The organism is Pseudomonas sp. TE31087, assembly GCF_057284075.1.
In genome coordinates, this window is the sequence record NZ_JBXVNN010000001.1 from 5,214,977 (window position 1) to 5,666,524 (window position 451,548).

423 protein-coding genes, 4 tRNA genes and 7 pseudogenes (2 of these 434 only partly in view) are annotated in these 451,548 nt (G+C 64.6%); 260 read left to right on the forward strand and 174 right to left on the reverse strand.

Features of this window, described 5'->3' with window-relative positions; all coding sequences use genetic code 11:
• On the reverse strand, positions 1-117 hold the 5' portion of the coding sequence (locus tag ACZ899_RS23560; protein WP_234561627.1) for a sigma-70 family RNA polymerase sigma factor. Its footprint begins 378 nt before the window's first position; 117 of the gene's 495 nt are visible here — the first part of the coding sequence; the start codon lies at positions 115-117; the stop codon falls past the left edge of the window.
• Positions 118-296: 179 nt separating this feature from the next.
• Between ACZ899_RS23560 and ACZ899_RS23565 the strand changes: the two genes are divergently transcribed.
• The 6 genes from ACZ899_RS23565 (at position 297) to ACZ899_RS23590 (ending at position 6,634) form a co-directional block, all read left to right on the forward strand.
• The gene (locus tag ACZ899_RS23565) at positions 297-602 is read left to right on the forward strand and encodes a DUF3649 domain-containing protein (protein WP_186712930.1); all 306 of its coding nucleotides are present in this window, start codon (positions 297-299) and stop codon (positions 600-602) included.
• The gene (locus tag ACZ899_RS23570; protein WP_203650609.1) at positions 599-2,161 is read left to right on the forward strand and encodes a PepSY-associated TM helix domain-containing protein; all 1,563 of its coding nucleotides are present in this window, start codon (positions 599-601) and stop codon (positions 2,159-2,161) included. Before ACZ899_RS23565 ends, ACZ899_RS23570 begins: the two co-directional genes overlap by 4 nt.
• The gene (locus ACZ899_RS23575; RefSeq protein ID WP_234561626.1) at positions 2,161-2,487 is read left to right on the forward strand and encodes a DUF3325 domain-containing protein; all 327 of its coding nucleotides are present in this window, start codon (positions 2,161-2,163) and stop codon (positions 2,485-2,487) included. Before ACZ899_RS23570 ends, ACZ899_RS23575 begins: the two co-directional genes overlap by 1 nt.
• A 4-nt stretch (positions 2,488-2,491) precedes the next feature.
• Positions 2,492-3,043, forward strand: a complete 552-nt coding sequence (locus ACZ899_RS23580; RefSeq protein ID WP_234561625.1) for an RNA polymerase sigma factor — start codon at positions 2,492-2,494, stop codon at positions 3,041-3,043.
• Positions 3,040-4,011: a FecR family protein gene (locus tag ACZ899_RS23585; RefSeq protein ID WP_234561624.1), complete on the forward strand. Its 972-nt coding sequence runs from the start codon at positions 3,040-3,042 to the stop codon at positions 4,009-4,011. The genes ACZ899_RS23580 and ACZ899_RS23585 overlap by 4 nt, the downstream gene beginning before the upstream one ends.
• Positions 4,012-4,231: 220 nt before the next feature.
• Positions 4,232-6,634 carry a TonB-dependent siderophore receptor gene (locus ACZ899_RS23590; protein WP_234561623.1) on the forward strand — a complete coding sequence of 801 codons (2,403 nt, stop codon included), beginning with the start codon at positions 4,232-4,234 and terminating at the stop codon, positions 6,632-6,634.
• Positions 6,635-6,749: 115 nt separating this feature from the next.
• Here the strand turns inward: ACZ899_RS23590 and ACZ899_RS23595 are convergent, their stop codons facing one another.
• Positions 6,750-7,625: a helix-turn-helix domain-containing protein gene (locus ACZ899_RS23595; protein ID WP_234561622.1), complete on the reverse strand. Its 876-nt coding sequence runs from the start codon at positions 7,623-7,625 to the stop codon at positions 6,750-6,752.
• Positions 7,626-7,847: 222 nt separating this feature from the next.
• Here ACZ899_RS23595 and ACZ899_RS23600 point away from each other — a divergent pair, with 222 nt between their 5' ends.
• Positions 7,848-8,750 carry a DMT family transporter gene (locus ACZ899_RS23600; protein ID WP_203650618.1) on the forward strand — a complete coding sequence of 301 codons (903 nt, stop codon included), beginning with the start codon at positions 7,848-7,850 and terminating at the stop codon, positions 8,748-8,750.
• Positions 8,751-8,862: 112 nt separating this feature from the next.
• Here ACZ899_RS23600 and ACZ899_RS23605 read toward each other — a convergent pair whose 3' ends face one another.
• Together ACZ899_RS23605 and ACZ899_RS23610 are read right to left on the reverse strand one after the other, a co-directional pair.
• Positions 8,863-9,837 carry a 2-hydroxyacid dehydrogenase gene (locus ACZ899_RS23605; RefSeq protein ID WP_110735837.1) on the reverse strand — a complete coding sequence of 325 codons (975 nt, stop codon included), beginning with the start codon at positions 9,835-9,837 and terminating at the stop codon, positions 8,863-8,865.
• Between the two features lie 224 nt (positions 9,838-10,061).
• On the reverse strand, positions 10,062-11,009 hold the full coding sequence (locus ACZ899_RS23610; RefSeq protein ID WP_028689548.1) for a LysR family transcriptional regulator: 948 nt from the start codon (positions 11,007-11,009) through the stop codon (positions 10,062-10,064).
• Between the two features lie 180 nt (positions 11,010-11,189).
• Between ACZ899_RS23610 and ACZ899_RS23615 the strand changes: the two genes are divergently transcribed.
• The 4 genes from ACZ899_RS23615 to ACZ899_RS23630 are packed head-to-tail and all read left to right on the forward strand — an operon-like array spanning position 11,190 to position 15,951.
• On the forward strand, positions 11,190-12,716 hold the full coding sequence (locus tag ACZ899_RS23615) for an efflux transporter outer membrane subunit (protein ID WP_234561621.1): 1,527 nt from the start codon (positions 11,190-11,192) through the stop codon (positions 12,714-12,716).
• Complete coding sequence (locus ACZ899_RS23620; protein WP_234561620.1) at positions 12,713-14,890, forward strand: FUSC family protein; 2,178 nt, start codon at positions 12,713-12,715, stop codon at positions 14,888-14,890. The genes ACZ899_RS23615 and ACZ899_RS23620 overlap by 4 nt, the downstream gene beginning before the upstream one ends.
• Positions 14,880-15,080: a DUF1656 domain-containing protein gene (locus tag ACZ899_RS23625; RefSeq protein WP_028689551.1), complete on the forward strand. Its 201-nt coding sequence runs from the start codon at positions 14,880-14,882 to the stop codon at positions 15,078-15,080. The genes ACZ899_RS23620 and ACZ899_RS23625 overlap by 11 nt, the downstream gene beginning before the upstream one ends.
• 10 nt (positions 15,081-15,090) lie before the next feature.
• Positions 15,091-15,951: an efflux RND transporter periplasmic adaptor subunit gene (locus ACZ899_RS23630; protein WP_203650630.1), complete on the forward strand. Its 861-nt coding sequence runs from the start codon at positions 15,091-15,093 to the stop codon at positions 15,949-15,951.
• Between the two features lie 44 nt (positions 15,952-15,995).
• Here the strand turns inward: ACZ899_RS23630 and ACZ899_RS23635 are convergent, their stop codons facing one another.
• The 3 genes from ACZ899_RS23635 to ACZ899_RS23645 all read right to left on the reverse strand — a co-directional run bounded on the left by ACZ899_RS23635 (position 15,996) and on the right by ACZ899_RS23645 (position 17,350).
• Positions 15,996-16,493 carry a type II toxin-antitoxin system YhaV family toxin gene (locus ACZ899_RS23635; protein WP_203650632.1) on the reverse strand — a complete coding sequence of 166 codons (498 nt, stop codon included), beginning with the start codon at positions 16,491-16,493 and terminating at the stop codon, positions 15,996-15,998.
• Positions 16,490-16,816: a type II toxin-antitoxin system PrlF family antitoxin gene (locus ACZ899_RS23640; RefSeq protein ID WP_050704328.1), complete on the reverse strand. Its 327-nt coding sequence runs from the start codon at positions 16,814-16,816 to the stop codon at positions 16,490-16,492. The genes ACZ899_RS23635 and ACZ899_RS23640 overlap by 4 nt, the downstream gene beginning before the upstream one ends.
• Positions 16,817-16,903: 87 nt before the next feature.
• Positions 16,904-17,350, reverse strand: a complete 447-nt coding sequence (locus ACZ899_RS23645; protein WP_234561619.1) for a universal stress protein — start codon at positions 17,348-17,350, stop codon at positions 16,904-16,906.
• Between the two features lie 241 nt (positions 17,351-17,591).
• Between ACZ899_RS23645 and ACZ899_RS23650 the strand changes: the two genes are divergently transcribed.
• From ACZ899_RS23650 to ACZ899_RS23665, 4 genes are all read left to right on the forward strand, one after another.
• The gene (locus ACZ899_RS23650; protein WP_234561618.1) at positions 17,592-18,527 is read left to right on the forward strand and encodes a LysR family transcriptional regulator; all 936 of its coding nucleotides are present in this window, start codon (positions 17,592-17,594) and stop codon (positions 18,525-18,527) included.
• A 237-nt stretch (positions 18,528-18,764) separates the two neighbouring features.
• Positions 18,765-20,288 carry an MFS transporter gene (locus tag ACZ899_RS23655; RefSeq protein ID WP_234561617.1) on the forward strand — a complete coding sequence of 508 codons (1,524 nt, stop codon included), beginning with the start codon at positions 18,765-18,767 and terminating at the stop codon, positions 20,286-20,288.
• A gap of 27 nt (positions 20,289-20,315) precedes the next feature.
• Entirely contained in the window at positions 20,316-21,377 is a 1,062-nt protein-coding gene (locus ACZ899_RS23660) for an HlyD family secretion protein (protein WP_232855688.1), read from the forward strand.
• A 149-nt stretch (positions 21,378-21,526) separates the two neighbouring features.
• Entirely contained in the window at positions 21,527-22,921 is a 1,395-nt protein-coding gene (locus tag ACZ899_RS23665; protein WP_232855759.1) for an efflux transporter outer membrane subunit, read from the forward strand.
• A gap of 71 nt (positions 22,922-22,992) precedes the next feature.
• On the opposite strand, the gene ACZ899_RS23670 is transcribed toward ACZ899_RS23665, so the two are convergent.
• The 17 genes from ACZ899_RS23670 to yaaA all read right to left on the reverse strand — a co-directional run bounded on the left by ACZ899_RS23670 (position 22,993) and on the right by yaaA (position 43,635).
• A complete protein-coding gene (locus tag ACZ899_RS23670; RefSeq protein WP_234561616.1) occupies positions 22,993-23,805 on the reverse strand; it encodes an SDR family oxidoreductase in 813 nt (270 codons plus the stop codon).
• A gap of 124 nt (positions 23,806-23,929) precedes the next feature.
• Positions 23,930-24,394 (reverse strand): multidrug transporter, encoded by a 465-nt coding sequence (locus tag ACZ899_RS23675; protein WP_203650644.1) that lies wholly within the window; start codon positions 24,392-24,394, stop codon positions 23,930-23,932.
• 166 nt (positions 24,395-24,560) lie between these two features.
• Positions 24,561-26,015, reverse strand: a complete 1,455-nt coding sequence (locus ACZ899_RS23680; RefSeq protein WP_203650646.1) for a mannose-1-phosphate guanylyltransferase/mannose-6-phosphate isomerase — start codon at positions 26,013-26,015, stop codon at positions 24,561-24,563.
• Between the two features lie 34 nt (positions 26,016-26,049).
• Positions 26,050-26,697, reverse strand: a complete 648-nt coding sequence (locus ACZ899_RS23685) for an alginate O-acetyltransferase AlgF (protein ID WP_203650648.1) — start codon at positions 26,695-26,697, stop codon at positions 26,050-26,052.
• 20 nt (positions 26,698-26,717) lie between these two features.
• Positions 26,718-27,869 carry an alginate O-acetyltransferase gene (locus ACZ899_RS23690; protein WP_234561615.1) on the reverse strand — a complete coding sequence of 384 codons (1,152 nt, stop codon included), beginning with the start codon at positions 27,867-27,869 and terminating at the stop codon, positions 26,718-26,720.
• Positions 27,870-27,879: 10 nt separating this feature from the next.
• On the reverse strand, positions 27,880-29,337 hold the full coding sequence (locus tag ACZ899_RS23695; RefSeq protein ID WP_234561614.1) for an MBOAT family O-acyltransferase: 1,458 nt from the start codon (positions 29,335-29,337) through the stop codon (positions 27,880-27,882).
• A 214-nt stretch (positions 29,338-29,551) separates the two neighbouring features.
• Positions 29,552-30,655 (reverse strand): mannuronate-specific alginate lyase, encoded by a 1,104-nt coding sequence (locus ACZ899_RS23700; protein ID WP_232855684.1) that lies wholly within the window; start codon positions 30,653-30,655, stop codon positions 29,552-29,554.
• Between the two features lie 7 nt (positions 30,656-30,662).
• Positions 30,663-32,108: an alginate O-acetyltransferase gene (locus tag ACZ899_RS23705; protein WP_203650669.1), complete on the reverse strand. Its 1,446-nt coding sequence runs from the start codon at positions 32,106-32,108 to the stop codon at positions 30,663-30,665.
• Between the two features lie 13 nt (positions 32,109-32,121).
• On the reverse strand, positions 32,122-33,678 hold the full coding sequence (gene algG, locus ACZ899_RS23710; protein ID WP_234561613.1) for a mannuronan 5-epimerase AlgG: 1,557 nt from the start codon (positions 33,676-33,678) through the stop codon (positions 32,122-32,124).
• A gap of 19 nt (positions 33,679-33,697) precedes the next feature.
• A complete protein-coding gene (locus ACZ899_RS23715) occupies positions 33,698-35,176 on the reverse strand; it encodes an alginate export family protein (protein ID WP_234561612.1) in 1,479 nt (492 codons plus the stop codon).
• Positions 35,173-36,669: an alginate biosynthesis TPR repeat lipoprotein AlgK gene (gene algK, locus ACZ899_RS23720; protein ID WP_234561611.1), complete on the reverse strand. Its 1,497-nt coding sequence runs from the start codon at positions 36,667-36,669 to the stop codon at positions 35,173-35,175. Before algK ends, ACZ899_RS23715 begins: the two co-directional genes overlap by 4 nt.
• 12 nt (positions 36,670-36,681) lie before the next feature.
• Positions 36,682-37,848 carry an alginate biosynthesis protein Alg44 gene (locus ACZ899_RS23725; protein ID WP_234561610.1) on the reverse strand — a complete coding sequence of 389 codons (1,167 nt, stop codon included), beginning with the start codon at positions 37,846-37,848 and terminating at the stop codon, positions 36,682-36,684.
• Positions 37,849-37,882: 34 nt separating this feature from the next.
• Positions 37,883-39,364, reverse strand: coding sequence for a glycosyltransferase family 2 protein (locus ACZ899_RS23730; RefSeq protein WP_234561609.1), 1,482 nt, complete (start codon positions 39,362-39,364; stop codon positions 37,883-37,885).
• Positions 39,365-39,435: 71 nt separating this feature from the next.
• On the reverse strand, positions 39,436-40,752 hold the full coding sequence (locus ACZ899_RS23735; RefSeq protein WP_050704345.1) for a nucleotide sugar dehydrogenase: 1,317 nt from the start codon (positions 40,750-40,752) through the stop codon (positions 39,436-39,438).
• Between the two features lie 807 nt (positions 40,753-41,559).
• Entirely contained in the window at positions 41,560-42,405 is an 846-nt protein-coding gene (locus ACZ899_RS23740; RefSeq protein WP_485628017.1) for an IS3 family transposase, read from the reverse strand.
• Entirely contained in the window at positions 42,402-42,761 is a 360-nt protein-coding gene (locus ACZ899_RS23745) for a transposase (protein ID WP_485627829.1), read from the reverse strand. The genes ACZ899_RS23740 and ACZ899_RS23745 overlap by 4 nt, the downstream gene beginning before the upstream one ends.
• Before the next feature lie 94 nt (positions 42,762-42,855).
• Positions 42,856-43,635, reverse strand: a complete 780-nt coding sequence (gene yaaA / locus ACZ899_RS23750; protein ID WP_234560426.1) for a peroxide stress protein YaaA — start codon at positions 43,633-43,635, stop codon at positions 42,856-42,858.
• 149 nt (positions 43,636-43,784) lie between these two features.
• On the opposite strand from yaaA, the gene ACZ899_RS23755 reads away from it, so the two are divergent.
• A complete protein-coding gene (locus ACZ899_RS23755) occupies positions 43,785-44,903 on the forward strand; it encodes a polysaccharide deacetylase family protein (protein WP_234560425.1) in 1,119 nt (372 codons plus the stop codon).
• Positions 44,904-45,314: 411 nt separating this feature from the next.
• On the opposite strand, the gene ACZ899_RS23760 is transcribed toward ACZ899_RS23755, so the two are convergent.
• The 7 genes from ACZ899_RS23760 to ACZ899_RS23790 form a co-directional block, all read right to left on the reverse strand.
• Complete coding sequence (locus tag ACZ899_RS23760) at positions 45,315-46,205, reverse strand: bestrophin family protein (RefSeq protein WP_234560424.1); 891 nt, start codon at positions 46,203-46,205, stop codon at positions 45,315-45,317.
• A gap of 217 nt (positions 46,206-46,422) precedes the next feature.
• Complete coding sequence (locus ACZ899_RS23765) at positions 46,423-46,902, reverse strand: GNAT family N-acetyltransferase (RefSeq protein ID WP_234560423.1); 480 nt, start codon at positions 46,900-46,902, stop codon at positions 46,423-46,425.
• An 84-nt stretch (positions 46,903-46,986) separates the two neighbouring features.
• Positions 46,987-47,889 carry a nucleotidyl transferase AbiEii/AbiGii toxin family protein gene (locus ACZ899_RS23770; protein ID WP_234560422.1) on the reverse strand — a complete coding sequence of 301 codons (903 nt, stop codon included), beginning with the start codon at positions 47,887-47,889 and terminating at the stop codon, positions 46,987-46,989.
• Positions 47,876-48,430 carry a type IV toxin-antitoxin system AbiEi family antitoxin gene (gene abiEi, locus ACZ899_RS23775; RefSeq protein WP_234560421.1) on the reverse strand — a complete coding sequence of 185 codons (555 nt, stop codon included), beginning with the start codon at positions 48,428-48,430 and terminating at the stop codon, positions 47,876-47,878. Before abiEi ends, ACZ899_RS23770 begins: the two co-directional genes overlap by 14 nt.
• A 217-nt stretch (positions 48,431-48,647) precedes the next feature.
• Positions 48,648-48,908 carry a DUF3077 domain-containing protein gene (locus ACZ899_RS23780; RefSeq protein WP_234560420.1) on the reverse strand — a complete coding sequence of 87 codons (261 nt, stop codon included), beginning with the start codon at positions 48,906-48,908 and terminating at the stop codon, positions 48,648-48,650.
• A gap of 16 nt (positions 48,909-48,924) precedes the next feature.
• Positions 48,925-49,158, reverse strand: a complete 234-nt coding sequence (locus ACZ899_RS23785; RefSeq protein WP_234560419.1) for a hypothetical protein — start codon at positions 49,156-49,158, stop codon at positions 48,925-48,927.
• A gap of 528 nt (positions 49,159-49,686) precedes the next feature.
• Positions 49,687-49,771: transfer RNA gene (locus ACZ899_RS23790), tRNA-Leu, on the reverse strand.
• Positions 49,772-49,879: 108 nt separating this feature from the next.
• On the opposite strand from ACZ899_RS23790, the gene queA reads away from it, so the two are divergent.
• The 6 genes from queA (at position 49,880) to ACZ899_RS23820 (ending at position 55,952) form a co-directional block, all read left to right on the forward strand.
• On the forward strand, positions 49,880-50,929 hold the full coding sequence (queA, locus tag ACZ899_RS23795; RefSeq protein WP_234560418.1) for a tRNA preQ1(34) S-adenosylmethionine ribosyltransferase-isomerase QueA: 1,050 nt from the start codon (positions 49,880-49,882) through the stop codon (positions 50,927-50,929).
• A 14-nt stretch (positions 50,930-50,943) separates the two neighbouring features.
• Positions 50,944-52,059 (forward strand): tRNA guanosine(34) transglycosylase Tgt, encoded by a 1,116-nt coding sequence (gene tgt / locus ACZ899_RS23800; RefSeq protein ID WP_023629281.1) that lies wholly within the window; start codon positions 50,944-50,946, stop codon positions 52,057-52,059.
• 43 nt (positions 52,060-52,102) lie between these two features.
• Positions 52,103-52,438, forward strand: coding sequence for a preprotein translocase subunit YajC (gene yajC / locus ACZ899_RS23805; protein WP_110735801.1), 336 nt, complete (start codon positions 52,103-52,105; stop codon positions 52,436-52,438).
• Positions 52,439-52,502: 64 nt separating this feature from the next.
• Positions 52,503-54,365 carry a protein translocase subunit SecD gene (gene secD, locus ACZ899_RS23810; protein WP_234560417.1) on the forward strand — a complete coding sequence of 621 codons (1,863 nt, stop codon included), beginning with the start codon at positions 52,503-52,505 and terminating at the stop codon, positions 54,363-54,365.
• Between the two features lie 10 nt (positions 54,366-54,375).
• A complete protein-coding gene (gene secF / locus ACZ899_RS23815) occupies positions 54,376-55,284 on the forward strand; it encodes a protein translocase subunit SecF (RefSeq protein WP_234560416.1) in 909 nt (302 codons plus the stop codon).
• Positions 55,285-55,403: 119 nt separating this feature from the next.
• Positions 55,404-55,952, forward strand: coding sequence for a glycine zipper 2TM domain-containing protein (locus tag ACZ899_RS23820; RefSeq protein WP_050704355.1), 549 nt, complete (start codon positions 55,404-55,406; stop codon positions 55,950-55,952).
• A gap of 199 nt (positions 55,953-56,151) precedes the next feature.
• Here the strand turns inward: ACZ899_RS23820 and suhB are convergent, their stop codons facing one another.
• Positions 56,152-56,970, reverse strand: coding sequence for a type III secretion system regulator SuhB (gene suhB / locus ACZ899_RS23825; protein WP_110735793.1), 819 nt, complete (start codon positions 56,968-56,970; stop codon positions 56,152-56,154).
• A gap of 151 nt (positions 56,971-57,121) precedes the next feature.
• On the opposite strand from suhB, the gene trmJ reads away from it, so the two are divergent.
• The 21 genes from trmJ to ACZ899_RS23930 all read left to right on the forward strand — a co-directional run bounded on the left by trmJ (position 57,122) and on the right by ACZ899_RS23930 (position 75,908).
• Complete coding sequence (gene trmJ / locus ACZ899_RS23830) at positions 57,122-57,877, forward strand: tRNA (cytosine(32)/uridine(32)-2'-O)-methyltransferase TrmJ (protein WP_203650711.1); 756 nt, start codon at positions 57,122-57,124, stop codon at positions 57,875-57,877.
• A gap of 3 nt (positions 57,878-57,880) precedes the next feature.
• Entirely contained in the window at positions 57,881-58,669 is a 789-nt protein-coding gene (gene cysE / locus ACZ899_RS23835; RefSeq protein ID WP_028689587.1) for a serine O-acetyltransferase, read from the forward strand.
• A 168-nt stretch (positions 58,670-58,837) separates the two neighbouring features.
• Positions 58,838-59,329, forward strand: coding sequence for a Fe-S cluster assembly transcriptional regulator IscR (gene iscR, locus ACZ899_RS23840; protein WP_050704358.1), 492 nt, complete (start codon positions 58,838-58,840; stop codon positions 59,327-59,329).
• A 44-nt stretch (positions 59,330-59,373) separates the two neighbouring features.
• Positions 59,374-60,588 carry an IscS subfamily cysteine desulfurase gene (locus tag ACZ899_RS23845; protein ID WP_234560415.1) on the forward strand — a complete coding sequence of 405 codons (1,215 nt, stop codon included), beginning with the start codon at positions 59,374-59,376 and terminating at the stop codon, positions 60,586-60,588.
• 46 nt (positions 60,589-60,634) lie between these two features.
• Positions 60,635-61,021, forward strand: a complete 387-nt coding sequence (iscU, locus tag ACZ899_RS23850; RefSeq protein ID WP_011532337.1) for a Fe-S cluster assembly scaffold IscU — start codon at positions 60,635-60,637, stop codon at positions 61,019-61,021.
• Between the two features lie 28 nt (positions 61,022-61,049).
• The gene (iscA, locus tag ACZ899_RS23855; RefSeq protein ID WP_023630636.1) at positions 61,050-61,373 is read left to right on the forward strand and encodes an iron-sulfur cluster assembly protein IscA; all 324 of its coding nucleotides are present in this window, start codon (positions 61,050-61,052) and stop codon (positions 61,371-61,373) included.
• Positions 61,374-61,381: 8 nt separating this feature from the next.
• Positions 61,382-61,903, forward strand: coding sequence for a co-chaperone HscB (gene hscB, locus ACZ899_RS23860; RefSeq protein WP_110735787.1), 522 nt, complete (start codon positions 61,382-61,384; stop codon positions 61,901-61,903).
• A 43-nt stretch (positions 61,904-61,946) separates the two neighbouring features.
• A complete protein-coding gene (hscA, locus tag ACZ899_RS23865) occupies positions 61,947-63,809 on the forward strand; it encodes a Fe-S protein assembly chaperone HscA (RefSeq protein WP_050704360.1) in 1,863 nt (620 codons plus the stop codon).
• A 3-nt stretch (positions 63,810-63,812) separates the two neighbouring features.
• Positions 63,813-64,154, forward strand: coding sequence for an ISC system 2Fe-2S type ferredoxin (gene fdx / locus ACZ899_RS23870; protein ID WP_028689592.1), 342 nt, complete (start codon positions 63,813-63,815; stop codon positions 64,152-64,154).
• Positions 64,155-64,164: 10 nt separating this feature from the next.
• Complete coding sequence (gene iscX, locus ACZ899_RS23875) at positions 64,165-64,365, forward strand: Fe-S cluster assembly protein IscX (RefSeq protein WP_028689593.1); 201 nt, start codon at positions 64,165-64,167, stop codon at positions 64,363-64,365.
• Between the two features lie 89 nt (positions 64,366-64,454).
• Positions 64,455-64,880, forward strand: a complete 426-nt coding sequence (gene ndk / locus ACZ899_RS23880) for a nucleoside-diphosphate kinase (protein WP_008092560.1) — start codon at positions 64,455-64,457, stop codon at positions 64,878-64,880.
• Between the two features lie 28 nt (positions 64,881-64,908).
• Positions 64,909-66,051 (forward strand): dual-specificity RNA methyltransferase RlmN, encoded by a 1,143-nt coding sequence (gene rlmN / locus ACZ899_RS23885; protein ID WP_028689594.1) that lies wholly within the window; start codon positions 64,909-64,911, stop codon positions 66,049-66,051.
• Between the two features lie 14 nt (positions 66,052-66,065).
• Entirely contained in the window at positions 66,066-66,827 is a 762-nt protein-coding gene (pilW, locus tag ACZ899_RS23890) for a type IV pilus biogenesis/stability protein PilW (protein ID WP_234560414.1), read from the forward strand.
• Positions 66,824-67,855: a RodZ domain-containing protein gene (locus ACZ899_RS23895; protein WP_234560413.1), complete on the forward strand. Its 1,032-nt coding sequence runs from the start codon at positions 66,824-66,826 to the stop codon at positions 67,853-67,855. The genes pilW and ACZ899_RS23895 overlap by 4 nt, the downstream gene beginning before the upstream one ends.
• A gap of 3 nt (positions 67,856-67,858) precedes the next feature.
• A complete protein-coding gene (gene ispG, locus ACZ899_RS23900) occupies positions 67,859-68,968 on the forward strand; it encodes a flavodoxin-dependent (E)-4-hydroxy-3-methylbut-2-enyl-diphosphate synthase (RefSeq protein WP_011532347.1) in 1,110 nt (369 codons plus the stop codon).
• A gap of 24 nt (positions 68,969-68,992) precedes the next feature.
• Complete coding sequence (hisS, locus tag ACZ899_RS23905; RefSeq protein WP_028689598.1) at positions 68,993-70,282, forward strand: histidine--tRNA ligase; 1,290 nt, start codon at positions 68,993-68,995, stop codon at positions 70,280-70,282.
• A gap of 38 nt (positions 70,283-70,320) precedes the next feature.
• The gene (locus ACZ899_RS23910; RefSeq protein ID WP_203650721.1) at positions 70,321-70,962 is read left to right on the forward strand and encodes a tetratricopeptide repeat protein; all 642 of its coding nucleotides are present in this window, start codon (positions 70,321-70,323) and stop codon (positions 70,960-70,962) included.
• Positions 70,937-72,106, forward strand: a complete 1,170-nt coding sequence (gene bamB / locus ACZ899_RS23915; RefSeq protein ID WP_189656930.1) for an outer membrane protein assembly factor BamB — start codon at positions 70,937-70,939, stop codon at positions 72,104-72,106. The genes ACZ899_RS23910 and bamB overlap by 26 nt, the downstream gene beginning before the upstream one ends.
• Positions 72,107-72,223: 117 nt before the next feature.
• Positions 72,224-73,687, forward strand: coding sequence for a ribosome biogenesis GTPase Der (gene der / locus ACZ899_RS23920; RefSeq protein ID WP_203650724.1), 1,464 nt, complete (start codon positions 72,224-72,226; stop codon positions 73,685-73,687).
• 293 nt (positions 73,688-73,980) lie between these two features.
• Entirely contained in the window at positions 73,981-75,129 is a 1,149-nt protein-coding gene (locus ACZ899_RS23925) for a pyridoxal phosphate-dependent aminotransferase (protein ID WP_234560412.1), read from the forward strand.
• Entirely contained in the window at positions 75,117-75,908 is a 792-nt protein-coding gene (locus ACZ899_RS23930; RefSeq protein ID WP_203650728.1) for an amidohydrolase, read from the forward strand. The genes ACZ899_RS23925 and ACZ899_RS23930 overlap by 13 nt, the downstream gene beginning before the upstream one ends.
• Positions 75,909-76,022: 114 nt before the next feature.
• Here the strand turns inward: ACZ899_RS23930 and ACZ899_RS23935 are convergent, their stop codons facing one another.
• Together ACZ899_RS23935 and ACZ899_RS23940 are read right to left on the reverse strand one after the other, a co-directional pair.
• Positions 76,023-78,578, reverse strand: a complete 2,556-nt coding sequence (locus ACZ899_RS23935) for a PepSY domain-containing protein (RefSeq protein WP_234560411.1) — start codon at positions 78,576-78,578, stop codon at positions 76,023-76,025.
• Between the two features lie 216 nt (positions 78,579-78,794).
• Positions 78,795-81,074, reverse strand: coding sequence for a TonB-dependent receptor (locus ACZ899_RS23940; protein ID WP_232855670.1), 2,280 nt, complete (start codon positions 81,072-81,074; stop codon positions 78,795-78,797).
• Positions 81,075-81,296: 222 nt separating this feature from the next.
• Between ACZ899_RS23940 and ACZ899_RS23945 the strand changes: the two genes are divergently transcribed.
• Both ACZ899_RS23945 and ACZ899_RS23950 read left to right on the forward strand, forming a co-directional pair.
• Complete coding sequence (locus tag ACZ899_RS23945) at positions 81,297-81,977, forward strand: Fe2+-dependent dioxygenase (RefSeq protein ID WP_234560407.1); 681 nt, start codon at positions 81,297-81,299, stop codon at positions 81,975-81,977.
• A 3-nt stretch (positions 81,978-81,980) separates the two neighbouring features.
• On the forward strand, positions 81,981-82,730 hold the full coding sequence (locus tag ACZ899_RS23950) for a tetratricopeptide repeat protein (RefSeq protein WP_234560406.1): 750 nt from the start codon (positions 81,981-81,983) through the stop codon (positions 82,728-82,730).
• 193 nt (positions 82,731-82,923) lie between these two features.
• Here ACZ899_RS23950 and ACZ899_RS23955 read toward each other — a convergent pair whose 3' ends face one another.
• Positions 82,924-84,087: a type III PLP-dependent enzyme gene (locus ACZ899_RS23955; RefSeq protein ID WP_110735754.1), complete on the reverse strand. Its 1,164-nt coding sequence runs from the start codon at positions 84,085-84,087 to the stop codon at positions 82,924-82,926.
• Positions 84,088-84,700: 613 nt separating this feature from the next.
• Here ACZ899_RS23955 and ACZ899_RS23960 point away from each other — a divergent pair.
• From ACZ899_RS23960 to ACZ899_RS23970, 3 genes are all read left to right on the forward strand, one after another.
• Entirely contained in the window at positions 84,701-85,189 is a 489-nt protein-coding gene (locus ACZ899_RS23960; RefSeq protein ID WP_203650742.1) for a sigma-70 family RNA polymerase sigma factor, read from the forward strand.
• Positions 85,190-85,206: 17 nt separating this feature from the next.
• The gene (locus ACZ899_RS23965; RefSeq protein WP_234560429.1) at positions 85,207-86,169 is read left to right on the forward strand and encodes a FecR family protein; all 963 of its coding nucleotides are present in this window, start codon (positions 85,207-85,209) and stop codon (positions 86,167-86,169) included.
• Between the two features lie 108 nt (positions 86,170-86,277).
• Positions 86,278-88,695 carry a TonB-dependent siderophore receptor gene (locus ACZ899_RS23970; RefSeq protein ID WP_234560404.1) on the forward strand — a complete coding sequence of 806 codons (2,418 nt, stop codon included), beginning with the start codon at positions 86,278-86,280 and terminating at the stop codon, positions 88,693-88,695.
• Positions 88,696-88,833: 138 nt separating this feature from the next.
• Here ACZ899_RS23970 and ACZ899_RS23975 read toward each other — a convergent pair whose 3' ends face one another.
• Genes ACZ899_RS23975 through ACZ899_RS23990 form a run of 4 tightly spaced genes read right to left on the reverse strand, consistent with a single transcriptional unit; the run spans position 88,834 to position 92,276 of the window.
• Entirely contained in the window at positions 88,834-89,991 is a 1,158-nt protein-coding gene (locus ACZ899_RS23975; protein ID WP_234560403.1) for an osmoprotectant ABC transporter ATP-binding protein OsmV, read from the reverse strand.
• The gene (locus ACZ899_RS23980; protein WP_203650748.1) at positions 89,988-90,641 is read right to left on the reverse strand and encodes an ABC transporter permease; all 654 of its coding nucleotides are present in this window, start codon (positions 90,639-90,641) and stop codon (positions 89,988-89,990) included. The genes ACZ899_RS23975 and ACZ899_RS23980 overlap by 4 nt, the downstream gene beginning before the upstream one ends.
• Positions 90,638-91,549 carry a glycine betaine ABC transporter substrate-binding protein gene (locus tag ACZ899_RS23985; RefSeq protein WP_203650750.1) on the reverse strand — a complete coding sequence of 304 codons (912 nt, stop codon included), beginning with the start codon at positions 91,547-91,549 and terminating at the stop codon, positions 90,638-90,640. The genes ACZ899_RS23980 and ACZ899_RS23985 overlap by 4 nt, the downstream gene beginning before the upstream one ends.
• Positions 91,550-91,562: 13 nt before the next feature.
• On the reverse strand, positions 91,563-92,276 hold the full coding sequence (locus ACZ899_RS23990; protein WP_046854270.1) for an ABC transporter permease: 714 nt from the start codon (positions 92,274-92,276) through the stop codon (positions 91,563-91,565).
• A gap of 291 nt (positions 92,277-92,567) precedes the next feature.
• On the opposite strand from ACZ899_RS23990, the gene ACZ899_RS23995 reads away from it, so the two are divergent.
• The 3 genes from ACZ899_RS23995 (at position 92,568) to ACZ899_RS24005 (ending at position 95,041) form a co-directional block, all read left to right on the forward strand.
• A complete protein-coding gene (locus tag ACZ899_RS23995) occupies positions 92,568-93,014 on the forward strand; it encodes a type II toxin-antitoxin system RelE/ParE family toxin (RefSeq protein WP_234560402.1) in 447 nt (148 codons plus the stop codon).
• Positions 93,015-93,017: 3 nt separating this feature from the next.
• Positions 93,018-93,347: a helix-turn-helix domain-containing protein gene (locus ACZ899_RS24000; protein ID WP_203650753.1), complete on the forward strand. Its 330-nt coding sequence runs from the start codon at positions 93,018-93,020 to the stop codon at positions 93,345-93,347.
• A 110-nt stretch (positions 93,348-93,457) separates the two neighbouring features.
• Positions 93,458-95,041 (forward strand): peptide chain release factor 3, encoded by a 1,584-nt coding sequence (locus ACZ899_RS24005; protein WP_234560398.1) that lies wholly within the window; start codon positions 93,458-93,460, stop codon positions 95,039-95,041.
• Positions 95,042-95,200: 159 nt separating this feature from the next.
• Here ACZ899_RS24005 and ACZ899_RS24010 read toward each other — a convergent pair whose 3' ends face one another.
• The 13 genes and pseudogenes from ACZ899_RS24010 to ACZ899_RS24070 all read right to left on the reverse strand — a co-directional run bounded on the left by ACZ899_RS24010 (position 95,201) and on the right by ACZ899_RS24070 (position 110,967).
• On the reverse strand, positions 95,201-96,280 hold the full coding sequence (locus ACZ899_RS24010) for a polyamine ABC transporter substrate-binding protein (protein WP_234560397.1): 1,080 nt from the start codon (positions 96,278-96,280) through the stop codon (positions 95,201-95,203).
• A gap of 52 nt (positions 96,281-96,332) precedes the next feature.
• Positions 96,333-96,674: a cupin domain-containing protein gene (locus ACZ899_RS24015; protein WP_203650757.1), complete on the reverse strand. Its 342-nt coding sequence runs from the start codon at positions 96,672-96,674 to the stop codon at positions 96,333-96,335.
• Positions 96,675-96,707: 33 nt separating this feature from the next.
• Positions 96,708-98,114 carry an NAD(P)/FAD-dependent oxidoreductase gene (locus tag ACZ899_RS24020; protein ID WP_234560396.1) on the reverse strand — a complete coding sequence of 469 codons (1,407 nt, stop codon included), beginning with the start codon at positions 98,112-98,114 and terminating at the stop codon, positions 96,708-96,710.
• Positions 98,115-98,178: 64 nt separating this feature from the next.
• Positions 98,179-98,988 (reverse strand): AraC family transcriptional regulator, encoded by an 810-nt coding sequence (locus tag ACZ899_RS24025; RefSeq protein ID WP_232855661.1) that lies wholly within the window; start codon positions 98,986-98,988, stop codon positions 98,179-98,181.
• A 334-nt stretch (positions 98,989-99,322) separates the two neighbouring features.
• Positions 99,323-100,291, reverse strand: coding sequence for a peptide ABC transporter ATP-binding protein (locus ACZ899_RS24030; RefSeq protein WP_110735730.1), 969 nt, complete (start codon positions 100,289-100,291; stop codon positions 99,323-99,325).
• On the reverse strand, positions 100,291-101,259 hold the full coding sequence (locus ACZ899_RS24035; protein WP_028689621.1) for an ABC transporter ATP-binding protein: 969 nt from the start codon (positions 101,257-101,259) through the stop codon (positions 100,291-100,293). Before ACZ899_RS24035 ends, ACZ899_RS24030 begins: the two co-directional genes overlap by 1 nt.
• A 10-nt stretch (positions 101,260-101,269) precedes the next feature.
• Positions 101,270-102,196, reverse strand: coding sequence for an ABC transporter permease subunit (locus ACZ899_RS24040; protein WP_096048649.1), 927 nt, complete (start codon positions 102,194-102,196; stop codon positions 101,270-101,272).
• Between the two features lie 10 nt (positions 102,197-102,206).
• A complete protein-coding gene (locus tag ACZ899_RS24045) occupies positions 102,207-103,217 on the reverse strand; it encodes an ABC transporter permease subunit (RefSeq protein WP_234560395.1) in 1,011 nt (336 codons plus the stop codon).
• Between the two features lie 76 nt (positions 103,218-103,293).
• Positions 103,294-104,890: pseudogene (locus ACZ899_RS24050) on the reverse strand (ABC transporter substrate-binding protein).
• Positions 104,891-104,962: 72 nt separating this feature from the next.
• The gene (locus ACZ899_RS24055; protein WP_267967052.1) at positions 104,963-106,345 is read right to left on the reverse strand and encodes an OprD family porin; all 1,383 of its coding nucleotides are present in this window, start codon (positions 106,343-106,345) and stop codon (positions 104,963-104,965) included.
• A gap of 157 nt (positions 106,346-106,502) precedes the next feature.
• The gene (locus ACZ899_RS24060) at positions 106,503-108,095 is read right to left on the reverse strand and encodes an ABC transporter substrate-binding protein (protein WP_203650762.1); all 1,593 of its coding nucleotides are present in this window, start codon (positions 108,093-108,095) and stop codon (positions 106,503-106,505) included.
• Between the two features lie 212 nt (positions 108,096-108,307).
• Positions 108,308-109,933 carry an ABC transporter substrate-binding protein gene (locus tag ACZ899_RS24065; RefSeq protein WP_050704070.1) on the reverse strand — a complete coding sequence of 542 codons (1,626 nt, stop codon included), beginning with the start codon at positions 109,931-109,933 and terminating at the stop codon, positions 108,308-108,310.
• Between the two features lie 311 nt (positions 109,934-110,244).
• Positions 110,245-110,967, reverse strand: coding sequence for an SIMPL domain-containing protein (locus ACZ899_RS24070; RefSeq protein ID WP_234560394.1), 723 nt, complete (start codon positions 110,965-110,967; stop codon positions 110,245-110,247).
• Between the two features lie 201 nt (positions 110,968-111,168).
• On the opposite strand from ACZ899_RS24070, the pseudogene ACZ899_RS24075 reads away from it, so the two are divergent.
• Together ACZ899_RS24075 and ACZ899_RS24080 are read left to right on the forward strand one after the other, a co-directional pair.
• Positions 111,169-112,429, forward strand: a pseudogene (locus tag ACZ899_RS24075) (ATP-binding protein).
• On the forward strand, positions 112,429-112,989 hold the full coding sequence (locus tag ACZ899_RS24080) for a response regulator transcription factor (RefSeq protein WP_023632665.1): 561 nt from the start codon (positions 112,429-112,431) through the stop codon (positions 112,987-112,989). The pseudogene ACZ899_RS24075 and the gene ACZ899_RS24080 overlap by 1 nt, the downstream one beginning before the upstream one ends.
• A 162-nt stretch (positions 112,990-113,151) precedes the next feature.
• Here ACZ899_RS24080 and ACZ899_RS24085 read toward each other — a convergent pair whose 3' ends face one another.
• Positions 113,152-113,340 (reverse strand): hypothetical protein, encoded by a 189-nt coding sequence (locus ACZ899_RS24085; protein WP_234560393.1) that lies wholly within the window; start codon positions 113,338-113,340, stop codon positions 113,152-113,154.
• Positions 113,341-113,354: 14 nt separating this feature from the next.
• Complete coding sequence (locus ACZ899_RS24090) at positions 113,355-114,989, reverse strand: phospholipase (protein ID WP_234560392.1); 1,635 nt, start codon at positions 114,987-114,989, stop codon at positions 113,355-113,357.
• 190 nt (positions 114,990-115,179) lie between these two features.
• Here ACZ899_RS24090 and ACZ899_RS24095 point away from each other — a divergent pair, with 190 nt between their 5' ends.
• Complete coding sequence (locus tag ACZ899_RS24095; RefSeq protein WP_234560391.1) at positions 115,180-116,121, forward strand: AEC family transporter; 942 nt, start codon at positions 115,180-115,182, stop codon at positions 116,119-116,121.
• A gap of 48 nt (positions 116,122-116,169) precedes the next feature.
• Complete coding sequence (locus ACZ899_RS24100) at positions 116,170-117,525, forward strand: amino acid permease (protein WP_110735705.1); 1,356 nt, start codon at positions 116,170-116,172, stop codon at positions 117,523-117,525.
• Positions 117,526-118,501: 976 nt separating this feature from the next.
• Here ACZ899_RS24100 and ACZ899_RS24105 read toward each other — a convergent pair.
• The 6 genes from ACZ899_RS24105 to gatC form a co-directional block, all read right to left on the reverse strand.
• Entirely contained in the window at positions 118,502-118,888 is a 387-nt protein-coding gene (locus ACZ899_RS24105) for a carboxymuconolactone decarboxylase family protein (RefSeq protein ID WP_234560390.1), read from the reverse strand.
• Between the two features lie 10 nt (positions 118,889-118,898).
• Complete coding sequence (locus tag ACZ899_RS24110; RefSeq protein ID WP_234560427.1) at positions 118,899-119,942, reverse strand: calcium/sodium antiporter; 1,044 nt, start codon at positions 119,940-119,942, stop codon at positions 118,899-118,901.
• A gap of 61 nt (positions 119,943-120,003) precedes the next feature.
• The gene (locus ACZ899_RS24115) at positions 120,004-120,378 is read right to left on the reverse strand and encodes a septal ring lytic transglycosylase RlpA family protein (protein WP_052896239.1); all 375 of its coding nucleotides are present in this window, start codon (positions 120,376-120,378) and stop codon (positions 120,004-120,006) included.
• A gap of 113 nt (positions 120,379-120,491) precedes the next feature.
• Positions 120,492-121,937, reverse strand: a complete 1,446-nt coding sequence (gene gatB / locus ACZ899_RS24120) for an Asp-tRNA(Asn)/Glu-tRNA(Gln) amidotransferase subunit GatB (protein ID WP_050704079.1) — start codon at positions 121,935-121,937, stop codon at positions 120,492-120,494.
• Between the two features lie 11 nt (positions 121,938-121,948).
• A complete protein-coding gene (gene gatA / locus ACZ899_RS24125; RefSeq protein WP_203650796.1) occupies positions 121,949-123,400 on the reverse strand; it encodes an Asp-tRNA(Asn)/Glu-tRNA(Gln) amidotransferase subunit GatA in 1,452 nt (483 codons plus the stop codon).
• Positions 123,401-123,415: 15 nt separating this feature from the next.
• Positions 123,416-123,703 carry an Asp-tRNA(Asn)/Glu-tRNA(Gln) amidotransferase subunit GatC gene (gatC, locus tag ACZ899_RS24130; protein WP_028689639.1) on the reverse strand — a complete coding sequence of 96 codons (288 nt, stop codon included), beginning with the start codon at positions 123,701-123,703 and terminating at the stop codon, positions 123,416-123,418.
• Between the two features lie 203 nt (positions 123,704-123,906).
• Here gatC and mreB point away from each other — a divergent pair, with 203 nt between their 5' ends.
• The 8 genes and pseudogenes from mreB to tldD all read left to right on the forward strand — a co-directional run bounded on the left by mreB (position 123,907) and on the right by tldD (position 134,988).
• On the forward strand, positions 123,907-124,944 hold the full coding sequence (gene mreB, locus ACZ899_RS24135; protein ID WP_003255163.1) for a rod shape-determining protein MreB: 1,038 nt from the start codon (positions 123,907-123,909) through the stop codon (positions 124,942-124,944).
• Positions 124,945-125,105: 161 nt separating this feature from the next.
• Positions 125,106-126,134, forward strand: coding sequence for a rod shape-determining protein MreC (gene mreC / locus ACZ899_RS24140; RefSeq protein ID WP_203652596.1), 1,029 nt, complete (start codon positions 125,106-125,108; stop codon positions 126,132-126,134).
• Positions 126,134-126,622, forward strand: a complete 489-nt coding sequence (mreD, locus tag ACZ899_RS24145) for a rod shape-determining protein MreD (RefSeq protein WP_028689641.1) — start codon at positions 126,134-126,136, stop codon at positions 126,620-126,622. Before mreC ends, mreD begins: the two co-directional genes overlap by 1 nt.
• A gap of 32 nt (positions 126,623-126,654) precedes the next feature.
• The gene (locus ACZ899_RS24150; protein ID WP_028689642.1) at positions 126,655-127,254 is read left to right on the forward strand and encodes a Maf family protein; all 600 of its coding nucleotides are present in this window, start codon (positions 126,655-126,657) and stop codon (positions 127,252-127,254) included.
• 71 nt (positions 127,255-127,325) lie between these two features.
• Positions 127,326-128,783, forward strand: a complete 1,458-nt coding sequence (rng, locus tag ACZ899_RS24155; protein WP_050704083.1) for a ribonuclease G — start codon at positions 127,326-127,328, stop codon at positions 128,781-128,783.
• A gap of 88 nt (positions 128,784-128,871) precedes the next feature.
• Positions 128,872-132,682, forward strand: a pseudogene (locus ACZ899_RS24160) (YhdP family protein).
• Positions 132,683-132,694: 12 nt separating this feature from the next.
• The gene (locus ACZ899_RS24165; RefSeq protein ID WP_234560388.1) at positions 132,695-133,546 is read left to right on the forward strand and encodes a carbon-nitrogen hydrolase family protein; all 852 of its coding nucleotides are present in this window, start codon (positions 132,695-132,697) and stop codon (positions 133,544-133,546) included.
• A gap of 2 nt (positions 133,547-133,548) precedes the next feature.
• Positions 133,549-134,988 (forward strand): metalloprotease TldD, encoded by a 1,440-nt coding sequence (gene tldD / locus ACZ899_RS24170; RefSeq protein WP_234560387.1) that lies wholly within the window; start codon positions 133,549-133,551, stop codon positions 134,986-134,988.
• Between the two features lie 77 nt (positions 134,989-135,065).
• Here tldD and yjgA read toward each other — a convergent pair whose 3' ends face one another.
• Complete coding sequence (gene yjgA, locus ACZ899_RS24175; protein ID WP_110735683.1) at positions 135,066-135,587, reverse strand: ribosome biogenesis factor YjgA; 522 nt, start codon at positions 135,585-135,587, stop codon at positions 135,066-135,068.
• Positions 135,588-135,696: 109 nt separating this feature from the next.
• Here yjgA and pmbA point away from each other — a divergent pair, with 109 nt between their 5' ends.
• The 6 genes from pmbA to ACZ899_RS24205 all read left to right on the forward strand — a co-directional run bounded on the left by pmbA (position 135,697) and on the right by ACZ899_RS24205 (position 141,039).
• Positions 135,697-137,043 carry a metalloprotease PmbA gene (pmbA, locus tag ACZ899_RS24180; RefSeq protein WP_234560386.1) on the forward strand — a complete coding sequence of 449 codons (1,347 nt, stop codon included), beginning with the start codon at positions 135,697-135,699 and terminating at the stop codon, positions 137,041-137,043.
• Positions 137,044-137,263: 220 nt separating this feature from the next.
• Positions 137,264-137,665, forward strand: a complete 402-nt coding sequence (locus ACZ899_RS24185; protein WP_062572905.1) for a hypothetical protein — start codon at positions 137,264-137,266, stop codon at positions 137,663-137,665.
• Positions 137,658-139,034, forward strand: a complete 1,377-nt coding sequence (locus ACZ899_RS24190; protein ID WP_203650814.1) for a class II fumarate hydratase — start codon at positions 137,658-137,660, stop codon at positions 139,032-139,034. Before ACZ899_RS24185 ends, ACZ899_RS24190 begins: the two co-directional genes overlap by 8 nt.
• A gap of 25 nt (positions 139,035-139,059) precedes the next feature.
• Positions 139,060-139,521 carry a hypothetical protein gene (locus ACZ899_RS24195; RefSeq protein ID WP_234560385.1) on the forward strand — a complete coding sequence of 154 codons (462 nt, stop codon included), beginning with the start codon at positions 139,060-139,062 and terminating at the stop codon, positions 139,519-139,521.
• Position 139,522: 1 nt separating this feature from the next.
• Positions 139,523-140,140: a superoxide dismutase gene (locus ACZ899_RS24200; protein WP_203650817.1), complete on the forward strand. Its 618-nt coding sequence runs from the start codon at positions 139,523-139,525 to the stop codon at positions 140,138-140,140.
• Between the two features lie 5 nt (positions 140,141-140,145).
• Complete coding sequence (locus ACZ899_RS24205) at positions 140,146-141,039, forward strand: ZIP family metal transporter (protein ID WP_234560384.1); 894 nt, start codon at positions 140,146-140,148, stop codon at positions 141,037-141,039.
• A 40-nt stretch (positions 141,040-141,079) separates the two neighbouring features.
• Here the strand turns inward: ACZ899_RS24205 and ACZ899_RS24210 are convergent, their stop codons facing one another.
• The 12 genes from ACZ899_RS24210 to ACZ899_RS24265 all read right to left on the reverse strand — a co-directional run bounded on the left by ACZ899_RS24210 (position 141,080) and on the right by ACZ899_RS24265 (position 148,868).
• On the reverse strand, positions 141,080-141,400 hold the full coding sequence (locus tag ACZ899_RS24210) for a helix-turn-helix domain-containing protein (protein ID WP_050704093.1): 321 nt from the start codon (positions 141,398-141,400) through the stop codon (positions 141,080-141,082).
• Positions 141,397-141,765: a type II toxin-antitoxin system RelE/ParE family toxin gene (locus ACZ899_RS24215; RefSeq protein ID WP_234560383.1), complete on the reverse strand. Its 369-nt coding sequence runs from the start codon at positions 141,763-141,765 to the stop codon at positions 141,397-141,399. The genes ACZ899_RS24210 and ACZ899_RS24215 overlap by 4 nt, the downstream gene beginning before the upstream one ends.
• A 98-nt stretch (positions 141,766-141,863) precedes the next feature.
• Complete coding sequence (locus ACZ899_RS24220; RefSeq protein ID WP_050704095.1) at positions 141,864-142,136, reverse strand: HPr family phosphocarrier protein; 273 nt, start codon at positions 142,134-142,136, stop codon at positions 141,864-141,866.
• Between the two features lie 20 nt (positions 142,137-142,156).
• Positions 142,157-143,011 carry an RNase adapter RapZ gene (rapZ, locus tag ACZ899_RS24225; RefSeq protein ID WP_203650823.1) on the reverse strand — a complete coding sequence of 285 codons (855 nt, stop codon included), beginning with the start codon at positions 143,009-143,011 and terminating at the stop codon, positions 142,157-142,159.
• Between the two features lie 2 nt (positions 143,012-143,013).
• Positions 143,014-143,478, reverse strand: a complete 465-nt coding sequence (gene ptsN / locus ACZ899_RS24230) for a PTS IIA-like nitrogen regulatory protein PtsN (protein WP_234560382.1) — start codon at positions 143,476-143,478, stop codon at positions 143,014-143,016.
• Positions 143,479-143,490: 12 nt separating this feature from the next.
• Positions 143,491-143,799 (reverse strand): ribosome hibernation-promoting factor, HPF/YfiA family, encoded by a 309-nt coding sequence (gene hpf, locus ACZ899_RS24235; protein WP_011532415.1) that lies wholly within the window; start codon positions 143,797-143,799, stop codon positions 143,491-143,493.
• Positions 143,800-143,877: 78 nt separating this feature from the next.
• Positions 143,878-145,377 carry an RNA polymerase factor sigma-54 gene (locus ACZ899_RS24240; RefSeq protein ID WP_203650827.1) on the reverse strand — a complete coding sequence of 500 codons (1,500 nt, stop codon included), beginning with the start codon at positions 145,375-145,377 and terminating at the stop codon, positions 143,878-143,880.
• A gap of 173 nt (positions 145,378-145,550) precedes the next feature.
• Positions 145,551-146,276, reverse strand: coding sequence for an LPS export ABC transporter ATP-binding protein (gene lptB / locus ACZ899_RS24245; protein WP_011532417.1), 726 nt, complete (start codon positions 146,274-146,276; stop codon positions 145,551-145,553).
• Positions 146,277-146,801, reverse strand: a complete 525-nt coding sequence (lptA, locus tag ACZ899_RS24250) for a lipopolysaccharide transport periplasmic protein LptA (protein ID WP_203650835.1) — start codon at positions 146,799-146,801, stop codon at positions 146,277-146,279.
• Positions 146,788-147,360, reverse strand: coding sequence for an LPS export ABC transporter periplasmic protein LptC (lptC, locus tag ACZ899_RS24255; RefSeq protein ID WP_203650837.1), 573 nt, complete (start codon positions 147,358-147,360; stop codon positions 146,788-146,790). The genes lptA and lptC overlap by 14 nt, the downstream gene beginning before the upstream one ends.
• Positions 147,361-147,368: 8 nt before the next feature.
• Positions 147,369-147,893: a KdsC family phosphatase gene (locus ACZ899_RS24260; RefSeq protein WP_203650839.1), complete on the reverse strand. Its 525-nt coding sequence runs from the start codon at positions 147,891-147,893 to the stop codon at positions 147,369-147,371.
• A complete protein-coding gene (locus tag ACZ899_RS24265; RefSeq protein ID WP_203650841.1) occupies positions 147,894-148,868 on the reverse strand; it encodes a KpsF/GutQ family sugar-phosphate isomerase in 975 nt (324 codons plus the stop codon).
• 244 nt (positions 148,869-149,112) lie between these two features.
• On the opposite strand from ACZ899_RS24265, the gene ACZ899_RS24270 reads away from it, so the two are divergent.
• The 14 genes from ACZ899_RS24270 to ACZ899_RS24335 all read left to right on the forward strand — a co-directional run bounded on the left by ACZ899_RS24270 (position 149,113) and on the right by ACZ899_RS24335 (position 160,893).
• A complete protein-coding gene (locus ACZ899_RS24270; protein ID WP_028689661.1) occupies positions 149,113-149,922 on the forward strand; it encodes an ATP-binding cassette domain-containing protein in 810 nt (269 codons plus the stop codon).
• Entirely contained in the window at positions 149,922-150,716 is a 795-nt protein-coding gene (gene mlaE / locus ACZ899_RS24275; RefSeq protein WP_110735650.1) for a lipid asymmetry maintenance ABC transporter permease subunit MlaE, read from the forward strand. Before ACZ899_RS24270 ends, mlaE begins: the two co-directional genes overlap by 1 nt.
• Positions 150,716-151,201, forward strand: coding sequence for an outer membrane lipid asymmetry maintenance protein MlaD (gene mlaD, locus ACZ899_RS24280; protein WP_028689663.1), 486 nt, complete (start codon positions 150,716-150,718; stop codon positions 151,199-151,201). Before mlaE ends, mlaD begins: the two co-directional genes overlap by 1 nt.
• A gap of 9 nt (positions 151,202-151,210) precedes the next feature.
• Positions 151,211-151,864, forward strand: coding sequence for an MlaC/ttg2D family ABC transporter substrate-binding protein (locus tag ACZ899_RS24285; protein ID WP_234560381.1), 654 nt, complete (start codon positions 151,211-151,213; stop codon positions 151,862-151,864).
• Positions 151,861-152,163, forward strand: coding sequence for an STAS domain-containing protein (locus ACZ899_RS24290; RefSeq protein ID WP_234560380.1), 303 nt, complete (start codon positions 151,861-151,863; stop codon positions 152,161-152,163). The genes ACZ899_RS24285 and ACZ899_RS24290 overlap by 4 nt, the downstream gene beginning before the upstream one ends.
• A gap of 118 nt (positions 152,164-152,281) precedes the next feature.
• Entirely contained in the window at positions 152,282-152,521 is a 240-nt protein-coding gene (locus ACZ899_RS24295) for a BolA family protein (RefSeq protein WP_028689666.1), read from the forward strand.
• 23 nt (positions 152,522-152,544) lie between these two features.
• A complete protein-coding gene (gene murA, locus ACZ899_RS24300) occupies positions 152,545-153,810 on the forward strand; it encodes a UDP-N-acetylglucosamine 1-carboxyvinyltransferase (protein ID WP_050704103.1) in 1,266 nt (421 codons plus the stop codon).
• A gap of 85 nt (positions 153,811-153,895) precedes the next feature.
• Positions 153,896-154,531, forward strand: coding sequence for an ATP phosphoribosyltransferase (gene hisG, locus ACZ899_RS24305; protein ID WP_234560379.1), 636 nt, complete (start codon positions 153,896-153,898; stop codon positions 154,529-154,531).
• 126 nt (positions 154,532-154,657) lie between these two features.
• Positions 154,658-155,980: a histidinol dehydrogenase gene (gene hisD, locus ACZ899_RS24310; protein WP_234560378.1), complete on the forward strand. Its 1,323-nt coding sequence runs from the start codon at positions 154,658-154,660 to the stop codon at positions 155,978-155,980.
• 2 nt (positions 155,981-155,982) lie between these two features.
• On the forward strand, positions 155,983-157,032 hold the full coding sequence (hisC, locus tag ACZ899_RS24315; protein ID WP_234560377.1) for a histidinol-phosphate transaminase: 1,050 nt from the start codon (positions 155,983-155,985) through the stop codon (positions 157,030-157,032).
• Positions 157,033-158,032: 1,000 nt separating this feature from the next.
• Positions 158,033-158,701: a FadR/GntR family transcriptional regulator gene (locus tag ACZ899_RS24320; protein ID WP_234563122.1), complete on the forward strand. Its 669-nt coding sequence runs from the start codon at positions 158,033-158,035 to the stop codon at positions 158,699-158,701.
• Positions 158,702-158,714: 13 nt separating this feature from the next.
• Positions 158,715-159,995: a CynX/NimT family MFS transporter gene (locus tag ACZ899_RS24325; RefSeq protein WP_234563121.1), complete on the forward strand. Its 1,281-nt coding sequence runs from the start codon at positions 158,715-158,717 to the stop codon at positions 159,993-159,995.
• 105 nt (positions 159,996-160,100) lie between these two features.
• Positions 160,101-160,559 (forward strand): nuclear transport factor 2 family protein, encoded by a 459-nt coding sequence (locus ACZ899_RS24330; protein ID WP_234563120.1) that lies wholly within the window; start codon positions 160,101-160,103, stop codon positions 160,557-160,559.
• Between the two features lie 43 nt (positions 160,560-160,602).
• Entirely contained in the window at positions 160,603-160,893 is a 291-nt protein-coding gene (locus tag ACZ899_RS24335) for a GIY-YIG nuclease family protein (RefSeq protein WP_203650858.1), read from the forward strand.
• A gap of 75 nt (positions 160,894-160,968) precedes the next feature.
• Here the strand turns inward: ACZ899_RS24335 and ACZ899_RS24340 are convergent, their stop codons facing one another.
• From ACZ899_RS24340 to yejK, 5 genes are all read right to left on the reverse strand, one after another.
• Positions 160,969-161,232, reverse strand: a complete 264-nt coding sequence (locus ACZ899_RS24340) for a DUF3077 domain-containing protein (RefSeq protein WP_234563119.1) — start codon at positions 161,230-161,232, stop codon at positions 160,969-160,971.
• A gap of 152 nt (positions 161,233-161,384) precedes the next feature.
• The gene (locus tag ACZ899_RS24345) at positions 161,385-161,627 is read right to left on the reverse strand and encodes a hypothetical protein (RefSeq protein WP_203650859.1); all 243 of its coding nucleotides are present in this window, start codon (positions 161,625-161,627) and stop codon (positions 161,385-161,387) included.
• Positions 161,628-162,078: 451 nt separating this feature from the next.
• The gene (locus tag ACZ899_RS24350; RefSeq protein ID WP_324256565.1) at positions 162,079-162,924 is read right to left on the reverse strand and encodes an IS3 family transposase; all 846 of its coding nucleotides are present in this window, start codon (positions 162,922-162,924) and stop codon (positions 162,079-162,081) included.
• Complete coding sequence (locus ACZ899_RS24355) at positions 162,921-163,280, reverse strand: transposase (protein WP_075043813.1); 360 nt, start codon at positions 163,278-163,280, stop codon at positions 162,921-162,923. The genes ACZ899_RS24350 and ACZ899_RS24355 overlap by 4 nt, the downstream gene beginning before the upstream one ends.
• A 30-nt stretch (positions 163,281-163,310) precedes the next feature.
• Positions 163,311-164,318 (reverse strand): nucleoid-associated protein YejK, encoded by a 1,008-nt coding sequence (gene yejK, locus ACZ899_RS24360; protein ID WP_203650860.1) that lies wholly within the window; start codon positions 164,316-164,318, stop codon positions 163,311-163,313.
• A gap of 391 nt (positions 164,319-164,709) precedes the next feature.
• Between yejK and ACZ899_RS24365 the strand changes: the two genes are divergently transcribed.
• A complete protein-coding gene (locus tag ACZ899_RS24365) occupies positions 164,710-164,991 on the forward strand; it encodes an HU family DNA-binding protein (protein WP_110738284.1) in 282 nt (93 codons plus the stop codon).
• Between the two features lie 50 nt (positions 164,992-165,041).
• Here the strand turns inward: ACZ899_RS24365 and rlmF are convergent, their stop codons facing one another.
• The 5 genes from rlmF to ACZ899_RS24390 all read right to left on the reverse strand — a co-directional run bounded on the left by rlmF (position 165,042) and on the right by ACZ899_RS24390 (position 171,515).
• Positions 165,042-165,992 carry a 23S rRNA (adenine(1618)-N(6))-methyltransferase RlmF gene (rlmF, locus tag ACZ899_RS24370; RefSeq protein WP_234563005.1) on the reverse strand — a complete coding sequence of 317 codons (951 nt, stop codon included), beginning with the start codon at positions 165,990-165,992 and terminating at the stop codon, positions 165,042-165,044.
• A 173-nt stretch (positions 165,993-166,165) separates the two neighbouring features.
• Positions 166,166-169,012, reverse strand: a complete 2,847-nt coding sequence (locus tag ACZ899_RS24375; RefSeq protein ID WP_234563004.1) for a valine--tRNA ligase — start codon at positions 169,010-169,012, stop codon at positions 166,166-166,168.
• A gap of 150 nt (positions 169,013-169,162) precedes the next feature.
• Positions 169,163-169,537, reverse strand: a complete 375-nt coding sequence (locus ACZ899_RS24380; RefSeq protein WP_234563003.1) for a DNA polymerase III subunit chi — start codon at positions 169,535-169,537, stop codon at positions 169,163-169,165.
• A 5-nt stretch (positions 169,538-169,542) separates the two neighbouring features.
• Positions 169,543-169,971 carry a DNA polymerase III subunit chi gene (locus tag ACZ899_RS24385; protein ID WP_234563002.1) on the reverse strand — a complete coding sequence of 143 codons (429 nt, stop codon included), beginning with the start codon at positions 169,969-169,971 and terminating at the stop codon, positions 169,543-169,545.
• 50 nt (positions 169,972-170,021) lie between these two features.
• On the reverse strand, positions 170,022-171,515 hold the full coding sequence (locus tag ACZ899_RS24390) for a leucyl aminopeptidase (RefSeq protein WP_234563001.1): 1,494 nt from the start codon (positions 171,513-171,515) through the stop codon (positions 170,022-170,024).
• A 295-nt stretch (positions 171,516-171,810) separates the two neighbouring features.
• Between ACZ899_RS24390 and lptF (ACZ899_RS24395) the strand changes: the two genes are divergently transcribed.
• Both lptF (ACZ899_RS24395) and lptG read left to right on the forward strand, forming a co-directional pair.
• On the forward strand, positions 171,811-172,926 hold the full coding sequence (gene lptF, locus ACZ899_RS24395) for an LPS export ABC transporter permease LptF (protein ID WP_203650873.1): 1,116 nt from the start codon (positions 171,811-171,813) through the stop codon (positions 172,924-172,926).
• On the forward strand, positions 172,919-173,980 hold the full coding sequence (lptG, locus tag ACZ899_RS24400; RefSeq protein WP_050704120.1) for an LPS export ABC transporter permease LptG: 1,062 nt from the start codon (positions 172,919-172,921) through the stop codon (positions 173,978-173,980). Before lptF (ACZ899_RS24395) ends, lptG begins: the two co-directional genes overlap by 8 nt.
• A gap of 153 nt (positions 173,981-174,133) precedes the next feature.
• Here the strand turns inward: lptG and ACZ899_RS24405 are convergent, their stop codons facing one another.
• From ACZ899_RS24405 to arcD (ACZ899_RS24465), 13 genes are all read right to left on the reverse strand, one after another.
• Positions 174,134-174,622, reverse strand: a complete 489-nt coding sequence (locus ACZ899_RS24405) for an RDD family protein (RefSeq protein WP_234563000.1) — start codon at positions 174,620-174,622, stop codon at positions 174,134-174,136.
• Positions 174,623-174,712: 90 nt separating this feature from the next.
• Complete coding sequence (locus ACZ899_RS24410; protein ID WP_050704121.1) at positions 174,713-174,925, reverse strand: cold-shock protein; 213 nt, start codon at positions 174,923-174,925, stop codon at positions 174,713-174,715.
• 347 nt (positions 174,926-175,272) lie between these two features.
• On the reverse strand, positions 175,273-176,394 hold the full coding sequence (gene gcvT, locus ACZ899_RS24415) for a glycine cleavage system aminomethyltransferase GcvT (protein WP_234562999.1): 1,122 nt from the start codon (positions 176,392-176,394) through the stop codon (positions 175,273-175,275).
• 26 nt (positions 176,395-176,420) lie between these two features.
• Positions 176,421-177,797 (reverse strand): L-serine ammonia-lyase, encoded by a 1,377-nt coding sequence (locus ACZ899_RS24420; RefSeq protein ID WP_234562998.1) that lies wholly within the window; start codon positions 177,795-177,797, stop codon positions 176,421-176,423.
• A gap of 149 nt (positions 177,798-177,946) precedes the next feature.
• Entirely contained in the window at positions 177,947-180,802 is a 2,856-nt protein-coding gene (gcvP, locus tag ACZ899_RS24425; RefSeq protein ID WP_234561722.1) for an aminomethyl-transferring glycine dehydrogenase, read from the reverse strand.
• Between the two features lie 11 nt (positions 180,803-180,813).
• Entirely contained in the window at positions 180,814-181,197 is a 384-nt protein-coding gene (gcvH, locus tag ACZ899_RS24430) for a glycine cleavage system protein GcvH (RefSeq protein WP_234561720.1), read from the reverse strand.
• Between the two features lie 326 nt (positions 181,198-181,523).
• Positions 181,524-182,048 (reverse strand): AidA/PixA family protein, encoded by a 525-nt coding sequence (locus tag ACZ899_RS24435; RefSeq protein ID WP_234561718.1) that lies wholly within the window; start codon positions 182,046-182,048, stop codon positions 181,524-181,526.
• 251 nt (positions 182,049-182,299) lie between these two features.
• A complete protein-coding gene (locus tag ACZ899_RS24440) occupies positions 182,300-183,808 on the reverse strand; it encodes a sigma-54-dependent transcriptional regulator (protein ID WP_234561715.1) in 1,509 nt (502 codons plus the stop codon).
• Between the two features lie 174 nt (positions 183,809-183,982).
• Positions 183,983-184,351: a DUF5064 family protein gene (locus ACZ899_RS24445; protein WP_203650888.1), complete on the reverse strand. Its 369-nt coding sequence runs from the start codon at positions 184,349-184,351 to the stop codon at positions 183,983-183,985.
• 55 nt (positions 184,352-184,406) lie between these two features.
• Positions 184,407-185,336, reverse strand: a complete 930-nt coding sequence (gene arcC / locus ACZ899_RS24450; RefSeq protein WP_234561713.1) for a carbamate kinase — start codon at positions 185,334-185,336, stop codon at positions 184,407-184,409.
• 139 nt (positions 185,337-185,475) lie between these two features.
• Entirely contained in the window at positions 185,476-186,486 is a 1,011-nt protein-coding gene (locus ACZ899_RS24455) for an ornithine carbamoyltransferase (protein WP_110738301.1), read from the reverse strand.
• Between the two features lie 69 nt (positions 186,487-186,555).
• Entirely contained in the window at positions 186,556-187,812 is a 1,257-nt protein-coding gene (gene arcA / locus ACZ899_RS24460; RefSeq protein WP_234561712.1) for an arginine deiminase, read from the reverse strand.
• A gap of 33 nt (positions 187,813-187,845) precedes the next feature.
• Positions 187,846-189,273, reverse strand: coding sequence for an arginine-ornithine antiporter (gene arcD, locus ACZ899_RS24465; protein WP_203650898.1), 1,428 nt, complete (start codon positions 189,271-189,273; stop codon positions 187,846-187,848).
• 425 nt (positions 189,274-189,698) lie between these two features.
• Between arcD (ACZ899_RS24465) and arcD (ACZ899_RS24470) the strand changes: the two genes are divergently transcribed.
• Complete coding sequence (gene arcD / locus ACZ899_RS24470; protein ID WP_203650900.1) at positions 189,699-191,126, forward strand: arginine-ornithine antiporter; 1,428 nt, start codon at positions 189,699-189,701, stop codon at positions 191,124-191,126.
• A gap of 410 nt (positions 191,127-191,536) precedes the next feature.
• On the opposite strand, the gene ACZ899_RS24475 is transcribed toward arcD (ACZ899_RS24470), so the two are convergent.
• From ACZ899_RS24475 to gap, 6 genes are all read right to left on the reverse strand, one after another.
• Positions 191,537-191,950, reverse strand: coding sequence for a YbaN family protein (locus ACZ899_RS24475; protein ID WP_062575031.1), 414 nt, complete (start codon positions 191,948-191,950; stop codon positions 191,537-191,539).
• A gap of 49 nt (positions 191,951-191,999) precedes the next feature.
• Positions 192,000-192,605 carry a biliverdin-producing heme oxygenase gene (locus ACZ899_RS24480; RefSeq protein ID WP_062360424.1) on the reverse strand — a complete coding sequence of 202 codons (606 nt, stop codon included), beginning with the start codon at positions 192,603-192,605 and terminating at the stop codon, positions 192,000-192,002.
• A 214-nt stretch (positions 192,606-192,819) separates the two neighbouring features.
• Positions 192,820-195,426 (reverse strand): TonB-dependent receptor, encoded by a 2,607-nt coding sequence (locus ACZ899_RS24485; protein WP_234561711.1) that lies wholly within the window; start codon positions 195,424-195,426, stop codon positions 192,820-192,822.
• A 125-nt stretch (positions 195,427-195,551) separates the two neighbouring features.
• Positions 195,552-196,514: a FecR family protein gene (locus ACZ899_RS24490; RefSeq protein ID WP_203650917.1), complete on the reverse strand. Its 963-nt coding sequence runs from the start codon at positions 196,512-196,514 to the stop codon at positions 195,552-195,554.
• A gap of 93 nt (positions 196,515-196,607) precedes the next feature.
• Positions 196,608-197,120: an RNA polymerase sigma factor gene (locus tag ACZ899_RS24495; RefSeq protein WP_234561710.1), complete on the reverse strand. Its 513-nt coding sequence runs from the start codon at positions 197,118-197,120 to the stop codon at positions 196,608-196,610.
• 163 nt (positions 197,121-197,283) lie between these two features.
• Positions 197,284-198,285, reverse strand: coding sequence for a type I glyceraldehyde-3-phosphate dehydrogenase (gene gap, locus ACZ899_RS24500; RefSeq protein WP_234561709.1), 1,002 nt, complete (start codon positions 198,283-198,285; stop codon positions 197,284-197,286).
• Between the two features lie 264 nt (positions 198,286-198,549).
• Between gap and edd the strand changes: the two genes are divergently transcribed.
• The 11 genes from edd to ACZ899_RS24555 all read left to right on the forward strand — a co-directional run bounded on the left by edd (position 198,550) and on the right by ACZ899_RS24555 (position 212,048).
• Complete coding sequence (gene edd / locus ACZ899_RS24505) at positions 198,550-200,376, forward strand: phosphogluconate dehydratase (RefSeq protein WP_234561708.1); 1,827 nt, start codon at positions 198,550-198,552, stop codon at positions 200,374-200,376.
• Entirely contained in the window at positions 200,373-201,329 is a 957-nt protein-coding gene (locus ACZ899_RS24510) for a glucokinase (RefSeq protein ID WP_234561707.1), read from the forward strand. The genes edd and ACZ899_RS24510 overlap by 4 nt, the downstream gene beginning before the upstream one ends.
• 180 nt (positions 201,330-201,509) lie before the next feature.
• A complete protein-coding gene (locus ACZ899_RS24515; protein ID WP_267967174.1) occupies positions 201,510-202,205 on the forward strand; it encodes a response regulator in 696 nt (231 codons plus the stop codon).
• Positions 202,189-203,643: an ATP-binding protein gene (locus ACZ899_RS24520; protein WP_234561706.1), complete on the forward strand. Its 1,455-nt coding sequence runs from the start codon at positions 202,189-202,191 to the stop codon at positions 203,641-203,643. The genes ACZ899_RS24515 and ACZ899_RS24520 overlap by 17 nt, the downstream gene beginning before the upstream one ends.
• Positions 203,644-203,861: 218 nt before the next feature.
• Positions 203,862-205,079: a D-mannose isomerase gene (locus ACZ899_RS24525; protein ID WP_234561705.1), complete on the forward strand. Its 1,218-nt coding sequence runs from the start codon at positions 203,862-203,864 to the stop codon at positions 205,077-205,079.
• 115 nt (positions 205,080-205,194) lie between these two features.
• The gene (locus tag ACZ899_RS24530; RefSeq protein ID WP_203650929.1) at positions 205,195-206,481 is read left to right on the forward strand and encodes an ABC transporter substrate-binding protein; all 1,287 of its coding nucleotides are present in this window, start codon (positions 205,195-205,197) and stop codon (positions 206,479-206,481) included.
• 163 nt (positions 206,482-206,644) lie between these two features.
• Positions 206,645-207,553 carry a carbohydrate ABC transporter permease gene (locus ACZ899_RS24535; RefSeq protein WP_050704143.1) on the forward strand — a complete coding sequence of 303 codons (909 nt, stop codon included), beginning with the start codon at positions 206,645-206,647 and terminating at the stop codon, positions 207,551-207,553.
• Positions 207,546-208,391: a carbohydrate ABC transporter permease gene (locus tag ACZ899_RS24540; RefSeq protein ID WP_084943463.1), complete on the forward strand. Its 846-nt coding sequence runs from the start codon at positions 207,546-207,548 to the stop codon at positions 208,389-208,391. Before ACZ899_RS24535 ends, ACZ899_RS24540 begins: the two co-directional genes overlap by 8 nt.
• 3 nt (positions 208,392-208,394) lie before the next feature.
• Positions 208,395-209,543, forward strand: coding sequence for an ABC transporter ATP-binding protein (locus tag ACZ899_RS24545; RefSeq protein WP_234561704.1), 1,149 nt, complete (start codon positions 208,395-208,397; stop codon positions 209,541-209,543).
• A gap of 188 nt (positions 209,544-209,731) precedes the next feature.
• Positions 209,732-211,075, forward strand: coding sequence for a carbohydrate porin (locus tag ACZ899_RS24550; protein WP_234561703.1), 1,344 nt, complete (start codon positions 209,732-209,734; stop codon positions 211,073-211,075).
• Positions 211,076-211,193: 118 nt separating this feature from the next.
• Positions 211,194-212,048 (forward strand): D-hexose-6-phosphate mutarotase, encoded by an 855-nt coding sequence (locus ACZ899_RS24555; protein ID WP_234561702.1) that lies wholly within the window; start codon positions 211,194-211,196, stop codon positions 212,046-212,048.
• Here ACZ899_RS24555 and hexR read toward each other — a convergent pair.
• A complete protein-coding gene (hexR, locus tag ACZ899_RS24560; RefSeq protein ID WP_172402443.1) occupies positions 212,041-212,904 on the reverse strand; it encodes a DNA-binding transcriptional regulator HexR in 864 nt (287 codons plus the stop codon). The genes ACZ899_RS24555 and hexR overlap by 8 nt on opposite strands.
• A gap of 191 nt (positions 212,905-213,095) precedes the next feature.
• Between hexR and zwf the strand changes: the two genes are divergently transcribed.
• The 3 genes from zwf to ACZ899_RS24575 are packed head-to-tail and all read left to right on the forward strand — an operon-like array spanning position 213,096 to position 215,957.
• On the forward strand, positions 213,096-214,565 hold the full coding sequence (zwf, locus tag ACZ899_RS24565) for a glucose-6-phosphate dehydrogenase (protein WP_234561701.1): 1,470 nt from the start codon (positions 213,096-213,098) through the stop codon (positions 214,563-214,565).
• Positions 214,552-215,265 carry a 6-phosphogluconolactonase gene (pgl, locus tag ACZ899_RS24570; protein WP_234561700.1) on the forward strand — a complete coding sequence of 238 codons (714 nt, stop codon included), beginning with the start codon at positions 214,552-214,554 and terminating at the stop codon, positions 215,263-215,265. Before zwf ends, pgl begins: the two co-directional genes overlap by 14 nt.
• A 17-nt stretch (positions 215,266-215,282) precedes the next feature.
• A complete protein-coding gene (locus ACZ899_RS24575) occupies positions 215,283-215,957 on the forward strand; it encodes a bifunctional 4-hydroxy-2-oxoglutarate aldolase/2-dehydro-3-deoxy-phosphogluconate aldolase (RefSeq protein ID WP_050704151.1) in 675 nt (224 codons plus the stop codon).
• A 283-nt stretch (positions 215,958-216,240) separates the two neighbouring features.
• Here ACZ899_RS24575 and leuA read toward each other — a convergent pair whose 3' ends face one another.
• From leuA to ACZ899_RS24595, 4 genes are all read right to left on the reverse strand, one after another.
• Positions 216,241-217,914: a 2-isopropylmalate synthase gene (gene leuA / locus ACZ899_RS24580; RefSeq protein WP_234561699.1), complete on the reverse strand. Its 1,674-nt coding sequence runs from the start codon at positions 217,912-217,914 to the stop codon at positions 216,241-216,243.
• Positions 217,915-218,332: 418 nt separating this feature from the next.
• Positions 218,333-219,160, reverse strand: a complete 828-nt coding sequence (locus ACZ899_RS24585; protein WP_234561698.1) for a M23 family metallopeptidase — start codon at positions 219,158-219,160, stop codon at positions 218,333-218,335.
• Between the two features lie 3 nt (positions 219,161-219,163).
• Positions 219,164-220,543: an exodeoxyribonuclease VII large subunit gene (gene xseA / locus ACZ899_RS24590; protein ID WP_234561697.1), complete on the reverse strand. Its 1,380-nt coding sequence runs from the start codon at positions 220,541-220,543 to the stop codon at positions 219,164-219,166.
• A gap of 122 nt (positions 220,544-220,665) precedes the next feature.
• Complete coding sequence (locus ACZ899_RS24595; protein ID WP_234561696.1) at positions 220,666-221,544, reverse strand: LysR family transcriptional regulator; 879 nt, start codon at positions 221,542-221,544, stop codon at positions 220,666-220,668.
• Between the two features lie 97 nt (positions 221,545-221,641).
• On the opposite strand from ACZ899_RS24595, the gene ACZ899_RS24600 reads away from it, so the two are divergent.
• From ACZ899_RS24600 to tadA, 6 genes are all read left to right on the forward strand, one after another.
• Positions 221,642-222,397, forward strand: coding sequence for a sulfite exporter TauE/SafE family protein (locus ACZ899_RS24600; RefSeq protein ID WP_234561695.1), 756 nt, complete (start codon positions 221,642-221,644; stop codon positions 222,395-222,397).
• Positions 222,398-222,447: 50 nt separating this feature from the next.
• Positions 222,448-223,005 (forward strand): sugar ABC transporter ATPase, encoded by a 558-nt coding sequence (locus tag ACZ899_RS24605; RefSeq protein WP_234561694.1) that lies wholly within the window; start codon positions 222,448-222,450, stop codon positions 223,003-223,005.
• An 87-nt stretch (positions 223,006-223,092) separates the two neighbouring features.
• The gene (gene guaB / locus ACZ899_RS24610; protein ID WP_050704157.1) at positions 223,093-224,562 is read left to right on the forward strand and encodes an IMP dehydrogenase; all 1,470 of its coding nucleotides are present in this window, start codon (positions 223,093-223,095) and stop codon (positions 224,560-224,562) included.
• A 75-nt stretch (positions 224,563-224,637) separates the two neighbouring features.
• Positions 224,638-226,215 (forward strand): glutamine-hydrolyzing GMP synthase, encoded by a 1,578-nt coding sequence (gene guaA, locus ACZ899_RS24615; protein ID WP_011535447.1) that lies wholly within the window; start codon positions 224,638-224,640, stop codon positions 226,213-226,215.
• Positions 226,216-226,393: 178 nt separating this feature from the next.
• Positions 226,394-227,776 carry a multicopper oxidase family protein gene (locus tag ACZ899_RS24620; RefSeq protein ID WP_234561693.1) on the forward strand — a complete coding sequence of 461 codons (1,383 nt, stop codon included), beginning with the start codon at positions 226,394-226,396 and terminating at the stop codon, positions 227,774-227,776.
• Entirely contained in the window at positions 227,776-228,258 is a 483-nt protein-coding gene (gene tadA, locus ACZ899_RS24625; RefSeq protein WP_234561692.1) for a tRNA adenosine(34) deaminase TadA, read from the forward strand. Before ACZ899_RS24620 ends, tadA begins: the two co-directional genes overlap by 1 nt.
• Before the next feature lie 62 nt (positions 228,259-228,320).
• Here the strand turns inward: tadA and mltF are convergent, their stop codons facing one another.
• Positions 228,321-229,778, reverse strand: coding sequence for a membrane-bound lytic murein transglycosylase MltF (gene mltF / locus ACZ899_RS24630; RefSeq protein ID WP_234561691.1), 1,458 nt, complete (start codon positions 229,776-229,778; stop codon positions 228,321-228,323).
• A gap of 358 nt (positions 229,779-230,136) precedes the next feature.
• Here mltF and purL point away from each other — a divergent pair, with 358 nt between their 5' ends.
• Together purL and ACZ899_RS24640 are read left to right on the forward strand one after the other, a co-directional pair.
• Positions 230,137-234,036, forward strand: a complete 3,900-nt coding sequence (gene purL, locus ACZ899_RS24635) for a phosphoribosylformylglycinamidine synthase (protein ID WP_234561690.1) — start codon at positions 230,137-230,139, stop codon at positions 234,034-234,036.
• 2 nt (positions 234,037-234,038) lie between these two features.
• The gene (locus ACZ899_RS24640; protein ID WP_203650971.1) at positions 234,039-234,350 is read left to right on the forward strand and encodes a YqfO family protein; all 312 of its coding nucleotides are present in this window, start codon (positions 234,039-234,041) and stop codon (positions 234,348-234,350) included.
• Between the two features lie 88 nt (positions 234,351-234,438).
• Here ACZ899_RS24640 and nagE read toward each other — a convergent pair whose 3' ends face one another.
• From nagE to ACZ899_RS24665, 5 genes are read right to left on the reverse strand one after another with little or no spacing between them, the layout of a single operon-like run.
• Positions 234,439-236,097, reverse strand: coding sequence for an N-acetylglucosamine-specific PTS transporter subunit IIBC (gene nagE, locus ACZ899_RS24645; protein WP_234561689.1), 1,659 nt, complete (start codon positions 236,095-236,097; stop codon positions 234,439-234,441).
• Between the two features lie 12 nt (positions 236,098-236,109).
• Complete coding sequence (gene ptsP, locus ACZ899_RS24650; protein ID WP_234561688.1) at positions 236,110-238,653, reverse strand: phosphoenolpyruvate--protein phosphotransferase; 2,544 nt, start codon at positions 238,651-238,653, stop codon at positions 236,110-236,112.
• Positions 238,654-238,671: 18 nt separating this feature from the next.
• Entirely contained in the window at positions 238,672-239,694 is a 1,023-nt protein-coding gene (locus ACZ899_RS24655) for an SIS domain-containing protein (protein ID WP_234561687.1), read from the reverse strand.
• On the reverse strand, positions 239,691-240,779 hold the full coding sequence (gene nagA / locus ACZ899_RS24660) for an N-acetylglucosamine-6-phosphate deacetylase (protein ID WP_234561686.1): 1,089 nt from the start codon (positions 240,777-240,779) through the stop codon (positions 239,691-239,693). Before nagA ends, ACZ899_RS24655 begins: the two co-directional genes overlap by 4 nt.
• 11 nt (positions 240,780-240,790) lie before the next feature.
• Positions 240,791-241,522: a GntR family transcriptional regulator gene (locus ACZ899_RS24665; protein WP_234561685.1), complete on the reverse strand. Its 732-nt coding sequence runs from the start codon at positions 241,520-241,522 to the stop codon at positions 240,791-240,793.
• A 547-nt stretch (positions 241,523-242,069) separates the two neighbouring features.
• On the opposite strand from ACZ899_RS24665, the gene ACZ899_RS24670 reads away from it, so the two are divergent.
• From ACZ899_RS24670 to ACZ899_RS24685, 4 genes are all read left to right on the forward strand, one after another.
• On the forward strand, positions 242,070-242,309 hold the full coding sequence (locus tag ACZ899_RS24670) for a hypothetical protein (protein WP_234561684.1): 240 nt from the start codon (positions 242,070-242,072) through the stop codon (positions 242,307-242,309).
• Positions 242,306-242,545, forward strand: a complete 240-nt coding sequence (locus tag ACZ899_RS24675; RefSeq protein WP_050704173.1) for a DUF3077 domain-containing protein — start codon at positions 242,306-242,308, stop codon at positions 242,543-242,545. Before ACZ899_RS24670 ends, ACZ899_RS24675 begins: the two co-directional genes overlap by 4 nt.
• A gap of 87 nt (positions 242,546-242,632) precedes the next feature.
• Entirely contained in the window at positions 242,633-242,992 is a 360-nt protein-coding gene (locus ACZ899_RS24680; RefSeq protein ID WP_485627829.1) for a transposase, read from the forward strand.
• Positions 242,993-243,000: 8 nt separating this feature from the next.
• Positions 243,001-243,834, forward strand: a complete 834-nt coding sequence (locus tag ACZ899_RS24685; RefSeq protein WP_485628018.1) for an IS3 family transposase — start codon at positions 243,001-243,003, stop codon at positions 243,832-243,834.
• Positions 243,835-243,899: 65 nt separating this feature from the next.
• On the opposite strand, the gene tatC is transcribed toward ACZ899_RS24685, so the two are convergent.
• Genes tatC through tatA form a run of 3 tightly spaced genes read right to left on the reverse strand, consistent with a single transcriptional unit; the run spans position 243,900 to position 245,139 of the window.
• The gene (gene tatC, locus ACZ899_RS24690) at positions 243,900-244,634 is read right to left on the reverse strand and encodes a twin-arginine translocase subunit TatC (RefSeq protein WP_232855939.1); all 735 of its coding nucleotides are present in this window, start codon (positions 244,632-244,634) and stop codon (positions 243,900-243,902) included.
• Positions 244,634-244,921: a Sec-independent protein translocase protein TatB gene (gene tatB / locus ACZ899_RS24695; protein ID WP_234562211.1), complete on the reverse strand. Its 288-nt coding sequence runs from the start codon at positions 244,919-244,921 to the stop codon at positions 244,634-244,636. The genes tatC and tatB overlap by 1 nt, the downstream gene beginning before the upstream one ends.
• Complete coding sequence (gene tatA / locus ACZ899_RS24700; protein WP_062574996.1) at positions 244,921-245,139, reverse strand: twin-arginine translocase TatA/TatE family subunit; 219 nt, start codon at positions 245,137-245,139, stop codon at positions 244,921-244,923. Before tatA ends, tatB begins: the two co-directional genes overlap by 1 nt.
• 136 nt (positions 245,140-245,275) lie before the next feature.
• Here tatA and gspK point away from each other — a divergent pair, with 136 nt between their 5' ends.
• The 3 genes from gspK to ACZ899_RS24715 all read left to right on the forward strand — a co-directional run bounded on the left by gspK (position 245,276) and on the right by ACZ899_RS24715 (position 247,835).
• Entirely contained in the window at positions 245,276-246,241 is a 966-nt protein-coding gene (gene gspK / locus ACZ899_RS24705; RefSeq protein ID WP_234562209.1) for a type II secretion system minor pseudopilin GspK, read from the forward strand.
• 135 nt (positions 246,242-246,376) lie between these two features.
• Positions 246,377-247,675, forward strand: a complete 1,299-nt coding sequence (locus ACZ899_RS24710) for a hypothetical protein (protein WP_234562206.1) — start codon at positions 246,377-246,379, stop codon at positions 247,673-247,675.
• The gene (locus tag ACZ899_RS24715) at positions 247,665-247,835 is read left to right on the forward strand and encodes a hypothetical protein (RefSeq protein ID WP_203650986.1); all 171 of its coding nucleotides are present in this window, start codon (positions 247,665-247,667) and stop codon (positions 247,833-247,835) included. Before ACZ899_RS24710 ends, ACZ899_RS24715 begins: the two co-directional genes overlap by 11 nt.
• A gap of 75 nt (positions 247,836-247,910) precedes the next feature.
• Here ACZ899_RS24715 and ACZ899_RS24720 read toward each other — a convergent pair whose 3' ends face one another.
• Positions 247,911-249,956 (reverse strand): PhoX family protein, encoded by a 2,046-nt coding sequence (locus tag ACZ899_RS24720; protein ID WP_234562204.1) that lies wholly within the window; start codon positions 249,954-249,956, stop codon positions 247,911-247,913.
• Positions 249,957-250,175: 219 nt separating this feature from the next.
• Between ACZ899_RS24720 and ACZ899_RS24725 the strand changes: the two genes are divergently transcribed.
• From ACZ899_RS24725 to ACZ899_RS24780, 12 genes are all read left to right on the forward strand, one after another.
• Positions 250,176-251,819, forward strand: coding sequence for a bifunctional UDP-sugar hydrolase/5'-nucleotidase (locus ACZ899_RS24725; protein WP_234562202.1), 1,644 nt, complete (start codon positions 250,176-250,178; stop codon positions 251,817-251,819).
• The gene (locus ACZ899_RS24730) at positions 251,816-252,235 is read left to right on the forward strand and encodes a pilus assembly protein PilZ (RefSeq protein WP_203650992.1); all 420 of its coding nucleotides are present in this window, start codon (positions 251,816-251,818) and stop codon (positions 252,233-252,235) included. Before ACZ899_RS24725 ends, ACZ899_RS24730 begins: the two co-directional genes overlap by 4 nt.
• Before the next feature lie 3 nt (positions 252,236-252,238).
• Entirely contained in the window at positions 252,239-254,191 is a 1,953-nt protein-coding gene (gene gspD / locus ACZ899_RS24735; protein WP_203650996.1) for a type II secretion system secretin GspD, read from the forward strand.
• On the forward strand, positions 254,191-255,639 hold the full coding sequence (locus ACZ899_RS24740; RefSeq protein WP_234562215.1) for a GspE/PulE family protein: 1,449 nt from the start codon (positions 254,191-254,193) through the stop codon (positions 255,637-255,639). The genes gspD and ACZ899_RS24740 overlap by 1 nt, the downstream gene beginning before the upstream one ends.
• Positions 255,640-255,641: 2 nt before the next feature.
• A complete protein-coding gene (gspF, locus tag ACZ899_RS24745) occupies positions 255,642-256,838 on the forward strand; it encodes a type II secretion system inner membrane protein GspF (protein ID WP_234562200.1) in 1,197 nt (398 codons plus the stop codon).
• Positions 256,839-256,852: 14 nt separating this feature from the next.
• Entirely contained in the window at positions 256,853-257,287 is a 435-nt protein-coding gene (gene gspG, locus ACZ899_RS24750; RefSeq protein ID WP_234562198.1) for a type II secretion system major pseudopilin GspG, read from the forward strand.
• Between the two features lie 109 nt (positions 257,288-257,396).
• Positions 257,397-257,831, forward strand: a complete 435-nt coding sequence (gene gspH, locus ACZ899_RS24755) for a type II secretion system minor pseudopilin GspH (protein WP_234562213.1) — start codon at positions 257,397-257,399, stop codon at positions 257,829-257,831.
• Complete coding sequence (locus tag ACZ899_RS24760; RefSeq protein ID WP_203651006.1) at positions 257,828-258,196, forward strand: type II secretion system protein; 369 nt, start codon at positions 257,828-257,830, stop codon at positions 258,194-258,196. The genes gspH and ACZ899_RS24760 overlap by 4 nt, the downstream gene beginning before the upstream one ends.
• Positions 258,193-258,783, forward strand: a complete 591-nt coding sequence (locus ACZ899_RS24765; protein WP_234562195.1) for a prepilin-type N-terminal cleavage/methylation domain-containing protein — start codon at positions 258,193-258,195, stop codon at positions 258,781-258,783. Before ACZ899_RS24760 ends, ACZ899_RS24765 begins: the two co-directional genes overlap by 4 nt.
• The gene (locus tag ACZ899_RS24770; protein ID WP_234562193.1) at positions 258,780-259,841 is read left to right on the forward strand and encodes a GspL/Epsl periplasmic domain-containing protein; all 1,062 of its coding nucleotides are present in this window, start codon (positions 258,780-258,782) and stop codon (positions 259,839-259,841) included. The genes ACZ899_RS24765 and ACZ899_RS24770 overlap by 4 nt, the downstream gene beginning before the upstream one ends.
• Positions 259,838-260,224: a type II secretion system protein GspM gene (gene gspM, locus ACZ899_RS24775; RefSeq protein WP_232855931.1), complete on the forward strand. Its 387-nt coding sequence runs from the start codon at positions 259,838-259,840 to the stop codon at positions 260,222-260,224. The genes ACZ899_RS24770 and gspM overlap by 4 nt, the downstream gene beginning before the upstream one ends.
• The gene (locus tag ACZ899_RS24780) at positions 260,221-260,880 is read left to right on the forward strand and encodes a type II secretion system protein N (protein WP_232855930.1); all 660 of its coding nucleotides are present in this window, start codon (positions 260,221-260,223) and stop codon (positions 260,878-260,880) included. Before gspM ends, ACZ899_RS24780 begins: the two co-directional genes overlap by 4 nt.
• Position 260,881: 1 nt before the next feature.
• Here ACZ899_RS24780 and ACZ899_RS24785 read toward each other — a convergent pair whose 3' ends face one another.
• The 4 genes and pseudogenes from ACZ899_RS24785 to ACZ899_RS24800 all read right to left on the reverse strand — a co-directional run bounded on the left by ACZ899_RS24785 (position 260,882) and on the right by ACZ899_RS24800 (position 268,225).
• Positions 260,882-262,570, reverse strand: a complete 1,689-nt coding sequence (locus ACZ899_RS24785; protein ID WP_442800009.1) for a ShlB/FhaC/HecB family hemolysin secretion/activation protein — start codon at positions 262,568-262,570, stop codon at positions 260,882-260,884.
• 246 nt (positions 262,571-262,816) lie between these two features.
• Positions 262,817-266,851 (reverse strand): hemagglutinin repeat-containing protein, encoded by a 4,035-nt coding sequence (locus ACZ899_RS24790; RefSeq protein ID WP_234562188.1) that lies wholly within the window; start codon positions 266,849-266,851, stop codon positions 262,817-262,819.
• A gap of 234 nt (positions 266,852-267,085) precedes the next feature.
• Positions 267,086-267,649 carry a L,D-transpeptidase family protein gene (locus ACZ899_RS24795; RefSeq protein ID WP_234562186.1) on the reverse strand — a complete coding sequence of 188 codons (564 nt, stop codon included), beginning with the start codon at positions 267,647-267,649 and terminating at the stop codon, positions 267,086-267,088.
• 20 nt (positions 267,650-267,669) lie between these two features.
• Positions 267,670-268,225 (reverse strand): annotated as a pseudogene (locus tag ACZ899_RS24800) (NUDIX hydrolase).
• Positions 268,226-268,362: 137 nt separating this feature from the next.
• Between ACZ899_RS24800 and ACZ899_RS24805 the strand changes: the two are divergent.
• From ACZ899_RS24805 to purT, 5 genes are all read left to right on the forward strand, one after another.
• Positions 268,363-268,962, forward strand: a complete 600-nt coding sequence (locus ACZ899_RS24805; protein WP_234562184.1) for a CoA pyrophosphatase — start codon at positions 268,363-268,365, stop codon at positions 268,960-268,962.
• 42 nt (positions 268,963-269,004) lie between these two features.
• A complete protein-coding gene (locus ACZ899_RS24810; protein WP_203651020.1) occupies positions 269,005-269,529 on the forward strand; it encodes a gamma carbonic anhydrase family protein in 525 nt (174 codons plus the stop codon).
• Complete coding sequence (locus tag ACZ899_RS24815) at positions 269,519-269,716, forward strand: DUF1289 domain-containing protein (RefSeq protein WP_110738362.1); 198 nt, start codon at positions 269,519-269,521, stop codon at positions 269,714-269,716. The genes ACZ899_RS24810 and ACZ899_RS24815 overlap by 11 nt, the downstream gene beginning before the upstream one ends.
• A 142-nt stretch (positions 269,717-269,858) precedes the next feature.
• A complete protein-coding gene (locus tag ACZ899_RS24820) occupies positions 269,859-270,326 on the forward strand; it encodes a VUT family protein (RefSeq protein WP_234562182.1) in 468 nt (155 codons plus the stop codon).
• Between the two features lie 119 nt (positions 270,327-270,445).
• Complete coding sequence (purT, locus tag ACZ899_RS24825) at positions 270,446-271,627, forward strand: formate-dependent phosphoribosylglycinamide formyltransferase (protein ID WP_234562180.1); 1,182 nt, start codon at positions 270,446-270,448, stop codon at positions 271,625-271,627.
• 78 nt (positions 271,628-271,705) lie between these two features.
• Here purT and ACZ899_RS24830 read toward each other — a convergent pair whose 3' ends face one another.
• The 3 genes from ACZ899_RS24830 to ACZ899_RS24840 all read right to left on the reverse strand — a co-directional run bounded on the left by ACZ899_RS24830 (position 271,706) and on the right by ACZ899_RS24840 (position 275,259).
• Entirely contained in the window at positions 271,706-273,010 is a 1,305-nt protein-coding gene (locus ACZ899_RS24830) for an MFS transporter (protein ID WP_062574980.1), read from the reverse strand.
• A 242-nt stretch (positions 273,011-273,252) separates the two neighbouring features.
• Positions 273,253-274,440, reverse strand: coding sequence for a transporter associated domain-containing protein (locus ACZ899_RS24835; RefSeq protein ID WP_203651022.1), 1,188 nt, complete (start codon positions 274,438-274,440; stop codon positions 273,253-273,255).
• 9 nt (positions 274,441-274,449) lie between these two features.
• On the reverse strand, positions 274,450-275,259 hold the full coding sequence (locus ACZ899_RS24840) for a cytochrome C assembly family protein (RefSeq protein ID WP_050704198.1): 810 nt from the start codon (positions 275,257-275,259) through the stop codon (positions 274,450-274,452).
• A 341-nt stretch (positions 275,260-275,600) separates the two neighbouring features.
• On the opposite strand from ACZ899_RS24840, the gene ffh reads away from it, so the two are divergent.
• The 6 genes from ffh to ACZ899_RS24870 all read left to right on the forward strand — a co-directional run bounded on the left by ffh (position 275,601) and on the right by ACZ899_RS24870 (position 279,753).
• Positions 275,601-276,977 carry a signal recognition particle protein gene (gene ffh / locus ACZ899_RS24845; protein WP_234562177.1) on the forward strand — a complete coding sequence of 459 codons (1,377 nt, stop codon included), beginning with the start codon at positions 275,601-275,603 and terminating at the stop codon, positions 276,975-276,977.
• A 232-nt stretch (positions 276,978-277,209) separates the two neighbouring features.
• Positions 277,210-277,461: a 30S ribosomal protein S16 gene (gene rpsP / locus ACZ899_RS24850; RefSeq protein ID WP_011535318.1), complete on the forward strand. Its 252-nt coding sequence runs from the start codon at positions 277,210-277,212 to the stop codon at positions 277,459-277,461.
• Between the two features lie 5 nt (positions 277,462-277,466).
• Positions 277,467-278,003: a ribosome maturation factor RimM gene (gene rimM / locus ACZ899_RS24855; RefSeq protein ID WP_203651024.1), complete on the forward strand. Its 537-nt coding sequence runs from the start codon at positions 277,467-277,469 to the stop codon at positions 278,001-278,003.
• Positions 278,004-278,006: 3 nt separating this feature from the next.
• Positions 278,007-278,759, forward strand: coding sequence for a tRNA (guanosine(37)-N1)-methyltransferase TrmD (gene trmD / locus ACZ899_RS24860; protein WP_028691588.1), 753 nt, complete (start codon positions 278,007-278,009; stop codon positions 278,757-278,759).
• A 42-nt stretch (positions 278,760-278,801) separates the two neighbouring features.
• Positions 278,802-279,152, forward strand: a complete 351-nt coding sequence (rplS, locus tag ACZ899_RS24865; protein ID WP_011535315.1) for a 50S ribosomal protein L19 — start codon at positions 278,802-278,804, stop codon at positions 279,150-279,152.
• A gap of 190 nt (positions 279,153-279,342) precedes the next feature.
• Positions 279,343-279,753 (forward strand): acyl-CoA thioesterase, encoded by a 411-nt coding sequence (locus tag ACZ899_RS24870; RefSeq protein WP_110738367.1) that lies wholly within the window; start codon positions 279,343-279,345, stop codon positions 279,751-279,753.
• A gap of 220 nt (positions 279,754-279,973) precedes the next feature.
• Here ACZ899_RS24870 and ACZ899_RS24875 read toward each other — a convergent pair whose 3' ends face one another.
• A complete protein-coding gene (locus ACZ899_RS24875) occupies positions 279,974-281,794 on the reverse strand; it encodes a cation:proton antiporter (RefSeq protein WP_234562175.1) in 1,821 nt (606 codons plus the stop codon).
• A gap of 68 nt (positions 281,795-281,862) precedes the next feature.
• Between ACZ899_RS24875 and xerD the strand changes: the two genes are divergently transcribed.
• From xerD to ACZ899_RS24905, 6 genes are all read left to right on the forward strand, one after another.
• Positions 281,863-282,759: a site-specific tyrosine recombinase XerD gene (xerD, locus tag ACZ899_RS24880; RefSeq protein ID WP_234562173.1), complete on the forward strand. Its 897-nt coding sequence runs from the start codon at positions 281,863-281,865 to the stop codon at positions 282,757-282,759.
• A gap of 154 nt (positions 282,760-282,913) precedes the next feature.
• On the forward strand, positions 282,914-283,663 hold the full coding sequence (locus ACZ899_RS24885) for a thioredoxin fold domain-containing protein (RefSeq protein WP_234562171.1): 750 nt from the start codon (positions 282,914-282,916) through the stop codon (positions 283,661-283,663).
• Positions 283,664-283,745: 82 nt separating this feature from the next.
• Positions 283,746-285,050 carry a homoserine dehydrogenase gene (locus ACZ899_RS24890; RefSeq protein WP_023630110.1) on the forward strand — a complete coding sequence of 435 codons (1,305 nt, stop codon included), beginning with the start codon at positions 283,746-283,748 and terminating at the stop codon, positions 285,048-285,050.
• 54 nt (positions 285,051-285,104) lie between these two features.
• On the forward strand, positions 285,105-286,514 hold the full coding sequence (gene thrC, locus ACZ899_RS24895; protein WP_234562169.1) for a threonine synthase: 1,410 nt from the start codon (positions 285,105-285,107) through the stop codon (positions 286,512-286,514).
• 155 nt (positions 286,515-286,669) lie between these two features.
• Positions 286,670-287,158, forward strand: a complete 489-nt coding sequence (locus tag ACZ899_RS24900; protein WP_485627884.1) for a response regulator — start codon at positions 286,670-286,672, stop codon at positions 287,156-287,158.
• Positions 287,159-287,163: 5 nt separating this feature from the next.
• A complete protein-coding gene (locus ACZ899_RS24905; protein WP_203651032.1) occupies positions 287,164-287,445 on the forward strand; it encodes a DUF3509 domain-containing protein in 282 nt (93 codons plus the stop codon).
• A 173-nt stretch (positions 287,446-287,618) separates the two neighbouring features.
• Here ACZ899_RS24905 and ACZ899_RS24910 read toward each other — a convergent pair whose 3' ends face one another.
• Positions 287,619-288,497, reverse strand: a complete 879-nt coding sequence (locus ACZ899_RS24910) for a TIGR02285 family protein (RefSeq protein ID WP_203651033.1) — start codon at positions 288,495-288,497, stop codon at positions 287,619-287,621.
• Between the two features lie 10 nt (positions 288,498-288,507).
• Positions 288,508-289,707 (reverse strand): CaiB/BaiF CoA transferase family protein, encoded by a 1,200-nt coding sequence (locus tag ACZ899_RS24915; protein WP_234562167.1) that lies wholly within the window; start codon positions 289,705-289,707, stop codon positions 288,508-288,510.
• A gap of 142 nt (positions 289,708-289,849) precedes the next feature.
• Between ACZ899_RS24915 and ACZ899_RS24920 the strand changes: the two genes are divergently transcribed.
• From ACZ899_RS24920 to ACZ899_RS24930, 3 genes are all read left to right on the forward strand, one after another.
• Positions 289,850-290,392, forward strand: a complete 543-nt coding sequence (locus ACZ899_RS24920) for a YaeQ family protein (RefSeq protein WP_203651035.1) — start codon at positions 289,850-289,852, stop codon at positions 290,390-290,392.
• A 30-nt stretch (positions 290,393-290,422) separates the two neighbouring features.
• Positions 290,423-292,132, forward strand: coding sequence for a single-stranded-DNA-specific exonuclease RecJ (gene recJ / locus ACZ899_RS24925; RefSeq protein WP_203651037.1), 1,710 nt, complete (start codon positions 290,423-290,425; stop codon positions 292,130-292,132).
• A gap of 636 nt (positions 292,133-292,768) precedes the next feature.
• Positions 292,769-293,875, forward strand: coding sequence for an NADH:flavin oxidoreductase/NADH oxidase (locus tag ACZ899_RS24930; RefSeq protein ID WP_234563051.1), 1,107 nt, complete (start codon positions 292,769-292,771; stop codon positions 293,873-293,875).
• A 1-nt stretch (position 293,876) separates the two neighbouring features.
• Here ACZ899_RS24930 and ACZ899_RS24935 read toward each other — a convergent pair whose 3' ends face one another.
• Both ACZ899_RS24935 and ACZ899_RS24940 read right to left on the reverse strand, forming a co-directional pair.
• Positions 293,877-294,209, reverse strand: coding sequence for a type II toxin-antitoxin system HicB family antitoxin (locus ACZ899_RS24935; RefSeq protein ID WP_050704363.1), 333 nt, complete (start codon positions 294,207-294,209; stop codon positions 293,877-293,879).
• Positions 294,206-294,460, reverse strand: coding sequence for a type II toxin-antitoxin system HicA family toxin (locus tag ACZ899_RS24940; RefSeq protein ID WP_050704364.1), 255 nt, complete (start codon positions 294,458-294,460; stop codon positions 294,206-294,208). The genes ACZ899_RS24935 and ACZ899_RS24940 overlap by 4 nt, the downstream gene beginning before the upstream one ends.
• A 255-nt stretch (positions 294,461-294,715) precedes the next feature.
• Between ACZ899_RS24940 and ACZ899_RS24945 the strand changes: the two genes are divergently transcribed.
• From ACZ899_RS24945 to ACZ899_RS25015, 15 genes are all read left to right on the forward strand, one after another.
• Positions 294,716-295,399: a tellurite resistance TerB family protein gene (locus ACZ899_RS24945; protein ID WP_234563052.1), complete on the forward strand. Its 684-nt coding sequence runs from the start codon at positions 294,716-294,718 to the stop codon at positions 295,397-295,399.
• A gap of 128 nt (positions 295,400-295,527) precedes the next feature.
• Positions 295,528-297,150: a methyl-accepting chemotaxis protein gene (locus ACZ899_RS24950; RefSeq protein WP_234563053.1), complete on the forward strand. Its 1,623-nt coding sequence runs from the start codon at positions 295,528-295,530 to the stop codon at positions 297,148-297,150.
• 5 nt (positions 297,151-297,155) lie between these two features.
• On the forward strand, positions 297,156-297,677 hold the full coding sequence (locus ACZ899_RS24955) for a chemotaxis protein CheW (RefSeq protein WP_234563054.1): 522 nt from the start codon (positions 297,156-297,158) through the stop codon (positions 297,675-297,677).
• Positions 297,674-298,918, forward strand: a complete 1,245-nt coding sequence (locus ACZ899_RS24960) for a CheR family methyltransferase (RefSeq protein ID WP_234563055.1) — start codon at positions 297,674-297,676, stop codon at positions 298,916-298,918. The genes ACZ899_RS24955 and ACZ899_RS24960 overlap by 4 nt, the downstream gene beginning before the upstream one ends.
• Positions 298,915-299,580 carry a chemotaxis protein CheW gene (locus ACZ899_RS24965; RefSeq protein ID WP_232857710.1) on the forward strand — a complete coding sequence of 222 codons (666 nt, stop codon included), beginning with the start codon at positions 298,915-298,917 and terminating at the stop codon, positions 299,578-299,580. Before ACZ899_RS24960 ends, ACZ899_RS24965 begins: the two co-directional genes overlap by 4 nt.
• The gene (locus tag ACZ899_RS24970) at positions 299,577-301,871 is read left to right on the forward strand and encodes a hybrid sensor histidine kinase/response regulator (RefSeq protein ID WP_234563056.1); all 2,295 of its coding nucleotides are present in this window, start codon (positions 299,577-299,579) and stop codon (positions 301,869-301,871) included. Before ACZ899_RS24965 ends, ACZ899_RS24970 begins: the two co-directional genes overlap by 4 nt.
• On the forward strand, positions 301,868-302,881 hold the full coding sequence (cheB, locus tag ACZ899_RS24975; RefSeq protein WP_234563057.1) for a chemotaxis response regulator protein-glutamate methylesterase: 1,014 nt from the start codon (positions 301,868-301,870) through the stop codon (positions 302,879-302,881). The genes ACZ899_RS24970 and cheB overlap by 4 nt, the downstream gene beginning before the upstream one ends.
• Before the next feature lie 51 nt (positions 302,882-302,932).
• Positions 302,933-303,937 (forward strand): response regulator, encoded by a 1,005-nt coding sequence (locus ACZ899_RS24980; RefSeq protein WP_050704372.1) that lies wholly within the window; start codon positions 302,933-302,935, stop codon positions 303,935-303,937.
• Between the two features lie 1,017 nt (positions 303,938-304,954).
• Positions 304,955-306,050 (forward strand): peptide chain release factor 2 gene (gene prfB / locus ACZ899_RS24985; RefSeq protein ID WP_234562843.1). Its coding sequence is split into 2 segments (ribosomal slippage): positions 304,955-305,026 and positions 305,028-306,050, totalling 1,095 coding nucleotides; the frame shifts between segments, so codons are not numbered across the junction.
• A 93-nt stretch (positions 306,051-306,143) separates the two neighbouring features.
• Positions 306,144-307,646: a lysine--tRNA ligase gene (gene lysS / locus ACZ899_RS24990; RefSeq protein WP_232857712.1), complete on the forward strand. Its 1,503-nt coding sequence runs from the start codon at positions 306,144-306,146 to the stop codon at positions 307,644-307,646.
• 190 nt (positions 307,647-307,836) lie between these two features.
• Positions 307,837-308,541: a TetR/AcrR family transcriptional regulator gene (locus ACZ899_RS24995; protein ID WP_062360515.1), complete on the forward strand. Its 705-nt coding sequence runs from the start codon at positions 307,837-307,839 to the stop codon at positions 308,539-308,541.
• 29 nt (positions 308,542-308,570) lie between these two features.
• Positions 308,571-309,119 carry a LolA-like protein gene (locus ACZ899_RS25000; RefSeq protein ID WP_062574967.1) on the forward strand — a complete coding sequence of 183 codons (549 nt, stop codon included), beginning with the start codon at positions 308,571-308,573 and terminating at the stop codon, positions 309,117-309,119.
• Positions 309,120-309,211: 92 nt separating this feature from the next.
• On the forward strand, positions 309,212-310,489 hold the full coding sequence (locus ACZ899_RS25005) for a flavohemoglobin expression-modulating QEGLA motif protein (RefSeq protein WP_232857714.1): 1,278 nt from the start codon (positions 309,212-309,214) through the stop codon (positions 310,487-310,489).
• Positions 310,461-311,384 carry an alpha/beta hydrolase gene (locus tag ACZ899_RS25010; protein ID WP_203651059.1) on the forward strand — a complete coding sequence of 308 codons (924 nt, stop codon included), beginning with the start codon at positions 310,461-310,463 and terminating at the stop codon, positions 311,382-311,384. The genes ACZ899_RS25005 and ACZ899_RS25010 overlap by 29 nt, the downstream gene beginning before the upstream one ends.
• Positions 311,381-311,707, forward strand: coding sequence for a PA3694 family proteiin (locus ACZ899_RS25015; protein WP_028691570.1), 327 nt, complete (start codon positions 311,381-311,383; stop codon positions 311,705-311,707). The genes ACZ899_RS25010 and ACZ899_RS25015 overlap by 4 nt, the downstream gene beginning before the upstream one ends.
• A 28-nt stretch (positions 311,708-311,735) precedes the next feature.
• On the opposite strand, the gene ACZ899_RS25020 is transcribed toward ACZ899_RS25015, so the two are convergent.
• From ACZ899_RS25020 to ACZ899_RS25040, 5 genes are all read right to left on the reverse strand, one after another.
• The gene (locus ACZ899_RS25020) at positions 311,736-312,053 is read right to left on the reverse strand and encodes a type II toxin-antitoxin system RelE family toxin (RefSeq protein WP_186716345.1); all 318 of its coding nucleotides are present in this window, start codon (positions 312,051-312,053) and stop codon (positions 311,736-311,738) included.
• Complete coding sequence (locus ACZ899_RS25025; RefSeq protein ID WP_234562844.1) at positions 312,007-312,291, reverse strand: type II toxin-antitoxin system Phd/YefM family antitoxin; 285 nt, start codon at positions 312,289-312,291, stop codon at positions 312,007-312,009. The genes ACZ899_RS25020 and ACZ899_RS25025 overlap by 47 nt, the downstream gene beginning before the upstream one ends.
• A gap of 139 nt (positions 312,292-312,430) precedes the next feature.
• On the reverse strand, positions 312,431-313,219 hold the full coding sequence (lptF, locus tag ACZ899_RS25030; protein WP_203651060.1) for a lipotoxin F family OmpA-related lipoprotein LptF: 789 nt from the start codon (positions 313,217-313,219) through the stop codon (positions 312,431-312,433).
• A gap of 49 nt (positions 313,220-313,268) precedes the next feature.
• Complete coding sequence (locus ACZ899_RS25035; RefSeq protein WP_028691568.1) at positions 313,269-313,682, reverse strand: DUF4398 domain-containing protein; 414 nt, start codon at positions 313,680-313,682, stop codon at positions 313,269-313,271.
• Positions 313,683-313,937: 255 nt separating this feature from the next.
• On the reverse strand, positions 313,938-314,282 hold the full coding sequence (locus ACZ899_RS25040; protein ID WP_050704382.1) for a hypothetical protein: 345 nt from the start codon (positions 314,280-314,282) through the stop codon (positions 313,938-313,940).
• A 144-nt stretch (positions 314,283-314,426) separates the two neighbouring features.
• Here ACZ899_RS25040 and ppc point away from each other — a divergent pair, with 144 nt between their 5' ends.
• From ppc to ACZ899_RS25075, 7 genes are all read left to right on the forward strand, one after another.
• Positions 314,427-317,054, forward strand: a complete 2,628-nt coding sequence (ppc, locus tag ACZ899_RS25045) for a phosphoenolpyruvate carboxylase (RefSeq protein ID WP_234562845.1) — start codon at positions 314,427-314,429, stop codon at positions 317,052-317,054.
• Between the two features lie 258 nt (positions 317,055-317,312).
• Complete coding sequence (gene adk / locus ACZ899_RS25050; protein ID WP_028691565.1) at positions 317,313-317,963, forward strand: adenylate kinase; 651 nt, start codon at positions 317,313-317,315, stop codon at positions 317,961-317,963.
• A 91-nt stretch (positions 317,964-318,054) separates the two neighbouring features.
• Positions 318,055-318,729, forward strand: a complete 675-nt coding sequence (tsaB, locus tag ACZ899_RS25055) for a tRNA (adenosine(37)-N6)-threonylcarbamoyltransferase complex dimerization subunit type 1 TsaB (RefSeq protein ID WP_234562846.1) — start codon at positions 318,055-318,057, stop codon at positions 318,727-318,729.
• Between the two features lie 132 nt (positions 318,730-318,861).
• Positions 318,862-319,152, forward strand: a complete 291-nt coding sequence (locus ACZ899_RS25060) for a hypothetical protein (protein ID WP_203651067.1) — start codon at positions 318,862-318,864, stop codon at positions 319,150-319,152.
• A gap of 3 nt (positions 319,153-319,155) precedes the next feature.
• Positions 319,156-320,025, forward strand: coding sequence for a DUF72 domain-containing protein (locus ACZ899_RS25065; protein WP_232857721.1), 870 nt, complete (start codon positions 319,156-319,158; stop codon positions 320,023-320,025).
• A gap of 22 nt (positions 320,026-320,047) precedes the next feature.
• Positions 320,048-320,878, forward strand: a complete 831-nt coding sequence (locus tag ACZ899_RS25070; protein ID WP_234562847.1) for an isocitrate lyase/PEP mutase family protein — start codon at positions 320,048-320,050, stop codon at positions 320,876-320,878.
• A 15-nt stretch (positions 320,879-320,893) separates the two neighbouring features.
• A complete protein-coding gene (locus ACZ899_RS25075) occupies positions 320,894-321,574 on the forward strand; it encodes an extensin-like domain-containing protein (RefSeq protein ID WP_442800073.1) in 681 nt (226 codons plus the stop codon).
• 2 nt (positions 321,575-321,576) lie between these two features.
• On the opposite strand, the gene ACZ899_RS25080 is transcribed toward ACZ899_RS25075, so the two are convergent.
• Positions 321,577-322,197, reverse strand: a complete 621-nt coding sequence (locus ACZ899_RS25080) for an energy transducer TonB (protein WP_203651072.1) — start codon at positions 322,195-322,197, stop codon at positions 321,577-321,579.
• 96 nt (positions 322,198-322,293) lie between these two features.
• Between ACZ899_RS25080 and ACZ899_RS25085 the strand changes: the two genes are divergently transcribed.
• Positions 322,294-323,076, forward strand: coding sequence for a class I SAM-dependent methyltransferase (locus ACZ899_RS25085; RefSeq protein WP_234562848.1), 783 nt, complete (start codon positions 322,294-322,296; stop codon positions 323,074-323,076).
• A 949-nt stretch (positions 323,077-324,025) separates the two neighbouring features.
• Here the strand turns inward: ACZ899_RS25085 and ACZ899_RS25090 are convergent.
• Positions 324,026-324,667, reverse strand: a complete 642-nt coding sequence (locus ACZ899_RS25090; protein WP_050704392.1) for a TetR/AcrR family transcriptional regulator — start codon at positions 324,665-324,667, stop codon at positions 324,026-324,028.
• A gap of 171 nt (positions 324,668-324,838) precedes the next feature.
• Here ACZ899_RS25090 and ACZ899_RS25095 point away from each other — a divergent pair, with 171 nt between their 5' ends.
• Both ACZ899_RS25095 and ACZ899_RS25100 read left to right on the forward strand, forming a co-directional pair.
• The gene (locus tag ACZ899_RS25095; RefSeq protein WP_203651074.1) at positions 324,839-325,939 is read left to right on the forward strand and encodes an efflux RND transporter periplasmic adaptor subunit; all 1,101 of its coding nucleotides are present in this window, start codon (positions 324,839-324,841) and stop codon (positions 325,937-325,939) included.
• A 6-nt stretch (positions 325,940-325,945) separates the two neighbouring features.
• On the forward strand, positions 325,946-329,011 hold the full coding sequence (locus tag ACZ899_RS25100) for an efflux RND transporter permease subunit (protein ID WP_234562849.1): 3,066 nt from the start codon (positions 325,946-325,948) through the stop codon (positions 329,009-329,011).
• Positions 329,012-329,077: 66 nt separating this feature from the next.
• On the opposite strand, the gene ACZ899_RS25105 is transcribed toward ACZ899_RS25100, so the two are convergent.
• Together ACZ899_RS25105 and plsB are read right to left on the reverse strand one after the other, a co-directional pair.
• Complete coding sequence (locus ACZ899_RS25105; protein ID WP_096049485.1) at positions 329,078-329,767, reverse strand: DUF4197 domain-containing protein; 690 nt, start codon at positions 329,765-329,767, stop codon at positions 329,078-329,080.
• Between the two features lie 65 nt (positions 329,768-329,832).
• The gene (gene plsB / locus ACZ899_RS25110; protein ID WP_234562477.1) at positions 329,833-332,322 is read right to left on the reverse strand and encodes a glycerol-3-phosphate 1-O-acyltransferase PlsB; all 2,490 of its coding nucleotides are present in this window, start codon (positions 332,320-332,322) and stop codon (positions 329,833-329,835) included.
• A gap of 228 nt (positions 332,323-332,550) precedes the next feature.
• On the opposite strand from plsB, the gene ACZ899_RS25115 reads away from it, so the two are divergent.
• Positions 332,551-332,760 carry a cold-shock protein gene (locus ACZ899_RS25115; RefSeq protein ID WP_011535295.1) on the forward strand — a complete coding sequence of 70 codons (210 nt, stop codon included), beginning with the start codon at positions 332,551-332,553 and terminating at the stop codon, positions 332,758-332,760.
• A 64-nt stretch (positions 332,761-332,824) separates the two neighbouring features.
• Here the strand turns inward: ACZ899_RS25115 and ACZ899_RS25120 are convergent, their stop codons facing one another.
• The 4 genes from ACZ899_RS25120 to ACZ899_RS25135 form a co-directional block, all read right to left on the reverse strand.
• Positions 332,825-333,202 carry a hypothetical protein gene (locus ACZ899_RS25120; RefSeq protein WP_203651087.1) on the reverse strand — a complete coding sequence of 126 codons (378 nt, stop codon included), beginning with the start codon at positions 333,200-333,202 and terminating at the stop codon, positions 332,825-332,827.
• A 17-nt stretch (positions 333,203-333,219) separates the two neighbouring features.
• On the reverse strand, positions 333,220-334,032 hold the full coding sequence (locus ACZ899_RS25125) for a putative RNA methyltransferase (RefSeq protein WP_203651089.1): 813 nt from the start codon (positions 334,030-334,032) through the stop codon (positions 333,220-333,222).
• Entirely contained in the window at positions 334,032-335,183 is a 1,152-nt protein-coding gene (gene dapE / locus ACZ899_RS25130; RefSeq protein WP_203651094.1) for a succinyl-diaminopimelate desuccinylase, read from the reverse strand. Before dapE ends, ACZ899_RS25125 begins: the two co-directional genes overlap by 1 nt.
• A gap of 181 nt (positions 335,184-335,364) precedes the next feature.
• Entirely contained in the window at positions 335,365-337,956 is a 2,592-nt protein-coding gene (locus tag ACZ899_RS25135) for a glycosyltransferase (RefSeq protein ID WP_203651100.1), read from the reverse strand.
• A 288-nt stretch (positions 337,957-338,244) separates the two neighbouring features.
• Between ACZ899_RS25135 and tcdA the strand changes: the two genes are divergently transcribed.
• Entirely contained in the window at positions 338,245-339,054 is an 810-nt protein-coding gene (gene tcdA, locus ACZ899_RS25140; protein WP_203651101.1) for a tRNA cyclic N6-threonylcarbamoyladenosine(37) synthase TcdA, read from the forward strand.
• A gap of 88 nt (positions 339,055-339,142) precedes the next feature.
• On the opposite strand, the gene ACZ899_RS25145 is transcribed toward tcdA, so the two are convergent.
• The 4 genes from ACZ899_RS25145 to ACZ899_RS25160 all read right to left on the reverse strand — a co-directional run bounded on the left by ACZ899_RS25145 (position 339,143) and on the right by ACZ899_RS25160 (position 342,270).
• On the reverse strand, positions 339,143-339,553 hold the full coding sequence (locus ACZ899_RS25145; RefSeq protein ID WP_203651102.1) for a SufE family protein: 411 nt from the start codon (positions 339,551-339,553) through the stop codon (positions 339,143-339,145).
• A complete protein-coding gene (locus ACZ899_RS25150; RefSeq protein WP_234562478.1) occupies positions 339,550-340,755 on the reverse strand; it encodes a cysteine desulfurase in 1,206 nt (401 codons plus the stop codon). The genes ACZ899_RS25145 and ACZ899_RS25150 overlap by 4 nt, the downstream gene beginning before the upstream one ends.
• Before the next feature lie 90 nt (positions 340,756-340,845).
• The gene (dapD, locus tag ACZ899_RS25155; protein WP_203651106.1) at positions 340,846-341,880 is read right to left on the reverse strand and encodes a 2,3,4,5-tetrahydropyridine-2,6-dicarboxylate N-succinyltransferase; all 1,035 of its coding nucleotides are present in this window, start codon (positions 341,878-341,880) and stop codon (positions 340,846-340,848) included.
• A gap of 42 nt (positions 341,881-341,922) precedes the next feature.
• Positions 341,923-342,270 (reverse strand): ArsC family reductase, encoded by a 348-nt coding sequence (locus tag ACZ899_RS25160; RefSeq protein ID WP_203651108.1) that lies wholly within the window; start codon positions 342,268-342,270, stop codon positions 341,923-341,925.
• Between the two features lie 280 nt (positions 342,271-342,550).
• Here ACZ899_RS25160 and ACZ899_RS25165 point away from each other — a divergent pair, with 280 nt between their 5' ends.
• Positions 342,551-344,197 carry a Na+/H+ antiporter gene (locus tag ACZ899_RS25165; protein WP_234562479.1) on the forward strand — a complete coding sequence of 549 codons (1,647 nt, stop codon included), beginning with the start codon at positions 342,551-342,553 and terminating at the stop codon, positions 344,195-344,197.
• Here ACZ899_RS25165 and ACZ899_RS25170 read toward each other — a convergent pair whose 3' ends face one another.
• From ACZ899_RS25170 to map, 4 genes and pseudogenes are all read right to left on the reverse strand, one after another.
• A complete protein-coding gene (locus ACZ899_RS25170) occupies positions 344,198-344,935 on the reverse strand; it encodes a zinc metalloprotease (RefSeq protein ID WP_203651110.1) in 738 nt (245 codons plus the stop codon).
• Between the two features lie 121 nt (positions 344,936-345,056).
• Positions 345,057-346,250 carry a succinyldiaminopimelate transaminase gene (gene dapC, locus ACZ899_RS25175; protein ID WP_234562480.1) on the reverse strand — a complete coding sequence of 398 codons (1,194 nt, stop codon included), beginning with the start codon at positions 346,248-346,250 and terminating at the stop codon, positions 345,057-345,059.
• Positions 346,251-346,271: 21 nt separating this feature from the next.
• Positions 346,272-348,979 (reverse strand): annotated as a pseudogene (locus ACZ899_RS25180) ([protein-PII] uridylyltransferase).
• 25 nt (positions 348,980-349,004) lie between these two features.
• Positions 349,005-349,787 (reverse strand): type I methionyl aminopeptidase, encoded by a 783-nt coding sequence (map, locus tag ACZ899_RS25185; RefSeq protein ID WP_050704409.1) that lies wholly within the window; start codon positions 349,785-349,787, stop codon positions 349,005-349,007.
• A 348-nt stretch (positions 349,788-350,135) separates the two neighbouring features.
• Between map and rpsB the strand changes: the two genes are divergently transcribed.
• From rpsB to ispD, 23 genes and pseudogenes are all read left to right on the forward strand, one after another.
• Positions 350,136-350,873, forward strand: coding sequence for a 30S ribosomal protein S2 (gene rpsB, locus ACZ899_RS25190; RefSeq protein WP_028690678.1), 738 nt, complete (start codon positions 350,136-350,138; stop codon positions 350,871-350,873).
• A gap of 185 nt (positions 350,874-351,058) precedes the next feature.
• Positions 351,059-351,922 (forward strand): translation elongation factor Ts, encoded by an 864-nt coding sequence (gene tsf / locus ACZ899_RS25195; RefSeq protein WP_050704410.1) that lies wholly within the window; start codon positions 351,059-351,061, stop codon positions 351,920-351,922.
• Positions 351,923-352,099: 177 nt separating this feature from the next.
• Positions 352,100-352,843: a UMP kinase gene (gene pyrH, locus ACZ899_RS25200; protein WP_028690676.1), complete on the forward strand. Its 744-nt coding sequence runs from the start codon at positions 352,100-352,102 to the stop codon at positions 352,841-352,843.
• On the forward strand, positions 352,840-353,397 hold the full coding sequence (gene frr / locus ACZ899_RS25205; RefSeq protein WP_203651124.1) for a ribosome recycling factor: 558 nt from the start codon (positions 352,840-352,842) through the stop codon (positions 353,395-353,397). Before pyrH ends, frr begins: the two co-directional genes overlap by 4 nt.
• A 16-nt stretch (positions 353,398-353,413) precedes the next feature.
• Positions 353,414-354,169, forward strand: coding sequence for a polyprenyl diphosphate synthase (uppS, locus tag ACZ899_RS25210; protein WP_203651126.1), 756 nt, complete (start codon positions 353,414-353,416; stop codon positions 354,167-354,169).
• Positions 354,169-354,984, forward strand: a complete 816-nt coding sequence (locus tag ACZ899_RS25215; protein ID WP_234562482.1) for a phosphatidate cytidylyltransferase — start codon at positions 354,169-354,171, stop codon at positions 354,982-354,984. Before uppS ends, ACZ899_RS25215 begins: the two co-directional genes overlap by 1 nt.
• A pseudogene (ispC, locus tag ACZ899_RS25220) lies at positions 354,981-356,172 on the forward strand (1-deoxy-D-xylulose-5-phosphate reductoisomerase). The gene ACZ899_RS25215 and the pseudogene ispC overlap by 4 nt, the downstream one beginning before the upstream one ends.
• Before the next feature lie 42 nt (positions 356,173-356,214).
• The gene (rseP, locus tag ACZ899_RS25225) at positions 356,215-357,567 is read left to right on the forward strand and encodes an RIP metalloprotease RseP (RefSeq protein ID WP_203651132.1); all 1,353 of its coding nucleotides are present in this window, start codon (positions 356,215-356,217) and stop codon (positions 357,565-357,567) included.
• A 76-nt stretch (positions 357,568-357,643) separates the two neighbouring features.
• Entirely contained in the window at positions 357,644-360,004 is a 2,361-nt protein-coding gene (gene bamA, locus ACZ899_RS25230; protein ID WP_028690670.1) for an outer membrane protein assembly factor BamA, read from the forward strand.
• Between the two features lie 44 nt (positions 360,005-360,048).
• Entirely contained in the window at positions 360,049-360,552 is a 504-nt protein-coding gene (locus ACZ899_RS25235; protein ID WP_023629834.1) for an OmpH/Skp family outer membrane protein, read from the forward strand.
• A gap of 1 nt (position 360,553) precedes the next feature.
• The gene (gene lpxD / locus ACZ899_RS25240; protein ID WP_203651136.1) at positions 360,554-361,609 is read left to right on the forward strand and encodes a UDP-3-O-(3-hydroxymyristoyl)glucosamine N-acyltransferase; all 1,056 of its coding nucleotides are present in this window, start codon (positions 360,554-360,556) and stop codon (positions 361,607-361,609) included.
• A gap of 112 nt (positions 361,610-361,721) precedes the next feature.
• Positions 361,722-362,162 carry a 3-hydroxyacyl-ACP dehydratase FabZ gene (gene fabZ / locus ACZ899_RS25245; RefSeq protein ID WP_051097422.1) on the forward strand — a complete coding sequence of 147 codons (441 nt, stop codon included), beginning with the start codon at positions 361,722-361,724 and terminating at the stop codon, positions 362,160-362,162.
• Complete coding sequence (gene lpxA, locus ACZ899_RS25250) at positions 362,159-362,935, forward strand: acyl-ACP--UDP-N-acetylglucosamine O-acyltransferase (protein ID WP_028690667.1); 777 nt, start codon at positions 362,159-362,161, stop codon at positions 362,933-362,935. The genes fabZ and lpxA overlap by 4 nt, the downstream gene beginning before the upstream one ends.
• Before the next feature lies 1 nt (position 362,936).
• A complete protein-coding gene (gene lpxB / locus ACZ899_RS25255; RefSeq protein WP_203651137.1) occupies positions 362,937-364,064 on the forward strand; it encodes a lipid-A-disaccharide synthase in 1,128 nt (375 codons plus the stop codon).
• A gap of 1 nt (position 364,065) precedes the next feature.
• Positions 364,066-364,689 carry a ribonuclease HII gene (gene rnhB, locus ACZ899_RS25260; RefSeq protein ID WP_203651138.1) on the forward strand — a complete coding sequence of 208 codons (624 nt, stop codon included), beginning with the start codon at positions 364,066-364,068 and terminating at the stop codon, positions 364,687-364,689.
• Positions 364,690-364,872: 183 nt separating this feature from the next.
• Positions 364,873-368,397, forward strand: a complete 3,525-nt coding sequence (gene dnaE, locus ACZ899_RS25265; protein WP_234562483.1) for a DNA polymerase III subunit alpha — start codon at positions 364,873-364,875, stop codon at positions 368,395-368,397.
• Between the two features lie 105 nt (positions 368,398-368,502).
• Positions 368,503-369,450 carry an acetyl-CoA carboxylase carboxyltransferase subunit alpha gene (locus ACZ899_RS25270; RefSeq protein WP_110738407.1) on the forward strand — a complete coding sequence of 316 codons (948 nt, stop codon included), beginning with the start codon at positions 368,503-368,505 and terminating at the stop codon, positions 369,448-369,450.
• A gap of 98 nt (positions 369,451-369,548) precedes the next feature.
• Positions 369,549-370,844 (forward strand): tRNA lysidine(34) synthetase TilS, encoded by a 1,296-nt coding sequence (tilS, locus tag ACZ899_RS25275; protein WP_234562557.1) that lies wholly within the window; start codon positions 369,549-369,551, stop codon positions 370,842-370,844.
• Positions 370,845-371,114: 270 nt separating this feature from the next.
• Entirely contained in the window at positions 371,115-372,743 is a 1,629-nt protein-coding gene (pyrG, locus tag ACZ899_RS25280; RefSeq protein WP_186714670.1) for a CTP synthase, read from the forward strand.
• A 3-nt stretch (positions 372,744-372,746) separates the two neighbouring features.
• Positions 372,747-373,592 carry a 3-deoxy-8-phosphooctulonate synthase gene (kdsA, locus tag ACZ899_RS25285; protein ID WP_110701896.1) on the forward strand — a complete coding sequence of 282 codons (846 nt, stop codon included), beginning with the start codon at positions 372,747-372,749 and terminating at the stop codon, positions 373,590-373,592.
• Positions 373,593-373,745: 153 nt separating this feature from the next.
• Positions 373,746-375,035, forward strand: a complete 1,290-nt coding sequence (eno, locus tag ACZ899_RS25290; RefSeq protein WP_203651149.1) for a phosphopyruvate hydratase — start codon at positions 373,746-373,748, stop codon at positions 375,033-375,035.
• 157 nt (positions 375,036-375,192) lie between these two features.
• Positions 375,193-375,474 (forward strand): cell division protein FtsB, encoded by a 282-nt coding sequence (ftsB, locus tag ACZ899_RS25295; RefSeq protein WP_011535259.1) that lies wholly within the window; start codon positions 375,193-375,195, stop codon positions 375,472-375,474.
• The gene (ispD, locus tag ACZ899_RS25300; RefSeq protein WP_234562556.1) at positions 375,471-376,178 is read left to right on the forward strand and encodes a 2-C-methyl-D-erythritol 4-phosphate cytidylyltransferase; all 708 of its coding nucleotides are present in this window, start codon (positions 375,471-375,473) and stop codon (positions 376,176-376,178) included. The genes ftsB and ispD overlap by 4 nt, the downstream gene beginning before the upstream one ends.
• Positions 376,179-376,235: 57 nt before the next feature.
• On the opposite strand, the gene ACZ899_RS25305 is transcribed toward ispD, so the two are convergent.
• The gene (locus tag ACZ899_RS25305) at positions 376,236-377,132 is read right to left on the reverse strand and encodes a LysR substrate-binding domain-containing protein (protein ID WP_234562555.1); all 897 of its coding nucleotides are present in this window, start codon (positions 377,130-377,132) and stop codon (positions 376,236-376,238) included.
• 107 nt (positions 377,133-377,239) lie between these two features.
• Between ACZ899_RS25305 and ACZ899_RS25310 the strand changes: the two genes are divergently transcribed.
• From ACZ899_RS25310 to rpoS, 8 genes are all read left to right on the forward strand, one after another.
• The gene (locus ACZ899_RS25310; RefSeq protein WP_234562554.1) at positions 377,240-378,352 is read left to right on the forward strand and encodes an S-(hydroxymethyl)glutathione dehydrogenase/class III alcohol dehydrogenase; all 1,113 of its coding nucleotides are present in this window, start codon (positions 377,240-377,242) and stop codon (positions 378,350-378,352) included.
• A 10-nt stretch (positions 378,353-378,362) separates the two neighbouring features.
• Positions 378,363-379,211 carry an S-formylglutathione hydrolase gene (fghA, locus tag ACZ899_RS25315; protein ID WP_234562553.1) on the forward strand — a complete coding sequence of 283 codons (849 nt, stop codon included), beginning with the start codon at positions 378,363-378,365 and terminating at the stop codon, positions 379,209-379,211.
• 199 nt (positions 379,212-379,410) lie between these two features.
• Complete coding sequence (gene ispF, locus ACZ899_RS25320; protein ID WP_028690655.1) at positions 379,411-379,884, forward strand: 2-C-methyl-D-erythritol 2,4-cyclodiphosphate synthase; 474 nt, start codon at positions 379,411-379,413, stop codon at positions 379,882-379,884.
• The gene (gene truD, locus ACZ899_RS25325; protein ID WP_234562552.1) at positions 379,881-380,939 is read left to right on the forward strand and encodes a tRNA pseudouridine(13) synthase TruD; all 1,059 of its coding nucleotides are present in this window, start codon (positions 379,881-379,883) and stop codon (positions 380,937-380,939) included. The genes ispF and truD overlap by 4 nt, the downstream gene beginning before the upstream one ends.
• Entirely contained in the window at positions 380,927-381,676 is a 750-nt protein-coding gene (gene surE, locus ACZ899_RS25330) for a 5'/3'-nucleotidase SurE (RefSeq protein ID WP_234562551.1), read from the forward strand. Before truD ends, surE begins: the two co-directional genes overlap by 13 nt.
• A gap of 38 nt (positions 381,677-381,714) precedes the next feature.
• A complete protein-coding gene (locus tag ACZ899_RS25335; RefSeq protein ID WP_162175259.1) occupies positions 381,715-382,353 on the forward strand; it encodes a protein-L-isoaspartate(D-aspartate) O-methyltransferase in 639 nt (212 codons plus the stop codon).
• Between the two features lie 183 nt (positions 382,354-382,536).
• The gene (locus tag ACZ899_RS25340; protein WP_234562550.1) at positions 382,537-383,391 is read left to right on the forward strand and encodes a peptidoglycan DD-metalloendopeptidase family protein; all 855 of its coding nucleotides are present in this window, start codon (positions 382,537-382,539) and stop codon (positions 383,389-383,391) included.
• Positions 383,392-383,496: 105 nt separating this feature from the next.
• Positions 383,497-384,504 (forward strand): RNA polymerase sigma factor RpoS, encoded by a 1,008-nt coding sequence (gene rpoS, locus ACZ899_RS25345; RefSeq protein WP_011535249.1) that lies wholly within the window; start codon positions 383,497-383,499, stop codon positions 384,502-384,504.
• A 633-nt stretch (positions 384,505-385,137) separates the two neighbouring features.
• On the opposite strand, the gene fdxA is transcribed toward rpoS, so the two are convergent.
• The 6 genes from fdxA to ACZ899_RS25375 form a co-directional block, all read right to left on the reverse strand.
• Positions 385,138-385,461 (reverse strand): ferredoxin FdxA, encoded by a 324-nt coding sequence (fdxA, locus tag ACZ899_RS25350; RefSeq protein WP_050704429.1) that lies wholly within the window; start codon positions 385,459-385,461, stop codon positions 385,138-385,140.
• A 140-nt stretch (positions 385,462-385,601) separates the two neighbouring features.
• On the reverse strand, positions 385,602-388,175 hold the full coding sequence (gene mutS / locus ACZ899_RS25355; RefSeq protein WP_234562558.1) for a DNA mismatch repair protein MutS: 2,574 nt from the start codon (positions 388,173-388,175) through the stop codon (positions 385,602-385,604).
• A 163-nt stretch (positions 388,176-388,338) separates the two neighbouring features.
• Positions 388,339-389,106, reverse strand: coding sequence for a class I SAM-dependent methyltransferase (locus tag ACZ899_RS25360; RefSeq protein WP_234562549.1), 768 nt, complete (start codon positions 389,104-389,106; stop codon positions 388,339-388,341).
• Positions 389,103-389,507, reverse strand: coding sequence for a GtrA family protein (locus ACZ899_RS25365; protein ID WP_234562548.1), 405 nt, complete (start codon positions 389,505-389,507; stop codon positions 389,103-389,105). Before ACZ899_RS25365 ends, ACZ899_RS25360 begins: the two co-directional genes overlap by 4 nt.
• Before the next feature lies 1 nt (position 389,508).
• The gene (locus tag ACZ899_RS25370) at positions 389,509-390,447 is read right to left on the reverse strand and encodes a glycosyltransferase family 2 protein (RefSeq protein ID WP_232856812.1); all 939 of its coding nucleotides are present in this window, start codon (positions 390,445-390,447) and stop codon (positions 389,509-389,511) included.
• Between the two features lie 39 nt (positions 390,448-390,486).
• On the reverse strand, positions 390,487-391,818 hold the full coding sequence (locus ACZ899_RS25375; protein WP_234562547.1) for a hypothetical protein: 1,332 nt from the start codon (positions 391,816-391,818) through the stop codon (positions 390,487-390,489).
• Between the two features lie 173 nt (positions 391,819-391,991).
• On the opposite strand from ACZ899_RS25375, the pseudogene ACZ899_RS25380 reads away from it, so the two are divergent.
• From ACZ899_RS25380 to recX, 27 genes and pseudogenes are all read left to right on the forward strand, one after another.
• Positions 391,992-392,730: pseudogene (locus tag ACZ899_RS25380) on the forward strand (LexA family transcriptional regulator).
• Positions 392,731-393,192: 462 nt separating this feature from the next.
• Positions 393,193-393,540, forward strand: coding sequence for a phage holin family protein (locus ACZ899_RS25385; RefSeq protein ID WP_203651175.1), 348 nt, complete (start codon positions 393,193-393,195; stop codon positions 393,538-393,540).
• Between the two features lie 24 nt (positions 393,541-393,564).
• The gene (locus tag ACZ899_RS25390) at positions 393,565-393,753 is read left to right on the forward strand and encodes a Com family DNA-binding transcriptional regulator (RefSeq protein ID WP_203651177.1); all 189 of its coding nucleotides are present in this window, start codon (positions 393,565-393,567) and stop codon (positions 393,751-393,753) included.
• A gap of 10 nt (positions 393,754-393,763) precedes the next feature.
• Positions 393,764-394,594: a putidacin L1 family lectin-like bacteriocin gene (locus ACZ899_RS25395; RefSeq protein WP_203651179.1), complete on the forward strand. Its 831-nt coding sequence runs from the start codon at positions 393,764-393,766 to the stop codon at positions 394,592-394,594.
• A 62-nt stretch (positions 394,595-394,656) separates the two neighbouring features.
• The gene (locus ACZ899_RS25400) at positions 394,657-395,154 is read left to right on the forward strand and encodes a hypothetical protein (RefSeq protein WP_234562546.1); all 498 of its coding nucleotides are present in this window, start codon (positions 394,657-394,659) and stop codon (positions 395,152-395,154) included.
• The gene (locus tag ACZ899_RS25405; protein ID WP_234562545.1) at positions 395,151-395,711 is read left to right on the forward strand and encodes a phage baseplate assembly protein V; all 561 of its coding nucleotides are present in this window, start codon (positions 395,151-395,153) and stop codon (positions 395,709-395,711) included. Before ACZ899_RS25400 ends, ACZ899_RS25405 begins: the two co-directional genes overlap by 4 nt.
• Positions 395,712-395,803: 92 nt before the next feature.
• On the forward strand, positions 395,804-396,136 hold the full coding sequence (locus tag ACZ899_RS25410; protein WP_110738424.1) for a hypothetical protein: 333 nt from the start codon (positions 395,804-395,806) through the stop codon (positions 396,134-396,136).
• 104 nt (positions 396,137-396,240) lie between these two features.
• Positions 396,241-396,567, forward strand: coding sequence for a GPW/gp25 family protein (locus ACZ899_RS25415; protein WP_028690641.1), 327 nt, complete (start codon positions 396,241-396,243; stop codon positions 396,565-396,567).
• Positions 396,564-397,445 (forward strand): baseplate assembly protein, encoded by an 882-nt coding sequence (locus ACZ899_RS25420; protein WP_234562544.1) that lies wholly within the window; start codon positions 396,564-396,566, stop codon positions 397,443-397,445. The genes ACZ899_RS25415 and ACZ899_RS25420 overlap by 4 nt, the downstream gene beginning before the upstream one ends.
• Position 397,446: 1 nt before the next feature.
• Positions 397,447-398,055, forward strand: coding sequence for a phage tail protein I (locus ACZ899_RS25425; protein ID WP_234562543.1), 609 nt, complete (start codon positions 397,447-397,449; stop codon positions 398,053-398,055).
• Positions 398,048-400,378 (forward strand): phage tail protein, encoded by a 2,331-nt coding sequence (locus ACZ899_RS25430; RefSeq protein WP_234562542.1) that lies wholly within the window; start codon positions 398,048-398,050, stop codon positions 400,376-400,378. Before ACZ899_RS25425 ends, ACZ899_RS25430 begins: the two co-directional genes overlap by 8 nt.
• Complete coding sequence (locus ACZ899_RS25435; RefSeq protein ID WP_234562541.1) at positions 400,375-400,806, forward strand: tail fiber assembly protein; 432 nt, start codon at positions 400,375-400,377, stop codon at positions 400,804-400,806. Before ACZ899_RS25430 ends, ACZ899_RS25435 begins: the two co-directional genes overlap by 4 nt.
• An 82-nt stretch (positions 400,807-400,888) precedes the next feature.
• Positions 400,889-402,055 (forward strand): phage tail sheath subtilisin-like domain-containing protein, encoded by a 1,167-nt coding sequence (locus tag ACZ899_RS25440; RefSeq protein ID WP_234562540.1) that lies wholly within the window; start codon positions 400,889-400,891, stop codon positions 402,053-402,055.
• 13 nt (positions 402,056-402,068) lie between these two features.
• Positions 402,069-402,578 carry a phage major tail tube protein gene (locus ACZ899_RS25445; RefSeq protein ID WP_023628885.1) on the forward strand — a complete coding sequence of 170 codons (510 nt, stop codon included), beginning with the start codon at positions 402,069-402,071 and terminating at the stop codon, positions 402,576-402,578.
• Between the two features lie 12 nt (positions 402,579-402,590).
• A complete protein-coding gene (locus tag ACZ899_RS25450; protein WP_234562539.1) occupies positions 402,591-402,893 on the forward strand; it encodes a phage tail assembly protein in 303 nt (100 codons plus the stop codon).
• A gap of 125 nt (positions 402,894-403,018) precedes the next feature.
• Positions 403,019-404,701: a hypothetical protein gene (locus tag ACZ899_RS25455; protein ID WP_485627922.1), complete on the forward strand. Its 1,683-nt coding sequence runs from the start codon at positions 403,019-403,021 to the stop codon at positions 404,699-404,701.
• A 67-nt stretch (positions 404,702-404,768) separates the two neighbouring features.
• Positions 404,769-405,314, forward strand: a complete 546-nt coding sequence (locus tag ACZ899_RS25460) for a hypothetical protein (RefSeq protein WP_485627924.1) — start codon at positions 404,769-404,771, stop codon at positions 405,312-405,314.
• A gap of 9 nt (positions 405,315-405,323) precedes the next feature.
• A complete protein-coding gene (locus tag ACZ899_RS25465; RefSeq protein ID WP_234562537.1) occupies positions 405,324-406,169 on the forward strand; it encodes a phage tail protein in 846 nt (281 codons plus the stop codon).
• The gene (locus ACZ899_RS25470) at positions 406,144-406,350 is read left to right on the forward strand and encodes a tail protein X (protein ID WP_203651200.1); all 207 of its coding nucleotides are present in this window, start codon (positions 406,144-406,146) and stop codon (positions 406,348-406,350) included. The genes ACZ899_RS25465 and ACZ899_RS25470 overlap by 26 nt, the downstream gene beginning before the upstream one ends.
• Before the next feature lie 108 nt (positions 406,351-406,458).
• Complete coding sequence (locus ACZ899_RS25475) at positions 406,459-407,493, forward strand: phage late control D family protein (protein ID WP_234560197.1); 1,035 nt, start codon at positions 406,459-406,461, stop codon at positions 407,491-407,493.
• A 217-nt stretch (positions 407,494-407,710) separates the two neighbouring features.
• A complete protein-coding gene (locus ACZ899_RS25480; RefSeq protein ID WP_232856834.1) occupies positions 407,711-408,262 on the forward strand; it encodes a glycoside hydrolase family 19 protein in 552 nt (183 codons plus the stop codon).
• A 32-nt stretch (positions 408,263-408,294) separates the two neighbouring features.
• Positions 408,295-408,756 carry a lysis system i-spanin subunit Rz gene (locus ACZ899_RS25485; protein WP_203652604.1) on the forward strand — a complete coding sequence of 154 codons (462 nt, stop codon included), beginning with the start codon at positions 408,295-408,297 and terminating at the stop codon, positions 408,754-408,756.
• A gap of 86 nt (positions 408,757-408,842) precedes the next feature.
• Positions 408,843-410,114, forward strand: coding sequence for a colicin-like pore-forming protein (locus ACZ899_RS25490; protein ID WP_234560199.1), 1,272 nt, complete (start codon positions 408,843-408,845; stop codon positions 410,112-410,114).
• 213 nt (positions 410,115-410,327) lie between these two features.
• Positions 410,328-410,888 (forward strand): hypothetical protein, encoded by a 561-nt coding sequence (locus ACZ899_RS25495; RefSeq protein WP_203651205.1) that lies wholly within the window; start codon positions 410,328-410,330, stop codon positions 410,886-410,888.
• A 47-nt stretch (positions 410,889-410,935) separates the two neighbouring features.
• On the forward strand, positions 410,936-411,418 hold the full coding sequence (locus ACZ899_RS25500) for a CinA family protein (RefSeq protein ID WP_028690617.1): 483 nt from the start codon (positions 410,936-410,938) through the stop codon (positions 411,416-411,418).
• Between the two features lie 104 nt (positions 411,419-411,522).
• Complete coding sequence (gene recA / locus ACZ899_RS25505) at positions 411,523-412,599, forward strand: recombinase RecA (protein WP_028690616.1); 1,077 nt, start codon at positions 411,523-411,525, stop codon at positions 412,597-412,599.
• 8 nt (positions 412,600-412,607) lie between these two features.
• Positions 412,608-413,078: a recombination regulator RecX gene (gene recX / locus ACZ899_RS25510; protein ID WP_028690615.1), complete on the forward strand. Its 471-nt coding sequence runs from the start codon at positions 412,608-412,610 to the stop codon at positions 413,076-413,078.
• A gap of 52 nt (positions 413,079-413,130) precedes the next feature.
• Here the strand turns inward: recX and ACZ899_RS25515 are convergent, their stop codons facing one another.
• Positions 413,131-414,249 carry an LOG family protein gene (locus ACZ899_RS25515; RefSeq protein WP_234560200.1) on the reverse strand — a complete coding sequence of 373 codons (1,119 nt, stop codon included), beginning with the start codon at positions 414,247-414,249 and terminating at the stop codon, positions 413,131-413,133.
• A 303-nt stretch (positions 414,250-414,552) separates the two neighbouring features.
• Between ACZ899_RS25515 and ACZ899_RS25520 the strand changes: the two genes are divergently transcribed.
• A complete protein-coding gene (locus ACZ899_RS25520; protein ID WP_203651207.1) occupies positions 414,553-414,759 on the forward strand; it encodes a hypothetical protein in 207 nt (68 codons plus the stop codon).
• Position 414,760: 1 nt separating this feature from the next.
• Here ACZ899_RS25520 and ACZ899_RS25525 read toward each other — a convergent pair whose 3' ends face one another.
• On the reverse strand, positions 414,761-415,180 hold the full coding sequence (locus tag ACZ899_RS25525; RefSeq protein ID WP_234560201.1) for a quorum-sensing-regulated virulence factor family protein: 420 nt from the start codon (positions 415,178-415,180) through the stop codon (positions 414,761-414,763).
• A 214-nt stretch (positions 415,181-415,394) separates the two neighbouring features.
• Between ACZ899_RS25525 and ACZ899_RS25530 the strand changes: the two genes are divergently transcribed.
• The 3 genes from ACZ899_RS25530 (at position 415,395) to ACZ899_RS25540 (ending at position 417,619) form a co-directional block, all read left to right on the forward strand.
• A complete protein-coding gene (locus ACZ899_RS25530) occupies positions 415,395-416,105 on the forward strand; it encodes a tRNA-uridine aminocarboxypropyltransferase (RefSeq protein WP_234560202.1) in 711 nt (236 codons plus the stop codon).
• Positions 416,106-416,362: 257 nt separating this feature from the next.
• Entirely contained in the window at positions 416,363-417,013 is a 651-nt protein-coding gene (erdR, locus tag ACZ899_RS25535) for a response regulator transcription factor ErdR (RefSeq protein WP_203651208.1), read from the forward strand.
• Between the two features lie 240 nt (positions 417,014-417,253).
• The gene (locus ACZ899_RS25540) at positions 417,254-417,619 is read left to right on the forward strand and encodes a diacylglycerol kinase (RefSeq protein ID WP_198744388.1); all 366 of its coding nucleotides are present in this window, start codon (positions 417,254-417,256) and stop codon (positions 417,617-417,619) included.
• 4 nt (positions 417,620-417,623) lie between these two features.
• Here the strand turns inward: ACZ899_RS25540 and finR are convergent, their stop codons facing one another.
• Positions 417,624-418,550 carry a LysR family transcriptional regulator FinR gene (finR, locus tag ACZ899_RS25545; protein WP_110738445.1) on the reverse strand — a complete coding sequence of 309 codons (927 nt, stop codon included), beginning with the start codon at positions 418,548-418,550 and terminating at the stop codon, positions 417,624-417,626.
• A 120-nt stretch (positions 418,551-418,670) separates the two neighbouring features.
• Here finR and fpr point away from each other — a divergent pair, with 120 nt between their 5' ends.
• Entirely contained in the window at positions 418,671-419,450 is a 780-nt protein-coding gene (gene fpr, locus ACZ899_RS25550) for a ferredoxin-NADP reductase (RefSeq protein ID WP_046856781.1), read from the forward strand.
• 171 nt (positions 419,451-419,621) lie between these two features.
• Here the strand turns inward: fpr and tsaA are convergent, their stop codons facing one another.
• From tsaA to rimO, 5 genes are all read right to left on the reverse strand, one after another.
• A complete protein-coding gene (tsaA, locus tag ACZ899_RS25555) occupies positions 419,622-420,317 on the reverse strand; it encodes a tRNA (N6-threonylcarbamoyladenosine(37)-N6)-methyltransferase TrmO (RefSeq protein ID WP_234560203.1) in 696 nt (231 codons plus the stop codon).
• 6 nt (positions 420,318-420,323) lie between these two features.
• On the reverse strand, positions 420,324-420,785 hold the full coding sequence (locus tag ACZ899_RS25560) for a YehS family protein (RefSeq protein ID WP_203651209.1): 462 nt from the start codon (positions 420,783-420,785) through the stop codon (positions 420,324-420,326).
• A 50-nt stretch (positions 420,786-420,835) separates the two neighbouring features.
• The gene (locus ACZ899_RS25565; RefSeq protein ID WP_234560204.1) at positions 420,836-421,546 is read right to left on the reverse strand and encodes an rRNA pseudouridine synthase; all 711 of its coding nucleotides are present in this window, start codon (positions 421,544-421,546) and stop codon (positions 420,836-420,838) included.
• A 121-nt stretch (positions 421,547-421,667) separates the two neighbouring features.
• The gene (locus ACZ899_RS25570) at positions 421,668-422,126 is read right to left on the reverse strand and encodes a GNAT family N-acetyltransferase (protein WP_203651213.1); all 459 of its coding nucleotides are present in this window, start codon (positions 422,124-422,126) and stop codon (positions 421,668-421,670) included.
• Between the two features lie 218 nt (positions 422,127-422,344).
• Positions 422,345-423,676: a 30S ribosomal protein S12 methylthiotransferase RimO gene (gene rimO / locus ACZ899_RS25575; protein WP_234560206.1), complete on the reverse strand. Its 1,332-nt coding sequence runs from the start codon at positions 423,674-423,676 to the stop codon at positions 422,345-422,347.
• A 236-nt stretch (positions 423,677-423,912) separates the two neighbouring features.
• Between rimO and ACZ899_RS25580 the strand changes: the two genes are divergently transcribed.
• Complete coding sequence (locus ACZ899_RS25580) at positions 423,913-425,811, forward strand: potassium transporter Kup (RefSeq protein ID WP_234560208.1); 1,899 nt, start codon at positions 423,913-423,915, stop codon at positions 425,809-425,811.
• Between the two features lie 172 nt (positions 425,812-425,983).
• On the opposite strand, the gene ACZ899_RS25585 is transcribed toward ACZ899_RS25580, so the two are convergent.
• The 5 genes from ACZ899_RS25585 to ACZ899_RS25605 form a co-directional block, all read right to left on the reverse strand.
• Positions 425,984-427,276, reverse strand: coding sequence for a virulence factor family protein (locus tag ACZ899_RS25585; protein ID WP_234560210.1), 1,293 nt, complete (start codon positions 427,274-427,276; stop codon positions 425,984-425,986).
• The gene (gene mprF, locus ACZ899_RS25590; RefSeq protein ID WP_234560211.1) at positions 427,276-429,918 is read right to left on the reverse strand and encodes a bifunctional lysylphosphatidylglycerol flippase/synthetase MprF; all 2,643 of its coding nucleotides are present in this window, start codon (positions 429,916-429,918) and stop codon (positions 427,276-427,278) included. Before mprF ends, ACZ899_RS25585 begins: the two co-directional genes overlap by 1 nt.
• Before the next feature lie 253 nt (positions 429,919-430,171).
• Positions 430,172-430,248 (reverse strand) — tRNA-Met (locus ACZ899_RS25595).
• A 125-nt stretch (positions 430,249-430,373) separates the two neighbouring features.
• Positions 430,374-430,450 (reverse strand) — tRNA-Met (locus ACZ899_RS25600).
• A 135-nt stretch (positions 430,451-430,585) separates the two neighbouring features.
• Positions 430,586-430,662, reverse strand: a tRNA-Met gene (locus tag ACZ899_RS25605).
• A 211-nt stretch (positions 430,663-430,873) separates the two neighbouring features.
• On the opposite strand from ACZ899_RS25605, the gene dinB reads away from it, so the two are divergent.
• On the forward strand, positions 430,874-431,932 hold the full coding sequence (gene dinB, locus ACZ899_RS25610; RefSeq protein WP_234560286.1) for a DNA polymerase IV: 1,059 nt from the start codon (positions 430,874-430,876) through the stop codon (positions 431,930-431,932).
• Between the two features lie 114 nt (positions 431,933-432,046).
• On the opposite strand, the gene ACZ899_RS25615 is transcribed toward dinB, so the two are convergent.
• From ACZ899_RS25615 to ACZ899_RS25625, 3 genes are all read right to left on the reverse strand, one after another.
• On the reverse strand, positions 432,047-433,000 hold the full coding sequence (locus ACZ899_RS25615) for a hypothetical protein (protein WP_203651239.1): 954 nt from the start codon (positions 432,998-433,000) through the stop codon (positions 432,047-432,049).
• A 21-nt stretch (positions 433,001-433,021) separates the two neighbouring features.
• Positions 433,022-434,737 carry a proline--tRNA ligase gene (locus ACZ899_RS25620; RefSeq protein WP_203651240.1) on the reverse strand — a complete coding sequence of 572 codons (1,716 nt, stop codon included), beginning with the start codon at positions 434,735-434,737 and terminating at the stop codon, positions 433,022-433,024.
• Positions 434,738-434,894: 157 nt separating this feature from the next.
• Positions 434,895-436,190, reverse strand: a complete 1,296-nt coding sequence (locus ACZ899_RS25625; RefSeq protein WP_232857158.1) for an OprD family porin — start codon at positions 436,188-436,190, stop codon at positions 434,895-434,897.
• 762 nt (positions 436,191-436,952) lie between these two features.
• Here ACZ899_RS25625 and ACZ899_RS25630 point away from each other — a divergent pair.
• Positions 436,953-437,372 carry an HIT family protein gene (locus ACZ899_RS25630; protein ID WP_234560212.1) on the forward strand — a complete coding sequence of 140 codons (420 nt, stop codon included), beginning with the start codon at positions 436,953-436,955 and terminating at the stop codon, positions 437,370-437,372.
• 2 nt (positions 437,373-437,374) lie between these two features.
• On the forward strand, positions 437,375-437,587 hold the full coding sequence (locus ACZ899_RS25635; RefSeq protein ID WP_232857160.1) for a SlyX family protein: 213 nt from the start codon (positions 437,375-437,377) through the stop codon (positions 437,585-437,587).
• 19 nt (positions 437,588-437,606) lie between these two features.
• Here the strand turns inward: ACZ899_RS25635 and ACZ899_RS25640 are convergent, their stop codons facing one another.
• On the reverse strand, positions 437,607-438,200 hold the full coding sequence (locus ACZ899_RS25640) for a cold shock domain-containing protein (protein WP_326491840.1): 594 nt from the start codon (positions 438,198-438,200) through the stop codon (positions 437,607-437,609).
• Positions 438,201-438,468: 268 nt separating this feature from the next.
• Between ACZ899_RS25640 and ACZ899_RS25645 the strand changes: the two genes are divergently transcribed.
• The 17 genes from ACZ899_RS25645 to queC form a co-directional block, all read left to right on the forward strand.
• Positions 438,469-438,942, forward strand: a complete 474-nt coding sequence (locus ACZ899_RS25645) for a Dps family protein (RefSeq protein ID WP_084854477.1) — start codon at positions 438,469-438,471, stop codon at positions 438,940-438,942.
• A 182-nt stretch (positions 438,943-439,124) separates the two neighbouring features.
• Positions 439,125-439,457, forward strand: coding sequence for a ribbon-helix-helix domain-containing protein (locus ACZ899_RS25650; RefSeq protein WP_234560214.1), 333 nt, complete (start codon positions 439,125-439,127; stop codon positions 439,455-439,457).
• A gap of 89 nt (positions 439,458-439,546) precedes the next feature.
• A complete protein-coding gene (locus ACZ899_RS25655; RefSeq protein ID WP_050704473.1) occupies positions 439,547-439,768 on the forward strand; it encodes an FmdB family zinc ribbon protein in 222 nt (73 codons plus the stop codon).
• Between the two features lie 94 nt (positions 439,769-439,862).
• Positions 439,863-441,638 carry an aspartate--tRNA ligase gene (gene aspS, locus ACZ899_RS25660; protein ID WP_203651246.1) on the forward strand — a complete coding sequence of 592 codons (1,776 nt, stop codon included), beginning with the start codon at positions 439,863-439,865 and terminating at the stop codon, positions 441,636-441,638.
• A gap of 110 nt (positions 441,639-441,748) precedes the next feature.
• A complete protein-coding gene (locus tag ACZ899_RS25665; RefSeq protein WP_203651247.1) occupies positions 441,749-442,501 on the forward strand; it encodes a YebC/PmpR family DNA-binding transcriptional regulator in 753 nt (250 codons plus the stop codon).
• A gap of 148 nt (positions 442,502-442,649) precedes the next feature.
• Positions 442,650-443,174: a crossover junction endodeoxyribonuclease RuvC gene (gene ruvC, locus ACZ899_RS25670; protein ID WP_050704476.1), complete on the forward strand. Its 525-nt coding sequence runs from the start codon at positions 442,650-442,652 to the stop codon at positions 443,172-443,174.
• A gap of 108 nt (positions 443,175-443,282) precedes the next feature.
• Positions 443,283-443,900 carry a Holliday junction branch migration protein RuvA gene (gene ruvA / locus ACZ899_RS25675; RefSeq protein WP_027919956.1) on the forward strand — a complete coding sequence of 206 codons (618 nt, stop codon included), beginning with the start codon at positions 443,283-443,285 and terminating at the stop codon, positions 443,898-443,900.
• Entirely contained in the window at positions 443,897-444,943 is a 1,047-nt protein-coding gene (gene ruvB, locus ACZ899_RS25680; RefSeq protein WP_011535158.1) for a Holliday junction branch migration DNA helicase RuvB, read from the forward strand. Before ruvA ends, ruvB begins: the two co-directional genes overlap by 4 nt.
• Before the next feature lie 125 nt (positions 444,944-445,068).
• Complete coding sequence (gene ybgC / locus ACZ899_RS25685) at positions 445,069-445,521, forward strand: tol-pal system-associated acyl-CoA thioesterase (protein WP_186733987.1); 453 nt, start codon at positions 445,069-445,071, stop codon at positions 445,519-445,521.
• A gap of 2 nt (positions 445,522-445,523) precedes the next feature.
• A complete protein-coding gene (gene tolQ, locus ACZ899_RS25690) occupies positions 445,524-446,219 on the forward strand; it encodes a protein TolQ (protein WP_234560215.1) in 696 nt (231 codons plus the stop codon).
• 14 nt (positions 446,220-446,233) lie between these two features.
• Positions 446,234-446,686: a protein TolR gene (tolR, locus tag ACZ899_RS25695; RefSeq protein WP_011535155.1), complete on the forward strand. Its 453-nt coding sequence runs from the start codon at positions 446,234-446,236 to the stop codon at positions 446,684-446,686.
• Positions 446,686-447,750, forward strand: a complete 1,065-nt coding sequence (gene tolA, locus ACZ899_RS25700; protein WP_203651263.1) for a cell envelope integrity protein TolA — start codon at positions 446,686-446,688, stop codon at positions 447,748-447,750. The genes tolR and tolA overlap by 1 nt, the downstream gene beginning before the upstream one ends.
• Before the next feature lie 47 nt (positions 447,751-447,797).
• On the forward strand, positions 447,798-449,048 hold the full coding sequence (gene tolB, locus ACZ899_RS25705) for a Tol-Pal system beta propeller repeat protein TolB (RefSeq protein WP_050704479.1): 1,251 nt from the start codon (positions 447,798-447,800) through the stop codon (positions 449,046-449,048).
• Positions 449,049-449,102: 54 nt separating this feature from the next.
• The gene (gene pal, locus ACZ899_RS25710; RefSeq protein WP_011535152.1) at positions 449,103-449,600 is read left to right on the forward strand and encodes a peptidoglycan-associated lipoprotein Pal; all 498 of its coding nucleotides are present in this window, start codon (positions 449,103-449,105) and stop codon (positions 449,598-449,600) included.
• Positions 449,601-449,606: 6 nt separating this feature from the next.
• Positions 449,607-450,416, forward strand: coding sequence for a tol-pal system protein YbgF (gene ybgF / locus ACZ899_RS25715; protein WP_234560217.1), 810 nt, complete (start codon positions 449,607-449,609; stop codon positions 450,414-450,416).
• 160 nt (positions 450,417-450,576) lie between these two features.
• Complete coding sequence (queE, locus tag ACZ899_RS25720; protein WP_028690579.1) at positions 450,577-451,224, forward strand: 7-carboxy-7-deazaguanine synthase QueE; 648 nt, start codon at positions 450,577-450,579, stop codon at positions 451,222-451,224.
• Between the two features lie 13 nt (positions 451,225-451,237).
• Positions 451,238-451,548: the 5' end (the start) of a 7-cyano-7-deazaguanine synthase QueC gene (queC, locus tag ACZ899_RS25725; RefSeq protein WP_234560219.1), read on the forward strand. It continues 364 nt past the right edge of the window; 311 of the gene's 675 nt are visible here — the first part of the coding sequence; the start codon lies at positions 451,238-451,240; its stop codon lies beyond the right edge, outside the window.

Sequence of the window (451,548 nt, forward strand, 5' to 3'; positions counted from 1 at the left end):
CTGGGCCAGGTCGGCGGCACTCTGCGGGCAGCCCAGGCGTCGTCGCAGCCAGCCGGTCAGCCAACTGTGATGGGCGTGGTAAAGGCCTTCGACGGTGGAAGAGAGGGCACTGGACACCGATACGACTCCGGCGCCGCAAAGCGCAACTGGAAGTAAGAATTGTTCGCATTGTATTCATGCCACCGGTGTTCGGCAATCGCTGCCGACGCAAGGCATGCCTACCGCTGGCGCCGGCATGCTTTGCTTATGAGAATTGAAATCATTAGTATTGCAACCCCAATTCCCGGACCCTCGCCATGAAGAGCAAAGCCGCCGGCCTTCCCCTGAGCTACCGCCTGGCCGTGACCTCACGCAGCCTGGCCGCGTTGCTGGGCGGTTACCTGCTGGCGTCGATGGCCAGTGTCTGCATCACCCTGCTCGCGCCGATGACCCAGGCCGACGCGACGATGACCGGGATGATGCTGTCGTTCGTCTTCTACCTGATCGCCTTCATCTGGTGCTTCGCCTGCCGCAGTGCCTGGCGCGCCTGGTTGGGCGTGCTGCTGCCAAGCCTGGCCCTGGGGCTGATCAACGCACTGGCCTACTGGATGAACCTGCCATGAAAGAAGGCTTCCGCCAGGCCATGGCCTGGCTGCATACCTGGACCGGCCTGATCTTCGGCTGGCTGCTGTTCGCCATCTTCCTTACCGGGACGCTGTCGTACTTCAAGGAAGAAATCAGCCACTGGACCCAGCCCGAGGTGCAGAGCCATCCGCTCGACCCGGTGAGCAGCCTCGGGCTGGCCCAGCGTTACCTGGAATCCAATGCCGGCCACGCCAGCACCTGGTTCATCCGCCTGCCCAGCGAGCGCGAGGCGGCCCTGAGCGTCAGCTGGCGCGACCCGAACGGCGGCGGGCGCCGCGGTTTCACCGACAAGGAACTCGACGCCCGCTCCGGCGAGGCGGTCGAGGCCCGTGACAGCCGTGGCGGCGAGTTCTTCTACCGCTTCCACTTCCAGCTGCAGATGCCCCACCCCTGGGGCCGCTGGTTGTCGACCTTCTGCGCCTTCATCATGCTGCTCGGGCTGGTCACCGGGATCATCACCCACAAGAAGATCTTCAAGGAGTTCTTCACCTTCCGCCCGGGCAAGGGCCAGCGTTCCTGGCTCGATGGCCACAACGCCATCGGCGTGCTGGTGCTGCCGTTCCACCTGATGATCAGCTACAGCAGCCTGGTGATCTTCATGTACATGGTCATGCCGGCCAGCATCCTGGCCAGCTACGGCGACAGCAGCGGCTATTTCAACGATGTGTTCGGCCGCGACGAAGTACCCAAGACGGCGGCTCAGGCCGCGCCGTTGGCACCACTGACCGAACTGTACGCCAAGGTCCAGGAACAGGCGCCGGGTGCACGCATGGGCTACATCCAGGTGCACAATCCCGGCGACCGCAACGCCCGGGTCACCTTCACCCGCGCCTCGGCCGACAGCGTCGCCTACCAGCGCAGCGCCATCTGGACCTTCGATGGCGTCAGTGGCGAACTGCTGCGACGTGGCGCGCCGGAAAGCGCGGCGATGACCACCTCCTTCACCTTCGTCGGCCTGCACATGGGCAATTTCGCCGGGCCCTGGCTGCGCTGGCTGTACTTCGTCTTCGGCGTGGCCGGCACGGCGGTGATCGGCACGGGGCTGGTGATGTGGCTGGGCAAGCGACAGCTCAAGCATGCCAAGAGCGAGCGCATGCCTGGCGAGCTGCGCCTGGTCGAAGTGCTGAACATCGCCAGCATGAGCGGCCTGTTGCTGGGGGTGGCGGCGTTCTTCTGGGCCAATCGCCTGCTGCCGACGGCCATGGACGGGCGGGCCGACTGGGAGATAAACGCCTTCTTCCTGGCCTGGGGCGCGTCATTGCTCCACGCCATGCTGCGCAGCGGGCGCCGTGCCTGGGGCGAGCAACTGACCCTGGGGGCGCTGGCGTTCGCCGTGCTGCCGGTGCTCAACGCGCTGACCACCGACAAGGGGCTTGATCACTCCATCGCCGCGGGTGACTGGGCGATGGCAGGTTTCGACCTGACGGCGCTGGCCACCGGCCTGTTCCTGGCCTGGGCCGCCGGCAAGATGCTGCGTGCGCCCAAGCCGGTTGCCAAGCGTGCGCCACGCGCCGCCAAGACCGTGGAGGCGAGCTGATGCTGGGTGTCGCGCTGATGGGCTTCGCCGGTTTCGCCGGCCTGTGCCTGGCCATGGAAAAGCACTTCAACGACCTGCTTGGGCGCAAGCCCACGAGCCGGCAACTGCGAGCCCTGAAGGTCGGGGGCTGGGCATTGTTGTTGCTGTCGTTGATCTTCGCCGTGCACGGGCGCGGCTGGGGCCTGGGCCTGGTGGAGTGGATCGCCGTGCTGATGGCCGGGGTGACGTTGTGGGTGTTCGGCCTGCCTTACCAGCCGCGCCTGCTGCTCGGCGCGGCGCTCGTCAGCCTGCTGCTCGGGCCACTGCTGGCCGTGCTGGCGGTCTAGGCCCTTGAGCGACTCCGAGGCTGGCGGCGGTCGGGCGCGCTTTCTCCAGGTGTTCCTGGCCCAGCGCGCACGCATGGAGGCGCTGGTCAGCCGCCGCGTCGGCTGCCGCGCCACGGCGTCGGACCTGGTCCAGGACCTGTTCCTGCGTTTCTGGCGGCGCCCCGAGGTGAAGGTCGAGGCGCTCGACACCTACCTGCTGCGCAGCGCCAGCAACTTGGCCATCGACTACCTGCGCAGCGAAGGCAGCCGCGACCGGGCCGCCGAAGGCCTGCACGACCCCGACGAGGCGCAGGGCAGCCAGGCCCCTGAGCAGGCCCTGGAGATTGATCACGACTTGCAGCGTATCGAGACGGCCCTGCGGGCGTTGCCCGAGCGCACGCGGCAGATCTTCCTGCTCAACCGCATCCATGGCTGCACCTACGGCGAGATCGCCAAGGCCATGCAGTTGTCCCAGAGCGCGGTGGAAAAGCATATGATGCGCGCCCTCGAAGCGTGCAAGGCGAGCGTCGCCGAACCCGCGTCCTCACTGCGCCGGCCAGGGAGCGCCCGTCGATGAGTCTTGAACAGCCAATCACTGCCGCCCAGTCCCAGGCCGCCCTGCGCTGGCTGGGGCGCATCCAGCAGCAGCCGGCGCAGGCCGAGGGCGCGGCGTTCAAGCGTTGGTTGCTGGAAGACCCGGCCCATCGCCAGGCCTATACCGAGGCCCAGGCGCTGTGGCGCCTGAGCGAAGCACCGGCGGCGCGGCTGGCGGCCGAGGAGCGAGAGGGCCTGCAACAGTACCTGGACGCCATGCGCCGACCCGCGCGCAAGCGGCCGTGGCGCGGCCTGGCGGTGGCGGCGTGTCTTGTGCTGGCGCTGGGATGCGCGGCGGGCTGGCAGCCGCAGTTCTGGCTGCAGGACCTGCGTGCCGACTACACCAGCGGCGCGCAGGTGCGGCAGGTGACCCTGGCCGATCATTCGCAGCTGACCCTGGATGCCGGCACAGCCGTGGCGGTGGATTTCGCCCAGGGCGAGCGGCGCGTGCGGTTGTTGCGCGGCGCCGCGTTCTTCGAGGTGACCCATACCGGCGAGCCGTTCCTGGTGGATGCCCAGGGCGGTGAAGTGCGGGTGCTGGGGACCCAGTTCGAGGTACGCGGGCAGGGCGATGGCGCCCAGGTCACCGTGCGCAGCGGCCGCGTGGCGGTGACAGCGGCCGAAGGGCAGGCGGCCCGCGAGCTGACCGCCAACCAGCAACTGGCCTATGCCGACGGTGTGGCTGGTGGGGTCGAGGCGGTAGACAGCGATAGCCGCCTGGCTTGGCGCCAGGGCTGGCTGAACTATTACCAGGTGCCGTTGGCGCAGGTGGTCGAGGACCTTGGGCGTTACTACCCCGGGCGGATCCTGTTGCTTGACGGTGAGCTGGGGCAGCGCAGGGTCAGTGGCAGTTTCCCGGTGGCGGAACCACTGTCCGCGCTGGATTCGCTGGGCAAGGTGATGGGCTTCTCGCGGCAGACGCTGCTGGGGCGGCTGACCGTCTTGCGTTGACCTGAGCCGACGCCATCGCGGGGCAAGCCCGCTCCCACGAGCCCGCTGCCACGCAATTGCTTTGGGAGCAGGCTCGTGGGAGCGGGCTTGCCCCGCGATAGCGTCGGTAAAGGAAAAAAAATTTTCGATCAGGTGATGAGGTATCCCCCCACGGCATCCGTGTAGTGAGTGGAAGTGCGATTCATTCGCAAACGATCATCCCTCTCACAGGTCCGCGTCCATGAAGTTCACCCCGCGTTGCGTCCCGCTCTGGTTCGGCCTCTGCTCCCTGCCCGCTATCGCCATCGCGCCCCAGGCCCTGGCCGCGCAGCAGAGCCAGGTCTACAGCTTTGCCCAGCCAAGCCAGCCGCTGGCCCAGGCACTCAACGCCTTCAGCCGCGCCACCGGGCAGAGCGTGGTCTACACCCTGGTCCTGCCGGATGTGCAGGCCCCGGCGCTGAACGGCACCTTCGACGCCGACCAGGCGCTGCAGCAGTTGCTCGGCAACTCGGGCCTGGCCTGGCGCCGCCTCGACGCCCGCACCCTGACCCTGGAGCTGGTCGACAGCTCCGGCGCGCTGAACCTGCAGGCCACCACCATCAACTCGCAACTGGACGACTACAGCTACCAGCCGCCGGCCAGCGCCTCGATCATGCGTGGCCAGGGCGCGACGCTGGACATCCCCCAGGCCGTCAACGTGGTCCCGGCCCAGGTGATCCGCGACCAGGCGCCGCGCAACCTGGACGATGCCCTGTACAACGTCAGCGGCATCACCCAGGGCAACAACTTCGGCGGTACCGCCGACACAGTGATGAAGCGCGGCTTCGGCGACAACCGCGACGGCTCGATCATGCGTGACGGCATGCCGATCGTGCAGGGCCGCGCCCTCAACGCCAGCACCGAGCGGGTCGAGGTGCTCAAGGGGCCGGCCTCGCTGCTGTATGGCATCCAGGACCCGGGCGGGGTGATCAACGTGGTCAGCAAGCGCCCACAATTGCAGCAGTACAACGCCCTGACCCTGCGGGGCTCGACCTATGGCAGCGGCAAGAACGGCAGCGGCGGCGGCCTGGACAGCACCGGGGCGCTGGGTGACAGCAACCTGGCCTACCGCCTGATCGTCGATCACGAGGACGAGGACTACTGGCGTAACTACGGCGTGCACCGCGAGTCGCTGGTGGCGCCGTCGCTGGCCTGGTACGGCGAGGACACCCAGGTGGTGCTGGCCTATGAGCACCGCGAGTTTCTCTACCCGTTCGACCGTGGCACCGCCTTTGGCAGTGACGGCCACCCGTTGAACATTCCCGCCACCCGCCGCCTCGACGAGCCGTTCAACGATATGGAGGGTCGCTCCGACCTGTACCGCCTGGAGGTCGATCATCGCCTGGCCGACGACTGGAAACTGCACTTCGGCTACAGCTTCAACCGCGAGACCTACGACGCCAGCCAGGTCCGCGTGACCGGCGTGGATGAAAGCAAGGGCACGCTGTCACGCAGCATCGATGGCACCCAGGGCGCCCTGAGCCGCGACCAGTTCGCCACCCTCAGCCTCAACGGCAGCGTTGAGCTGGCGGGCATGCGCCACGACCTGGTGGTCGGTGTCGACCATGAGGACCGCAAGGTCTACCGCGCCGACCTGATCCGCCAGAATAGCCGCTCGACCTTCAGCTACCTGAACCCGGTCTATGGCCGCGAAGTGGAAGGCACCAGCGTGCGCGCCAGCGACAGCGACCAGACCGACAAGCTGCGCACCGATTCGCTGTTCCTGCAGGACGCCTGGCACCTGGACGAGCACTGGATTCTGGTGGCCGGCGGGCGCTTTCAGCAGTACGACCAGTACGCCGGGCGCGGCCGGCCGTTCAACGTCAATACCGACACCAGCGACCAGACCTGGGTGCCCCATGCGGGCGTGGTGTACAAGGTCGATGACCAGCTGTCGTTGTATGCCAGCTACAGTGAGTCGTTCAAGCCCAACTCGACCATCGCCCCGCTGAGCATCGGCGGTGGTCGCACCCTGACCCTGGACTCAGGCATCGCGCCGGAGGAGGGCAAGTCCTGGGAAATCGGGGCCAAGCTCGATGTGCCGGGGGCGCTGACCGGTACCCTGGCGTTGTTCGACATCACCAAGCGCAACGTGCTGGTGGCCGATGGCGACACCCAGCCGGGCACCATTCTCTACAGCAACGCGGGCGAAGTGCGCTCACGGGGCGTCGAGCTGGACCTGACCGGCCAGCTCAGCGAGCGCTGGAGCCTGATCGGCGCCTACGCCTTCACCGACGCCGAGGTGACCAAGGACCCGCAGCTCAAGGGCAATCGCCTGCAGAATGTCGCCCGGCACAGTGGTTCGCTGTCGGCGGTGTATGACTATGGCAGTCTGTTCGGCGGCGATCGCCTGAGACTGGGGGCTGGTGCGCGTTATGTGGGGGAGCGTGCGGGGAACGCGACCAATGATTTCGACCTGCCGGCGTACACCGTGGCCGATGCCTTCGCCAGCTATGAAACGAAGTTGGACGAGCACAAGGTGCGGCTGCAGCTGAACGTGAAGAACCTGTTCGACAAGGTGTATTACAGCTCGGCGGTGAACCGTTACTTCGTCGCGGTGGGGGATGCGCGGCAGGTGAGCTTGTCGAGTACCTTAGAGTTTTAAATCGCCGGGACCGCTTTGCGGTCCTTTCGCGACACAAGGCCGCTCCTACAGAGGTAGGCGGTCTCCTGTAGGAGCGGCCTTGTGTCGCGAAAGGGCCGCAAAGCGGCCCCAGGATTCAACTGGCGAACGCCGCCCGATACGCCCCCGGAGTCGCCCCCAGCGCCTGCCTGAACCGATTGCTGAAATGGCTGGCACTGGCAAACCCGCACAACAACGCCACCTCGCCCAGGGGCAACGTGCCCATGCGCAGCAACCGACACGCCCGCTGCAGCCGCCGGGCCAGCAGGTACTGATGCGGCGGCAGTCCAAAGCTCGCCCGGAACATCCGCGCGAAGTGGTATTCGGACAGGTTGCAGCGCAGCGCCAGCTCCCCCAACGTCAATGGCTGGTCGAGGTTGGCCTCGATGAAGTCCACCAGTTGCCGGCGCTGGTGCGGCGCCAGCCCACCCTTGAGCTTGAGCCCCTGGCGCAGGCCGACCTGGTTGAGCACGGCGTGGTCGATGATGTCGTGGGCCAGGCTGCTGGCCAGCAGGCGTTCGCCGGGCTCGGCCCAGTCCAGGCCGATCAGCTCGCGGAAGCGCCGGGCCTGTTGCGGGTCGTCGAGGAAGGTCGCCTCGCGTAGCTGCATCTCCCGCGGCTCGCGGTCCAGCAGGCGGGTGCAGCCAAGGGCGAACTGTTCCTCGCTGATGTACAGGTGGGCCAGGCGAATCGTGCCGTTGATCACCCAGTTCGACTCGTGGCCGGCGGGCATCACGCACAGTTTGTCCGGTGCGCCGCGATCGCCAGGGCGCTGGCGACGGAAGGTGCCGGTGCCGTCGGCGATGTAGCACGACAGCGTGTGATGGCTGGGCGCCTGGTAGTCGCGGGCATCGTCGCGGTTGCTCCACAAGGCCGCCGCCAGCCCGTCGCCCAGTTGCGCGCTCAGCTCCAGCCTGGCGTGGGGCGAGGCGTTCAGGACGTTGAAGACCTGCAGGTGATCGAGTGGGGGCATGGGCGGTTCCTCTGCTGGCCATCGTACTGCGCCGGCACCGGGATGGCAGCTACCCGGGGAGGAAAAGCGCAAGTTTATGCAAGCGCCGAACAGCAATGGCGCAAGAAACTGGGCTCATGGGGTTTTCATCGCGGGGCAAGCCCGCTCCCACCGAGGTCGCATGCGCCCTGTGGGAGCGGGCTTGCCCCGCGATAGGCCTGATACCTGTCGAGGGAGTCCATCATGAACCTGTCGCTCTACCTGCTCACCGTCCTGATCTGGGGCACCACCTGGATTGCCTTGAAATGGCAGTTGGGCGAGGTCGCCATCCCGGTGTCGATCGTCTACCGCTTCGCCCTGGCCGGGCTCATCCTGTTCGCCTTCCTGCTGCTCACCCGTCGCCTGCAACCGATGAACCGGCGTGGTCACCTGGTTTGCCTGGCCCAGGGGTTGTGCCTGTTCTGCGTCAACTTCATGTGCTTCCTCACTGCCAGCCAGTGGGTCGCCAGCGGCCTGATCGCCGTGGTGTTCTCCACCGCCACCTTGTGGAATGCCATCAATGCACGGATCTTCTTCGGCCAGAAGATCGCCGCCAATGTGCTCGGTGGCGGCGCCCTGGGCCTGCTCGGCCTGGGCTTGCTGTTCTGGCCGGAACTCTCGCACCACGCCGCCAGCCGCGAGACCTTGTACGGCCTGGGATTGGGCCTGCTCGGCACGCTGTGCTTCTCGGCCGGCAACATGCTCTCCAGCGTGCAGCAGAAGGCCGGGCTCAAGCCCATGACCACCAATGCTTGGGGCATGCTCTATGGCGCCTCGATGCTGGCGGTGTACTGCTTGGCAAAGGGCATCCCCTTCGACATGGAGTGGAGCGCCCGCTACATCGGCTCGCTGTTGTACCTGGTGATCCCGGGTTCGGTGATCGCCTTCACCGCCTACCTGACCCTGGTCGGACGCATGGGGCCGGAGCGGGCAGCCTATTGCACGGTACTGTTCCCGCTGGTGGCGTTGAATGTGTCGGCATTCGCCGAGGGCTACCAATGGACGGCGCCGGCATTGCTGGGCCTGGTGGCGGTGATGGCGGGGAATGTGCTGGTGTTTCGCAAGCCGAAATCCAGGCCGGTCATAATGACGGCCATGGCCAAGTAGGGCGCTAATCTTCACTGTTTTCTTCGCGGGTAAACCCGCTCCCACACGGCTTGCACAGTCCCTGTGGGAGCGGGTTTACCCGCGAAGAGGCAGAACGGTTGGCAGCAACCTTTCAGTGTTTCCACACCTGCGGATTCACCAGATCTCGCGGCCGCTCACCCAGCAACGCCGCCCGCAGGTTGTCCAGCGCACGGTTGGCCATGGCCTCGCGGGTCTCGGCGGTGGCCGAGCCGATGTGCGGCAGGGTCAGGGCGTTGGGCAGTTTGAACAGCGGCGAGTCGGCGAGCGGCTCTTTCTCGTAAACATCCAGCCCGGCGCCGCGGATCGTGCCGTTCTGCAGCGCCTCGACCAGCGCCGCTTCGTCCACCACCGGCCCCCGGGCGATATTGACCAGAAATGCGCTGGGCTTCATCAACTGCAGTTCGCGGGCGCCAATCAGCTTGCGGGTGGCGTCGGACAGCGGCACCACCAGGCAGACGAAATCGGCTTCGCCCAGCAGGGCATCCAGGCTGCGGAACTGTGCGCCCAGTTCCTGTTCCAGCGCGGTCTTGCGGCTGTTGCCGGTGTACAGCACTTGCATGTTGAAACCGAAGCGGCCACGACGGGCGATGGCCGCGCCGATGTTGCCCATGCCGACGATGCCCAGCTTCTTGCCGTGCACATCGCAGCCGAACTGCGCCGGGCCGACGGTGGCCTGCCAGTGGCCGGCCTTGGTCCAGGCATCCAGCTCGGCGGTGCGCCGAGCACAGCCCATGATCAGGGCGAAGCCCAGGTCGGCGGTGCTTTCGGTGAGCACGTCGGGGGTGTTGGTCAGGGCGATGCCGCGTTCGTTGAAGTAGTCCAGGTCGTAGTTGTCGTAGCCGACCGAGACGCTGGACACCACCTCCAGCTTGCCCGCGCCTTCGAGCTGCGCCCGGCCGAGCTTGCGGCCGACGCCGATCAGGCCGTGGGCCTCGGGCAGGGCTTCGTTGAACTGGGCGCTGATGTCGCCGAGTTTCGGGTTCGGCACGATCACGTTGAAGTCTTGTTGCAGGCGTTCGGCCATGGCTGGCGTGATGCGGCTGAAGGCCAGGACGGTCTTTTTCATCGGGCTGCTTCTCTGCAAGGCGTGGGGTGGACTCGGGCAGAAGAGCGGGGCCGCTGTGCGGCCCTTTCGCGGCGCAAGGCCGCTCCTACAGGTGCCGGATAACCCTGTAGGAGCGGCCTTGTGTCGCGATGGAGGGCGAAGCCCTCCCATAGCCCTGTCTGCCAGACGCTGGAATCAATGGTTAGCAACCTACCATTGTCCTCGCCCCCAATGCAGCAGCTTTTTCAGTTGGCGATCAGCAGCTCGTGGGTCTTCAGGTCAGCCTCGTGCGCGGCAAGAATCTCCGGCAGCGAGTTGCGCAGGTACTCGACCCAGGTCTTGATCTTGGCATCCAGGTACTGGCGCGACGGGTAGATCGCGTACAGGTTCAGCTCCTGCAGGCGATACTCCGGCATGATCCGCACCAGGCTGCCGTCGCGCAGGCCGTCGATGGCCGAGTAGATCGGCAGCACGCCCACGCCCATGCCGCTGCGGATCGCGGTCTTCATCGCGTCCGCCGAGTTGACCTGGAACGGCGAGGTGGTGATGTTGACCATCTCCTGGCCTTCCGGGCCGTCGAACAGCCACTTCTCCAGCGGGATCACCGGGCTGACCATGCGCAGGCAGGCATGCTTGAGCAGGTCGGCCGGCTTGTGCGCGCTGCCGTGTCGGGCCACGTACTCGGGTGAGGCGCAGACGATGCTGTAGGTGATGCCCAGGCGTTGCGAGACGAAGCCCGAGTCAGGCAGTTCGCTGGCCAGCACGATGGATACATCGTAGCCCTCGTCCAGCAGGTCGGGCACGCGGTTGGCCATGGTCAGGTCGAAGGTCACGTCCGGATGCGACTCGCGGTAGCGGGCGATGGCGTCGACCACGAAGTGCTGACCAACCCCAGTCATCGAATGCACCTTCAACTGCCCGGCGGGGCGGGCGTGGGCGTCGCTGGCCTCGGCCTCGGCTTCTTCCACATAGGTAAGAATCTGTTCGCAGCGCATCAGGTAGCGCTTGCCGGCCTCGGTCAGCGCGATGCGCCGGGTGGTGCGGTTGAGCAGGCGGGTTTGCAGATGGGCTTCCAGGTTGGAGACCGCCCGCGACACGTTCGCGGTGGTCGTATCCAGTTGCGCCGCGGCAGCGGTGAAGCTGCCGAGCTGGGCCACGCAACTGAAAGCACGCATGTTTTGCAAGGTGTCCATGGGTCACTCTCGGTTTAGAGGACAAAATTGTGACATGAAGTAACGGAGTTTCGCCTCCGACTAAAGCCGGATTATCGCTGTTTTGGTAACAAAGATTCGCAGGATTATGCGCTTATCGCCAGTGCGGGCGGCCCCTAGAATTGCTCGGCCCCTCCACCTCTTCCTCGGGAAATCGCAGCTGTGCCGCGTCGCCACATCAGAGCGCTCCATGCGCTCAGTGCCTGTGCCCTTTGTCTCACCTTGAGCGGCTGTATCGGAACCTGGGGCATCGCCCCGCAAAGCAAGACCCTCCAAGCCAACCAACTGACCACCGACGCCGAGATCCGCGAGGCCGCGCGCGACGCCCACTGGCCGGCCCAGCAATGGTGGCGCGCCTATGGCGACCCGCAGCTCGACGCCTGGATCGCCCAGGCCATGGCCGGCAGCCCGAGCATGGCCATGGCCGCCGCCCGGGTACGGGAAGCCAAGGCCATGGCCGGTGTGGTCGAGTCGGCGGAAAAACTGCAGGCCAATGGCAACGCCACGCTCAAACGCCACAATTGGCCCGAGGATCAGTTCTACGGCCCGGGCGCGTTGTCCGGCGCCAACACCTGGGACAACAACGCCGCCATCGGCTTCAGCTACGCCCTGGACCTGTGGGGCCGCGAGCGCAATGCCAGCGAGCAGGCCGTGGACCAGGCGCACGTGAGCGTCGCCGAGGCGCGCCAGGCCCAGCTGGAACTGGAGAACAACGTGGTGCGCGCCTATATCCAGCTCAGCCTGCATTACGCCCGGCGCGATATCGTCCAGGCCGAGCTTGCCCAGCAGGAGCAGATCGTCGGCCTGGCCAAGCGCCGCCTGGACGGCGGCATCGGCACCCATTTCGAGGTCAGCCAGGCCGAGGCGCCGCTGCCGGAAACCCACCGCCAGATCGACAGCCTCAACGAAGAAATCGCCCTGACTCGTAACCAGCTGGCCGCCCTGGCCGGCAAGGGGCCAGGGGAGGGCGCACAGCTGCAACGCCCGACCCTGACCCTCGGCGCGCCGCTGAAACTGCCGTCGAACCTGCCCGCCGAACTGGTCGGCCAGCGCCCGGACGTGGTTGCCAGCCGCTGGCAGGTGGCGGCCCAGGCCCGTGGCATCGACGTGGCCCACGCCGGTTTCTTCCCCAACGTCGACCTGGTCGGCGGCCTTGGCTTCATGGCCACCGGCGGCGGCCCGCTGGAGTTCCTCACCGGGCGCAAGTTCAACTACAACGTGGGGCCGGCCATCAGCCTGCCGATCTTCGATGGCGGCCGCCTGCGCTCGCAGCTGGGCGTGGCCTCGGCCGGCTATGACGTGGCCGTGGCACGCTACAACCAGACGGTGATCGGTGCGTTGAAGAACATCTCCGACCAACTGATCCGCCGCGAGTCGATGAAGGAGCAGGCGCATTTCGCCGCCGAAAGCGTGGCCGCCGCGCAGAAGACCTACGACATCGCCACCGTCGCCTTCCAGCGTGGCCTGACCGATTACCTCAACGTGCTCAACGCCCAGACCCTGCTGTTCCGCCAGCAGCAGGTGCAGCAGCAGGTGCAGGCCGCGCGCCTGACCGCCCACGCCGAGCTGGTCACCGCCCTGGGCGGCGGCCTGGAGGCGGGCAAGGATGTCCCTGAGCAAGAGCGCCAGGCCGCCCCGAAAACGCCGGCCACCCTGGCCATCTTCGACCAGCCGGACCACGCCGAATGAGCACATCGAGCTTGCCCCTGCGCTGGCTGCGGAGCCTGGAGTGGCGCCGGGGCTTCTTTGCCTGGGCGCGCACCGACGGGGTCACCTGGGTCTACATCTTCAAGGTGCTGGCCGCCGCGTTCATCACCCTGTGGCTGGCCATGCGCCTGGAGTTGCCGCAGCCGCGCACGGCGATGATCACCGTGTTCATCGTCATGCAGCCGCAGAGCGGCCATGTGTTCGCCAAGAGCTTCTACCGGGTGCTCGGTACCTTGGCCGGCTCGGCGATGATGGTCGCGTTGATGGCAATCTTTCCGCAGAACACCGAGCTGTTCCTGCCCAGCCTGGCGCTGTGGGTCGGCCTGTGCTCGGCGGGCGCCATGCGCTACCGCACCTTCCGCGCCTATGGTTTCGTGCTGGCCGGTTACACGGCGGCGATGATCGGCCTGCCGGTGCTGCAGCACCCCGACCAGGCGTTCATGGCGGCAGTGTGGCGGGTGCTGGAGATCGCCCTGGGGATTCTCGTCTCGACTTTCGTCAGTGCCGCGATCCTGCCGCAGTCGGCCAGTGCCGCCATGCGCAACGCCCTGTACCAGCGTTTCGGCGTGTTCGCCGGGGTGGTGGTCGAGGCCCTGCGCGGCGACAGTCAGCGCGACCGCTTCGAGACCAGCAACGTGCGCTTTGTCGCCGAGGCGGTGGGCCTGGAAAGCCTGCGCAACGTCACCGCCTTCGAAGACCCGCATATGCGCCGGCGCTCCGGCCGCCTGGTGCGCATGAACAGTGAGTTCATGGCCATCACCACGCGCTTCAACGCCCTGCACCGGTTGCTCGAACGCCTGCGCGCCCGTGGCCCGTTGCAGATCGTCAGCGCCATCGAGCCCGGCCTGGACACCCTGGCCGAGCTGCTGCAGCCCTATGTCGGTCGGGCTCTGACTGACGCTGATGCCTTGCGCCTGGCACTGGAGCTGGGCACCTACAAGGAAGGCCTGCAGGCCCAGGTGCGTGGCCTGCGCGCCGAGTACCTGGAGACCAACCCGAGCGAGTCCGACCTGCTCGACTTCCATACCGCCTTCGAGCTGCTCTACCGCTTCGTCGACGAGATGTACAGCTACGCCGAGACCCACGCCTCGCTGGCCGTGCACAAGCACGAGCGCGAGCAGTGGGACGAGCCCTACGTGGCCCAGACCAGCTGGCTGGTATCACTGGCGGCCGGCGTGCGCGCCTCGGCGGTGCTGCTTCTGCTGGGCAGCTACTGGCTGCTCAGCGACTGGCCCAGCGGCGCCATGATGACCCTGATCGCCACGGTCACCGTGGGCCTGTCGGCGGCCTCGCCGAACCCCAAACGCATGTCGTTCCAGATGGCCTGCGGCACGGCGATCGGCGCCTTCGTCGGGTTCTTCGAGACGTTCTTCGTGTTCCCCTGGATCGACGGTTTCCCGCTGCTGTGCATGGTGCTGGCGCCGGTGTTCGTATTCGGCGCGTTCCTCGCTTCGCGCCCGGCCTATGCCGGTTACGGCCTGGGCCTGCTGGTGTTCTTCGCCATCGGCTCGGTGCCGAACAACCTGACGGTCTACGACCCCTACACCTTCATCAATGACTACATCGGCATGGTCATCGGCATGTTTGTCTGCGCCGCGGCAGGGGCGATCATCCTGCCGCCCAACAGCCGCTGGCTGTGGTGCCGCCTGGAGCAGGAGCTGCGCGAGCAGGTGCTGTTCGCCATCGGTGGGCGCCTGCGCGGGTTGGGCTCGGCGTTCGAGAGCCGCACCCGCGACCTGCTGCACCAGGCCTATGGCCTGGCAGCCGGCAAGCCGCAGGTGCAGAGCGAGCTGATGGGCTGGATGTTCACCGTGCTGGAGATCGGCCACGCGATCATCGAGCTGCGCAAGGAGCAGGCCCGTGCGCCGATCCACCCGGCCTACGCCGAGTCGCAGCCCTGGCGCCAGGCCATCCGCGTGATGGGCCGGGCCCTGGCGCGGCTGTTCCTGCAACCCAGCGCCAGCAACCACGAGCGCGCGCTGGTGGCGGTGGACCACGCCATCAGCCGCGTGCAGGCCACCGACGAACCCTTCGCCCGGCACTTTGACACCTCGGTGCTGCGCCGGGCGCAGAGCTACCTGCACTTCATCCGTTCCTCCCTGCTCGACCCACAGTCGCCGCTGGCCCCGGCGAAAGGATTGCACCATGCCCCGTGAGATCGCCTTCCATGGCGTGTACATGCCCACCATGACCTTGATGTTCCTGTTCGCCCTGGGCCTGGCCTGGGGGCTGGACCGGTTCATCGCAAGCGTTGATGGCTATCGCTTCTTCTGGCACCCGGCGCTGCTGCGCCTGTCGCTGTTCGTCTGCCTGTTCGGCGCCCTGGCGCTGTCGCTCTACTGGTGAGAATCCTGCAATGAAAAAGTTCTTCAGCCTGATCGCCACCCTGCTGGTGCTGGTCGCTGCCGTGGCGATCGGCCGTCAGCTGTGGCTGCACTACATGACCACGCCGTGGACCCGCGACGGCCGGGTGCGCGCCGACATCATCAACGTCGCCGCCGATGTGCCGGGCTATGTGGTGGACGTGCCGGTCAAGGACAACCAGCGAGTGAAGAAGGGCGATGTGCTGATCCGCATCGATGCCGAGCACTACCAGCTGGCGGTGGACCAGGCCAAGGCACTGGTGGCCTCGCGCAAGGCCACCTGGGAAATGCGCAAGGTCAACGCCAGGCGCCGCGCCGATCTGGACAACCTGGTGATCTCCAAGGAGAACCGCGACGACGCCAGCAACATCGCCAGCTCGGCACTGGCCGACTACCAGCATGCCCAGGCCCGGCTGGCGGCCGCCGAGCTGAACCTCAAGCGCACGCAGATCGTCGCCACCGTCGATGGCTACGTGACCAACCTGAACATCCACAAGGGCGACTACGCCCGCACCGGCGAGGCGGTGATGGCGGTGGTGGATGAGCAGTCGTTCTGGGTGTACGGCTTTTTCGAGGAGACCAAGTTGCCCCATGTGAAGGTGGGCGATGTGGCCGAGCTGCAGATGATGAGCGGCGAGCGGATCAAGGGGCATGTGGAGAGCATCGCCCGGGGCATCTACGACCGCGACAACCCGCAGAGCCGTGAGCTGATCGCCGATGTGAACCCAACCTTCAACTGGGTGCGCCTGGCGCAGCGGGTGCCGGTGCGGATCCATATCGATGAAGTGCCGGAAGGATTCCTGCTGGCGGCTGGGACGACCTGTACGGTGGTGGTTAAACCGAGCGAGGAATGATCCGGTTCTTGCGTTGACGCCGTTGATGGATTGGTGGGCAGGTGTCAGCGCTTGAGGGTGGCGTTGAATCGAGCTGTTGCCGCGGTCGCTTCCTGCAACAGTTGGTCCCAGTCATCAGGAGGGTGTCCGCTGCCCAGCATGCGACGGAACACTCTGTAGGCATCGTCACTGCTTTCGTAAGCGTGTTTGCTGTCGTCATCGTTCACCCACGCCAACACGATGATCTTGCTGGAGGCGTGATAGCGATAAAACAAGCGGTATTGCTGGAAGAACTTTGCACGAAACCAGTGCTTGTGTTCCGCGCCCAGTGTGCCGCCCATTCGATGGTCAGCGTTGCCAGGCGCCTGGGCAATGACGTCGAAGGCCAAGCGTCTGACGGCCTTCAATCGTTTTGCCGCATTTTTCTTTACGTAGCCGACCGGATCCTTCTTCTGAAGCACTTCGACTTCATCGATGAGTGCCTCCAGTTTGTCGAGAAAGAGGGGGTGGGCGAACACGCTCCAGCCATGCACGCAAAGAGGTTTGCGCCTCGTTTCAGTCATTCATCATCCGCCGAGAGAGGTTGATCGAGATCGATTTCAACGTCGCCCACCAGTGCATCCAGGCGAGCGACGAGCTCTGCATCGACAACCTTCAATCGTTGCGGATTCGTGGCGATATCCCGGGCCAGGAAATCCAGGAACTGCCCCACGGCGGGGTCTTCCTCGGCTGTCTCTGCGCGGGTCAGTATTACCGCTCCGTCGGGGCGGATCGAGTAGTGAATCTTGTCACGTTTTTTCAGGCCCAATGCGCGGCGAACGGTTTCGGGGACCGTCGTCTGGTAGCGCTCGGTCAGGGTCGACTCGGCTTCGAAGGTAGTGGCCATGATCATAGGTCCGCGAGGGGTAATATCGAGCAAGGTAATGCGAGTGCATTACCTGGTGTGTCCTGCCTGATCAACGGCTTTCCTGGCTCAAGCGGCCCCAACCAGCACTGGGACTTGTACCCGGTCGATCACCTTGGCACTGATTGACGGATCCAGCAGCCTTCCGACCCGCGACAGGTGGCGGTGGCCAATGATGATCAGCTCGCATTCAAGCTCTCGGGCCTTGGTGATGATCGCCTCCACCGGCTGGCCGGCCACCATGCAGCCCAGGCTGTCGAACCCGGCTTCGCGCAGGGTGCCCACGGCGCTGTTCACGGCGTGCTCGGCCAATTGCTGTTCGTCGCAGGCGGCGGGGTATTCCTCCAGCTCTTCTTCGGTGTAGGCCGTACGGTGGTCGTGCACGGCAAAGGTAGAGTCGATGGCCAGCAGCACGTGCAGGGTGTGTTCGTCAGGGCGGCAGTAGCGACGGGCGAGGTCGAGCAGGGCGTGGCTGGCGGGGGAGGCGTCGATGGCAATCAGGACCGGGCGGGGCATGGGGGTTCCTTGCAGGGCGGTGACATTCTTAAACGCTGGATCTCCCTATCGCGGGGCAAGCCCGCTCCCACGAGTGTTTTGCGAATGGCGTGGGAGCGGGCTTGCCCCGCGAGAGGGCCGGTACAGGTTGACGCATCGACCGGCCGGGATAAATGGCCCTCCATGCACGGTGCCATTGCGCCTGACGCAATCCACCAACCTGATACCATCGCGTTTCCCACAGCTGTCACGGAAAACGGCCATGCAACTCCCGGACATGAACCTGCTCGTCGCACTCGACGCCCTGCTCGACGAAGGCAGCGTGGTCGGCGCTGCCCAGCGCATGAACCTGAGCCCGGCGGCCATGAGCCGCACGCTGGGGCGCATCCGCGAGGCCATGGGCGACCCGATCCTGGTGCGCGCTGGCCGTGGCCTGGTACCGACGCCCCGGGCACTGGCCCTGCGCGACCAGGTACGGGCGCTGGTGGAGCAGGCCGGTCTGGTGTTTCGCAGTGGCGACGAGGTCGACCTGCCGAACCTCGACCGGGCCTTCAACATCCGTACCAACGACCTGTTCATCGCCCTGTACGGTGCGCGCCTGCTGCACATGATGCTCGAACAGGCACCGAACACCGTGCTGCGCTTCGTCCCCGAGCACCAGGGCGACGACGACCTGGTGCTGCGCCACGGGCAGATCGACCTGGTGGTCAGTTCGAGCATCGATATGGGACCGGAGATCAAGGTGCAGAGCCTGTTCGACACCTGGTTCGTCGGACTGGCCCGGGCCGACCACCCGATCTTCGACGCCGAGATCACCCCGCAGCGCTTTGCCCGCTACCCGCAGATCAGTGTGTCGCGGCGCGGGCGGGCCAATGGGCCGATCGACGTGGAGCTGGGCGCCCATGGCGTGCAGCGCAGGGTGGCGCTGATCACGCCGAGCTTTCATTCGGCGATGTTCTCGTTGCCGGAGTCGGACCTGATCCTGCCGATGCCGGCGAACATCCTCGGCAGCGTGACCAAGTTCGGCCTGCCGCTGCGCTCGTTCGAGATCCCGGTGCCGCTGGAGCGGGTGCGGGTGATGCAGGCCTGGCATCCGCGGTTCGACAACGACCCGGCGCATCGCTGGCTGCGCCAGACCATGCGCGCCTGCTGCGCGGGCGAGCCCACGCCAGCCTCAAACCCTGCGCGTTCTCGGTAGGAGCGGCCTTGTGCCGCGAAAGGGCCGCATAGCGGCCCCGGATTTCGGCGTTAACGCAAAAATCGCTGGGGCTGCTTTGCAGCCCTTTCGCGGCACAAGGCCGCTCCTACAGGGGATGCGCATTTCTCATGGATTGCGTCTGACGCAACATAAACCTTCCAACAAGTCAGTTTTCGTCAGCATTCGACCTTCATAGACTTGCTCCAGCCCTGAATTTGTTGCTGGAGATGTCTATCCATGAGTTCCCTGACCGCGCCTACTGCCGCGCTGGTCGCCCCTGCGCAGACGGCGTTCGGCCTGCGGGTGGTGGTCGGCCTGTTCGGCGTGTTGCTGGCGGTGCTGTGCGCCGGGCTCAACGAGGCGGTGACCAAGATTTCCCTGAGCGACATCCGTGGTGCCATGGGCATCGGCGCCGATGAAGGTGCCTGGCTGCTGGCGGTGTATGCCGCCGCCTCGGTCTCGGCCATGGCCTTCGCGCCCTGGCTGGCCACCACCTTCTCGTTGCGCCGCTTCACCATGAGCGCCGTCGGCCTGTTCGCCGTGCTTGGCCTGATCCAACCCTTCGCCCCCAACCTGCACAGCCTGATGCTGCTGCGCGTGCTGCAGGGCTTCGCCTCGGGCGCCTTGCCGCCGATGCTGATGAGCGTGGCGCTGCGTTTCCTGCCGCCGGGCATCAAGGTCTACGGCCTGGCCTGCTATGCCCTGACCGCCACCTTCGGACCCAACCTGGGCACGCCGTTGGCGGGCCTGTGGACTGAATACGTCGGCTGGCAATGGGCGTTCTGGCAGATCATCCTGCCGTCGCTGCTGGCGATCGCCTGCGTCGGCTGGGGCCTGCCCCAGGACCCGCTGCGCCTCGAGCGCTTCAGGCAACTGGACTGGCGTGGCGTGTTGCTCGGCCTGCCGGCGATCAGCTGCATCGTCCTCGGACTGTCGCTGGGCGATCGCTGGGGCTGGTTCGATTCGCCGCTGATCTGCTGGCTGCTCGGCGGCGGCGTGTTGCTGCTGGTGCTGTTCATGTTCAACGAATGGTCCGAGCCGCTGCCGTTCTTCCAGTTGCGCATGCTCACGCGGCGCAACCTGAGCTTCGCTCTGGTGACCCTGGCCGGGGTGCTGATCGTGCTTTCGGGGGTGGGCAGCATTCCGTCCGCCTACCTGGCGCAGATCCAGGGCTATCGCCCGGCGCAGACCAGCCCGTTGATGATGCTGGTGGCCATGCCGCAGCTGATCGCCCTGCCGTTGACCGCAGCGCTGTGCAACATCCGCGCGGTGGACTGCCGCTGGGTGCTGGCGACGGGCCTGGCCATGCTGGCGGTCTCGTGCGTGGGCAGCAGCCTGCTGACCTCGCAGTGGATCCGCGGCGATTTCTATCCGTTCTACCTGCTGCAGGTGTTCGGCCAACCCATGGCGGTGCTGCCGCTGCTGATGCTTTCCACCAATGGCATGACCCCGCAGGAAGGCCCGTTCGCCTCCGCCTGGTTCAACACGGTCAAGGGCCTGTCGGCGGTGATCGCCGGCGGTCTGCTCGACGCCCTGGGTACCCTGCGCCGGCATTTTCATTCCAACCGCCTGGTCGACAGCCTGGGCAACGCGCCATTGATCGACGACAACACCGTTGGCCTGGCCAAGCGCATCCATGAACAGGCCCTGGTGCTGACCTCGGCCGACCTTTACCTGGTGATGGCGGGCATCGCTGTCGCCCTGATCTGCCTGATCCCCTTCGTGCCTACCCGGATCTTCCCGCCGCGTGCGGTGGCCTGAATCCGTGGATGAATCCGAGACCTTGAAATGACCAACAACCGCAAGACAATCCTTATCGGCTCGGTGCTCGCCGTGGCCGTGCTGGCCGCCATCGTCGGCCCCTGGATGTTCGGCAGCGACCACCGCCAGAGCACCAACGACGCCTACGTGACCGCCGACTACACCGTGGTTGCGCCGAAGGTGGCGGGCTTCATCAAGGAAGTGCTGGTGGAGGACAACCAGCAGGTGAAGGCCGGGCAGTTACTGGCGACCATCGACCCACGGGATTACCAGGCCGCCCTCGACGCGGCCCAGGCCCAGTTGCTGGTGGCCAGGGCGCAGAGCCTGGATGCCCGCGCCACCCTCGAGCGCCAGGCGGCGCTGATCGCCCAGGCCGAGGCCGCGGTGAAGGCGGCCCAGGCCGAGGCCGCGTTCGCCGATCACGAAGTGACCCGCTACAGCCGCCTGGCCGAGCAGGGCGCCGGCACCGTGCAGAACGCCCAGCAGGCGCGCAGCGGCGTTGACCAGGCCCGTGCCCGGCTGGCCAACACCCAGGCGGCGCTGGTGGCGACGCGCAAGCAGGTGGATATCCTCGACGCCCAGGTGGCCAGTGCCGATGGCCAGCTGAAACGGGCCGAGGCCGGCCTGGAGAAAGCCCGGCTGGATCTGTCCTACACCCGCATTGCTGCGCCGGTGGACGGCATGGTCGGTGAGCGCGCCCTGCGCGTCGGCGCCTACGTCAATCCGGGCGCACGACTGTTGTCGGTGGTGCCGCTGGAGCGCGCCTACATCGTCGGCAATTTCCAGGAGACCCAGCTGACCCACGTTCAGCCGGGCCAGCCGGTGAGCATCAGCGTCGATACCTTTTCCGGCGAGAAACTCCACGGCCGCGTCGAGAGCATCGCCCCGGCCACGGGGGTGACCTTCGCGGCAGTGAAACCGGACAACGCCACCGGCAACTTCACCAAGGTGGTGCAGCGTATTCCGGTGAAGATTGTCTTTGACGATGGCCAGCCGTTGTTGGAGCGCCTGCGGGTGGGCATGTCGGTGGAGGCGGTCATCGATACCCAGGGCGACAAGCTGGCCGTTAAAGAGGTGACGGCGCGATGAGCAATGTGGTTGAAAAAATTGAGAGTGCCGGGGCTGCTGCGCAGCCCTTTCGCGGCACAAGGCCGCTCCTACAGGCGACCGCGATCCTTTGTAGGAGCGGCCTTGCGCCGCGAAAGGGGCGCGCAGCGGCCCCCTTGCTGCTGGCCGCGATGCTGGCCGGCTGCACCCTCGGACCGGATTTCCAGAGCCCGTCCAGCGAAGCGCCTCGGGATTGGGCCTCGTTGCAAAGTGAGGCAGCGGCCAGCCAGCCGGTAGCCGAACCGCTGGAACTGCGCTGGTGGGACAGCTTTCACGACGCCCAGCTGAGCGCGTTGATCCAGCAGGTCGCCGAACGCAATCTCGACCTGCAGATGGCCAGCGCCCGCCTGCTGCAAAGCCGCGCCTTGCGTAGCACCGTGGCGGCCGACGAGATGCCTTCGGTGGATGCAAACGCAGGCTACAGCCGGGCGCGTAACAGCGCCGAAGGATTGAACGACCCCTCCGGCAAGGCCGGCAAGTCGGCGTATAACTTGTGGCAAGGCGATCTGGTCGCCGGTTGGGAACTGGACCTGTGGGGGCGTGTGCGCCGTCAAGTCGAGGCCGCCGATGCGACCGTGGCGGTCGCCGAGAACGATCGCCGTGGCGTGCTGCTGGCGCTGCTGTCGGAAACCGCCGGCAACTACATCCAGCTGCGCGCCGTGCAGCACACCCTGGACATCACCCAGGACAACCTCAAGGTTGCCCGGCACAGCCTGAAGCTGTCCGAAGGCCGCCAGGCCGAAGGTGTCGCCACCCGGCTCGACGTCGCCCAGGCCAGCGCCCAGGTGGCGTCGATCGAGGCGCGCCTGCCGACCCTGGAGGCCCGCCGCGACGACCTGATCAATGCCCTGAGCCTGCTTGCCGCCGAACCGCCGCGCAGCTTGCAGTCCCAGCTGCTGCAGGGCGGCGAATTGCCCGCGCCGCAGCAGCGCTTTGCCATCGGCGTGCCGTCGGAGCTGGCCGAGCGCCGTCCGGATATCCGCCAGGCCGAGGCCCGGTTGCATGCGGCCACCGCCAGCATCGGCGTGGCCAAGGCCGATTTCTATCCGAGCATCCGCCTGTCCGGAAGTGTCGGTTTCCAGGCCATGCAGTTGTCCGATTTCGGTGCCTGGGATTCGCGCAGGTTCGCCTTCGGGCCGCAGCTGTCGTTGCCGATCTTCGAGGGCGGACGGCTCAAGGGCCAGTTGGAACTGCGCGAGGCTCAGCAGCAGGAAGCGGCGCTGAACTACCGCAAGGTGGTGCTCGGCGCCTGGCATGAGATCGACGATGTGCTGCGCCTGTACAACGCCAGCCAGTTGCGTCGCGATCACCTGGCCGAGGCGGTGCGGCAGAACCGCATCGCCCTGGAGACCGCGCAGCGCCAGTATGTGGAAGGGGCGGTGGACTTTCTCAACGTGCTGACGGTGCAGTCGGCGTTGCTGGCCAGCGAGGAGCAGTGGATCGACAGCTCGGCGGCGGTGTCGCAGGCGCTGGTGGGGCTGTACAAGGCGCTGGGCGGTGGCTGGCAGGCGTTCGACCAGGTCTGAGCAGCATCGCGGGGGCTCCCAGGTATGCGTGGGAGCGGCGGTGCGCCGATGCGACTTGCCCCGCGATGACGTCAGAGCGGTCGCAACAAACCGAAGCGCTTGCGCAACACCCAATCCAGCAGGCGCTGTGGCAACAGGCGGGCCATCAACGGCAAGGCCGTGCTGCCATTGCCGATACGCACCAGCGCAGGCACAGGCAACTTGCGCGTCGCCGCCAGCAATCCTTGCGCGAACACCGCCGCCGACGTCGGCCGATCCTGCGACGCCCGAGCCCGCGCCTGCACCTGCTCACGCAACGGCCACCACGGCGATCCGCTCGCCAGTACCTGTTCGGCCTGCTGCTGCGCATTGCTGGCGAACTGCGAGGCGATCGCGCCCGGCTGCACCTCCATGACCCTGATCCCGAAAGGCGCCAGCTCCAGGCGCAGGGCATCGCTCAGCCCGTGCACGGCGGCCTTGGAGGCACAGTAGGCACCGGCGAAGGGCGTCACCAGCACGCCTGAAACGCTGCCGATGTTCACGACCAAACCGCGTGAGCGGCGCAGCAGCGGGAACAGCGCCTGGGTCACGCCAACCAGAGCGAAGACATTGGTCTCGAACTGCTGGCGCATGGCCTCGACGCCACCGTCGAGCAGTGGGCCCATGGCGCCGTAGCCGGCGTTGTTGATCAGGATGTCAAGGCTTTGCAGTTCTTCGGCCAGGCGGGCGAGGGCTTTGGCGTCGTTCACATCCAGTTGCCGGGCATTGAAGCCGGCAGCGGCCAGTTGTTCGACATCCTGTGCCTTGCGGGCGGTGGCCCAGACTTCATGGCCGGCATCGCGGAAGGCGTCGGCCAGGGCGCGGCCGATGCCGCTGGAACAACCGGTGATCAGGACGGTGGGCATGGGGCGGGCCTGTGTTCAGTTGGACATGGGTGTCATGGCTACCGGCCTCATCGCGGGGCAAGCCCGCTCCCACGAACCTTGGGTGGCTGGCGTGGGAGCGGGCTTGCCCCGCGATGAGGCGGGCTCAATTGGCGAATGTACCTTGCAGATGCTCGGCACGAAACTCCAGGGTTTGTGGCCGATAACCTGAGCGCAGTGGCGGCAATGGCAGGCAATCGCTCCATTCGGCGCCCGGCTGCAATTCGCCGGGGCCACGATAGCGCGGGGCGGCGTAGGTGTTCTCGGCCAGGTTCACGGTATCGCCAGGCGCATAGGCGCCGACGCGCCAGCGCAGTTCGCTGAGCGGGGCCTTGTTGCCGTTCTTCATGCGCACCTGCAGGACGCGGTCGGCGGGGCACTGCTCGGGGGCGTAGGCCAGGCGGATATCGAGGCGGGCCAGTTGCGAGGCTTCGCGGGTGTCCTGCCAGACCACGTAGAGCGCCACCAGCCCCAGGCCACAAACGGCGGCCATGGAAATCGGCAGGGCCTTGGCCGGGTAGCGCAGCAGCAGGACCAGCCAGGTGAGGACGAGCAGGGCGCCGATGATCATGGTGGGGCAGGCCTTGGTGGCGGGGGTTCGGTCATCGTAGCGGGAAATGGGGATTGGCTCAAAAGCGGGAGGGCTTTGCCCTCCTTTCGCGGCACAAGGCCGCTCCTACAGAGGGAACGCAACCTCCTGTAGGAGCGGCCTTGTGCCGCGAAGCGGTTCCAACGTTTTACTGCGCGATGGTCTTCACCGAAACCCCACGTTCCACCGGCGTCGAAGTCCGCCCATACACATCCTCGAAGCGCTCGATATCATCCTCGCCCAGGTAGCTCCCGGACTGCACCTCGATGATCTCCAGCGGGATCTTGCCCGGGTTGCGCAGGCGGTGCACCGAGGCGATGGGGATATAGGTGGACTGGTTCTCGGTGAGCAGGAACACGTTCTCGTCGCAGGTCACCTCGGCGGTGCCGGACACCACGATCCAGTGCTCGGCGCGGTGGTGGTGCATCTGCAGCGACAGGCTGGCGCCGGGCTTGACGGTGATGTGCTTGACCTGGAAGCGCCCGCCCATGTCCACCGAATCGTACGAGCCCCACGGGCGGTACACCTCCAGGTGGTTCTGGGTTTCCGTGCGGCCCTGGGCGTCGAGGGTGTTGACCAGCTGCTTGACCCCCTGAACCTTGTCCTTGTGGGCGATCATCATGGCGTCCTTGGTCTCGACCACCACGATGTTCTCAAGGCCGATCACCGACACCAGCTTGCCGTTGCCGTGGATCATGCAGTTGCGGCTGTCCTGCACCACCACGTCGCCCTTGGTGACGTTGCCGTCGGCGTCCTTCTCGTGCACGTCCCACAGCGACGACCAGCAGCCGACGTCGCTCCAGCCGGCCGACAGCGGTACCACGCAGGCGCGCTGGGTCTTTTCCATCACCGCGTAGTCGATGGAGTTGTCCGGGCAGCAGGCGAAGGTGGCTTCGTCGATGCTCAGCGCATCGGCGTCCTCCTGGCTGCGTTCCAGGGCCAGCAGGCAGGTGTCGTAGATGTCCGGGTCGTGCTTTTTCAGCTCTTCGAGGAAGCGGCTGGCGCGGAACAGGAACATGCCGCTGTTCCAGAAGTAGCCGCCGGCGCGGACGAACTCGTTGGCGCGCTTCTCGTCGGGTTTCTCGACGAACTGCGCGACCCGCGCCACGCCTTCGGGCAGCAGCGCGTCCTGGCTCGAGCGGATGTAGCCGTAGCCGGTCTCGGGTTTGGTCGCCGGCACGCCGAACAGCACCATCTCGCCGCGTTCGGCGGCCACGGTGGCCAGGGCCAGGGCGCGCTGCAGGGCCTTCTGGTCCTCGATCACATGGTCGGCCGGCAGTACCAGCATCAGCTCGTCACGGCCTTCGTTGACCAGTTTCATTGCGGTCATGGCCACCGCCGGCGCGGTGTTGCGGCCGAACGGCTCCATGAGGATGGCCTGGGTTTCCAGCTTCAGCGCGTTCAGCTGCTCCTGGACGATGAACTTGTGGTCCTTGTTGCAGACCACGATGGGGGTGTCCATGCCGTCGAACACCAGGCGCTGGATGGTCTGCTGGAACAAGGTGTGCTCGCCGGTCAGGGCCAGGAACTGCTTGGGGAACTGCTTGCGCGACAGAGGCCACAGACGCGAACCGCTACCGCCAGAAAGAATTACCGGGATCATGATGTTTCTCCAATAAGGTCGTAAGGGGCAGGAATCAGTTGGTGGCTACGGGACGGGTGACCCACACCGGCGACAGGCTGCTGCCGCTGCCGGTGACGTACAGCACGGCGGCTTCGCCGCGCGCCAGGGCGACGGGTTTGACGTCGCCGACTTTCTTGTCGCCTTGATACAGGGCCAGGTTGACCTTGACCGGATTGATCTCGCGCTCGCCACGGCCCTTGGCGGCCACGGGGCTGACCACTTCGGTCTTGCCGTCGGCGGTCTTCAGGGTCAGCGACTGGTCGCTGAGGTTCTGTACCCGCACCAGGGCCTTCTGCTTGTTCTTGAACGGCGGTTCCTCGATCAGCTGAGGGTTGCCGCTGGCGCTGTTGACCAGGGTGTAGTACTTGTCGGCGGCGAGTTTCACCGGGACGCTCTTGCCGCCGACCTGGGCGGTGTAGTCACCGCCGGGCAGGAAGCTGAAGTCGCTGCTGGCCTGGGCGCCGACCTGCTTGATCTGGGTGTTGCCGACCGACGCGGCAGCGGGGCTGCCGGCGGCGTTGTACAGGCGCACGAAGGTCGAGCCCTTCGGCGCGCTCGGACCATAGAGGGCGGCATCGGCGCCGGCGAAGGCCTGCAGCGAGGCCAGGGACAGGCCGGCGGCGAGGGTGAGGGCTTTGGCAATGGAAGTCTTGGTGGTCATGTGCGTATTCCTCTCTATCTTCAGTGGTCCGTCCGATTGGACGACAGGGCCAGGTTTTCTTCGGATTGACGGGAGTTCTTCAGCTGCGCGATCCACTGCGGATCGAAAGCGCTGAGGTCGTTCTTCATTGGCAGATACCGTTCGGGGAATTCCCACACCACGACCTGTGGCGGGGCGTTCTTGAAAGCGTCGCTTTGCAGGTACTTGAGCATCGGCAGCAGCGGGCCATGGCCGTCCTCGGCGTAATTGGCGACGTCGCTGCGCAACGCCTGCTGCAGGGCGCCGAGGAAGTTCCAGTGCGGGTTGGCGCTGTAGCTGGTGCCCACCAGCGCCACCGGGATCCGGTTGTCGGCGAACAGCGCGTCATCGCCTTCGGCCTGCACCGGGTGAGTCTTGCGCTGCTGCAGGTTGTCCGGAGTCGGCAACAGGTTGCTGAACAGCGGATCCAGCGGCAGGAAGTTGGTCAGGTCGCCCTTGTACGGCGCGGTGGCGCCGGCCTCGGTGATGAACGCCTGGGGTTCGCCGTCGAGCAGGTTCTGGCGGCTGACTGCCTCGGCGATGGACTGCGCGACCACCTCGGCGCCCATCGGCGTCCAGTGGGTGTCGGTACGCAGGAACACCTGGCCGCGGGCCTTGGCCTGCTCCAGCGGCGCCAGCAGGTCGGGGGCGAACACATTGGCCTGGCGCGCCTGGGCGTGGAAGCGGTTGAACAGCTCGTCGTGCAGGCTGGCCGGCGTCTCCTTGCCGATGTACTCGGCGTACAGGCGCGCCTTGGCCGGCACGATCGCCAGCACCAGCTGGCTGCCGTGGCGTTGCAGGGCGTCGCGGATGCCGCGCACCAACGCCAGGTTGTCCTGCATCAGCTGCTCGGCGCCGGCGGTGGGCTTGAACTCCTCGTCGCTGAACAGCCACTGGTCGCGGCCCAGCACCACGCCGGGACGGCCTTCGTTGAACAGCTTGAAGTCCAGCGCGGCCCACAGGTTGGTGCCCAGACGCTTGATCGGGAACTGCTCGTCGTAGTGGGTCTCGGCGGCCTTGGCCAGCTTGCCGTCGAGCAAGGTCATCTGCCCTGTGCGGTTGAAGCTTTCCAGCCCGCCGAGCGAGGCCACGCCCAGGCCGACCAGCAGGCCCATGAACGACAGCGAATAGGTGATGCGAAGTGTCCGGTTCATGATCGGGGCCTCAGAACTGGAAGTAGAGGAACGGTGAGTAGCTCTGCGCCGAGAGCTTGAGCACCGAGGCGGTGAACAGCAGCAGGATCAGGGCGCGGGTCATGATCCGCGTCCAGTCCAGGCCCACCGAGCCGTCGGCGTTGACCTGCACCGGGGTGGCCTTGGGTGCTGGCGTTGCGTTGCGGTAGAAGTCGCGCAGGCCGAAGAACGCCAGGGTCAGGTAGGCGACGATCAGCGTGGCCACCTGCAGGCCGGTGAGGTTGGCGCGGTTGAGCTCCGACAGCTGCCAGTCGCCGAAGCTGAACATGGCGCCGTACATGCGTGCCGCCACGTGCAGGTTCTCGGCGCGGAAGATCACCCAGCCGACCACCACCAGCAGGAACGTGAAGGCCCATTTCACCGGGTTGAAACGCTGCGGGTTGGTGTCCAGGCCCAGCGCCCGTTCGATCGCCAGCCACATGCCGTGCCAGGCGCCCCAGATGATGTAGGTGAAGTTGGCGCCGTGCCACAGCCCGCCCAGCAGCATGGTCAGGAACAGGTTGCGGTAGGTGTTGAAGGTGCCTTTGCGGTTGCCGCCCAGGGTGATGTACAGGTAGTCGCGCAGCCAGGTCGACAGGCTGATGTGCCAGCGCCGCCAGAACTCGGTGATCGACTGGCTGATGTAGGGTTGCTTGAAGTTCTCCATGAAGCGAAAGCCCATCATCAGGCCCAGGCCGATGGCCATGTCGCTGTAGCCGGAAAAGTCGAAGTACAGCTGCGCGGTGTACGCCAGCGCGCCGAGCCAGGCGTCACCGGTGGTGGGGTTCTCCAGGGCGAAGCAGTGGTCGGCGACCACCGCCAGGGTGTCGGCGATGAACACTTTCTTGATGAAGCCCTGCATGAAGCGGGTGCAGCCTTCAGAGAACTTGTCCAGGGTGTGGGTGCGGTTGTTGAACTGGTCGACCAGGTCCTTGAAGCGCAGCACGGGGCCGGCGATCAGGTGCGGGAAGATCGCCACGAAGGCGGCGAAGTCGATCAGGTTGCGGGTGGCCGGGGTGTCGCCGCGGTACACGTCGATGATGTAGCTGATCGACTCGAAGATGTAGAACGAGATGCCGATCGGCAGCAGCACGTGGGTGAGGATGAACGGCTCCAGCCCCATCGAGGTCATGATCGCGTTGAGGCTGTCGACGCCGAAGTTGGCGTACTTGAAGTAGCCGAGGATGCACAGGTCGACACCCACGCCGAGCAGCAGCCAGCGCTGCGCGGGCTTGGTGCGCACGCCGGCGGCGCCGACCTTCAGGCCGATCCAGTAGTTCCACAGGGTGACCCCGGCGAACAGGGCGAGGAAGTCCACCCGCCACCAGGCGTAGAAGATGTAGCTGGCAACCAGCAGCAGCAGGTTGCGATAGCGGTTCCCGCTCACGTAGTACAAGCCGAGGAAAACCGGCAGGAACAGGAACAGGAACACGTTGGACGAGAAGACCATCCCGGTTCTCCTTGTTGTTCACAGCATCCGGGGCACAGCGCCCCCCAAACCCCCCGCGAAAATGCAGGGGAAACCTTTGTTGCCTAAACCATTGCTGGCGAGGGCTTCGCCCTCGTTTCGCGACACAAGGCCGCTCCTACAGGATCAGCGCCGTCCCTGTAGGAGCGGCCTTGTGTCGCGATGGGCCGCGAAGCGGCCCCAATACAGGCGACACCTATTTCTTGCTCTCTGCGCCCGGGTCATAGACCCGGGTCACATCCCCACCCAGCCTGAAGCTGTTGAACGGCTGCATGTCATGCTTGCGCTCGAGGGTGTCGCCGACGCACTGGTACAGCGCGCACCACGGCTCGAGCCAGGCGTACTTGCTGTCGATCTTCAAATCCTTCAGGTCCTGCTTCACGCCGGCGCGGGTGTTGAAATGAACAGGATCGCGGGCACCGGCCAGCACGCCTTCGCCGAGGCGTTGCAGGGCGAAGTTGTTTTCCTTGCGCAGGTCCACGCCGTTGGCCTGGGCGAAGCTGGCGATCATCGCCAGCGGCGGCAGGGCGTAGTTGTGGTAGGCCAGGGCACGCTGGCGGCGCTTGAGCTCGTTGGGCAAAAAGCCCTGCTCATCGACCTGGTTGGCGCCGACCTTGTATTCCTTCACCGCCCAGTCGAAGAGGTCCTGGCGGTCGGTGGCCACCGCGGTGGCCATCACCGACCAGGCCGCCCAGTAGCTGTGGTTGTTGATCTTCTCCAGCGGCAGGTCGCTCCAGTCACGCACGGTCTGCCGGGCCAGGCGCACGAACCATTTCTCGATCTGCTCGGCCTCGGCCCGGTGCGCCGCCAGTGGCTGCGAGTTGGAGAACTTCAGGCGCAGCCACGACCCGCTCATGCTGCCCAGCGCCCATTTGCGCATGGACTTGCCGGTGTGGTTGTAATCGGTGGACATCAGCGCATCGGCGCGCGCCCAGGTGTCGAGCCAGGTCAGTGCGCAGTCCAGTTGCGCCGGGCGGCCATCGCGCATGTACTGGCCGACCATCTTGCTCACGCCCTTCTCGAGGGTGGTGATGTCCTCGGTGGATTTGCGAAAGGCTTTTTCCGAGGCGGCATTGAGCGTCGCCCGGGCCTTGTCCGAGCCTTCGTACTTGCTGCGGAACACCAGCGCGCCGGTATAGGGCTTGGGTGCGGCCTCGCAGCGGAAATTGCCGTCGCCGGTCTTGAGTTTCTCGATGCCCTCGTAGTAACCCTGGGGCGGTACCAGCGCGGCCTGCGCCGCACCGCCGAACAGGGCGAGGGCGAGCAAAGCGGGTGCGGTCTTGCGGTGGATGGAAGTCATGCTTGCCTCACTGGCCGGCCTGCGCGGTGTGCTGCGCGGGGCTGGCGAAGTTGTTGCGTTTGCAGAGTTTGGCTTCGACTTTCTGCGTGCCGCTTTCCGGCCCCTGGACCTCCAGGGCGAGCAGGTTCTGGCCTGCCCAGTCTTCGTCCTCGCGCATCTGGAAGACGAAGCGTCCATCGGTGTCGGAGGTCTCGGGCTTCTCGATCTTGATGTCCTCGTGGCGGCCGTTGAGGTACCACAGAGTGGCCTGCAGCACTTTCACCGAGGTGTCCTCGAACTTGATGTCGAGCTGGTGGTTGCGGTTGACCAGGTCCTTGATCACGCCATTCTTGCCGTTGACCATCAGCTCGTTCTTGCCGGGCTTGAGGGTGGCGCTGGCGCTCATCTGCGCGGGACGGTCGTCGCAGCCGTCGTCGAGCAGGCCGAGGATCTGCCGCCAGATGGTTTCCTGGTCGAGGCGGTAGAGCGGGGAGAACTCCCAGACCAGGATCTTCGGCGGGTTGTTCTGGAACTCCTCGCTGCCCAGGTACTGGATCATCGAACCTTCCAGACCGCCCCCGGGGAAGGCGACGTTGAGCACATCGGCGCCAATGTACTGCTCGAGGAAGCCCGAGAAGTTGTAGTTCTTGCCGCTGTGGCTGGTGCCCACCAAGGTGATCTGCGCGTTGCCCGAATCACCGAACAGGTCGTCGCCGCCGCTGGCGCCGCCCTTGGGCTCGGTGGCGAACTGGTCCATGTACTGCACCGCGTAGCTGGTGCCGCACAGCTGGCCGGCGACGTTGTGCAGGGTGCCGGTCTTGCCCATGCGTCCGGACTTCCTGGTCTCGAATTCCTTGCGCGGGATGCCTTCGAAGGCCGGCATCTGGTGCACGGTGTCGGCGACGATTTTCGCCGCGCGCTCGGCGCCGTAGGGCGTCCAGTGCTGGTCGCCGCGGAAGTAGAAGTCCTTGCCCTGGTCGGCCGCGGCCAATTGCTCGTTGGTCAGCGGCGACAGGTCGGGCACGTTGTAGCCCATCTTGGCGAAGCGCTGGAGCATGGCCTGGTAGTTGCGCAGTGCCTTCTGGTAATCGAAGGCGGCCTTCTCTTCGGGGTTGAGCATGTTGCGGTTCACCAGGCCGCGAGTCGGCTGGTACACCACCACCAGCTCGACGCCGCGCTTCTTGAACGCGTCGTGCACCTGCTGCAGGCGCTTGTAGCCGCCCGGGGTGGTGTCGAATTCGGTGCGCAGGTCTTCGCGGGTACGGAACAGCCAGTCGCCCTGGGCCTGCACCAGAGTGGTGAAGTTCTGCTGGTAGCGCGTGGTGTAGCGGCTGGCGTCGTGGGCTTCGGGGCACAGCTGGCAGCAGGGCTCGGCGCTGAAGGTCGGCGCCTTGACCTCGTCGGCGCGCACGCCCTGGCTGATGGCCAGGAGGGCGGCGGACAGGCCCAGCAGTTTCATCAGGTGTGGAGTCATGGTCTGGGCTTCCTTAGTCGATCATTTCGGTCTGGCGTTCGACCGGGTCGATCAGCACGGCCTTCTGCTGGCGCACCAGCAGGTCGAGGATTTCGTCCTGGCGCTCGCCGAGCACGCCGTTGAAGCTGATGCCGTTGGCCTTGCGCGGCATCAGCATCGACACCTTGTACAGCTCCACCGACAGGGGCGAATCGATCGACAGCGGGCCGGAGCCGTTGGCCGCCAGCTCGCCGCCGACCACGATCAGCGACACCTTGGTGTCGAACGGGTCGAGGGCGATGTCGCGGTCGGTGTCGGAGAGGTCCTTGATGTGTCCGTACACGCCCACCAGACCGTTGGCCATGGCGACGTTCTCGTACAGGCGGATGTTCACGCTGTTGCGCACGCGGATGCCGTGGCGGCGGTTGTTGATCAGCTTGTTGCCCCAGATCAGGTTGTCGCCGCTCTCGTACAGGGTGATGCCGTCGGTATGGTTGCGGTAGATCTCGTTGTAGGCGATCAGGTTGTTGACGCTGTTGCGGTCGATCACCACGCCCGAGAGCTTGTTGTCGTAGCTCTTGTTGTTGATGATCCAGCTGTCGTTGACCTCGCGCGAAACGATGATCCCGTGCTTCTTCTTGGTGCCGTACACGGTGTTGCCGGCGATGATCAGGCGGTGCGAACGGTCGTGGGGGTCGATGCCGTAGACGATGTTGTCGCGGTAGGTCGAGTCCTTGATCACGAAGTCCTGGGTCTCGTAGCAGTAGAAGCCGTACCACATGTCGCTGAACTCGGAGCCGATGATCCAGCCGGTGGGTTCCGGGCGGCCCATCTGCTTGGCCATGTTCGGCGTGTACTGCGAGATGCTCACGCCGTACGACTTGGACTTGGCGTAGCCGAAGCTGGCCATCTTGCTGTTGACGATATAGGTCTCGGTGCCGCCCCAGCTGAGCAGGAACGGGCGGAATTCATCGGGCTTGCGGAAGGTTGCCGGGCCGTTGGCCTGCTCGCGCCAGCCGGTCACCCGGGTATCGCTGACGAACAGCTTGCCGTCGTTGACGATGAACGAGCCGGCCTCTTCGGACAGGCGCAGCTCCTTGACCTTGCCGTCGATCTCCAGCACGCCCTTGCGCCCGACCACGATCGGCAGGCGGGCGAGGTAGACCCCCGGCGCGGTCTCGCGCAGGTACTGGTCGGACACCTTTTTGCTCAGTTCCACCAGGTCGACATGCCCGTCATCGACGAAGATCGCCTGGGGAATGCCGTGCTGGCGCCGCACCCACTCAGCGCCCTTATTGTCGCCGCCGATGAACTCCTTGAGGGTGTCCTCCTGGAGCATGCGGCGCACGCTGACCTTGCCCTTGTGGCGGCGGTCGATCTTCTTCTGCACGGCTTCGGCGGTGTAGCCGGAGAGGTCGGGCAGCTTGGGCGGGTCCATCAGCAGTGGCTCGATCGGCGCACTGGCAACGGTGTAGGTCTTGGCCTGTTGCAGCCCCTTGGCCATTTCCGGCTCGGCGGCCTGGGCCAGGCCTGCGGCCAGCAGCAGGGCGCTGGCCAGCAGGCTGTGGCGAAGGTTCGGGTGCAGGTTCATGTCAAATCCTCTCCCGGCCTCAGTAGCGCCAGATCACGTCGACGAAGGCGCGGTGCATGTACGAGTCGGCCTCTTTGCCATAGGCGTCGCCCGGCTTGAACACGCCGGCGCGCAGGCGCACCAGGGCCGACGGCTCGTCGATCGACTGGCTGATCGAGGCCGGCAGCAGGCCTTGCTTGAAGTACTTGGTGACGACCACGTCCATCTCCTGGCCGAGGTCTTTCTCACCCTGCACCAGCGGACGGTTGATGCCGCCGTCGTCGACCACCGCGTTGATGCCACTGGAGCCGATGTTCTGCTTGCCGTCGACGCGCCAGAACTTGTGGTAGATGAAGCTGGCGTCGTAGTCGTCGCGCAGCTGCCAGGAGGCGAACAGGGTGGCGGCCTGCAGGTTGCCCAGCTCGCCGCGGAACGCTTCGCCGAAGCGGTGCACCCGCGAGCGGGTGCCGGTGAAGTTGGAGCGGTTGCTCTCAAGGCCGGTCTGCTCGAAGTTGTTCGAACCGTCGCTGCCGCCACCGCCGCTGCCCCGGGCATAGGCCGCGCCGACCTGCCATTGCGGGTCCAGGCGCAGGCGGATGCCGAGGTCGGTGGCCCAGGCGTTGACGTCGCCGCTCTGCTTGCCGGTGGCGACCTGGTCGTTGCCCACCGCCTGGCTGCTGAGGGTGTCGCGATCGCCGGTCAGCCAGGTGACGCTGCCCCAGTAGTTGACGGTGTGGTCGTTGCGCCAGTTGTAGGCATCGCTGTTGGCTTCCAGGCCCAGCCAGGTGAGATCGCCCGTGCGAGTCTTGTCGAGGGCGTCGACGGTTTCGCCTGGGCTTTTCAGGCTGCCGCCGTCATGAGTGTGGTGGGCGCGCAGGCCGACCCAGTGGCCGGGTGTCCACTGCGTGGCGACGTTGCCATAGACGTGGGTGCGGTCCTTGTCCTCCGGGGCCAGCTCGGTGAGGTCGGTGCGGTATTCGCTGAAGCGCTGGGCCACGCCCAGGTCGGCCTTGAGCAGGGTGGTGTCGAAGGTCCAGTTCAGCGCCTCGATGTTGGTGTCGCGCCACATGCCGTCGTCGCTGCGCAGGCGCTGGCGGCCGAAGCGCAGCTGCTCGCCGGGGTAGGGGGTCAGGCCGCTGTAGCCGATCCAGAACTCGCGCATGGCCAGGTAGCTCTTGTCCGGCTTGCGGCTGTCGTCGCCGTTGTCGCTGGTGGTGCCGTCGTCGTTCTGGCGCAGAGTGTCGGTCTCGATGATGTCGGTGGCGGCCACCGCCTGGCCCATGGCGAAGGCGCTCCAGTGGCCGCGCTCACCGTACACCCAGGGTCGCAGGTCCAGGCCCAGGCCGTTGACGTCGCCGCCGGAGCGGGTGCCCAGGTCGCGGTCGTCCTCGGTCTGGCCGGTGATCTTCACGTCGAGGCCGAAGTTCTTCTGCGCGGTTTCCGCCGCCAGGGTCGGCATCGACCACAGCAGGGCGAAGCCCAGGCCGATGCCGGCTTTCACGAAGGGGTTGAGCGTCATAGCGAATCCTCGGCGTCTACGTCGTCTTTCTCGTCCTGCAGTGCTTCGATGGCCAGGGTGCTGTTGGCGCCCTGGGTCATGCTGCCGCGTGCCCGCTTCTCCTGCGCCAGCAGGTCCTGCGCCTGGTTGCGCTGGTCGGGCGTGAGCTGCTGGTCGAGCTGTTGCAGCAGTTCGGTCGACTGCGGGGTCGGGTTGACCTGTGACAGCTGGGCGAACACCCAGGCATTGGTCGGTGCCGGGCGGATGCCGTGGCCTTCGCTGAACAGCTGGGCCAGGGCGTAGTCGGCGCTGTTCTGGCCGCCGCGGGCGGCGGCGAGCAGGTGGTCCACGGCTTTCTGCGGCTCGACCTGGCCCAGGTAGCCACGGCGGTAGAGCTGGCCGAGGTAGTAGTCGGCGCTGACCTCGCCGGCGTCGGCGGCGGCCTGCAGGTGCTCCTGGGCCTTCTGCGCGTCGGCGGGCACGGTCTTGCCTTCGTAGTAGAGGCGGCCCAGCAGCAGTTCGGCGCGGGGTTGCTCGGCCTCGCGGCCCTTGTCGATGTAGGCCATCAACTGGTCTGTGTCGCCCAGCTCGGGGAAGTCGTAGAGCAGTTGCGCCAGGCTCACCCACGAGGCCGGGTTGGCCGGGGCGATGTGCTCGAGCAGGTCCTTGGCGGTCTTCTCGTCGGTCTGGCCGAGGCTGCGGTCGGCCAGCACCCGGGCGACGCTGTCGACCCGGGTGGCCGGCACGGCGCCACGGGCATGGGCGGCTTTCAGTTGTTCAAGCAGGGCGGCCTGCTGGTCGGGCTGGGCGCGTTTCTGGTAGACGGTGGCCAGCTCGACGTAACAGATGTCGGTGCTGGTCAGTGCCGCCTTGCAGATCTTCTCCACATCGCCCAGGTGCTGGTCGTAGGTGCCCTGGGTGCGGTACAGCAGGACCTGGGCAAGGCCCGCCTCGGGGTTGCCGGCGGCGCGCCACTGGTCGATCTGCTGCTGGGCGTTGACCTTGGGGAAGCTCTGCGGGTACTGCAGGTAGAGCATCGCCAGCGGGATCAGGGTGTTGCTTTCGCCCTGTTGTGCGGCGTGCTTGAGCAGGGTTTCGGCCTCCTCGCGTTCGGCCTGGGTGCTGTCGGGCTTGGCCACCAGCAGGCGGCCGAGACGCGCCTGGGCACGGGGCGAGGTGGCGGCGGCGGCGCGGTAGGTGGCTTCGGCCTCCTTGAGTTTCGCCGGGTCGCGGGTGGCGACCTGGATATCGGCCAGGCCTACCTGGGCATCGCTGTAGCCGAGGTCGGCCAGGGCCTTGTAGTTGCGCTCGGCGGTGGCGGTGTCGCCGCGCTTGAGCGCTTCATTGGCCAGGCGCTGGTCGGGCAGGCCGGCGCAGCCGGCCAGGGTGATGGCCAGGGCCAGCAAGGATACCGCCCGTGGGAGCGGGCTAGACCCGCGATTGGCGGTGGCAGTGCCGGCACCATCGCGAGGCAAGCTCGCTCCCACGTGATTTCTTGTTCGCATGCGGTTCATGACCAAGTCCTCTTACAACCCACGGGCCACGGCCTTGTCGATCAGCCAGTTCAGCGACGGGCCACGGTCGCTGTTGACCGCGGCCGGGCGCCCGGCGAGCTCGGCCGGCAGGCCGCCGTCGGGCTTGATCTGCACGCGGATGTCGGAGGCCAGGTTGTCGGTGTCCAGGCTCGAGCTGCCGGTGATCCGCCCGGTGCGCACTTCGTCCTCGCCGGCGATCTGGAAGTTGACCCGGGTACCCGGCTTCACTTCGTCGAACTGGCGATAGCTGAAGCGCGCCTCGATGGTCGGGACGCTGGTGCGCGGGATCAGCGCGAACACCGGCTGGCCCTTGCTGGCGTACTGGCCGTCATCCACCAGCTGGCGCGAGACCACGCAGTCGCACGGGCTGGTGAGGGTGCCGGAGAGCTGCTTGCCGAACAGCTCCTCGACCTTGGCCGGCTCCAGCTGCGAGTCGTCCAGGTGGCCCTTGAGCAGGTCGAGCATGCTGGTGTTGAAGGTCGCCAGCGGTGCGCCCTTGGCCACGCTCGCGCCGCTTTCCACCAGGCTCTGCAGACTGCCGTCGCGGGGCATGGTGACGTTGGTGGTGGGCACCGCGACCACGCCGGCCTCGGCATGGCTGACGAAGTACAGGCCGTACAGCGACTTGGCGACGAAGCCGAAGGCCACCAGGCCGACCACGAACACCCCGGCGGTCACGCTGACCGCGCGCAGGCGGCCAAAGGCGGAAAGGCCCGAGCCTCCGTCCTTGTGCTTGCGCGCCTTGGTGAAGTTGTCGCGCTGCAGGGTACTGAGCACGTCGCCGACGCTGATCAGCTCGCCGGACAGGTGGCTGGTGATGATGTGGCGCAGGGTGGCGATGTCGCGCGGCTCGAGGTTCTGGAACTCGGCGCCGGTGCGGGCGGTCTCGCGGCTGCTGGTGCGCACCAGCAGTTCGACGTCCATCGACAGGCCGAGGTTGTCGACCACGAACTGCAGGCGACCGCGCAGCACTTCGCCTTCAGGCAGAGGCTTCTTGGCGTGGAAGGACAGGCCCCCGGCGGACAGGTCGTCAACCTTCACCTCGTGCGCTTCGCGGTTGCCGTCCAGGTAGCGCAGCTTGGCGGGGATGCGCACCCGGGCGTGCTGGCGCTGCGCTTCGGATTCATGCACGACATTGACGTTCACGGCGGTATTCATGGCGATATTCGTTCCTGTTGTCCGATCCGGGGGCTCACACGACCATGAACAGCACGGCGACGAAGATGCTCGCGGCCGAGAAGGTCATGGTCCGCGAGGACCAGGTGTTGAACCATTGTTGAAAACTTGCGAGGTCGCGTTTGAGGGCAGTGGGCTGGCGGGTCCAGGACTGCCTGTCGAGGCGGAAGAACACGTAGATCTTCATCACCGCGCCGACGATCTGGTTGTAATAGAGGATCAGCGGGTAGGCCGGGCCGACGTTGTGACCCGAGCACAGCAGCATGATGGTGAGGATCAGGCGGGTGATGCCGATCCACAGCAGGTACACCAGCAGGAACTGCAGGCCGAACTTGAAGCTGGCGATCACCGCCACGGTCAGGCCCAGCAGGCTGGTCCACATCGACACGCGCTGGTCGAGCAGCACGATGCTGGTGAACAGCCCCAGGCGCTTGAGACCCAGGCCCAGGGCGCGGGAGTTCTGCCGCAGGTTGTTGCCGTACCAGCGGTACATCAGCTTGCGGCTGGCCTTGACGAAGCTCTTCTCTGGCGGGTGCTCGACCGTGTTGATCGCGGCATCGGGCACGTAGAAGGTGTCGTAGCCCAGGCGCATCAGGCTGAACCAGCTGGACTTGTCGTCGCCGGTGAGGAACTTGAAGCGGCCCAGGCGCCAGTGCATCAGCGAGTCGCTTTCGACGTCGGCGATGAACTCGGGGTTGGTCACTACGCTTGCGCGGAACATCGACATGCGCCCGGTCATGGTCAGCACGCGCTTGGACAGGGCCATGGAGCACATGTTGATGTGGCGCTGGGCGAAGCGCAGCTTGTGCCACTCGCTCATGATGTAGCCGCCGCGCACTTCGCAGAACTCGTTGGTGGTCAGGCCACCGACGTTGGGGTACAGGCGGAACCATGGCACGGTCTTGCGCACCACGCCCTCGGCCAGCACGGTGTCGCCGTCGATCACCGCCACCACGGCGTTTTCATCCGGCAGCATCCGCGAGATGGCGCGGAAACCATAGGCCAGGCCGTCACGCTTGCCGGTGCCGGCGATACGCACGATGTCGAGGGTCACGTGGGACGGCGGGTTGTACTTGGCCCACAGGCTTTTCACCAGCAACTCGTCGGACTTCTCCACCAGCGAGCAGACCACGGTGGTGGGGAAGCCGCAGTCGATCGCCTCGCGGATTACCGAGCTGTACACCTGGGCGGTTGTCAGTGCCTCGATGCGAAAGCTGGTGACCATCAGGTACACGTGCGACGGGTCGGCGTCCTTGCCGAGGTTCTGCACCTTGCGGCGCAGGTAGGGGTAGACGATGTACAGGAAGATCATGCCGCGGATGAAATGGGTGGCGCCCATGGAGTAGCGCCAGATGCCGACGGCACCGACCAGGAAGATGAAGTGCTTCGACTGCGAGTCGAAGATATCGCTGGGCAGGGCCAGGGCGATCAGCATGAGCAGGCTCATGTAGAGCAGCCAGCCGGCGCATTGCAGCAGCATGGTCTGGAACCTTTGCATGTTCGGCATCCGTCGAGAATTCGGGGGAGGGCGGGCGGCGCGCTGGGGAGGGACGCGCCGCCCGGCCGGGTTTACCAGCAGATACCTTCGGTGCGGCTGGTGGCGCAGGTCGGCTTGCTCATGAAGCCGACCAGGTCGATCACCTGCTTGCCTTCCGGTGCCTGCTGGGCCAGGGCGCGGAACTGCTCGTCACGGTTGCCCAGGATGATGATCTCGGCGTTGTCCACCACCTGCTCGAAGTTGGCGTTGAGCAAGGAGGAGACGTGGGGGATCTTCGACTCGATGTAGTCCTTGTTGGCGCCGTGGACACGGGCGTACTCGACGTTCTGGTCGTAGATGTCGAGCTGGTAGCCCTTGCCGATCAGGCGTTCGGCCAGCTCCACCAGCGGGCTTTCGCGCAGGTCGTCGGTGCCGGCCTTGAACGAAAGGCCGAGCAGGGCGACCTTGCGCTTGTCGTGGCTCTCGATGATGTCGAAGGCGTTCTGCACCTGGGATTCGTTGCTGCGCATCAGCGAGTCGAGCAGCGGCGCGCGCACGTCGAGGCTGGCGGCGCGGTAGGTGAGGGCGCGCACGTCCTTGGGCAGGCACGAGCCACCGAAGGCGAAGCCCGGGCGCATGTAGTACTGCGACAGGTTCAGCGCCTTGTCCTGGCAGACCACGTCCATCACCTCGCGACCATCGACGCCGACGGCCTTGGCGATGTTGCCGATCTCGTTGGCGAAGGTGACCTTGGTCGCGTGCCAGACGTTGCAGGTGTACTTGATCATCTCGGCCACTTCGACCGGCTTGCGGATGATCGGCGCGTCGAGTTCTTCGTACAGGGCCTGCAGCACGTCGCCGCTGGCGCTGTCCAGTTCGCCGATGACGGTCATCGGCGGCTGGTCGTAGTCCTTGATCGCGGTGCTTTCGCGCAGGAACTCCGGGTTGACCGCGACGCCGAAGTCGACACCGGCCTTCTTGCCCGAACAGTCTTCCAGAATCGGAATGACCACGTTCTTCACGGTGCCCGGCAGCACGGTGCTGCGCACCACCACGGTGTGACGGCTGGCCTTGTCGCGCAGCACGTAGCCGATCTCGCGGCACACCGACTCGATGTATTCCAGGCCCAGGTCGCCGTTTTTCTTGCTTGGCGTGCCGACGCAGATCATCGACACGTCGCTGGCGCGGATGGCTTCGGCGAAGTCGGTGGTGCCGCGCAGGCGGCCGTTGGCGATGCCTTGTTGCAGCAGCTCTTCGAGGCCCGGTTCGACGATGGGCGACTTGCCCTTGTTGATCAGGTCGATCTTGGTGCTGGAAACGTCCACACCAATCACTTCATGGCCTCGTGCCGACAGGCAACCTGCACAGACTGCACCCACATAACCCAAACCAAAGATGCTGATACGCATCGCATTCACCTCGTGTGTTTATCACGCCAGCCCTTCAGCGAAGAGCCGACCGGGTTGATTGACCAGCAGTATTCGGGCGCACGGATCCATGGCGAATTGACACTTCACCGAACGCAGGCATGAATAAATCCGGAGCGCAAAAAGTTATGCACTCAAAGTTGGCAGTCAAAGGCCAGTATTTAAAAAGGCGTGCCCTGAAATGCAGCCGTCTTTATTGCAATTCACCGTTGGTGAAGTGCTGTGCTTGTTTTTTCAAGTGGATAAATCCTTTGAAATCAACCACTAGGACGAATTTTAGGGGCGCTTTTCTCCTGCATGGATCATGGCTTTTGGCACTTCCTGTACCGCCGTTGAAGTTTTTTGGGCCGGTTGAGAATGGCGGCCCTTTGTCATCTGTAAGTCATTTCTCACGCCGGGCGCTTGAAACTCGTTACGGGTGCTATGAGCCATCTCCCTTGGCAGAAGTTCCGGGGGCGGTTTCGTCACGATGAAAGATTTCTAAATATTTTTTCAGAGGGAAATACTTTCAATCTGATAGCACACGGCAGTTTCGTCCCCGTATATAAAGGGCGAAATCGCAGGGGGATGGTTATAGGCCAGCATGCGAAAATTTTTTTCAATTTTCGTCAAAAAACTACGAACGGTCTTATGGCGTTTTGCAATAAGGATAGGGTGGTTGGTTTTTTGGCGTCTGTTATTTGGCGAATTCGAGGGTGAAAGCGTGCCCCGTTGCAGGGCAAGGGTGGGATGGGGCTGCTTCGCAGCACAAGGTGAACTGGTCAAGTAATTTTGGACACCGGTTAAGGTTCATGCCGCTGCCTTGAGCTTTTCCTCCATGGCTACTGGCGTTTCATAGCCGTTGTAGCTGTGGAGGCGCTTGAGGTTGTAGCGCATCAGATAAGCCTGGATATCCACTCGTGCCTGCGCTTCGGTCTCGTAACCCTCTGCCGGCACCCATTCTGATTTCAATGCTCCGAAGAATCGCTCCATGGCAGCGTTATCCCAGCATTGGCCTCGATGGCTCATGCTCTGGTTCAAGTTGTACTCATCGAGCGCGGCTCTGAATTTATGGCTGGTGTACTGACAGCCCTGGTCTGAATGAAACATTACGCCCGCCGGCCTACCCCGCGATTCAGCGGCCATGCGCAGGGCGTTACAAGCTAAGTTGGCATCTGCAATCATCGAGAATGCCCAACCCACTACGCGACGGGCATAGAGGTCAATCACGGCGGCTAGGTACAGCCAGCGCCTGCCAACCTGGATATAGGTCACATCGCCACACCAAACCTCATTGATCGCCGAAACCTTGAAATTGCGCTTCAGCTGATTCTCGGCGATCAACGCTTCTGCCCCTGATGACCGATAGCGGTGCGGCCTGCGCTGCTTGCACTTCAGGCCAGCTTCGCGCATTAGCGCACGCACCTTGTATCGTCCGATTTCATGGCCGTCATGCCGCAATTCCTGCGCCAGGGTTCGCGAGCCAGAAGCACTTCGCGATGCGTTGAAGTGCTTGATTACCAGCAGGCGTAGCGCATCTCTTGCCGGGTTTTCACGTCCTTGCCGTTTGCGCCACGCATAGAAACTGCTGCGCTTAACCCCAAGCACGCGGCAGCAGTCGACAACAGGGTATTGCTCACTCAGCTCGTTGATCAGCGAGAACGATCTTTGGAGTCCCGAAGCAGGAGAGCACTGGCCTTTTTTAGGATTTCGATATCCCGATCCTTTTGCCGAACCAGCGCTTCGAGTTCTTCAATTCGTTGCTGCTCGGGTGTGATCGCTTTGGCTCCAGCCGGAACCTTACCGGCTCTCTCTTCACGCACCTGATCAACCCAGCGGCGAAGCGCGGTAGAGCCCAGCCCAAGGGCGGCACAGACCTCAGGAACTGACTGCCCACCGTCCAGCACCATTTCGGCAGCTTGGACTTTGTATTCTCTTGAATAAGATTTACGCACTGATTTTGCCTCCAATTGGGCGCCATCATAGCGCCCGATGAAGGTGTCCAAAATCATTAGGCCAGTTCAAGGCCGCTCCTACAGAGAACAGCGCGGTCCCTGTAGGAGCGGCCTTGTGCCGCGAAAGGGGCGCAAAGCGCCCCCGGGGCCATCAGCCCTCAGCGTGATCGCGCAGGAACACCAGATGATCCGGCTTCGACTGCTCGGCGCTGTAGTAGTAACCCTGCACATCAAAGCGCTTGAGCTGCTCCGGATCGTTGATCCGCTCCTGGATCACGAAGCGGCTCATCATCCCGCGGGCCTTCTTGGCGTAGAAGCTGATGATCTTGTACTGGCCGTTCTTCAGGTCCTTGAAGTCGACATCGATCACCCGCGCCTTCAACGCGCTCTTCTTCACCGCGCTGAAGTATTCGTTGCTGGCCAGGTTCAGCAGCACGTCATCACCCTGGTCGGCCAGGGCCTGGTTCAGCCATTCGCTGATGCGCGTGCCCCAGAAGGCATACAGGTCCTTGCCGCGGGCATTGGTCAGCTTGGTGCCCATTTCCAGGCGGTAGGGTTGCATCAGGTCCAGCGGGCGCAGCAGGCCGTACAGGCCCGAGAGCATGCGCAGGTGGTCCTGGGCGTAGCTGAAGTCGTCCTCGCCCAGGCTCTCGGCGTCAAGCCCGGTGTACACGTCACCCTTGAACGCCAGCAGCGCCTGCTTGGCGTTGGCCGGAGTGAAGTCCGGGGTCCAGCTGCCGAAGCGTGCGGCGTTGAGGCCGGCGAGCTTGTCGGAGAGGTGCATCAGCTCGGCGATCTGCGCCGGCGCCAGTTCGCGCAGTTGCACGATCAGTTCCTGGGAATCGTCCAGGTACTGGGGCAGGGTGTGGCGCTGGGTTACCGGCGGGGTGTCGTAGTCGAGGGTCTTGGCGGGGGAAATCACCGTCAGCATCGGTTCGGCTCCTGGAATCGTCGGGCGAATTCTACGGGGCCGCCAGCACAACGCCAAACTATGGCGACGATAGTCACCGAACATCGCCACATTAAACCGCGGGCGGTCGCGCTATAGTGCGCGCCATGCCTTCAAGGAGATTGCTCATCGTGCGTATCGCGTTTGCCCTGTTAGCCGGGCTGCTCAGCCTGGGCGCGCAGGCGGCCCCGGCGGATTTCGTCAGTTTCGACCGTGAGCTGTGGCCTGAGCAGTTGGACAGCCCGACGCTGTTCGACGTGGCGTCGCGGGCGGAGATCCTGTCGTTCGCCCGGGTGCTGCACGAAAGCGAGATGCTCGATGAGCAGGCGCTCAAGACCCGGCTCGGCTTGCGCCAGATCAACCTGCCCGTCGTGCGGGCCGTACGGGCACGTCTGTGGCAGCGCCTGTGGACAAGTTATCAACAGGCGCAGAAGAGTTGCGAGCAGGATGCCTCGTTCTGCTATCCGGTCGAATCAATGGCTGATCTGCGCACGCAGGCCGCCGTTTTCGCCGAGGATGTCGGCACGTTCTATACTGGATGGGTCGAGCCCAGTCATCAGTTCCACACTCGATACCTGGATGAACAGTTGCGCAAGGCCGCGCTGTTCCCGCAGACCACCAGCGAGGTGGCCAAGCTGTCCAACCGCGAGCGCAATGGCGAGGAGCTCAACGACCGGATGTTCCTCCTGACCTTCGTCGGCGGCCCGGGGCCCCAGGGCGGCAGCACCGATGTGATGGCCGACTACCTGCGGCGGCAGAAGCTCGACGGGATTTTCTTCGTGCTCGGCAATCGCCTGCAGCAACGGCGCGACGCAGGCCCGGTGAATGAGCTGTATGCCGGCCAGTGCGTGGGTATCCAGGGTTGGGAGTACCGCTCCCACGCCCAGTGGCAGGACTGGCAGGACTCGCTGCGGCGTAGCCAGGCGCGGGTCCAGGCCGACCTGGCGGAGCAGTATGTGCCGTTGTTCCGCCCGCCCTACGGCCAGCGCCGCGCCGATGGCGAGGCATTCATGGACAGCCAGCAGTTGCGGGTATCGTTGTGGGACATCGACGCCCAGGATGACGGACCGCTGACCGCCGAAGCCTCGGCACAGCGGGTGCTGACGCTGATGCTGCTGTGGCGCAAGGGGGTGATCCAGTTCCGCGACAATCAGCCCAAGACGCAGCCGGCGCTGGAGTGGCTGTTGCAGCACACGGCCCAGAGCGGGATCGGTTGGGAGGATTGTCGGGAGTATGTCCGGCGGGGGTAGGCTTAAGAGCGGTGGGGGCGTTGGGGTGTTCGGCGAGATTTCTGCAGCGTCTTTGAGATCGAGCGCCGCCCGCGCGGCGCATCGCGACGCAAGGCCGCTCCTACATCTGTTTCGGGCCAGTCAATCCTGTGCCATCACCTGGTACGCCTTGTTGGTCCGACGCGGTTTCAGTGTGGGCATCACTGGCGCCTCACCTGTCTCAAGACATGTGCCAAGGCGGGCAACCATGGCCTGACAGGTTCGGCACGTTGCAACAAATGTAGGAGCGGCCTTGCGTCGCGATGCGCCGCGCGGGCGGCGCTCGATCTCATAGGCGCTGCAAGGCTATCGTCTGGCACCTGGCAGCCAATATGCGATCAAATTTTTCACCTGCAAAAACCTTGAATAGATTGAAAAGGCGTATCGATCCACTCAATGCACCAACGCCCCACATTGCGCCTCCCGCTGCATCGACTCCAGGTTGCGTTCGATCGTCTCGCAGATCGTGTCCATTGGAATCTGGTGCTCACTGAAGCGGAACGGGCTCTGCAAGTCCGTGCCGATCCGCTCGATGGCCAGCAGCATGAAGCCGACCACCGTCGAGGCCAGCGGCGTGAACCAGCCCAGCGACTCCACTAGCCCCACCGGCACGATCAGGCAGAACAGTGTGATGAACAGCCGCGGGAAGTACACATAAGGGTAGGGCAGCGGCGTATTGGCGATCCGCTCCATCCCGCCCTGGGCGTTGGACATGTCCACCAGGGTCGATTCCAGCCGCGCCAGGCGAATGCTGTCCAGTCGCCCGGCCTGGTACTCCTGGGCCAGCAAGGCCGCCGAGCCGCCGAGGATATCGTTGGCGAAGTTGTTCGAACGATTGCGCCGCTCGAACTCCCCGGGCGGTATGAAGGCCATCAGCTCATCCGGGCATTTCTCGCCCTTGAGGTGCGCCGCCAGGCAGTTCACGTAGGCGATATGCCGACGCAGCAAGGTCGCCTTCACCGGGTTCGGCCCGTCGGCCGGGTCGTCGACCAGCGTCAGCACCTGCCGGGCGAAGCTGCGCGAACTGTTCACCAGCGCGCCCCACAGCGTGCGCGCCTCCCACCAGCGGTTGTAGGCGCTGCTGTTGCGAAAGCTCACCAGCACCACCAGCGCCGAGCCCAGCAGGGTGAGCGGGATCAGCGGCAGGCTGAACTTGCTGTTGAAGAACAGCATGAAGTCGATGGTGACCAGCACATCCCAGATCAGCAGCCAGAACAGCGACCAGCCGATGTAGCCGAAGGTCTTGACCACCAGGCGGTATTTGCGGGCGAGGAGGGCTTTCACGTGGGGGAACCTCGATGCGGGGGATGCAGGTTCCGACGTCGCGGGAGGGGCAAGGTTCGGTGGGATTCGTCGCAGGGTGTTACGTGGTTTTTCTGGATAGCCTTAAGAAGGGACCTGATGTTTTAGCCATTACCAACGTGGGAGCGGGCTTGCCCCGCGATGGGCTGCAACGCAGCCCAATCCAGACCACACCGAACAGCCGTAGACCACATCAAGCTCAGCTCAACACCTGCTTCATCTGCACCAGCGCTACCCGGCTTCCATCCCGCGCTTGCCGCTCCTCAATCCCAAACGGCACAAAACCCAGCTGAGGATAAAGCAGCAGCCCTGCGGTGTTGTGATTGAAACACGACACCCAGACCTCTCGCGCCGCGAACTCCTCGCGAGCCAGGGCGATCATGCGTTGCACAAGGTAGCGCGCCACGCCCTGACCCCGCGCAGTTGGGGCTACAACCACATTACCCAGTGCGCATATACCGCCGTGTTCGGCCTTGTAGAAATTGGCGAAGCCAGCGACCGCCCCGTCAATTTCGATCACCGTAGAGCCGCTGCGCTGGGCGATGGCTTCACTCAGTTGCTCGGGAGTGAGCGGGTAGGTGGCTTTGGGGAACATATAGAACAGTTCGTCCGGGCCTTGAGGCAAGTTGCAGAGCGTGGCGATGTCGGCAGGGCGGACGGGGCGATGGCTCAGTGGCATGGATGATGTTCCGCTGTGTGGATAGGTGACCAACCCAGTGTGGTCGGAAGGGTGGTGTTAGTGCTGGGCCGGCAAGTCATTACCTTACATCAGGAACCTGTGATCGCCCGCGCCAGCAACCGCGTCCTCCAGGGACAAACAAAGCTCACCGAACAACTGCTCGACGGTCTCCACCACATAGCTCCAGAATGCTGGGTTTTCGATAGTCTGCGACACCACTTGCAAGGGAAGAAAGCGGCGCATCTCCGCCTGGAAGTCGCGCTGCGTCTGCGCCTGCTGCAAACAGGCGACTCGCTCCGTACCTTGCTGCAATAGCCAGTCGGCAGTAACCGCGTGGTCCCCAAGCTTGCGCCTGACCAGTGCGAAAGCCGGTATCACGGCGCGCTGTTTGAGCCAGGCCAAGTCCCAGAGGTCACGATTCTTGATGCGTCCTCGGCGCAGGGCGAAAGCCAGCAGCTTGTCGATGAAGATCTCTTCGAGACTCTGCGTGTTGACGATCAATCCTTCGGTTCCCATATCGACCCCGTAGGGGTTCAGCAAGGTCATGGGTTTGTATTGGTAGGACGGGACCGCGCAGATGTCGATGTGGATTCTCTGCGCGGGCAGGTTGCGAGCCTCGGGGCGTGTCTGCACGCACAGCTTCCAGGTATCCACATTGCCTGGCGTGTGCAGCGGCTCGCTCACATCCACCTGCAATCCGTACTTTTCACTCAGCCTAGCAATCAGGCTTTCCTTCAACGCTGAAAAGTCTTCCCGTTTGAAATCCGCGCCACCAGTGAAGTCGAGATCTTCACTCAGGCGCCTGGAACCATAGCAGGTTCGCAGGCAGGTGCCGCCGATGAAACAGAGCCTCTGCAGCAATCCGGACTCGCTGAGTATCCGCATGATGTCGTGATGCAGCAGCTCCTTTTCCACCACCACTTGCAGTGGCGCGAGCTCAGGTGTGTTGCCCAGGGCGTGCTGGACAAGTCGATCAAACAAGTTCATTGGCCGTTTTCCAGTCGATCAGCTCCAGATTGCGTCTGGTCCGCTTCATGTCGGCCAAGGCCAGCGAGGCTTTGGCGCGCCATAGGCGGCAGCGGTCGTCGTAGTCGAGTTGGCCGTTGAGTTCGAGAGCGGTACGGGTGGTATGGACGAACTCGACCGTGCCGAAAGCTGCGCAGCTTATGGTCTGGCTTCGTCCTGAAGACATGATAGTCAGCCAGTTCTGTGGTACCTGAGAGATCACTCCGATATCGCTGAGGGCGCACTCGAGGCTGATGTAGTTGAGGTTGTCAGCTCGCAGGCGGGCCGCAGCGTGATAGAGCACGAGCCCAGGGTTGGGCTTGGCCGGAGTGAAAAGGTAAAGCCCCCTGCACACCCTGATCAGGATGTTGTCGTTGGACGCTCTGCTCAGCAGCGAGCGATAGGCGCCGTCGGACAAGCCGGGCACCAGGGCGCGCATATCCGCTGGCGTGAACAGATAGCGCTGGGGCGTGGCGAGGTGATGCAGGCCTCGATAGAGGCACTGAAGCGGCTGGGCAGGCATGGGGTGATCAACAGAAAGTCACGGTTTGTGAAACTTAGTGTAGAACGGCAGCTCTGGCTATACAGTAAGTTGCACTTTGTGTGATTTTCTGTGCAGTCACTAGTTTGGCTCAAAAGGCATCAACGCACCTACTAACGGGCAAGCCCACTCCCACGGGGCTTTGCCGAGCTTGTGGGAGCGGGTACAGCCGATTTAGGCGTTAGACGTTCGGCAGGGGCTATTCAGTCGAATCCCGTTGGCGACCGAACTCCACATCATCCATCACCGCCTTGGCCATATCGCTCATCAAGTGTGCTCCCCAGCCAAGGTTGACCTCGCCATCAGTCGCTGCAAGCAATGTCATGCGCTTCACGCAGGCCATGATCGCAGAGGCTTGTTCCATGGCTGACTTTCCGTCCTGCCCCGGTTCGACCCGGAACAGTGGTTGCTCGCCATCGCCATAGCCGAATCCGGTCACGCCGGCAGTCTTGTCGTTCATCGTGTTTTCTCCCTGTTCAGTGCTTGATCTGAAGCTTGCTCAGTGCCAGTTCCACCAGCCCGCGTGCGGCCTCGATTTCGTGCATCGTTGCCATGGACATGCCGCGCGCTGTGCTGGTGACTTGGGTGAGGGCGTTCTGGTGGGTGACGGAGAGGGCGCAGAACAGGCGTTCCGAGATCTGGATGAGCAGGTCTTCGAGCGAGTGGGTTGTTTCGGGAGAAAGCGGTGGGTCGGGGACAATCTTCAACATGGTGTGATCCTTACTGAAGGGCCGTCACCATTGCTGTCAAACAAGAGGGTGGCAGCGGTACGTGGGTTGACAGACCGGTCAGTAAGGAAACCCGGCGCACCCGAAGGTGCCCCACGTACAGCCGCCATAGGTGGCATAGCTGTGCGAGTTAATTACTGGAGCGGCCTGTCAAAGCCGGTCGCTGATTTGGCAGCGACGGGTCGAGACTAGAGGCCGATCCAGACCATCGCAATGGCTTGAAAGGGGTTGGGAGTATGTTTGGGAAATGGACTACAGGGAATGGGGAAAGTCTTAAAGGACTGGGCGTGAAACGAACTCGAAGTCGCCAGGCTTGCACGTTTTTTGTAGGAGCGGCCTTGTGCCGCGAAAGGGCTGCAGCGCGGCCCCAGGATCTTAACCATGTCGCAGGAATCGCCGGGGCTGCGTTGCAGCCCTTTCGCGGCACGAGGCCGCTCCTACAGGGGGCGAGGCATGGACTAATCGCCAGGCACAAAAAAACCGACCATAAGGTCGGTTTTTTCTGGATCTTGGTGCCCCGAGGGAGACTCGAACTCCCACTCCTTTCGAAAACGGATTTTGAATCCGCCGCGTCTACCAATTCCGCCATCAGGGCTTGTGGCGCCGCAGTATAGAGAGGTGCCTTGGGTCGGTCAATCGGCTTTCATGGTCAATTTTCACGCATTGGGCTAAACTTTGCGGCCCTGTCGAACCGAACATCATCATGCGCGTCGCCGATTTTTCTTTCGAACTCCCCGATTCCCTGATCGCCCGCCATCCGCTGGCCGAGCGCCATGGCAGCCGCCTGCTGGTGCTCGATGTCCCCAGCGGCACGCTGGCCCACAAGCAGTTCACCGACCTGCTCGAGTACCTGCGCCCGGGCGACCTGATGGTGTTCAACAACACCCGGGTGATCCCGGCGCGGCTGTTCGGCCAGAAAGCCTCCGGCGGCAAGCTGGAAGTGCTGGTCGAGCGCGTGCTCGACAGCCACCGCGTGCTGGCCCATGTGCGTGCCAGCAAGGCGCCTAAGGAAGGCGCGCAGATCCTCATCGACGGCGGTGGCGAGGCCGAGATGGTCGCGCGTCACGATACGCTGTTCGAGCTGCGCTTCAGCGAAGAGGTGTTGCCGCTGCTCGAGCGCGTCGGCCACATGCCGCTGCCACCGTACATCGACCGCCCCGACGAGGGCGCCGACCGCGAGCGCTACCAGACCGTCTACGCCGAGCGCGCCGGCGCCGTGGCCGCGCCCACCGCCGGCCTGCACTTCGACGAAGACCTGCTGGCGAAGATCGCCGCCAAGGGCGTCGAGCGCGCCTTCGTCACCCTGCATGTGGGCGCCGGCACCTTCCAGCCGGTGCGGGTCGACAAGATCGAAGACCACACCATGCATAAAGAGTGGCTCGAAGTGAGCCAGGATGTGGTCGACGCCGTCGCCGCGTGCCGTGCCCGTGGTGGCCGGGTGATCGCCGTGGGCACCACCAGCGTGCGTTCGCTGGAGAGCGCGGCGCGCGATGGCGAGCTCAAGGCCTTCAGCGGCGACACCGACATCTTCATCTTCCCGGGTCGGCCGTTTCATGTGGTCGATTGCCTGGTCACCAACTTCCACCTGCCGGAGTCCACGCTGCTGATGCTGGTCTCGGCCTTCGCCGGTTACCCCGAGACCATGGCCGCCTACGCGGCGGCGGTCGAGAACGGGTACCGCTTCTTCAGTTACGGTGATGCCATGTTCATCACCCGCAATCCGGCGCCACGCGGCCCAGAGGATCAAGCATGAGTCGCACCTGTCGAATGTCGTTCGAACTGCTGGCCACCGACGGCAAGGCCCGTCGTGGCCGGCTGACCTTCCCCCGTGGCACCGTCGAGACCCCGGCCTTCATGCCGGTGGGCACCTACGGCACGGTCAAGGGCATGCTGCCGCGTGACATCGAGGCCATCGGCGCCGAGATCATCCTCGGCAACACCTTCCACCTGTGGCTGCGCCCGGGTACCGAGGTCATCAAGAAACACAACGGCCTGCACGACTTCATGCAATGGAAAGGCCCTATCCTCACTGATTCCGGTGGTTTCCAGGTGTTCAGCCTGGGCGCCATGCGCAAGATCAAGGAGGAAGGCGTGACCTTCGCATCGCCAGTGGACGGTTCCAAGGTGTTCATGGGCCCCGAGGAGTCCATGCAGGTCCAGCGCGACCTGGGCTCGGATATCGTGATGATCTTCGACGAGTGCACCCCGTACCCGGCCGAGCATGATGTGGCGCGCACCTCCATGGAGCTGTCGCTGCGCTGGGCCCAGCGCTCGAAGAACGCCCACGGCGACAACACCGCGGCGCTGTTCGGCATCGTCCAGGGCGGCATGTACCAGGACCTGCGCATGCGCTCGCTGGAAGCGCTGGTCAACATCGACTTCGATGGCCTGGCCATCGGCGGCCTGTCGGTGGGCGAGCCCAAGCACGAGATGATCAAGGTGCTGGACTACCTGCCGGCGCAAATGCCTGCTGACAAACCTCGTTACCTTATGGGGGTAGGCAAGCCGGAAGATCTTGTAGAGGGTGTGCGCCGCGGCGTCGACATGTTCGACTGCGTGATGCCCACGCGCAATGCGCGCAACGGCCATCTGTTCGTCGACACCGGGGTGATCAAGATCCGCAACGCGTTCCATCGCCATGATGAATCGCCGCTGGATCCGACCTGCGATTGCTATACCTGCACCAACTTCTCCCGCGCCTATCTGCATCACCTGGACAAGTGCGGCGAAATGTTGAGCAGCATGCTGAATACCATCCACAACTTGCGCCATTACCAGCGCTTGATGGCCGGTTTACGCGAGGCTATTCAACAGGGTAAATTGGCCGCCTTTGTCGACGCCTTCTACGCCAAGCGCGGGCTTCCTGTGCCGCCCTTGGACTGACTGTTCGCATCCATTATTAGAAAACATTCATTAGGAGTGCCCAATGAGCTTCTTGATTCCCGCCGCCTACGCGGACGCAGCAGCCCCAGCCGCCGGCCCAGCCGGTACCGGCTTCGAGTGGATCTTCCTGGTCGGTTTCCTGGTCATCTTCTACCTGATGATCTGGCGCCCGCAGGCCAAGCGTGCCAAAGAGCAGAAAAACCTGCTGAGCAACCTGCAAAAAGGTGACGAAGTGGTCACCAACGGCGGCATCGCCGGCAAGATCGTCAAGGTCGCCGACGACTTCGTGGTCCTGGAAGTGTCCGACAACGTCGAACTGAAGTTCCAGAAGGGCGCCATTGCCGCGACCCTGCCGAAAGGTACGCTCAAGGCTATCTGAGTTACCGGTTTCATTTTTCCAGTCGGGGCGCGCAAAGCGCCCCGCGTCTTGAACGGGCGGCGTGATGCTGAACAAATACCCTCTGTGGAAATACCTGCTGATCGTGGTGGTACTGGCGGTCGGCTTCATTTATTCCGCACCCAACCTCTACCCGGATGATCCGGCGGTGCAGATCAGCGGCGCCAGTTCCGCCCTGCATGTCAGCCAGGCCGACCTCGATCGCGTGACCAAGGCGCTGACCGATGCCGGCATCGCCGTCAAAGGCAGCAACCTGGGCGAGAAGGGCAGTGCGCTGGTGCGCCTGACCAACCAGGAAGCACAGCTGCCAGCCAAGGATGTGGCGCGCAAGGCCCTCGGCGACGACTATGTCGTGGCCCTGAACCTGGCCCAGACCACCCCGCAGTGGCTGCGCAACCTGGGTGCCAGCCCGATGAAGCTGGGCCTGGACCTGTCCGGTGGTGTGCACTTCCTGCTGGAAGTGGACATGGACAAGGCCATGACCGCTCGCATGAAAGTCTACGAAGGCGAGGTCAAGACCTTGCTGCGCAAAGAGCGCGTCCGCTACCGCAGCCTGCCCCAGCAGGACGGCGGCATCATGCTGGGCTTCGCCGACGATGCTACCCGCGAACAGGCCCGCAGCCTGATCCGCAAGAATTTCAATGACTTCGACCTGACCACCACCGAGCGCAACGAGCTCGCCGTGCTGCGTCTGGCGCTGACCCAGACGAAAGTCGCCGAGATCCGCGAATACTCGATCAAGCAGAACCTGACCACCGTGCGCAACCGGGTCAACGAGCTGGGCGTGGCCGAGCCGCTGGTCCAGCGCCAGGGCGCCAACCGCATCGTGGTCGAGCTGCCGGGCGTGCAGGACACCGCCGAAGCCAAGCGTATCCTCGGCAAGACCGCCAACCTGGAGTTCCGCTTCGGCGCCGAGCCGGGTGCGTCCAAGGCTACCACCGAGGTGTTCGAGTTCCGCGAAGGCGGCCGCTCCGCCCCGGTCGAGCGCGGCCTGATCATCACCGGTGACCAGGTCACCGACGCCCAGGCCAGCTTCGACGAGCACGGCCGCCCGCAGGTGAACATCCGCCTCGACGGCCACGGTGGCGAGCTGATGAGTCGCGCCACCCGCACCAACGTCGGGCGCAGCATGGCGGTGATCTTTATCGAACAGAAGCCGGTCACCCGCTACCAGAAGCAGATGGTCGATGGCGTCGAGAAAGAAGTCGCGGTGCAGACCTTCCAGGAAGAGAAGAAGATCATCAGCCTGGCGACCATCCAGTCGCCGCTGGGCAGCCAGTTCCGCATCACCGGCCTGAACGGCCAGGGCGAGTCGTCCGAGCTGGCCCTGCTGCTGCGTGCCGGTGGCCTGGCCGCGCCGATGTACTTCGCCGAAGAACGTACTATCGGCCCAAGCCTGGGTGCCGACAACATCACCAAGGGTATCGACGCGTCCCTGTGGGGCATGCTGTTCGTCTCGCTGTTCATCATCGCTATCTACCGCGCCTTCGGCGTGCTGGCGACCATCGCCCTGGCGGGCAACATGGTGCTGCTGCTGGCGTTGATGTCGCTGCTGGGCGCTACCCTGACCCTGCCAGGTATCGCTGGTATCGTGCTGACCATGGGCATGGCGGTGGACGCCAACGTGCTGATCTTCTCGCGTATCCGCGAAGAGATCGCCGCCGGCATGTCGGTGCAGCGCGCCATCCACGAAGGTTTCAACCGCGCCTACTCGGCGATCGTCGACGCCAACCTGACCACCCTGCTGGTCGGCGGCATCCTGTTCGCCATGGGTACCGGCCCGGTCAAGGGCTTCGCGGTCACCATGTCCCTCGGGATTTTCACCTCGATGTTCACCGCCGTCATGGTGACCCGCGCACTGGTCAACCTGACCTGCGGCGGGCGTGACATCAAGAAGCTGTGGGTTTGAGGGAGCTGCGATGAAAACCATCAATTTCATGGGCGTGCGCAATGTCGCGTTCGCCGTTACCGTGCTCCTCACCGTGCTGGCGCTGTTCAGCTGGTGGCACAAGGGTCTGAACTTCGGCCTGGACTTCACCGGTGGCACGCTGATCGAGCTCACCTACGAGCGTCCGGCGGACCTGGAAAAGGTCCGTACCGAACTGGTCGGTTCCGGCTTCCACGACGCCGTGGTGCAGAGCTTCGGCGCCACTACCGACCTGCTGGTGCGCATGCCGGGCGATGACCCGCAGCTGGGCAACCGCGTGGCCGAGGCGCTGCAGAAGATCGGCGGCGACAACCCGGCCACGGTCAAGCGCGTTGAGTTCGTTGGCCCGCAGGTGGGCGAGGAGCTGCGTGACCAGGGCGGCCTCGGCATGCTCCTGGCCCTGGGCGGCATCCTCATCTACCTGGCCTTCCGCTTCCAGTGGAAGTTCGCCGTGGGCGCGATCATCTCGCTGATCCACGACGTGGTGGTCACCCTGGGCATCCTGTCGTTCTTCCAGATCACCTTCGACCTGACGGTGCTGGCGGCGGTGCTGGCGATCATCGGCTACTCGCTCAACGACACCATCGTCGTGTTCGACCGGGTGCGCGAGAACTTCCGCGTGCTGCGCAAGGCCTCGCTGATCGAGAACATCAACATCTCGACCACCCAGACCCTGCTGCGGACCGTCGCCACCTCGGTGTCGACCTTGCTGGCCATCGCAGCGCTGCTGTTTTTCGGCGGCGACAACCTGTTCGGCTTCTCCCTGGCGCTGTTCATCGGTGTCATGGCGGGTACCTACTCGTCGATCTACATCGCCAACGTGGTGCTGATCTGGCTGAACCTGAGCAGCGAAGACCTGATCCCGCCGGTCAAGACCGAGGGTGTGGACGAGCGTCCGTAAGGCTTGTTCCGCGCCATTTGGCGTAAAGAGAGGCGCGAGTGTTGAACTCGCGCCTTTTTTTTTGCTCCAAGGCAAGGAGAAGGCGGGCCGGAGCCCGCGGGTACGATCAGGAGGTTCACGTGAACAAATCAATGCTGGTGGGTGCGGTTCTGGGTGCTGTCGGTGTGACTGCCGGAGGTGCTGTGGCGACCTACAGCTTGGTGAACAAAGGGCCTGAGTACGCCCAGGTCACCGACGTGCAGCCGATCAAGCAGCAAGTGAAGACGCCGCGTGAGGTCTGCAAGGATGTCACCGTGACGCGCCAGGCGCCGGTCAAGGACCAGCACCAGATTGCCGGTACGGTGGTCGGTGCCATCGCTGGTGGCCTGCTGGGCAACCAGATTGGCGGCGGTACCGGCAAGAAGATCGCCACCGTGGCCGGTGCGGTCGGTGGCGGCTATGCCGGCAACAAGGTGCAGGAAGGCATGCAGGAGCGTGATACCTACACCACCACGCAAACCCGCTGCAACACGGTCAATGACATCAGCGACAAGGTGGTGGGTTACAACGTGACCTATTCCATCGGTGACCAGGTTGGCAAGGTGAAGATGGATCACGAGCCGGGCTCGACCATCCCGCTGGACAAGAATGGCAAGTTGGTCCTGGGGCAGAACCAGCCGGGGCAGTAAGCGGCAAGTGCCCCCCCCTGTGGGAGCGGCCTTGTGCCGCGAAAGGGGCGCGAAGCGGCCCCGGGATCTTCGGCATATATCAAGATTGCCGGGGCTGCTTCGCAGCCCTTTCGCGGCACAAGGCCGCTCCTGCAGGTCATCGTGCAGGCACAAAAAAAGCACCTCGAGAGGTGCTTTTTTTGTGCTCGGCAATCGGCGCTTAGCGCTTCATGTGCTCCGGCAGGTGCGGCTGGATAGCAGTCAGCACAGCCTTGAAGCACTTGATGTTGCCCGCGACGATGTGGCCCTTCTCGAGGAAGTCGTGGCCACCGTTGAAGTCGCTCACCAGGCCACCGGCTTCCTGGATCAGCAGCACGCCTGCGGCCATGTCCCACTCGGACAGGCCCGACTCCCAGAAGGCGTCGAAGCGGCCAGCGGCTACATAAGCGAGGTCCAGGCTGGCGGAGCCGGCACGGCGGATGCCGGCGGTCTGGCCGGTCAGGGCGCGGAACATGCCCAGGTAGTTGTCCAGGTCGGCCATCTGGTTGTCACGGAACGGGAAGCCGGTACCCAGCAGCGCGCCTTCCAGGCTGGTGCGCGAGCTGACGCGCAGGCGGCGGCCGTTGATCTGGGCGCCACGGCCACGGCTGGCGGTGAATTCTTCCTGGCGAACCGGGTCGACGATCACGGCGTGCTCGAGGCGACCGCGGTATTTGCAGGCGATGCTGACGGCGAAGTGCGGAATGCCGCGCAGGAAGTTGGTGGTGCCGTCCAGCGGATCGATGATCCACAGGTAATCCTTGCCTTCTTCACCGCTGCCTGCATGCAGGCCGGTCTCTTCGCCCTGGATCGAGTGGTTCGGGTAGGCCTTGCGCAGGGCCTCGACGATGACCTTCTCGGCGGCGCGATCAACCTCGGACACGTAGTCCTTGGACTGCTTTTCGTCGACTTTGATGCTATCCAGGCGTTCGATGGAGCGGAAAATCAGTTCACTGGCGCTGCGAGCCGCGCGCAGGGCGATATTCAGCATAGGCTGCATGGGAAGGTCACCTGGAGATGTTAAAGAGGAAAGCCGATCATTCTAGCAGAAATCTTTGACGACAGAAGTGTCACATTTGCTTTCATGGCGTTACGCTGGTCGGTTCTGTAAGATCGAACCCTCCTGTTTCCGCATCCGAGAGCACGACACCTTGCTGCAAAATATTCGTGTTGTTCTGGTCAATACCAGCCACCCCGGCAACATCGGCGGCGCTGCGCGTGCCATGAAAAACATGGGCCTGTCGCGCCTGGTGCTGGTGCAGCCAAAAGAGTTTCCGGCCGCGGACGCCAGCGCCCGCGCCTCGGGCGCCGACGACGTGCTGGACAACGCCCAGGTGGTCGACAGCCTCGAGCAGGCGCTGGTCGGCTGCAGCCTGGTCATGGGCACCAGCGCCCGTGAGCGCAGCATCCCCTGGCCGTTGATCGACCCGCGCGAGTGCGGGGCGAAGGCCGTGGCCCAGGCCATGGGCGGCGAAGAGATCGCCCTGGTGTTCGGGCGCGAGCACGCCGGCCTGACCAACGAAGAACTGCAGCGATGTCACTTCCACGTGCACATTCCCTCGAACCCCGACTTCAGCTCGCTGAATCTGGCCGCCGCCGTCCAGGTGCTCTCCTATGAGGTGCGCATGGCCTGGCTGGCAGGGCAGGGCGCGGCGGCGAAGGTCGAGAAGGTCGAAGCCAGCGAGCTGGCGACCATGGACGAAATGGAGCTGTTCTACGACCACCTGGAAAAGACCCTGGTGGACATCGGCTTCCTCGATCCCGAGAAACCCAAACACCTGATGGCGCGCCTGCGCCGGCTGTATGGGCGAAGCTCGGTCGAGCGTCCGGAAATGAGCATTTTGCGCGGCATTCTTACCGAGACCCAGAAGGTCGCACGGGGCGAGCCGCATAAAAGGAAGGACTGACAGATGTTCGAGCGTCTGCGTGAAGATATCCAGAGCGTTTTCCATCGTGACCCGGCGGCGCGCAACGCCTTCGAGGTCCTGACCTGCTACCCGGGGATGCATGCCATCTGGCTGCACCGCCTGGGCAATGCCCTGTGGCGGCGCGATTTCAAATGGCTGGCGCGGCTGGTGTCGAACTTCGGTCGCTGGATGACCGGTATCGAGATCCACCCGGGGGCGACCATCGGCCGGCGTTTCTTCATCGACCACGGCATGGGCATCGTCATCGGCGAGACCGCCGAGATCGGTGACGACGTGACCCTGTACCAGGGCGTCACCCTCGGTGGCACCAGCTGGAACAAGGGCAAGCGTCACCCGACCCTGGAAAACGGCGTGGTGGTCGGTGCCGGGGCCAAGGTGCTGGGCCCGTTCACCGTCGGCGCCGGGGCCAAGATCGGCTCCAATGCCGTGGTCACCAAGGCGGTGCCGGCCGGCGCCACGGCGGTGGGGATTCCGGGACGGATCATCGTCAAGACCGAGGATGACGCCGTCGAGGCCAAGCGCAAGGCCATGGCCGAGAAGATCGGTTTCGACGCCTATGGCGTCAGCGGCGACATGCCCGACCCGGTGGCCCGCGCCATCGGCCAGATGCTCGACCACCTGCAGGCCGTCGACGAGCGCCTGGAGGGGATGTGCGGCGCGCTGACCCGGATGGGCAGTGACTACTGTGCCAAGGAGCTGCCGGCGCTGCCCGACGACGACTTCGCCGCGGCCTGCGCCGAGCTGAAGCAGGGCGACACTCAGTCGCATTGATTGCGCCGGGCCGACACAAGGGGCGTGTGCTTGCGCCCCTTGTCTGCTACACTCGCGCCCGCCTCCCGCATGCATACCCGACTAAAGCACTAGGTCTAATAGTTGACTTAAATGCTCGGGAATCGCATACTCGCACACATCCTGTAACTCCCGTGGTACCCATACGCCATGCGACTGACTACCAAAGGCCGATACGCCGTGACCGCCATGCTTGACCTGGCGTTGCACGCGCAGCATGGGCCGGTGTCTTTGGCCGATATTTCCGAGCGCCAGGGCATCTCCCTCTCTTATCTGGAACAGCTGTTCGCCAAGCTGCGCCGCAGCAGCCTGGTTTCCAGCGTTCGCGGTCCGGGCGGCGGCTACCAGCTGTCGCGGGGCATGGAAACCATCCAGGTGGCCCAGGTCATCGACGCGGTCAACGAATCGGTCGATGCCACCCGTTGCCAGGGCCTGGGGGACTGCCACGCCGGTGATACCTGCCTGACTCACCACCTGTGGTGCGACCTGAGCCAGCAGATCCATGAATTCCTCAGTGGCATCAGCCTGGCCGACCTCGTCATGCGCCGCGAGGTGCAGGAAGTCGCCCAGCGCCAGGACCTGCGCCGTGTCGCAGGCCGAGTTGCCCAGCTGGACAAGATTGAGACGTCCGCCGTCGACTGAAACCGCAGCGACGAGCGACGCCACCGCCTGATAGGAGATACTCAATGAAGTTGCCGATCTACCTCGATTACTCCGCGACCACGCCGGTCGATCCCCGTGTCGCCCAGAAGATGGCCGAGTGCCTGCTGGTCGACGGGAACTTCGGCAACCCGGCCTCGCGCTCCCACGTGTTCGGCTGGAAGGCCGAGGAAGCAGTCGAGAACGGCCGCCGCCAGGTCGCCGAGCTGATCAACGCCGACCCGCGCGAGATCGTCTGGACCAGCGGTGCCACCGAGTCCGACAACCTCGCCCTGAAGGGCGTGGCGCACTTCTATCAGACCAAAGGCAAGCACATCATCACCTCCAAGATCGAGCACAAGGCGGTCCTGGACACCGCTCGCCAGCTCGAGCGTGAAGGTTTCGAAGTCACCTACCTCGAGCCTGGCGAAGACGGCATCGTCACCCCGGCCATGGTCGAGGCTGTCCTGCGCGACGACACCATCCTGGTCTCGCTGATGCACGTGAACAACGAAGTCGGCTCGATCAACGACATCGCCGCCATCGGTGAACTGACCCGTTCGCGTGGCGTGCTGTTCCACGTCGATGCCGCCCAGTCGGCCGGTCGCGTCGAGATCGACCTGCAGAAACTCAAGGTCGACCTGATGTCGTTCTCCGCGCACAAGGTCTACGGCCCGAAAGGCATCGGCGCGCTGTACGTCAGCCGCAAGCCGCGCGTGCGCCTGGAAGCCATCATTCACGGCGGTGGCCATGAGCGCGGCATGCGTTCGGGCACCCTGCCGACCCACCAGATCGTCGGCATGGGCGAAGCCTTCGCCATCGCCAAGCAGGAAATGGCCACTGAAAACGTGCGCATCAAGGCCCTGAGCGACCGCTTCTTCAAGCAGGTCTCGGACCTCGAGGAGCTGTACGTCAACGGCAGCCAGACCCAGCGCGTGCCGCACAACCTGAACCTGAGCTTCAACTACGTCGAGGGCGAGTCGCTGCTGATGTCGCTGAAGGACATCGCCGTTTCGTCCGGTTCGGCCTGCACCTCCGCTTCGCTCGAGCCGTCCTACGTCCTGCGCGCCTTGGGCCGCAACGACGAACTGGCGCACAGCTCGATCCGCTTCTCCTTCGGCCGCTTCACCACCGAAGAAGAAGTCGACTACGCCGCGCAGAAAGTCTGCGAAGCCGTGAACAAGCTGCGTGAATTGTCGCCGCTGTGGGACATGTACAAAGACGGCGTCGACATCTCCAAGATCGAGTGGGCCGCCCACTAAGCAGTCGCCGGCAAGAGCGGCTCCCTGATGAGGAAGGAATTGCACCATGGCATACAGTGAAAAGGTCATCGACCACTACGAAAACCCGCGCAACGTCGGCAAGATGAACGCCGACGATCCGGACGTCGGCACCGGCATGGTCGGCGCCCCGGCTTGCGGCGACGTGATGCGCCTGCAGATCAAGGTCAACGAGCAGGGCGTCATCGAAGACGCCAAGTTCAAGACCTACGGCTGCGGTTCGGCCATCGCCTCCAGCTCCCTCGCCACCGAGTGGATGAAGGGCAAGACCCTGGACGAGGCCGAGACCATCAAGAACACCCAGCTGGCTGAAGAGCTGGCACTGCCGCCGGTCAAGATCCACTGCTCCGTGCTCGCCGAAGATGCCATCAAGGCCGCTGTTCGCGATTACAAGCAGAAGAAAGGCTTGATCTAAGTCGACTGTCGCGAGGTAAGGAGTTCCGATGGCTATCAGCATGACAGAAGCCGCCGCCAACCACATTCGCCGCTCCCTCGACGGGCGCGGCAAGGGTGAGGGCATTCGCCTGGGCGTGCGCACCACCGGCTGCTCGGGCCTGGCCTACGTGCTGGAGTTCGTCGACGAGCTCGCTGCCGAAGACCAGGTGTTCGAGAACCATGGCGTGAAGGTCATCATCGACCCGAAAAGCCTGGTCTACCTCGACGGCACCGAGCTGGACTTCGTCAAGGAAGGGTTGAACGAAGGCTTCAAGTTCAACAACCCCAACGTGCGCGGTGAGTGTGGCTGCGGCGAAAGCTTCAACGTCTGAGGCTGGCCGTGGGTACTCCTTGTCATTTCGCCCTGTTTGAGCTGCAACCCGGTTTTCGCCTGGACCTCGACAAACTGGCTGTTCGCTACCGCGAGCTGGCCCGCGAGGTCCATCCGGACCGTTTCGCCGACGCTTCCGAGCGCGAGCAGCGCGTAGCCCTGGAAAAGTCGGCGGCTCTCAACGACGCCTACCAGACCTTGCGCAGCGCGCCGCGCCGGGCCCGCTACCTGCTGGCCATCGGCGGCCACGAGGTGCCCCAGGAAGTCACCGTGCACGACCCGGACTTCCTGTTGCAGCAGATGCAGTGGCGCGAAGAGCTCGAAGAGCTGCAGGACGAAGCCGACCTCGACGGCGTCGCCGTGTTCAAGAAGCGCCTCAAGGTCGCCCAGGACACGCTGAACGAGGATTTCGCCGCCTGCTGGGATGTTGCTGCAGAGCGTGAGCAGGCCGAGCGCCTGATGCGCCGCATGCAGTTCCTCGACAAGCTCGCCCAAGAAGTGCGCCAACTCGAAGAGCGCCTCGACGATTAACCCCGGCGTTGCCCGTGATGACGCCTAAGGTACTCAGATAAGCATGGCCCTACTGCAGATCGCCGAACCCGGTCAGAGCCCCCAGCCGCACCAGCGCCGCCTGGCGGTGGGCATCGACCTGGGCACCACCAATTCTCTCGTCGCCGCCGTGCGCAGCGGGCGCAGCGAACCGCTGCCCGATGCCCGGGGCAGTGTCATCCTGCCATCCGCCGTGCGTTATCTCGACAACGCTGTCGAAGTTGGCCTGGCCGCGCGCGAGGCTGCCCCCAGCGACCCGCTCAACAGCATCCTGTCGGTCAAGCGCCTGATGGGGCGTGGCCTGGCGGACGTCAAGCAGCTGGGCGAGCAACTGCCGTACCGCTTTGTCGGCGGTGAATCGCACATGCCGTTCATCGACACGGTCCAGGGCCCGAAAAGCCCGGTGGAAGTGTCGGCCGATATTCTCAAGGTGCTGCGTCAGCGTGCCGAGGAAACCCTCGGTGGCGAGCTGGTTGGCGCGGTGATCACCGTCCCGGCCTATTTCGACGATGCCCAGCGCCAGGCGACCAAGGACGCGGCCAAGCTGGCCGGCCTCAATGTCCTGCGCTTGCTCAACGAGCCGACCGCCGCTGCCGTGGCCTATGGCCTGGATCAGGATGCCGAAGGCGTCGTGGCGATTTTCGACCTGGGCGGCGGCACCTTCGATATTTCCATCCTGCGCCTGACCGCCGGTGTCTTCGAAGTGCTGGCCACCGGTGGCGACACCGCCCTGGGTGGCGATGACTTCGACCATGCGATCGCTGGCTGGATCATCGAGCAGGCCGGTTTGTCCGCTGACCTCGATCCGGCCACTCAGCGCCTGCTGCTGCAGACCGCTTGCGCGGCCAAGGAAGCCTTGACCGACAGTGAAGCGGTCAGCGTCCAGCATGGTGCCTGGCAGGGCGAGCTGACCCGTGCCGCCTTCGAAGCCATGATCGAACCGATGATCGCCCGCAGTCTCAAGGCCTGCCGCCGCGCCGTGCGCGACAGCGGCATCGAGCTGGAAGAGGTCGGCGCGGTGGTCATGGTCGGTGGTTCGACCCGCGTGCCGCGTGTGCGCGAGGCGGTCGGCGCGCTGTTCGGCCGTACCCCGCTGACCTCGATCGACCCGGACCAGGTGGTGGCCATCGGTGCCGCCATCCAGGCCGACACCCTCGCCGGCAACCGCCGCGAAGGCGGTGAGCTGCTGCTGCTCGACGTCATCCCGCTGTCCCTGGGTCTTGAGACCATGGGCGGGCTGATGGAGAAGGTGATTCCGCGCAACACCACCATCCCGGTGGCCCGCGCCCAGGAATTCACCACGTACAAAGATGGCCAGTCGGCCATGATGATCCACGTGCTGCAGGGCGAGCGCGAGCTGATCAGCGACTGCCGTTCCCTGGCGCGTTTCGAGCTGCGCGGTATCCCGGCCATGGTCGCGGGTGCGGCGAAGATCCGCGTGACCTTCCAGGTCGACGCCGACGGCCTGCTCAGTGTCGCGGCCCGTGAATTGGGCTCGGGCGTGGAGTCGAGCATCCAGGTCAAGCCGTCCTATGGCCTGACCGACGGCGAGATCGCCCGCATGCTCAAGGACTCCTTCGAGCACGCCGGCTCCGACAAGCATGCGCGCCAGCTGCGCGAGCACCAGGTCGACGCCGAGCGCCTGCTCGAGGCGGTGCAGGGCGCCCTGGACGCTGATGGCGAGCGCCTGCTCAGCAGTGACGAGCGCGACGCGATCGAATTCCAGATGCAAGAACTACGTGATTTGCTGACCGGCACCGATGGCGCCGCCATCGAGCAACAGACCAAGCGTCTGTCGCAGGTGACCGATGCATTTGCCGCCCGTCGCCTTGATTCGACGGTCAAAGCCGCACTGGCCGGGCGCAACCTGAATGAGATCGAGGAGTAACCGATGCCGCTGGTGACATTCCTGCCGCACGAGAAGTTCTGCCCCGAGGGCTTGACCGTGGAAGTACCGACCGGGACCAACATCCTGGAACTGGCCCACGACCATCACATCGAGATGGAAAGCGCCTGTGGCGGCGTCAAGGCCTGCACCACTTGCCACTGCATCATCCGCAAAGGCTTCGACTCCCTTGAAGAAGCGGACGAGCTCGAAGAGGACATGCTGGACAAGGCTTGGGGCCTGGAGGCGCAGTCGCGCCTGGGTTGCCAGGTGGTCGTCGGCGATGAGGACCTCACCATCGAGATCCCCAAATATTCGCTCAACCACGCCGCCGAAGCGCCGCACTGAGGGCCTGTACATGAGTCTGAAATGGGTTGATGTACTTGAGATCGCCATCCAGCTTGCGGAAAGCAAGCCCGAGGTCGATCCTCATTACGTGAATTTCGTCGATCTGCGCGCATGGGTCATGGCCCTGCCGGACTTCGATGACGATCCGTCGCGTTGCGGCGAGAAGGTTCTCGAGGCCATCCAGGCGGCCTGGATCGAAGAAGCCGACTGAGCGCACGCCGCAGGTTAGGCAATCCCCTGGAACCCGCGTATAATTCGCGGGTTTAATTTTTCGCAACACTCAATATTCTGGAGTTTTCCATGGCTGTTCAACGTACTTTCTCGATCATCAAGCCTGACGCCGTCGCTAAAAACGTCATCGGCAAGATCACCACTCGCTTCGAAGAAGCCGGCCTGAAAATCGTCGCCTCGAAAATCAAGCAACTGTCCAAGGCCGAAGCCGAAGGCTTCTACGCCGAGCACAGCGCTCGTGGCTTCTTCGGTGACCTGGTTGCCTTCATGACTTCGGGCCCTGTCGTTGTTCAGGTTCTGGAAGGCGAAAACGCCATCGCTCTGAACCGTGAGCTGATGGGCGCCACCAACCCTAAAGAAGCTGCTGCCGGCACCATCCGTGCTGACTTCGCCGAGTCGATCGACGCCAACGCCGTTCACGGTTCGGACTCCGAAGCTGCCGCTGCTCGCGAAATCGCTTACTTCTTCGCTGCTACCGAGGTAACCACTCGCTAAGCGAAAGCTTACGGGTGAGGGTGAATCCATGACGACATCGACTGACAAGATCAACCTGCTGGGGCTGACCCTGGCGGAAATGGAACAGTTCTTCGACTCAATCGGGGAGAAGCGCTTCCGTGCCGGTCAGGTGATGAAATGGATTCACCATTTTGGCGTCGATGATTTCGCCGCCATGACCAATGTCGGCAAGGTCTTGCGCGAAAAGCTCGAGGCCGTTGCCGAGATTCGCGGTCCGGAGGTGGTCAGTGAAGACATTTCCGCCGACGGTACCCGCAAGTGGGTGGTCCGCGTTGCCTCCGGCAGCTGCGTCGAGACCGTCTACATCCCCACCGACGATCGCGGCACCCTGTGCGTGTCGTCGCAAGCCGGCTGTGCCCTGGACTGCAGCTTCTGCTCCACCGGCAAGCAAGGCTTCAACAGCAACCTCACCGCCGCCGAAGTGATTGGCCAGGTGTGGCTTGCCAACAAATCCTTCGGGACCGTCCCGGCCAAGATCGACCGCGCCATCACCAACGTGGTCATGATGGGCATGGGCGAACCCCTGCTGAATTTCGACAATGTCATCGCCGCCATGAAGATCATGATGGAAGATCTGGGCTATGGCATTTCCAAGCGTCGCGTCACCCTGTCCACCTCGGGCGTGGTGCCGATGATCGACGAGCTGGCCAAGCACATCGACGTGTCGCTGGCCCTGTCGCTGCACGCGCCGAACGACGAACTGCGCAACAAGCTGGTGCCGATCAACAAGAAGTACCCGCTGAAGATGCTGCTGGAGTCGTGCATGGGCTACATGTCCACCCTCGGCGGCAAGCGCGTGCTGACCATCGAGTACACCCTGCTCAAGGATGTCAACGACCAGCCCGAGCATGCCGCGCAGATGATCGAACTGCTGCGTGATGTGCCGTGCAAGATCAACCTGATCCCGTTCAACCCGTTCCCGCATTCGGGCTACGAGCGACCGAGCAACAATGCCATCCGTCGCTTCCAGGACCTGCTGCACCACGGCGGCTTCAACGTGACCACCCGCACCACCCGCGGTGACGACATCGACGCCGCCTGCGGTCAGCTGGTGGGTCAGGTCAACGACCGTACCCGCCGCAGCGAGCGCTACATCGCCGTACGTCAGCTGGCTGCCGACGAGCCGCAAGACAGCGCTGCGCGCCCCTGACGAGCACCTGCCCCATGAGCCTGCGCGCCGCGCTGTCGATCCTGACGCTTTCGCTGCTGGCCGGCTGCGTGTCCGGCGGCGCGGGTGACCCCCTGGCCAGCCGCCAGGGGCGTGAGGCGGCGGGGCAGGCCTACGTGCAGTTGGGGCTGGGGTATTTGCAACAAGGTTTGACCGAGCGCGCCAAGGCACCGCTGGGCAAGGCCCTGGCCCTGGACGCCCGTGACGCCGAGGCTCATGCAGCACTGGCCCTGGTGTTCCAGGCCGAGGATGAGCCCGCATTGGCCGGCGAGCACTTCGCCAAGGCCTTGGCCATCCGCCCGGATGACACACGAATCCGCAACAATTACGGCAGTTTCCTATATGCTCAGGGCCGTTTCGACGAAGCCCGGGCGATGTTCCTCCAGGCTGGGGCCGATACCCTGTATCCTGAGCGTTCCCGCGTGTACGAGAACCTGGGGCTCACCGCCCTGAAGCAGGGGCAGGGTGATCAGGCGCGTGCCTACCTGGAAAAAGCCCTTCGGCTCAATCCGCGGCAACCGAAGGCATTGCTCGAAATGGCTGAGTTGTCCTACGAAAACAGGCATTATGTGCCGGCCCGGGATTACTACGATCGATTCAGCCAGCTGAGTGACCAGGATGCCCGCAGCCTGCTGCTCGGCCATCGCCTGGCACTCGCCCTCGACGAACAGGGCACCGCGACCCGTTTGGGCCAGCAATTACAACGATTTTATCCCGGTACGCCGGAATATCAGCAATACCTGTCGGAGCAACGATGAAAGCCGCGCACACTGAAGTAGCAGCAGCGACTCGCCAGAACCCCGGTGATGTCTTGCGCCAGGCCCGCGAAAAACGCGAATGGAGCCAGGCCGAGGTCGCTCGCAAGCTCAACCTCACGGTATCTTCGCTGAACAACCTGGAAAACGGCGCCTTCGACAAGCTGCCCGGGCACACCTTCGCCCGTGGCTACATCCGCGCCTACGCCAAGCTGATGGACATGGACCAGGCGCCTCTGGTCGAGGCCTTCGACCAGATCACCGGCACCCACGCCCAGGGCAGCGAAGTGCACGCCCTCGGCCGCATCGAAGAGCCGGTGCGCCTGTCGCACAACATCCTGCGGGTGGTCAGCCTGTTGCTGCTGGTCGCGGTGGTCGGCGGTGGTTTCTTCTGGTGGCAGGACCAGAGCAGCCTGCGCGGCAAGGACCTGGCCAAGATCGCCCTGGAGCACGTCGAGGTCGAGAGCGCCGACGGCACCACACAGATTCATCCGCTGGACGAGCCGGAAGACCAGGCCGTGAGCGAAGGCCAGCAGCCCGAGGGTCAGGCCCTGCCACTGGAGCCGAACGCTACCGAGCAGGCGCCGGTCACCGAGGCCCAGGCGCCAGTTGCGCCTGTGGCACCCGCCGCGCCAGCCACCAGCGCGGCACCGGCACCGACGGCCGCCGCACCTGTGGCACCGGTTGTCGCGCCAGCCGCTCCTGCAGTGGCCGCGCCTGTCGCCGCCGCGCCAGCCGCCCCCGTCGCTTCGAGCGCACCGGCTGCGCCCGCTGAAGTCGCCCCGGCCGGCAGCGCCAAGGTCCATATCCAATTCACCGCCGATTGCTGGACCCAGGTCACCGACGGCAACGGCAAGGTGCTGTTCAGCGCCATCAAGCGCAAGGGCGACAACCTGGAACTGACCGGCAAGCCACCGTTCGCGGTGCGCCTGGGCTTCGCCCGCGGCGCCCAGGTGAGCTACAACGGCCAGGCGGTCGATGTCGCCCCGTTCACCAGTGGCGAAACCGCTCGCCTGAAGTTGGGACAGTAAGTCATGCACGGCGAATCTCCGATCAAACGTCGCGAATCCCGCAAAATCTGGGTCGGCAATGTGCCGGTGGGTGGCGATGCGCCCATCGCGGTGCAGAGCATGACCAACACCGACACCAACGATGTCGCCGCCACCGTGGCGCAGATCCAGCGCCTGGTCGATGCCGGCGTGGACATCGTGCGGGTCTCGGTGCCGGACATGGACGCCGCTGAGGCGTTCGGCAAGATCAAGAAGCTGGTCAGCGTGCCGCTGGTCGCCGACATCCACTTCGACTACAAGATCGCCCTGCGCGTGGCTGAGCTTGGCGTCGACTGCCTGCGCATCAACCCGGGCAACATCGGCCGTGAAGATCGTGTGCGCGCCGTGGTCGACGCGGCCCGCGACCGCGGCATCCCGATCCGCATCGGCGTCAACGCCGGTTCCCTGGAAAAGGACCTGCAGAAGAAGTACGGCGAGCCCACCCCGGCGGCGCTGGTCGAGTCGGCGCTGCGCCATGTCGAGCACCTCGACCGCCTGGACTTCCAGGACTTCAAGGTCAGCGTCAAGGCCTCCGACGTGTTCATGGCCGTCGAGGCCTACCGCCTGCTGGCCAAGCAGATCATCCAGCCGCTGCACCTGGGGATCACCGAAGCCGGCGGCCTGCGCTCGGGGACGGTGAAATCCGCCGTCGGCCTAGGTATGCTGCTGGCCGAAGGCATCGGTGACACCATCCGCATCTCCCTGGCCGCCGATCCGGTCGAGGAAGTGAAGGTCGGCTACGACATCCTCAAGTCGCTGCACCTGCGTTCCCGTGGCATCAACTTCATCGCCTGCCCGAGCTGCTCGCGGCAGAACTTCGATGTGGTCAAGACCATGAACGAACTGGAAGGGCGCCTGGAAGACCTGCTGGTACCGCTGGACGTGGCGGTGATCGGCTGCGTGGTCAACGGCCCGGGCGAGGCCAAGGAATCGCACGTGGGCCTGACCGGCGGCACGCCGAACCTGGTCTACATCGATGGCAAGCCATCGCAGAAGCTGAACAACGACAACCTGGTCGACGAGCTGGAAAAGCTCATCCGCCAGAAAGCGGCCGAGAAGGCCGAGGCCGACGCGGCGCTGATCGCCCGCGGCTGAGACACAGATTCGTAAGGACTACTCGTGAGCAAATCGCTGCAAGCCATTCGTGGCATGAACGACATCCTGCCCGACCAGTCGCCGCTGTGGCGCTATTTCGAGGGCACCGTGGCCGGCTTGCTGGACAGCTACGGCTACAGCCAGATCCGCACGCCGATCGTCGAGTTCACCGAGCTGTTCAAGCGCTCGATCGGTGAAGTCACCGATATCGTCGAGAAGGAGATGTACACCTTCGAGGACCGCAACGGCGACTCGCTCACCCTGCGCCCCGAAGGCACCGCGGCCTGCGTGCGTGCCGTGCTCGAGCACGGCATCACCGGCAACGGCCAGGTGCAGAAACTCTGGTACATCGGCCAGATGTTCCGTCACGAGCGTCCGCAGAAGGGCCGCTACCGCCAGTTCCACCAGATCGGCGTTGAGGTGTTCAACCTCGATGGTCCGGACGTCGACGCCGAGCTGATCATGCTGACCTGGCGGCTGTGGGGCCTGCTGGGCATCCAGGACGCGGTCGAGCTGCAGCTCAACAGCCTGGGCACCAGCGAAGCCCGCGCCCGCTATCGCGACGCGCTGGTCGAGTTCCTCTCGGCTCGCCTCGAGCAACTGGACGAGGACAGCCAGCGCCGCCTGAAAAGCAACCCGCTGCGCATTCTCGACAGCAAGGATGCGAACACCCAGGCGGTGCTGGTCGGCGCGCCGAAGCTGGAAGACTACCTGGACGAAGAATCCCGCGTGCACTTCGAGGGCCTGAAGGCCCGCCTCGACGCCGCCGGCATTCCGTTCGTGATCAATACCAAGTTGGTGCGCGGCCTAGACTACTACAGCAAGACCGTGTTCGAGTGGGTCACCGACAAGCTCGGCGCCCAGGGCACCGTCTGCGCCGGTGGCCGCTATGACGGCCTGGTCGAGCAGATGGGCGGCAAGCCAACCCCGGGCGTTGGTTTCGCCATGGGCATCGAGCGCCTGATCCTGCTGCTGGAGACCCTGGGCAAGGTGCCCGAGTCGATCAGCCGCACCATCGACGTCTACCTGTGCGCCTTCGGCGAGCCGGCAGAACTGGCCGGCCTGCGCCTGAGCGAAAGCCTGCGCGATCGCTTGCCGGGTCTGCGTCTGGCGGTCAATGCCGGTGGTGGCAGCTTCAAGAGCCAGTTCAAGAAAGCCGACAAGAGCGGCGCGCTGTTCGCGCTGATTCTGGGCGACGACGAGCTCGAGAAACAGCAGATCGGCCTGAAGCCCCTGCGTGGCCAGGGCGAACAACAGAACATTGCCTGGGATGCGCTTGCCGCGCACCTGGAAACCGCGATCGCCCAGGCGTGACGCGGTCTGACAACGAATAGGCGAATAGGAGTATTGGGGTGTCGAGTACCGATGATGAGAGCCTGGCAGCAGCCAAGGACTGGTGGAACCGCAACGGCAAGCCGCTGCTGACCGGCGCCCTGCTGGCCGGCGTGGTGGTGTTGGGCTGGCAGACCTGGCACAAGTACCAGGCCAACCAGTCCCAGGGCGCCTCGGTGCTGTACCAGGCGCTGCTGGAAACCTCGTTGACGCCTGACGGCAAGCCCGACGCGAGCAAGGTCGCCGAGCTGTCCGGCAAGCTCAAGAGCGAGTTCGGCGGTACCGCCTACGCCCAGTACGGCAGCCTGTTCGTGGCCAAGGTCGCGGTCGAGAGCGGCAAGCTGGACGATGCGGCCAGCGAGCTGAAGGGCGTGCTGGACAAGCCGGCCGACGCCACCCTCGGCGAGATCTCGCGCCAGCGCCTGGCCCGCGTGCTCGCGGCCCAGGACAAGGCCGAGGACGCGCTCAAGCTGCTCGACGGCGACACCGACAAGGCCTTCCTGGCCAGCCGCGAAGAACTCAAGGGCGACCTGCTGGTACAGCTGGGCCGCGCCGACGACGCGCACAGCGCCTACGAAAAAGCCAAGGCCGCGCTGTCCGACGACGCCGCGATCGGTGGCCTGCAACTGAAGCTGGATGACCTGGCCAAAGGGGACGCCTGAAGTGAAGGGTTGGAAACAAGCAGCAGTGCTCACCCTCGCCGTGCTGGCGGCGGGTTGCAGCAGCAACAGCAAGAAGGAACTGCCCCCGGCCGAGCTGACCAAGTTCACCGAGGAAGTGGTGCTGAAGAAGCAGTGGAGCCGTTCGATCGGTGACGGCCAGGGTGAGACCTACAACACCCTGGTACCGGCCATCGAGAACGACCGCATCTACGCCTCCGACGTCAACGGCGAGGTCTTCGCGCTGAACCGCATCACCGGCGACGTGGTGTGGAAGAAGGACCTCGAGCTGCCGGTTTCCGGCGCCGTGGGCGTGGGCTACGGCCTGGTCATGCTGGGTACCCTCAAAGGCGAGGTCATCGCCCTGGATTCCAGCACCGGCGAGGAGCGCTGGCGCTCGCGCGTCAGCAGCGAAGTGCTGGCGCCGCCGGCCAACAACGGCGACGTGGTGGTGGTACAGACCCAGGACGACCGTCTGGTCGGCTTCGACGCCGCCACCGGCGACCGTCGCTGGATCTACGAGAACAGCCCGGCCGTGCTGACCCTGCGCGGCACCGGCGCGCCGGTGGTGACCAACCGCCTGGCCGTGGCCGGCCTCTCCACCGGCAAGGTGGTGGCGGTCGACATCAGCAACGGCGTGCCGGTGTGGGAGAGCCGCGTGGCGATTCCGCAGGGCCGTTCCGAGCTGGACCGAGTGGTGGACATCGACGGCGGCCTGCTGCTGTCCGGTGGTACCCTGTACGTCGGCACCTACCAGGGTCGCGTCGCCGGCCTGGAGCTGGAAAGCGGTCGCGTGCTGTGGCAGCGCGATGCCTCCAGCTACGTGGGTGTCGCCCAGGGCTTCGGCAACGTCTACGTAAGCGAAGCGTCGGGTACCGTGCAAAGCGTCGACGAGCGTTCCTCCAGCTCGCTGTGGAGCAACGACTCGATGGCTCGCCGTCAGCTGTCGGCGCCGGAAGTGTTCTCCAGCTATGTGGCGGTGGGCGACTTCGAAGGTTACCTGCACCTGCTCAGCCAGGTCGATGGCCGCTTCGTCGGCCGTGAGCGTATCGACAGCGATGGCCTGCGCGCCCGACCCCTGGTGGTCGGCGACACCATCTACGTCTTCGGCAACAGCGGCAAGCTCGAGGCACTGACCATCCGCTGAAGCTATGCTTGAGCTCGCTCGCGGGCTCAGGCCGCGGCGCATGAAGCGCCGCCCGAACTCCGGCCGCTGCCTTGCAGCGGCCTTTGCATTTTCAAGAATTCAAGAGTGGAGAGCCGCATGGTTCCCGTAATCGCCCTGGTGGGCCGGCCGAACGTCGGTAAATCCACCATGTTCAACCGCCTGACCAAGACCCGCGACGCCATCGTCGGTGACCTGTCGGGCCTGACCCGTGACCGCCAGTACGGCGATGCCAGCTGGCAGGGTCGTTCGTACATCCTGATCGACACCGGCGGTATCACCGGTGACGAAGTGGGCATGGACGAGAAGATGGCCGAGCAGTCGCTGATGGCCATCGAGGAAGCCGACTACGTGCTGTTCCTGGTCGATGCCCGTGCCGGCATGACCGCCGCCGACCAGATGATCGCCGATCACCTGCGCAAGCGGAACAAGGAAGCGATCCTGGTCGCCAACAAGATCGACAACATCGACCCCGATATCGCCCGCGCCGAGTTCTCGCCGCTGGGCATGGGCAACGCCATCCCGGTGGCGGGCTCCCAGGGCCGTGGTATCAACGCCCTGATGGAGTCGCTGCTCGGCCATATTCCCCGTGATCCCGAGGAAGAAGCCCTCGACGAGGATGTCGCCGAAGGCGAGGAAGCCACGCGCATCCCCGGCCCGAGCGAGAAAGACGGTATCAAGATCGCCATCATCGGCCGCCCCAACGTGGGCAAGTCGACCCTGGTCAACCGCATGCTCGGCGAAGAGCGCGTGGTGGTGTACGACCAGCCGGGCACCACCCGCGACAGTATCTACATCCCGTTCGAGCGTGATGGCGAGAAGTACACCTTCATCGACACCGCCGGCGTGCGCAAGCGCGGCAAGATCCACGAGGAAGTCGAGAAGTTCTCGGTGGTGAAGACCCTGCAGGCGATCAAGGACGCCAACGTGGTGATCTTCGTCATGGACGCCCGCGAAGGCGTGGTCGACCACGACCTCAACCTGCTGGGCTTCGCCCTGGACGCCGGCCGCGCCGTGGTCATCGCCCTGAACAAGTGGGACGGCATGGAGTCGGGTGAGCGCGACTACGTGAAGACCGAGCTGGAACGCCGGCTGTTCTTCGTCGACTTCGCCGACATCCACTTCATCTCGGCGCTGCACGGCACCGGCGTGGGCCACCTGTACAAGTCGGTGCAGGCCGCGTTCAAGTCGGCGGTCACCCGCTGGCCGACCAGCCGCCTGACACAGATCCTCGAAGACGCCATCAGCGTGCACCAGCCGCCGCTGGTCAACGGTCGCCGGATCAAGCTGCGCTATGCCCACCTCGGTGGCGCCAACCCGCCGCTGATCGTGATCCACGGCAACCAGACCGACAAGATCCCCAACTCCTACTCGCGTTACCTGGAGAACACCTACCGGCGGGTGCTCAAGCTGGTCGGCACGCCGATCCGCATCGAGTACAAGGGCGGTGACAACCCGTTCGAGGGCAAGAAAAACACCCTCACCGATCGCCAGGTCAACAAGAAGCGTCGCCTGATGTCGCACCACAAGAAGGCCGAGAAGAAGCGCCGCGACAAGCGTTAACAACCGCTTGGCGTGCCTTCCCAGGCCGTGCGCCCCCTGTAGGAGCGGCCTTGTGCCGCGAAAGGGCTGCGTAGCAGCCCCAGGGTTCAGAATGCGCTGCAAGGAAGCCGGGGCTGCTTTGCAGCCCTTTCGCGGCACAAGGCCGCTCCTACAGGGATGTGCGTAAATCCTGATCTCCCCCTACACGTTGACCCACCGCAATCCCCCTATTGTTTCAACCTTTTTCCTGACTGCTCGATCCGCTATGCTCGGACCCAACCCCGTGCCGGACAAACCCCAGGAAAGAGGGCTCCATGATCCGCAGCAAACTGCCGAACGTCGGCACGACCATCTTCACCACCATGTCGCAACTGGCCATGCAGACCGGTGCGCTCAACCTCTCCCAGGGCTTCCCTGACTTCAACGGCCCCCAGGCCTTGCTCGATGCCGTCGGTCGCCATGTGGCCGCCGGGCACAACCAGTACTCGCCCATGACCGGCCTGCCGGCACTGCGTCAGCAGGTGGCGGCGAAGATTACCCGGCTGTACGGCGCGAATGTCGATGCCGACCAGGAAGTGACCATCACCCCCGGTGCCACCGAGGCGATCTTCTGCGCCATCCAGGCGGTCATCCATGCCGGCGACGAGGTGATCGTCTTCGACCCCAGCTACGACAGCTACGAGCCGTCCGTGGAACTGGCCGGCGGGCGCTGCGTGCATGTGCCGCTGACCGACGGCAGCTTCGGCATCGACTGGCAGAAATTCAGCGATGCCCTGAGCCCGCGCACGCGCATGGTCATCCTCAACTCGCCGCACAATCCCAGCGGCGCGCTGATCAGCCGCGACGACCTGGACCAACTGGCCAGGCTGATCGGTGACCGCGATATCTACCTGATCAGCGACGAGGTCTACGAGCATCTGATCTACGACGGCGTGCGCCATGCCAGCGTGCTGGCCCACCCGCAGCTCTATTCGCGGGCGTTCGTGGTCAGCTCGTTCGGCAAGACCTACCACGTCACCGGCTGGAAGACTGGCTATGTGGTTGCCCCGCCGGCCCTCAGCGCGGAACTGCGCAAGGTGCACCAGTACGTCAACTTCTGCGGCGTGACCCCCTTGCAGTGCGCCCTGGCCGACTTCATGGCCGAGCACCCCGAGCATATCGACGAGCTGCCGGCCTTCTACCAGGCCAAGCGCGACCTGTTCTGCGGCCTGCTGCAGGCCTCGCGTTTCACCTTCACCCGTACGCCGGGCACCTATTTCCAACTGGTGGACTATTCGCAGATCCGGCCCGACCTGAACGATGTCGACATGGCCCTGTGGCTGACCCGTGAGCATGGCGTGGCCAGCATCCCGGTGTCGGTGTTCTACCAGCAACCCATCCCCGAGCAACGCCTGGTGCGCCTGTGCTTTGCCAAACGCGAGGAGACGCTGCGCCAGGCAGCGGAGAAACTATGCGCGATCTGAGCCAACTGCCGAACCTGAAAATCGCCCTGGTGCAGACCACCCTGGCCTGGCACGACCGCGAGGCCAACTATGCGCACTTCGAGGAACTGATCGGGCAGGCCGGCGAGGTGGACCTGGTGGTCCTGCCGGAAATGTTCACCACCGGTTTCTCGATGGAGTCCGAAAGCCTGGCGGAGCCGGAGAACGGCCCGACCTACAAGTGGCTCAAGGCCCAGGCGAAAAAAGCCAACGCGGTGATCACCGGCAGCGTGATCATCCAGGCCGCCGACGGCAGCCACCGTAACCGGCTGCTGTGGGCACGGCCCGACGGTGAGATCCTGCACTACGACAAACGCCACCTGTTCCGCATGGCCGGCGAGCACAAGCACTACACCCCGGGCGAGCGCCAGGTGCAGTTCGAGCTCAAGGGTTGGCGGATCCGCCCGCTGATCTGCTACGACCTGCGCTTCCCGGTGTGGAGCCGCGACGCCCAGGACACCGACCTGCTGCTGTACACCGCCAACTGGCCGGCGGCGCGGCGCCTGCACTGGAACCGCCTGCTGCCGGCGCGGGGCATCGAGAACCTGTGCTTCGTCGCGGCGGTGAACCGGGTGGGCACCGATGGCAAGGGCTTCGCCTATTCCGGCGACAGCCAGGTGCTGGACTTCCAGGGCGAGAGCCTGCTGAGCGCGGGTGAGGCCGACGGGGTGTTCACCGTGGTGCTGCGGGCTGCGGAGCTGGCAGCGTACCGGGCGCGGTTCCCGGCGAACCTGGATGCCGATACCTTCGAATTGCATTGAAAGTCATGAGGCGCTTTCGCGGCACAAGGCCGCTCCTACAGGAGATCGCAACCCCGTGTAGGAGCGGCCTTGTGCCGCGAAAGGGGCGCAACGCGCCCCCAGGGATGTGACTGTTCAATACACATCTCGCCGATACCGCCCATCCTCGATCAACTGCTGCACGACAGCTTCACCCAGCATCCCCTGCAACGCCGCATCCACCCCGGCAGCCATCCCTTGCAGGCTCCCACAGACATACACGCAAGTGCCGTCATCCACCCAGCGCTTGAACTCGGCGGCCTGCTGCAACAGCACGTCCTGCACATAGATTTTCTCGGCCTGGTCCCGCGAAAACGCCAGGTCCAGTCGTTGCAGATCGCCGCTTTCCACCCAGCCTTGCAGTTCCTCACCGCACAGCAGATCGTGCGCCCGGTTGCGTTCGCCGAACAGTAGCCAGTTGCGCTGTTCGCCCCCGGCAATCCGGGCCTTGAGCAGGCTGCGCAGACCGGCCAGGCCGGTGCCATTGCCGATCATTACCAAGGGCGCCGACTCGGCGGGCAAATGGAAACTGCTATTGCGACGCAGGCGCGCGCTGACGCTGCCTTGCAGCGGCAGGTATTCGGTCAGCCAGCCGGAGCCCAGGCCGAGGTTGCCATCGGCGTGGCGTTCCTGTCGCACGATCAGCTCCAGCACGCCATCGCTGGCGATGGAGGCAATCGAGTATTCACGGGCGGTGAGCGGGATCAGGGCATCGACCAGTGCCTGGGCATGCAGTCCGACCAGGTGTTCGCGGCTGACCGGCAACTGGCGGGTGGCCAGGGCCTGCACCAGTGTTTCCTGCAGGTCGTCGAGCTGCACCGGGCTGCCTGGGTCGAGGCCCAGGCCGGCAAGGAAGGCATCGACACGAGGCTGGCCGTTGCGCGGCAGGATCTCAATCAGGTCGCCGGCTTCCCAGGTCGCGGGCGCTTCTGCCTGCAGGCCCAGCAGGTACACCGGCGCCCCCTGGCTGCCCGGGTTGATCCGTTCGCGGCGCAACAGTTGCCAGTTGCCGAAGCTCGGCGGCTGCCAGGCGGCGACCGGGCGGGCGCCAGTGAATTGCGTCAGTTCCTGTTGCCACAGCTGCAGCGCGGCGGGGTCGGCGTTGTCCACCTCCACCGGGCTGAAGGCGCAGGTGGCACCGCGTTCGCCGAGCCAGGCCTGGAGCCGGCGGGCGAAGCCGCAGAAGTGTGGGTACTGGCGGTCGCCCAGGGCCAGCAGGGCGTAGTCCAGGTGATCCAGCGGCCAAGGTTGGCCGAGCACCTTGCGCTCGAAGCCACGGGCGCTGTCCGGGGCTTCGCCGTCGCCGAAGGTGCTGACCACGAACAGCGCGCGGTTGGCCTGGCGCAATTCGGCCTCGCCCAGTTCGGCCAGCGGGCGTACCTGCACCGGCAAGCCGGCGGCTTGAAGTTGGCCGGCGCTCTGCCAGGCGAGCTGCTCGGCAAAGCCGCTCTGGCTGGCGAAACCGATCAGCCAGCTGTCGCCGTCGTTCGCCTGAGCGGCCACCGCGCCACGGGCGGTGCGCACCTGGCGCTTCTTGCGCCGGCGGTCGAGGTACAGCAGCCAGCCGGTGACGAAGAACAGCGGCATGGTCAGGCTGGCGAGGGTGACGATGATTCGCCCCGGCAGGCCGAAGTAGCTGCCCACGTGCAGGGCATAGACGCTCTGCAGCAACTGGGCCTTGAACGACTTGTCGGTGTAGCGCTCGTGACGCTTGACCTGGCCGGTGGCCGGGTCGAGGGTGAGGGTGTTCAGGGCGCGCTCGTGGTCGGCGCCCTGCAGCAGGTAGAACAGGGTTGCCGGTTGCCCGCTGGCCGGCGGCAGGCGCAGGTTGTAGGTGGACAGGCCGGGGCCTGCCGCGGCCTTGAGATTGGTCCAGATGGCGTCATAGTCGACCACCAGTGGCGGGGCGTTCTTGTCCACCTTGGGCGGGCCATGGCGACCGCCACGGCCTTCGCCACGCTTCTGCTCGCCCGCCGCAGGCTGGTCGGCCAGCAGGCGATTGAGGCCTTCGCGGTACCACTCGTAGGACCAGAACAGCCCGGTCAGGGCGAACAGCAGGTAGAACAGCAGGCACCAGGTGCCGAACACCGCGTGCAGGTCCCAGTTGAAGGCGCGGCCTTTCTTCGCCCAGTCAAGCGTCAGCCAGGTCCGCCAGTTCAGTGCCTTGCGCGGCCAGCGCAGGTACAGCCCGGAGAGGCAGAAGAAGATCAGCATCAGGGTGCAGGCACCGGTGATCTGCCGGCCTGTGTCGCCCATGGCCAGGAACCGGTGCAGGTTGAGCATGAGGTTGAAGAAGCCCAGGCCGGCGACGTCACCCTTGAGCTCGCCGGTGTACGGATCGGCGTAGCGCAGCGCACCACGGCGCTCGCCGGGGGCGGGGGTGAAGAAGATCCGTGCGGCGTTGCCTTCGCGGATATCGACCCAGAGCATGGAGACCTTGTCGCCTTGCGCGGCCTCGACCCGGCGCACCAGCTCGGCCGGCGGCAGCACGCCTTCCTGGCGTACCTCGACCTTGAGCACCTCGGCGTTGAACGCGCGCAGCAGTTCTTCCTGGAACGACCAGATCGCGCCGGTCACGCCCATCAGCGCCAGCACCAGGCCGGCGGTGATGCCAAAGAACCAGTGCAATTGGAACAGCGTCTTCTTCACCACATCGATCACCTTGTATTGCCGCCAGGAACTGCGCGGTGTGCATTATGCCTTGGTACGCAAACGCCCCGTTCACGGGAATGAACGGGGCGGGGTGTCCTGTGCCGGCCTCTTCGCGGGCAATCCCGCCCCCACAGGTACAGCACTGACCTTCGGAGCGGTGGCGAACCTGTGGGGGCGGGTTTACCCGCGAAGAGGCCAGTGCAGACGCCGCTTACATCAGAAGTGCACGCTGGTGGTCAGCAACGCCGTGCGCCCTGCCGCCTGGTTGGCGAAGTGGGTGGAGTAGGCCTTGTCGTAGTAGACCTCGTTGGTGAGGTTCTGCACGTTCAGCTGCAGGTCGATGTTCTTGGTCAGCTTGTAGGCGGCCATGGCGTCGTAGCGTACGTAGCTGTCGACCATGGTGGTGTTGGCCACGCTGCCGTAGACGTCATCCACATAGAAGGCGCCGCCGCCGACCGTCAGCTTCGGCGTCAGCTGGTAGGTGGTCCACAGGCTGGCGCTGTTGTTCGGCGTGTTGGGCAACTGGTTGCCGTCGTTCGCCTTGCCCAGCGGGCCACCGTCGATCTGGCGGGCCTGCATGTAGGTGTAGCCGGCGAACACCTGCCACTTGTCGGTCAGCTTGCCGCTGGCCGACAGCTCGATGCCTTGCACACGGGTTTCACCGACGTTCTCGTAAGTGTTGGTGTTGACCTGGACCCGGGCGTTCTCCTTCTCGGTGCGGAACAGCGCCGCAGCCAGGGACAGGCGCTGGTCGAGCAGGTCCCACTTGGTGCCGAGCTCGTAGTTGGTGGTCTCTTCCGGCTCCATGTCACTGCCCAGCAGGTTGCCGGAACGGTCGGTGGTGTTGCCCAGCGGGTTGCCTTCGGTGCCCTCGCCGAGCATGGCGCCAGGCGGCGTGGCGGAGGTGGCGTAGGACACATAGATGCTGCCGTTGTCCGCCGGTTTCCACACCAGGCCCAGCTGGCCGGTGATGAACTCGCTGGTGTCCGAGCCTTTGGCGGGTACGCCCTTGCTGCTCACCGCGGTACTGCCGTCGGCATTGTAGCCACGGTAATCGGTGTCGAAGTGGTCATAGCGCAGGCCCATGTTCAGCAGCCATTGCGGGGTCAGCTCCAGGGTGTCGAACACATAGAGTGCGCGAGTCTTGCTGTTGGTCCTGGTGCCGGCGTAGTTGCGCTCGACCGTGCCGACCCAGTTGTCGTCCGGGTTCGGGTTGTCCAGCGAGGTGCAGCTGCCGCCGCTGCCCGGGCCGGTGCAGGTGAGCTTGCTGTTGGGGGTAACGGTGTAGCTCTGGCGGTCGGACTCTTCCTTGGTGAACTCGACGCCGGTGGAGAAGCTGTTCTTCAGGCCGCCCAGGTAGAACTCGCCGAACAGGTCGGTCTGGTTGGTGGTGGTGGCGGTGTTGCCCACACGGCTGTTGGCGCGACGCCAGACACCGTTGTTGTTGACGTTGCCGGCGCTGTCGTCGGGCTGGGTCAGCACGTAGTCCTGCATGCTGTTGCCGTGGCGCAGGGTGTTCTTGATGGTCAGCGTGTCGGTCAGGTCGTGCTCGATGGCGAAGGTCGCGATATCGACGCGGGTCTTGCGGAAGTCGCGTCCGGTCAGGCCGTAGAAGTTGTCGCTGTCGCCACCGTCGACCGGCTTGTCCGGATGCGCCGAAGTCCGTGCGGTGCTACCTGCACGTGGCACGCTGTAGGGGATGCCGGAGTCCGGCAGGTCGTCGCTTTCCAGGTGGTAGTAGTCGAGGTTGACGCGGGTCGGCGTGCCCAGGCCGAAGGCCAGCGAGGGGGCGATGCCCCAGCGGTCGTAGTTGACCTTGTCGCGACCGGCGACATTGCTTTCGTGGGTCATCAGGTTCAGGCGCCCGGCAACGCTGTCGCTGAACTGGTAGTTGCCGTCGAAGGTGTAGCGTTGAGTCTGGTCGCTGCCCCAGGTCCAGGCGCCGTCCAGCGAGTTGCCCAGGTGCGCGCGCTTGCTCACCAGGTTGATGGTGCCGCCTGCGGCGCCACGGCCACCGACCGCCGAGTTCGGCCCCTTGGCCACTTCGACAGACTCGATGGCGAAGATTTCGCGGGTCTGGGCACCCGTGTCGCGCACGCCGTCCAGGTAGGTGTCGCCCTGGGCGTCGAAGCCACGGATGAAGGGACGGTCGCCTTGCGGGTTACCGCCTTCACCGGCACCGAAGGTGATACCCGGCACGGTGCGCAGAGCATCCTGCAGGGACATGGCGTTGGTGTCCTTGATCACCTGCTGCGGGATCACGGTGACCGACCGTGGGGTGTCCACCAGCGGCGCGGTGTACTTCTGCGACGAGGCCTTGTCGACCTTGTACTCGGTGCTTGCCTGTTCGGCCTTGCCATTGACGCTGGTGGCGTCCAGGGTGATGGCGGTATTGGCGGCCGGGTCGGCGGCATAGGCCGAGGTGGCGGTGATCGCCATGCCGATGGCGGAGGCGAGCAGACGTGGTGAACTCACAGCAGATGGCACGTGACGCATTGTTGTAGACCTTCCCCAAGGTATGAAGGCCGCGGAGCATAATGTAAGTGATTGTAACGAACAATTGAGAAGCGTTTACATTCGCCATAAATTTACATTCTTTACAATTTCGCCTTACGGTTTTTACGGTCTCATCCGTCGTGGCATGGATAAAGGGCTTGTGGTAGGTAAAAGGGAATCAATATCATTGGCGCTCCTTCAGTCATACCTGGTGCCGCCGCCATGCTGCTTCATATTCCCGGGCTGTTCGACGCCGACGAGATCTCGCGCATTCGCGAGGCCCTGGAGCAGGCCGACTGGGCCGATGGCAAGATCACCGCGGGGTACCAGTCGGCCAAGGCCAAGCACAACCTGCAGTTGCCCGAGGGCCATGCGCTGGCCAAGGAGATCGGCAGTGCGCTGATCGAGCGGCTGTGGCGCAACCCGTTGTTCATGTCGGCGGCCCTGCCGCACAAGGTGTTCCCGCCGCTGATCAACTGCTACCGCGAAGGGGGCAATTTTGATTTCCACATCGACAACGCCCTGCGCCAGCCCAAGGGCAGCCCGGAGCGGGTGCGCACCGACCTGTCCTCGACGCTGTTCCTCAGCGATCCGGACAGCTACGACGGCGGCGAGCTGGTGATCCAGGACACCTTTGGCGTGCGCGAGGTCAAGCTGGCCGCCGGCGACCTGGTGCTGTACCCCGGCACCAGCCTGCACAAGGTCAACCCGGTCACCCGCGGGGCGCGCTATGCGGCGTTCTTCTGGACCCAGAGCCTGGTGCGCGAGGACAGCCAGCGCACCTTGCTGTTCGAGATGGACAACGCGATCCGCCAGCTCACCGCCGATGTGCCCGAGCATCCGTCGCTGCTGCAACTGACCGGTACCTATCACAATCTGTTACGCCGCTGGGCCGAGGTCTGAGCCGTGTCCTATCAGTTGCGTCGTGAAGATGTGGTGGATGTTGCCGGGTTGCAGGCGATGCTCGAACACAGTCCGGGCCAGGCCGCCCAGGCGATCCTGGCGGCGGCGGGGCAGGGGGTGGTCGAGGCGCAATTGTTGCTTGGGCAGATCCTGCTCGATGGGCGCGGTATCGAAGAGGATGCCGGCGTGGCCCGCCGTTGGTTCGCCATCGCCGCCCAGGGTGGCAGCGCCATGGCGCACAACATGCTCGGCCGTTGCCTGGAACACGGCTGGGGTGGCGAGGTGGAGCTCGCGCAGGCGGCCATTCACTATGCCCGTGCGGCCGACGCCGGCCTGGACTGGGGGATGTACAACCTGGCCAACCTGCTGGCCACCGGGCGCGGGGTGCCGGCCGACCAGGCCCAGGCGTTGATGTGCTACGAGAAGGCCGCGCAGCTGGGGCATGCCAAGTCGATGAACCTGTATGGGCGCTACCTGGAGCAGGGCATCGCCACCGCGCCGAGTCCTGCCCGGGCGGTGCGCTGGTATCGGCGTTCGGCCGAGGCGGGGGATTTTCGCGGGATGTTCAGCCTGGCGCTGGTGCTGGTCGAGCGCGGAGAGATCGGAGAGGCCGGGCCTTGGCTGGAGCGAGCCAGGGTCGAGGGCAACCTGAATTTCCTGCGCAGTGCGTTGGTGACGTTGCAGGGGGCGGGGCCGGGGCTGATGGCCCATGCGGCGCGCTATGCCGAGGAGATCGAACAGCGCGGATTTTAAGATTGGCGCAATCCCTGTAGGAGCGGCCTTGTGTCGCGAAAGGGCCGCGTAGCGGCCCCGGCGATCTTTGCATCAACACTGAAATCCTGGGGCTGCTGCGCAGCCCTTTCGCGACACAAGGCCGCTCCTACAGGGGCGCGCGAAGCAGTTTGGACCGGCAAACGAAAACGGGGCCTTGCGGCCCCGTTATGCATTACAGGTAGTAGGCCTTCAGCGGCGGGAAGCCGTTGAACTCCACCGCACTATAGCTGGTGGTGTAGGCACCGGTGGACAGCCAGTACAGGCGGTCGCCGATGGCCAGGTTCAGCGGCAGGCCGTACTTGTAGTTCTCGTACATGATATCGGCGCTGTCGCAGGTCGGGCCGGCGATCACCACTTCCTCGGTCTCGCCTTTCTTCTCGGTCCAGATCGGGAACTTGATCGCCTCGTCCATGGTTTCGATCAGGCCGGAGAACTTGCCCACGTCGGTGTAGATCCAGCGCTCGACGGCGGTACGCGACTTGCGCGCCACCAGCACCACTTCACTGACCAGGATGCCGGCGTTGGCGATCAGCGAACGGCCTGGCTCGAGGATGATTTCCGGCAGGTCGTCGCCGAAGTCTTCCTTGAGGAAGCGGATGATTTCTTCGGCATAGGTCTCGAGGCTGTTGGTGCGGGTGATGTAGTTGGCCGGGAAGCCACCGCCCATGTTGATCAGCTTCAGTTCGATGCCGTCTTCTTCCTTCAGGCGCTCGAAGATCACCTTGACCTTGGCGATGGCCGCGTCCCACACGCTGATGTCGCGCTGCTGGGAGCCTACGTGGAAGGAGATGCCGTAGGGTACCAGGCCCAGGTCGCGGGCGAGGATCAGCAGGTCCATGGCCATGTCGGTCTGGCAGCCGAACTTGCGCGACAGCGGCCAGTCGGCGGTGGTGGAGCCTTCGGTGAGGATGCGCACATAGACTTTCGAACCCGGCGCGGCCTTGGCGATGTTGCGCAGGTCCGCTTCGGAGTCAGTGGCGTACAGGCGCACGCCCTTCTCGAAGAAGTAGCGGATGTCCTTGGACTTCTTGATGGTGTTGCCGTAGCTGATGCGATCGGCGCTGACGCCACGGCCCAGCACCTTGTCCAGCTCGTAGATCGAGGCGATGTCGAAGCTCGAGCCTTTTTCCTTGAGCAGGTCGATGATCTCGACCGCCGGGTTGGCCTTGACCGCGTAGTAGACCTTGGCGAACTCGAAACCGGCGCGCAGGTCGTCATAGGCCTGGCTGATCATCTGGGTATCGATGAGTACGAACGGGGTTTCCTGCTTGTCGGCGAACGCCTTCATTTTCTGGAAGGTGTCACGCGCAAAGTAGTCTTCGACCTGGATCGACATGCTCAAGGGCTCCATGGGCAAACTGAAAAGATAAGTGGCAGCAAACTGAACGTCCTCCGTATCCCCACTTTGGTTCGCCTACTTCCCAAGGCATGTCGCCGAAAGCAAAAAGGTCAACCGTGCCGGAAAAGGGCGGCGGGTGACCTTGCTGTCTCGTCGTCAGTACTTGAGCCGGATGGATCGTTTCCAGCATGGACGTTCGGCGCGCACTTTAGGGCGTGAAAACCGCAAGATCAACAGGCGAACCCGGTGGTTTCGCCGTGGATCGATGAGCTGTTACCTGAGTAACCGACCCTCATGGCTGGTAGATGTTCCCCAGGCTTTGGCAAGCGTAAATAATTGTGGAATGGACTGTACTGACCCCTTCGCGGGCAAGCCTGCTCCCACAGGGGGTGGGCGTTTTTCTGTGGGAGAGGGCTTGCCCGCGAAGGGGCCCGGAGTGTTCATATTTATGGCCACGCAGGACGCCCGTCTTTTTTTTCGAAATCGCCATAAATTTTTTGTTACCGACACCAGAAACCACCCTTGGTCGGCTCAGGACTGGGCCGATTGCCGTCATTGATGAGAAGAATTACTATTCGCGACCTCATCTGCCTCCCTGACGACCCCGAACGTGTCCGGACACAAAGGCTTCCTCGACCACTACCATGAGCTGATCGGCACCTGGACGCGCAAGTTGCGCAGTCGTCAGCAGGCCGAGGACCTCGCTCACGACGCCTTTGTCCGGGTTCTGGAAAACCCCAACGAGCAGGTCGAGCAGCCGCGTGCCTACCTGCACCAGACCGCCCGCAACATCGCCGTCGATGGCTTTCGCCGCGAGGACCGTCGCCAGGCGCTGGAACTTGAGGCGTTCGCCGACGGCGCCGCCAATGGCAGCGACCCGGAGGCCTACGTGCATGCCCTGGAACTGGCCGACAGCGTCGAGCGGGCGCTGGCCGAACTGCCGCTGAACTGCCGTCGGGTGTTCATCTGGCAGAAGCTCGAGGGCCTGACCCAGGCAGAGATCGCCGAGCGCATGGGTTTGACCAAGAACATGGTCGAAAAGTATATGATCCGCACGCTCCGACATCTGCGTGAGCACTTGGATGTGTCGGCCAGATGAGTCAGGAGAGCCCATTGATCAGACAGCATGCGCCCGATCCCGTGGGCGAGCAGGCGGCCAGCTGGTTTGCCCGGGCCCAGGAAGCGCCGCATGACAGCGCCGTGCAGCAGGCCTTGCAGGCATGGCTGGCGCAGCACCCACGCCATCGCGAGGAATACCAGCGCCTGGTGCATCTGTGGCGTGCCGCCGATTTCATCCCCCGACAACGCCTCGAAGCGCTGTGCCAGCCCGAGCCGGTGCGCCAGCTCCCACGCCGCCGCCTGCTGCGCCAGGCATTGGCGGCCGGCGTGGCGGTGGTCGCGCTGGGGCTGGGCTGGACGGGTTGGCAGTATCAGCAGCTCAACCATCAGGACACGTTGACTACAGCCCTGGGCGAGCGGCGTCAGGTCGAATTGCCGGACGGATCACGGCTGGAACTCAACAGTGCCACCCAGGTGCAGGTGATGTTCTCTTCGGGGCGTCGCCATGTGCGCCTGGCTGCGGGCGAGGCGATGTTCATCGTTGCCCACGACAGTGGCCGACCATTCGTGGTGAGCACCGCACAGGGCGAGGTCACCGTCACCGGCACCCGCTTCGATGTACGCCAGGAGCCGACCAGTACTCGCGTGGCGGTGGAGCAGGGGTCGGTGAAGGTGCAGGGCGCGGCCGAGTCGCTGGCGCTGCTCGGTGCCGGGCAGGGTTCGCACATCGACGCCCAGGGCAAGGTCGCCGCGCCCTATGCAGTTGACGCCAACGCCGTGACCGCCTGGCGCCAGGGCAAGCTGGTGTTCGACAACGCCCCGCTGAGCGAGGTGGCGGCGGAGGTCTCGCGCTACCGCGCCCAGCCGCTGCATGTGGCGCCCGGCAGGGCCGCCGCGCTGCGCCTGTCGAGCACCTTCAGCACCGACGACCCGGACGCGCTGCTGCGGGCACTGCCGAGCATCCTGCCGGTGCAGGTGAACACCCGTCCGGATGGCTCCAGCGAAATTGTTCTGAAATAAATTCAGGTTTTTTTCCGTTCGTTCGTCTTCCCCGCCAGCTGCAACTGCCAAGCATTTCCATTTGCATGCGGTTGGCGTTTATCCCGACTCTCAGGACCTCTCGAAGACGTGAACAACAATAAGCCCCTTCTCCAGCTGCGCCGCCTGGTGCTTGCCCTGGCGGTCAGCGCCGCCGCTGGCAACAGCTACGCCGATACCATCCAGATCCAGGCCCAGCCGCTGGCGGGCGCGCTCAAGCAGCTTGGCCAGCAGACCAACCTGCAACTGTTCTTCAGCCCCGAGCTGGTGGACGGCAAGCAGGCCCCGGCGGTGTCCGGCAACCTGGCGCCGGAGCAGGCCCTGCAGCAACTGCTGCAAGGCAGCGGGCTGACTTTCGAGCAGTCCGCGGACACCGTGGTGGTCAAGCCGGTCCAGGCCGCCGGCAGCCTGACCACCGGCAGCCTGGAGCTGGCGCCCACCGATGTGAAAGTGGTCGGTGACTGGCTGGGCGACGCCCAGCAGAGCGTGGTGCAGAACCATCCTGGCGCGCGCACCGTGGTGCGCCGCGAAGCGATGGTGGAGAAGGGCACGATGAACGTGCGCGACGCCCTGCGCGGCATTCCGGGCGTGCAGGTGCAGGACTCCAACGGCACCGGCGGCAGCGACCTGTCGCTGAACGTCGGCGTGCGCGGCCTTACCTCGCGCCTGTCGCCGCGCTCGACCGTGCTGATCGACGGCATCCCGGCGGCCTTCGCCCCTTACGGCCAGCCGCAGCTGTCGATGGCGCCGATCTCCTCGGGCAACCTCGACAGCATCGATGTGGTACGCGGCGCCGGTTCCGTGCGCTACGGACCGCAGAACGTCGGCGGGGTGATCAACTTCGTGACCCGGGCGATTCCCGAGAAGGCGACCGGCGAGTTGTCCACCACCCTGGAGACTTCCCGCCATGGCGGCTGGAAACATACCGAATCGGCCTTCGTCGGTGGCACCGCCGATAACGGCATGGGCGTGGCGCTGCTGTACACCGGCGTAAACGGTGACGGCTACCGCAGCAGCAACAACGACAACGATATCGACGACGTGATGCTCAAGACCCACTGGGCACCGACCGATGTCGACGAGTTCTGGCTCAACTTCCACTACTACGACGGCCGTGCCGACATGCCTGGCGGGCTGACCCAGGCCCAGTACGACCACGACCCCTACCAGTCGGTGCGTGACTACGACTACTTCAGCGGTCGACGCAAGGATGTGTCGTTCAAGTGGCTGCGCCAGATCGACGACGCCACCCAGTTCGAGGTGCTGACCTACTACACCGACAGCTTCCGTGGCAGCGCCATCGCCGCGCGCGACATGAAGACCCTGTCGTCGTACCCGCGCAACTACCACACCTTCGCCATCGAGCCACGCCTGTCGCGGATCTTCTTCGTCGGCCCGACCACCCAGGAAGTCAGCGTCGGCTATCGCTACCTGAAGGAAGCCATGCGCGAGCAATCCACGCGTCTGGCCCTGGTCGACAATGTGCCCACCGTCACCCCGACCTCCGACGGCCATGTGTTCCAGGACCGCAGCGGCGGCACCGAGGCCAGCGCCTACTACATCGACGACAAGATCGACGTCGGCAACTGGACCATCACCCCGGGCATCCGCTTCGAGCACATCAACACCGACTGGCGCGACCGCCCGGTGCCGGACGCCAACTACCGCCCGGTGCCGGAGAAGAATCGCAGCATCACCAGCAACGAACCGCTGCCGGCGCTGAGCGTGATGTACCACATGTCCGACGCCTGGAAGCTGTTCGCCAACTACGAGACCTCGTTCGGCAGCCTGCAGTATTTCCAGCTGGGCCAGGGCGGTACCGGCAACAGCACGGCCAATGGCCTTGAGCCGGAAAAAGCCAAGACCTACGAAGTGGGTACGCGCTACGACAACGGCGGTTTTGCCGGTGAGCTGACCGCGTTCTACATCGACTTCGACGACGAGCTGCAGTACATCAGCAACGATGTCGGCTGGACCAACCTGGGGGCGACCAAGCACCAGGGCATCGAGGCCTCGGTGCGTTACGACCTGGCCGGGCTCGATCCGCGCCTGGAAGGCCTGTCGGTCAATGGTGGCTACACCTACACCCGCGCTACCTATGAAGGGGAGATTCCCGGCTTCAAGGGGCGCGACCTGCCGTTCTACTCGCGCCAGATAGCCACCGCCGGGCTGCGTTACGCCGTCAACCGCTGGACCTGGAACCTGGATGCCTACGCCCAATCCAAGCAGCGCGCGCCGGGGACCGGGATCAATGCCAACGGCAGCTTCAACGGTGACTACATCACCGAGCCGAGTGCCGACGGGCAGTATGGCGATATTCCGGGGTACGTGACCTGGCATGCCCGTGGCGGCTATGACTTCGGGCCGCAGCTGTCGAACCTGAAGCTGGCGGCGGGGGTGAAGAACCTCTTCGACAAGCAGTACTTCACCCGTTCCAGCGACAACAACGCCGGGATCTATGTGGGTGAGCCGCGCACGTTCTATGTGCAGGCCAGTGTAGGGTTCTGATTCGAGATTGCCGGGGCCGCTGTGCGGCCCATCGCGACACAAGGCCGCTCCTACAGGAGATCGCATTCCTCTGTAGGAGCGGCCTTGCCGAGGCGTCGGACCGGTCGGAAAGGGGCGCAAAGCGCCCCCGGCTTTCTATCAGGAGGCCACTGCCTCTGCTGGCGACACGATACTGGTCTTGCCGCCCCGCGACCTGCCCGAGCTCAGGTACGCCGCAATCGACTCCTGCGTCACCTCCCCCAAGAACATCCCTTCGGCATCCAGCACCGGCAACCATGCCCGGTTGAACTCGTACATCCGCGACAGCAGGATGCGCAGGTGCTCGTCATGCGCCGCGGTGGCATTGAACGTCCGCAGGAAATCCCCGCACGTCCCCTGCTGGCGGTGCATGTCGCGCCTGCGCACATAACCCAGCGCCTTGTTCTGCCCATCGGTGACCACCACGTAGCGGCGGTCATGCTCGTCCAGCAGTTCCAGCGCGTCGCTCACCGCTGTTTCCGGGCTCACCGATGGCGCGTTGTCCGCGGCATCCTCGGCGCGGACCAGCAGCAGGCGCTTGAGCGTGCTGTCCTGGCCGACGAAGTTGCTGACGAAATCGTCCACCGGATGGGCCAGCAAGGTGTCCGGGTGATCCAGCTGCAGCAGCCGGCCTGCGCGGAAGATGGCGATCTTGTCGCCCAGCTTGATGGCCTCGTCGATGTCGTGGCTGACCATGATCACGGTCTTGTTCAGTGCCCGCTGCATCTCGAAGAACTCGTTCTGGATCATCTCGCGGTTGATCGGGTCGACCGCGCCGAACGGCTCGTCCATCAGCAGCACCGGCGCCTCGGCGGCCAGGGCGCGGATCACGCCGATGCGCTGCTGCTGGCCGCCGGAGAGCTCGCGTGGGTAGCGCTGCAGGTACTGCTTGGGCTCGAGCTTGATCATGTGCATCAGCTCGCGGGCGCGGTCGTGGCAGCGCTGCTTGTCCCAGCCGAGCAGGCGTGGCACCACGGTGATGTTCTCCTCGATGGTCATGTTCGGGAACAGGCCGATCTGCTGGATCACGTAGCCGATATGCCGGCGCAGGGTCACTTCGTCCAGCGCGCTAGTGTCCTCGCCATTGATGAACACCTGGCCGGCGGTCGGGGTGATCAGGCGGTTGATCATCTTCAGCGTGGTGCTCTTGCCGCAGCCCGAGGGGCCGAGGAACACGCAGATTTCGCCTTCGTTGACGGTGAGGCTGACCGCGTCGACGGCTTTGACGTCCTTGCCGTTGACGTTGAAGGTCTTGCTGAGGTTCTTCAGTTCGATCATGGGCGCAGTCCTTCCGGAGTCAGGGCACGTTGCAGGGTTTGCAGGAGCAGGTCAGCGATGATCGCCAGCAGGCTGACCAGCACGGCGCCGACCAGCAGCATCGACATGTCGCTGCGGCTGATGGCGGTGAGGATGAGCACGCCCAGGCCGCCGGCGCCGATGGTCGCGGCGATGGTCATCACGCCGATGTTCATCACCACGGCAGTGCGCACGCCGGCGAGGATCACCGGCACGGCGATGGGCAACTCGACCATGCGCAGGCGCTGGCCGAAGGTCATGCCGATGCCGCGGGCGGCCTCGCGGATGCCCGGTTCGACGTTGGTCAGGGCCAGGTAGGTGTTGCGCAGGATCGGCAGCAGTGAATAAAGGAACACGGCGGTGATCGCCGGCAGCGGTCCCAGGCCCTGGCCGAACTTCGAATAGAACGGCAGCAGCAGGCCGAACAGGGCGATCGAGGGGATGGTCAGCAACACCGTGGCGCTGGCCTGCAGGGGGCCGGCGAACACCGGGAAGCGGGTCATCAGGATGCCCAGCGGCACGCCGACGATGATGGCCAGGCTCACCGCGATGCCGACCAGCATGATGTGCTGCCAGGTCAGTTGCAGGACCTGCGCCCAGTCGAGGTGGGCAAAGGTGTCGAGCAGGTTCATGGTTGTACCTCGCCGAGTGAATGCTCACGCAGGAATGCCGCGGCGACCACGGTCGGGCTCTGATGCTCGACATCGACCTGGGCGTTGAGCTTGCGCATGGTCTGGTCGTCGAGCTGATTGGCCAATGGCTCGAGCAGGGTGGCCAGTTGCGGGTGGGCGTCGAGCACCGCCTTGCGCAGCACGGGCGCTGCGGTGTAGTCGGGGAAGTAGTGCTTGTCGTCTTCCAGTAGCTTGAGGTCGAAGGCGTCCAGGCGCCCATCGGTGGTGTAGACCAGGCCGGCGAACACCTGGTTGTTGCGCATTGCGGTGTAGACCAGGCCGCCATCCATCTGGCGGATGTTGCGCCGGTCCAGGGGCAGCCCGTACATCTCGCGCAGGCCGACCAGGCCATCGGGGCGGTTGGCGAACTCGGTGTCCAGCGCCACCAGGTGGTTGCGGCCGGGCTCGTCACGCAGTACCTGGTTGAGATCGCTGATGGTGTTGACCTGCGGGTAGGTCGCAGCGACCTGCCTGGGCAGCCCCAGGGCGTAGGTGTTGCTGAATTTCGACGGAGTCAGCCAGACCAGTCCTTTTTCTGCGTCGAGTTTTTTGACCCGGGCGTAGGTGGCCTCGGCGCTGGGCATGCGTTCGTCGATATGGTTGTAGGACACCAGCGAGACCCCGGTGTATTCCCACATCAGGTCGAGCTGACCGGTTTCCTGGGCCTGGCGGGCGATGTTGCTGCCAAGGCCGGCGGTCACCCGCACGTCGAAGCCGTTGGCGCGCAGGTACTGGGCGGTGATTTCGGCGAGCACGGTCTGTTCGGTGAACACCCGCGCGCCGATGCGGATCAGCGGTTTTTCCGCCGCCTGGGCAAAGCCTGCGCATAGCAGGACCGCGCCCAGCAACAGGGCGATTGTCTTCTTCATGGTTTCCCTCTCGTTATCGGGCCAGGCCACGTTCCAGCCAGCGCTTGCTGGAGAAACTCACCAGCGCGTCGAGCGCCAGGGCCAGCAGCGCGGTACACGCGGCGCCCAGCAACAGCTGCGGCTGGTTGTTCAGGGCGATGCCGGGGAAGATCAGGCTGCCCAGGCTGTTGGCGCCGATCAAAAACGCCAGCGGCGCCGTACCCACGTTCAGCGCCAGGGCCACGCGCACGCCGCCGACGATGATCGGCACGGCATTGGGCAGTTCCACCTGCCACAGCTGCTGGCGCGGGGTCATGCCGATGCCGGTGGCGGCTTCCTTGAGCGAGGCGGGGACGTTTTTCAGGCCCTCGTAGGTATTGCGCACGATGGGCAGCAGGGAGGCGAGGAACAGCGCGAAGATCGCAGGACCCGCGCCGATGCCCAGGATACTCAGGGCGATGGCCAGGACGGCCAGGGGAGGAATGGTGTTGCCAACGTTGAAAAACTGCATGAAGCGCTCGGCCTTGTCGACCCGGTGCGGTCGACTCAAGGCAATGCCGGCGGGGATGCCCACGGCCAGCGCCGCCGCCATCGAAGCCAGCACCAGGACCAGGTGCGCTTGCAGGTAGAACCCAAGATCGTCGCGGTAGCGGTCGATCGTGTCGATGCCGATCCAGTGGACCAGCAGGGCCAGGATGACGAGCACGGCGGCCCATCCCAACAGCCCTTTTCCGTAGCGTGCAGCCACAGGCGGACTCCTTTTTTATAGTCGGCGATCACACCCCCGTGTGGCCGGCCATTCCTGGCGGCGGGCAGCGTGGTCGCGAGCAGCAGCCCGATGCGCGGCATCAGGCCATGAGCCGAACCCCGTCGGGCTCGTGAAGCAGGTGAAACCAGCCCTGAACCGAAGCGGGTTGCAGGGGAGTGGACGTCTCCGTGGAGGGAAAGGTTCCCATCTGGGGCGGCGTTTGGCCAGTGCTAATCACTGGGCTGTAGGAAATTTCACGCGAAAATCAAGCGTAAATATTACGTTGAGACGTTGAAGTACCTGCTATCGAGGCATCTTGCAGATGTTCAGGATTTCTTCTCGAAGAATCTTGATATGCGCTTGAGGGAATATTCCCTTAGAGGTATTTTAATGGGGTGGTCTATTGGAATGTGCCGGGAGTTCAATGCCGAGCTGCAGGTGTTGACCGAGGTGGTACAGAATGAATTGCTGGCGCAGCTCCATCTGCTCAAGCATTTTGGCCCCGCATTGGGGCGTCCACATGTGGACACGCTGAAGGGCTCGAGGCATTCGAACATGAAAGAGTTGAGGTTCAACGCAGATGGCGGTGTATGGCGAGTCGCATTCGCTTTCGATCGTTCGCGCTCCGCGTTGCTGCTCGTTGCGGGGGACAAGGCTGGCATCAATGAGCGTAGATTTTATGGAAGCCTGATTACCCGTGCCGATGAACGGTTTGATCGACATTTGTCCAGAGGTTGATAAATGTACAAGACACTTGAAGACGTGATGAACGAGCTGACGCCTGAGCGCAGGGCAAGAATCGAGGAGCGTGGTCGCGAACTGATTCGTGAGGAAATGACGCTTCAGGCCTTGCGTAAACAACTCGAGATCACCCAGGAAAGCATGGCCGAGCGCCTTGACGTTCGTCAGGGCAATGTTTCCAGGTTCGAGAACCGTAGCGATATGTTGATCTCTACGTTGCGTGACTATCTGGAAGCCATGGGGGGGAGACTGGAGCTGGTCGCTCATCTGCCTGGCCGCGCTCCTATAACCATCGAGGGGCTTGCCGGCGATTCGCTTGTCGATGGTTAACCAATGCGGCAGGGGCGAATTGGGTCGAACCGTTGGGGCTTGTTTTGGCCTGACGCCCGACTTCAGGTATGATATCGCCCCTTTTTGAATCCCCAGTCAGGCGATTTCCCATGACCAACCAGGCCGCCGAAGTCGCGAAGCGCCGCACTTTCGCAATCATTTCCCACCCCGACGCCGGTAAGACCACCATCACCGAGAAGCTCCTGCTGATGGGCAAGGCGATCGCCGTCGCGGGCACCGTGAAGTCGCGCAAGTCCGACCGCCACGCCACCTCCGACTGGATGGAAATGGAGAAGCAGCGCGGTATCTCCATCACCACCTCGGTGATGCAGTTCCCCTACCGCGAGCACATGATCAACCTGCTCGACACCCCCGGCCACGAGGACTTCTCGGAAGATACCTACCGCACCCTGACCGCGGTGGACTCGGCGCTGATGGTGCTCGACGGCGGTAAGGGTGTAGAGCCGCGTACCATCGCCCTGATGGACGTCTGCCGCCTGCGCGACACGCCCATCGTCAGCTTCATCAACAAACTCGACCGTGACATCCGCGACCCGATCGAACTGCTCGACGAGATCGAGGCGGTGCTGAAGATCAAGGCCGCGCCGATCACCTGGCCGATTGGTTGCTACCGCGACTTCAAGGGCGTGTACCACCTGGCCGGCGACTACATCATTGTCTACACCCCGGGCCACGGCCATGAGCGTACCGAGGCGAAGATCATCGAGAAGCTCGACTCCGATGAAGCCCGTGCGCACCTGGGTGACGAGTACGATCGCTTCCTCGAGCAGCTGGAGCTGGTACAGGGTGCCTGCCATGAGTTCGATCAGGACGAGTTCATCAATGGCCAACTGACGCCGGTGTTCTTTGGTACCGCACTGGGCAACTTCGGAGTCGACCATGTGCTCGACGCCGTTGTCGACTGGGCGCCGCGCCCACTGGCCCGTGTCGCCCACGAGCGTACCGTGGAGCCGGTGGAAGAGAAGTTCTCAGGCTTCGTGTTCAAGATCCAGGCGAACATGGACCCGAAACACCGCGACCGTATCGCCTTCATGCGCATCTGCTCGGGCAAGTACGAGAAGGGCATGAAAATGCGTCACGTGCGGACCGGCAAGGACGTGCGCATCGGTGACGCGCTGACCTTCTTCTCCTCCGAGCGCGAGCAACTGGAAGAAGCCTATGCCGGCGATATCATCGGCCTGCACAACCACGGCACCATCCAGATTGGCGACACCTTCACCGAAGGCGAGGCGCTGGGCTTCACCGGTATCCCGCACTTCGCCCCGGAGCTGTTCCGCCGCGTGCGCCTGAAGGACCCGCTGAAATCCAAGCAACTGCGCCAGGGCCTGCAGCAGCTGGCCGAAGAGGGCGCGACCCAGGTGTTCTTCCCCGAGCGCAGCAACGACATCATCCTCGGCGCGGTCGGCGTGCTGCAGTTCGACGTGGTCGCCAGCCGCCTGAAGGAAGAATACAAGGTCGAGTGCGCCTACGAGCCGATCACCGTCTGGTCGGCGCGCTGGATCAGCTGCGACGACAAGAAGAAGCTCGAGGAATTCCAGAACAAGGCCGTGGAGAACCTGGCCATCGACGGTGGCGGTCACCTGACCTACCTGGCCCCGACCCGGGTCAACCTGTCGCTGATGGAAGAGCGCTGGCCGGATATCAAGTTCCGCGCGACCCGCGAGCATCATTGATTCCGCAGGTCTGCACTTGACCCTGTAGGAGCGGCCTTGTGCCGCGAAAGGGCCGCAAAGCGGCCCCAGAGATCTTTGCCTAACACTGAACCCTGGGGCCGCTACGCGGCCCTTTCGCGGCACAAGGCCGCTCCTACAGGGGGCGCGTAATGCCTGCAATCAATTCCCGGCCTTGATACTGGTCCAGATGCGTGTGCGAATGCGGTCGATCTTCGCCGGCATCGCCTCCAGCGCATACAGCTTGCCCATCACATCCGCGCTCGGGTAGATCATCGTGTTGCCCTTCATCGCCGGGTCCACCAGCGTGTCAGCCTGCTGGTTGCCATTGGCGTACTGCACGAAGTTGCTGATGTTCGCCATCACCTGCGGCTGCAACAGATAGTTCATGTACGCGTACCCGGCCTTCTCGTTGGGCGCATCGGCCGGCATGGCGACCATGTCGAACCACATCGGCGCGCCTTCCTTCGGGATCGAGTAGCCCACCTTCACCCCATTCTTCGCCTCCTCGGCACGGTTCTTCGCCTGCAGCACGTCGCCCGAGAAACCCACCACCAGGCACACGTCGCCATTGGCCAGGTCGCCGGTGTACTTCGAGGAGTGGAAGTAGCTGATGTACGGGCGCACTTTCATCAGCAGTGCCTTGGCCTTGTCGTAGTCGGCCGGGTTCTGGCTGTGGTGCGGCAAACCCAGGTAGTGCAGGGCGATCGGCAGCAGCTCGGGGCCATTGTCCAGCACCGCCACGCCGCAGCTCTTGAGCTTGGAAAGATATTCGGGCTTGAAGAAAAGGTCCCACGAATCGATGGGGGCACTGTCGCCGAGCACCGCCTTGACCTTGTCGATGTTGTAGCCGATCCCGGTGCTGCCCCACAGGTACGGGAAGCCGTACTGGTTGCCAGGGTCGTTCACCTCCAGGGCCTTGAGCAGCACCGGGTTGAGGTTCTTCCAGTTCGGCAGCTGCGACTTGTCCAGTTTTTTCAGGGCCTTGCCCTGGATCTGCCGGGCCATGAAGTGGTTGGAAGGGAACACCACGTCGTAGCCGGAGTTGCCGGTCATCAATTTGCCGTCGAGGGTCTCGTTGCTGTCGAACACATCGTAGGTGGGCACGATGCCGGTGGCTTGCTGGAAGCTCTTCAGGGTGTCCGGGGCGATGTAGCTCGACCAGTTGTAGATCTTCACCGAGTCGGCGGCGCCGGCGACGCTTGCGGCCAGCATCAGGGGGGCGAGAAGGAGCGTGCGCATGTCGGGGTTACCTTGCTTTGTCTGTTGTTATCGAAGGCAGGCGATCAGCGGATCAGAAAATCAGTACGTAGGTTTTGCGCACGGTCTCCTGGATATCCCAGGTGCCGAGGCTGTTGGCCGGTAGCATCAGGGCGTCTCCGGCTTCTATGAATAGTGGCTCGCCACCGTCCGGGGTGAAGGTGCAGCGGCCCTTGAGGAAGTGGCAGAACTCCTGCTGCACGATCTGCCGCCGCCAGCGCCCCGGGGTGCACTCCCAGATTCCGGTCTCGACGCCGTCACTGCGTTCGACGCAAGTGACCGAGGTGACCGCGACCGGCTCGCCGAGGGGCACGGCGACCGGGGTGGAGCTGTCCAGGATGGCGCTGTCGGTGTGCTTGAACTGGGTGATGCTCATGACCGGTGGATCCTGTGTGGTGATGAAGGGAAGTCAGTGCATGAAACCTTCCATGAAGTCGGCCAAACCGCTGGCCAGGCGCCGCCGCCAGGGGGCGCTGGCCGGGTTGGCGAGGGTCCGGTCCTCGTGGACGAAACTCTGGATGATTGCGTTGTAGCCCAGCCAGCGGCAGGGCTCCGGTGGCCAGCTGGCCAGGCTCGACAACGGGCGGTTGTCGTGCACCCAGGGCTGGGCCGTGAGTTCGTTGTGTTGGCCGAGGATCAGCGCGGCCAGGGTGCGCCCGCCCAGGTTGGTGGCGCCGACGCCTTCGCCGCCGTAGCCACCGGACAAGGCGATGCCGCGCTGGCGGTCACACAGCATGTGTGGGCGAAAGCGCCGGGCCATGCCCAGGTTGCCGCCCCAGGAGTGGGTGATGCGCACATGCTTGAGCTGCGGGAACAGTTCGCCGAACAGGTAGCGGCGCAGTTCGACTTCGTTGTCGGTGAGGGTGAAGTCTTCGCGCAGGCGACCGCCGAAGCGGTAGCCGCCGCGGGCGCCGAACACCAGGCGGTTGTCGGCGCTGCGCTGGCCGTAGGTGACCTGGCGGCTGTTTTCGCTGAAGGCCTGGCCCTGGCTCAGGCCGATCTGTTCCCAGGTCGACTCGGGCAGCGGCTCGGTGGCCACCAGCAGGCTCTGCACCGGCAACTGGTGCCGCCCGAGGGGGGGCAGGCTGGCGGCGTAGCCTTCGACGGCCGGCACCACCCAGTGGCTGCGGATGCGTGCCAGCGGGGTGCGCACTTCGCCGGTCTGCCAGTCGACGGCCGGGGTGTTCTCGTAGATCGGCACGCCCATGGCCTCGACCGTCCGCGCCAGGCCGCGCACCAATCTGGCCGGTTGGATCGTGGCGACATGTGGGCTGTAGAGCGCGCCGTAGGGGTTGCTCACCTTCAACTGGGCATCCAGCTGTTCGGGGCGCAGCCAGCGGTAGTCGTCTTCGTTCATGCCCTGGCGGTAGAGGTCATCGAGCCAGGCGCGCAGGCTGCGCTCCTGTTCCGGGTAGCGGGCGGCGCAGTACAGCACGCCGCCCTTGCGGTAGTCGCAGGCGATACCTTCGCGCAGCAGCACGTCGTGGACTTCGTCGGGGATGCCGTGCAACAGGTCGATGCTTTCACGCCGCTGTTGCGGCGAGAGCGTGGCAAGCAGGCGGTCCTCGCCCAGCAGGTTGCCCATCAGCCAGCCGCCGTTGCGCCCGGAGGCGCCGAAGCCGGCGATATTGGCTTCGATCACGGCGATGTTCAGCTGAGGTGCCTGGCGCTTGAGGTAGTAGGCGGTCCACAGGCCGGTGTAGCCGGCGCCGATGATGCACACATCGAGGTCCAGGTCCTGGCGCAGTGCGGGGCGTGCGCACAGGGGCTCGTCGAGCTGGTCCATCCACAGGCTGATCGTGCGCAGGGGTTGCATCGGGTCGGGCTCCACATCCGCTGGGGTCTGTGGGCGATCCTAGTGAAGCGCGGGCGGGGCTGTCTTACGTGCGTGCACGCAGGGAAATTTGCTTCAGATACGCCTTGGGCGACAGCCCGGTATGCTCGCGAAAGCACTTGTAAAAGGCCGACAGCGAGTTGAAGCCGGCATTGAACGCCAGTTCGTCGATGGGCGTGCGTGCACTGGCGTCGGCGAGGCTGGCCATCAGGTGTTGCAGGCGCGCCTGGTTGACGTAGCGGTAGAAGCTCTGGCCGAGCACCTGGTTGAGCAGGTAGGAGATCTGGTTGCGGCTGTAGCCGCTTGCGTCGGCGACCTGCTGCAGGTCGAGTTCCGGGTCGAGATAGGGGCGTTGGGCCTGGAAGTAGTGCTCCAGGTCCTGGGCCATGGTCGACAGCTGGCGCGGTGACAGGCCCAGGCGGCTGGTGGCCGGACGCGGGCCGCCCGGCAGGCTGGCGTTGCCGCCCTGGCGTACCAGGGTGGCGTATTCGTTGACCCGCCAGATCAACCCGTCCCTGACCGTGATCGCCTCGCTGGACTGGAACGCCACCAATCCCTCGCCACCCTGGACCGTGACCTGGTACTGGATGAACGCGGTGCAGCCGTCGACGCGGATACGGTCGCTGTGGACGATGTCCTCGCCGGCTTCATGGGGCAGGCAGGCGCGCACGTAGTCGCGCAGCTCGTCGAAGCCGAGCACGCGGTTCTGGAAGAAGTCGTGGTACTGGACATGTGGGTGGTAGAGCGCCATCACCCCGTCCAGGTCGCGATGCTTCCAGCACAGGTGGTAGCGCATGACGGTGTCGGCGGTGAGCGGGGTCTGCCCGGGGCCGTCGGGGAGGGGAGTGGCGGTCATGGGCTCGATAGTGCATTGCAGAAAACCCAGGCGCAAGGGCATGGATCCGGCATTTTGCACGGTTTCTGCAAGCGGTTACCGGCTAAGGCTTTGATTCATATGCGTGTAATTTTTTGATACAGCTGGCATGCAGGGTGCACCTCTTTTGTTCAACACCGAACGAGGAGAACGGCCATGCGCTCGATACTGCTGTGGATGATTGGGGTGCCGATTCCGGTGATCATCCTGATCTGGTTCTTTATGCATTGAAGCAATCGCGGGGCAAGCCCGCTCCCACGAGAACCGTATTGGCCACGTGGGAGCGGGCTTGCCCCGCGATGAAGGCTACATCGATCTAGAGGAACTGCTCGGCATAGTGGCAAGCCACCTGCCGCGTACTCACCTGTCGCAACGCCGGCACTTCCTTGGCACAACGCTCGGTGGCATACGGGCAACGCTTGTGGAACGCGCAACCATCCGGCGGATTCAACGGGTTGGGCAGTTCACCGGCAATGCGGATCTTCGGCTTCAGAGGATCCGGATGGATCGCCGGGGTCGCCGACAACAGCGCCTGGGTGTACGGGTGCAGCGGCTTCTCGTAGATATCCTCCTTCGGCCCCATCTCCGCCGGCCGCCCGAGGTACATCACCAGCACCTGGTCCGCCACATGGCGCACCACCGCCAGGTTGTGGGAGATGAACACGTAGGCGGTGTTGAACTCCTTTTGCAGGTCCATGAACAGGTTCAGCACCTGGGCCTGGATCGACACGTCCAGCGCCGAGGTCGGCTCGTCGGCCACCAGCACCTTGGGTTGCAGCATCATCGCCCGGGCCAGGGCGATACGCTGGCGCTGGCCGCCGGAGAACATGTGCGGATAGCGCTGGTAGTGCTCGGGGCGCAGGCCCACCTGCTCCATCATCTTCTGCACTTTCTCGCGGCGCTCGGTCTTGCTCAGCGAGGTGTTGATCAGCAGTGGCTCGGCGAGCTGGTCGCCGATCTTCTGCCGCGGGTTGAGCGAGGCGTAGGGGCTCTGGAACACCATCTGCACGTCGCGGCGCAGTTGCTTGCGCTGGTCCTTGCTGGCGCCCTTGACCTCGTGGCCGGCGATCTGCAGCGAGCCGGAGGAGGGCTCCTCGATCAGGGTCAGGGCCCGGGCCAGGGTCGACTTGCCGCAGCCGGACTCACCGACCACGGCCAGGGTCTTGCCGGCCTCCAGTTCGAACGACACACCATTGAGCGCGCGGACCAGCGCATGGCCCTTGAACATGCCGCGGGAGACTTCGTAGTGGCGGGTCAGCTCACGAGCGGAAAGAACGACGGCCATCACGCCACCTCCTGGTTCAGCGGATAGAAGCAACGCACCAGGCTGTGAGCCTGGGGATCGAGGGCCGGGCGCTGCCGGCGGCAGTTTTCCTGCACATAAGGGCAGCGCGGCGACAGCAGGCAGCCCTGCGGCCGGTCATAGCGACCGGGGACGATGCCGGGCAGGGTGGCCAGGCGCTCGGCGCCGATGCTGTGCTCGGGAATGGCCGCCAGCAGCGCTTCGCTGTACGGGTGGGCGGGGATGTCGAACAGCTCCGGCACCTGGCCGACTTCGACGGCCTGGCCCGCGTACATCACGCACACGCGCTTGGCGGTCTCGGCAACCACCGCCAGGTCGTGGGTGATGAGAATGAGCGCCATGTTGCGCTCTTTTTGCAGGTTGACCAGCAGCTCCATGATCTGCGCCTGGATGGTCACGTCCAGGGCGGTGGTCGGCTCGTCGGCGATCAGCAGTTTCGGCTCGCCGGCAATGGCCATGGCGATTGCCACGCGCTGGCTCATGCCGCCGGACAGCTGGTGCGGGTAGGCGTCCAGGCGGCTTTCGGCGGCTGGGATCTCGACCTTCTTCAATAGCTCCAGGGCACGCTGGCGCGCGGCCTTGCCTTTCAGGCCGAGGTGCTGACGCAGCACTTCCTCGATCTGGTAGCCCACGGTGTAGCTGGGGTTGAGCGCGGTCATCGGGTCCTGGAAGACCATGGCGATGTCCTTGCCCACCACCTTGCGGCGCTGGCGGCCGCTGAGCTTGAGCATGTCGATGCCGTCGAAGTTGAGTACGTCGGCGGTGATGCGCCCGGGGGCGTCGATCAGGCCCATCAGGGCCATCATGGTGACGGACTTGCCGGAGCCGGACTCGCCGACGATGGCGAGGATCTCGCCGGCGTCCACGCTCAGCTCGAGGCCGTCCACCACGGGCACGGCATTGGCGTCGCCGAAGCGCACGTTCAGGTTGTTGATCTGCAACAGTGACATGGCGTTCTCCTCAGGCGGCGTTCTTGAGTTTCGGGTCCAGCGCGTCGCGCAGGCCGTCGCCCATCAGGTTGATTGCCAGCACACTGAGCAGGATCGTCAGGCCGGGCAGGCTCACCACCCACCAGGCGCGCTCGATGTAGTCGCGGGCCGAGGCCAGCATGGTGCCCCACTCTGGGGTCGGCGGCTGGACGCCAAGGCCAAGGAAGCCCAGGGCGGCGGCGTCGAGGATCGCCGAGGAGAAGCTCAGCGTTGCCTGGACGATCAGCGGCGCCATGCAGTTGGGCAGCACGGTGACGAACATCAGGCGTGGCAGGCCGGCGCCGGCCAGGCGCGCGGCGGTGACATAGTCGCGGTTCAGCTCGCCCATCACCGCGGCGCGGGTCAGGCGCACGTAGGAGGGCAGCGAGACGATGGCGATGGCGATCACCGTGTTGATCAGGCCTGGGCCGAGGATGGCGACGATGGCCACGGCCAGCAGCAGCGACGGCAGGGCCAGCATCACGTCCATCAGGCGCATGATCGAGGGGCCGAGGATCTGCGGGAAGAAGCCGGCCAGCAGGCCCAGCAGGATGCCCGGGATCAGCGACATCACCACCGACGACAGGCCGATCAGCAGCGACAGGCGGGCGCCCTGGATCAGCCGCGAGAGCAGGTCGCGACCCAGTTCGTCGGTGCCGAGGATGAACTGCCAGGTGCCGCCTTCGAGCCACACCGGCGGGGTGAGCAGGAAGTCGCGGTATTGCTCGCTGGGGTTGTGCGGCGCGACCCAGGGGGCGAACAGGGCGCAGAACACCACCAGGGTCATGAAGGCCAGGCCGGCCACCGCGCCCTTGTTGCGCGAGAAGGCCTGCCAGAACTCTTTGTACGGCGAGGGATAGAGCAAGCTTTGGTCGACCGCGCTGGGCGGGGTGACGGATTTCGGAATCGGGCTGGTCATGGCGGAGTCCTCAGCGCTGATGACGGATGCGTGGGTTGGCCAGGCCGTAGAGGATGTCCACGACGAAGTTGACCAGGATCACCAGGCAGGCGATCAACAGGATGCCGTTCTGGACCACGGGGTAGTCACGGGCACCGATGGCCTCGATCAGCCATTTGCCGATGCCCGGCCAGGAGAAGATGGTTTCGGTGAGCACGGCGCCGGCCAGCAGCGTGCCGACCTGCAGGCCGAACACGGTCAGTACCGGGATCAGCGCGTTGCGCAGGCCGTGGATGAACACCACGCGCGACGGCGACAGGCCCTTGGCGCGGGCGGTACGGATGTAGTCCTCGCGCAGCACTTCGAGCATCGACGAACGGGTCATCCGGGCGATCACCGCCAGCGGGATGGTGCCCAGTACGATGGCCGGCAGGATCAGGTGCATCACCGCGTCCTTGAACGCGCCTTCCTCGTCGCTGAGCAGGGTGTCTATGAGCATGAAGCCGGTTTTCGGCTCGATGTCGTAGAGCAGGTCGATGCGCCCGGAGACCGGTGTCCAGCCCAGGCTTACCGAGAAGAACATGATCAGGATCAGGCCCCACCAGAAGATCGGCATCGAGTAGCCGGCCAGCGAGATCCCCATCACCCCGTGGTCGAACAGCGAGCCGCGCTTGAGCGCGGCGATCACCCCGGCCAGCAGACCGATGACCCCGGCGAACAGCAGGGCGGCCAGGGCCAGCTCCAGCGTTGCCGGGAACAGGGTGAGGAATTCGTTCCATACGCTTTCACGGGTGCGCAGGGATTCGCCCAGGTCGCCCTGGGCGAGCTTGCCGACATAGTCCAGGTACTGGGCCGGCAGCGGTTTGTTCAGGCCCAAGCGCTCCATGGCCTGGGCGTGCATTTCGGGGTCGACACGGCGCTCGCCCATCATCACCTCGACCGGGTCGCCGGGGATCAGGCGTATGAGCGCGAAGGTCAGCAGGGTGATACCGAAGAAGGTCGGGATCAGCAGGCCCAGGCGTCGGGCAATAAAACTCAACATTGTCAGGGGTACCTCATCAGCCGGTAACGGCGCGCCGCCGGGGCCTCTTGCACAAGGTCCGGCGGCTGTTGTTGTTCTACTTCACCTGGGTGGTGGCGAAGTTGTTGTTGGTCAGTGGGTTGATCACATAGCCTTCGACGTTCTCGCGCATGGCGGTGAACATCTTCGGGTGGGCCATGCTGATCCACGGCTGGTCTTCATCGTACACCGCCAAAGCCTCGTTATAGAGCCTGGCGCGTTCGTCGTTGTCGATCACTTCGCGGGCGCGGGTGATCAGGTCCTGGAATTTCTGGTTGCACCAGCGCGCGTAGTTTTCGCCGCTCTTGACCGCATCGCAGCTGAGCATCGGCGTGAGGAAGTTGTCCGGGTCGCCGTTATCGCCGGCCCAGCCCGCCGACACCAGGTCGGCCTCGCCCTTCTTGGCGCGACGCAGCATCTCGGCCCATTCCATCACGCGGATGTCGAGCTTGATGCCGATCTTGGCCAGGTCGGACTGGAGCATTTCGGCCGACAGGCGCGGGTTGGGGTTGGTCGGGCCGCCGCCGTTGCGGGTGAACAGGGTGATCACGGTGCCTTCCGGCACGCCGGCTTCCTTGAGCAGGGCGCGGGCCTTGTCGAGGTCGTGGGGCGGGTTCTTGTTGTCGGTGTTGTAGCCGATCATGGTCGGCGGGTACGGGTTGACGCCCGGCAGCGCGTTGCCCTTGCCGAACAGCTGGTCGACGTGGGTCTGGCGGTCGAAGGCCATGTTGATCGCCTTGCGCACGCGCACGTCGCTCAGGTACTTGTGCTGGGTGTTCATCGAGATATAGCCGGTGACCAGCGCCTCGATCTCGGCAACCTTGAGTTTCGGATCGGTCTTGATCCCCGGCACGTCGTCAGGCTTGGGGTACAGGGCGATCTGGCACTCGTTGGCGCGCAGTTTCTGCAGGCGCACGTTGCTGTCGGTGGCGATGGCGAAGATCAGCCCGTCGGCCGGCGGCTTGCCGCGGAAGTAGTCCGGGTTGGCCTTGTAGCGAACCTGGGCATCCTTGCTGTAGCGCTGGAACACGAACGGGCCGGTGCCGACCGGCTTGCTGTTGAGGTCGCCGGTCTTGCCGGCCTTGAGCAGCTGGTCGCCGTACTCGGCGGAGTAGATCGAGGTGAAGGCCATGGCCAGGTCGCGCAGGAAGGGCGCTTCCGGGCGGGTCAGGGTGATCACCACGGTGTGGTCATCGGTCTTCTCGACCGACTTGAGCAGGTCCTTGAAGGCCATGCTCTCGAAATAGGGGTAGCCGACGCTGGTCTTGTCGTGCCACGGGGTGGTCTTTCTTCAACTGGCGGTTCAGGCTCCACAGCACGTCATCGGCGTTGAAGTCGCGGGTCGGCTTGAAGTAGTCGGTGGTGTGGAACTTGACGCCTTCGCGCAGGTGGAAGGTGTACACCAGCCCGTCGGGGCTGACCTCCCAGCTCGTGGCCAGGGCCGGCTGGATCTCGGTGGTGCCGGGCTTGAAGTCGACCAGGCGGTTGAAGATGGCCTCGGCCGTGGCGTCGGCGGTGACGGCGGTGGTGTACTGGACGATGTCGAAGCCTTCCGGGCTGGCTTCGGTGCACACCACCAGCGGCTTGGCCGCCAGATTCGATGCGGCGCCCAGGATGACGGCTGCCAAGGCAGCACGTAGCGGTAGCATTTTCATGGAACCTCCCTGCAGTGCTAGTTCCAGCGTAGCCGCCACGGCCCGTGGGGAGGCGGGCCGTGGCGCCAACGGTCAGAGGATGTTGAACGGAATGGTGGTGACGACGCGGAACTCGTCGAGGCTGCCGTCGCTCTGTGCCTTGCTGGCACGGTGGGCGGTATAGGTGGCGCGGATGGTGGTGTCCTTCAGCATGCCGCTCTGTACTGCGTAGCTGGTGCCGATGCCCCACTCGTAGTGGTTTTCGCCGTCCTGGCCACGGACGTCATAGGCGGTGCCCTTGTAGTGGGTACCGTCGATGTCCCAGCCGCGGGCGTTGTAGACGTTGAACTTCAGGCCCGGCACGCCATACGGCGCCATGTTCAGCACATAGCTGATCTGCAGGGATTTCTCGTTCGGGCCGTTGAAGTCCGACAGCAGGGAGTTGGCCAGGTAGATGCCGTTGGTTTCGTGCAGGTAGTCGAAGTACTCGTTGCCGTTGACCTGCTGCCAGGAGGCGGTGAGGGTGTGGGCCTGGTGGGTCAGGCCGAACGACAGGCTGTAGGTGTCGTTATCGATCTCGCCCATCTTCTTGCTGCCTTCGTCCACGGTCTTGTAGTAGTTCAGACCGGTGGTCAGGCTCAGCACCGCGCTGTCGCCCAGCACGTGGTTGGCGCCGAAGTAGTACTGGTTCCAGAAGTCCTCGACCTTGGTGGCGTAGAGGCTGGTGGTCAGGCTCTTGAGCGGCTGGTAGTTGATGCCGACGGTGCTGGCGCGGTCGGTTTCCACACCGTTGCCGTATTCGCTGCGGAACTTGCTCAGGCTCTGCTCGGTACGCGGCGAGACGCGGTCGAAGGTACCCACATCGAACGACAGGTTCTCGAATTCGGTGCTGTGCAGGAACGCACCCTGGAAGCTCGAAGGCAGCGCACGGTTGCCGATATAGGCGATCATCGGCGTGTCCACCGACTGGCGGCCCACGGTCAGCGTGGTGTTGGAGATGCGCGCCTTGACGTTGCCCAGGCCCATCTTGCTCCACTGGCCGATGGGATCACCATCGCTGTGGGTCAGCGTACGGTTGTTCGGGCCGGCCACGGCGGCGCGGCCTTGCTCGAGGGCGATGGCGTTGTAGGCTGCGGCCTCGACGGCGAAGCCCACGGTACCTTCGGTGAAGCCCGAGCTGTAGTTGAGGATGGTGCCCTGGACCCAGTTGTCACGGCTGTGGGTGTCGTGGCGGGTGCCGTCGCTCTTGGTGTACTTCCACAGCGGCGCGCGGGTGGCGCGTTCGCGGGCGTACCAGTTGCGGGTGCTGCCGGACAGGCTCTGGCCATCGATGAAGCCCTTGGCTTCGGCCTGCTCGCTGCTGGATTTGAGCGCGATCGGCACGAAGTCCTGGCTCATCGGTTCGGCCTGGGCGAGGGCGCAGAAGGCGCCCACGGACAAGGCCAGTGCGGTGGTGGTGGTGGTACGAATCAACATGAAAGCTCCCTGATATTTTTTTAGTTATCACCCGACCTCGTGGGCCGGGCTTGTCACGGTGACGCGGTACTGCAGTGTCTGCCTTGGGGTTGCCAGGCAAATCCGGGCTGCACGCGGGCGCGGGAGTGGGTCGCACTCCCGGCCGGGCAATGCAGGGTCAATCGATGCTGACGCCGGAAAAAACGTTGCGTCCGAAGGGGCTGACCTTGAAGTCTTTCACGCTGATGCTCAGCGGCTGGTTGACCGTGGAGTGCGCGACCGGGGTGATCGGCACCTGTTGCTTGAGACGTTGCTGGGCTTGTTCGTAGAGGCTGGTGCGCTGGTCGCGGTCGGTGACCTGCTTGGCTTTCTTGACCAGGGCGTCGTACTGCGCGTCGCACCACAGCGAGTAGTTGTTGCTGCCGATGGCGTCGCAGCTGAACAGCGTGCCCAGCCAGTTGTCCGGGTCGCCGTTGTCGCCGGTCCAGCCGATCAGGGCGATGTCGTGCTCGCCGTTCTTCATGCGCTTGAGGTACTCGCCCCACTCGTAGCTGACAATGCGCACCTTGAAGCCGAGCTTGCTCCAGTCGGACTGGAGCATTTCGGCCATCAGCTTGGCGTTGGGGTTGTAGGGGCGCTGCACCGGCATGGCCCACAGGGTGATCTCGGTACCTTCCTTGACCCCGGCCTGCTTGAGCAGCTGCTTGGCTTTTTCCGGGTCGAAGGGCGCGTCCTTGATCGACTTGTCGTAGGACCACTGGGTCGGCGGCATGGCGTTCGATGCGGCTTGGCCGGCGCTCTGATAAACCGCGCCGATGATGGCTTCCTTGTTCACCGCCATGTCCATGGCCTGGCGCACCTCCAGCCGGTCGAATGGCGGGTGCTGGGTGTTGTAGGCGATGTAGCCGAGGTTGAAGCCGGGCTGGGTCATCACCTGCAGCTGCTTGTCGGTCGAAAGCGCTGGCAGATCGGCGGGGCGTGGGTGCAGGGTTACCTGGCATTCGTTCTTGCGCAGCTTCTGGATACGTACCGAGGGGTCGACGTTGATGGAGAAGATCAGGTTGTCGATCTTCACCCGGTCCGGCGCCCAGTAGTCCTTGTTGCCCTTGAAGCGGATCTGCGAATCCTTCTGGTAGCGCTGGAACACGAACGGGCCGGTGCCGATCGGCTTCTGGTTGATGTCGCTGGCCTTGCCGCCGGCCAGCAGATGATCGGCGTACTCGGCGGAGAGGATCGCGGCGAAGGCCATGGCGATGTTCTGCAGGAACGCGGCGTCGACCTTGTTGAGGGTGAAGACCACGGTCAGCGGGTCGGTCTTCTCGACGCTGGCGATGTTCTTGTCCAGGCCCATGCTGATGAAGTACGGGAACTCGGTGGGGTAGGCCTGGCGGAAGGGGTGGTTCTTGTCGAGCATGCGGTTGAAGGTGAACAGCACGTCGTCGGCGTTGAAGTCGCGGGTGGGCTTGAAGTCCTTGTTGGCGTGGAACTTCACCCCGGGTCGCAGGTGGAAGGTGTACTTCAGGCCGTCCTCGGACACCTGCCAGTCGGTGGCCAGGCCCGGCTGCACGGCGGTGCCGCCACGCTCGAACTCGACCAGGCGGTTGTAGATCGGCTCGGCGGCGTCGTTGTCGGTGGCCGCGGTGTACTGGGCGGTGTCGAAGCCCGCCGGGCTGCCCTCGGAGCAGAACACCAGGTTGTTGGCGAGGCTCGCCGGGGCCTGGCTCAGCAGGCCGAGGGCAAGCAGGGTGGAACACAGTGTGGTCAGGCGCATGGCAGATCCTTTGTCCGTCTTTTTCGTGCCGCGACAGGCAAAACGCGGCTGCAACATCCCGGTCCTGACGATAGGTGCGCCAGAATGTGGGAGCCAGGGTTCGCTACTGATTTGGGTGCGGGAGCGTTCCGGCGAGCGTGAGGGAATTGCCCTACGTATCGCCCGTTCGTGTCATCGTCCCGCCGGCAAGCCCGGCGGGACGATCACGGCCGTTACTTGCTCACGCTGACCCCGTAGAAGGAGTTCAGGCCGAAGGGGCTGATCTTGAAGTCCTTCACGGACGTGCTCATTGGCTGATACACGGTGGAGTGGGCGATCGGGGTGATCGGCACCTGCTCCTTGAGGATGTGTTGCGCCTGCTTGTACAGCTCGGTGCGCTTGGCCTGGTCGGGGGTGGCCTTGGCCTGCTTGATCAGGTCGTCGTAGGGCTTGAAGCACCACTTGGAGAAGTTGTTGCCGCTCATGGCGTCGCAGCTGTACAGGGTGCCGAGCCAGTTGTCCGGGTCACCGTTGTCGCCGCTCCAGCCGATCAGCATGGCGCCTTGCTCGCCGCCCTTGGAGCGTTTGATGTACTCGCCCCATTCGTAGCTGACGATCTTGGCCTTGATGCCGACCTTGGCCCAGTCGGACTGGAGCATTTCGGCCATCAGCTTGGCGTTGGGGTTGTAGGGGCGCTGCACCGGCATGGCCCACAGGGTGATCTCGGTGCCTTCCTTGACGCCGGCTTCCTTGAGCAGCTGCTTGGCTTTCTCAGGATCGTACTTGGCGTCCTTGATGGTGGTGTCGTAGGACCATTGGGTCGGCGGCATGGCGTTGACCGCCAGCTGGCCGGCGCCCTGGTACACCGACTCGATGATCTGCTGCTTGTTGACGGCCATGTCCAGCGCTTCGCGCACCTTGAGTTGCGACAGCGGGTTGGCGTCGTTGCTGCCCTTGACCTTGTCCATCACGTTGTAGGCGATGTAGCCGAGGTTGAAGCCGGCCTGTTCAGGCATCTGCAGCTTCTTGTCTTCCTGCAGCGGCTTGATGTCGGCCGGGCGCGGGAACAGGGTGACCTGGCATTCGTTCTTCTTGAGCTTCTGCATGCGCACCGAGGCGTCGGTGCTGATGGCGAAGATCAGGTTGTCGATCTTGACGTCCTCGGGCTTCCAGTAGTCCTTGTTGCCCTTGTAGCGGATCTGCGCGTCTTTCTGGTACTTGCTGAACACGAACGGGCCGGTGCCGATCGGCTTCTGGTTGATATCGGCGGCCTTGCCTTGCTTGAGCAACTGGTCGGCGTATTCGGCGGACTGGATCGAGGCGAAGCTCATGGCCAGGTTCTGGATGAACGCGGCGTCGACGTCGTTGAGGGTGAACTTCACGGTGTGCTCATCGACCTTCTCGAGCTTGGCGATGTTCTTGTCCATGCCCATGTCGGTGAAGTACGGGAACTCGGTGGGGTAGGCCTTGCGGAAGGGGTGGTCCTTGTCGAGCATGCGGTTGAAGGTGAACAGCACGTCGTCGGCGTTGAACGCACGGGTCGGCTTGAAGTACTCGGTGGTATGGAACTTCACGCCTTCGCGCAGGTGGAAGGTGTAGGTCTTGCCGTCATCGGAAACCTCCCACTGGGTGGCCAGGCCCGGAATGACCTTGGTACCGCCGCGCTCGAACTGGGTCAGGCGGTTGAACATGGTTTCGGCGGAGGCGTCAAAGTCGGTCCCGGTGGTGTACTGGCCAGGGTCGAAACCGGCCGGGCTGCCTTCGGAGCAGAACACCAGGTTGGTCGCGGCGTGGGCGAACGGTGCGCCGGCTAGCAAGCCTGCACCTACCAGGAACGGAATGACTGCGTGTTTGAGCATGGTGGCCTCATTGTTGTCATTTTTCGAATTGAGGCGGCCTCGTGAGCCGACCTGCGGATACTTATGCAGGGGGTGTTCCCAATGCAACACTCAGCGGGATGGTTGGCGCCAATTTTGTGGTACGGACGTACATGGATGTCGCATCCATATAACTTTGGCGAATGTTGATCGTTTGCGCGGGAGAAAAGGGCGAAAATTACAAGATATTTCGCACTTTATGTGACAAGCAGACGCACCCGTTTGGTGCGTAGGAAAGGTCTGAAACTGCTGTCCGAGACGCTTTACGCGACTCGGACATCCAGTTGGAGGGGTCAGGGGGCCTGGACTTCGATCAGGCCATCGGCACTCATGCTGACTTCGCTGGTGCCCGCCTCGATATCCGGCGCTGGCGCGGCCTCGTCGGCGGCGCCCTTGGCCATCATCGCCATCGGTGCGCTGCGCAGGTACGGACGTGGGTAGCCGCTGCTGTTGAGGTTCAGGCTGACCACCTTGTAGCCTTTGCCGCCCAGGGCCTCGGTGGCCAGCTGGGCGCGGGCCTTGAAGGCGGCGACGGCGTCCTTGAGCAGCTCGTCCTCATTGGACTTGCGCGTGGTCGGGGCGATGGAGAAGTCCATGCCGCCCATTTTCAGGTCTTGCAGGAGCTCGCCGGTGAGCTTGGACAGGGCCGGGAAGTCGGCGCCTTCCAGGCGCAGCTCGGCGCGCTCGCGCCAGCCGGTGATCTTCTGGCCCTTGGTGTCGTAGATCGGGTAGCTGTTGCGGCTGCCCTGGCTGATCTTCACGTCCTTGACCTGACGGGCCTGCTGCACGGCCTTGTTCATGGTCTCGGTGATCTCCTTGGCGAGCTTGCCCGGGTCGCTGTTCTGGGCTTCGCTGTACAGCGTCACGACCATCAGGTCGCGCGCCACTTCCTTGCTGACTTCGGCGCGCAGCGACACCTGGTTGTAGCGAGGCTCATCGGCGGCCAGGGCCGGCAGACTGGCGAGCATGCCGCAGGACAGGGCAACGGCGGCGGCGCCGCGACGGGAAATGTGCATGTGGAGCTCCTTGGCAAAGTAAGGCGTGGATGAGGACATCCGTTCCACGCATGGCCGATCAGACCGGCAACAGTGTAGTGGGTTCAAAAATGCCATCATGAGTCTGTGACAAACTGTGGCGCTTTGCCGCATCGCTGCAGCGAGGCGCCCGGCTTCGGTATACTCCAGCCGATTTTCCTGGAGCACTCATTGGGAGAGCTCATGCTCGCCGTCGCACAACCGTTGTCCGCTACACGCCAGAACCTCTGGCGCCTGACCTTCATCCGCATTCTCGTGCTGGCGGCCCAGGCCGGCTCCGTGGGCGTTGCCTACTGGACCGAACTGCTGCCGCTGCCGTGGTTCTCGCTGGCGGTGACGCTGGCCCTGTCATCGTTGCTGTGTGCGTTCACCGCCCTGCGCCTGCGCCTGTCGCTGCCGGTCACCGAACTCGAGTACGCCCTGCAGCTGGCCTGCGACCTGTTGATCCACAGCGCCCTGCTTTATTACTCGGGTGGATCGACCAACCCCTTCGTCTCTTATTACCTGGTACCGCTGGCGATCGCCGCGGTCACGCACGCTGCCGTGGCTCTACTCGCTGGTGCTCTCGGGCATTGCGCTGGTGGCCTACAGCCTGCTGCTGGTGCAGTACTATCCTCTGGAGACGCTGCCGCTGGCGCGTGACACCATGCAGGTCTACGGCATGTGGCTGAGTATCGCCCTGGCCGCCGGGGTGATCACCTTCTTCGCCGCGCGCATGGCCGAGGAGCTGCGTCGGCAGGAAAACCTGCGCGCCGAGCGTCGCGAAGAGAGCCTGCGCGACGAGCAGTTGCTGGCCGTGGCCACCCAGGCAGCCGGCGCTGCCCATGAACTGGGCACACCGCTGGCGACCATGAGCGTGCTGCTCAACGAGATGCGCCAGGATCACGCCGACCCCCTGTTGCAGGAGGACCTGCAGATCCTTCAGGACCAGGTCAAGCTGTGCAAGGAAACCTTGCAGCAACTGGTGCGCGCCGCCGAGGCCAACCGACGGCTGGCGATCGTCGAGCAGGACGTCACCGCCTGGCTCGACGAGGCGCTCAACCGCTGGCACCTGATGCGCCCCGAGGCCAGCTACCGCTTCCAGCGCCTGCGCGATGGCGTGGTGCCGCGGCTGACGCCGCCGCCGGACCTGACCCAGGCGCTGCTGAACCTGTTGAACAATGCCGCCGATGCCTGCCCGGATGACCTGGAAGTGCGCCTGGACTGGGATGCCCATGACATCGTCATCAGCATCCGCGACCACGGCCCCGGCGTGCCGCCGGCCATCGCCGAGGCGATCGGCAAACCCTTCATTACCACCAAGGGCAAAGGCTTCGGCCTGGGCCTGTTCTTGAGCAAGGCCAGCGTGACGCGTGCGGGCGGTTCGGTGAAACTCTATAGTCATGAGCAGGGTGGCACCCTGACCGAATTGCGCCTGCCCCATGGCAAGCGAGGAGATGCATGATGAGCGAAGAAAACCAGGTCGAAGGCGAAGAACTGCCGCACCTGCTGCTGGTGGATGACGACGCCACCTTTACTCGGGTGATGGCCCGGGCTATGTCGCGTCGTGGGTTCCGTGTGAGCACCGCGGGTTCCGCCGAGGAAGGCTTGAAACTGGCCGAGCAGGACTTGCCCGACTACGCCACGCTGGACCTGAAGATGGAAGGCGACTCGGGCCTGGTGCTGTTGCCCAAGCTGCTGGAGCTGGACCCGGAGATGCGCGTGGTGATCCTGACCGGTTACTCGAGCATCGCCACGGCGGTCGAGGCGGTCAAGCGCGGGGCTTGCAATTACCTGTGCAAGCCGGCGGACGCCGACGATGTGCTGGCGGCGCTGCTCTCGGAGCACACCGACCTGGACACCCTGGTGCCGGAAAACCCGATGTCGGTGGATCGCCTGCAGTGGGAGCACATCCAGCGGGTGCTGGGTGAGCACGAAGGCAACATCTCCGCTACGGCGCGGGCGCTGGGGATGCACCGGCGCACGCTGCAGCGCAAGTTGCAGAAGCGCCCGGTTCGGCGCTGACGCATATTCCTGTAGGAGCGGCCTTGTGCCGCGAAAGGGCTGCGCAGCAGCCCCTATCTCGGTGGAACGCTGAAACCGCCGGGGCCGCCTTGCGGCCCTTTCGCGGCACAAGGCCGCTCCTACAGGGATTGCGCATGATCTGATGAGAGGCCCGGCCTTGTATCAGCCTTTCACCCCCGAGCGATCAACCCGCACCGCCAGCTGTCCTGCCCCCGATGGCGCCTCGAACGCCACCTGTTCCCCTGGCGGCACTTTCGCCCGGCCAATCACCTTGCCGGCACGCAGCAACTCCAGCGGCATGCCTTCCATCGACTGGCCCGAAGCCAGTTCCAGTTTGACCTTGATATTCATCGGTGACCTCCTTGTCACGCGTTGCGATCGATATAGAGCGTGGTCTTGCCGTCCAGGCTGGCGATCAGTTCCGGTGAACCGCCGCGGAACTGGCGGAACAGGTTGCGCCCGCGCTGCTTGCCGTCCGCCGGCACTTGCACGCTCGGGTGGAACTGGTCGGTCAACTCGACATAGGCGCTCCACGGGCCGATGTACGACTCGTTGAGCTGGTCGGTGACGCTGAAGGCGTAGCGCACCGCGTTGCCGCGCTGCCAGTTCAGGCCATCGGGCTCGCGGCGCTCCCAGCCGGTGATCGCTGGCGAGGTGGCCGGGGCATCGATGAAACCGGTGGGCTTGTTCGGCTTGTAGTCCTTGAGCAGCAGGTATGTGCTCCAGCCCCACCAGTCGCCGATGCGGTTGCGGTCGTTGAGGTCGTTGACGTCCTTGCGTCGCAGCACGGCCTTGCCGTCCTGGACGTACAGCGGGGCGAAGTTGCCGGGTACCAGGTCCTGCTCGGCGGCCCGCAGGTCGGGCGCCAGGCGCAGCGCCGCGAAGTCCTTCGCCGCTGGCGCGTGGCCTTCGGCGAAGGCCTGGAACACCTCGTCGGCCGAACGTTGCACGGCGCGGCCCACCTGGCGACGGTTGGCCACATCGACGCTGTCGAAGTAGCGCTTGTCGCCGTAGGCGCGCCATTGCTCGCCTTCGGCATTGCGCACGGCCAGGCCGTACTTGCTGTCCTCGTCGTGCATGAAGCGCGAGATCAGCGAGCCGACGTCACTCGGCGTGACGGTATCGGCCAGGGCCTTGCGCGGCACCCGCAGGTGGCCGGCGGAGAACAGGTCGGTGAGGAAGTGGTCGGCGAAGGCGTTCATCGCATAGGCCAGTTGCAGGTCGCGCTCCTCGCCGCTGGCGCGGGCTTTCAATGCCTGCTGCAGGGCGGCGGCGTGGCCGGCCTGGTAGGCCGCCAGCGCCCAGGGGCCGAAGTGGTCCCAGTTGCTGGCGGCCAGTTTCAGGTAGCGGCCCAGGGGGAACAGGTCGGAGGCGAAGCTGCCGCCACCGGTGATGCGGTTCCAGCGTGCCGACAGGCTGTCACCCAGCGCGTCATAGGCCTCGTGGGGCTGGCGGCCGTCCTTGATGGCCTGGTTGGCGGCGCCGATTTCTTCCTGCATGACCGCAAGGATCTGTTCGGCTTCCGCCTTGGCCGCCGGCAGGCGCGCCAGGGAGTCGAAGGCCTGGGTGAAGCGTTCGATCCGCTCGGCGTCGTTGGCGCCATCGGCGATCGGGCGCTCGGGCAAGCCGTAGAAGTCGCCGCCCAGGGCGATTACCTGGCCATAGGTCAGGCTCAGGCCGTTGGGCAACGGCAGCGGCGACTGGTGGGCGGGGATACCCGGTTGACCCGCTTCAAAGCGCAGCAGGGTGTTGTCGCCGATGGCGGTGTGTTCGCCGCCTTCAAAGAACAGCTCCGGCCCGCGCCGTGCGGATGGGCCGCGAGCCGGTGGCGGCGCAAGGCGGTGGTACTTGACGGTGTGGTGGCCATGCATGACCAGCATCAGATGGCTGTCGGTGCCGGGCAGGGCGACGCCCTGTTCCTCGAACAACTGCTCGAGGTCGGCGACCACCAGCGTTGCCTGGGCCTTCGCGGCCACAGGCGTTGTGTGCATTCCTGACATGATTTGCTCCTTGCAATGTCTGGATCGTCCATTTTTATACTGTATACATATACAGTAATTCTTACTATATTCAGGAAAATTCCTACGTCAAGACCTCTTTGTGCGGGTATCTGGCTGCTGTGGCGGGCGCAACTCCCCCGGCTCTCACGTATGATGGCGCCCCTGACGGTATTTCCCGGGAACACGTTGCATGCTTGCCCTTCTCATCCAGACACTGAACATCACGGCCCCTGTGTTCGCCATGCTGTTCATGGGCGTGCTGCTCAAGCGCATCCGCTTGATCGACGACAACTTCAACCGGGTCGCCTCGAAGCTGGTGTTCAACGTGTGCATGCCGGCGCTGCTGTTCCTCGGCATCTACCACGCCGACCTGGCGGCGGCGGTGAAGCCCGGGGTGATCCTCTACTTCGTGGTCGCGACGCTGGCGTGTTTCGGCCTGGCCTGGGGCCTGGCGATCTGGCGCTGCCCGCGGGCGGACCGGGGCGTCTACACGCAAGGCGCGTTTCGCGGCAACAACGGCGTGATCGGCCTGGCACTGGCGGCCAGCCTGTATGGCGACTACGGTATATCCCTCGGCGCGGTGCTGGCCGGGTTGGTGATCCTCATGTACAACTCGCTGTCGGCGGTGGTCCTGGCGGTGTACAGCCCGGACCTGAAGTCCGACCCGTGGAGCATCTGCAAGAGCATCCTCAGCAACCCGTTGATCATCAGCGTGCTGGTGGCCACGCCCATGGCCTATGGTCAGGTGCCGTTGCCCAACTGGCTGCTGACTTCGGGGGATTACCTGGCGCAGATGACCCTGCCGCTGGCGCTGATCTGCATCGGCGGCACCCTGTCACTGGCGGCGCTGCGCGACAGTGGCCGGCTGGCCTTCGACGTCAGCCTGGTGAAGATGGTCTGGCTGCCGGTGCTGGGAACGCTGGGCGCCTGGTTGTGCGGTTTTCGCGGTGCGGAGCTTGGCATCCTGTTCCTCTACATCGGCAGCCCCACCGCGGCGGCCAGTTATGTGATGGCGCGGGAGGCCAACGGCAACCATGAACTGGCGGCGTCGATCATCGTGATCACCACGCTGATGGCCGCCGTCACCACGAACATCGGGATTTTCTTCTTGCAATGGGGTGGATGGATCTAGTCGATTGCAAGCAAAACCAATAACACTGCCTCACCTAAAGGACACTTCATGCAAGACCAGAGCACGCCCGAGCGCTTGCAGCGCGGGCTGAAGAATCGCCATATCCAGCTGATCGCGCTGGGCGGAGCCATCGGCACCGGGCTGTTCCTGGGCATCGCCCAGACCATCCAGCTAGCAGGCCCGTCGGTGCTGCTGGGCTACGCCGTCGCTGGCCTGATGGCCTTCCTGATCATGCGCCAGCTGGGCGAGATGGTGGTCGAGGAGCCGGTCGCCGGCAGCTTCAGCCACTTCGCGCACCAGTACTGGAGCGAGTTCGCCGGTTTCGTCTCGGGCTGGAACTACTGGGTGGTGTACGTGCTGGTCGGCATGGCCGAGCTCACCGCAGTGGGCATCTACGTGCAGTACTGGTGGCCGGATTTCCCCACCTGGGCCACGGCGGCGATCTTCTTCGTGGCGATCAACGCCATCAACCTGACCCAGGTGAAGGTGTACGGCGAAATGGAGTTCTGGTTCGCCCTGGTCAAGGTGGTGGCGATCGTCAGCATGATCGGTTTCGGCGCCTGGCTGCTCACCAGTGGCCATGGCGGACCGGATGCCAGCGTCGCCAACCTGTGGCAATACGGTGGCTTCTTCCCCAATGGCGTCACCGGGCTGATCATGGCCCTGGCGGTGATCATGTTCTCGTTCGGCGGCCTGGAGCTGGTGGGCATCACCGCCGCCGAGGCGGCCAACCCGCGTGAGAGCATCCCGAAGGCCACCAACCAGGTGGTCTATCGCATCCTGATCTTCTACATCGGCGCGCTGGCCGTACTGCTGTCGCTGTATCCGTGGCAGAAGGTGGTGCAGGGCGGCAGCCCGTTCGTGATGATCTTCCACGAGCTGGACAGCGACCTGGTGGCGACGATCCTCAACATTGTGGTGCTGACCGCCGCGCTGTCGGTCTACAACAGCTGTGTATACGCCAACAGCCGCATGCTGTTCGGCCTGGCCACGCAGGGTGACGCGCCGCGCCAGCTGCTCAAGGTCAGCCGTCGTGGCGTGCCGCTCACCGCACTGGGCGTATCGGCCTTCGCTACCGGCCTGTGCGTGCTGATCAACTACCTGATGCCGGGCGAAGCCTTCGGCCTGCTCATGGCCCTGGCGGTGTCGGCGTTGGTGATCAACTGGGCGAGTATCAGTATTACCCACCTGAAGTTCCGCAAGGCCAAGCTGGCGGCCGGGATTCAGCCGTTCTACCGTAGCCTGGGGCATCCGCTGACCAACTACCTGTGCTTGGCGTTCATCGTGCTGATCCTGGTGGTGATGTACCTGACCCCGCCGATTCGCATTTCGGTGATGTTGATTCCGGCGTGGATTGCTGTGTTGTGGGTGGCGTTCCGGATGAAGAAGGCGCGGCAGGCCTGATTTGATCCAGTTCGGTTTCGGGATGTTCATGGTGTCCTGAAACCGAGCAGGCTTGGATGGCGTATTATGGTCATTCAAGTCTGTTTTCAATCTCTCGGTTGCCATCGCAGGCAGTCAACACATTGCCAATGATCTAACCTCCAACTTCGCATCTCTTGATCTTGATCTTGATCTTGATCTTGATCTTGCTGTTGCTTCTAAGTGCGCGATAGTTCAGGCAACGCCAATTGCGACTTCAGGAGGCCGAGCGGAGTTCTTGCGGAGGGAGGTGACGGGCATGGATGCCCGTCAAGCGCTGCGCCCCAGGATGGGGCGTTCAGCGCGGTCCTCCCGGGAGCAAGAACGGAGCGAGGGAACCCCGGAGCGAAGCGTAGGGGCCGGATGAATGGAGCGAGGATTTTTTGCTTACTTTTTGATCCTTCAAAAAGTGAGCCGCCGTAAGGGCGGAAAGGTGACTTTGCGTCACCATCGCAAATGAATGCGCATATAACTTTTAAAACAAACTATTTAAAAGTCAAAGTCAAAATCAAAGACGGTCGGCGTAGGTTTTTATTGTTGTAAACGCATTCATTTACGATATCGACGCATAGTCACCTTTTCGCCCAACGGCGAGTCACTTTTTGTCAAACGCGACAAAAAGTAACCAAAAAACGCTGCGCTCCATTCATCCGGCCCTCCGCTTCGCTCCGGGTCCCCTCACTCCGGCCTTGCTCCCAGGAGGACCGCGCTGCAGGGCCCATCCTGGGCCCCAGCGCTTGACGGGCATCCATGCCCGTCACCTCCCTCCGCAAGGCCTGCGTTCGGCCTCCTGAAGTCGCGAAGACACGGGCGGCGCCTGGGCTGGCGCAGCTTTCGCTAGTTGCAACTGTGTGATCTCAGGGGCGTCTTCGCGGGCAACCAATATTTGGATCACCCACATGGGTTACACAAAAGTTCACTCACATAGGTAACAGTCACGAGGCCAGGGCGCCCGCCCTTAATCGCTAGAACTCGCCTGATAGCTATCAATGACTTCCTGCGCCGCCCGAAACGCATCGATCGCCGCCGGCACCCCGGCATACACCGCGCAATGCAGCAGCGCCTCGCGGATCTCCTCAACGCTGCAACCGTTGTTAAGCGCCCCGCGTACGTGCCCCTTGAGCTCCTGCGGGCACTTGAGCGCGGTCAGGGTGGCCAGGGTGATCAGGCTGCGGGTCTTCAGCGGCAGCCCGTCACGGGCCCAGACACTCCCCCAGGCATGTTCGTTGACGAAGTCCTGCAGCGGTTGGGTGAATGCGGTCGCGTTGCCCAGGGCGCGATCGACGAAGTGATCGCCCATCACCTGGCGACGAATGCTTTCGCCGGTCTGTTTCGTGTCAGCCATGTTGTTTTCCTTAGTGTTGGCGGCGCCAGGCGCGGGCCGTGGTGTACAGCAGCACGACCCCGAGCACGGGCATCACATAGAACAGCATCAGTCGTTCAAGGCGTCCGGCCAGCGGCATCCCGGTGGTGAAGGCCACCACGTGCAGGCCGTAGGCCAGGTACAGGCACAGGAACACCAGGCCTTCGGCGCGGGTGACCCGGTAGCCGGAATAGAACACCGGCAGGCACAGGGCGGCGACGCCGAGCATCACCGGCAGGTCGAAGTCCAGGGCGTTGGGTGAGATCGACAAGGGTTCGGGGGTGATCACTGCAGTGAACCCCAGCACTGCCAGCAGGTTGAACAGGTTGCTGCCAATCACCGTGCCTACGGCGATCTCCCGTTCACCGCGCAGGGCCGCGATCAGTGCGGCGGCAAGCTCCGGGAGCGAGGTACACACGGCAACAACGGTCAGGCCGATGATGCGCTCGGACAGGCCCAGGTCGGTGGCCACCTCGACCACGGCCTCTAGCAGCAGATGGCCGGCCAGGCTCAAGAGGCCCAGGCCCACGACAACCTGCAGTACTGTCCTGCTCCAGAACCGCAGCGGGCTGGCATGCGTGGTGCTCGGCGCGGGGTAGGTACGGGCGTAGTGGCGCGACTGATGCCAGAGCATGGCCAGGTAGCCCAGCAGGCCAAGCAGCAGCAGGGTGCCTTCCAGGCGCCCGAGTTGGCCGTTGAGCGCGAGCAGGTACACCAGGGCGCTGGCCAGGATCATCAGCGGGATGTCCAGGCGCACCAGTTGGCGCGACACGCGCAGCGGAATGATCAGTGCCGCCAGGCCGAGGATCACCAGTACGTTGAAGATATTGCTGCCCACGACACTGCCCAGCGCCACGTCCGGCGCGCCCTGGTAGGCGGCCTGCAGGCTCACGGTCAGCTGTGGCGCGGTACTGCCGAAAGCCACCAGGCTCAGGCCGATGATCAGTGGGCGCACATGCAGGCGGCCGGCCAGGCGCAGGGCGGCGCGCACCAGCAGTTCGGCGCCGATGATCAGCAGCATGAGGCCCAGGCCCAGTTGCAGCAGGCTGAAGGCGGGGAGGGTGGCCAGGTCGAAAATGGCGAGGGCTCCAGTCAGGTCAATCGCTCAGACCTTGTACCCGGACTCGCGCGGTTCCGCTACGGAGCATGCCGATTTTTTCTGCGGCGGCCCGTGACAGGTCGATCAGTCGGCCACGGGTATGCGGGCCACGGTCGTTGATGCGCACCACGACGCTGCGCTGGTTGGACAGGTTGGTGACCAGTACCCGGCTGCCGAAAGGCAGGCTGCGGTGGGCGGCGGTGAGGCCGTGCTGGTTGAAGGGTTCGCCGCTGGCGGTGCGTTTGCCGTGGTGGCGGGCGCCGTAGTAGGAGGCGGTGCCGGTCTGGTCGTAGCCGCGCGGGTCGATGTCATGGCTGGCGCAGCCGGCCAGGAGGGAGAAGAGGGTCAGGGTGGTGAGGGAACGCTTGATCAAGTCGAATGCTCCGATTCAGGCACTGGGACCGCTACGCGGTCCTTTCGCGGCACAAGGCCGCTCCTACAGGTGCAGCGTGAACCTGTAGGAGCGGGCTTGCCCCGCGATCAGGTTCACCCTTCGAGCTTGGCCTTGAGCAATTGGTTCACTTGCCCCGGGTTGGCCTTGCCTTTCGAGGCCTTCATCGCCTGGCCGACGAAGAAGCCGAACATCTTGCCGCGCTTGGCCTCGTCGGCGGCGCGGTACTGTTCGACCTGTTCGGCGTTGGCGGCGAGCATCTCGTCGAGCATCTTGTCGATCGCGCCGGTGTCGGTGACCTGTTTGAGACCTTTGCTTTCGATGATGCCGTCGGCATCGCCTTCACCGGCGGCCATGGCCTCGAACACGGTCTTGGCGATCTTGCCGCTGATGGTGTTGTCGCGAATGCGCAGCAGCATGCCGCCGAGGTGCTCGGCGCTGACCGGCGACTGGTCGATCTCGACACCCAGCTTGTTCAGCAGGCTGCCCAGTTCGACCATGACCCAGTTGGCGGCCAGCTTGGCGTCGCCGCCGATCTTCACCACCTGCTCGAAGTAGTCGGCCTGCTCGCGGCTGGAGGCCAGCACGTTGGCGTCGTAGGCCGACAGGCCGTACTGGCTCTGGAAGCGCTCGACCTTCTGCGGCGGCAGCTCCGGCAGGGCGGCGCGCACGCTGTCGAGGAAGCTCGGTTCGATGACCACCGGCAGCAGGTCAGGGTCGGGGAAGTAACGGTAGTCGTTGGCTTCCTCCTTGCTGCGCATGGAGCGGGTCTCGTCCTTGTTGGGGTCGTACAGGCGGGTTTCCTGCACCACCTTGCCGCCGTCCTCGATCAGGTCGATCTGGCGCTGGATCTCGCTGTTGATCGCCCGCTCGATGAAGCGGAACGAGTTGACGTTCTTGATCTCGCAGCGGGTGCCGAACTCGGTCTGGCCCTTCGGGCGGATCGAGACGTTGCAGTCGCAGCGCAGCGAACCTTCGGCCATGTTGCCGTCGCAGATGCCCAGGTAGCGCACCAGAGCGTGGATGGCCTTGACGTAGGCCACCGCCTCTTTGGCGCTGCGCATGTCCGGCTCGGAGACGATCTCCAGCAGCGGCGTGCCGGCGCGGTTCAGGTCGATGCCGGTGGCGCCGTTGAAGTCTTCGTGCAGGCTCTTGCCGGCATCCTCTTCAAGGTGCGCGCGGGTCACGCCGATGCGCTTGATGGTGCCGTCTTCCAGGGCGATGTCCAGGTGGCCCTTGCCGACGATCGGCAGGTCCATCTGGCTGATCTGGTAGCCCTTGGGCAGGTCGGGGTAGAAGTAGTTCTTGCGCGCGAATACGTTGCGCGGCCCGATTTCGGCATCGATCGCCAGGCCGAACATGCACGCCATGCGCACGGCTTCCTGGTTGAGCACCGGCAGCACGCCGGGCATGCCCAGGTCGACCAGGCTGGCTTGGGTGTTCGGCTCGGAGCCGAAGGTGGTGGCGCTGCCGGAGAAGATCTTCGACTGGGTGGCGAGCTGGGTATGAATCTCCAGCCCGATCACAACTTCCCATTGCATGTGTGAACTCCTCAGAAGCCGTTGGGGGCGCGGGTGTGCCAGTCGGTGACTTGCTGGTAACGGTGCGCGATGTTGAGCAGGCGGCCTTCCTGGAAGTACGGGGCCAGCAGTTGCACGCCCACCGGCAGGCCGTCGACGAAGCCGGCCGGCATCGACAGGCCTGGCAGGCCTGCCAGGTTGGCGGTGATGGTGTACAGGTCTTCAAGGTACTCGGCGACCGGATCGCCGGCCTTGGCGCCGATCTTCCAGGCCGGGTTCGGCGTGGTCGGGCCGATGATCACGTCGACCTCTGCGAAGGCGGCCATGAAGTCGTTCTTGATCAGGCGGCGGATCTGCTGCGCCTTGACGTAGTAGGCGTCGTAGTAGCCGGCCGACAGGGCGTAGGTACCGACCATGATGCGGCGCTGCACTTCGGCACCGAAGCCTTCGCCACGGGAACGCTTGTACAGGTCGGTGAGGTCCTTGGGATCCTCGCAACGGTAGCCGAAGCGCACGCCGTCGAAACGCGACAGGTTGGAGGAAGCCTCCGCCGGGGCGATCACGTAGTACGCCGGGATGGCGTGCTGCATGTTCGGCAGGCTGATTTCCTTGACCACCGCGCCGAGCTTTTCCAGCTCCTTGACGCTGGCCTGGACCAGGTCGGCGATGCGCGGGTCGAGGCCGGCGCCGAAGTATTCCTTCGGCAGGCCGATGCGCAGGCCTTGCAGCGAGGCGTTGAGGTTGGCGCTGAAGTCCGGCACCGGCTCGTCGACCGAGGTCGAGTCCTTGGCGTCGAAGCCGGCCATGCCTTGCAGCAGCAGGGCGCAGTCCTCGGCGGTGCGGGCCAGCGGGCCGCCCTGGTCGAGGCTCGAGGCGTAGGCGATCATGCCCCAGCGCGACACGCGGCCGTAGGTCGGCTTGAGGCCGGTGAGGTTGGTCAGCGCCGCCGGCTGGCGGATCGAGCCGCCGGTGTCGGTGCCGGTGGTGACCGGCAGCAGGCGCGCGGCCACGGCGGCGGCCGAACCGCCGGACGAGCCGCCCGGCACGTGCTCGAGGTTCCACGGGTTCTTCACCGCGCCGTAGTGGCTGGACTCGTTGGCCGAGCCCATGGCGAACTCGTCCATGTTGGTCTTGCCCAGGCTGACCATGCCGGCCTCGGCGAGCTTGGCGACCACGGTGGCGTCATACGGGGCGGTGAAGTTGTCGAGCATCTTCGAGCCGCAGCTGGTGCGTACGCCGTTGGTGCAGAACAGGTCCTTGTGCGCGATCGGCGCGCCCAGCAGCGCGCCGGTCTCGCCGGCGGCGCGACGGGCGTCGGCGGCGCGCGCCTGCTCCAGGGCCTGGGTTTCGGTGACGGTGATGAAGCTGTTGAGCTGCGGGTCGAGCTGCTTGATGCGCGACAGCAGGGCGCCGGTCAGTTCTTGCGAGGAGAACGACTTGTCGGCGAGGCCACGGGCGATCTCGGCCAGAGTGAGTTGATGCATGGCAGGCGCTATCCCTTAATCGATGACTTTCGGAACCAGGTACAGACCGTTCTCGGTCGACGGGGCGACGGCCTGGTAGCGGTCGCGCTGGTTGCTTTCGGTGACCTGGTCGGGACGCAGGCGCTGGGTGGTCTCCAGCGGGTGGGCGAGGGGTTCCACGCCGGTGGTGTCGACGGCTTGCATCTGGTCGACCAGCCCGAGAATACTGTTCAAGGCATCGGTGGTGCGTGGCAATTCGCCCTCATTCAGGCCCAGGCGGGCCAGATGGGCGATCTTTTCCACGTCGGAGCGTTGAAGCGCCATGGGGATCTCCAGGAAAACGACAGACGGAATGAGTCCGCAAATGAGGAACATGCTGGGATTCTGGCGGTCAAAGGGCCGCGATCATCGGCAGGCATGCTCGGAAAAACAGCCAATTTAACATATTGGCTCCTTGCCCAAAATCCCTGCCATTGTTAGAGTTTGCCGCACTTTTTTACCCACGCTTTCCCCAGGGTCACTTTCCCATGTTCAAGAAACTGCGTGGCATGTTTTCCAGCGATCTGTCCATCGACCTGGGTACTGCCAACACCCTTATTTACGTGCGTGAGCGCGGTATCGTCCTGAATGAGCCCTCGGTGGTTGCCATCCGCACCCACGGCAACCAGAAAAGCGTCGTCGCAGTCGGTACCGAAGCCAAGCGCATGCTGGGCCGTACGCCTGGCAACATCGCGGCCATTCGCCCGATGAAAGATGGCGTGATCGCCGACTTCAGCGTTTGTGAAAAAATGTTGCAGTACTTCATCAACAAGGTGCACGAAAACAGCTTCCTGCAGCCCAGCCCTCGCGTGCTGATCTGCGTGCCGTGCAAGTCGACCCAGGTCGAGCGCCGTGCCATCCGTGAGTCGGCCCTTGGTGCCGGTGCCCGCGAAGTATTTCTGATCGAAGAACCAATGGCCGCCGCCATCGGTGCCGGCCTGCCGGTTGAAGAAGCCCGCGGCTCGATGGTCGTCGACATCGGTGGCGGTACCACCGAAATCGCCCTGATCTCGCTCAACGGCGTGGTCTACGCCGAGTCCGTTCGCGTCGGCGGCGACCGCTTCGACGAAGCCATCGTCACCTACGTGCGCCGCAACTACGGCAGCCTGATCGGCGAGTCCACCGCCGAGCGCATCAAGCAGGAAATCGGTACCGCCTACCCGGGCGGCGAAGTGCGCGAAGTCGACGTCCGTGGCCGCAACCTGGCCGAAGGCGTGCCGCGTGCCTTCACCCTGAACTCCAACGAAGTGCTCGAAGCGCTGCAGGAATCCCTGGCGACCATCGTCCAGGCGGTCAAGAGCGCCCTGGAGCAGTCGCCGCCCGAGCTGGCCTCGGACATCGCCGAGCGCGGCCTGGTGCTGACCGGCGGTGGCGCGCTGCTGCGCGACCTCGACAAGCTGCTGGCCCAGGAAACCGGTCTGCCGGTGATCGTCGCCGAAGACCCGCTGACCTGTGTCGCCCGCGGCGGTGGTCGTGCGCTGGAGATGATGGACAAGCACGCCATGGACCTGCTCTCCAGCGAGTGATCGCTGTGCAGTAGCATCCTCAGGTTTACAGGTGGCACGCACAGTGCTACCTGTATGCGCTGTGCTGGCGCCCGCCCGGGCGCCGTTTCCGTCAACCCGCAGCAGGCCGGTGCATTGCCCCATGTCCCATGACCTCCTGAGTCGTCCACGAGGAACGGCCCATTAAACCGCTTTTCTCCAAGGGCCCCTCGCTGGGCGTTCGCCTGCTCGTGCTGGTAGTGATGTCGGTCGCGCTGATGGTGGTCGATTCGCGCTTCGACCTGCTCAAGCCGGTGCGCAGCCAGATGGGCCTGGTGCTGATGGAATCCTACTGGATCACCGACCTGCCGCAGCGCATGTGGCAAGGTGTGGCCGGCCAGTTCGGCAGCCGCACCGAGCTGATCGCCGAGAACGAGAAACTCAAGACCGAGGCCCTGCTGTTGCAGGGGCGCCTGCAGAAGCTGGCGGCCCTGACCGAGCAGAACGTGCGCCTGCGCGAGTTGCTCAACTCCTCGGCGCTGGTCAACGAGAAGGTCGAGGTCGCCGAGCTGATCGGTGTCGACCCCAATCCCTTCACCCACCGCATCCTGATCAACAAGGGCGAGCGCGACGGCGTGTTCCTTGGCCAGCCGGTGCTCGATGCCCGCGGCCTGATGGGCCAGGTGGTCGAACTGATGCCGTACACCTCGCGGGTGCTGCTGCTCACCGACACCACCCACAGCATTCCGGTGCAGGTCAACCGCAACGGCCTGCGCGCCATCGCCAGCGGCACCGGCAACCCGGAGCGCCTCGAACTGCGCCATGTGGCCGACACCGCCGACATCAAGGAAGGCGACCTGCTGGTCAGCTCCGGCATGGGCCAGCGGTTCCCGGCTGGTTATCCGGTGGCCACGGTCAATGAAGTGATCCACGACTCCGGCCAGCCGTTCGCCATCGTCCGCGCCATCCCGACCGCCGCGCTCAACCGCAGCCGCTACATGCTGCTGGTGTTCAGCGACCGGCGCACGCCGGAAGAGCGCGCCACCGAGGCGGCGATTGCCCAGGAAGAGGCCGACCGCCAGGGCGCCGGCCACACTCCGCCGGCGGCCACGCCCGCACCGGCCCATGCCGCGCAGCCTGCGCCTGGCACCGCTCCTGCGGCTGCGCCTACGACGACCAGCCCGGCGCCGGTCCAACCGGCTGCCGCGCCCGCTCAACCCCGGAGACAATAATGGCCAGCACCCGTAGCAGAAACGGCTGGGCCATCTGGCTGACGTTCGCCATCGGCCTGTTGCTCAGCGTCTCGCCCATGCCGCAGTTCATGGAAGTGTTCCGGCCCATGTGGCTGGCCCTGCTGCTGGCCTTCTGGACCCTCGCCGTGCCCGGCAAGGTCGGCATGACCACGGCATTCCTGCTCGGCCTGGCCGAGGATGTGCTGTACGGTACCTTGCTTGGCCAGAATGCCCTGATTCTCACCCTGATCACCTTCCTGGTGCTGTCGTTGCAGCAGCGCCTGCGCATGTTCCCCATGTGGCAGCAGAGCCTGGTGATCCTGGTGATCTTCGGCATCGCCCAGTTGATCCAGCTGTGGCTAAGCGCGCTCACCGGCAATCGCCTGCCGACCCTGGCCCTGGTCTGGTCGGCGGTGATCAGCGCCTTGCTCTGGCCCTGGGTCAGCTTCGCCCTGCGCGGCCTGCGCGTTCGCCTGCACATTCACTGACGACCCGCCGCCACTGACAGGGAGATGTCCACATGACTCAGCTGTACCTGGCCTCCGGCTCGCCGCGCCGGCGTGAACTGCTGACCCAGATCGGCGTGCCGTTCACCGTCGTCAGCGCACCCATCGATGAAACCCCGCTGCCGGGTGAAGCCCCGGCGGCCTATGTCGAACGTCTGGCGCAAGCCAAGGCCGTGGCGGGCTTCGCCCACACCGACGGCGCCGGAGTGGTACTGGGCGCCGACACCACCGTGGTGCTCGATGGCCAGATCCTCGGCAAACCGGAGAACCGCGAGCAGGCGCTGGCCATGCTTGGCGACCTGTCCAAGCGCGAGCACCAGGTGCTCACCGCCGTCGCGCTGACCGACGGCCAGCGCAGCATCAGCCGTTGCGTCAGCACCACCGTGCGTTTTCGCACCATCTCCTTCGAGGAAGCGCTGCGCTACTGGGATAGCGGCGAACCGGTCGACAAGGCCGGCGGCTATGCCATCCAGGGCCTGGGCGCGGTGTTCGTCAGCGCTATCGAGGGCAGCTACTCGGCCGTGGTCGGCCTGCCCCTGAGCGAGACCGCCGAGCTGCTCGAGCAGTTCGCCATCCCTTGTTGGCAGCAGCAAGAGGATACGACACCACGCTAGGGTCGTTTAGAGCCTAGCCAGCCATCCCGCAGCGATCCATCATTACCCGAGACCTTTGACGAGAGCCTGCCATGAGTGAAGAGATCCTGATCAACATCACCCCGATGGAGTCACGCGTGGCGGTGGTGGAGAACGGCGTCCTGCAGGAGGTGCACGTTGAGCGCACCCAACGCCGTGGCATCGTCGGCAATATCTACAAGGGCAAGGTGGTGCGGGTCCTGCCGGGCATGCAGGCGGCATTCGTCGACATCGGCCTGGAGCGGGCGGCGTTCATCCACGCCTCGGAGATCTCCCAGCGCGAAGGTTCGGCGGTGGAGAACATCACCGCGCTGGTGCACGAAGGCCAGGCGCTGGTGGTGCAGGTCACCAAGGACCCCATCGGCAGCAAGGGCGCGCGCCTGACCACCCAGCTGTCGATTCCGTCGCGCTACCTGGTGTACATGCCGCGCAGCAGCCATGTCGGCATTTCCCTGAAGATCGAGGAAGAAGCCGAGCGTGAGCGCCTCAAGCAGGTGGTCACCGACTGCATGGCCCAGGAAGACATGAAGGACGCCGGCGGATTCATCCTGCGCACCGCCGCCGAGGGCGCCCGTGCCGAGGACATCCTTCAGGACATTCGCTACCTGCGCCGCCTGTGGGAGCAGATCGGCTCGCAGATCAAGACCTGCGGGGCGCCGGTGGTCATCTACGAGGACCTTGGCCTGGCCCTGCGCACCTTGCGCGACCTGGTCAACCCCAAGATCGAGAAGATCCGCATCGACTCGCGGGAAACCTTCCAGAAGACCACGCAGTTCGTTGCCGAGCTGATGCCGGAGATCGCCGATCGCCTGGAGCATTACCCTGGCGAGCGGCCGATCTTCGACCTGTATGGCGTGGAAGACGAGATCCAGCGCGCCCTGGAGCGCAAGGTGCCGCTCAAGTCCGGCGGCTACCTGGTGGTCGACCCGGCCGAGGCGATGACCACCATCGACGTCAATACAGGGGCGTTCGTCGGCCATCGCAACCTCGAGGAAACCATCTTCAAGACCAATCTCGAGGCCGCCACCGCCATTGCCCGGCAACTGCGCCTGCGCAACATCGGCGGGATCATCATCATCGACTTCATCGACATGGAGGACGAGGAGCACCAGCGCCAGGTCCTCAGGACCCTGGAGAAGCAGCTCGAACGTGACCATGCCAAGACCAACATCATCGGCATCACCGAGCTGGGCCTGGTGCAGATGACCCGCAAGCGCACCCGCGAAAGCCTTGAGCAGGTACTGTGCGAACCCTGCGCGGCGTGCCAGGGGCGCGGCAAGCTGAAGACCCCCGAGACGATCTGTTACGAAATTTTCCGCGAGATCCTGCGCGAGGCCCGTGCCTACCAGGCCGAGGGCTATCGGGTACTGGCCAACCAGAAGGTGGTGGACCGCCTGCTCGATGAAGAGTCGGGCAACGTCGCCGAACTGGAGACGTTCATCGGGCGAACCATCCGCTTCCAGGTGGAGTCCATGTACTCCCAGGAACAATACGATGTGGTGCTGCTCTGACCTTCGCTAATGGCGGTCGCCCCATGGACGGGCTGGCAAAGCGCTATTCACCGGCCATAGTTAAGGGACGACTTGGAGGGCCATGGCCATGGAACGTCTGACCCGCGTTCTGGGCGCCTTGACCCGCTGGGGGCTGGGAATCTGCGCCCTGCTGGCGGTGCTGGTGGCGCTGTATGTCAGCCTCGGTCGGCAACTGGTACCCCTGGTCGCCGAATACCGAGCCGACGCCGAACTCAAGGCCGAACAGGCCTTGGGCATGCCCGTGCACGTCGGTGCCCTGGAGGGGCGCTGGAGTGGCCTGGCGCCGGTGTTGCGCGTACGCGACTTGCAGCTGGGCGAAGGCAAGGCGGCCTTGCGCCTGGACGACGTCAAGCTGGTGCCCGACCTGTGGGCCAGCCTCAAGGCCCGCGAAGTGCGCCTGGCGCGCATCCAGCTCAGTGGTTTGCAACTGATCCTGCGCGAGAGCGAGCAGGGCGCCTGGACCCTCGAAGGCCTGCCGCAGAAGGATGATGCGCCGCTCGATCCGGCCGATGCGCTCAAGCGCCTGCGCCAACTGGGGCGGATCGATGTGTTCGACAGCCAGGTCACCCTGCATCCCTGGCAGCGTGATCCGCTGACCCTCACCTATGTCAGCCTGGGATTGCAGGCTGGCGCGTCGCGCCAGAGCGTCGACCTGCGCGCCACGCTGCCCGATGGCCAGCCCCTGGCCCTGAGCCTGAACAGCCGCGCCACCGCCCAAGGCCTGGCGCGACGGTCGCGTGCAGGCCTACCTGAGCCTGCCGCAAAGCGATTGGGCGCGCTGGCTGCCGCCGCAGCTGCTGGGCCAGTGGCAGGCCGACACCCTGCGCGCCGGTGGCGAGTTCTGGATCGACTGGAACAAGGGGCAGTTGCAGCAGGCGATGGTTCGTCTCAACGCCCCGCAGCTCAAGGGCGCCTACACCGGGCGCAAGGCCATCACCCTGGACAACCTGGCCCTGTCGGCCTGGTTCCAGCGCCAGGACCAGGGCTTTGACGTCGTCGTCGACTCCCTGGCCATGAGCCTGGGCAAGAACCGCTGGGAGTCGCACCTGCAACTGGTGCAGCGTCCTGGTCAGAGCCCGGCCGAGGAAAGCTGGCAGGTGCAGGCCGATCGCCTCGACCTGACCCCGCTGACCCCGGTGATCGACGCCCTGGCGCCGTTGCCGGACAAGCTGATGACGGTGGTCGACGCGCTCAAGGTGACCGGCGCCCTGCGCAACGTGCGCCTGGATATCCGCCCCAAGGCCGAGGGCGACCAGCGTTTGCAGTTCGCCGCCAACCTGGAGAAAGTCGGCTTCGACGCCTATCACGGGGCGCCGGCCGCCGGCAACGTCAGCGGCGCCATCAGCGGTGACCTCGGGCACGGCGAGCTGCGCCTGGATACCCAGGCCTTCATGCTGCATCTGTATCCGATCTTCGGCAAACCCTGGCATTACCCGAAAGCCAACGCACGGCTGACCTGGACCCTGGACAAGGAAGCCTTCACCCTGGTCGCCCCCTACATCAAGGTGCTGGGCGACGAGGGCAAGATCGCCGCGGACTTCCTCATCCGCATCCACCTGCAACCGGGCCACGAAGACTACATGGACCTGCGCGTAGGCCTTACCGAGGGCGACGGTCGCTACACCGCCAAATACCTGCCCGAGGTGCTCAGCCCGGCCCTGGACGAATGGCTGCGCAGTGCCATCGTCAAGGGCAATGTCGACGAGGGCTACTTCCAGTACCAGGGCTCGCTGCATCACAACGCGCCGCCCCATGCCCGCGATATCAGCCTGTTCTTCAAGGTCCACGACGCCGCGCTGGATTTCCAGCCGGGCTGGCCGCAGGTGCAGCAGGTCGACGGCAATGTCTACATCGAGGACACCGGCGTGCGCATCCAGGCCCGCAAAGGGCTGCTGCTGGATACCCAGGTCAGCGATGTCAGCGTCAACATTCCCCATGTCGAGGGCGATCAGCACAGCCACCTGTTCCTCGATGGCGACTTCGACGGCAGCCTCGGCGATGGCCTGAAGATCCTCAAGGAAGCGCCCATCGGTACGGGCGAGATCTTCGCTGGCTGGGACGGTGAAGGCCCGCTCAAAGGCAAGGTCAAGCTCGATATACCCCTGGCCCATGGGCAGCGGCCCAAGGTGCTGGTGGACTTCGCGACCCGCGACGCGACCCTGAAAGTGGCGCCGCCCAGCCTGGAACTGACCCAGCTCAAAGGCGACTTCACCTTCGATTTCGACAAAGGGCTGAGCGGCAAGGACATCAGCCTGCACGCCTTCGGCAAGCCGGTGACCGCGCAGATCACCGCCGAAGGGCAGGGTGGGCAGATTCAGACCCGCATCAACGCCAATGGCCAGGTCGGCCTCAAGGCCCTGACCGACTGGTTGCAGTACCAGCAACCGCTGCCGGCCTCCGGTGAGCTGCCCTATCAGTTGCAGGTGACACTCGGCAGTCGCGACAACCGCTTGAGCGTCAGTTCTTCGCTCAAAGGATTGGCCATCGACTTGCCGGCGCCTTTCGGCAAGGCTGCCGGGGAAACCCGCGACAGTCGTTTCGGCCTGACCCTGCAAGGCCCCGAGCGGCGCGTCGATGCCAGCTACACAGACCTTGCCCGCTTCGCCTACGCCGCGCCGGCCGACAAGCTGGCCCAGGGGCGTGGCGAGCTGCTGTTGGGCACGGGCGAAGCCAGCCTCCCAAGCGGCCAGGGCCTGCGCGTGCGTGGCCGGCTCGAGGCCTTGGACCTGGCACCCTGGCAGCAGCAGATGGAGCGCTTGGCCGGCAAGGATCCGGGTGGCAGCGCCCGGCAGAACCTGCAGAGCGTGGACCTGAGCATCGGCCAGCTCAAGGCCTTCGGCATGGACCTCAACCAGGCGGTGATCCGCCTGATGCGCGGCGGCCCGGCCTGGGACCTGCGCCTGGACAGTCAGGAAATCATCGGCAACGCCCGTATTCCCGATGCCAAGGCCACGCCCATGACCGTCCGCCTGCAGAGCCTGCGCCTGCCGCCGGCCGACCCGAATGAAGCCCAGGACGAGAACGCGCCGGACCCATTGGTCGGGGTCGACCCGCGCAAGGTGCCGCCGCTGGACCTGACCATCGACAAGCTGTACCGCGGCGACGACCTGTTCGGCAGTGTCAACCTGAAACTGCGCCAGACCGCCAAAGGCATGGCCATGAGCGATGTCGACCTGGACCTCAAGGGGCTGCACATTGATGGCAGCGGTGGCTGGGAAGGCGAGCCGGGCAGCAGTTCGAGCTGGTACAAGGGGCGGCTGGACGGCAAGAACCTGGGCGATGTGCTCAAGGCCTGGGGCTTCGCGCCCACCGTCACCAGCCGCGACTTCCGCATGGACGTGGACGGCCGCTGGCCGGGTTCGCCAGCCTGGGTCAGCCTCAACCGTTATTCCGGTAGCCTCGACGCGGCCCTGCGCAGCGGCCAGTTCGTCGAGGTCGAGGGCAGCGCCCAGGCCTTGCGGGTGTTCGGGCTGCTCAACTTCAACTCCATCGGCCGGCGCCTGCGCCTGGACTTCTCCGACCTGTTCAGCAAGGGCCTGGCCTATGACCGGGTCAAGGGCCTGCTGGTGGCCAGCGAAGGGGTCTACGTGACCCGTGAGCCGATCACCGTCACCGGGCCGTCGAGCAACTTCGAGCTCGACGGCACCATGGACTTCGTTCGTGACCGGGTCGATGCCAAGCTGCTGGTGACGCTGCCGGTGACCAACAACCTGCCGCTGGCCGCGCTGATCGTCGGCGCGCCGGCGATCGGCGGCGCGTTGTTCCTGGTTGACCGCCTGATCGGTGACCGGGTCGCGCGTTTCGCCAGTGTGCACTATCGCGTCGAAGGTCCGGTCAAAGAGCCTAAAATCACCTTTGTGAAACCTTTCGACAAATAACCCGGGGTGGTCATGACGTCAGCTGTGATCCAGATGGTCAGCCAGGACGATGTGCTGGCCAACCTGCAACGTGCCACAGCACTGCTCGAACAGGCCGCCGCCGGTGGCGCGCGCCTGGCGGTGTTGCCGGAGAACTTCGCCGCCATGGGCCGACGCGATGCCGCGGCCATCGGTCGGGCCGAGGCGCTGGGCGAGGGGCCGATCCTGCCCTGGTTGAAACGCACTGCCCGCGACCTCAGGTTATGGATAGTCGCGGGTACCTTGCCGCTGCCGCCGGTCGGCCAGCCGCATGCCAAGGCCCACGCCTGCTCGTTGCTGGTCGATGAGCACGGCGAGATCGCCGCCCGCTACGACAAGCTGCACCTGTTCGATGTGGACGTGGCCGACAACCGTGGCCGCTACCGCGAGTCGGACGACTACGCCCACGGCAGCCAGGTGGTGGTGGCTGACACACCCGTTGGCCGCCTGGGCCTGTCGGTGTGCTACGACCTGCGCTTCCCCGAGCTGTACAGCGCCTTGCGCGCCGCCGGGGCCGAGCTGATCAGCGCGCCGGCGGCGTTCACCGCGGTGACCGGAGCGGCGCATTGGGAAGTACTGATTCGCGCACGGGCCATCGAGACCCAGTGCTATGTATTGGCGGCCGCCCAGGGCGGCGTGCATCCAGGGCCGCGGGAAACCCACGGCCAGGCGGCGATCGTCGATCCCTGGGGGCGGATCGTCGCGCAACAGGTGCGGGGCGAAGCGGTATTGCTCGCCACGCGCGACAGTGAAGAACAGGCGTCCATCCGGGCGCGCATGCCGGTGGTCACGCACCGGCGCTTTTTCTCGCAGGACGCCTTGCGGCCTGCGCACACCTCGGAGTGACTATGAGCGAGATTTTATCCACCGTCAGCGAGCAGCTCCTGGCCCCGGGCGGCCTGACCCTCGACAGCCTGCAGACGGTGCTGGGCGAGCTGGCCGGCCCCGGCATCGATGCCGCCGACCTGTATTTCCAGGGCCAGATCTCGGAAACCTGGGCGCTGGAAGACGGCATCGTCAAAGAGGGCAGCTTCAACCTCGATCAGGGCGTGGGCGTGCGCGCCCAGTCCGGCGAGAAGACCGGCTTCGCCTACAGCAACGCGATCAACCTCGAAGCCCTGACCTCGGCGGCCCGCGCCGCCCGCTCGATTTCCCGCGCCGGGCAGGACGGTAAGGTGCAGGCGTTCCGCAGCCAGGATGTGACCGCCCTGTACGCGTCTGATAACCCCCTGGATGTGCTGAGCCGTGCCGAGAAGGTCGACCTGCTCAAGCGCGTCGATGCCGCCACCCGCGCCCTCGATCCGCGCATCCAGCAGGTCAGCGTGAGCATGGCCGGGGTCTGGGAGCGGATCCTGGTCGCCGCCGCCGATGGCAGCCTGGCCGCCGATGTGCGTCCGCTGGTGCGTTTCAATGTCAGCGTGATCGTCGAGCAGAATGGTCGTCGCGAGCGTGGCGGGCAGGGCGGTGGTGGGCGTACCGACTACCGTTACTTCACCGAGGAGCGGGTGATGGGCTATGCCCGCGAGGCGCTGCGCCAGGCGCTGGTCAACCTTGAGGCGATCCCGGCGCCGGCCGGCACGCTGCCGGTGGTGCTTGGCCCGGGCTGGTCCGGCGTGCTGCTGCACGAGGCGGTCGGTCACGGCCTGGAGGGCGACTTCAACCGCAAGGGCAGTTCGGCGTTCAGCGGGCGTATCGGCGAGAAAGTGGCCTCGAGCCTGTGCACCATCGTCGACGACGGGACCCTGGAGGGCCGCCGCGGCTCGCTCAGCATCGACGACGAAGGCACCCCGACCGAGTGCACCACGCTGATCGAGAACGGCATCCTCAAGGGCTACATGCAGGACAAGCTCAACGCCCGCCTGATGGGCATGGCGGTCACCGGCAACGGCCGGCGTGAGTCCTACGCCCACCTGCCGATGCCGCGCATGACCAACACCTACATGCGTGCCGGCGACAGCGACCCGGAGGAAATCATCCGCTCGGTGAAGAAGGGCATCTACTGCGCCAACCTTGGCGGTGGCCAGGTGGACATCACCAGCGGCAAGTTCGTGTTCTCCACCAGCGAGGCCTACCTGATCGAGGACGGCAAGATCACCGCGCCGGTGAAGGGTGCGACCTTGATCGGCAATGGTCCGGAAGCGATGAGCCGGGTATCGATGGTCGGCAATGACCTGGCGCTGGACAGCGGCGTGGGCACGTGCGGGAAGGATGGGCAGTCGGTGCCGGTAGGCGTTGGCCAGCCGACCCTGAAGCTGGATGCGATTACCGTGGGTGGTACAGGGGCTTGATGATCAATCGCGGGGCAAGCCCGCTCCCACGCCACCCTTACAGGCATTCGTGGGAGCGGGCTTGCCCCGCGATGGCCTCAACGCAGACCGCGCTGGACCTCGTCGAGGTCGCGGATGTACTTGAACACTTTACGCGCAGCCGCAGGCGGCTTGTTCCGCGCCTTCTCGTGCTGGGCATGACGGATCAGCGAGCGCAGGTGCTGGCGATCGGTGTCGGGAAACTCGTTGACGAAGCGTTCGAGGTCCTCGTCGTTACCGTCGATCAGGCGGTCGCGCCAGCGCTCGAGGCCGTGGAAGCGCTCGTTGTACTGGCGGCTGGAGCTGTCGATCTGATCGAGCACGGCATGAATGGCGTCCAGGTCCTGGTCGCGCATCAGCTTGCCGACGAACGACATGTGGCGTTTGCGGGCACCGTGTGCAACGTGCTTGCAGGCCTCGGCCAGCGCCTTGCGCAGCTCGTCGGTCAACGGCAGGCGGGCCAGGGTGTCGGCCTTGAGGGTGGTGAGGCGCTCACCGAGCTCGACCAGCGCATGCAGCTCGCGCTTGATCTGGGTTTTGCTTTTTTCGCCATCGAAGGCGTCGTCGTAAGAATCAACCATGGGGGCAGTCCGCAGGAAATCGCCGCCATGATAACCAGTCGGGGGCCGCTTGTCCGGCCCGGTCGTAGAATGACCCAAGCCGTACGCAGAATTTTCAGTGGAGAGAACCATGAGTGCAGTCCAGAGCGTAGGCCCCAAGGACCTGCCGGCGTTGCAGGAACAGGTCGAGGCGATCGTCGCCGAGGCGCGCCGTCAGGGCGCCAGCGCCTGCGAAGTGGCGGTGTCGCTGGAGCAGGGCCTGTCCACCACGGTGCGTCAGCGCGAAGTCGAGACGGTCGAGTTCAACCGCGACCAGGGCTTCGGCATCACCCTCTACGTTGGCCAGCGCAAGGGTTCGGCCAGCACCTCGGCCAGTGGTCCTGAGGCGATCCGCGAGACCGTCGCGGCAGCCCTGGCAATCGCCAAGCACACCTCCGAGGACGCGTGTTCGGGGCTGGCCGATGCCGCCCTGATGGCCCGCGAGATCCCTGACCTTGACCTGTACCACGACTGGGACATCGAGCCGGAGAAGGCCATCGAGATGGCGCTGGCCTGCGAGGCGGCGGCGTTCGACGCCGACAAGCGCATCCTCAACGCCGATGGCACCACCCTCAATACCCACCAGGGCGTGCGGGTCTATGGCAACAGCCACGGCTTCATCGGCGGTTATGCGTCCACCCGGCACAGCCTGAGCTGCGTGATGATCGCCGAGGCCGACGGGCAGATGCAGCGCGACTACTGGTACGACGTCAATCGCCAGGGCAACCAGCTGGCCGACCCGCGCAGCATCGGCCAGCGCGCCGCGCAACGCGCCGCCAGCCGCCTCGGCGCGCGTCCGGTGCCGACCTGCGAGGTGCCGGTGCTGTTCTCGGCGGAGCTTGCCGGCGGCCTGTTCGGCAGCTTCCTGTCGGCGATTTCCGGCGGCAACCTGTACCGCAAGTCGTCGTTCCTCGAAGGCACCCTCGGCCAGCGCCTGTTCCCCACCTGGCTGACCCTCGACGAGCGGCCGCACATCCCGCGCGCGCTGGGCAGCGCGGCATTCGACGGCGACGGACTGGCCACCTACGCCAAGCCGTTCGTCGACAAGGGCGAGCTGGTGTCCTACATCCTCGGCACCTATTCCGGGCGCAAGCTGAGCCTGCCGAGCACCGCCAACGCCGGGGGCGTGCACAACCTGTACGTCAGCCATGGCGTGGAGGACCAGGCGGCACTGATTCGCCGCATGGGCCGCGGCCTGCTGGTAACCGAGCTGATGGGGCATGGCCTGAACATGGTGACCGGAGACTATTCCCGTGGCGCTGCGGGCTTCTGGGTCGAAAACGGCGAGATCCAGTTCCCGGTCCAGGAAGTGACCATCGCCGGCAACATGAAGGACATGTTCCAGCAGATCGTGGCGATCGGCAGCGATATCGAGACCCGCAGCAATATCCACAGTGGCTCGGTGCTGATCGAGCGGATGACGCTGGCTGGCAGCTGATCGGCGCTCTGTCATCAGCAGGGGAGTAGGGGAGCGTGGGAGCGGGCTTGCCCCGCGATATTCTTACCTGCAATCGCGAGGCAAGCTCGCTCCCACGCTGCCCTGCTCATGCCTTGCAAAGGACCCGGCCATTCGCGCCGGGTTTCTTTTGCCCATCGTCTAGCTTGAACTGATTCTATTTCTCACATAATAATGAATATCATTATCCAGCAACCCGGCGATGATGTTCATGAAACCCGTCCTCCACGAACTGCCCTACCTGGAAAACTGGCGCTGGCTCAGCCGGCGCATCCGCTGCGCGCTCGAACCCGACGAGCCGCGTCTGATCGAGCATTACCTGGCCGAAGGGCGCTACCTGGTGTGCTGCACCGAAACCTCGCCCTGGACCGTGGCGCTGACCGCCTTCCGCCTGCTGCTGGATACCGCCAACGATCGCATGCTGCCGTGGCATTGGCGCTGCCTGTGCCTGGACCAGGCCTGGCGGCCCTTGCTCGACCTGCGCAACCTTGATCGCCGCGAACAAAACCTGCGCTGGCAGCCCTACGCGATGCAGCTCGCCAACAGCGTGCTGCTGCCGTCGATTTCTCCCGAAGAACTGATGCAAGGACTTGAAGATGAGTGATACCCGTATCGAGCGTGACAGCATGGGCGAACTGCAGGTGCCGGCCCAGGCCCTGTACGGTGCCCAGACCCAGCGCGCGGTCGACAACTTCCCGGTCAGCGGCAAGCCGATGCCGGCCCAGTTCATCCGTGCCCTGCTGCTGGCCAAGGCGGCGGCGGCCAAGGCCAACGTCGAGCTGTCCCAGCTGAGCGCGGGGCAGGGCGAGGCCATCGTCAAGGCGGTCGAGCAACTGCTGTCCGGCGACTTTATCCAGCATTTCCCGGTGGATGTGTTCCAGACCGGTTCCGGCACCAGCTCGAACATGAACGCCAACGAGGTCATCTCCACCCTGGCCAGCCGCGTGCTGGGCGAGCCGGTCAATGCCAACGACCATGTCAACTGTGGCCAGAGCAGCAACGACATCATCCCCACCACCATCCACGTCAGCGCCGCCCTGGCTCTGCACGAGCAGCTGCTGCCGGCCCTGCGTCACCTCACCCAGGTGATCGAGGCCAAGGCGCTCGAAGTGCACAAGCATGTGAAGACCGGCCGCACCCACCTGATGGATGCCATGCCGGTGCGCATGAGCCAGGTGCTCGGTGGCTGGGCCGCGCAGGTCAAGGGCGCCCAGGCGCATATCGAAGCCACCCTGCCGAGCCTGCAGGCGCTGGCCCAGGGCGGTACCGCCGTGGGCACCGGCATCAACGCCCATCCGCAGTTCGCCGCAGGCTTTGCCCGCCAGTTGAGCGGCCTGACCCAGGTCGAATTCACTCCTGGCGAGAACCTGTTCGCCCTGATCGGCTCCCAGGACACCGCCGTGGCCTTGTCCGGGCAGCTCAAGACCGCCGCCGTGGCGCTGATGAAGATCGCCAACGACCTGCGCTGGATGAACTCGGGCCCGCTCGCCGGCCTCGGTGAAATCGAGCTGCAGGGCCTGCAGCCGGGCTCATCGATCATGCCGGGCAAAGTCAATCCGGTGATCCCGGAAGCCACCGCCATGGTCGCCGCCCAGGTGATCGGCAACGATGCCACCATCGCCGTGGCCGGGCAGTCGGGCAACTTCGAGCTCAACGTGATGCTGCCGGTGATTGCCCGCAACCTGCTGGAAAGCATCGAGCTGATGGCCAACGTCAGCCGCCTGCTGGCCGACAAGGCCATCGCCAGCTTCAAGGTCAACGAAACCAAGCTCAAGGAAGCGCTGTCGCGCAACCCGATCCTGGTTACCGCGTTGAACCCGATCATCGGCTACCTCAAGGCCGCCGAGATCGCCAAGACCGCCTACAAAGAGGGCCGCCCGATCATCGACGTGGCGCTGGAGCACTCCGACCTGTCGCGTGATCAGCTCGAGGCGCTGCTGGATCCGGAAAAACTCACCGCCGGCGGCATCTGAGCCCGGGCCGCCCAGGAGACACGTCATGCAGCACTGGAAACGCACCACGCAAGACGCCAACCGCCTGTTCGAGCAGGGCGAGCTGGTCGATGCCCGGGAACACTACCTGCAAGCCCTGGCCCTGGCCCTGGTGCTGTTCGAGCGCTGGCATGACGTCGACGAGGCGGTGGCCGCACTGGTCATCGCCCATCACAACCTGGCCGATCTGCACCTGCGCCTGAACCAGCCGCACGAAAGCGCCGACTACCTCTGCGCGGCACACCAGCGGCTGCTCCAGGCCAGCCAGGATCAGCGCCTGCCCCAGGCCCTGCGCGACGCCGCGTTGCGCCACAGCGGGCGCACCTACACCGAGTTGCTGAGTTTCATCGCCGAATACGGCCAATACCCGCGTACCGAGCGCCTGCTCAGCCGACAGGCCCCGGTGGCCAGCGAGCTGGTCGCGCATACGGATATCACTGATCGCACACCTGCCTACGGAATCCACTGACATGCCGCATACCTTGCCTGCCTTGCCCTATGCCTACGATGCGCTGGAACCGCACATCGACACCCAGACCATGGAGATCCACCACAGCAAGCATCACCAGACCTACATCAACAACCTCAACGCCGCCATCGAGGGCACCGAGTGGGCCGAATGGCCGGTGGAACAACTGGTGGGCGCGGTCAAGCAACTGCCCGAGAAGCTCCAGGGCGCGGTGATCAACCAGGGCGGTGGGCATGCCAACCACACCCTGTTCTGGACCGTCATGTCGCCCAAGGGCGGCGGCCAGCCGGCAGGGCAGGTGGCCAGGGCCATCGACGCGCAGCTTGGCGGCTTCGAGGCGTTCAAGGAGGCCTTTACCAAGGCCGCGCTGACCCGCTTCGGCAGCGGCTGGGCCTGGTTGAGCGTGACCCCGCAGAACACTCTGGTAGTTGAGAGCAGCGGCAACCAGGACAGCCCGCTGATGCACGGCAACACGCCGATCCTCGGTCTGGACGTGTGGGAGCACGCCTACTACCTGAAGTACCAGAACCGTCGTCCGGAATACATTGGCGCCTTCTACAACGTGGTCGACTGGGCCGAAGTGGAACGTCGCTACCTTGAAGCCCTGAAACGAGTCTGACCGGTATGCGCTCCGAGGTGATGTCTGTCAGCAGTGTGCGCCTGTTCCGCCTGGCGCTTGGGACCTTGCTGTTGCTGGTCGGCACCGCGTTGCTGGTGGCGCGGGGCATCGCCTGGCTGGACCTGGAACCGCGCATGTTGCGTGCCCTTGAGGGCGGCGCATTGTGCGCGCTGGGGACGGCGTTGGGCGCGGTACCGGTATTGGTGATCCGCAACATGCCGGTGGCCGTGGCCGATACCTTGCTCGGCTTCGGCGCCGGGGTGATGCTGGCGGCCACCGCGTTCTCGCTGATCATTCCCGGGCTGGATGCGGCCCAATCCATCGGCTTCAGCCCATGGGGCGCCGGTGGGGTGATCAGCAGCGGCCTGCTGTTCGGCGCGCTGTGCCTGTTCCTGGTCGACCTCAAGGTCTCCGGCGCCTCGCCGGAGGCCCTGGTCGGCAGCGATCAGCAACCGGTGATCGCGGCGCGGATCTGGTTGTTCGTCATCGCCATCATCGCCCACAACATCCCCGAAGGCATGGCCATCGGTGTGTCCGCCGGCGGGGGCATGCCCGATGCCGACAGCCTGGCCATGGGCATCGCGCTGCAGGATGTGCCGGAGGGGCTGGTGATCGCGCTGGTGCTGGCCGGGGCCGGCATGCCACGGTTCAAGGCATTCCTGATCGGCGCGGCATCCGGACTGGTCGAGCCGCTGGCCGCGGTGATCTGCGCCTGGCTGGTGAACATCGCCGAACTGCTGTTACCGCTGGGCCTGGCCTGCGCGGCGGGGGCGATGCTGCTGGTGGTGACCCAGGAGATCATTCCCGAATCGCGCAGCAACGGGCATCACCGCCTGGCGAGCCTGGGGCTGTGTGTCGGGTTCTGCCTGATGATGGTGATGGACACGGCGCTGTCGTGAGAGGAGCAGGGGATGGAGTCAGCTTCTCGTTGGGCATTGCTCAGGCGAAGATGACCTCCACCCGCCCTTGGGGACGTGAGCGCGGTGCGGCCTTGACCACGATCTGCACGTCTCGGCCAAGGCGTGCCAGGCAGTCGATCATCTTGCTTTCGCTGATGCCACGGAATTTTCCGCGAATCATTTCTGATACTTTTGGCTGAGGCAGGCCAAGGATTTGCGCGGCTTGCATCTGGGTCAGATGGCGGGCCTTGATGATGCTGCAGATCTTGCTCGCCAGGCGTGCCTTGACCAGCATCTCGTCTGCATCCGGGTAGTTGAGGTCTGCGTAGACATTGCCGCTGCCCTGTTCGATTTCGCTCATGTCTGGATTCCTTCTGAGTGGGCCTGTGCAAGCTTCAATCGCTTGCGCACCAGGGCGATGTCTGTTTCGGGCGTCCTGATGCCCGCTTTGGACTTCTTCTGGAAGCAATGCAAGACATACACCGCAGTGCCAAGGCGTACGGTATAGACTGCGCGATAGGTGTTACCGCCATGGTCCTCCACGACCTCGAGCACGCCAGCGCCTGAAAACCCTCTGAGGACTTTAGCCTGTAGGTGCCTGCTTCCCGTCTGAGCCAGGTGCAGAGCAAAGCCGACGGTTTGCTGGACGTCCTCGGGGAGGCACAGCAGATCCCTTTTGCTGCTTGCGACCCAGTAAAGTGGCTTGGGTTGCCTGTCCGATTCCATGAAATCACCTGCTGAATTTATACCTATATAGGTATAAATTCAATCTGGCGAAGCTGCATCCGGACAATTGGAAGAGGGTGTTGCAGAAGGAAAAAGCGTTACTCGCCTTCGTCGAAGAAGTTGTTGATCAGCTCGACCAGCGCATCCATGGCTTCAGCGTCCTGCTCGCCTTCGGTGTGCAGGTGCACCGGCGTGCCCTTGCCCGCGGCGAGCATCATCACCGCCATGATGCTCTTGCCGTCCACCAGCTTGTCCGGCGCGCGACCGACCCGTACCTGGCAAGGGAAGCGACCGGCCACGCCGACGAACTTGGCGGCCGCCCGCGCATGCAGGCCCAGCTTGTTGATGATGGTGATTTCGCGGGCGGGCATCGTGGGGCGGATCCTGTGGGCTATAGGTCGCGGTGGCGGACCTGGACGTTTTTCAGGGATTGCTGGAGCAGTTGGCCAAGCCGTTCGGTGATGTACACCGAGCGGTGGTGGCCGCCGGTACAGCCGATGGCGATGGTGACATAGGCGCGGTTGCTGGCGGCGAAGCGCGGCAGCCACTTGAGCAGGTAACCGGAGATGTCCTGGAACATTTCCTCGACGTCCGGCTGGGCGGCCAGGTAATCGATCACCGGCTGTTCGAGGCCGGAATGCTCGCGAAGTTCCGGCTTCCAGTATGGATTGGGCAGGCAGCGCACATCGAACACCACATCGGCGTCCACCGGCATGCCGCGCTTGAAGCCGAACGACTCGACCAGGAACGCGGTGCCTGGCTCGGGCTGGTTGAGCAGGCGCAGCTTGATCGAATCGCGCAGCTGGTAGAGGTTCAGATTGGTGGTGTCGATCTTCAGGTCGGCGAGGTCGGCGATCGGCCCGAGCAGCTCGCTTTCCACGCGGATCGCCTCGGCCAGCGAGCGGCTGTCGTTGGTCAGCGGATGGCGGCGACGGGTTTCCGAAAAACGCTTGAGCAGGGTGTCTTCGTCGGCGTCCAGGTACAGCACGTCGCACTGGATATGCCGCGAACGTGCCTCATCCAGCAGTTCGGGGAAGCGCGACAGGTGGCTGGGGAGGTTGCGCGCATCGATGGATACCGCGACCTTCGGTTGCAGCAACTCGGTGTTGATCAGCGCGTTTTCCGCCAACTGCGGCAACAACCCGGCAGGCAGGTTGTCGATGCAGTAGTAGCCGTTGTCTTCCAGCACGTCGAGGGCGGTACTCTTACCGGAGCCGGAGCGGCCGCTGACGATGATCAGGCGCATGTTCAGTGCTCGTTCTGTACGTCCAGGACGACCTGGTAAAGGGCATCGCTGCTGTCGGCGGCACGCAGGCGATCGCGGACCTCCTTGCGATCGAGCATGCTGGCGATCTGGCGCAGCAGTTCAAGGTGGGCATCGGTGGCGGCTTCCGGGACCAGCAGGACGAACAGCAGGTCGACCGGGGCGCCATCGATGGCATCGTAATCGATGGGGGCATCCAGGTGCAGCAGGGCGCTCACTGGCGCGGTGCAGCCTTCGAGCCGGCAATGGGGAATGGCGATGCCATTGCCAAAACCGGTGGAGCCCAGCTTTTCCCGAGCGATGAGCTTGTCGAAGACATCTTGCATCCCCAGCTCGGGTACTTGCTCGGCGATCAGGTTGGCGACCTTTTCCAGGGCGCGCTTCTTGCTGCCGCCCGGCACGTTCACGAGGGAACGGCCGGGGGTCAGGATGGTTTCAAGTCGGATCATGGATGAGGGGGATCAGCGGGCGGCTGCGCCTTGCAGCAGACTTTGCTGTTTTTCCTTGTGTTTTTTCAGTTGGCGATCAAGTTTGTCTGCCAGGGCGTCGATCGCCGCATACATGTCTTGATGTTCGGCGTTGGCGACGACTTCGCCACCGGGAATCTGGAGTGTGGCTTCCACCTTCTGCTGCAGCTTCTCGACCTTCATGATCACCGTCGCATTGGTGATCTTGTCGAAATGACCCTCCACGCGGGCGAGCTTCTCAAGCACGTAATCGCGCAGTGGTTGGGTGACTTCTACATGCTGTCCACTGATGTTGACTTGCATACAGCTTCTCCTTTGTTGCCCGTGCATAAAGAGGCAGGTATTGCACCTGCCACTGAAACGCTGTGGCACATCCCGGGGCTACATCAGTCGCTTGCGCTCGCTCGACGGGGCGATGCCCAACGATTCGCGGTACTTGGCGACGGTGCGACGGGCTACCTGGATGCCTTGTGCCTCCAGTAAACCAGCGATCTTGCTGTCACTCAATGGCTTTTTCTGATTTTCCGCCGCCACCAGTTTCTTGATGATCGCGCGGATCGCCGTGGACGAGCATTCGCCGCCTTCGGCGGTGCTCACGTGGCTGGAGAAAAAGTATTTCAGTTCGTAGATGCCGCGCGGGGTGTGCATGTATTTTTGCGTGGTCACCCGGGAAATGGTCGACTCGTGCATGCCCACCGCCTCGGCGATATCGTGCAGCACCAGTGGCTTCATGGCCTCGTCGCCGTGGTCGAGGAAGCCGCGCTGGTGCTCGACGATCTGCGTCGCCACCTTCATCAGCGTCTCGTTGCGGCTCTGCAGGCTCTTGATGAACCAGCGCGCTTCCTGCAACTGGTTGCGCATGAAGGTGTTGTCGGCGCTGGTGTCGGCGCGGCGGACGAAGCCGGCGTACTGCGGGTTGACCCGCAGGCGCGGTACCGCTTCCTGGTTGAGCTCGACCAGCCAGCGCTCGCTGTCCTTGCGCACGATGACGTCAGGCACGACGTACTCGGGCTCGCTGGACTCGATCTGCGAGCCGGGCCGCGGGTTGAGGGTCTGCACCAGTTCGATGACCTGGCGCAGTTCGTCTTCCTTGAGCTTCATGCGGCGCATCAGCTGGCTGTAGTCGCGGCTGCCGAGCAGGTCGATGAAGTCGGTGACCAGGCGCTGGGCCTCGCTCATCCACGGTGTCGAGGCCGGCAGCTGGCGCAGTTGCAGCAGCAGGCATTCGCCCAGGGAACGGGCGCCAATGCCGGCAGGTTCGAACTGCTGGATGCGGTGCAGCACCGCCTCGACCTCGTCCAGCTCGATGTCGAGTTCCGGATCGAAGCCTGCGCAGATCTCCTCGAGGGTGTCTTCCAGGTAGCCCTGGCTGTTGATGCTGTCGATCAGGGTGACGGCGATCAGGCGGTCGGTGTCGGACATCGGCGCCAGGTTGAGCTGCCACAGCAGGTGGCTCTGCAGACTCTCGCCGACCGAGGTGCGGGTGGTGAAGTCCCACTCGTCGTCATCGTTGCTCGGCAGGCTGCTGGCGCTGGTCTGGTAGATGTCTTCCCAGGCGGTGTCGACCGGCAGTTCGTTGGGGATGCGCTCGGCCCATTCGCCGTCTTCGAGGTTTTCCGCGGTGCTGCTGGTACTGGTTTCCTGGAAACTGTTGTCCTGGACTTCGGCGGTCGGCTTGTTCTCGGCGTTGTCCGCCATCGGATCGCTGTTGTCGAAGTCCTCGCCGTCTTCCTGACGTTCGAGCATCGGATTGGACTCCAGCGCTTCCTGGATTTCCTGCTGGAGGTCCAGGGTGGAGAGCTGAAGCAGACGGATGGCCTGTTGCAACTGCGGGGTCATCGTCAGTTGCTGGCCCATTTTTAGGACGAGCGATGGTTTCATGGCTGGGGCTTGATACCTTGTTGCCGGCGCGCATGCGCCATCCACTACACGGAGGGCGCCTGGGCGCCGATTTTAAGCAAGTTGTATGCCTGAAATTGCAGCGTTTGCCTAGAGCACTGTAACAACTTAAGCCTCGAACAGGCGCTTGCGCCAGTGCTCCGGGCAGGCCGGGGTCAGAGTCGGAACTCGTGCCCCAGGTACACTTCCTTGACCAGCTGGTTGGCCAGGATGGTCTCGGCGTCGCCTTCGGCGATCAGCTGGCCATCGTTGACGATGTAGGCGGTCTCGCAGATGTCCAGGGTCTCGCGAACGTTGTGGTCGGTGATCAGTACGCCGATGCCCTTGTTCTTGAGGTGGTGGATGATCTGCTTGATGTCGCCCACGGAGATCGGGTCGACACCGGCAAAGGGTTCGTCCAGCAGGATGAACTTGGGCGCGGTGGCCAGGGCGCGGGCGATCTCGACGCGGCGGCGTTCACCGCCGGAGAGGCTCATGCCGAGGTTGTCGCGGATGTGGCTGATGTGGAATTCCTGCAGCAGGCTTTCCAGCTCCTTGCGCCGGCCGTCGCGGTCGAGGTCCTTGCGGGTCTCGAGGATGGCCATGATGTTGTCGGCCACCGACAGCTTGCGGAAGATCGAGGCTTCCTGCGGCAGGTAGCCGATACCGGCCTGGGCGCGGCCGTGCATGGGCTGGTGGCTGACGTCGAGGCTGTCGATCAGCACGCGACCCTGGTCGGCCTGGACCAGGCCGACGATCATGTAGAAACAGGTGGTCTTGCCGGCGCCGTTGGGGCCGAGCAGGCCGACGATCTGGCCGCTGTCGATGGACAGGCTGACGTCGCGAACGACCTGCCTGCCCTTGTAGCTCTTGGCCAGGTGCTGGGCTTTGAGGGTTGCCATTTACTCGGCCTTTTTCTTCGGTTGAATGACCATGTCGATGCGCTGACGTGGTGCAGTCACGTTGCCACCGCGACCGGCGGTAGCCACCTGGGTCTTGGTGTTGTAGACGATCTTCTCGCCTTCGGTGGTGTTGCCTTCGTTCTCGACCTTGGCGCGGTCGGTAAGGATCACCGTGTCTTTCTGCGCCTGGTATTGGATGGTCACGGCCCAGCCTTTCATCTTGTCGGGCTTGGCGGCGCTCTGCTGCTGCTCGAAGTAGGCCAGGTTGCCCACCGAGGTGACCACGTCGATGTCGCCGGAGGCGGAGCGGGTCATGGTCACGGTGTTGCCTTTGATCATCATCGAACCTTGGGTGATGATCACGTCGCCGGTGTAGGTGGCAACGCCCTGCTTGTCGTCCAGGTGGGCGTTGTCCGCCTGGATGCGGATCGGCTGGTCACGGTCGTTCGGCAGGGCGAAGGCGCTCGCGCTTCCCAGTGCTACGCCCAGGCTGAGCAGAAGGGGGATGGTTTTAACGAGCCTCATACTGTCCTCTTACGTTAGAGAGCAGGTCCATCCTGCCTTCTTTCAAATACGCTTTCATTCCTTTGCCCGTAGTCGTGCCACCGGCGCCGTCGATTCTAACGGCTTGCTCGGTCTGCGCATATTGCTTCTGCGGGAACACGGTCATGCGTGTGCTGGTGATGATGGTTTCACGTTGCTTGTCGTCGGTGCGCGCCACGCGCACATCGTCGATCAGTTCGACCTCGGTGCCGTCCGGGTTGACCTCGGCGCGCTTGCTCTGCACGTGCCAGGGGTACTCGGTGCCGCGGTACATGTGCAGGTCGGGCGTGGTTACCAGGGTGACCTCGCTGGCCTTGAGGTGCTCGACCTTGGCGGCGGTCATCTCGTACTGCAGCTTGCCGTCGGGCAAGAACTGCAGGCTGTGGGCGTTGATCGCGTAGTAGTCGATGGCACTCTGGTCGACCTGAGCCTGCGGCTGGTCGAGGAAGGTCTCCGGGCTGATGTTCCAATAGCCTACCGCAACCAGCACGGCGGCGATCCCGCCTAGCAGCGCGACATTTCTGATCTTCTTGCTGAGCATGGGCAGCCTTACAGGTAATGGGCGTTGGCAGCGTCCAGGGTGCCCTGGGCCTGCATGATCAGTTCGCAGAACTCGCGGGCGGCGCCTTCGCCGCCGCGAGCCAGGGTGACGCCGTGGGCGTGCTGGCGAACGAATGCCGCGGCGTTGTGCACCGCCATGCCCAGGCCCACGCGGCGGATCACCGGCAGGTCGGGCAGGTCGTCGCCGAGGTAGGCGACCTGTTCATAGCTTAGATTGAGTTCGGCGAGCAGGCCGTCGAGCACCACCAGTTTGTCCTCGCGGCCCTGGAACAGGTGCGGGATGCCGAGGTTCTTCGCCCGGCGCTCGACCACCGGGGTCTTGCGCCCGCTGATGATCGCGGTGGTCACGCCCGCGGCCATGAGCATCTTGATGCCGTGGCCGTCGAGGGTGTTGAAGGTCTTGAACTCGCTGCCGTCCTCGAGGAAATACAGGCGGCCGTCGGTGAGCACGCCGTCGACGTCGAACACCGCCAGCTTGATGGCCTTGGCGCGTTGCATCAGGTCCTGGTTCATTTACATCACTCCGGCGCGCAGCAGGTCGTGCATGTTCAGGGCGCCGGTCGGGCGGTCTTCCTGATCGACCACCACCAGCGCGCTGATCTTGTGGTCTTCCATGATCTTCAGTGCCTCGGCGGCGAGCATCTCGGCGCGGGCGGTCTTGCCGTGCACGGTCATGACCTCGTCGATGAGGGTCTTGTGCACGTCGATGTTGCGGTCCAGGCTGCGGCGCAGGTCGCCGTCGGTGAATACGCCGGCAAGCTTGCCGTCGTCACCCAGGACCACGGTCATGCCCAGACCTTTGCGAGACATTTCAAGCAGCGCGTCCTTGAGCAGGGTGCCGCTCTTGACCACCGGGAGTTCTTCGCCGGCATGCATGACGTTCTCGACCTTCAGCAACAGGCGGCGGCCCAGTGCGCCACCGGGGTGGGAGAAGGCGAAATCCTCGGCGGTGAAGCCGCGGGCCTCCAGCAGGGCGATGGCCAGGGCGTCGCCCAGCGCCAGCGCCGCAGTGGTGGAGGAGGTCGGCGCCAGGTTGAGCGGACAGGCTTCCTGGGCGACGCTGGCGTCGAGGTTGACCTCGGCGGCCTGGGCCAGGGGCGAGTCGGGGTTGCCGGTCAGGCTGATCAGCTGGATGCCCAGGCGCTTGATCAGTGGCAGCAGGGTGACGATCTCGGCGGTGCTGCCGGAGTTGGACAGGGCAAGAATGACATCGTCCCGGGTGATCATGCCCATGTCGCCATGGCTGGCTTCGGCCGGGTGCACGAAGAACGCCGGAGTGCCGGTGCTGGCCAGGGTGGCGGCGATCTTGTTGCCGATGTGCCCCGACTTGCCCATGCCCACCACCACGACCCGTCCCTTGCTGGCCAGGATCAGTTCGCAGGCCTTGACGAAGTCACCGTCGATGCGGGCCAGCAGGGCTTCCACGGCCTCGAGTTCGAGGCGCAGGGTGCGCTGGGCGGATTGGATCAGCTCGCTGGATTGGGTCATGTCGAAACGCAATGCCTGATGAAAAGGCGGCGATTATAGCCGCAATGTGTGAAAGGCTCATCCTTCGAATGTCATATGGATGCCGCGCCAGCCTGTCTGTGCCCTGAACGAGTGCGGGGACGCCCTTGGGGCGGGCCTATCAGCGGTGCTATAGTTCGCCGCTATTCGGCCCGCCGGGGACCTGTGTGCCTTCAAGATGAAGGCAGGCGTCCACATGACGAGGCTGCACTAGCAAGGAGTCTAGATGAGTGTGGATAGCGCCTACGCGGTCGAGTTGAAGGGTGTCACCTTCAAGCGCGGTTCGCGCAGCATTTTCAGCAACGTGGACATACGCATTCCCCGCGGCAAGGTCACCGGCATCATGGGGCCTTCGGGGTGCGGCAAGACCACCTTGCTGCGCCTGATGGGCGCGCAGTTGCGCCCGTCCGGTGGCGAGGTCTGGGTCAACGGGCAGAACCTGCCCGCGTTGTCGCGCAGCGACCTGTTCGACGCGCGCAAGCAGATGGGCGTGCTGTTCCAGAGCGGCGCGCTGTTCACCGACCTGGATGTGTTCGAGAACGTGGCCTTCCCGCTGCGGGTGCATACGCAGCTGTCGGACGAGATGATCCGTGACATCGTGCTGATGAAGCTGCAGGCCGTGGGCCTGCGCGGCGCCATCGACCTGATGCCCGACGAGCTGTCCGGCGGCATGAAGCGTCGCGTGGCGCTGGCTCGGGCGATCGCCCTCGACCCGCAGATCCTCATGTACGACGAACCGTTCGTCGGCCAGGACCCGATCGCCATGGGCGTGCTGGTGCGCCTGATCCGCCTGCTCAACGATGCCCTGGGCATCACCAGCATCGTGGTGTCCCACGATCTCGCGGAAACCGCGAGCATCGCCGACTACATCTATGTGGTCGGCGACGGCCAGGTGCTGGGGCAGGGCACGCCGGACGAACTGATGGGCTCGGACAATCCGCGCATCCGCCAGTTCATGAAAGGCGACCCGGACGGCCCGGTACCCTTCCACTTCCCTGCGCCTGACTACCGCGCCGATCTGCTGGGGACGCGTTGATGCGCAGAAAATCCTTACTCGAACGTATCCGTCTGTTCGGCCGTTCGGCCATCGATGTGCTGGCCGTACTGGGACGCTCGTGCCTGTTCCTCGGCCATTCGCTGGGCGGGCGCAGCGGCATTGGTGGCTTCCAGCTGCTGGTCAAGCAACTGTATTCGGTGGGCGTGCTGTCGCTGGCGATCATCGTCGTGTCCGGCGTGTTCATCGGCATGGTGCTGGCCCTGCAGGGCTACAGCATCCTCGCCAGGTACGGCTCGGAGCAGGCCGTGGGGCAGATGGTCGCCCTGACCCTGCTGCGCGAGCTGGGGCCGGTGGTCACCGGCTTGCTGTTCGCCGGCCGCGCGGGCTCCGCGCTGACCGCCGAGATCGGCAACATGAAGTCCACCGAGCAACTGTCGAGCCTGGAGATGATCGGCGTCGATCCGCTCAAGTACATCGTCGCCCCGCGCCTGTGGGCCGGCTTCATCTCGCTGCCGCTACTGGCGTTGATCTTCAGCGTGGTCGGCATCTGGGGCGGCTCGTGGGTCGCCGTGGACTGGCTGGGCGTCTATGAGGGTTCGTTCTGGGCCAACATGCAGAACAGCGTTTCGTTCAGCGACGACGTGATCAACGGGCTGATCAAGAGCCTGGTGTTCGCCTTCGTCGTCACCTGGATCGCCGTATTCCAGGGGTACGACTGTGAGCCCACTTCAGAAGGGATCAGCCGTGCCACCACCAAGACCGTGGTCTATGCCTCGTTGGCAGTCCTGGGTCTGGACTTTATTCTGACCGCCTTGATGTTTGGAGATTTCTGATGCAAAACCGCACCCTGGAAATCGGTGTCGGCCTGTTCCTCCTGGCCGGGATCCTGGCGCTGCTGCTGCTGGCCCTGCGTGTCAGCGGGCTGTCGGCCAGCCCGAGCAGCGACACGTACAAAGTTTATGCGTACTTCGACAATATCGCCGGTTTGACGGTCAGAGCTAAAGTGACCATGGCCGGTGTGACCATCGGCAAGGTCACGGCCATCGATCTGGACCGTGATTCCTACACCGGTCGGGTCACGCTGCAGCTGGACAAGCATGTCGACAACCTGCCGACCGACTCCACTGCCTCGATCCTGACCGCAGGCCTGCTGGGCGAGAAGTACATCGGCATCAGCGTGGGCGGCGAGGACGCGGTACTCAAGGACGGCAGCACCATCCACGACACCCAGTCGGCGCTGGTGCTGGAAGACCTGATCGGCAAGTTCCTGCTCAACTCGGTGGGCAAGGAACCGAAAGAAGCGCAACCGGCTAATTAAGGAGTTTCCATGATTTCGATCCTGCGACGTGGCCTGCTGGTTCTGCTGGCGGCCTTCCCCCTGCTGGCCCTGGCGGCGCCGGGGCAATCCGCCCGTGATGTGATCCAGGGCACCACCACGCAGCTGCTCAGCGACCTGAAGGCCAACAAGGAGCAGTACAAGGCCAACCCCGAGGCGTTCTACAACGCGCTCAACAGCAATCTCGGCCCGGTGGTCGATGCCGATGGCATCTCCAAGAGCATCATGACCGTCAAGTACTCGCGCAAGGCGACGCCCGAGCAGATGCAGCGCTTCCAGGAGAACTTCAAGCGCAGCCTGATGCAGTTCTACGGCAACGCCCTGCTGGAGTACAACAACCAGGGCATCACCGTAGACCCGGCCAAGGCCGAGGACGGCGACCGCACCAGCGTCGGCATGAAGATCACCGGCACCAACGGCGCGGTCTATCCGGTGCAGTACACCATGCAGAAGCTCGATGGCGAGTGGAAGGTGCGTAACGTCATCGTCAATGGCATCAACATCGGCAAGCTGTTCCGCGACCAGTTCCAGGACGCCATGCAGCGCAACGGCAACAACCTGGACAAGACCATCGACGGCTGGGCTGGCGAAGTGGCCAAGGCCAAGGCGACCGCCGATACTTCGCCGGATAAGGAAGTCAAATGAGCGACGCCGCCGTGAGCATGGCCGAGCCGGGCGTCCTCGCCCTGGCCGGCGTGCTGGACTACCGCAGCGGTCCGGCCCTGCGCAAACAGGGCCAGGCGTTGGTCGCGGCGTGCCGCGAGCAGCGCCTGGTGCTCGACTGCACCGCGGTGGTGAAGTCGAGCAGTGTCGGCCTGTCGTTGTTGCTGGGCTTCATGCGCGATGCCCAGGCGGCCGGCAAGACCTGGGAACTGCGCGGTATACCCGAGGATATGCGGGAAATCGCCGGGGTCTATGACCTCGATGAAGTGCTGGCAGGCTGATGCCCTGCCGTTCGGGAAAGGCCCCTCGGTCAGCGCGCCTTGTCATGGGCTTCGCAGGCGAGGGGCTTTTTTGTATGATGGCCGACCCGCGCGCGTTGGGCGCCGATCGAGGTTGAGCATGCAGGCCGTAGAAGTCAAAAGCTTTCTGGAAGAGAAATTGCCGGGAACCCGGGTCGAAGTTGAAGGCGAAGGCTGCAACTTCCAGTTGAACGTGATCAGCGACGAGCTGGCCGGCCAGAGCCCGGTCAAGCGTCAGCAGGCGATCTATGCTCACCTCAATCCGTGGATCGCCAACGGCAGCATTCACGCGGTAACCATGAAATTCTTCAGCAGCGCAGCCTGGGCTGAGCGCACCTGAGCCAACTTGGCGGCGAGATACGTATGGACAAACTGATTATTACTGGCGGCGCGCGCCTTGACGGCGAGATCCGCATTTCCGGCGCGAAGAACTCGGCACTGCCGATTCTCTCGGCCACCCTGCTGTGCGATGGTCCGGTCACGGTCGGCAACCTGCCGCACCTGCACGACATCACCACCATGATCGAGCTGTTCGGTCGCATGGGCATCGAGCCGGTGATCGACGAGAAGCTCTCGGTGGAAATCGATCCACGCACCATCAAGACCCTGGTCGCTCCCTACGAGCTGGTCAAGACCATGCGCGCCTCGATCCTGGTCCTCGGCCCGATGGTCGCCCGTTTCGGTGAGGCCGAAGTGGCCCTGCCGGGCGGTTGCGCCATCGGTTCGCGTCCGGTCGACCTGCACATCCGCGGCCTGGAGGCCATGGGTGCGAAAATCGATGTCGAAGGCGGCTACATCAAGGCCAAGGCGCCCGAAGGCGGCCTGCGCGGCGCGCACTTCTTCTTCGACACCGTCAGCGTTACCGGCACCGAGAACATCATGATGGCCGCCGCCCTGGCCAAGGGCCGCAGCGTGCTGCAGAACGCCGCCCGCGAGCCGGAGGTGGTCGACCTGGCCAACTTCCTGATCGCCATGGGCGCGAAGATCCAGGGCGCCGGTACCGACACCATCACCATCGATGGCGTCGAGCGTCTGCAGCCGACCACCTATCGCGTCATGCCCGACCGTATCGAGACCGGCACCTACCTGGTCGCCGCTGCCGTGACCGGTGGCCGCGTCAAGGTCAAGGACACCGATCCGACCATCCTCGAAGCCGTCCTCGAGAAGCTCAAGGAAGCCGGCGCCGACATCACCACCGGTGAAGACTGGATCGAGCTGGACATGCACGGCAAGCGTCCGAAGGCCGTGAACCTGCGTACCGCCCCGTACCCGGCGTTCCCGACCGACATGCAGGCGCAGTTCATCTCGCTCAACGCCATCGCCGAAGGCACGGGCGCAGTGATCGAGACCATCTTCGAAAACCGCTTCATGCACGTTTACGAGATGCACCGCATGGGCGCGCAGATCCAGGTCGAGGGCAACACCGCCATCGTCACTGGCGTCAAGGCGCTCAAAGGTGCTCCGGTAATGGCCACCGATCTGCGCGCTTCCGCCAGCCTGGTGCTGTCGGCGCTGGTCGCCGAAGGTGACACCCTGATCGATCGCATCTACCACATTGACCGTGGCTACGAGTGCATCGAGGAAAAACTGCAGATGCTGGGCGCGAAGATCCGTCGCGTACCGGGCTAGTCTGCATGGCGCAGGGACGCGCCCCGAATTTTATGCAGCCGGGCTGTGCCCGGCTGGCTATAGCTGCTTAAGGACCGACGTTCCAATGTTGACCATCGCGCTATCCAAGGGCCGCATTCTCGACGATACCCTGCCGTTGCTGGCCGAAGCCGGTATCGTGCCGACCGAGAATCCGGACAAGAGCCGCAAGCTGATCATCCCGACCACCCAGGATGATGTCCGCCTGCTCATCGTGCGTGCCACCGACGTGCCGACCTATGTCGAGCATGGCGCCGCCGACCTCGGTGTGGCCGGCAAGGACGTGCTGATGGAATACGGCAGCCAGGGCCTGTACGAGCCCCTGGACCTGCAGATCGCCCAGTGCAAGCTGATGACCGCCGGCGTAACCGGCGCGCCCGAGCCCAAGGGCCGCCTGCGCGTGGCCACCAAGTTCGTCAACGTAGCCAAGCGCTATTACGCCGAACAGGGTCGTCAGGTCGACATCATCAAGCTGTACGGTTCCATGGAGCTGGCCCCGCTGATCAACCTCGCCGACAAGATCATCGACGTGGTCGACACCGGCAACACCCTGCGCGCCAACGGCCTCGAACCCCAGGAACTGATCGCCACGATCAGCTCGCGCCTGGTGGTCAACAAGGCCTCCATGAAAATGCAGCACGCCCGTATCCAGAGCCTGATCGACACCCTGCGCAACGCCGTCGAATCGCGACACCGCGGCTGACCTCTGCGCGCGACCTCCGCTGTCGCGCCCGTCTATCCGCGTCATAGCCAATTTTCTCAGGTGCCCGCGCGGATGGAGTGGTAGCTTTAGGGCGCCTGAACATCCGCTAATAACGAGGCCCTCGCCATGACCGTGTCCACTGCAATTGCCCGTCTCAACGCCGCTGACCAGGATTTCGCCCGACATCTGGATCATCTGCTGAGCTGGGAAAGCGTGTCCGATGACGCGGTCAACCAGCGCGTGCTCGACATCATCAAGGCTGTGCGCGAGCGTGGCGATGCGGCGCTGGTGGAGTTCACCCAACGCTTCGACGGTGTCGATGCCACATCGATCCATGATCTGATCCTGGATCGCGCGCGCCTGGAACTGGCCCTGACCCGCATCACCCCTGTGCAGCGCGAGGCCCTGGAAAAAGCCGCCAACCGTGTGCGCATCTACCACGAACGGCAGAAACAGGACTCCTGGCAGTACACCGAGGCCGACGGCACCGTGCTTGGCCAGAAGGTCACCCCGCTGGACCGCGCCGGCCTGTACGTGCCGGGCGGCAAGGCATCGTACCCGTCGTCGGTGCTGATGAACGCGATTCCGGCCAAGGTGGCTGGTGTGGCCGAGGTGGTAATGGTCGTGCCGACCCCGCGTGGCGAGGTCAACGAGCTGGTGCTGGCCGCGGCCTGCATCGCCGGGGTCGACCGGGTATTCACCGTCGGTGGCGCCCAGGCGGTCGCGGCCCTGGCCTATGGCACCGAAAGCGTGCCGCAGGTGGACAAGATCGTCGGCCCGGGCAACATCTACGTGGCCACCGCCAAGCGTCATGTATTCGGCCAGGTCGGTATCGACATGATTGCCGGCCCTTCTGAGATCCTGGTGGTGTGCGACGGCCAGACCGATCCGGACTGGATCGCCATGGACCTGTTCTCCCAGGCCGAGCACGACGAAGACGCCCAGGCCATCCTGGTCAGTCCGGACGCCGAGTTCCTCGATCGCGTGGCCGCCAGCATCGACAAGCTGCTGCCGACCATGGAGCGTGCCGAGATCATCGAGAAGTCGATCAACGGCCGTGGCGCGCTGATCCAGGTGCGTGACATGCAGCAGGCCATCGAGGTGGCCAACCGCATCGCTCCCGAGCACCTGGAACTGTCGGTGGCCGACCCGCAGGCCTGGTTGCCGCAGATCCGCCACGCCGGCGCGATCTTCATGGGCCGTCACACCAGCGAGGCGCTGGGCGACTACTGCGCCGGCCCTAACCACGTGCTGCCGACTTCCGGCACCGCGCGCTTCTCTTCGCCCTTGGGCGTATATGACTTCCAGAAGCGTTCGTCGATCATCTTCTGCTCCGAGCAGGGCGCGTCCGAGCTGGGTCACACCGCTTCCGTGCTGGCCCGGGGCGAATCGCTGACCGCCCACGCGCGCAGCGCCGAATACCGCATCCTCAACGAGAAGGGGAACTGAGCATGAGTCGATTCTGGAGTCCCTTCGTCAAGGACCTGGTGCCTTACGTGCCGGGCGAGCAGCCCAAGCTGGCGCGGCTGGTCAAGCTGAATACCAACGAGAACCCCTATGGCCCGTCGCCCAAGGCGCTGGAGGCCATGCGTGGCGAGCTCAACGACAACCTGCGCCTGTATCCGGACCCGAACGGTGACCGGCTCAAGCAGGCGGTGGCCGAGTATTACGGCGTGACGCCGGCGCAGGTGTTCGTCGGCAACGGCTCGGACGAGGTGCTGGCGCACATCTTCCACGGCCTGTTCCAGCATGACCGTGCGCCGCTGCTGTTCCCGGACGTGAGCTACAGCTTCTACCCGGTGTATTGCGGCCTGTACGGTATCGCGTTCGAGCAGGTGGCGCTGGATGAGCAGTTCCAGATCCGGGTTTCGGACTACAGCAAGCCCAATGCCGGGGTCATCTTCCCCAACCCCAATGCGCCGACCGGTTGCCTGTTGCCGCTTGAGGCGGTCGAGCAACTGCTGCAGGCCAACCGGGATTCGGTGGTGGTGGTTGACGAGGCCTACATTGATTTCGGTGGCGAGACGGCCATCAGCCTGGTTGATCGCTATGACAACCTGCTGGTGACCCAGACCTTGTCCAAGTCGCGTTCGCTGGCCGGGCTTCGGGTTGGGTTGGCGGTTGGTCATCCTGATCTGATCGAGGCGTTGGAGCGGATCAAGAACAGCTTCAACTCGTATCCGTTGGATCGCATGGCGATTGTCGGGGCGGCGGCGGCGTTCGAGGACCGTGCGTATTTCGATGAGACCTGTCGCAAGGTTATCGACAGCCGAGAGGTGCTGGTTGCCGAATTGGTGGCGCGTGGGTTCGAGGTGTTGCCTTCGGCGGCGAACTTCATCTTTGCCCGGCATCCCGGGGAGGATGCTGCGGGGATCGCGGCGCGGCTTCGGGAGCAGGGGGTGATTGTTCGGCACTTCAAGCAGGAGCGGATTGCGCAGTTCCTGCGGATTACCGTTGGGACGCCGGAGATGAACCAGGCTTTGCTTGATGCTTTGAATTGATTTTAGAGGTTTGGCTGGGGGCGGATTGGAAGTGGTTGTTCTGACTTCTGATTTGCCCCTTGTTGTTGTTGTTGTTGTTGTTGTTGTTGTTGTTGTTGGGTGGTTTTGGAAGTTTTATGCGTATTCATTTGTGATGTCGACGCTTATTCACCTTTCCGCCCTTACGGCGGGTTACTTTGGTCTTGGCCAAAGTAACCAAAGCCGCTGCGCTCCATTCATCCGGCCCTACGCTTCGCTCCGGGTTCCCTCACTCCGGCCTTGCTCCCGGGAGGACCGCGCTGCAGGGCCCATCCTGGGCCCCAGCGCTTGACGGGCATCCATGCCCGTCACCTCCCTCCGCAAGTCCTGCGTTCGGCCTCCTGAAGTCGCGCAAGTTACGGGCGGCGCCTGGGGTGGCGCAGCTGTCGCTAGTTGAAAGTTTAATTAATCTCTCGATCACATCGCGGGGCAAGCCCGCTCCTACACGACAGTCGCCGTTATATAAATCCCTGTAGGAGCGGGCTTGCCCCGCGAATGGGCCGGAACAGCCAATACATAACTAACTGTAAAACAACTAACTTCGCATTTCTTGCTCTTGCTCTTGCTCTTGCTCTTGCTCTTGCTCTTGCTCTTGCTCTTGCTTCTAAGTGCGCGGTAGCTCAGGCAACACCAATTGCGACTTCAGGAGGCCGAGCGGAGTTCTTGCGGAGGGAGGTGACGGGCATGGATGCCCGTCAAGCGCTGCGCCCCAGGATGGGGCGTTCAGCGCGGTCCTCCCGGGAGCAAGAACGGAGCGAGGGGACCCCGGAGCGAAGCGTAGGGGCCGGATGAATGGAGCGAGGATTTTTTGGTTCCTTTTTGATCCTTCAAAAAGGGACCCGCCGTAAGGGCGGAAAGGTGACTATGCGTCACCATCGCCAATGAATGCGCATAAAAAAACCAAAACAATCATCCCCGACCCCGACCCCCTTGCCCAATCCCCCCCCAACCGCTATCGTCCAACCCCAAGAAAATTCATCCGATGACTGGACGTACCCACCCCGTGACCCCGCTCATCAAACGCTCCCTGGTAGAACAAGCCGTAGACCAGCTCCGCGACCGCATCGCCAAGGGCACCTGGTCGATAGGCCAACGCCTGCCCACCGAACCAGAGCTGGCCAGCGACCTGGGCATCAGCCGCAACACCGTCCGCGAGGCCATGCGCGTCCTGGCCTTCAGCGGCCTGGTGGAAATCCGCCAGGGCGACGGCAGCTACCTGCGTACCGCCGTGGACCCCTTGCAGGCCGTGCAGGTCATGTCCCGCTGCGCAGTCGAACACGCCCGCGAAACCCGCCATATCCTCGAAGCAGAAGCCATCGGCCTGGCCGCCATGCGCCGCACCGACGCCGACCTGCAGTCCCTGCGCGAGGCCCTGCAGCACAGCGCGGAGCACTTCCATGGCGACGTCGACGCCTACGTCGAATGCGACCTGGTGTTCCACCAGCGCCTGGTGGACGCCGCCCACAACCCCGCCCTGAGCGAGCTGTACCGCTATTTCTCCAGCGTGGTACGCGCCGCCCTGCAGCACAACATGACCACCGTCCCCCGTTGCCAGGCCGTGTTCGACCTGCACGGGCAGATCCTCGACGCCCTCGAACAACGTGATCCGGAGCGGGCCAAGCACCTGAGCCGGACCCTCATCGAATCCTGATAACGAGAAGGCCATGGCCGAACAACTGACCCGCAATACCGCTCCCCGCGAGGCGGAGCTCGATGAACTGCTGATCGACGCCGAAGCCGACGACGAGCAGGTCCAGCAACAGCCCGTGGTGCTGCACAAGCCCTGGCTGTTGCTGCTGGGCCTGGTGCTGGTGGCGCTGAACCTGCGCCCCGCGCTGTCGAGCATGTCGCCGGTGCTCGGCCAGGTCTCTGAAGGGCTGGGGCTCAGCGCATCGCAAGCCGGCCTGCTGACCACCTTGCCGGTGCTGTGCCTGGGGCTGTTCGCGCCACTGGCGCCGATCCTGGCGCGCCGCTTCGGCAGCGAGCGGGTGATCTTCGGCATCCTGCTGACCCTGGCGCTGGGCATCCTGGTGCGCAGCACCCTGGGCGCCACTGGTGTGTTCCTCGGCAGCCTGATGGCGGGGGCGAGCATCGGCATCATCGGCGTGCTGCTGCCAGGTATCGTCAAGCGCGACTTCCCCCAGCACGCCGGTACCCTGACCGGCGTCTACACCATGGCGCTGTGTCTGGGCGCCGCGATGGCCGCCGGGGCCACGGTGCCCTTGACCCGCCACTTCGATGACAGCTGGGCACTGGGGCTGGGCTTCTGGCTGCTGCCTGCCTTGCTGGCGATGCTGGTCTGGCTACCCCAGTCCCGACAGGGTCATGGCGTGCACAAGGTGGCCTACCGCGTGCGCGGCCTGTGGCGCGACCCGCTGGCCTGGCAGGTGACGCTGTACATGGGCCTGCAATCGTCGCTGGCCTACATCGTGTTCGGCTGGTTGCCTTCGATCCTGATCGGCCGCGGGCTGAGCCCGACCGAGGCGGGGCTGGTGCTGTCCGGTTCGGTGATCGTGCAACTGATCAGTTCCCTGAGCGCTCCCTGGCTGGCCACGCGGGGCAAGGACCAGCGCCTGGCCATCGTGGTGGTGATGCTGGTGACCCTGGGCGGGTTGTTCGGTTGCCTGTATGCGCCGATCGAGGGGCTGTGGGGCTGGGCGATCCTGCTCGGCCTGGGGCAGGGCGGTACCTTCTCCCTGGCACTGACCCTGATCGTGCTGCGCTCCAAGGACGCCCATGTGGCGGCGAACCTGTCGAGCATGGCTCAGGGTGTGGGCTACACGCTGGCCTCCATGGGGCCGTTCGCGGTTGGCCTGGTGCATGATCTGACCGGAGGCTGGAGCGCGGTGGGCTGGATCTTCGCGGTGCTGGGCGTCGGGGCGATCCTGTTCGGTCTCGGCGCCGGGCGGGCGCTGCATGTGCAGGTCAGCAGCGAGCACGTTTAAGGCGCTGACTTGACCCGCGATCGTCATTCACGACGCGAATGGGCATGGTGTTGCTGGCATCCAGGCAGTATCTTGCGGGTTTCGCACCTTGCGCAGGAACAGTCCATGAGTGATGCCAACAGCGCCCTGATCACCCGTTTCTACCAGGCCTTCCAGCGTTTGGACGCCGAGGCCATGGTGGCCTGCTACAGCGAGGACATCGTCTTCAGCGACCCGGTCTTCGGCACCCTGCGCGGGCGTGACGCGGGTGACATGTGGCGGATGCTCACCGCCCGCGCCAAGGACTTCACCCTGACTTTCGACGACGTGCGCAGCGATGGCGCGCACTGGGTGGCGACCTACCTGTTCAGCCAGACCGGGCGGGTGGTGGTCAACGATATCCAGGCGCGCTTCGTGATCCGCGACGGGCTGATCTGCCAACACGACGATATCTTCGACCTGTGGCGCTGGGCGCGTCAGGCGCTGGGCATGCCGGGCGTGCTGCTGGGCTGGACGCCGATGCTGCAGAACAAGGTGCGCCAGCAGGCGTTCAAGGGGCTTCGCGCATTCCAGCAGGCGCGCTGAGGCGTTAAGCTGGCGGCCTTCTTCCGTTGCACCGAACCGAGCCGTGAGCGAAACAGCGACTTCCCCCGACTGCAAACCCTGGTACGTCTACCTGGTGCGTGCCGCCAATGGCTCGTTGTACTGCGGTATCAGCGACGATCCGCAGCGGCGTTTCATCAAGCACCAGAAAGGGCAGGGCGCGCGCTATTTCAAGACCAGCCCGGCGCAGGCGCTGGTGTATGTGGAGCAGTGGCCGGACAAGGGCGAGGCCTTGCGCCAGGAGCGGTTGGTGAAGAAGCTGCGCAAGGCGGCGAAGGAGGCGTTGGTGGCGTCCTATGCCGGACTCGGGGGGTAGTGTCCTCGCCAGGGCACCCGAGACGGGTTGCGGCGCCTTGGCCCTGCACACCTATGGCGCCGCCTTGTTCCCTGTTCAGTGCTTCATGCCTAGTTCGGCATCATCCATCAATGCTTTGGCCAGGGCGCTCAGGTAATACGACGCCCAGAGTAACTGAGGCTTTTCCTCCATGATCCCGGTGATGGTCAGGTCGCGTACGCAGCCGATCAGTTCCGAGGCCTGGTCGCGGGCGTGCTGGCAGGGGATGCCGGGTTCGATGCAGAACAGCGGGTCGGTCATGCCTTCGCCCTGGTAGAACTTGGTCTTGCCGACGGTGGTGGGGGTATCTTCTGTAGTCATAATTCTCTCCCTGAAATGGTCGGTGCCTGTGCGGGCCTCTTCGCGGGTAAACCCGCTCCCACAAGTACAGCGCTGGCTCCAAGGCACAGGTGATTCTGTGGGAGCGGGTTTACCCGCGAAAGGGCCCGCACAGGCAACACATGCATCGCGGCCTAGTGCAACGTCGGCATCTGCGCTGGCATCTGTACCTGGATCAACGCCGCTTCGAGCAACACACGCAGCGACTCCATTTCATGCATCGACGCCATCATCAGCACGGCAGCCGGCGACCTGGGTTTGAGCTGCACGGCATGATGGGCCACGGTCAAGGCGCACAGGGCGTACTCGGTGGCCTGGATGAGGGTGTCTTCGAGGGAGTGAGGGTTGTGGGGTGGATCGGGGACGATCTTTAGCATTGGCTTGGCTCTCTCAGAAGGGCCGCCACCAACTGCTGTCAAACAAGTGGGTGGCAGCTATACGTGGGTTGACAGACCGGTGAGAGAACCTGACCCGGCGCACACGAGGTGCCCCACGCACAGCCGCCATAGAGCGAAATCCATGCGGAAGGTTCTCAGCGGCCTGTCAAAGCCGATCGCTGAATGTGCAGCGACTGCCCGAGACTAGAGGCCAACCCAGACCACCGCAATGGCTTGAAAGGGCTTGGGAGTATGTTTGGGAAATGGACTACAGGGAATGGGGAAAGTCTGATGAATCGGTGATCCGTTCGAGATCGCTGGGGCTGCTTTGCAGCCCTTTCGCGGCACAAGGCCGCTTGTACAAGGGGAGCGCGATTCCTGTAGGAGCGGCCTTGTGCCGCGAAAGGGGCGCAACTGAACTGGTCAAGTAATTTTGGACACCGGTTAAGGTTCATGCCGCTGCCTTGAGCTTTTCCTCCATGGCTACTGGCGTTTCATAGCCGTTGTAGCTGTGGAGGCGCTTGAGGTTGTAGCGCATCAGATAAGCCTGGATATCCACTCGTGCCTGCGCTTCGGTCTCGTAACCCTCTGCCGGCACCCATTCTGATTTCAATGCTCCGAAGAATCGCTCCATGGCAGCGTTATCCCAGCATTGGCCTCGATGGCTCATGCTCTGGTTCAAGTTGTACTCATCGAGCGCGGCTCTGAATTTATGGCTGGTGTACTGACAGCCCTGGTCTGAATGAAACATTACGCCCGCCGGCCTACCCCGCGATTCAGCGGCCATGCGCAGGGCGTTACAAGCTAAGTTGGCATCTGCAATCATCGAGAATGCCCAACCCACTACGCGACGGGCATAGAGGTCAATCACGGCGGCTAGGTACAGCCAGCGCCTGCCAACCTGGATATAGGTCACATCGCCACACCAAACCTCATTGATCGCCGAAACCTTGAAATTGCGCTTCAGCTGATTCTCGGCGATCAACGCTTCTGCCCCTGATGACCGATAGCGGTGCGGCCTGCGCTGTTTGCACTTCAGGCCAGCTTCACGCATTAGCGCACGCACCTTGTATCGTCCTATTTCATGGCCTTCGTGCCGCAATTCCTGCGCCAGGGTTCGCGAGCCAGAAGCACTTCGCGATGCGTTGAAGTGCTTGATTACCAGCAGGCGTAGCGCATCTCTTGCCGGGTTTTCACGTCCTTGCCGTTTGCGCCACGCATAGAAACTGCTGCGCTTAACCCCAAGCACGCGGCAGCAGTCGACAACAGGGTATTGCTCACTCAGCTCGTTGATCAGCGAGAACGATCTTTGGAGTCCCGAAGCAGGAGAGCACTGGCCTTTTTTAGGATTTCGATATCCCGATCCTTTTGCCGAACCAGCGCTTCGAGTTCTTCAATTCGTTGCTGCTCGGGTGTGATCGCTTTGGCTCCAGCAGGAACCTTACCGGCTCTCTCTTCACGCACCTGATCAACCCAGCGGCGAAGCGCGGTAGGGCCCAGCCCAAGGGCTGCACAGACCTCAGGAACTGACTGCCCACCATCCAGCACCATTTCGGCAGCTTGGACTTTGTATTCTCTTGAATAAGATTTACGCACTGATTTTGCCTCCAATTGGGCGCCATCATAGCGCCCGATGAAGGTGTCCAAAATCATTAGGCCAGTTCAAACGCGCCCCCGGCGATTTCAGTCCTTGCGTCGCTTCAACTGGTCGATCAGTTGCGTCGGCAAGCCCTTGATCACCAGCGTCCCCGCTTCTTCGTCATACTCCACCTTCGAGCCCAGCAAATGCGCCTCGAAACTGATCGACAACCCCTCGGCACGCCCAGTAAAGCGGCGGAACTGGTTGAGGGTACGTTTGTCGGCGGGGATCTCCGGCGACAGCCCGTAGTCGCTGTTGCGGATATGGTCGTAGAACGCCTCGGGCCGATCCTCGTCGATCAGGCTGGAGAGCTCTTCCAGCGTCACCGGCTCGCCCAGCTTGGTCTGGGTGGTGGCGTAGTCGACCAGGGTCTGGGTCTTCTCCCGGGCGGACTCTTCCGGCAGGTCTTCTTTCTCGACGAAGTCGCTGAAGGCCTTGAGCAGCGTGCGGGTTTCGCCCGGGCCGTCGACGCCTTCCTGGCAGCCGATGAAATCACGGAAATAATCCGAAACCTTCTTGCCGTTCTTGCCCTTGATGAACGAGATGTACTGCTTGGAGTTCTGGTTGTTCTTCCACTCGGACAGGTTGACCCGCGCCGCCAGGTGCAGCTGGCCCAGGTCCAGGTGGCGCGACGGGGTGACGTCGAGTTCGGCGTTCACCGCCACGCCTTCGCTGTGGTGCAGCAGGGCGATGGCCAGGTACTCGGTCATGCCCTGCTGGTAATGGGCGAACAGCACGTGGCCGCCGGTGGACAGGTTGGACTCTTCCATCAGCTTCTGCAGGTGCTCGACCGCGATGCGGCTGAAGGCGGCGAAGTCCTTTTCCTCATCCAGATACTGCTTGAGCCAGCCACTGAACGGGTAGGCGCCGGACTCGCCGTGGAAAAAGCCCCAGGCTTTGCCTTGTTTGGCGTTGTAGCTGTCGTTGAGGTCGGCCAGCAGGTTCTCGATGGCGTCGGAGGCTACCAGTTCGCTGTCGCGCGCATGGAGCACGGCGGGGCTGCCATCGGGCTTCTTGTCGATCAGGTGAACGATGCAATGACGGATTGGCATGGAATTCTCGGTGGTCTGAGCGGTGAAAAGTCGCGCTGCAAAAGTCGCTCAGTTTACCTCAGGGTAGGGGTGATGCAGTGGCCAGATATTGGCACAAATGCCGGTTGTTCGTTTTTTGCTCATTTTTTTGCGATTTTTCCGAAAACCCCCGAAAAACCTGCACAAAATCAATGTCGACAGCGGATATTTCTCGATTCCTGTGGTAGCTTTGCGCGGTCTTGCGCCCCTTGGGTGGCGCATTGCTGGCAGATCGCTTGCGCGGTGTCGAACCAAACGCCGATTTGCGTATCTACATACGCGATCGACGCGGCCTCTGGATTGTCCCGGGCTGGCCCGACCACCGACCAAGCATGCTGCACAACCTCTGATTTGATAGGGAAGGAACACCACCATGGCACTGACCAAAGACCAACTGATTGCCGACATCGCTGAAGCTATCGACGCGCCGAAAACCACCGCGCGTAATGCACTGGAGCAACTGGGCCAGATCGTTGCCGACCAACTGGAAAACGGCGCCGAAATCACCCTGCCAGGCATCGGCAAGCTGAAAGTCTCCGAGCGTCCTGCCCGTACCGGCCGCAACCCTTCGACTGGCGCTGCCATCGAAATCGCTGCCAAGAAAGTCGTCAAGTTCGTTCCAGCCAAAGTGCTGACCGACTCGATCAACAAGTAATTGTTGATGCGTTGACGAAACCGCGCCCGGCTTGCCCGGGCGCGGTTTTTTCATGCCTGTGATTTGCGCGCGGCATGCCATTGCTGGCGTGCGCTGTCGTCCTGGAAACTCCAGGCGACCATGCGACTCTGCTTCTGCCCCTGGCCCATTTCGACGATGCGCAGGGCCTTCACCCCGGCCTTCTTCAAGGCCGCCTCGATACCCGGCAGGTTGCTGGCCTTGGACACCAGGCTGGTGAACCACAGCACCTGGGTCGCGTACTGGGCGCTTTCGGCGACCAGTTGGCTGACGAAGCGGATCTCGCCGCCTTCGCACCACAGTTCATTGTTCTGCCCGCCGAAGTTCAGTACCGGCAGCTTGCGCTTGGGGTCCTGCTTGCCGAGGTTCTTCCACTTGCGCTGGCTGCCGCGGGTGGCTTCCTCGCGGGAGGCGTGGAACGGCGGGTTGCACAGGGTGACGTCGAAGCGTTCGTCGGCCTGCAGCAAGCCACTGAGAATGTGCCTGGGCTGCGCTTGCTGGCGCAGGCTGATGGCCTTGTCGAGCTTGTTGGCCTGGACGATGGCCTTGGCCGAGGCCAGGGCCACGCCGTCGATGTCGGAGCCGGTGAAGCGCCAGCGGTAGTCGCTGTGGCCGAGCAGGGGGTAGATGCAGTTGGCGCCGACGCCGATATCCAGGGCGCGTACCTGGGCGCCGCGGGGGATCTCGCCGGCATTGTCCTCGGCCAGCAGGTCGGCCAGCACGTGGATGTAGTCGGCCCGGCCGGGGATAGGTGGGCACAGGTAGTCAGCCGGGATGTCCCAGTGCTGGATGCCGTACTGGGCCTTGAGCAGCGCGCGGTTGAATACTCGCACAGCTTCGGGGTTGGCGAAGTCGATGCTGGGCTTGCCGTAGGGGTTGGTGATGGTGAAGCGGGCCAGGTCCGGGTGCGCCTTGATCAGGGCGGGGAAGTCGTAGCGGCCCTGGTGGCGGTTGCGTGGGTGCAGGGTGGGTTTTTCGGTCATTGTCGGATCCGGTGTTGCCTTGCTGGTCCAGGGGCCGCTTTGCGGCCCTTTCGCGGCACAAGGCCGCTCCTACAGGAAAGCGCAGGCCTGTGAGCCATGCAATTCCCTGTAGGAGCGGCCTTGTGCCGCGAACGAGGGCGAAGCCCTCGCCGGTCAGTCAGCGATGTAGATGATTACAGCGCAGCAATCCGCGCATGCTGCTCGGTGAAGTTGGCCAGGGCCTGCTCCGACTCGGCCAGCTTGGCGCGTTCCTTCTCGATCACCGCAGGCGGTGCCTTGTCGACGAAGGCGGCGTTGGACAGCTTGCCACCGACGCGCTGGACTTCACCCTGCAAACGCTGGATCTCTTTGCTTAGGCGCGCAAGTTCGGCGTCCTTGTCGATCAGGCCGGCCATCGGCACCAGCACCTGCAGATCACCCACCAGCGCGGTGGCCGACAGCGGCGCTTCGTCCTGCTCGCCCAGCACGGTGAACGACTCGACCTTGGCCAGTTTCTTCAGCAGGGCTTCGTTTTCCTGCAGGCGACGCTGGTCGTCGGCGTTGGCGTTCTTCAGGAACAGCGGCAGCGGCTTGCCCGGGCCGATGTTCATCTCGGCGCGGATGTTGCGCAGGCCCACCATCAGCTCCTTGAGCCACTCGATGTCGCCTTCGGCGGCAGCGTCGATGCGGCTTTCGTTCGCTTCAGGCCACGGCTGCAGCATGATGGTCTTGCCTTCGATGCCGGCCAGCGGCGCGATGCGCTGCCAGATCTCTTCGGTGATGAACGGCATGAACGGGTGCGCCAGGCGCAGGGCGACTTCCAGCACGCGCACCAGGGTGCGACGGGTGCCGCGGGCGCGCTCGACCGGGGCGGTCTCGTCCCACAGCACCGGCTTGGACAGCTCCAGGTACCAGTCGCAGTACTGGTTCCAGATGAACTCGTACAGCGCCTGGCTGGCCAGGTCGAAGCGGAACTGCTCGAGCTGGCGGGTAACCTCGGCTTCGGTGCGCTGCAGCTGCGAGATGATCCAGCGGTCGGCCAGCGACAGCTCGTAGGCCTCGCCGTTCTGGCCGCAGTCCTCGCCCTTGTCCAGCACGTAGCGGGCGGCGTTCCAGATCTTGTTGCAGAAGTTGCGGTAGCCTTCGACGCGGCCCATGTCGAACTTGATGTCACGACCGGTGGAGGCCAGCGAGCAGAAGGTGAAGCGCAGGGCGTCGGTGCCGTAGCTGGCGATGCCTTCGGGGAACTCGGCCTTGGTCTGCTTGGCGATCTTCTCGGCAAGCTTCGGCTGCATCATGCCGCTGGTGCGTTTTTCCAGCAGGGCGTCGAGGGTGATGCCGTCGACGATGTCCAGCGGGTCGAGGACGTTGCCCTTGGACTTGGACATCTTCTGGCCCTGGCCGTCGCGGACCAGGCCGTGCACGTAGACGGTCTTGAACGGTACCTGCGGGGTGCCGTCCTCGTTCTTGATCAGGTGCATCGTCAGCATGATCATCCGGGCGACCCAGAAGAAGATGATGTCGAAGCCGGTGACCAGCACGTCGGTGGAGTGGAATTTCTTCAGGAACTCGGTCTGCTCCGGCCAGCCCAGGGTGGAGAAGGTCCACAGGCCCGAGCTGAACCAGGTGTCGAGCACGTCGTCGTCCTGGCGCAGTTTCACCTCGCTGCCCAGGTTGTGCTTGGCGCGTACTTCGGCCTCGTCGCGGCCGACGTAGACTTGGCCGGCCTCGTCGTACCAGGCCGGGATGCGGTGGCCCCACCACAGCTGGCGGCTGATGCACCAGTCCTGGATGTCACGCATCCAGGAGAAGTACATGTTCTCGTACTGCTTGGGCACGAACTGGATGCGGCCGTCTTCCACGGCGGCAATGGCAGGCTCGGCCAGCGGCTTGGTGGAGACATACCACTGGTCGGTCAGCCACGGCTCGATGACGGTGCCGGAACGGTCGCCCTTCGGTACCTTCAGGGCGTGGTCGTCGATGCTGACCAGCAGGCCCTGGGCGTCCAGGTCGGCGACCATCTGCTTGCGCGCGACAAAGCGGTCGAGGCCGGCGTATTGGGCCGGCAGCGAGGTGTCGATACCTTCGTTGACGCTGCCGTCGAGGTTGAACGCCTGCACGGCGGCCAGCACGGTGGCGTTCTTGTCGAAGATGTTCAGCAGCGGCAGGTTGTGGCGCTTGCCGACTTCATAGTCGTTGAAGTCGTGGGCCGGGGTGATCTTCACGCAGCCGGTGCCGAACTCCGGGTCGCAGTAGTCGTCGGCGACGATCGGGATGCGACGGCCGACCAGCGGCAGTTCGACGAACTTGCCGATCAGTGCCTGGTAGCGCTCGTCGGTCGGGTTGACCGCGACGGCGACGTCACCCAGCAGGGTTTCCGGACGGGTGGTGGCGACCACCAGGTGGTCCTTGCCTTCGGCGGTCTTGGCGCCGTCGGCCAGCGGGTAGCGCAGGTTCCACAGGTGGCCCTTCTCGTCGTGGTTTTCCACTTCGAGGTCGGAAATCGCCGTGTGCAGCTTGGTGTCCCAGTTGACCAGGCGCTTGCCGCGGTAGATCAAGCCGTCTTCGTGCAGGCGCACGAAAGCCTCTTTGACCGCTTCGGACAGGCCGTCGTCCATGGTGAAGCGCTCGCGGCTCCAGTCCACCGACGAGCCCAGGCGGCGGATCTGGCGGCTGATGTTGCCGCCCGATTGATCCTTCCACTCCCAGACCTTCTCCAGGAACTTCTCACGACCCAGGTCATGACGGTTCTGGCCCTTGGCCTCGAGCTGGCGCTCCACCAGCATCTGGGTAGCGATACCGGCGTGGTCGGTGCCCGGCTGCCACAGGGTGTCGCGACCCTGCATGCGGCGGAAGCGGATCAGCGCGTCCATGATCGCGTTGTTGAAGCCGTGGCCCATGTGCAGGCTGCCGGTCACGTTCGGCGGCGGGATCATGATGGTGTAGGACTCGCCTGCACCTTGTGGAGCGAAATAGTTCTCGGACTCCCAGGTGTTGTACCAGGAAGTTTCGATGGCGTGCGGCTGGTAGGTCTTATCCATGCGCGGCGGGACCCTTAGGCATTAATTCGGGAAAGCCGGGAAGTATAACCAAGCTGCGCGCTTCAAGACAGGTGTAGCGCCCATCGCGGGACAAGCCCGCTCCCACGTGTTGCCGTGGGAGCGGGCTTGCCCCGCGATCCGGACGAATGGTTACTCGGATCGCTTGAGCAACCGCTCCAGCCGCGCATCGAGGCGACGCTTGATCTCGGTCTCGATATGCGGGGTGAAATCGTTGATCACGTCCTGCATGATCAGTTGCGCGGCGGCGCGCAGTTCGGTGTCCAGGTGCAGCAGGGTGTCCTGGCGGCGGGTCTGGGCATCCTCTTCAGGTGCCGGGGCCGCTACCGGCGCTGCCTCGGCGACGGGCGACGCGGGGGCCGGCTCGTCGAGCAGCAGGGGAATCTGCTCCACCGTCTCGGTCAGCAGCGGCGGTTGCAGGTCGGCGTCGCCCAGCAGCTCGCGGATCGACTCGAGGTCGTCGAGCAGGTGGGCGGAATGGGTCAGGGAGTTCAGCTGCTTGTCCATCGTCGTCAGAGTCGCTGTAAGCGGTGATCTTGCAGAGCATAGCCCTGTTCGCGGTAGAAACGGAATCGCTCGCGAGCGGCCAGGCGGATGGCCGGTTCCTCGACGACGATCTCGGCGACCCGTTCGAACTGGCCGACGAAGGCGGGGACATCGCCGCCCAGGTTGATCAGCAGGTCACGGTGTTCGCCGGCATCGCTGCCGACACCCAGCGCGACAACGGCGTCCGGGTGCTGTTCGGCGTGGTCGTGGGGCACGAAGGCCTCGCCCTTGAACTGCCACAGGCGCAGGTCGAGCTCGCTGCGCTGGGCCTCGTCCTGGCAATGCAGGTAGACCCGGTGGCCGAGGCGCCAGGCCTTTTCACACAGCTTGCAGGCGAAATCCAGCCGCACCGACAGTGAGTCGCTGGGCAGGATGTAGAAATCGACTTTGCTCATGATCGTTCAGTGCCGGCCGGTGGCGCGTGAGCGCCACCGGCCATGCGCCATCAGGCGCCGGCGCGGTCCAGCAGGTACTGGGTGAGCAGCGGTACCGGGCGGCCCGAGGCGCCCTTGTCCTTGCCGCCGCTGATCCAGGCGGTGCCGGCGATGTCCAGGTGCGCCCAGTGGTAGGCCTTGGCGAAACGCGACAGGAAGCAGCCGGCGGTGATGGTGCCGGCCTTCGGGCCACCGATGTTGGCGATGTCGGCGAACGGGCTGTCCAGTTGCTCCTGGTACTCGTCGAACAGCGGCAGCTGCCAGGCGCGGTCGTCGGCGCGCTTGCCGGCGTCCAGCAGTTGGCCGACCAGCGCGTCGTCGTTGCCCATCAGGCCCGAGGTATGGCTGCCCAGGGCGACGATGCAGGCGCCGGTCAGGGTGGCGATGTCGATCACCGCCTGCGGCTTGAAACGCTCGGCGTAGGTGAGGGTGTCGCACAGCACCAGGCGGCCTTCGGCGTCGGTGTTGAGGATCTCGACGGTCTGCCCGCTCATGGTGGTGACGATGTCGCCCGGACGGGTGGCGCCGCCGCTCGGCATGTTCTCGGCGCAGGCCAGCAGGCACACCAGGTTGATCGGCAACTGCAGCTCGAGCACGGCACGCAGGGTGCCGAACACGCTGGCGGCGCCGCACATGTCGTACTTCATCTCGTCCATGCCGGCACCGGGCTTGAGGCTGATGCCGCCGGTGTCGAAGGTGATGCCCTTGCCGACCAGCACGAACGGTTTTTCGCTCTTCTTGGCGCCCTGGTAGTTGAGCACGATCAGCCGCGGCGGCTGGTCGCTGCCCTGGCCCACGGCATAGAACGCGCCCATGCCCAGGTCCTTGATCTTCTTCTCGTCCAACACCTCGACCTTGAGGCCTTTGTGCGCCTTGCCCAGGTCCTTGGCCTGCTCGGCGAGGAAGCTCGGGTGGCAGACGTTCGGCGGCAGGTTGCCCAGGTCGCGGGTGAAGGCCATGCCGGTGGCGATGGCGCTGGCGTGCTTCACGGCGCGCTCGGCCTCGGCCTGGCCGGCCTTGGCGGTGAGCAGGGTGACTTTCTTGATGGCGCGGGGCTCGGCCTTCTGGCTTTTGTAGCGATCGAACACGTAGTTGCCGTCGAGCAGGGTCTCGGCCAGCAGGCGGTACTTGCCGTAGTGGCCATCGCGGCCGGTGACGGCGATGTCGTCCAGGGCCAGCACGGCATCACTGCCGCCCAGGCCCTTGAGCACGCCTGCGACGCTGGCGACCAGCTTGCGCCAGGCGCGATCGCCGAGGGCTTCGTCCTTGCCGCTGCCGACCAGCAGCACGCGCTCGGCCTTCAGGCCCGGCAGGTTGTGCAGCAGCAGGGTCTGGCCCGGCTTGCCGGCCAGGTCGCCACGCTTGAGCAGCGCGCTGATCGCGCCTTCGCTGGCCTGGTCGACGGCCTTGGCGGTGGCGCCGAGCTTGCGCCCTTCACCGACGGGTACGACCAAGGTCGCGGTCTTGACGGATACAGCGGCTACGCTCTTTACAACCAATTCCATGTCTGGGGTCCCCGAATGATCTGTCTGTCAGTGGGCGCTGTCTTTCGCAAGCGCTCGGAACACGCGGCTGGCGGGGTAATGCCTGCCAGCGGAAAAGCTGCCAGTTTGAGCCTGCCGCGACCACGATGACAACCCCGATATGCGCCATGCTGCGTGGCCAAGTGACAGGCGCCGTCAATCACAGGATAATGCGCGCACTTTTACATGGAGGTTCGCCTTGGCGAACCGGCATTGGTCTTGGCTGTCCGAATCGTTCGTTTGGCTTTCCGCCCCTGACAACCCAGGAGTGTCTGGTTTGATCGTCTTTCGTTATCTGTCCCGCGAGGTCCTGGTGACCTTGAGCGCCGTCAGCGCCGTGCTGCTGGTGATCATCATGAGCGGGCGCTTCATCAAATACCTGGCCCAGGCGGCCCAGGGCGCGCTCGATCCAAGCGTGCTGTTCATGATCATGGGGTTCCGCCTGCCGGGCTTCCTGCAACTGATCCTGCCGCTGGGGCTGTTCCTCGGCATCCTGCTCGCCTATGGCCGGTTGTATCTCGAAAGCGAGATGACCGTGCTGTCGGCCACCGGCATGAGCCAGCAGCGCCTGCTGACCGTGACCATGGTGCCGGCGGCGCTGGTCGCCCTGCTGGTCGCCTGGCTGAGCTTGAGCCTGGCGCCGCTGGGCGTTGCCCAGGTGCAGAAGATCATTGCCCAGCAGGATGCCCTGACCGAGTTCGACACCCTGGTGCCGGGCCGTTTCCAGACCCTGCGCGACGGCTCCCGGGTGACCTACACCGAGCAGCTGTCCGATGACCGCATCAAGCTCGGCGGGGTGTTCATCTCCGAGAAGCGCTTCAACCAGGACAAGACCAAGGACCGCGCGCCTTCGGTGCTGGTCGCCGAGAAGGGCCACCAGGAAGTGCAGGCCGACGGCAACCGCTACCTGGTGCTGGAGAATGGCTACCGCTACGACGGCAATCCGGGCCAGGCCGACTACCGGGCGATCAAGTACGACACCTATGGCGTGCTGCTGCCCAAGCCGGAAGTCGCCGAGGAAGTCACCGACCGCGAAGCGATCCCGACGTCCGAACTGTTCGGGCATGAAGGCATTCGCGAGCGAGCCGAGCTGCAATGGCGCCTGTCGCTGCCACTGCTGGTGTTCGTCGTGACGCTGCTGGCGGTGCCGCTGTCGCGCGTCAACCCACGCCAGGGCCGCTTCCTCAAGCTGCTGCCGGCGATCCTTTTGTACATGGCCTATCTGACGATGCTGATTTCCGTGCGTAGCGCCCTGGAGAAGGGCAAGCTGCCCATCTCGCTGGGTATGTGGTGGGTCCATGGCCTGTTCCTGCTGATCGGCCTGGCGCTGATGTACTGGGAACCGATGCGCCTCAAGCGCGCCGCCCGTCGTGCGGAGGTGGCCCGTGGTTAAACTGGACCGCTACATCGGCAAGAGCGTGTTGCTGGCGATCGCTGCCGTGCTGGGCATCATCCTCGGCCTGGCCTCGCTGTTCGCCCTGATCGACGAACTGAACGACCTGAGTGCCACCTATACCTTCATGGATGCTGGCAGCTTCGTCCTGCTGACCGCGCCGCGCCGTCTCTACGACATGCTGCCGATGGCGGCCCTGATCGGCTGCCTGATCGGCCTGGGCAGCCTGGCCAGCAGCAGCGAACTGACCATCATGCGCGCTGCCGGCGTGTCCATCGGGCGCATCGTCTGGGCGGTGATGAAGCCGATGCTGGTGCTGATGCTGGTCGGCCTGCTGATCGGCGAGTACGTGGCCCCGGTGACCGAGAACAAGGCCCAGGCCGACCGATCGCTGGCCCAGGGTGGCGGCGAGGCGCAAAGCTCCAAGCGCGGCATGTGGCACCGCCAGGGCGAGGAGTTCGTGCATATCAACTCGGTGCAGCCCAATGGCCTGCTGCTGGGCGTGACCCGCTACCGCTTCGACGCCGAGCGCAAGATCCAGACCTCCAGCTTTGCCCGCCGGGCGCAGTATGTGGAAGGCAAGTGGATGCTCAACGATGTCTCCACGACCTACTTCCGCGGCGACCACACCGAAGTGGTCAAGAGCCCTGAAGAGGTGTGGGACGTCTCGGTGACGCCGGAGCTGCTCAACACCGTGGTGCTGGCGCCGGAGTCGCTGTCGATCACCGGGCTGTGGGACTACATCCACTACCTGGCCGACCAGGGACTGAACAACTCGCGCTACTGGCTGGCGTTCTGGACCAAGGTCCTGCAACCGCTGGTCACCGCGGCGTTGGTATTGATGGCGATTTCGTTCATCTTCGGCCCGCTGCGTTCCGTGACCCTGGGGCAGCGCGTGTTCACCGGCGTGCTGGTGGGCTTCGTGTTCCGCATCGCCGGGGACTTGCTGGGGCCATCGAGCCAGGTGTTCGGCTTCCCGCCGTTGCTGGCGGTGGTGATCCCTGCGGGGATCTGTGCGCTGGCCGGTTTGTGGTTGATGCGCCGGGCCGGATAATGGCCTGAGCCGCAAAAAGAAGCCGACCTCTGGGTCGGCTTCTTTTTGCGCGTGTTTCGTGGGAGCGGGCTTGCCCCGCGATGGCTGCGTGATGCCTTGCATTGCAATCGCGGGGCAAGCCCGCTCCCACGCCATACATGACGCCTGGCTAGATCACTTCTTGCGCTTGGGCAGACGCACCAGCTGCGTCTCGGAGTAAATGTCGTGCCAGCTGCGCTGGCGCTTGTCGATCAACGACCAGAAGAACCCCAGCCCCAGGCACAGCCAGGACGCGATCGACACCAAAAAGCGCAGCAGCGCCTGCCACAGGCTGATGGCGCTGCCGTCGGCGTTCTGCACGCGCATGCCCCACACTTGCATGCCCAGGGTCTGGCCGCCATGGGTCCAGAATTTGGCGAAGAAGCCGAACAGGGCGAACAGCAGGATCGTCGACAGCAACGGATCGCCATCCAGCGCGCCGGCCTCGGTCAGCTCACGCATGCGCGCCTCGCCGATGATCGCCATCTGGATCATCTTGTAGGCGCCGGCGGTGACGATCAGCAGGGCGGTGCACAGCAGGAAGTCATAGAACATCGCGGCCAGCCGGCGGCCCAGGCCGACGGGGGGGAAGTCACCCTGGGGTGAGAGCAGGGGCTTGGACATGCAGGACGGCTCCGAATGGCGAAGCCGCTATTCTACGGGTAAAAAAAAGCCCCTGCACTTGGCAGGGGCTTTTTGAATTCGGGTAATCGCTTAGGCGACAACCTGAACTTTGTCAGCCTGCAGGCCTTTCTGGCCTTGCACGGCTTCGAAGGTGACTTTCTGGCCTTCTTTCAGGCTCTTGAAGCCGTTGCCTTCGATGGCACGGAAGTGAACAAACAGATCAGCACCGCTCTCAGGGGTGATGAAGCCGTAACCTTTCTCGTCATTGAACCACTTGACGGTACCGTTCTGACGCTCAGCCATTGTCTTATTTCCTATGAAACTTGAATTTTGATGACAGTTTCTTTCACGCTTTTGTAAGTGAAAGACTACTGGGCTGGGTTGCAGGAAAGTAAGAGACGTCGAACGGGTTGTAGCAGATTGCGGCTACTGGCCCAGGTCACGAACTGTTGCGACCCATGCAAACACAGTGCGATGACTCTACGCCAACTGCCGAGCGAAAAACAAGCCCTTGCGGGGGGTGAAAATCAGGGTTTTCCCGATAACCGAACGATTTGTCGGAAACGGCGTGGCGCCTGGGCTGGCGCTATGTTCAGAAGTTATTGGACAGGTTCGAAAACGAATATGTCGAACCCGTCCAAACCACTCATTCAGCCACGGTAGTAACGTTGTGCCACGAAAGGCATTTTGCTGACCTTAAGGGCAACTTGCTTGCCACGGACGACGGCAAACAATGCCGTGTCGAGGGCCGCATGTTCGCTATCGACATAGCCCATGGTCACGGGCGCACCGAGCGTCGGACCAAAGCCGCCACTGCACACTTCACCGACCACCTTGCCAGCCTGGTCGACGATCTGCGCGCCCTCACGCACTGGCGTGCGTTCCTGCGGTAGCAGGCCGACCCGCTTGCGTGCCACGCCAGTCTGTTGCTGGGTGAATACGGTTTCGGCACCGGGGAAGCCACCGGCGCGCGTGCCATCGGCGCGGCGCACCTTGGAGATGGCCCACAGCAGGCTGGCTTCGATCGGGGTGGTGGTGGTGTCCATGTCGTGGCCGTACAGGCACAGGCCGGCTTCCAGGCGCAGCGAGTCGCGCGCGCCCAGGCCGATCGGCTGGACCTCGGGCTCGGCCAGCAGGCGGCGGGCCAGGGTTTCGGCGGCGGCGGCCGGCACCGAGATCTCGTAGCCATCCTCGCCGGTGTAGCCCGAACGGCTGACGAAGCAGTCGTTGCCCAGCAGGCTGACCGGGCGGAACTGCATGAAGGTCATGCCGGCCACTTCCGGGGCCAGGCGCTCCAGTACCTTGACCGCCGCCGGGCCTTGCAGGGCGAGCAGGGCGCGCTCCTCGAACAGTGGCTGGATCTCGCAGCGATCACCGATATGTTTGCGCAGGTGCGCCAGGTCCTGGTCCTTGCAGGCTGCGTTGACCACCAGGAACAAGGTGTCGTCACCGAGGTTGGCGACCATCAGGTCGTCGAGGATGCCGCCCTTGGCGTTGGTGAACATGGCGTAGCGCTGCATGCCCACCGGCAGGTCGATGATGTCCACCGGCACCAGGGTTTCCAGGGCACGGGCTGCGTCGCTACCGCGCAGGATGATCTGGCCCATGTGCGAGACGTCGAACAGGCCGGCCTGCTCACGGGTGTGCAGGTGCTCCTTGAGCACGCCCAGCGGGTACTGTACCGGCATGTCGTAGCCGGCGAAGGGCACCATGCGCGCGCCCAGTTCCAGGTGCAGGGCGTGCAGCGGGGTCTTGTGCAGTGTTTCGGACATCGGTGACTCCTCGTTTTTTGTTCGGGTCAACATTCGATGATGTTGACGGCCAGACCGCCGCGGGCGGTCTCCTTGTATTTGCTTTTCATGTCGGCGCCGGTCTGGCGCATGGTGCGGATGACCTTGTCGAGGGAGACGTAGTGCTGCCCGTCGCCGCGCAGGGCCATGCGCACCGCGTTGATCGCCTTCACCGAGCCCATGGCGTTGCGCTCGATGCAGGGCACCTGGACCAGCCCGCCGATGGGGTCGCAGGTCAGGCCCAGGTTGTGTTCCATGCCGATCTCGGCGGCGTTTTCCACTTGCTGCGGGCTGCCGCCCATCACTTCGCACAGGGCGCCGGCGGCCATCGAGCAGGCCACGCCGACCTCGCCCTGGCAGCCGACCTCGGCACCGGAGATCGAGGCGTTTTCCTTGTAGAGGATGCCGATTGCCGCGGCGGTGAGCAGGAAGCGCACCACGCCGTCCTCGTTGGCGCCAGGGACGAAGCGCATGTAGTAGTGCAACACCGCCGGAACGATGCCGGCGGCGCCGTTGGTCGGCGCGGTGACCACGCGCCCGCCGTAGGCGTTTTCCTCGTTCACCGCCAGGGCATAGAGGTTGACCCAGTCGAGTACCGACAGCGCATCGCGCAGGCTGGCCTCTGGATGACGGCTGAGCTGGCGGTACAGCGCCGGTGCGCGGCGCTTGACCTTCAGGCCACCCGGCAGGATGCCCTCATGCCTGCAACCCGCCTCGACGCAGTCCTGCATCACCTGCCAGATGCGCAGCAGGCCGGCGCGGGTTTCGGCCTCCGGGCGCCAGGCGGCTTCGTTGGCCAGCATCACCTGGCTGAACGACAGCTGCTCGGTGGTGCAATGGGCCAGCAATTGCTTGCCGGTCTTGAACGGATAGGCCAGCACGGTGCTGTCCTCGACGATGCGGTCGTGGCCCGCGGCTTCTTCGTCGACCACGAAGCCGCCACCCACCGAGTAGTACTCGCGACTGCGGATCTGCAGGCCGGCGGCGTCGAAGGCGCGAAAGATCATGCCGTTGGGGTGGTATTCCAGCGGCTTGCGGATCATCGCCAGGTGCTGCTTCTCGACGAAGGCGATTTCGTGCTCGCCGAGCAGGCGCAGGCGGCCGCTGTCGCGGATCGCCTGCAGGCGGGCGGGGATGGTTTCGGTGTCGACGGTGTCCGGGTGCTCGCCCTCCAGGCCCAGCAACACGGCCTTGTCGCTGCCGTGGCCCTTGCCGGTGGCGCCGAGCGAGCCGTACAGCTCGGCCTTGACGCTGACCGTGCCGGCCAGCAGGCCGTCACGGCGCAGGCCTTCGGCGAAGCGCGCGGCGGCGCGCATCGGGCCGACCGTGTGCGAGCTGGAGGGGCCGATGCCGATCTTGAACAGGTCGAAGACGCTCAGGGACATGGTGCAACCTCCTGGGTGAGTCGGCATGCGCGGGCGTGGACTGCGTGGGAGCGGGCTTGCCCCGCGATAGGGCCGATACCGCAAATCGCGGGGCAAGCCCGCTCCCACAAAGCCTGCTCCCACAGGCTCACTCCTACATGGAAGAGCTATCAGACGTCCTGATAGCTCTCGATCGACGGGCAGGCGCAGACCAGGTTGCGGTCGCCGAACACGTTGTCGACCCGGCCCACCGGCGGCCAGTACTTGCCTTCCACCAGGCTCGGCAGCGGGTACACCGCCTGCTCGCGGCTGTAGCCGTGGGTCCATTCGCCGGCCAGCTCCGCCGCGGTGTGCGGGGCGTTCTTCAGCGGGTTGTCGTCCTTGTCCAGGCTACCGTTCTCGACGGCGCGAATTTCCTCGCGGATCTGGATCATCGCGTTGCAGAAGCGGTCCAGTTCCTCTTTGGACTCGCTTTCGGTCGGTTCGATCATCAGCGTGCCGGCCACCGGGAAGGACATGGTCGGGGCGTGGAAGCCGAAGTCGATCAGGCGCTTGGCCACGTCGTCGACGCTGATGCCGCTGGTGTCCTTGAGCGGACGCAGGTCGAGGATGCATTCATGCGCCACCAGACCGTTGCTGCCGGTGTACAGCACAGGATAGTGCTCTTCCAGGCGACGGGCGATGTAGTTGGCGTTGAGGATCGCCATCTGCGAGGCGCGCTTGAGGCCGGCGCCACCCATCATTCGAATGTACATCCAGGTGATCGGCAGGATGCTGGCGCTGCCGAACGGCGCGGCGCACACGGCGCCCGTGGTGTTCTCCAGCGTCGCGTGGCCGGGCAGGAACGGCGCCAGGTGCGACTTGACGCCGATCGGGCCGACGCCCGGGCCGCCACCGCCGTGGGGGATGCAGAAGGTCTTGTGCAGGTTCAGGTGCGAGACGTCGCCGCCGAACTTGCCCGGTGCGCACAGGCCGACCATGGCGTTCATGTTGGCGCCATCGATGTACACCTGGCCGCCATTGTCGTGGATGATCGCGCAGATCTCGCCGATGGCTTCCTCGAACACGCCGTGGGTCGACGGGTAGGTGATCATGATCGCCGCCAGGCGCTCGCGGTGCTCGATGGCCTTGGCGCGCAGGTCGTCGATGTCGACGTTGCCGCGGGCGTCGCAGGCGGTGACCACCACGCGCATGCCGGCCATGTGCGCGGTGGCGGGGTTGGTGCCGTGGGCCGAGGACGGGATCAGGCAGATGTCGCGGTGGCTGTCGCCACGGCTGCGGTGGTAGGCACGGATCGCCAGGAGGCCTGCGTACTCGCCCTGGGAACCGGCGTTGGGCTGCAGCGACACGGCGTCATAGCCGGTGGCGGCGCAGAGCATGGCCTCCAGCTCGGTGGTCATCTGCAGGTAGCCCTGGCTCTGCTCGGCCGGGGCGAACGGGTGCAGGTTGCCGAACTCGGCCCAGGTCACCGGGATCATCTCGCTGGCGGCGTTGAGCTTCATGGTGCACGAGCCCAGCGGGATCATGCTGCGGTCCAGCGCCAGGTCCTTGTCGGCCAGGCGGCGCAGGTAGCGCATCAGCTCGGTTTCGCTGTGATAGCGGTTGAACACCGGGTGCTCGAGAATGGCCGACTGGCGCAGCAGGCCAGCCGGCAGGCGCACGGCGACAGTGTTGGCCAGGGCGGCGAGGTCCGGGGTGGCCTGGCCGTCGGCGAACAGCTGCCACAAGGCCTCGACATCGGCCTGGCTGCTGGTTTCGTCCAGCGACAGACCCAGATGGGCGGCGTCGACCTGGCGCAGGTTGATGCCCTGGGCGCGGGCCTTGTCGTGCAAGGCGCTGGTAGCGCTGCCGGTGGCCAGGGTCAGGGTATCGAAGAAGTCGCCGGTGACCACTTTCACGCCCAGTTTGGTCAGGCCGGTGGCCAGGATCGCGGTCAGTGCGTGGGTACGCTCGGCGATGCGCTTGAGGCCGGCCGGGCCGTGGTACACGGCGTACATGCTGGCGATGTTGGCCAGCAGCACCTGGGCGGTGCAGATGTTGCTGGTGGCCTTCTCGCGGCGGATGTGCTGTTCGCGGGTCTGCATGGCCAGGCGCAGGGCGCTTTTGCCGAAGCGGTCGATCGATACGCCGACCAGGCGCCCCGGCATGTCGCGCTTGAACGCGTCGCGGGTGGCGAAGTAGGCCGCGTGCGGGCCACCGAAGCCCAGCGGCACACCGAAGCGCTGGGCGCTGCCGATGGCCACGTCGGCGTCGAATTCGCCCGGCGGGGTGAGCAGGGTCAGGGCCAGCAGGTCGGCGGCCACGGCCACCAGGGCGCCTGCGGCGTGGAAGCGCTGCACCACTTCGCGGTAGTCGAACACGTCACCGTTGCTGGCCGGGTACTGCAGCAGAGCGCCGAAGAAGGCGCTGACATCGCCCAGTTCACGCTCGTCGCCCACCACCACCTCGATGCCCAGCGGCTCGGCACGGGTGCGCAGCACGTCGAGGGTCTGCGGGTGGCAGTGCGCGGAGGCGAAGAAGGCATGGCTGGCCTTGTTCTTCGACAGGCGCTTGCAGAAGGTCATGGCTTCGGCGGCGGCGGTGGCCTCGTCGAGCAGGGAGGCGTTGGCGATCGGCAGGCCGGTGAGGTCGCTGATCAGGGTCTGGAAGTTCAGCAGCGCTTCCAGGCGGCCTTGGGAGATCTCTGGCTGGTACGGGGTGTAAGCGGTGTACCAGGCCGGGTTTTCCAGGAGGTTGCGCAGGATCGGCGCCGGGGTGTGGGTGTTGTAGTAGCCCTGGCCGATGTAGCTCTTGAACAGCTGGTTCTTGCCGGCAATGGCTTTCAGCGCGGCGAGGGCATCGGCCTCGCTCTGGCCGTCTTCGCTGCCGAGCACGCTGGTGCCCTTGATGCTGTCGGGGATGACTGCGGCGGTCATCGCTTCCAGCGAGTCGAAGCCCAGGGTGGTGAGCATGGCTTGCTCGTCAGCGGCGCGCGGGCCGATATGACGGGCGATGAATTCGTTGGCGGTGCCGAGGTTGAGGGTCATGGTGCGGTACCTCAGGCGTCGTCGTTGGCTTTGAGCAAGCGGTCGTAGGCAGCCTGGTCGAGCAGGGCGGCCACTTGGCTCATGTCGGCGGGGATGAAGCGGAAGAACCAGCCTTCGCCCAGCGGGTCTTCGTTGACCAGCTCGGGGCTGTCGTTCAGGCCTTCATTGACCGCGACCACTTCACCGGTCAGCGGCATGTACACCCCGCTGGCGGCTTTGACCGACTCCACAGTGGAGGCTTCGGCGCCCTTGTCGTACTGCTGCAGTTCCGGCAGTTGCACATAGACCACGTCGCCAAGGGCGTTCTGGGCGTAGGCGGTGATGCCCACGGTGACGCTGCCGTCAGTTTCGACGCGCAGCCATTCGTGATCTTCGGTGAAACGCAACTCGCTCATGGGAATTCCTCGGGAAGCAGGGGGCGTTGGGCGCGGTAGGCTCCGCGCTCTTAAGGTTGGAATTCCCTTAGCAATAATGCGGCCAGTCGATAAAAATGTTTATAAATCAATGAGTTAAATTATTATCGATGGCTGCTCGTCATTCTTGTGGAATGAAATCGATACAGTTGGGGAGGAATTCAAAAGCGTAGCGGGATCAAACCCTTGCGTAGACGCATTCAAACAAGAGTGTATTGAATTAGATACAGTGTATTTAATTCGTTACAAGTGGCGGGTATGGAGGAGTTCCTGGCCGTTGCCGGCCAGGGGGGGGGGGGACGCCTGGTTCATCTGACGGTGATGTACGGATCCCAGATGTATTCGGGGCCAATCTGGTTCAGGTTGCGATCCAGCAGCACAAAGCCGACTTTGTACCAGAGCTTGCCGGGAGCTTCGGCAACTGCTTGCCAGAAGGTGTAGGTGACATCGGTCTTGCTGATGCCATGGGCAGCGCTCTTGTCCAGATAGGGTACCGGGATGTTCGGCACGTTATAGGAAATCGGTGTGGACATGCTGCCCGGATAGTTGCCTCCCTGGTGCGGATCGCCCTGCACGACCCTGGTGATCAAGGCGATACGGTCGAAGTTGCGCGAGAGGGTGGTGGCCCGCCAACGGATATTGTCGCCCGGGTTGGCGTCGATCCACAGTTCAGCCCCGCCATCGCGTTCGCCTCTGTCGTTGGAGGCCTGCGAGTCGATGGCATCGCGGCGGGTGACCATGGCGATCGAGCCTGCTACGTCCTGGGGTTTGCTGAGCAGGTAATCGGCATCGACGGTGATCAGCACATCGATGGTTTGAGTCGTTCCAGACATTGATGGTGCTCCTAGGTTGATGATCCTGAGGGCGGCCTGACTTCTGCGGTCCCTAGGCCGTCACGGAGGTAGCATGGAGCAGCGCTGGATGGCGTCAAACGTCAGGGAATTGACTGACTCGGAAGGTGCCGGGCGCGTGACCGAGGTAGCTGCTTGATAGCGAGATGCCACGGGCAATTTCAGCATTTTTGGCGGGTGATTTTCCTGCACCGGCAGTCGGTAAAGTCAGACAGGAAAATCCTCACGTTGCGTCAGGCCTTGCCGGGAATTCCATATTTGCGCAAACGCTGGGCGATGGCGCTGTGCGAGGTTTGCAAGCGCCCGGCCAACTGCCGGGTCGAGGGGTAGCTGGCATACAGCCTCTGCAGCAGCTCCCGCTCGAAGTCGCCGACAGCTTGTTCCAGGCTGGCGACCTCGCCCTCCTGGCCGCGTGCTACCGAGGTGCCGGCGATATCCAGGTCGCCGATATCCACCAGGTTGCCTTCGCAGATGGCCGCGGCGCGGAAGATCACGTTCTGTAGCTGGCGCACGTTGCCCGGCCAGGGATTGGCCAGCAGTGCCGGATGCGTTGCAGGCGCCAGCCGGCAGGCTGGGCGCTGGATCTGGGTGCAGGCCTGCTGCATGAAGAACTGCGCCAGCGACAGGATGTCCTGGCCGCGATCGCGCAGCGGCGGGACCTGCAGGTTGAGCACATTGAGGCGGTAGAACAGGTCTTCGCGGAAGGTGCCTTCGCCGACCATGCGCTCCAGGTCGCGGTGGGTGGCGCTGATGATGCGCACGTCCACCTTCACCTCGCGGTCGCCGCCCACGCGGCGGAAGCTGCCATCGCTGAGAAACCGCAGCAGCTTGGCTTGCAGGTAGGGCGACATCTCGCCGATCTCGTCGAGGAACACCGTGCCCTGGTTGGCCAGCTCCATCAGCCCGGGCTTGCCACCACGTTGCGCGCCGGTGAAAGCGCCGGGGGCGTAGCCGAACAGTTCGCTCTCGGCCAGGCTCTCGGGCAGCGCGGCGCAGTTGAGCGCCAGGAACGGCGAGGCATGGCGGCTGCTGATGGCATGGCAGGCTCGGGCCACCAGCTCCTTGCCGGTACCGGTCTCGCCGTGCACCAGCAGTGGTGCGTCGAGGGTGGCCACGCGCAGGGCGCGGGCCTTGAGGGTACGGATGGCCGGGGAGTCGCCGAGCATGGCGTCGAAACCTTCGGCATGGTCGTGGTGCAGGGCCGACAGGCGCTCACCCATGCGGTTGGGCGGGTACAGGGTCAGCAGGCCGCCGGCGTGGGTGATCGGCGTGGCGTCGAGCAGCAGGCTCTGGCCGTTGAGCTGCATCTCGCGCATGGGCAGGTGGAAGTTGTTGTCCAGCAGGGCCTGGAGCAGGTCGGGATCGCCGAACAGCTCGCCCACCGAGCGCCCGGCTGACTCGCGCCCGCACAGGGCGATCAGCGCCGGGTTGGCCAGCAGCACCTTGCCTGCGCTGTCCACCGCCAGCACCGGGTCGCTCATGGCGGCGAGCAGGGCGTCGAGTTGCAGGTGGCGGCGCTGGCCGGGGAGGATGTCGACCACTTGCACCGACTGTACGCCGCGCACCTCGAACAGGGCGTCGTGCAGCTCTTCGAGCACGGCGGGGCTCAGGGTCGGGGCATCGATGTAGACGTTCGGCGGGACCATCTCCACGGCATCGAGGTTGAGGTTGCGGGCACCGAGCAGGGCCAGGACTTCCTGGGTGATGCCGACGCGGTCGATGAAGCTGACGTGGATGCGCATGGGGGGCAATTATGGCCGAGGGAGGCCGTAGTATGCCTTGCGAGGTGTGCCTAGCCCAACATTGCTGGGGCCGCTTTGCGGCCCTTTCGCGACACAAGGCCGCTCCTACAGGGATCGCATGTACCTGTAGGAGCGGCCTTGTGTCGCGAAAGGGCTGCGCAGCAGCCCCAGCAATTACTCGAGATGTTCAGGTTTGATCGGGTCACCCGATTTCACATCCAGCTTGGTGCGAATGTCTTCGAACATATAGTCATACAGCTTGTGCGGCGAGCCGAGGTTCTCGAACTTCTTCGGTGGCGGCAGGAACGACTGGGCCTTGCGGCTCAACTGCATCAGAAAGCTCGGCAGCACCTGGTCCTTGGCCAGGAAGAACTTTTCGTCCACCGCCTTGCCTTCGATCTTGCCATGCATGCGGAACTGGATGCCGCGGCCTTCACTTGGGTCCGACACGGCCTCGTAGTCGATGCACAGGTCGTAGCTGTGGTCGTTGGTGTTCAGCGCGGTGCGCTCGATATGCACGTGACCAGGTTGATACTGGGCCATGGCGAGTCCTCCGGAAGGTTGAAAACGGCGGGTGCCAGGCACCCGCCAACTGCATTCAACGGTAGCTGATACCGGGCTTGGCGGTGGAAACCCGCGTGCCGGCGGTGCCCTTGACGATGTCCTCGATGTTCTCCAGCGAGCTGATCACCGCCACCTTGCCGGTGTTGCGCGCAAAGTCGCAGGCGGCCTGGACCTTCGGCCCCATGGAGCCGGCGGCAAAGCCCAGTTTTTCTAGCTCGTCCGGATGAGCCTGGGCGATGGCTTTTTTCGTCGGTTTATCGAAATCAATGTACGCCGCGTCGACGTCGGTGGCGATGATCAGCAGGTCGGCTTCCAGTTGTTCGGCGAGCAGCGCCGAGCACAGGTCCTTGTCGATCACCGCCTCGATGCCCTTGAGCTTGCGGTTCTCGTCATACATGGTGGGGATGCCGCCGCCGCCGGCGCAGATCACGATGCTGCTCTTCTCCAGCAGCCACTTGATCGGGCGGATCTCGAAGATGCGCTTGGGTTTCGGGCTGGCCACCACGCGGCGGTACTTGTCGCCGTCGGGCTTGACCACCCAGCCTTTTTCCTTGGCCAGGCGTTCGGCCTCGTCCTTGGCGTAGACCGGGCCGATGAACTTGGTCGGGTCCTTGAACGCCGGGTCGTTGGCGTCCACTTCCACCTGGGTGAGCAGGGTGGCGAACGGCACCTCGAAGGCCAGCAGGTTGCCCAGCTCCTGTTCGATCATGTAGCCGATCATGCCTTCGGTCTCGGCGCCGAGCACGTCCAGCGGGTAGGCTTCATCCGGCTTGTACGACAGCCCCTGCAGCGACAGCAGGCCGACCTGCGGGCCGTTGCCGTGGGCGATGACCAGTTCGTTGCCGGGGTGGATCTTGGCGATCTGCTCGGTGGCGGTGCGGATATTGGCGCGCTGGTTGTCGGCGGTCATCGGTTCGCCGCGGCGCAGCAGGGCGTTGCCGCCCAATGCAACAACGATACGCATGGGGAATGTCCTTTCGTGGAAAACCTGTAATCGTGGGAGCGGGCTTGACCCGCGATGGCGTCGGACCAGGCAACGATGCCATTGCGGCTGGCGCTATCGCGGGGCAAGCCCGCTCCCACCGAGGAACCCTACATGGCCATCAAAGGTCAGCCAGGGTCGACACCAGGATCGCCTTGATCGTGTGCATGCGATTCTCCGCCTGCTCGAAGGCGATGCACGCCGGCGACTCGAACACGTCATCGGTCACTTCGATGCCGTTGGCCAGGTCCGGGTACTGCTCGGCGATCTGCTTGCCGACCTTGGTCTCGGAGTTGTGGAACGCCGGCAGGCAGTGCATGAACTTGGTCCGTGGGTTGCCGGTGGCCTTCATCAGTTCCTTGTTCACCTGATAGGGCTTGAGCTGTTTGATGCGCTCGCCCCAGGCTTCGATCGGCTCGCCCATCGACACCCAGACGTCGGTGTGGACGAAGTCAACGCCCTTGACCGCGGCTTTCGGGTCTTCGGTCAGGGTGATGCGCGCGCCGCTTTCCTCGGCGTACTTGTGGCAGCGCTCGACCAGGTCGTCATGGGGCCACAGGGCCTTGGGCGCGGCGATGCGCACGTCCATGCCGAGTTTGGCGCCGATCAGCAGCAGCGAGTTGCCCATGTTGTTGCGGGCGTCGCCCAGGTAGGCGTAGCTGATGTCGTGCAGCGGCTTGTCGCTGTGCTCGCGCATGGTCAGCACGTCGGCGATCATCTGGGTCGGGTGGTATTCGTCGGTCAGGCCGTTGAACACCGGCACGCCGGCGAACTTGGCCAGTTCCTCGACGATCTCCTGCTTGAAGCCACGGTACTCGATGGCGTCGTACATGCGCCCGAGCACGCGGGCGGTGTCCTTCATGCTCTCCTTGTGGCCGATCTGCGAGGAGTTGGGGTCGATGTAGGTGACGTTGGCGCCCTGGTCATAGGCGGCGACTTCGAAGGCGCAGCGGGTGCGGGTCGAGGTCTTCTCGAAGATCAGGGCGATGTTGTTGCCCTTCAGGTGCTGCTGCTCGGTGCCGGTGTACTTGGCGCGCTTGAGGTCGCGGGACAGGTCCAGCAGGTAGCGCAGCTCGCGGGTGCTGTGGTGTTCGAGGCTGAGCAGGTTGCGGTTGTGGATATTGAACGCCATGACGGTTCTCCTTGGATTCGGTGAGGTGCCCGGCCGCTGCCTCGTGGGCGCGGCCGGTTTCGATGGGCGTTAGTAGTCGATAGGGTCGCGCACGATCGGGCAGGTCATGCAGTGGCCGCCGCCGCGGCCCCGGCCCAGCTCGCCGGCGCTGATGGTGATGACCTCGATCCCGGCCTTGCGCAGCAGGGTGTTGGTGTAGGTGTTGCGGTCGTAGCCAATGACCACGCCGGGTTCCACGGCCACCACGTTGTTGCCGTCATCCCATTGTTCGCGTTCGGCGGCGAAGCTGTTGCCGCCGGTCTCGACCACGCGCAATTTCTTGAGGTTGAGCGATTCGGCGACCACCTCGATGAATGATTTGTTCTCGCGGCGCACATCCATGCCATAAGGCTTGCTGCTATCAGGACGGATCACGAACGGCACGATTTCCTTGACCACTTCGGGGAAGACGGTGACCAGATCGCGGTCGCAGAAGCTGAACACGGTGTCCAGGTGCATCGCTGCGCGGGACTTCGGCAGCCCGGCGACCACCACCTTCTCTACCGCACCCTTGGCGAACAGCGATTGCGCCAGTTGGCCGATGGCCTGGCGCGAGCTGCGCTCTCCCATGCCGATCAGCACGACACCATTGCCGATCGGCATCACATCGCCGCCTTCAAGGGTAGCTTTGCCGTGGTCCTTGTCCGGGTCGCCGTACCAGACTTCAAAGTCGGCATTGGTAAATTCGGGGTGGAACTTGTAGATGGCGCTGGTCAACAGAGTCTCTTGGCGTCGCGCCGGCCAGTACATTGGGTTGAGGGTAACGCCACCGTAAATCCAGCAAGTGGTGTCACGGGTGAACTGGGTATTGGGCAGCGGGTCGAGCAGGAAACTGGAGTGGCCGAGGTAATCGCGATACATCTTGATCACGCTCGCGCCTTCGCTGTCGGGCAGGTCTTCACCTGCCACGCCGCCGATCAGGAACTCGGCCAACTTGCGCGGCTCGAGGCCTTCGAGCCAGCTGCGCACTTCGTTTTTCAGGCCGATACCGACAGTGTCGTCGGTGATCTTGCGATCGAGAATCCACTTCAGTGCTTCGGGATTCTGGATGGTCTCGGTCAGCAGATTGTGCATTTCCAGCACTTCGATGCCGCGCTCGCGCATCTTGGTGACGAAATCGAAGTGGTCGCGCTTGGCCTGGTTGACCCAGATGACGTCATCGAACAGCAACTCGTCGCAGTTGCTCGGGGTCAGGCGCTGGTGCGCAAGGCCTGGGCTGCAGACCATCACTTTGCGCAGTTTGCCGGCTTCGGAGTGAACGCCGTATTTCTGTTTCTCAGTGGACATGGTGAATCCTCCTGTAAAGCGAAGACGTGGGGTTCAGAGAGTCAGGAAACCGTCGTACAGGCCGTAGGCCGCCACCAGGGCGCCCGCGACCACGGCGGCGAAGATCAGTTTTTCCACGCTGGTGAAGATCGGTTGGCCGACCTCGCGCTTGGCCTTGGCGAACAGGATCGCGCCAGGGGCGTAGAGCAGGGCCGAGAGCAGCAGGTATTTCACGCCGCCGGCGTACAGCAGCCAGATTGCGTAGAGCAGGGCGATGCCGCCGATGATCAGGTCTTTCTTGCGTTCGGCCAGGGCCTGTTCGTAGGTCTCGTTGCGCCAGGCCAGCAGGAAGGCGTAGGCCGCCGACCACAGGTAAGGCACCAGGATCATCGAGGTGGCGAGGTAGATCAGCGACAGGTAGGTGCTGTTGGAGAACAGGGTGATGACCAGGAAGATCTGCACCATGGCGTTGGTCAGCCACAGGGCGTTGGCCGGCACATGGTTGGCGTTCTCGCGGCGCAGGAACTCCGGCATGGTGTGGTCCTTGGCGGCGGCGAACATGATCTCGGCGCACAGCAGCACCCATGACAGCAGGGCGCCCAGCAGCGAGATGATCAGGCCGACGCTGATCAGCACCGCGCCCCAGTGGCCGACCACGTGTTCCAGCACCGCGGCCATCGATGGGTTCTGCAGCTTGGCCAGCTCCGGTTGGGTCATCACGCCGAGCGACAGTACGTTGACCAGCACCAGGAACAGCAGCACGGTGACGAAGCCGATGACCGTGGCCTTGCCGACGTCGGAGCGTTTTTCCGCACGGGAAGAGAAGATGCTCGCGCCTTCGATGCCGATGAACACCCACACGGTGACCAGCATCATGTTGCGCACCTGGTTCATCACGCTGCCCAGGTCCGGCGTGCCGACGGCCCAGATGTCCGCGGTAAACACATCGAGCTTGAAGGCGAACAGGCAGATCAGCGCGAACAGCGCCAGCGGCACGACCTTGGCCACGGTGGTGACCAGGTTGATGAAGGCGGCTTCCTTGATGCCGCGCAGCACCAGGAAGTGCACCGCCCACAGCAGAACGGAAGCACCGATCACCGCCGCGGGAGTGTTGCCTTCACCGAATACCGGGAAGAAATACCCCAAGGTGCTGAACAGCAGCACGAAGTAGCCGACGTTGCCCAGCCAGGCACTGATCCAGTAGCCCCAGGCCGAGGAAAAGCCCATGTAGTCGCCGAAGCCGGCCTTGGCGTAGGCGTACACCCCGCCGTCAAGGTTTGGCTTGCGGTTGGCCAGGGTCTGGAAGACGAAGGCGAGGGTGAGCATGCCCACCGCGGTGATGGCCCAGCCGATCAGCACGGCGCCGACGCCGGCGCTGGCGGCCATGTTCTGCGGCAACGAGAAGATCCCGCCACCGATCATCGAGCCGACGACAAGTGCAACAAGTGCACCTAGTTTTAGTTTTCCGGGAGAATCAGACATTTAACGACTCCGTACCAGGAGAAAGTTGACCTCAGAATAAATCTGACGCCTGGATCATTCGCTGACTTAGATCAGTTCATGCCCGCATGAAGATCAGAAAAATCCTTCACGCGCCTCCTGGAGGATGCCGACAGCTCTGACGCAGGCCTTGTGCGCTGGCACCTCCATGTCCTTCTAGAGCAAACGCTCCGTTTCGCCTGCGAACTGAGAAGTTAGTCCGTTTTGCGGTTTTCGCAAATTTTTCACAGCAAATAGCGACGGGTTTAGACGATCCGCAAAGTAGTCGACTAATGTGATTTTTATTAAGGTGTCGCTATAGACAACATGGTTATGAGTGCTATAGGTTTAATGGCTTTATTTGATAAAAAACTTGTAACAATAATGTCGGCCAATACGTTCACGCGCGCCCGCGCACGAGGAGCCCCATGAGCGAACCGGGACAGAAACTGCGTCTAGGGGCGCTGATCGCGCTGGTGGTCGGCTCGATGATCGGTGGCGGGATCTTCTCGTTGCCGCAGAACATGGCCGCCCGTGCCGATGTCGGGGCGGTGCTGATCGGCTGGGGCATCACCGCGGTGGGGATGCTGGCGCTGGCCTTCGTGTTCCAGACCCTGGCTAACCGCAAGCCGGAGCTGGACTCCGGGGTGTATGCCTACGCCAAGGCCGGCTTTGGTGATTACATGGGTTTCTCCTCGGCTTGGGGCTACTGGATCAGCGCCTGGCTGGGCAACGTCGGCTACTTCGTGCTGCTGTTCAGCACCCTCGGCTTTTACTTTCCAGTGTTCGGCGAAGGCAACACGCCGGTGGCCATCGGCTGCGCCTCGCTGCTGCTGTGGGCGGTGCATTTCCTGGTGCTGCGCGGCATCAAGGAAGCCGCCTTCATCAACCAGGTGACCACCGTGGCCAAGGTCGTGCCGCTGCTGATGTTCATCGTCATCGCCGCCTTCGCCTTTCGCGCCGACATCTTCACCCGCGACATCTGGGGGCTGAGCAATCCGCAGTTCGGCAGCGTGCTGGAGCAGGTGCGCAACATGATGCTGGTGACAGTGTTCGTGTTTATCGGTATCGAGGGCGCGAGTGTCTATTCGGGGCGGGCGCTGCACCGCTCGGACGTGGGCAAGGCCACCGTGGTCGGTTTTCTCGGCGTGCTGGCGCTGCTGGTGTTGGTCAACGTGCTGTCGCTGGGGGTGATGACCCAGCCGGAGCTGGCTGGCTTGCAGAACCCCTCGCTGGCCTCGGTGCTGGAGCATATCGTCGGGCCCTGGGGGGCGCTGTTGATCAGCATCGGCCTGGCGGTGTCGCTGCTTGGGGCATTGCTGTCGTGGGCGCTGCTGTGCGCCGAGATCCTCTATGCCACCGCCCGGGACAAGACCATGCCGCGCTTCCTGGCGCGGGAGAACGCCAACCAGGTACCGGCCAACGCGCTATGGCTGACCAATGTGATGATCCAGGGCTTCCTGCTGATCACCCTGTTTTCGGCGGGGACCTATACCAGCCTGATCTACCTGGCGTCGTCTATGATCCTGGTGCCGTATTTCTGGTCGGCGGCCTACGCCGTGCTGCTGGCCTGGCGTGGCGAAGGCTACCAGGGGCAGGTGGGGCTGAGGCGCAAGGACCTGCTGGTGGCGGCGATCGCGCTGCTGTACGCGGTCTGGCTGCTGTATGCCGGTGGGCTCAAGTACGTGCTGCTGTCGGCGCTGCTGTATGCACCCGGGGTGATCCTGTTCGCCCGGGCCAAGCGCGAGCAGGGGCAGGTGCTGTTCACCGCCTGGGAGAAACTGATCTTCGCGGCGGTGCTGGCGGGGGCGGGGCTGGCGGCGTATGCCCTGTATTCGGGGTTGTTGAGCCTGTGATCAGGCCTGGCTCTCTTGGAACGAAACATAATTCCTTGATTTGACTGGATTAGCGTGGGAGCGGGCTTGTCGGAACGCCGCACCGCCCGGATCACCGGCTAAGCCGGTGCCATACACCGCTTCGCGGGGCAAGCCCGCTCCCACGCTGGTGATGCTGGCAACCCTTTTCCCTGTGGGATAGCGCAACCCTTACGCTCTTCCACGGTGCCGCGTTCGATCAGCAATGCCGCCGTGCGTGCCAGTGACAGCCGCGATCGGCATCCTTCGCCTCGCCCCAGTGCGCGTATGACTTCGGCCGCCGTCAGGTATCCGGTGGCGTGATCCAGCGCCTGCACCGGTAGTGGTACGGGCCGATCCGCCTGGCGCCAGCGAGCCCGTTGCAGTACATCCGGCGCCGCAGCGCAAATGAATCAACCTTGCAGTTCGACAGCGCCGGGTGGCGTCGGACGTTCCGGGCGCGACCAGATCCACAGGTTGCCCAGGGTCATGCCGGTGATGGCGAGGAACACCGGCCAGTGGTGCTCGAGGAAGGTCAGCATCAGGCCGGCGCACAGCAGCATGCTGATGGTCGCGCTGACCTTGGCGCGGCGCTGGATCACCTTGCCGTTGCGCCAGTTGTAGAGGATCGGGCCGAACAGCCGGTGGTTCTCCAACCAGGCGGACAGGCGCGGCGAGCTGCGGGTCGCGGCCCAGGCGGCGAGGAGGATGAACTCGGTGGTGGGCAGCCCGGGAATGACGATGGCCACCAGGCCGATGCCCAGGCTGACATAGGCCAGGATCGCGTAGAGCAGGCGGGACAGTTTCGAGCGGGCGATTCGGGTCATGGTCTCACTGCAACGGTGTGGCCGCCCGCAGGCGGCCGGGTAAAGCGTGTCAGGCCAGCGCGGCGTCGGCGGCGTAGGCATGCTTGAGCAGCTCCGTGAAGCGCTCGAAGGCGGCGACCGCGCCACGCTCGGCGGCGGCGTCTTCCTCGGGCGACAGGTCCAGGCTGTCGAGGATGCGGGTGAACTGCTTCCAGCCTTCGGCACGGCCACCGGCCGGTTCGCCCAGGTGACGGGCACCGAAGGTCTCGGACAGCTCCAGGGCCACGGCGCGCTTGATCAGGAACGCGGCGCCCAGTTTGGAGCCTTCGGAGACGAAGATCCAGCCCAGGGCCTCGCCCAGGCTTGGCTTGCCCAGGGCGCCGGCGAAGGGCGCGGGCACTTCGGTGTCGAGGTCGGCCAGGTCCAGGCGGGCCTGTTCGGCGCGGCAGCGCGCGGCCAGGTCCGGCACGATGGCGATCAGTTGCGGATCGGTGTACAGCGCCTGCAGCTCGGACTGGAACAGGTACTGGGCAACCACGAAGCGGGCGAAGCTTTCACGGCTGTCGAACGGCTTGTGCGATTTGACCAGGGCGTCCAGCTCGGTGTGCGGGGCGTGGGTGACCTGGTTCAGGCGCTGGGAGCGCAGGGCGGCGCGTTCGGTGGAAGGGGCGGTCATGGGGGCATCCTTGGAAAATGGGGCTGTCTAGTGACAAGACGAAAAGGAAGACGCGGGACAGTAAAAAAACCTCACCTGCAAAGTGAAATCATTCGCAAAACGTGTTTGCTGCTATTCGCGGGTAAACCCGCTCCCACAGGTCTTGCGAGCGACGCGGAACCTGTGGGAGCGGGTTTACCCGCGAAGAAAACAGCGACGGTGTTGGGTCCAGGCCTCAGATATCCCACACCAGGTTGATGGCGAAGTTGCGCCCCGGCGCGGTCAGGCGGTCCAGGTTGGCCGGCTGGGTGACGGCAGCTTCGCCCACACCGTTCTGGTCACCGACCATGGCGTACTTGCGCACGTCGTCCCACTGCCAGTACTTCTTGTCGGCCAGGTTGTACACGCCGCCGTTGAGGGTCAGGTCGTCGGTGATCCGGTAGAAGCCGGTCAGGTCCAGCACGCCGTAGCCGGGCGTGCGGAAGTTCGAGCTGGAACCGTCGGGGGCGAAGAACTTGGTATCGTCCACGCGGTTCTTGCGCTTGACCACGGTCCAGCTGAGCTGGGTGCCATAGTCGATCTGCTCGTAGCCCAGGCCGAACACGCCGGTCAGCGGGTTGACGCTGTTCAGCGGTTGGCCGGTGTCGTCGTTGCGCCCGTAGGCATAGGCGATGGAGCCGACGGTGTACAGGCCATCAGGCGCGCCGAAGCGGTCCAGGTTGAGGCGGCCCTTGACTTCGGCGCCCTTGATGGTGGCGTGCTTGATGTTGTTGGCCTGGAAGGAGGTCCCCAGGTTGGTCGACTGCACGGCCTCTTCGTTGATGAAATCGCGGTACTTGTTGTAGAACACCGCGACATCGAAGTTGCCGGCGTCGAAGTTGCCACGCAGGCCGGTTTCGTAGCTCTTGCTCTTCTCCGGCTCCAGCCCCGGGTTGGGCTCGACCACATAGCCGCCGGCGAGGTTTTCGAAGCGGCCCCAGATCGCCTTAGCGCTCGGTGTGCGGAAACCTTCGGCGTACTGCCCGTACCAGGTGTAGTTGTCGTTGAAGGCATAGGTCACGCCCAGCTTGGGCGATACGCGGTGCCATTTCTTGTCGTCGTCGTTCAGACGGCTTTGCCCGGTGGGGCTGGTGCTCTGCACGCCGCGCAGGTATTCGGCGGTCATCTTCGGATCGATGCGGGTGTAGTCGTAGCGAGCGCCCGGCAGGAAGGTCCAGTTGTTCCAGCGGATCTCGTCCTGGGCGAACAGGCTGTAGGTTTTCACGGTCGGATCCGGGAAGTCGCTGACCGGCGCCGGGGTGTCGGCCGGGCTGATCTGGCCGATGAATCGGCAGGCGCCGCCCGCTACCAGGCAGGTACCCTTGCCGGTGCGCAGGCCGGTGATCTTTTCATGCTTGAGCGTGGTGCCGTAGGTGAGCAGGTGGTCGGTTTCACCGATGCTGAACGCCTTGTCCAGCTGGGCATCGAGCACCCATTGGCGGTCCTTGTAGGTGGTGTCGCGCTCGCGCAGCACCGTGCGGCTGAACGGGAAGTAGATTTCCGAGGTTGCCTGGTCGGTCTTGGCGATCTGGTAGTTCAGGCTCCACTTGACGTGGTCGGCGACCAGCGAATCCAGGCCGAATTCATGATTGATGCCGAAACGCTCGCGGGTGACGGTATCGTTGCCGGTGCGGCTGCGGTACATGCCCAGGGGCGAGCCGCCGTTGAACGGTCCGCCCACTGCGCTGAGGATGTTCTGGTCGCGATCATCCTTGTAGTGCTCGTAGGTCAGCCCGAACCGCGCGTCGTCGGCGTAGTTCCAGCCCAGCTTGGCCAGCACGTTGGTGGTGCGAACGTCTTCAGGGTTGGCTTTGGTCCGGTTGATGCCGGCACCGCCATGCCCGCCATAGGACTCGGTCTCGTGGCCATTGCGCTGGCTCAGGTGCAGCAGGCCGTCGAAGTCACCCTGGCGGCCCGCTACGGTGGCCGAGGTCAGCCAGCTTTCGTCGGCGGAACTGTAGCCGGTCTTCAGGCGTGCGCCGACATCCTTGCCAGGCTTGATGATGTCTTCCGGGTCGAGGGTGTAGTAGCTCACTGCGCCGCCAATGGCGTTGCTGCCGTACAGCACGGAGGCCGGGCCGCGCAGGATCTCCACGCGCTTGACGATCTCGGGGTCGACATAGTTGCGCTGGGTCTGGGCGTAGGGGCCGTTGAAGAAGCTGTCGGGAATCGACACGCCGTCCACCTGGGTCAGCACCCGGTCGCCATCGATACCGCGGATGTTGTAGCCGTTCAGGCCGCTGCGCTGGCCGGTGCCGGACACCGACACACCGGGCTCATAGCGCACCAGCTGCTTGATGTCGTTGACGTTCTGCCGGTCCAGCTGCTCGCGGGTCTGCACGCTGACGGTGCTCGGCACCTGGCTGACATCCTGGGCGCTGCGGGTGGCGCTGACGGTCACCTGTTGCAGGGCGATGGCGTTGCCGGCGGACTGGCGCTCGAGCACCACGTTGCCGTTGCCGATCTTACGGTAGCCCAGGCCGGTGCCGCGCAGCAGGCGTTGCAGCGCCATCTCCGGGGGCAGCGAGCCCTGCACGCCCGGCGAGGCCACGCCGTCGGCCAGCTCGGCGCTGAAGCCGACCTGCCAGCCGGTCACCTTGCTGAAGGCGTTGATGGCCTCGACCAGCGGCTGCTGGGTGATGGCGAAGCGGTAGTCGCCCATGCGCGGGCTGCTCGCCTGGGCTGGTTCCACGGCCAGCGCCGGCAGGCTGCAGGCGCCGCTGGCGAGCAGGGCCAGGGTCAGCAGGGACAATTGCCCGCGACGGCGGGTAGAAGTGGACGGGCGGGTCTGACCTGTGGGCATTGAAAGCGCTCCCTGTCGCGCGTGAGTTATAGGCGGTGCTTGTTCTCGTTTTTGAACGAGAATCAATCGTATTGGCTATAACGAGACGGGCGAGGCAGGGCGATCGCGTAAAAAAACTTACCGGGTCAGTTGAGAATCACCACGGCTGGGTACTCGTGCAGTTGCGCCGAGGTGATATGGGCGAGGGCGCGCAGGGTTTCCAGCGGCTGGTCGAGGCGGTAGTTGCCGGTGACCGCGACCTGCTCCAGGTGAGCGTTGCGGTTGATGATAAAGCCCGGGTAGTAGCGGCGGACTTCGGCGAGCACCTGGCTCAGCGGGCAGTTCTCGAACACCAGGCGGCCTTCGATCCAGGCCAGGTCCTTGCTCATGTCGGGGCGCTGGCGCTGGCCGAAGCCCTTGGGGCCGACGCTGATGCTGTCGCCGGCGCTCAGGCGGATGCGCTGGTCGCTCGCGGCCTGCAGGTCGACATCGCCGCGTTGCACCCGCACCTGGGCCTCGCCATCGAGGTAGCGCACGGCGAAGTCGGTGTCGCGCACGCTGGCGCGCAGCGGGCCGGCCTGGACTTCCAGGGGCGGCTGGCTGGTGTTGGATACTTGGAAGTACGCCTCGCCCTGAAGCAGGCGGGCGACCTTGCGGCCTTCGCGCTCGTCGCTGGCGAAGGCCGAATTGGTATTGAGCAGCACCTTGGCACCCGGGTCCAACTCCAGGCGCTGTCGCTCGCCGACCACAGTCAGGTGGTCGGCCTGCAGGCGCACCGGCAGGTTGCCGAAGGTGAACAGCCCGACCAGCAGCACGGCGGCGGTGGCCAGCGGTTTCCAGTGGCTGCGCAGGCGCCCGGCGAGCGAGCGCTTGCGGCTGTGCTGCAGCTGGCCGGCGGCCTGGCGCAGCGAGGCGCCGTTCCACAGCGCTTCGGCCTCGACATAGGCCTCGGCGTTCTCCGGCTCGGCCCCCAGCCAGTGCTCGAAGGCGCGGGTATCGTCTTCGCTGGCGCACTGCAGGCGGATCAACCAGTCCAGCGCCTCCTCGCGGGCACGGGCGCGGGCATCAGGCTCGGCGGGTGACGGGCGAGGCGTGGGGCGGTCGGTCACGGGGGATCCTTGCTTCGGGCATTTTTTGCGCATGATCAATGCAGACCCCGCCCATGGCAAGGGCTTTGCTCTGGCCAGCGGCGAGCGGTCGCGTCACTGGTGACGATCGGCCACGCCCATGCAGATGGCCATGATCAGTTTCAGTTCCTTCTGCACCGTGCTGGCCGAGACGCTCAACTGCTCGGCGATTTCCAGGTAGCTGGCGCCGTGCAGGCGGCTGAGGATGAAGATGCGCTGTTGGCGCTCGCTGAGCTGGCCGAGGCTGACGCTCAGGTGCTTGAGCAATTGCTCGGCGTGGGCGGCATCCTCGCTGCTGGCGGCGGGCGCGGCGACATTGTGCAGGACCTGCTCGGGTACATCGTCGACCAGCGTGCGCGCCTGTACGCGGCGTGCACGCAGGTGGTCCAGGGCCAGGTTGCGGGCGGTCTGGAAGACGAAGGGCTCCAGGTGTTCGATCGGCCGCTCGCCCAGGGCGCGGGTGACCCGCAGGTAGGTTTCCTGCAGCAGGTCCTCGGCGGTGCTGGGGTTGCCCACCATGCGCTGCAAGGTGCGCAGCAGGGAGAGGCGCTGGGTGAGGAACACTGAGTTGAACCGGGACTGACTCACGGGGAAACCTGGTCGCTTTTCGGGTTAATGATAATGCTTATCATCCATGCTCGAGGTCAAGCGCAGAAATGTCACGATCAGGTAAATATTGCGGCTAGCGCGGCCCGTGTAGGAGCGGCCTTGTGCCGCGAAAGGCCGCTCCTACAGGAGATCGTGCAAAACTTCACCTGGCGTTGAACAACGCCAGGCAGTTGTCCAGCATGCGGTTGGAGAAGCCCCATTCGTTGTCGTACCAGGCCAGCACCTTGAGCATGCGCCCATTGGCGCGGGTGTGGTTGGCGTCGAAGATCGACGACAGCGGGTTGTGGTTGAAGTCGCACGACACCAGCGGCAGGGCGTTGTAGCCCAGCACCCGCGAGTGGCGGCTGGCCTCGAGGAACAGCTGGTTGACTTCGTCGGCGCTGGCCTCGCGCTTGAGGTTGACCGTGAGGTCTACCAGCGACACGTTGATCACCGGCACCCGCACGGCCATGCCGGTGAGCTTGCCGGCCAGTTCCGGCAACACCAGGCCCACCGCCTCGGCGGCGCCGGTCTTGCTCGGGATCATCGACTGGGTGGCCGAGCGGGCGCGGTACGGGTCGCCGTGGTAGACGTCGGTGAGCACCTGGTCGTTGGTGTAGGCGTGGATGGTGGTCATCAGGCCTTGTTCGATGCCGAACTCGCGGTGCAGCACCTGGGCGATCGGCGCCAGGCAGTTGGTGGTACACGAGGCGTTGGAGATGATCTGGTGCGAGGCGCGCAGCACGTCGTGGTTGACCCCGTATACCACAGTGGCGTCGGCGCCCTTGGCCGGCGCGCTGACGATCACCTTGGCGGCACCGGCCGTCAGGTGCGCGGCAGCCTTGGCGCGTTCGGTGAACAGCCCGGTGCATTCGAACACCACGTCGATGGCCAGGGTCTTCCAGGGCAGTTCGGCGGGGTTGCGGATGGCGCTGACGGCGATGCGGTCGCCATTGACGGTGAGGCTTTCATGGTCGGCCTCGACAGTGGCGTCGAAGGTGCCGTGGACGCTGTCGTACTTGAGCAGATGGGCGTTCATCGCGCTGTCGCCCAGGTCGTTGATGGCGACGACCTGCAGGTCCTGGCGGTAGCCCTGCGTGTACAGTGCGCGCAGGACGTTGCGTCCGATGCGGCCGAATCCGTTGATGGCGATGCGTAGGGTCATGGCGTTACCTCTGGCAGTCGGGTGAAGCCTGTGGCACAAAGAGCAGCTTCACTGAAACGGTTTTGTTGTTGGAATTACAAGATTATTCACCGAGAGATAGAAAACAAGCCTTTTTGCTGGCAGTATTTTGTTTAAACATACAACGAGTGGTTGGCAGTGCCGTCGCAAACGGACCAGAAGCCTCTATCCAGAGCCTAGGTCGCAATCGTTTGGAGGGACAGTCCCTGGTAAAACCGCCCTTACCGTTAGCCTGGAGTCCAGTACATGCATCCGCGCATCCTTGAGGTCACCGAACGGCTGATCGCCCGCAGCCGCCGTACCCGTGAACGCTACCTTGAGCTGATCCGTGGGGCAGCCAGTGACGGACCCATGCGCGCCAGCCTGCAGTGCGCCAACTTCGCCCATGGCGTGGCCGGATGTGGCGGCGAGGACAAGCAGACCCTGCGCCTGATGAACGCCGCCAACGTGGCCATCGTCTCCGCCTACAACGACATGCTCTCGGCGCACCAGCCGTACCAGCACTTTCCCGAGCAGATCAAGCAGGCCCTGCGCGAAGTCGGCTCGGTCGGCCAGTTCGCCGGCGGCGTGCCGGCCATGTGCGATGGCGTCACCCAGGGCGAGCCGGGCATGGAGTTGGCCATCGCCAGCCGCGAAGTGATCGCCATGTCCACCGCCATCGCCCTGTCGCACAACATGTTCGACGCCGCCCTGATGCTGGGCATCTGCGACAAGATCGTTCCCGGCCTGATGATGGGCGCGTTGCGTTTCGGCCACCTGCCGACCGTCTTCGTGCCGGGCGGGCCGATGGTCTCGGGCATCTCCAACAAGGAGAAGGCCGATGTGCGCCAGCGCTATGCCGAGGGCAAGGCCACCCGTGAGCAACTGCTCGAATCGGAAATGAAGAGCTATCACGGCCCGGGCACCTGCACCTTCTACGGCACCGCCAACACCAACCAGCTGGTGATGGAGGTGATGGGCCTGCACCTGCCGGGCGCCTCGTTCGTCAATCCCTACACGCCGCTGCGCGACGCCCTCACCGCCGAGGCCGCGCGCCAGGTCACGCGGATGACCAAGGCCAGCGGCAACTTCATGCCGATTGGCGAGATCGTTGACGAGAAGGCGCTGGTCAACTCGATCGTCGCCCTGCACGCCACCGGCGGCTCGACCAACCACACCCTGCACATCCCGGCCATCGCCCAGGCCGCCGGCATCCAGCTGACCTGGCAGGACATGGCTGACCTGTCCGAGGTGGTGCCGACGCTGTCCCACGTCTATCCGAACGGCAAAGCCGACATCAACCACTTCCAGGCCTCCGGCGGCATGGCGTTCCTCATTCGCGAGCTGCTCGACGCCGGCCTGCTGCACGAGGACGTCAACACCGTGGCCGGGCATGGCCTGCGCCGCTACACCCAGGAGCCGTTCCTCGAGGATGGCCGACTGGTGTGGCGCGAAGGTCCGAAGGACAGCCTCGACGAAAGCATCCTGCGCCCGGTGGCGCGGCCGTTCTCCGCCGAGGGCGGCTTGCGGGTCATGGAGGGCAACCTGGGGCGCGGCGTGATGAAGGTGTCGGCGGTGGCGCCGGAGCATCGCGTGGTCGAGGCGCCCGCCCGGGTGTTCCACGACCAGCAGGCGCTGGCCGATGCGTTCAAGGCCGGCGAACTGGAGCGCGACTTCGTTGCCGTGGTGCGCTTCCAGGGGCCGCGTTGCAACGGCATGCCCGAGTTGCACAAGCTGACACCCTTCCTCGGCGTGCTGCAGGACCGCGGCTTCAAGGTGGCGCTGGTCACCGACGGGCGCATGTCCGGGGCCTCGGGCAAGATCCCGGCGGCCATTCATGTGTGCCCGGAGGCTTTCGACGGCGGCCCGCTGGCGCGAGTGCGCGATGGTGATATCGTGCGTGTCGATGGTGCCGAAGGCACGCTGCGGATCATGGTCTCGGCCGAGGAACTGGCCAGCCGTGAGCTGCCCGAGCCGCCCATGGGCAACGACCTGGGCTGTGGGCGCGAGCTGTTCGGCTTCATGCGCGTGGCGTTCAGTTCCGCCGAACAGGGCGCGAGCGCCTTCACCTCGGCCCTGGAGAACCTCAAATGAAGGCCTTGCTGGTCGGCGACATCGGTGGCACCAACGCACGTTTTGCCTTGTGGCGCGACAACGAGCTGCAGGCGGTCCAGGTGCTGGCCACCGCCGACTACACCAGCCCCGAGCAGGCCATCGAGGCCTACCTCGCCGACCAGGGCATCGCCCGTGGCGGCCTGGCGGCGGTGTGCCTGGCGGTGGCCGGTCCCGTGGACGGCGACGAATTCCGCTTCACCAACAACCACTGGCGCCTGAGCCGCAGCGCGTTCTGCCAGACGCTGCAGGTCGAGCGCCTGTTGCTGATCAACGATTTTTCCGCCATGGCCCTGGGCATGACCCGGCTGCGCGACGGTGAGTTCCGCGAGGTCTGCGCAGGCCTCGCCGACCCGTCGCGTCCGGCGCTGGTGATCGGCCCCGGCACCGGCCTGGGCGTGGGCAGCCTGCTGCGCCTGGGCGAGCACTGGCTGGCGCTGCCGGGGGAGGGCGGGCATGTCGACCTGCCGGTGGGCAATGCCCGCGAGGCGGCGATCCATCAGGAGATTCACCGGCAGATCGGCCATGTCAGCGCCGAGACGGTGCTCAGCGGCGGTGGGCTGGTGCGCTTGTACCAGGCGATCTGCGCGCTCGATGGCGCCACGCCGACGCACAAGACCCCGGCGCAGATCACCGACGCGGCCCTGGCCGGCGAGCCCCGGGCGCTGGCGGTGATCGAGCAGTTCTGCCGCTTCCTCGGGCGGGTGGCGGGCAACAACGTGCTCACCTTGGGCGCACGGGGTGGGGTCTACATTGTCGGCGGGGTGATTCCGCGTTTCGCCGAGTTGTTCCTGGGCAGCGGATTCGCTGCGAGTTTCGCCGACAAGGGCTGTATGAGCGGCTACTTCGCCGGGGTGCCGGTCTGGTTGGTGACGGCGGAGTTTTCCGGGTTGCTGGGGGCCGGAGTGGCCTTGCAACAGGCGTTGGATCATTGATCGCTGGGGCCGCTTCGCGGCCCTTTCGCGGCGCAAGGCCGCTCCTACAGTTGATTGCGTAGCCTTTGTAGGAGCGGCCTTGCGCCGCGAAAGGGCTGCGAAGCAGCCCCACAGCAGACATCAAGATCTGCGTTTACAAGAGGACTGACCATTGTGACCACTGCCGGCAAATCGATCCTGATGGTCGACGACGACCAGGATATCCGCGAACTGTTGCAGACCTACCTGGCCCGTTGCGGCCTGCAGGTCCATGCCGAACCCGACGGCCAGGGCTTTCGCCGCGCCCTGGACGCCAACCCCTACGACCTGGTGATCCTCGACGTGATGCTGCCCGACGAGGACGGCTTCAGCCTGTGCCGCTGGGTCCGCCAGCACCCGCGCCAGGCGCGGGTGCCGATCATCATGCTCACCGCCAGTTCCGACGAGGCCGACCGGGTCATCGGCCTGGAGCTGGGCGCCGACGATTACCTCGGCAAACCCTTCAGCCCACGTGAACTACAGGCCCGCATCAAGGCCCTGTTGCGCCGCGCCGATTTCGGCCAGGCGGCGCCGGCCAGCGCGGTGCTGGCCTTCGACGACTGGCGGCTGGACACGATCAGCCATCGCCTGTTCCACCGCGATGGCGAGGAGGTGATCCTCTCCGGCGCCGACTTCGCCCTGCTCAAGCTGTTCCTCGACCACCCGCAGCAGATCCTCGACCGCGACACCATCGGCAACGCCACCCGCGGGCGCGAGCCGATGCCGCTGGACCGTATCGTCGACATGGCGGTCAGCCGCCTGCGCCAGCGCCTGCGCGACACGGAAAAACCCCCTCGGCTGATCCGCACCGTGCGCGGCAGCGGCTACCTGTTGGCGGCCAATGTCTGCCCGGCCTAGCGAGCGCCGCTGGCGCCTGCTGCCGCACTCGCTGCTGGGGCGCATGCTGCTGCTGACCTTGTTGGTGGTGTTGCTGGCCCAGGGGCTGTCGAGCCTGATCTGGGTGGCGCAACTGCGCGCCAGCCAGCTGCAGGGCCTGCGTGCCAGTGCCGGCAGCCTGGCTCATTCGATGAGTGCCAGCGTCAGCTACTTCCGTTCGCTGCCGGTGGCCTACCGGCCGATGGTCCTTGACCAGTTGCGTAGCATGGGCGGAACGCGCTTCTTCGTCTCGCTCAACGTCAAGCCGCTGGAGATGCCGGTGCTGCCGATCACCCCGCGCAAGCAGGCGGTAATCGACGTGTTCCAGCAGGTGTTGCACGAGCGCCTGGGCCAGCAGCTGGAGATCTCCGTCGAATTCGTCAGCCCCGATGACCTGCGGATCTTCAACAGCGGCCTGAAACTCGATGAGCTGCCCCGCTCCTGGGCGCACTACTCGTTGACCCTGGAGCCACTCAACCCACCGGTGTTGGTGACCCAGATCCGCCTGGGCGAGGGTGAGTGGCTGTATATCGCCTCGCTGCTGCCCGAGCCCTACACCAGCCTCGAGGCCGAGCGTCTGCCTCGCCAGCAGATCGGCTTTATCGCCATGACCACCGCCCTGCTGTTGCTGTTCATCGGCCTGTTGGTGCACTGGCAGAGCCGGCCGCTCAAGCGCCTGGCGCGGGCGGCGCGGGAAATGTCGCTGGGCGCCGACGTGGCCCCGGTGGCCGAGGGCGGCGGCAGTGAAGTGGTCGAGGTGGGGCGGGCGTTCAACAGCATGCGCGAGCGGATCAGCCGTTATCTCACCGAGCGCTCCCAGTTGTTCAGCGCCATTTCCCATGACCTGCGTACGCCGATCACGCGCCTGCGCCTGCGGGTCGAGCTGCTCGAGGACGAGAAGCTGCAAGCGAAGTTCAGCCGCGACCTCGACGAGCTGGAGCTGCTGGTCAAGGGCGCGCTGCAGTGCGTGAAGGACACCGACATTCACGAGAACATCGAGCCGATCGACCTCAACCAAGTGCTGGAGATGCTCGCCGAACCTTACCTCGGCGACGGGCGCATCACCCTCGAGGGGCAGGCGCTGGCGCCGTACCCCGGCAAGTCGCTGGCCCTGCGCCGCTGCATCGGCAACCTGATCGATAACGCCATCAAGTACGGCGAGCGGGCGCATCTGCGGATCCTCGACAGTGCCGAGAGCTTCGTCCTGCAGGTGGACGACCAGGGGCCGGGGGTGCCGGAGCAGCGCCTGGAGCAGGTGTTCGAGCCGCACTTCCGGCTGGCCGGGCAGCAGCAGGGGTACGGTTTGGGACTGGGGATCGCGCGCAACATCGCCCACAGTCATGGCGGCGAGGTGAGCCTGTTCAACCTGCGTGAGGGTGGGTTGCGGGTGACTTTGTACCTACCCCGTACAGCCGAATGACACGATCCCCTGTAGGAGCGGCCTTGTGCCGCGAAAGGGCCGCAAAGCGGCCCCAGGGATCTGAAATTGCTGGGGCTGCTTCGCAACCCTTTCGCGGCACAAGGCCGCTCCTACAGGGGATTGATGTCACTACATGGTGACAATTCGGCAGGCCTTCGTGACATGCCAGCCGGGACGGCTGACTAGAATCGGCTGACAACAACAAGGAGGGTGCACCCATGGCCAACCGCTGGATCGACTCCCCGACACACCATGCCTGGCTCGACGCCGAGGCCCTGCGCCTGCTCGCCTTCGCCAGGGCTTCGCGGCTGACCCAGGGTTTCGGCAACCTCGACGACGAAGGCCGGCTGCCCCGTTGTGCCCTGGCCGAGACCATGAACACCGCGCGCATGACCCACAGCTTCGCCCTGGCGCATATCCAGGGCGTTCCGGGGTGCCGCGAGCTGGTCGAGCATGGCGTCGAGGCCCTGCTCGGTCCGTTGCGCGACCAGGAGGACGACGGCTGGTACGCGCAGCCCGAAGGCCACGGCGACACCGGCAAGGCCGCCTACCTGCATGCCTTCGTCGCCCTTGCCGCCTGTTCGGCGGTGGTGGCGGGTGTCACACCGGCCCAGGCACTGCTGGAGGCCGTGGTCCGGGTCATCGAGCAGCGCTTCTGGTGCGAGGAGGAGGGCGTCCTGCGCGAGTCGTTCTCCCGTGACTGGCAGCAGGCAGAAGCCTACCGTGGCGCCAACAGCAACATGCACGGCGTCGAGGCGTTTCTCGCCCTGGCCGACGTGACCGGCGACACGCTGTGGCTAAGCCGTGCCCTGCGGATCGTCGAACGCTTGATCCTGGCCCAGGTGGCTGCCGATGGTTTCCGGGTCACCGAGCATTTCGACGAGCACTGGCAGGCATTGCCCGACTACAACCGCGACAACCCCGCCGACGGCTTCCGCCCCTACGGCACCACGCCCGGTCATGCCTTCGAATGGGCACGCCTGATACTGCACCTGGAAGCGGCCCTGCAACGGGCGCAACTGCCCGCGCCGGAGTCCTTGCTGCCTGCCGCCAGGGGACTGTTCGACAACGCCTGCAAGCATGCCTGGCAGGCCGATGGCGCACCGGGGCTGGTCTACACCCTGGACTGGCGCAACCGCCCGGTGGTGCGCGAGCGCCTGCACTGGGTGCATGCCGAGGCCAGCGCCGCCGCCGCGGCCCTGTTGCGGCGTACCGGCGAGGCGCAATACGAACACTGGTACCGCTGCTTCTGGGACTTCATCGCCAGCCACTTCATCGACCGCGGCCATGGCAGCTGGCACCACGAGCTGGACCCGGCGCTGCTGCCCAGTGCGCGCATCTGGGGCGGCAAGCCCGATCTCTACCACGCCTACCAGGCCCTGCTGCTGCCGCGCCTGCCGTTGGCGCCGAGCCTGGCCACGGCCCTGGCCATGTAACCAGATGATGACATTCGCGCATCCGTTCGTTACCTGAAGGCTGGCGCGGGCTCCTTACACTCCATGCCATGCAAGCGACAGTCTTGCCTCGCATAACAACAAGAAAGGTATTCCCATGCATTCGACGCTTCGTCTCGCCGCCGCGATCTCCTTCGCCTCCCTGTTCTCCCTCAGTGCCCAGGCCGCCGACTCCAAAGGCAGCGTGGAAGTCGTCCATTGGTGGACCTCCGGCGGCGAAAAGGCCGCGGTCGATGTGCTCAAGGCCCAGGTCGAGAAGGACGGTTTCATCTGGAAGGACGGCGCCGTGGCCGGCGGTGGTGGCGCCACCGCCATGACCGTGCTCAAGAGCCGCGCCGTGGCCGGTAACCCGCCTGGAGTCGCGCAGATCAAAGGGCCGGATATCCAGGATTGGGCCGCCACCGGCCTGCTCGATCCCGATGTGCTCAAGGACGTGGCCAAGGAAGAGAAGTGGGACAGCCTGCTCGACAAGAAGGTCGCCGACACCGTGAAGTACGACGGCGACTACGTGGCCGTGCCGGTGAACATCCACCGCATCAACTGGTTGTGGATCAACCCGGAAGTGTTCAAGAAGGCCGGCATCGACAAGGCGCCGACCACCCTCGCGGAGTTCTACGCCGCCGGCGATAAGCTCAAGGCTGCCGGTTTCATCCCGCTGGCCCACGGTGGCCAGCCGTGGCAGGACAGCACCGTGTTCGAGAGCGTGGTGCTCTCGGTAATGGGCGTAGAAGGCTACAAGAAAGCGCTGGTCGAACTGGACGAAAAGGCCCTGACCGGCCCCGAGATGGTCAAGGCGCTCACCGAGCTGAAGAAAGTCGCCACCTACATGGACCCTGACGGCAAGGGCCAGGACTGGAACCTGGAGGCGGCCAAGGTCATCAACGGCAAGGCCGGCATGCAGATCATGGGCGACTGGGCCAAGAGCGAATGGACCCTGGCCAAGAAGACCGCCGGCAAGGACTACCAGTGCGTGGCCTTCCCCGGCACCGACCAGGCCTTCCTCTACAACATCGACTCGCTGGTAGTGTTCAAGCAGAAGGACAAGGGCACCGCGGCGGGCCAGCAGGACATCGCCCGCAAGGTGCTGGGCGAGGAGTTCCAGAAGGTCTTCAGCATCAACAAGGGCTCGATCCCGGTGCGTAACGACATGCTCGCCGACATGGGCAAGCATGGCTTCGACAGCTGCGCCCAGACCGCGGCCAAGGACTTCCTGGCCGACGCCAAGTCCGGCGGCCTGCAACCGAGCATGGCGCACAACATGGCCACCACGCTGGCGGTGCAGGGGGCGTTCTTCGATGTGGTGACCAACTACATCAACGATCCGAAGGCCGATCCTGCGGATGCGGCGAAGAAGCTGGCCGCAGCAGTCAACGCCGCCAAGTAGTCAGGCGCCTGTGTAGGAGCGGCCTTGCGCCGCGAAAGGGCCGCAAAGCGGCCCCGGCAATTTCAGTATCTGTGCTGATGCACACGGGCCGCGCTGCGGCCCTTTCGCGGCACAAGGCCGCTCCTACACGCTTATCTGCCTTTCTCGAAACGAGATCTGAACCATGACCACAGCAACCGCCCGCCTGCGGGCCTCCCCCCTGGATGCGCTGCAGCGCTGGCTACCGAAGCTGGTGCTGGCGCCGAGCATGTTCATCGTCCTGGTGGGCTTCTATGGCTACATCCTGTGGACCTTCGTCCTCTCGTTCACCACCTCGACCTTCCTGCCCACCTATAAGTGGGCGGGCCTGGCGCAGTACGCCCGGCTGTTCGATAACGACCGCTGGTGGGTGGCGAGCAAGAACCTGCTGCTGTTCGGCGGCCTGTTCATCGGCATCACCCTGGCCATCGGCGTGTTCCTCGCCGTGTTGCTCGACCAGCGCATCCGCCGCGAAGGTTTCATCCGCACCATTTATCTCTACCCCATGGCCCTGTCGATGATCGTCACCGGCACCGCCTGGAAGTGGCTGCTCAACCCCGGCATGGGCCTGGACAAGCTGCTGCGCGACTGGGGCTGGGAAGGCTTTCGCCTGGACTGGCTGATCGACCCCGACCGCGTGGTCTACTGCCTGGTGATCGCCGCCGTGTGGCAGGCCTCGGGCTTTATCATGGCGATGTTCCTCGCCGGCCTGCGCGGTGTCGACCAGTCGATCATCCGCGCCGCCCAGCTCGATGGCGCCAGCCTGCCGCGCATCTACTGGACCGTGGTGCTGCCCAGCCTGCGCCCGGTGTTCTTCAGCTCGCTGATGATCCTTTCGCACATTGCCATCAAGAGCTTCGACCTGGTGGCGGCGATGACCGCCGGCGGCCCTGGCTACTCCTCGGACCTGCCAGCCATGTTCATGTACTCGTTCACCTTCAGCCGCGGGCAGATGGGCATGGGCTCGGCCAGCGCGATCCTGATGCTCGGCGCCATCCTGGCGATCCTGGTGCCGTACCTGTATTCCGAATTGCGGGGCAAACGCCATGACTAGCCTGACCGACAAACCCGCACTGAACCTCAGCCGTATCGCCATCCACGCCGTGCTGCTGCTGGCCGTGCTGCTGTACCTGGTGCCGCTGGTGGTGATGCTGCTGACCAGCTTCAAGACCCCCGAGGACATCGGCAGCGGCAACCTGCTGAGCTGGCCGACCGCGTTCACCGCCATCGGCTGGAGCAAGGCCTGGGCCACGGTCAGCGGCTACTTCGTCAACTCGATCCTGATCACCGTGCCGGCGGTGCTGATCTCCACGGCCATCGGCGCGCTCAACGGCTATGTGCTGTCGATGTGGCGCTTCCGTGGCTCGCAACTGTTCTTCGGCCTGCTGCTGTTCGGCTGCTTCCTGCCGTTCCAGACCGTGCTGCTGCCGGCCTCGTTCACCCTCGGCAAGCTGGGCCTGGCCAGCACCACCAGCGGGCTGGTGCTGGTGCACGTGGTGTACGGCCTGGCCTTCACCACGCTGTTCTTCCGCAACTATTACGTGAGCATCCCCGAGGCGCTGGTCAAGGCCGCGCGCCTGGACGGCGCCGGGTTCTTCACCATCTTCGGGCGGATCATCCTGCCGATGTCGACGCCGATCATCATGGTCTGCCTGATCTGGCAGTTCACCCAGATCTGGAACGACTTCCTGTTCGGCGTGGTGTTCTCCAGCGGCGACTCGCAACCGATCACCGTGGCCCTCAACAACCTGGTCAACACCAGCACTGGGGCCAAGGAATACAACGTCGACATGGCCGCGGCGATGATCGCCGGGCTGCCGACGCTGTTGGTCTACGTGGTCGCGGGCAAGTATTTCGTGCGCGGGCTGACCGCCGGCGCGGTCAAGGGGTAAGTCATGGCAACACTCGAACTTCGCAATGTGCACAAGACCTACGGCGTGGGCCTGCCGGACACGCTCAAGGACATCCAGCTGGCGATCAAGGACGGCGAGTTCCTGATCCTGGTCGGCCCCTCGGGCTGCGGCAAGTCGACGCTGATGAACTGCATCGCCGGGCTGGAAAGCATCAGCGGCGGGGCGATCCTCATCGATGACGAGGACGTCAGCGGCATGAGCCCCAAGGACCGCGACATCGCCATGGTGTTCCAGTCCTACGCGCTGTACCCGACCATGAACGTGCGCGACAACATCGCCTTCGGCCTGAAGATCCGCAAGATGCCCCAGGCCGCCATCGACAAGGAGGTGGCGCGGGTCGCCAAGTTGCTGCAGATCGAGCACCTGCTCGAGCGCAAGCCCGGGCAGCTGTCCGGCGGCCAGCAACAGCGCGTGGCCATGGGCCGGGCGCTGGCGCGGCGGCCGAAGATCTACCTGTTCGACGAGCCGCTGTCGAACCTCGACGCCAAGCTGCGGGTGGAGATGCGCACCGAGATCAAGCTGATGCACCAGCGGTTGAAAACCACCACGGTGTACGTCACCCACGACCAGATCGAGGCGATGACGCTCGGTGACAAGGTGGCGGTGATGAAGGACGGCATCATCCAGCAGTTCGGCACGCCACAGCAGATCTACAACGACCCGGCCAACCTGTTCGTCGCCAGCTTCATTGGTTCGCCGCCGATGAACTTCATCCCGGTGCGCCTGACCCGGCAGGACGGCCGCGTGCTGGCCCTGCTTGACAGCGGCCAGGCGCGCTGCGAGCTGCCGCTGGGCGTGGCGGCGGACGAACTGGAAGGCCGCGAGATCATCCTCGGCGTGCGTCCGGAGCAGATCACCCTGGGGGCGGAGCAGGGCAATGGCCTGCCGGGCATCCGCGCCGAAGTGCAGGTCACCGAGCCCACCGGGCCGGACCTGCTGGTGTTCGTCACCCTCAACCAGACCAAGGTCTGCTGCCGCCTGGCGCCGGATGTGGCGTGCCGGGTCGGCGACAGCCTCAACCTGCAGTTCGACCCGGCGCGGGTGCTGCTGTTCGACGCCGGCAGCGGCGAACGCCTGGACCTATCTGCCACCGCAGTAAAGGACAACGTGACGCGTTTCAAAGGCCGTTAAGGACGGCGGTCATACCCTGTAGGAGCGGCCTTGCGCCGCGAAAGGGCTGCACAGCAGCCCCAGCAATGCTGAAGGATGCCAAGACCTGGGGCTGCTTCGCAGCCCTTTCGCGGCACAAGGCCGCTCCTACAGAAAAGACCTGGCCGTTAATTCGTTCTGTTAATAACAAGAAAAGAGGACGCAAAGGGATGGAACATCGCAATCGCATCAGGACGCTGGGCTCACTGGCACTGCTGGCCGTGGTCGGCAGCAGCGGGGCCCAGGCCGCCGAGGCTTTCTCGTCGGAATCGAAATGGATGACCGGCGACTGGGGCGGCACCCGCACCGAGTTGCTGGAGAAGGGCTACGACTTCACCCTCGACTACGTCGGCGAGGTGGCCGGCAACCTTAATGGCGGCTACAACGACGACAAGACCGCGCGCTACAGCGACCAGTTCGCCCTCGGCGCGCACCTGGACCTGGAGAAGATCTTCGGTTGGAAGGACACCGAGTTCAAGCTGGCGATCACCGAGCGTAGTGGCCGCAACCTGTCCAACGACCGCATCAGCGACCCGCGTGCTGGGCAGTTCAGCTCGGTGCAGGAAGTCTGGGGCCGGGGCCAGACCTGGCGCCTGACCCAGATGTGGATCAAGCAGAAGTACTTCGAAGGCGCATTGGACGTGAAATTCGGCCGCTTCGGCGAAGGCGAGGACTTCAACAGCTTCCCCTGCGACTTCCAGAACCTGGCCTTCTGCGGCTCGCAGGTGGGCAACTGGGTCGGCGGCATCTGGTACAACTGGCCGGTCAGCCAGTGGGCGCTGCGGGTCAAGTACAACATCACCCCGGAATTCTTCGTCCAGGTCGGCGCCTACGAGCAGAACCCGTCGAACCTGGAGACCGGCAACGGCTTCAAGCTCAGCGGCAGTGGCACCAAGGGCGCGATCCTGCCGGTGGAGGCGGTGTGGTCGCCGAAGGTCAACGGCCTGCCGGGTGAGTACCGCCTGGGCTACTACTACAGCACCGCCAAGGCCGACGATGTGTACGACGACATCAACGGCAACCCGCAGGCGCTGACCGGTGCGGCGTTCAAGTCGCACTCCAGCAAGCACGGCTGGTGGGTGGTGGCGCAGCAGCAGGTCACCGCCCATGCCGGCGACGTCAATCGCGGCCTGAGCCTGTTCGCCAACTTCACCGTGCATGACAAGGCCACCAACGTGGTCGACAACTACCAGCAGGTCGGTCTGGTCTACAAGGGCGCCTTCGACGCTCGGCCCAAGGACGACATCGGCTTCGGCATCGCCCGCATCCACGTCAACGACGACGTGAAGAAGCGCGCCGAGCTGCTCAATGCCCAGAGCGGTATCAATGACTACGACAACCCGGGCTTCAAGCCGCTGCAGCGCACCGAGTACAACGCCGAGCTCTACTACGGCTTCCACGTCACCAACTGGCTGACCGTGCGCCCGAACCTGCAGTACATCAAGAGCCCGGGCGGTGTCGACCAGGTGGATAACGCGCTGGTCGCAGGGTTGAAGATTCAGTCGTCATTCTGAGAAAAATTGTTGTAAATTTACGCCATCCATCTCGACCTCCCGCTAACCACTGGCCAGCAGTGGTTAGCGGGCACGGGTCGAGACAGCGCTATCTCGAACAACAAAAGAGCTTGGAACCATGCCTGAACATCCGCTACATCGCTTCTTCACTTCGCAACGGCCCAGGCCAACCTTCGAGTGGGAGCGTTACCAGCAGCGCGATGTGCTGATCATCGACCACCCGTGCTGCCAGGCGGTGTTCAGCCGCCAGGGCGCGCAACTGCTGCATTTCCAGCCGGCCGGCGAGAAGCCCTGGCTGTGGTGCGCCGAGCAGTGGCCGCAGGTGGGCGCCATCCGCGGTGGCGTGCCGGTGTGTTGGCCGTGGTATGGCCGTCATCCCAGCGAGGACCTGTGGCCGGCCCACGGCTGGGCGCGCCTGCTTGACTGGAAGCTGGTGGACAGCCTTGAGGATGAGCAAGGCGTGACCCTGAAGTGGCGCCTGGACCTGTGCGACTGGCAGGTCGACCTGCACGCCCGGCTCGGCGCGAGCATGGAGCTGAGCCTGAGTACCGAGCACCAGGACAGCGAGCCCTGCCAGTTGAGCCATGCGCTGCTGGCCTACTGGCGAATCAGCGACGTGTCGAAGATAGCGCTGTCCGGGCTCGAGGATATCCAAGGCTACGATCGCCTCAATCGCCAGGCCTGCCGCGAGGATGGCGCGCTGACCCTCAAGGGCGGCTGCCAGAAGGTCTACCCCGGTACACCCAAGGTGCAGTTGCAGGATCCGGCCTGGCAGCGCGAGCTGTGCATCGACACCGGCGACAGCGACGACACCGTGGTCTGGCACCCAGGCAATCGCCCGTTGATGGGCGTGACCGGGCGCGAATGCCAGGGCTTTGTCTGTGTCGAGGCGGCCAGCGGCAGTGGCGAGGGCTTGAGCCTGGCGCCGGGCGAGCGGGCGCACCTGCGGCTGCAGGCGCACCGGCTCAGTTGAGGTCGTCGTCCTCGATCGGGTAGCGACTGGCGTTGAGGCTTTCCTTGATCTTGCGCAGGTGCGGCTGGAAGTCCACGCCGCGGCGCAGGGTCATGCCGGTGGCGAGCACGTCGAGCACGGTGAGCTGGATAATCCGCGAGGTCATCGGCATGTAGATGTCGGTGTCTTCCGGCAGCGGAATGTGCAGGCTCAGGCTGCAGGCCTGGGCCAGGGGCGAGCCGGCGGCGGTCAGGCCGAGCACCGAGGCGCCGTTTTCCCGGGCCAGGCGCGCCACCTCGACCAGTTCGCGGGTACGCCCGGTGTAGGAAATGATCACGAACAGATCGCCGGTGTGGGCCACCGAGGCCAGCATGCGCTGCATCAGCACATCGGCGTGGGCCGACACGGCAAGGTTGAAGCGGAAGAACTTGTGCTGGGCGTCGAGGGCCACGGGGGCCGAGGCGCCAAGGCCGAAGAAGTGGATCTGCCGGGCCTGGATCATCATGTCCACGGCGCGGCTGACCTGCTGCGGGTCGAGCGCCTGGCAGGCGCTGTCCAGCGAGGCGATGGCGCTGCCGAAGATCTTCTGGGTGTAGGCGGCCGGATCATCGTCGGCCTCCACCGCGCGGCTGACATAGGCGGCGCCGCTGGCCAGGCTTTGCGCCAGCTGCAGCTTGAGCTCGGGGTAGCCGCTGACGCCGAACGAGCGGCAGAAGCGGTTGACCGTCGGTTCGCTGACCTTGGCCGCCTGGGCCAGGGCGGCGATGCTGAAGCGGGTGGCCTGTTGTGGGTTGAGCAGGATGACTTCGGCGACTTTGCGTTCGGCCTTGTTCAGCTCGTCGAGGCGGCCCTGGATCTGTTCCAGGAGGTTACGCACGCGGTCCATGGTGTGTCCTTGGGTCGGGAAGCAGGCTTTTTGCGCTGGCGTGTATCGTACTGTCGGTAAGATTGTCACACCACTTGTCTGTAATAGCTGTATTCGATGTTGTGGTTTTTACTACATTAACCCTTGAAAAGCAGGGTTGAAACCGGTATTCCTAGTCCAACATTTATAAAAGAACCAACATCATGGCTGCGATCAGTGTCGAACCCTGCACCTTCGCCCTCTTTGGCGCCCTCGGCGACCTGGCGTTGCGCAAGCTGTTTCCCGCGCTCTACCAGCTCGACCGCGCCGACCTCCTGCACCCGGACACCCGCCTGCTGGCCCTGGCCCGCGAGCCGGGCAACGTGCAGGAACACCTGGACAACATCGAAGCCCATCTGCGTCGGCATGTGCCGGAGGCGGAGATCGATGCCGCTTCCCTGGGGCGCTTCCTCGGGCGCCTGAGCTACCTGCACCTGGACTTCGTCGAGCCCGAGGGCTACCAGGCCCTGGCCGAAAAGGCGCCGAGCGGGCAGCCGCTGATCGCCTACTTCGCCACGGCGGCGGCAGTCTACGGCGCGATCTGCGAGAACCTCGACAAGGCCGGTCTGGCCTCGCGCACCCGGGTGGTGCTGGAAAAGCCCATCGGCCATGATCTGGAGTCGTCGCGTCGGGTCAACGACGCCGTGGCGCGGTTCTTCCCCGAGAGCCGGGTCTACCGCATCGACCACTACCTGGGCAAGGAAACGGTGCAGAACCTGATCGCCCTGCGCTTTGCCAACAGCCTGTTCGAAACCCAGTGGAACCAGAATTCCATCTCCCATGTGGAGATCACCGTGGCCGAGAAGGTCGGCATCGAGGGCCGCTGGGGCTACTTCGACAAGGCCGGCCAGCTGCGCGACATGATCCAGAACCACCTGTTGCAGCTGCTCTGCCTGATCGCCATGGACCCGCCCAGCGACCTGTCGGCCGACAGCATCCGCGACGAGAAGGTCAAGGTGCTCAAGGCACTGGCACCGATCACCGGCGAAGGCCTGAGCACCCATGTGGTGCGCGGCCAGTACATCGCCGGCTTCAGCGACGGCAAGCCGGTGCCGGGCTACCTGGAAGAGGACAACGCCAACGCCCAGAGCGACACCGAGACCTTCGTCGCCCTGCGCGCCGATATCCGCAACTGGCGCTGGTCGGGCGTGCCGTTCTACCTGCGCACCGGCAAGCGCATGCCGCAGAAACTGTCGCAGATCGTCATCCACTTCAAGGAAACCCCACACTACATCTTCGCTCCGGAACAGCGTTTGCAGATCGGCAACAAGCTGATCATCCGCCTGCAACCGGACGAAGGCATTTCGCTGCGGGTGATGACCAAGGAGCAGGGCCTGGACAAGGGCATGCAGCTGCGCAGCGGTCCGCTGCAGCTGAATTTCTCCGACACCTGGCGCAGCGCGCGGATTCCCGACGCCTACGAGCGTCTGCTGCTGGAGGTGATGCGCGGCAACCAGAACCTGTTCGTGCGCAAGGACGAGATCGAATACGCCTGGAAATGGTGCGATCAGCTGATCGCTGGCTGGAAGACCAGCGGCGACGCGCCCAAGCCCTATGCGGCCGGTTCCTGGGGGCCGATGAGCTCGATTGCATTGATCACTCGTGATGGGAGGGCCTGGTATGGCGATATCTGAACTGCAACTGCCGGCGACGGTGAAGGCGCATCAGCTGGCTGATGCGAAAACCCTGGCGGCGACCCTGGCCCATGATGTGGCCGAGCGCCTGCGCCAGGCCATCGCCAGCAAGGGCCAGGCCTGCGTGGTGCTGTCCGGCGGCCGCAGCCCGGTGCCGTTTCTCGAGAAACTGGCGGCAGAGGTGCTGGACTGGTCGAAAGTCACCGTGAGCCTGGCGGACGAGCGCTGGGTGCCGGTGGCGCACGACGACAGCAACGCCGGCCTGCTGGCGCGCCACCTGCTCAAGGGCGGTGCGGCCAAGGCGCGCTTCATCGGCCTGTACCAGAGCGCCGCGACCCTGGAGGCCGCCGCCGAGCAGGCCGATCAGGTGCTCGCCGACCTGCCGCCGATCGATGTGCTGGTGCTGGGCATGGGCGACGACGGCCACACGGCCTCGCTGTTCCCGGCCAGCCCCAACCTGCGCCAGGGCCTGGCCAAGGTCGGCGAGCGTCGCTGCCTGCCGATGCTGGCGCCAAGCGTGCCGCACCAGCGCCTGAGCATGACCCGCGCGCTGCTGGCCAGCGCCGGCTTCATCGCCCTGTCCGTGCAAGGCGCGGGCAAGCTCGCCACCCTGCGTGCCGCCCTGACGGCGGAAGACCCAACCGAAATGCCGATTCGCGCCTTTCTTCACGACCCCCTGGACATCTACTGGTGCCCATGAGCCAAGGACCCATTGTCATGACCACCCTCGAACGCCCACAGCCTTTGCTCTCGATGGCCGACAAAGCCGCGCGGATCGACGCGATCTGCGACAAGGCGCGCATCCTGCCGGTGATCACCATCGCCCGTGAGGAAGACATCCTGCCCCTGGCCGACGCCCTGGCCGCCGGCGGCATCCGCACCCTGGAAGTGACCCTGCGCTCGCAGCACGGCCTGAAGGCCATCCAGGTACTGCGCGAGCAGCGTCCGGAACTGTGCGTCGGCGCCGGTACCGTGCTCGACCGTGGCATGTTCGCCGCCGTCGAGGCCGCGGGCGCGCAGTTCGTCGTCACCCCGGGCATCACCCAGGACATTCTCGAGGCGGGCGTGGACAGCGACATTCCGCTGCTGCCGGGCATCAGCACGCCGTCGGAGATCATGATGGGCTATGCCCTCGGCTACCGTCGCTTCAAGCTGTTCCCGGCGGAGATCAGTGGTGGCGTGGCGGCGATCAAGGCCTTTGCCGGCCCGTTCGGCGACATTCGCTTCTGCCCGACCGGCGGGGTGAACCCGGCCAACGTGCGCAACTACATGGCCCTGCCCAATGTGATGTGCGTGGGCGGCACCTGGATGCTCGACAGCAGCTGGATCAAGAACGGCGACTGGGCGCGGATCGAGGCGTGCAGCGCCGAGGCGATGGCGTTGCTGGACTGACAGATTTCGTTGTGTGCTACACGGCTTGTGGGGCGCTTGGTCGGCGCCCCTTTTTTTCGCCTGCAGTTGCGCCTTGCAGGGTGGCCGATCGCCCTGTAGGAGCGGCCTTGTGCCGCGAAAGGGGCGCGCAGCGGCCCTGGTTTCAGTGTTCATGCAAAGATCGCTGGGGCCGCGTTGCGGCCCTTTCGCGGCACAAGGCCGCTCCTACATGGGCGGACGCAGGCCAAAGCAACAGGCATGAAAAAGCCCGCATCATGTGCGGGCTTCGTTCATCGGCGATGGCTTACGCCGCCTTCGCCTGCTGCTGGCTCAGCGAGCGGTTCAGCGCGCTGAACAGCGCCTTGAAGCTGGCGGTGGTGATGTTCTCGTCGATGCCCACGCCGTGCACCGGACGCCCACCGGCCACGCGCAGTTCGATGTAGGCCGCCGCCTTGGCGTTGGTGCCGGCACCGATGGCGTGCTCGTTGTAGTCCATGATCTCCACGCTGACCGGCAAGCCGGCCACCAGCGCTTCCAGGGCGCCGTTGCCCTTGCCGTGCCAGTGCAGGGTGGTCTCGCCTTCACCGGAAACTTCCACCTGCACGTGGCTGCTGCCGTTCTCTTCCTGCAGGCGGTGGCTGACCAGCGCATACGGTGCATTGGCCTGGAGGTATTCCTTCTGCAGCAGCTTGTAGATCTGCTCGGCGGTCATTTCCAGGCCGAGACGGTCGGTCTCGCCCTGTACCACCTGGCTGAACTCGATCTGCATGCGGCGCGGCAAGCTGATGCCGTACTCCTGCTCGAGCAGGTAGGTGATGCCGCCCTTGCCCGACTGGCTGTTGACGCGGATCACCGCCTCGTAGCTGCGGCCGATGTCGGCCGGGTCGATCGGCAGGTACGGTACCTCCCACAATTCGCTGTCCTGCTGCTTGGCGAAGCCCTTGCGGATGGCGTCCTGGTGCGAGCCGGAGAAGGCGGTGTGGACCAGGTCGCCGACGTACGGGTGACGCGGGTGCACCGGCAGCTGGTTGCACTCCTCGACGACCTTGCGCACGCCGTCGATGTCGGAGAAGTCCAGCTGCGGGTCGATGCCCTGGGTGTAGAGGTTCAGCGCCAGGGTCACCAGGTCGACGTTGCCGGTGCGCTCGCCGTTGCCGAACAGGCAGCCTTCGGCACGGTCGGCGCCGGCCATCAGGCCCAACTCGGTGGCGGCGATGCCAGTGCCACGGTCGTTGTGGGTGTGCAGGCTGATGATCACGCTGTCGCGACGGTTGATGTTGCGGCAGAACCATTCGATCTGGTCGGCGTAGACGTTCGGCGTGGCGACTTCGACGGTGGCCGGCAGGTTGAGGATGATCTTGTGCTCGGGGGTCGGGTTCCACACCTCGATCACCGCATCGCACACTTCCTTGGCGAACTCCAGTTCGGTGGCGCTGAAGGTTTCCGGCGAGTACTGGAAGGTCCACTGGGTATTCGGCTGCTGCGCGGCGTACTTGACGAACAGCTTGGCGGCGTTGACCGCGATGTCCTTCACGCCCTGCTTGTCCTGGTTGAAGACGATGCGGCGGAACGACGGGCAGGTGGCGTTGTACAGGTGCACGATGGCCTTCTTGGCCCCACGCAGGGACTCGAAGGTACGGGCGATCAGGTCTTCACGGGCCTGGGTCAGCACCTGGATGGTGGTGTCGTCCGGGATGTGGCCGTCTTCGATCAGGGTGCGCACAAAGTCGAAGTCGGTCTGCGAGGCCGACGGGAACGACGCTTCGATTTCCTTCACGCCCACCTGCACCAGGGTCTTCCAGAACCGCAGCTTCTTCTCCGAGTCCATCGGCTCGATCAGCGACTGGTTGCCATCACGCAGGTCGGAACTGCACCAGATCGGCGCCTGGGTGATGGTCTTCGACGGCCAGGTACGGTTGGGCAGGTCGATGGTCGGGAACGCGCGGTACTTCTTCGATGGGTCTTTGAGCATGGTCATGAAAGCAATCCTTTTATGTGCGGCCGTGATCGGGCCTGCCAAACGAAAACGAGAGAAAAAGGCGAGGCGACGCGATTCACCCTGGTAGTCGGGCGCTGACCAGGCAGAGGCTGCGATGTTGTCGGAGCAGGGTGCTGAAGATGTTCATAGGCTCAACCCTAACCAGTGGGTTGGGGGATGGCAAGCACTGCGAGGAAATTGAGAGAAATGCTTAAAAAATGCGATTTCTCGAGATTTTATGGCTGATATTTTTGTTCGGTTTCTTTAATGTTGCGCAGTATTTTTCGATGGCGCAACACAAAGTGATTGATGTTGGCCGTGCCGGCCCCTTCGCGGGTAAACCCGCTCCCACAGGTACGGCGCCATTCCTGTGGGAGCGGGTTTACCCGCGAAGAGGCCGGCCCAGATGGCACAGGACTCAGGGCTGGAACGCGCCGATGAAGATTGCCGGATCCACCCGCGCATCGTTGAGGCTGACGTTCCAGTGCATGTGCGGCCCGGTCGCCCGGCCGGTGGAGCCCACGCGGCCGACCACCTCGCCACGGCGCAGCACCTGCCCCGGCTTCACGTCGATCTTCGACATGTGGCAGAACATGCTGATGAAGCCCTGGCCATGGTCGACGAACACCGTGCGGCCATTGAAGAAGTAGTCGCCCACCAGGATCACCTTGCCATTGGCCGGGGTCTTGATCGGCGTGCCGGCGGGCACGGCGAAATCCAGGCCGGCATGGGGGTTGCGCTCCTCGCCGTTGAAGAAGCGGCGCACGCCGAACTTGCTCGACAGCGGGCCGTTGACCGGCTTGTCGAGGATCAGGTTGCTCGGCAGGGTCGGGCTGAAACTGCGGTAGGCCTTGATCTGCTCGGCCAGCTCGCGGTCGATGCGCTTGAGGTCCTCGGGCTCGGGGTTGACCTGGCGCTTGTTCTTCAGGGTGATGTGCTGTTCGGGGTATTTCTTGCTGCCCACGCTGAAGCGGATGTCGCGCCCACCCTGGCTGAGCACGGCGCTGCCGGGCTTCTGGGTGAGTGGGATGCCGACGATGGCCAGCCAGTTGTCCTGCTCCTTCACCACCAGCACCGGCTTGCCGTCGAAGCGGGCCGTGGGGGCGCTGGTGGAGGGGCCCAGGTCGATCACTGCCACGCCGCCGGGCACCGGCTTGTCGAGGGTGCGGGTGATGTAGCTGGCCTGGGCCGCGGTAAGTGGCAGCAGCAGGGCAAAAGCGAGCAGGGGCGCGAACAGGCGGGGCATGTGTCAGTCCAGTAGGGAGAGGGTGACCGGAGTCTGGTGGTTGTCCTCGACCCGCACCTTGAGCTCGCCTTCGTTGAGACGGGCGGTCAGGCGCTGGCCGTTGTGGGTCTGCGCGGCGCTGCGGATGGCCTGGCCGCGCTCGTCGAGGAGGATGCTGTAACCGCGGGCGAGGGTGGCCAATGGGCTGACCACCTGCAGCGTCTGCAACTGCGCCTGGAAGCGCTGTCGCCGGTCCTTGATCACCTCGCGCATGGCCCGTGGCAGGCGTTCGGCCAGGCTGTCCAGGCGTTGCTTGAGCAGTTTCAGGTTGCGTCCCGGGTGTTGCGCGGCCAGGCGCATGTCCAGGCGGCCGAGGCGTTCGTGGCGTTGGCTCATGGTCAGCGCGAAGGCGCGGCGCAGGCGCATGTCCAGGTCATCCAGGCGCTGGGCCTGCTGGCGCAGGCGCTCGCCCGGGTGGCGCAGACGCCGGGCCAGGCCCTCCACGCGCAGGCGGTCATGGGCCAGGCGGCTCTGCATGCGCAGCAACAGGCGCCGCTGCAGGCTGTCCAGGCGTTGTTGCAGGCCGCTGCTGTCGGGGGCGAGCAGCTCGGCGGCGGCCGAAGGCGTGGGGGCGCGCACATCGGCGACGAAGTCGCTGATCGACACGTCGGTTTCATGGCCCACGGCGCTGACGATCGGCGTCACGCAGGCGGCCACGGCACGGGCCACGGCCTCTTCGTTGAAGCACCAGAGGTCTTCCAGCGAGCCGCCGCCACGGGCCAGGATCAGCGCGTCGAAGCCCTGCCGGTCGGCCATCTGCAAGGCACGGACGATCTGTGCGATGGCCTCGCGGCCTTGCACGGCGGTAGGGATCAGATTGAGTTCGACCTGCGGCGCGCGGCGGCGGAACACGCTGATGATGTCGCGGATCACCGCGCCGGTGGGCGAGGTGACGATGCCGATGCGCTGCGGGTGGGCCGGCAGCAGCTGCTTGCGTTCGGTACTGAACAGCCCCTCGGCGCCGAGCTTTTCCTTCAGTGCCTCGAAGGCCAGGCGCAGGGCGCCGTCACCGGCCGGTTCGACGGTGTCGAGGATCAGCTGGTAGTCGCCGCGGCCCTCGAACAGCGAAACCTTGCCGCGCACCTTTACCGCCAGGCCGTCACGCAGGGCCTGGCGCACACGGGCGGCGTTCTGCCGGAACAGCGCGCAGCGGATCTGCGCGCCGCTGTCCTTGAGTGTGAAGTACATGTGGCCGGAGGCCGGGCGGGCGAGGTTGGAAATCTCGCCTTCCACCCAGACGCTGCGGAACACGTCCTCGAGCAGCACGCGGGCGCGGCCGTTGAGCTGGCTGACGGTGAGGACCTCGCGGTCCAGGCCGAGTCGTTCGAAGGGGTCTCTGATCATGCCGGGCATCATAAAGGAGCGAAGGCCTGGTTGTCTGTGCCGGCCTCTATCGCGGGGCAAGCCCGCTCCCACGCACATACGACCTAGGGCGTGGGAGCGGGCTTGCCCCGCGATAGAGGCCTTCAGCCTTGCATGATCGCCACGAACTGACGCACCAACTCCCCGGCATCCCGCCGGCAAGCCAGCGCCACGGTACTTTGGCACGCCTCGACCAACGGCACGAAACGCACCAATGGCGGGGCGATCTCGCGCATGCTCGCCGGCAGCAATGCCACCCCGAACCCGGCCTGGATCAACTGCAGTTGCGTGGTCTTGCGCGACACCACCTGCGCCGCCTGGGGATAGAATCCCTCGTTCATGCACAGCGACGCCGACAGGTAGCTCAACCCGCCGCGCTGGCGATGGGGAATGGAAATGAAGCGCTCCTCGCGCAGTTGCCCCAGCCGAACACTGCCCGCCGTGGCCAGTGGGTGGTTCGCCGCCACCGCCAGCAGCAGGGGCTCGTCGAACAACGCATGCAGCTCCACGCCCTCATGCTGGCGCAGCACTGGCAGGCGCAGCAGGCCGATTTCCAGGCGGCCCTCGGCGATGTCCTCCAGTTGCGCCTCCGACGATTGCTGGGCGATCTCCAGGGAGACGCCGGGGTTGTCCTCGAGGTAGGTGCCGAGGCGCTGCAGCAGTTGCCCAGTCAATGGCACGGTACTGGAGTGGTTCAGCCGCAGGCTGCCGCGCAGGCCCTGGCCGACCTCGCGGGCCAGGCGTTCGGCCTTGTCCAGGTCGGCCAGCAGGCGCCGGGCGCGGTCGAGGAAGGCCAGCCCGGCGGCGGTCAGCCGTGGCTGGCGAGCGGTGCGCTCGAACAGTGCGGACCCCAGGTGCAGCTCCAGCTCCTTGATCTGTCGGCTGAGGGCCGACTGGGCGATGTACAGCCGCTCGGCGGCGGCACTGAAGCTGCCGGCCTCGGCAATTTCGACGAAATAGCGCAGCTGACGGATCGAAGTCATGTCATGCCTTTTCCAGATGGCTCATGGCGTAAAGGCATATTAGTCGGCATGGCTTGTCGCTGGCTAACCTTCAGTGGTCTCCCGAGGAACTGTCGCGATGTTCGCTCAATTGTCGTTTTCCACGCTCGACTGGCTACCCATCCTGCTGGGTGTGGGGGTGGCCTATATCGTCTTCGGCATCGCCGGCTTCGGCACCGCGCTGGTCGCCGGCCCCGTGCTGATCCACTTCATGCCGTTGTCGCGGATCATTCCGTTGCTGGTGTTGCTGGACTTCGTCGCCGCCTTCGGCAACCTGCTGCCGTCGCGGCGTGACGTGGTGCGCGGCGAGTTACTGCGGCTGCTGCCGTTCATGGCCGTGGGCTGCACCCTGGGCGTCGTGTTCCTGCTGCGCCTGAAGTCGGATGTGCTGCTGTTGCTGATGGGGCTGTTCGTCACTGCCTACGCGGTCTATGGCCTGGCGGTGAAGGTGCGGCCGACGAGCTTGTCGGGCGCCTGGGCGGTGCCCATGGGCACGGTGGGCGGGTTGTTCGGCGCCCTGTTCGGCAGTGGTGGTTTTTTGTACGCGATCTACCTCAGCGCACGGCTGGAGGCCAAGGAGCAGGTGCGGGCGACCCAGGTCGCGCTGATCAGTTGCAGCACGGTGGTGCGCCTGTCGTTGTTCCTGATCGCCGGGGTGTATGCCGACACCGACCTGTTGCTGCTGGCCGCCTGCCTGCTGCCGGTGATGTTCGTCGGTACCTGGTTGGGCCGACGGCTGACCCTGAAGCTGTCCCGCGAGGCCTTCGTGCGGCTGGTCACCTGGCTGGTGCTGGCCAGCGGCCTGGCATTGATCGGTCGCTACCTGAGCGCCTGAGCAGACGGTAGAATCGAATGATTACCGCAGTTCGTAGGCCCGCCCCAAGCATGAACACCCAGAGCATCATCGTCCCCAAGCTGTCCACCGTGCCGGTTCACGAAGCCCGTGCCCGCGCCATCCTGCGCTGGCTGGTGCGCGAGAAGATCGTCGAGGAGCAATTGAGCACCTGCGGTCGCACCGGCAATCGCATGGGCCATGCCCTGGCCGAAGGGGCGCGCAAGGTGGCCCTGCACCCCGAGAAGCTGCCGTTCGGCGCACAGGTCAATGGCCTTGAGGTGATGCTCAAGCGCTGCATCTATACCCCTACCGACGGATTTCTCGGGGAGGCCGGCTGCCCGGAATGCCGGCGGGAGGTGGGCGAGCCGCTGTTCGAGAGCCTGGAGGAATGGATGCCGGGGGTGAGCGACAACTTCACCTGCCCGCTGTGCGGATTCGAGGATGACATCAATGGATTTCTCTACCTGCAGCCGTGTGCCTTTTCCAACCTGGGGTTCATCTTCAACAACTGGGGCGAGGCCGGGTTCACCCAGGCCTTCCTCGACAGCTTCGCCGACTGGCTGGACCAGCCGGTGGCGGTGGTGCAGGTAAAACTGCCGCAAGGCTGACCGAAGGCCCTTATTTTGCATTGAGCGGCGCGCCATGGATGGGTATAATGGCGCGCTTCCATTTTTCCCCTTCCGGGAGCCCCCGCGATGCTGCGTATCAGCCAAGAAGCCCTGACCTTCGACGATATCCTCCTTGTACCTGGCTACTCCGAGGTACTGCCCAATGAAGTCAGTCTCAAGACCCGTTTGACTCGTGGCATCGAGCTGAACATTCCCCTGGTCTCCGCCGCCATGGATACCGTGACCGAAGCGCGCCTGGCCATCGCCATGGCCCAGGAAGGCGGCATCGGCATCATCCACAAGAACATGACCATCGAGCAGCAGGCCGGCGAAGTACGCAAGGTCAAGAAGTTCGAGGCCGGCGTGGTCAAGGACCCGATCACCATCGACGCCGACGCTACCGTGCGCGACCTGTTCGACCTGACCCGCCTGAACAACATCTCCGGCGTTCCGGTACTGGCGAACGGCGACCTGGTCGGCATCGTCACCTCCCGTGACGTGCGCTTCGAAACCCGCCTGGACGCCAAGGTCCGCGACGTGATGACCCCCAAAGAGCGTCTGGTCACCGTCCGCGAAGGCGCCGACAAGAACGAAGTCCGCGAGCTGCTGCACAAGCACCGCCTGGAAAAAGTCCTGATCGTCGACGACAAGTTCGCCCTCAAGGGCATGATGACCGTCAAGGACATCGAGAAGGCCAAGGCCTACCCGCTGGCCAGCAAGGACGACCAGGGCCGCCTGCGCGTCGGCGCCGCAGTCGGCACCGGCAAGGACACCGGCGAGCGCGTTGCCGCCTTGGTGGCCGCCGGCGTTGACGTGGTGGTGGTGGACACCGCCCACGGTCACTCCAAGGGCGTGATCGACCGCGTTCGCTGGGTCAAGGAAACCTACCCGCAAGTGCAGGTCATCGGTGGCAACATCGCCACCGGCGCCGCCGCCAAGGCCCTGGCTGAAGCCGGCGCCGACGCGGTCAAGGTCGGTATCGGCCCAGGCTCGATCTGCACCACCCGTATCGTCGCCGGTGTCGGCGTGCCGCAGATCAGCGCCATCGCCAACGTCGCCGCCGCACTGGAAGGCACTGGCGTGCCACTGATCGCCGACGGCGGCATCCGTTTCTCGGGTGACCTGTCCAAGGCCATCGTCGCTGGCGCCTCGTGCGTGATGATGGGCTCGATGTTCGCCGGTACCGAAGAAGCACCGGGTGAAGTCGAACTGTTCCAGGGCCGTTCCTACAAGGCCTACCGCGGCATGGGCTCGCTGGGTGCCATGGCACAGGCGCAAGGCTCCTCCGACCGTTACTTCCAGGACTCCTCGGCCGGTGCCGAGAAGCTGGTACCGGAAGGCATCGAAGGCCGTGTGCCATACAAGGGCGCCCTGGCCGCGATCATCCACCAGCTGATGGGCGGCCTGCGTTCGTCCATGGGCTACACCGGCAGCGCGACCATCGAAGAGATGCGTACCAAGCCGGAGTTCGTGCGCATCACCGGTGCCGGCATGGCCGAGTCCCATGTGCATGACGTGCAGATCACCAAAGAAGCCCCTAACTACCGCGTAGGCTGAGGCTTCCAGCAATAGCAAGCGGGGCTGTCATGACAGCCCCGTGTCGTTTCCGATTTCCACTGACGAGATTGAGTCATGGCCCTCGACATTCACGCTCACCGCATCCTGATCCTCGATTTCGGTTCCCAGTACACCCAGCTGATCGCCCGCCGCGTGCGCGAGATCGGCGTGTACTGCGAACTGCACCCGTTCGACATGGACGATGAAGCGATCCGCGAATTCAACCCGCGCGGCATCATCCTGGCCGGTGGCCCCGAGTCGGTCCACGAAGCCAACAGCCCGCGTGCCCCGCAGGCCGTGTTCGACCTGAAGGTCCCGGTACTGGGCATCTGCTACGGCATGCAGACCATGGCCGAGCAGATGGGCGGCAAGGTCGAAGGTTCCGACCTGCGCGAGTTCGGCTACGCCCGTGTCGACGTGGTCGGCAAGAGCCGCCTGCTCGACGGCATCGAAGACCATGTCGATGACGACGGCGTACTGGGCCTGGACGTGTGGATGAGCCACGGCGACAAGGTCACCCAGATGCCGGGCAACTTCAGCGTACTGGCCAGCACCCCGAGCTGCCCGATCGCCGGCATGTACGACGACGCCCTGGGCTACTACGGCGTGCAGTTCCACCCGGAAGTGACCCACACCAAGCAAGGCGGTCGCATCCTGTCGCGCTTCGTCCAGGACATCTGCGGCTGTGAAGCCCTGTGGACCGCCTCGAACATCGTCGAGGACGCCATCGCCCAGGTGCGCGCACAGGTCGGTTCGGCCAACGTCCTGCTGGGCCTGTCCGGCGGCGTCGACTCGTCCGTGGTTGCCGCGCTGCTGCACCGCGCCATCGGCGACCAGCTGACCTGCGTGTTCGTCGACAACGGCCTGCTGCGCCTGCACGAAGGCGACCAGGTGATGGCCATGTTCAAGGAGAACATGGGCGTCAAGGTGATCCGCGCCGATGCCGAGAAGCAGTTCCTCGACAACCTGGAAGGCGAAGCGGACCCTGAGAAGAAGCGCAAGATCATCGGCCGCACCTTCATCGACGTGTTCGATGCCGAGGCCAGCAAGCTGGAGAACATCCAGTTCCTCGCCCAGGGCACCATCTACCCCGACGTGATCGAGTCGGCCGGCGCCAAGAGCGGCAAGGCCCACGTGATCAAGTCGCACCACAACGTCGGTGGCCTGCCGGAGGAGATGAACCTCAAGCTGGTCGAGCCGCTGCGCGAGCTGTTCAAGGACGAAGTGCGCAAGATCGGCCTGGAGCTGGGCCTGCCGTACGACATGGTCTACCGCCACCCGTTCCCGGGCCCGGGCCTGGGCGTGCGCATCCTCGGTGAAGTGAAGAAGGAATACGCCGACATCCTGCGTCGCGCCGACCACATCTTCATCGAAGAACTGCGCAAAGCCGACTGGTACCACAAGACCAGCCAGGCGTTCGTGGTGTTCCAGCCGGTCAAGTCGGTCGGCGTCGTCGGCGACGGCCGTCGCTACGCCTGGGTCGTGGCCCTGCGTGCCGTCGAGACCGTGGACTTCATGACCGCGCGCTGGGCGCACCTGCCGTACGAGCTGCTGGAAACCGTCAGCGGCCGTATCATCAACGAAATCGACGGTATCTCCCGCGTCACCTACGACGTGTCGAGCAAGCCGCCGGCCACTATCGAGTGGGAATGAGTTGAGCCACAAGGGCGCCGCAAGGCGCCCTTGTTGTTTCTGTTTCCTGTGCCGGCCTCTTCGCGCGGTGGTACAACACTTCACTTAATCTTTCTCACTTGCAGGTGTATCGTATTCGCCCTTCATCGCCGGCCATTGCTGGCAGACTGATTGCGCAAAACACGAGGTACCCGCACCGATGTCCTTTACCCGTCGACAAATGCTCAAGGGCCTGACCGGCCTGGTGGTGGTAGGCCTGGGCGCCGGAGGCGCGGCACGCTACTGGCTGGGCAAGGTCGAGGACGACAATGCCGGGCACGACTACGAGCTGATCGCCGCGCCCCTGGACGTCGAGCTGGTGCCGGGCTTCAAGACCGAGGCCTGGGCCTTCGGCCCGTCGGCGCCGGGTACCGAGCTGCGGGTGCGCCAGGGCACCTGGCTGCGGGTGCGCTTCATCAACCGTCTGCCGGTCGAGACCACCATCCACTGGCACGGCATCCGCCTGCCGCTGGAGATGGACGGTGTGCCGTATGTCTCGCAGTTGCCGGTCAAGCCGGGCGAATACTTCGACTACAAGTTCAAGGTGCCGGATGCCGGCAGCTACTGGTATCACCCGCATGTCAGCAGCTCCGAGGAGCTGGGCCGCGGCCTGGTCGGGCCGCTGATCGTCGAGGAACGCGAGCCCACGGGCTTCCAGCATGAACGCACCCTGAGCCTGAAGAACTGGCACGTGGACGAGCAGGGCGCCTGGCTGCCGTTCAGCATCCCCCGCGAGGCGGCCCGCAATGGCACCGCCGGGCGCCTGATCACCATCAACGGCCAGGCCGAGTCGGTTACGGAGCTGCCGGCCGGGCAGGTGGTGCGGGTGCGCCTGCTGAACCTGGACAACACCTGGACCTACCGCTTGAACCTCAAGGGCAACTGCGAGGCGATGATCTATGCCCTCGATGGCAACCCGGTGACCCCGCGGCCACTGGACGACGAGTATTGGCTCGGGCCGGGCATGCGCATTTGCCTGGCGATCCGCATTCCCGAGGCGGGCGAGGAGGTTTCCCTGCGAGATGGATTCGTGCGCCTGGGCACCCTGCGCTCGGTGGCCAGCAGCGAGGCGCCCGGCGACTGGCCCAAGGCCCTGCCGCCCAACCCGGTTGCCGAGCCGGACCTGAAGAACGCCGAGAAGCTCAACTTCAATTTCGAATGGGTCGGCAAGGTCTCGGTGAACACCGAGAACGGCAAACCGCCGAGCCTGTGGCAGATCAACGGCCAGGCCTGGGACATCACCGACAAGACCTGCGCCGACCGGCCGATCGCCACACTGCAGAAAGGCAAGAGCTACATCCTCGAGCTGAAGAACATGACCCAGTACCAGCACCCGATCCACCTGCATGGCATGAGTTTCAAGGTAATCGCCTCCAATCGGCGCAAGATCGTCGAGCCGTGGTTCACCGACACTTACCTGCTGGGCAAGAACGAGCGGGCGCAGGTGGCGCTGGTGGCGGATAACCCGGGCACCTGGATGTTCCACTGCCACGTCATCGACCACATGGAAACCGGCCTGATGGCCGCGATCGCGGTGGTCTGATGCGACCGCAGATCATCGATCGCAGCCGCGACCAGGAGTTCATGCGCCTGGCCCTCGATCTGGCGGCCCAGGGCGCGGCCCTGGGCGAGGTGCCGGTGGGGGCAGTGCTGGTGCAGCATGGCCAGGTGATCGGCCAGGGCTTCAACCGGCCGATCATCGACAGCGACCCCAGCGCCCACGCCGAAATGGTGGCGATTCGCGCCGCGGCCAAGTCGGCCAGCAACTACCGGCTGCCGGGCAGCACCCTGTACGTGACCCTGGAGCCATGCAGCATGTGCGCGGGGCTGATCGTCCATTCGCGGGTGGCGCGGGTGGTTTACGGGGCGCTGGAGCCCAAGGCGGGGATCGTGCAGAGCCAGGGGCAGTTCTTCAGTCAGGGGTTTCTCAACCATCGGGTGATGTTCGAGGGTGGGGTGCTGGCAGAGGAGTGCGGAACGATCTTGAGTGAGTTCTTCAAGGCGCGGCGGGCGAAAGGTCAATGATCGATCGCGGGGCAAGCCCGCTCCCACGGATATCGTGGGAGCGGGCTTGCCCCGCGATGGCATCACATCGGCGCCGGCTGCTCCGCCGGCTTGTCCTTGTTCACCGCCGGCACATGCAGGTTGCCCTCGGCCACCTGGCCTTCGAGCTGCGGCTGCGTGACCCAGGTGAGGATGTCGTAGTAGCGACGGATGTTGGCCACGAAGTGCACCGGCTCGCCGCCGCGGGCGTAGCCGTACTTGGTCTTGCTGTACCACTGCTTCTGCGATAGGCGCGGCAGCATCTTCTTCACGTCCAGCCACTTGTTCGGGTTCAGGCCTTCGCGCCTGGCCAGGGTGCGGGCGTCTTCCAGGTGGCCGCTGCCGACGTTGTAGGCGGCCAGGGCGAACCAGGTGCGGTCCGGCTCCTTGATGCTGTCGTCGAGCTGGTCCTTGACCAGCATGAAGTACTTGGCGCCGCCCTGGATGCTCTGTCTGGGGTCCAGGCGGTTGGACACGCCCATGGCCTGGGCGGTGCGCTGGGTCAGCATCATCAGGCCGCGCACGCCGGTCTTGGAGGTGACCTCGGGCTGCCACATCGATTCCTGGTAGCCGATCGCGGCGAGCAGGCGCCAGTCGACCTGCTCGACCTTGGAGCTGGTCTTGAAGTGCTTCTCGTACTTGGGCAGGCGCTGCTGCAGGTGCTGGGCGAAGGTGTAGGCGCCGACGTAGCCGAGGACATCGACGTGGCCGTAGTAACGGTCCTTCAGGCGCTGCAGGGTGCCGTTCTTCTGCGACTTGTCGAGAAACTCGTTGATCTCGTTGAGCAGGCTGTTGTCTTCGCCGGCAGCCACCGCCCAGCGCTGGTCGCGGGTGTCGCCCAGGTCGAAGGCCACGCGCACATTGGGGAAGTACACCTGGTTCATGGCCAGCTCGTTGGAATCGACCAGGGTCAGGTCGATCTGGCCCTCGTCGACCATGCGCAGCAGGTCGACCACCTCGACGGCGTCGGACTCCTCGTACTCCAGCCCCGGGTTCTGCTTTTTCAGCTCGGCGAGCTGGTCGGCGTGGCTGCTGCCCTTGAGCACCATGATCTTCTTGCCGACCAGCCCTTTGGCGCTGGTCGGCCGCGAGCGGCCATTGCGATAGATGACCTGCGGGGTCACTTCCAGGTAGGGGTGGGAGAACTTCGCCTGGGCGGCGCGGCGCTCGCTGCTGACCAGGCCGGCGGCGGCCAGTACCGGGCCGGACGGCTTGCCCAACTGGTCGAACAGCTCGTCGAGGTTGTCGGCGGTCTCGATCTCCAGCTTCACGCCCAGGTCGTCGGCGAAACGCTTGACCAGTTCGTATTCGAAACCGGTTTCGCCGTTGCGGTCCTGGAAATAGGTGGCCGGGCTGTTACGGGTAATCACGCGCAATACGCCATCCTCCTTGACGCGTTCGAGGGTGCTGGGTTTTTCAACGCAGGCACCGAGCATCAGGAAGAGTCCGGTTGCGAGGAGCCATTTGGCGCATCGCTGGCGCAAAGCAGTGTGGGCGAACATAGGGTGCAGTATACGCAAAGGACCGGCGGCGCCATATCTCGACAATGGTTGGCAGGTCTGCTAGCGGGTTTTGTGCAGAAGCGGCTCGATTCCTTTGTAGGAGCGGCCTTGTGCCGCGATGGCTGCGTCAGCGGCCCCCAAGGGTTTTCCCAGCACAGCAGTGAATTTGGGGCTGCTGCGCAGCCCATCGCGGCACAAGGCCGCTCCTACAGGGATCGCGCGAAGCCGGTGGTTTTTTTGACCCCTGGGTCCGGTTCCACCGCCCGGCAGCATTGGCTTTGAGCGGGTGCCGAAAGCCTGCGAATTAGGCTAGAATGCACGGCCTCTAAGCACACCCCTTCCTGAGGCTGTCCCGACGATGTTGATCCTGCGCGGCGCTCCTGCCCTTTCTGCCTTTCGCCACGGTAAATTACTCGAGCAACTGAGCCAGAAAGTCCCCGCTGTTACTGGTTTGTATGCCGAATTCGCCCACTTCGCCGACGTCGACGGCGAGCTGACCGCCGACCAGCAGCAGGTGCTGGGCCGTCTGCTCAAGTACGGCCCGAGCGTGCCGGTTCAGGAGCCTGCGGGCCGCCTGTTCCTGGTCGTGCCGCGTCTGGGCACCATCTCGCCTTGGGCATCCAAGGCCAGCGACATCGCCCACAACTGCGGCCTGCAGTCGATCCAGCGCCTGGAGCGCGGTATCGCCTACTACGTCTCCGGTAACCTCAGCGACGCCGATGCTCAAACCATCGCCGCCGAACTGCATGACCGCATGACCCAGCGCGTGCTGGCCCAGCTGGAGCAGGCGTCCGACCTGTTCAGCCACGCCCAGCCCAAGCCGATGACCTCGGTGGACATCCTCGCCGGTGGCCGCGCCGCCCTGGCGCAGGCCAACATCGACCTGGGCCTGGCCCTGGCCGAAGACGAGATCGACTACCTGGTCAACGCCTTCCAGGGGCTCAAGCGCAACCCCAACGACATCGAACTGATGATGTTCGCCCAGGCCAACTCCGAGCACTGCCGCCACAAGATCTTCAACGCCAGTTGGGATATCGATGGCGAGGAGCAGGAAAAAAGCCTGTTCGGCATGATCAAGAACACCTACCAGATGCACAGCGAAGGCGTGCTGTCTGCTTACAAGGACAACGCCTCGGTGATCGTCGGCAGCGTCGCCGGCCGCTTTTTCCCGAACCCTGAGACCCGCCAGTACGGCGCGGTGCAGGAACCGGTGCATATCCTGATGAAGGTCGAGACGCACAACCACCCGACCGCCATCGCCCCGTTCTCCGGCGCCTCCACCGGCTCCGGCGGCGAAATCCGCGACGAAGGCGCCACCGGCCGTGGCGCCAAGCCCAAGGCTGGCCTGACTGGCTTCACCGTGTCCAACCTGCGTATCCCGGGCTTCGAGCAGCCATGGGAGAAGCCTTACGGCAAGCCTGAGCGTATCGTCGACGCCCTCGACATCATGATCGAAGGCCCACTGGGCGGCGCCGCGTTCAACAACGAATTCGGCCGCCCGGCGCTGACCGGCTACTTCCGCACCTTCGAGCAGGGCATCAACACCCCGCACGGTGAAGAAGTCCGTGGCTACCACAAGCCGATCATGCTCGCCGGCGGCATGGGCAACATCCGTGAAGACCACGTGCAGAAGGGCGAGATCACCGTCGGCGCCAAGCTGATCGTGCTCGGCGGCCCGGCCATGCTGATCGGCCTGGGTGGCGGCGCCGCTTCGTCGGTGGCCACCGGTGCCAGCTCCGCCGACCTGGACTTCGCTTCGGTGCAGCGCGAGAACCCGGAAATGGAGCGCCGTTGCCAGGAGGTCATTGACCGCTGTTGGCAGCTGGGCGACAAGAACCCGATTGCCTTCATCCACGACGTCGGCGCCGGTGGTATTTCCAACGCCTTCCCGGAACTGGTCAACGACGGTGGCCGTGGTGGCCGCTTCGAACTGCGCAACGTGCCCAACGACGAGCCGGGCATGGCCCCGCACGAGATCTGGTCCAACGAATCGCAGGAGCGCTACGTGCTGGCGGTCAGCGCCGAGGACTTCGAACGCTTCCAGGCCATCTGCGAGCGCGAGCGCTGCCCGTTCGCCGTGGTCGGTGAGGCCACCGAAGAGCCACACCTGACCGTCACCGACAGCCACTTCGCCAACACCCCGGTGGACATGCCGCTGGACGTGCTGCTGGGCAAGCCGCCGCGCATGCACCGCTCGGTCACCCGCGAAGCGGAGCTGGGCGATGAGTTCGACCCGAGCAGCCTGGAGCTCAAGGACTCGGTCGAGCGCGTCCTGCGTCACCCGGCCGTGGCCAGCAAGAGTTTCCTGATCACCATCGGCGACCGTACCATCACCGGCCTCGTGGCCCGCGACCAGATGGTCGGCCCGTGGCAGGTACCGGTGGCCGACTGCGCCGTCACCGCCACCAGCTTCGACGTCTACACCGGTGAAGCCATGGCCATGGGCGAACGCACGCCGCTGGCCCTGCTCGACGCCCCGGCGTCCGGGCGCATGGCGATCGGCGAGACCCTGACCAACCTGGCGGCCTCGCGCATCGAGAAGCTGTCCGACATCAAACTGTCGGCCAACTGGATGTCCGCCGCCGGTCACCCGGGCGAAGACGCCCGCCTGTACGACACCGTCAAGGCCGTCGGCATGGAGCTGTGCCCGGAGCTGGGCATCACCATCCCGGTCGGCAAAGACTCGATGTCGATGAAGACCCAGTGGAGCGAAGCGGGCGAGCAGAAGAGCGTCACCTCGCCAATGTCGCTGATCATCACCGGCTTCGCCCCGGTCACCGACATCCGCAAGACCCTGACCCCGCAACTGCGCATGGACAAGGGCGAAACCGACCTGATCCTGATCGACCTGGGCCGTGGCAAGAACCGCATGGGCGCCTCGATCCTGGCGCAGACCCACGGCAAGTTGGCCGCCCAGGCGCCGGACGTCGATGACGCCGAAGACCTCAAGGCGTTCTTCGCCGTGGTCCAGGGCCTGAACGAAGACGGCCACCTGCTGGCCTACCACGACCGTTCCGACGGCGGCCTGCTGACCACCGTGCTGGAAATGGCCTTCGCCGGCCATTGTGGCCTGGAGCTTGAACTGGGCAACCTGACCAGCAAGCGCGAGAAAGTCGCGGCCATCCTCTTCAACGAAGAGCTGGGCGCGGTGATCCAGGTCCGTCAGGACGCCACGCCGGATGTGCTGGCGCAGTTCAGCGCCGCTGGCCTGGGCGAGGATTGCGTCGCCGTGATCGGCCAGCCGATCAACAACGGTGAAGTCCTGATCAACTTCGAAGGCGAAGAACTGTTCAACGGCGACCGTCGCCTGCTGCAGCGCCAGTGGGCCGAGACCAGCTACCAGGTCCAGCGCCTGCGCGACAATGCCGATTGCGCCGACCAGGAATTCAACGCCCTGCTCGAAGAAGACAACCCGGGCCTGTCGGTCAAGCTGGGCTACGACGTCAACGACGACATCGCCGCGCCGTACATCAAGAAGGGCGTGCGCCCGCAAGTGGCGATCCTGCGCGAGCAGGGCGTCAACGGCCAGGTCGAGATGGCTGCGGCCTTCGACCGCGCAGGCTTTGCTGCCATCGACGTGCACATGAGCGACATCCTCGCCGGCCGTGTCGACTTTGAAGCGTTCAAGGGCCTGGTGGCCTGCGGCGGCTTCTCCTACGGCGACGTGCTGGGTGCCGGTGAAGGCTGGGCCAAGTCGGCGCTGTTCAACGCCCGTGCCCGCGATGCCTTCCAGGCCTTCTTCGAGCGTACCGACAGCTTCGCCCTGGGCGTGTGCAACGGTTGCCAGATGATGTCCAACCTGCACGAGCTGATCCCGGGCACCGAGTACTGGCCGCACTTTGTGCGCAACCGCTCGGAGCAGTTCGAGGCCCGCGTGGCCATGGTCGAGGTGCAGAAATCCAACTCGATCTTCCTCCAGGGCATGGCCGGTTCGCGCATGCCGATCGCCATCGCCCACGGCGAAGGCCATGCCGAGTTCGCCAGCGAGGAAGCACTGCTGGAAGCCGACCTGTCCGGTTGCGTGGCCCTGCGCTACGTCGACAACCACGGCAAGGTCACCGAAGCCTACCCGGCCAACCCGAACGGCTCGCCGCGTGGCATCACTGGCCTGACCAGCCGCGACGGCCGCGTGACCATCATGATGCCGCACCCGGAGCGTATGTTCCGCGCGGTGCAGAACTCCTGGCGCCCGGATGAGTGGCAGGAAGACGCGGCGCTGATGCGCATGTTCCGCAATGCGCGGGTGTGGGTGAACTGAGGGTGTACAAGCTCGCCTTCTTCGTCCCCGACAGCCATGTCGAGGTGGTCAAGGCCGCCGTGTTCGCCGCCGGTGGCGGACGCATCGGCGACTACGACCACTGCGCCTGGCAGACCCTCGGCCAGGGCCAGTTCCGCCCGTTGGACGGCAGCCAGCCGTACCTCGGGCAGACCGGCCAGGTCGAGGTGGTCGAGGAGTGGAAGGTGGAGCTGGTGGTGGCTGATGCGCTGATCGGCCAGGTGGTTGCTGCGCTCAAGCAGAGCCACCCGTATGAAACGCCGGCTTATGAGGTCTGGCCGCTGGCTGACTTCTAGAACGGCGTCGAATGTCATCGCGGGGCAAGCCCGCTCCCACGAGGTTTATCAAGTGCCTCGTGGGAGCGGGCTTGCCCCGCGATGCTTTTCAGCCCTGTAAGGCAGTGCCCAGTGCTGGAGCCTTGCTGCCCACCAACAGATGCCACACCCCACCCGCCTGCGGACTCACTCCCTGGCATCCCAAGGCGGCCAGGCGTTCCTGCTCTACCTTGGCCTCATCCCTGACTCGCACCCTGACTCGGCTCGAGGCCACGCACTGCGCCTCCAGCACATTCTCGCGCCCGCCCAGGGCCTGCAGCCATTCATCCGCAACGACCGTCTCGGTGGCCACCGCGGCCTTCTCGGCAACCGGTGCCGCCACCCGCGCATGGGGCAGTTCTGCGCGAATCTCGTCGGCCAGCGCATCGGCCATCGGCCCCACCACCACCTGCAGGCTGCCACCGGTACCGGGACGCACCACCGCGAGGGCGCCGAGGGCTTTCAGGTCCTGGTCACGGGCCAGGTTACGGTCAGCCAGTACCAGGCGCAGGCGCGTGGTGCAGGCATCCACGCCTTGCAGGTTGGCCGCGCCGCCGAGGGCGTCGATGTAGCGTCGGGCCCGTGGCGCATCGCTGCCCTCGGCCTGGCTGGCCGCCTGTTCTTCGCGGCCAGGTGTCTTCAGGTCGAAACGGCGGATGCAGTAGTCGAAAACGAAGTAATAGACCAACCCATAGAGCACGCCCACGGGGAACACCAGCCAGCCGTTGCTCGAGCGTCCCCAGCCCAGGGCCATGTCGATGCCGCCGCCGGAGAAGGTGAAGCCCAGGCGGATCCCCAGCAGGTCGCAGAGGGCCATGGACAACCCGGTCAGCAGTGCATGGATCATGTACAGCAGCGGCGCCAGGAACATGAAGGCGAATTCGATCGGCTCGGTTACCCCGGTCAGCGCCGAGGTCAGCGCCATCGACAGCAGTACCCCGCCGATCAGCTTGCGCCGCTGCGGCAAGGCGTGGCGGTACATGGCCAGGCAGGCGGCGGGCAGGCCGAAGATCATCACCGGGAACATGCCGGCCATGAACTGCCCGGCGTCAGGGTCACCGGCGAAGAAGCGCGCCAGATCGCCGGTGACCACCTGGCCGCTGGCCGCCTGGAAGCTGCCGAAGACGAACCACACCAGGTTGTTGAGGATATGGTGCAGGCCGGTGATGATCAGCAGCCGGTTGAGCACGCCGAAGAAAAACGCGCCGATGCTGCCGCTCTCCAGCATCAGTTGGCCGAGTTCGTTGATGCCGTGCTGGATCGGCGGCCAGATCAGGCCGAACAGCAGCCCGAGAAACACCGCCGATACCCCGGTGGCGATCGGCACGAAGCGCCGGCCGCCGAAGAACGCCAGGTAGTCGGGAAGCTGGATGTCCTTGAAGCGGTTGTACAAACCGCCGCCGAGCAGGCCGCAGATGATGCCGGCGAGCATGCCCATGTCGATCTTCGGATCGATCACCTTCAGCGTCGCCACCAGCACCAGGTAGCCGATGGCGCCGGCCAGGCCCGCGGTGCCGTTGTTGTCGCGGGCGAAGCCGACGGCGATGCCGATGGCAAAGATCAGCGCCAGGTTGGCGAAGATCGCTTGCCCGGCGTCATGCACCAGGGCGATGTCGAACAGGTCGGTGTCGCCCAGGCGCAGCAACAGGCCGGCGATGGGCAGGATGGCGATGGGCAGCATCAAGGCGCGGCCGAGCCGCTGCAGGCCCTGGATGAAGTGCTGGTACATGGTGCGCTCCGATTATTGTTGTAGGGCCACGGGGGCCGCGGGTTGGGCGTGGGATTGCGCGGCGAAGTCGCGGCAGGCCTGGCGTACGGCGCCGGCGCTGGCCAGGCCCAGCAGGCCCTGGCTGAAACGGCGGCAGGTGCTGGCGTCGAGCTGGCGGACCAGGGCCTTGATCTCACCGATCTGCGGCGCGCTGACCGACAGCTCGGCCACGCCGAGGCCGACCAGCACCGGCGTGGCCAGCGGATCGGAGGCCAGCGCGCCGCACACGCCGACCCAGCGCCCGTGTTTCGCCGCGCCCTGGCAGGTCAGCTCGATCAGGCGCAGCAGTGCCGGGTGCAGGGCATCGACCCGCGCGGCCAGCCCGGCATGGTCACGGTCCATGGCCAGGGTGTACTGGGACAGGTCGTTGGTACCGATGGAAAAGAAGTCTGCGTGCTCGGCCAGACGCTCGGCGAGCAGCGCCGCGGCCGGCACCTCGATCATCACCCCCAGTTCGGCGCGCGCCGTCACGCCCAGCTCGGCGGCCAGCCGGTCGAGGCGCTGGCGGATGGCGATCAGCTCGTCGACCTCGGTGACCATCGGCAGCATGATCCGGCAGCGCCGCTGCGGGCTGACCTGGAGCAGGGCGCGCAGTTGCTGGTCGAGCAGCTCCGGGCGCACCTGGCCCAGGCGGATGCCGCGCAGGCCCAGTACCGGGTTGGCCTCGGCCGGCAAGGGCAGGTAGTCGAGCTGCTTGTCGCCGCCGACGTCGATGGTGCGGATGATCACCGGGCGCTCGGCCATGGCGTCGAGCACCGCCTGGTAGGCGTTGCGCTGCTCGGCCTCGTCCGGTGCGGTGGGGCGGTCGATGAACAGGAACTCGCTGCGCAGCAGGCCGATGCCGTCGGCGCCCTGGGCCAGGGCCTGGGCGGCCTCTTCGGCGCTGGCGACGTTGGCCGCGACCTCGATCAGCTGGCCATCGCGGGTACGCGCGCCTTGCTGCGCGGCAGCCTGCTGGCGCTGGCGGATTTCGCGGCGTTGCTGCAGGTGGCAGTGGACCTCGGCCAGGCGTTGTGGGGCGGCCTGGGTTTCCAGGCGACCCTGGTCGGCGTCCAGCACCAGCGGCGTGCCGGCGGGCAGGTCGAGCAGCGCTTCGCCCACGGCCACCAGGCATGGCAGGCCGCGGGCGCGGGCGAGGATGGCGACGTGCGAGGTGGCGCCACCGGCGGCCATGCAAAGCCCGGCGACATCATGGCGGGCGAGCAGCAGCAGGTCGGAGGGGGTCAGTTCGTGGGCGACGACGATGGCTGCCGGCGGCAGGCGCAGTTGCCGGGTTTCGCCGAGCAGGGCGCGCAGTACTCGTTGCTGCAGGTCGTACAGGTCGTTGGCGCGCTCGGCCAGCAACGGATTGCCGAGGCTGCGCAGGACCTGACACTGGGTCTCGATGGCGCGGCTCCAGGCATGGCTGGCGGCGACGCCGCCGGCGATATGCTGGCGGGCGTCGCCGAGCAGGGCCGGGTCGTCGAGCAGGGCCAGGTGGGCCTCGAGTATCGCCGCCGCGTCCTCCTGGCCGCGAGGCAGGTGCCGCCAGTCGCGGTCGATGGCGTGGCGGACTTCGGCCAGGGCAGTGTTCAACGCCTGGTGCTGCTCGGCGGGATCGTTGTCGCCGCTGTCCGCCGGCAGGCTGATGCCGTCCAGGCGCGCCAGTGGCCCGAGGGCGAGGCCGGGGGCGGCGCAGGCGCCGTTGAGCACGCCGGGCTCGGCATTGGGTTTGGGCGTGGCGGCGCTGGTGGGCGCATGGGTGGTACGGCGCTCACCGGCCGAGGCGGTCTGCACCGCGGCGATTAACGCCTGCAGCGCGGCCTGGCTGTCCGGCCCGGTGCAGATCAGTTCGACTTCGGCACCTTCGCCAACGCCCAGGCCCATGACCGCCACCAGGCTATTGAGGTCGGCCTCGCGCTCGGCGAAACGCAGCACGGCATGGCACTGGAAACCCTGCGCGGTCTGGCGCAGCAGGGCGGCGGGGCGGGCGTGCAGGCCACCGTGATGAGCAACCCGGGCATGACCACTTGCACGCTCATGGCTGACCGGTCGTATATCAGCTTCGCTGTCCGTGGCCTCGACCTCCAGCAGCGCCGCGCCAAGGCGCGCAGTGCCTGTCTCCAGCCGCATCAGGCCAAAGCCCGGGCCATTGCTGACCAGCATCACGGTGACCAGGCTGACGCAGTGCTGGGCCACCAGGTCCATGTCGAAGCGCACCAGAGGTTGTCCCAGGGTCACCTGGTCGCCCAGCGCCACCAGCGGCGAGAAGCCGCGCCCCTGCAACTGCACGGTGTCGACACCGATATGCAAAAGGACTTCCGCACCATTGGCCGCGCGCAGGGTCAGCGCATGGCCGGTGCGGGCCAGTTGCACCACTTCGCCCGCGCAGGGCGCGTGCAGCATGTCGTTCAACGGGTCGATGGCGACGCCGTCGCCCAGGGTGGCGCTGCTGAACACCGGGTCCGGTACCTGGTCCAGCGGTACCTGCGGTCCGGCGAGCGGGGCATGGAGGATAATCTTGTTATTGTCGGGCATGCGCTGTTCCTCGCGGCTTCACTGCGTGCAGGTCACTTTGCTCAGGTGACGCGGTTGGTCGGGGTCGAGGCCGCGGGCCTCGGCCAGGGCCGCGGCCATGATGTAGAAGCTCTGGATCGCCAGCAGCGGGTCCAGGGCCGGGTGTTCGGCGCAGCTCAGGGTGAGGTCGCGCCCGGCGATATCGGCCGGCGCCGCCAGCAGCACGCGGGCGCCGCGCTGGCGCATGTCGGCGGCCAGTTGCAGCAGCCCGGCCTGCTCGACGCCACGGGGGGCGAACACCAGCAGCGGGTACTGGGCATCGATCAGGGCCATCGGGCCATGGCGCACTTCGGCGCTGCTGAAGGCCTCGGCCTGGATCACCGAGGTTTCCTTGAGTTTGAGCGCGGCTTCCTGGGCGATGGCGAAGCCCGCGCCACGACCGATCACCATCAGGCGCTCGCTGTCACGCAGGGTGTCGATGACCGGGCTCCAGTCCTGCGCCGCGGCCTCGCGCAGCTGCGCGGGCAGGGCCAGGCCGGCTTCCAGCAGGGCGCGGTCCTGGCCCCAGTGGGCGACCAGGCGGGCGCCGGCAGCCAGGGTGGCGACGAAGCTCTTGGTCGCCGCCACCGACAGCTCCGGGCCTGCGCACAGCGGCAAGTGGTGCTGGCAGGCCTGCTCCAGGGGCGAGCCTTCGGCGTTGACCAGCGAGACCGTGGTCGCCCCGCACTGGCCCAGGCGCCGCAGGCTGTCGACCAGGTCCGGGCTTTGGCCCGACTGCGAGAAGCCCAGCGCCACCTGGCCACGCACCCGCAGCGGCGCCTGCTGCAGGGTCACCACCGACATCGGCAGCGAAGCCACCGGCAGACCCAGCTGCTGCATGGCGATGTAGGCGAAGTAGCTGGCGGCGTGGTCCGAGCTGCCCCGGGCCACGGTCAGCGCCACTTGCGGATCGAGCCGGCGCAGCTGTTCGGCCAGGGTTTGCAGGCGTGGGTCCAGCGTCTGCGTCTGACGTTCGACGACCTCGGCGCAGGCGCGGGCTTCTTCGAGCATCCTTGAACTCATGCGGTTTCTCCTTCGATCATCACGGCGGTCAGGTTCAGTTGGCGGTCCAGCAGCACCGCATCGGCCCAGGCGCCCGCTTGCAGGCGGCCACGGTCGGCGATGCCGAGATAATCGGCGGGATGGAGTGACAGGCGCTCGGACGCTTCGGCCAGCGGCAGGCCGATCTTCACCAGATTGCGTAGCGCTTGGTCCATGGTCAGGGTGCTGCCGGCCAGGGTGCCGTCGGGCAGGCGCACGCCGCCCAGGCACTTGGTCACGGTGTGGCTGCCCAGGCGGTATTCGCCATCGGGCATGCCGGCGGCGGCGGTGGAGTCGGTCACGCAGTACAGGCAGGGGATCGAGCGCAGGGCCACGCGCATGGCGCCGGGGTGCACGTGCAGCAGGTCGGGGATCAGCTCGGCGTAGCGGGCGTGGGCCAGGGCCGCGCCGACGATGCCCGGCTCGCGGTGGTGCAGCGGGCTCATGGCGTTGTACAGGTGGGTGAAGCTGGTGGCGCCGGCTTCCAGGGCCGCCACGCCTTCTTCGTAGCTGCCCAGGGTGTGGCCAAGCTGCAGGCGAATGCCGCGCTGGCTCAGGGCCTGGATCAGCGGCAGGTGGCCGGCGATTTCCGGGGCGATGGTGATGACCTTGATCGGCGCCAGGGCCAGGTATTGCTCGACTTCGTCGAGCAGCGCCTGGTGGGCGAAGTTCGGCTGCGCGCCGAGCTTGCCGGGGTTGATGTACGGGCCTTCCAGGTGCACGCCGAGGATGCGCGCACCCTGGCGCGGTTGCTTGAGGTGCTCGCCCAGTTCGGCGAGCACGCGGGTCAGTTCCTCGCGGGGCGCGGTCATGGTGGTGGCCAGCAGCGAGGTGGTGCCGAAGCGTCGGTGGGTGCGGGCGATGGTGGCGAAGGCGTCGCCGCCCTGCATGATGTCGCTGCCGCCACCGCCGTGCACGTGCAGGTCGATGAAACCGGGCAGCAGGTACGGCAGGTCGTTGGCCTGCGGGTCGCACGGCGTGCCGTCGATGGCCCGGATGCGGCCGTTTTCCAGGTGCAGTTGTCCGCGCACCCAGCCGTCGGGGGTGAGGATATTGGCGATGTCCATGGGGGCTCCGGTCAGCGTCGCAGTTCGGCGACGAAGTCGTAGTAGTCGTTGCGGCAGTAGGTGTCGGTCAGCTCGATGGCGGTGTTGTCGTCGAGGTAGCCGATGCGGGTCATCAGCAGCATGGCGGTGCCGGGGGCGATGCCCACCTGGGCGGCCAGCTCTTCGCCGGCGTTGATCGCGCGGATGTGTTGCAGGGCGCGGACCACCGGGCGGCCGAGCCGGTCGAGGTGCTGGTAGAGCGAATCGCCGATGGCCTGCGGGTCGCCAAGCAGGCGGGCGGGCAGGGTGCTGACCTCCACCGCCATGACGATGTCGTCGGCCTTGCGCAGGCGCTTGAGGTGGACCACCTGGTCGGTGGGCGACAGGCCGAGGCGGATCAGTTCGTCGTTGCTCGGGGTGCCGATGCTGCGCTCGAGCCACTGGGAGCTGGGTACGAAGCCTTTCATGCGCAGCATTTCGCTGAAGCTCGACAGGCGTGACAGGGGTTGTTCCAGGCGTGGCGTGATGAAGGTGCCGGAGCCCTGGATGCGATGGATCAGGCCTTGTTCGAGCAGGACCTCGAGGGCCTTGCGCGCGGTGACCCGGGAGATGTCCAGGGTTTCGCTGAGGGTGCGCTCCGAAGGCAGCGCCTGGTCGGCGGTCCATTGGCCGGCGTGGATGGCCTGCTCAAGGTTGCGCGCCAGCTGCAGGTAGAGCGGGGTGGCGCTGGTGTCGTCGGGGCGCAGGGCCGATAGAGGACGCATGGGCGGTGTCCGATATTGTTGTTGGGTGGAAATTAATACCACTTTAATACCAGGTCAATACCACTGGTCTGATCAGGAATCTCATTCTTGATTCTGGGGGCGCTTTGCGCCCCTTTCGCGACACAAGGCCGCTCCCACAGGGACCGCACCATGGCAGAACTGGCACATATCCTGTGGGAGCGGCCTTGTGTCGCGAAAGGGCTGCGCAGCAGCCCCGGCGATCTCAAAAACTGTCGGATATTTCCGAACCTGAAACCAAATGCTTCAGCCAGCAAAGCTTGGGAACTATCCTACGCGCTTGCCGGAAGCTGCTGCGTTGTCGGGGAAAGACCCCAGGGATAACTTCACCGGGTCGCCGCATTTTGGTGACCGGGTGTGAGAACCCGCATTACGAAGAACGCCGCTCTGCTATGGCAGCCGTGCGCGGGCAGGTTCTGCCTGACCGGTTTTCTTCGTGACCGGGTTCTCACACCGTGTACGGCTGCCACCCAATCATGTGAGAACGATCAAGTGGCGGTTCCTGGTTAAATCACGAAGGAACTTCCCAATGAAAAAACGCGTACCTGACCCACCCCGTCTCGCACCCTTCATCAGCATCCGTTCCACGCTCACCCGCGAGGAGGCGATGGCCGCTGCTGTCGAGGTAGCCACCGCCATTTCCGATGTGCTCGATATCTACTTCCAGACCGAACCCGGTGAAGTTCAGGATCGTCTGTTCACCGCCAGCGACTACCTAGGCCAACTGGCCTGCGCCCTGCTCGAACACAAACCGGAGGCCCGACCATGACTCGTGGCCATACCGCAGGCCGTACGGTCTGCCTGGACCTGTTCAAGGTCGAGCCGGGTGTTTCCTTCGAGGACGCCTTCAGCGAGTTGTCGGTGCTGCTCGGCTGCATCCGCCACCTGACCTGCGAGGCGGAAATGGAGGGTGACCTGTTGGCCGGCAGCTCGGCGCGGATCCTCAGTGCCATGGCCAAGGCGTTGATCGATGACATGGAGGTGGGGTTGAACCGTTCCGGTTGAGCCGATGGCCCTATCGCGGGGCAAGCCCGCTCCCACGCAGAGTGTGCAAATGTGCGATTGGCGTGGGAGCGGGCTTGAACTGGCCTAATGATTTTGGACACCTTCATCGGGCGCTATGATGGCGCCCAATTGGAGGCAAAATCAGTGCGTAAATCTTATTCAAGAGAATACAAAGTCCAAGCTGCCGAAATGGTGCTGGACGGTGGGCAGTCAGTTCCTGAGGTCTGTGCCGCCCTTGGGCTGGGCTCTACCGCGCTTCGCCGCTGGGTTGATCAGGTGCGTGAAGAGAGAGCCGGTAAGGTTCCGGCTGGAGCCAAAGCGATCACACCCGAGCAGCAACGAATTGAAGAACTCGAAGCGCTGGTTCGGCAAAAGGATCGGGATATCGAAATCCTAAAAAAGGCCAGTGCTCTCCTGCTTCGGGACTCCAAAGATCGTTCTCGCTGATCAACGAGCTGAGTGAGCAATACCCTGTTGTCGACTGCTGCCGCGTGCTTGGGGTTAAGCGCAGCAGTTTCTATGCGTGGCGCAAACGGCAAGGACGTGAAAACCCGGCAAGAGATGCGCTACGCCTGCTGGTAATCAAGCACTTCAACGCATCGCGAAGTGCTTCTGGCTCGCGAACCCTGGCGCAGGAATTGCGGCATGACGGCCATGAAATCGGACGATACAAGGTGCGTGCGCTAATGCGCGAAGCTGGCCTGAAGTGCAAGCAGCGCAGGCCGCACCGCTATCGGTCATCAGGGGCAGAAGCGTTGATCGCCGAGAATCAGCTGAAGCGCAATTTCAAGGTTTCGGCGATCAATGAGGTTTGGTGTGGCGATGTGACCTATATCCAGGTTGGCAGGCGCTGGCTGTACCTAGCCGCCGTGATTGACCTCTATGCCCGTCGCGTAGTGGGTTGGGCATTCTCGATGATTGCAGATGCCAACTTAGCTTGTAACGCCCTGCGCATGGCCGCTGAATCGCGGGGTAGGCCGGCGGGCGTAATGTTTCATTCAGACCAGGGCTGTCAGTACACCAGCCATAAATTCAGAGCCGCGCTCGATGAGTACAACTTGAACCAGAGCATGAGCCATCGAGGCCAATGCTGGGATAACGCTGCCATGGAGCGATTCTTCGGAGCATTGAAATCAGAATGGGTGCCGGCAGAGGGTTACGAGACCGAAGCGCAGGCACGAGTGGATATCCAGGCTTATCTGATGCGCTACAACCTCAAGCGCCTCCACAGCTACAACGGCTATGAAACGCCAGTAGCCATGGAGGAAAAGCTCAAGGCAGCGGCATGAACCTTAACCGGTGTCCAAAATTACTTGACCAGTTCAGCTTGCCCCGCGATAGGGCCGGTACAGTGTTAGACCGCCCGGCGCACCAACCCACACGCCAGCAACCCCACCTCGAACAGCACCCACATCGGCACCGCCAGCATGGTCTGGGAAAACACATCCGGCGGCGTCAGGATCATCCCCACCACGAAACACCCGACGATCACATAGGGCCGGCTGCGCCGCAGCGTGGCTACGTCGGTTAGCCCCGCCCAGACCACGATGAAAGTCGCCACCGGGATCTCGAAGGCCAGGCCGAACGCCAGGAACAGCGCCATGATGAAGTCCAGGTACAAGCCGATGTCGGTCATCATCGCCACCCCGTCCGGGGTCACGCTGGCGAAGAAACCGAACATCATCGGGAACACCAGGAAGAACGCGAACGCCATGCCGCCATAGAACAGCACGATGCTCGACACCAGCAGCGGCAGGGCGATGCGTCGCTCGCGGCGGTACAGCCCCGGGGCGATGAAGCCCCAGGCCTGATGCAGCAACAGCGGCATGGCGACGAACAGCGCGCACATCGCTGTCAGCTTGAACGGTGTGAGGAACGGCGAGGTGACGCTGGTGGCGATCATGCTGGCGCCTTCGGGCAGGTAGCGGCGCAGCGGTTCGGAGATCTGCGTGTACAGCGTCTGGGCGAAGGGGAACAAGCCGCAGAACACCAGCGCGACCACCAGCAGGCAACGCACCAGGCGCTTGCGCAGGTCGCGCAGGTGGTCGGTCAGCGGCATACGCGCCGCCTGTTCGAGGGCGAGGGACATCAGGCGCTCTCCTTGGCGTGGGCGACCGGAGTCGCATCATTGGCCGGCGTCGCGTCGAGCTGGATACCCTGGCGGATCTCTTGTTCCAGGCGCTGCAACGGCACGGCATCCAGGGCGGGCATGTCGATCTCCCGCTCCACCTGCGCCTTCAGCGCATTCAACGCCCGCCGCGCCTGGCCCAGCCCACGGCCGAGGGTACGCGCCGCCACCGGCAGGCGCTCGGGGCCGAGCACCAGCAGGGCGACGATGCCGACCAGCAGCAGTTCGGTGAAGCCTATCTCGAACATCAGGCCTGGCGATCCGTCTGCGCCTGCTGTACCGGCTGATTGTTCAGCACCTGGGGTTGCTGCTCGACGCCATTGTCGGCAGTACCGCCCATGGACTTGCGAAAGCCCTGGATCGCTTCACCGACATCGCTGCCGAGCCCCTTGAGACGCTTGGTGCCGAACAGCAGGAAGACGATCAACAGCACGATCACCAATTGCCAGATTCCGATGCCACCCATGTAAGACCACTCCTGTCAGGTCAAAGAAAAAGGAAGGCCAATCCTGCCCTGCGCAGATGACGGGCACATGACTGCCATCTGACTGCAACAACGGGCGTGTTGACTGGCGCTTTTCAGCGGCCACGGGAAGACAGGGATGGGGCGCAGGCGACAACAGGGCGCGGCACTGCTGATGGTGTTGGTGGTACTGGCGATGCTCGCGGCGGGGCTGGCCTGGCTGGTGGAGGATGGCCGGCGCCAGGTGGATGAGGTGCGCCTGCTGCACCAGCGGGTGCAGGTACGGGCCATGGAGCAGGCTGGGCTGGCCTATGCCTCCCAGGCCCTGCGCGATCCGGCCTGGCGGGCCAGCCCGCTGTTCTGGCAGGCCCTGCGTGGGCAGCCGCTGGCCTACGACTTCGGCGCCGGCAAGGCGCAACTGCGGGTGATCGACCAGCACGGTTGCTTCAACGTCAACGCCCTGCTGGGCGAGGACGCTCCACGGGCCGAGCGTCAGCTACGCCACCTGCTCGGTGACGACATGGCCGCCGAGCGGCTGGTCGATGCCCTGGCTGACTGGCTGGATGCCGACAGCGATGCCCGCTTGCAAGGGGCCGAGAGTGCCCAGTATCTGCGCCAGCAGCCACCCCGGCTGGCGGCCAACCAGCCGATGCTCGACACCAGTGAACTCAACCTGCTGCTGGAGCCCGACAGTGGCCGGCAAGGCCGCTACCGAATGCTTTGCGCACTGCCATCGACCGGCGGCTGGCGACTCAATGCCAACGCCCTGGGGCTGGAGCACCTGCCGTTGCTGGAGGCCTTGTACGAGGGGCAGTTTTCCCGTTCGATGCTCAGCCGCATCATCAGCGGCCGGCCGGCGGCGGGCTATGTGGATGCCGCGGCATTGCGCCAGGCGCTGGGGGCGGTGGATGACGAGACCTTCGCCCGACTCAGCGAAGGGTTGTTGCTCAACAGCGGCCATTTCGTGCTGCAGCTGTCGTTCGAGGAAGAGGGACGCACGCTGCGCAGCCAGTTCCAGATCGAGGCGCTGGGCGTGGTGCAGTGGCATGCGTGGGTGCCGGCGCAGCAGGTGCGGGTCAGGGGGCGGGAGCCCGTAGCCTGGTAAAGCTTTGTTACTGATGGTTGGAAATTCGCTATGTATCGTAGGAAATGTCGGATGAGTTGATCCGTTCAGCATGGGCGGTGACGTGGGCGGCTAAGCTACCCGCCGACCACATGTTCTACTGGGTATTCACCTCTCATGCTGAACACCACCCGCCCCAACTGGGGCGAGAAAACCCTCCAGGCCCTGAGTGATGGCGTGGCCATTGACGGGCGTTTCCGGATAGGGCTCTCGAAGTGCTTTGCGTCTGCCGCCGGGTCGATCTTGCTGGCAGTGTTTTCTGTCGGCAGTGCGGGATTCGTATCGATCTGCAGCACTCCGATCCTCGAACAGTGCAAGTACCTGATCGATGACACATCGCTCCCTGTACCTGAAACCTACGCGCACTCCATTATCGCGCTCTGCCTGACCGTGGTTGCGCTTGTGCTGGTGTGGCTGCGCGAATTGGGTTTGACGGATATCGCACGTCGCAAGGAGGCCGACCTGGAACGTCAACGCCGCGAGATGGAAGGGCGTCTGACCAATCTGCCTCCTCGGCAGTTCATCAATGACTATGTGGATGCGCTGAGGACAATCGGCGAGTTGCGTCAGCTGACCAAGCACGAGGCTCGTACGCTCAGCCCGGAAACGATCGTACAGCGCATTCGAACCATCATGTCGATCATCCTGAGCCTCACCAGGCTGTGGGATGGCGTCTCGGCATCCAACCGTTTCGTCACTTACCATGCGAATATCATGCGGGTCCTGTACCGGGACGAAATTTCCCTGACACCGGTACGTGACCTGGCCTTGGGGGATGATGCGCAAGCCTTCGTCAACCAGGACTCATACGCATTGCAGGACTGGTTGCTGCAATACGAGTTCTTTCTGCACAACCAATCCTATGACGTGGTGATAGAGCGCTGCTCGGGCATCCTGTTCATCCAGGACACAGGGCTATCCGTCAACTCATCATGCCCCGGGCGTCCCGATGCGTCGGCCGAGCAGATCTGCCTGCCATTCACTCGAACGGCGTGCTATGACCCCTCGTTCCATCATCCAAATCTCCCGGGGCCGGCGCGAGCGGCGGCGACCGGTCAACCTGGCTATGTACCGAACATCAATGAAACCATGGCCCTGTGGTTCGCCAATCAGAAAATCATCAACAGCGAAATCAATCCCAGATACGAGCAACAGGTAAAGGATTACTACCGCAAGCTTGATCATGCGAAATCGCTGATCAGTCTGCCCCTCTATCATCAGGGGGCATTGATGGGCGTCTTGAACGTCAGCAAGAATGCCGAGAACATGCTGATGAATGCGGACCCTGCAGACCTGTTCGTGCAGTTGATGAACCCTGTCTGCTACCATTTGGGCAAGATGCTAGCCTCGCCTGAGGCAGGCCACGCTGGCGCGCAAGGCGTGCCCTGCGACAAGGAGCATGAATATGAGAATTGAGTTGCGTACACCACTGGTTCGCAAACCAACCCCCGCCAACACTGCGAAGAAGCGTGAGATGACGGGCGAGGAGTTGTGCAAGGCAATGGCCGAGCGGGCAGAGAAGATCCTCAAAGGGGAACCTGTCGAACCAGTGGGCTGGAACCTCGAGGTCTACTGAGCCTCAGTCGAATCGAAAGAAGCCGCCCATGGGCGGCTTTTTCGTTTGTCACTGTGGGAACACCGGTCGACTCGATCAGGCCGTGCCGATCTCCCCGCCATCGTTACGCTGGATCACCACCGTCGAAGCCCGTGGCCGCACCGTGGTGCCGGTCGGCGTGACGTCGGTGGCCTTGTCGGTGGTCGGCCAGTTGTCCGGGTGCTGGATGTTGACGAACATCGTCTTGTTGTCCGGGGTGAAGGCGATGCCCGTCACCTCGCAACCGTTCGGGCCGACGAAGAAGCGGCGCAGGGCCGCCTGGTTGGTGGCGTTGACCGGGATCTGCTTGCCGTTGGCGTCCACCAGGTCGGTGGGGATCACCGCCAGCAGTTGGTCGTTGGTGTAGCTGGTCAGGGTAGCCTCACCGTTGTCGGTCTCGAACCACAGCACGCCGCGGCTATCGAAGCTCATGCCGTCGGGGCTGGCGAACTGGTTCAGTTCGGTCAGGCCCGAGCGGTTGATGTCCGGGGCGCCGGCGGCGTTGGCGCCGAACACGAAGATGTCCCAGGTGAAGGTCTTGTGGTCGTCGCTGTCGTGCCAGCGGATGATGTGGCCATGGCGGTTCGGGCCGCGCGGGTTGGCCGCGTCGACCTTGGCGGCGGTGCGCGCGCTGTTGTTGGTCAGGGTCAGGTAGACGTCGCCGTTGAGCGGGTTGACGGCGGTCCACTCCGGGCGGTCCATGGGCGTGGCGCCCACGGCGTCGGCGGCGCCACGGGTGTTGAGGATGATGCCTGGCAAATCGGTGAACAGCGCGCCGAGGGTGCTGCCGCCGGTGGTCGGGGTGGCGACGTCGAGCAGCAGCCAGGCGCCGGTGCCGTTGGCGTCGAAGCGGGCCACGTAGAGCTTGCCCTTGTCCAGGTACTTGGCGCCGGTGGCCAGGCGGTCGGCCGGGTTGGCGTCAGCCGGGTCCCATAGCGCGTCGGAGACGAACTTGTACAGGTACTCGTTGTTGGAATCGTCGCCGGTGTACCAGACCAGCGGCTTGCCGGCCACCGGCAGGCCCGGGCAGCAGCCTTCGTGGCGGAAACGGCCCAGAGCGGTGCGTTTCACTGCCAGGGTGTTGCTGGTGTACGGGTCGATCTCGACGATGTAGCCATAGGTGCTGGCTTCGTTGCGGAAGTCGTCGGTGGCGCTGGCGCCGGTGGGGGTGATGTCGAAGCGGGCGAACTCGCCGGCCACTTCGCTGGCGTCACCGGCCGCGGTTTCCCATTTGTACTGGCCGCTGCTGGTGGCGACGCCGATACGCACCTGGTTGGCCGGGCGCGTGCCCTTGTTGACGAAGATGCCGGGCCAGTTCTCTTCGCAGGTCAGGTAGGTGCCCCACGGGGTGTAGCCGTTGCCGCAGTTGTTGTTGGTGCCGCGGCACTGGGTGCCGGTGGGCGAGAACTTGGTCTTGACGTGGTCGGTGCCGCGCAGGGGGCCGGCAATGTCCATCAGCGAGACGGTGGTGAAGCGGCGGTTGAGCGGGTCGTTGTCGACCACCTGCCAGCGCCCGGCGACCTTGCTGATACGCACCACGCCCGCGCCATGGGCGTTGATCTCCTTGCGCACCTCCTCGACCGGGCGCTTGCCGGCGACGGTGGTAGGGCCGGCCGGGTGCAGGGCGGCGGTGTCGATGTACTCGAAGTTGATCGCCAGCAGGCCATCGCTGGAGCTGCCGTTGATGGGGAAGAAGTGCATGCCGTCATGGTGCATGCCCATGGCGTTGGCCTGGTCGGTGGAGGTGTTGCTGCCGTCGGCCTTCCATGGGTTGGCGGTGGCGTTCAGCGGCGTGCCCCAGGGCGCCAGCACATAGGCGCTGTAGCCGGCGGCGACCACGCAGGCATCGGTGCGCGAGCCTGGGATTGAATTGAAGCCCAGCTTGAGTTTCGGTTTCTCCGGCTGGGGCGCTGGATCGTCGTTGTCGGAACCGCCGCCGCCGTCGAAGCAACCGGTCAGGCCGGTGCCGGCGATCATGGCGATGGCGGCGCCGAGGCTGCCGCGCACCACGGCGCGACGGCTCAGGTAGGTGTCCATGACACTGGCCATCGGCAGGTTGCCGCTCAGGTTCCGGTCCAGGTTATCGCCGGTATCTCGACTCATCAGGGTGTCCTTTTATTAGCTGAGTTGAAGGAAACCGCGACTGTAGACGGCAAGTATGTCGATTGATTGGCAGAAATGTTAAAGGGCGTTTAAAACGCGCTGCTATTACTAAAGGCCTAATCAAGTCTGTTTTGGAATTAGCAGCGGATTTCTGCCATCAAACTGTCACGCCAACGCCGCAATATCCGGAGCCCAACGTGAACAGGGATGGCGGAGTCGATGGCAAGCAGTGTGGGCAGGCGCGAGGTGATCGGGTGGATGGGCGTCGGTGCGCTGGCGCCGTTGCTCGGCGCCTGTTCCGCGCTACCGGGGCCGCGTGGCGGCAGCGACCGGGCGCTGGACCTGCTGTATGTGGCCGACACCCTTGATGCCCGCCAGCCGGGCCAGGCCGTGGTGCCGGCCACCCGCCTGGGGCCGGTGAGCCACCTGGGCCGCGCGCCGTGGATGAGTGGGCCCAATGCCAGTGCCGGGCAGCCGGAACTGGCGCCGTTGCTCGACGCCGGCCTCAGCGGGCAAGCCCGTACCGGTGGTTACGCGGTACTCGCGGCGTTGCTCGAGCAATTGCGCGTCGAAGCCGGCAGCGAGCAGTGCCTGACCCTGGAGAACGGCCAGTGCTGGAACGGCAGCGGCCTGGCCTACCTCACCCAGGGCGAGAGCGGCGTGCAGGGCAGCCAGTTGCTCGGCAGCGAGGTGCGGGTCAGCAGCGACGAGCGGGTGCTGTGGCCGCAGCGCAGCGCCGGGCTCTATCGCCAGTCTTCCTCTATTACCCTCGGCGCCGGCCTTGCCGACACCCAGGCCAAGGCGCTGGGCGTCGAAGGCGTCAAGGTGTTCCAGCGCGGCGGCGTGCGCATTGCGGTGGTGGGTGTCACCGACCCTTACGCCCAGGACCAGAAAGCCTCGCTGAAACAGTGGTACCAGTCGCTGCAACCGAGCTTCCAGCAGGCCCGGCGCGAGGCCGACCTGGTGGTGGCGCTGGCGGATGTCGGTACCGGCCCCGGACTGTGGCTGGCCGAGCGGGTGCCGGAAGTGGATGTGCTGCTGTGCGCCCGCGGCCAGGACCTGTGGCCCGCGCCGGTACTGGCGAGCCAGGCCAGTGGCCGGCGGGTGCCGGTGCTGTTCGCCGGCTGCCGGGCCAGCGGCGCGTTTCGCCTGCGGTGCCGCCAGGCCGGTGGCCAGTGGCAGTTCGAGGCGCGGTTCTTCCCGGCCTTCGAGCACAGCCTCGGGCCGCAAGCCCAGGCCCGCGCCAGCCAGCTGCGCGGCGAGCTGCAACGCCAGCGCAGCGGCCATGCCGCCTGGCTCGACCAGCCCCTGGCCCGTGCCCCCGAGGCGCTGTGGCGCCGCGATACCCGTGGCGGCAGCTGGGACCGCTTGCTGCACCAGGCCCTGGCCGACGATTCGAGCATGCCGGTGCTGCTGCCCGGCCTGCGTTACGACTACCCGCTGCAAGCGGGCGAGCCGATTACCCGCGAACACCTGATCAGCCTCACCGGCGGCTACCCCGCGCCGGTGGTCGAAGCCCCGGCGCGTCAGGTCGAACAGGTGCTGGAGAACGCCGCCGAGCAACTGTTCGGCGACCCGCTGCTGCTGGACAACAGCCAGGACCTGCCGCGTTGGCAAAGCCAGAACTGGCAGGTGAGCTACAGCCCTAACGGCAAGCGCATCATCGGCCTGCAACCGGTCGAAGGCCTGTGCCGCACCTTCGGCCTGCACTTCGACGCCCAGGCCGGTGTACCGCTGTGGCAGACCCTGGAAGCCTGGCTGACCCGGCAGACGCCGGGCTGGGCGCTGGCAACACTGCAATTGCCGGCGGTGCGCTACGTCCAGGGCCATCCGGGCTGGCACCCGCACCAGGTGGCGGCGTGACTTCGCGCCTGGCCACCTTCGCCTTGCTGAGCCTGGCCGGCTGGCTGGCGGCGCAATGCGTGCTGCTGCTCAGCCGCCAGCCGCTGCCGGCCAGCGCACCGGTTCAGGCGGATGTCGCGCTGCCGGGCCTGCTGGTGGAGCACTGGCAAGCCCCCGTCGATGACGGAAGTATTCCCATCACCCGCCTGCCCCTGGCCTACCTGGGCGGGCTCAAGGCCCAGCCGCTGTCGGCCAGCGTGGTGGTGCTGCGCCACGGCCAGCAGGTGCGCACCCTCGGCCGTGGCCAGCGCCTGGCGCCGGGCATCGTGCTGCAGGACATCGACGTCGATGGCCTGATCTTCGACAACAACGGCCGGCGCGAGCGCCTGCCCTGGCCGCCACGCCCCGCCGTGACCGGCTTCAAGCGCCAAGGATGAATGATGATTGCAAGGTACTGTCTGGCCGGGCTGCTGATGCTCGGTATGTCCCTGGCCCGGGCCGAAGAGCCGGAGGTGTTCGCCGACGACGGCACGCCGCTGTACGAGGTCAATTTCGTCGACACCGAACTGGGTGAGTTCATCAACAGCGTGTCACGCATCACCGGCACCACCTTCATCGTCGACCCGCGGGTGCAGGGCAAGGTCACCGTGCGCACGGTCGATCGGCATGACGCCGACGCCATCTACGATATCTTCCTGGCCCAGCTGCGGGCCCAGGGCTTCGCCGCCGTGGACCTGCCCAATGGCAGCGTGAAAATCGTCCCCGACCAGGCCGCGCGCCTGGAGCCGGTGCCGGTGGAGAGCGCCGGCAAGAAGTCCGAGGGCAGCGATGGCGTGGCCACCCGCGTGTTCAACGTACGCAACGCCGCCAGTGAGCAGATGCTCGGCATCCTCAAGCCGCTGATCGACCCACGGGTCGGCGTGATCACCCCGTACCCGGCCGCCAACCTGCTGGTGGTCACCGACTGGCGCAGCAACCTGGAGCGCATCGACAGCCTGCTGCGCCAGCTCGACCAGGTCAGCGACGAGCCGTTGCAGGTCATCCCGCTCAAGCACGCCAGCGCCGCCGACACCGCGGGCCTGGTGACCCGCCTGCTGGCCCGCGAGCAGGGCGGCGATGCCGCCCAGGTGGTCGCCGATCCGCGCAGCAACGCCTTGCTGGTACGCGGCAGCGCCGACAGCCGCGAGCGGGTGCGGGCCTTGCTGGCCCAGCTCGACCGGCCCGGCGACAACCTGCGCAGCAGCAATACCCAGGTCATGTACCTGCGCCATGCCAACGCCGCCGAGGTGGTCAAGGTGTTGCGCGGCCTGAGCCAGGCCGGCGCGGTACCGGCCGCCGAAGGCGAGGGCAAGGACGCGGCGCCGGTGCCGGCGGCCAGCGATTCGGGGATCCGCCTGGAATACGAGGAGGGCACCAACGCCGTGGTCATGGTCGGCCCGGACAGCGAGCTGGCCGCCTTCCGCAGCATCGTCGAGCAGCTGGACATCCGCCGGGCGCAGGTGGTGGTCGAGGCGATCATCGCCGAGGTGTCCGACAGCAGCGCCCAGGAGCTGGGCGTGCAGTGGTTGTTCGCCGACGAGAAGTTCGGCGCCGGCATCGTCAACTTCGGCGGCAACGGGGTGAACATCGCCAGCATCGCCGGGGCTGCCAGCAGCGGCGACAACGAAAAACTCGGCAAGCTGCTGTCGGCCACCACCGGCGCCACCGCCGGCATCGGCCATATCGGCGGCGGCTTCAACTTCGCCATGCTGGTCAACGCGCTCAAGGGCAAGAGCGGCTTCAACCTGCTGTCCACGCCGACCCTGCTGACCCTGGACAACGCCGAGGCGTCGATCCTGGTCGGCCAGGAAGTGCCGTTCGTCACCGGTTCCGTCACCCAGAACAACGCCAACCCCTACCAGACCATCGAGCGCAAGGAGGTGGGGGTGAAGCTGCGCATCAAGCCGCAAGTCAACGTCGACAACAGCGTGCGCCTGGACATCGTCCAGGAAGTGTCGTCGATCGCCGATTCCAGCGCCGCCAGCGACGTGATCACTAACAAGCGCGAGATCAAGACCAAGGTGATGGTCGAGGACAACGGCCTGGTGATCCTCGGCGGGCTGATCAGCGACGAGCTCTCCACCAGCAACCAGCGCGTGCCGCTGCTCGGCGACATTCCCTACCTGGGCCGGCTGTTCCGCTCCGACGCCAGCAAGAACACCAAGCAGAACCTGATGGTGTTCATCCGTCCGCGCATCCTGCGCGACGGCGAGAGCCTGGCCGGATTGAGCCAGCAGAAGTACCAGAGCCTTCAGCAGAACACCCCGCTCAAGCTGCCGGCTCTGGCCGAAGGCCTGCCGCTGCTGCAGGTGTTTCCCTCCAGCCGGGCACGCCTCGAAGGCGGTGACTGGTGATGCTGCCCTATCGCCTGGCGCGCCTGAGCGGCGTGGCCATGGCGCCGACCGAAGGCGGCTGGCAGCTGTGGCTGCGCAGTGACGCCGACAGCGACCAGTTGCAGGAGCTGCTGCGCGTGCATGGCCAGCCGGTGGGCGTCGAGCACCTCGACAGCGCGAACTTCGACGAGCGGCTCGGCCAGCTCTACCAGGCCGGCGAGGCGGCGAACGAGGCCTTGATCGAAGGCATCGGCGAGCAGGTCGACCTGGACAGCCTGATGAGCGAGATGCCGCGCATCGAGGACCTGTTGGAAAGCGATGACGAAGCCCCGGTGATCCGCCTGATCAACGGCCTGTTCGGCCAGGCCCTGCGCCTGCGCGCCTCGGACATCCATATCGAGACCTTCGAGCAGAGCCTGGTGGTGCGCCTGCGCGTCGACGGCCACCTGCGCGAAGTGCTGCGCCCGCCCCGGGCGCTGTCGGCGATGCTGGTGTCGCGGATCAAGGTCATGGCCCGGCTGGACATCGCCGAGAAGCGCCAGCCCCAGGACGGCCGCATCACCCTGCGCGCGGCCGGGCGCGAGGTGGATGTGCGGGTCTCGACCCTGCCCGGGATCCATGGCGAGCGGGTGGTGATGCGCGTGCTCGACAAGCAGGCCAGCCTGCTGGCGCTGGACAACCTGGGCATGCCCGCCGCCGTGCTGCGCGGCTTGCGCTCATGCCTGGCGCGGCCCAACGGCATCGTGCTGTCCACCGGCCCGACCGGCTCGGGCAAGACCACCACGCTGTACGCCAGCCTCAACAGTCTGAACGACGGCAGCCGCAACATCCTCACCGTCGAGGATCCGGTCGAGTACGCCATCGCCGGCATCGGCCAGACCGCCATCAACCCCCGCGCCGGGCTGACCTTCGCCAGCGGCCTGCGCGCAATCCTGCGCCAGGACCCGGACGTGATCATGCTCGGCGAAATCCGCGACCAGGAAACCGCGCAGATCGCCGTGCAGGCCAGCCTCACCGGTCACCTGGTGCTGTCCACCCTGCACACCAACAGCGCCGTGGGCGCGGTGACCCGCCTGCGCGACATGGGCATCGAACCCTTCCTGATCGCCTCGTGCCTGCGCGGCGTGCTGGCCCAGCGCCTGGTGCGGCGGCTGTGTGCCTGCGCGGTGGCCCAGCCGCTGCAAGGCGCCGAGCGCGAGCTGTGGCCGGAGCTGGGCAGCCTGCGCGAGAGCTATCACCCGGTCGGCTGCGAGCACTGCCAGGGCAGTGGCTATGTCGGTCGGCTGGGGCTGTACGAATTCATCGAGCTGGATGCCGGGCTGGTCACCTTGCTCTACGACGGCGAGAGCGAGCTGGCCATGCAGGCCTACCTGGATGGCCGCCGGCAGAGCCTGGTGGCTGAGGCCCGCGACTGCCTGGCCCGTGGCGAGACCAGTTTGGCCGAAGTGCTGCGCGTGGTGCAGGGCTGAGCATGCCGACCTATCGCTACCAGGCCGTGGATCTTGCCGGCAAGGCGCACAAGGCCAGCGTGCAGGCCGACAGCGAGCGGCATGCGCGCCAGTTGCTGCGTGAGCAGGGCCTGTTCGCCCGGCAGTTGCAGCGCCACGACAGCGCACAGCCCCGCCGCCAGCGCCTGACCCGCGCCCAGCTGTGCGAGCTGACCCGGCAGCTGGCGACCCTGGTCGGTGCCGGTATTCCACTGGTCGATGCCCTGGCCACCCTGGAGCGGCAGCTGCGCCAGCCGGCCCTGCATGCGGTGCTGGTGACCCTGCGTGGTTCCCTCGCCGAAGGCCTGGGGCTGGCCCGCAGTCTGGCTCGCCAGGGCGCGCCGTTCACCGGGCTTTACTGCGCGCTGGTCGAGGCCGGCGAGCGCTCCGGGCGCCTGGGCCAGGTGCTGGCGCGCCTGGCCGATCACCTGGAGCAGGTGCAGCGCCAGCGTCACAAGGCCCGCACTGCGCTGATCTACCCGGCGGTGCTGATGGGCGTGTCGCTGGCGGTGGTGGTCGGCCTGATGACCTTCGTGGTGCCCAAGCTCACCGAGCAGTTCGCCCATTCCGGGCAGAGCCTGCCGTTGATTACCTCGCTGCTGATCGGCATCAGCCAGGGGCTGGTCCATGCCGGGCCGTACCTGCTGGCGCTGGCGATCGGCCTGACCGTGGCTGGCGGCTGGCTGTTGCGCAAGCCGCACTGGTGCCTGCGCCGCGACGACCTGCTGCTGCGTCTGCCGCGTGTCGGCGCACTGCTGCAGGTGCTGGAGAGCGCGCGCCTGGCGCGCAGCCTGGCGATTCTTTGCGGCAGTGGCGTGGCCCTGCTCGAAGCCCTGCAGGTGGCCACCGAGACGGTCGGCAACCTGCGCATTCGTGCCGCCATGGCGCAGGTGCGCCAGCAGGTGCAGGGCGGCACCAGCCTGCACCGGGCGCTCGACGGCGCCGGCCAGTTTCCACCGCTGCTGGTGAACATGGTCGGCAGCGGCGAGGCCAGCGGCACCCTGGCCGACATGCTCGAGCGCGTGGCCGATGACCAGGAACGCGGCTTCGCCCGCCAGGTGGATACCGCCATGGCGCTGTTCGAACCATTGATGATCCTGGTGATGGGCGCGGTGGTGCTGTTCATCGTGCTGGCGGTGCTGCTGCCGATCATGCAGCTCAACCAGGGATTGCAACTGTGACAAGGAGACTTCTCATGCAACAACGACGCAACCGCCAACGTGGCTTCACGCTGATGGAAATCATGGTGGTGATCTTCATCATCGGCCTGCTGATCGCCGTGGTCGCCCCCAGCGTGCTGGGCAACCAGGACAAGGCCATGAAGCAGAAGGTCATGGCCGACCTTGCGACCCTGGAGCAGGCGCTGGACATGTACCGCCTGGACAACCTGCGCTTCCCCAGCAGCGAGCAGGGCCTGGCGGCGCTGGCGAAGAAACCGACCCAGGAACCGCTGCCGCGCAGCTGGCGTAGCGACGGCTATATCCGTCGCCTGCCGGAGGATCCGTGGGGCACGCCGTACCAGTACCGCATGCCCGGTGAGCATGGCCGGGTCGATGTCTATTCGCTGGGCGCCGACGGTGTGCCGGGTGGTGAAGGGCTCGATGCCGACCTGGGCAACTGGGCGCTCTGAAGTGTCTGCCCGAAGTGAGCGCAACTGCGTGGGAGCGGGCTTGCCCCGCGATGGCAATGTTGGCCATGCCACCGCCATCGCGGGGCAAGCCCGCTCCCACGCTGTCGCGATCCAACAGCGCGGCTTCAGCCTGCTCGAACTGCTGGTGGTGCTGGCCATCGCCGCGCTGATGACCAGCCTGGCGGTGGCCTGGCTCGACAGCGGCAGGAGCAGCGTTGACCAGACCCTCGACCGCCTGGCCGCCGCCACCGTGGCCCAGGCCGATCTGGCACGTCATGCCGGGCAACTGCGGGGGATCCGCTGGAACGGTCAGCGACCTGAGTTCGTGCGCCGCCAAGGTGATCAATGGCAGGTGGAAACCGTGGCCTTGGGCGATTGGCCCAAGGGCCTGCGCCCGGACTGGCCGGCCAGCCAGACGCCCGCGCTGCTGTTCACCCCCGATGGCTGGGCCCGCCCGGGCACCGTGCGCTGGCACTGGGCCGAGGGCGGCCGGCGCTGGGACTGGGACCGCAGTGGCCAGTTGCGCGTGAGCGTGATGCCATGAAACGCGGGCAACGGGGGTTCACCTTGCTCGAAGTGAGCGTGGCCCTGGGCATCGCCGCGGTCCTGGCGGTGATCACCAGTCAGGTCCTGCGCCAGCGCCTGGCTGTGCAGGACACCGTGCAGCAGCATCGCCTGGGCCTGCTGTGCGCCCGCGAGCTGCAGGCACGTTTCGCGGTCGAGCAGTACTGGCCGGTGGCCAACCAGGACAGCGGCGTGCTGGTCGAGGGCGGGCAGGCCTGCCATTGGCAGCTGCAGCTGCGCCGTACCGGCGTGCGCGACCTGCGCCGTGGTGAGTTGCTGCTGCATGCCGACCGCGACCAGCGCCTGCCGCTTGGGCAGTACACCGTGTTCCTGGAGCGACCATGAAGCGGCGCCAGGCGGGCATGACCCTGATCGAGCTGCTGGTGGCCCTGGCTCTCACCGCCTTGCTCGGGGTGATGCTGTCGGCGCTGGTCAACGGTTGGCTGAAGGTGCGCGAGCGGCTCGACGAACAGGTACGCGAAACCGGCGTGCTGGATTTCTGCCTGGCGCTGGAGCGGCGCTTCGACAGCCCGGTGTTGCGCCGTGTGTATGAACAGCGCCTGCCGCTGGCGCCGCGCTGGCTCGACTGGCAACCCGACCGCCAGCAGTTGCTGTGGGTGGCCGCCGCAGCCTGGCCCCAGGCCGAGGGCGGCTCGCGTCTGCAACGCCAGCGCCTGCGTTTCGAGCCCCGCGAACAACGCCTGCTGCTGGAAACCTCGGCCGACCTGTATGCCGCCGCGGCCCCGCAGTGGGTGATGCGCGAACGGCTGGAGCGGGTCAGCGCGATGAACATCCTCTACCACCAGTCCGGCCGCTGGCTGGCCTGGCCTTCCGAACAATCGGCGCACCCCGGGCGGGGTGTGCGCGTGGAGCTAGTGCGTGATGGAGCACCGTTTACCTGCACCTTCGTTCTGCCCTGGGGGCGCTCATGAAGCTTGAATGGCGCCGCCGGGCGTCGGCACAACCCTGGCTGCTGCTGCGCCCAGGCGAGGTCTGGGAGTGGCTGCTGGTAATCCAGGGACGCCCCGTGCGCGAGGGTCTGGGGGAACCACCGCCAGGGCTCGAGGCGCGCATCGCCCTGATCGTCCCCGGCGAGCATTGCAGCCACTTCCAGCTGGCCGCGCCACCCGGGCTCAAGCGCGAAGAGTGGCCGTTGCTGGTCGAGGACCGCTTGCTGCAAGGCGTCGATGAGGTGCTGTGTGCCTGTATCGGGCGTCACGCGGGGCAGGTGCAATTGCTGGTGGTGGCGCGGGCGAGGCTGGACGAATGGCGTGCTCAGTGCGCCACTTGGGCATTGCCGGTGGAGCGTTGCTGGGCTGAGTTCCAGCTGCTGCCCGACAGCGTGGGCGCGGCGGGTTGGCATTGGCGACGAGGGACGACGAGCCTGTACAAAAGCCAGGCGCGTTGGTTGGCCTGGCCGCAGGCGCTCGGCCTGCCGCCGGCGTTGGACGGGCTGGCCGATGACGCCGAATGCATCGAGGGCCCATGGCCAGAGGTGCTGGCGCCGCTCGATGGCCTGCCGGGGGTGTTCGAGGCGCGACGTGCCCGCTCACGCCCGCGTTTGCAGGGCGGGCAATCGCGCCTGGCCGTCGCCTGCCTGGCGCTTGCCTTGGCATGGGGCGGGCTGTGGTGCGCGCAACAGTGGCGACAGGCCCAGGTCTATCGCGCCCAGGTGCTGGCGGTGACCGGTCCCCAGGCGACACCACGCCAGGCGGCGGTGGCGCTCAAGCGCCTGTGGGACGACGCCGGTGAAAGCCAGGTGCGCCTGCGTCTGCTCGACGCGGTGCAGGCGCAGGTCCATGCCTGGTTGAGCGATCACCCTGGCTGGCAGGTGCGGGCGGTGCGGTACGACGGCCAGCGCTGGCACCTGGAGCTGGAAGGCGAGGGCGACGTCGCGCCCTGGCACGACATGGCCACGGCGATCGGCGTGCAGGTCCAGGTGGAAGACGAGGCGCGTCGCGTGGTGTTCGACCTGGGGAGCGCAGCATGAACCGCGAATGGTTGCAGCAGCATCGGTTATCGCTGGCCTGGGGCGCCGTCGCGCTGTTGGTTGTGCTGCTGGCGCTGCGCGAGGGTAACGCCTACTGGCGCGAACAGGCGCAGTGGCGGGCGCTGGCCGAATCGCTGACGGCGCCAGCACAGCAACCCGCATTGACCCTGGAAGAGTTGCACCAGTCGGCCCAGGCGCGACGCATCGAGCTGGCCGAGGTGCAGCCCGAGGACGAAGGTTGGCTGGCGCGTGGCAAGGTGGCCGATGCCCAGGTGCTGCAAGGCTGGTTGCAGGCCCTGCGCGATGATGGCGCGCAGCCTTTGCAGTGGGGGCTGGAGCGAGACACCGAGGGGCTGCGCTTTACCGTGCGGCTGCGGCCATGAACCGGCGGGCTGGGCTGTGGGTGGCCCTGGTGTTCTGCCTGACACTGTTGACCGAGCTGCCGGCACGCTGGCTGGTCGCGGGGGTTGGGCTACCGGCCGAGGGCGTGAGCGGCAGCCTGTGGCAAGGGCAGGCCGTTCGGCTGGGTGCGGCAGGCCCGGTGCAATGGACGTGGCGACCGTGGCAGCGCGACCTGCAGGTGCGCTTGGGTTTTCAAGGCCAGGGTTGGCAAGGGCGCCTGAGCGGCTGGCCGTGGCGTTGGCAGGCCGGGCTGCAGGCAGTGGGCTCGCAGCCCAGCGCTGCCCTGGGATACCGCCTGACTGGGCAGTGGCAAGGGGGCATCAGCCTGCAAGGCTCGGGGCAGCGTTGCCTGGCCGCTGAAGGGCGGATCACGGTGGCCGATCTGGCCTTGAGCGCCCCGTGGTCCCTGGGATTGGGGCAGGGGACGCTGGAAATGGACTGCCGCCAGGGCTGGCGGCTGGCTGCGGGGCTGGTTCGCCAAGGTCAACACCAGCTTGGCCTGGAGGCCGACCTGGTGGCACGGCGGGCGCAGCTCGACTTCGCAATGTCGGCTGACGCCGGCCTGACACCGGTGCTGCGCGGCCTGCAATGGTTGGGGCCGCAAGACCGCGTCGGGCAGCGCCGGCTGAGCTGGTAGCTCAGAGGTTCAGGGACCACTGCGCGACCCAGAAGCCTTGCTCCAGCGCCTTGCGTGGTCGATCGCTGGCATACAGCCCGCGCTGGTAGTCCAGGCGCAGCTGGCTGTGCGGCAGGCTCAGTTCGACGCCTGCCGAGGCACCGACCAGGCGCTGCGACGGGCTGGTGCGTGCGTAGCGGGCCCAGCCCAGGTCCAGGCCTGCGGTGGGGCGCACCTGTACCGGCAGCGGCAGTGGCTGGCTGAAGGTATTGCGCCAGGCGCCGGCACTGGCGCCGGAGACGTTGTGCTGGCGGAAACCACGCACGGCCGAATGGTCGCTGAGTGACATCTGTTCGACGGCAGGCAGCACATGGGTGCTGTATTGCAGCGCCAGTTCGCTCTGCCAGCGCCACGGCCATTGGGCGGGGCCCTGGCGCAGGTGCAGCAGGTTGGCGCGGTACTTGGTGAAATCCGGTCGTGGCGCCTGCTTGTGGGCGAATGGGCGGTCGGCGCCGAGCCAGTGCATGCCCTGGCTCAGCCCCAGGTAGGCGTTCCACAGCCCGCCTTCGAGCCACAGCAGGTTGAGCCCGGCCTCGACGGTGGCCAGGGTCGGGCTCTGCAGGGCCAGCACGGCGGGGCCGAAACGGTTGACCAGTTGCTTGCGGTCGAGCCGGGCGCTGGCGCTGAGCATGCCCTGGTGATTGCGCCACAGCACGCGTTCGGCGCCGAGGCCGAAGAACTCGCTGCGGCCGTTGCTGGCATAACGAGTGTTCGGGATCGGCGCGCGGTAGCGCATGCGGCTGACGTTGAGGGTGAAGGTCCAGCGGCCATGGGGCAGGCTGTAGTACAGGCTGGTCCCTTTGCTTTGCCCGGGCGCGCCGAACACCACCGAGCTAAGCGACAGGCGCAGGTCGTCGTTCAGCCCCAGCGGGCTGTCCAGGCCAAGGCCCAGGTTGAGGCGGTGGCGGCCGGTGAGCTCACCGCCGCGGTTGTCGAGGAGGGCATCCAGATGCACGGGCGAGGCGGCCCGTCGTGGTTCGATCATGACACGGGTGCCACCGCGCAACTCACCTGGCAGCAGGGCCATCTCCAGGTCATAGGCGCGCAGCCGGTTGAGCTGGTCCAGACCCTGTTCGAGGTCCGGCAGATACAGCGGCTGGCCAAGCTGGCCGGGGAACGCGCCGTGCAGCGAGAGTGGCAGGTCGGCGCCAGCGAGCTCGATCGACTCGATGAAGCCTTCGACAATGACGATGTCCAGTGGCGCGCCGTGCTCGGGCGGGCTGGCCACATAGGGGCGGCTGGTGGGGTAGCCGGCCTCGACGTAGTGCTGGGTCAGGTGCTTGAGCAATCGGTCGATATCGGCGACGCCCATGCATGAGGAAGACACTGCGCGCACGCTCGATTCCAGCTGCCGCGTATCGAGTGTGCGGTTTCCAGCCAGGCGCACGCCGCTGATTGCCCAGCAGTGCTGATCGGGCGCAGTTAAGGTTGAGTCGGTGGCCTCCAGGGCGGTGGAGGGCTGGGGACGTTGCCAGCGATCGAGGCGCTGTTGCTGTTCCAACTGCCGCAGCTTCTGCTGCTCGTTGCGCAGTTGCTGACTGGCCGGATCGGCCTGGGCCAGGGGCATTGCCAGTGCGAGGCAGGCGAGCAGCAGGTGAATGATGTGTCGTGTTTCGACGGTTGAGTGGAGTCTTTGTCTGGTCATTGGCATCTGGTCTGGTCACGGAGCCGTTGTGCAGGAATCGGAGTTCGCAGGTAGTCCGCGTGCCCTGTGGGAGATCGCCCAGCCCTTGGGATACGCTGTCGCGCAAGGAACTGTTATCTCTGTGGGAGCGGGTTTACCCGCGAACACCGGCGGAGCCGGTGCCAGGCACCGCGTTGGATTCTTCGCGGGTAAACCCGCTCCCACAGGATCAAGCTAAATCAATGGGTTATGCGTTTTTCCATAGGGGCTGGCTCAGTACCTGCGACCCTCCTCGATCTTCGAGACGTACTCGACGCTGCGGTCGTGCCCGCTGGTGCGGACCAGACCGAGATCGAGTGGCTTGTCACCGTTGTCGGCACCGTCATTGCCCGTGACCTTGTCCTTGATGAACGAGAACAGGGTGCCTGCCAGGTCGACCGGCGAGAACGAGGCATCGACCTTCACCTTTCGCTCATGGTCACGACCGTTCAAGGTCTTGCGCGAAACGCTACTTTCGCCAAGCTCGACCTGGCCTTCGCTGGCGCGCAGCGTGGCGCCGACCAGGCGGGTTTCGCCGCCGACTTCCAGGTCGATGCCGTGCGTTGCGGACAGCGTGGTCTGCTGGTTGACGGTGTCGTTCTTGCGCTGGGCGTACTCGGCCTTGAGGGACGGTGTGAACTTCGCGGTGATCTTGCTCCAGAGCGCACCAGCAATTTCCCCGAGGTTGCCGCTTGCGAGCGTCTCCAATGGGCTGCTCGACTCGTCAGTGCCTTGCGTGGATGCCTTCTGGGTCAGGCTGGCGTCGATGTCGAGGACCAGGCTGTCGACCTGATCCTGGCGGCTGGCGACCAGCAGGTCACCGCCGACCTTGCCTTCGATCCGCTTGGCCTGCACCTGGGCACCTTCGACGCGGGTATCGCCCTGGCTGCGCAGGTCTACCAGGTCGGCGCGCAGGTTGCTGTCGTGCCAGGTGGTGTTGTTGCGCTTGTCCAGCTTCAGGTCGACCTGGCCGTTGATGCCGCCCAGACTCAGGGCCGCCAATTTGAGGCCGCCGCCGACTGTGACGGCGAGATTGTCGTGATGCTCGGTGTTCCTGGCCGCCTCGATCAGCAGGCCACCATTCTGGGCATCCAGGCCAATCCGCTCGGCACTGGCCTGCAGCCCTTGCACCTGCAAGGCGACATCTTCGCGGGCAAGGCTGGTGAGCTGCACCGCGCCCTTGCCGGTGAACTGCGCGCCAACAGCCATGCTGGCCTGTTCGTTGACCCAGCCAAAGGTGCCGTGGCCACCCAGGGCACCACCGGTGGCGCTACCTGTGACATCCAGGCCGCCACCCCAGGTCTTGCCCTCGCTTTTGCGGGTGTCGTGGGCAGCGGTCACTTTCAGCACGCCGTCGCTGTGCAAGCGGATATCGCCTTCACGGCTGTCGATACGGGTGCCTTGCAGGTGCATGTCGCCTGTGCTGGACAGCTCGATCGTGCCCTTGCCGTCGATCTGCGCCACCCTTGCCTTTTCGGTGTGTTGCGTGAGTGTGCTGTGCTTGAGGTTGCCGTCCAGCCCGCCGTTGGGGCCGAGCAGACCGGTACCACCTTTGGCTGCCAGACCGGCCTCGAATTTGGTGCTGCTGCTGGAGGTGTGATCCTGGGCTGCGGCAAGGGTCAGGTCGCCGCTGCTTTCCAGGCTGACCGCACCCTCTTCACTGGCGATGTAGGTGCCTTGGTAGTGGCCTGCGCGTTCAAGCTGCACCTCGATGCCGCTCTTGCCACGCAGGCTGCCGACACGGGCTAGCGATGCTTCCTCTTTTTGTGTCAGGTTGGAGCCTTTGCCTTCGAGCCTGGCGTTGATGTCCGTGGCCAGGGTGGTGTCCACCCGCAGGCTGCCGCCCCCGGTGATGTACTTGACCTCTCGGGTCTTGCGGTCGTTGGCGGCCAGTGCCTGGTGCTCTCCGGCCTCGATTCGCAGGCTGCCGGTCCTGGCGTTGTAGTCGGTGCCCTCGTCCTTGATGTGGTCGGCCTTGACCCGGACATCGGCGCCGTTGAAGGTGCTGACCTGCGCGGTACTGTCGATGTCTTTCTGCAGGCGGGTCTGGTGCCCGATGGCCAGTTCGGCGCCGGTCTTGGGCAGGGCCAGTTTGTCGATCACCGTAGAGGGACGTGCACTTTCGGCTTGCTTGCCGGTGAACAGCCGTTCGATAGGGCGGGTGATGCGCTGGTAGTCGGTGCTGATGCCGAGGCTACCGTCCCATTGGTTCAGGCTGGTTTCGGTTTCCCGGATATTGGCGACCGCGCGGTTGTCGATACGCTCGGCGTTTACGTGCAACGTACGGCTCGCTTGCACATTCGCCGCCTCGGTGGTCAGTTGCCGGGTATCAAGTCGCAAGTCGCCGCTGGCCTGCAGGGTGCTGCGGCGCACGTTGCTTTCGCGTTCGATCAGGCCGGCTGGGCCACGGTAGGCATCGATACCCAGGCCCAGGCGGTCCATGCCGCCGGTGACGGCCAGCGCGGCGCCGGTGCGGGTGTCGACGGTCTGTCGGGCCACGCTGTCGTGGGCTGCGGCGAGTTCGATTTCGCTGGCCGAAACCTCAAGGTTGCCGGCGTTCGCCTTTACCTCGGAGCCACTCACAGTCAGTTTCTGTCCACTGCGCACGGTTACGGCGGCGCCACTGATGTTGCTGGCGACCTGGCGTGTGGCCGAGGTCTGCTCGTCGCTGTGCAGGGCTTCGTAACCCACGCTCGCGGTGTACTGGCCCGAGCCTGGCTGGCCATCCTGCCCGGCCCTGGCAGTGAAATTGCGCTTGCCGGTGGACCGCTCGGTACGGGCGTTTTCCTCGGCGCTTTCGATGGTCAAGTCACCGTTGGCGTCGAGCGCGATTGTCTTCTCGGCCTCGAGCCTGGCTGCGCGCAGTTGCAGGTCGCCGCCGGCACTGGCAACCAGGGTGTCGGCCTTGAGCGTGCTGGATTTTACTTTCTCGGAGTAGGACTTGCTGTCGATGCCCGTATTGTTCAGGTAGACGCGATGGTTGAGCCGCTCATCGACCTGCTCGCTGTCCACGCCGGCATCAATGGTCATCGTGCCGCCACTGCGCAGCTTTAGCCCGTTATCTGCATTCAACTGCACGGCGGTCAGGTGCAGGTCGCTGCCAGCTTGCAGGTTGATGCTGTCTTCGGCGCGCAGCCGACTGCCCAGTTGCTCGCGGCGGGTCGTTTTGGTATTGCCGTCGAACGCTTCGGTAGTGATGAACGCCCACTCTTTCTTCCAGCTGGTAGGATCGTCCAGCACCTTCTCCCGGGTGACGGTGTCCAGGGTCAGTTTCTTGCCGGCATTGACCTCGATCTGCCTGGCCTTGCCCTGGGTGGCGGTGAGCCGCAGGTCGCCGGCGGCGTTCAGGTCGAGCTTGCCGGTATTGCTGGTGAGGCTGGCCTGGCGCCTGTCGCTGCCCTGCACATGCAGGTCTCCGGCGGAGTGGATGATCAGGTCACGGTCCGCCAGCAGGCTGGCGTCACCGACCTGCACACCGGCGCCTTCGGCAGTGCTGACGATACGAATGCGACCGCCTTGCATGGCGCCGAGTAGCTTGGCATCGATGGAGGCACTGGCGGCGGGCAGGTGCTCGAGCACTTCGCGGTTGCCGGCATCGATCCGGTTACGACCAACGGTCAGGTTCAACTGGCCCTGGGCCAGGAGTGGCCCCTTGCTGTCAATGCGTGGGGCGATCAGGTCGAGGGCGCCCCTGGCGTTGCTCTGGCCGCCTCCCAGTACCTGCAGGGTGGCGCTGGCTTCGCGGCTGTCGAGGTGCTTGAGCTGGCCGTCCTGGATGTCGACATTGCCGACCAGGAAGCCGGCGCGGGTGGTGTTGATGAAGCTGCCACCGTTAAGCGTGATGCCATTGGGGTTGGCGAGCAGGTAGTCGGCCTTCTGGCCGAAGATTTCCTGCGCGCCTTCGATCCGCGAGGCGTTCTGGCTGACCACCTCGTTGAGGATGGTCGAGGCGGCCTGGCCCTGGAACTGCGGGTTGGCGCCCAATTGACCGGCCAGTTGCGATTGCCCTGCCTGCAGGGCGTTGTTCAGTACCAGCCCTTGCTTGCCAACGTTGTAGTCGAGGAACTGGTTGTGCGACAGGCCGCCGGCATTGGGCGCGACGATGTCGATCACCGGCACGCCGTGGCCATTGTCGATGATCGGCGTGCCACCCGGGCCGGGCGTCGGCGTCAGGGCGCCCTGCGCCTCGACCTGGGTGCTGCCCAGCAGGGCGAGAAAGACGGCCCAGCGTAGGGTGTCAGGCCTGGTCTTGGGTGTAGGGATTTGCATGGGAACCTCGCAAGTGATGTATGAAACAGAGAAATCATTTGCGGGAATTTTAAGAATGCCGGTGATGGCATTTGTATGGCTCAAAGCCATCGCCTTGTGGGAAGGAAGGCTATTGTGTGCGTAGGAAAAGTGAGCGGTTATGCGTCGAAAGGGAATATCGGCGGTGAAAGACAAAGGCCTGCCCCGCGAGAGCGGGGCAGGCCTTTGTTGTAATCGAAAGCTGTCGAGGGTGGTTCAGGGCCGGATTTCAATCAGCGTGCCGTCCTTGACCATGTTCCATACCTCACGCATGTCGTCGTTGCGCATGGCGATGCAGCCCTCGGTCCAGTCGAGGGTGTGGAAGTACCACTCTGGGTACTCCTCGTTGATCGGCGTGCCGTGGATCATGATCATGCTGCCGGCGGCCACGCCTTCGTTGCGGGCCTTGGCGGCATCGGTGATGTTCGGGTAGGAGATGTGCATGGCCAGGTTGTAGCGGTCGCTGACCTTGCGCCAGTCCAGCCAGTACAGGCCTTCGGGAGTCTTCTTGTCGCCCTCGCGCTCTTTGGCACCCTTGGGCTGCTTGCCCAGGGAGATGCGGTAGGTCTTGAGCGGCTCGCCACGGCTGATCAATTGCAGGCGGCGTTCGGACTTGATCACCAGCACCTTGTCGATCAGTCGCTCCTGCTGGGCGCTGCCAGCAGCGGGCTGGACCGGCGACGGCACGGCCGACGGCGTCTTGCGGATGATGGTCTCGGTGAAGGCGGCTTGCGACACCGAGGCGACACTGAGGCAGAAGAGGGCAAGCAGCCAGCGCATGAAACCGTATCCCTGAAGACTTAAGTGGTGGACGACGAAACGTTCATCGGCGGCAGGTATTCATGGCCTATCGGGTAGTGCTGCCTGATGCGGTCGCGATAATAGCATTCTAGTGTGCGTGTGACGGTGCGGAAAGCCAGCTCGCCCCAGGGGATCTCGTGCTCCTCGAACAGGCGCACCTCCAGGCTCTCGACCCCCACGGCAAAGTCCAGGTCGGCCAGTTCGGCGCGGAAGAACACGTGCACCTGATTGATGTGCGGCAGGTCGAACAGCTGGTACAGGCTCATCTCGGCGACCCGGGCGCAGGCTTCCTCGACGGTTTCGCGACGGGCGGCGGCATCCAGGGTCTCGCCGTTCTCCATGAACCCGGGCGGGCAGGGTCCAGAAGCCCCGGCGCGGCTCGATGGCGCGGCGGCACAGCAGCACCTGGGAGCCCCAGGTGGGCAACACCCCGGCGACGATGTTGGGGTTCTGGTAATGGATGGTCTGGCAATGGTCGCAGACATACCGCAGGCGGCTGTCGCCTTCGGGTATCCGCTGGGTGACCGGTTGGCCGCACGCGCTGCAGAATTTCATGCTTACATTCATTCCAATGGGGTCGGACTATCTTGGCGCGCCCGGCCCGCCCACCGCAAGCGGCCTGCGGGCGGGGCTTGGGTGCCTCGCGGCTTTGGTGCATCATGCACGGCAGGCCTTGGACACGAGAGTGCGTAATGCTGGACGAGCTTCTTCGCCGAATGAGCAACCATACCCCCGCGTCACTGGAGACGGATCGTCGTTTCCCCGAAGCGGCGGTGCTGCTGCCCATTACCCGCAGCGAAGAGCCGGAGCTGGTACTGACCCTGCGCGCCAAGGGCCTGTCGACCCACGGCGGCGAAGTTGCCTTCCCTGGCGGGCGGCGCGATCCGGAAGACCCCGACCTGGTGTTCACCGCCCTGCGCGAGGCCGAGGAAGAAATCGGCCTGCCGCCGGGGCTGGTCGAGGTGATCGGGCCGCTCAGCCCGGTAATTTCGCTGCACGGCCTGAAGGTGACACCGTTCGTCGGTTTGATCCCCGACTATGTCGAGTACCACGCCAACGACGCCGAAATTGCCGCGGTGTTCACCGTGCCGCTGGCGTTCTTCCGCCAGGATCCTCGCGAGCACACCCACCGCATCGATTACCAGGGGCGCAGCTGGTACGTGCCCAGCTACCGTTACGGCGACTACAAGATCTGGGGGCTGTCGGCGATCATGATCGTCGAGCTGGTCAACCTGCTGTTCGATGCCGGCATCAGCCTGCACCACCCACCCGAGCGTTTCATCAAGAACTGAGTGGGGCACACCCCGCCGGCTTCAAACCGTGAGGAGCGATACATGAAATTCCGCCTGGGCGACCTGCGGGTCGATACCCATCCTGAGAGCTGGACCGCGCCCAACGCCACGCTGATCGGCAAGGTGCGTCTGCAGGCCCGCGCCAGCGTGTGGTTCGGCGCGGTGCTGCGCGGCGACAACGAGCTGATCGACATCGGCGAGGACAGCAATGTCCAGGACGGCACGGTGATGCATACCGACATGGGTTCGCCGCTGAACATCGGCAAGGGCGTGACCATCGGCCATAACGCCATGCTGCATGGCTGCAACGTGGGCGACTACAGCCTGATCGGCATCAACGCGGTGATCCTCAACGGGGCGCGTATCGGCAGGCACTGCATCATCGGCGCCAACGCGCTGATCCCGGAAGGCAAGGAAATTCCCGACGGTTCGCTCGTGATGGGCTCGCCGGGCAAGGTGGTGCGTGAACTCACCGAGCAGCAGAAGCGCATGCTCGAGGCCAGCGCCGCGCACTACGTGCACAATGCCCAGCGCTATGCGCGCGAGCTGGTGATCGATGAAGACTGACGAACGGCCCGTGGCCTCGCCCTGCGTCAGCATCTGCGCGCTGGACGAGCAGGACATCTGCACTGGGTGCCAGCGCACGGTGGACGAGATCACCCGCTGGGGGCGGATGGACAACGAGCAGCGCCGGGAGGTGCTGAAGAAGTGCCACGAGCGGGCGCTGGCGGCCGGGCTGATCATCGGATCGTAGAATCTGCGCGGGCATCTTCGCGGGTAAACCCGCTCCCACAGGGATCGCACCCCTCCTGTGGGAGCGGGTTTACCCGCGAAGAGTCTGGCGTTGACTTTAAATTCAAGTACTCTGTGCGGCTGGCCCACCGAACACACAGACCATGTTCTATCTCATCGCCTACATCAGCAGCGTGGTGCTGATCAACTACGCCTTTTCCAGCGCGCCGCACCTGGACGTGATCTGGTCCGCCTGGGGCGGGCTGGTGTTCATCCTGCGCGACATGGTGCAGACCCGCTACGGCCACGGCGCGCTGCTGGCCATGCTGGTGGCGCTGGTGCTGTCCTACGCGACATCGGAGCCGGCCATCGCCCTGGCCAGCGCCACCGCGTTCTTCGTCTCCGAGCTGATCGACTGGCTGGTGTTCAGCGTCACCCGCCGGCCCCTGCGCGACCGCCTGTGGTTGAGTTCAGCGCTGAGCATCCCGGTGGACACCTTCATCTTCTTCGGCATGATCGGCGCGTTGACCCCCGTAGTGATCGGCACAGCGCTGGCCTCGAAATTTGCCGGGGTGACGGCGGTGTGGTTGATCATGGCCTGGCGGGCACGGCGCGCGGCGCTGGCCGGCTGATCATCGTCGCGGCTATCGCGGGGCAAGCCCGCTCCCACGGAATCTTGTAGAATAGCGGTCCATTTTTCAGCGGGCGGCAGCCAGCGTGGCGCGGCCCCGGACGCCTTCGAGGACCTGAAATGACCCGTATCGGAACCCCATTGTCGCCCACCGCGACCCGTGTACTGCTGTGCGGCTGCGGCGAGCTGGGCAAGGAAGTGGTGATCGAGCTGCAGCGCCTGGGTGTCGAGGTGATTGCCGTGGACCGTTACGCGAACGCGCCGGCCATGCAGGTCGCGCACCGCAGCCACGTGATCAACATGCTCGACGGCGTCGCCCTGCGTGCGGTGATCGAGGCCGAGAAGCCGCACTACATCGTGCCCGAGATCGAGGCCATCGCCACTGCCACGCTGGTCGAGCTGGAAAACGAAGGCTTCAACGTGGTGCCCACCGCTCGTGCCACCCAGCTGACCATGAACCGCGAAGGCATCCGCCGCCTAGCGGCCGAAGAGCTCGACCTGCCGACTTCGCCGTACCACTTCGCCGACACCTACGAGGACTACGCCAAGGCCGTGGCCGACCTGGGCTACCCGTGCGTGGTCAAGCCGGTGATGAGTTCCTCGGGCAAGGGCCAGAGCCTGCTGCGCGGCGACGATGACCTGCGCAAGGCCTGGGACTATGCCCAGGAAGGCGGGCGCGCCGGCAAGGGCCGGGTGATCATCGAGGGCTTCATCGACTTCGAGTACGAGATCACCCTGCTGACTGTGCGCCATGTGGGCGGCACCACCTTCCTCGCGCCGGTCGGCCACCGTCAGGAGAAGGGCGACTACCAGGAGTCCTGGCAGCCCCAGGCCATGAGCCCCAAGGCGCTGGCCGAGTCGCAGCGCGTGGCCCAGGCAGTCACCGATGCGCTGGGCGGGCGTGGCCTGTTCGGCGTGGAGCTGTTCGTCAAGGGCGACCAGGTGTGGTTCAGCGAGGTCTCGCCGCGTCCGCACGACACCGGCCTTGTGACCCTGATTTCCCAGGACCTGTCGCAGTTCGCCTTGCATGCCCGGGCCATTCTCGGCCTGCCGATCCCGGTGGTGCGCCAGTTTGGCCCGTCGGCTTCGGCGGTGATCCTGCCGGAAGGCCAGTCGCAGCAGACCAGCTTTGCCAACCTCGGCGCCGCCCTGAGCGAGGCGGATACCGCTATTCGCTTGTTCGGCAAGCCGGAGATCAACGGCACCCGGCGCATGGGCGTGTGCCTGGCGCGCGACGAGTCGGTCGAGGCGGCCCGGGCCAAGGCGACCCGTGCTTCGCAGGCGGTCAAGGTCGAGTTCTGATCTGAAACGATCGCGGGGCAAGCCCGCTCCCACGTCAGTATCAGTCTGGCGTGGGAGCGGGCTTGCCCCGCGATTGATTCAAAGTTCGGTATTACGTGTCTCTTTCAGGCACAACACGGCAATCAGACTGATCACCGCCGCCACCGACACATACCCCCCCACCCAGCTCAATCCCCCCATGCTCACCAGCTTCTGGGCAAAGAACGGTGCTGCCGAGGCGCCGACGATGCCGCCCAGGTTGTAGGCCGCCGAGGCGCCGGTGTAGCGCACATGGGTCGGGAACAGCTCGGGCAGCAGCGCGCCCATCGGCGCGAAGGTCACCCCCATCAGGAACAGCTCGATGGCCAGGAACAGCGCCACGCCGGTGGTCGAACCCGAGGTCAGCAGCGGTTCCATGGTGAAGCCCGAGGCGATCGCCAGCAGGCCGCCGACCACCAGCACCGGCTTGCGCCCGTAACGGTCGCTGAGCCAGGCCGACAGGGGCGTGGCCAGGGCCATGAACACCACCGCGAAGCACAGCAGGCCGAGGAAGGTCTCGCGACTGTAGCCCAGGGTGGTCACGCCATAGCTGAGCGAGAACACCGTGGAGATGTAGAACAGCGCGTAGCACACCACCATGGCCGCGGCGCCCAGCAGGGTCGGCAGCCAGTAGCGGGCGAACAGGTCGACCACCGGCATTTTCACCCGCTCATGACGGGCCACCGCCTTGGCGAACACCGGGCTTTCCTCCAGCTTCAGGCGCACGTACAGGCCGACCAGCACCAGCGCCGCGCTGAGCAGGAACGGAATGCGCCAGCCCCATTCGCGGAACTGCTCGTCGCTGAGCACCAGGGCCAGGGTGAGGAACAAGCCGTTGGCGGCAAGAAAGCCGATCGACGGGCCCAGCTGCGGAAACATGCCGAACCAGGCACGCTTGCCCTGCGGGGCGTTCTCGGTGGCCAGCAGCGCCGCGCCGCCCCATTCGCCGCCCAGCCCCAGGCCCTGGCCGAAGCGCAGCAGACAGAGAATGATCGGCGCCCAGACGCCGATGCTGTCATAGCCGGGCAGCACGCCGATCAGCGTGGTGGACACGCCCATCAGCAGCAGCGAGGCGACCAGCGTCGACTTGCGCCCGATACGGTCGCCGAAGTGGCCGAACAGCGCCGAGCCCAAGGGGCGGGCAAGGAAGGCGATGCCGAAGGTGAGGAAGGCCGCGAGCATCTGCGCGGTGCCGGAGCCGGACGGGAAGAACACCGGCCCGATCACCAGCGCGGCGGCGGTGGCGTAGACATAGAAATCGTAGAACTCGATGGCGGTGCCGATGAAGCTGGCAGTGGCCACCCGGGCCGGTGAATTGACCGGTGTTGCCGAGGCAGGTTCGGCGTAGGTGCTGCTGGTAGTCATGCGAAGGTCCCTGACAGTCATGCTCCATGGGGCACGGCCCATGTGACGGGCACACGGGAGCCGGAGCGTATTGTTGTTGGTCGCGCGACTGACGATAGCCCAGGGGATAGGCAGTGGGCGGTTGCTGTTCGGGGTGCTGAAGCAGGACCGCGGGGCGTGTCAGTGGTGCGGACTGGCCGTCGGACGCCGGGTGCGGGTAGCGGGCGAGACGGCAGGGCTGGGTAAGCGTGACCCGAGTATAGCTAGCGAGTCAGTGTCCAGACCAGTACCTTGCTTGCGCAATTATCCTCGGTTTCGAGGATTTCCAGCCGATATCTGCCAATTTTAAGGCATACAGCGCTTGCCGGGATGCTTTCCAAGGCCTCGGTGACCAGGCCGTTGAGGGTTTTCGGCCCGCCGTCGCAGGGCAGGTGCCAGCCCAGGGTGCGGTTGATCTCGCGCAGCGAGGCCGTGCCTTCGATGACGAAGCGGCCATCGGGCTGGGGATGGACATGAGGGTTGTCCAGGCTCTGCTCGTCCTCGAACTCGCCGACGATCTCCTCGAGGATGTCCTCCAGGGTGACGATGCCGAGCACCTCGCCGTATTCGTCCACCACCACGCCCATGCGCCGCTGCTGCTTGTGGAAGTTCAGCAGCTGCATCTGCAGCGGTGTGCTTTCGGGGACGAAGTAGGGTTCGTAGCAGGCTGCCTGAAGCTTCTCCGGGGTAAGTTCGGCCCGTGGCAGCAGGTGGCTGATCAGCTTGGTGTTGAGTACCGCTTCGACCTGGTTGATGTCGTTGTGATAGACCGGCAGGCGGGTGTGACGGCTGACGATCAGTTGCTCGATGATGCGCTCGATGGGGTCGTCGAGGTTGATGCCGTCGACTTCGTTGCGTGGTACCAGGATGTCGTTGACGGTGATCTTGTCCAGTGCCTGCAGGCCTTCCAGCAGGCCGTGGCGGGCGCTGTCGACCGGGCCGTCTTCGTCGAAGTCGTCGTCTGCCTGCGGGTGCAGGGCCACTGCAGTGGGCTGCACGCGGAACGGGCGCAGGATCAGCCTGGCGCAGCCATCGAGCAGGCAGCCCAGCGGCTGCAGCAGCGCCAGCGGCCATTTCAGCAGGTTGCCGCCCAGGCTCAGGAAGGCGTGCGGGTCGCGGCGGGCCAGGCGGCGCGGCAGGTAGTCGGCGAGCACCAGCAGGGTGAAGGTGGCACCAAGGCCGGCCAGCCAGAAACCGTGTTCACCGTCGTAGCGCTGGCCGATCAGGCAGGCCAGGCCCAGTACCAGCAGCTTGCCGAGGCTGGCGCCAAGCACCAGGCCCTGGGCGGGGAGGGGGGAATCGCCCTGGCCGTTGGCTTGCTGGCGGGCGCTGTCGACCGCGGTGAACAGCGCCGACCACAGCAGCGCCAGTGCGATGATGCCGAGCAGCGGGGCGTACGGCAGGGTGTCCATGGGCGGCCGTCAGATATGCAGGATGAATTCGCGGACCAGCTTGCTGCCGAAATAGGCCAGCATCAGCAGGCAGAAGCCGGCCAGGGTCCAGCGGATTGCCTTGTGACCGCGCCAGCCGAGGCGTGTGCGGCCCCACAGCAGCACGCTGAACACGACCCAGGCCACGCAGGCCAGCAGGGTCTTGTGCACCAGGTGCTGGGCGAACAGGTTGTCGAGGAACAGCCAGCCGGAGATCAGCGACAGCGACAGCAGCACCCAGCCGGCCCAGAGGAAACCGAACAGCAGGCTTTCCATGGTCTGCAGCGGCGGGAAGTTGCGGATCAGCCCGGACGGGTGCTTGTGCTTGAGCTGGTGGTCCTGCAGCAACAGCAGCAGGGCCTGGAACACGGCGATGGTGAACAGGCCGTAGGCCAGGATCGACAGCAGGATGTGCGCGAGGATGCCGGGCTCTTCGTTGATCAGCGGTACCGTGCCAGGTGGGGCGAACTGGGCCAGCAGCGCGGTCACCGCGCCGAGCGGGAACAGCAGCACCAGCAGGTTCTCCACCGGGATGCTCAGGCAGGCGAGCAGGGTCAGGCCGATCACCGCCACGGCGATCAGGCTGGCGGCACTGAAGAAGTCCAGGCTCAGGCCCAGGGGCGTGATCAGCTGGAAGAACAGGGCGCCGCCCTGGGCGACCACCGCCAGCGTGCCGAGCAGGCCCAGCAGCCGTTTGTCGGCACGGGCGCCTCGGGCCAGTCCGGTGGCCTGGTAGACGGTCGCGGCCAGATAAAGGAAGGCGGCGAGCAGATTGGGGATGAGGCTGGGTGAAGAGAACATAAGTCCTGGCAGGCAAGCCCTAAAGGGACGGAGTTTGGCATAGATCGCGGTGGGCAAGGAAGACCAGCAAGCCTTGCTCCGGTGCCTGGCGAGCGACTTGTACCCCATATGCCGGCCTCTTCGCGGGTAAACCCGCTGCCACAGGGGCGTGCGCGATCTCTGTGGGAGCGGGTTTACCCGCGAAGAGGCCGGCATGGTCACCGAATATCCAGAGGGGCTGCTCCAAGGTGTGCGCCGCCGCCGCTCTCCGCTATAATCGCCGCCTTGCTCTGCCCGGCGCGTGTACATGTTCACCTGGGCATCTGAAAAAACTCGGCTCCACTGGGCCTGAAAGGATCACCATGTTCGAAAACCTGACCGACCGCCTGTCACAGACGCTGCGCCATGTCACCGGCAAGGCCAAGCTGACCGAAGACAACATCAAGGACACGCTGCGCGAAGTGCGCATGGCCCTGCTCGAGGCCGACGTTGCCCTGCCGGTGGTCAAGGATTTCGTCAACAGCATCAAGGAACGCGCGGTCGGCACCGAAGTGTCGCGCAGCCTGACCCCAGGCCAGGCCTTCGTGAAGATCGTCCAGGCCGAGCTGGAAAGCCTGATGGGCGCGGCCAACGAAGAGCTGACCCTCAACGCCGCACCACCCGCCGTGGTGCTGATGGCCGGCCTGCAGGGCGCCGGTAAGACCACCACCGCCGGCAAGCTGGCGCGCCACCTGAAAGAACGCAAGAAAAAGAGCGTGATGGTGGTGTCGGCCGACGTCTACCGTCCGGCGGCGATCAAGCAGCTCGAAACCCTGGCCAATGACATCGGCGTGACCTTCTTCCCGTCCGATATCAGCCAGAAGCCGGTGGCCATCGCCGAGGCGGCGATCCGCGAGGCCAAGCTCAAGTTCATCGACGTGGTGATCGTCGACACCGCCGGCCGCCTGCATGTCGACGCTGACATGATGGACGAGATCAAGGCGCTGCATGCTGCGGTCAAGCCGATCGAAACCCTGTTCGTGGTCGACGCCATGACCGGCCAGGACGCGGCCAACACTGCCAAGGCCTTTGGCGAGGCCCTGCCGCTGACCGGCGTGGTGCTGACCAAGGTCGACGGCGACGCCCGTGGCGGTGCCGCGCTGTCGGTACGCGCCATCACCGGCAAGCCGATCAAGTTCATCGGCATGGGCGAGAAGACCGAGGCCCTGGAGCCGTTCCACCCGGATCGTATCGCCTCGCGCATCCTCGGCATGGGCGACGTGCTCAGCCTGATCGAGCAGGCCGAGCAGAACATCGACAAGGCCAAGGCCGACAAGCTGGCCAAGAAGCTGAAGAAGGGCAAGGGCTTCGACCTCGAGGACTTCCGCGACCAGCTGCAGCAGATGAAGAACATGGGCGGCCTGGGTGGCCTGATGGACAAGCTGCCGAGCATCGGTGGTGTGAACCTGTCGCAGATGGGCAATGCCCAGGGCGCGGCCGAGAAGCAGTTCAAGCAGATGGAGGCGATCATCAACTCCATGACCCCGGCCGAACGTCGCGACCCTGACCTGATCAGCGGTTCGCGCAAGCGCCGCATCGCCCTTGGTTCCGGCACCCAGGTGCAGGACATCGGCCGCTTGATCAAGCAGCACAAGCAGATGCAGAAGATGATGAAGAAATTCTCCGCCAAGGGCGGCATGGCCAAGATGATGCGCGGCCTTGGCGGGATGCTGCCGGGTGGCGGCATGCCAAAACTGTAAAAGAATCCGGTGGGCCTCTTTATGTGAGGAAGCCCGCCAGACCCCCGCTCCGGCGGGATCATGGCCGCCGCGAGGTGGCCCAAACCGGCAGGACTGAGCGGCAGGCCCCGGCATTGCCGAAAAAGGCATTTGCAAATGTCCGTGTATTCCCCGAGAATATGCGGCCTTTTGGGCACCCGTGTGCCCATTGGGCATTCAGTTTTGCAGCACCGACTATAGGAACGATGTTCACATGGTAACCATCCGTCTGGCCCGTGGCGGCTCGAAAAAGCGCCCATTCTACCACCTGACCGTGACCAACTCGCGTAACGCCCGTGACGGCCGTTTCGTTGAGCGCGTTGGCTTCTTCAACCCGATCGCATCGGGCGCCGAAGTCAAGCTGTCGGTCAACCAAGAGCGCGTCACCTACTGGCTGAGCCAGGGCGCACAGCCGTCTGAGCGCGTTGCTCAGCTGCTGAAGGAAGCTGCCAAGGCTGCAGCCTGAGCAGTATGAACGCGACGCCAGAAAAGGCTGACGACCTCATCGTCGTTGGCAAGATTTTTTCGGTTCACGGCGTTCGCGGCGAGGTGAAGGTGTACTCCTTTACCGATCCGATTGAAAACCTGTTGGATTATCCGCGCTGGATGCTTCGGCACGAAGGCAAGGTAAAGCAGGTCGAGCTGGTCAGCGGTCGTGGCTCCCAGAAGGGCCTGGTCGTGAAACTCAAAGGCCTCGATGATCGTGATGAAGCCCGTCTTCTGAGCGGTTACGAAATCTGCATTGCGCGGAGCCTTTTGCCCAACCTGGCAGCCGACGAGTACTACTGGTACCAGTTGGTGGGCCTGAAGGTCATCAATCAGGACGAACAGCTGTTCGGCAAGATCGATCACCTGTTGGAGACCGGCGCGAACGATGTAATGGTGGTCAAGCCCTGCGCAGGCAGCCTGGATGATCGCGAGCGTCTGTTGCCCTATACCGGGCAGTGCGTGCTGGCAATCGACCTGGAAGCAGGCGTGATGCGGGTTGAGTGGGACGCGGACTTCTAGACGATGGGTAACCTTCGCGTAGACGTCATCACGTTGTTCCCCGAGATGTTCTCGGCCATCACGGAGTACGGCATTACCAGCCGCGCGGTGAAACAGGGGTTGCTGCAAGTGACCTGCTGGAACCCGCGGGACTACACCACAGATCGCCACCACACCGTGGATGATCGACCGTTTGGCGGTGGTCCGGGCATGGTGATGAAGATCAAGCCTCTGGAAGACGCCCTGGTTAGCGCCAGGCAGGCGACCGGAGCATCGGCAAAGGTGATCTACCTTTCGCCACAAGGCCGCAAGCTGACACAGCAGGCGGTCAAAGGCCTGGCCGAACAGGAATCGTTGATCCTGATCGCCGGTCGTTATGAAGGCATCGACGAGCGCTTTATCGAGGCTCATGTCGATGAGGAGTGGTCGATTGGCGACTATGTGCTTTCCGGTGGCGAGCTGCCGGCCATGGTACTGATCGATGCGGTTACACGGCTGCTGCCCGGAGCTTTAGGGCATGTGGACTCGGCGGAGGAAGACTCTTTCACCGACGGTCTGCTGGATTGCCCGCACTACACCCGACCTGAGGTGTATGCGGATCAGCGTGTTCCCGACGTGTTGCTAAGTGGCAACCATGCACATATCCGGCGTTGGCGGATGAAGCAGTCCCTTGGTAGGACCTTCGAACGACGCGCCGATCTTCTGGAAAGTCGCTCGCTTTCTGGAGAAGAGAAGAAGCTGCTCGAGGAATACATCCGCGAGCGGGACGATAGTTAAACGTATCGATGGTGGATCAAGTATCCATCTTAGGAGCACAGCATGACCAACAAGATCATCCAGCAGCTCGAAGCCGAGCAGATGAGCAAAGAGATCCCGACCTTCGCACCAGGCGACACCGTTGTCGTCCAGGTTAAAGTGAAGGAAGGCGACCGCTCGCGTCTGCAGGCGTTCGAAGGCGTCGTTATCGCCAAGCGTAACCGCGGTCTGAACAGCGCCTTCACCGTGCGCAAGATCTCCAGCGGCGTTGGCGTAGAGCGTACCTTCCAGACCTACAGCCCGCAGATCGACAGCCTGGCCGTGAAACGTCGTGGTGACGTGCGTAAAGCCAAGCTGTACTACCTGCGCGACCTGTCCGGCAAAGCCGCTCGCATCAAGGAAAAACTGTCCTGAGTACAGTTTGCCTGGCGGCCTAGGCCGCCTTGCGAGAAAAAAGCAGCCTTCGGGCTGCTTTTTTGCATTTTGCGATTTGTGTTGGCTGCTTCGCGGGTAAACCCGCTCCCACAGGTTTATCGCCCTCTGTGGGAGCGGGTTTACCCGCGAAGCAGGCGACCTTGCTTTCAGACTTTGCGAGGTGAATCCCATGACGACGCCCCGAGACCAGGAAATCCAGCGCCGCACCGAACTGTCGGTGACCCGCGTGACCAAGGCGGTGTTCCCCAACACCACCAACCACCACAACACACTATTCGGCGGCACCGCCCTGGCATGGATGGACGAAGTGTCGTTCATCGCCGCCACCCGATTCTGTCGATTGCCCCTGGTGACCGTGTCCACCGATCGTATCGATTTCAAGCACCCGATCCCGGCCGGTTCGATCGTCGAGCTGGTGGGCACGGTGATCAAGGTCGGCAACACCAGCCTGCAGGTGCAGGTGGATGTGTTCGTCGAGAACATGTACCTCGACGGCCGCGAGCGGGCGATTCATGGCGTGTTCAGCTTCGTCGCCATCGACGAGGACAAGCGCCCGGTACCGGTGCTGCCGCTGGCTTGATTGCCCTCACTGTGCTTTGGTGCAGGAGGGCGCGCAACCCTGGGGCTGCGCTGCCACGTAGGAAATACAGTTGATTGCCAGCGTGGGAGCGGGCTTGTCCCGCGATGCGGTGCATGGCACCGGCTTCGCCGGTGATCGCGGGTCAAGCCCGCTCCCACGCAGTCCAGGCCAAGTCAAAGAATTGCGTTTATCCCATGACAGTGGCGAAAGCCGCTCCAGCTCAATGCGTCACAGGCTGCTCGGTGAGCTCCGGCTCCACCAGCGCCACCAGTGTCCAGCCAGGCTGCGGCTTGAGCGGATTGTCCGGGCTGGCCACATGTACCCAGCCTTGCCCGTCCCGGGCGAACAGCAGCGTGGCCCGCGGGCCATGCAGTTGCTGGTAATCGCTCCAGCCAAAGGCCTCGGTCAGCGTGGTGCTGTACAGCTCGGCACCCTGATGCAGCAGCTTGGCCAGCTGTCCATAGGTCATCGGGCTCGACCCGAGCAATTGCCCGCGATGCTCCTCGCTGGCCCGGTGCTTGTCGCTGCGCTGTTTTTCCAGGCCGCTGGCCAGCACGAACAACCGGGCCTGGCCGAAGTCATGGCGAAAGCGCGCGCAGGCCAGGGCATTGAGCTCGCCCGCCGGTGACAGCCCCAGCAGATGTCCCAGGCCGACCAGGTCGAGGTGGGCGTCGGCGTGCTGCGAGGCGGGGTTGCCGAAGTAGGTCGGCAGGTTGTCCATGCGCGCGGCGCGGATGTTCTCCCAGCTCGAGTCGGTCAGCAACACCCGGCAGCCCAGTTGCTGCAGGGCCTTGGCGATGACCCGCGCAGGCGGGTTGGCGCCGACCACGAGAAACCCGCTCGGCGCCGGTTCCGCCACCTTCAGCAGGCGGGCCAGGGGCCTGGCGGTGGCGCTTTGCAGCACCACGGTGCCGATGATCACGGCGAAGGTCAGCGGCACCAGCAGCAGCGCGCCTTCGTGTCCGGCCTGGTCCAGGCGAATGGCGAAGATCGCCGACACGGCCGCGGCCACGATGCCCCGTGGCGCGATCCAGGCCAGCAACGCCCGTTCCCGCCAGCTCAACGGCGAACCCAGGGTCGACAGCAGGACGTTCAGCGGCCGTGCCAGCAACTGGATCACCAGCAGTAGCGCCAGCACCGCCGGCCCCAGGGCCAGCAGCGCCTGCAGGTCGAGCCGCGCGGCCAGGAGGATGAACAGGCCGGAGATCAGCAGCACGCTGAGGTTCTCCTTGAAATGCAGGATCTGCCGCACATCCACGCCGGGCATGTTGGCCAGCCACATGCCCATGACCGTGACCGCCAGCAGGCCCGATTCATGGACGATCTGGTTGGCGGCGATGAAGATGCCCAGCACCGCCGCCAGCGAGGCCAGGTTGTGCAGGTATTCCGGCAGCCACTGCTCGCGCATGACCTGACCGAGCAGCCAGCCACCGGCAACACCCAGCGCGCTGCCGCAGAAGATCACCCCGGCAAAGGTCGCCAGGCTGTGGCTCAGGCCCTCGCCGGCGGCGCTGGCGATGATGAAGCTGTACACCACCACCGCCAGCAGCGCGCCGATCGGGTCGATGACGATGCCTTCCCAGCGCAGGATGTTGGCGATCGCCGCCTTTGGCCGCACCACCCGCAGCATGGGCACGATCACCGTGGGGCCGGTGACCAGGGTCAGGGTGCCGAACAGGATCGCCAGCGGCCAGTCGAAGCCCAGCAGCCAGTGGGTGGCCAGGGCGATCACCAGCCAGGTGCTCAGCGCACCGACGGTGACCAGGCGATGCACCACGCTGCCGATCTCGCGCCATTGCGACAGGTGCAGGGTCAGGCTGCCCTCGAACAGGATCAGCGCCACCGCCAGCGACACCAGCGGCATCAGCAGCGGGCCGAACAGCGCCTGGGGCTGCAGCCAGCCCAGCACGGGCCCTGCGAGGATGCCGCACAGCAGCAGGAACAGGATCGCCGGCAGCTTCAGGCGCCAGGCCAGCCACTGGCAAAGCAGGGCGGCGGCGCCGATGCCGCCGACACTCAAAAGAATCTGCTGTTCGTTCACGCGGGCTCCCTCTGCATGCCGTGTTATGAAAGACTAAGCGTCATTTCGTCGTTTGCCACCGAGTCTTCATGCCTGCACTGGACCACCCCCTGATCGACCAGTTCCTCGATGCCCTCTGGCTGGAGAAGGGGCTGTCCGACAACACCCGCTCGTCGTACCGCAGCGACCTGGCGCTGTTCAATGGCTGGCTGCAGGAACATGGCGTGGCACTGCCCGATGCCGGGCGTGAGCTGATCCTCGACCACCTGGCCTGGCGTTTCGACCAGGGCTACAAGCCGCGCTCGACCGCGCGTTTTCTTTCCGGGGTGCGCGGGTTCTTCCGCTACCTGCTGCGCGAGCGGCTGGTCACAGTCGACCCGACGCTGCAGGTGGACATGCCGCAACTGGGCCGGCCGCTGCCCAAGTCGCTGTCGGAGGCCGATGTCGAGGCCCTGCTGCAGGCACCGGACCTCGGCGAGGCCATCGGCCAGCGCGACCGTGCCATGCTCGAGGTGCTCTATGCCTGCGGTCTGCGCGTGACCGAGCTGGTCAGCCTGACCCTGGACCAGGTCAACCTGCGCCAGGGCGTGCTGCGGGTGATGGGCAAGGGCAGCAAGGAACGCTTGGTGCCGATGGGCGAGGAGGCGGTGGTGTGGATCGAGCGCTACCTGCGCGATGGCCGCGCCGAGCTGCTGGGCGGGCGCCCCAGCGATGTGCTGTTCCCCAGCCAGCGCGGCGAGCAGATGACCCGCCAGACCTTCTGGCACCGCATCAAGCACCAGGCGCGGGTGGCCGGCATCGACAAGCCGCTGTCGCCGCACACGCTGCGCCACGCCTTTGCCACGCACCTGCTCAACCATGGCGCCGACCTGCGCGTGGTGCAGATGCTGCTGGGCCACAGCGACCTGTCCACCACGCAGATCTATACCCATGTGGCCAAGGCCCGGCTGCAACAGCTGCACGCCGAACACCACCCACGTGGATGAATGCTTTTCATGTTCCGCCGACCGGTGCCTGAGTACCCCTACTGCGCCAGTTTGTTGTGGTAGGCTTGGACGGTTTGTTGCAAGGGCCGAATGTTCGCTACCCGCCAGGGTCAAGCAACGCCCCCACGGCCCCGTCCGCCTTCAGGAGTACCCCATGCGCGTGACCCAGATTTTCGCCGCCGCCGCCCTGGCGTTGGCCAGTACCTTTGCCGTCGCCGCGGCCACCGATGCCAATGCCGGTGCCGAGCAGGCGATCCGCAAATCCTTGCAGAACCTCGCGCTGGAAGTGCCGGTCGAGAGCGTCAGCAGCAGCCCGCTCAATGGCCTGTACGAAGTCAAGCTGCAGGGCGGTCGCGTGCTGTACGCCAGCGCCGACGGTCAGTTCGTCATGCAGGGCTACCTGTTCCAGATCCAGGACGGCAAGCCGGTCAACCTCACCGAGAAGACCGAGCGCCAGGGCATTGCCAAGCTGATCAACGGCATCCCGGCCGGCGAGATGGTGGTCTACCCGGCCAAGGGTGAAACCAAGTCGCACATCACCGTGTTCACCGACACCACCTGCCCGTATTGCCACAAGCTGCACGCCGAAGTGCCGGAACTCAACCGCCGTGGCATCGAAGTGCGCTACGTCGCCTTCCCGCGCCAGGGCCTGGGTTCGCCGGGTGACGAGCAGCTGCAGGCGGTCTGGTGCTCCAGCGATCGCCGCGCGGCGCTGGACAAGATGGTCGACGGCAAGGAGATCAAGGCCGCCAAGTGCGCCAACCCGGTCAGCAAGCAGTTCCAGCTGGGCCAATCGATTGGTGTAAATGGCACGCCGGCGATCGTTCTACAGAATGGCCAGGTGATTCCGGGTTACCAGCCGGCGCCGCAAGTGGCCAAGCTGGCCCTGGCCGAAAGCAAGTAATCAATTCAGTACGCCGTCGTCATGGGGTGACGGCATGTTTCACGGTCGGCGCAGGTGCCGGCCGTTCTATGGGGAGTTCACAGTGAAACCGGTCAAAGTAGGCATCTGTGGGTTGGGGACCGTCGGTGGCGGAACCTTCAATGTACTTCAGCGCAACGCCGAGGAGATCGCCCGCCGTGCCGGGCGCGGTATTGAAGTGGCACAGATTGCCATGCGCTCGCAGAACCCGAACTGCCAGATTACCGGTACCCCCATTACCGCTGATGTGTTCGAAGTCGCGAGCAACCCCGAGATCGATATTGTCATCGAGCTGATCGGCGGCTACACCATCGCCCGCGACCTGGTGCTCAAGGCCATCGAAAACGGCAAGCACGTGGTCACCGCCAACAAGGCGCTGATCGCCGTGCACGGCAACGAGATCTTCGCCAAGGCCCGCGAGAAGGGCGTCATCGTCGCCTTCGAAGCCGCCGTGGCCGGTGGCATCCCGGTGATCAAGGCGATCCGCGAGGGCCTGTCGGCCAACCGCATCAACTGGCTGGCCGGGATCATCAACGGCACCGGCAACTTCATCCTCACCGAGATGCGCGACAAGGGCCGCGCCTTCCCCGACGTGCTGGCCGAAGCCCAGGCGCTGGGTTATGCCGAGGCCGACCCGACCTTCGACGTCGAAGGCATCGATGCCGCGCACAAGCTGACCATCCTGGCGTCCATCGCCTTCGGTATCCCACTGCAGTTCGACAAGGCCTACACCGAGGGCATCACCCAGCTGACCACCGCCGACGTGAACTACGCCGAGGCCCTGGGCTACCGTATCAAGCACCTGGGCGTGGCCCGTCGCACCGCCGACGGCATCGAGCTGCGCGTGCACCCGACGCTGATCCCCAACGATCGCCTGATCGCCAACGTCAACGGCGTGATGAACGCGGTGATGGTCAACGGCGACGCCGCCGGTTCCACCCTGTACTACGGCGCCGGTGCCGGCATGGAGCCGACCGCGTCGTCGGTGGTCGCCGACCTGGTCGACGTGGTCCGCGCCATGACTTCCGACCCGGAGAACCGCGTGCCGCACCTGGCGTTCCAGCCGGACGCGCTGTCGGCCCACCCGATCCTGCCGATCGAAGCCTGCGAAAGTGCCTACTACCTGCGCATCCAGGCCAAGGACCACCCGGGCGTGCTGGCCCAGGTCGCCAGCATTCTTTCGGAGCGCGGCATCAACATCGAGTCGATCATGCAGAAGGAAGCCGAGGAGCAGGACGGCCTGGTACCGATGATCCTGCTGACCCACCGTGTGGTCGAGCAACGCATCGACGACGCCATCGTCGCCCTGGAAGCGCTTCAGGACGTGGTCGGCAAGGTCGTGCGCATCCGCGTCGAACAGCTCAATTAATTTCGGCGGCGGGCCGCGACGGCGGCCCGCGCCCAGCATCGAAGGTTTGCACCCATGCGCTATATCAGTACCCGCGGCCAGGCTCCGGCCCTGAACTTCGAAGACGTCCTGCTGGCGGGCCTCGCCAGCGACGGCGGCCTGTACGTGCCCGAGAACCTGCCACGCTTCACCCAGGAAGAGATTGCCTCTTGGGCGGGCCTGCCGTACCACGAACTGGCCTTCCGGGTGATGCGCCCGTTCGTCGACGGCAGTATCGCCGACGCCGACTTCAAGAAGATTCTCGAAGAGACCTACGGCAACTTCGCCCACGCCGTCGTCGCGCCGCTGCGCCAGCTCAACGGCAACGAGTGGGTGATGGAGCTGTTCCACGGCCCGACCCTGGCCTTCAAGGACTTCGCCCTGCAACTGCTCGGCCGTCTGCTCGACCACGTGCTGGTCAAGCGCGGCGAGCGCGTGGTGATCGTCGGCGCCACCAGTGGTGACACAGGTTCCGCCGCCATCGAAGGCTGCCGCCGTTGCGACAACGTCGACATCTTCATCCTGCACCCGCACCAGCGTGTGTCGGAAGTGCAGCGCCGGCAGATGACCACCATCCTCGGCGACAACATCCACAACATCGCCATCGAAGGCAACTTCGACGACTGCCAGGAGATGGTCAAGGCCAGCTTCGCCGACCAGTCGTTCCTCAAGGGCACCCGCCTGGTGGCGGTGAACTCGATCAACTGGGCGCGGATCATGGCCCAGATCGTCTACTACTTCCACGCAGCCCTGCAGCTCGGCGGCCCGGCCCGTTCGGTGGCGTTCTCGGTGCCGACCGGCAACTTCGGCGATATCTTCGCCGGTTACCTGGCGCGCAACATGGGCCTGCCGATCAGCCAGCTGGTGGTGGCGACCAACCGCAACGACATCCTGCACCGCTTCATGAGCGGCAACCAGTACGTCAAGGATGCCCTGCATCCGACCCTGTCGCCGTCGATGGACATCATGGTCTCGTCCAACTTCGAGCGCCTGCTGTTCGACCTGCACGGTCGCAATGGCGCCGCGGTTGCCCAGCTGATGGACACCTTCAAGCAGGGCGGCGGTTTCAGCGTCGAGCAGGATCGCTGGACCGAGGCGCGCAAGCTGTTCGACTCGCTGGCCGTCACCGACGAACAGACCTGCGAGACCATCGCCGAGGTGTTCAAGGCCACCGGTGAAGTCCTCGATCCGCACACCGCGATCGGCGTCAAGGCTGCCCGCGAGTGCCGCCGCAGCCTGGATACGCCGATGGTGGTGCTGGGCACCGCGCATCCGGTCAAGTTCCCCGAGGCAGTGGAGAAGGCCGGTGTCGACAAGGCCCTGGAACTGCCGGCGCACCTGAGCGACCTGTTCAGCCGCGAAGAGCGTTGCACGGTGCTGGCCAACGACCTGAAGACGGTGCAGGCCTTCGTCAGCCAGCATGGCAACCGCGGCAAGCCGCTGTAAGCCGAGCACTACGCGAAAAAGCCCGTCCTAGACGGGCTTTTTCATGTCCACGACACAGGGTTTGGATCTTTCAGACTTTTCCCATGTAGTTCGATACATACCCCTACTAAAGTGGTCGCTCCAACCTACACGCCACACTGTTCCGGGGGAAGCTCATGCGTCAGCTCAATGTTCTTATCCACCAGGCTCGGCCCTACCACCAGATGCTGCTGCATCAGGCCTTCAATGCCCAGGGCGTCTACAGCGTCCGGGTCACCGATGACGTGCCGACCGCGACGGCGCGGCAGCGCCCGGTGGATGTACTGGTGCTCGACCAGCGCATGCCCAGGGGCTATGCCCGGCGCCTGTTCAAGTATCTGGTGCAGGCTTCCTGCGCGGGGGGATTGCTGTTCGTCGGGTGTGCTGGCGCGGGGGAAATGGATCTGGCGCTTGAGGCCCGCCAGTACGGTTTGAATGTGCTGGCAGAGTTGCCATGGCCGATGTCGATGGTAGGCCTGGAACAGGGTGTTGGAGCGCCTCTGATCGGACGCTGGGTGGGCGCATCGAAACTGTCATGTTGTCCGCGCATGCTCGCGGTAACGGGCCACGGCGAACTTTCCGTCGGGCCCGATGGTCAGTTTCCTCGAACCTTAGCCAGCGAGTGATCCGGATGGAAAGAATCTGCAGACTGCTCAACGACGCTCTTTCCCCATACCAGGCCGAGCTTGGTACGCCCGACAGCCTTGGCAGTCGCCAGTTGACACTCTATGACGAGCACGGGGTGCGGATCCTGCAGCGCGGGGTCTGCACTCGTCAATTGGCGGAGCAGCAGTTGCTGGTTGATCTGGTCGATGGCCTGCACCGTGACTTGCAGATCGCCGAAGGCCGCCTGCAGCCCTGTGTGATCGCCGCCCTGCAACATCAGCGGCAGATACAAGGAACCTTTGCCTGACAGACCCATCAGATTCAGCAAGGGCCGTCTGATGGTGCTTTGCTCCGGTACCGTGCAGATTGTCACTGGAAGTCCCAAGGGCTTTCGCTTGACCCCGGTCGTCCTCCCCAGCGGCCGGGGTTTCTTTTTGCCCCGACTTCAAAACGCCCCTGTGCCATCGACTTCAGGGCGCTTCAGCGCGGCGACGGTTCACCCTGCTCGAAGAAGTGCCTGGCCTGCTCCAGGTAATCCTCCTGCAGCCCAGGGTCCAGCCAGTGGGCGTAGAGCTCGGGCAAGGTATCGCGACGCAATGCCGGCAGCAGTTGGTCGATATGGGCGATCGCCTCGCGCCCCAGCGGAGTATCCGAACAGCCTACATGCAGGAACTGGTAACGGTTCACGCCAAGGATGGGGTGGAAACTGTAGTCGTCCAGCGAGCCATTTTGCTGCTGGATCAGGTAACGCATCTCGGGCCAATAGCCGAGCACCAGTTGCAGGCGCCCCAATTGCTGCATCTGCAGCAAGCTGGCCGTGGCATCGTTGCCATAGTGTCGGCTGAACGCGGTATCAGGCAGTTGCCTGAGGACCTCATCGACCTGCACGCTGTAGCTGCGCTCGGCGACGATGCCCAGCTTCAGGCGGGTCTCGGCCAGCAAGCGCTGCAGGTCGACCTGCTGGCCCTCCAGGTAGGGCGCCAGCAGCGCCTGGTCTTGCTTGCGTACGATCAGGCCACTGCTCAGTACGCCCAGCGATGGTTGGGAGAAATGCACGTATCTGGCGCGGTCGGGGGTCCACAACAGGGTCGGGTCGCAGGTGAAACTGGGCTCCTGGAGCATCTGGATACCCCGGGCCCGGTTGACCCGGACGATGCTGTGGTCGTACTCGGGCATCCGGGCGATCAGCATCGGCAACAGCTGGTCGATCACCCCCTGGCCCTTGGCCGGCCCTTCGAAGATGGTGAACGGCGGCAGGTCGCGCACCAGCCATAGCAGGCGCTCCCTGGCCTCGACCGCCTGCCCCGCGAGTGCGGTCAGCAACAGGCAGAGCACGATGGGCAGATGGCGGATACGCATGGGGCCTGGGTCAGACCGTACCGGCCGCGCGCAGGCGGGCTATGGTGGTTGCGTCGTAGCCCAGGCTGGCCAGCACCGTGGCCGTGTGTTCGCCCAGGGCGGGGCCGACCCACTCGGCGGAGCCCGGTGTGTCGGACAGCTTGGGCACGATGCCCGGCATCTTGAATGGCTTGCCGTCCGGCAGCCGGGCCTGGAGGAACATCTCGCGGGCGAGGAACTGCGGATCGCCCAGCATGTCCTCGGCGGAGTAGATCCGGCTGGCCGGCACCTCGGCATCGTTCAGCGCCTGCATCACTTCGGCCAGTGGCAGGCTGTTGGCCCAGCGGTCGATGACCTCGTACAGCTCGTCGCGGCGCGCATCGCGACCGTCGTTGGTGGCCAGTGCGGCATCGTTGGCCAGGTCGTCACGGCCGATGGCCTGCATGAAACGCTTGAAGATCGCATCGCCATTGGCGCCGATCTGCACGTGACGGCCATCGGCGGTGGTGTGGATGGAGGAGGGGGTGATGCCCGGCATGATGTTGCCGGTGCGTTCGCGGATGAAGCCGAACACGTCGAACTCCGGGACCATGCTCTCCATCATGGCGAAGATCGCTTCATACAGCGCCACGTCCACCACCTGGCCCGCGCCACCGTTGACCTCGCGATGACGCAGGGCCATCAGCGCGCCGATCACGCCCCACAGGGCTGCAATGGAATCGCCGATGGAGATCCCGGTACGAACCGGCGGGCGGTCCTCGAAACCGGTGATATAGCGCAGCCCGCCCATGGACTCGCCGACCGCGCCGAAGCCAGGTTGGTCCTTCATCGGCCCGGTCTGACCAAAGCCTGACAGGCGCACCATGACCAGGCGCGGGTTGAGGGCGTGGAGCACGTCCCAGCCCAGCCCCAGTTTCTCCAGCACGCCGGGGCGGAAATTCTCGATGAGGATGTCGGCGTCGGCCAGCAGGCGCTTGAGCACGTCGCGGCCTTCCGGGTGCTTGAGGTTGAGGGTCAGCGACTGCTTGTTTCGCGCCTGGACGAACCACCACAGCGACGTGCCTTCATAGAGCTTGCGCCACTTGCGCAGCGGGTCGCCGCCATCGGGGGATTCGACCTTGATCACCTCGGCGCCGAACTCGGCGCAGATCCGCGAGGCGAACGGGCCGGCGATCAGGGTGCCGAGCTCGATGACTTTCAGGCCGGCGAGGGGTTTGCTGGGCGTAGGCATGGGGCATCCGTGGCGGCTGGGCGTGAGGGCAGGTTGTATCACAGCTCGGCGGTGGCAGGTATATCGGCGTTGTCTGATCCGGCGCAGATGGCCTGGATCGGTTAGACTGTGCGACTTTTCCCCCGCAAGAAGCCCAGCGCCCATGGCCCAGCCGTCCACCACCTACAAGTTCGAACTGAATCTGACCGACCTCGACCGCGGCGTGTACGAGAGCGTCAAGCAGACGATCGCCCGCCACCCTTCGGAAACCGAAGAGCGGATGGCCGTGCGCCTGTTGGCCTATGCCCTCTGGTACAACGAAAACCTGTCCTTCGGCCGGGGCCTGTCGGATGTCGATGAAGCGGCGGTGTGGGAAAAGAGCCTGGATGACCGCATCCTGCATTGGATCGAGGTTGGCCAGCCCGATGCCGATCGCTTGACCTGGTGCTCGCGTCGTACCGAGCGCACCAGCCTGCTGGCCTATGGCAGCCTGCGGGTCTGGACGACCAAGGTGCTGGGCGCGGTGAAGGGGCTGAAGAACCTGAACGTCGCCGCCGTGCCGCAAGAAGTGCTGGAAACCCTGGCCACCGATATGCCCCGTGCCATCAAGTGGGACGTGATGATCAGCGAAGGTACCGTATTCGTCACCGACGACCGTGGCCAGCACGAAGTGCAACTGGAGTGGCTGCTCGGCGAGCGCGGCTGACCCGATTCACACTGGATTATCGAAGACCCCATGCGTATCGAACCTCGTCCCCTGCCGTCGCCCCTGCCATTGCTGGGCAACCTGCCACCCCTGTTGACCCGCCTGTACGCCGCCCGTGGCGTGCAGTCCGAGGCTGAACTGGACAAGAGCCTGGCGCGCTTGCTGCCGTTCCAGCAGCTCAAGGGCATCGAAGTGGCGGTGGACCTGCTGGTCGAGGCGCTCGACCAGCGCCAGCGCATTCTCATCGTCGGCGACTTCGACGCCGACGGCGCCACCGCCAGTACTGTCGGTGTGCTTGGCCTGCGCCTGCTGGGCGCGGCGCATGTCGACTACCTGGTGCCCAATCGCTTCGAGTATGGCTATGGCCTGACCCCGGAGATTGTCGAGGTCGCCCTGCAGCGCCAACCGCAGTTGCTGATCACCGTGGACAACGGCATCTCCAGCGTCGACGGCGTGGCAGCGGCCAAGGCTGCCGGACTCAAGGTGCTGGTCACCGACCACCACTTGCCGGGCGAACAGTTGCCCGCCGCCGATGCCATCGTCAACCCGAACCAGCCGGGCTGCGGGTTCCCGAGCAAGTCCCTGGCCGGCGTGGGGGTGATCTTCTACGTGCTGATGGCCCTGCGCGCGCGCCTGCGCAGCCTGGGGCGCTACGAGGCGCAGCCGCAGCCGAACATCGGCGAGCTGCTCGACCTGGTGGCGCTGGGCAGCGTCGCCGACGTGGTGCCGCTGGATGCCAACAACCGCATCCTGGTGCACCAGGGGCTGGAGCGCATCCGCGCCGGCCGCGCCCGCCCCGGGCTCAAGGCCATCCTCGAGGTGGCGCGGCGCGATCATCGACGCATCACCTCCACCGACCTGGGCTTCATCCTCGGCCCTCGGCTCAATGCCGCCGGGCGTCTGGACGACATGAGCCTGGGCATCGAGTGCCTGTTGTGCGATGACGCGGCGCTGGCGCTGGACATGGCCCAGCAGCTCGATGGCCTGAACCAGGATCGCAAGTCCATCGAGCAGGGCATGCAGCGTGAGGCGCTGGCCCAGCTCAAGGACCTGCCGGTCGAGTCCATGCCCTATGGCCTGTGCCTGTTCGACGCCGACTGGCACCAGGGGGTGATCGGTATCCTCGCCTCGCGGTTGAAGGAGCGTTACCACCGTCCGACCATTGCTTTCGCCGATGCGGGGGAGGGGATGCTCAAGGGGTCGGCGCGTTCGGTAGCGGGGTTTCATATCCGCGATGCGCTGGATGCCGTGGCGGCGCGGCATCCGGCTTTGATCAGCAAGTTTGGCGGGCATGCCATGGCGGCGGGGTTGTCGCTGCCGGCCGAGCACTTCCCGGCGTTTGCCGAGGCGTTCGATGAAGAGGTGCGGCGGCAATTGCGTGAGGATGACCTGACCGGTCGGCTGTTGTCCGATGGCACCCTGGCGGTCGAGGAGTTTCACCTGGACCTGGCGCGGGCATTACGCAATGCCGGGCCGTGGGGGCAGCATTTTCCCGAGCCGTTGTTCCATGGGGTATTTCAGCTGGTCGAACAGCGGGTGGTCGGGGAGCGGCATCTGAAAGTGGTGCTCAAGAGCGAGTGTGGGGCGGTGAGGTTGGATGGGATTGCCTTTGGGGTTGATCGGGAGGTTTGGCCGAATCCTACTGTGCGGTGGGTGGAGTTGGCTTACAAGCTGGATGTGAATGAGTTTCGGGGGAATGAGAGTGTGCAGTTGATGATTGCTCACATGGAAGCTCGGTGATTTTGTTTTGATTGGTTGATTGGTTGTTTTTTAAGTTGTATGCGCATTCATTTGCGATGTCGACGCTTATTCACCTTTCCGCCCTTACGGCGGGTAACTTTTTGAAGGATCAAAAAGTCACCAAAAAATCCTCGCTCCATTCATCCGGCCCCTACGCTTCGCTCCGGGGTTCCCTCACTCCGGCCTTGCTCCCGGGAGGACCGCGCTGCAGGGCCCATCCTGGGCCCCAGCGCTTGACGGGCATGCAGCTGTCGCTAGTTGAAAGCTTAGTTGATCTCTCGATCGTATGCCCGTCAAGCGCTGCGCCCCAGGATGGGGCGTTCAGCGCGGTCCTCCCGGGAGCAAGAACGGAGCGAGGGAACCCCGAAGCGAAGCGTAGGGGCCGGATGAATGGAGCGAGGATTTTTTGGTTCCTTTTTGATCCTTCAAAAAGGGACCCGCCGTAAGGGCGGAAAGGTGACTATGCGTCCCCATCGCCAATGAATGCGCATAAAAAAATCAAAACAATCATCCCCAAACCCAAGCCCCCCAGAACACCCCCCACCCCATGGTCTAGTCTGAAACCTACCGGTACCGGCCCACCCCCAAACCACAAAAGCCGGCCCGGAAACCATTGGAGTCCCTGGGAGGTGCCCCATGAGCCTGCTGCTCGAGCCATACACCCTGCGTCAGCTGACCCTGCCCAACCGCATCGCCGTATCCCCCATGTGCCAGTACTCCGCCGTAGACGGCCTGGCCAACGACTGGCACCTGGTCCACCTCGGCAGCCGCGCGGTCGGTGGCGCGGGTCTGGTGATCAGCGAGGCGGTCGCGGTCACCGCCGACGGACGCATCACCGCCGAGGACCTCGGCTTATGGACCGACGACCAGATCAAACCCCTGCAACGCATCACCCGTTTCATCACCGCCCAGGGTGCCGTCCCCGGTATCCAGCTGGCCCATGCCGGGCGCAAGGCCAGCACCCACAGGCCATGGCTCGGCAAGCAGGGCAGCGTCAAGATCGAGGACGGCGGCTGGCAACCGGTCGGGCCATCGAAGATCGCCTTCGACCCGCAGCACACCGCGCCACGTGAATTGACCAAGGACGAGATCCAGGACGTGGTCGCCGCGTTCGTCGCCGCGACCGAGCGGGCATTGCAGGCCGGCTTCAAGGTGGTCGAGATCCACGCCGCCCACGGCTACCTGCTCCACCAGTTCCTCTCGCCCCTGAGCAACCAGCGCCGCGATGAATACGGCAGCTGCTTCGAAAACCGCATCCGCCTGACCCTGCAGGTTGCCGAGGCGGTACGCAAGGCCTGGCCGCAGGAGCTGCCGCTGTTTGTGCGGGTATCGGCCACCGATTGGGTCGAGGATGGCTGGAACCCGGACGAGACCGTCGAGCTGGCCCGTCGCTTGCGCGCCCTAGGTGTCGACCTGATCGACGTGTCGTCAGGAGGCACCTCGGTCAATGCCGAGATCCCCACCGGCCCCGGCTACCAGACCCGCTTTGCCGAACGGGTACGCAAGGAGTCGGAAATCGCCACCGGCACCGTCGGCATGATCACCGAACCAGCCCAGGCCGAGCATATCCTGCGCACCGGTCAGGCCGATGTGATCTTCCTTGCCCGCGAGCTGCTGCGCGACCCGTACTGGCCATTGCATGCCGACGACGACCTGGGTGGCAACAAGGCGACCTGGCCGGCGCAGTATCAGCGGGCCACCAGCCGGGCCAACCCCATCCACGAGTCGGACCTGCGCGACTGACTCAGCGACAGGCTGCCTGGCTGAGAATGTCGCTGACCCACTGGTTGATACTCTTCTGCGCCAGCTCGGCCTTGGCCGCCACGCTGGCGTGGAGGGTGGGCTCCAGGCGCAGGCTGAGTTTTCCGGAGTAGGTCTTCTGCGGTTCGCGCCCCAGGCGCTGGCAGGTTTCGAGGTAGTCATCGACGGCTTCCTCGAACGCCTGGCGCAGTTCGCTGATCGATTCGCCATGGAAGCCGATCACATCGCGGATGCCGGCGACATGGCCAACCAGCAGCTGGTCTTCGTCGCTGTATTCGATGCGGGCCGAGTAGCCGCGGTAGTTCATCACATTCATGGGGTAACTCCTGCCTGCTCCAGGAACTGGCGGGCATCGCGCACCTGATAGGGCTTGGCGTGCCGGTCGGGGTGAGGGCGATGGAAGGTCGCGACCTCGCCATTGAGCTCGAACCGCACGCGTGAACCCCTGCCTTCGATCACCCGAGCACCGAGCGAAACCAGCAGGGACTCCAGGCGCGACCAGTCCAGCGTTCGTGGAACGGGCTTCTTGAAGACGAGTTCGAGTAACGCACGTTGATGATTATTCATGGTATCAGTCTGTGATACCAGTACTGCAAAGCTCAATAGATCAACGGTAGGGCGCCGCAGGGGCAATTCGTGGGAAATCTCGCGCTATTGTGCGGAAAAACCGCTGCGCCATGGTAACGCTCCCTACTGGAAGCAACTGGCGCAGCCAACAAACCAAGCTGGGCAACATCCGGATGCAAATGCGTTAAGCGTGGCTTCAGCTTGCCGGCCTACTCTGGAGCCCTACCTACTTTGGATGCTTGCGAGGTCTGCCAGATGAACACCCGTGGTCTGCTCGATCAGCTATTGAAAACCGGTCAATCCATGCTGCAGAACCAACAGGGCAAGGGCACCAGTCACAAGGGCTCCGGTAGCCTCGGCAGCCTGCTGTCCGGTGCCGGTGGTGGCGCATTGGCGGCGGGAGCCATGGGCCTGCTGCTGGGGAACAAGAAGGCGCGCAAGTACGGCGGCAAGGCGCTCACTTACGGCGGATTGGCCGCGCTTGGCGTGCTGGCCTACAAGGCCTATGGCAACTGGCAGGCGCGCCAGGGCGCGGGCACTCACGAGCCGCAGACCCTCGACCGCCTGCCGCCGGCCCAGGCCGAGCAGCATAGCCAGGCCGTGCTTCGGGCGTTGGTGGCAGCGGCCAAGTCCGATGGCCATATCGACGAACGCGAGCGGGCGTTGATCGAGGGCGAGTTCACCCGCCTGGACAGCGACCGCGAGTTGCAGCACTGGCTGCATGCCGAACTGAACAAGCCGCTGGACCCGGCCGAGGTCGCCCGCGCCGCGCAGACCCCGGAAATGGCCGCCGAGATGTACCTGGCCAGTGTGATGATGGTCGATCAGGAGAACTTCATGGAGCGCGCTTATCTCGATGAGCTGGCCCGCCAGCTGCGCCTCGACCCGAACCTGCGTCAGGAACTGGAGAACCAGGTCAGGCTTGCCGCGGGTCAATGAACCGGCATTTGGCCACCTGAACGGGCACGGACGCCTGAATACCGCCACATTCAGCCGCAATTGAACGGGAAGCCTGGGCTATACTTCGGCGATTTTTCCCGCTCGTATCGAATTCCTGAGGGCTGAATGTGAAGAACTGGACCTTGCGCCAACGGATCCTGGCAAGTTTCGCCGTGATCATCGCCATCATGCTGCTGATGATCGTGGCCGCCTACTCGCGGCTGGTGGCGATCGAGTCCAGCGAGGAAGCCGTGGGGTCCGACAGCATCCCCGGCGTCTACTACAGCTCGATGATCCGTAGTGCCTGGGTCGACAGCTACGTCACCAGCCAGCAGTTGGTGGGGCTGTCGAACCACCGCGAGATCACCTCGGCCGACCTTGAGCTGTTCAAGGGCTTCGACGATCGTCTCAAGAAGCATATGGCCAGCTACCAGGCGACCATCCGCGACGCGGCCGACCAGGCGGCGTTCGATGACTTCACCCGCCTGGATGAGGAGTACGTCAAGATCGTCGACCAAGTCCTGGAGACCTACCGCCAGAAGAACTACCCCGAAGCCCAGCGCTTGATCATGGATGTGCTCACGCCGGCCTGGAAGGAAGGGCGCCAGCACCTGAACGAATTGATCGAGCGCAACCGCGAGTCCGCCGACAAGGCCACCAACGACATTGTCAGCGCGGTCAACACCGCCAAGGGCAGCATGATCGTCTCGTTGCTGCTGGCCATCATCGCCGCCGGTGTCTGCGGTCTGTTGCTCATGCGTGCTATCACCGCACCCATGCTGCGAATCGTCCATGGGTTGGACGGCCTGCGCTCCGGCGATCTGAGCATGCGCCTGAACCTGGACCGCAAGGATGAGTTCGGCGCGATCGAGGGGGGCTTCAACGAGATGGCCGAGTCGCTGGCCAACCTGGTGGCCCAGGCCCAGCGCTCGTCGGTGCAGGTGACCACCTCGGTCACCGAGATCGCCGCCACCTCCAAGCAGCAACAGGCCACCGCCACCGAAACCGCCGCCACCACCACCGAGATTGGCGCCACGTCGCGGGAAATCGCCGCCACCTCGCGGGACCTGGTGCGCACCATGACCGAAGTCACCAGCGCCGCCGACCAGGCTTCGAGCCTCGCTGGCTCCGGCCAGCAGGGCCTGGCACGCATGGAAGAAACCATGCACCAGGTGATGGGCGCCGCCGACCTGGTCAATGCCAAGCTGGCGATCCTCAATGAGAAGGCCAGCAACATCACGCAAATGGTGGTGACCATCGTCAAGGTCGCCGACCAGACCAACCTGCTGTCACTTAACGCCGCCATCGAGGCGGAGAAGGCCGGTGAATACGGTCGCGGTTTCGCCGTGGTCGCCACCGAGGTGCGGCGTCTGGCCGACCAGACCGCCGTGGCCACCTACGACATCGAGCAGATGGTGCGCGAGATCCAGTCGGCGGTGTCGGCCGGGGTGATGGGGATGGACAAGTTCTCCGAGGAAGTGCGCCGCGGCATGTTCGAGGTGCAGCAGGTCGGTGAGCAACTGAGCCAGATCATCCACCAGGTGCAGGCGCTGGCGCCGCGGGTGCTGATGGTCAACGAGGGCATGCAGGCCCAGGCCACTGGCGCCGAGCAGATCAACCAGGCGCTGGCCCAGCTCAGCGATGCCAGCACCCAGACCGTCGAGTCGCTGCGTCAGGCCAGCTTTGCCATAGACGAACTGAGCCAGGTGGCCGCCGGGCTGCGCGGTGGTGTGTCGCGGTTCAAAGTCTGACTGCGATGAACGACATGTCCCCCCGCGAGGAGCACGCCACCACCGACAAGGGTGTGCTGTACCTGCAGTTTCGCATCGCCGACCAGCGTTTCGCCCTGGATGTGCGCGAGGTGATCGAGGTCCTGCCGCATCGTGCGCTCAAACCCATCGCCCAGGCCCCGGCCTGGGTGGCCGGCGTGCTTGCCCATCGTGGTGCGCTGGTGCCGGTGATCGACCTGTCGGCGCTCAGTTTCGGCTCGCCGGCCCAATCGCGTAGCAGCACGCGCCTTGTGCTGGTGCATTATCGCGTCGATCCACAGCGCCCGCAGTTGCAGTTGGGGCTGATCCTGGAGCAGGCCACCGATACCCTGCGTTGTGCGCCCGAGGAGTTCCAGCCCTACGGCCTGGACAATGCCGAGGCACGTTACCTCGGGCCGGTGCGCCAGGACGCACGGGGCTTGCTGCAACGCATCGAGGTGGACGACCTGCTGTCGGACGCGGTGCGCGAGTTGCTGTATCCGCTGGAGCCAGGGCAGGTGCAGGCATGATTGAGCAACGTTTCTTTCGCTTCCTGCAGGAGCGCATCGGCCTGGACGTCGAGTCGGTCGGCGCGGCAATGGTCGAGCGTGCCTTGCGCCAGCGCTGCACCCTCGTGCAGGCGGTAAACCTGGACGACTACTGGCTGCGCCTGCAGCAGTCGACCGATGAGCAGCAGGCCCTGATCGAGGCAGTCATCGTTCCGGAAACCTGGTTCTTCCGCTACCCCGAATCCTTCACTGCGTTGGCGGGGCTGGCCCACAAACGCGTGGCTGAACTGGCCGGTGCCCGGCCTCTGCGTATCCTCAGCCTGCCGTGCTCCACCGGCGAGGAGCCGTATTCGATCGCCATGGCGTTGCTCGACGGCGGGCTGAGCCCCGGGGCATTCCGTATCGACGGCATCGACATCAGCCCCAGCTCGGTGGCCAAGGGCGAGCAAGGTGTTTATGGCCGCAATTCCTTCCGCGGCAGTGAGCTGGCCTTCCGCGAGCGGCATTTCACCGCCGTCGACGAGGCCCATCGCCTGGATGCGCGGGTGCGCCAGCAGGTCAGCCTGCAGGTGGGCAACGTGCTCGATCCGGCGCTGCGGGCGCGTGAAGGCCTCTACGATTTCGTGTTCTGTCGTAATCTGCTGATCTATTTCGACGTGCCGACCCAGCAGCGGGTGTTCGAAGTGCTCAAGCACCTGACCCATGCCCAGGGCGTCCTGTTCATCGGCCCGGCCGAGGGTAGCCTGCTGGCGCGCCTGGGCATGCGACCGCTGGGGATCGCCCAGTCATTTGCCTACGTGCGTCAGGATGAAGCGCCGCCGGTCGTCATTGCCAAGCCGGCGCCGGTGGCCCGCCCAGCAGTCGTGCCACGGCGGGTCGTTGCGTTGCCGTCACGGATCGGCAGGACAAGCGCCGCGCCAGTCGCCAAGGCGATGCCTGCCGAGGATGAGGCGCAACTGCTGGCCCGCATCGCCCAGCATGCCAATGCCGGCGACAGCGCCCAGGCCAGGGAAGGCTGCGAGCGCTATCTGCGCAAGTTCGCGCCCAAGGCACAGGTCTATTACTGGCTGGGGTTGCTCAGCGACACCGAGGGCGATGCCGCGCAGGCCATCACCCATTACCGCAAGGCCCTCTATCTCGAACCACAGCATCCAGAGGCGCTGATGCACCTGGCCATGCTGCTGGCCGCGCAGGGCGACGAGGCGGGCGCGCGGCGCCTGCAGGAGCGTGCTGCTCGGGCTGGCCGGGAGTCTGAACGATGAGCGGCGGATACCATATGCAACTGATCGCCCACGATGACGAGCAGATCGATGACTGCTGGAACCGTATCGGGGTGCATGGCGACAAGCAGTGCCCCTTGCTGCCACGGCATGTGCACTGCCGCAACTGCGAGGTCTATGCCGAGGCGGCCACGCGCCTGCTCGACCGTTATGCGCTGATCCAGGATGAACAGCTCGAGGCGCCAGTCGTGCAGGAAGAGGCGATCGGCCGCTCGATGCTGCTGTTCCGCCTGGGCGAGGAATGGTTGGCCCTGGCCACCGCCTGCCTGGCCGAGATCGCCCCGTTGCAGCCGGTGCACTCGTTGCCTCACCAGCGTTCGCGGGTGCTGCAGGGGGTCGCCAATGTGCGCGGTGCACTGGTGCCTTGCTTGTCGCTGGCCGACCTGCTGGGCGTGCCGATCGAGGCGGGCAGTGAGCGCGGCGGGCGGAGCATGCCGCGCATGCTGATCCTGGCGGCTGAAGGCGGGCCGGTGGTGGTGCCGGTGGACGAGATCGACGGTATCCATCGCCTCGACCCGGCGAGCCTGGACAATGGCCGCGATGCGGCGCACTTCACTGCGGCGGTGCTGCAGTGGCGCGGGCGCAGCGTGCGTGTGCTGGATGAACAACACCTGATGTCAGCCGTGAAGCGGAGCCTCTCATGACCCCGGAGCAAATGCGCGATGCGTCGCTGCTCGAGCTGTTCAGCCTGGAGGCCGAGGCCCAGACCCAGGTGCTCAGCGCGGGCCTGATGGCGCTGGAGCGCAACCCCGCGCAACCCGATCAGCTCGAGGCCTGCATGCGTGCGGCGCACTCGCTCAAGGGGGCGGCGCGGATCGTTGGCATCGACGCCGGGGTCAGTGTTGCCCACGTCATGGAAGATTGCCTGGTAGCAGCCCAGGAGGGCCGCCTGCTGCTGCGCCCCGAGCATATCGACGCGCTGCTACAGGGCAGCGACCTGCTGATGCGTATCGCCACGCCGGGCGATCAGGACAGCGAGGCCGCCGTGGCGGTGTTTCTGGCGCAGATGGCGGCCTTGCTCGACCCCTCGGCGCCCTTGCTGGCCAACGCGCAGCCGAGCACAGCGAGCCTGCCGCCTGTCGTCCAGCCCGCACTGCCGGAGCCTGAGCCCCTGTCGCCACCGGAACTCGAGGTCGAAGCGGAACCGGTGCCTGCCCGCAAGGCCGGAAAGCGTGGTGGCGAGGGTGGCGAGCGGGTGTTGCGGGTCACCGCCGACCGATTGAACAGCCTGCTGGACCTGTCGAGCAAGTCGCTGGTCGAGACCCAGCGCCTGAAGCCTTACCTGGCCACCCTGCAGCGCCTGAAACGTATGCATGGCCAGGGTATGCGGGGGCTCGACGGACTGAAGGCCCAGCTGGAGGAGAGCGGCCAGGGGCCAGAAGTGCTCGAGGCCTTGGCCCAGACCCAGCAATTGCTGGCCGAAACCCAGCAAATCCTGTTGCAACAGGCGGCTGACCTGGACGAATTCGGCTGGCAGGCCAGCCAGCGTGCGCAGTTGCTGTACGACACGGCGCTGGCGTGCCGTATGCGCCCGTTCGCCGATGTGCTCACCGGGCAGAGCCGGATGGTCCGCGACCTTGGCCGCTCGCTGGACAAGCCCGTACGCCTGCTGATTGAAGGCGAGAAGACTCAGGTCGACCGCGATGTGCTGGAAAAGCTTGAGGCGCCGTTGACCCACCTGCTGCGCAATGCGGTCGATCACGGCATCGAGCTGCCCGAGCAGCGCCTGCTGGCCGGCAAGCCAAGCGAGGGCACGGTACGCCTGCGTGCTTCGCACCAGGCCGGATTGCTGATCCTCGAATTGTCCGATGACGGTGCCGGTATCGATCTGCAGCGCCTGCGCCGCAGTATCGTCGAGCGTGCCCTGTCGCCGGCCGAGACCGTGGCGCAGATGAGCGAGGCCGAGCTGCTGACGTTCCTGTTCCTGCCGGGCTTCAGCCTGCGCGACACGGTCACCGAGGTCTCCGGACGCGGTGTCGGACTGGACGCGGTGCAGCACATGGTTCGCGAACTGCGCGGGTCCATCGAGTTGACCCAGGTTGTCGGGCAGGGCTGCTGCTTCCACCTGGAAGTGCCGTTGACCCTGTCGGTGGTGCGCAGCCTGGTGGTCGAGGTGGGAGGCGAGGCTTATGCCTTCCCCCTGGCGCATATCGAGCGCACCGTCGAAGTGCCGGCCGAGGCCATCGTGCAGATCGAAGGCCGTCAGCACTTCTGGCACGAAGGGCGGCATATCGGCCTGGTGGCCGCCAGCCAGTTGCTCAACCGGCCGGCGGCCCAGGGCGATGAACAGAGCCTTCGGGTAGTGGTGATCCGCGAGCGCGAGCAGCTCTATGGAGTGGCGGTCGAGCGGCTGATCGGCGAACGGGTGCTGGTGGTGATGCCGCTGGACGCGCGCCTGGGCAAGGTCCAGGACATTTCCGCCGGCGCCCTGCTCGATGATGGCTCGGTAGTGCTGATTGTCGATGTCGAGGACCTGCTGCGCTCGGTGGACAAACTGCTCAGCACCGGCCGTCTGGAGCGTATCGAACGGGGCGGACGGGGCGGCAAGGGCGTGACACGCAAGCGCATCCTGGTGGTCGACGACTCGCTCACGGTACGCGAGCTGCAGCGCAAGCTGCTGGGCAACCGCGGCTATGACGTGGCGGTGGCTGTCGATGGCATGGACGGCTGGAACGCCCTGCGCAGCGATGATTTCGACCTGCTGATCACCGACATCGACATGCCGCGCATGGACGGTATCGAGTTGGTCACCTTGGTAAGGCGCGACAATCGCCTGCAATCGCTGCCGGTGATGGTGGTGTCCTACAAGGATCGTGAAGAAGACCGGCGTCGTGGACTGGATGCCGGTGCCGACTATTATTTGGCCAAGGCCAGCTTCCATGACGATGCGTTGCTGGAGGCGGTCGTGGAGCTGATCGGAGGTGCCCAGGGATGAGAATCGCCATCGTCAACGACATGCCCATGGCCGTGGAGGCCCTGCGCCGTGCGTTGGCCTTCGAACCCGCGCACCAGGTGATCTGGGTGGCGGGCAATGGCGCCGAGGCGGTGCGCCTGTGCGCCGAGCAGACCCCGGACTTGATCCTCATGGACCTGATCATGCCGGTGATGGACGGTGTCGAGGCCACCCGGCGGATCATGGCCGAGACCCCGTGCGCCATCGTCATCGTCACGGTGGACCGCAAGCAGAATGTGCACCGGGTGTTCGAGGCCATGGGCCATGGCGCCCTGGATGTGGTCGATACCCCAGCGCTGGGCGCGGGCGACGCCCGGGAGGCGGCCGCGCCGCTGTTGCGCAAGATCCTCAACATCGGCTGGCTGATCGGGCAGCAGCGTCCCAGCGCTGCCCGGGCGGTGACCGCGCCGCTGCGCGAGGCTTCGCAGCGCCGAGCCCTGGTAGCCATCGGCTCGTCGGCCGGTGGGCCGGCGGCGTTGGAAGTGTTGCTCAAGGGCCTGCCGCGCAGTTTTCCGGCGGCCATCGTGCTGGTCCAGCATGTCGACCAGGTGTTCGCCGCCGGCATGGCCGAATGGCTCAGCACTGCGTCCGGCCTGCCGGTGCGCCTGGCCCGCGAGGGTGAGCCTCCGCAGCCGGGGCAGGTGCTGTTGGCCGGCACCAACCACCATATCCGCCTGCTGAAGAACGGCGAGCTGGCCTACACTGCCGAGCCCGTAAACGAAATCTACCGGCCCTCGATCGACGTGTTCTTCGAGAGCGTGGCGCGCTACTGGTCTGGCGATGCGGTGGGTGTGCTGCTTACCGGGATGGGACGTGACGGCGCCCAGGGCCTGAAGCTGATGCGCCAGCAGGGCTTCCTGACCATCGCCCAGGACCAGCAGAGCAGCGCGGTATACGGCATGCCCAAGGCTGCCGCGGCGATCGACGCGGCGGTGGAAATCCGTCCGCTGGAGCGAATTGCCGGGCGACTGATGGAAATCTTTTCGAAATGACGATATGTATTGAGGCGCGCCGCGTGGCCGGCGGTCAACGGGTGACTACGGATGAATGATCTACCGATCGAAGGTTTCACGACCATCAACGAAAGCGCGGCGATGGTCCTGCTGGTCGACGATCAGGCGATGATCGGCGAAGCCGTGCGCCGTGGTCTGGCCCACGAAGAGAACATCGACTTCCACTTCTGCGCCGACCCGCACCAGGCGGTGGCCCAGGCCATGCGCATCAAGCCCACGGTGATCCTTCAGGACCTGATCATGCCGGGTCTCGACGGCCTGACCCTGGTGCGCGAGTACCGCAACAACCCGGCCACCCAGGACATCCCGATCATCGTCCTGTCGACCAAGGAGGACCCGCTGGTCAAGAGCGCGGCCTTCGCCGCCGGGGCCAACGACTACCTGGTGAAGCTGCCGGACACCATCGAGCTGGTGGCGCGTATCCGCTATCACTCGCGCTCGTACCTGACGCTGTTGCAGCGCGACGAGGCCTATCGGGCCCTGCGGGTGAGCCAGCAGCAGTTGCTCGACACCAATCTGATGCTGCAGCGGTTGATGAACTCGGACGGTCTCACCGGGCTGTCCAACCGCCGTCACTTCGACGAGTACCTGGAGCTTGAGTGGCGCCGGGCTATTCGTGAGCAGCAGCAGTTGTCGTTGCTGATGGTCGATGTCGATTACTTCAAGGCGTTCAACGACAGTTTCGGCCACCTGGCCGGTGACGAGGCCCTGCGGCAGGTGGCCGAGGCCATACGTGGCTGCTGTTCGCGGCCGACCGACCTGCCGGCGCGATACGGCGGCGAGGAGTTCGCCCTGGTGCTGCCCAATACTTCGCCTGGTGGCGCGCGGCTGGTGGCGGAAAAGCTGCGCCAGACCATCATGGGCCTGAAGATTGCCCACACCGTCCCTGAGGCGGCCTCGCACCTGACCGTGAGTATCGGTCTGGCGACCTTGACGCCGAGTGTCGGTAGTCATTGCCGACAACTGATCTCGGCGGCGGACAAGGGGTTGTATCTGGCCAAGAACAGCGGGCGTAATCAAGTCGGGATTGCCTAAGTGAGTTCCCGCGGGGTGTTAGTGTTTTCAGAACTTACTAACCCTGCGGGACCGGCTTGTCGGCAGAGGCCATAAATTACAATTGCTGGCTAAAACCTAAACTCCAATTTCTTCGCTCTTCGCTCTTGCTTCTAAGTGCGCGGTAGATCAGGCAACACCAATTGCGACTTCAGGAGGCCGAGCGGAGTTCTTGCGAAGGGAGGTGACGGGCATGGATGCCCGTCAAGCGCTGCGCCCCAGGATGGGGCGTTCAGCGCGGTCCTCCCGGGAGCAAGAACGGAGCGAGGGAACCCCGGAGCGAAGCGTAGGGGCCGGATGAATGGAGCGAGGATTTTTTGGTTCCTTTTTGATCCTTCAAAAAGGGACCCGCCGTAAGGGCGGAAAGGTGACTTTGCGTCACCATCGCAAATGAATGCGCCTATAACTTTCAAAACTCATGCTTTAAAAGTCAAAGTCAAAGTCAAAGTCAAAGTCAAAGTCAAAGTCAAAGTCAAAGTCGGTCGGTGCTGGTTTTAATAGTTGTAAGTGCATTCATTTTCGATGTCGACGCATAGTCACCTTTTCGCCCTTACGGCGAGTTCCTTTTTGAAGGATCAAAAAGGAACCAAAAAATCCTCGCTCCATTCATCCGGCCCTCCGCTTCGCTACGGGTTCCCTCACTCCGGCCTTGCTCCCGGGAGGACCGCGCTGCAGGGCCCATCCTGGGCCCCAGCGCTTGACGGGCATCCATGCCCGTCACCTCCCTCCGCAAGGCCTGCGTTCGGCCTCCTGAAGTCGCGAAGGTACGGGCGGCGCCTGGGATGACGCAGCTGTCGCTAGCGGGTTATGGGGCTAGACTCCTGATCGGCAACGGCAACGGCAACGGCAACGGCAACGGCAACGGCAACGGCAACGGCAACGCCGGGAATAAGGCGTAAAGGGGTTTGCGCCCAGACCGCCCGGCGGGTCTGCCGCCAGCCCCCAGACTCGGTTATACTCGCGGGCTTTTCACCGAATTCGCACGAGAGCTGCCCGCCCATGGAAATCCAACCGATCCTGAACACCATCAAGGACCTCACCGAGCGTTCCCAGTCTATTCGGGGGTATCTTTGACTACGATCACAAACATGATCGTCTGGTCGAAGTAAACCGCGAGCTGGAAGACGCCGCTGTCTGGAACAAACCCGAGTACGCCCAGGCCCTGGGCCGCGAGCGCGCCATGCTGGCGCAGGTGGTCGAAACCCTCGACAAACTGTCCAACGGCCTTGGCGACTGCAAGGACCTGCTCGACATGGCCGTCGAAGAAGGTGACGAAGGTGCTGTCAGCGATGTCGTGACCGAGCTGCAAGGGCTGGAGGAATCCCTCGCCCTGCTCGAGTTCCGTCGCATGTTCAGCGGCGAGATGGACCCGAACAACGCCTACCTGGACATCCAGGCCGGCTCCGGCGGCACCGAGGCCCAGGACTGGGCCAACATCCTGCTGCGCATGTACCTGCGCTGGGCCGACAAGCGCGGCTTCGACGCCACCATCATCGAACTGTCCGAAGGCGAAGTCGCCGGCATCAAGGGCGCCACCGTGCACATCAAGGGCGAGTACGCCTTCGGCTGGCTGCGCACCGAGATCGGCGTGCACCGCCTGGTGCGCAAGAGCCCGTTCGACTCCGGCGCCCGTCGCCACACCTCGTTCTCGGCGGTGTTCGTCTCGCCCGAGATCGACGACAAGGTCGAGATCGAGATCAACCCGTCCGACCTGCGCATCGACACCTACCGCTCCTCCGGTGCCGGTGGCCAGCACGTCAACACCACCGACTCGGCGGTGCGTATCACCCACGTGCCGACCAACACCGTGGTGGCTTGCCAGAACGAACGCTCCCAGCACGCCAACAAGGACACCGCCATGAAAATGCTGCGGGCCAAGTTGTACGAGCTGGAAATGCAGAAGCGCAACGCCGCCTCCCAGGCCCTGGAAGACAGCAAGTCGGACATCGGCTGGGGCCACCAGATCCGCTCCTACGTGCTCGACGACTCGCGCATCAAGGACCTGCGGACCGGCGTCGAGCGCAGCGACTGCCAGAAGGTCCTGGACGGCGACCTCGACCAGTACCTGGAAGCGAGCCTCAAGCAGGGGCTGTAAACCGCACACCACCGCCGCGATACGAGGCCCAGGGCCCGTATCGCGTGCCCTGCCCGACAGGGGCAACGAACACCTGATGGAAAGAATGACGACATGAGCGACCTCAAGACCGAAGCGCAAGACCTGCAACAGGAAGAAAACGCCCTGATCGCCCTGCGCAAGGAAAAACTTGCCGCCGAGCGCGCCAAGGGCAATGCCTTCCCCAACGACTTCCGCCGCGACAGCTACTGCAACGATCTGCAGAAGCAGTACGCGGACAAGACCAAGGAAGAGCTGGAAGCAGCCGGCATTCCGGTCAAGGTCGCCGGTCGCATCATGCTCAACCGTGGCTCGTTCATGGTCATCCAGGACATGACCGGTCGTATCCAGGTCTACGTCAACCGCAAGACCCTGCCAGAAGAAACCCTGGCTGCGGTCAAGACCTGGGACCTGGGCGACATCATCAGCGCCGAAGGCACCCTGGCCCGCTCCGGCAAGGGCGACCTGTACGTCGAGATGACCAACGTGCGCCTGCTGACCAAGTCGCTGCGCCCGCTGCCGGACAAGCACCACGGCCTGACCGACACCGAGCAGCGCTACCGCCAGCGCTACGTCGACCTGATGGTCAACGAGGAAACCCGCCACACCTTCCGTGTGCGTTCGCAGGTGATCTCGCACATCCGCAAGTTCCTCATCGAGCGCGACTTCCTCGAAGTCGAAACCCCGATGCTGCAGACCATCCCAGGCGGCGCCGCGGCCAAGCCGTTCGAAACCCACCACAACGCCCTGGACATGGCCATGTTCCTGCGCATTGCGCCGGAGCTGTACCTCAAGCGCCTGGTGGTCGGTGGCTTCGAGAAGGTGTTCGAGATCAACCGCAACTTCCGTAACGAAGGCGTTTCGACTCGTCATAACCCCGAGTTCACCATGCTCGAGTTCTACCAGGCCTACGCCGACTACCGCGACAACATGGACCTCACCGAGGAACTGTTCCGCGAGCTGGCGCAGCTGGTACTGGGCAGCACCGACGTGCCGTACGGCGACAAGGTGTTCCACTTCGGCGAGCCGTTCGTGCGCCTGTCGGTGTTCGACTCGATCCTCAAGTACAACCCGCAGCTCACCGCCGCCGACCTGCAGGACGTCGACCGTGCTCGCGAGATCGCCAAGAAAGCCGGCGCCAAGGTGCTCGGCCACGAAGGCCTGGGCAAGCTGCAGGTGATGATTTTCGAAGAGCTGGTCGAGCACAAGCTGGAACAGCCGCACTTCATCACCGAGTACCCGTTCGAAGTCTCGCCGCTGGCCCGTCGCAACGACGACAACCCGGCCGTGACCGACCGCTTCGAGCTGTTCATCGGTGGCCGCGAGATCGCCAACGCCTACTCCGAGCTCAACGATGCCGAAGACCAGGCCGAGCGCTTCCTGGCCCAGGTGGCCGAGAAGGACGCCGGTGACGATGAGGCCATGCACTACGACGCCGACTTCGTCCGCGCCCTGGAATACGGCATGCCGCCGACCGCCGGTGAAGGCATCGGCATCGACCGTCTGGTGATGCTGCTGACCAACTCGCCGTCGATCCGCGACGTGATCCTGTTCCCGCACATGCGCCCACAGGCCTGAGCGATCTGAACAAGCCGCCTTTCGAGGCGGCTTTTTCATGCCTGAAGCTTTATGTTGTTTGTGCTGGCCTCTTCGCGGGTAAATCCGCTCCCACAGGGGAGTCGCACTTAACCTGTGGGAGCGGGTTTACCCGCGAAGAGGCCGGCACCGGCAACCCACTGTTCATGAGGTACCTCCAGTGACCCCCGCAATGCCCCACCAGGGCGCCGCCGGCATCGCCACCGCCGTCGCCGAGAGCGTGCAGTACCAGGGCCGCAAGACCGCCCGCCAGGGCAGCGAGCAGCGCCGCCAGCAGATCCTCGACGCCGCCATGCGCATCGTCGTGCGCGATGGCGTGCGCGGCGTGCGCCACCGCGCCGTGGCCGCCGAGGCCGGTGTGCCGTTGTCGGCCACCACCTACTACTTCAAGGATATCCAGGACCTGCTGGCCGATACCTTCGCCCAGTACGTCGAGCGCAGCGCGGCCTACATGGCCAAGCTCTGGACCAACACCGAAGGCGTGCTGCGCCAGTTGCTGGCCCAGGGCGACGGCACCCCCGAGGCCCGGGCGCACCTGGCCGATGAAGTGGCGCGCATGCTGGCCGACTACGTCCTGCGCCAACTGAACAACCGCCGCGACTTCCTCATGGCCGAGCAAGCCTTTCGCCAGGAGGCGCTGCTGTGCCCGCGCCTGGCCGAACTGGTGCAGGCCCACGAGCAGATCCTGCTGCATGGCGCGCGACAGATCCTGCAGGTGGTCGGTTCGCGTCAGCCCGAGCAGGATGCCCAGATGTTGACGGCGATAATCGAGCAGATGGAATATCAGGGCCTGCTCAAGGATGCGAATGCGCAGGCCGATGAGCAGATGCTCGCTATCCTTGTCCGATACCTGCAGATGGTGCTGGCCTCGGCCTGAGTGGTGAACGACTTTTCAAGGAGAACCTGATGAAAGCCTGGCGTGTGGTGTTGTTGACCTTGTCATTCCTCCTGCTGGGCGGTTGTCTGGTGACGTTCGACGAGCCGCTGCCGGCCAACCAGCCGGCGCCCAAGGCCCTGCTCGGGCAGTGGAGCAGCAAGGACGCCTGGGGCCAGCCGCTGAAGCTGAGCATCAGCCGCGCCGGCGGCAACACCTACAAGGCGGTGGCCCGCGCCCAGGGCAAGGCGCCCGAGGAGTACGCGTTCACCGTGGCCCGGCACGGCAACCGCTGGTACCTGTCGGCCGGCGTGCCCAAGCGCCTGGGCGGCAACTTCCTGATCGGTGGCTTCGAGGTGATCGACGGCAAGCAGCTGGTGGTCTACAACCTCGATGTCGAGCAGGTGCAGCAGGCCGTCGCAAAGAAAGAACTGAGCGGGCGCAATACCGAAGTGCCGGAAGATAACGGCGAGGGCGTGCTGATCGACAGTCCGACCGAGCGGGTGCTGGCGTACCTGGACGATCCCGCCAACTCCGATCTGTTCGTCGAGGTGGCGCGCTTCCAGCGTTCCGGTAAATAGCAGTGAGCATACCGGCCTCATCGCGGGGCAAGCCCGCTCCTGGTTGTGGGAGCGGGCTTGCCCCGCGATGAGGCTCCAAGAAGGAGTCCCGCGTGGACGAGTACCAGCAGACCATACGCACGTTGTCCGACCGCATCGTCGCCACCCAGACCCCGATCCGCGTGCTTGACGCAGTGAAATGGGACGACGGCATCCGCCAGGGCTTCCTCAAGGCCAAGGGCAAGGAGCCTCCGGCGGTGGACCGTGCCTACTACCAGAGCCGCCCGCTGTCGTTCGACTCCAGCGCGGTGAAGGCCGAATTCCAGAGCATCGAGCGCGACATCACCCGGCAGTTGGGCCAGTTCAACCCGGTCGGGCAGATCATGCGGCGGATGTGCAAGGAATACCGCATGGTGGTGCGCATGCTCGAGGCACGCGGCACCGAGGACTTCGGGTTGATTTCCCAGGAGCTCTACGGCGCCGCCTCCGACGCCTTCCACGCCGGTGATCCGACCCTGGCCGACCTGGGCCTGATGCTCTCGGATTACCTGAACAACATCGACGGTCGCGGCGACCTGAAGGACGAACCGAAGAACCTCACGGCCAAGGAAGCGGTGGCGATCCTTCAGCGTCGCCTGAACAAGGTGTTCGGCGAAGCCGAGGAGACCATCCGCGTGTTCGAGTCCGACGGCATCGTCGCTGACGCCGCGGCCGGCGCCGACTACATCAAGGTGCGCGCCGACGCGATGTTCAACAGCCGCGACGTGCGCGCCCTGGAAGTGCATGAAGGCCTGGTGCACGTCGGCACCACCCTCAACGGCCTGAACCAGCCGATCTGCACCTTCCTGGCCAAGGGCCCGCCCTCGTCGACGGTGACCCAGGAGGGCCTGGCCATCCTCATGGAGGTGATCGCCTTCGCCTCCTACCCCAGCCGTCTGCGCAAGCTCACCAACCGCACCCGTGCCATCCACATGGTGGAGGAGGGCGCCGACTTCCTGCAGGTCTTCGAGTTTTTCCGTGGCCAGGGCTTCGAGATGGGGCAGAGCTACAGCAATGCCAGCCGGGTGTTCCGTGGTTCGGTGCCCAATGGCCTGCCATTCACCAAGGACTTGTCCTACCTCAAGGGCTTCATCATGGTTTACAACTACATTCAGTTGGCCGTGAAGAAGGGCAAGCTCGAGCAGATCCCGTTGCTGTTCTGCGGCAAGACCACCCTGGAAGACATGCGCACGCTGCGCCAGCTGGTCGAGGAAGGGCTGGTCGAACCGCCCAAGTACCTGCCCGAGCAGTTCCGCGACCTCAACGCGCTGTCGGCCTGGATGTGCTTCTCCAACTTCCTCAATCACCTGAGCCTGGACCGTATTGAAGCCGACTACGCGAACATTCTCTGACGCCTGCCGTCACCTCGCCTTCGGCCTCGGGTTGCTGCTGTTGAGCGGCTGCAGCAGCCTGCTGTTCTACCCTGAGCCCGGCCAGCCGTTCACCCCGGAAATGGCCCACCTGCAGTACCAGGACCTGACCCTCAACGCCGCCGACGGCACGCGTCTGCATGGCTGGTGGCTGCCTGTGCCGCAGGGTGTCGAGGTCAAGGGCACGGTGCTGCACCTGCATGGCAATGGCGGCAACCTGGCCTGGCACCTGGGCGGCAGCTACTGGTTGCCGAAAGAGGGCTACCAGGTGCTGATGATCGACTATCGCGGCTATGGGCTGTCCCAGGGCAAGCCGACATTGCCTGACGTGTATGGCGACATCGGCGCGGCGCTGGACTGGCTCGACAAGGCGCCCCAAGCCAAGGGCAGGCCGCTGGTGCTGCTGGGCCAGAGCCTCGGCGGGGCCATGGCCATCCACTACCTGGCCCAGCACCCCGAGCAGCGCCGACGCTTCAGCGCCCTGGTGTTCGATGGCGTGCCGGCCAGCTACCGGGCGGTGGGGCGTTATGCCCTGAGCACTTCGTGGATGACCTGGCCACTGCAAGTGCCGCTGTCGTGGCTGGTGCCGGACGGCGACAGTGCGATCAACTCGATCGCCCGCCTGGACAGCCCGCCGAAGCTGTTCTTCCACAGCATCGACGACAACCTCGTGCCGTTGGACAACGGACTGCGCCTGTACCGCCAGGCGCCGCCGCCCCGGGTGCTGCAGCTGACCCGGGGCGACCATGTGCAGACTTTCGCCGACCCGACCTGGCGCCAGGTGATGCTGCGCTTCCTGGAAGACCCAACCCATTTCAACGGCCTGCGCCGCCTGGCCGAAGTACCCAACTACCCTGATGAGAAGAACAAGCAATGAGTGAAGAACGCAACGCCATCCCGCTGATCCTGACTGGCGTCGGCAGCATCATCGTGACGGTGGGAGCCCTCTGGTACTACGGCTACCTGCATTTCGCCAAGCCCGAGGATGCGCTGTTGCTGCAGGATTTCACCATGCTCAAGACCATTCCGGGGGAAGACTACAAGGTCTCGCTGACGCCAGCGCCACAGGTGGCACAGTGCATCGATGGCGTGCTGGTGCTGTTCGACACCGAGCAGAAGGGCCTGACCGGGGTGCTGGTGGACAACCGCAAACGCGCGGTGCGCTGCATGGGGCAGGAGACGCCGCAGCAGGTGCAGTGAATGATGGGGCTGCTGCAATGCGGCCCGATCAGTTCAATCGCGCGCTGGCGACTGAATAGACATCGCATCTTTCACGTTTGCCGATCGCGATGACAAGCACTACCACGCGCTGATCAATCACCTGGTAGACCAAGCGGTAGCCGGCTGATCTCAATTTGATCTTGTAGCAATCAGCCATGTTATTGAGCCGGTCTTTTTCAACTCTGGGTCGAGCCAGTCGGGCCTTGAGTTTCTTGGCAAGCTGCAGGCGCAATGTGGGTTCGAGCTTGCGGTACTCCTTGTGCGCTCGTGAATCAAACTCAAGGTTGTAGCTTGCTGTCGCGCTCTGCGTCGGCGATGAGCTCATCAATATCCACCCTCACGGTAGGCCCGCCAAGCCGCTGGCGTACCAGCTCGGCCAGTTGGATATCGTCAATCAGATCCATCATCGCCTCGTAGCGCTCTGGTGGTACTGCGTAGAAGGCGGGCTCGTTCCGATTGAGGATCACCACGGTTTCACCGTGCGCTTGGCGAATGGTGCCCATTGGGTCTTTCTTAAAGTCGGTGATGGATGCTGCCAGATCGGCGAGGACAGGGTAGGTCATAGTTGTATCAACCCATTTGTCGAGAAGGATGGATGTCTCAGTGTAGTGCCTTTAAAGGTGTCTTTAAAGGTGCTTTGACGAAAGGTCAAGCATGAAAAAACCCGCCATCAGGCGGGTTCTTTCATTCAGACAGCAGCCCTTATTGGACTTGGCTCACCGCCCGCGGCGCCACTGGCTGGTTGTCGTTGGAGATAGTCACCTCCACCCGACGGTTCTGCGCGCGGCCCGAGTTGCTGCTGTTGTCGGCCACCGGGTACTCCTTGCCGTACCCCTGGGCGACGATGCGCGCAGGATCCACGCCGGCACGTACCAGTGCCATGCGCACGGCACCGGCGCGGCGTTCGGACAGGGTCTGGTTGTAGTTGGCCGAGCCGACGCTGTCGGTGTAGCCCTCGACGATCACCTTGCGCTCGGGGTTCTCCTGGAGGAACTGGGCCAGCTTGGTGACGTTGGGGTAGGCGCTGCTCTTGAGCACGGCCTTGTTGAAGTCGAACAGCACGTCACCGAAGGTCACCAGGGTGCCACGATCGGTCTGTTTGGCGTTCAGACTGTCCTGCAGCTTTTTGATCTGCGCGTCGCGGGCATCCAGCTTGGCCTGGGCGCGCTGGGCGGCGGCGTTCTTCAGTTCCGCCTCGGCGCCGCGCAGGGCGATGGTCTGCTTGGCCACTTCGACGCGCTGGTTGGTCAGGTAGGCGAGCTGGTCGACCTTCTTCGAGTCCTCGCGCTCCATGTAGGCCTTGTCGGCCTTGTTCAGCCAGTCCTGGGCATCCTTGGTCTCGAGCGCGGCGACCTTGCTCGACTGCGGGTCGCTCTGCAGGGCGGAGAAGTTGGTGCGGGCCGACTCCAGGTTGGCGTTCGGGTCGTGGGAGCAGGCGGCGAGGCCTACGCTCAGGGCCAGCAGGGCGGGAATCATGACGTAGTTGCGCATAGTGTTCATCCTTTGATCGTTAACGAAGGCTCATGAGGCTGGGCAGGGCTCATTCGGCGCTGCGCAGGCCTTCCTCGCGTACGTCGTTGATGCCTTGGCGGGCATCCTGCACGGCCTTCTGGGCCTTGGCCGCCTGGGCCTTGCGCTCGGCGACGCGGGCGTCCCACTCGGCCTGTTCGGCCAGCAGCTTGGCCTGGTCGTACTGCTTGTCGTGCATGGCGATCTCGGCCTTCTTGAACTTGTCCTGGGCAGCCTTCATCTCCACCGCGGCGAATTCGGTGCCACCGGCACTGACCGCCGAGTTGACCGCCGATTGGGTCACGGCGTATTGCTCGGTGGGCGGCTTGCCCGCGCAGCCGGCCAGCACCAGGCTGCTGCCCAGGGCCAGCGCGGCCAGCTTGAGCCCGCGCAGGTGAGTGGAGGAAGGTTGTGCGATGCGGGTCTTCATGGTGGTCAACTCCATTGGGTCACTCCTGTTAAACGACGATGCCACGTGGTGGCTATCGCTGTTCCCCTGTGGCCAGCGTCGGGCGCAAAGGCCCGTGTTTACAGGGTTTTGCCGTGATGGCTATTGGCTGTGACCGAGGCGTTTTTTGAATAGTTCAGAAAAATTTGCACGCTAAAGGTATTTTTTTCTGACTAATCAGTCAGCGGAATTTCCGTGGAACTTCCGCTGTGGATGACGGTATGCCGGGCCTTGCCCGGCACCCGGAAAGGCTCAGTGCGACTGCTCTTCCCGCACCCGGCCAAGGGCCTGCAGGTGGCGTCGGGAGAGGGCCAGGAAGCGCGGCGTCGGGCCGATGTCCTCGTACAGCGGGTCGCCTTCCTCGTCGGTGGCGATCACCTGCTGGCCCTTGATGTAGGGGAAGCTGGCCTCCAGTTCCTCGAGCGCCGCCGCCACCAGTTCGCCCAGCAGTTCCTCTGGGCTGCGCTTGGGGTACATGTCGATCAGCGCGGCCAGGCGCGCTTCGGCTTCCATGTCCAGGTGCAGGACATGGCCGGTGGGGCTCAGGCGGCCGGCGGCGTTCTGTTCCCAGTGCTGGGCGAGTTGGCGAATTTTCATGATGACCTCTGTCAAAGCCTGGTAATGGCATTGCTTCGGATGTCCTGTGTTCACTTTAGTTGCTCTGGCCGTTTCTGGCTTGCCAGGCGCAGGCGCGAGTGGGCACTCTTGGGCGCATGCGGTTTCCTGGAGTGGAGAAGGCTGATGAGTGATATCGATCTGCGCTTGCGCGAGGATGTGCACCTTTTGGGAGAACTGCTGGGCGAGACCATCCGCCAGCAGCATGGCGAGGCGTTCCTGCAGAAGATCGAGGACATCCGCCACAGTGCCAAGGCCGACCGGCGCGGGCAGGGCGAGCGACTGAGCTCGACCCTGGGTGACCTGGCCGAGGAGGACCTGCTGCCGGTGGCGCGGGCGTTCAACCAGTTTCTCAACCTGGCCAACATCGCCGAGCAGTACCAGCTGATCCGGCGTCGCGACGCCGACCAGCCCGAGCCCTTCGAGGCGCGGGTGCTGCCGGAACTGCTGGCGCGGCTGAAGACGGCGGGCCACGGCAATGATGAGCTGGCCCGGCAACTGGCCAGGCTGAACATCGAGCTGGTGCTTACCGCCCATCCCACCGAGGTGGCCCGCCGCACCCTGATCCAGAAGTACGACGCCATCGCCGCGCAACTGGCCGCGCAGGACCACCGTGACCTCGTTCCCGGCGAGCGCCAGCAAGTGCGCGAACGCTTGCGCCGCCTGATCGCCGAAGCGTGGCACACCGAGGAGATCCGTCGCACCCGGCCGACCCCGGTGGATGAAGCCAAGTGGGGCTTCGCGGTCATCGAGCATTCGTTGTGGCAGGCGATCCCCAACCACTTGCGCAAGGTCGACGCGGCCTTGTTCGAGGCCACTGGGCTGCGCCTGCCGCTGGAGTCGGCGCCAGTGCGCTTCGCCTCCTGGATGGGCGGTGACCGCGACGGCAACCCCAATGTCACGGCGGCGGTCACCCGCGAAGTCCTGCTGCTGGCGCGCTGGATGGCCGCCGACCTGTTCCTGCGCGATATCGATGGCCTGGCCGCCGAGCTGTCCATGCAGCAGGCCAGCTCCGCGCTGAAGGACAAGGTCGGCGACAGCGCCGAGCCTTATCGCGCCCTGCTCAAGCAGCTGCGCGACCGCCTGCGCGCCACCCGCGCCTGGGCCCATGCCTCGCTGACGAGCACGCAGCCGGCCAGCGCCGCGGTGCTGGTGGACAATCGCGAGCTGATCGCGCCGCTGGAGCTGGCCTACCAGTCGCTGCATGAATGCGGCATGGGTGTGATCGCCGACGGCCCGTTGCTCGACTGCCTGCGTCGGGCGGTGACCTTCGGCCTGTTCCTGGTGCGCCTGGACGTGCGCCAGGATGCCGCCCGCCACCGCGATGCGCTGTCGGAAATCACCGACTACCTCGGCCTCGGTCGCTATGCCGAGTGGGACGAGGAGCGACGCATCACTTTCCTTCAGGCTGAGCTGAAAAACCGTCGCCCGCTGTTGCCGGCGCACTTCCAGCCCCAGGCCGAGACGGCCGAGGTGCTCGCCACCTGCCGCGAGATCGCCGCCGCGCCTGCGGCGTCGCTGGGGTCGTACGTGATCTCCATGGCTGGCGCGGCCTCCGATGTGCTGGCGGTGCAGTTGCTGCTGAAGGAGGCCGGGCTGACCCGGTCGATGCGCGTGGTGCCGCTGTTCGAGACCCTGGCCGACCTGGACAACGCGGGCCCGGTGATGGAGCGCCTGCTCGGTTTGCCGGGTTACCGCGCCGGTCTGCAAGGGCCGCAGGAGGTGATGATCGGCTATTCCGACTCGGCCAAGGACGCCGGCACCACCGCGGCGGCCTGGGCCCAGTACCGCGCCCAGGAGAACCTGGTGCGCATTTGCCGCGAGCACCAGGTCGAACTGCTGTTGTTCCATGGCCGGGGCGGCACGGTCGGGCGCGGCGGCGGCCCGGCCCACGCGGCGATCCTGTCGCAGCCACCGGGCTCGGTGGGCGGACGTTTCCGCACCACCGAGCAGGGCGAGATGATCCGCTTCAAGTTCGGCTTGCCGGGCATCGCCGAACAGAACCTCAACCTTTACCTGGCCGCCGTGCTGGAGGCGACCCTGCTGCCGCCGCCACCGCCGGAGCCGGCCTGGCGCGCGCTGATGGACCAGTTGGCCGCCGACGGCGTCAAGGCCTACCGCGCCGTGGTGCGCGAGAACCCGGACTTCGTCGAGTACTTCCGCCAGTCCACCCCCGAGCAGGAGCTCGGTCGCCTGCCGCTGGGCAGCCGCCCGGCCAAGCGCCGCGCCGGGGGTATCGAGAGCCTGCGGGCGATTCCGTGGATCTTCGGCTGGACCCAGACAAGGCTGATGCTGCCGGCCTGGCTGGGCTGGGAAACGGCGCTGAACAATGCCCTGGCACGCGGGCAGGGGGCGCTGCTGGCACAGATGCGCGAGCAATGGCCGTTCTTCCGCACCCGCATCGACATGCTGGAGATGGTCCTGGCCAAGGCCGATGCGCAAATCGCCGAAGCCTACGACGAACGTCTGGTGCAACCCGAACTGCTGCCGTTGGGCGCGCACCTGCGCGACCTATTGTCGCAGTCGTGCCGGGTGGTACTGGGCCTGACCGGGCAGCCGGTGCTACTGGCGCACAGTCCGGAAACCCTGGAATTCATCCGTCTGCGCAACACCTACCTGGACCCGCTGCACCGCCTGCAGGCCGAGTTGCTGGCACGCTCGCGCAGCCGTGAAGCCGCTCTGGACAGCCCGTTGGAGCAGGCCTTGCTGGTGACCGTGGCGGGGATCGCGGCAGGTTTGCGCAACACCGGCTGAGGTTGTTCGAGGCCGGTCGTGGTCATTAGCCGGGCTGGCCTCGACCCAACCCCCGATGGCCGGTTGCGCCGGGCGCAACCAGTGCCCCGGCCAGCGGCGGGCGGCCCGTTCCTGGCACTTTTGGACGCTTGTCGGGGGGGCGGGCGCTGTGTATCTTGAGCAGCCTTTTGACCGATTTTACGGTCTCGTCCGATTTTCCGGAGTTGGCCTTGTGCGCCGAATCCGTTGATTTGCAAAGAAAAATATGAGGAGCACAAGATGCGCGTAATTCTGCTGGGAGCTCCCGGGGCCGGTAAAGGTACTCAGGCAAAGTTCATCACCGAGAAGTTCGGTATTCCGCAGATCTCCACCGGTGACATGCTGCGTGCCGCCGTCAAGGCCGGCACCCCGCTGGGCCTGGAGCTGAAAAAGGTCATGGATGCCGGCCAGCTGGTCTCCGACGAGCTGATCATCAGCCTGGTCAAGGAGCGCATCGCTCAACCGGACTGCGCCAACGGCTGCCTGTTCGACGGCTTCCCGCGTACCATCCCGCAAGCTGAAGCCATGGTCGCTGCCGGTGTCGACATCGACGCCGTGGTCGAGATCGCCGTGGACGACGAAGAGATCGTCGGCCGCATGGCCGGTCGCCGCGTGCACCTGGCCTCGGGCCGCACCTACCACATCCAGTACAACCCGCCGAAGGTGGAAGGCAAGGATGACGTTACCGGCGAAGACCTGATCCAGCGCGACGACGACAAGGAAGAAACCGTGCGTCACCGCCTGTCGGTCTACCACAGCCAGACCAAGCCGCTGGTGGACTTCTACCAGAAGCTGTCGGCGGCCAACGCCGGCAAGCCGAAGTACAGCCACATCGAAGGTGTCGGCTCGGTCGAGTCGATCACCGCCAAGGTACTGGCAGCCCTGAGCTGATCCGTCGACCTTGTCCGACAACGGCCCGCTTGCGGGCCGTTGTCGTTTATACTGCCGCTCTTTTTCCCCTGTCGCCTGGATACCTCGTTCGATGACCACCTTGCTGGCCCTGGATACCGCCACCGAAGCCTGTTCCGTCGCCCTGCTGCACGACGGCAAGGTGACCAGCCACTACGAGGTGGCCCCACGCCTGCACGCGCAGAAGCTGTTGCCGATGATCAAGCAGCTGCTGGCCGACTCGGGTGTGGCGCTGAGCGCGCTGGACGCCATCGCCTTCGGTCGCGGCCCGGGCGCCTTCACCGGCGTGCGTATCGCCATCGGCGTGGTCCAGGGGCTGGCTTTTGCCCTCGAGCGTCCGGTGCTGCCGGTATCCAACCTGGCGGCCCTGGCCCAGGGCGCGCTGCGCGAGCGAGGCGTGCAGCAGGTGGCCGCGGCCATCGATGCGCGCATGGACGAGGTGTACTGGGGTTGCTACCGCGCCGAGCAGGGGGAGATGCGCCTGATCGGTCAGGAAATGGTGCTGCCACCCGAGCGGGTAGCGCTGCCGCAAGACTTGGATGGCGAGTGGTTCGGCGCCGGTACCGGCTGGGGCTACGCCGAGCGCCTGGCGGTGCAGGTCGCGGCGAGCGACGCCGTTGCCTTGCCCAGCGCCCTGGACATCCTTGCCCTGGCCGGCTTCGCCTGGGCCCGGGGCGAGGCGGTCGCCGCCGAGCAGGCGCAACCGGTCTACCTGCGCGATAATGTGGCTACGCCCAAGGCGCGTTGAATGCAGTTCGTCGGCTATCGCCGTTCACGATAAAACCTTTTGCGTGTTCTGTGGTCCAGTTATCAGTTCGGGCATTAGCGAAGGATTCCTGATGCTGCTAAATTGCCATCATTGATCCTGAGTGCCCCTGTCATGCGTATCGACGGCTTCTCCTCACAGAGCTACCCCATCAAGCGTACGCCTCGCAAGGCGCCAGCGCGTGACGAAGCCATCGACGAAGCCGATGCCGAGATCATCGAGGACATCGACGCACAGGTCAGCCGTGCCAGCCGTCGCGGCGAGAACCTGCCGGCCCGCCAGCAGGACCTGATCTACCCCCGCGCCCGCGACCGGCGTACCTCCACGGCCCTGGCCAGCTACCTGACCACTGCCGGCTTCACCGACTGGGAGATGGAAGTACTGGGGCTGGACCTGTACATTTGATGGATGACGCCATCACCCCGCCCTTATTTCCTCGGTTGCCCGTCCTGGGCTGAAAACGCCTGGCGCGAGTACCTATACCCCGCCGACGCTCGCACCAGCGAATTCCTCGGGCTGTACAGCCAGGTATTCAACGCCGTCGAAGGCAACACCACGTTCTATGCCCGTCCCGCGCCAGCGACGGTCGAGCGTTGGGCGCAGATCATGCCGGCGGGGTTTCGCTTCACCGCCAAGTTTCCCGGGGATGTCAGCCACGCGGGCGACCTGCGCGAACAGCTCGACTCGGCGCTGGACTTCACCCGACTGATGGCCCCCTTGGGCGAGCGCGTGTCGCCTTACTGGCTGCAATTGCCGGCGATGTTCGGCCCGGCGCGCCTGGGCGAGCTTGCGTACTTCCTCGATGAGATCGGCGTGCCGGTGGCGGTGGAGGTGCGCAACGACGCATTCTTCGCCCGTGGCGAGGAGGAGCGCCAGCTCAACCGGCTGTTGCATGAGCGTAGTGTCGAACGCATCTGCCTGGATCCGCGTGCGCTGTTCAGCTGCGCTTCGCGCGAGCCCGCCGTGCTTCATGCCCAAGCCAAGAAGCCCAAGGTACCGCCGCGCCCGGCAGCCTTTACCCAACACCCGCAGGTGCGCTTCATCGGCCATCCCGAGCTCGAGGCCAATGAGCGCTTTCTCACGCCCTGGGTGGACAAGGTCGCCGCCTGGATTGAAGAGGGGCGCCGCCCCTACGTATTCCTGCACACCTCGGACAACCGCCTGGCTGCGGCACTGGCGCAGCGTTTTCACCAGCGCCTGATGACCCTGTTGCCAGGCTTGGCGGCGCTGCCTGAATTGCCGCGCGCCCCTGAGGTCGAACAACTGGGATTACTGTGATCTGACTGTCGGAGGTTGAACCATGGATGTGCAAACCCTGCGAGCCGAAGCCTTCAAGGCACTGCATGAGCGTGATGGCGCGTTCGTCATTCCCAACCCGTGGGATGGCGGCTCCGCACGGTTGCTGGCCAGCCTGGGTTTCGAAGCGCTGGCCACCACCAGTGCCGGGTTGGCGTTCAGCCTCGGACGGCCGGATGCCGAAGGCGCGCTGACGCTCGAGGAGACCCTCGACAATGCCCGCGCCATCGTCGATGCCACGCCGTTGCCGGTGGCGGCGGACCTGGAAAACGGCTTCGGCGATCTGCCGGAAGACTGCGCGCAGACTATCCTGCGCGCTGCCGAGGCGGGGCTGGTGGGTGGTTCGATCGAGGATGCCAGCGGTCGCAACGATGCGCCGATCTACGATTTCGAACACTCCGTGGCACGGGTGCGTGCCGCCGTTACGGCAGCCCGCAGCCTGGCCTTCCCCTTCACCCTCTGTGCCCGCGCCGAGAACCTGCTGCACGGGCGCCTCGACCTGGACGACACCATCCGCCGGTTGCAGGCTTATGCCGAAGCCGGAGCGGACGTGTTGTACGCGCCGGGTCTGCGCAGTGTCGATGAGATCCGCGCGGTGGTGCAGGCCGTGGCCCCCAGGCCTGTGAATGTGTTGATGGGCATGGCAGGCGTGCCCTTGAGTGTGAACCAGTTGCAGGACCTGGGGGTGAAACGGATCAGTGTCGGTTCCTCGCTGGCGCGGGCGGCGTTGGGCGCTTTCCAGCGGGCTGCGCTGGAGATCCGCGAGCAGGGCACCTTCGGCTATGGCGAGCAGGCCCTGCCTTTCGCCCAGCTCAACGATCTGTTCCGTCGCTGAGGTCGCATGCGCAGAATGTTCACCCTGCTGGGCGGCCTGTTGCTGGTTGTGCTGCTCGCCTGGTTGTCGGGCTGGCGTCTACCGGATGCCTGGAATCCCTGGGCTGCCCTGGATGTGCGGCATCCTCCGAATCTGCTGACGCCCTACAAGCTGTCGCGCCTGCGCGACGATCCCGAGCTATGCCGCCAGGCGTTGCAGACCACCCCGCTGCGGTATCGACCGCAGAGTGACAGCCCGCCGCAGGCCGCTTGCCCGTTGCGCAACGTCTGGCGGGTTGAAGGTGGGCAGGCGCGCTTGAGCAGCAGTTTCCTCGCCAGTTGTCCGCTGGCGGTGGCCTATGCGCTGTTCGAAGTGCATGGATTGCAGCCGGCGGCGCAGCGGGTGTTCGGTCAGCCGGTGGTCCAGGTCGATCATCTGGGCAGTTTCGCCTGCCGCAATGTCTACCACCGCAAGCAAGGCCGGCTCAGCCAGCATGCCACGGCCAATGCGCTGGATATCAGCGGTTTTCGCCTGAAGGATGGCCAGCGCATCGTACTGGCGCAGGACTGGCGGGGAGAGGGCCCCAAGGCTGACTTCCTGCGGCAAGTTCAGGCGGCGGCCTGCGAGAGCTTCAGCACGGCTTTGGGGCCGAACTACAACGCCGCGCACCACAACCACTTTCACCTGGACATGGGTTTCTGGCAGATCTGCCGTTGAACTCAGGCGTGTACGCGCACGTTGTTCAGCACCACCGGGCGCGCCCAGTGGATATCGAACTCCAGGTCGTTCTGCTGCTTGGCCAGCGTCTGCTCGTCGAAGGGTTCGGGCGCAGGGTCGAGCAGGTTGGTCTCGAACTCGGCGATCGGCAGGAACAGCGGCCGTGGCGATGGGCCGGGGCCGGGCTCGGCGGTGGGGTGGCCCTGGCTCATGACCACAGGGCGCAGCCAGCTGTTGCTGATATCGAGCTGGCGCTGTTGCTCGATCAGTTCGACGGTGTCGAAGGGCTCGGGGGCGGGCGGCAGCAGCTTGGCTTCCAGTTCTGCCTTGGGCAGGAACAGCGGCTCAGGCGGAGCCACTTCGGTGTCGTGAACAGGCAGGGTGCGCTGGGCATCGATCAGGGCCAGGGCGCGGGCACCGCCGACTGGTTCGCCGCTGTCCTGGTCGCACTGCATCAGCGCCTGGCTGAAGGTGTCGACTTCGCCTTGCGATTGCTCTGCCATGGCCTGGGCGAAGAAATCCTGCCACAGGTGGCTGACGCCACCCAGTGCCTGGGTATTCTGTCGACCGTAGTTGCCGACAGGCGACAAGTAGGTCAAGCCGATGGGAAGAGTGTCTGACATGGCAGTCGCGGACGTTGAGCTCTGGCAGAATAGCGGGATATTGCCTGTATCGGCTCTGGCCGGGGTTTCATTAATTTATTTCGAGTGCGGGAACGGATGGTAGAGCAGCAGCAAGGCGCAGGTATCAGGGTCGAGGCACTGGCCCCGCAGTTCCAGGCGCAGGCCGAGGCATGGGCCGAGCGGCTGGGCTTGCCGTTGGTCGATGAAACCGCGGAGTTCGCCGTGCAGCTGGGGGACGAGGGGCTGCAGATCCAGCAGCTCGGGCCGCAGGCGCCGGGGCCGGTGCGGGTGGATTTCGTCGAGGGGCAGGCGGCGCACCGGCGGTTGTACGGGGGTGGCAATGGGCAGATGATCGCCAAGGCCGTGGGCATCGCCCAGGGCGTGCGGCCGCAGGTGCTCGACGCTACTGCGGGGCTGGGCAAGGATGCGTTCGTGCTGGCCAGCCTGGGTTGCCAGATGACCCTGATCGAGCGTCAGCCGTTGATCGCTGCGCTGCTGGAAGATGGTCTGGCGCGGGCGCGTGGGGACGAGGAGATCGGACCGATCGTTGCGCGCATGCGGTTGCTGACTGGCAATGCCATCGAGCGGATGCGGGCTTGGGAGGGGGAGGCGCCGCAGGTGATCTACCTGGATCCGATGTTTCCGCATCGGGACAAGAGTGCGTTGGTGAAGAAGGAAATGCGGGTGTTCAGGCCTTTGGTCGGCGATGACCTGGATGCGCCTGCTTTGCTCGAGGCGGCTTTGGCGCTCGCCACGCATCGAGTGGTGGTCAAGCGGCCGCGCAAGGCGCTTGTTATCGAGGGGGCCAAGCCGAGTCATAGTCTGGAGGGGAAGTCGAGTCGGTACGATATATATCCCAAGAAGGCTCTGAAGGCTTGAGTGTTAGTTAGTTAGTTAGTTAGTTAGTTAGTTAGTTGGCTGGTTGGCTGGTTGGCTGGTTGGTTAGTTGGGGTGTTTGTTTTTAAAGTTGTAGGCGCATTCATTTGCGATGTCGACGCTTAATCACCTTTCCGCCCTTACGGCGGGTAACTTTTTGAAGGATCAAAAAGTCACCAAAAAATCCTCGCTCCATTCATCCGGCCCTACGCTTCGCTCCGGGTTCCCTCACTCCGGTCTTGCTCCCGGGAGGACCGCGCTGCAGGGCCCATCCTGGGCCCCAGCGCTTGACGGGCATCCATGCCCGTCACCTCCCTCCGCAAGTCCTGCGTTCGGCCTCCTGAAGTCGCGAAGTTACGAGCGGCGCCTGGGCTGGCGCAGCTGTCGCTAGTTGAAAGTTTAATTAATCTCTCGATCCCATCGCGGGGCAAGCCCGCTCCCACGCAATAGTCGTCGTTATATAGCTATCTGTAGGAGCGGGCTTGCCCCGCGAAAGGGTCGGAACAGCCAATACATAATTAACTGTCAAACAACCAACTTCGAATTTCTTGCTCTTGCTCTTGCTCTTGCTCTTGCTCTTGCTCTTGCTCTTGCTCTTGCTCTTGCTTCTAAGCGCGCAATAGTCCAGGCGCCGCCAATTGCGACTTCAGGAGGCCGAGCGGAGTTCTTGCGTAGGGAGGTGACGGCCATGGATGGCCGTCAAGCGCTGCGCCCCAGGATGGGGCGTTCAGCGCGGTCCTCCCGGGAGCAAGAACGGAGCGAGGGGACCCCGGAGCGCAGCGTAGGGGCCGGATGAACGGAGCGGAACGGTTTTGCCTACTTTTCCCTAGAGAAAAGTAGGTCGCCGTAAAGGCGAAAAGGTGACTAAATGTCGACATCGCCTACGAATGAGCATGCAAAAATCAAAAAAATCACCCCCGAACCCGAACCCGAACCCGAACCCGAACCCGAACTACCTCCGAAAAGCCCGAACAAAAACCCCAACAGCCTCCCGCACATGCGCCTCAGCCTCATCCCCACTCAGCGCCTGCGCACACCCCAGCAACAACCGATAATCCGGCGCCCCCTTCACCAGGCAGAAGAAATGCTCCGCCGCCCGCAACGGGTTGTCGATCCGCAGCAACCCCCGCTGGTCGACACAGTGCAGCAGCGCCGCCATCCCGGCCATCACCCGCTTCGGCCCCGCCTCGTAGAAGTACTGCCCAAACCCCGGATCCTGGCTACCCAGGGCAAAGATCAGGCGACTCAGCTTGACCGCCTCGTCACTGCTGATCAGCGCCTGGAACCCCCGGGCAATGTTCAGCAGCACATCCTCCACCGCCACCCCTTCCGGATACTCGAACATCAAGTCAGGCAACTGGTTCTGGCAGGTGGACATGACCGCCGCGCCGAACAGCGTCTGCTTGTCGGTGAAATGGCTGTAGACGGTGAGCTTTGAAACACCTGCCGCCGCAGCGACCGCATCCATGCTGGTGTTGGCATAGCCAAGGCTGAGGAACAGGTGCTTGGCGGCTTCGAGGATGGCCTCGCGCTTGGCCAGGTCCTTGGGCCGGCCTGGGCCGATGGGTGCGTCGTTGGACATGAGGGACCGCATTCAGTGTGAAAGGGACACATCTTACCGGGTCGTGAAGGCGTCGGCTGCAGCATACGTCGCAAGGCTAATATGGATTTTCTCTGACACGCCCGCTTCCCCGGCCCGGTTCGCTGACTTAATATACTCGTCAGTATAAATATTCGATGCGCCCTCTGCCAAAGGTCATTCATCATGTTGCGTCGTGCGTTGTCCCTCGCCCTGCCGGCAGCCGCCGTGCTCCTGCTTTCCGCCTGCGGCCAGGAGGCCGCGCCACCTGCCGCGCCTCGTCCGGCACTGGTGGTCCAGCCGCAACCCGCGCAGGCCTCGGCCGACAGCTATCCGGGCGAGGTGCGCGCGCGCTTCGAGCCTGAACTGGCGTTCCGCATCGGCGGCAAGGTCAGCAAGCGCCTGGTGGAAGAGGGGCAGCGGGTCAAGGCCGAGCAGCCGCTGGCCGAGCTCGACCCCCAGGATGTACGCCTGCAACTGGAGGCCAACCGCGCCCAGCTGGCGGCAGCCGAGGCCAACCTGGCGCTGGTGCGCGCCGAGCGCGACCGCTACCAGAAACTGCTGGACCGGCAGATGGTCAGCCGCTCCCAGTTCGATAACGCCGAGAACCTCTACCGCGCCGGCCAGGCGCGCCTGAAACAGGCCAAGGCCGAGTTCGAGGTGGCCGGCAACCAGGCCGAGTACGCGGTGCTGCGCGCGCCCCAGGCCGGGGTGATCGCCAAGCGCCAGGTCGAGGTGGGCCAGGTGGTGGCCGCCGGGCAGACCGTGTTCACCCTCGCCGCCGACGGTGAGCGCGAAGTGGTCATCGGCCTGCCGGAGCAGCAGTTCGCCCGCTTCGCCGTCGGCCAGACGGTGAGCGTGGAGCTGTGGTCGCACCCGAACCGACGCTTCGAGGGCCGCATTCGCGAGCTTTCCCCGGCGGCGGACCCGCGTTCGCGGACCTTTGCCGCACGCATCGCCTTCACCTCCAACGACACGCCGGCCGAGCTCGGCCAGAGCGCCCGGGTGTTCATCGACCATGCCGAACGCTCGCCGCTGGCGGTGCCGCTCTCGGCGGTGACCGCCGAGGCCGGCCAGGCCTATGTCTGGAAGGTCGGCAAGGACAACCGCCTGGAGCGCGCGCAGGTGCGCCTTGGCGCCTATGGCGCCGACAGTGTGCCGGTGCTCGAAGGGCTGCAGGCCGGCGATTGGGTGGTCGCCGCGGGCGGCCATGTGCTGCGCGAGGGACAACAGGTGCGGCCTGTGGACCGCAGCAACCGTGAAGTGAACCTGGCGGCCAAGGAGTAAGTCCCGATGGGTTTCAACCTTTCCGCCTGGGCGCTGCGCAATCGCCAGATCGTGTTGTTCCTGATGATCCTGCTGGCGGCGATCGGCGCCATGTCCTACACCAAGCTGGGGCAGAGCGAGGATCCACCCTTTACCTTCAAGGCCATGGTCATCCGCACCCTGTGGCCCGGGGCGACCGCCGAGGAAGTGTCGCGCCAGGTCACCGAGCGCATCGAAAAGAAGCTGATGGAGACCGGCGAGTACGAGCGGATCGTCTCGTTCTCGCGGCCCGGTGAGTCCCAGGTCACCTTCATGGCCCGCGACGCGATGCATTCCAAGGACATCCCCGAGCTGTGGTACCAGATCCGCAAGAAGGTCGCGGACATCAAGCACACCCTGCCGCCCGAGGCGCAGGGGCCGTTCTTCAACGACGAGTTCGGCACCACCTTCGGCAACATCTATGCCCTGACCGGCGCCGGCTTCGACTATGCGGTGCTCAAGGACTACGCCGACCGTATCCAGATCCAGTTGCAACGGGTCAAGGACGTGGGCAAGGTCGAGCTGATCGGCCTGCAGGACGAGAAGGTCTGGATCGAGCTGTCCAACGTCAAACTGGCCACCCTGGGTATACCGCTGGCCGCCGTGCAGCAGGCGCTGCGCGAGCAGAACGCGTTGAGTACCGCAGGCTTCTTCGAGACGCCCAGCGAGCGCCTGCAACTGCGGGTCAGCGGGCGCTTCGACAGCGTCGAGCAGATTCGCCAGTTCCCCATCCGCGTAGGTGACCGCACCTTCCGTATCGGCGACGTCGCCGAGGTGCAGCGCGGTTTCAATGACCCGCCCGCGCCGCGCATGCGCTTCATGGGCGAGGATGCCATCGGCCTGGCGGTGTCGATGAAGGACGGCGGTGACATCCTGGTGCTTGGCAAGGCCCTGGAAGGCGAATTCGCCCGCCTGGCGCAAAACCTGCCGGCGGGCATGGAGCTGCGCAAGGTGTCCGACCAGCCGGCGGCGGTAAAGGCCGGGGTCGGCGAGTTCGTCCAGGTGCTGATCGAGGCCCTGGCGATCGTCCTGTTGGTGAGCTTCTTCTCCCTGGGCCTGCGCACCGGACTGGTGGTGGCGCTGGCGATCCCGCTGGTGCTGGCCATGACCTTTGCCGCCATGTACTACTTCGGCATCGGCCTGCACAAGATTTCCCTGGGGGCGCTGGTGCTGGCCCTGGGCCTGCTGGTGGACGACGCGATCATCGCGGTGGAGATGATGGCGATCAAGATGGAGCAGGGCTACGACCGGCTCAAGGCAGCGAGCTACGCCTGGACCAGCACGGCATTCCCGATGCTCACAGGTACCCTGATCACCGCCGCCGGTTTCCTGCCGATCGCCACGGCGGCTTCCGGCACGGGGGAGTACACCCGTTCGATCTTCCAGGTGGTGACCATCGCCCTGCTGACCTCATGGGTCGCCGCGGTGGTGTTCGTGCCCTACCTGGGTGAGCGCCTGCTGCCGGACCTGGCCAAGCTTCACGCGGCCCGCCATGGCGCCGACGGGCATGCCCCCGATCCGTACGCCACGCCGTTCTACCAGCGCGTCAGGCGGGTGGTGGAGTGGTGCGTGCGGCGGCGCAAGACGGTGATCGTCCTGACCATCGCCGCGTTCGTCGGCAGCATCCTGCTGTTCCGCTTCGTGCCCCAGCAGTTCTTCCCGGCCTCCGGCCGGCCGGAGCTGATGGTCGACCTGAAACTGGCCGAAGGTGCCTCGCTGAACAACACCGCCGAACGGGTCAAGCAGCTGGAGGCGCTGCTCAAGCAGCAGGATGGCATCGCCAACTACGTCGCCTACGTCGGCACCGGCTCGCCGCGCTTCTACCTGCCGCTGGACCAGCAACTGCCGGCGGCGAGCTTTGCCCAGTTCGTGGTGCTGGCCAAGTCGCTGGAGGACCGTGAGCGTCTGCGCAGCTGGCTGATCGGCACCCTCGACCAGCAGTTCCCCGACTTGCGCTCGCGGGTCACGCGCCTGGAGAACGGCCCACCCGTGGGCTATCCGGTGCAGTTCCGCGTCACCGGCGAGCACATCGAGAAGGTCCGCGCCCTGGCCCGCGAGGTGGCGGCCAAGGTGCGCGAGAACCCGCATGTGGTCAACGTGCACCTGGACTGGGAGGAGCCGAGCAAGGCGGTGTACCTGGACATCGACCAGGACCGCGCCCGGGCCCTGGGGGTGAGCACCGCGCACTTGTCGAGCTTCCTGCAGAGCTCGCTGACCGGCAGCAACGTCAGCCAGTACCGTGAGGACAACGAGCTGATCGAGATCCTCCTGCGCGGCACCTCGGAGGAGCGCCGCGAGCTGGGCAGCCTGGGCAGCCTGGCAGTACCTACCGACAACGGCCAGAGCGTGGCCCTGTCGCAGGTGGCGACCCTGGAATACGGCTTCGAGGAAGGCATCATCTGGCACCGCAACCGCCTGCCCACCGTCACCGTGCGTGCCGACATCTACGACAAGGAACAGCCGGCGACCCTGGTCAAGCAGATCCAGCCGACCCTGGCCCAGATCAAGAGTGAGCTGCCCGATGGCTACCTGCTTGAAGTGGGCGGCACGGTGGAAGACTCCGAGCGTGGCCAGCGCTCGGTGAACGCCGGCATGCCCCTGTTCATCGTGGTGGTGCTGAGCCTGCTGATGATCCAGCTGCGCAGTTTCTCGCGGATGTTCATGGTGTTCCTCACCGCGCCCCTCGGGTTGATCGGCGTGACCCTGTTCCTGCTGGTGTTCCGCCAGCCGTTTGGTTTCGTCGCCATGCTCGGGACCATCGCCCTGGCGGGGATGATCATGCGCAACTCGGTGATCCTGGTGGACCAGATCGAACAGGATATCGCTGCGGGGATGGCGCGTTGGCAGGCGATCATCGAGGCCACGGTGCGGCGCTTCCGGCCGATCGTGCTGACCGCATTGGCGGCGGTGCTGGCGATGATTCCGCTGTCGAGGAGCGTGTTCTACGGGCCGATGGCGGTGGCGATCATGGGCGGGTTGATCGTCGCCACGGTGTTGACCCTGCTGTTCCTGCCGGCGTTGTATGCGGCGTGGTTCAGGGTCAGGAAGGACTGACAACATCGCGGGTCAAGCCCGCTCCCACCGTGGGAGCGGGCTTGACCCGCGATCGGAACCGACGCCTCAGAGTGCGCCGAACACCTTCTTGGCCAGGCTGGTCGCGGCACCGGCCGGGTTCTGGCGAATGCTCTCTTCCTGCTTGGCGATCATCTCGAACAGCCCGTCCAGGGCTTTCTCGGTCACGTAGCTCTCGATGTTGGCGCTCTTGGCGTCGACCACGCCCAGGCCTGCGGCTTGCCCGGCGAAGTTGTTGTACTGCTGGGCCAGGCCGACCTTGTCGGTGGCCTGCTTGACGATCGGCAGGAACTTGGCGCGGATCTGCTCGCGGCTGCTCTTGTTCAGGTACTGGGTGGCCGAATCCTGGCCGCCGCTGAGGATGCCCTTGGCATCGGTCACGGTCATCTTCTTCACCGCGTCCACCAGGATCGCCTGGGCTTGTGGCACCGCAGCCTCGGCGGCCTTGTTCATGCTGGTTTCCAGGGCTTCGACCTGTTCACCCTTGCCGAACATCTTCATGGCCTTGGCGGCCTTGCCGAGGTTGCCCGGCAGCTCGATGCGCACGTCGGGGTTGTTGCTGAAACCGCCGGGGGTGCTCAGTTGCTTGACGGCGATCTGCGCGCCTTGGGTGAGGGCGTCCTTCAGGCCGCCGGAGGCGTCGCTCTGGGACAGGTCGCCGAGCGACAGGGCCAGGGCGTTGGCCGACAGCAGCAGGCCGGCGCACAGGGTGGTGAAGCGCAGGGAGGAGCGGATCATGGGGATTTCCTTATGGGCAGAATGGTGCAGGTTCAGCGTATCGGGTAGACCGGGATCGGGCCAGTTCACTCAACCGCCACAGGTTCCGGTGTTTCATCGCGGTGCAAGGCTACCTGGCGAATCGACAGACGCAGCTCTGCCGACAGTACCCGCTTGGCCACGCCCTCGGCCAGCTCGGCAAGCTTGTCGTGGTAACCCAGCTTGCCGTTGTCGTCCGGCTGCAGCACGCCTTCGCGCATCAGGGTCTGGATGAAGTGGCGGAACAAGGTCTTGTCGAAGAACTCCGGGGCGTTCAGGCCATGCAGGATCGACAGGCGCTGGGCCATCATCACGCACAGCTCCTCCAGCTCTTCGGCGCTCAGTGTGTGCTGGCCGCTGTTGAGCAGCAACGAGGTGGCCATGTAGAAGCGCTGCAGGGTCTGGGTGATGGTGCGTGCCAGCAGGGTCAGCAGGACGAACTGCCGCGAGCTGGGAGCTGGACGCATGTAGATGTCCTGCTCCCTGCGCAGCAGCCCCTGCTCGACCAGCGCCGTCAGCCACTGGTCGATCACCTCGTCCAGTTGCTCGGGCGTCCAGCGCAGGAACAGCTCGGCCTGCAGGTACGGATACAGCGCCCGCACGTACTGGCCCAGCAATTCGCGGCTCATGCGCGAGCTGCTGAGGAAGAAGCTCGCCAGCAGCCCCGGCAGGGCGAAGATGTGCAGTACGTTGTTGCGGTAATAGGTCATCAGCACCGCATTGGCTTCGTCCAGGTAGAGGATGCGCCCCAGCGCGTCCTTCTGCTCGGCCAGCAGGTCCATGCCCAGCACGTGGTCGATCAGCGCCTTGCCGTCGCCATCGGGCAGCGTGGTATGCGGCGAGTAGGGCACCTGGCGCAGCAAGGCCAGGTACAGGTCGAGTACGCGGGTCAGGGCGCGTTCGTCCAGGGCCAGGCGGCTGGTCGACAGCAGAGCCAGGGCCACCAGGTTGACCGGGTTGATCGCCGCGGCTTCGTTCAGGTGACGGGCGACCGTCTCGCCCAGACGGGTGGTGGTGTCGTTGAGCCAGTCCGGGCGGAACTGCGGGCCGAGCGGCTGATCGCGCCAGCCGGGCTGCTGTTCGTCGAGGAAGCTGTTGAGGCGGATCGGCTCGCCGAAGTTGACGTAGACCTGGCCGAAGCGCTGCTTGAGCGCGCCGATGACCTTGAAGATGTCGAAGATCGATTCTTTCTTCTTGCTGGCGCCGCGCAGTTCGCCCAGGTAGGTGCGGCCTTCGAGCACCCGCTCGTAGCCGATGTACACCGGGACGAAGACGATCGGCGTGCGCGAGGAGCGCAGGAAGCTGCGCAGGGTGATCGCCAGCATGCCGGTGCGCGGCTGCAGCATGCGCCCAGTGCGCGAGCGGCCGCCCTCGACGAAGTACTCGACCGGGAAGCCCTTGGTGAACAGGGTGTGCAGGTACTCGTTGAACACGGCGGTGTACAGCGGGTTGCCCTTGAACGTGCGGCGCATGAAGAAGGCGCCGCCGCGGCGCAGCAGGCCGCCGATCACCGGCATGTTGAGGTTGATGCCGGCGGCGATGTGTGGCGGCGTCAGGCCGTTGCGGAACAGCAGGTAGGACAGCAACAGGTAGTCGATGTGGCTGCGGTGGCAGGGTACGTAGATCACCTCGTGGCCGGGGGCGATGCCCTGCACCTGCTCGATGTGGTTGACCTTGATGCCGTCGTAGATCTTGTTCCAGAACCAGCTGAGCACCACTTCGAGGAAGCGGATGGCGGTGTAGGTGTAGTCCGAGGCGATCTCGTTGCCATAGTGCAGCGCCTTGGCCTCGGCCTTGGCGTAGGGGATCTTCTCGCGATCGGCCTCGTCGCTGATGGCCTGGCGCACCAGCGGGTCGTGCACCAGGCCCTTGACCAGGTTGCGTCGGTGCGAGATGTCGGGGCCGATCACCGCGGTCTTCAGGTTGCGGAAATGCACGCGCATCATGCGCTGGGCCATGCGCACGGTGCGCTCATGCCCCTTGTTGTGCTGCACCAGCTCACGCAGGTGGATCGGCGCGGAGAACTGCACGCGGGTCTTGCGCCCCAGGATCAGCACGCTGAGCAGGCGGCGCAGGCGGCCGGTGACGGCCCAGCTGTCGGCGAACAGCAGCTTCCACGGGCTCGACTCGCTGGCGGGGGTCTGGCCCCAGAAAACGCTGACCGGAATGATCTGCGCGTCTTCCTCGGCGTGCTGGCTGATCGCCGCGACCAGGCGCTCGAGCGTCGGTGGCGCGCCGCGTTTGTCCTGGCGGCCGAGCCAGTCAGGCTCGGGGGTCAGGTAGAAGAACGCCGCGGGCTCCTGCAGCGGGCCGACGGCCACCGGCAGCACCGGACGTGGCAGCCCCGCCTTGGTGCACTCGTGGTCGATCACGGCCAGATCGGTGAGCGACGGCGAGGAGAGGGCGTAGAACACCGGTCGGCTGCGGTCGAGCTTGAGCGTCAGCGAGGACTGGTTGATGGTTTCGGAGCGCACCCACAGGTAGAGAACGCGACGCAGGGCGCCGAAGATGAGGCGGCGCAGGGGGGAACGGGTCATGGGGTGGGGCCCTGGGTGAAAGTTTTCGTGTTTTACTGCCCGTTAGTCTGCCGTATCTGCGTAAGTTCAGCAAAATTCGGCCAAAAATGACCCTGTCATGAATTTTTTTTGTTCCCTGTCATATACTCGGCCTGCCGCTTGCAGGATATTCGTGCAAGCTGCGTCGGCGCGGACGGTGAACCCGCGCCAGCAAGGCGATCTTCAAAATAAAAATCCGGAGTAGTTCAGATGTCGTCTCGTGAGACTGGGAATGTGAAGTGGTTCAACGATGCCAAGGGTTATGGCTTCATTCAGCGCGAAGGTGGTGCGGACGTGTTCGTCCACTATCGGGCTATCCGCGGTGAGGGGCATCGCACCCTGGTCGAAGGGCAGCAGGTCGAGTACGCCCTCGTGCAAGGCCAGAAAGGCCTGCAGGCCGAGGACGTGGTAGGGCTCTGAGCCTCGCGGCTGTACGCTCAAGCTGCAAGTTGACCGTGGAACTTGCAGCCTGATGCGAACGCCTTCAGTTCGTGCGCCAGGTGATTTCCTGCTCACCGTCGGCGCTGATGCGGATCCAGCGATCGGCATCTTCTTCCCCGTCTTCCTCCGCCCAGCTGCCAGGCGCACAGCGCACTTCGACGTTGAGCGCGGCGAATGCCGCACGGGCGCAGGCGATGTCGTCGGCCCACGGGGTCTGGTCGCTTTCCAGGTACAGGCTGTTCCATTTTCCCACAGCTTTCGGTAACCAGGTGACCGGAATGTTACCGGCCATGCACTTGAAGGTCTGGCCTTTCTGCTTCCATTCGCTGCACGGGCCCAGGGCCAGGGCGAGCCAGTCGGCGATCTGCTTGTGATCGACGTCGTCGTCCTTGAGGTAGATCTCGATATCGGGTTGACGCATGGGGGGCTCCAGTGTGCTCAGTCTTGGCGCACGAAATAGTCATAACGCATGGAAACGGTGACCTCAAAGGGTTCGGGCTGGTCGATCACCCGTGCGCGCTTCTCGGCGCTGGCACGCCAGCCGTGCGGGGTCATGGCCAGCAGGTCGGCGCGGGCCTTGGCGTCGGCCAGGCTCAGGCGGAACTCGAGGATCTCGCCGTGGGCGTGGGCCATGCCCTCGGGGACCAGGGCCAGGTGCTTGTCGTCGGCGTACGGGCGCACTTCATCGTAGAGCACCTCGCGCAGTTCCATCAGGTGGCCGCTGGTCGGTCCGACCCGCATCAGGCCGCCGCCGGGGGCGAGCAGGCGCCTGGCCTCCTGCCAGTCGAGCGGGCTGAACACGCTGGCGATGAAGCCGCAACTGGCATCGGCCATGGGCACGCGGGCCATGCTGGCGACCATCCAGGTCACCTCGGGGGCGCGGCGGCAGGCGCGCTTGACCGCCTCGCGGGAGATATCCAGGGCGTAGCCGTCGGCGGCCGGCAGGGCCTGGGCGATCTGCGCGGTGTAGTAGCCTTCGCCGCAGCCGATGTCCAGCCAGGCCTGTGGCTGGCGCTCGGCAGCCAGTTGCGCCAGGCGGTGCGCTACCGGGGCGTAGTGGCCGGCGTCGAGGAAATCGCGGCGGGCTTCGACCATGGCCTGGTTGTCGCCCGGATCGCGGCTGTTCTTGTGCTGCACCGGCAGCAGGTTCAGGTAGCCCTGGCGGGCGCGGTCGAAACGGTGGCCGGCGGGGCAGGCCACGCCATTGTCGAGTTGCGCCAGCGGCGCCTGGCAGAGAGGGCAGGCGAGCATCAGGCGAGCAACCGTACCAGGGTCTGGTAGTAGATCTCGGTCAGCAGGTCGAGGTCGCTGGCCAGGATGCGTTCGTCCACCTGGTGGATGGTGGCGTTGACCGGGCCGAGCTCGACCACCTGGGTGCCCATGGTGGCGATGAAGCGGCCGTCGGAGGTACCGCCGCTGGTCGATGGGCGGGTTTCGCGACCGGTGACCGCCTTGATGCTCGACGATACCGCATCGAGCAGGTCGCCCGGCTCGGTGAGGAACGGCAGGCCCGACAGCGCCCAGTCGATGTTCCATTCCAGCTGATGCTTGTCGAGGATTGCCGCGACGCGCTGCTGCAGGCCTTCGACCGTCGATTCGGTGGAGAAGCGGAAGTTGAACAGCGCGGTCAGCTCGCCCGGGACCACGTTGGTGGCGCCGGTACCGGAGTTGAGGTTGGAGATCTGGAAGCTGGTCGGCGGGAAGAACGCGTTGCCTTCGTCCCAGTGCTCGGCGGCAAGTTCCGCCAGGGCCGGCGCGGCCAGGTGGATCGGGTTGCGCGCCAGGTGTGGGTAGGCCACGTGGCCTTGCTTGCCGCGCACGGTCAGCTTGGCGCCAAGTGAGCCGCGACGGCCGTTCTTGACCACGTCACCGAGCAGGGTGGTGCTGGACGGTTCGCCGACGATGCACCAGTCCAGGCGTTCGTTGCGTGCCTTGAGGCGCTCGACCACGGCCTTGGTGCCATGGTGGGCCGGGCCTTCCTCGTCGCTGGTGATCAGGAAAGCGATCTTGCCGCGGTGATTCGGGTAGTCGTGCACGAAGCGCTCGCTGGCCACCACCATCGACGCCAGGCTGCCCTTCATGTCGGCGGCGCCGCGGCCGCAGAGCATGCCGTCGGCATCGATCAGCGCCTCGAACGGTTCATGCTGCCACTGTTGCACCGGGCCGGTGGGGACCACGTCGGTGTGGCCGGCGAAGCACAGCACCGGGCCGTCCTGGGTGCCATGGCTGGCCCAGAAGTTGTCGACGTCCTCGATGCGCATCGGCTCGAGCTGGAAGCCGACGGCGCCCAGGCGGTTCATCATCTGGGTCTGGCAATCGGCATCGACCGGGGTGACCGAGGGGCGACGGATCAGGTCGCAGGCCAGTTGCAGGGTAGGCGAGAGCTCGGCTGGGGCCGTCATTGAAGGACTCCGGGGCAAGGCAAGGCGGGGAAACTGAGGGGCGTTATCTTATATCAAACCATGGTGGAATGGGGCCGCGTTACGGCCCTTTCGCGGCACAAGGCCGCTCCTACAAAGACCGCGCTGCCTGTGTAGGAGCGGCCTTGTGCCGCGAAAGGGGCGCAACGCGCCCCCGGCGATCTCAAGCCTGTTGTGGCTCTGCAACCTTCTCGGCGGGCTTGGGCAACGACGACAGCAACGCCATCACCAGCGCCGCCAGGTACGGCAACGACTGCACCAGCAACATCGCCACCCAGAAGCGCATGTCCGAACTCGGCAGCCCCTGCACCAGGTAGATCCCCAGCGCCGCGCCCCACAGCAGCAACATGATGAACAGCTCTTCGCGGGCTTCGGAGATCGCCACCAGCACACCGTGGCTGTCGGCATTCTTCGGTGTGCGGAAAAACGGCATGCTGCTGGTGAAGAAACCGTACAGCACCGCCTTGGCAATGGTGTGCGACAGCGCCAGCCCCGCCAGCGCTGCAGCGAAGGCATCTTTCATGTTGACCCCCACTGCGCGGCGGTAGAGGAAGACGATCTTGCCGACCTTGAAGAAGAACAGCGCCAGCGGCGGAATGGCGAACATCATCAGCGGCGGGTCGACCCGGTGCGGCACGATGATCATCGCCGCCGACCACAGCAGCGCGCCGACGGTGAAGAAGATGTTCATGCCGTCGGCGATCCATGGCAGCCAGCCGGCCAGGAAGTGGTAGCGCTGGCCGCGGGTCAGCTCGCTGCCCTTGCCGCGCAGCAGGGCGCCGGCGTGGTGCTTGATGATCTGGATGGCGCCATAGGCCCAGCGGAAACGCTGTTTCTTGAAGTCGATGAAGGTGTCGGGCATCAGGCCCTTGCCGTAGCTGTTATGGGCATAGGCTGCCGACAGACCCTTCTCGAACACGCGCAGGCCAAGCTCGGCATCCTCGCAGATGCACCACTCGGCCCAGCCCAGCTCCTCGAGCACGCTACGCCTGGTCATGGTCATGGTGCCGTGCTGGATGATCGCGTCACGGTCGTTGCGGGTGACCATGCCGATATGGAAGAAGCCCTTGTATTCGCTGTAGCACAGCTTCTTGAAGGCGCTCTCGTGCTGGTCGCGGTAGTCCTGGGGCGATTGCACCACGGCGATCTTCGGGTCGGCGAAGTGCGGCACCATGTGCTTGAGCCAGTTGCGATCGACACAGTAGTCCGAGTCGATCACCGCGATCACCTCGGCGTCCTTGGCCGTATGCGGGATCAGGTAGTTCAGCGCGCCACCCTTGAAACCGGCCAGCGGCGCGACGTGGAAGAACCTGAAGCGCTCGCCGAGCTTTTCGCAGTGGGCCTTGAGCGGCTCCCACACGGCCGGGTCCTTGGTGTTGTTATCGATCACCAGCACTTCGTAGTCCGGGTAGTCCAGCGCGGCGAGGGCGTCGAGGGTCTGCTTCACCATCTCCGGCGGTTCGTTGTAGCACGGCACGTGCACCGAGACCTTGGGCCGGTAGGCGCTGTCGCCCTGCACGGGCAGGAACTCCCGCCGTCGCTTGTGAATCCACACCGCCTCGGCCAGTTCATGGGCCTCGGTCAGCAGCACGATGAACACCCCGAGGGCGCCCAGCGCCAGCAGCACGCCCACGGTGAGGCTGAACCAGGTGCTGTACTGCTGGCTGTAGTCATAGGCGATCCACACCAGCACCGACCCGCACAGGAAGGTGATGAAGGTGAGGAAGGTGCGCCCGCGCTGGCGCAGGGCCGAGCCGTCGATCAGCAGGATGGCCAGGGCGATCATCGCCAGCACCACCGAGGCCACGGCCAGGGCGCGCCATTGCGGGATCGCCACGATCGGGCCCTCGAAGTTGAATTTCTGCTGGCGCTCGGCGTTGTACACGCCCCAGTAGGCGCCCACCGAGCCTTCGTCGCTGGCCTTCCACGGCTGATCGTAGGCTTCGATGACGAAATAGTTGTAGCCGCGGCGGTTGAGGGTGTTGACCAGGGTGCGCAGGTAGATGGCCTGGTCGGCCTGGGTGGCGTCGGCGCCGCCGCGCATGCGGCCGTTGCTTGGCCAGCCGACCTCGGACAACAGCAGCGGCTTGCGCGGGAACTGCTTGCGCAGCTCGCGGGCACGGTCGAGGACGAACTGCACCGAGTCCTTCATGGGCACGAACTCCCAGTAGGGCAGGATGTGCGCGGCGACCAGGTCGACGTGTTTCGCCAGTTCCGGGTGCTCCTTCCAGATGTGCCACTGCTCACTGGTGGTCACCGGCACCTTGACCGCGGCGCGGACCCGGTCCAGGTAGCCGATCAGTTGCTCGGCGGTGACTTCCTCGCGGAACAATGCTTCGTTGCCGACCACTACCCGCACCACGCTGCGCGAGGTGTTGGCCAGGCCGATGGCCTTTTCGATCTCCCGCTCATTGCGTTCCTGATCGTTGCTGATCCAGATCCCCAGGGTGACACGCAGGCCAAGCTCTTCGGCCAGGCGCGGCACCTCGGCCTGGGTACCCTCGACGGTGTAGATACGGATGTTGTCGGTCAGCTTGTTCAGTTGCTCGAGGTCCTGGCGGATCTCGTCCTCGCTGGGGTATTGGCCCTTCTGTGGGCTCTGGCCGAGACGGAACGGCGAGTAGGAGAAACCGGAAATCTGTTCCGGCCAGGCGGGGGCGGATACCGGGCGGTTGATCAAGGCCCAGAACCCGGTGAACAGCGCGGCGATGGCCAGGACCACCACCAGGTTGAGACCGAATTTACGTGATGACATAGGTGTTCGAGGTTCCGAAGAGGGGAGCGAGGCGTCGCCGCTGGGGCGTGGGTCCTACGGATTCCGGGGAAGGTAATCCGTTGGATTGTCGACAGAGGATGTAGTTCTCAGTCCGCCTGGCTGTCGTCCAGATATAGTTGCTTGATAGGACATTAAAGCAGGCATGGCAGGATTTTTTCCAATCCGTGGCCGCTCTGGCACGCCCAGGTGGCGTGATCGGGCCGTGCGCTATGCCCGCGAGCCCATGGCTTGGCCTATAATGCGCGCCGGTTTTTTCGGGGTATCAGCATGAGCACAGAAGATCCACGCTTCGCCGGCGTCGCCCGGCTCTACGGCGACGACGGCTTGCAGCGCCTGAGTCAGGCCCATGTGGCCATCGTCGGCATTGGCGGGGTTGGCTCGTGGGCGGCCGAGGCCCTGGCCCGCAGCGGCGTGGGCGAGATCAGCCTGTTCGACCTGGACGATGTCTGCGTGAGCAACACCAACCGTCAGGCCCATGCCCTCGAAGGCCAGGTCGGCCGAGCCAAGGTCGAGGTGATGGCCGAGCGCCTGCGGGCGATCAACCCAGCCTGCACGGTGCATGCGGTGGCCGATTTCGTCACCCGCGAGACCATGGCTGAGTACATCACCGAGCAGATGGACTGCGTGATCGACTGCATCGACAGCGTGATGGCCAAGGCGGCGCTGATCGCCTGGTGTCGCCGTCGCAAGATCGCCATCGTCACCACCGGTGGTGCCGGCGGGCAGATCGACCCGACCCAGATCCAGCTTGGCGACCTCAACAAGACCTTCAACGACCCGTTGGCTTCACGGGTGCGCTCGACCTTGCGCCGCGACTACAACTTCTCGCGCAACACCAGCCGCAACTATGGCGTGCCGTGCGTGTTCTCCAGCGAACAGCTGCGCTACCCCAAGGGGGATGGCAGCGTGTGCCTGCAGAAGAGCTTTGTCGGTGAAGGCGTGCGCCTGGACTGCGCCGGTGGATTCGGTGCGGTGATGATGGTTACCGCGACCTTCGGCATGGTCGCGGCGAGCAAGGCCGTGGAGAAACTGGTGGCCGGGGCGCGCCGGCCTTCTGAGCGGATCAAGCCTGAATAAATGGGGCCCTTCGCGGGTAAACCCGCTCCCACAGGTCTTGCACACTTCCTGTGGGAGCGGGTTTACCCGCGAAGAGGGCAGCACCGATTCAACGGTTAGACACCAGCTCCGCCATCTTCAGCAACACCGCATGCAGCCCATTGCTGCGTGACGGCGACAACTGCCGCTCCAGCCCCAACTGGGTAAACCAGGCGCTCAGGTCCAACCCCATCAGTTGATCGCTGGCCAAGCCTTGCACCCGCACCAGCAGAAGCGCCAGCAAGCCCCGCAGCATCCGCGCATCGCTGCCGGCCTTGAACCGCCATTGGCCGTCATCTTGCACCGCCACCAGCCATACCAGGCTTTCGCAACCGTGCACGCGGTTGTCCTCGGTCTTCTCCGCATCCGTCAAAGGCTCAAGGCGATCCCCCCACTGCATCAGCAACCGCGCCCGCTGCTCCCACCCGCGCGCCTGCTCGAAACTCTCCAGCGCCTGGCTGGCCTCGGCCGACAGGCTCATCGCAGCAGCTCCAGGCCCCGGTCGAGCGCCTCGAAGAAACGTTGCAGGTCGTCGCTGTCGGAATAGAGCCCCAACGACACGCGGATCGCGCCGTCCAGGCCCAGGTGCCTGAGCAGCGGCATGGCGCAATGATGCCCGGCGCGCACGGCGATGCCCTGTTCGGTCAGCAGGTGGGCAATATCGGCGTTGTGCACCCCATCGATGACGAAACTGGCCAGCGCCACCTGGGGCGCGCCGAGCAGACGAACCCCCTCGCGATCAGCCAGACCGCGTACCAGATGCTGGTGCAGGGTGGCCTCATGGGCAACCACCGCGTTGGCATCGAGGCTGGCCAGGTAATCCAGGGTGGCGCCCAGTCCGATGACACCCGCGATCGGCGGCGTGCCGGCTTCGAAGCCCAGCGGTGCCGGGCGGAAGCTGGCCTCCTGGTAGTCCGCCAACTGCACCATCTCGCCGCCGTACTGCCAGTGGCGCAGCAGTGCCAGCGCCTGCTGGCGGCCGTACAGCACGCCCACGCCATCCGGGCCGTAGAGCTTGTGGCTGGAAAACACATAGAAGTCGCAGTCCAGTTGCTGCACGTCGTGGCGACCATGGACCACGCCTTGCGCGCCATCGACCACGCTCAGCGCGCCTTGGGCTCGGGCATGGGCCAGCAACGGTGCCAGCGGCTGCCAGGTTCCCAGCACATTGGACAACTGGCTGATCGCCAGCAAGCGGGTGCGCGGGCCGATCAGTTGCAGGGCCTGTTCCTGGTCGACATGCCCCAGGTCGTTCACCGGCAGGATCACCAGGCGCAGTTGACGTCGATGCGCCAGTTGTTGCCAGGGCAGCAGGTTGGCGTGGTGTTCCAGGGCGCTGACGGCGATTTCGTCACCGGCCTCGAAGCGGTGCTCCAGGCCATAGGCCAGAAGGTTCAGGGCCGAGGTGGCGCCGTGGGTGAAAACGATCTGCCGCGAGTCGGCGGCATTGAGCCAGGCGGCGACCTTGTCGCGGGTACCCTCGAAGGCCTGGGTGGCCAGGGCGCCGGGCAGGTGCTGGGCGCGGTGCACGTTGGCGGCGCCATGGCCATAGTAATGGCTCAGGGCATCCAGCAAGGCCTGGGGCTTCTGGGTGGTGGCGGCGCTGTCCAGGTAGGTCTGGTGCTGCCGTTGCAGGGCGGCGATGGCGGGGAAATCGGCGCGCCAGGGAGAGGGCTGGAACATGTTAGCGGGGCCTGGAATAAAAATCGGGTCTGCCCACAAGCAACGCCTGTGAGCAGACCCGATCTTATCACTTCAAACCCGGGCAGGTTCTCAGTTGTGCGCGTGCAGCGCCTCGTTCAGCTCGATGGCCGACTTATGGGTCTTGCACTCCACCGCGCCATTGAGCGAGTTGCGACGGAACAGCAGGTCGGTCTGGCCGGCCAGGTCGCGGGCCTTGACCACCTTGACCAGCTGGTTGTTCTCGTCCAGCAGGTTCACCTTGGTGCCGGCGGTGATGTACAGGCCGGCCTCGACGGTGTTGCGGTCGCCCAGCGGGATGCCGATGCCGGCGTTGGCGCCGATCAGGCAGCCTTCGCCGACCTTGATGACGATGTTGCCGCCACCGGACAGGGTGCCCATGGTCGAGCAGCCGCCGCCCAGGTCCGAGCCCTTGCCGACGAACACGCCGGCGGAGACGCGGCCTTCGATCATGCCCGGGCCTTCGGTGCCGGCGTTAAAGTTGACGAAGCCTTCGTGCATGATGGTGGTGCCTTCGCCGATGTAGGCGCCCAGGCGCACACGGGCGGTGTCGGCGATGCGCACGCCGGCCGGCACGACGTAGTCGGTCATCTTCGGGAACTTGTCCACCGAGAACACTTCCAGCAGTTCGCCTTTCAGGCGCGCTTCCAGTTGCAGCTCGGCCAGCTCGGCCAGGTCGACCGCGCCCTGGTTGGTCCAGGCGACGTTCGGCAGCAGCGGGAAGATGCCGGCCAGCGATACGCCGTGCGGCTTGACCAGGCGGTGCGACAGCAGGTGCAGCTTGAGGTAGGCCTCGGGGGTGGAGGTCAGCGCGCCGTCTTCGGCCAGCAGGGTGGCGACCAGCGGCTTGTGGCTCTCGGCCAGGCGGGTCAGCAGCGCGGCCTGGGCGGCATCGACGCCCTTGAGCGCGTCGGCCAGCTGGGCGGCCTGGGCGGTGGTGAAGGCGATGGCCTGGTTGCCCCCTTCATAGCCCAGTACCGGTGCAACGGCCGCGACCAGTTCGGCGCAGGGTTTGAGCACAGGCTGTGCGTAGAAGACTTCCAGCCAGGCGCCCTGGCGGTTCTGGGTGCCGACACCGAAGGCCAGGCTGAACAGCGATTGAGACATGCGATTACCTCGTACGAAATTGGGATGGAGCGTAATGCGGGATCAGGTCAGCGCCGCGGCGTACAGGTCGGGCTTGAAGCCGACCAGCGTGCGCTCGCCGAGGTCGAGCACCGGGCGCTTGATCATCGACGGTTGGGCGAGCATCAATTCGACGGCCTTGGCCTGGTCGAGATCGGCCTTGCTGGCGTCATCGAGCTTGCGGAAGGTGGTCCCGGCGCGGTTCAGCACGACTTCCCAGCCGTGCTCGTCGCACCAGCGGTTCAGGCTGTCGCGGTCGATGCCCTGGGTCTTGTAGTCGTGGAAGTCGAAGCCGATGGCCTTGTCTTCAAGCCAGGTGCGGGCCTTTTTCATGGTGTCGCAGGCTTTGATGCCGTAGAGAGTGTAAGCCATTGAATGCCTGGGGCAGCCTGGTCGGGCCGGGCGTCCCCGATGCTCCTTGAAGATTGGGTGGGCCGATTATGCGGCATCGATGGGGCTGGCGCCACGCCTGCGGGCTGGAAGGCCACGCCGATGTGTTTCACCGCTTCTCGCGTAGCATTGTGTTACATATTCACGGCCAGGCTGCGACTATCGTGCAGCGGTCCACGATAGCGCGTCCCCGCTAACATATTGTTTCAATGGCGATGTTTCGCCTCGCTGTGGTTTCTCCGATCAAACAGGAAGCTTGCCGATGCAGTCAGCCTATACCGTCCTTATCCTGCTGATGCTGGTGAGCGTGTCAAAACTGGTCGGGCGGGTGCTGCCGCTGCCCTTGCCGCTGGTGCAGATCGGCGCCGGCGCCTTGCTGGCCTGGCCGACCCTGGGGCTGCACGTGGCGCTGGACCCTGAGCTGTTCCTGTTCCTGTTCCTGCCGCCGCTGCTGTTCGCCGACGGCTGGCGCATGCCCAAGCGCGAACTGTGGCGCATCCGCGGACCGGTGGTGGCGCTGGCGGTGGGGCTGGTGCTGTTCACCGTGGTCGGGGCCGGCTACTTCATCCACTGGTTGCTGCCGAGCATTCCGCTGGCGGTGGCCTTCGCCCTGGCGGCGGTGCTGTCGCCCACCGACGCCGTGGCCGTGTCGGCCATCGCCCAGGACCGTCTGCCGACACCGCTGATGCACATGCTTCAGGGCGAGGCGCTGATGAACGACGCCTCGGGCCTGGTGACCTTCAAGTTCGCCCTGGTGGCGGCGATAACCGGGGTATTCTCGTTGACCGAGGCCAGCCTGACTTTCGTCCTGGTCGCCCTTGGTGGCCTGGCGGTGGGGGTGGCGTTGAGCTGGCTGGTCGGGCGCCTGCGCATGTGGATGATCACCCGTGGCTGGGACGACCCGGCCACCCATGTGGTGTTCATGCTGCTGCTGCCCTTTGCCGCCTACGTGCTCGCTGAGCGCCTCGGCGTGTCCGGCATTCTCTCGGCGGTGGCCGCCGGGATGATGCAGAGCTGGCTGGACCTGCTGCCCCGGCAGACCAGCACCCGCCTGCTCAACCGCAGTGTCTGGTCGCTGCTGGAGTTCGCCTTCAACGGGCTGATCTTCCTGCTGCTGGGCCTGCAACTGCCGGACATCATCAAGGCGGTGGTGAGCGACGAGGCTGCCGTGTGGTCGACCCTGGCCTGGCGCTGCCTGGATGTGGTGGCAATCTTCGCCACGCTGGTGCTGTTGCGGTTCATCTGGGTGCAGAGCATCTGGCGAGCTATCGGCGTGGTTAGACGCTGGCGTGGCAAGCCCGCGCTGGTGCTGATGCCGACTGCGCGCTCGTGCTGGTTGCTGACCCTGGGCGGCGTACGCGGCGCGGTGACCCTGGCGGGCGTGATGTCGGTGCCGCTGCTGATCGGCGCGAGCAAGGCGTTCCCCGAGCGCGACCTGCTCATCTTCATCGCCGCCGGGGTGATACTGCTGTCGCTGGTCAGCGCCTGCATTGCCTTGCCGATCCTGCTGCGCGGCGTGACCAAGAGCCCGGACGAGCGCTTGCACCAGGAAGTGCAGGAGGCCTGGCGACGCACGGCAGAGGCGGCGATCCATGCGCTCGAGGCCGAGGAGGTGATCGATGCCAACGCGCCGCAGGATGCCGCCCAGGCGACTCTGGCCACCGAGCTCAAGGCGCGGCTGATGGCCGAGTACCGCGATGAGCTGGACAGCTACAACGACAGCGCCGAGGCCAGGGCGCTGGCCGAGCAGATGGATCAGCTGGAGCGTCGTTTGCGCCTGCGCGCCCTGCGTGCGCAACGGCTGGAACTGTACGAGCTGCATCGCCAACACTTGGTGGGGGACGAAGTGGTGCGCCAGGTGCTGGGCGAGCTGGACCTGAGCGAGGCCAATCTCGGGCAGGTCCGCTAGTTACTTGCACGAAGCCGGATAGACCAGGCGCATGAAGCGCTTGTCCTTCTTGCTTATTTTCAGGTTATGGCTGCGCTTGAAGCCATGGTGCGTGAGCTTCTGCCTGATGCGGTAATGCATGATCGACTGGCTGTCATAGGGCAGGATGAGCAGGTCGCCGTTGTCGGGCAGTGGCAGGAACTGAGTGGCGAGGTCCTCTTCGATCAGCTCGTCGAGGTCATCCGGGTTGTTGGCCTCGTCGACCAGGAGCACGGCCAGCAACTGGCGCAACGCGTCCAGGTCCCAGGGGATGTTGGCTTGTGGGTGCTGGTGCTCGTGCTCCATGCCCAATGCGTGCCCGAACTCATGCAATACGTACGACTCGAACAACGGGTCCGACAGCTTGACCCCCAATGCCATGGTGGCGCCGTCCACTTCCAGGGCCTGGTTGCCCAGGAAACTGAAATTCACGCCTTCCTGCACATCGGTCTGGATGCGGATCTCGGCTTCGTTGACGTTGTTGTCGAGGAGTTCGAATGTCAGGTTGGCGTATTTCAGCCATTGGCACGCGGTGTCGAAGATCGCTTTCTTGAGCCACGGGCAGGGCGTACCGATGAACGAGATTCTCAGCGTCTGGCCTGGGCGCCAGAACACGGAATGATCGGCCACCGAGCGCTTCTTGCGCGGCTTCATCGCTTGGGGCAGTTGCAGCTTCTGGCGTAGGCGGTAGGTCGCGTTTGCCACGAGAACATCGGACATCGTTGTGCACCTTCAGGGGTTGGGAGGTGCCAACTATCGGTCGCCAGCGTTCTGCACTGACGGTACTTAATGCTTGCCTCGATTGAGATTGCGCCCCCCCTGTGAGGAGGGGCGCCTGCCATCAGCGGCCCAGGAACGCGCGAATCCGCTCGGCCGCCTCGATGCACTCGGCCAGCGGCGCGACCAGCGCCATGCGCACGCGCCCAGCGCCCGGATTGACCCCGTCCACTTCGCGGGACAGGTACGAACCCGGCACCACGGTCACATGCTCGGCCTCGAACAGGTCGCGGGTGAAGTCGGCGTCGCTGCCTGGCACCTTGGCCCACAGGTAGAAGCTGCCGTCCGGGCGTTGCACGTCGAGCACCGGCTGCAGGATGTCGAGCACGGCATCGTACTTGGCGCGGTACTGGTCGCGGTTGTCGCGCACATGGGCCTCGTCCTGCCAGGCGGCGATGCTGGCCAGCTGGGTCTGCACCGGCATGGCGCAACCATGGTAGGTGCGGTACAGCAGGAACGGCTTGATGATTTCGGCATCGCCGGCGACGAAGCCCGAGCGCAGCCCCGGCAGGTTGGAGCGCTTGGACAGGCTGTGGAATACCACGCAGCGCTTGAAGTCCTGACGGCCCAGCTGCGCGCAGGCGCTGAGCAGGCCCGGTGGTGGCGCGTCCTCGTCGAAGTACAGCTCGCTATAGCACTCGTCGGCGGCGATCACGAAGTCGTGCTCGTCGGCCAGGGCGATCAGCTTTTTCAGGGTGTCCATCGGCACCAGGGCGCCGGTGGGGTTGCCCGGGGAGCACAGGAACAGGATCTGGCAACGCTTCCAGACGTCGGCCGGCACGGCGTCGAAGTCGGGGTTGAAACCGTTGTTTTCCAGGCAGGGCAGGTAGTGCGGGGTGGCACCGGCCAGCAGGGCCGCGCCTTCGTAGATCTGGTAGAACGGGTTGGGGCTGACCACCAGGCCATCTGCCGAGCGATCGACCACGGCCTGGGTGAAGGCGAACAGCGCCTCGCGGGTGCCGTTGACCGGCAGGATATGGCGGTCGGCGTCCAGCCAGCCGGCCGGTACGCCGAAGCGCCGCTCGCACCACTGGCCGATGGCCTGGCGCAGGGCCGGCAGGCCCAGGGTGCTGGGGTAGACCGCCAGCTTGTCGAGGTTGTCGGCCATGGCCTTGGCGACGAAGGCCGGCGATTCATGCTTCGGCTCGCCGATCGACAGGGCGATCGGGCGTTTGTCCGCCGCCGGCTTCACGCTCCCCAGCAGGGCACGCAGTTTCTCGAACGGGTAGGGCTGGAGCTGGGTCAGTGCTGGGTTCATTGGCGCAAGGTCTCGTTATCGTCAAAAGGTCATGCGGGTGGGGCTGGCATCGCTGGCCTGTCCGGCCTGCAGCTGCTGGACGATGGCCTCCTGCAGGCGGCTGCACAGCTGCGGGTCGGACAGCGGCTGGTTGTCGGCGTCGGTGATGAAGAACACGTCCTCCACGCGCTCGCCGAGGGTGGCGATCTTGGCGTTCTGCAGCGAGATGTCGAACTCCAGGAAGATCCGCCCGATCCGCGCCAGCAGGCCGGGCCGGTCCGGTGCGGTGATCTCGAGGATGGTCACCGGGCGCTGGGCGTCGTTGAGGATGGTCACCTGCGGCGGGAAATCGAAGTGCTTGAGCTGGCGTGGCACCCGGCGCTGGATGATCGCCGGATAGTCCTCGGGGGTGCGCAGCGCTTCGGTCAGGCCGTCGCGGATCTGCCTGACCCGTTGCGGGTTGTCGCCGATCGAGCCGCCGTCGTTGTCGAGCACGATGTAGGTGTCGAGGGTGAACTGGCTGCTCGAGGTGATGATCCGGGCGTCGTGGATGTTCAGGTTGAGCTGGGCCATGGCGGCCACGGTAACGGCGAAGAAATCATGCTGGTCAGGGGCGTAGATGAAGATCTGCGTGCCACCCTCGAACTCGCGCTGGGTGGTTTCCTTGATCAGCACCAGCGGCCCGCCGTCGGCCGGCTGCTGGAGGATCGCGTCGCTGTGCCAGGCCACGTCGGCGGCGTTGTGCTTGAGGAAGTAGTCATCGCCCAGTTGCGACCAGAGCTGCTCGACGTCGTCCGGGTCGGTGCCCTCGCGCACCAGGATGTCCAGCGCCGCGCTCTGGGTCTGGCGGATCTGCTCCTCGCGGTCCAGCGGGTTCTCCAGGCCCCGGCGCAGGGCGCGCTTGGTCTCGGTATAGAGCTGGCGCAGCAGGCTCGCCCGCCAGGAGTTCCACAGGCTGGGGTTGGTGGCGTTGATGTCGGCCACGGTCAGCACGTAGAGATAGTCCAGGCGCGTCTCGTCGCCCACGTTCAGGGCGAAGTCGTTGATTACCTGCGGGTCGGAGAGGTCCTTGCGCTGGGCAGTGGTAGACATCACCAGGTGGTTCTGCACCAGCCAGACGATCAGCCGGCTGTCCCACGCAGGCAGCTGGTGGCGCGCGCAGAAGGCCTGTGCGTCCACTGCGCCCAGCTCGGAGTGGTCACCCTGGCGACCCTTGCCGATGTCGTGGTAGAGGCCGGCCAGGTAGATCAGCTCCGGCTTGGGCAGGCGCCCCATGAGCTTGCTGGCCAGCGGGAATTTCTCGGAAACCGGGGTGTACTGCAGCTTGCGCAAGTGCTTGATCAGGTTGAGGGTGTGCGCATCGACCGTATAGATATGGAACAGGTCGTGCTGCATCTGCCCGACGATCAGGCCGAACTCCGGCAGGTAGCGGCCGAGGATGCCATAGCGGTTCATCCGCCGCAGGTTGCGGTGGATGCCGATCTCGCACTTGAACAGCTCGATGAACAGGCTGGTGTTGCGGATATCGTTGCGGAACTTGTCGTCGATCAGGTGGCGATGTTCGCGCAGCAGGCGCACGGTGTCGGCGCGCACCCCCTTGATCTCGGGGTGCTGGGCCATCAGCACGAAGATCTCCAGCATGGCGAACGGGGTGCGCCGGAAGACGTTCGGGTTGACCGCTTCTATATAGCCGTCGTGCAGGCGGAAGCGTGCGTTCAGCGGCTGGGTGGCGCCGCTGTCGTCATCGGCGAGGATCACCTCCTCGAAGTGCTGGATGATCAGGTCGCACAGTTGGCTGATGCTCATCACCACCCGGTAGTATTGCTGCATGAACTGTTCGATGGCGCGCTTGGGGTTGTCGTCGGTGTAGCCCAGCAGCGCGGCGATGCTGCGCTGGTGGTCGAACAGCAGGCGGTCCTCGGCGCGCCCGGCGAGCATGTGCAGGGCATAGCGCACGCGCCAGAGGAAGGCCTGGGACGAGGCCAGCAGCTCGTTCTCGCTTTCCAGCAGGAAATCCTCGCCGGCCAGGGCGTGCAGGTTCAGGGTGCCGTACTGGCGCCGGGCCACCCAAAGCACCGTCTGGATGTCGCGCAGGCCACCCGGCCCGCCCTTGACGTTGGGCTCGAGGTTGTACTCGGTGTCGTTGTACTTGTGGTGGCGGGCCTTGAGTTCGGCGCGCTTGGCCAGGAAGAACTCCTTGCTCGGCCACATGTGCGCGGTGCTGGTGGCGTCGAGCATGCGTCGGCGCAGCGACTCGGGGCCGGCGATGGTGCGGCTTTCCATCAGGTTGGTGATGACCGTGAGGTCGGCCCGGGCCTGCTCGGCTCGGCGCATTCGTCGACGGTGCGCACGCTCTGGCCGACTTCCAGGCCGATGTCCCACAGCAGCGTGAGGAAGCGTTCGATGGCGTCGCGGTACTGCTCGTGCTCGGCGGCGTCGAGCAGGATCAGCAGGTCGATGTCCGAGAACGGGTGCAGCTCGCCGCGGCCATAGCCGCCCACCGCCACCAGGGCGATGCCGTCCGGCGCGCCCCAGCTGAACTGGTGCCAGGCCTGTTGCAGGATGTTGTCGACGAACCAGGCGCGATCCTCGATCAGCCGGCGGATCTCGCGGCCTTCACGGAAACGCTTGTCGAGCACCTCGCCGGCCATGCGGATGGCCTTCTTGAAAGCGGCGATGGGGCTTGCCTTGAGGGCCAGTTCCGCCTGGAACTGGCCGCGGTCGAACAGCTCGGGATCCACCTGGGGCATCGAGTCGCGTTCCTGTTAGTCAGTATCAGGCCGAGGTGCGCGGGATGGTGTCGTCCTTGCGCAGGGTGAAGATCTCGTAGCCGCTGGCGGTCACCACCAGGGTGTGCTCCCACTGGGCCGAGAGCTTGCGGTCCTTGGTGATGGCGGTCCAGCCGTCGCCCAGCACCTTGGTGTCGGCCTTGCCCTGGTTGATCATCGGCTCGATGGTGAAGGTCATGCCTTCCTTGAGTTCCATGCCGGTACCGGCGCGGCCGTAGTGGAGGATCTGCGGCTCTTCGTGGAACACCTTGCCGATGCCGTGGCCGCAGAACTCGCGGACCACCGAGAAACCGTTCTTCTCGGCGTGCTTCTGGATCACTTCGCCGATGTCACCCAGGCGGCAGCCGGGCTTGACCAGCTCGATGGCCTTGTACAGGCACTCCTGGGTGACCTTGGACAGGCGCTCGGCCCATGGCGCGACGGTGCCGACATGGAACATGCGGCTGGTGTCGCCGTGGTAGCCGTCCTTGATCACGGTCACGTCGATGTTGATGGTGTCGCCGTCCTTGAGCGCCTTGTCATTGGGAATGCCGTGGCAGACCACATGGTTGATCGAGGTGCAGATCGACTTGGGGAAGCCCTTGTAGTTGAGAGGGGCGGGGATCGCCTGCTGGACGTTGACGATGTAGTCGTGGCACAGGCGGTCGAGCTCCTCGGTGGTGACGCCGGGCTTGACGTGCTCCTCGATCATTTCCAGCACTTCGGCGGCCAGGCGGCCAGCGATGCGCATCTTCTCGATGTCTTCTGCAGTCTTGATGGTGACGGTCATGAACAGGCTCTCTACGGCGCCCTGTGTGGCGCGAACAAACGGGAAAGACCGGATTCTACCAGAGCGCGGCGGCGATCTGTCGGGAGAGTCCCGTGGATCCGCTGGTCTATTGAAGGCATTCTGGCCGCAAAGCATGGTTGCTGCAAAAGCCGCTGACGGACGAAGCATGATCCGGGTTCCGTTCGCGCTCGGCCTGTGGTATAAAATGCGCCGCTTTCGGGGGATGTCCTCCGTCAGCTCAAACCCACACACGTGTCGACACGATGGCCTGGGTGCCCGGTTTCCCTGGAAACACGGGTTGGTCATTGGGATACGTGGAGGCCCAACCCGACTTATCAAGGAACTATCATGTCCCAAGTCAACATGCGCGATATGCTGAAGGCCGGTGTGCACTTCGGCCACCAGACCCGTTACTGGAACCCGAAAATGGGCAAGTACATTTTCGGCGCGCGTAACAAGATCCACATCATCAACCTGGAAAAAACCCTGCCAATGTTCAACGAAGCTCTGTCCTTCGTAGAGCGCCTGGCCCAGGGCAAGAACAAGATCATGTTCGTCGGCACCAAGCGTTCCGCCGGCAAGATCGTCGCCGAGCAAGCTGCTCGTTGCGGTTCGCCATACGTTGACCACCGTTGGTTGGGCGGCATGCTGACCAACTACAAGACCATCCGCGCCTCGATCAAGCGTCTGCGCGACCTGGAAACCCAGGCCGAAGACGGCACCTTTGCCAAGCTGACCAAGAAAGAAGCCCTGATGCGTTCGCGCGATCTGGAAAAACTGGACCGCAGCCTGGGTGGTATCAAGGACATGGGCGGCCTGCCTGATGCCCTGTTCGTGATCGACGTCGACCACGAGCGCATTGCCATCACCGAAGCCAACAAGCTGGGCATTCCGGTCATCGGCGTTGTCGATACCAACAGCAGCCCGGAAGGTGTTGACTACATCATCCCAGGTAACGATGACGCTATCCGCGCCATCGAGCTGTACATGACTTCGATGGCTGACGCCGTCATCCGCGGCCGCAACAACGTTGCCGGCGGCACTGAAGTCTACGCTGAAGAAGCGGCTGCACCTGCTGCTGAGTAATTGACGCCTGGCGTCTACTTGGCACGCAAAAAGGGGGCTTGGCCCCCTTTTTGCCACCTTGAAATCCTGCTGTCAGCAACGGCCCCGCATCATGGGCGAGCTGATATAAAGGCAGCGATTTGCAGAATTTAACGCCCGTGACGAGCGGGTGGAATGGTTGAAAAACTTTCCAAGAGGATTTTGAAATGGCAGCAATTACTGCGGCGCTGGTCAAAGAACTGCGCGAGCGTACTGGCGAAGGCATGATGGATTGCAAAAAGGCCCTGGAAAAGGCCGGCGGCGACATCGAGAAAGCCATTGACGACATGCGTGCCTCGGGCGCCATCAAGGCCGCCAAGAAGGCTGGCAACGTCGCTGCTGAAGGCGCTATCGCCGTCAAGACCGACGGTAAATCCGCCGTTCTGCTGGAAGTGAACTCGCAGACCGACTTCCTGGCTCTGCAGGACGACTTCAAGAACTTCGTTGCTGAAAGCATCGAAGAAGCCTTCGCCCAGAAGCTGACCGACGCAGCTCCGCTGATCGCCTCGCGTGAAGCCGCTCGTGAAGCCCTGGTTGCCAAGTGCGGCGAGAACGTCAACATCCGTCGCCTGGTGCGCGTTGAAGGCGACGTTGTCGGTGCCTACCTGCACGGCAACAAGATCGGTGCCGTTGTTGTCCTGAAAGGCGGCGACGTCGACCTGGCCAAGAACATTGCCATGCACGTTGCAGCCTCGAACCCAGAGTTCCTGGATGCGTCGGAAATCTCCGCCGAGGCCATCGAGCGCGAGAAGAACGTCTTCCTGCAGCTGAACGCCGACAAGATCGCCGGCAAGCCGGAAAACATCGTTGAAAACATGATCAACGGTCGTATCTCCAAGTTCAAGGCCGAAGCCTCGCTGAAAGAGCAAGCCTTCGTCATGGATCCGGAAGTCAAAGTCGGCGCGCTGGCCAAGAAAGCCGGTGCTGAAATCGTTTCCTTCACCTACTTCAAGGTCGGCGAAGGCATCGAGAAGCCGGTTGACGACTTCGCTGCCGAAGTTGCCGCCCAGGTAGCTGCCGCCAAGCAGTAAGACGGATTTGTCTGTCGCCCCGAAGAGGCTGCCCGCTTACGCGCGCAGCCTCTTTGTCAAAGCGGGAGCGGTTCACGAGACCGTTGTTCGCTGACGCATGAATTGCGTCACGCTAGAGTTACGCGCAGGCTGAAACAGCCCGCCAGATTTTTACAAACGCCGCAGGAGAGATTCGCAATGGCTCAGCAGGGCAGTGGTCATCAGGCTCGCTATAAACGCATTCTACTCAAACTTAGCGGCGAGGCCCTGATGGGCTCGGAAGAGTTCGGGATCGACCCCAAGGTCCTGGATCGCATGGCGCTGGAAGTCGGCCAGCTGGTCGGCATCGGCGTTCAGGTCGGCCTGGTGATCGGTGGTGGCAACCTGTTCCGTGGCGCGGCGCTCAGTGCAGCCGGCATGGACCGCGTTACCGGCGACCACATGGGCATGCTGGCCACCGTGATGAACGGCCTGGCCATGCGCGACGCGCTGGAGCGGGCGAACATCACCGCCATCGTCATGTCGGCCATCTCCATGGTAGGCGTGACCGATCACTACGATCGCCGCAAGGCCATGCGCCACCTGAACTCCAAGGAAGTCGTGATCTTCGCTGCCGGTACCGGCAACCCGTTCTTCACCACCGACTCCGCCGCTTGCCTGCGCGCCATCGAAATCGATGCCGACGTGGTATTGAAGGCAACCAAGGTCGATGGTGTATACACTGCAGATCCATTCAAGGACCCGCATGCCGAGAAGTTCGATCATCTGTCCTACGATGAAGTGCTGGATCGCAAGCTGGGCGTAATGGACCTGACGGCAATCTGCCTTTGCCGCGATCACAAGATGCCGCTGCGCGTCTTCAACATGAACAAGCCCGGCGCCCTGCTGAACATCGTGCATGGCGGCGCGGAAGGAACTCTGATCGAGGAAGTTCAAAAATGATCAACGAAATCAAGAAAGACGCCCAGGCGCGCATGCAAAAGTCGCTGGAGTCGCTGATCCACGCATTTGGCCAGATCCGCACCGGCAAGGCGCATCCGAGCGTCCTGGGCAGCGTGATGGTGCCTTACTATGGCTCCGACACCCCGCTGACCAGTGTCGCCAACGTGACCGTCAAGGACAACCAGACCCTGCAAGTCGTGCCTTTCGAGCGCAACATGCTGGGCGCCATCGACAAGGCCATCGGCAGCGCCGGCTTGAATCTCAATCCGACCAACCTGGGCGAGTTGCTGCTGGTCAATATGCCCCCGCTGACCGAAGAAACCCGCAAGGGCTTCACCAAGCAGGCTCGCGCCGCGGCCGAAGATGCGCGCGTTGCCGTGCGCAACATCCGTCGTGACGCCATGGGTGACCTGAAGAAGCTGTCCAAGGACAAGGAAATCAGTGAAGACGAAGAGCGTCGTGCCAGTGCCGACATCGACAAGCTGATCAAGGATATCGAGGCGCAGATCGCCAAGGCCACCGAAGCAAAAGAAAAGGACCTGATGGCCATCTAAGGGTCAGGACGCCTTCATGGAAAAGACCAAGCAGACTGTGCCCTCCGTGGTGCCGCGTCACGTGGCGATCATCATGGATGGGAATAATCGCTGGGCGAAGAAACGCTTCATGCCCGGCGTTGCCGGGCATAAAGCGGGTGTCGATGCGGTGCGCGCCGTGATCGAAGTGTGCGCCGAGGCGAAGGTCGAGGTGCTCACGCTTTTTGCGTTCTCCAGTGAGAACTGGCAGCGACCGGCGGACGAAGTCAGTGCCCTGATGGAGCTGTTCTTCAAGGCGCTGCGCCGCGAGGCCTCGCGCCTGAACGACAACAACATCAGCCTGCGCATCATTGGCGACCGCTCGCGCTTCCATCCTGAGCTTCAGGCGGCGATGCGCGAGGCCGAGGCCGCGACCGCAGGCAGCAACCGTTTCATTCTGCAGATCGCCGCCAACTACGGCGGCCAGTGGGATATCGCCCAGGCTGCCCAGCGCCTGGCGCGTGAGGTTCAGGCCGGTCATCTGCGGCCGGACGACATCACACCGGAGTTGTTGCAGACCTGCCTTGCCACCGGCGACCTGCCGTTGCCCGATCTGTGCATCCGCACCGGCGGCGAGCACCGTATCAGCAACTTCCTGCTGTGGCAGCTGGCCTACGCCGAGCTGTACTTCTCCGACCTCTATTGGCCGGACTTCAAACACGAGGCCATGCGCAACGCGCTGGCCGATTTCGCTTCGCGCCAGCGCCGCTTCGGTAAGACCAGCGAGCAGGTCGAAGCCGGAGCCCGTGCTTAATGCTTAAACAACGCATCATTACCGCGCTGATCCTGCTGCCGATCGCGTTGGGTGGTTTCTTCCTGCTCAACGGTGGAGATTTCGCCCTGTTCATCGGCTTCGTGGTGACGCTCGGTGCCTGGGAGTGGGCGCGCCTGGCCGGCCTGGTCGCGCAGCCGCTGCGCATCGCCTACGCCGCGGTGGTGGCGGGCGGCCTGATGTTGCTCTACCTGATGCCCGATCTTGCGCCCTGGGTGCTGGGCGCCTCGGTGATCTGGTGGGCCCTGGCCACCTGGTTGGTGCTGACCTACCCGCGCAGCGGCGAGCTGTGGAGCAGCGCCGCCTGTCGCCTGCTGATTGGCCTGTTGGTACTGCTGCCTGCCTGGCAGGGCCTGGTGCTGCTCAAGCACTGGCCGTTGGGCAACTGGCTGATCCTGTCGGTGATGGTGCTGGTCTGGGCTGCCGATATCGGCGCGTACTTCTCCGGTCGGGCCTTCGGCAAGCGCAAGCTGGCGCCGCAGGTCAGTCCGGGCAAGAGCTGGGAGGGCGTCTATGGCGGCCTCGCGGTCAGCCTGCTGATTACCCTGGCCGTGGGTTACTCCCGCGACTGGAGTGTCGGCCAGGTGCTGCTGGGCCTGCTGGGGGCTGTCGTTGTAGTGATGTCCTCGGTGGTCGGCGACCTGACCGAAAGCATGTTCAAGCGCCGTGAAGGCATCAAGGACAGCAGCAACCTGCTGCCGGGTCATGGCGGCGTGCTCGATCGCATCGACAGCCTGACCGCGGCGATTCCGATGTTTGCCGTGCTGCTGTGGGCGGCTGAGTGGGGTGTGATGTGAGTGCCGTGCAACGCATAACCGTGCTGGGGGCCACCGGCTCCATCGGCCTGAGCACGCTGGATGTCATTGGCCCGCCACCCTGACCGTTACCAGGTGTTCGCCCTCAGCGGCTATTCGCGCATCGACGAACTGCTGGCCCTGTGCGAGCGTCATCGTCCGGCGTTCGCCGTGGTGCCGAGCGCCGAGGCGGCCATGCGCCTGCGTCAGGGGTTGGCCGCGGCGGGCTGCGCCACCGAGGTGCTCGAGGGTGAGGCCGGGTTGTGTCAGGTGGCCGCTGCGTCCGAGGTGGATACCGTGATGGCGGCCATCGTCGGCGCCGCCGGCCTGCGCCCGACCCTGGCCGCGGTCGAGGCGGGCAAGAAGGTGTTGCTGGCCAACAAGGAGGCCCTGGTGATGTCCGGGGCCTTGTTCATGGATGCGGTGCACCGCAGTGGTTCGGTGTTGCTGCCGATCGACAGCGAGCACAACGCGATCTTCCAGTGCATGCCCGGCGATTACGCCCGTGGCCTGGGCGCTGTTGGCGTGCGCCGGATCCTGCTGACCGCCTCCGGTGGGCCGTTCCGCGAAACCCCTGCTGAAGCATTGCTGGATGTAACACCGGAGCAGGCCTGCGCGCACCCGAACTGGTCCATGGGTCGCAAGATCTCGGTCGACTCGGCCAGCATGCTGAACAAAGGCCTGGAACTGATCGAGGCCTGCTGGCTGTTCGATGCCAAGCCGTCCCAGATTGAAGTGGTGGTGCACCCGCAGAGTGTCATTCACTCGCTGGTGGATTACGTCGATGGCTCGGTGCTTGCCCAGCTGGGCAACCCGGACATGCGCACGCCGATCTCCAACGCCCTGGCCTGGCCGGAGCGTATCGATTCGGGTGTCGCGCCGCTGGACCTGTTCGCCATCGCCCGTCTGGATTTCCAGGCGCCCGACGAACAGCGCTTCCCATGCCTGCGCCTGGCGCGTCAGGCTGCCGAGGCGGGCAACAGCGCGCCGGCGGTGCTCAACGCCGCCAACGAAGTGGCTGTCGAGGCGTTTCTCCAGCGGCGTATCCGCTTCCCGGAGATCGCGGGTATGATCGAACAGGTGCTCGATCAGGAGCCCGTGGTGGCATTGCCCACCCTCGAGGCGGTGTTCGCCGCCGACCAGCGTGCCCGGGAGCTGTCCCGGGAATGGCTGCGACGCCACGGCCGCTGAAGCCTGCGGCCGACTCCGCCGAATGTCACCCGGAGATTGGACATGACTGCGCTCTACATGATTGTCGGCACCCTGATTGCCCTGGGTGTGCTGGTTACCTTCCACGAGTTCGGCCACTTCTGGGTGGCGCGGCGTTGCGGGGTCAAGGTCCTGCGTTTCTCGGTGGGCTTCGGCACGCCGCTGGTGCGTTGGCATGATCGCCACGGCACCGAGTTCGTCGTCGCCGCGATCCCCCTGGGCGGCTACGTCAAGATGCTCGACGAGCGCGAGGGCGAGGTCCCGCCAGCGCTGGTCGAGCAGTCGTTCAACCGCAAGTCGGTCCGCCAGCGCATCGCCATCGTGGCCGCCGGCCCCATCGCCAACTTCCTGCTTGCCATCCTGTTCTTCTGGGTGGTGGCCATGCTGGGCTCGCAACAGGTACGTCCGGTCATCGGTGGCGTCGAGGCCGGCAGCCTGGCAGCCAGCGCCGGTCTGAGCGTCGGCCAGGAAATCGTCTCCATCGATGGCGAACCGACCAATGGTTGGTCGGCGGTCAACCTGCAGCTGGTGCGCCGCCTCGGCGAGAGCGGCACGCTGCGGGTCGGGGTGCTCGACGAGGGCGCGACCGCCGAGCGCCAGCTCGATGTTTCCCTGAATCAGTGGCTCAAGGGCGTCGACGAGCCGGAGCCGATCCAGTCCCTTGGCCTGCGCCCTTGGCGCCCGGCGGTGGTGCCTGTGCTGGCCGAGATCGATCCGAAGGGGCCAGCGGCGGCGGCCGGGCTCAAGACCGGTGACAAGCTGCTGGCGCTCGACGGCGTCGAGCTGGCCGACTGGCAGCAGGTGGTCGACGCGGTCCGCGCGCGTCCCGAGAAAAAGGTCGGCCTGCGCATCGAGCGCGACGGCGCGCCACTCGAGGTTGCCGTCACCCTGGCGCGCAAAGGTGAGGGTCAGGCTTCTGGCGGCTATCTGGGCGCCGGGGTCAAGGCCGCCGAGTGGCCGGCGAAGATGCTCCGCGAGGTCAGCTATGGTCCGCTGGAAGCAGTCGGCGAGGGGCTTTCCCGCACCTGGAGCATGAGCGTCCTGACCCTCGAATCGCTGAAGAAAATGCTGTTCGGGGAGCTCTCGGTAAAAAACTTGAGCGGACCGATAACCATTGCTAAAGTGGCGGGCGCTTCAGCCCAGTCGGGCGTTGGGGATTTCCTGAATTTCCTGGCCTACCTGAGCATAAGCCTGGGGGTTCTGAACCTGCTGCCCATCCCGGTACTGGATGGGGGGCATTTGCTGTTCTACCTGATCGAGTGGGCGCGCGGTCGTCCGCTCTCGGATCGGGTGCAAGGTTGGGGGGTCCAGATCGGTATCAGTTTGGTCGTCGGGGTGATGTTGCTCGCCCTGATCAACGATCTGGGTCGACTATAAAAGCTTCGCTCAATCGCGAAAACCTGCCGCCTTGTCGCGGCAGGTTGTTTATTGCCAGTTGGAATAAAAGGACTTCATGAAACGTCTGCTGCTAACTGCGGTGCTCTCCGCACTGATGATCGCTGAAGTTCACGCCGAGTCCTTCACCATCTCCGATATTCGTGTCAACGGCCTGCAGCGGGTGTCCGCCGGCAGCGTGTTCGGCGCGTTGCCGCTGAACGTCGGTGACCAGGTCGACGACCGCCGTCTGGTCGAGTCGACCCGCTCGCTGTTCAAGACCGGCTTCTTCCAGGACATCCAGCTGAACCGCGACGGCAATGTCCTGATCATCAACGTGGTCGAGCGCCCCTCGGTGTCGAGCATCGAGATCGAAGGCAACAAGGCGATCAGCACCGAAGACCTGATGAAAGGCCTGAAACAGTCGGGCCTGGCCGAAGGCGAGATCTTCCAGCGCGCGACGCTGGAAGGCGTGCGTAACGAACTGCAGCGCCAGTACGTGGCCCAGGGCCGCTACTCCGCCGAGGTCGACGCCGAAGTCGTGCCGCAGCCGCGCAACCGCGTGGGCCTGAAGATCAAGATCAACGAAGGCACCGTGGCCGCGATCCAGCACATCAACGTGGTGGGCAACACGGTCTTCGACGACGAGACCCTCGGCCAGCTGTTCGAGCTCAAGACCACCAACTGGTTGTCGTTCTTCAAGAACGACGACAAGTACGCCCGGGAAAAACTCTCCGGTGACCTGGAGCGCCTGCGTTCCTACTACCTGGACCGCGGCTACATCAACATGGACATCGCGTCCACCCAGGTGTCGATCACCCCGGACAAGAAGCACGTCTACATCACCGTCAACATCAACGAGGGCGAGAAGTACACCGTCCGCGACGTGAAGCTGTCTGGTGACCTGAAAGTGCCGGAAGACCAGGTCAAGTCGCTGCTGCTGGTGCAGCCGGGCCAGGTGTTTTCGCGCAAGGTGATGACCACCACCTCCGACCTGATCACCCGTCGTCTGGGCAACGAAGGCTACACCTTCGCCAACGTCAACGGCGTGCCGCAGCCGAATGACCAGGATCACACCGTCGACATCATGTTCGTCGTCGATCCGGGCAAGCGTGCCTACGTCAACCGCATCAACTACCGCGGCAACACCAAGACCGAAGACGAAGTACTGCGCCGCGAAATGCGTCAGATGGAAGGCGGCTGGGCTTCGACCTACCTGATCGACCAGTCCAAGACCCGCCTCGAGCGCCTGGGCTTCTTCAAGGAAGTCAACGTCGAGACGCCGCCGGTGCCGGGCACCGACGACCAGGTCGACGTCAACTACAGCGTCGAAGAGCAGGCCTCCGGCTCGATCACCGCCAGCGTCGGTTTCGCCCAGAGCGCCGGCCTGATCCTGGGCGGCTCGATCAGCCAGAACAACTTCCTCGGTACCGGTAACAAGGTCTCCATCGGCCTGACCCGTTCCGAGTACCAGACCCGCTACAACTTCGGCTACGTCGACCCCTACTTCACCGCCGATGGCGTGAGCCTGGGCTACAACGCCTTCTACCGCAGCACCGACTACGACGACCTCGACGTCGACGTGGCCAGCTACGCGGTGGACAGCCTCGGTGCCGGTGTCAGCCTCGGCTACCCGATCAGCGAGACCTCGCGCCTGACCTACGGCCTGACCGTGCAGCAGGACAAGATCAAGACCGGCCGCTACACCGTCGACGAGATCTTCAAGTTCCTCCAGGACGAGGGCGACAACTTCCTGAACTTCAAGGCGTCGATCGGCTGGTCCGAGTCGACCCTGAACAAAGGCGTGCTGGCTACCCGCGGTCACTCCCAGAGCCTGACCCTGGAAACCACCGTGCCTGGCAGCGACCTGTCGTTCTACAAGCTCGACTACCGCGGCCAGCTGTTCAAGCCGATCAACAACGACTACACCCTGCGCCTGCACACCGAGCTGGGCTATGGTGATGGTTTCGGCTCGACCTCCGGCCTGCCGTTCTATGAAAACTACTACGCGGGCGGCTTCAACTCCGTGCGCGGCTTCAAGGACAGCACCCTGGGTCCACGTAGCACCCCGAGTCGTGGCGCCGCGGTAACCGGCAACCAGGGCACCATCGCCGACCCGGACCAGGATCCGCTGCCGTTCGGTGGCAACGTCCTCGTCCAGGGTGGCGTGGAGCTGCTGTTCCCGCTGCCGTTCGTCAAGGATCAGCGTTCGCTGCGCACGTCCGTGTTCTGGGACGTGGGTAACGTGTTCGACACCAACTGCGGCTCCAAGCCCGATTGCACCAAGGTCGGTTTCTCGGACATGGCCAGCTCGGTCGGTCTGGGTGTGACCTGGATCACCGCGCTGGGCCCGTTGAGCTTCAGCCTGGCGATGCCGATCAAGAAGCCGGACGACGCCGACACGCAAGTGTTCCAATTCTCTCTGGGCCAGACCTTCTGAGGTCGGCCCTTGCATAACGACAACGGATTATCCAGGAGTGCATCGTGCGTAAGTTGACCCAACTGGCCCTCGTGGCCGCGGCGCTGGTCGCCACCCCGGCTTTCGCCGAAATGAAAGTTGCCGTGCTGAACTATCAGATGGCCCTGCTGGAATCCGATGCGGCCAAGAAGTACGCCGTTGACGCCGAGAAGAAGTTCGGTCCGCAACTGACCAAGCTCAAGGGCCTGGAAAGCAGCGCCAAGGGTATCCAGGACCGCCTGATCAAGGGCGGCGACAAGATGCCTCAGCCTGAGCGTGAACGCCTGGAACTCGAGTTCAAGCAAAAAGCCCGTGACTTCCAGTTCCAGTCCAAGGAACTTAACGAAGCCAAGGCCGTGGCCGACCGCGACATGCTCAAGCAACTCAAGCCGAAGCTTGACGGTGCTGTCGAGGAAGTGATCAAGAAGGGCGGTTTCGACCTGGTTCTGGAGCGTGGCGCGGTCATCGATGTCAAGCCGCAGTACGACATCACCCGCCAGGTCATCGAGCGCATGAACCAAGCTCGTTGATATGACCGTGACCATGACGCTCGGCCAGCTGGCCGAGGCCCTCGGGGCCGAACTCAAAGGCCCCGAAGCGCTGCAGATCACCGGGCTGGCCACCTTGCAGGAGGCCGGTTCCGGGCAGTTGAGCTTCCTGGCCAACAAGCAGTACCGCAAGTTCCTGGACGATTCCTCGGCCAGCGCGGTATTGCTCAAGGCCGAGGACGCCGAAGGTTTTGCCGGCAACGCCCTGATCGTTCCCGACCCTTACCTGGCCTATGCACGCATTTCGCACCTGTTCGATCCAAAGCCCAAGGCTGTGGCGGGAGTCCATCCCAGCGCCGTGGTTGCCGAGGATGCCCAGGTGGATGCCAGCGCCAGCATCGGCCCGTTCGCGGTGATCGAGAGCGGTGCGCGCATTGGCGCCAATGTAACGGTTGGCGCGCACTGCTTCGTCGGTGCCCGCTGCGTCATCGGCGAGGGTGGCTGGCTGGCCCCGCGGGTCACGCTGTATCACGACGTGACCATCGGCAAGCGGGTGGTCATCCAATCCGGCGCGGTGATCGGCGGCGAGGGCTTCGGCTTTGCCAACGAGAAAGGTATCTGGCGCAAGATCGCGCAGATCGGCGGCGTCACCCTGGGTGATGACGTGGAGATCGGTGTGAACACCGCGGTAGACCGCGGCGCGCTGTCGGACACCCGCATTGGCGATGGCGTCAAGCTCGACAACCAGATCCAGATCGCCCACAACGTGCAGGTCGGCGACCACACGGCGATGGCGGCCTGCGTCGGGATTTCCGGCAGCACCCGGATCGGCAAGCATTGCATGATTGCCGGTGGCGTCGGGATGGTCGGCCACATCGACGTCTGCGACAATGTCTTTGTCTCCGGCATGACCATGGTGACCCGTTCGATTACCGAGCCGGGTGGCTATTCTTCCGGTACGGCCATGCAACCCTTGGCCGAGTGGCGCAAGAGCGCCGCTCGCATTCGCCAGCTGGACGAGATGTCCAAGCGTCTCCAGCAGCTGGAAAAGCGTGTCGACACCGTGACCTCAGGTGGCCAGCCGGCATCAGAAGGCTGATACCATTTACTGAGCAAGCGTTACAGTCGCTAGCTGGCTCCTCTTTGGATCTGCAAAAGGAGCGTGTGGTCAGCACCTGCGCTCCCTATTCTTATACAGGCTTCCCCCCGAAATGATGGACATCAACGAGATTCGCGAATACCTGCCTCACCGTTACCCGTTCCTGTTGGTGGATCGTGTGACGGACCTGGACTTCGAGGCCCAAAGCATTCGTGCCTACAAGAATGTCAGCATCAACGAGCCGTTCTTCAATGGCCACTTCCCGGCGCATCCGATCATGCCGGGCGTGCTGATCATCGAGGCGATGGCCCAGGCGGCCGGGATTCTCGGATTCAAGATGCTCGACGCCAAGCCGGCGGACGGCACCCTCTACTACTTCGTCGGCTCCGACAAGCTGCGCTTCCGCCAGCCGGTGCTGCCGGGCGACCAGCTGGTGCTGGAAGCCAGGTTCCTCAGCCGCAAGAGCATGATCTGGAAGTTCGAGTGCCGCGCCCTGGTGGACGGCAAGCCGGTCTGCTCGGCCGAGATCACCTGCGCGGAACGCTCCCTATGAGTTCGATTGACCCAAGGGCGATCATCGACCCCTCGGCCAAGCTGGCCGAGGGCGTCGAGGTCGGCCCCTGGTCGATCGTAGGCCCCGATGTGGAAATCGGGGAGGGCACCGTCATCGGTCCGCACGTGGTGCTCAAGGGGCCGACCCGCATCGGCAAGCACAACCGTATCTACCAGTTTTCATCTATCGGTGAAGACACCCCTGACCTGAAGTACAAGGGTGAGCCGACGCGCCTGGTGATCGGTGACCACAACGTGATCCGCGAGGGTGTCACCATCCACCGCGGCACCGTGCAGGACCGTTCGGAAACGACCCTGGGCGATCACAACCTGATCATGGCCTATGCCCACATCGGCCACGACAGCGTCATCGGCAACCACTGCATCCTGGTCAACAACACCGCGCTGGCGGGCCATGTGCATGTTGGCGACTGGGCGATCCTGTCCGGCTACACCCTGGTACACCAGTACTGCCATATCGGCGCCCACGCGTTTTCCGGCATGGGCACCGCGATTGGCAAGGACGTACCGGCCTACGTCACCGTGTTCGGCAGCCCGGCCGAGGCGCGCAGCATGAACTTCGAAGGCCTGCGCCGTCGCGGTTTCAGCGACGAAGTACTGCACGCCCTGCGTCGCGCCTACAAGATCGTCTACCGGCAGGGCCTGACCGTCGAAGAGGCGCTCAAGGAGCTGGATGAACTGGTAACGCAGTTCCCCGAAGTCGACCTGTTCCGCCAATCGATCGCCAATTCCGCACGCGGCATCACCCGCTGACATGGCCCAGCTCTGCGTGGCGCTGGTCGCGGGCGAGGCCAGCGGCGATATTCTTGGTTCCGGCCTGATGCGCGCCATCAAGGCACGTCATCCCGATGTACGGTTCATCGGTGTTGGCGGTCCCTTGATGGAAGCCGAGGGCATGACCTCCTACTTTCCGATGGAACGTCTAGCCGTCATGGGCCTGGTCGAGGTGCTCGGGCGCCTGCGCGAGCTGCTCAAGCGGCGCAAGGAACTGATCCAGACGCTGATCGGCGAAAAGCCCGACGTGTTCATTGGCATCGACGCCCCCGATTTCACCCTCAATATCGAACTCAAGCTGCGCCAGGCCGGGATCAAGACGGTGCATTACGTCAGCCCGTCGGTCTGGGCCTGGCGGCAGAAGCGCGTGCTGAAGATTCGCGAGGGGTGCGACCTGATGCTCACCCTGCTGCCGTTCGAAGCGCGATTCTATGAAGAGCAAGGTGTGCCGGTGCGTTTCGTCGGCCATCCGCTGGCGGACACCATTCCCCTGGAGGCCGACCGTGGCGCGGCGCGTGCCGAGCTCGGCCTGGGCGAAGGGCCGGTGATCGCGCTGATGCCCGGCAGCCGGGGTGGTGAGGTGGGACGCCTGGGGGCGTTGTTCCTCGATGCCGCCCAGCGCCTGTGCGAGCTGGTGCCCGGCGTGCGCTTCGTGCTGCCGTGCGCCAATGCCGCCCGGCGCGCCCAGGTCGAGCAGATGCTCGAAGGGCGCGAGCTGCCGCTGACCCTGCTGGACGGCCGCTCGCACCAGGCGTTGGCCGCCTGTGACGCGGTGCTGATCGCCTCCGGCACCGCCACCCTTGAAGCGATGCTGTACAAGCGACCGATGGTGGTGGCCTACCGCCTGGCGCCGCTGACCTACTGGATCCTCAAGCGCATGGTCAAGAGCCCGTACGTGTCGCTGCCCAACTTGCTGGCCCAGCGCCTGCTGGTGCCGGAGCTGCTGCAGGACGCCGCCACCAGCGAAGCCCTGGCGCAGACCCTGGCGCCGCTGGTCAAGGACGGCTCGCAACAGACCGACAGTTTCGACCAGATCCACCGCACCCTGCGCCGCGACGCCTCCAACCAGGCGGCCGACGCGGTGCTCGCCCTGTTGAAGGACAGCTGACATGCAGATGGGACTGGATTTCAACCTGGTTGAAGAGCTGGTGGCCGGCGTCGATGAAGTGGGTCGCGGCCCGCTGTGCGGCGCGGTGGTCACCGCGGCGGTGATTCTCGACCCGCGCCGGCCGATCCTCGGTCTGAACGACTCGAAGAAGCTTACCGAGGCCAAGCGCGACGCGCTGTTCGACGAGATTCGCGAAAAGGCCCTGAGCTTCTTCATCGCCCGGGCCGAGGTCGAGGAGATCGACCGCCTGAACATCCTCCAGGCCACCATGCTGGCCATGCAGCGCGCGGTCGAAGGGCTGCACATCACGCCGAAACTGGCGCTGATCGACGGCAACCGTTGCCCGAAGCTGGCCGTGCCGGCGGCGCCGGTGGTCAAGGGCGACTCCCAGGTGCCGGCGATCGCGGCGGCTTCGATCCTGGCCAAGGTTACCCGTGATCGCGAGATGAGCGAGTTCGAGCTGATCTACCCGGGGTACGGGATCGGCGGGCACAAGGGCTATCCGACCCCGGTACACCTCGAGGCCCTGGCACGTCTTGGGCCGACGCCCATTCATCGGCGCTCGTTCGCGCCTGTTCGGGCCGCATGGGAAGCCCGTGAAGGTATTTCCACCTCGCTGATCTGATCGGCGCCATTCATCGCGGGGCAAGCCCGCTCCCACGCCAAGCCTGCACTGGAATCGGCTGCGTGGGAGCGGGCTTGCCCCGCGATGCATTCTGCAACCAACCGCTGACCTGCAGGCGAGGCAAGCGAAGAGCAATACGCTACAATCCCGCCCTTGTCGTTCAGCACTGCTACAGGATCCTCCATGCCGGTCTCCTTCGTTCACCTTCGCGTGCACTCCGAATTCTCCCTGGTCGACGGCCTGGTGCGGATCAAGCCGCTGGCCAAGGCCCTGGCCGGGATGAATATGCCGGCGGTGGCGATCACCGACCAGAGCAATATGTGCTCGCTGGTGAAGTTCTACAAGACCGCCATGGGCGCCGGCATCAAGCCGATCTGCGGCGCCGACCTGTGGCTGGCCGGCGCCGACCCCGAGGCGCCGCTGTCGCGCATCTGCTTCCTGGCCATGAACCCCAAGGGCTACCGCAATCTCACCGAGCTGATCTCGCGCGGCTGGACCGACGGCCAGCGCGACGGCCTGGTGATCATTCAGCGCGACTGGATCGCCCCGGCCAGCGAGGGGCTGATCGCCCTGTCCGCTGGCAAGGAAGGTGATATCGGCGTGGCCCTGATGGCCGGGCGCCAAGACGAGGCCCAAGCCCTGCTCGGCGACTGGATGGGCCTGTTCCCGGATCGTTTCTACGTCGAGCTGCAGCGCACCAACCGCGCCGGTGACGAAGAGTACGTGCACGCCGCCGTGGCCCTGGCCGACAAGTTTGGCGCGCCGCTGGTGGCGACCAACGACGTGCGCTTCATCAAGCAGTCGGACTTCGACGCCCACGAGACCCGCGTCTGTATCGGCGAGGGCTGGACCCTCGACGACCCGCGCCGCCCGCGCGGCTACAGCGACCAGCAGTACCTCAAGTCGCCGGAGGAGATGGCCGAGCTGTTCAGCGACCTGCCGGACGCCATCGCCAACACCGTCGAGATTGCCAAGCGTTGCAACATCACCGTGCAGCTGGGCAAGTACTTCCTCCCCGATTTCCCCACGCCCAACGGCATGGGCATCGACGACTACCTGCGTCACGTCTCCCACGAGGGCCTGGAGGAGCGCCTGGCGGTGCTCTGGCCGAAGGAGACCACGCCCAACTACGAAGAGAAGCGCCAGGTCTACCTGGACCGTCTGAAGTTCGAGCTGGATATCATCATCCAGATGGGCTTCCCCGGTTACTTCCTGATCGTTATGGACTTCATCAAGTGGGCGAAGAACAACGACGTGCCGGTTGGCCCGGGCCGGGGATCGGGTGCCGGCTCCCTGGTGGCCTATGTATTGAAGATCACCGACCTCGACCCGCTGGCCTATGACCTGCTGTTCGAGCGCTTCCTCAACCCTGAACGTATTTCCATGCCCGACTTCGACGTCGACTTCTGCATGGATGGCCGCGACCGGGTGATCGACTACGTGGCCGAGGCTTATGGTCGCAACGCGGTGAGCCAGATCATCACGTTCGGCACCATGGCTGCCAAGGCGGTGGTGCGCGACGTGGCGCGGGTACAGGGCAAGTCCTACGGTCTGGCCGACCGCCTGTCGAAGATGATCCCGTTCGAAGTGGGCATGACCCTGGAGAAGGCCTACGAGCAGGAAGAGATCCTGCGCGACTTCCTCAAGGGCGACGAGGATGCCCGCGAGATCTGGGACATGGCCCTCAAGCTCGAGGGTGTTACCCGCGGTACCGGCAAGCACGCCGGTGGCGTGGTGATCGCGCCGACCAAGCTCACCGATTTTTCGCCGATCGCCTGTGACGAAGAGGGCGGCGGCCTGGTGACCCAGTTCGACAAGGACGACGTCGAGGCGGCGGGCCTGGTGAAGTTCGACTTCCTCGGCCTGCGGACCCTGACCATCATCAAGTGGGCGATGGAGATCATCAACCGCGAGCAGGCCAAGAAGAACCTGCCCGACGTCAACATCGACTTCATCCCGCTGGACGACCGCAAGACCTACGAGCTGCTGCAGAAAGCCGAGACCACGGCGGTGTTCCAGCTCGAATCCCGTGGCATGAAGGAGCTGATCAAGAAGCTCAAGCCCGACTGCCTGGAAGACCTCATCGCACTGGTGGCGCTGTTCCGTCCGGGCCCGCTGCAATCGGGCATGGTCGACGACTTCATCAACCGCAAGCACGGCCGGGCAGAGCTGGCCTACCCGCACTCCGACTACCAGTACGAAGGCCTCAAGCCGGTACTCGCGCCTACCTACGGCATCATCCTGTACCAGGAACAGGTGATGCAGATCGCCCAGGTGATGGCCGGCTACACCCTCGGTGGCGCCGACATGCTGCGTCGGGCCATGGGTAAGAAAAAGCCCGAGGAGATGGCCAAGCAGCGTGGTGGCTTCATCGAAGGCTGCGTGGCCAACAACATCGATGCGGACCTGGCCGGTAACATCTTCGACCTGGTAGAGAAATTCGCCGGCTACGGCTTCAACAAATCCCACTCCGCCGCCTATGGCCTGGTGTCGTACCAGACCGCCTGGCTGAAGACCCACCATCCGGCGCCGTTCATGGCCGCGGTGCTGTCGGCGGATATGCACAACACCGACAAGGTGGTGGTGCTGGTCGAGGAAGTGCGCAGCATGAAGCTGCGCCTGGACGCGCCGGATGTGAACTTCTCCGACTTCAAGTTCACCGTCAACAATGACGGGCGCATCGTTTATGGCCTGGGCGCGATCAAGGGCGTGGGTGAAGGGCCGGTCGAGGCGATCGTCGAAGCCCGTGCCCAGGGTGGCCCGTTCAAGGACCTGTTCGACTTCTGTGAACGGATCGACCTCAAGCGGGTCAACAAGCGTACCCTCGACGCGCTGATCCGCAGTGGTGCGCTGGACCGCCTGGGGCCGCACTTCCATGACGAGATCAAGGCCTACCAGGCCAACATCGACATCAACCGTGCAACCTTGCTGTCGGCGCTGGGCGAGGCGGTCAAGGCTGCCGAGCAGGCCGCTCATACCGCGGACAGTGGCCACGTCGACCTGTTTGGCGGCATGTTCGACGAGGCGGATGTCGACGTCTACGCCAACCATCGCAAGGTGCGCGAGCTGACGCTCAAGGAACGCCTGAAGGGCGAAAAGGACACCCTCGGCCTGTACCTGACCGGCCACCCGATCGACGAATACGAGACCGAGATCCGCCGCTTCGCTCGCCAGCGCATCGTCGACCTCAAGCCGGCGCGGGACACACAGACCATCGCCGGCATGATCATTGCCCTGCGGGTGATGAAGAACAAGAAGGGTGACAAGATGGGCTTCGTCACCCTGGATGACCGTTCCGGGCGCATCGAGGCCTCGCTGTTCGCCGATGCCTTCATGGGCGCCCAGGCCCTGTTGCAGACCGACGCCATGGTGGTGGTGGAAGGGGAGGTGAGCAACGACGACTTCTCTGGCGGCCTGCGCCTGCGGGTCAAGACCGTGATGACCATGGAGGACGCCCGGACCAAGCTGGCCGAGAGCCTGCGCCTGAAGGTCGGCCACGACGCCCTCAAGGGTGATCGGCTGAAGTGGCTGGGCGAGCTGATCACCCGCCATCGCGGTGGTTGCCCGATCACCCTGGAGTACACCGGCAGCGACGCCAAGGCCATGCTGCAGTTTGGCGACCAGTGGTCGATCGACCCGGCCGATGGCCTGATTCAGGCACTGCGTGACCAGTTCGGGCGTGAGAACGTCTTCCTGCAATACCGTTGAAACGACGCATTTTAATCTCGACCTTTATGCGCCTGATCCCTTAAGGTAGGGCGCCAAACGGATCAACCGGCCGGCCGCCTGGCCGTAGACCCAAGACGGAAGCCTATGAACCCGAATTTCCTCGATTTCGAACAGCCGATTGCCGACCTGCAAGCCAAGATCGAAGAGCTGCGCCTGGTGGGCAACGACAACTCGCTGAACATCAGCGATGAAATTGCCCGTCTGCAGGACAAGAGCAGCACCCTGACCGAGAGCATCTTCGGCAACCTGACCAGCTGGCAGATCGCCCGCCTGGCCCGTCACCCGCGCCGTCCGTACACCCTCGACTACATCGATCACATCTTCACCGAGTTCGAGGAGCTGCACGGCGACCGTCACTTTGCCGACGACGCCGCGATTGTCGGTGGCACCGCGCGCCTGAACGACAAGCCGGTCATGGTCATCGGTCACCAGAAGGGCCGTGAAGTCCGCGAGAAGGTACGCCGCAACTTCGGCATGCCGCGCCCTGAAGGCTACCGCAAGGCCTGCCGCCTGATGGAAATGGCCGAGCGCTTCAAGATGCCGATCCTGACCTTCATCGACACCCCGGGCGCCTACCCGGGCATCGACGCCGAGGAGCGCAACCAGAGCGAGGCCATCGCCTGGAACCTGCGTGTGATGGCGCGCCTGAAGACGCCGATCATCGCCACCGTGATCGGTGAAGGCGGTTCCGGCGGCGCACTGGCCATCGGCGTGTGCGACCAGCTGAACATGCTGCAGTACTCGACCTACTCGGTGATCTCGCCGGAAGGTTGCGCCTCGATCCTGTGGAAGACCGCCGACCGCGCGGCTGATGCCGCCGAGGCCATGGGCGTGACCGCCGAACGTCTGAAGAGCCTGAACATCGTCGACAAGGTCATCGCGGAGCCGCTGGGCGGTGCTCACCGTGATCCGGCGAAGATGGCGGCCAATGTTCGCGCCGACCTGATCGAACAGCTGGACATGCTCGGCAAGCTCGACAACGACGCGCTGCTCAAGCGCCGTTACGATCGCCTGATGAGCTACGGCCTCTGATCGTAGTCTGACGCCCTCGATCGCGGGGCAAGCCCGCTCCCACGTTCTGTAGCGTGGGAGCGGGCTTGCCCCGCGATGCGATTTGAAGAGGGACTACTATGCTCGACCTCACTGCGCAACTCTCTCCCTGGCTCAACGCCCCCGCCTGGCACGTCGCCTTCTCCGGCGGCCTGGACTCCACAGTCCTCCTGCACCAGCTTGCCGACTACACCCGCAACCATCCAGCGCCCCCCCTGCGCGCCATCCATGTCCATCACGGCCTGCAAGCCGCCGCCGATACCTGGCCCGACCACTGCCGAGCGGTGTGCGACGCCTTGGGTGTCGAACTCGATGTGATTCCTGTCCAGGTCGCCCCCGGCGCCAGCCTCGAACAAGCGGCCCGCAACGCCCGCTACGGCGCCTTCGAAAAACGGCTGGGCGCAGGCGAGGTACTGTTCACCGGTCAGCACCGCGATGACCAGGCCGAAACCCTGCTGTTGCGTCTGTTGCGCGGCGCTGGCCTGCGTGGGCTGGCCGCCATGGCGCAACAGCGTCCACTGGGCCAGGGCAGCCTGGTGCGTCCGCTGCTGGGGCTGCCGCGCCAGCAGTTGCAGGCCTACGCCGACAGACACGGGTTGGTATGGGTCGACGACCCTTCCAATAGCGATACGGCCTTTGCCCGCAACTTCCTGCGCGGCGAGGTCTTCCCAATCCTGCGCCAGCGCTGGCCCCAGGCCGAAGCCAATCTGGCGCGCAGCGCCGAACACCTGGGCGAGGCACTGGGCCTGCTGGACGAACTGGCCGCCAGCGACCTGGCGGTCGCCTGCGACAATGCGCCGCTGTCATGGCTGGGTTTGGATTCACTCAGCCTCGAGGCGCTCACCGCACTGTCCCCGGCGCGTCAACGCAACGCCATGCAATTCTGGCTCAGCCAGCGCACCCGCCTGCCCGACAGCCGCCACTGGGCCGGCTGGAGCGACCTGCGCGACGCGGCGGCCGATGCCTGCCCGATCTGGCGCCTGACCGATGGCGAACTGCATCGCAGCCTTGGGCGTATCTGGTGGCTGAATGGCGATTGGCTGGCTGCGGTGTCGGGCGTTTACCCCTGGCTGGACAGCGGGAAACCGTTGCGCCTGCCGGGTAATGGCAGCGTTCGCCTGATGTCGGGCCTGCCAGGTGAAGGCCTGCATATCCGCTACCGCCAGGGCGGCGAGGTCATGCAACTGCCCGGCCGCGGCCGGCGCGATCTCAAGCGCCTGCTCAACGAGCTGCAGGTCCCGCACTTCGTGCGCCCGCGCCTGCCGCTGCTGTATCGTGGCGAGCAGTTGCTGGCGGTGGCCAACCTGCCCGAGCGGGTGCAGGCAGATTGCCAGCTGCACTGGCAGCCGCCGACGAACGTGCAAGGTTTGAGCTGAAGGGTACATTCCGGTAGACTACCCTCCCTTCTTGATACAACTTCTGTGGGTTGCGCAAAAACACAGGAGTTGCCGATTACCAAGCAGTTTTTTGCTGGGCTGATTTCTTAAAATGACGAGCGAGCTCCATGCCGGGGATACCCCTGGTCTGTACAGACGCGGCAGTTTTTCGAGATGCACTGTGATTGACGCAGGTGATCGGGGGCTTCGGCCTTCCTTCGCTTTCTCCGGCGGCGCTGGCCGCCTTAACGCAGACTTCTAGGGTTTTTCATGACGCGCTACATATTCGTCACGGGCGGTGTTGTTTCTTCATTGGGGAAAGGCATTGCCTCGGCTTCCCTGGCGGCCATCCTGGAAGCGCGGGGGCTCAAAGTCACCATGCTCAAGCTGGACCCGTACATCAACGTCGACCCGGGCACCATGAGCCCGTTCCAGCACGGTGAAGTATTCGTCACCCACGACGGCGCCGAGACCGACCTCGACCTGGGCCACTACGAGCGGTTCATCCGCACCACGATGACCCAGAACAACAACTTCACCACCGGCCGTATCTACGAGCACGTGCTGCGCAAGGAGCGCCGTGGTGATTACCTGGGCGCGACTATCCAGGTCATCCCGCACATCACCGACGAGATCAAGCGCCGCATCATCAAGGGCGCCGGCGATGCCGACGTCGCGCTGGTCGAAATCGGCGGCACCGTGGGTGACATCGAGTCGCAACCGTTCCTCGAGGCGATCCGCCAGCTGCGCGTCGAAGTGGGCTCCAAGCGCGCCATGCTGATGCACCTGACCCTGGTCCCGTACATCGCCACCGCCGGCGAGACCAAGACCAAGCCGACCCAACACTCGGTGAAGGAGCTGCGCTCCATCGGCCTGCAGCCGGATGTGCTGATCTGCCGCTCCGACCACCCGGTCGATGCTTCGTCGCGTCGCAAGATCGCGCTGTTCACCAACGTCGAAGAGCGTGCGGTGATCTCGCTGGAAGACGTCGACACCATCTACAAGATCCCTGGTGTGCTGCACGCACAAGGCCTGGACGACTTCGTCGTCGAGCGCTTCGGCCTGCAGTGCAACAGCGCCGACCTGTCCGAGTGGGACAAGGTCGTCGATGCCAAGCTCAACCCTGAGCAGGAAGTGACCATCGCCATGGTCGGCAAGTACATGGAGCTGCTGGATGCGTACAAGTCGCTGATCGAAGCGATGAGCCACGCCGGCATCACCAACCGCACCAAGGTCAACCTGCGCTACATCGACTCCGAAGACATCGAGAACCAGGGCACCAGCCTGCTCGAAGGCGCCGATGCCATCCTGGTCCCGGGCGGTTTCGGCCTGCGTGGCGTGGAAGGCAAGATCACCGCGGTGCAGTACGCCCGTGAGAACAAGGTTCCGTACCTGGGCATCTGCCTGGGCATGCAGGTGGCCGTGATCGAGTTCGCCCGTAACGTGATGGGCTGGAAAGACGCCAACTCCACCGAGTTCGACCGCAACAGCGGCCACCCGGTCGTCGGCCTGATCACCGAGTGGGCCGATGCCACCGGCGCGGTCGAGACCCGTACCGAAGCCTCCGACCTGGGCGGCACCATGCGCCTGGGTGCCCAGGACTGCCAGCTGGCGGCCGGCTCCAAGGTTCACGACTGCTACGGCAAGGACGTGATCACCGAGCGTCACCGTCACCGCTATGAAGTGAACAACAACCTGCTGCCGCAGCTGGTCGATGCCGGCCTGGTGGTGTCCGGTCGTTCCGAAGACGGCGCGCTGGTCGAAGTGGTCGAGTCCAAGGAGCACCCATGGTTCGTCGCCTGCCAGTTCCACCCGGAATTCACCTCGACCCCGCGTGACGGCCACCCGCTGTTCAGCGGCTTCGTCAAGGCTGCCCTGGCACAGAAGAACAAGGCCTGATCCATGACTCAGAAGATCATTCGCGTCGGTAACATCGAGATCGCCAACGACAAGCCGTTCGTCCTGTTCGGCGGCATGAACGTCCTGGAGTCCCGTGACCTGGCCCTGAAGGTCTGCGAGGAGTACGTGCGGGTGACCGAGAAGCTCGGCATCCCATACGTGTTCAAGGCCAGCTTCGACAAGGCCAACCGTTCGTCGGTCAACTCGTATCGCGGCCCCGGCATGGAAGAAGGCCTGAAGATCTTCGAAGAGATCAAGCAGACCTTCAACGTGCCGGTGATCACCGACGTGCACGAGCCCTACCAGTGCGAGCCGGTGGCCAAGGTGTGCGACATCATCCAGCTGCCGGCCTTCCTGTCGCGCCAGACCGACCTGGTCGTGGCGATGGCCAAGACCGGTGCCGTGATCAACATCAAGAAGGCGCAGTTCCTGGCGCCCCACGAGATGAAGCACATCCTCGCCAAGTGCGTCGAGGCCGGCAACGATCAGCTCATCCTCTGTGAGCGCGGTTCGAGCTTCGGCTACAACAACCTGGTCGTGGACATGCTCGGCTTCGGCATCATGAAAGAGTTCGAGTACCCGGTGTTCTTCGACGTGACCCACTCGCTGCAGACCCCGGGTGGTCGCGCCGACTCCGCCGGCGGCCGCCGCGCCCAGGTCACCGACCTGGCCAAGGCCGGTATGAGCCAGGGCCTGGCTGGCCTGTTCCTCGAGGCCCACCCGGATCCGGACAACGCCAAGTGCGATGGTCCGTGCGCCCTGCGCCTGGACAAGCTGGAGCCGTTCCTGGCCCAGCTCAAGCAACTGGACGACCTGGTGAAAAGTTTTCCGACGGTAGAAACCGCGTAAAGCTCGTTTCTCGGGTAAAGTACCGCCCGTTCCACCCCTGACCTTTCGGTCAGGGGCTCCCTTCGCCAGGCCTGCCCGTGCCATGTCGCCTGGTGAACGGCAAGAATTCCCAAAAGCTGCGTTGTTTTCGTCAATTCTGGAGTGCTTACAACAATGGCAAAGATCGTCGACATCAAAGGTCGTGAAGTTCTCGATTCGCGTGGCAACCCCACCGTGGAAGCCGATGTACTGCTCGACAACGGCATCATCGGCAGCGCCTGCGCGCCGTCGGGTGCTTCCACTGGCTCGCGCGAAGCGCTGGAGCTGCGTGATGGCGACAAGAGCCGTTACCTGGGCAAGGGCGTGCTGAAGGCCGTCGGCAACATCAACGGCCCGATCCGCGACCTGCTGCTGGGCAAGGACCCGGCCGACCAGAAAGCCCTGGACCGTGCCATGATCGAGCTGGACGGTACCGAGAACAAGGCCAAGCTGGGCGCCAACGCGATCCTCGCGGTGTCCCTGGCCGCCGCCAAGGCCGCCGCCCAGGACCTGGACCTGCCGCTGTACGCGCACATCGCCAACCTCAATGGTACCCCTGGCCAGTACTCCATGCCGGTGCCGATGATGAACATCATCAACGGCGGCGAGCACGCCGACAACAACGTCGACATCCAGGAGTTCATGGTGCAGCCGGTTGGTGCCAAGACCTTCTCCGACGGCCTGCGCATGGGCACCGAGATCTTCCACCACCTCAAGGCCGTGCTGAAGGCCCGTGGCCTGAACACCGCCGTCGGTGACGAAGGTGGCTTCGCCCCGAACCTTGCGTCCAACGAAGACGCCCTGGGCGCCATCGCCGAAGCCGTCGAGAAGGCCGGCTACAAGCTGGGCACCGACGTGACCCTGGCCCTGGACTGCGCGGCTTCCGAGTTCTATGAAGACGGCAAGTACAACCTGTCCGGCGAAGGCAAGTCGTTCGACGCCGAAGGCTTTGCCGACTACCTGAAGGGCCTGACCGAGCGCTTCCCGATCATCTCGATCGAAGACGGCCTGGACGAGTCCGACTGGGCCGGCTGGAAGATCCTGACCGACAAGATCGGCGAGAAGGTCCAGCTGGTCGGCGACGACCTGTTCGTGACCAACACCAAGATCCTCAAGGAAGGCATCGAGAAAGGCATCGGCAACTCGATCCTGATCAAGTTCAACCAGATCGGTTCGCTGACCGAGACCCTGGAAGCCATCCAGATGGCCAAGGCCGCCGGCTACACCGCGGTGATCTCGCACCGTTCCGGTGAAACCGAGGACTCGACCATCGCCGATCTGGCCGTGGGTACTGCTGCCGGCCAGATCAAGACCGGTTCGCTGTGCCGTTCCGACCGCGTCAGCAAGTACAACCAACTGCTGCGCATCGAGGAGCAACTGGGCGCCAAGGCCGTATATCGCGGTCGTGCCGAGTTTCGCGGCTGAGCAAGAGATGGTAAAAAGGCAGCAGCCGGGGCCGGCTGAACCTTCGTACTGATCGTTCGGTTGTCTCCACGGGTTTCTGTCGACGAAGCCTGGCCTCGGCCAGGCTTCGTGCTATCGGAAGCTCGCTGCGGCGGCCTTTTTTACCCTGGATATCTTCATGCGCAGTCCCTATTGGTTGTTCCTCGTCCTGCTCCTGCTGCTCGGCGGCCTGCAATATCGCCTTTGGGTAGGTAATGGCAGCCTGGCGCAAGTGACCGAACTCAAACAGCAGATCGCCGACCAGCATGCGGAAAACGAGCGCCTGCTGGAGCGCAATCGCGTGCTGGACGCTGAAGTCCTGGAGTTGAAGAAAGGTATGGAGACCGTGGAAGAACGGGCTCGTCATGAACTGGGGATGGTCAAGGAGGGCGAAACCCTCTACCAGCTGCCGCAGAAATGACACACGAACTGCCGGCCTTCTGGGCCGTGATTCCCGCCGCGGGCGTCGGTGCCCGCATGGCTGCCGACCGTCCCAAGCAGTACCTGCAACTGGGCGGGCAGACGATTCTCGAGCACAGTCTCGACTGTTTCCTCGACCATCCCATGCTCAAGGGCGTGGTGGTCAGCGTTGCCGAACAAGACCCTTACTGGCCCGGCCTGCGTTGCGCCAGCGATCCGCGCATCCAGCGCGCCCCGGGCGGTAGCGAGCGCGCCGATTCGGTGCTCAACGCGCTGTTGCTGCTGCACGCCCAGGGCGCATCGGATGACGATTGGGTGCTGGTGCACGACGCCGCGCGGCCGAACTTGGCGCGTAGCGATCTGGACAAGTTGCTGTCAGCCCTGGCTGAAGATCCCGTCGGTGGATTGCTCGCCGTTCCCGCCCGGGACACGCTCAAGCGTGCCGACGGCGAGGGCAGGGTGGCGGCCACGGTCGATCGCAGCACCGTCTGGCAGGCCTATACCCCGCAGATGTTCCGCCTTGGCATGCTGCACCGGGCGCTGGCCGAGTGCCTGGTGTCCGATGTGGCGGTCACCGACGAGTCGTCGGCCATCGAATGGGCCGGTTATGCGCCGCGCCTGGTCGAAGGGCGCAGCGACAACATCAAGGTGACCCGGCCAGAGGACTTGGAGTGGCTGCGCCAGCGCTGGGCCGGGCGCCGCTGATCTCATGCCCTTGTGGTGTTCTCTGGCCTCTTCGCGGGTAAGGGCGGCACATAGGACTCAGGTACCCCGATACTCCGGCAACTGCGCCAACCCTTCCTTCAGGTAATCCACCAATCTGCGCACCTTCGGCGACAGGTGCCGCTGCTGCGGATACAACGCCCACACTGCCGTATTCGGCGGCTGATGCCCCTCCAGCAACGACACCAGCGCCCCGCTGTGAAAATGCTCGAGCACGTAATAGTCCGGCAACTGGCACAGCCCCATCCCCTGCAGCGCCGCGTCCAGCACCGCCTGGCCGCTGTTGCAGCGCCAGTTGCCCTGCACCCGCTGGGTGATCTCGCGACCCTCCTGCTGCAGTGCCCACAGGTCCGAACTGCCCACCAGGCAGTTGTGCCGCGCCAGCTCCGACAGGCTGTGCGGCCGCCCATAGCGCTCCAGGTAGGCCGGCGACGCGCACAGGTACATGCGCCTTGGTGCCAGGCGCGTGGCCACCAGCCGCGAATCCTGCAAGCGCCCCAGGCGAATCGCCAGGTCCATGCCTTCATGCAGCAGGTCGAGGGTACGGTTGCTCAGCTCCACTTCGACCCGCAACTGCGGATACTGCGCCATGAAGCGCGTCACCAGCGGCACGATGAAGCGTTCGCCATAGGCCACCGCGCAGGTCATGCGCAGCAGGCCCTTGGGCTCGCTGGCCAGGTCGCCCATGGCGCGCAGCGCCTCCTCGCGGCCATCCTGCAGGCGCTGGCAGTGCTGGAGAAAGGTCTGCCCGGCTTCGCTCAGGGTCACCCGTCGGGTGCTGCGATACAACAGGCGAGTCTGCAGGCGTTCTTCCAGGCGGGCGATCTGCCGGCTGATGTGCGAGGACGACACCCCCAGGCGTTCGGCGGCGGCGGTGAACTGGCCCGATTCGGCCACCGCGACGAACTCGTCGATGCCCTCCCAGCGACTGCTCATGGATTATCCCTGTATAGCAATAATGTTTTGTGAATGGCTGGATTATTCATCAAAAGGCGGTGAATTACACTGACCGCCAGTAACCGACATCCTTCTGGAGACCTTTGATGATCAAGTCCCGCGCTGCCGTCGCCTTCGAGGCCAAGAAACCCCTGGAAATCGTCGAAGTGGACGTGGCCATGCCCAAGGCCGGCGAAGTGCTGCTGCGCGTCGTCGCCTCGGGTGTCTGCCACACCGACGCCTACACCCTGTCCGGCGCCGACCCGGAAGGTATCTTCCCGTCGATCCTCGGCCACGAAGGCGGGGCGATCGTCGAGGCGGTGGGCGAGGGCGTTACCTCGGTGGCGGTCGGTGACCATGTGATCCCGCTGTACACCCCCGAATGCGGCCAGTGCAAATTCTGCCTGTCGGGCAAGACCAACCTGTGCCAGGCCATCCGCGCCACCCAGGGCAAGGGCCTGATGCCCGACGGCACTACCCGCTTCAGCTACAAGGGCCAGCAGCTGTTCCACTACATGGGCACCTCGACCTTCTCCGAGTACACCGTGCTGCCGGAAATCTCCGTGGCCAGGATCCAGAAGGAAGCCCCGCTGGAGAAGGTCTGCCTGCTCGGTTGCGGGGTGACCACCGGCATCGGCGCGGTACTCAACACCGCCAAGGTCAAGCCGGGTGACACCGTGGCCATCTTCGGCCTTGGCGGCATCGGCCTGTCGGCAGTGATCGGCGCGGTCAAGGCCAAGGCTTCGCGCATCATCGCCATCGACATCAATCCGGCCAAGTTCGAGATCGCCCGCCAGTTGGGCGCCACCGACTGCATCAACCCGAAAGACTACGACCGCCCGATCCAGGAAGTGATCGTCGACCTCACCGACGGCGGGGTCGATTTCTCCTTCGAGTGCATCGGCAACGTGCAACTGATGCGCGCGGCGCTGGAATGCTGCCACAAGGGCTGGGGCGAGTCGGTGATCATCGGCGTGGCCGGTGCTGGCCAGGAAATCGCCACCCGTCCGTTCCAGCTGGTCACCGGCCGCGTCTGGCGCGGTTCGGCCTTCGGCGGCGTGCGGGGTCGCAGCGAGCTGCCGAGCTACGTCGAGATGTCCGAGAAGGGCGAGATCCCGCTGGACACCTTCATCACCCACACCATGGGCCTGGAAGACATCAACAAGGCCTTCGACCTGATGCACGAAGGCAAGAGCATCCGCAGCGTGATCCACTTCTGAGGGCCTCGCCATGACCCTGGAAAACCTCTCCTGCCAGAAGAGCTTCGGCGGCTGGCACAAGCGTTACCGGCACACTTCCAAGGTGCTCGGCTGCGACATGGTGTTCGCCGTCTACCTGCCGCCCCAGGCCGAGCAGGGCGAGAAGCTGCCGGTGCTGTACTGGCTCAGCGGCCTGACCTGCACTGATGAGAACTTCATGCAAAAGGCCGGCGCCCAGCGCCTGGCCGCCGAGCTCGGGCTGATCATCGTCGCCCCGGACACCAGCCCGCGTGGCGAGCAGGTGCCGGGTGATCCGGATGGCGCCTGGGACTTCGGCCTGGGCGCCGGGTTCTACCTCAATGCCACCCAGCAGCCGTGGGCCCAGCATTACCGGATGCACGACTACGTGGTGGAGGAGTTGCCGGCCCTGATCGAGGCGCACTTCCCGGCGTCCGACCAGCGCAGCATCAGCGGTCATTCCATGGGCGGGCACGGAGCGCTGGTCTGCGCCCTGCGCAACCCCGGGCGCTATCGTTCGGTGTCGGCGTTCTCGCCGATCAGCAATCCGATGGATTGCCCCTGGGGCGAGAAGGCGTTTTCCCGCTACCTGGGCGAGGACCGTACGCGCTGGCGCGAGTGGGACGCCAGCGTGCTGCTGGCCGAGGCCGGGCAGTGCCCGCCTTTGCTGGTGGACCAGGGCGATCGCGATGACTTCCTCGACAAGCAGCTCAAGCCGCAGGCGCTGGAGCAGGCGGCGCGCAAGGGCGGCCATGCGCTGACCCTGCGCCTGCAGCCGGGTTATGACCATAGCTACTACTTCATCGCCAGCTTCATCGAGGAACACCTGCGTCATCATGCGGTGGCGTTGGGCAGGGTTTAAAGGTCGATGGCTTTTCGTCTGTAGGCGCGGCCTTGTGCCGCGAAAGGGCCGCGAAGCGGCCCCAGGATGTCAGCGTCACCGCCAGTCCCGCCGGGGCTGCTGGCAGCCCTTTCGCGGCACAAGGCCGCTCCTACAGCGCCGCCCAATACTGCATGAAAGCAGGTAGAATCACGCCCTGACTCAATCAGGGCGTTTTTCTATGCGTATTGGCCACGGCTACGATGTCCACCGTTTCTGCGACGGTGATTTCATTACCTTGGGCGGGGTGCGTATCCCCCACAAGTTCGGCCTGCTGGCCCACTCCGACGGCGACGTGCTGCTGCACGCCCTGAGCGATGCCCTGCTTGGCGCGGCGGCGCTGGGCGACATCGGCAAGCATTTCCCCGACACCGACCCGCAGTTCAAGGGTGCCGACAGTCGCGTGCTGCTGCGCCATGTGGTCGCTGTCGTGCGCGACAAGGGCTGGAAGGTCGGCAACGTTGACGCCACCATCGTCGCCCAGGCGCCGAAGATGGCCCCGCATATCGAAACCATGCGCCAGCAGATCGCCGCAGACCTGCAGGTCGAACTCGACCAGGTCAACGTCAAGGCCACCACCGAAGAAAAGCTGGGCTTCACTGGTCGCGAGGAGGGCATCGCCGTGCACGCGGTCGCCCTGCTGCTGCCAGCATGACCGAACTGGAACTGCTGGGCCCACGGGCCTCGGGCGATGCATTGGGCACCGCAGTGCTCAAGGCGGTGGCCGAAGACTTCCAGGTCGATGAAGTCCTTGATATCCCGCTGTCCGGCCAGGGCGAGCACCTGTGGCTGTGGGTCGAGAAGCGCGACCTCAACACCGAGGAGGCGGCCCGCCGCCTGGCCCGCGCCGCCGGCGTGCCGGTGCGCGCCATCAGCTATGCCGGCCTCAAGGACCGCCAGGCCCTGACCCGCCAGTGGTTCAGCCTGCACCTGCCGGGCAAGGCCGACCCCGACCTGTCCCGCGCCGAGGACGACACCCTGCGGGTGCTCAAGCAGGTGCGCCACCAGCGCAAGCTGCAGCGTGGCGCGCACTCGGCCAATGGCTTTACCTTGCGCCTGAGTGCGCTGCAGGCCGACCGCCCGGCCCTCGATGCCCGCCTGGAGCAACTCAAGCTGCAGGGCGTGCCCAATTACTTCGGCAGCCAGCGTTTCGGCCATGGCGGTGGCAACGTGCATGATGCCCAGGACTGGGCCGCACGCCAGGCATTGCCCGAGCAGCGTAACGTGCGCTCGCGGTTGTTGTCGGCCGGGCGCAGCTACCTGTTCAACCAGGTGCTGGCCGCCCGGGTGGCAGACGGCAGCTGGCAGCGCGCCCAGGTCGGCGACCTGCTGGCGTTCACCGACAGCCGCAGTTTCTTCCCGGCAGGGGAGGCCGAGTGCAGCGATCCGCGCCTGGCCATTCTCGACCTGCATCCCACCGGCCCGCTGTGGGGCGAGGGGCAATCGCCTTGCGCTGGCGCGACCCAGGCGCTCGAGAGCGAAGTCGCCGCCCGCCATCCGGCGTTGTGCCAATGGCTGGCGCGAGCGGGCATGGATCACGAACGGCGCATCCTGCGGCTCCCTATTGGGCGTCTGTCGTGGCATTATCCCGAGCCTGATATCCTGCAACTGGAATTCGTCCTTCCGGCCGGATGCTTCGCCACCGTGGTGGTGCGCGAACTCGTCGATCTGGTGCCGGCAGGGCAGACGGACAGCCCATGCGTATTCTGATTTCGAATGACGACGGTGTTACCGCACCCGGCATCGCCGCGCTGTATGAAGCGCTGGCGGATTACGCCGAGTGCGTGGTGATTGCCCCGGATCAAGACAAGAGCGGCGCCAGCAGTTCGCTGACGCTCGACCGGCCGCTGCACCCGCAGACCCTGGCCAACGGCTTCATCAGCCTCAACGGCACGCCCACCGACTGCGTGCACCTGGGGCTCAACGGCCTGCTGCCGGAAACCCCCGACATGGTGGTGTCCGGCATCAACCTGGGCGCCAACCTGGGGGATGATGTGCTGTATTCCGGCACGGTCGCCGCCGCGCTGGAAGGGCGTTTCCTCGGCGGCACCTCGCTGGCGTTTTCGCTCTTGTCGCGCTTGCCCGACAATCTGCCGACCGCCGCCTATATCGCCCGGCGCCTGGTCGAGGCGCAGTCGCGCCTGGAGCTGCCGCCGCGCACCGTGCTCAATGTCAACATCCCCAACCTGCCGCTGGAGCACATCCGGGGCATCCAGCTCACCCGCCTGGGGCACCGGGCACGTGCCGCGGCGCCGACCAAGGTGGTCAACCCGCGGGGCAAGGAAGGCTACTGGATCGCCGTGGCCGGCGATGCCGAGGACGGCGGGCCGGGCACCGATTTCCATGCGGTGATGCAAGGCTACGTGTCGATCACGCCGTTGCAGCTGGACCGCACCTTCAATGATGCCTTCGAGCGCTTCGACGGCTGGCTGGAGGGCGTGCTCTGATGCGCGAACAGGACGATCTGCAGCGTCGCGGCATCGGCATGACCTCCCAGCGTACCCGGGAGCGGCTGATCCAGCGCCTCTACGAAGAAGGCGTGTCGAACGCCAAGGTACTCGAGGCCATTCGCCGCACCCCGCGCCACCTGTTTGTCGATGAAGCCCTGGCCCATCGAGCCTACGAGGACACGGCGCTGCCGATCGGCCACAACCAGACGATCTCCCAGCCGTTCATGGTCGCGCACATGAGCGAGCTGCTGCTGGAGGCCGGGCCCCTGGACAAGGTGCTGGAGATCGGCACCGGTTCTGGCTACCAGACCGCGATCCTGGCCCAGCTGGTGGAGCGGGTGTTCTCGGTGGAGCGGATCAAGGTTCTGCAGGACCGGGCCAAGGAGCGCCTGGTCGAGCTCAACCTGCGCAATGTGGTGTTCCGCTGGGGCGACGGCTGCGAAGGCTGGCCGGCGCTGGCGCCGTACAACGGCATCATCGTTACCGCGGTCGCCCCGGAAGTGCCCCAGGCACTGCTCGACCAGCTGGCGCCGGGCGGGCGCATGGTGATCCCGGTCGGGCCGGCGGGGGAGACCCAGCAGCTGATGCTGATCGTGCGCGAAGAACATGGCTTCTCGCGCCGGGTACTCGGGGCCGTACGCTTCGTACCCCTGCTCAACGGCCCGCTGGCCTGACCTGCGCAACGGAATATTTGCGCCGGCGACGAATTCTTGCGTCTGGCCCCTGTCTATCTGGCGTGGCGTTTTTCGTACACCGGTCAGGCCAACAGCGAGTCACCCCAAGGTGGGTGGCTCGGTTATAATTGAAACAATATTGCATTTCGTATCGTCATTTTTGACAGCATGAGGGGAGCGCGGGTGGGTCACACAGGCATGCGGCAGCGCAAGGAACGGTCGGTATTGAAGCTTCTGGTGGTTGCGCTGGCCATGGGGACCCTGTTGGCTGGCTGTTCCAGCACAAGCTCCAACGGCGCCCGCGTGGTCGACCGCAACAACGCCGCGCCCAAGCGCCCGACCGTCACCTCGGGGCAGTACATCGTCAAGCCCGGCGACACGCTGTTCTCCATCGCCTTCCGCTATGGCTGGGACTACAAGGAGCTGGCGGCGCGCAACAACATTCCCGCCCCCTACACCATCCGTCCGGGCCAGCCGATTCGTTTCAGCAGCGGCGCGGGGGGCAGCACCACGGTTGTCAGCAGCCCTTCTTCGTCGAGCAAGACCACCGTCATCCGCCGACCGGTCGGCAGCACCGCGCCGACGACCAGTAATGGCAAAAGTGCCACTACTGCCTCTTCCACCACCTCGCAAACGGTTGCCCAGGTGCCCGCCGCAGAGCGCGCCGTCGGCGGTTGGACGTGGCCGGCGAGCGGCGTGCTGATTGGTAAATTCGCTTCAAACGGTAGTTTGAATAAAGGCATTGATATCGCCGGTGATTTGGGACAGCCTGTTTTTGCTGCGTCTGATGGAGCGGTGGTCTACGCCGGCAGTGGCTTGAGGGGCTATGGCGAGCTCATCATCATCAAACACAGCGATACCTACGTCAGTGCCTACGGTCACAACCGCAGGCTTTTGGTTCGGGAGGGGCAGCAGGTCAAGGCAGGGCAGACGATCGCAGAAATGGGGTCCACGGGCACTGATCGGGTGAAGCTGCATTTCGAGATTCGCCGCCAGGGCAAACCCGTCGATCCTCTCCAGTTCCTGCCACGCCGTTGATCATTGTCCCGGCCTGTTCCTTGGATGTAGAGGGGACAGGCTCCAGCGCTGCCATGGAAGGGTGACGCTCGAGTCTGAGTTCGAACTCAGCAAAGGACTATAACAATGGCTCTCAGTAAAGAAGTGCCGGAGTTTGACATCGACGATGACCTCCTTCTCATGGAGACGGGCATCGTTTTGGAAACGGATGTGGTGTCAGACGAACCTGCTGTACCTTCGGTTCGGACCAAGTCGAAACAGGGCGCATCGCTCAAGCAGCACAAGTACATCGACTACAGTCGCGCACTTGATGCCACTCAACTGTATCTCAATGAAATCGGCTTCTCGCCCCTGCTTTCGCCAGAGGAAGAAGTGCATTTCGCGCGCCTGTCGCAAAAAGGCGACCCAGCCGGTCGCAAGCGCATGATCGAAAGCAACCTGCGCCTGGTGGTCAAGATCGCCCGTCGTTACGTCAATCGTGGCCTGTCGTTGCTCGACCTGATCGAGGAAGGCAACCTGGGCCTGATCCGTGCGGTGGAGAAATTCGACCCCGAGCGGGGCTTCCGCTTCTCGACCTACGCGACTTGGTGGATCCGCCAGACCATCGAACGGGCGATCATGAACCAGACCCGCACCATCCGCCTGCCCATCCACGTGGTTAAGGAGCTCAACGTCTACTTGCGCGCTGCCCGCGAGCTGACGCAGAAACTCGACCACGAGCCGTCGCCGGAAGAAATCGCCAGCCTGCTGGAGAAACCGGTGGCCGAGGTCAAGCGCATGCTCGGCCTGAACGAGCGGGTGTCCTCGGTGGATGTCTCGCTCGGCCCTGACTCGGACAAGACGCTGCTCGACACGCTCACCGACGATCGCCCCACCGATCCGTGCGAACTGCTGCAGGACGACGACCTGTCGCAGAGCATCGACCAGTGGCTGGGCGAGCTGACCGACAAGCAGCGCGAGGTAGTGGTGCGGCGTTTCGGCCTGCGTGGGCATGAAAGCAGCACCCTCGAGGATGTCGGCCTGGAGATCGGCCTGACCCGCGAGCGTGTGCGGCAGATCCAGGTCGAAGGCCTCAAGCGTCTGCGCGAGATCCTTGAGAAGAATGGCCTGTCCAGCGAGTCGCTGTTCCAGTAGTCACTGACGTGCTTAGGCGAACGCCCCGACTTGTTCGGGGCGTTTGCGTTTTTAGCGCAGAAGCCAATTTCATTGGCCGATCTGACGCCATCGCGGGGCAAGCCCGCTCCCACGCTACAAGGTTCCAACGTTCTGGGCTGGACGCAAAACCTGTAGGAGCGGGCTTGTCCCGCGAAGGCGTCCTCGGCCCCAACCTCATAGCCTGCTCCTGACAGCCCCCCAAAGTATTTATTTCTCCACCCTCGTAGCATCGCGTGTAAGCATTTGCTCACTCATCATGTAAGCGATCGCTGTAGGGATCAGTAAATCAATGTCGTTTCCAGTGGCGTATTTTTTCTAACTACATGAAATATATAGGTTTTATAAATGCCAAAAGATGTGTCACCTGAATCATCCTGAGATATTCGCTGCTTGTTCCCTACCGGAGAATCGCTAGTATTCGAACTGTGTCAAGGGACAGACACAGGCCTTCAAGGATGACGGCCAGGGACATCGCGGGACGCGATTCATCAGGATGATGATTGGGACATACAGGGACTACGGAAAAAATGTGGGCGGGTCAAACCGCCCCTTTTTTTTGCCCGTCGGAAATGAAAAAAGGCCCTTTCGGGCCTTTTTCGCAACTGGGCGCGATCAGCGCTCCAGGTCGGCAATCTTGCCCGTCTTGCCGTCCCACTCTTCGGCGTCCGGCAGGGCGTCTTTCTTCTCGGTGATGTTCGGCCAGATCTCCGCCAGCTCGGCGTTCAGCTCGATGAAGTTCTCCATGCCGGACGGCACTTCGTCTTCCGAGAAAATCGCCTGGGCCGGGCACTCCGGCTCGCACAGCGCACAGTCGATGCACTCGTCCGGGTGAATCACCAGGAAGTTCGGGCCTTCGTAGAAGCAGTCCACCGGACAGACTTCCACGCAGTCGGTGTACTTGCATTTGATGCAGTTGTCGGTGACGACGAAGGTCATTTCTAATTCTCTCCTCAGGCGACGGCAGCTTGCCCTTCCTTACCAGGGCAGCGCGGTTCACGGTGCTGGCTGCAGGCCAGGCTAATAACCTGCAGTGCTCGCAAACCGCGCCGGATTCTACCAGCTTGCGCGGTGGGCCGTTATAACAGGTTTTTCAGTTGATATAGCATTTCGATAGCTTGGCGCGGCGTCATGTCGTCCAGGTCCAGCTTGCCCAGCTTCTCGATGGCTGGGTGTGGCAGGCTGGCGAACAGGTCGCTCTGGTGCGGCACGTGAGGCATGTTGTCGCGGGCTGGCGTGACCGGCGCTTCGTGGGGCAGGCTGGCGGTCTCCAGCCGGCCCAGGTGCTCGCGGGCGCGCTGGATCACCGCCGCCGGCACGCCCGCCAGCTGCGCCACGGCCAGGCCGTAGCTCTGGCTCGCCGGGCCCGGCAGGACGTGGTGCAGGAACACGATGCGTTCGTTGTGTTCGGTGGCGTTCAGGTGCACGTTGGCCACCAGCGGCTCGCTGTCCGGCAGCACGGTCAGTTCGAAGTAGTGGGTGGCGAACAGCGTGTAGGCGCGCAACTGGGCCAGGCGCTCGGCGGCGGCCCAGGCCAGCGACAGGCCATCGAAGGTACTGGTGCCGCGGCCGACTTCGTCCATCAGCACCAGGCTGCGGTCGGTGGCGTTGTGCAGGATGTTGGCGGTCTCGCTCATCTCGACCATGAAGGTCGAACGCCCGCCGGCCAGGTCGTCGCTGGAGCCGATACGGGTGAAGATGCGGTCGACCGGCGACAGTTCGCAGGCGGCTGCCGGGACGAAGCTGCCGATATGGGCCATCAGCACGATCAGCGCGGTCTGGCGCATGTAGGTCGACTTACCGCCCATGTTCGGGCCGGTGATGATCAGCATGCGCGTGCTGTTGTCCAGGCCCAGGTCGTTGGCCACGAATGGCGTGGTCAGCACCTGCTCGACCACCGGGTGACGGCCCTGCTCGATGCGCAGGCACGGCTCCTCGACGAAGCTTGGGCAGTTCAGGTCCAGGTTCAGGGCGCGCTCGGCCAGGTTGCTCAGCACATCCAGTTCGGCCAGGGCGGCGGCGCTGTCCTGCAGCGGCGCCAGGTGTTCGATCAGGGTTTCGAGCAAGGCATCGTAGAGCATCTTCTCGCGGGCCAGGGCGCGGCTCTTGGCCGACAGTGCCTTGTCCTCGAAGGTCTTGAGCTCGGGGGTAATGAAACGTTCGGCGCCCTTGAGCGTCTGCCGCCGGATGTAGTCGGCGGGTGCCTGCTCGGCCTGCTTGGTCGGCAGTTCGATGAAGTAGCCGTGCACGCGGTTGTAGCCGACCTTGAGGTTGGCCAGGCCCGTGCGGGCCTTCTCGCGGGCTTCCAGGTCGATGAGGAACTGGCCGGCGTTCTCGCTGATCGCCAGCAGCTCGTCCAGTTCGCTGTCATAGCCGGTCTTGAGCACGCCACCGTCGCGGATCACCGCCGGTGGGTTGTCGATGATCGCCCGCTCCAGCAGGCCGGCCAGCTCCGGATAGGTGCCGGTGATCGCGGCCAGGCGCGCCAGGTGTGGCGCCTCCAGCTCGGTCATGGCGTTCTGCAGCTCGGGCAGGGCGCCGAGGGCGTCGCGCAGGCGCGCCAGGTCACGGGGACGGGCGTTGCGCAGGCCGATCCGCGCGAGGATTCGCTCGATGTCGCCGATTTCCTTGAGCTGCGGCTGCAGCTTCTCGAAACGGTAGCCGTCGAGCAGGCAACGGATCGAATCCTGGCGTGCCCTGAGCACCTTCAGGTCGCGCAGCGGACGGTTCAGCCAGCGGGTCAGCAGGCGGCTGGCCATGGCGGTCTGGCAACGGTCGATGACCGATTGCAGGGTGTTGTCGCGGCCACCGGCCAGGTTGATGTCCAGCTCCAGGTTGCGGCGGCTGGCGGCATCGAGGATGACCGTGTCGTCCAGGCGCTCGTGACGCAGGCTGCGCAGGTGGGGCAGGGCGGTGCGCTGGGTTTCCTTGGCGTAGGTCAGCAGGCAGCCGGCGGCGCCGATGGCCAGGGTCAGCTTGTCGCAGCCAAAGCCCTTGAGGTCCTGGGTGGCGAACTGCTGGCAGAGGCTCTTGCGCGCCGTGTCGCGGTCGAAGTCCCACGGTGCGCGGCGACGGGCGCCGGGGCGCTTTTCGGCCGGCAGGCCCTGCGGCCAATCGTCGGGGATCAGCAGTTCCACCGGGTTGATGCGTTCGAGCTCGGCCAGCAGGTTCTCCCAGCCCTTGATTTCCTGCACGGTGAAGTTGCCGCTGGTGATGTCCAGCACCGCCAGGCCGAACAGGCGCTCGTCACCCAGCAGGGCGGCGATCAGGTTGTCGCGGCGCTCGTCGAGCAAGGCCTCGTCGCTGATCGTGCCCGGGGTGATGATGCGCACCACCTGGCGCTCCACCGGGCCCTTGCTGGTGGCCGGGTCGCCGATCTGCTCGCAGATGACCACCGACTCGCCGAGCTTGACCAGCTTGGCCAGGTAGCCTTCCAGCGAGTGGAACGGAATCCCGCACATGGGAATCGACTGGCCCGCCGACTGCCCGCGGGCGGTCAGGGTGATATCCAGCAGTTTCGCGGCTTTCTTCGCATCTTCGTAGAAGATCTCGTAGAAATCGCCCATGCGGTAGAACATCAGCTGGTCTGGGTGCTGGTTTTTCAGCTTCCAGTACTGCTGCATCATCGGGGTGTGTGCGCTGAGATCGGAAATTGCTTTATTCATCAGTGAGTTGCAGGCAAGTCTTTGGAGGACTGGGGCAGGATTGGGGTGACGTCCACGGTTGAAACACCGTGATACGCCTGCTGTGCCACCTAAAAGGCTGGCGAGAGGGTATCACGAACGACGGGTCGCCTTCTGTCAGAAAATCGAGGCATCAGTTCATCGCGGTTGGCAGCTTTCGTGCGACAACCAGCCGTGATCCTCCCAGGGGCAGGTTCAGCCCCCGTCGAATCATTGCCAGTTCAAGGTTCAATGCCCACTCAAAGATCCCGTTCAACGCAGGGTGGATGCGCAGTTCGGCCATTTCGTCGGGCTTTGCGTCGTCTGAGTGCTTTTTCATCAGACGGGACAGGTACATCGCTGGCAGCAAGGTGCTTACAAACGAGGTGCTTCGAACGACTTCCAATCCAGCCCGGACCATCTTGCCATGCAGTTCACTGGCCTCATATCGCCTGACATGACAGGCATGTACATCCACGGAGCTCCACAGCCAGCGATGTTGCGGAACGGTGATGAACAACATGCCGTTTGGCGCCAGGGCCCTGGCCATCTGATCCAGAACCTGCTCATCCTCTTCGATATGCTCAAGCACATCGAAAGCTCCGATGACATCCGGTGCTGACGCGAAATTGATTTGCCTGGCATCCATTTGTTGGAACTCGACATCGGGAAGCCGCTGCCGCGCGTAAACCAGGCCTTCATTGAAGTACTCGCTGCCCGAGAGGTGTGCTTCAGGGAATGCACGGGCCACGGCAGATATGACGAACCCTGTGCCGCAGCCGACCTCATGAAATGAGGTCAGCTGCGGCATGTACTTTTTCAGTGCCCAGATGATGATTTTGTTTCTAGCGCGAAACCAGAAGTTCTTGCCCTCCAGGCTCGCCAATTCCTGATAGAAGTCTTTGCGGAAACCGGTTTTCATTTCGAGTCACCACGAAATACGAAATACTTGCAGGCCAGGAAACCATAAAGCGCGACGACCAGGATGGCGACTGCCTGCACGGCCTGATGGGGGTAACCAAGTAGGTCGGAGAAAATGAGCAATAACAAAAAATTCAGCAAGTAGCCGATGATATGCATTTGCACATAACGAAGCATTGCGCCACGTTGCTTACCTTGCATGAAAGTCCATTGATGGTTGGCGATGAAGCCGAAGACTACGCCGATGAGGTACATGAGTGTCATCGAGAGTTTCTTGCCGACGTCTGCGTAGACGAGGAGCAGGTAGCCAAGATAGACCAGGCCATTGCTCGTTACGCCAACAATGCCGTAACGAATGAATTGGGCAAGGGTGGTGGCGCTTGGGGATCTCAACGTCAGCACCTCAGAAGGTCTTTTGTCTGACGATGTACAGCGGCCGCTTCTTGGTTTCGTCGAACGTCTTGCCGATATAGATGCCGACAACACCCTGAATGGAGATGATCACCCCGCCAATGAAGAACAGCGACACCATCAGGCTGGTCCAGCCAGGTACGACCGCACCGTGCAGTAACGTGGTGGTGAGCAGGTAGGCGCCATACAGGAAAGACAGCAATGCCATGGAAAAACCGAGCTTGACCGCTAACCGCAGAGGCTTGTCGGAATAGGCGATGATGGTTTCCATCGCCAGATCCCAGAGTTTCGAGAAGGTATAGGTGCTCTCGCCATGTGGGCGCTCGGCGTGCTCGACCGCAATACCGGTGGTGTTGAACCCCATCCAGTGGACCAGGGCACCAAAAAAGCGCAGTTGCTCACGCATCTGGCAGAGGTTGTCGACCACCTTGCGGGAGATGATCCGAAAGTTGCCACTGTCGCCATCGTAGTCAAAGTCGGCCAGGTAACTGAACATCTTGTAGAACAGCCACGACGTGAGCCGCTTGAGTGGCGCGTCACGGCGTTTGCCGCGCAGCGCTAGGACAATGTCGAAGCCTTCCTGGGCCTTGGCATAAAGGCGCGGGATTTCCTCGGGCCGATCCTGCAGATCACAGTCCATGACGACGACCCACTGACCGCGACAGCTGTCCAGGCCTGCGGTGATACCGTAGTGTTGTCCGAAATTGCGGCTTAACTGGATACCCCGGACACGGGGATCACTTGCGGCGAGCCGTTCGATGATCTCCCATGAGCGATCGCCCCCACAGTCCTCGACCAGCAGAATCTCGAAATCAAGAGAAATCGTCTCCAGCGAGGCTTTCAGGCGTCGGTACAATTCGTCGAGAGATTGCTCAGCCTTGTAGACCGGTATGACAACCGACAATAGAGGATCTGCAGTCTGTAGTGGCATCGTATTCCGTGACTTTCTTGTTGAGCGTTGAATTGACTGTTACCAGTACTGCATGTAGCCAAACAGAAGTTCTTGACGGTAATAGAACACGCCGCAAGCCGTGTGTGCGAAGAACACGCTGAGGCAGAGGCCGTACTTTATCTTATCGAACACGGTGCGGGTCAGGGACTTGCGATCACCGAGCAGGAACGCCAGCGAGAACAGGAATGCCAGGTACAGGCCGATCTGCCCGCTCCACCAGAAGTTGCCGGCATACATTCGATAGCCACTTTCGGCGAAGAAGTAGGTGAGGATCATGCCCATCAGCAGGCACAGGAACGCCAGCACGAAGGCCTTGTTCTGTGCGCTCGCCTTGGGATAGGAGAGCAGCACAAGCAGCGGGAAGGCAATTGACAGGAACAGCTTGCCAGTCAGGAAATTCGAGTAGTGGGAGAATGTTTCGAATGGCAGGAACAGCACGTGGCTTTCTTCATTGCCCGTCCCGGTGGAAAGCCCTTGGTAAAAGTAGGTGTGGAAGAACTGAAGGCTGAGCACCAGTAGGACAGGGAGGAAAAAGGCCCCGTAGATGTACGGGCGTTTCAGGGTGGAATGCAGATGCTGGGTGATCATCAGGAACAGCACGAACGCCGGCAGGACGATCAGCAGGAAGTTCGGTTTGGAAATACCGCAGACGAAAATCGCAGCAGCAAACGCGAGGGCACTGGGCAGTGGATCTCCTGCGGGGCGGTCCACTGTCTTCAGGGCATAGCAGAACACGATCAATGACAACGGTTTGAGCAGCAGCATGGTGGGGCTGTGGTAGACCGTGATGCCGATGTAGCCGAAGTACAAGTGGTTATCGACGAAAAAGAACGCCTGCAGCGGTGTCACCAGGAGCAGGCAGACAGAGAACACAAAGGCAACGGGCAACGATGTGCGGGGCGCGAGAACACGGTAGCTGAGGATGGCCAGCAATGAAATGGCCAGGAGGATCACCACAGTTGAAGCCGCGATGTAGTCGATGGCCAGCAATTTTTTCGCAACGATGACCAGAACGTGATAAAGCGGGTGCGGAAGTATGAGCTTGCCGTGCTCTTCGATTTCGCTCGCCCATTTCAGGTGGGCGACATAGTCACCGCCAATGGCGGATAGCTTGCTGATCAGCGGTTCGAAGATGGCGACGCTGATGGCCAGCAATGCGAAGTACACCGCACCTTCGATCAAGCGACTGGATGTTGTCGTCACACGACTTTCGCTATGGGGTATCACCGGACCCTCCCTGTTTTCGTTGAGCGGTTCAATTGTCCTGGACACGGCCAGGGGCACTGGCTGCGCCTTGTTGTGATCCGGATACCTGATAGCAGGCATCCGAAACAGTCGGTTCTTGAACATGGCACTGCGCCCTGCGCGGATTATTTTCATGCGGCGCTGGCAATTGGGCCGAGGAGTATACCCGTAGCTTTACTGCGGCGTCCCGACGGCGACCGGCTGTTGCGAATCAGAAATCACTGACCTTTGCCATCCCTCGATTGCATTTTGCATATGCTCTCGCTACTATGCATTCTATGCAAAAGCGCAACGTAGCCTCCGTACTTAGAGAACTGCTCGCCCGCCACGGCCTGTCCCCACACAGAGCTGCATCGGCGCACGGGCGTGCCTCAATCCACCCTGTCGCGGATTCTCAGCGAGAAGATCGTCGATCCTTCGGACAAGCACGTCTCGAAGATCGCCGAGTACTTCGGCGTGAGCACCGACCAGTTGCGCGGCCGCGTCGAACTGGGCGAGTCCCGTGACGCGGCCCCGCTCGCCCAGGGCCACGCAGCCCTGAGCGATATCAGCCTGTGGGACGATGAAACCCCCGTCGAGGACGACGAGGTGTCCGTTCCTTTTCTTCGTGAGGTCGAGTTGGCAGCAGGATCAGGAAGATTCGTCATCGAGGAAAGCGAGAACGCTCGCTTGCGCTTCGGCAAACGCAGCCTGCGCCACAATGGCGTGCAGTTCGACAACGCCAAGTGCGTGACGGTACGCGGCAACAGCATGCTGCCGGTGCTGCGCGATGGCGCCACGGTCGGGGTCAATACCGGTAAAAGCACCATCGGCGACATCATCGACGGTGACCTTTATGCCATCAATCACAATGGCCAGCTGCGGGTGAAGCAGGTGTACCGCCTGCCTACCGGCATTCGCCTGCGCAGCTTCAACCGCGACGAGCACCCCGACGAGGACTACAGCTTCCAGCAGATGCAGGAAGAACAGATCAGCCTTCTTGGCCACGTCTTCTGGTGGGGCATGTACGCCCGTTGATCCCAAGCCCTCGATAAAAACCCGCTCCGGCGGGTTTTTTTTCGTCCTCAGAAATCCCCTACATCCACGTCAGATCAGGCCTCCATGCATAGGAGCAAAAGCTGATGCATAAATTTTTGAATTTGTGCATTGACTGCATATGCATGAATGCATAAAATGTATCCCAAGCCGGACGCAAACCGGTTGAGATACAGGCAGCGATGAACAGGCCTCGACTGTTCAGAGGGTTGGCAACTGGCCCGGGTGTGCAGCGTAAAGCACCACGATCAGTTATCCGGCGGGCAGGCGGCCGCGGTCGGAGTCACCAATTTGAAGCGCAACCGCACGGCGTCACCAGTCGTGGCCGGCGGTTACACCGCGCATTACTGAAAAGCCTGCAGGGCGGGCTTTTTGGAATGCCGAGTCAAGCCAATCACGATCCGCCGGCATGTCGCCGGCGGGCAACACACAGGAGGCAGGAACGTGACGAACGAGCAACAGGCGTTGCTGGAGATGCCGCTCTGGCTGGTGATCCTCCTGGCATTGCTGGGCGGGCTTTCCGGCGAGATGTGGCGCGCCGACAAGGCCGGCGCCCGCGGCTGGGGGCTGCTCAGGCGGCTGGCGCTGCGCTCCGGAGCCTGCATGGCCTGCGGGGTATCGACGGTCATGCTGCTGTACGCCAGCGGCATGTCGATCTGGAGTGCCAGTGCCTTTGGCTGCCTCACCGCCATGGCTGGCGCCGACGTGGCCATCGGTCTCTATGAGCGCTGGGCCGCGCGCCGGCTGGGGCTGGACGACCAGCCCGCAGTGGCGCGCCAGGACGAAGAATGAACGCGGTAACAAGGAAGAAAGCGGATGTTCAACGAGTTTCGCTGCGGTAAATGCAACCGCTTGCTGGCCCGCATCGGCGGGTCGGCGCTGGTCCAGATCAAGTGTTCGCGCTGCGCGACCTTGAACCACATGAAGGCCACGGGCCTCGACAACGTGCCACCGAGCGATCAGGACGGGCCGCAGAGCCCAGCTCCCCTTCAATCGATCCAGTAGGAGAAACACCATGGCAGGTCGTACCCGCATTCCTTTCAACGGCGTCGGCACTTCGGTGCTGCCCGCTTACCAGACCCTTTCGGCGGGCCAGTACCTGCTGTCGCCCAACCAGCGCTTCAAGCTGCTGCTGCAGGGCGATGGCAACCTGGTGATCCAGGACAACGGCGCCACCGTCTGGGTCGCCAATGAACAGCAACCCTTCAGTTCGAGCATTCCCCTGCGCAACAAGAAAGCCCCGCTGGCCTTCTACGTGCAGTACGGCGCATTCCTCGACGACTACTCGCGGCGCCGGGTGTGGCTGACCAACAACAGCACCTTCACCAGCAACGACCAGTGGAACCGCACGCACCTGGTGCTGCAGGACGACGGCAACATCGTGCTGGTCGACTCCCTGGCGTTGTGGAACGGCACGCCGGCCGTCCCGCTGGTGCCTGGCGCCGTCGACTCGCTGCTGCTGGCGCCTGGCTCCGAGCTGGTACAGGGCATGGTATACGGCGCGGGCGCCAGCAAGCTGGTGTTCCAGGGCGACGGCAATCTCGTGGCCTATGGCCCGAACGGCGCGGCCACCTGGAACGCCGGTACCCAAGGCAAGGGCGCCGTGCGTGCGGTGTTCCAGGGCGACGGCAACCTGGTGGTCTACGGTGCCGGCAACGCGGTGCTGTGGCATTCGCACACCGGCGGCCATGCCAGCGCGGTGCTGCGCCTGCAGGCCAACGGCAGCATCGCCATCCTCGACGAGAAACCGGTGTGGGCGCGCTTCGGCTTTCAGCCGACCTATCGCCATATCCGCAAGATCAACCCTGACCAGAAGCCGATCGATATCTGGACCTGGCACTTCTGAGCCGGGCGCCGGGCCTTCGCGGGCCCGGCCTTCGCCGAACCGAGCGTTCAAGGAGCACAAGCATGAGCGAACTGGCCCAGTTGTACGCGGCCGTCACCTCCACCCTGCGGGCGGCGTTGCCGGCTTTCGCCACGGTCGCCACGGAGGGCGACGACATTACCGAGCCGGCCCTGCCGGCCTTGGTGCATGGCGTGTTGCGCATGCGTGGCGACGAGGCGCTGCGTGACGGTCGCTCATTGCTGATGACGACCTTCGAAGCCCGCGTCACCGCCCAGGGCACCCCCGCGCAGGCCCGGACGCAGGCCGGCGTGCTGGCGGCGCAGCTGATCGATGTGCTGCGCCAGCAGTCCTGGGGCCTCGATTACGTCGAGGGCGCACGGGACATCCTCGCCGAAGCCGAGGGCAGCACCTGGCGGGTGCAATGGGAACAACCGGTCCTGCTGGGGAATGCTCACTGGCCCTGGCCCGACCAGCCGCCGGGCAGCCTGATGCTGGGCTTCGTTCCGGACACCGGGCTCGGCAACCAGGACAAGTACCTGTCACCGGAGGACCTGGCATGAGCTACGCCAGCGCCATGCACGATCGCATGCTGGCCAGCCTGGTGATCCCCTGCCGGGTGGTGGCGGTGGACCTGGCCGCGGCCCGGGTGCGGGTGTCCGACGGCGGTGGCTGGACCAGTGCTTGGGTGCGCTGGCATGCCCAGGCTGCCGGCAAGGCCCGCCACTGGCGAGTGCCGAGCCTGGACGAGCAGGGCGTGCTGATCAGCCCCAGCGGCGAACCGGCCCTGGGCACCTTCGTCCCGGGGTTGTACGGCAATGCCGGGACGGCGCCGGACAACCGCGACCATATCGAAGTCTGGCGCTTCGACGACGGCGGCTCGCTGACCTACGACTGGCAGGCCAAACGCTATGACATCCAGCTGCCCAGCGGCCAGGCCACGGTCAAGGTCGGCGCCAGCACCCTGGTGGTCAGCGACAACGCCATCACCCTCGACGCTGCGTCGATCACCCTGACCGGCACGGTCGCCATCAACGGTCCGCTGACGGTCAGCGGCGACATCAACGGCGGTGGCCGGATCATCGACACGGCCGGCAACACCGCCAACCACAAGCACTGAACAATGGCCTGGAGCCCAGCAAGATCGCCATTGAGCGACATGAACGCGGTGAGTGCCGCGCCCCCTCATTTCGACTCAAAAGGTAAAGCAACATGGAAGCAGTAAAAGTCGGCAAGCATTTCTTCAACGCCCACCCAACCGCCGTCAGCCAGGTCTTCAGTGCGGCGGACAACAAGGATGGCGTGTACCTGCGCACCGCCACCCTGTGCACCGGTGGCGGCATCCTCAACCTGTACACCGGCCCGAAGGCACCGGCCTACATTGGCGACATGAGTGTCCACGCCATCATGGGCGGGATCAATGGCGGCATCGATTCGCAGTACACCCTGCCTTATCCGCTGTTCATCCCGGCGGGCTACGGCCTGTGGACCGTCGCCAACAACGCCACGGCGGCCATCGCCCTGACCTACGACTTCGTGTCCTGAGGCCGGTTGCCCGGCAGTGCCGGGCAATTCATTCCTGCCTGCGAGGTGATAACCATGCGCTATCCGAACAGGCTACCTGGAGCCTCAATTCCAGGAGGTGCCCCATGATCGGCATGGACCGCCGTACCGGCCAGCCCCTGTCGGGCGTGGCCCACCTGCGTCAATCCATCGAGGATATCCTCACCACGCCGCTGGGCAGTCGGCGCATGCGCCCGGAGTACGGCAGCCAGCTGCGCCGCTACGTCGACCTGCCGGTCAACGAAGGCTGGAAGAGCGCGGTGCAGGCCGAGGTGGCCAGGGCCCTGGGGCGCTGGGAACCGCGTCTGAAACTGGAGCGGGTCAAGGTCGTCGCTGTGCTCGACGGCCAGGTCAGCCTGGCCTTGAGCGGCCGTTACCTGGGGGATGATGCCCTGGTGGAGGTGACCGTATGAGCCAGGTCGACCTGTCGAAACTACCCGCTCCGCAACTGCTCGAAGACCTCGACTTCGAGGCGTTGTACCAGGAAGACCTGGCCAGCTTCCGCACCCAGTTGGGTGACGGCTGGACCGCCAACCTGGAAAGCGACCCGGTGACCAAGCTGCTCGAGGTCGGCGCCTACCGCAAGCTGCTCAACCGGGCACGGATCAACGACGCAGCCAAGGCCCTGTTGCTGGCCTATGCCCAAGGCAACGACCTCGACCAGCTGGCGGCCAACGTCAGCTTGCAACGCCTGGTGATCCAGGCCGCGGACCCGGGCACGATCCCACCGACCGAGGCCGTGCTCGAATCCGACGACGCCCTGCGTGAGCGGATGCAACTGGTCTACGAAGGCCTGACCACCGCCGGCCCGCGCAACAGCTACATCCTCCATGCCCGCAACGCTTCGGGGCGGGTCGCCGACGCGACCGCCGAAAGCCCTTCGCCGGCGGTGGTGGACGTCACTGTGCTGAGCCTGGACAACGACGGTGTGGCCAGCCCCGAGCTGCTGGCGCAAGTAAACGCGTACCTCAACGACGATGATATCCGTCCGGTCGCCGACCGGGTCAATGTGCGCAGCGCCGAGGTGTTGCCGTACCGCGTCGAGGCGGTGCTGCACATGGCCGACAACGGCCCGGAGTTCGAGGCGATCCTCAGCGAGTGCCGGCGCCGTCTCCAGGCCTGGGTCAATCCACGCCGACGCCTCGGCGTCGAGGTCGCCCGCTCCGGAATCGACGCACAGTTGCACATCGATGGCGTGAGCCGTGTCGAGCTGGTCGGCTGGAGCGACATTCGCCCAAGCAAGGCCCAGGCGGCCTGGTGCACCGGCATCGAACTGCGGCGGGGTGGCTGACATGCACAGCCTTCTGCCGCTCAACCGCACGCCGCTGGAGCGGGCCATCGAGGTGGCGGCCGACGAGGACCTCAAGGTCACGTTGCGCACCCTCTACAACCCCGACACCTGCCCGGCGCACCTGCTCTACCAGCTGGCCTGGGCCTGGTCGGTGGACCGCTGGGACGACAGCTGGAGCGAGGCGATCAAGCGCTCGGTGATCCGCTCGGCGTTCTTCGTCCATGCCCACAAGGGCACCCTCGGCGCCCTCCGGCGGGTGGTCGAGCCGTTCGGCTACCTGATCGAGGTGCAGGAATGGTGGCAGACCCAGCCTGCCGGGGTGCCGGGGACGTTTGCCCTGAAGGTCGGGGTGACCGACACCGGCATCAGCGAGGAAACCTACAACGAACTGTCGTCGCTGATCGACGACGCCCGGCCGGTCAGCCGCCACATGACCGGTCTGGCGATCAGTCTCGAAAGCCGTGGCGGTCTCTATTTCGGCTGCGCGCTGCAGGATGGCGACGAACTCGACGTCTATCCGCCGGCAGCCCCTGACCTGATCGTCAGTGGCGCCATTGGTCGCGGCGGCCGGGAACACACAATCGATACCTTGGACATTGCACATGGTTGACCAGAATTCCCAGTTCTACGCCATCCTCACCAACGTGGGCGCGGCGAAACAGGCCAACGCGGATGCCTTGGGCATCCCGTGGAAAATCACCCAGATGGGCGTGGGCGACGCCAATGGCGCCGACCCCACCCCCAACGCCACCCAGACCAGCCTGATCAACGAATGGCGCCGGGCGCCGCTGAACCAGCTGAAGGTGGACGAGAAGAACAGCGCGATCATCGTTGCCGAGCAGGTCATCCCGGCGGATGTCGGCGGCAAGTGGATCCGCGAGATCGCGCTGTACGACGCCGATGGCGACATGGTCGCCGTGGCCAACTGCGCGCCGACCTACAAACCGTTGCTCAGCCAGGGCTCGGGGCGCACCCAGGTGGTGCGCATGAACCTGATCGTCAGCAGCGCCAGCAACGTGCAGTTGAAGATCGATCCGGCGGTGGTCCTGGCTACTCGGGATTATGTCGATAGCCGCATTACCGAAGAGCTCAGCAAGTTAGATATAAAGCAGTCGGTACGGGTTGCAACCTCGGTCAATCTCTCCCTTGCGGGACTTCAGACCGTCGACGGTGTAGCGCTTGTTGCGGGTGACCGAGTCCTAGTGAAAAATCAGACGGTGGCGAAGGAGAACGGCTTGTATGTCGCAGCTGTCGGCACTTGGCCCAGAGCCTCAGATGCCGATACAAGCACAAAAGTAACGTCGGGGCTGATCGTAGTTGTCGAACTGGGTGAGGTGCTCGCAGATACCATCTGGCAATTGACTACAGATGCACCTATTACCCTTGGCCTCACCTCGTTGGTTTTTCAGAATATCACCGATGGGTTTGCGCGCCTGTTATCCCCAGCCTTTGTGGGAGCACCCACAGCACCTACGCCAGCACAATACGACAGTAGTTCAAAGCTTGCCACCACTGATTTCGTCAAGCGTGTGGGGCTGGAATACTCGAGCTTTGGTTCGGTTGCGGTCAACACAGTATTAACGGCTATTCATGTTGGAGGCCTAATCAGCGCCTCAAGTTCAACGCCTATCAGCATTACATTGCCCCCAACGCTGGGTGTTGCACAGGGGGCAACCACTACTGTCGTAAGCGCTGGCTCTGGTAGTGTCACTGTGAAGGCCGCGGCCGGCGATCTTATTTATACTGCTAGCGGAGTCGTTGGACCAATTGTGCTTGGTTTAGGGGATTCAGCTGAGTTCATCAAGCTGGCCGGCCAGTGGCGCTTGTCTGGCGGTAGCAGCATGCTGCGCTACTCGCAGGTCCTGAGTGAGGAAGGCTTCGTTACCCAGGCTCAGTTCAATTCTTCCCCGCGCCTTGCAACTACAGAGTTTGTGCAGCGTGCGTTGGGCAGCTTTTCAGGTGCGGTGAGCTATGGCTCAAGCATCACGCTAACCAAGTCTGATGCTGGCAAAATCATCAGAATGGCCGGAACAGGCTATACTGTGAAACTTCCGCTGATTTCTAGCTTGGTTGAAGGCACAACTTTTGCGATTCAGCATTCGGGCACCTCAGGAACTCAAAATGTGGTTGTTCAGGGGGACGATGTTATCGACCCTGGGGCCGGTCTTGTTACCTCACTTACGCTGAATATAGGTGATACCGCTATCCTGACCCGGGCGGCGGGTAACTGGGCGTTGACAGGAGGAAGTGCGGCGCTGGGTTATGTAGATCGCCCTACTATGCCGCAGTTCGATAGCAGTCGTCAGTTGGCGACAACTGAGTTTGTGCAGCGGGAGATTGGAAATTACAGTGGTCAGAAGGGTGTCAGCGGCGCCTATACAGTGGTCCCAACTGACTCAGGAAAAGTTCTCAGTCTCACGGGGGGAGGCTACACGATTACGCTACCGTCTATTTCATCCTTTGCTGTTGGCTCCAAGATCAGGTTTATAAACTTTGGAACGGGCGCCATTCAGGTGGTGGGTTCGGGCTTGATAGGCACAATGTCCATCGGTATCACTGACTCGCTTGAGGTAATCGCCACTCTCGGCGGTTGGATGTTGGTTGGTGGTAGCGCTTTGCTTGGTTCAAGCTCCGGCTTTGGGGCCTCGCTCAATGGTACTGTCGGGTATCAGAAGCTTCCAAACGGAGCAATTGAGCAGTGGGGGGTATACGTCGGAGCGCCCTCGGGTTCGGACACGGTGATCACGCTTCCCGTAGCAATGCTGGCGGTACCAACCTGTATAGAACTCACATTTGCGAACTTCAGCGGCGGTGAAAACGTCGGAGTTTCCCCCGTTCTTCAAGCCAGAAATAGTACACCGGGCAGTATTACGGTGCGTAACTTATTTGTAGGGTCGTCGTCGTTCTTTTGGAAAGTGAGAGGTCGTGTATGACAACGTTTTTCAGCCCAGCGACTGGCTTTTTCTATGACGATAACGTCAATAGTTTCATTCCTTCTGATGCACGTAAAGTGAGCGATCAAATACATAACACATTGCTGGCTGGACAAAGTGGTGGTCGTCGGATTATTTCGGATCTGAACGGCTCTCCTATTCTGAGTGACCCGCCCCCTCCGGATCTTGGAGTGTTGGGCACTATTGAACGACAGTGGCGTGATGAGCGGCTAGCCGTCACGGATGGTGTTGTATCGCGACACCGTGATGAGTTGGAGGAAGGCGTGGTGACCACGCTGACTACCGATCAGTACATAGAACTGCAGGCTTATCGTCGGGCATTGCGGGACTGGCCCCAAGGTAGCGACTTCCCGTCGGTTGAGCACCGGCCGCCGACGCCAGCCTTAATGGCCAGCATCATTCCATGACGCCTCGTACTGACGGGGCGTTTTCTTAACCGCTGTATCAATGGCCTCGCTCTGCGGGGCCTTTTCGTATCTGGAGACTTACATGAGTGGTTTTTTCCACGGCGTCACCGTGACCAACGTCGACACCGGCGCCCGCAGCATCGCGCTGCCGTCGTCCTCGATCATCGGCCTGGTCGACACCTTCACCGAAGGCCCGGGCGTCACCGCCAAGGCCAATGACCTGGTACTGATCACCAGCGAGCGCGAAGCGGTCGCGGCGTTCGGCCAGGACGCGGCGATCACCAGAGCCTGCCGCGCCATCTACAGCCGCGCCAAGGCGGTCATCGTCGCCTGCGGCGTGGCCAAGCTCGAAGACGCCGCCGAGCAGACCTCGGCGATCATCGGCAACGTGCTGGCCGACGGCAAGCGTACCGGCCTGCAGGCGCTGCTCGACGGCAAGAGCCGTTTCAACGCCCAGCCGCGTCTGCTGGTCACCCCCAAGCACAGTGCCACCCAAGCCGTCGGCACCGCCCTGGTGGCCCTGGCCGACAAGCTGCGCGCCATCGCCATCATCGACGGCCCCAACACCACCGATGAGGCGGCCATCGCCTACGCCAAGAACTTCGGCGCCAAGCGCGCCTTCCTGGTCGATCCGGGCGTGCGCTACTGGGACAACGCCGAAGAGGCCACCGTCGACGCGCCGGGTTCGGCCTGGGTCGCCGGCCTGTTCGCCTTCACCGACCGCGAGTACGGCTTCTGGGCCTCGCCTTCGAACAAGGAGTTCGTCGGCATCACCGGCACCACCCGCGCCGTGGAGTTCCTTGACGGCGACGACACCTGCCGCGCCAACCTGCTGAACAATGCCAACATCGCCACCATCATCCGCGACGACGGCTTCCGCCTGTGGGGTAACCGCACCCTGTCGAGCGACCCGAAATGGGCCTTCGTCACCCGTGTGCGGACCATGGACATCGTCATGGACGCGATCCTCTACGGCCACAAGTGGGCCGTCGACCGCTCCATCACCGCCACCTACGTCAAGGACGTCACCGAGGGCCTGCAGGCCTTCATGCGCGACCTGAAGAACCAGGGCGCGATCATCAACTTCGAGGTCTTCGCCGATCCGGAGCTGAACACCGCCAGCCAGCTGGAGCAGGGCAAGGTGTACTGGAACATCCGCTTCACCGATGTGCCGCCTGCCGAAAACCCCAATTTCCGCGTCGAAGTCACCAACCAGTGGCTGACCGAAGTCCTCGATTCCGCCGCTTAAGGAGCGCATCCACATGGCAATGATTCCCGAAACACTGGCCAACCTGAACCTGTTCGTCGATGGCGTCAGCTTCCAGGGCGACGTGCCCAGCCTGACCCTGCCCAAGCTCACCCTGAAGATGGAAGAGCACCGCCCCGGCGGCATGGACATGCCGGTCGAGATGGACCAGGGCATGGAGAAGCAGGAAGCCGCCTTCACCACCACCGGCGTGCGCCGCGAGTCGCTGAAGTTCTTCGGCCTGGCTGACGGCACCGCCTTCAACGGCACCTTCCGCGGCGCCTTCAAGGGCCTGAAGGGCAAGATCAATCCGGTCATCGTCACCCTGCGCGGTTCGCTGAAAGAGATCGACATGGGTGACTGGAAGTCCGGCGACAAGGCCGAGATCAAGCACAGCGTCGCCGTCACCTACTACAAGCTCGAAGTCGATGGCCGCCTGGTCTACGAAATCGACGCCCTGGGCATGAAGCGGGTGATCGACGGCGTCGACCAACTGGCCGCCCAGCGCGCCGCCCTGGGTCTTTAAGGAGAACGCTCGATGGCTCAAACGAAGAAACTTCCACAATGGCTGACCGTCGACGCCGAGCGCGTGACCGTGCGCCTGTCGCGCCACAGCGAGGCCAACGGCGTGCAGGTCGACAGCCTGTCGCTGCGCGCACCGACCGTGCGTGACATCCGCAACGCCCAGGCCGGCGGCGTGGCTGACGACGAGCAGCGCGAACTGAACCTGTTCGCCTCGCTCGCCGAAGTCGGCGTCAAGGACCTCGAGGGCCTGGCCCTGAAGGACTACAGCCGCCTGCAGACCGGCTATTTTCGCCTGGTGCAGGACGACGAGGTTTGACCCTGCCCGGCAGAAGGCCGCCGCCAGGCGGCTGGCCAAGGAGCTGAACTTTTCCGCCAGCGAGATCATGACCATGTCGTACAGCGACATGGTCTGGTGGCTGGCTGAGTGACAAGGAGCAAGCCATGGCGAACACACAGGTGTTCACCCTCGGCGTCACCAGCGACCAGGCATTGGGCAGGTCCGTCGACAGCTTGCGTGGCCAGGTCGAGCGCCTGCGCAGGCAAGCGGACGGGACCCGGCTCGGGCGGTTGATCGGCGAGGTCATCCGCCTGGGGCTCGAGCTGGACAAGGTGGGCCAGGTCGAAAGGCAGCTGGATGACGACCAGGCGCGTGCCCATGAGGCGCAGATCGATCGATTGCGCCTTGAGGGGAACGAGGTCGAGCGCTTGCGCAGGTTGTACCTGTCCCTTGGGCGCAAGCCGTTGGAACTGCGTGCGATGGTGGTGGCCTCGAGTGCGGCCGCCGTCAAGGAGCCACCAGTCCCTACGTTGGAGCAGCGCAAGGCGGCCTTGCTGGAGGGGACGAGCCCCGAGCCACGGCCGGCCCGGGGTGATCCGCCCGAGGCGCGCAGTACGGAGCAGGGGCGTGTGCCTCTGGAATCGGCGAATGCGGGTTTGGCGGTGCTCAAGGCTGGAGCGGTCGGTGCCGGTACTGTCGCTGTAGCCGCTGGCACTGCCTGGGGAGCCCGTTCGTATTATCAAAGCCGAACGCCTGAAAGACAAAGCGAGATCACCAAGGGCCTGAAGGAGAATGGTGGCAAGGCTGCCGCTAAAGGCCTCACCAAGCTTGGCTTGGTCATGCTCAAGGACAAGGGCGAGGACAAGGCCGAGGCTGCAGGTGCTGCGCTTGGAGGCGTACTTGGCAACCTGGGAGCGGAGCTTCTGGGCGGCCTGACCAAGAACAAGCAGATCCAGAAGTACGGTGGTGAGATCGGCGAGATGATCGGCGAGGGTGTCGGCGGATTTATCGGCAAGAAGGTCTTCGGCTGGTTCTCCGATACGCCCGCCGCCAACGATGCCCCAGGCAAGGAAAAGGCCGCGGCTGACGCTTCAGCTCAACGTTCTGTCGATGCCCCCGAGGGGACCGCCACGCCGTCAGAGCAGACCCGAAGCGCCGCACCCGAGAGCGCTGCTGCAACGCAAGAACGCCCCCCCGAAGGGCCCGCCAATGGCGCTCGGGAGATCGTGAAGGGCGGACTGATCGCGGCAGGCGCACTAGGTGGTACTGCGTTTGCCGCCTGGGGCGCGCGGACCTACCAAGGGCAATCTCCCGAGCGACGCACCGAGATCACCAGCGGTCTCAGGGAGAACGGTGGCAAGGCCGCCGCCAAGGGCGCCACCAAGCTTGGCCTGGCCGTGCTCAAGGACAAGAGCGAGGACCAGGCCGAGGCGGTAGGCGCCGCTTTCGGCAGTGTACTGGGGAGCCTTGGGGCGGAACTGCTCGGAGGCGTGACCAAGAACAAGCGGATCCAGAAGTACGGCGGTGAGATTGGCGAAATGATCGGTGAAGGTCTTGGCGGTCTGGCTGGCAAGACGCTCCATGGATTGTTCTCTGACAAGCCCGCCGCCAACGAGGCTCCTGCCGACAAGGCCAAGACTCCCGCGACTGCCGCTCGCATGCCGAAAGCGGGTGACGATGCCGAGGAGCCGGAGGAAGAGAGAGGAGGAGGAAGAGGTCGACGAAGCCGAGGACGAGGCGGCCTTCTTCGAGGGGCAGGAGGCTGTTCCGGACAGCCCGTCAGCCGCCGCATCGGCAGCCAGCGCTATCGGGCTCGCCGGTACTGCGGTCACGGGCCTGGCGGGTAGCGCGGTGGCCGGCAATGCCGGCGCCTCGGTGGCAAGGCGAGTGTTCAGGCGCATTCCAGGTGCCAACGTGCTCGACACCGGTATGCAACTAGCCGAGACCTACAACAGCGATGCCCCCCCCGAGCAGAAACTCGAGGGCTATGGCACCGCCGTCGGCGGTCTCGGGGGTGGCTTGGCCGGTGCTGCGGCAGGTGCCGCCATCGGGTCGGTAGTGCCGGTGATCGGCACCGCGATCGGTGGGCTGATCGGTGGCGTGCTGGGCAGCATGGGAGGTGAAAGCATCGGTGGCTGGCTGGGCAAGGCGCTGGGTTCGGGCAAGGAAGAGCCCGCCGCCAAGCCGGGCCTGGGTGAAGCGGTACGGGCAATGGATAGCCCTGCAGCACAGCCGCCGCTACCCGCGCCACCGGTAGCGACGGCAACGCCAGCGGTCCCGCCCACGCCGATCAACCAGCAGTTCACCTTCACCGCCAACATGCCGGTCACGTTCAGCAACAGCCTCGATGACCCTTCCGTGTTGCAACAGCTGGAGGCCATCGCCCGTCGCCAGCTGGAAGAGCTGATGCGCCAGGCCCGTTCGGCGCAATTGGCCGACACCCCACACATCGCACTTTAAGGAGGATCCATGACCTATCTGGAGCAGCTGCAAGCCACGCTGCACGCCCTGGTCAAGGCGGGAGAGGCAGGGCGTCGGCGTGCCGACGCCATGCTCGATCCGATGAACGACGCGATCAGCCACATACAAGGCGCGGTGGGTGAGCTGGAAGGATTGCCGGTGGTCGGTCCGATCATTGGCGCCAAGCTCCAGCGCACCATGCGTGCGATCACCAATGCCCAAGCCCGGGTCGCCAAGGTGGTGGCCAAGTACGACCAGGCGGTGGCGGTGGTGCGTCAGGTGCGTGATCGCATCGACGGCTTTGCCACCCACGCCGCCAAGGCCGGGGCGGCAATTCGCCGTGTGGTGGGGGAGGTGCGCTCGACCGTAAATGGCGTGCTGTCGACGCTGGGCTTCGCGCCCGAGGTGACGCCGGCCGCCGAAGCGGTCAAGCCCTTCCCGCACTTGCTGGTGCTGCAACCGCTCAAGGCGGGCGCGGCGCCGTACTACTTCAACCTCGACACCGCCGCCTTCGACCAGTTGCGCCGGCAGACGCGTTTTCGCTGGGCCGGGCAGGAACGCCTGAGCCGCGAGAGCGCCCAACAGGCGGTCAGCCTGGGCGAGGAGAGCATCAACATCCGTGGCGCGATCTTCCCCGGGTTCAAGGGCGGCCTCGGCCAGTTGCAGACGCTGCGCAGCATCGGTCGCCAGCTGCTGCCGCTGTCGTTGACCACCGGCTACGGCGAGGTGCTCGGCACCTGGTGCCTGACCAGCATCGAGGAAGAGCAGAGCGTCCTGCTGGCCGGCGGCATTCCGCGCAAACAAGGGTTTTCACTGGAGTTCGTGAGCTATGGCCAAGACCTGCACAACGTCTGAGGGTGACCTGCTCGATACCCTCTGCCAGCACTACTACGGCCATCTTTCCGGCACGGTCGAGGCCGTGCTGGATGCCAACCAGGGCCTGGCGGACGAGGCGCAGCCGTTTCGCGCCGGGGTGAGGATACTGTTGCCGGAACTGCCGATGACGACGAGCACCAGCCTGCAGCTGTGGGATTGACCACTCGCCCCAGTACCGTGGGAGCGGGCTTGCCCCGCGATGGCGCCGTCGCGGGGCAAGCCCGCTCCCACGCCGTCCTCGCTACACCAATACAGCGGAGCCCCAACCATGCAACCTCAATTTCGCATCATCGCGGACGGCCATGACATCACCACGCTGCTTAACGACCGCCTGCTGCTGTTACGCACCACTGATAAGCCAGGTCTGGAATCCGACGAGTTCGAACTGCGCCTCGATGCCCGCGACGGTGCCCTGGCCTTGCCAGCCAGGGGCGCAGTGCTCGAGGTGCACCTGGGTTACGCCGGGCAGCCGCTGAACCGCCTGGGCCGCTACACCGTGGACGAGGTCGAGCTGTCCGGCCCGCCGGACACCCTGGTAATCCGCGGCAAGGCCAGCGACCTGCGCGGCAGCGGCAAGACCATCCGCAGCGGCAGCTGGGAGAACGCGACGCTGCAGCGCATCGTCGCCGAGATCGGTGCCCGTAATGGCTGGCAGGCCGTGTGTCCGGTGGCCGTGCAGGTGCCGAGGGTAGACCAGTACAGCGAGTCGGACTTCAACTTCATCACCCGCCTGGCGCGCCAGCACGACTGCACCGCCAAGCTCGCCAACGGCCAGTTGCTGGTGCTGCCGCGCCAGGGGGGCCAGAGCGCCAGCGGCAAGCCTCTTGATGTGGTGGGCATTGCCCGCAGCGAGGTCAGCCAGTGGCAGTTTCGCCTGGCTGACAAGAGTACCCACAAGGCCGTCAGGACCCGCCACCAGGACAGCGCCAGCGGGCGCCTGCAAGCGGTGGAACTGGACAATGGCGATGCTCCGGACGGCCTGCAGCCGGTCTACACCGACCGCCACCTGTACCCCAACCGCGCGGCGGCGGAACAGGCCGCCCGCGCCCGCCTGGCCAGCTTCAACCGTGACACCGCCAGCGTGCGCCTGGACATGCCCGGGCGCACCGACCTGTTCGCCGAGCGCAGCATCGATGTTCAGGGTTTCCTGGCTGGGCTTGATGGGCACTACTTGATCGAATCGGTCGAGCAGGTGTTCACCAGCAGCGGCTGGCGCACCACCGTGCAGTGCAATGGCGGTCGCCAGGGCAAGGCCAAGGCCAAGGGTTCCGCGCCTCGGCGGACGGGTTCGCTCAAGGCCTGAGACAGGGCGGTGAGGGTTTCCCGATGCCTGCCGGCGGCGGCGCTCCCTATAGTCGCTGTCAGCCGGCCGCATCACCCTGTTTCCGAGCTCCAGATCAGGTGCGGCGGTCGCCACACCGTGACCCCTGTGAAAGCCACGCGCTTCGAGCCAACGCCCATGAGCGAGCCACAGGCGGCACCGGCCGCCTTTCGATCAGACCGCAATGGAGAATGCACCGATGCCGCTCACTGAACAGCAACTCAAGCAGATCTACCCGCTCGCCGGCCAACGCGTCGCCGCCTTCCTGCCGGCGCTGAACACGGCCATGGCCAACTGGGAGATCGACCACCCCAAGCGCATTGCCGCGTTCCTGGCCCAGGTCGGCCATGAGTCCGGCCAGTTGCGCTACGTCAAGGAGCTGGGCAGCGACCGCTACCTGGCCCGCTACGACACCGGCAGCCTGGCCCTGCGCCTGGGCAACACGCCTGAAGCCGACGGTGATGGCCAGCGCTATTGCGGCCGTGGCCTGATCCAGGTGACCGGGCGCAACAACTACCAGGCCTGTAGCCGTGCGCTGTTCGGCGACGAACGCCTGCTGGCGCAACCGCAGATGCTCGAGCAGCCGCGCTGGGCCTGCGAATCGGCGGCGTGGTTCTGGCACTCGCGCGGGCTCAACGCCCTGGCCGACCAGGGGGAATTCAACCGCATCACCCGGCATATCAACGGCGGCCTGAACGGCTTGTCGGAGCGCCTCGAACTGTGGGCGCGAGCGCGGGAGGTGCTGTGCTGAGCCGCCTGCAACTGGCGCTGTGCCTCGGGCTGATGGCGTTGTCCGCGGTGCTGGCCTGGCAGCTGCAAGGCTGGCGCCTCGGGCGTCAGCTGGCCGAGCAGGAGCAGGCGCTGGTGCAGCAGCGCCTTGACCAGGCCGAGGCGCTGTACGGCCTGCTGCTCGCCGAACGCGATCAGCGCCAGGGCCTCGAACAACGCCTGCACGACAGTGAAACGAAGCATTTCCAGGAGCTGACCGATGCCCAACAGACTCAGGCTCGCCTGCGTGACCGCCTTGCTACTGCCGATCTGCGCCTGTCGGTCCTGGTCGAGCGCGACCCCACCTGTGCCCCAGTGCCTGCCGCCGCCGGCACCGGCGGCGTGGATCATGGCCCCGTACGCGCCCGACTTGACCCGGCGCATGCTCGACGAATTATCGCCATCACCGACGACGGCGACCGCGGACTGATCGCCTTGCGGGCGTGCCAGGCCTATGTGCGTGCGCTGTCGCGCTGATCTGTATTTCTTATCTTTTGTCCATGGCCGGCCTCACTTTCGTGGGGCCGGCCATTTTTCAAGCAAGCCAATTCAAGGAGTAGAGAATGGGCGAAAAGAACATCATCGTGAACCGTGGCATTCCCCCTTCGGGATCTGCCGGTGGCGGCCTGGGTGGTCGCGGTGGCAGTTCGGGGGGAGGCATCAGTATCCCGCTGGGCATCAATGGCGAACCCGCCGGGCATTCAGTCAATGGCGCCGTTTTGATGAACAGTACGGTAGTGGAAGCGGTGCTGGAAGGGCATGGCTGGCCAAGCCCGGAAGCGTATTACGACCTGGGCGTCGACATGTGGGGCATGCTGCCCTACCAGATCCTCGAAGTGCGTGATGAGCTGAGCGGCAACTACATCAGGCAGGAGCGCAATCTGCCGGCCGACCTCAATGCCGAACTGGCTGGCGCCGAAGCCGCGGCAGGCAGCAATGCGGCCTTGTCAGACTCGAAGAAGGCCGAGCGTACCATTGGCTTGATCAAGTCGATGATGGCCAAGCGGGACCAGCAGATTGCCTTCAACCGTGGGCGGTTGGCCACGGAGCAGGGCGGTCGCTTCGATAACCGCGGTGTCAAGGAACTGGTCGATGGCCTGCGCCAGCTGGATGAGTATGACGTACCGGCCGCGCTGGATGTCGAACTCTCGCTGTATACCGCAGCCCTGGCCTTGTATGTCGATCTGAAGGCTCAGGAGCAGTTGCGCGAAAAGCTCGATGCCCTGGAGAAGGCGCGCCGCGATGCGCTGGAGAAAGAGTCCTACAAGGACGCGGCCACCTACGCCAGTGACACTGGCAAGGAAATCGCCAATCGCTTTGGCAACCAGGTGGCGCAGGCCGCCAACGACATGCAGAAGGGCATCGCGGGCAAGCGCATAGGCAGCTACCAGGAGGCCTTGAAGGCCTTCGAAAAGCTGTCGCAAAACCCCGGCTTGCGGCTGAACGCCAAGGACTCGGCGGCGGTTGCCCAGGCACTTGAGGCGCTGGACAAGGCCACGCTTGGCGATAACATGCTGCGTTTGGGCAAGGCCTTCGGTGTGACCGGTGGCGTCATTCAGGCTGCCGGGCTGGTTGACTCGGCAGTGAGCGGTTTCAAGACCGGTGACTGGAAACCCTTTCTTCTGGAACTGGAAAGCGCTGTCGTCGGCAAGGTGGCGGGCAGTCTGGCGGGCGCCATGGCTGGCATCGCCCTGGGCTTGCTGGTTTCCGCCCCCGCTGCCGCAGTAGCGGGAACCGTTGTGGCGGCCGTCTTCATCGGGGCTGCCAGCGCATACTTCGATACCGAGAAGGTCGACCAGATCAATCAGTGGGTCATGGGCGCAGTAGCACCCTGATACCCTTGCACCGGGAGCGCACAACGTTGCTCTCGGTGCTTAGGCTCTGTACGAAATGTATCTGCACTCGCCCATACTGCGTTGAAACGGGGCTCGGAATGCTCATGTACTCCAGTACACTCCGCTTGCTCCCCCCGTTTCGCCTTGTCTGGCCTTCGCGCAGACACATTTCGTACAGGCCCTAGCAACCTGTCTGTGCAAGGAGTTGTGACGTTGAACGCGAAGCACACGGCCAGTCACTGGCCGTTGTATCTGATCACGGTCTCGAGCCTGGTGCCGGTGTTCCTGCTGGCCTGTTGGGTGCCGACGCTGAGTCAGGAACAAGCCTTGGTCCTGGATCGCCTGCTTGACCAGCATCTGCTGGGGCAGGTGGGTGTCTGGTCGTCCAATTTTGCGCTGATGTCCAAGGCGGTCGCCAACTATGTCGCGATCGCCGCGCCGTTGTGTTCAATCGGCCTGGCGCTGCTGGTATGCCGCCATCATCTACGTCCCTTGGAGCAACTGCCGGTGCTGTCATTGCGCCGCCAGTTGTTTTTCCATGTCGGTTGGGTGGTGGTGGTTGGGGTGCTACTTGCCCAGAACTACTTCGGTTACACAGATTTCGCCCACCATCGTGCGAAGTTTCGCTGGGTGGGCAATCACCCAGGTTTGTATCCCTTTTTTGCCAGCATGATGTTGCTTGCGCTCGAATTCGCGTTCGTCTTCAGCTATGTCGTGCTGGTGCATTACCCATTGCTGCGCCTGGCCCGTCGGCGCAAGGCGAGGCAGGACTGAGCCTGGCTTGAGTGTTAGGGTATGGCGGTCGCAACGAGGAGCCCGCCATGGACCCGATCACCGTACTTTCCACTCGCCTGGGCGAACACCTGCGGCGCTTCAACGCCCAGGTGAGCACCGCCGAATCCTGCACCGGCGGCGGCATCGCCGAGGCCATCACCCGCATCCCCGGCAGTTCGGCGTGGTTCGAGGCAGGATACGTCACCTATTCCAACGCCCAGAAAACCCGCCAGTTGGGCGTCCCCGAGGCGTTGTTCGCCCAGGTGGGGGCGGTCAGCCAGGAAGTGGTCGAGGCCATGGTGCGGGGCGCCCAGGCCGCCAGCGGAGCGCGCTTCGCGGTGGCGGTCAGCGGCGTGGCCGGGCCAGACGGCGGTTCGCCGGCCAAGCCGGTGGGCACGGTGTGGCTGGCCTGGGCCGACGGAACCCACGTGAGCAGCGAGCGCCGGCACTTCGACGGCGACCGCGAAGCGGTGCGCCGACAGACGGTGATCGCCGCGTTAGACGGCTTGTTACAGCTTGGCGCGGAGTAATTCGCCCGACGGGGGTTTGCGGAAACGAATCGCTGTGGAATAATACTGGCTACTTATACAGTTATTCCGGCCGTCAGGGCCACGTCGAACACGTGAGGATTTCAATGGACGACAACAAGAAGCGCGCCTTGGCTGCGGCCCTGGGTCAAATCGAACGCCAATTTGGCAAGGGCGCGGTCATGCGCATGGGCGACCACGAGCGCCAGGCCATCCCTGCCATTTCCACCGGTTCCCTGGGCCTGGACATCGCCCTGGGCATCGGCGGCCTGCCGAAAGGCCGTATCGTCGAGATCTACGGCCCGGAATCCTCGGGTAAAACCACGCTGACCTTGTCGGTCATCGCCGAAGCCCAGAAGAACGGCGCCACCTGCGCCTTCGTCGACGCCGAGCACGCCCTCGACCCTGAATACGCCGGCAAGCTGGGCGTCAACGTCGACGACCTGCTGGTCTCGCAGCCGGACACCGGCGAGCAGGCCCTGGAAATCACCGACATGCTGGTGCGCTCCAACGCCGTCGACGTGATCATCGTCGACTCCGTGGCCGCCCTGGTCCCCAAGGCCGAGATCGAAGGCGAGATGGGCGACATGCACGTCGGCCTGCAAGCTCGCCTGATGTCCCAGGCACTGCGCAAGATCACCGGTAACATCAAGAACGCCAACTGCTTGGTCATCTTCATCAACCAGATCCGTATGAAGATCGGCGTAATGTTCGGTAGCCCGGAAACCACCACCGGTGGTAACGCCCTGAAGTTCTACGCCTCGGTGCGCCTGGACATCCGCCGTACCGGCGCGGTCAAGGAAGGCGACGAAGTGGTCGGCAGCGAAACCCGCGTCAAGATCGTCAAGAACAAGGTTTCGCCACCGTTCCGTCAGGCCGAGTTCCAGATCCTCTACGGCAAGGGCATCTACCGCAACGGCGAAATCATCGACCTGGGTGTGTCCCAAGGCCTGGTGGAAAAATCCGGTGCCTGGTACAGCTACCAGGGCAACAAGATCGGTCAGGGCAAGGCCAACGCCGCCAAGTACCTGCAAGAGAACCCGGCCATTGGCAGCGAGATCGAGAAGCAGATTCGCGACAAGCTGCTGACCGCTGGTGCTGCCGCCGCTGCAGCAGCGGCCGCCAAGGCTGGTGCAGCCGAAGCCGATGCCGACGACCTGGCTGACGCCGACGCCGGTTATTGATTGGCCCCATGTCCGTCGTACTCGACACCCCCGTCGCCGTTCGGCGGACAGCCATGGACCTGCTCGCACGCCGCGAGCATGGTCGCGTCGAGCTGACGCGCAAGCTGCGTCAGCGTGGCGCACCGGACGAGCTGATCGAGCCTGCGCTCGATCGGCTGGCCGAAGAAGGGCTGCTCAGTGAAGCCCGCTATCTGGAAAGCTTCATTCGCTACCGGTCCAGTGCCGGCTACGGCCCCGCGCGAATTCGCGAGGAGCTCGGCCAACGCGGCTTGAACCGCGGCGATATCGACCAGGCCCTGCGCGACAGCGAAGTGGACTGGGCGACGCAACTGCGCGATGTCTGGCAGCGCAAGTTCGCCGGGCAACGCCCGCAAGACCCACGCAGCCGGGCGCAGCAGACGCGTTTTCTCGCCTACCGTGGTTTCCCCATGGACATGATCGGCCGGCTGCTCAGCGGTCGCGACCTGGATGACTATTGATGCCCTGTACGGCTGACGCCCATGCGTGTCAGCTGTACAGGGCATTTTGCGTTCAGCTGACCCGCAAGGCTTCCCGGGCTCGCTGGGTGGTGTGCATCGGCTGGGGCTTGGCCCAGTTTTCCGGCAGGTTGATGAAGTCCACCAGTTCGCGCAGACGGCCCTGGTCGCGCCCGTTGAAGGCGAAGGTCAGGCGTGTCAGGTGGCTGAAGTTGCCTTCCTCGTGTTCGGCGCCACTGTCCGCTTGCTGGTGGTACCTACCGCTCAGGCGCAGGTCGGCGAAGCCTTCCTCCACATCATGCAGGGCTGCCTCGCTCAAGGGGTGGTGCATGCGGATCACGAACTGGTTCTTCAACCAGCGGCTGGAGTGGTAGTTGCTGTAGAACTGGTTGATCTCCTCGACCGCTTCGTCGGCATTGTGCACCAGGCGCACCAGCTTGAGGTCGCTGGGCAGGATGTAGCGGTTCTCTTCTAGCTGGCGACTGATGAAGGCCAGGGCGTCCTGCCAGAAGCTGCCGCCGGGTGAGTCGAGCAGCACCACCGGTACCAGCGGGCTCTTGCCGGTCTGGATCAGCGTCAGCACCTCCAGCGCCTCGTCGAGGGTGCCGAAGCCACCTGGGCAGAGCACCAGCGCGTCGGCTTCCTTGACGAAGAACAGCTTGCGGATGAAGAAGAAATGGAACGGCAGCAGCTTGTCGGTGCCATTGACCGTGGCATTGGCGTGCTGTTCGAACGGCAGGGTGATGTTGAAACCCAGGCTGTGGTCGGCTCCGGCGCCCTCGTGTGCGGCGGCCATGATGCCGCCGCCGGCGCCGGTGATGACCATCAGGTCCGAACGTGCCAGCGTCGCACCCAACTCCCGGGCCAACGCGTACATGGGGTGTTCCATTGGTGTGCGTGCCGAGCCGAACACGGTGACCTTGCGCCGCCCCTTGTAGCGCTCGAGGGTACGGAACGAGTGGTCAAGCTCGCGCAGGGCCTGCAGGGTGATCTTGGCGTTCCAGCGGTTGCGGTCGTCGTGGGCCATGCGCAGCACAGTCAGCAGCATGTCGCGATACAACGGCAGGTTGGGGCTGTTCGGCGCGACCAGTTGCAGTTGCTCATCGATCTTGCTCAGGTCGATGCCGTTGTCCCTGAAATGGTTGAACAGCAGCTCGTTCGATTGGTAAGGCATTCAACGTCTCCTTCTGCAGCAAAACCTCTGACCGGGTCGATGGCGTGTCCCGGCCGCGACACTGCGTGTGTCGCTGGCTGCTGTGGCTCGAGTGTGCCCCCCGAGCGTTGCAGTGGGCCTTCAAGGCCATGTTGCAGTGGCAATTCCATCGCGTTGTCGTTGTTATGGGCACTCGATATCAATCTAGACCCTGGCGCGGTTTCGTGCCGCCATAGGCGCGCGCTACCGCCGGTCAGACGGGATACAGGAATGACCGGGCTTTGGTTAACTGGGGGCAGAAGGGTGAGGCGGCGAGGTGGCGGTATGCACCGGCTGGAGATCGAAGTGGATGGGCAACTGTTGCAGTTGCTCGAGCACGAGGCCAAGGTTCATCACCTGAGCCTTGAAGGGGAGTGCCTGCGCCGCCTGCAGGGCGCCGAGGCGCATTCGCGTTACCTGCAGGCGCTGCTGGCCGAATTGCGCGCCGATGATGAGCAACGGCGCGCCAGAAACAGCGATCAGTTGGCCTGAATCACTTCTTCTTGTTGCCGGCCGAGCAGCTGGCTGCGTCGAAGGCCTGGTCCATGACCGGCTGGTTGGTCTTGTAGACAGTGAAGCGGTAGACCATCACGGCGCCCTTGGACATCAGCTGGCGGTAGCCGTTATTACGGCACACGCTGTCGCCCAGCTGGCTGCGGACCTGCGCGGGATTGCCCTGCATGCGCTGGGCATGCTCCTGGCGTACGCTCAGGTGATTGACCAGTGCCTTGCCTTCGACGGTGTAGCCCTGGTCGAGAATGTCTTCGTTGATGGCCCGCGGGGTACCGACGCTGCTTTCCTTGGCGACCTTCTGCAGCATCTGGTTCAGCTCGTACTCCTGCTTGGACGCGGCCTGGGCGGCCAGCGGCAGGGCGAGCAGCAGGCTCAGGGTCGGGACGATAAGATGCAGCATGGATCTCTCCTGGTTCGATGACTGGCGCTTTGACCAGCGCCGGCGGGCGGCGTTCCATGAAACCGCAGGGTTTCCAGGCCGCCAGAAACTGCGATTATAAAGGAGCGGCGTCGTTGGCTGCACGGCAAATGACGTGGGCTCTGGTAGACTGGGCACCTTGTTTTCATCGAGTTGTCGCCGTGCCCCTCCCACTTCCCTGCCAAGGCCTGCTGCCATGAGCCACGCGGTAGCGCGCCTGCGCGCCGAGCGCCTGGCGCGCAGCATCAAACCCTTTGTTGCCCGAGGCTCGCGCGCCGAGCGTTGCGCGGATTGCCGGGTGATCGCCACGCACTGCCTGTGCGCCTGGAAACCCCGGGTGCCGGCCGAGTCCGGCATGTGCCTGCTGATGCATGACACCGAGCCATTGAAGCCGACCAACACCGGCTGGCTGATCGCCGACGTGATCGAGGACACCTCGGCCTTCGGCTGGTTGCGCACGTCGGTGGACGAGGGGCTGCTGGCGCTGCTGGACGATCCCCGTTGGCAGCCCTACATCGTCTTTCCGGGCGAGTTCGTCAAGGAAGATCGGGTGGTCAGTGAGGTTGTGCGCGAGCCGGGCAAGCGCCCGTTGTTCATCCTGCTCGACGCCACCTGGACCGAGGCGCGCAAGATGTTCCGCAAGAGCCCGTACCTCGATCGCTTCCCGGTACTGAGCCTGCAGCCCGAGCAGATGTCGCGCTACCGCCTGCGCCGTTCCAAGCGCGACGATCACTTCTGCACCGCCGAAGTTGCCGCCATGTGCCTGGAACTGGCCGGCGACGGCCAGGCCTCGCAGGCCCTGGACGCCTACCTGGACGTCTTCAGCCTGCACTATCTGAGCGGCAAGCGGCGCCTGCCGCTGGACGAGCAGGACGAGGTCCACCAGCGTTTGCATACCTTCCTATAGTCCAAGGGGCAGGCGCGACAGTTTGGTTCATACTGTCGGGGCTGGCAGCCAGGGTAGGCGGGTTCGACCGGGCAATTGGCTTGACCACCCGGGGCGTGCTCGGCATCCTTGGCGCCGCTTCGGGCACGACGAAGCTGCTGTTACCCCGGACTTCGCCGTGCCATCCCGGCCGGCGGCCCTGCCGTTCGCGCCATGAGTTGCCCGCCAGGCGTCTCCCGTATCCCCTGCGCCTGGCACAGAACAGGATCCATAGATCGATGGCCACATACGAAATCCTGATTGCCGATGACCACCCACTGTTTCGCAGCGCACTGCGCCAGGCCGTTACCCTCGGCCTGGGCCCGGACGTGCGCCTGGTCGAGGTGGCGAGCATCGCCGAACTGGAAACCAGCCTCACCGAGAAAGCCGACTGGGACCTGGTCCTGCTGGACCTGAACATGCCCGGCGCCTACGGTTTCTCTGGTTTGGTCCTGCTGCGCGGCCAGTACCCGCAGATCCCGGTGGTGATGGTTTCGGCCCAGGAGGAGGCGGCCGTCGTGGTCAAGTCCCGCGAATTCGGCGCCAGCGGCTTCATTCCCAAGTCCAGCGAGCTGAGCAAGATCCAGGAAGCAGTGCGCAACGTGCTCGACGGCGATGTCTGGTGGCCGCCGCAGGCGTTCGACAAGGTTGATGTGTCGGCCGAGGCCAAGGCCGCCAGCGAAGGCCTGGCCAGCCTCACCCCGCAGCAGTTCCGCGTGCTGACCATGGTCTGCGAAGGACTGCTGAACAAGCAGATCGCCTATGAACTGAGTGTTTCCGAGGCGACCATCAAGGCCCACGTGACGGCGATCTTCCGCAAGCTGGGGGTGCGCACGCGAACTCAGGCGGCGCTGCTGCTGCAACAACTTGAATCGGTTTCGGCCAGCTAAGTACCCGTGCATTCACGCTTTTTTGACTCCGACTGGACTAGTGTCCTGTCTCGGAAATAGGCTGTTCACTTTTGGCGGCGTCTTGGGCGCCCGGCCGGCGTTGCCACTCCTCGCCATAGCCCTGCTTTGACTCGTCGCGGCGCCTTGGCCGGACACCCAAGCCACTCGCCAAAAGAGAACGTATTTCCGAGACAGGGCACTAGCCTGCCGACCTTATCTCCGGTGAAGTGACGGACACACATGTCGCCATTCAAAGGCCAGACCGGCCTCAAACGTATCGTCAACGCCGCCGGCTATTCGCTGGACGGCCTGCGCACCGCCTTCAAGGGCGAAGCCGCCTTCCGCCAGCTGGTGCTGCTCAACGTGCTGCTGGTGCCGCTGGCCTTCTGGCTGCCGGTCAGCCGCGCTGAGCGGGCGATCCTCATTGCCGTGTGCCTGCTGGGGCTGATCGTCGAGTTGCTCAATTCGGCGGTGGAGGCGGCCATCGACCGTATCTCGCTCGACCGCCACCCGCTGTCGAAGAACGCCAAGGACATGGGCAGCGCGGCGCAGCTGGTGGCCATGAGCATGGTCGCGGTGGTCTGGGGCGTGATCCTGCTCGGTTGAGCGCTCAGGCGATCGGCGGCAGCACGATCTCGTCGCTGCGCCGCACGCCGGCGGTGAAGCTGCGGCACAGCTCGAGGAACTCGCGCATGGCCGAGGTCTGGTACTTCTGCTTGTGCCAGATGAAGTAGAACTGCCGCGCCAGATCCAGGGCCGGAGTTTCCACCGGCACCAGGCTGCCGCGGCGGAAGGCATCGCGCAGGGCCAGGCGTGAGATGCAGCCGATGCCCAGGCCCGACTCCACGGCGCGCTTGATCGCTTCGGTGTGTTCCAGCTCCAGGCGGATATTCAGGTTGGCGCGGTGATGGCGCATGGCCTGGTCGAAGGTCAGGCGCGTGCCCGAGCCCTGCTCGCGCAGGATCCAGGCTTCATGGGACAACTGCTCGATACCGGCATGACCGACCTTGGCCAGGGGATGCTGGGGCGCGCAGAACACCACCAGTTCATCCTCCACCCAGGGTTGCACCTCGAGATCGGGGTGGTTGCAGTCGCCTTCGATTAGACCCAGGTCAATTTCATAGTGGGCGACCTGTTGCACGATATGCGCAGTGTTCTGCACGTGCAGCTTGACCTGGCTTTCCGGGTGCACCTGCATGAAGCTGCCGATCAGCAGGGTGGCCAGGTAGTTGCCGATGGTCAGCGTGGCGCCGACGGCCAGCGAGCCGAAGCCCGACTTGCCGTTGAGCAGGTCTTCGATTTCCTTGGCCTGGTCGAGCAGGGCCACGGCCTGGGGCAGCAACTGGTGGCCCAGAGCGTTGAGGCTCAGGCGCTTGCCGGCACGGTCGAACAGCTGGCAGCTGGACTGGCGCTCCAGTTCGGTGATCGATGTACTTGCCGCAGATTGCGACAAGGCGAGGACGCCGGCGGCCCGCGACACGCTCTGGTGCTGGGCGACGGCGACGAATACCTGGAGCTGACGGAGTGTGAATCGCATATCTATATAACCGATAACACATATCTTGATAATTCAGTTAACAGATATTGTCGCTGCCCCTAAACTATCGCGCAACTGCGCGTCTTGCGCGCGCCGCGTTTTCCTTCAGGAGCCCCATCGATGAGCAACATGAACCACGAACGTGTCCTCAGTGTGCACCACTGGAACGACACTCTGTTCAGCTTCAAGTGCACCCGTGATCCGGGCCTGCGCTTCGAGAACGGTCAGTTCGTGATGATCGGCCTGCAGCAGGACAGCGGCCGTCCGCTCATGCGCGCCTATTCCATCGCCTCGCCGAACTGGGAAGAGCACCTGGAGTTCTTCAGCATCAAGGTGCCGGACGGCCCGCTGACCTCGCAGCTGCAGCACCTGAAGGAAGGCGACGAGATCATCATCAGCAAGAAGCCTACCGGTACCCTGGTGCTCGATGACCTGAACCCGGGCAAGCACCTGTACCTGCTGAGCACCGGCACCGGCCTGGCGCCGTTCATGAGCGTCATCCAGGACCCGGAGACCTACGAGCGCTTCGAGAAAGTGATCCTGGTTCACGGCGTGCGCTACGTCAACGAAGTGGCCTACCGCGAGTTCATTACCGAGCACCTGCCGCAGAACGAGTTCTTCGGTGAGTCCGTACGTGACAAGCTGATCTACTACCCGACCGTGACCCGCGAGCCGTTCGAGAACCAGGGCCGCCTGACCGACCTGATGCGCAGCGGCAAGCTGTTCAGCGACATCGGCCTGCCACCGATCAACCCGCAGGACGACCGCGCGATGATCTGCGGCAGCCCGAGCATGCTCGACGAGACCAGCGAAGTGCTGGACAGCTTCGGCCTGAAGATCTCCGCGCGCATGCGCGAGCCGGGTGACTACCTGATCGAGCGTGCGTTCGTCGAGAAGTAAGTCGAATCGCGGTGACGAAAAACGCAGACCTGGGTCTGCGTTTTTTTATGCCTGCAGGATCTAGGTTGGCGGTGCCGGCCTCTTCGCGGGTAAACCCGCTCCCACAGATTTTGCGCAACCTGTGGGAGCGGGTTTACCCGCGAAGAGGCCTGGCCTGAAAACGAAAGAGCTTCAGCTTTCCCGCACCACTTCCAGCACCCGGATCCGATCCGGTTGCGGGTAGTGCCACCTGACTTGCACATCCCAGAACTTTACCCCGTAGACCCGCTCCGCAGGCGGTACCTGGTAGGCCGGTCGCGGGTCCTGCGCAAGACACTGTTCGATCAGCTCCACCAGTGGCTGATCCAGGCGCAGTGCATGGTCGCGGGTTTGGGGCAGGGCGCTTGCGCTCCATTCGACGGCAATCGCCTCTGGAGCATCATTGGCCATCAGGTTGCTCGCGCCGGCAATGCTGTCCGCATAGGGCACATAAGGCTTGATATCCAGCACCGGGGTGCCGTCCAGCAGGTCGATCCCCGACAGCAGCAGACGCCCCGGCTCGACGCCTTCCAGGCGCACCACCGACTGACCGATGCCATTGGGCCGGTGGGTGGCCCGGGTGGCGAACACTCCCATGCTCTTGTTGCCGCCCAGGCGCGGTGGACGCACTTTCAGGCGTGGCTTGTCTTCCAGTGCCTGGTGGAACAGGAACAGCAGCCACACATGACTGACCTGCTCCAGCCCTTCGACGGCATCGCCCTGGTCAAAGGGCGGCAGCAGCTCCAGCACGCCACGGGCGGCCGGCGCCAGCTGGGGCTGGCGCGGGATGGCGAACTTCTCCTTGAAACAGGAGCGGACAATGCCGACCGGCGAGACGGTATGCTGCATCCTGGCTCAGCCGCGCACGCGAAGGGTCAGGCCCTTGAGGAAGTTGCGCAGCAACTGGTCGCCGCAGGGGCGGTAGTTGTCGTGGCCGACCTTGCGGAACAATGCGCTGAGCTCAGGTTTGGATACCGGGAAGTTGACCGACTTGAGCACCGCGTGCAGGTCGTCTTCCTTCAGCTCGAAGGCCACCCGCAGCTTCTTGAGCACGGTGTTGTTGGTCACCGGCACTTCGATCGGCTGCGCTGGACGGCTGTCGTCACGGCCGCGACGGTGGATTACCAGGCCGTCGAGGAAGTGCGCCATGACCTTCTCCGGGCAGAGCACGAAGCCGGGTTCCTCTTCCTTCTTGACGTAGCCGGCGATGGCCTCGACCGAAACCTCCAGGCCCGAGAGCTTGATGATCTCGGCCAGCTTCTGGTCGTTGGCCTTGAGCATGTAGCGCAGGCTGCGCAGTACATCGTTGTGGTTCATTGCAGCGAATCCTGTTCTGTTGCCGCGTCAGTCATTGCGCGGCGGTAATGCTAAAAGCGTTCGGTGGCGGCCACATAGCGCCACTGGCCCACTGGCAGCTTGCCCATCGACACGCCGCCCAGGCGAATGCGGCGCATCGCCAGGACCTTGAGGCCGGCGGTCTCGCACAGTTGTTCGATCAACCCGGGCTGCGGGTTCTTCAGGACCATGCGCAGGTGTTGCTCGTTCTGCCAGCTGGCCTTGGCCTTCGGCAGTTCGACGCCCTTGCGCTCGACACCGCGGGCCAGGCGCTCGAGAGCCCCCGGCTTGGCCTGGCCGCTGACCTGGACAATGTATTCCTGCTCCATGCGGCGCAGGTCGGCGTCGAGCTTGCGGGTCACCCTCCAGTCCTGGGTGAACAGCTGCAGGCCGCTGGCGCCGGGCAGTAGCGGAGCGACACAGGCCTGGCGGACGAAGTGCCCGTGCAGCGCGCGCACGCCTTCGCGGTGCGCTTCACTGAGGCTGGCCATGCTCATGCCCGCCTGGGCGCTGGCGGTGTCCTGCCCAAGCGGCTGGTTGAGCAGCAGGGTCACTGGCTCCAGCGCTTCGGCGCGAGCACCCGGGAGCAGTTCGACGCGTTGCTCGGCGATCTTGAACTGCGGCTGCTCGACCACCTCGCCATCGACCGTGACCCAGCCTCCTTCAATGTACAGTTCGGCCTCTCGGCGAGAGCAGCCATGCTGTTCGATGAGGTGTTTGGAAAGACGAATGGGTTCGGACATGGACACGGGCATCACGCGGTAGGGAAAGCTTTCATTGTACCTGCCTGCGCGGGGCAGCGGCTGCAAATCGATGTCATTTCCGCCATTTCGGAGCGGGGTGGTGGTTTCCTTGGCTTGCGTCCTAGGACGTTGTACGAACAAGCCTCATGTGCAGTAGGGGATAGGGCTGCCCCAGGCCGTCGGTTTCCGAGCGCCCGTACACCTCGAAGCCTTCGTGCAGATAGAAGCCCAGGGCCTGCGGGTTCTGTTCGTTGACGTCCAGGCGTTCGGCATTGAGCTCGCTTACCGCATGCCGCAGCAGGCGCTGGCCGATACCCTGGCCACGGTACTGCGGCGCGACGAAGAGCATGTCGACACGGCCGCTGGCCACGCCGGCGAAGCCGAGGATGCGTCGCCTGGCATCCTTGCAGCAGACCAGCATCACCGCGTCGAGGTACTTGTGCAGCACATGCTCGCGCAGCAGCACGATGTAGCCGTCGGGCAGGAAGTCGTGGGTGGCGCGCACCGACGCCTCCCACACCCGCACCAGTTCGGGGTAGTCGCTCAGGTGGGGCGTTTGCAGCGTGACGGTGGGCGACATCCTGTGATCCTCGGGGCCATTGAGGAAAACATAGATGTAAAAGGCTGCCCCGCCAGTGGGCTAATGCCAGTCAGTTAGCGCTTCATCGCACTTATTGGGGCTGCTTTGCAGCCCTTCGCGGGTAAACCCGCTCCCACAGGATCGCGCAAACGCTGACCCCAATTGGCTTAACTGACTGGCATTAGCCAGTAGACGGGGTATCTTCAGGCGAGCATCGATCAGACGGGCTCGGCCCACATGTCGTACTCGTCGGCATCGACGATGCGGCAGCGGACCTTGTCGCCCGGCTTGAAGCCGTGGTCGCCGTCGATGAACACGCTGCCGTCGATTTCCGGCGCGTCGAAGAAACTGCGGCCGACCGAGCCCTGCTCCTCGACTTCGTCGATCAGCACCTCGATCTCCTTGCCGATACGCTGCTGCAGGCGCGCGGCGCTGATCGCCTGCTGGTGCGCCATGAAGCGATCCCAGCGCTCCTGCTTGACGTCGTCCGGCACTTCATCGAGGCCCAGGTCGTTGGCCGGGGCGCCTTCGACCGGCGAGTACTGGAAGCAGCCGACGCGGTCGAGCTGGGCTTCGCTCAGCCAGTCGAGCAGGTACTGGAAGTCCTCTTCGGTCTCGCCGGGGAAGCCGACGATGAAGGTCGAGCGGATCACCAGCTCAGGGCACTGCTCGCGCCAGCTCTTGATGCGCGCCAAGGTGCGGTCTTCGAAGGCCGGGCGCTTCATCGCCTTGAGCACCTTGGGGCTGGCGTGCTGGAACGGGATGTCCAGGTACGGCAGGATCTTGCCGGCGGCCATCAGCGGGATCACGTCGTCGACGTTCGGGTACGGATAGACATAGTGCAGGCGCACCCAGGCACCCAGGCTGCTCAGGGCCTCGCACAGTTCGAGCATGCGGGTCTTGACCGGGCGGCCGTTCCAGAAGTCGGTCTTGTACTTGACGTCGACGCCGTAGGCGCTGGTGTCCTGGGAGATCACCAGGATCTCCTTGACGCCGGCCTTGACCAGGCGCTCGGCCTCGCTCAGCACTTCACCGACCGGGCGGCTGACCAGCTTGCCGCGCATCGACGGGATGATGCAGAAGCTGCAGCTGTGATTGCAGCCTTCGGAAATCTTCAGGTAGGCGTAGTGGCGCGGGGTCAGCTTGATGCCCTGGGGCGGCACCAGGTCGATCAGCGGGTTGTGATCCTGGCGTGGCGGTACCACCTCATGCACGGCGTTGACCACCTGCTCGTACTGCTGGGGGCCGCTGACCGACAGCACACTCGGGTGTACGTCGCGGATATTGCCTTCCTCGACCCCCATGCAGCCGGTGACGATGACCTTGCCGTTCTCCTTGATCGCCTCGCCGATCACTTCCAGCGACTCGGCCTTGGCGCTGTCGATGAAGCCGCAGGTGTTGACCACCACCACGTCGGCGCCATCGTAGGTAGGCACGACTTCATAGCCTTCCATGCGCAGCTGGGTCAGGATGCGCTCGGAATCGACCAGGGCCTTTGGGCAACCCAGGGAAACGAAGCCGACCTTTGGGGTGGCGGGAGTGGTGGACATGGCTAACCTCGGTATTGAATACAGGTCGCCCGGCTGGAATCGCGGGCGATCTTGACGGGCGCTTTTTGGCGCCTCTGATCAAAAAGTGCGCAATTCTAGCGAGCGCAAGGTCGCTTTACCAGCAGAAATACGACGAACGCTGCGCTATGCTTCGCGCCGTTGCGCCGGGGCTTCCGGGATGGCCCGGCGCGGGTAGGAATTCAACCGGTCTAGATGGCCGTCTGCGGGAGTGGTCGATGGTTCAGGCAAGCAGTCACGCCGAAGGCGGGCAGGGCGCGGCACGGCCGCTGGGCCTGTTGGTGGCCGCCGTGGGGGTGGTCTATGGCGATATCGGCACCAGCCCGCTGTACACCCTCAAAGAGGTCTTTACCGGTGGTTATGGCGTACAGGTCAACCATGACGGGGTGCTGGGCATCCTGTCGTTGATCCTCTGGTCGCTGTTGTGGGTGGTGTCGTTCAAGTACGTGATGTTCATCCTGCGCGCCGACAACCAGGGCGAGGGCGGCACCATGGCCCTGACCGCGCTGGCGCGGCGGGCCACGGCGCAGTACCCGCGGCTGCGCATGCTGATGGTCGGCTGTGGCCTGGTCGGCGCTTCGCTGTTCTACGGCGACAGCATGATCACCCCGGCGGTGTCGGTGTTGTCGGCGGTGGAGGGCATGGGCCTGGCGTTCGAGGGCATCGACCATTGGGTGGTGCCGATTTCGCTGGTGGTGCTGGTGGCGCTGTTCCTGGTGCAGAAGCACGGCACGGAGAAGATCGGCAAGGCATTCGGCCCGATCATGGTCGCCTGGTTCCTGGCCCTGGCGGCGCTCGGGGTGCATGGCATCTCGCAGAGCCCGGAAGTGCTCAAGGCGTTCAATCCGGGCTGGGCGCTGAACTTCTTTATCGTTCACCCAGGCATGGGCGTGGCCATTCTCGGCGCCGTGGTACTGGCCCTGACCGGCGCCGAGGCGCTGTACGCCGACATGGGCCACTTCGGCCGCAAGCCGATCGCCCGCGCCTGGTTTGCCCTGGTGTTGCCGGCGCTGGTACTCAACTACTTCGGCCAGGGTGCGATGCTGCTGCAGAATCCCGAGGCGGCGCGCAACCCGTTCTACCTGCTGGCGCCGAGCTGGGCGCTGCTGCCGCTGGTCGGGCTGGCCACCATGGCCACGGTGATCGCTTCCCAGGCGGTGATCTCGGGGGCCTTCTCCCTGACCCGCCAGGCCATCCAGCTGGGCTACGTGCCGCGCATGCAGATCCAGCACACCTCCAGCGACGAGCAGGGGCAGATCTACATCGGCGCGGTGAACTGGACGCTGATGGTCGGCGTGGTGCTGCTGGTGATCGGCTTCGAGTCGTCCGGCGCCCTGGCCGCAGCCTATGGCGTGGCGGTGACCGGTACCATGCTGATGACCACCATCCTGGTCTCGGCGGTCATGCTGCTGCTGTGGAAGTGGCCACCGGTGCTGGCGGTACCGCTGCTGGTGGGCTTCCTGTTCGTCGACGGGCTGTTCTTCGCCGCCAACGTGCCGAAGATCGTCCAGGGCGGTGCCTTCCCGGTGTTGGCGGGGATCGTGCTGTTCGTGCTGATGAGCACCTGGAAGCGCGGCAAGCAGATCCTGGTCGAGCGCATCGACGAGGGCGGATTGCCGTTGCCGGTGTTCATCGGCAGCATCCGCGTGCAGCCGCCGCACCGGGTCGAGGGCACCGCGGTGTTCCTCACCGCCCGGCCTGATGCCGTGCCCCATGCGCTGCTGCACAACATGCTGCACAACCAGGTGTTGCACAGCCAGGTGGTGCTGCTGACGGTGGTCAGCGAAGACCGGCCACGGGTGCCGGAGCAGGAGCGGTTCGAGGTGGAGGCCTATGGCGACGGGTTCTTCCGGGTGCTGCTGCACTTCGGCTTCATGGACGAGCCGGACGTGCCGGCGGCGCTGAAGCTGTGCCACCTGGACGAACTGGACTTCAGCCCGATGCGCACCACCTACTTCCTCAGCCGGGAAACGGTGATCGCCTCGCGCCTTGAAGGCATGTCGCGCTGGCGCGGGAACCTGTTCGCGTTCCTGCTGAAGAATGCCAACGGCAACCTGCGATTCTTCAACCTGCCGCTCAATCGGGTGATCGAGTTGGGGACGCAGGTCGAGATCTGAGGGCCGGCCCAGTCAAGGTTTTTGCGTTTTTGGGGTATGAGCGTTCCAATTCAAGATTGCCGGGGCTGCTTTGCAGCCCTTTCGCGACACAAGGCCGCTCCTACAGAGGGATGAGGTCGCCTGTAGGAGCGGGCTTGCCCCGCGATGGGCCGCAAAGCGGCCCCTTTCCCCATCATTTCTCAGCGACGTTGGCCTTTCCCTGGCGGGTCTCGATCTCGCCGATCAGGCGCTTGGCCAGCGCCGGGTAGTTCTCGTCGAAGTGATGGCCGCCCGGCAGCTTCATGCGCTCGCCCACGGCGGTCTTGTCGGTGCAGCCGCTTTCGTCGGTCTCTTCCACACCGTAGATGCACACCACCTTCGCTGCCGGCAGCCTGGCCATCTCCGGCCCGGTCGGCGCCTCCTGACCTTCCTTGCCCAACCAGCCCTCGACCTCGATCTCGAAGCTGCCGCTGCGGGCGAAGGCCAGCAGGATCACCGCGTCGATGCGCTTCTGGTCTTCCTCGGAGAGGCGGTTGTAGATGGCCGGCAGCACGTCGGCGCCGAACGAGTAACCGGTCAGCACGAAGCGCTTGGTGCCCCATTTCTGGCGGTAGTGCTGCATCAGTTCAGAGAGGTCGGCGGCGCTCTGTTCCGGAGTCTTGTGCTGCCAGTAGTAGCGCAGGGTGTCGATACCCACCACCGGGTAGCCGAGTTTGGCCATCTCGCCGGCCACGTCGCGGTCCAGGTCGCGCCAGCCACCGTCGCCGGAAAGGAACAGGGTCACGGTGTCGGTGGTCTGCCCAGCCGGAACTTCCACCACCGGAATCGCCAGGGCGTTGCCGTCGTGGCCGACCAGGGCCTGGGTCAGCTGGGCCTTGAGCACCTGGGGCAGGTGGATGTCGTAGTCGGCGATGCTGGTCTCGGCGTTGGCCTGGTCGCGCACGAAGGCGGCGCTGGCGTCATCCGGGTTGTCGTTCCAGGCCACGTTCCAGTGGCCGTGGGCGGCGGACTTGGGCAGGGCGGCCTGGCAGCCGGGTTGCTCGAGGGTGAAGTCCACCGAGATCGCCCGGGCCTTGTCGTCGCCCTGCGCGGCCAGCCAGCGCCAGGCCTGGGCTGCGCCCGGGCCGATGCCGGCGACCAGGGACGGCTTGTCGGCCAGGCGGGTGAGGGCCTGGTCCATTGCCGCCTGCTGCTTGGCGCAGTCGGCGGGCGGCAGGATCACCTGCACCAATTGGGCTTCGCCGGCCTGGCTCAGGTCGAGCAATTGCTTGTCGGTCAGGGCCTGGTCCTGGGGCACGCCGATGGCCACCCGGGCCTTGGCATGCACGCCGGGGGTGGCGCGGGTCAGGGGGCTGCCGTCGTCGAGGGTGAGGTGCTCCAGGCGCGCCTCGGGCGCCGGCCGGGTCCACAGCCAGAAGGCCGCGCCGCCGGCCAGCACGGCCAGCAGCAGGGGAATCAGTACGTACAGCCAATAGCGTCGGATCATCAACGTTTCACCAATCCAGTCAGGCCGCCAGCGATCAGGGCAGCGGTGTCAGCCAGTGCCACCAGCGGGTCGAGCCCGGCCGGCACGGCCATGTAGCGGGGTTCCCAGTCCGGCTGGAACTTGTCCTTGAAGCGCCGCAGGCCCTGGAAGTTGTAGAGTTGCTCGCCGCGCTGGAACACCATCGAGCCCAGGCGCTGGGTCAAGGGGGCGCCACGGCGCGGCTGCAGCCCGGAGAGGGGTACCATCCCCAGGCTGAAACGGCCATAGTCATGGCTCTTGTAGTGCAGGATCAGGCCGACCATCATGAATTCCATGGTCAGTTTCGGCGCCTCCGGGTGCGCGCGCATCAGGTCGAGACTGGCCAACTCGTTGCTGTGGGTTTCCAGCAGGTTGGCGAAGGCCACCGGACGGCCCTGGAAGCGGATCAGCGCGATGCGGAAATGCTGCAGGTATTCGGGGCTGAAGCGGCCAAGGGAGAAGCCTTTCTCGCGCACGTTCTTGCCGCCGAGCCAGGCGTCGGAGATTTCCTTGAGCTCGGCCAGTGGCGCCTGGCCGGGTTCATGGATCTCCAGGCTCAGGCCGTCGCGTGCGCCTCGGTTCCAGGTGTAGCGCAGGTCCTTCATCTCCTTGCCCTTGGCCTCGATGTCGAAGCGCCGCAGGTCGACCCGGGCCTCTTCGCCGAGCTTGATCGCGGTCAGGCCGATGTCCATGTAGAACGGCAGGTTTTCCGCCCGTACCTGGTAGAACACCGGGCGCGCATGGTGCAGGTCGCACAGGTCGCGGAACTGCCAGATCATCTCGGCACGCTCCTGGGCCGGGCCGATCGGATCGTACAGGGCCACCAGACTACGACCGCGGCGGGCATACATGAGGAAGGCGTTGTCGTTGGGGTGGAACAGCAGCGCCTTGTCGCCGGTCAGGGCCAGGCCGCCATCGGGCTGGTCGGAGGCCAGCAGGATGCGGTTGGCGCGTTGCAACTCGTCCTTGGTCGGCAGGTGGATGACCGGGCGGGCGGTGCGCAGTAGCCAGGTCAGGGCGACGATCACCAACAGCACGGCGCTGCCGAGGGCGGCACGCAGGCCGCGCGGCGCGTCGGCGTCGAGGGTGAACTGCCACCACAGCTTGTGGGTATAGGGCACGTCCTGGTAGGCGAACAACAGCAACCACACCGAGGCGCCGACCACGCAGGCGCTGGCCACCAGGTACACCGGCGAGAACGGCAGCTCCAGCAGGCGGCTGGGGCGGTAGAACGAGCGGCGGAACAGGGCGAGCAGGGCAGCGGTGAAGCACATCAGGCTGGCTTCTTCCCAGTCGAAGCCCTTGAGCAGCGACAGCACCGCGCCCACCAGCAGCAACACCGTGGTCAGCAGCCAGGCGGCCGACAGGCGCCGACGCAGACCCTGGGCGAGCAGCAGGCAGAGCACGCCGATCAGGCTGGCGCCGAAGTGCGAGGCATCGATCAGGCGGTGCGGAATCAGGAAGCCCATGTGTTCCAGGCGGCTGTCGATTTCCGGGGTGGCGCCGGAGAACAGCAGCACCACGCCGGAGAGGAACACCAGGATCGCCAGCACCGGCGCGGCCAGCCCCGAGGCGGCGCGGATCGCCTGTTGGGTGACCATCAGGCGACGGGCCTCGTTGGCCAGCAGCAGCACACAGGCCACCAGCAACGGCAAGACCACATAGATCAGCCGGTACAGCAACAGTGCGGCCGCCAGTGGCGCGGCACCCAGCTGGTTGGCGAAGGCTGCCAGCAGGATCGCCTCGAACACGCCGACGCCGCCCGGCACATGGCTGAGCACGCCGGCGGCGAGGGCGAGCAGGTAGACCAGCACGAAGGCGCCGAACGGCGGCGCTTCTGGCAGCAGCAGGTAGAGCACGGTGGCGGCGGCGGCGACATCCAGCGCGGTGATCAGCAGTTGCAGCGCGGTCAGTCGGGCGCCCGGCAGGCGCAGGGTGCGTCGGCCGAACTGCACCAGCAGGTTGTCGGCCGACGGTTGTTCAGACAGACGCCGGCGATACAGGCCCATCACCAGGGCGGCGGCGGCGACCAGCACGGCGATCGCGATACCGCCCAGCAGCGGAGCGGGCAAGCGCAGCGCGGTCGCCGCCGCAGGCAGGTCGCTCAACGTGGCCAGTGCCGCCAGGGGCGGGAGCGCGCAGCCCAGCGAGAGGCTGGCGAACACGGTCATGCGCGCGACTTCCGCGGCGCCCAGACCCTGGCGCGCATAGAGGCGATAACGGACCGACCCGCCCGACAGCATCGACAGGCCAATGGCGTTGCCGATGGCGAAGGCGCTGAAGCCGCCCAGCACCAGGGTGCGGGGCGGCAGTTGCACGGCCGCGTAGCGACTGGCGGACCACTCATAGCCCAGCAGGATCACGAAACCGACCACGGTGGCCAGGACCGCGCCGAGCAGTGCATTGGCCGGGACGCTGAGCATGGCCTCGTGCAGGGCATAGATGTCCAGTTCGCTCAGCAGGTGGCGACAGGCGATCAGGCCCATGGCGAACAGCACCAGGGTCACTGCCAGCCCCAGTGGTTGGCGGTACTTGCTCAGGCGCTCCAGCCAGGGCAGGCGCTGGGCAGCCGTGGGCAGGGCCGCCGTCAGCGGTGCCTGGGTTTCGGGAGTGGGGGCGGTCATGGGGTGCCTCGTGCGGTCAGCGCGAGGTGCAGGCAAGGTACGGCCAAGTGAAAGTCCCTTTGGAAAAACGTATCCGAATATTACTCCGGGCCGACGGCTTAATCTGTTTCAGGATAGTTAAAGATAGTTCATTCAGCCGCAGGGGCGCGGCAAGGGAGGCAGGTAGCGGGGAAGGGGCAATTGGCTTTTACGGGGCCGGAATGCAACAAACCCCGCACTATCTTGCGATAGGCGGGGCTTGTTCTGACGAATATGGTTGCGGGAGCCGGATTTGAACCGACGACCTTCGGGTTATGAGCCCGACGAGCTACCAGGCTGCTCCATCCCGCGTCAGAGGGGCGCATTCTACGGATTCACCGTACGTTGTCAAGTGTTTATGATGATTTCGTAACCATTTGGCTGAACAGCAGGCAATAAAAAAGGCCACTGTCGAAACAGTGGCCTTTTTTTGAATCTGGTTGCGGGAGCCGGATTTGAACCGACGACCTTCGGGTTATGAGCCCGACGAGCTACCAGGCTGCTCCATCCCGCGCCTGTGGGATCGAATTCTACGGATTTCGTACTGAGTGTCAAGCGTTACTATTTGATTTTTCGAAAGTTTTTACTGATCGAGAATCTAAAGGCAATAAAAAAGGCCACTGTCGAAACAGTGGCCTTTTCTTTAATCTGGTTGCGGGAGCCGGATTTGAACCGACGACCTTCGGGTTATGAGCCCGACGAGCTACCAGGCTGCTCCATCCCGCGCCTGTGAGATCGAATTCTACGGATTTCCTTCGTGGTGTCAAGTATTTAGTTCAAAAAAACCTTTTTTGTTCAAACCCTTAGCGCTTCAGATCGGGGTGCGCCTCAGTCGCGACGGGGCTTTCAGGCCGATCGTCCTGCACAAGACTGTTTAGTGGTGGGGGCATGGGATACTATCTGTATGAATTTACAGTAGTGGCTGTCGTCCATGTCCCTGCGCAAGATCATCCATATTGATTGTGACTGTTTCTACGCCGCCATCGAGATGCGTGACGACCCGCGCCTGGTCGGTCGCCCCATGGCGGTGGGTGGGCAGCCGGGGCAGCGCGGGGTGATCGCCACCTGTAACTATGAAGCGCGTGCCTATGGCGTGCGTTCGGCGATGGCGTCCGGACATGCCATGAAATTGTGCCCGGACCTTGAGATCGTCAAGCCGCGCTTCGAGGCCTATCGCGAGGCGTCGCGGGAGATCCACACGATCTTTCGCGATTACACCGAGTTGATCGAGCCGTTGTCCCTGGATGAAGCGTACCTGGATGTCAGTGACAGCCAGTGGTTTGCCGGCAGCGCCACGCGGATTGCCGAGGACATTCGTCGGCGGGTGGCCCAGCAACTGCACATCACGGTGTCCGCCGGGGTGGCGCCGAACAAGTTCCTGGCCAAGATCGCCAGTGACTGGCGTAAACCCAACGGGCTGTTCGTCATCACTCCGGATCAGGTGGAAGAGTTTGTTTCCCACCTGCCGGTGGCGCGCTTGCACGGGGTTGGCAAGGTGACGGCGGACAAGCTCTCGCGCCTGGGGATCGACACCTGCCTGTCGCTGCGCGACTGGTCGCGGCTGGCGCTGGTTCGCGAGTTCGGCAGCTTTGGCGAGCGTCTGTGGGGGCTGGCGCGGGGGATCGACGAGCGTGCGGTACAGAACGACAGCCGGCGGCAGTCGGTGAGTGTCGAGAACACTTACGACCAGGACTTGCCTGATCTGAACAGCTGCCTGGAAAAACTGCCGGAGCTACTGGTCAGCCTGAACGAGCGGATAGCGCGGATGGACAGCAGTTATAAGCCCGACAAGCCCTTCGTCAAGGTCAAGTTCCATGACTTCAGCCAGACCACCCTGGAGCAGGCGGGGGCGGGTAGGGATCTGGAGAGTTATCGGCAGTTGCTCAGCCAGGCGTTTGCCCGAGGTGGCAAGCCGGTGCGGTTGCTGGGGGTGGGGGTGAGGCTGCGTGATCTGCGCGGGGCGCATGAGCAGTTGGAGTTGTTCGACGATAAATAGAAGAGGGGCCGCCTTGCGGCCCATCGCGGGGCAAGCCCGCTCCTACAAAGCCAACACAGGACCTGTAGGAGCGGGCTCGCCCCGCGATGGGCTGCAAAGCAGCCCCTTTTCTGTTTACTGCACGCCCGGATCGGCTACCAGGCGCCCGGTGGCCTTGGTCAGGGTCTGCAGGAATTCCTGCTGCAGTTCCGGATCGTTGCGGGTCAGCTCGATCAGGCTCTGCTCCAGTTCACTGGCTTCTTCTTCCAGGCCCAGCTCCGACAGGCGCTTGACCCGATGCACCCACTGGCCGACATCATCGTCCTCGAGATCGTCGAAGATCAGCTCGTGAGCCTCGAGCAGCTTGCCACGCAGGTTGCCACTGACCAGCAGGCTGGCGTCGCCGCGCACCTGGTTTTCCTCGTCGGCCACCTGCAGGTGCAGGGTGCCGATATGGTTGAGGTTCTGCTCGGAGAACGGGCTGTCGAGCAGGTTCAGGCGCAGCACACCGTTCTTGTCGGTGGTCAGCTCGTGGGTCATCTTGCCGGCTTTGACCTCAACCAGGCGCTCGTTCCACGGCAGGCTGATGGACTCCTCGCGCTTGCCCTTCTCGACCTCGTCGATACCGGCCAGGTTCTGCTGGGCGCGACCGTTGGACGGCACGTTCATGAACGGGTTGACGCCTGCCACGCCATAGCTGAGCCAGTCGTGGGTGACGCTGTCAGGCAGGTTGCCCAGGGCGAACACGTTGACCACGTTGGCGCCGATACCGGCCACCACCGCTACCGCACCAAGCGGGATCTCGTAGATCTCCCGCCAGGGTTGGTAGGGGGTGTAGCGGTCGTAGCGGCGGGTCACCTCGAACTCGGTGACCTCGAAGCGCTTGAGTTCATGGATGCGCACACGCCGTTGCGGAAGCTCCATCACCTTCGGCTCGCCGACGTCGATCTGCAGGCTGTGCTCGAGCAGCTTGCGCTCGACGCGCTCCTCATGGTCGCTGCGCTGGGACATCTGGTTGGCGCAGCCGCTGAGGAACAGGGCGCCGCACAGTGCGGCGCCCCCCAGGGTGTAGGTACTTCGCTTGGACATGATCACTCGCGTAACGGGTTATCAGCGGCGGATTTGGGCCTGCAGGAAGGACAGCGCGTCCGCGAGCGGCAGTGCCTGAGCCTCCGATTCGGTGCGGTGCTTGTACTCCAGGTTGCCTTCGGCCAGGCCGCGGTCGCTGACGACGATGCGGTGCGGGATGCCGATCAGCTCCATGTCGGCAAACTTGATGCCGGGGCTGGTCTTCTTGTCGCGGTCGTCCAGCAGCACTTCGAAGCCGGCGGCGGTCAGTTCGGCATACAGCTTGTCGGTGGCTTCGCGGACCACATCGGTTTCGTAGCGCAGCGGTACCAGAGCGATCTGGAACGGTGCCAGGGCGTCGTTCCAGATGATGCCTTTTTCGTCATAGCTCTGCTCGATGGCGGCAGCGACCACGCGGGACACGCCGATGCCGTAGCAGCCCATGGACAGCACGACAGGCTTGCCGTTCTCACCCAGCACCTGGCACTTGAGCGCCTCGCTGTACTTGGTGCCGAGCTGGAAGATATGGCCGACTTCGATGCCGCGCTTGATTACCAGGGTGCCCTGGCCGTCCGGGCTCGGGTCGCCTTCGACCACGTTGCGCAGGTCGGCAACTTGTGGAACCGGCAGGTCGCGCTCCCAGTTCACACCGAAGTAGTGCTTGTCGTCGATGTTGGCGCCGATGCCGAAGTCGCTCATCAGGGCGACCGAGCGGTCGATGATGCACTCCAGCGGCAGGTTCAGCGGGCCGAGGGAGCCTGCGCCGGCACCGATGGCGGCGCGCAGCTCGGCGTCGGACGCCATCACCAGCGGGTCGGCGACCTGCTCCAGCTTGGCGGCCTTGATCTCGTTGAGTTCGTGGTCGCCACGGACGATCAGGGCGACCAGCTTGCCTTCCTCGGCGCCATGCACGATCAGGGTCTTGACGGTCTTCTCGATCGCCAGGCCGAAGTTTTCCACCAGTTCGGCGATGGTCTTGGCATTCGGGGTGTCGACCAGGCGCAGCTCTTCGGTCGGGGCCGGGCGCACGGTTTCACGCGGGATGGCCTCGGCCTTCTCGATGTTGGCGGCGTAGTCGGAGCTGTCGCTGAAGATCACGTCGTCCTCGCCGGAGGAGGCGAGCACGTGGAATTCATGGGAGTAGCTGCCACCGATGGAGCCGGTGTCGGCCTGCACCGGACGGAAGTCCAGGCCCAGGCGGGTGAAGATGTTGGAGTACGCCAGGTGCATGCGGTCGTAGGTTTCCTGCAGGGAAGCCTGGTCGGCATGGAAGGAGTAGGCGTCCTTCATGATGAACTCGCGGCCGCGCATCAGGCCGAAGCGCGGACGGATCTCGTCACGGAACTTGGTCTGGATCTGGTACATGTTCAGCGGCAGCTGCTTGTAGCTGGACAGCTCGTTGCGCGCCAGGTCGGTGATGACCTCTTCATGGGTCGGGCCGACGCAGAAGTCGCGCTGGTGACGGTCTTTCAGGCGCAACAGCTCGGGGCCGTACTGCTCCCAGCGGCCGGATTCCTGCCACAGTTCGGCCGGCTGGATGCTCGGCATCAGCACTTCGAGGGCACCGGCGGCGTTCATTTCCTCGCGGACCACGGCTTCGACCTTGCGCATCACCCGCAGGCCCATCGGCAGCCAGGTGTACAGGCCGGAGGCCAGTTTGCGGATCATGCCGGCACGCAGCATGAGCTGGTGGCTGATGACCACTGCATCGGCCGGGGTTTCTTTCTGGGTGGCGAGCAAATATTGACTGGTGCGCATGGTGGGCCGTGTCGATTGCCTGAATGTGAAATGACCCCGCATTGTACGGGGGCGAAACGAAAGCGTACAGAATGCAGCAGTCAGGCCTTTCTGTCAGCCAGGAAAAAGCCCGGCGATTGCCGGGCTTCTTCATTCGCGGAGCGATGCAAGCGCGGGCTTACAGGATGCTCAGCGGGTACTCGACGATCAGGCGCAGTTCGTCGATCGAGCTGGAGCCGTAGTAGACACCATCTGCGGAGCGGTAGGTGGCTTGACGTACGCGGAAGCTCAAGTCTTTGGCCGGGCCTTCCTGCAGGACGTATTTAACGTCGATATCGCGTTCCCATTCCGAGCCGTTATCGGTAGTGCGGGTCTTGGCGTCGGTACCGCGGGCGTAACGGGTCATGAAGGTCAGGCCTGGGATGCCGTACTCGGCAAAGTTCAGGTCGTAGCGTGCCTGCCAGGATTTCTCGTCTTCGGCGTTGAAGTCCGAACGGGCGATGGAGTTGGCCAGGAACACGGTACCGCCGCCGTCTACGCCATAGGCGTAATCGCCGTCGCCGCTGACTTTCTGGAAGGCCAGGGTGAAGGTGTGGGCGCCGATGTTGTACGCGGCCGAAAGGCTGGCGGCAATGTTGTCAAGTTTGTTGGAGCCGTCTGCCTTCTTGACCCAGGCGCCAGTCAGGTTCTGGCCAATGGACTTGGTGTCATAGATGTTGAAGTCAAACACCAGTCCTTGCTTGTCGCTGATCGGCAGTGCCCAGTTGACGTTGCCGTACCATTTACGGAAGTGATCCTCGACGTGCGAGTAGTAGACGCTGGTGCTCAGGCTATCGGTGATGGCGTAGGTGCCGCCCAGGACATCGGCTTCCTTGAGGCGGAAACTGTCACGGTTGGTTTCTGCTTGAGCGGTCAGGCTGGTGAAGCGACCGGCGTGCAGGGTGAGGCCTTTGATCTCATTGCTGGTGATCAGGCCGCCTTGAGCAATTTCGGGCAGCAGGCGGCTGTCATCGGTAGCAAACACCGGCAAGGCGGTGAACTGATCGCCGACCTTCAGCACGGTGTCGGAGATACGGAACTTGGCTGCTGCGCCAGCCTTCGAGTAGTCGTCCTGGGAGCGGCCGTCGAGAGCGGTGGGGAACAGGCCGGTGCCAGCGCGGCCTTTGCCGCTGTCCAGTTTCAGGCCAAGCATGCCGACGGCGTCGAAGCCTACGCCCACAGTGCCCTGGGTAAAGCCGGATTCGTAGGTACCGACAAAGCCCAGGCCGGTCTCTTCGGCGCGGCTCTGACGGTTACCCTCGTCATCCCGGTCGTTGTTGCGGAAGTCACGGCTGAAATACAGCATCCGGGTCTTGACGTTGAGTTTGCTGTCTTCAAGGAAGCCCTTGGACTCATCCTGCGAAGAGGCGACAGCCAGCTGCGAAGTCCCTGCCGCTACGGCCAGGGCGATCATGCTCCACTTCATCACGCGCATCGTGATTTGCTCCTTTGGTTTTTAGGAAGAGTACCGCCGCACCCGGGTATTTTAATTATGGGGCCGGCTCTTTCTTGTTATGTCGGCGAAAATGTATATCACGCGGACTATTCTTGGCGATATGGGCAGAAACAACCTTTCGGTAACTTTATGGCCATGTCGCTGTTGGTTGTCTCCATGTCGCAAATCACGCCTGTCATATAAGGGCGTACAACTCCAGCGCTGTCTCGAAACCGTCATATTTGTATAAATACAAAGTACGGCTTGTGAAACTCCCTGGTTTATCCGATGCCGCTGTTGTTATTTGTCGCGTTCACCCTGCGATGCAGGGGTCGTGCCGACTTGGCGTGAAGCGAATGCAACAAGCGTGCTCAAAATCACGAACGCTTGATGAAATTTTCACATTTGCCTCGAAAAGACCTGGGAAACCTCCGCAAACACGGGCTGCGGCCGGTATGTCGGTGGGGTGCGATCCTCCCTTGCGTTTGCGTGTGAAGCTGCCTTCCAAGTCAAGGTGTTACCGTCGATTGTTTATCCTGGCTGTTTTATGTGAAGGATGTGTGGCGCTGGCCTGACGAGCGGCATCATTTTGGTGCGAAAAGTAGCGCAGTGTTACCGAAGCGGGGCGTTGATGTTGTCATTCGCGTGCCACAAATGCCCTGGGTCGACGTCGACGGGTGTGGCAGCGGTCGAAGCGGAGTATCCTTGCGCGCCTGTGCCCGACCGCTCGGAAGGGCTGAATCGCTTGTAAGGAGGTTTGCCGTGTTTACCCTCGATTCGCGTCTGCAGGAGGATTCCCTGGTGCTGGGCGACCTGCCGCTGTGCCGCCTGCTGCTGAGCAAGGATGCCAACTACCCCTGGTTCATCCTGGTGCCACGTCGCGCCGATATCAGCGAAGTGTTCGAGCTCGAGGACACGGACCAGCAGCAGCTATGGGTCGAGACGACTGCCTTGGTCGAAGCGCTGAAGGATGCCTTCGCCGCCGACAAGATGAATGTCGCGACCCTGGGCAACGTGGTCAGCCAGCTGCACATGCACGTGATTGTGCGTCGCCAGGGCGATGCCGCCTGGCCTGCCCCGGTGTGGGGCAAGGTGCCGGCCATCGGCTACACCCAGGAGCAGATCGACGGTATTCGCCAGCAAGTGCGCGCGCTGCTGGGCGAAAGCTTCAAGGAGGCGTGAGGATGTCGCAGGAGCTGGAAATGCGCATGATCGAGCTGGAGACCCGCCAGGCGTTCCAGGATGACAGCTTGCAGGCGCTCAATGATGTGATTGTCGAGCAGAGCCGGGCGATCGAACGCTTGCAATTGCAGATGGCGGAGCTGATCAAGCGCTACGAGGAGATGGCCGGCCAGCAGGGCGGCGGGGGAGAGGAAGCGCCGCCGCCTCATTATTGAGCACGGCGGCGGCAAAGGGTCAGCGGCGCGCGACGGCGACCACGTCTTCGGCCTGCAGGCCCTTGTCGCGGTGCATCACCGAGAACTCCACGCGCTGGCCTTCGACCAGAACCCGGTGGCCCTCGCCGCGGATGGCGCGAAAGTGCACGAAGATATCGTCACCGGAGTCGCGGGAGATGAAGCCGAAGCCCTTGGACGTGTTGAACCACTTCACGGTGCCGGTATCGCGATTGCCTGCGTCATGCGAGGTGCCCTGGGTGGAGCGGGCCTTTCGCGTGCCGCGAACGAAGCCGGCAATCAGGTGCAGGGCGCAGGCCAGGACAGCACAGGCCAGGGCTGGCAGGTTGCCCAGCTCCGGGCGGGCCAGCAGGGTGAGGGTCTGCAGCACCACGGCCAGCACCAGCAGCAGGCTGGCGGCGTGTTGCAGTTGCTGGCGCAGGCCTTTGTAGTACTGCGGCAGTACCGGGGCGATGACCAGGTTGATGAGCCCGAGCAGCGCCAGGTAGACGGCCTCGGGTTGTTGCAGGAAGGGTGTTGCGTCAGCTTTCAGGCTAGGTATGAGCGATAGCAGCAACGCCGCCAGGCCCGTCACCAGATGGACGATCTTGAACATTGGTTTGGCTCACATTGATAAGGCCGATCACAGGATGAGCTGGTCGCACGGTGCGCGTGAACGAGTAGGCGCGAAAACGTGGCGGGCCAGCCTATGCACCCGGCACTGACAATCCGCACGGGTGGCACAGTGCCTATTTAACAGCAAAGACGCAGGCTTCTCAAACCGGCTGGCACGGGCGGTCCTGTGCCGCATGCGCCAGCCGGAAACTCTTGTTAGAGTGTTTACTGCCCGCTTGATGATCAAGCCTTATGGAAAGGGGAGCTTCATGGCAATCGATATCGGTATCAGTGAAGAAGATCGCAAGTCCATCGTCGATGGGTTGTCCCGCCTGTTGTCGGATACCTACGTGCTGTATCTGAAAACCCATAACTTCCATTGGAACGTCACCGGTCCGTCGTTCCGCACCCTGCACCTAATGTTCGAAGAGCAATACAACGAGCTGGCCCTGGCGGTCGATTCGATTGCCGAGCGCATTCGCGCCCTGGGCTTCCCGGCGCCGGGTTCCTACGCCTTCTATGCCCGCCACTCCTCCATCAAGGAAGAGGAGGGGGTGCCGCCTGCCGATGAAATGATCCGCCAGCTGGTGCAGGGGCAGGAGGCGGTGGTGCGTACCGCGCGCAGCATCTTCCCGGTGGTGGACAAGGTCAGTGACGAGCCGACCGCTGACCTGCTGACCCAGCGCATGCAGGTCCACGAGAAAACGGCGTGGATGCTGCGAGTCCTGCTCGACGGGAACTGATTGCCGGTTGCTTGTCGTTCTACCCAGTGAATCCGGGCCCGATACCGCCAGCGGTATCGGGCCCGCGTGTTTGCGGGGAAGGGTTTGCCGCTGCTATCGGCCTGGCCGGTGGCGCTTCATGACGGTCATGGACCCGTTCGGCTGACGAACGGGGTGTGGTTTCGTGACGATGGAGCGGTGCGATGGGCGATCCGATGCGTGGTATCGATGGTAATGCAAGGCAGGGGGGTGGCAACCCTCGTCTCGACCCGTTCAGGCGGGATTTCGACATGGCCCAGGCCGGGCCCGTGTCGCGCTCGGTGCGGCTCAACGGCTTTGCCACCTGCCTGCGCCTGGAGGTGGTCTACTGGCGCATCCTGGAGCGTATCGCCCAGGCCAATCGCTGTTCGGTGAGCGCCGTGCTGTCCTATGTGGATCGCGAGGTGCACCTGCGCCATGGCGGGGTGAGGAATTTCAGCGGCCTGGTCAGGGTGATCTGCGTCGCCTGGCTGCAGGAAACGCGAGACGCGCACTGATCGCCGGGCTGCGCTGCTCTTCTTTACCATATATAATCCCGCTCTTTGCTGCCTTGGGCAGCGTGCGATGTGGTTGACGAGAGACACCCATGCCCCTGTACGACTATCAATGTGCATCCTGCGAACACCAAATGGAGGTGTTGCAGAAGATCAGTGCCGCGCCGCTGACCGATTGCCCGGCGTGCCAGGCGCCGGCATTGAAGAAGCTGCTGTCGGTCCCCGGCTTTCGCCTGAGTGGCAACGGCTGGTACGAGACCGACTTCAAGACCGGGGCGAAAAAGAATCTGGCAGGCGGCGACAAGGCCGACTGAGTTGAATTGCACCCGCCAGGTCTTGCAGTATTAGCCCCTTGGGCGGCCAAGACCTCCACCGAACACACGAATCACGAGAAGCGAAACCACGATCATGATGCGCAGCCATTATTGCGGCCAACTGAACGAGTCCCTGGACGGCCAGGAAGTCACCCTTTGCGGCTGGGTCCATCGTCGCCGCGACCACGGCGGGGTGATTTTCCTCGACATCCGTGACCGCGAAGGCATGGCCCAGGTCGTGTTCGACCCGGATCGCGCCGAAACCTTCGCCGCCGCCGACCGCGTGCGCAGCGAATATGTCGTGCAGATCACCGGCAAGGTACGCAAGCGCCCTGACGGCGCGGTGAACGCCAACATGGCGTCCGGCGCCATCGAGATCCTCGGCTACCAGTTGAAGGTGCTCAACGAAGCGGAAACCCCGCCGTTCCCGCTGAACGAATACTCCGACGTCGGCGAGGAAACCCGCCTGCGCTATCGCTTCATCGACCTGCGTCGTCCGGAAATGGCCGACAAGCTGCGCCTGCGTTCGCGCATCACCAGCAGCATCCGTCGCTTCCTCGACGAGAACGGCTTCCTCGACGTCGAAACGCCGATCCTGACCCGTGCCACCCCTGAGGGCGCGCGTGACTACCTGGTGCCGAGCCGCACCCACGCTGGCAGCTTCTTCGCCCTGCCGCAGTCGCCGCAGCTGTTCAAACAGCTGCTGATGGTCGCCGGCTTCGACCGCTACTACCAGATCGCCAAGTGCTTCCGTGACGAAGACCTGCGCGCAGACCGCCAGCCGGAATTCACCCAGATCGACATCGAGACCAGCTTCCTCGACGAGTCCGAGATCATGGGCCTGACCGAAAGCATGATCCGCAAGCTGTTCAAGGAAGTGCTGGACCTGGAATTCGGTGAGTTCCCGCACATGACCTTCGAAGAAGCCATGCGCCGCTACGGTTCCGACAAGCCGGACCTGCGTATTCCGCTGGAACTGGTCGACGTCGCCGACCAGCTGAAGGATGTCGACTTCAAGGTCTTCGCCGGTCCCGCCAACGATCCGAAGTGCCGCGTCACCGCCCTGCGCCTGCCGGGCGGCGCTAGCATGCCGCGCAGCAAGATCGACGAGTACACCAAGTTCGTCGGCATCTACGGTGCCAAGGGCCTGGCCTACATCAAGGTCAACGAGCGCGCCAAGGGTGTCGAGGGTCTGCAGTCGCCGATCGTCAAGAACATCCCCGAGGCCAACCTCAACAACATCCTCGACCGCGTGGGCGCCGTGGATGGCGACATCGTGTTCTTCGGTGCCGACAAGTTCAAGATTGTCAGCGAGGCCCTGGGCGCGCTGCGTATCCGCCTGGGCCACGACTTCGAGCTGCTGACCTGCGAGTGGGCGCCGATGTGGGTCGTCGACTTCCCGATGTTCGAAGAGAACGAAGACGGCAGCTTCACCGCGCTGCACCACCCGTTCACCGCGCCGAAGTGCACCCCCGAAGAGCTGGAGGCCAACCCGGCCACCGCGCTGTCGCGTGCTTACGACATGGTCCTGAACGGTACCGAACTGGGTGGCGGTTCGATCCGTATCCACCGTAAAGAGATGCAGCAAGCGGTATTCCGCCTGCTGGGCATCGAGGCGGCGGAACAGGAAGAGAAGTTCGGCTTCCTGCTCGACGCCCTGAAGTTCGGCGCGCCGCCTCACGGTGGCCTGGCCTTCGGCCTGGATCGCCTGGTCATGCTGATGACCGGCGCCCAGTCGATCCGTGAAGTGATCGCCTTCCCGAAAACCCAGAGCGCCGCGTGCGTCATGACTCAGGCCCCAGGCCTGGTCGATGCCAAGGCCCTGCGTGAGCTGCACATCCGTCTGCGCGAGCAGACCAAGGTCGAGTGATCGACCGGGGCGCCTCGGTCACGGGGTGCCCCCGCGCTTGAGGCGCAGGATTCTTCACGTTCCGCCCTTCGGGGCGGAACCTGTTTCTGTTTCAAGGATTCGGAGTCGTTATGGCTGGTCATTCCAAGTGGGCGAACATCAAGCACCGCAAAGAGCGCCAGGATGCAAAAAGAGGCAAGATCTTCACCAAGTGGATCCGCGAGCTGACCGTCGCGGCCAAGCAAGGGGGCGGTGACCCGGCCTCCAATCCGCGTCTGCGCCTGGCGCTGGACAAGGCCCTGGGTGCCAACATGAGCCGCGACATCATCGATCGCGCCGTGGCCCGTGGTGCTGGCACCAACGAAAGCGACAACGTCGAAGAGCTGAGCTACGAGGGCTATGGCCCGGGCGGCGTGGCGATCATGGTCGAGGCCATGACCGACAACCGCAACCGTACCGCCGCCGCCGTGCGTCATGCCTTCACCAAGTGCGGTGGCAACCTGGGCACCGACGGCTCGGTGGCCTACCTGTTCGAGCGCAAGGGGCAGATCAGCTTCGCCGCTGAGCTTGCGGTCGACGAGGACGCACTGATGGAAGCCGCGATGGAGGCCGACGCCGACGACGTGGTGGCCAACGACGACGGCTCCTTCGAGGTGTTCACCTCGTTCAACAGCTTCTACGCCGTGCGCAATGCGCTCGAAGAGGCCGGCTTCAAGGCCTCGGATGCCGAGATCGTGATGCAGCCGACCACCAGCGCCGAGCTGGACAAGGACGGCGCGGAGAAGGTGCTCAAGCTGATCGACATGCTCGAGGACCTGGACGACGTGCAGAACGTCTACTCCAATGCACAGATCTCGGATGAGATCATGGAAACGCTGGGCTGATAAGCTTTCGGCTACCTGTGCGCCTGTATTGGCGCAATCGCGGGGCAAGCCCGCTCCCACGAGACCGGCAAATGCTGGCGTGGGAGCGGGCTTGCCCCGCGATTGCGTCCAGCAAAACCTTATGCATCGACGACTGACTGCACACGCTATGACTCTGATTCTTGGTATTGACCCCGGCTCGCGCATCACCGGCTTCGGCGTGGTCCGCCAGACCGCCCGTGGTTGCGAATATGTGGCCTCGGGCTGCATTCGCACCGGCGGCGGCGAGCTGCCCGAGCGACTGCAGATCGTCTTTCGCGGGGTGAGCGAGATCATCCGCGAGCATGGCCCGGTAACCATGGGGATCGAGCGGGTGTTCATGGCGCGCAACGCCGATTCGGCGCTCAAGCTGGGCCAGGCCCGGGGCGCGGCCATCGTTGCCGCGGCCGAGGCGGGCCTGGAAATCGCCGAATACAGCGCCAGCCAGGTCAAGCAGGCCGTGGCCGGCACCGGCGGGGCCAATAAGGAACAGGTGATGATGATGGTCATGCACCTGCTCAAGCTGACCCAGAAACCGCAGATCGACGCCTCCGACGCCCTGGCCATCGCCCTGTGCCACGCCCATACCCGCTCCAGCCTGATTCCCCATGGGCTGGCGACGGCACGGCGGCGCGGCGGGCGCTTGCGTCTGTAACCGCTTCATGCGCTGATACACATTTTGTCCGGGTGGCGCGCGCTCCCGGCGCATTTGCTGATAGGGTGGACCGGTTTTCGACCGGCGCCCGAGAGGAAGGATCGGAACGTGATTGGACGTTTGCGTGGCACCCTGGCGGAAAAACAGCCGCCGCACCTGATTATCGATGTCAACGGCGTGGGCTATGAGCTGGAAGTGCCGATGACCACCCTGTACCGCCTGCCCAAGGTTGGTGAGCCAGTGACCGTGCACACCCACCTGGTGGTGCGCGAGGACGCCCACCTGCTCTACGGTTTCGCCGAAAAACGCGAGCGCGAGCTGTTCCGCGAGCTTATCCGCCTGAACGGTGTGGGGCCGAAGCTGGCGCTGGCGCTGATGTCCGGCCTGGAAGTGGACGAACTGGTGCGCTGCGTGCAGGCCCAGGACGCCTCGGTCCTGGTGCGCGTGCCCGGCGTCGGCAAGAAAACCGCCGAACGCCTGCTGGTCGAACTCAAGGACCGCTTCAAGGCATGGGAAACCTCCCCGGCGATGTTCACCCTGGTCTCCGACGGCCCGTTGCCGGTCGCCAGTGAGTCCTCGGCCGAGGCCGACGCGGTCAGTGCCCTGGTCTCCCTGGGCTACAAGCCACAGGAAGCGAGCAAGGCGATTGCCGCGATCAAGGACAAAGCCGGCCTGAGCAGCGAGGAATTGATCCGTCGCAGCCTTAAAGGGATGATTACCAAGTGATCGAGACCGACCGCCTGATTGCCGCCTCCGGACGTGACCGCGAAGAGGTCCAGGACCGTGCGATCCGCCCGCTGCGCCTGGACGAGTACATCGGCCAGCCGGTGGTGCGCGAGCAGATGGCGCTGTTCATCCAGGCCGCGCGCGGGCGCAACGAGTCTCTCGACCATACGCTGATCTTCGGCCCGCCCGGCCTGGGCAAGACCACCCTGGCCAACATCATTGCCCAGGAGATGGGCGTGTCGGTCAAGAGCACCTCGGGCCCGATCCTCGAGCGCCCGGGCGACCTCGCGGCAATGCTGACCAACCTCGAACCTCATGACGTGCTGTTCATCGACGAGATCCACAGGTTGTCGCCAGTGGTCGAGGAAGTGCTCTATCCGGCGATGGAAGACTTCCAGCTGGACATCATGATCGGCGAAGGCCCGGCCGCGCGCTCGATCAAGCTCGATCTGCCGCCGTTCACCCTGGTCGGCGCCACCACCCGTGCCGGCATGCTGACCAATCCGTTGCGTGACCGCTTCGGTATCGTCCAGCGCCTGGAGTTCTACAGCAACAAGGACCTGGCAACCATCGTCAGCCGTTCGGCTGGTATTCTCGGGCTGCCGATGGACGACAAGGGTGCCTTCGAGATCGCCCGTCGGGCGCGGGGCACGCCGCGGATCGCCAACCGCCTGCTGCGGCGGGTGCGCGACTTTGCCGAAGTGCGTGGCAAGGGCGAGATCACCAAAGCCGTGGCGGACATGGCGCTGAACCTGCTGGATGTCGACGAGCGTGGCTTCGATCACTCCGACCGGCGTCTGCTGCTGACCATGATCGAGAAGTTCGACGGCGGTCCGGTGGGGCTCGACAACATTGCTGCGGCGATCGGCGAAGAGCGCCACACCATCGAGGACGTGCTCGAGCCCTATCTGATCCAGCAGGGCTACATCATGCGTACCCCGCGAGGCCGCGTGGTGACCCGACACGCCTACCTGCATTTCGGCCTGAACATCCCCGGGCGCTTCTGCGAAGGTGGCGAATATGCCGCCCAGGACGACGAATGACAGATCGAATCGGGAATTTCGTGGTCCTAGCGCTGGCACGCCGCAGGCTCGCTGGCAATAGGACATTATTGATGAAAAAACAGTTACCGCGGCGGATTGGCAAGTTCAGGAGTAACCACTAGAGTATGCGCGCGCAAAATGGGCTGGAACCGTTCGCACACCGCTGTCGCGTCTATTACGAGGATACCGACGCCGGTGGCGTGGTGTATTACGTCAACTACCTGAAATTCATGGAGCGCGCCCGCACCGAGCGGCTGCGTCACCTGGGGTTCTCCCAGGCCCAGCTGGCGCAGGACAACCTGCTGTTCGTGGTCCATTCCAGCGAGGCGCGCTACCACGCGCCGGCCCGCCTGGACGATGAGCTGCGGGTGACCGCGCAAGTGCTTGAACTGAATCGTGCCAGCCTGCGCTTCGTGCAGCAGGTGTGGCGAACACAGGATGAAGTGCTGCTCTGCGAGGGGCAGTTCCTGGTGGCCGCCGTGCGCGCCGACACTTTCAAACCCCGGGCCATTCCCCCAGAACTGCGCGACGCATTCCTGGCGGACGGCGCGGGTACTCAATCGAACGCAGGAGAATAAGCGTGGAAGCAAACGTCGTCGACCATACCTCCATGTGGAGCCTGGTCGCCAATGCCAGTGTCGTGGTTCAGCTGGTAATGCTGACCCTCGTGGCAGCCTCGGTGACCTCTTGGATCATTATCTTCCAGCGCAGCACCATGCTGCGCGCCGGTCGTCGTGCACTGGACGCTTTCGAAGAGCGCTTCTGGTCGGGCATCGACCTGTCCAAGCTGTACCGCCAGGCAGGTAGCAACCCCGATCCGGACTCGGGTGTCGAGCAGGTGTTCCGCGCCGGCTTCAAGGAATTCTCGCGTCTGCGCCAGCAGCCGGGTGTTGATCCGGACGCGGTCATGGAAGGTGTCGGTCGCGCCATGCGCGTGGCGATCTCCCGTGAGGAAGAAAAGCTCGAGCAGAGCCTGCCGTTCCTGGCCACCGTCGGTTCCACCAGCCCGTACATCGGCCTGTTCGGTACCGTGTGGGGCATCATGAACTCGTTCCGCGGCCTGGCCAGCGCCCAACAGGCGACCCTGGCCACCGTGGCTCCCGGTATCGCCGAGGCCCTGATCGCCACCGCGATCGGCCTGTTCGCCGCGATCCCGGCCGTTATCGCCTACAACCGTTTTGCCGCGCGCAGTGAAGTGCTGATTGGCCGCTACTACACCTTCGCCGACGAGTTCCAGGCGATCCTGCACCGCAAAGTACACACCAGCGAAGAGTGATCAGGTAGAAACCCATGGCCCGAGTTCGCCACAAACGCAAGCCGGTCGCCGAGATGAACGTGGTGCCCTACATCGACGTGATGCTGGTACTGCTGGTCATCTTCATGGTGACCGCCCCCATGCTCAACCAGGGCGTGAAGGTGGATCTGCCCAAGGTTTCCAGCGAAGCCCTGCCGCAGGACAACAACGTCCAGGTCCTGACCATCTCGATCAAGGCCGACAAGACCTACTACTGGAACCTTGGTAGCGAAGTCGACACCGACAAGCAGATGGACAAGGCCATGACCTTGCCGGAAATGACCGGTGCGGTGACCAAGATCATCGCCGCCGGCCGTGACCAGGGCAAACAGACCCAGGTCTTCATCCGTGGCGACAAGGCCGTCGACTACGGCGCGGTCATGGGCGCCATGGGCGGGTTGCAGAAGGCCGGTGTCGGTAACGTTGGCCTGATTACCGAGGCGCCCTGATGCAGCAGCGAGAGCCATCCGCCTCGGAAAGCTACTTCTGGCCCAGTGTCTGGGCCATCGGCCTGCATGTGCTGGTGTTCGGCATGCTGTTCGTCAGCTTTGCCATGACGCCCGAGCTGCCGCCGTCCAAGCCCATCGTCCAGGCCACGCTCTACCAGCTCAAATCCAAGAGCCAGGCGACCACCCAGACCAATCAGAAGATTGCTGGGGAAGCGAAGAAAACCGCCTCGCGCCAGACCGAGGTCGAGCAGCTGGAGCAGAAGAAGGTCGAGCAGGAGGCCGTGAAGGCCGCGGAACAAAAGAAAGCCGACGCCGCTCAAAAAGCCGAGGAGGCTCGCGAAGCCGCCGAGGCGAAGAAGGCCGAGGCCGCCGAGCAGAAGAAAGCCGCCGAGGCCAAGAAAGCCGAGGAAGCGAAGAAGGCCGCTGAAAAGCAACAGGCTGACATCGCCAAGAAGAAGGCTGAGGAAGAGGCCAAGAAACAGGCCGACGAAGAAGCCAAGAAACAAGCTGCGGAAGAGGCGAAGAAGAAAGCCGCCGAAGACGCGAAGAAAAAAGCTGCCGAGGACGCCAAGAAGAAAGCGGCGGCCGAGGACGCGAAGAAGAAGGCAGCTGAAGAGGCCAAGAAAAAGGCCGCGGCAGACGCTCAGAAGAAAAAGGCACAGGAAGCGGCCCGCAAGGCGGCGGAAGACAAGAAGGCCCAGGCGCTCGCCGAGCTGTTGTCCGACACCACCGAGCGGCAGCAGGCGCTGGCCGACGAGCAGGGTGACCAGGTGGCCGGCGACTTCGACGACCTGATCCGCATGCGCGCGGCCGAAGGTTGGGCGCGTCCGCCATCTGCGCGCAAGGGCATGACGGTAGTTCTGCAGATCAACATGCTGCCGGACGGCACCATCACCAACGTGAGTGTGGCCAAGTCCAGCGGTGACGGTCCGTTCGACAGCTCGGCCGTGGCCGCGGTGAAGAACATTGGTCGGTTGACCGAAATGCAGGGCTTGAAGCCGAGCGATTTCAATCCGTATCGTTCATTCAAGATGACATTTACACCTGAGGATCTAGCGTTGTGATTAAACGTCTGAGAGGACTCCTGGTCTTGCTCTGCTGCGTGGCAGGCATGGCCATGGCAGAGGAAAAGAACATCCTGGTCACCAGCGGTAGCGACCGGGCAACCCCCATTGCGGTAGTACCGTTCGGCGTGCAGGGCGGCAGCGTGCTGCCCGAGGACATGGCCGACATCATCAGCAACGACCTGCGCAACTCCGGCTACTATGGGCCGATCCCGCGGCAGAACATGATCAGCTTGCCGACCCAGGCCAGCGAAGTGATCTTCCGTGACTGGAAAGCCCTGGGCGCCCAGTACGTCATGGTTGGTAGCATCGTCCCGGCAGGCGGCCGCCTGCAGGTGAGCTACGCGCTGTTCAACGTCGCCACCGAGCAGCAAGTGCTGACCGGCAGCGTTGCCGGCGGTGTCGACCAGTTGCGCGACATGGCCCACTACATCGCCGACCAGTCGTTCGAGAAGCTCACCGGCATCAAGGGTGCGTTCTCGACCCGCATGCTGTATGTGACCGCCGAGCGTTTCTCGACCAACAACACCCGCTACACCCTGCAGCGTTCGGACTACGACGGTGCCCGTGCAGTGACCCTGTTGCAGTCGCGTGAACCGATCCTGTCGCCGCGTTTCGCGCCGGATGGCAAGCGCATCGCCTATGTCTCGTTCGAGCAGAAGCGTCCGCGCATCTTCATCCAGCACATCGACACCGGTCGTCGCGAGCAGATCACCAACTTCGAGGGCCTGAACGGCGCTCCGGCCTGGTCGCCTGACGGCACCCGCCTGGCGTTCGTGCTGTCCAAGGACGGCAACCCGGACATCTACGTGATGAATGTGGCCTCGCGCCAGATCACCCGCGTGACCGCAGGCCCGGGCATCAATACCGAGCCGTTCTGGGGCAAGGATGGCAACACCCTGTACTTCACCTCCGACCGTGGCGGCAAGCCGCAGATCTACAAGCAGTCGGTTGGTGGCGGTGGCGCCGAGCGCGTGACATTCGTGGGTAACTACAACGCCAACCCGAAACTGTCGGCGGACGAGAAGACCCTGGTGATGATTCATCGCCAGCAGGGTTTCACCAACTTCAAGGTGGCCGCTCAGGACCTGCAACGTGGAAGTGTAAAGATTCTCACCGAGACCAGTCTTGATGAGTCTCCCACTGTTGCGCCAAACGGCACCATGCTAATCTACGCCACCCGCCAGCAGGGCCGGGGAGTCTTGATGCTCGTGTCGCTTAACGGCCGCGTGAGGCTCCCACTTCCTACCGCTCAAGGCGAAGTCAGAGAACCGTCCTGGTCCCCTTACCTGAACTGATTGCGGCGTAACACGTTTTGCTTAACACACTGGGGTTTCATTAGGAGTTTCACGATGGAAATGCTGAAGTTTGGTAAATTCGCTGCGCTGGCTCTGGCCATGGCTGTAGCTGTAGGTTGCTCCTCGAAAGGCGGTGACAACGCTGGTGAAGGCGCTGTTGACCCGAACGCTGGCTACGGTGCCAACACTGGCGCTGTTGACGGCTCCCTGAGCGAAGAAGCCGCCCTGCGCGCAATCACCACCTTCTACTTCGAATACGACAGCTCGGACCTGAAGCCAGAAGCCATGCGCTCCCTGGACGTTCACGCCAAGGACCTGAAGTCCAACGGCAACCGCGTTGTCCTGGAAGGCAACACCGACGAGCGCGGCACCCGCGAGTACAACATGGCTCTGGGTGAGCGTCGTGCCAAGGCCGTTCAGCGCTACCTGGTTCTGCAGGGCGTTTCCCCTGCTCAGCTGGAACTGGTTTCCTACGGCGAAGAGCGTCCAGTTGCCACCGGCAACGACGAGCAGTCCTGGGCTCAAAACCGTCGCGTAGAACTGCGTAAGTAAGTTCTTATGCGTATGTGCCGTCGTGCTGTAACCGTCCTCGCACTCAGCCTGCCCCTTTCGGCGTGGGCTGCGGTTCCCGTAGTAGATGACAACGCGGGTGGCTATCCGCCTGCGGGTTATGGCACGAGCGGCGCCTATGCCGGAGCAGGGGCTTCGGCCCCTGCTTCTGCAAATGGCCAGCTGTTCATGCAGCTGCAGCAGATGCAGGACCAGATTTCCCGCCAGCAAGGCATCATCGAAGAGTTGCAGAACGATGTGTCGCGCATGAAGCAGGAAAACCTCGAGCGCTACCAGGATCTCGACCGCCGCCTCAGCAGCGGTGCCGCGCCTGCCGTGACTCCAGACAATTCCTCCACCGGTGGCGCGAACAACGCAGCCACGGGTGCCGCTGCCGGCGCCAGCGCCGCGCAGCCACCGGCCGCCAGCAGCGAGCCGGGTGATCCGGCGAAAGAGAAGCTGTATTACGACGCCGCTTTCGACCTGATCAAGCAGAAGGACTTCGACAAGGCCAGCCAGGCCTTCAACGCCTTCCTGCGCAAGTACCCCAACAGCCAGTACGCCGGCAATGCCCAGTACTGGCTCGGCGAGGTCAACCTGGCCAAGGGCGACCTGCAAGGCGCCAGCCAGGCGTTCGCCGAAGTCGGCCAGAAATACCCGAAACACAGCAAGGTTCCGGACTCACTGTACAAGCTGGCCGATGTCGAGCGCCGCATGGGCCACACCGACAAGGTCAAGGGCATCCTGCAGCAGGTCATCACCCAGTACCCCGGCACCTCCGCCGCACAACTGGCCCAGCGCGACCTGCAGAAGCTCTGAGCGACCCGTTGATGAAGAAACCCGCGCCTGTCGCGGGTTTTTTCGTTAGAATCAGTGCCCTTTTTTCCTAAACACGCTGCCGCGGATAACGCCATGTCGAGTCCGCGACAGTGCCTGACGGAGGCGGACAGCCTGTTCAGCTGTCACGCCCGTGGCGATCATGCAAGACACATTACGCATCACCGAAGTGTTTTACTCGTTGCAGGGTGAAACGCGAACGGCCGGGCTGCCCACGGTTTTCGTGCGCCTGACCGGTTGCCCCCTGCGCTGCCAGTACTGCGACAGTGCCTACGCCTTCAGTGGCGGCACTATTCGCACCCTCGATTCGATCCTCGAGCAGGTTGCCGGCTTCAGGCCGCGCTACGTCTGCGTGACCGGTGGCGAGCCGCTGGCCCAGCCCAACGCGCTGCCGTTGCTGCAGCGCCTGTGCGATGCCGGTTATGACGTGTCGCTGGAAACCAGCGGCGCCCTCGATATCAGTGGTGTCGACACCCGGGTCAGTCGCGTGGTCGACCTCAAGACCCCAGGCTCGGAAGAGTCCCATCGCAACCGCTACGAGAACATCGAGCTGCTGACCGGCAATGACCAGGTCAAGTTCGTCATCTGTTCCCGCGAGGACTACGATTGGGCGGTTTCCAAGCTGATTCAGTACAACCTGGCCGAGCGCGCCGGGGAAGTGCTGTTCTCGCCCAGCCACCATCAGGTGAGCGCCACCGACCTGGCCGACTGGATCGTCGCCGACAACCTGCCCGTGCGTTTCCAGCTGCAGCTGCACAAGCTGCTGTGGAACGACGAACCCGGACGTTGAGGAGAAAAAAGACATGACTGACAAACGCGCGGTAATCCTGCTGTCCGGTGGCCTGGACTCGGCCACCGTGGTGGCCATGGCCAAGGCCGACGGCTACCAGTGCTACACCATGAGCTTCGACTACGGCCAGCGCCACCGCGCCGAGCTCAATGCCGCAGCGCGGGTGGCCCGTGACCTGGGCGTGATCGAACACAAGGTGATCGGCCTGAACCTCGACGGCATCGGTGGCTCGGCCCTGACCGACAGCAGCATCGATGTGCCCGAGGCGCCGAGCGAGGGGATTCCGGTCACCTACGTGCCGGCCCGCAACACCGTGTTCCTGTC

Excerpts from the sequence above, each read along its gene's own strand:
- ACZ899_RS24980 (WP_050704372.1), top strand. The coding sequence starts at position 302,933 with ATGAATGATCTACCGATCGAAGGTTTCACGACCATCAACGAAAGCGCG.
- ACZ899_RS24830 (WP_062574980.1), bottom strand. The coding sequence starts at position 273,010 with ATGACTACCAGCAGCACCTACGCCGAACCTGCCTCGGCAACACCGGTC.
- ACZ899_RS24040 (WP_096048649.1), bottom strand. The coding sequence starts at position 102,196 with ATGACCAGCCCGATTCCGAAATCCGTCACCCCGCCCAGCGCGGTCGAC.
- ACZ899_RS24930 (WP_234563051.1), top strand. The coding sequence starts at position 292,769 with ATGAGCCTGCTGCTCGAGCCATACACCCTGCGTCAGCTGACCCTGCCC.
- rimM (WP_203651024.1), top strand. The coding sequence starts at position 277,467 with ATGAACGCGACGCCAGAAAAGGCTGACGACCTCATCGTCGTTGGCAAG.
- recX (WP_028690615.1), top strand. The coding sequence starts at position 412,608 with ATGTCCGTCGTACTCGACACCCCCGTCGCCGTTCGGCGGACAGCCATG.
- ACZ899_RS24060 (WP_203650762.1), bottom strand. The coding sequence starts at position 108,095 with ATGCGCCTGACCACACTGTGTTCCACCCTGCTTGCCCTCGGCCTGCTG.
- gap (WP_234561709.1), bottom strand. The coding sequence starts at position 198,285 with ATGACCCTACGCATCGCCATCAACGGATTCGGCCGCATCGGACGCAAC.
- arcC (WP_234561713.1), bottom strand. The coding sequence starts at position 185,336 with ATGCGTATCGTTGTTGCATTGGGCGGCAACGCCCTGCTGCGCCGCGGC.
- ACZ899_RS24385 (WP_234563002.1), bottom strand. The coding sequence starts at position 169,971 with ATGAGCAAAGTCGATTTCTACATCCTGCCCAGCGACTCACTGTCGGTG.
- ACZ899_RS23605 (WP_110735837.1), bottom strand. The coding sequence starts at position 9,837 with ATGAAAAAGACCGTCCTGGCCTTCAGCCGCATCACGCCAGCCATGGCC.
- ACZ899_RS24435 (WP_234561718.1), bottom strand. The coding sequence starts at position 182,048 with ATGTCTGGAACGACTCAAACCATCGATGTGCTGATCACCGTCGATGCC.
- ACZ899_RS24935 (WP_050704363.1), bottom strand. The coding sequence starts at position 294,209 with ATGAATGTGATGAACTACCGCGGCTACTCGGCCCGCATCGAATACAGC.
- hisD (WP_234560378.1), top strand. The coding sequence starts at position 154,658 with ATGACCGTGTCCACTGCAATTGCCCGTCTCAACGCCGCTGACCAGGAT.
- ACZ899_RS24205 (WP_234560384.1), top strand. The coding sequence starts at position 140,146 with ATGCGCTCCGAGGTGATGTCTGTCAGCAGTGTGCGCCTGTTCCGCCTG.
- rseP (WP_203651132.1), top strand. The coding sequence starts at position 356,215 with ATGACTGCGCTCTACATGATTGTCGGCACCCTGATTGCCCTGGGTGTG.
- rnhB (WP_203651138.1), top strand. The coding sequence starts at position 364,066 with ATGCAGATGGGACTGGATTTCAACCTGGTTGAAGAGCTGGTGGCCGGC.
- ACZ899_RS24035 (WP_028689621.1), bottom strand. The coding sequence starts at position 101,259 with ATGTCACTGTTGCAGATCAACAACCTGAACGTGCGCTTCGGCGACGCC.
- ACZ899_RS24885 (WP_234562171.1), top strand. The coding sequence starts at position 282,914 with ATGCGCGTGACCCAGATTTTCGCCGCCGCCGCCCTGGCGTTGGCCAGT.
- ACZ899_RS23930 (WP_203650728.1), top strand. The coding sequence starts at position 75,117 with ATGCGCGATCTGAGCCAACTGCCGAACCTGAAAATCGCCCTGGTGCAG.
- ACZ899_RS25515 (WP_234560200.1), bottom strand. The coding sequence starts at position 414,249 with ATGCCTTACCAATCGAACGAGCTGCTGTTCAACCATTTCAGGGACAAC.
- ACZ899_RS25060 (WP_203651067.1), top strand. The coding sequence starts at position 318,862 with ATGCGTATCGACGGCTTCTCCTCACAGAGCTACCCCATCAAGCGTACG.
- tolB (WP_050704479.1), top strand. The coding sequence starts at position 447,798 with ATGGCCATGGCAGAGGAAAAGAACATCCTGGTCACCAGCGGTAGCGAC.
- rlmN (WP_028689594.1), top strand. The coding sequence starts at position 64,909 with ATGACGACATCGACTGACAAGATCAACCTGCTGGGGCTGACCCTGGCG.
- ACZ899_RS25040 (WP_050704382.1), bottom strand. The coding sequence starts at position 314,282 with ATGAAAATTCGCCAACTCGCCCAGCACTGGGAACAGAACGCCGCCGGC.
- ACZ899_RS23620 (WP_234561620.1), top strand. The coding sequence starts at position 12,713 with ATGAGCACATCGAGCTTGCCCCTGCGCTGGCTGCGGAGCCTGGAGTGG.
- ACZ899_RS24445 (WP_203650888.1), bottom strand. The coding sequence starts at position 184,351 with ATGGCCCAGTATCAACCTGGTCACGTGCATATCGAGCGCACCGCGCTG.
- ACZ899_RS24480 (WP_062360424.1), bottom strand. The coding sequence starts at position 192,605 with ATGACCGCCCCTTCCACCGAACGCGCCGCCCTGCGCTCCCAGCGCCTG.
- queA (WP_234560418.1), top strand. The coding sequence starts at position 49,880 with ATGCGCGTCGCCGATTTTTCTTTCGAACTCCCCGATTCCCTGATCGCC.
- lpxA (WP_028690667.1), top strand. The coding sequence starts at position 362,159 with ATGAGTTCGATTGACCCAAGGGCGATCATCGACCCCTCGGCCAAGCTG.
- dapD (WP_203651106.1), bottom strand. The coding sequence starts at position 341,880 with ATGTCTCAATCGCTGTTCAGCCTGGCCTTCGGTGTCGGCACCCAGAAC.
- ACZ899_RS25145 (WP_203651102.1), bottom strand. The coding sequence starts at position 339,553 with ATGAGCCTGTCGGCCGAGGCCAGCCAGGCGCTGGAGAGTTTCGAGCAG.
- murA (WP_050704103.1), top strand. The coding sequence starts at position 152,545 with ATGGACAAACTGATTATTACTGGCGGCGCGCGCCTTGACGGCGAGATC.
- tadA (WP_234561692.1), top strand. The coding sequence starts at position 227,776 with ATGCGACCGCAGATCATCGATCGCAGCCGCGACCAGGAGTTCATGCGC.
- yajC (WP_110735801.1), top strand. The coding sequence starts at position 52,103 with ATGAGCTTCTTGATTCCCGCCGCCTACGCGGACGCAGCAGCCCCAGCC.
- ACZ899_RS24105 (WP_234560390.1), bottom strand. The coding sequence starts at position 118,888 with ATGGCTGACACGAAACAGACCGGCGAAAGCATTCGTCGCCAGGTGATG.
- ACZ899_RS24725 (WP_234562202.1), top strand. The coding sequence starts at position 250,176 with ATGGCAAGCAGTGTGGGCAGGCGCGAGGTGATCGGGTGGATGGGCGTC.
- ACZ899_RS24900 (WP_485627884.1), top strand. The coding sequence starts at position 286,670 with ATGCGTCAGCTCAATGTTCTTATCCACCAGGCTCGGCCCTACCACCAG.
- yejK (WP_203650860.1), bottom strand. The coding sequence starts at position 164,318 with ATGCCAATCCGTCATTGCATCGTTCACCTGATCGACAAGAAGCCCGAT.
- ACZ899_RS24265 (WP_203650841.1), bottom strand. The coding sequence starts at position 148,868 with ATGACCCAATCCAGCGAGCTGATCCAATCCGCCCAGCGCACCCTGCGC.
- ACZ899_RS24840 (WP_050704198.1), bottom strand. The coding sequence starts at position 275,259 with ATGTTCTCTTCACCCAGCCTCATCCCCAATCTGCTCGCCGCCTTCCTT.
- ACZ899_RS24010 (WP_234560397.1), bottom strand. The coding sequence starts at position 96,280 with ATGCGCACGCTCCTTCTCGCCCCCCTGATGCTGGCCGCAAGCGTCGCC.
- ACZ899_RS24215 (WP_234560383.1), bottom strand. The coding sequence starts at position 141,765 with ATGGAATCGGACAGGCAACCCAAGCCACTTTACTGGGTCGCAAGCAGC.
- ACZ899_RS24200 (WP_203650817.1), top strand. The coding sequence starts at position 139,523 with ATGCCGCATACCTTGCCTGCCTTGCCCTATGCCTACGATGCGCTGGAA.
- suhB (WP_110735793.1), bottom strand. The coding sequence starts at position 56,970 with ATGCAGCCTATGCTGAATATCGCCCTGCGCGCGGCTCGCAGCGCCAGT.
- ACZ899_RS23570 (WP_203650609.1), top strand. The coding sequence starts at position 599 with ATGAAAGAAGGCTTCCGCCAGGCCATGGCCTGGCTGCATACCTGGACC.
- ACZ899_RS23650 (WP_234561618.1), top strand. The coding sequence starts at position 17,592 with ATGCAACTCCCGGACATGAACCTGCTCGTCGCACTCGACGCCCTGCTC.
- ACZ899_RS24670 (WP_234561684.1), top strand. The coding sequence starts at position 242,070 with ATGAAAAAACGCGTACCTGACCCACCCCGTCTCGCACCCTTCATCAGC.
- mprF (WP_234560211.1), bottom strand. The coding sequence starts at position 429,918 with ATGACCGCCCCCACTCCCGAAACCCAGGCACCGCTGACGGCGGCCCTG.
- ACZ899_RS25170 (WP_203651110.1), bottom strand. The coding sequence starts at position 344,935 with ATGTCCGATGTTCTCGTGGCAAACGCGACCTACCGCCTACGCCAGAAG.
- gcvP (WP_234561722.1), bottom strand. The coding sequence starts at position 180,802 with ATGACCCTCAACCTCGGCACCGCCAACGAATTCATCGCCCGTCATATC.
- ACZ899_RS25560 (WP_203651209.1), bottom strand. The coding sequence starts at position 420,785 with ATGAACCACAACGATGTACTGCGCAGCCTGCGCTACATGCTCAAGGCC.
- nagA (WP_234561686.1), bottom strand. The coding sequence starts at position 240,779 with ATGGACATCGCCAATATCCTCACCCCCGACGGCTGGGTGCGCGGACAA.
- ACZ899_RS25625 (WP_232857158.1), bottom strand. The coding sequence starts at position 436,190 with ATGCGCGTGATGAAGTGGAGCATGATCGCCCTGGCCGTAGCGGCAGGG.
- ACZ899_RS25370 (WP_232856812.1), bottom strand. The coding sequence starts at position 390,447 with ATGCCACTACAGACTGCAGATCCTCTATTGTCGGTTGTCATACCGGTC.
- ACZ899_RS24165 (WP_234560388.1), top strand. The coding sequence starts at position 132,695 with ATGACGTCAGCTGTGATCCAGATGGTCAGCCAGGACGATGTGCTGGCC.
- ACZ899_RS25270 (WP_110738407.1), top strand. The coding sequence starts at position 368,503 with ATGAACCCGAATTTCCTCGATTTCGAACAGCCGATTGCCGACCTGCAA.
- algK (WP_234561611.1), bottom strand. The coding sequence starts at position 36,669 with ATGAACCGCATGCGAACAAGAAATCACGTGGGAGCGAGCTTGCCTCGC.
- ACZ899_RS24955 (WP_234563054.1), top strand. The coding sequence starts at position 297,156 with ATGAACGACATGTCCCCCCGCGAGGAGCACGCCACCACCGACAAGGGT.
- pilW (WP_234560414.1), top strand. The coding sequence starts at position 66,066 with ATGAGCCTGCGCGCCGCGCTGTCGATCCTGACGCTTTCGCTGCTGGCC.
- fabZ (WP_051097422.1), top strand. The coding sequence starts at position 361,722 with ATGATGGACATCAACGAGATTCGCGAATACCTGCCTCACCGTTACCCG.
- hpf (WP_011532415.1), bottom strand. The coding sequence starts at position 143,799 with ATGCAAGTCAACATCAGTGGACAGCATGTAGAAGTCACCCAACCACTG.
- ACZ899_RS23695 (WP_234561614.1), bottom strand. The coding sequence starts at position 29,337 with ATGGTCTTCTCGTCCAACGTGTTCCTGTTCCTGTTCCTGCCGGTTTTC.
- ACZ899_RS24595 (WP_234561696.1), bottom strand. The coding sequence starts at position 221,544 with ATGACTTCGATCCGTCAGCTGCGCTATTTCGTCGAAATTGCCGAGGCC.
- ACZ899_RS24270 (WP_028689661.1), top strand. The coding sequence starts at position 149,113 with ATGAGTGTGGATAGCGCCTACGCGGTCGAGTTGAAGGGTGTCACCTTC.
- ACZ899_RS24095 (WP_234560391.1), top strand. The coding sequence starts at position 115,180 with ATGCTTGCCCTTCTCATCCAGACACTGAACATCACGGCCCCTGTGTTC.
- ACZ899_RS24715 (WP_203650986.1), top strand. The coding sequence starts at position 247,665 with ATGAGAATTGAGTTGCGTACACCACTGGTTCGCAAACCAACCCCCGCC.
- ACZ899_RS25525 (WP_234560201.1), bottom strand. The coding sequence starts at position 415,180 with ATGCTGCATCTTATCGTCCCGACCCTGAGCCTGCTGCTCGCCCTGCCG.
- lptB (WP_011532417.1), bottom strand. The coding sequence starts at position 146,276 with ATGGCAACCCTCAAAGCCCAGCACCTGGCCAAGAGCTACAAGGGCAGG.
- ACZ899_RS24185 (WP_062572905.1), top strand. The coding sequence starts at position 137,264 with ATGATGTTCATGAAACCCGTCCTCCACGAACTGCCCTACCTGGAAAAC.
- ACZ899_RS24555 (WP_234561702.1), top strand. The coding sequence starts at position 211,194 with ATGCCTGAACATCCGCTACATCGCTTCTTCACTTCGCAACGGCCCAGG.
- tcdA (WP_203651101.1), top strand. The coding sequence starts at position 338,245 with ATGAGCACAGAAGATCCACGCTTCGCCGGCGTCGCCCGGCTCTACGGC.
- ACZ899_RS23980 (WP_203650748.1), bottom strand. The coding sequence starts at position 90,641 with ATGAACCTGCTCGACACCTTTGCCCACCTCGACTGGGCGCAGGTCCTG.
- ACZ899_RS24085 (WP_234560393.1), bottom strand. The coding sequence starts at position 113,340 with ATGAATATCAAGGTCAAACTGGAACTGGCTTCGGGCCAGTCGATGGAA.
- tgt (WP_023629281.1), top strand. The coding sequence starts at position 50,944 with ATGTCGTTCGAACTGCTGGCCACCGACGGCAAGGCCCGTCGTGGCCGG.
- ACZ899_RS23715 (WP_234561612.1), bottom strand. The coding sequence starts at position 35,176 with ATGACGCTCAACCCCTTCGTGAAAGCCGGCATCGGCCTGGGCTTCGCC.
- ACZ899_RS23940 (WP_232855670.1), bottom strand. The coding sequence starts at position 81,074 with ATGCGTCACGTGCCATCTGCTGTGAGTTCACCACGTCTGCTCGCCTCC.
- ACZ899_RS23635 (WP_203650632.1), bottom strand. The coding sequence starts at position 16,493 with ATGACTGAAACGAGGCGCAAACCTCTTTGCGTGCATGGCTGGAGCGTG.
- adk (WP_028691565.1), top strand. The coding sequence starts at position 317,313 with ATGCGCGTAATTCTGCTGGGAGCTCCCGGGGCCGGTAAAGGTACTCAG.
- ACZ899_RS23985 (WP_203650750.1), bottom strand. The coding sequence starts at position 91,549 with ATGAAGAAGACAATCGCCCTGTTGCTGGGCGCGGTCCTGCTATGCGCA.
- guaB (WP_050704157.1), top strand. The coding sequence starts at position 223,093 with ATGCTGCGTATCAGCCAAGAAGCCCTGACCTTCGACGATATCCTCCTT.
- ACZ899_RS24220 (WP_050704095.1), bottom strand. The coding sequence starts at position 142,136 with ATGCCCGCCCGCGAAATCACCATCATCAACAAGCTGGGCCTGCATGCG.
- uppS (WP_203651126.1), top strand. The coding sequence starts at position 353,414 with ATGGAAAAGACCAAGCAGACTGTGCCCTCCGTGGTGCCGCGTCACGTG.
- ACZ899_RS25570 (WP_203651213.1), bottom strand. The coding sequence starts at position 422,126 with ATGTCGCCCACCGTCACGCTGCAAACGCCCCACCTGAGCGACTACCCC.
- gcvT (WP_234562999.1), bottom strand. The coding sequence starts at position 176,394 with ATGTCCGAAACACTGCACAAGACCCCGCTGCACGCCCTGCACCTGGAA.
- ACZ899_RS25445 (WP_023628885.1), top strand. The coding sequence starts at position 402,069 with ATGGCAATGATTCCCGAAACACTGGCCAACCTGAACCTGTTCGTCGAT.
- ACZ899_RS24915 (WP_234562167.1), bottom strand. The coding sequence starts at position 289,707 with ATGCCTACGCCCAGCAAACCCCTCGCCGGCCTGAAAGTCATCGAGCTC.
- ACZ899_RS24365 (WP_110738284.1), top strand. The coding sequence starts at position 164,710 with ATGGCACTGACCAAAGACCAACTGATTGCCGACATCGCTGAAGCTATC.
- rpsP (WP_011535318.1), top strand. The coding sequence starts at position 277,210 with ATGGTAACCATCCGTCTGGCCCGTGGCGGCTCGAAAAAGCGCCCATTC.
- queE (WP_028690579.1), top strand. The coding sequence starts at position 450,577 with ATGCAAGACACATTACGCATCACCGAAGTGTTTTACTCGTTGCAGGGT.
- ACZ899_RS25025 (WP_234562844.1), bottom strand. The coding sequence starts at position 312,291 with ATGACCTACCCTGTCCTCGCCGATCTGGCAGCATCCATCACCGACTTT.
- frr (WP_203651124.1), top strand. The coding sequence starts at position 352,840 with ATGATCAACGAAATCAAGAAAGACGCCCAGGCGCGCATGCAAAAGTCG.
- tatC (WP_232855939.1), bottom strand. The coding sequence starts at position 244,634 with ATGTCCCTCGCCCTCGAACAGGCGGCGCGTATGCCGCTGACCGACCAC.
- pyrH (WP_028690676.1), top strand. The coding sequence starts at position 352,100 with ATGGCTCAGCAGGGCAGTGGTCATCAGGCTCGCTATAAACGCATTCTA.
- ACZ899_RS24765 (WP_234562195.1), top strand. The coding sequence starts at position 258,193 with ATGAAGCGGCGCCAGGCGGGCATGACCCTGATCGAGCTGCTGGTGGCC.
- rapZ (WP_203650823.1), bottom strand. The coding sequence starts at position 143,011 with ATGCGCCTGATCATCGTCAGCGGCCGCTCCGGCTCCGGTAAGAGTACC.
- ACZ899_RS25410 (WP_110738424.1), top strand. The coding sequence starts at position 395,804 with ATGGAAGCAGTAAAAGTCGGCAAGCATTTCTTCAACGCCCACCCAACC.
- ACZ899_RS25405 (WP_234562545.1), top strand. The coding sequence starts at position 395,151 with ATGAGCTACGCCAGCGCCATGCACGATCGCATGCTGGCCAGCCTGGTG.
- ACZ899_RS24290 (WP_234560380.1), top strand. The coding sequence starts at position 151,861 with ATGAGCGACGCCGCCGTGAGCATGGCCGAGCCGGGCGTCCTCGCCCTG.
- ACZ899_RS24355 (WP_075043813.1), bottom strand. The coding sequence starts at position 163,280 with ATGATTTTGGACACCTTCATCGGGCGCTATGATGGCGCCCAATTGGAG.
- ACZ899_RS24210 (WP_050704093.1), bottom strand. The coding sequence starts at position 141,400 with ATGAGCGAAATCGAACAGGGCAGCGGCAATGTCTACGCAGACCTCAAC.
- eno (WP_203651149.1), top strand. The coding sequence starts at position 373,746 with ATGGCAAAGATCGTCGACATCAAAGGTCGTGAAGTTCTCGATTCGCGT.
- rpoS (WP_011535249.1), top strand. The coding sequence starts at position 383,497 with ATGGCTCTCAGTAAAGAAGTGCCGGAGTTTGACATCGACGATGACCTC.
- ACZ899_RS25435 (WP_234562541.1), top strand. The coding sequence starts at position 400,375 with ATGACAACGTTTTTCAGCCCAGCGACTGGCTTTTTCTATGACGATAAC.
- ACZ899_RS24920 (WP_203651035.1), top strand. The coding sequence starts at position 289,850 with ATGGCCCAGCCGTCCACCACCTACAAGTTCGAACTGAATCTGACCGAC.
- pal (WP_011535152.1), top strand. The coding sequence starts at position 449,103 with ATGGAAATGCTGAAGTTTGGTAAATTCGCTGCGCTGGCTCTGGCCATG.
- edd (WP_234561708.1), top strand. The coding sequence starts at position 198,550 with ATGCATCCGCGCATCCTTGAGGTCACCGAACGGCTGATCGCCCGCAGC.
- tilS (WP_234562557.1), top strand. The coding sequence starts at position 369,549 with ATGCTCGACCTCACTGCGCAACTCTCTCCCTGGCTCAACGCCCCCGCC.
- ACZ899_RS25160 (WP_203651108.1), bottom strand. The coding sequence starts at position 342,270 with ATGGCTTACACTCTCTACGGCATCAAAGCCTGCGACACCATGAAAAAG.
- ACZ899_RS24015 (WP_203650757.1), bottom strand. The coding sequence starts at position 96,674 with ATGAGCATCACCCAGTTCAAGCACACCGACAGCGCCATCCTGGACAGC.
- ACZ899_RS23955 (WP_110735754.1), bottom strand. The coding sequence starts at position 84,087 with ATGTCGATCCAGGTCGAAGACTACTTTGCGCGTGACACCTTCCAGAAA.
- ACZ899_RS24020 (WP_234560396.1), bottom strand. The coding sequence starts at position 98,114 with ATGCAACCCCTGCGCACGATCAGCCTGTGGATGGACCAGCTCGACGAG.
- ACZ899_RS24065 (WP_050704070.1), bottom strand. The coding sequence starts at position 109,933 with ATGCTCAAACACGCAGTCATTCCGTTCCTGGTAGGTGCAGGCTTGCTA.
- ftsB (WP_011535259.1), top strand. The coding sequence starts at position 375,193 with ATGCGCAGTCCCTATTGGTTGTTCCTCGTCCTGCTCCTGCTGCTCGGC.
- ACZ899_RS24330 (WP_234563120.1), top strand. The coding sequence starts at position 160,101 with ATGAGTGATGCCAACAGCGCCCTGATCACCCGTTTCTACCAGGCCTTC.
- tsf (WP_050704410.1), top strand. The coding sequence starts at position 351,059 with ATGGCAGCAATTACTGCGGCGCTGGTCAAAGAACTGCGCGAGCGTACT.
- secD (WP_234560417.1), top strand. The coding sequence starts at position 52,503 with ATGCTGAACAAATACCCTCTGTGGAAATACCTGCTGATCGTGGTGGTA.
- ACZ899_RS24820 (WP_234562182.1), top strand. The coding sequence starts at position 269,859 with ATGTTCTATCTCATCGCCTACATCAGCAGCGTGGTGCTGATCAACTAC.
- ACZ899_RS24655 (WP_234561687.1), bottom strand. The coding sequence starts at position 239,694 with ATGAGTTCAAGGATGCTCGAAGAAGCCCGCGCCTGCGCCGAGGTCGTC.
- ACZ899_RS23690 (WP_234561615.1), bottom strand. The coding sequence starts at position 27,869 with ATGAACCGGACACTTCGCATCACCTATTCGCTGTCGTTCATGGGCCTG.
- ACZ899_RS23600 (WP_203650618.1), top strand. The coding sequence starts at position 7,848 with ATGAACCTGTCGCTCTACCTGCTCACCGTCCTGATCTGGGGCACCACC.
- ACZ899_RS25565 (WP_234560204.1), bottom strand. The coding sequence starts at position 421,546 with ATGTCCGAACCCATTCGTCTTTCCAAACACCTCATCGAACAGCATGGC.
- ACZ899_RS25305 (WP_234562555.1), bottom strand. The coding sequence starts at position 377,132 with ATGAGCAGTCGCTGGGAGGGCATCGACGAGTTCGTCGCGGTGGCCGAA.
- ACZ899_RS23845 (WP_234560415.1), top strand. The coding sequence starts at position 59,374 with ATGAAGTTGCCGATCTACCTCGATTACTCCGCGACCACGCCGGTCGAT.
- mlaE (WP_110735650.1), top strand. The coding sequence starts at position 149,922 with ATGCGCAGAAAATCCTTACTCGAACGTATCCGTCTGTTCGGCCGTTCG.
- ACZ899_RS25120 (WP_203651087.1), bottom strand. The coding sequence starts at position 333,202 with ATGCGTCAACCCGATATCGAGATCTACCTCAAGGACGACGACGTCGAT.
- ACZ899_RS25520 (WP_203651207.1), top strand. The coding sequence starts at position 414,553 with ATGCACCGGCTGGAGATCGAAGTGGATGGGCAACTGTTGCAGTTGCTC.
- leuA (WP_234561699.1), bottom strand. The coding sequence starts at position 217,914 with ATGACCATGCTCAAAGACCCATCGAAGAAGTACCGCGCGTTCCCGACC.
- trmD (WP_028691588.1), top strand. The coding sequence starts at position 278,007 with ATGGGTAACCTTCGCGTAGACGTCATCACGTTGTTCCCCGAGATGTTC.
- ACZ899_RS23780 (WP_234560420.1), bottom strand. The coding sequence starts at position 48,908 with ATGAACGACAAGACTGCCGGCGTGACCGGATTCGGCTATGGCGATGGC.
- ACZ899_RS25455 (WP_485627922.1), top strand. The coding sequence starts at position 403,019 with ATGGCGAACACACAGGTGTTCACCCTCGGCGTCACCAGCGACCAGGCA.
- ptsP (WP_234561688.1), bottom strand. The coding sequence starts at position 238,653 with ATGCCCGACAATAACAAGATTATCCTCCATGCCCCGCTCGCCGGACCG.
- ACZ899_RS23640 (WP_050704328.1), bottom strand. The coding sequence starts at position 16,816 with ATGGCCACTACCTTCGAAGCCGAGTCGACCCTGACCGAGCGCTACCAG.
- cysE (WP_028689587.1), top strand. The coding sequence starts at position 57,881 with ATGTTCGAGCGTCTGCGTGAAGATATCCAGAGCGTTTTCCATCGTGAC.
- dapE (WP_203651094.1), bottom strand. The coding sequence starts at position 335,183 with ATGACGGCCCCAGCCGAGCTCTCGCCTACCCTGCAACTGGCCTGCGAC.
- yjgA (WP_110735683.1), bottom strand. The coding sequence starts at position 135,587 with ATGGTTGATTCTTACGACGACGCCTTCGATGGCGAAAAAAGCAAAACC.
- ACZ899_RS25470 (WP_203651200.1), top strand. The coding sequence starts at position 406,144 with ATGGCCAAGACCTGCACAACGTCTGAGGGTGACCTGCTCGATACCCTC.
- ACZ899_RS24325 (WP_234563121.1), top strand. The coding sequence starts at position 158,715 with ATGGCCGAACAACTGACCCGCAATACCGCTCCCCGCGAGGCGGAGCTC.
- fpr (WP_046856781.1), top strand. The coding sequence starts at position 418,671 with ATGAGCAACATGAACCACGAACGTGTCCTCAGTGTGCACCACTGGAAC.
- tldD (WP_234560387.1), top strand. The coding sequence starts at position 133,549 with ATGAGCGAGATTTTATCCACCGTCAGCGAGCAGCTCCTGGCCCCGGGC.
- nagE (WP_234561689.1), bottom strand. The coding sequence starts at position 236,097 with ATGTACCAGCACTTCATCCAGGGCCTGCAGCGGCTCGGCCGCGCCTTG.
- ACZ899_RS24960 (WP_234563055.1), top strand. The coding sequence starts at position 297,674 with ATGATTGAGCAACGTTTCTTTCGCTTCCTGCAGGAGCGCATCGGCCTG.
- hscA (WP_050704360.1), top strand. The coding sequence starts at position 61,947 with ATGGCCCTACTGCAGATCGCCGAACCCGGTCAGAGCCCCCAGCCGCAC.
- ACZ899_RS24540 (WP_084943463.1), top strand. The coding sequence starts at position 207,546 with ATGACTAGCCTGACCGACAAACCCGCACTGAACCTCAGCCGTATCGCC.
- ACZ899_RS25665 (WP_203651247.1), top strand. The coding sequence starts at position 441,749 with ATGGCTGGTCATTCCAAGTGGGCGAACATCAAGCACCGCAAAGAGCGC.
- ACZ899_RS23785 (WP_234560419.1), bottom strand. The coding sequence starts at position 49,158 with ATGTTGAAGATTGTCCCCGACCCACCGCTTTCTCCCGAAACAACCCAC.
- guaA (WP_011535447.1), top strand. The coding sequence starts at position 224,638 with ATGGCCCTCGACATTCACGCTCACCGCATCCTGATCCTCGATTTCGGT.
- gatA (WP_203650796.1), bottom strand. The coding sequence starts at position 123,400 with ATGCATCAACTCACTCTGGCCGAGATCGCCCGTGGCCTCGCCGACAAG.
- ACZ899_RS24000 (WP_203650753.1), top strand. The coding sequence starts at position 93,018 with ATGTACAAGACACTTGAAGACGTGATGAACGAGCTGACGCCTGAGCGC.
- ACZ899_RS24710 (WP_234562206.1), top strand. The coding sequence starts at position 246,377 with ATGCTGAACACCACCCGCCCCAACTGGGGCGAGAAAACCCTCCAGGCC.
- arcD (WP_203650898.1), bottom strand. The coding sequence starts at position 189,273 with ATGTCTGATTCTCCCGGAAAACTAAAACTAGGTGCACTTGTTGCACTT.
- tolR (WP_011535155.1), top strand. The coding sequence starts at position 446,234 with ATGGCCCGAGTTCGCCACAAACGCAAGCCGGTCGCCGAGATGAACGTG.
- ACZ899_RS25420 (WP_234562544.1), top strand. The coding sequence starts at position 396,564 with ATGAGCCAGGTCGACCTGTCGAAACTACCCGCTCCGCAACTGCTCGAA.
- ACZ899_RS23685 (WP_203650648.1), bottom strand. The coding sequence starts at position 26,697 with ATGACCACCAAGACTTCCATTGCCAAAGCCCTCACCCTCGCCGCCGGC.
- ACZ899_RS24345 (WP_203650859.1), bottom strand. The coding sequence starts at position 161,627 with ATGCTAAAGATCGTCCCCGATCCACCCCACAACCCTCACTCCCTCGAA.
- mreD (WP_028689641.1), top strand. The coding sequence starts at position 126,134 with ATGGCCAGCACCCGTAGCAGAAACGGCTGGGCCATCTGGCTGACGTTC.
- rlmF (WP_234563005.1), bottom strand. The coding sequence starts at position 165,992 with ATGACCGAAAAACCCACCCTGCACCCACGCAACCGCCACCAGGGCCGC.
- mreB (WP_003255163.1), top strand. The coding sequence starts at position 123,907 with ATGTTCAAGAAACTGCGTGGCATGTTTTCCAGCGATCTGTCCATCGAC.
- ACZ899_RS24100 (WP_110735705.1), top strand. The coding sequence starts at position 116,170 with ATGCAAGACCAGAGCACGCCCGAGCGCTTGCAGCGCGGGCTGAAGAAT.
- ACZ899_RS25135 (WP_203651100.1), bottom strand. The coding sequence starts at position 337,956 with ATGTCATCACGTAAATTCGGTCTCAACCTGGTGGTGGTCCTGGCCATC.
- ACZ899_RS24525 (WP_234561705.1), top strand. The coding sequence starts at position 203,862 with ATGGCCAACCGCTGGATCGACTCCCCGACACACCATGCCTGGCTCGAC.
- ACZ899_RS24945 (WP_234563052.1), top strand. The coding sequence starts at position 294,716 with ATGAACACCCGTGGTCTGCTCGATCAGCTATTGAAAACCGGTCAATCC.
- ACZ899_RS24815 (WP_110738362.1), top strand. The coding sequence starts at position 269,519 with ATGAAGACTGACGAACGGCCCGTGGCCTCGCCCTGCGTCAGCATCTGC.
- ACZ899_RS23730 (WP_234561609.1), bottom strand. The coding sequence starts at position 39,364 with ATGCAAAGGTTCCAGACCATGCTGCTGCAATGCGCCGGCTGGCTGCTC.
- ACZ899_RS24025 (WP_232855661.1), bottom strand. The coding sequence starts at position 98,988 with ATGACCGCCACTCCCCTCCCCGACGGCCCCGGGCAGACCCCGCTCACC.
- ACZ899_RS24550 (WP_234561703.1), top strand. The coding sequence starts at position 209,732 with ATGGAACATCGCAATCGCATCAGGACGCTGGGCTCACTGGCACTGCTG.
- fghA (WP_234562553.1), top strand. The coding sequence starts at position 378,363 with ATGACCCTGGAAAACCTCTCCTGCCAGAAGAGCTTCGGCGGCTGGCAC.
- ACZ899_RS24870 (WP_110738367.1), top strand. The coding sequence starts at position 279,343 with ATGACGACGCCCCGAGACCAGGAAATCCAGCGCCGCACCGAACTGTCG.
- tsaA (WP_234560203.1), bottom strand. The coding sequence starts at position 420,317 with ATGCAGCATACCGTCTCGCCGGTCGGCATTGTCCGCTCCTGTTTCAAG.
- ACZ899_RS23770 (WP_234560422.1), bottom strand. The coding sequence starts at position 47,889 with ATGAACTTGTTTGATCGACTTGTCCAGCACGCCCTGGGCAACACACCT.
- ACZ899_RS23590 (WP_234561623.1), top strand. The coding sequence starts at position 4,232 with ATGAAGTTCACCCCGCGTTGCGTCCCGCTCTGGTTCGGCCTCTGCTCC.
- ACZ899_RS23945 (WP_234560407.1), top strand. The coding sequence starts at position 81,297 with ATGCTGCTTCATATTCCCGGGCTGTTCGACGCCGACGAGATCTCGCGC.
- ACZ899_RS24605 (WP_234561694.1), top strand. The coding sequence starts at position 222,448 with ATGAACACCCAGAGCATCATCGTCCCCAAGCTGTCCACCGTGCCGGTT.
- bamA (WP_028690670.1), top strand. The coding sequence starts at position 357,644 with ATGAAACGTCTGCTGCTAACTGCGGTGCTCTCCGCACTGATGATCGCT.
- finR (WP_110738445.1), bottom strand. The coding sequence starts at position 418,550 with ATGCGATTCACACTCCGTCAGCTCCAGGTATTCGTCGCCGTCGCCCAG.
- ACZ899_RS24240 (WP_203650827.1), bottom strand. The coding sequence starts at position 145,377 with ATGAAACCATCGCTCGTCCTAAAAATGGGCCAGCAACTGACGATGACC.
- ACZ899_RS24530 (WP_203650929.1), top strand. The coding sequence starts at position 205,195 with ATGCATTCGACGCTTCGTCTCGCCGCCGCGATCTCCTTCGCCTCCCTG.
- xerD (WP_234562173.1), top strand. The coding sequence starts at position 281,863 with ATGCCTGCACTGGACCACCCCCTGATCGACCAGTTCCTCGATGCCCTC.
- ACZ899_RS24515 (WP_267967174.1), top strand. The coding sequence starts at position 201,510 with ATGGTCGACGACGACCAGGATATCCGCGAACTGTTGCAGACCTACCTG.
- ACZ899_RS23655 (WP_234561617.1), top strand. The coding sequence starts at position 18,765 with ATGAGTTCCCTGACCGCGCCTACTGCCGCGCTGGTCGCCCCTGCGCAG.
- ACZ899_RS25450 (WP_234562539.1), top strand. The coding sequence starts at position 402,591 with ATGGCTCAAACGAAGAAACTTCCACAATGGCTGACCGTCGACGCCGAG.
- ACZ899_RS24030 (WP_110735730.1), bottom strand. The coding sequence starts at position 100,291 with ATGGCCGTCGTTCTTTCCGCTCGTGAGCTGACCCGCCACTACGAAGTC.
- ACZ899_RS24795 (WP_234562186.1), bottom strand. The coding sequence starts at position 267,649 with ATGCGCTGGCTGCTTGCCCTCTTCTGCCTCAGTGTCGCCTCGGTGTCG.
- ACZ899_RS24535 (WP_050704143.1), top strand. The coding sequence starts at position 206,645 with ATGACCACAGCAACCGCCCGCCTGCGGGCCTCCCCCCTGGATGCGCTG.
- ACZ899_RS23585 (WP_234561624.1), top strand. The coding sequence starts at position 3,040 with ATGAGTCTTGAACAGCCAATCACTGCCGCCCAGTCCCAGGCCGCCCTG.
- plsB (WP_234562477.1), bottom strand. The coding sequence starts at position 332,322 with ATGACCCGTTCCCCCCTGCGCCGCCTCATCTTCGGCGCCCTGCGTCGC.
- ACZ899_RS24965 (WP_232857710.1), top strand. The coding sequence starts at position 298,915 with ATGAGCGGCGGATACCATATGCAACTGATCGCCCACGATGACGAGCAG.
- ACZ899_RS24810 (WP_203651020.1), top strand. The coding sequence starts at position 269,005 with ATGAAATTCCGCCTGGGCGACCTGCGGGTCGATACCCATCCTGAGAGC.
- ACZ899_RS25415 (WP_028690641.1), top strand. The coding sequence starts at position 396,241 with ATGATCGGCATGGACCGCCGTACCGGCCAGCCCCTGTCGGGCGTGGCC.
- ACZ899_RS25100 (WP_234562849.1), top strand. The coding sequence starts at position 325,946 with ATGGGTTTCAACCTTTCCGCCTGGGCGCTGCGCAATCGCCAGATCGTG.
- purT (WP_234562180.1), top strand. The coding sequence starts at position 270,446 with ATGACCCGTATCGGAACCCCATTGTCGCCCACCGCGACCCGTGTACTG.
- ACZ899_RS24440 (WP_234561715.1), bottom strand. The coding sequence starts at position 183,808 with ATGCGCATCCACGTCAGCTTCATCGACCGCGTCGGCATCACCCAGGAA.
- gspD (WP_203650996.1), top strand. The coding sequence starts at position 252,239 with ATGATTGCAAGGTACTGTCTGGCCGGGCTGCTGATGCTCGGTATGTCC.
- ACZ899_RS24090 (WP_234560392.1), bottom strand. The coding sequence starts at position 114,989 with ATGTCAGGAATGCACACAACGCCTGTGGCCGCGAAGGCCCAGGCAACG.
- ispD (WP_234562556.1), top strand. The coding sequence starts at position 375,471 with ATGACACACGAACTGCCGGCCTTCTGGGCCGTGATTCCCGCCGCGGGC.
- ACZ899_RS25615 (WP_203651239.1), bottom strand. The coding sequence starts at position 433,000 with ATGTCCAAGCGAAGTACCTACACCCTGGGGGGCGCCGCACTGTGCGGC.
- ACZ899_RS24475 (WP_062575031.1), bottom strand. The coding sequence starts at position 191,950 with ATGACCCGAATCGCCCGCTCGAAACTGTCCCGCCTGCTCTACGCGATC.
- ACZ899_RS23680 (WP_203650646.1), bottom strand. The coding sequence starts at position 26,015 with ATGATCCCGGTAATTCTTTCTGGCGGTAGCGGTTCGCGTCTGTGGCCT.
- rplS (WP_011535315.1), top strand. The coding sequence starts at position 278,802 with ATGACCAACAAGATCATCCAGCAGCTCGAAGCCGAGCAGATGAGCAAA.
- ACZ899_RS25020 (WP_186716345.1), bottom strand. The coding sequence starts at position 312,053 with ATGAGCTCATCGCCGACGCAGAGCGCGACAGCAAGCTACAACCTTGAG.
- iscU (WP_011532337.1), top strand. The coding sequence starts at position 60,635 with ATGGCATACAGTGAAAAGGTCATCGACCACTACGAAAACCCGCGCAAC.
- xseA (WP_234561697.1), bottom strand. The coding sequence starts at position 220,543 with ATGATCAGAGACCCCTTCGAACGACTCGGCCTGGACCGCGAGGTCCTC.
- ACZ899_RS25480 (WP_232856834.1), top strand. The coding sequence starts at position 407,711 with ATGCCGCTCACTGAACAGCAACTCAAGCAGATCTACCCGCTCGCCGGC.
- truD (WP_234562552.1), top strand. The coding sequence starts at position 379,881 with ATGACCGAACTGGAACTGCTGGGCCCACGGGCCTCGGGCGATGCATTG.
- ispF (WP_028690655.1), top strand. The coding sequence starts at position 379,411 with ATGCGTATTGGCCACGGCTACGATGTCCACCGTTTCTGCGACGGTGAT.
- ACZ899_RS25165 (WP_234562479.1), top strand. The coding sequence starts at position 342,551 with ATGCAGTCAGCCTATACCGTCCTTATCCTGCTGATGCTGGTGAGCGTG.
- ACZ899_RS25440 (WP_234562540.1), top strand. The coding sequence starts at position 400,889 with ATGAGTGGTTTTTTCCACGGCGTCACCGTGACCAACGTCGACACCGGC.
- ACZ899_RS25635 (WP_232857160.1), top strand. The coding sequence starts at position 437,375 with ATGTCGCAGGAGCTGGAAATGCGCATGATCGAGCTGGAGACCCGCCAG.
- ybgC (WP_186733987.1), top strand. The coding sequence starts at position 445,069 with ATGCGCGCGCAAAATGGGCTGGAACCGTTCGCACACCGCTGTCGCGTC.
- bamB (WP_189656930.1), top strand. The coding sequence starts at position 70,937 with ATGACCTGGCCAAAGGGGACGCCTGAAGTGAAGGGTTGGAAACAAGCA.
- gcvH (WP_234561720.1), bottom strand. The coding sequence starts at position 181,197 with ATGAGCGAGTTGCGTTTCACCGAAGATCACGAATGGCTGCGCGTCGAA.
- ACZ899_RS25465 (WP_234562537.1), top strand. The coding sequence starts at position 405,324 with ATGACCTATCTGGAGCAGCTGCAAGCCACGCTGCACGCCCTGGTCAAG.
- ACZ899_RS25395 (WP_203651179.1), top strand. The coding sequence starts at position 393,764 with ATGGCAGGTCGTACCCGCATTCCTTTCAACGGCGTCGGCACTTCGGTG.
- lpxB (WP_203651137.1), top strand. The coding sequence starts at position 362,937 with ATGGCCCAGCTCTGCGTGGCGCTGGTCGCGGGCGAGGCCAGCGGCGAT.
- ACZ899_RS23565 (WP_186712930.1), top strand. The coding sequence starts at position 297 with ATGAAGAGCAAAGCCGCCGGCCTTCCCCTGAGCTACCGCCTGGCCGTG.
- map (WP_050704409.1), bottom strand. The coding sequence starts at position 349,787 with ATGACCGTCACCATCAAGACTGCAGAAGACATCGAGAAGATGCGCATC.
- ACZ899_RS25620 (WP_203651240.1), bottom strand. The coding sequence starts at position 434,737 with ATGCGCACCAGTCAATATTTGCTCGCCACCCAGAAAGAAACCCCGGCC.
- ACZ899_RS24910 (WP_203651033.1), bottom strand. The coding sequence starts at position 288,497 with ATGCGTATCCGCCATCTGCCCATCGTGCTCTGCCTGTTGCTGACCGCA.
- ACZ899_RS24455 (WP_110738301.1), bottom strand. The coding sequence starts at position 186,486 with ATGGCGTTCAATATCCACAACCGCAACCTGCTCAGCCTCGAACACCAC.
- hisG (WP_234560379.1), top strand. The coding sequence starts at position 153,896 with ATGTTGACCATCGCGCTATCCAAGGGCCGCATTCTCGACGATACCCTG.
- ACZ899_RS23675 (WP_203650644.1), bottom strand. The coding sequence starts at position 24,394 with ATGATCATCGGCGCCCTGCTCGTCCTCACCTGGCTGGTCCTGCTGCTG.
- arcA (WP_234561712.1), bottom strand. The coding sequence starts at position 187,812 with ATGTCCACTGAGAAACAGAAATACGGCGTTCACTCCGAAGCCGGCAAA.
- ACZ899_RS25640 (WP_326491840.1), bottom strand. The coding sequence starts at position 438,200 with ATGTTCAAGATCGTCCATCTGGTGACGGGCCTGGCGGCGTTGCTGCTA.
- ACZ899_RS24780 (WP_232855930.1), top strand. The coding sequence starts at position 260,221 with ATGAACCGGCGGGCTGGGCTGTGGGTGGCCCTGGTGTTCTGCCTGACA.
- ACZ899_RS25485 (WP_203652604.1), top strand. The coding sequence starts at position 408,295 with ATGGCGTTGTCCGCGGTGCTGGCCTGGCAGCTGCAAGGCTGGCGCCTC.
- ACZ899_RS23630 (WP_203650630.1), top strand. The coding sequence starts at position 15,091 with ATGAAAAAGTTCTTCAGCCTGATCGCCACCCTGCTGGTGCTGGTCGCT.
- ACZ899_RS25095 (WP_203651074.1), top strand. The coding sequence starts at position 324,839 with ATGTTGCGTCGTGCGTTGTCCCTCGCCCTGCCGGCAGCCGCCGTGCTC.
- lpxD (WP_203651136.1), top strand. The coding sequence starts at position 360,554 with ATGACCGTGACCATGACGCTCGGCCAGCTGGCCGAGGCCCTCGGGGCC.
- pmbA (WP_234560386.1), top strand. The coding sequence starts at position 135,697 with ATGAGTGCAGTCCAGAGCGTAGGCCCCAAGGACCTGCCGGCGTTGCAG.
- ACZ899_RS25490 (WP_234560199.1), top strand. The coding sequence starts at position 408,843 with ATGGGCGAAAAGAACATCATCGTGAACCGTGGCATTCCCCCTTCGGGA.
- ACZ899_RS23895 (WP_234560413.1), top strand. The coding sequence starts at position 66,824 with ATGAAAGCCGCGCACACTGAAGTAGCAGCAGCGACTCGCCAGAACCCC.
- ACZ899_RS24405 (WP_234563000.1), bottom strand. The coding sequence starts at position 174,622 with ATGTCCAAGCCCCTGCTCTCACCCCAGGGTGACTTCCCCCCCGTCGGC.
- iscA (WP_023630636.1), top strand. The coding sequence starts at position 61,050 with ATGGCTATCAGCATGACAGAAGCCGCCGCCAACCACATTCGCCGCTCC.
- lptC (WP_203650837.1), bottom strand. The coding sequence starts at position 147,360 with ATGCTCAGCAAGAAGATCAGAAATGTCGCGCTGCTAGGCGGGATCGCC.
- thrC (WP_234562169.1), top strand. The coding sequence starts at position 285,105 with ATGCGCTATATCAGTACCCGCGGCCAGGCTCCGGCCCTGAACTTCGAA.
- ACZ899_RS25000 (WP_062574967.1), top strand. The coding sequence starts at position 308,571 with ATGAAAGCCTGGCGTGTGGTGTTGTTGACCTTGTCATTCCTCCTGCTG.
- arcD (WP_203650900.1), top strand. The coding sequence starts at position 189,699 with ATGAGCGAACCGGGACAGAAACTGCGTCTAGGGGCGCTGATCGCGCTG.
- ACZ899_RS24260 (WP_203650839.1), bottom strand. The coding sequence starts at position 147,893 with ATGAACCAGGACCTGATGCAACGCGCCAAGGCCATCAAGCTGGCGGTG.
- ACZ899_RS23745 (WP_485627829.1), bottom strand. The coding sequence starts at position 42,761 with ATGATTTTGGACACCTTCATCGGGCGCTATGATGGCGCCCAATTGGAG.
- ACZ899_RS25215 (WP_234562482.1), top strand. The coding sequence starts at position 354,169 with ATGCTTAAACAACGCATCATTACCGCGCTGATCCTGCTGCCGATCGCG.
- ACZ899_RS24390 (WP_234563001.1), bottom strand. The coding sequence starts at position 171,515 with ATGGAATTGGTTGTAAAGAGCGTAGCCGCTGTATCCGTCAAGACCGCG.
- ACZ899_RS23645 (WP_234561619.1), bottom strand. The coding sequence starts at position 17,350 with ATGCCCCGCCCGGTCCTGATTGCCATCGACGCCTCCCCCGCCAGCCAC.
- ACZ899_RS24940 (WP_050704364.1), bottom strand. The coding sequence starts at position 294,460 with ATGAATAATCATCAACGTGCGTTACTCGAACTCGTCTTCAAGAAGCCC.
- gspF (WP_234562200.1), top strand. The coding sequence starts at position 255,642 with ATGCCGACCTATCGCTACCAGGCCGTGGATCTTGCCGGCAAGGCGCAC.
- ACZ899_RS23925 (WP_234560412.1), top strand. The coding sequence starts at position 73,981 with ATGATCCGCAGCAAACTGCCGAACGTCGGCACGACCATCTTCACCACC.
- ndk (WP_008092560.1), top strand. The coding sequence starts at position 64,455 with ATGGCTGTTCAACGTACTTTCTCGATCATCAAGCCTGACGCCGTCGCT.
- ACZ899_RS25375 (WP_234562547.1), bottom strand. The coding sequence starts at position 391,818 with ATGTTCAAGAACCGACTGTTTCGGATGCCTGCTATCAGGTATCCGGAT.
- rpsB (WP_028690678.1), top strand. The coding sequence starts at position 350,136 with ATGTCCCAAGTCAACATGCGCGATATGCTGAAGGCCGGTGTGCACTTC.
- ACZ899_RS24805 (WP_234562184.1), top strand. The coding sequence starts at position 268,363 with ATGCTGGACGAGCTTCTTCGCCGAATGAGCAACCATACCCCCGCGTCA.
- ACZ899_RS25080 (WP_203651072.1), bottom strand. The coding sequence starts at position 322,197 with ATGTCAGACACTCTTCCCATCGGCTTGACCTACTTGTCGCCTGTCGGC.
- ACZ899_RS23735 (WP_050704345.1), bottom strand. The coding sequence starts at position 40,752 with ATGCGTATCAGCATCTTTGGTTTGGGTTATGTGGGTGCAGTCTGTGCA.
- ppc (WP_234562845.1), top strand. The coding sequence starts at position 314,427 with ATGAGTGATATCGATCTGCGCTTGCGCGAGGATGTGCACCTTTTGGGA.
- ACZ899_RS24055 (WP_267967052.1), bottom strand. The coding sequence starts at position 106,345 with ATGTTGATTCGTACCACCACCACCACCGCACTGGCCTTGTCCGTGGGC.
- ACZ899_RS24410 (WP_050704121.1), bottom strand. The coding sequence starts at position 174,925 with ATGGCTGAGCGTCAGAACGGTACCGTCAAGTGGTTCAATGACGAGAAA.
- ACZ899_RS23610 (WP_028689548.1), bottom strand. The coding sequence starts at position 11,009 with ATGGACACCTTGCAAAACATGCGTGCTTTCAGTTGCGTGGCCCAGCTC.
- ACZ899_RS24045 (WP_234560395.1), bottom strand. The coding sequence starts at position 103,217 with ATGTTGAGTTTTATTGCCCGACGCCTGGGCCTGCTGATCCCGACCTTC.
- ACZ899_RS24295 (WP_028689666.1), top strand. The coding sequence starts at position 152,282 with ATGCAGGCCGTAGAAGTCAAAAGCTTTCTGGAAGAGAAATTGCCGGGA.
- ACZ899_RS25530 (WP_234560202.1), top strand. The coding sequence starts at position 415,395 with ATGAGCCACGCGGTAGCGCGCCTGCGCGCCGAGCGCCTGGCGCGCAGC.
- ACZ899_RS24575 (WP_050704151.1), top strand. The coding sequence starts at position 215,283 with ATGACCACCCTCGAACGCCCACAGCCTTTGCTCTCGATGGCCGACAAA.
- ACZ899_RS24420 (WP_234562998.1), bottom strand. The coding sequence starts at position 177,797 with ATGTCCCTGAGCGTCTTCGACCTGTTCAAGATCGGCATCGGCCCCTCC.
- aspS (WP_203651246.1), top strand. The coding sequence starts at position 439,863 with ATGATGCGCAGCCATTATTGCGGCCAACTGAACGAGTCCCTGGACGGC.
- ispG (WP_011532347.1), top strand. The coding sequence starts at position 67,859 with ATGCACGGCGAATCTCCGATCAAACGTCGCGAATCCCGCAAAATCTGG.
- rimO (WP_234560206.1), bottom strand. The coding sequence starts at position 423,676 with ATGTCCACCACTCCCGCCACCCCAAAGGTCGGCTTCGTTTCCCTGGGT.
- ACZ899_RS23700 (WP_232855684.1), bottom strand. The coding sequence starts at position 30,655 with ATGACTTCCATCCACCGCAAGACCGCACCCGCTTTGCTCGCCCTCGCC.
- erdR (WP_203651208.1), top strand. The coding sequence starts at position 416,363 with ATGGCCACATACGAAATCCTGATTGCCGATGACCACCCACTGTTTCGC.
- mlaD (WP_028689663.1), top strand. The coding sequence starts at position 150,716 with ATGCAAAACCGCACCCTGGAAATCGGTGTCGGCCTGTTCCTCCTGGCC.
- hisC (WP_234560377.1), top strand. The coding sequence starts at position 155,983 with ATGAGTCGATTCTGGAGTCCCTTCGTCAAGGACCTGGTGCCTTACGTG.
- tsaB (WP_234562846.1), top strand. The coding sequence starts at position 318,055 with ATGACCACCTTGCTGGCCCTGGATACCGCCACCGAAGCCTGTTCCGTC.
- ACZ899_RS24790 (WP_234562188.1), bottom strand. The coding sequence starts at position 266,851 with ATGCAAATCCCTACACCCAAGACCAGGCCTGACACCCTACGCTGGGCC.
- ACZ899_RS25310 (WP_234562554.1), top strand. The coding sequence starts at position 377,240 with ATGATCAAGTCCCGCGCTGCCGTCGCCTTCGAGGCCAAGAAACCCCTG.
- ffh (WP_234562177.1), top strand. The coding sequence starts at position 275,601 with ATGTTCGAAAACCTGACCGACCGCCTGTCACAGACGCTGCGCCATGTC.
- ACZ899_RS24380 (WP_234563003.1), bottom strand. The coding sequence starts at position 169,537 with ATGGACAAGCAGCTGAACTCCCTGACCCATTCCGCCCACCTGCTCGAC.
- ACZ899_RS25430 (WP_234562542.1), top strand. The coding sequence starts at position 398,048 with ATGGTTGACCAGAATTCCCAGTTCTACGCCATCCTCACCAACGTGGGC.
- ACZ899_RS25090 (WP_050704392.1), bottom strand. The coding sequence starts at position 324,667 with ATGCGGTCCCTCATGTCCAACGACGCACCCATCGGCCCAGGCCGGCCC.
- gspK (WP_234562209.1), top strand. The coding sequence starts at position 245,276 with ATGGGGCGCAGGCGACAACAGGGCGCGGCACTGCTGATGGTGTTGGTG.
- ACZ899_RS25015 (WP_028691570.1), top strand. The coding sequence starts at position 311,381 with ATGAGTGAAGAACGCAACGCCATCCCGCTGATCCTGACTGGCGTCGGC.
- surE (WP_234562551.1), top strand. The coding sequence starts at position 380,927 with ATGCGTATTCTGATTTCGAATGACGACGGTGTTACCGCACCCGGCATC.
- ptsN (WP_234560382.1), bottom strand. The coding sequence starts at position 143,478 with ATGATCCGACTTGAAACCATCCTGACCCCCGGCCGTTCCCTCGTGAAC.
- ACZ899_RS24585 (WP_234561698.1), bottom strand. The coding sequence starts at position 219,160 with ATGCCCCGCCTGTTCGCGCCCCTGCTCGCTTTTGCCCTGCTGCTGCCA.
- ACZ899_RS24080 (WP_023632665.1), top strand. The coding sequence starts at position 112,429 with ATGAGCGAAGAAAACCAGGTCGAAGGCGAAGAACTGCCGCACCTGCTG.
- ACZ899_RS24485 (WP_234561711.1), bottom strand. The coding sequence starts at position 195,426 with ATGCCCACAGGTCAGACCCGCCCGTCCACTTCTACCCGCCGTCGCGGG.
- ACZ899_RS23665 (WP_232855759.1), top strand. The coding sequence starts at position 21,527 with ATGCTGGCCGGCTGCACCCTCGGACCGGATTTCCAGAGCCCGTCCAGC.
- ACZ899_RS23765 (WP_234560423.1), bottom strand. The coding sequence starts at position 46,902 with ATGCCACTGAGCCATCGCCCCGTCCGCCCTGCCGACATCGCCACGCTC.
- ACZ899_RS24600 (WP_234561695.1), top strand. The coding sequence starts at position 221,642 with ATGTTCGCTCAATTGTCGTTTTCCACGCTCGACTGGCTACCCATCCTG.
- ACZ899_RS24770 (WP_234562193.1), top strand. The coding sequence starts at position 258,780 with ATGAAGCTTGAATGGCGCCGCCGGGCGTCGGCACAACCCTGGCTGCTG.
- ACZ899_RS25475 (WP_234560197.1), top strand. The coding sequence starts at position 406,459 with ATGCAACCTCAATTTCGCATCATCGCGGACGGCCATGACATCACCACG.
- ACZ899_RS24665 (WP_234561685.1), bottom strand. The coding sequence starts at position 241,522 with ATGCGTCCTCTATCGGCCCTGCGCCCCGACGACACCAGCGCCACCCCG.
- ACZ899_RS25400 (WP_234562546.1), top strand. The coding sequence starts at position 394,657 with ATGAGCGAACTGGCCCAGTTGTACGCGGCCGTCACCTCCACCCTGCGG.
- ACZ899_RS24285 (WP_234560381.1), top strand. The coding sequence starts at position 151,211 with ATGATTTCGATCCTGCGACGTGGCCTGCTGGTTCTGCTGGCGGCCTTC.
- gatC (WP_028689639.1), bottom strand. The coding sequence starts at position 123,703 with ATGGCGCTTCAACGCTCCGACGTGGAAAAGATCGCCCATCTGGCCCGC.
- ACZ899_RS24320 (WP_234563122.1), top strand. The coding sequence starts at position 158,033 with ATGACTGGACGTACCCACCCCGTGACCCCGCTCATCAAACGCTCCCTG.
- ACZ899_RS24720 (WP_234562204.1), bottom strand. The coding sequence starts at position 249,956 with ATGAGTCGAGATACCGGCGATAACCTGGACCGGAACCTGAGCGGCAAC.
- algG (WP_234561613.1), bottom strand. The coding sequence starts at position 33,678 with ATGAACCTGCACCCGAACCTTCGCCACAGCCTGCTGGCCAGCGCCCTG.
- ACZ899_RS24150 (WP_028689642.1), top strand. The coding sequence starts at position 126,655 with ATGACTCAGCTGTACCTGGCCTCCGGCTCGCCGCGCCGGCGTGAACTG.
- purL (WP_234561690.1), top strand. The coding sequence starts at position 230,137 with ATGTTGATCCTGCGCGGCGCTCCTGCCCTTTCTGCCTTTCGCCACGGT.
- ybgF (WP_234560217.1), top strand. The coding sequence starts at position 449,607 with ATGCGTATGTGCCGTCGTGCTGTAACCGTCCTCGCACTCAGCCTGCCC.
- ACZ899_RS25425 (WP_234562543.1), top strand. The coding sequence starts at position 397,447 with ATGCACAGCCTTCTGCCGCTCAACCGCACGCCGCTGGAGCGGGCCATC.
- ACZ899_RS25035 (WP_028691568.1), bottom strand. The coding sequence starts at position 313,682 with ATGGAGTTGACCACCATGAAGACCCGCATCGCACAACCTTCCTCCACT.
- der (WP_203650724.1), top strand. The coding sequence starts at position 72,224 with ATGGTTCCCGTAATCGCCCTGGTGGGCCGGCCGAACGTCGGTAAATCC.
- ACZ899_RS24190 (WP_203650814.1), top strand. The coding sequence starts at position 137,658 with ATGAGTGATACCCGTATCGAGCGTGACAGCATGGGCGAACTGCAGGTG.
- ACZ899_RS23975 (WP_234560403.1), bottom strand. The coding sequence starts at position 89,991 with ATGATCGAACTGAAGAACCTCAGCAAGACCTTCAACGTCAACGGCAAG.
- dnaE (WP_234562483.1), top strand. The coding sequence starts at position 364,873 with ATGCCGGTCTCCTTCGTTCACCTTCGCGTGCACTCCGAATTCTCCCTG.
- ACZ899_RS24545 (WP_234561704.1), top strand. The coding sequence starts at position 208,395 with ATGGCAACACTCGAACTTCGCAATGTGCACAAGACCTACGGCGTGGGC.
- ACZ899_RS25105 (WP_096049485.1), bottom strand. The coding sequence starts at position 329,767 with ATGATCCGCTCCTCCCTGCGCTTCACCACCCTGTGCGCCGGCCTGCTG.
- iscX (WP_028689593.1), top strand. The coding sequence starts at position 64,165 with ATGAGTCTGAAATGGGTTGATGTACTTGAGATCGCCATCCAGCTTGCG.
- ACZ899_RS23670 (WP_234561616.1), bottom strand. The coding sequence starts at position 23,805 with ATGCCCACCGTCCTGATCACCGGTTGTTCCAGCGGCATCGGCCGCGCC.
- gspG (WP_234562198.1), top strand. The coding sequence starts at position 256,853 with ATGCAACAACGACGCAACCGCCAACGTGGCTTCACGCTGATGGAAATC.
- ACZ899_RS23575 (WP_234561626.1), top strand. The coding sequence starts at position 2,161 with ATGCTGGGTGTCGCGCTGATGGGCTTCGCCGGTTTCGCCGGCCTGTGC.
- gspM (WP_232855931.1), top strand. The coding sequence starts at position 259,838 with ATGAACCGCGAATGGTTGCAGCAGCATCGGTTATCGCTGGCCTGGGGC.
- ACZ899_RS24785 (WP_442800009.1), bottom strand. The coding sequence starts at position 262,570 with ATGCCAATGACCAGACAAAGACTCCACTCAACCGTCGAAACACGACAC.
- ACZ899_RS24520 (WP_234561706.1), top strand. The coding sequence starts at position 202,189 with ATGTCTGCCCGGCCTAGCGAGCGCCGCTGGCGCCTGCTGCCGCACTCG.
- ACZ899_RS25500 (WP_028690617.1), top strand. The coding sequence starts at position 410,936 with ATGGACCCGATCACCGTACTTTCCACTCGCCTGGGCGAACACCTGCGG.
- ACZ899_RS24620 (WP_234561693.1), top strand. The coding sequence starts at position 226,394 with ATGTCCTTTACCCGTCGACAAATGCTCAAGGGCCTGACCGGCCTGGTG.
- lptA (WP_203650835.1), bottom strand. The coding sequence starts at position 146,801 with ATGAGGCTCGTTAAAACCATCCCCCTTCTGCTCAGCCTGGGCGTAGCA.
- secF (WP_234560416.1), top strand. The coding sequence starts at position 54,376 with ATGAAAACCATCAATTTCATGGGCGTGCGCAATGTCGCGTTCGCCGTT.
- lptF (WP_203651060.1), bottom strand. The coding sequence starts at position 313,219 with ATGCGCAACTACGTCATGATTCCCGCCCTGCTGGCCCTGAGCGTAGGC.
- ACZ899_RS23725 (WP_234561610.1), bottom strand. The coding sequence starts at position 37,848 with ATGAATACCGCCGTGAACGTCAATGTCGTGCATGAATCCGAAGCGCAG.
- tatB (WP_234562211.1), bottom strand. The coding sequence starts at position 244,921 with ATGTTCGAGATAGGCTTCACCGAACTGCTGCTGGTCGGCATCGTCGCC.
- ACZ899_RS23595 (WP_234561622.1), bottom strand. The coding sequence starts at position 7,625 with ATGCCCCCACTCGATCACCTGCAGGTCTTCAACGTCCTGAACGCCTCG.
- ACZ899_RS24340 (WP_234563119.1), bottom strand. The coding sequence starts at position 161,232 with ATGACTACAGAAGATACCCCCACCACCGTCGGCAAGACCAAGTTCTAC.
- ACZ899_RS25360 (WP_234562549.1), bottom strand. The coding sequence starts at position 389,106 with ATGAAAACCGGTTTCCGCAAAGACTTCTATCAGGAATTGGCGAGCCTG.
- ACZ899_RS24760 (WP_203651006.1), top strand. The coding sequence starts at position 257,828 with ATGAAACGCGGGCAACGGGGGTTCACCTTGCTCGAAGTGAGCGTGGCC.
- pyrG (WP_186714670.1), top strand. The coding sequence starts at position 371,115 with ATGACGCGCTACATATTCGTCACGGGCGGTGTTGTTTCTTCATTGGGG.
- ACZ899_RS25585 (WP_234560210.1), bottom strand. The coding sequence starts at position 427,276 with ATGATCCGACGCTATTGGCTGTACGTACTGATTCCCCTGCTGCTGGCC.
- zwf (WP_234561701.1), top strand. The coding sequence starts at position 213,096 with ATGGCTGCGATCAGTGTCGAACCCTGCACCTTCGCCCTCTTTGGCGCC.
- ACZ899_RS25655 (WP_050704473.1), top strand. The coding sequence starts at position 439,547 with ATGCCCCTGTACGACTATCAATGTGCATCCTGCGAACACCAAATGGAG.
- ACZ899_RS23625 (WP_028689551.1), top strand. The coding sequence starts at position 14,880 with ATGCCCCGTGAGATCGCCTTCCATGGCGTGTACATGCCCACCATGACC.
- tolA (WP_203651263.1), top strand. The coding sequence starts at position 446,686 with ATGCAGCAGCGAGAGCCATCCGCCTCGGAAAGCTACTTCTGGCCCAGT.
- iscR (WP_050704358.1), top strand. The coding sequence starts at position 58,838 with ATGCGACTGACTACCAAAGGCCGATACGCCGTGACCGCCATGCTTGAC.
- ACZ899_RS24005 (WP_234560398.1), top strand. The coding sequence starts at position 93,458 with ATGACCAACCAGGCCGCCGAAGTCGCGAAGCGCCGCACTTTCGCAATC.
- lysS (WP_232857712.1), top strand. The coding sequence starts at position 306,144 with ATGAGCGACCTCAAGACCGAAGCGCAAGACCTGCAACAGGAAGAAAAC.
- recJ (WP_203651037.1), top strand. The coding sequence starts at position 290,423 with ATGCGTATCGAACCTCGTCCCCTGCCGTCGCCCCTGCCATTGCTGGGC.
- ACZ899_RS24680 (WP_485627829.1), top strand. The coding sequence starts at position 242,633 with ATGATTTTGGACACCTTCATCGGGCGCTATGATGGCGCCCAATTGGAG.
- mltF (WP_234561691.1), bottom strand. The coding sequence starts at position 229,778 with ATGTTCGCCCACACTGCTTTGCGCCAGCGATGCGCCAAATGGCTCCTC.
- ACZ899_RS25150 (WP_234562478.1), bottom strand. The coding sequence starts at position 340,755 with ATGTTCCAGCCCTCTCCCTGGCGCGCCGATTTCCCCGCCATCGCCGCC.
- ACZ899_RS24995 (WP_062360515.1), top strand. The coding sequence starts at position 307,837 with ATGCCCCACCAGGGCGCCGCCGGCATCGCCACCGCCGTCGCCGAGAGC.
- tatA (WP_062574996.1), bottom strand. The coding sequence starts at position 245,139 with ATGGGTGGCATCGGAATCTGGCAATTGGTGATCGTGCTGTTGATCGTC.
- dapC (WP_234562480.1), bottom strand. The coding sequence starts at position 346,250 with ATGAACCCAGCACTGACCCAGCTCCAGCCCTACCCGTTCGAGAAACTG.
- ACZ899_RS25085 (WP_234562848.1), top strand. The coding sequence starts at position 322,294 with ATGGTAGAGCAGCAGCAAGGCGCAGGTATCAGGGTCGAGGCACTGGCC.
- ACZ899_RS25580 (WP_234560208.1), top strand. The coding sequence starts at position 423,913 with ATGGTTCAGGCAAGCAGTCACGCCGAAGGCGGGCAGGGCGCGGCACGG.
- kdsA (WP_110701896.1), top strand. The coding sequence starts at position 372,747 with ATGACTCAGAAGATCATTCGCGTCGGTAACATCGAGATCGCCAACGAC.
- ACZ899_RS25065 (WP_232857721.1), top strand. The coding sequence starts at position 319,156 with ATGACGCCATCACCCCGCCCTTATTTCCTCGGTTGCCCGTCCTGGGCT.
- ACZ899_RS24740 (WP_234562215.1), top strand. The coding sequence starts at position 254,191 with ATGCTGCCCTATCGCCTGGCGCGCCTGAGCGGCGTGGCCATGGCGCCG.
- ACZ899_RS24970 (WP_234563056.1), top strand. The coding sequence starts at position 299,577 with ATGACCCCGGAGCAAATGCGCGATGCGTCGCTGCTCGAGCTGTTCAGC.
- ACZ899_RS24375 (WP_234563004.1), bottom strand. The coding sequence starts at position 169,012 with ATGGATAAGACCTACCAGCCGCACGCCATCGAAACTTCCTGGTACAAC.
- ACZ899_RS25650 (WP_234560214.1), top strand. The coding sequence starts at position 439,125 with ATGGGCGATCCGATGCGTGGTATCGATGGTAATGCAAGGCAGGGGGGT.
- ACZ899_RS24195 (WP_234560385.1), top strand. The coding sequence starts at position 139,060 with ATGCAGCACTGGAAACGCACCACGCAAGACGCCAACCGCCTGTTCGAG.
- ACZ899_RS24905 (WP_203651032.1), top strand. The coding sequence starts at position 287,164 with ATGGAAAGAATCTGCAGACTGCTCAACGACGCTCTTTCCCCATACCAG.
- pgl (WP_234561700.1), top strand. The coding sequence starts at position 214,552 with ATGGCGATATCTGAACTGCAACTGCCGGCGACGGTGAAGGCGCATCAG.
- ruvC (WP_050704476.1), top strand. The coding sequence starts at position 442,650 with ATGACTCTGATTCTTGGTATTGACCCCGGCTCGCGCATCACCGGCTTC.
- ACZ899_RS24835 (WP_203651022.1), bottom strand. The coding sequence starts at position 274,440 with ATGGACACCCTGCCGTACGCCCCGCTGCTCGGCATCATCGCACTGGCG.
- abiEi (WP_234560421.1), bottom strand. The coding sequence starts at position 48,430 with ATGCCTGCCCAGCCGCTTCAGTGCCTCTATCGAGGCCTGCATCACCTC.
- ACZ899_RS24510 (WP_234561707.1), top strand. The coding sequence starts at position 200,373 with ATGAAGGCCTTGCTGGTCGGCGACATCGGTGGCACCAACGCACGTTTT.
- ACZ899_RS25075 (WP_442800073.1), top strand. The coding sequence starts at position 320,894 with ATGTTCACCCTGCTGGGCGGCCTGTTGCTGGTTGTGCTGCTCGCCTGG.
- ACZ899_RS25645 (WP_084854477.1), top strand. The coding sequence starts at position 438,469 with ATGGCAATCGATATCGGTATCAGTGAAGAAGATCGCAAGTCCATCGTC.
- ACZ899_RS25540 (WP_198744388.1), top strand. The coding sequence starts at position 417,254 with ATGTCGCCATTCAAAGGCCAGACCGGCCTCAAACGTATCGTCAACGCC.
- fdx (WP_028689592.1), top strand. The coding sequence starts at position 63,813 with ATGCCGCTGGTGACATTCCTGCCGCACGAGAAGTTCTGCCCCGAGGGC.
- ACZ899_RS23660 (WP_232855688.1), top strand. The coding sequence starts at position 20,316 with ATGACCAACAACCGCAAGACAATCCTTATCGGCTCGGTGCTCGCCGTG.
- yaaA (WP_234560426.1), bottom strand. The coding sequence starts at position 43,635 with ATGCTGACGGTGATTTCCCCCGCCAAGACCCTCGACTACGACACCCCG.
- ACZ899_RS25390 (WP_203651177.1), top strand. The coding sequence starts at position 393,565 with ATGTTCAACGAGTTTCGCTGCGGTAAATGCAACCGCTTGCTGGCCCGC.
- gatB (WP_050704079.1), bottom strand. The coding sequence starts at position 121,937 with ATGCAATGGGAAGTTGTGATCGGGCTGGAGATTCATACCCAGCTCGCC.
- cheB (WP_234563057.1), top strand. The coding sequence starts at position 301,868 with ATGAGAATCGCCATCGTCAACGACATGCCCATGGCCGTGGAGGCCCTG.
- ACZ899_RS25125 (WP_203651089.1), bottom strand. The coding sequence starts at position 334,032 with ATGCTCGCCTGCCCTCTCTGCCAGGCGCCGCTGGCGCAACTCGACAAT.
- fdxA (WP_050704429.1), bottom strand. The coding sequence starts at position 385,461 with ATGACCTTCGTCGTCACCGACAACTGCATCAAATGCAAGTACACCGAC.
- ACZ899_RS24070 (WP_234560394.1), bottom strand. The coding sequence starts at position 110,967 with ATGCACATTTCCCGTCGCGGCGCCGCCGCCGTTGCCCTGTCCTGCGGC.
- ACZ899_RS25070 (WP_234562847.1), top strand. The coding sequence starts at position 320,048 with ATGGATGTGCAAACCCTGCGAGCCGAAGCCTTCAAGGCACTGCATGAG.
- ACZ899_RS25115 (WP_011535295.1), top strand. The coding sequence starts at position 332,551 with ATGTCGTCTCGTGAGACTGGGAATGTGAAGTGGTTCAACGATGCCAAG.
- ACZ899_RS25335 (WP_162175259.1), top strand. The coding sequence starts at position 381,715 with ATGACCTCCCAGCGTACCCGGGAGCGGCTGATCCAGCGCCTCTACGAA.
- recA (WP_028690616.1), top strand. The coding sequence starts at position 411,523 with ATGGACGACAACAAGAAGCGCGCCTTGGCTGCGGCCCTGGGTCAAATC.
- rng (WP_050704083.1), top strand. The coding sequence starts at position 127,326 with ATGAGTGAAGAGATCCTGATCAACATCACCCCGATGGAGTCACGCGTG.
- ACZ899_RS24675 (WP_050704173.1), top strand. The coding sequence starts at position 242,306 with ATGACTCGTGGCCATACCGCAGGCCGTACGGTCTGCCTGGACCTGTTC.
- ACZ899_RS23705 (WP_203650669.1), bottom strand. The coding sequence starts at position 32,108 with ATGACTCCACACCTGATGAAACTGCTGGGCCTGTCCGCCGCCCTCCTG.